Source organism: Erwinia sp. HDF1-3R (assembly GCF_039621855.1).
Lineage (GTDB): Bacteria > Pseudomonadota > Gammaproteobacteria > Enterobacterales > Enterobacteriaceae > Erwinia.
This window is the reverse complement of sequence record NZ_CP155071.1, coordinates 688620-1149992: the sequence shown is the minus strand read 5'-3', so window position 1 is coordinate 1149992 and position 461373 is coordinate 688620. Positions and strand designations below refer to the sequence as shown.

Annotated in this window: 388 protein-coding genes, 4 tRNA genes, 17 pseudogenes, 2 riboswitches and 1 other annotated feature (2 of these 412 running past the window's edge); of the genes and pseudogenes, 171 read left to right on the top strand and 238 right to left on the bottom strand. The window is 55.1% G+C overall.

What is annotated here, in order from left to right; genetic code table 11:
* The 3 genes in view from AAGR22_RS05135 to AAGR22_RS05125 are tightly spaced (each overlapping or abutting the next) and all read right to left on the bottom strand, a layout consistent with a single transcriptional unit that may run on beyond the window.
* A protein-coding gene (locus tag AAGR22_RS05135; protein WP_067706372.1) for an efflux transporter outer membrane subunit crosses the window boundary here: on the bottom strand, positions 1-120 show its 5' end (the start). It extends 1284 nt beyond the left edge of the window; the window shows 120 of its 1404 coding nt (coding positions 1-120); its start codon is at positions 118-120; its stop codon lies beyond the left edge, outside the window.
* Complete coding sequence (locus tag AAGR22_RS05130; RefSeq protein WP_345830701.1) at positions 117-1256, bottom strand: HlyD family secretion protein; 1140 nt, start codon at positions 1254-1256, stop codon at positions 117-119. Before AAGR22_RS05130 ends, AAGR22_RS05135 begins: the two co-directional genes overlap by 4 nt.
* Positions 1256-2923: an MFS transporter gene (locus AAGR22_RS05125; protein ID WP_345830699.1), complete on the bottom strand. Its 1668-nt coding sequence runs from the start codon at positions 2921-2923 to the stop codon at positions 1256-1258. The genes AAGR22_RS05130 and AAGR22_RS05125 overlap by 1 nt, the downstream gene beginning before the upstream one ends.
* Positions 2924-3056: 133 nt before the next feature.
* Here AAGR22_RS05125 and AAGR22_RS05120 point away from each other — a divergent pair, with 133 nt between their 5' ends.
* From AAGR22_RS05120 to AAGR22_RS05110, 3 genes are all read left to right on the top strand, one after another.
* A complete protein-coding gene (locus tag AAGR22_RS05120) occupies positions 3057-3563 on the top strand; it encodes a MarR family winged helix-turn-helix transcriptional regulator (protein ID WP_345830697.1) in 507 nt (168 codons plus the stop codon).
* Positions 3564-3771: 208 nt separating this feature from the next.
* On the top strand, positions 3772-4005 hold the full coding sequence (locus AAGR22_RS05115; RefSeq protein WP_067706384.1) for a YgdI/YgdR family lipoprotein: 234 nt from the start codon (positions 3772-3774) through the stop codon (positions 4003-4005).
* Between the two features lie 16 nt (positions 4006-4021).
* Positions 4022-4252, top strand: a complete 231-nt coding sequence (locus AAGR22_RS05110) for a YgdI/YgdR family lipoprotein (protein WP_345830695.1) — start codon at positions 4022-4024, stop codon at positions 4250-4252.
* Between the two features lie 85 nt (positions 4253-4337).
* Here the strand turns inward: AAGR22_RS05110 and AAGR22_RS05105 are convergent, their stop codons facing one another.
* Positions 4338-5552 carry a diguanylate phosphodiesterase gene (locus AAGR22_RS05105; protein ID WP_345830693.1) on the bottom strand — a complete coding sequence of 405 codons (1215 nt, stop codon included), beginning with the start codon at positions 5550-5552 and terminating at the stop codon, positions 4338-4340.
* A 398-nt stretch (positions 5553-5950) separates the two neighbouring features.
* Between AAGR22_RS05105 and AAGR22_RS05100 the strand changes: the two genes are divergently transcribed.
* Both AAGR22_RS05100 and AAGR22_RS05095 read left to right on the top strand, forming a co-directional pair.
* Positions 5951-7486 carry a methyl-accepting chemotaxis protein gene (locus tag AAGR22_RS05100; RefSeq protein ID WP_345830691.1) on the top strand — a complete coding sequence of 512 codons (1536 nt, stop codon included), beginning with the start codon at positions 5951-5953 and terminating at the stop codon, positions 7484-7486.
* A 145-nt stretch (positions 7487-7631) separates the two neighbouring features.
* The gene (locus AAGR22_RS05095) at positions 7632-8165 is read left to right on the top strand and encodes a VOC family protein (protein ID WP_345830689.1); all 534 of its coding nucleotides are present in this window, start codon (positions 7632-7634) and stop codon (positions 8163-8165) included.
* Positions 8166-8214: 49 nt separating this feature from the next.
* Here AAGR22_RS05095 and AAGR22_RS05090 read toward each other — a convergent pair whose 3' ends face one another.
* On the bottom strand, positions 8215-9765 hold the full coding sequence (locus AAGR22_RS05090) for a PAS domain-containing methyl-accepting chemotaxis protein (RefSeq protein WP_067706395.1): 1551 nt from the start codon (positions 9763-9765) through the stop codon (positions 8215-8217).
* Between the two features lie 106 nt (positions 9766-9871).
* Positions 9872-11791, bottom strand: coding sequence for a methyl-accepting chemotaxis protein (locus AAGR22_RS05085; protein ID WP_345830687.1), 1920 nt, complete (start codon positions 11789-11791; stop codon positions 9872-9874).
* Positions 11792-12968: 1177 nt separating this feature from the next.
* On the opposite strand from AAGR22_RS05085, the gene AAGR22_RS05080 reads away from it, so the two are divergent.
* From AAGR22_RS05080 to AAGR22_RS05070, 3 genes are all read left to right on the top strand, one after another.
* Positions 12969-13160 carry a DUF3606 domain-containing protein gene (locus AAGR22_RS05080; protein ID WP_345830685.1) on the top strand — a complete coding sequence of 64 codons (192 nt, stop codon included), beginning with the start codon at positions 12969-12971 and terminating at the stop codon, positions 13158-13160.
* A gap of 325 nt (positions 13161-13485) precedes the next feature.
* Entirely contained in the window at positions 13486-15267 is a 1782-nt protein-coding gene (locus tag AAGR22_RS05075; RefSeq protein ID WP_345830683.1) for an EAL domain-containing protein, read from the top strand.
* Between the two features lie 76 nt (positions 15268-15343).
* Positions 15344-16153: a hypothetical protein gene (locus AAGR22_RS05070; protein ID WP_067706407.1), complete on the top strand. Its 810-nt coding sequence runs from the start codon at positions 15344-15346 to the stop codon at positions 16151-16153.
* Between the two features lie 308 nt (positions 16154-16461).
* On the opposite strand, the gene AAGR22_RS05065 is transcribed toward AAGR22_RS05070, so the two are convergent.
* The 5 genes from AAGR22_RS05065 to AAGR22_RS05045 form a co-directional block, all read right to left on the bottom strand.
* On the bottom strand, positions 16462-17631 hold the full coding sequence (locus AAGR22_RS05065) for a PAS domain-containing methyl-accepting chemotaxis protein (RefSeq protein ID WP_345830681.1): 1170 nt from the start codon (positions 17629-17631) through the stop codon (positions 16462-16464).
* A 218-nt stretch (positions 17632-17849) separates the two neighbouring features.
* On the bottom strand, positions 17850-18221 hold the full coding sequence (locus tag AAGR22_RS05060; protein WP_345830679.1) for a hypothetical protein: 372 nt from the start codon (positions 18219-18221) through the stop codon (positions 17850-17852).
* Positions 18222-18774: 553 nt separating this feature from the next.
* Complete coding sequence (locus AAGR22_RS05055) at positions 18775-19068, bottom strand: hypothetical protein (protein WP_067706419.1); 294 nt, start codon at positions 19066-19068, stop codon at positions 18775-18777.
* Between the two features lie 33 nt (positions 19069-19101).
* Positions 19102-19347, bottom strand: coding sequence for a regulatory protein YcgZ (gene ycgZ / locus AAGR22_RS05050; protein ID WP_067706422.1), 246 nt, complete (start codon positions 19345-19347; stop codon positions 19102-19104).
* Positions 19348-19764: 417 nt separating this feature from the next.
* Entirely contained in the window at positions 19765-20070 is a 306-nt protein-coding gene (locus AAGR22_RS05045; RefSeq protein ID WP_345830676.1) for a hypothetical protein, read from the bottom strand.
* Positions 20071-24743: 4673 nt separating this feature from the next.
* Here AAGR22_RS05045 and AAGR22_RS05040 point away from each other — a divergent pair.
* The 9 genes from AAGR22_RS05040 to AAGR22_RS05000 all read left to right on the top strand — a co-directional run bounded on the left by AAGR22_RS05040 (position 24744) and on the right by AAGR22_RS05000 (position 35123).
* Positions 24744-25376 (top strand): RraA family protein, encoded by a 633-nt coding sequence (locus AAGR22_RS05040; RefSeq protein WP_345830674.1) that lies wholly within the window; start codon positions 24744-24746, stop codon positions 25374-25376.
* A 68-nt stretch (positions 25377-25444) separates the two neighbouring features.
* Positions 25445-26785, top strand: a complete 1341-nt coding sequence (locus AAGR22_RS05035; protein WP_067706434.1) for an MFS transporter — start codon at positions 25445-25447, stop codon at positions 26783-26785.
* A gap of 42 nt (positions 26786-26827) precedes the next feature.
* Positions 26828-28915, top strand: a complete 2088-nt coding sequence (locus tag AAGR22_RS05030; protein ID WP_345830671.1) for a hydantoinase/oxoprolinase family protein — start codon at positions 26828-26830, stop codon at positions 28913-28915.
* Positions 28915-30597 carry a hydantoinase B/oxoprolinase family protein gene (locus tag AAGR22_RS05025; RefSeq protein ID WP_067706440.1) on the top strand — a complete coding sequence of 561 codons (1683 nt, stop codon included), beginning with the start codon at positions 28915-28917 and terminating at the stop codon, positions 30595-30597. Before AAGR22_RS05030 ends, AAGR22_RS05025 begins: the two co-directional genes overlap by 1 nt.
* 5 nt (positions 30598-30602) lie before the next feature.
* Entirely contained in the window at positions 30603-31490 is an 888-nt protein-coding gene (locus AAGR22_RS05020; RefSeq protein ID WP_067706442.1) for an SDR family oxidoreductase, read from the top strand.
* Between the two features lie 27 nt (positions 31491-31517).
* Positions 31518-32669, top strand: a complete 1152-nt coding sequence (locus AAGR22_RS05015; protein WP_067706445.1) for an aminotransferase class I/II-fold pyridoxal phosphate-dependent enzyme — start codon at positions 31518-31520, stop codon at positions 32667-32669.
* 23 nt (positions 32670-32692) lie between these two features.
* On the top strand, positions 32693-33313 hold the full coding sequence (locus AAGR22_RS05010) for a TetR/AcrR family transcriptional regulator (protein ID WP_082804167.1): 621 nt from the start codon (positions 32693-32695) through the stop codon (positions 33311-33313).
* A gap of 381 nt (positions 33314-33694) precedes the next feature.
* Positions 33695-34252, top strand: coding sequence for a helix-turn-helix transcriptional regulator (locus tag AAGR22_RS05005; protein WP_231877626.1), 558 nt, complete (start codon positions 33695-33697; stop codon positions 34250-34252).
* Positions 34253-34265: 13 nt separating this feature from the next.
* A complete protein-coding gene (locus tag AAGR22_RS05000) occupies positions 34266-35123 on the top strand; it encodes a queuosine precursor transporter (protein WP_345830665.1) in 858 nt (285 codons plus the stop codon).
* A 36-nt stretch (positions 35124-35159) separates the two neighbouring features.
* On the opposite strand, the gene AAGR22_RS04995 is transcribed toward AAGR22_RS05000, so the two are convergent.
* On the bottom strand, positions 35160-36227 hold the full coding sequence (locus AAGR22_RS04995; protein WP_345830663.1) for an aldo/keto reductase: 1068 nt from the start codon (positions 36225-36227) through the stop codon (positions 35160-35162).
* Between the two features lie 105 nt (positions 36228-36332).
* Between AAGR22_RS04995 and AAGR22_RS04990 the strand changes: the two genes are divergently transcribed.
* The 3 genes from AAGR22_RS04990 (at position 36333) to AAGR22_RS04980 (ending at position 38977) form a co-directional block, all read left to right on the top strand.
* Positions 36333-37256 (top strand): AraC family transcriptional regulator, encoded by a 924-nt coding sequence (locus AAGR22_RS04990; protein ID WP_345830661.1) that lies wholly within the window; start codon positions 36333-36335, stop codon positions 37254-37256.
* Between the two features lie 88 nt (positions 37257-37344).
* Entirely contained in the window at positions 37345-37695 is a 351-nt protein-coding gene (locus tag AAGR22_RS04985; protein WP_345830659.1) for a hypothetical protein, read from the top strand.
* Between the two features lie 172 nt (positions 37696-37867).
* Positions 37868-38977 (top strand): tartrate dehydrogenase, encoded by a 1110-nt coding sequence (locus AAGR22_RS04980; protein ID WP_345830657.1) that lies wholly within the window; start codon positions 37868-37870, stop codon positions 38975-38977.
* Here the strand turns inward: AAGR22_RS04980 and AAGR22_RS04975 are convergent.
* On the bottom strand, positions 38967-40067 hold the full coding sequence (locus tag AAGR22_RS04975; RefSeq protein WP_345830655.1) for an NADH:flavin oxidoreductase/NADH oxidase: 1101 nt from the start codon (positions 40065-40067) through the stop codon (positions 38967-38969). The two genes, AAGR22_RS04980 and AAGR22_RS04975, sit on opposite strands and share 11 nt — an antisense overlap.
* Positions 40068-40332: 265 nt before the next feature.
* Between AAGR22_RS04975 and mrdA the strand changes: the two genes are divergently transcribed.
* The 9 genes from mrdA to AAGR22_RS04930 all read left to right on the top strand — a co-directional run bounded on the left by mrdA (position 40333) and on the right by AAGR22_RS04930 (position 51759).
* A complete protein-coding gene (gene mrdA, locus AAGR22_RS04970; protein WP_345830653.1) occupies positions 40333-42228 on the top strand; it encodes a penicillin-binding protein 2 in 1896 nt (631 codons plus the stop codon).
* A 161-nt stretch (positions 42229-42389) separates the two neighbouring features.
* On the top strand, positions 42390-44579 hold the full coding sequence (locus tag AAGR22_RS04965; protein WP_345830651.1) for an EAL domain-containing protein: 2190 nt from the start codon (positions 42390-42392) through the stop codon (positions 44577-44579).
* Between the two features lie 56 nt (positions 44580-44635).
* A complete protein-coding gene (locus AAGR22_RS04960) occupies positions 44636-45685 on the top strand; it encodes a dipeptidase (protein ID WP_345831549.1) in 1050 nt (349 codons plus the stop codon).
* Positions 45686-45868: 183 nt separating this feature from the next.
* Positions 45869-45940 (top strand): pyrroloquinoline quinone precursor peptide PqqA, encoded by a 72-nt coding sequence (gene pqqA, locus AAGR22_RS04955; RefSeq protein ID WP_071822147.1) that lies wholly within the window; start codon positions 45869-45871, stop codon positions 45938-45940.
* A 59-nt stretch (positions 45941-45999) separates the two neighbouring features.
* Positions 46000-46911, top strand: a complete 912-nt coding sequence (pqqB, locus tag AAGR22_RS04950) for a pyrroloquinoline quinone biosynthesis protein PqqB (protein WP_345830649.1) — start codon at positions 46000-46002, stop codon at positions 46909-46911.
* 10 nt (positions 46912-46921) lie between these two features.
* Positions 46922-47689: a pyrroloquinoline-quinone synthase PqqC gene (pqqC, locus tag AAGR22_RS04945; protein ID WP_067706904.1), complete on the top strand. Its 768-nt coding sequence runs from the start codon at positions 46922-46924 to the stop codon at positions 47687-47689.
* Entirely contained in the window at positions 47689-47973 is a 285-nt protein-coding gene (pqqD, locus tag AAGR22_RS04940) for a pyrroloquinoline quinone biosynthesis peptide chaperone PqqD (protein ID WP_067706468.1), read from the top strand. Before pqqC ends, pqqD begins: the two co-directional genes overlap by 1 nt.
* Positions 47960-49093: a pyrroloquinoline quinone biosynthesis protein PqqE gene (pqqE, locus tag AAGR22_RS04935; protein ID WP_067706471.1), complete on the top strand. Its 1134-nt coding sequence runs from the start codon at positions 47960-47962 to the stop codon at positions 49091-49093. The genes pqqD and pqqE overlap by 14 nt, the downstream gene beginning before the upstream one ends.
* Positions 49094-49101: 8 nt before the next feature.
* Complete coding sequence (locus AAGR22_RS04930; protein WP_345830645.1) at positions 49102-51759, top strand: insulinase family protein; 2658 nt, start codon at positions 49102-49104, stop codon at positions 51757-51759.
* A gap of 132 nt (positions 51760-51891) precedes the next feature.
* On the opposite strand, the gene AAGR22_RS04925 is transcribed toward AAGR22_RS04930, so the two are convergent.
* The gene (locus AAGR22_RS04925) at positions 51892-52107 is read right to left on the bottom strand and encodes a helix-turn-helix transcriptional regulator (protein WP_067706480.1); all 216 of its coding nucleotides are present in this window, start codon (positions 52105-52107) and stop codon (positions 51892-51894) included.
* 129 nt (positions 52108-52236) lie between these two features.
* Here AAGR22_RS04925 and AAGR22_RS04920 point away from each other — a divergent pair, with 129 nt between their 5' ends.
* On the top strand, positions 52237-52455 hold the full coding sequence (locus AAGR22_RS04920; protein WP_345830642.1) for a helix-turn-helix transcriptional regulator: 219 nt from the start codon (positions 52237-52239) through the stop codon (positions 52453-52455).
* 337 nt (positions 52456-52792) lie between these two features.
* Here AAGR22_RS04920 and AAGR22_RS04915 read toward each other — a convergent pair whose 3' ends face one another.
* The 6 genes and pseudogenes from AAGR22_RS04915 to AAGR22_RS04890 all read right to left on the bottom strand — a co-directional run bounded on the left by AAGR22_RS04915 (position 52793) and on the right by AAGR22_RS04890 (position 57033).
* A complete protein-coding gene (locus AAGR22_RS04915; RefSeq protein WP_345830640.1) occupies positions 52793-53098 on the bottom strand; it encodes a hypothetical protein in 306 nt (101 codons plus the stop codon).
* A gap of 44 nt (positions 53099-53142) precedes the next feature.
* Positions 53143-54387: pseudogene (locus tag AAGR22_RS04910) on the bottom strand (PTS sugar transporter subunit IIC); the annotation flags it as partial.
* Between the two features lie 56 nt (positions 54388-54443).
* Entirely contained in the window at positions 54444-54743 is a 300-nt protein-coding gene (locus AAGR22_RS04905; RefSeq protein WP_067706489.1) for a PTS sugar transporter subunit IIB, read from the bottom strand.
* A 100-nt stretch (positions 54744-54843) separates the two neighbouring features.
* Entirely contained in the window at positions 54844-55251 is a 408-nt protein-coding gene (locus AAGR22_RS04900; protein ID WP_231877628.1) for a PTS sugar transporter subunit IIA, read from the bottom strand.
* A gap of 260 nt (positions 55252-55511) precedes the next feature.
* Complete coding sequence (locus AAGR22_RS04895; RefSeq protein ID WP_345830637.1) at positions 55512-56096, bottom strand: AAA family ATPase; 585 nt, start codon at positions 56094-56096, stop codon at positions 55512-55514.
* On the bottom strand, positions 56089-57033 hold the full coding sequence (locus AAGR22_RS04890; protein ID WP_345830635.1) for a tagatose-bisphosphate aldolase: 945 nt from the start codon (positions 57031-57033) through the stop codon (positions 56089-56091). Before AAGR22_RS04890 ends, AAGR22_RS04895 begins: the two co-directional genes overlap by 8 nt.
* A gap of 259 nt (positions 57034-57292) precedes the next feature.
* Here AAGR22_RS04890 and AAGR22_RS04885 point away from each other — a divergent pair, with 259 nt between their 5' ends.
* Together AAGR22_RS04885 and ftnA are read left to right on the top strand one after the other, a co-directional pair.
* Entirely contained in the window at positions 57293-58192 is a 900-nt protein-coding gene (locus AAGR22_RS04885; RefSeq protein ID WP_067706911.1) for a sugar-binding domain-containing protein, read from the top strand.
* A 309-nt stretch (positions 58193-58501) separates the two neighbouring features.
* Entirely contained in the window at positions 58502-59011 is a 510-nt protein-coding gene (gene ftnA, locus AAGR22_RS04880; protein WP_067706498.1) for a non-heme ferritin, read from the top strand.
* Positions 59012-59106: 95 nt separating this feature from the next.
* Here ftnA and AAGR22_RS04875 read toward each other — a convergent pair whose 3' ends face one another.
* Entirely contained in the window at positions 59107-60375 is a 1269-nt protein-coding gene (locus AAGR22_RS04875) for a phosphatase PAP2 family protein (RefSeq protein WP_067706501.1), read from the bottom strand.
* Between the two features lie 170 nt (positions 60376-60545).
* Positions 60546-61769: an oxalate decarboxylase family bicupin gene (locus AAGR22_RS04870; RefSeq protein ID WP_345830631.1), complete on the bottom strand. Its 1224-nt coding sequence runs from the start codon at positions 61767-61769 to the stop codon at positions 60546-60548.
* A 681-nt stretch (positions 61770-62450) separates the two neighbouring features.
* On the opposite strand from AAGR22_RS04870, the gene AAGR22_RS04865 reads away from it, so the two are divergent.
* Both AAGR22_RS04865 and AAGR22_RS04860 read left to right on the top strand, forming a co-directional pair.
* Complete coding sequence (locus AAGR22_RS04865) at positions 62451-62951, top strand: glycoside hydrolase family protein (RefSeq protein ID WP_345830629.1); 501 nt, start codon at positions 62451-62453, stop codon at positions 62949-62951.
* 1 nt (position 62952) lies between these two features.
* Positions 62953-63402, top strand: coding sequence for a hypothetical protein (locus tag AAGR22_RS04860; RefSeq protein WP_067706510.1), 450 nt, complete (start codon positions 62953-62955; stop codon positions 63400-63402).
* A 68-nt stretch (positions 63403-63470) separates the two neighbouring features.
* Here AAGR22_RS04860 and AAGR22_RS04855 read toward each other — a convergent pair.
* Positions 63471-63551 (bottom strand): annotated as a pseudogene (locus AAGR22_RS04855) (IS6 family transposase); the annotation flags it as partial.
* Positions 63552-63816: 265 nt separating this feature from the next.
* On the opposite strand from AAGR22_RS04855, the gene AAGR22_RS04850 reads away from it, so the two are divergent.
* A complete protein-coding gene (locus AAGR22_RS04850) occupies positions 63817-64560 on the top strand; it encodes a PhnD/SsuA/transferrin family substrate-binding protein (protein ID WP_345830626.1) in 744 nt (247 codons plus the stop codon).
* 341 nt (positions 64561-64901) lie between these two features.
* Here AAGR22_RS04850 and accA read toward each other — a convergent pair whose 3' ends face one another.
* From accA to rpsB, 17 genes are all read right to left on the bottom strand, one after another.
* Positions 64902-65861: an acetyl-CoA carboxylase carboxyl transferase subunit alpha gene (accA, locus tag AAGR22_RS04845; protein ID WP_067706516.1), complete on the bottom strand. Its 960-nt coding sequence runs from the start codon at positions 65859-65861 to the stop codon at positions 64902-64904.
* A 12-nt stretch (positions 65862-65873) separates the two neighbouring features.
* Positions 65874-69356: a DNA polymerase III subunit alpha gene (gene dnaE / locus AAGR22_RS04840; protein WP_345830623.1), complete on the bottom strand. Its 3483-nt coding sequence runs from the start codon at positions 69354-69356 to the stop codon at positions 65874-65876.
* A gap of 32 nt (positions 69357-69388) precedes the next feature.
* Positions 69389-70012 (bottom strand): ribonuclease HII, encoded by a 624-nt coding sequence (rnhB, locus tag AAGR22_RS04835; protein ID WP_067706519.1) that lies wholly within the window; start codon positions 70010-70012, stop codon positions 69389-69391.
* Positions 70009-71151, bottom strand: a complete 1143-nt coding sequence (gene lpxB, locus AAGR22_RS04830) for a lipid-A-disaccharide synthase (protein ID WP_345830620.1) — start codon at positions 71149-71151, stop codon at positions 70009-70011. The genes rnhB and lpxB overlap by 4 nt, the downstream gene beginning before the upstream one ends.
* 3 nt (positions 71152-71154) lie before the next feature.
* A complete protein-coding gene (lpxA, locus tag AAGR22_RS04825; protein WP_345830619.1) occupies positions 71155-71943 on the bottom strand; it encodes an acyl-ACP--UDP-N-acetylglucosamine O-acyltransferase in 789 nt (262 codons plus the stop codon).
* Positions 71944-71946: 3 nt separating this feature from the next.
* Positions 71947-72402, bottom strand: coding sequence for a 3-hydroxyacyl-ACP dehydratase FabZ (gene fabZ, locus AAGR22_RS04820; protein WP_067706528.1), 456 nt, complete (start codon positions 72400-72402; stop codon positions 71947-71949).
* 204 nt (positions 72403-72606) lie between these two features.
* Positions 72607-73629 (bottom strand): UDP-3-O-(3-hydroxymyristoyl)glucosamine N-acyltransferase, encoded by a 1023-nt coding sequence (gene lpxD / locus AAGR22_RS04815; RefSeq protein ID WP_067706532.1) that lies wholly within the window; start codon positions 73627-73629, stop codon positions 72607-72609.
* 3 nt (positions 73630-73632) lie between these two features.
* Entirely contained in the window at positions 73633-74130 is a 498-nt protein-coding gene (gene skp, locus AAGR22_RS04810) for a molecular chaperone Skp (protein ID WP_067706535.1), read from the bottom strand.
* Positions 74131-74245: 115 nt separating this feature from the next.
* Positions 74246-76651: an outer membrane protein assembly factor BamA gene (bamA, locus tag AAGR22_RS04805; protein WP_067706538.1), complete on the bottom strand. Its 2406-nt coding sequence runs from the start codon at positions 76649-76651 to the stop codon at positions 74246-74248.
* A gap of 163 nt (positions 76652-76814) precedes the next feature.
* Positions 76815-78164, bottom strand: coding sequence for a sigma E protease regulator RseP (gene rseP, locus AAGR22_RS04800; protein ID WP_067706541.1), 1350 nt, complete (start codon positions 78162-78164; stop codon positions 76815-76817).
* 7 nt (positions 78165-78171) lie between these two features.
* Complete coding sequence (gene cdsA, locus AAGR22_RS04795; protein ID WP_067706544.1) at positions 78172-79029, bottom strand: phosphatidate cytidylyltransferase; 858 nt, start codon at positions 79027-79029, stop codon at positions 78172-78174.
* A gap of 18 nt (positions 79030-79047) precedes the next feature.
* The gene (ispU, locus tag AAGR22_RS04790; protein WP_067706548.1) at positions 79048-79800 is read right to left on the bottom strand and encodes a (2E,6E)-farnesyl-diphosphate-specific ditrans,polycis-undecaprenyl-diphosphate synthase; all 753 of its coding nucleotides are present in this window, start codon (positions 79798-79800) and stop codon (positions 79048-79050) included.
* 181 nt (positions 79801-79981) lie between these two features.
* Positions 79982-81184 carry a 1-deoxy-D-xylulose-5-phosphate reductoisomerase gene (ispC, locus tag AAGR22_RS04785; RefSeq protein ID WP_067706552.1) on the bottom strand — a complete coding sequence of 401 codons (1203 nt, stop codon included), beginning with the start codon at positions 81182-81184 and terminating at the stop codon, positions 79982-79984.
* Between the two features lie 139 nt (positions 81185-81323).
* Complete coding sequence (gene frr / locus AAGR22_RS04780) at positions 81324-81881, bottom strand: ribosome recycling factor (protein ID WP_067706556.1); 558 nt, start codon at positions 81879-81881, stop codon at positions 81324-81326.
* Positions 81882-82017: 136 nt separating this feature from the next.
* Entirely contained in the window at positions 82018-82743 is a 726-nt protein-coding gene (gene pyrH / locus AAGR22_RS04775; RefSeq protein WP_067706559.1) for a UMP kinase, read from the bottom strand.
* A gap of 158 nt (positions 82744-82901) precedes the next feature.
* Positions 82902-83753: a translation elongation factor Ts gene (tsf, locus tag AAGR22_RS04770; protein WP_067706563.1), complete on the bottom strand. Its 852-nt coding sequence runs from the start codon at positions 83751-83753 to the stop codon at positions 82902-82904.
* Between the two features lie 238 nt (positions 83754-83991).
* On the bottom strand, positions 83992-84717 hold the full coding sequence (gene rpsB, locus AAGR22_RS04765; RefSeq protein WP_067706568.1) for a 30S ribosomal protein S2: 726 nt from the start codon (positions 84715-84717) through the stop codon (positions 83992-83994).
* A 419-nt stretch (positions 84718-85136) separates the two neighbouring features.
* Between rpsB and map the strand changes: the two genes are divergently transcribed.
* From map to AAGR22_RS04745, 4 genes are all read left to right on the top strand, one after another.
* Positions 85137-85931: a type I methionyl aminopeptidase gene (gene map / locus AAGR22_RS04760; RefSeq protein ID WP_067706572.1), complete on the top strand. Its 795-nt coding sequence runs from the start codon at positions 85137-85139 to the stop codon at positions 85929-85931.
* A gap of 153 nt (positions 85932-86084) precedes the next feature.
* Positions 86085-88730 carry a bifunctional uridylyltransferase/uridylyl-removing protein GlnD gene (gene glnD / locus AAGR22_RS04755; protein ID WP_345830611.1) on the top strand — a complete coding sequence of 882 codons (2646 nt, stop codon included), beginning with the start codon at positions 86085-86087 and terminating at the stop codon, positions 88728-88730.
* A gap of 116 nt (positions 88731-88846) precedes the next feature.
* Positions 88847-89671 carry a 2,3,4,5-tetrahydropyridine-2,6-dicarboxylate N-succinyltransferase gene (gene dapD, locus AAGR22_RS04750; protein ID WP_067706579.1) on the top strand — a complete coding sequence of 275 codons (825 nt, stop codon included), beginning with the start codon at positions 88847-88849 and terminating at the stop codon, positions 89669-89671.
* A 318-nt stretch (positions 89672-89989) separates the two neighbouring features.
* A complete protein-coding gene (locus AAGR22_RS04745) occupies positions 89990-90382 on the top strand; it encodes a DUF3461 family protein (protein ID WP_067706582.1) in 393 nt (130 codons plus the stop codon).
* A 146-nt stretch (positions 90383-90528) separates the two neighbouring features.
* Here AAGR22_RS04745 and AAGR22_RS04740 read toward each other — a convergent pair whose 3' ends face one another.
* Positions 90529-91686, bottom strand: a complete 1158-nt coding sequence (locus AAGR22_RS04740; RefSeq protein WP_067706585.1) for a CdaR family transcriptional regulator — start codon at positions 91684-91686, stop codon at positions 90529-90531.
* A 114-nt stretch (positions 91687-91800) separates the two neighbouring features.
* On the opposite strand from AAGR22_RS04740, the gene AAGR22_RS04735 reads away from it, so the two are divergent.
* The gene (locus tag AAGR22_RS04735; RefSeq protein ID WP_345830608.1) at positions 91801-92319 is read left to right on the top strand and encodes a hypothetical protein; all 519 of its coding nucleotides are present in this window, start codon (positions 91801-91803) and stop codon (positions 92317-92319) included.
* Here the strand turns inward: AAGR22_RS04735 and degP are convergent.
* Positions 92219-93649: a serine endoprotease DegP gene (degP, locus tag AAGR22_RS04730; protein ID WP_067706588.1), complete on the bottom strand. Its 1431-nt coding sequence runs from the start codon at positions 93647-93649 to the stop codon at positions 92219-92221. The genes AAGR22_RS04735 and degP overlap by 101 nt on opposite strands.
* Positions 93650-93796: 147 nt before the next feature.
* Positions 93797-95302, bottom strand: coding sequence for a dGTPase (gene dgt, locus AAGR22_RS04725; protein ID WP_345830605.1), 1506 nt, complete (start codon positions 95300-95302; stop codon positions 93797-93799).
* 127 nt (positions 95303-95429) lie between these two features.
* Between dgt and mtnN the strand changes: the two genes are divergently transcribed.
* The 3 genes from mtnN (at position 95430) to AAGR22_RS04710 (ending at position 97313) form a co-directional block, all read left to right on the top strand.
* Positions 95430-96128: a 5'-methylthioadenosine/S-adenosylhomocysteine nucleosidase gene (gene mtnN, locus AAGR22_RS04720; RefSeq protein WP_067706918.1), complete on the top strand. Its 699-nt coding sequence runs from the start codon at positions 95430-95432 to the stop codon at positions 96126-96128.
* The gene (btuF, locus tag AAGR22_RS04715) at positions 96121-96918 is read left to right on the top strand and encodes a vitamin B12 ABC transporter substrate-binding protein BtuF (RefSeq protein ID WP_345830603.1); all 798 of its coding nucleotides are present in this window, start codon (positions 96121-96123) and stop codon (positions 96916-96918) included. Before mtnN ends, btuF begins: the two co-directional genes overlap by 8 nt.
* Positions 96919-97061: 143 nt before the next feature.
* The gene (locus AAGR22_RS04710) at positions 97062-97313 is read left to right on the top strand and encodes a hypothetical protein (protein WP_067706597.1); all 252 of its coding nucleotides are present in this window, start codon (positions 97062-97064) and stop codon (positions 97311-97313) included.
* Between the two features lie 62 nt (positions 97314-97375).
* Here AAGR22_RS04710 and erpA read toward each other — a convergent pair whose 3' ends face one another.
* Together erpA and clcA are read right to left on the bottom strand one after the other, a co-directional pair.
* Positions 97376-97720 carry an iron-sulfur cluster insertion protein ErpA gene (gene erpA / locus AAGR22_RS04705; protein WP_067706600.1) on the bottom strand — a complete coding sequence of 115 codons (345 nt, stop codon included), beginning with the start codon at positions 97718-97720 and terminating at the stop codon, positions 97376-97378.
* 90 nt (positions 97721-97810) lie between these two features.
* Complete coding sequence (gene clcA, locus AAGR22_RS04700; RefSeq protein ID WP_345830600.1) at positions 97811-99247, bottom strand: H(+)/Cl(-) exchange transporter ClcA; 1437 nt, start codon at positions 99245-99247, stop codon at positions 97811-97813.
* Positions 99248-99413: 166 nt separating this feature from the next.
* On the opposite strand from clcA, the gene hemL reads away from it, so the two are divergent.
* On the top strand, positions 99414-100697 hold the full coding sequence (hemL, locus tag AAGR22_RS04695) for a glutamate-1-semialdehyde 2,1-aminomutase (protein ID WP_345830599.1): 1284 nt from the start codon (positions 99414-99416) through the stop codon (positions 100695-100697).
* 171 nt (positions 100698-100868) lie between these two features.
* On the opposite strand, the gene fhuB is transcribed toward hemL, so the two are convergent.
* The 6 genes from fhuB to hrpB form a co-directional block, all read right to left on the bottom strand.
* Positions 100869-102848 (bottom strand): Fe(3+)-hydroxamate ABC transporter permease FhuB, encoded by a 1980-nt coding sequence (fhuB, locus tag AAGR22_RS04690; protein ID WP_345830598.1) that lies wholly within the window; start codon positions 102846-102848, stop codon positions 100869-100871.
* Positions 102845-103726, bottom strand: coding sequence for a Fe(3+)-hydroxamate ABC transporter substrate-binding protein FhuD (gene fhuD / locus AAGR22_RS04685; protein WP_345830597.1), 882 nt, complete (start codon positions 103724-103726; stop codon positions 102845-102847). Before fhuD ends, fhuB begins: the two co-directional genes overlap by 4 nt.
* 14 nt (positions 103727-103740) lie before the next feature.
* Positions 103741-104535 carry a Fe3+-hydroxamate ABC transporter ATP-binding protein FhuC gene (gene fhuC, locus AAGR22_RS04680; RefSeq protein ID WP_345830596.1) on the bottom strand — a complete coding sequence of 265 codons (795 nt, stop codon included), beginning with the start codon at positions 104533-104535 and terminating at the stop codon, positions 103741-103743.
* A 50-nt stretch (positions 104536-104585) separates the two neighbouring features.
* Positions 104586-106772: a ferrichrome porin FhuA gene (fhuA, locus tag AAGR22_RS04675; protein ID WP_345830595.1), complete on the bottom strand. Its 2187-nt coding sequence runs from the start codon at positions 106770-106772 to the stop codon at positions 104586-104588.
* A 279-nt stretch (positions 106773-107051) separates the two neighbouring features.
* Positions 107052-109586: a bifunctional glycosyl transferase/transpeptidase gene (mrcB, locus tag AAGR22_RS04670; protein ID WP_345830593.1), complete on the bottom strand. Its 2535-nt coding sequence runs from the start codon at positions 109584-109586 to the stop codon at positions 107052-107054.
* Between the two features lie 106 nt (positions 109587-109692).
* On the bottom strand, positions 109693-112134 hold the full coding sequence (gene hrpB, locus AAGR22_RS04665; RefSeq protein ID WP_345830591.1) for an ATP-dependent helicase HrpB: 2442 nt from the start codon (positions 112132-112134) through the stop codon (positions 109693-109695).
* A gap of 76 nt (positions 112135-112210) precedes the next feature.
* Between hrpB and thpR the strand changes: the two genes are divergently transcribed.
* From thpR to panD, 9 genes are all read left to right on the top strand, one after another.
* The gene (gene thpR, locus AAGR22_RS04660; RefSeq protein WP_345830589.1) at positions 112211-112750 is read left to right on the top strand and encodes an RNA 2',3'-cyclic phosphodiesterase; all 540 of its coding nucleotides are present in this window, start codon (positions 112211-112213) and stop codon (positions 112748-112750) included.
* Entirely contained in the window at positions 112747-113451 is a 705-nt protein-coding gene (gene sfsA, locus AAGR22_RS04655; protein ID WP_345830587.1) for a DNA/RNA nuclease SfsA, read from the top strand. Before thpR ends, sfsA begins: the two co-directional genes overlap by 4 nt.
* A gap of 181 nt (positions 113452-113632) precedes the next feature.
* Positions 113633-114088 (top strand): RNA polymerase-binding protein DksA, encoded by a 456-nt coding sequence (gene dksA, locus AAGR22_RS04650; protein WP_034937242.1) that lies wholly within the window; start codon positions 113633-113635, stop codon positions 114086-114088.
* 56 nt (positions 114089-114144) lie between these two features.
* Positions 114145-115053, top strand: coding sequence for a tRNA glutamyl-Q(34) synthetase GluQRS (gluQRS, locus tag AAGR22_RS04645; protein ID WP_345831548.1), 909 nt, complete (start codon positions 114145-114147; stop codon positions 115051-115053).
* Between the two features lie 176 nt (positions 115054-115229).
* Positions 115230-116648: a polynucleotide adenylyltransferase PcnB gene (pcnB, locus tag AAGR22_RS04640; protein WP_345831547.1), complete on the top strand. Its 1419-nt coding sequence runs from the start codon at positions 115230-115232 to the stop codon at positions 116646-116648.
* Positions 116645-117127 carry a 2-amino-4-hydroxy-6-hydroxymethyldihydropteridine diphosphokinase gene (folK, locus tag AAGR22_RS04635; protein ID WP_345830583.1) on the top strand — a complete coding sequence of 161 codons (483 nt, stop codon included), beginning with the start codon at positions 116645-116647 and terminating at the stop codon, positions 117125-117127. The genes pcnB and folK overlap by 4 nt, the downstream gene beginning before the upstream one ends.
* 114 nt (positions 117128-117241) lie before the next feature.
* Entirely contained in the window at positions 117242-118036 is a 795-nt protein-coding gene (panB, locus tag AAGR22_RS04630) for a 3-methyl-2-oxobutanoate hydroxymethyltransferase (protein ID WP_345830582.1), read from the top strand.
* 15 nt (positions 118037-118051) lie between these two features.
* Positions 118052-118906 (top strand): pantoate--beta-alanine ligase, encoded by an 855-nt coding sequence (gene panC / locus AAGR22_RS04625; protein ID WP_345830580.1) that lies wholly within the window; start codon positions 118052-118054, stop codon positions 118904-118906.
* Positions 118907-119115: 209 nt separating this feature from the next.
* Entirely contained in the window at positions 119116-119496 is a 381-nt protein-coding gene (panD, locus tag AAGR22_RS04620) for an aspartate 1-decarboxylase (protein WP_345830578.1), read from the top strand.
* A gap of 173 nt (positions 119497-119669) precedes the next feature.
* Here the strand turns inward: panD and AAGR22_RS04615 are convergent, their stop codons facing one another.
* The 3 genes from AAGR22_RS04615 to AAGR22_RS04605 all read right to left on the bottom strand — a co-directional run bounded on the left by AAGR22_RS04615 (position 119670) and on the right by AAGR22_RS04605 (position 123330).
* Entirely contained in the window at positions 119670-120830 is a 1161-nt protein-coding gene (locus AAGR22_RS04615) for a hypothetical protein (protein WP_345830576.1), read from the bottom strand.
* Positions 120831-121636: 806 nt separating this feature from the next.
* Positions 121637-122407, bottom strand: coding sequence for an ABC transporter permease (locus AAGR22_RS04610; protein ID WP_067706653.1), 771 nt, complete (start codon positions 122405-122407; stop codon positions 121637-121639).
* Complete coding sequence (locus AAGR22_RS04605) at positions 122404-123330, bottom strand: ABC transporter ATP-binding protein (protein ID WP_345830574.1); 927 nt, start codon at positions 123328-123330, stop codon at positions 122404-122406. Before AAGR22_RS04605 ends, AAGR22_RS04610 begins: the two co-directional genes overlap by 4 nt.
* A gap of 107 nt (positions 123331-123437) precedes the next feature.
* Between AAGR22_RS04605 and can the strand changes: the two genes are divergently transcribed.
* Positions 123438-124100 (top strand): carbonate dehydratase, encoded by a 663-nt coding sequence (gene can, locus AAGR22_RS04600; RefSeq protein WP_067706659.1) that lies wholly within the window; start codon positions 123438-123440, stop codon positions 124098-124100.
* A gap of 92 nt (positions 124101-124192) precedes the next feature.
* On the opposite strand, the gene hpt is transcribed toward can, so the two are convergent.
* The 4 genes from hpt to AAGR22_RS04580 all read right to left on the bottom strand — a co-directional run bounded on the left by hpt (position 124193) and on the right by AAGR22_RS04580 (position 126157).
* The gene (hpt, locus tag AAGR22_RS04595) at positions 124193-124729 is read right to left on the bottom strand and encodes a hypoxanthine phosphoribosyltransferase (RefSeq protein ID WP_345830571.1); all 537 of its coding nucleotides are present in this window, start codon (positions 124727-124729) and stop codon (positions 124193-124195) included.
* A gap of 461 nt (positions 124730-125190) precedes the next feature.
* Entirely contained in the window at positions 125191-125514 is a 324-nt protein-coding gene (locus tag AAGR22_RS04590; protein ID WP_345830569.1) for a DUF1493 family protein, read from the bottom strand.
* Positions 125511-125951, bottom strand: a complete 441-nt coding sequence (locus AAGR22_RS04585; RefSeq protein ID WP_345830568.1) for an STM2901 family protein — start codon at positions 125949-125951, stop codon at positions 125511-125513. Before AAGR22_RS04585 ends, AAGR22_RS04590 begins: the two co-directional genes overlap by 4 nt.
* A gap of 80 nt (positions 125952-126031) precedes the next feature.
* Positions 126032-126157: a hypothetical protein gene (locus AAGR22_RS04580; protein ID WP_345831647.1), complete on the bottom strand. Its 126-nt coding sequence runs from the start codon at positions 126155-126157 to the stop codon at positions 126032-126034.
* Between the two features lie 208 nt (positions 126158-126365).
* On the opposite strand from AAGR22_RS04580, the gene AAGR22_RS04575 reads away from it, so the two are divergent.
* Positions 126366-127649, top strand: coding sequence for a cystathionine gamma-synthase family protein (locus AAGR22_RS04575; RefSeq protein ID WP_067706665.1), 1284 nt, complete (start codon positions 126366-126368; stop codon positions 127647-127649).
* Between the two features lie 7 nt (positions 127650-127656).
* Here the strand turns inward: AAGR22_RS04575 and AAGR22_RS04570 are convergent, their stop codons facing one another.
* Positions 127657-128544 carry a LysR substrate-binding domain-containing protein gene (locus tag AAGR22_RS04570; protein WP_345830565.1) on the bottom strand — a complete coding sequence of 296 codons (888 nt, stop codon included), beginning with the start codon at positions 128542-128544 and terminating at the stop codon, positions 127657-127659.
* Positions 128545-128730: 186 nt separating this feature from the next.
* Between AAGR22_RS04570 and AAGR22_RS04565 the strand changes: the two genes are divergently transcribed.
* The 4 genes from AAGR22_RS04565 to AAGR22_RS04550 all read left to right on the top strand — a co-directional run bounded on the left by AAGR22_RS04565 (position 128731) and on the right by AAGR22_RS04550 (position 133354).
* A complete protein-coding gene (locus tag AAGR22_RS04565; RefSeq protein ID WP_345830563.1) occupies positions 128731-130230 on the top strand; it encodes a UbiD family decarboxylase in 1500 nt (499 codons plus the stop codon).
* A 12-nt stretch (positions 130231-130242) separates the two neighbouring features.
* Entirely contained in the window at positions 130243-130848 is a 606-nt protein-coding gene (locus AAGR22_RS04560) for a UbiX family flavin prenyltransferase (protein ID WP_345830561.1), read from the top strand.
* Between the two features lie 6 nt (positions 130849-130854).
* Entirely contained in the window at positions 130855-131574 is a 720-nt protein-coding gene (locus AAGR22_RS04555; protein ID WP_067706677.1) for a DUF554 domain-containing protein, read from the top strand.
* A 238-nt stretch (positions 131575-131812) separates the two neighbouring features.
* Positions 131813-133354: a NosD domain-containing protein gene (locus AAGR22_RS04550; RefSeq protein ID WP_345830558.1), complete on the top strand. Its 1542-nt coding sequence runs from the start codon at positions 131813-131815 to the stop codon at positions 133352-133354.
* Positions 133355-133423: 69 nt separating this feature from the next.
* Here the strand turns inward: AAGR22_RS04550 and cueO are convergent, their stop codons facing one another.
* On the bottom strand, positions 133424-135019 hold the full coding sequence (gene cueO / locus AAGR22_RS04545; RefSeq protein WP_345830557.1) for a multicopper oxidase CueO: 1596 nt from the start codon (positions 135017-135019) through the stop codon (positions 133424-133426).
* Between the two features lie 200 nt (positions 135020-135219).
* Between cueO and AAGR22_RS04540 the strand changes: the two genes are divergently transcribed.
* From AAGR22_RS04540 to speD, 3 genes are all read left to right on the top strand, one after another.
* Positions 135220-135567 (top strand): YacC family pilotin-like protein, encoded by a 348-nt coding sequence (locus tag AAGR22_RS04540; protein ID WP_067706688.1) that lies wholly within the window; start codon positions 135220-135222, stop codon positions 135565-135567.
* 113 nt (positions 135568-135680) lie between these two features.
* Complete coding sequence (speE, locus tag AAGR22_RS04535; RefSeq protein WP_345830555.1) at positions 135681-136538, top strand: polyamine aminopropyltransferase; 858 nt, start codon at positions 135681-135683, stop codon at positions 136536-136538.
* A 27-nt stretch (positions 136539-136565) separates the two neighbouring features.
* Positions 136566-137375, top strand: a complete 810-nt coding sequence (gene speD, locus AAGR22_RS04530; protein ID WP_345830553.1) for an adenosylmethionine decarboxylase — start codon at positions 136566-136568, stop codon at positions 137373-137375.
* Between the two features lie 138 nt (positions 137376-137513).
* On the opposite strand, the gene yacL is transcribed toward speD, so the two are convergent.
* Positions 137514-137876, bottom strand: a complete 363-nt coding sequence (yacL, locus tag AAGR22_RS04525) for a protein YacL (protein ID WP_067706924.1) — start codon at positions 137874-137876, stop codon at positions 137514-137516.
* Positions 137877-138576: 700 nt separating this feature from the next.
* Here yacL and AAGR22_RS04520 point away from each other — a divergent pair.
* The gene (locus AAGR22_RS04520) at positions 138577-138966 is read left to right on the top strand and encodes a hypothetical protein (RefSeq protein ID WP_345830550.1); all 390 of its coding nucleotides are present in this window, start codon (positions 138577-138579) and stop codon (positions 138964-138966) included.
* 68 nt (positions 138967-139034) lie between these two features.
* On the opposite strand, the gene acnB is transcribed toward AAGR22_RS04520, so the two are convergent.
* The gene (gene acnB / locus AAGR22_RS04515; protein WP_345830548.1) at positions 139035-141632 is read right to left on the bottom strand and encodes a bifunctional aconitate hydratase 2/2-methylisocitrate dehydratase; all 2598 of its coding nucleotides are present in this window, start codon (positions 141630-141632) and stop codon (positions 139035-139037) included.
* 296 nt (positions 141633-141928) lie between these two features.
* On the opposite strand from acnB, the pseudogene AAGR22_RS04510 reads away from it, so the two are divergent.
* The 4 genes and pseudogenes from AAGR22_RS04510 to AAGR22_RS04495 all read left to right on the top strand — a co-directional run.
* Positions 141929-142680 (top strand): annotated as a pseudogene (locus AAGR22_RS04510) (IS3 family transposase); the annotation flags it as partial.
* Positions 142681-142827: 147 nt separating this feature from the next.
* Positions 142828-143319, top strand: coding sequence for a type VI secretion system tube protein TssD (gene tssD / locus AAGR22_RS04505; protein WP_345830546.1), 492 nt, complete (start codon positions 142828-142830; stop codon positions 143317-143319).
* A gap of 10 nt (positions 143320-143329) precedes the next feature.
* Positions 143330-143698, top strand: coding sequence for a DUF2778 domain-containing protein (locus AAGR22_RS04500; protein WP_345830544.1), 369 nt, complete (start codon positions 143330-143332; stop codon positions 143696-143698).
* Positions 143695-144159 carry a hypothetical protein gene (locus tag AAGR22_RS04495; protein ID WP_345830542.1) on the top strand — a complete coding sequence of 155 codons (465 nt, stop codon included), beginning with the start codon at positions 143695-143697 and terminating at the stop codon, positions 144157-144159. Before AAGR22_RS04500 ends, AAGR22_RS04495 begins: the two co-directional genes overlap by 4 nt.
* 125 nt (positions 144160-144284) lie before the next feature.
* On the opposite strand, the gene lpdA is transcribed toward AAGR22_RS04495, so the two are convergent.
* From lpdA to pdhR, 4 genes are all read right to left on the bottom strand, one after another.
* Positions 144285-145709 (bottom strand): dihydrolipoyl dehydrogenase, encoded by a 1425-nt coding sequence (gene lpdA, locus AAGR22_RS04490; RefSeq protein ID WP_067706711.1) that lies wholly within the window; start codon positions 145707-145709, stop codon positions 144285-144287.
* Between the two features lie 175 nt (positions 145710-145884).
* Complete coding sequence (gene aceF, locus AAGR22_RS04485) at positions 145885-147789, bottom strand: pyruvate dehydrogenase complex dihydrolipoyllysine-residue acetyltransferase (RefSeq protein ID WP_345830540.1); 1905 nt, start codon at positions 147787-147789, stop codon at positions 145885-145887.
* 13 nt (positions 147790-147802) lie between these two features.
* Positions 147803-150466 carry a pyruvate dehydrogenase (acetyl-transferring), homodimeric type gene (gene aceE / locus AAGR22_RS04480; RefSeq protein WP_345830538.1) on the bottom strand — a complete coding sequence of 888 codons (2664 nt, stop codon included), beginning with the start codon at positions 150464-150466 and terminating at the stop codon, positions 147803-147805.
* Positions 150467-150586: 120 nt separating this feature from the next.
* Positions 150587-151351, bottom strand: coding sequence for a pyruvate dehydrogenase complex transcriptional repressor PdhR (gene pdhR, locus AAGR22_RS04475; RefSeq protein WP_067706927.1), 765 nt, complete (start codon positions 151349-151351; stop codon positions 150587-150589).
* A gap of 399 nt (positions 151352-151750) precedes the next feature.
* Here pdhR and aroP point away from each other — a divergent pair, with 399 nt between their 5' ends.
* The 3 genes from aroP (at position 151751) to AAGR22_RS04460 (ending at position 155736) form a co-directional block, all read left to right on the top strand.
* On the top strand, positions 151751-153109 hold the full coding sequence (gene aroP / locus AAGR22_RS04470) for an aromatic amino acid transporter AroP (protein ID WP_345830537.1): 1359 nt from the start codon (positions 151751-151753) through the stop codon (positions 153107-153109).
* Between the two features lie 243 nt (positions 153110-153352).
* On the top strand, positions 153353-154762 hold the full coding sequence (locus AAGR22_RS04465; protein WP_067706725.1) for an MFS transporter: 1410 nt from the start codon (positions 153353-153355) through the stop codon (positions 154760-154762).
* Entirely contained in the window at positions 154762-155736 is a 975-nt protein-coding gene (locus AAGR22_RS04460) for a family 43 glycosylhydrolase (protein ID WP_345830535.1), read from the top strand. The genes AAGR22_RS04465 and AAGR22_RS04460 overlap by 1 nt, the downstream gene beginning before the upstream one ends.
* Here AAGR22_RS04460 and ampE read toward each other — a convergent pair.
* Both ampE and ampD read right to left on the bottom strand, forming a co-directional pair.
* Positions 155710-156564 carry a beta-lactamase regulator AmpE gene (gene ampE, locus AAGR22_RS04455; RefSeq protein WP_345830533.1) on the bottom strand — a complete coding sequence of 285 codons (855 nt, stop codon included), beginning with the start codon at positions 156562-156564 and terminating at the stop codon, positions 155710-155712. The genes AAGR22_RS04460 and ampE overlap by 27 nt on opposite strands.
* Before the next feature lie 5 nt (positions 156565-156569).
* A complete protein-coding gene (gene ampD, locus AAGR22_RS04450) occupies positions 156570-157139 on the bottom strand; it encodes a 1,6-anhydro-N-acetylmuramyl-L-alanine amidase AmpD (protein ID WP_345830531.1) in 570 nt (189 codons plus the stop codon).
* Positions 157140-157344: 205 nt separating this feature from the next.
* Between ampD and nadC the strand changes: the two genes are divergently transcribed.
* From nadC to hofC, 4 genes are all read left to right on the top strand, one after another.
* Positions 157345-158235, top strand: coding sequence for a carboxylating nicotinate-nucleotide diphosphorylase (nadC, locus tag AAGR22_RS04445; protein ID WP_067706739.1), 891 nt, complete (start codon positions 157345-157347; stop codon positions 158233-158235).
* A gap of 207 nt (positions 158236-158442) precedes the next feature.
* Entirely contained in the window at positions 158443-158895 is a 453-nt protein-coding gene (ppdD, locus tag AAGR22_RS04440; RefSeq protein ID WP_345830528.1) for a prepilin peptidase-dependent pilin, read from the top strand.
* The gene (gspE, locus tag AAGR22_RS04435; protein ID WP_067706745.1) at positions 158892-160295 is read left to right on the top strand and encodes a type II secretion system protein GspE; all 1404 of its coding nucleotides are present in this window, start codon (positions 158892-158894) and stop codon (positions 160293-160295) included. Before ppdD ends, gspE begins: the two co-directional genes overlap by 4 nt.
* Positions 160288-161487, top strand: a complete 1200-nt coding sequence (hofC, locus tag AAGR22_RS04430) for a protein transport protein HofC (RefSeq protein ID WP_345830526.1) — start codon at positions 160288-160290, stop codon at positions 161485-161487. The genes gspE and hofC overlap by 8 nt, the downstream gene beginning before the upstream one ends.
* 317 nt (positions 161488-161804) lie before the next feature.
* Here the strand turns inward: hofC and AAGR22_RS04425 are convergent, their stop codons facing one another.
* Positions 161805-162845, bottom strand: a complete 1041-nt coding sequence (locus tag AAGR22_RS04425; protein ID WP_067706752.1) for a GMP reductase — start codon at positions 162843-162845, stop codon at positions 161805-161807.
* 242 nt (positions 162846-163087) lie between these two features.
* On the opposite strand from AAGR22_RS04425, the gene coaE reads away from it, so the two are divergent.
* Genes coaE through yacG form a run of 3 tightly spaced genes read left to right on the top strand, consistent with a single transcriptional unit; the run spans position 163088 to position 164674 of the window.
* Positions 163088-163699, top strand: coding sequence for a dephospho-CoA kinase (coaE, locus tag AAGR22_RS04420; protein WP_345830523.1), 612 nt, complete (start codon positions 163088-163090; stop codon positions 163697-163699).
* Between the two features lie 4 nt (positions 163700-163703).
* A complete protein-coding gene (gene zapD, locus AAGR22_RS04415; protein WP_345830522.1) occupies positions 163704-164447 on the top strand; it encodes a cell division protein ZapD in 744 nt (247 codons plus the stop codon).
* A gap of 11 nt (positions 164448-164458) precedes the next feature.
* Entirely contained in the window at positions 164459-164674 is a 216-nt protein-coding gene (yacG, locus tag AAGR22_RS04410) for a DNA gyrase inhibitor YacG (RefSeq protein WP_067706764.1), read from the top strand.
* 49 nt (positions 164675-164723) lie between these two features.
* On the opposite strand, the gene mutT is transcribed toward yacG, so the two are convergent.
* The gene (gene mutT, locus AAGR22_RS04405) at positions 164724-165131 is read right to left on the bottom strand and encodes an 8-oxo-dGTP diphosphatase MutT (RefSeq protein ID WP_345830520.1); all 408 of its coding nucleotides are present in this window, start codon (positions 165129-165131) and stop codon (positions 164724-164726) included.
* Positions 165132-165376: 245 nt separating this feature from the next.
* Here mutT and AAGR22_RS04400 point away from each other — a divergent pair, with 245 nt between their 5' ends.
* Positions 165377-167158 carry a metallophosphoesterase gene (locus tag AAGR22_RS04400; RefSeq protein WP_345830518.1) on the top strand — a complete coding sequence of 594 codons (1782 nt, stop codon included), beginning with the start codon at positions 165377-165379 and terminating at the stop codon, positions 167156-167158.
* A gap of 76 nt (positions 167159-167234) precedes the next feature.
* On the opposite strand, the gene secA is transcribed toward AAGR22_RS04400, so the two are convergent.
* Complete coding sequence (gene secA, locus AAGR22_RS04395; RefSeq protein ID WP_345830516.1) at positions 167235-169940, bottom strand: preprotein translocase subunit SecA; 2706 nt, start codon at positions 169938-169940, stop codon at positions 167235-167237.
* 76 nt (positions 169941-170016) lie between these two features.
* A complete protein-coding gene (gene secM, locus AAGR22_RS04390) occupies positions 170017-170520 on the bottom strand; it encodes a secA translation cis-regulator SecM (protein ID WP_345830514.1) in 504 nt (167 codons plus the stop codon).
* Positions 170521-170541: 21 nt separating this feature from the next.
* Here secM and AAGR22_RS04385 point away from each other — a divergent pair, with 21 nt between their 5' ends.
* Positions 170542-171057 carry a DciA family protein gene (locus tag AAGR22_RS04385; RefSeq protein WP_067706777.1) on the top strand — a complete coding sequence of 172 codons (516 nt, stop codon included), beginning with the start codon at positions 170542-170544 and terminating at the stop codon, positions 171055-171057.
* Between the two features lie 7 nt (positions 171058-171064).
* On the opposite strand, the gene lpxC is transcribed toward AAGR22_RS04385, so the two are convergent.
* The 20 genes from lpxC to AAGR22_RS04285 form a co-directional block, all read right to left on the bottom strand.
* The gene (gene lpxC / locus AAGR22_RS04380) at positions 171065-171982 is read right to left on the bottom strand and encodes a UDP-3-O-acyl-N-acetylglucosamine deacetylase (protein ID WP_067706779.1); all 918 of its coding nucleotides are present in this window, start codon (positions 171980-171982) and stop codon (positions 171065-171067) included.
* Positions 171983-172084: 102 nt separating this feature from the next.
* Entirely contained in the window at positions 172085-173242 is a 1158-nt protein-coding gene (gene ftsZ / locus AAGR22_RS04375; protein ID WP_067706783.1) for a cell division protein FtsZ, read from the bottom strand.
* Positions 173243-173313: 71 nt separating this feature from the next.
* The gene (ftsA, locus tag AAGR22_RS04370) at positions 173314-174570 is read right to left on the bottom strand and encodes a cell division protein FtsA (RefSeq protein ID WP_067706788.1); all 1257 of its coding nucleotides are present in this window, start codon (positions 174568-174570) and stop codon (positions 173314-173316) included.
* Positions 174567-175403, bottom strand: coding sequence for a cell division protein FtsQ (gene ftsQ, locus AAGR22_RS04365; protein ID WP_345830510.1), 837 nt, complete (start codon positions 175401-175403; stop codon positions 174567-174569). The genes ftsA and ftsQ overlap by 4 nt, the downstream gene beginning before the upstream one ends.
* 1 nt (position 175404) lies before the next feature.
* A complete protein-coding gene (locus AAGR22_RS04360; protein WP_067706794.1) occupies positions 175405-176325 on the bottom strand; it encodes a D-alanine--D-alanine ligase in 921 nt (306 codons plus the stop codon).
* On the bottom strand, positions 176318-177793 hold the full coding sequence (gene murC, locus AAGR22_RS04355) for a UDP-N-acetylmuramate--L-alanine ligase (protein WP_067706797.1): 1476 nt from the start codon (positions 177791-177793) through the stop codon (positions 176318-176320). The genes AAGR22_RS04360 and murC overlap by 8 nt, the downstream gene beginning before the upstream one ends.
* Before the next feature lie 73 nt (positions 177794-177866).
* Positions 177867-178925 (bottom strand): undecaprenyldiphospho-muramoylpentapeptide beta-N-acetylglucosaminyltransferase, encoded by a 1059-nt coding sequence (gene murG / locus AAGR22_RS04350; RefSeq protein ID WP_067706800.1) that lies wholly within the window; start codon positions 178923-178925, stop codon positions 177867-177869.
* Positions 178922-180136 (bottom strand): cell division protein FtsW, encoded by a 1215-nt coding sequence (gene ftsW, locus AAGR22_RS04345; protein WP_067706803.1) that lies wholly within the window; start codon positions 180134-180136, stop codon positions 178922-178924. Before ftsW ends, murG begins: the two co-directional genes overlap by 4 nt.
* Positions 180136-181449: a UDP-N-acetylmuramoyl-L-alanine--D-glutamate ligase gene (murD, locus tag AAGR22_RS04340; RefSeq protein ID WP_345830505.1), complete on the bottom strand. Its 1314-nt coding sequence runs from the start codon at positions 181447-181449 to the stop codon at positions 180136-180138. Before murD ends, ftsW begins: the two co-directional genes overlap by 1 nt.
* A gap of 3 nt (positions 181450-181452) precedes the next feature.
* Entirely contained in the window at positions 181453-182535 is a 1083-nt protein-coding gene (mraY, locus tag AAGR22_RS04335; RefSeq protein WP_067706809.1) for a phospho-N-acetylmuramoyl-pentapeptide-transferase, read from the bottom strand.
* Positions 182529-183890, bottom strand: a complete 1362-nt coding sequence (gene murF, locus AAGR22_RS04330) for a UDP-N-acetylmuramoyl-tripeptide--D-alanyl-D-alanine ligase (protein WP_345830503.1) — start codon at positions 183888-183890, stop codon at positions 182529-182531. The genes mraY and murF overlap by 7 nt, the downstream gene beginning before the upstream one ends.
* Positions 183887-185374 (bottom strand): UDP-N-acetylmuramoyl-L-alanyl-D-glutamate--2,6-diaminopimelate ligase, encoded by a 1488-nt coding sequence (gene murE, locus AAGR22_RS04325; RefSeq protein ID WP_345830501.1) that lies wholly within the window; start codon positions 185372-185374, stop codon positions 183887-183889. Before murE ends, murF begins: the two co-directional genes overlap by 4 nt.
* Positions 185361-187136: a peptidoglycan glycosyltransferase FtsI gene (locus AAGR22_RS04320; RefSeq protein ID WP_345830500.1), complete on the bottom strand. Its 1776-nt coding sequence runs from the start codon at positions 187134-187136 to the stop codon at positions 185361-185363. Before AAGR22_RS04320 ends, murE begins: the two co-directional genes overlap by 14 nt.
* A gap of 8 nt (positions 187137-187144) precedes the next feature.
* Positions 187145-187465 (bottom strand): cell division protein FtsL, encoded by a 321-nt coding sequence (ftsL, locus tag AAGR22_RS04315; RefSeq protein ID WP_067706819.1) that lies wholly within the window; start codon positions 187463-187465, stop codon positions 187145-187147.
* Positions 187462-188403, bottom strand: coding sequence for a 16S rRNA (cytosine(1402)-N(4))-methyltransferase RsmH (gene rsmH, locus AAGR22_RS04310; RefSeq protein WP_067706822.1), 942 nt, complete (start codon positions 188401-188403; stop codon positions 187462-187464). The genes ftsL and rsmH overlap by 4 nt, the downstream gene beginning before the upstream one ends.
* A 2-nt stretch (positions 188404-188405) precedes the next feature.
* Positions 188406-188864, bottom strand: a complete 459-nt coding sequence (gene mraZ, locus AAGR22_RS04305; RefSeq protein ID WP_067706826.1) for a division/cell wall cluster transcriptional repressor MraZ — start codon at positions 188862-188864, stop codon at positions 188406-188408.
* 545 nt (positions 188865-189409) lie between these two features.
* Complete coding sequence (gene cra / locus AAGR22_RS04300; protein ID WP_067706831.1) at positions 189410-190420, bottom strand: catabolite repressor/activator; 1011 nt, start codon at positions 190418-190420, stop codon at positions 189410-189412.
* A gap of 196 nt (positions 190421-190616) precedes the next feature.
* On the bottom strand, positions 190617-191108 hold the full coding sequence (ilvN, locus tag AAGR22_RS04295; RefSeq protein WP_067706835.1) for an acetolactate synthase small subunit: 492 nt from the start codon (positions 191106-191108) through the stop codon (positions 190617-190619).
* 2 nt (positions 191109-191110) lie between these two features.
* Positions 191111-192835 (bottom strand): acetolactate synthase 3 large subunit, encoded by a 1725-nt coding sequence (gene ilvI, locus AAGR22_RS04290; protein ID WP_345830493.1) that lies wholly within the window; start codon positions 192833-192835, stop codon positions 191111-191113.
* A gap of 1199 nt (positions 192836-194034) precedes the next feature.
* Complete coding sequence (locus tag AAGR22_RS04285; protein ID WP_345830491.1) at positions 194035-194220, bottom strand: hypothetical protein; 186 nt, start codon at positions 194218-194220, stop codon at positions 194035-194037.
* Positions 194221-194535: 315 nt separating this feature from the next.
* Between AAGR22_RS04285 and AAGR22_RS04280 the strand changes: the two genes are divergently transcribed.
* From AAGR22_RS04280 to leuD, 5 genes are all read left to right on the top strand, one after another.
* Positions 194536-194802: a hypothetical protein gene (locus tag AAGR22_RS04280; RefSeq protein WP_345830489.1), complete on the top strand. Its 267-nt coding sequence runs from the start codon at positions 194536-194538 to the stop codon at positions 194800-194802.
* A gap of 377 nt (positions 194803-195179) precedes the next feature.
* The gene (gene leuA / locus AAGR22_RS04275; RefSeq protein ID WP_067709044.1) at positions 195180-196748 is read left to right on the top strand and encodes a 2-isopropylmalate synthase; all 1569 of its coding nucleotides are present in this window, start codon (positions 195180-195182) and stop codon (positions 196746-196748) included.
* Complete coding sequence (gene leuB / locus AAGR22_RS04270) at positions 196748-197836, top strand: 3-isopropylmalate dehydrogenase (RefSeq protein ID WP_067709046.1); 1089 nt, start codon at positions 196748-196750, stop codon at positions 197834-197836. The genes leuA and leuB overlap by 1 nt, the downstream gene beginning before the upstream one ends.
* Positions 197837-197838: 2 nt before the next feature.
* Entirely contained in the window at positions 197839-199278 is a 1440-nt protein-coding gene (gene leuC, locus AAGR22_RS04265; RefSeq protein WP_345830486.1) for a 3-isopropylmalate dehydratase large subunit, read from the top strand.
* Between the two features lie 11 nt (positions 199279-199289).
* On the top strand, positions 199290-199895 hold the full coding sequence (leuD, locus tag AAGR22_RS04260) for a 3-isopropylmalate dehydratase small subunit (protein ID WP_345830484.1): 606 nt from the start codon (positions 199290-199292) through the stop codon (positions 199893-199895).
* 58 nt (positions 199896-199953) lie between these two features.
* Here the strand turns inward: leuD and AAGR22_RS04255 are convergent, their stop codons facing one another.
* Positions 199954-201132, bottom strand: coding sequence for a sugar efflux transporter (locus AAGR22_RS04255; protein ID WP_067709052.1), 1179 nt, complete (start codon positions 201130-201132; stop codon positions 199954-199956).
* Positions 201133-201390: 258 nt separating this feature from the next.
* On the opposite strand from AAGR22_RS04255, the gene sgrR reads away from it, so the two are divergent.
* The 4 genes from sgrR to thiQ all read left to right on the top strand — a co-directional run bounded on the left by sgrR (position 201391) and on the right by thiQ (position 206517).
* Positions 201391-203052: an HTH-type transcriptional regulator SgrR gene (sgrR, locus tag AAGR22_RS04250; protein WP_067709054.1), complete on the top strand. Its 1662-nt coding sequence runs from the start codon at positions 201391-201393 to the stop codon at positions 203050-203052.
* Between the two features lie 35 nt (positions 203053-203087).
* Positions 203088-203217, top strand: a riboswitch (TPP riboswitch).
* 42 nt (positions 203218-203259) lie between these two features.
* Positions 203260-204246, top strand: coding sequence for a thiamine ABC transporter substrate binding subunit (thiB, locus tag AAGR22_RS04245; RefSeq protein ID WP_345830481.1), 987 nt, complete (start codon positions 203260-203262; stop codon positions 204244-204246).
* A complete protein-coding gene (thiP, locus tag AAGR22_RS04240) occupies positions 204222-205832 on the top strand; it encodes a thiamine/thiamine pyrophosphate ABC transporter permease ThiP (RefSeq protein WP_345830479.1) in 1611 nt (536 codons plus the stop codon). Before thiB ends, thiP begins: the two co-directional genes overlap by 25 nt.
* Positions 205816-206517 (top strand): thiamine ABC transporter ATP-binding protein ThiQ, encoded by a 702-nt coding sequence (thiQ, locus tag AAGR22_RS04235; protein WP_345830478.1) that lies wholly within the window; start codon positions 205816-205818, stop codon positions 206515-206517. The genes thiP and thiQ overlap by 17 nt, the downstream gene beginning before the upstream one ends.
* A 142-nt stretch (positions 206518-206659) precedes the next feature.
* On the opposite strand, the gene AAGR22_RS04230 is transcribed toward thiQ, so the two are convergent.
* Together AAGR22_RS04230 and AAGR22_RS04225 are read right to left on the bottom strand one after the other, a co-directional pair.
* Complete coding sequence (locus AAGR22_RS04230; RefSeq protein WP_067709063.1) at positions 206660-207427, bottom strand: DedA family protein; 768 nt, start codon at positions 207425-207427, stop codon at positions 206660-206662.
* Between the two features lie 137 nt (positions 207428-207564).
* A complete protein-coding gene (locus AAGR22_RS04225) occupies positions 207565-208587 on the bottom strand; it encodes a hypothetical protein (RefSeq protein WP_345830475.1) in 1023 nt (340 codons plus the stop codon).
* Positions 208588-208819: 232 nt separating this feature from the next.
* On the opposite strand from AAGR22_RS04225, the gene polB reads away from it, so the two are divergent.
* From polB to rluA, 3 genes are all read left to right on the top strand, one after another.
* A complete protein-coding gene (gene polB / locus AAGR22_RS04220) occupies positions 208820-211180 on the top strand; it encodes a DNA polymerase II (protein ID WP_345830473.1) in 2361 nt (786 codons plus the stop codon).
* Positions 211181-211313: 133 nt separating this feature from the next.
* Positions 211314-214220: an RNA polymerase-associated protein RapA gene (gene rapA, locus AAGR22_RS04215; RefSeq protein ID WP_345830471.1), complete on the top strand. Its 2907-nt coding sequence runs from the start codon at positions 211314-211316 to the stop codon at positions 214218-214220.
* A gap of 42 nt (positions 214221-214262) precedes the next feature.
* A complete protein-coding gene (rluA, locus tag AAGR22_RS04210; protein WP_067709071.1) occupies positions 214263-214916 on the top strand; it encodes a bifunctional tRNA pseudouridine(32) synthase/23S rRNA pseudouridine(746) synthase RluA in 654 nt (217 codons plus the stop codon).
* A gap of 31 nt (positions 214917-214947) precedes the next feature.
* Here the strand turns inward: rluA and djlA are convergent, their stop codons facing one another.
* On the bottom strand, positions 214948-215775 hold the full coding sequence (djlA, locus tag AAGR22_RS04205; RefSeq protein WP_067709073.1) for a co-chaperone DjlA: 828 nt from the start codon (positions 215773-215775) through the stop codon (positions 214948-214950).
* Positions 215776-215958: 183 nt separating this feature from the next.
* Here djlA and lptD point away from each other — a divergent pair, with 183 nt between their 5' ends.
* From lptD to apaH, 6 genes are all read left to right on the top strand, one after another.
* Complete coding sequence (gene lptD, locus AAGR22_RS04200; RefSeq protein WP_345830469.1) at positions 215959-218319, top strand: LPS assembly protein LptD; 2361 nt, start codon at positions 215959-215961, stop codon at positions 218317-218319.
* A gap of 54 nt (positions 218320-218373) precedes the next feature.
* The gene (gene surA, locus AAGR22_RS04195; RefSeq protein WP_345830467.1) at positions 218374-219669 is read left to right on the top strand and encodes a peptidylprolyl isomerase SurA; all 1296 of its coding nucleotides are present in this window, start codon (positions 218374-218376) and stop codon (positions 219667-219669) included.
* On the top strand, positions 219659-220648 hold the full coding sequence (gene pdxA / locus AAGR22_RS04190; protein ID WP_345830466.1) for a 4-hydroxythreonine-4-phosphate dehydrogenase PdxA: 990 nt from the start codon (positions 219659-219661) through the stop codon (positions 220646-220648). Before surA ends, pdxA begins: the two co-directional genes overlap by 11 nt.
* Positions 220641-221465, top strand: coding sequence for a 16S rRNA (adenine(1518)-N(6)/adenine(1519)-N(6))-dimethyltransferase RsmA (rsmA, locus tag AAGR22_RS04185; protein WP_345830464.1), 825 nt, complete (start codon positions 220641-220643; stop codon positions 221463-221465). Before pdxA ends, rsmA begins: the two co-directional genes overlap by 8 nt.
* Before the next feature lie 4 nt (positions 221466-221469).
* Entirely contained in the window at positions 221470-221847 is a 378-nt protein-coding gene (gene apaG / locus AAGR22_RS04180) for a Co2+/Mg2+ efflux protein ApaG (RefSeq protein ID WP_067709084.1), read from the top strand.
* Between the two features lie 82 nt (positions 221848-221929).
* Positions 221930-222760, top strand: a complete 831-nt coding sequence (gene apaH, locus AAGR22_RS04175; RefSeq protein ID WP_345830462.1) for a bis(5'-nucleosyl)-tetraphosphatase (symmetrical) ApaH — start codon at positions 221930-221932, stop codon at positions 222758-222760.
* A gap of 109 nt (positions 222761-222869) precedes the next feature.
* Here the strand turns inward: apaH and folA are convergent, their stop codons facing one another.
* Positions 222870-223349 (bottom strand): type 3 dihydrofolate reductase, encoded by a 480-nt coding sequence (gene folA / locus AAGR22_RS04170; RefSeq protein WP_067709086.1) that lies wholly within the window; start codon positions 223347-223349, stop codon positions 222870-222872.
* Positions 223350-223536: 187 nt separating this feature from the next.
* On the opposite strand from folA, the gene AAGR22_RS04165 reads away from it, so the two are divergent.
* The gene (locus tag AAGR22_RS04165; RefSeq protein ID WP_067709088.1) at positions 223537-224151 is read left to right on the top strand and encodes a LysE family translocator; all 615 of its coding nucleotides are present in this window, start codon (positions 223537-223539) and stop codon (positions 224149-224151) included.
* Here AAGR22_RS04165 and AAGR22_RS04160 read toward each other — a convergent pair.
* Complete coding sequence (locus AAGR22_RS04160; RefSeq protein WP_345830459.1) at positions 224132-224866, bottom strand: phosphatase PAP2 family protein; 735 nt, start codon at positions 224864-224866, stop codon at positions 224132-224134. The two genes, AAGR22_RS04165 and AAGR22_RS04160, sit on opposite strands and share 20 nt — an antisense overlap.
* 562 nt (positions 224867-225428) lie before the next feature.
* Between AAGR22_RS04160 and AAGR22_RS04155 the strand changes: the two genes are divergently transcribed.
* Positions 225429-232937 carry a neuraminidase-like domain-containing protein gene (locus AAGR22_RS04155; RefSeq protein WP_345830457.1) on the top strand — a complete coding sequence of 2503 codons (7509 nt, stop codon included), beginning with the start codon at positions 225429-225431 and terminating at the stop codon, positions 232935-232937.
* 42 nt (positions 232938-232979) lie between these two features.
* Positions 232980-237281 carry a SpvB/TcaC N-terminal domain-containing protein gene (locus AAGR22_RS04150; RefSeq protein WP_345830455.1) on the top strand — a complete coding sequence of 1434 codons (4302 nt, stop codon included), beginning with the start codon at positions 232980-232982 and terminating at the stop codon, positions 237279-237281.
* A 77-nt stretch (positions 237282-237358) separates the two neighbouring features.
* Here the strand turns inward: AAGR22_RS04150 and carB are convergent, their stop codons facing one another.
* The 9 genes from carB to ribF all read right to left on the bottom strand — a co-directional run bounded on the left by carB (position 237359) and on the right by ribF (position 249623).
* Positions 237359-240592, bottom strand: coding sequence for a carbamoyl-phosphate synthase large subunit (carB, locus tag AAGR22_RS04145; protein ID WP_345830453.1), 3234 nt, complete (start codon positions 240590-240592; stop codon positions 237359-237361).
* Positions 240593-240606: 14 nt separating this feature from the next.
* The gene (gene carA / locus AAGR22_RS04140; protein ID WP_345830452.1) at positions 240607-241779 is read right to left on the bottom strand and encodes a glutamine-hydrolyzing carbamoyl-phosphate synthase small subunit; all 1173 of its coding nucleotides are present in this window, start codon (positions 241777-241779) and stop codon (positions 240607-240609) included.
* 435 nt (positions 241780-242214) lie between these two features.
* Positions 242215-243036 carry a 4-hydroxy-tetrahydrodipicolinate reductase gene (gene dapB, locus AAGR22_RS04135; protein ID WP_345831546.1) on the bottom strand — a complete coding sequence of 274 codons (822 nt, stop codon included), beginning with the start codon at positions 243034-243036 and terminating at the stop codon, positions 242215-242217.
* Positions 243037-243273: 237 nt separating this feature from the next.
* Positions 243274-243558: a hypothetical protein gene (locus AAGR22_RS04130; protein ID WP_067709101.1), complete on the bottom strand. Its 285-nt coding sequence runs from the start codon at positions 243556-243558 to the stop codon at positions 243274-243276.
* Between the two features lie 365 nt (positions 243559-243923).
* Positions 243924-244877 (bottom strand): 4-hydroxy-3-methylbut-2-enyl diphosphate reductase, encoded by a 954-nt coding sequence (gene ispH, locus AAGR22_RS04125; protein ID WP_345830450.1) that lies wholly within the window; start codon positions 244875-244877, stop codon positions 243924-243926.
* Positions 244858-245328, bottom strand: coding sequence for an FKBP-type peptidyl-prolyl cis-trans isomerase (gene fkpB / locus AAGR22_RS04120; RefSeq protein ID WP_067709107.1), 471 nt, complete (start codon positions 245326-245328; stop codon positions 244858-244860). The genes ispH and fkpB overlap by 20 nt, the downstream gene beginning before the upstream one ends.
* Before the next feature lie 9 nt (positions 245329-245337).
* Positions 245338-245841: a signal peptidase II gene (gene lspA, locus AAGR22_RS04115; RefSeq protein ID WP_345830447.1), complete on the bottom strand. Its 504-nt coding sequence runs from the start codon at positions 245839-245841 to the stop codon at positions 245338-245340.
* Positions 245838-248654, bottom strand: coding sequence for an isoleucine--tRNA ligase (gene ileS / locus AAGR22_RS04110; RefSeq protein ID WP_345830446.1), 2817 nt, complete (start codon positions 248652-248654; stop codon positions 245838-245840). The genes lspA and ileS overlap by 4 nt, the downstream gene beginning before the upstream one ends.
* Before the next feature lie 30 nt (positions 248655-248684).
* Complete coding sequence (gene ribF, locus AAGR22_RS04105) at positions 248685-249623, bottom strand: bifunctional riboflavin kinase/FAD synthetase (RefSeq protein WP_345830444.1); 939 nt, start codon at positions 249621-249623, stop codon at positions 248685-248687.
* Positions 249624-249938: 315 nt separating this feature from the next.
* Between ribF and rpsT the strand changes: the two genes are divergently transcribed.
* Positions 249939-250202 carry a 30S ribosomal protein S20 gene (gene rpsT, locus AAGR22_RS04100; protein ID WP_067709112.1) on the top strand — a complete coding sequence of 88 codons (264 nt, stop codon included), beginning with the start codon at positions 249939-249941 and terminating at the stop codon, positions 250200-250202.
* Between the two features lie 77 nt (positions 250203-250279).
* Here rpsT and AAGR22_RS04095 read toward each other — a convergent pair whose 3' ends face one another.
* The 4 genes from AAGR22_RS04095 to dnaK all read right to left on the bottom strand — a co-directional run bounded on the left by AAGR22_RS04095 (position 250280) and on the right by dnaK (position 256429).
* Entirely contained in the window at positions 250280-251635 is a 1356-nt protein-coding gene (locus AAGR22_RS04095) for a hypothetical protein (protein ID WP_345830442.1), read from the bottom strand.
* A 300-nt stretch (positions 251636-251935) separates the two neighbouring features.
* On the bottom strand, positions 251936-253096 hold the full coding sequence (nhaA, locus tag AAGR22_RS04090; RefSeq protein WP_345830440.1) for a Na+/H+ antiporter NhaA: 1161 nt from the start codon (positions 253094-253096) through the stop codon (positions 251936-251938).
* Positions 253097-253247: 151 nt separating this feature from the next.
* Positions 253248-254387 carry a molecular chaperone DnaJ gene (dnaJ, locus tag AAGR22_RS04085; protein WP_067709115.1) on the bottom strand — a complete coding sequence of 380 codons (1140 nt, stop codon included), beginning with the start codon at positions 254385-254387 and terminating at the stop codon, positions 253248-253250.
* Positions 254388-254512: 125 nt separating this feature from the next.
* Positions 254513-256429, bottom strand: a complete 1917-nt coding sequence (dnaK, locus tag AAGR22_RS04080; RefSeq protein WP_067709118.1) for a molecular chaperone DnaK — start codon at positions 256427-256429, stop codon at positions 254513-254515.
* A gap of 322 nt (positions 256430-256751) precedes the next feature.
* Between dnaK and satP the strand changes: the two genes are divergently transcribed.
* Complete coding sequence (gene satP / locus AAGR22_RS04075) at positions 256752-257354, top strand: acetate uptake transporter (RefSeq protein ID WP_345830437.1); 603 nt, start codon at positions 256752-256754, stop codon at positions 257352-257354.
* 721 nt (positions 257355-258075) lie between these two features.
* A complete protein-coding gene (locus tag AAGR22_RS04070) occupies positions 258076-258396 on the top strand; it encodes a hypothetical protein (RefSeq protein ID WP_345830436.1) in 321 nt (106 codons plus the stop codon).
* 456 nt (positions 258397-258852) lie between these two features.
* Here AAGR22_RS04070 and AAGR22_RS04065 read toward each other — a convergent pair whose 3' ends face one another.
* The 3 genes from AAGR22_RS04065 to tal all read right to left on the bottom strand — a co-directional run bounded on the left by AAGR22_RS04065 (position 258853) and on the right by tal (position 261959).
* Positions 258853-260154: an MFS transporter gene (locus AAGR22_RS04065; protein ID WP_345830435.1), complete on the bottom strand. Its 1302-nt coding sequence runs from the start codon at positions 260152-260154 to the stop codon at positions 258853-258855.
* Between the two features lie 128 nt (positions 260155-260282).
* Positions 260283-260870, bottom strand: a complete 588-nt coding sequence (gene mog, locus AAGR22_RS04060; protein WP_345830434.1) for a molybdopterin adenylyltransferase — start codon at positions 260868-260870, stop codon at positions 260283-260285.
* Positions 260871-261005: 135 nt separating this feature from the next.
* On the bottom strand, positions 261006-261959 hold the full coding sequence (gene tal / locus AAGR22_RS04055; RefSeq protein WP_067709128.1) for a transaldolase: 954 nt from the start codon (positions 261957-261959) through the stop codon (positions 261006-261008).
* 244 nt (positions 261960-262203) lie between these two features.
* Here tal and yaaA point away from each other — a divergent pair, with 244 nt between their 5' ends.
* From yaaA to AAGR22_RS04040, 3 genes are all read left to right on the top strand, one after another.
* Positions 262204-262980, top strand: a complete 777-nt coding sequence (gene yaaA, locus AAGR22_RS04050; protein WP_345830432.1) for a peroxide stress protein YaaA — start codon at positions 262204-262206, stop codon at positions 262978-262980.
* Positions 262981-263146: 166 nt separating this feature from the next.
* Positions 263147-264151, top strand: a complete 1005-nt coding sequence (locus AAGR22_RS04045; RefSeq protein ID WP_345830430.1) for a type III secretion system chaperone — start codon at positions 263147-263149, stop codon at positions 264149-264151.
* An 11-nt stretch (positions 264152-264162) separates the two neighbouring features.
* Positions 264163-265899 carry a hypothetical protein gene (locus tag AAGR22_RS04040; RefSeq protein ID WP_345830428.1) on the top strand — a complete coding sequence of 579 codons (1737 nt, stop codon included), beginning with the start codon at positions 264163-264165 and terminating at the stop codon, positions 265897-265899.
* Positions 265900-266112: 213 nt separating this feature from the next.
* On the opposite strand, the gene thrC is transcribed toward AAGR22_RS04040, so the two are convergent.
* From thrC to AAGR22_RS04020, 4 genes are all read right to left on the bottom strand, one after another.
* Positions 266113-267399 (bottom strand): threonine synthase, encoded by a 1287-nt coding sequence (thrC, locus tag AAGR22_RS04035; RefSeq protein ID WP_067709140.1) that lies wholly within the window; start codon positions 267397-267399, stop codon positions 266113-266115.
* 3 nt (positions 267400-267402) lie between these two features.
* A complete protein-coding gene (gene thrB / locus AAGR22_RS04030; protein WP_345830426.1) occupies positions 267403-268332 on the bottom strand; it encodes a homoserine kinase in 930 nt (309 codons plus the stop codon).
* Between the two features lie 2 nt (positions 268333-268334).
* Positions 268335-270797 (bottom strand): bifunctional aspartate kinase/homoserine dehydrogenase I, encoded by a 2463-nt coding sequence (thrA, locus tag AAGR22_RS04025; protein ID WP_345830424.1) that lies wholly within the window; start codon positions 270795-270797, stop codon positions 268335-268337.
* Between the two features lie 23 nt (positions 270798-270820).
* Positions 270821-270942: a sequence feature (Thr leader region), on the bottom strand.
* Positions 270943-271141: 199 nt separating this feature from the next.
* The gene (locus tag AAGR22_RS04020) at positions 271142-271840 is read right to left on the bottom strand and encodes a tRNA/rRNA methyltransferase (RefSeq protein WP_345830422.1); all 699 of its coding nucleotides are present in this window, start codon (positions 271838-271840) and stop codon (positions 271142-271144) included.
* Between the two features lie 619 nt (positions 271841-272459).
* On the opposite strand from AAGR22_RS04020, the gene arcA reads away from it, so the two are divergent.
* Complete coding sequence (gene arcA / locus AAGR22_RS04015; protein WP_067709147.1) at positions 272460-273176, top strand: two-component system response regulator ArcA; 717 nt, start codon at positions 272460-272462, stop codon at positions 273174-273176.
* A gap of 56 nt (positions 273177-273232) precedes the next feature.
* Here arcA and creA read toward each other — a convergent pair whose 3' ends face one another.
* Complete coding sequence (gene creA, locus AAGR22_RS04010; protein WP_067709149.1) at positions 273233-273706, bottom strand: protein CreA; 474 nt, start codon at positions 273704-273706, stop codon at positions 273233-273235.
* 194 nt (positions 273707-273900) lie between these two features.
* On the opposite strand from creA, the gene robA reads away from it, so the two are divergent.
* Positions 273901-274791 carry an MDR efflux pump AcrAB transcriptional activator RobA gene (gene robA, locus AAGR22_RS04005; protein ID WP_345830419.1) on the top strand — a complete coding sequence of 297 codons (891 nt, stop codon included), beginning with the start codon at positions 273901-273903 and terminating at the stop codon, positions 274789-274791.
* Positions 274792-274976: 185 nt separating this feature from the next.
* Here the strand turns inward: robA and gpmB are convergent, their stop codons facing one another.
* Positions 274977-275624: a 2,3-diphosphoglycerate-dependent phosphoglycerate mutase GpmB gene (gene gpmB, locus AAGR22_RS04000; protein WP_067709154.1), complete on the bottom strand. Its 648-nt coding sequence runs from the start codon at positions 275622-275624 to the stop codon at positions 274977-274979.
* 50 nt (positions 275625-275674) lie between these two features.
* Between gpmB and yjjX the strand changes: the two genes are divergently transcribed.
* Positions 275675-276226 (top strand): inosine/xanthosine triphosphatase, encoded by a 552-nt coding sequence (gene yjjX / locus AAGR22_RS03995; protein ID WP_067709157.1) that lies wholly within the window; start codon positions 275675-275677, stop codon positions 276224-276226.
* Between the two features lie 10 nt (positions 276227-276236).
* On the opposite strand, the gene trpR is transcribed toward yjjX, so the two are convergent.
* Together trpR and sltY are read right to left on the bottom strand one after the other, a co-directional pair.
* Positions 276237-276566 (bottom strand): trp operon repressor, encoded by a 330-nt coding sequence (gene trpR, locus AAGR22_RS03990; protein ID WP_345830416.1) that lies wholly within the window; start codon positions 276564-276566, stop codon positions 276237-276239.
* A gap of 53 nt (positions 276567-276619) precedes the next feature.
* Complete coding sequence (sltY, locus tag AAGR22_RS03985) at positions 276620-278542, bottom strand: murein transglycosylase (RefSeq protein ID WP_345830415.1); 1923 nt, start codon at positions 278540-278542, stop codon at positions 276620-276622.
* A 554-nt stretch (positions 278543-279096) separates the two neighbouring features.
* Here sltY and AAGR22_RS03980 point away from each other — a divergent pair.
* A complete protein-coding gene (locus AAGR22_RS03980; RefSeq protein ID WP_345830413.1) occupies positions 279097-283092 on the top strand; it encodes an amino acid adenylation domain-containing protein in 3996 nt (1331 codons plus the stop codon).
* Between the two features lie 34 nt (positions 283093-283126).
* On the opposite strand, the gene AAGR22_RS03975 is transcribed toward AAGR22_RS03980, so the two are convergent.
* Genes AAGR22_RS03975 through rbsK form a run of 3 tightly spaced genes read right to left on the bottom strand, consistent with a single transcriptional unit; the run spans position 283127 to position 286408 of the window.
* Positions 283127-284158 carry an aldose 1-epimerase family protein gene (locus AAGR22_RS03975; RefSeq protein WP_345830411.1) on the bottom strand — a complete coding sequence of 344 codons (1032 nt, stop codon included), beginning with the start codon at positions 284156-284158 and terminating at the stop codon, positions 283127-283129.
* Positions 284155-285480, bottom strand: coding sequence for an L-fucose:H+ symporter permease (gene fucP, locus AAGR22_RS03970; RefSeq protein ID WP_345830410.1), 1326 nt, complete (start codon positions 285478-285480; stop codon positions 284155-284157). The genes AAGR22_RS03975 and fucP overlap by 4 nt, the downstream gene beginning before the upstream one ends.
* 13 nt (positions 285481-285493) lie before the next feature.
* Positions 285494-286408: a ribokinase gene (gene rbsK, locus AAGR22_RS03965; protein WP_345831545.1), complete on the bottom strand. Its 915-nt coding sequence runs from the start codon at positions 286406-286408 to the stop codon at positions 285494-285496.
* A gap of 472 nt (positions 286409-286880) precedes the next feature.
* On the opposite strand from rbsK, the gene deoR reads away from it, so the two are divergent.
* Positions 286881-287654, top strand: coding sequence for a DNA-binding transcriptional repressor DeoR (gene deoR / locus AAGR22_RS03960; RefSeq protein WP_345830409.1), 774 nt, complete (start codon positions 286881-286883; stop codon positions 287652-287654).
* A gap of 108 nt (positions 287655-287762) precedes the next feature.
* Positions 287763-289430, top strand: coding sequence for an energy-dependent translational throttle protein EttA (ettA, locus tag AAGR22_RS03955; protein WP_073981043.1), 1668 nt, complete (start codon positions 287763-287765; stop codon positions 289428-289430).
* Positions 289431-291363: 1933 nt separating this feature from the next.
* On the opposite strand, the gene AAGR22_RS03950 is transcribed toward ettA, so the two are convergent.
* Positions 291364-292260, bottom strand: a complete 897-nt coding sequence (locus AAGR22_RS03950; RefSeq protein WP_067710421.1) for a LysR family transcriptional regulator — start codon at positions 292258-292260, stop codon at positions 291364-291366.
* Positions 292261-292357: 97 nt separating this feature from the next.
* On the opposite strand from AAGR22_RS03950, the gene AAGR22_RS03945 reads away from it, so the two are divergent.
* The 3 genes from AAGR22_RS03945 to AAGR22_RS03935 all read left to right on the top strand — a co-directional run bounded on the left by AAGR22_RS03945 (position 292358) and on the right by AAGR22_RS03935 (position 296142).
* A complete protein-coding gene (locus AAGR22_RS03945; RefSeq protein WP_345830407.1) occupies positions 292358-293359 on the top strand; it encodes a zinc-binding alcohol dehydrogenase family protein in 1002 nt (333 codons plus the stop codon).
* Positions 293360-293714: 355 nt separating this feature from the next.
* Positions 293715-294869: a mandelate racemase/muconate lactonizing enzyme family protein gene (locus tag AAGR22_RS03940; RefSeq protein ID WP_345830405.1), complete on the top strand. Its 1155-nt coding sequence runs from the start codon at positions 293715-293717 to the stop codon at positions 294867-294869.
* A complete protein-coding gene (locus AAGR22_RS03935; protein WP_345830403.1) occupies positions 294862-296142 on the top strand; it encodes an MFS transporter in 1281 nt (426 codons plus the stop codon). The genes AAGR22_RS03940 and AAGR22_RS03935 overlap by 8 nt, the downstream gene beginning before the upstream one ends.
* 65 nt (positions 296143-296207) lie before the next feature.
* On the opposite strand, the gene nadR is transcribed toward AAGR22_RS03935, so the two are convergent.
* The 3 genes from nadR to serB form a co-directional block, all read right to left on the bottom strand.
* The gene (nadR, locus tag AAGR22_RS03930) at positions 296208-297434 is read right to left on the bottom strand and encodes a multifunctional transcriptional regulator/nicotinamide-nucleotide adenylyltransferase/ribosylnicotinamide kinase NadR (RefSeq protein WP_067710411.1); all 1227 of its coding nucleotides are present in this window, start codon (positions 297432-297434) and stop codon (positions 296208-296210) included.
* Positions 297435-297647: 213 nt separating this feature from the next.
* Complete coding sequence (gene radA / locus AAGR22_RS03925; protein ID WP_345830400.1) at positions 297648-299027, bottom strand: DNA repair protein RadA; 1380 nt, start codon at positions 299025-299027, stop codon at positions 297648-297650.
* Positions 299028-299036: 9 nt separating this feature from the next.
* Entirely contained in the window at positions 299037-300014 is a 978-nt protein-coding gene (serB, locus tag AAGR22_RS03920; protein WP_067710407.1) for a phosphoserine phosphatase, read from the bottom strand.
* A gap of 115 nt (positions 300015-300129) precedes the next feature.
* On the opposite strand from serB, the gene AAGR22_RS03915 reads away from it, so the two are divergent.
* The 5 genes and pseudogenes from AAGR22_RS03915 to AAGR22_RS03895 all read left to right on the top strand — a co-directional run bounded on the left by AAGR22_RS03915 (position 300130) and on the right by AAGR22_RS03895 (position 303758).
* Entirely contained in the window at positions 300130-300801 is a 672-nt protein-coding gene (locus AAGR22_RS03915) for a YtjB family periplasmic protein (RefSeq protein WP_067710405.1), read from the top strand.
* 97 nt (positions 300802-300898) lie between these two features.
* Positions 300899-301001, top strand: a riboswitch (TPP riboswitch).
* Positions 301002-301055: 54 nt separating this feature from the next.
* Positions 301056-301322, top strand: a pseudogene (locus tag AAGR22_RS03910) (hypothetical protein); the annotation flags it as partial.
* A 17-nt stretch (positions 301323-301339) separates the two neighbouring features.
* Positions 301340-302077, top strand: a complete 738-nt coding sequence (locus tag AAGR22_RS03905; protein ID WP_345830397.1) for an ABC transporter ATP-binding protein — start codon at positions 301340-301342, stop codon at positions 302075-302077.
* Entirely contained in the window at positions 302077-302808 is a 732-nt protein-coding gene (locus AAGR22_RS03900; protein WP_345831544.1) for an ABC transporter permease, read from the top strand. The genes AAGR22_RS03905 and AAGR22_RS03900 overlap by 1 nt, the downstream gene beginning before the upstream one ends.
* A gap of 17 nt (positions 302809-302825) precedes the next feature.
* Positions 302826-303758, top strand: coding sequence for an ABC transporter substrate-binding protein (locus AAGR22_RS03895; protein ID WP_345830395.1), 933 nt, complete (start codon positions 302826-302828; stop codon positions 303756-303758).
* A 134-nt stretch (positions 303759-303892) separates the two neighbouring features.
* On the opposite strand, the gene deoD is transcribed toward AAGR22_RS03895, so the two are convergent.
* The 4 genes from deoD to deoC all read right to left on the bottom strand — a co-directional run bounded on the left by deoD (position 303893) and on the right by deoC (position 308355).
* Complete coding sequence (gene deoD / locus AAGR22_RS03890; RefSeq protein WP_067710399.1) at positions 303893-304612, bottom strand: purine-nucleoside phosphorylase; 720 nt, start codon at positions 304610-304612, stop codon at positions 303893-303895.
* 62 nt (positions 304613-304674) lie between these two features.
* A complete protein-coding gene (gene deoB, locus AAGR22_RS03885; protein ID WP_067710397.1) occupies positions 304675-305898 on the bottom strand; it encodes a phosphopentomutase in 1224 nt (407 codons plus the stop codon).
* A gap of 62 nt (positions 305899-305960) precedes the next feature.
* Entirely contained in the window at positions 305961-307283 is a 1323-nt protein-coding gene (gene deoA, locus AAGR22_RS03880) for a thymidine phosphorylase (RefSeq protein ID WP_067710395.1), read from the bottom strand.
* Between the two features lie 292 nt (positions 307284-307575).
* On the bottom strand, positions 307576-308355 hold the full coding sequence (gene deoC, locus AAGR22_RS03875; protein ID WP_067710393.1) for a deoxyribose-phosphate aldolase: 780 nt from the start codon (positions 308353-308355) through the stop codon (positions 307576-307578).
* Between the two features lie 692 nt (positions 308356-309047).
* Between deoC and AAGR22_RS03870 the strand changes: the two genes are divergently transcribed.
* Positions 309048-309356, top strand: a complete 309-nt coding sequence (locus AAGR22_RS03870) for a hypothetical protein (protein WP_345830391.1) — start codon at positions 309048-309050, stop codon at positions 309354-309356.
* A 1025-nt stretch (positions 309357-310381) separates the two neighbouring features.
* Here the strand turns inward: AAGR22_RS03870 and AAGR22_RS03865 are convergent.
* From AAGR22_RS03865 to AAGR22_RS03840, 6 genes are all read right to left on the bottom strand, one after another.
* Positions 310382-311155, bottom strand: a complete 774-nt coding sequence (locus tag AAGR22_RS03865; protein WP_345830389.1) for a TatD family hydrolase — start codon at positions 311153-311155, stop codon at positions 310382-310384.
* Between the two features lie 53 nt (positions 311156-311208).
* Positions 311209-312261: a patatin family protein gene (locus tag AAGR22_RS03860; protein ID WP_345830387.1), complete on the bottom strand. Its 1053-nt coding sequence runs from the start codon at positions 312259-312261 to the stop codon at positions 311209-311211.
* Between the two features lie 155 nt (positions 312262-312416).
* Positions 312417-312578: a DUF1328 domain-containing protein gene (locus AAGR22_RS03855; RefSeq protein WP_071995405.1), complete on the bottom strand. Its 162-nt coding sequence runs from the start codon at positions 312576-312578 to the stop codon at positions 312417-312419.
* A 133-nt stretch (positions 312579-312711) separates the two neighbouring features.
* Positions 312712-313308 (bottom strand): molecular chaperone OsmY, encoded by a 597-nt coding sequence (gene osmY, locus AAGR22_RS03850; protein ID WP_067706851.1) that lies wholly within the window; start codon positions 313306-313308, stop codon positions 312712-312714.
* 305 nt (positions 313309-313613) lie between these two features.
* Entirely contained in the window at positions 313614-315203 is a 1590-nt protein-coding gene (gene prfC / locus AAGR22_RS03845; protein ID WP_067706855.1) for a peptide chain release factor 3, read from the bottom strand.
* Between the two features lie 131 nt (positions 315204-315334).
* On the bottom strand, positions 315335-315982 hold the full coding sequence (locus AAGR22_RS03840; RefSeq protein ID WP_345830381.1) for a DNA-3-methyladenine glycosylase I: 648 nt from the start codon (positions 315980-315982) through the stop codon (positions 315335-315337).
* 205 nt (positions 315983-316187) lie between these two features.
* Here AAGR22_RS03840 and yghU point away from each other — a divergent pair, with 205 nt between their 5' ends.
* The gene (gene yghU, locus AAGR22_RS03835) at positions 316188-317054 is read left to right on the top strand and encodes a glutathione-dependent disulfide-bond oxidoreductase (RefSeq protein WP_067706863.1); all 867 of its coding nucleotides are present in this window, start codon (positions 316188-316190) and stop codon (positions 317052-317054) included.
* Positions 317055-317124: 70 nt separating this feature from the next.
* Here the strand turns inward: yghU and AAGR22_RS03830 are convergent.
* The 4 genes and pseudogenes from AAGR22_RS03830 to tri1 all read right to left on the bottom strand — a co-directional run.
* Positions 317125-317514, bottom strand: a pseudogene (locus AAGR22_RS03830) (SDR family NAD(P)-dependent oxidoreductase); the annotation flags it as partial.
* Between the two features lie 492 nt (positions 317515-318006).
* Positions 318007-318711: pseudogene (gene rhuM, locus AAGR22_RS03825) on the bottom strand (RhuM family protein); the annotation flags it as partial.
* Between the two features lie 159 nt (positions 318712-318870).
* A pseudogene (locus tag AAGR22_RS03820) lies at positions 318871-319771 on the bottom strand (IS3 family transposase).
* A gap of 111 nt (positions 319772-319882) precedes the next feature.
* Positions 319883-320968, bottom strand: a complete 1086-nt coding sequence (gene tri1 / locus AAGR22_RS03815; protein ID WP_345830378.1) for an ADP-ribosylarginine hydrolase Tri1 — start codon at positions 320966-320968, stop codon at positions 319883-319885.
* A 279-nt stretch (positions 320969-321247) separates the two neighbouring features.
* On the opposite strand from tri1, the gene AAGR22_RS03810 reads away from it, so the two are divergent.
* The gene (locus AAGR22_RS03810; RefSeq protein WP_345830376.1) at positions 321248-321469 is read left to right on the top strand and encodes a hypothetical protein; all 222 of its coding nucleotides are present in this window, start codon (positions 321248-321250) and stop codon (positions 321467-321469) included.
* Positions 321470-321694: 225 nt separating this feature from the next.
* Here the strand turns inward: AAGR22_RS03810 and AAGR22_RS03805 are convergent, their stop codons facing one another.
* Together AAGR22_RS03805 and AAGR22_RS03800 are read right to left on the bottom strand one after the other, a co-directional pair.
* Positions 321695-322129, bottom strand: a complete 435-nt coding sequence (locus tag AAGR22_RS03805; RefSeq protein WP_345830374.1) for a hypothetical protein — start codon at positions 322127-322129, stop codon at positions 321695-321697.
* Positions 322130-322383: 254 nt separating this feature from the next.
* Positions 322384-322566: pseudogene (locus tag AAGR22_RS03800) on the bottom strand (hypothetical protein); the annotation flags it as partial.
* On the opposite strand from AAGR22_RS03800, the pseudogene AAGR22_RS03795 reads away from it, so the two are divergent.
* A pseudogene (locus AAGR22_RS03795) lies at positions 322526-322722 on the top strand (SymE family type I addiction module toxin). The pseudogenes AAGR22_RS03800 and AAGR22_RS03795 overlap by 41 nt on opposite strands.
* A 104-nt stretch (positions 322723-322826) precedes the next feature.
* Here AAGR22_RS03795 and AAGR22_RS03790 read toward each other — a convergent pair.
* From AAGR22_RS03790 to AAGR22_RS03740, 11 genes are all read right to left on the bottom strand, one after another.
* Positions 322827-323231, bottom strand: coding sequence for an Imm50 family immunity protein (locus AAGR22_RS03790; RefSeq protein WP_345830373.1), 405 nt, complete (start codon positions 323229-323231; stop codon positions 322827-322829).
* A complete protein-coding gene (locus AAGR22_RS03785) occupies positions 323221-327204 on the bottom strand; it encodes an RHS repeat-associated core domain-containing protein (RefSeq protein ID WP_345830371.1) in 3984 nt (1327 codons plus the stop codon). The genes AAGR22_RS03790 and AAGR22_RS03785 overlap by 11 nt, the downstream gene beginning before the upstream one ends.
* A gap of 387 nt (positions 327205-327591) precedes the next feature.
* Positions 327592-328356: an ankyrin repeat domain-containing protein gene (locus AAGR22_RS03780; protein WP_345830369.1), complete on the bottom strand. Its 765-nt coding sequence runs from the start codon at positions 328354-328356 to the stop codon at positions 327592-327594.
* A gap of 806 nt (positions 328357-329162) precedes the next feature.
* A complete protein-coding gene (locus tag AAGR22_RS03775; protein ID WP_082804170.1) occupies positions 329163-329939 on the bottom strand; it encodes an ankyrin repeat domain-containing protein in 777 nt (258 codons plus the stop codon).
* Positions 329940-329947: 8 nt separating this feature from the next.
* Entirely contained in the window at positions 329948-331213 is a 1266-nt protein-coding gene (locus tag AAGR22_RS03770; protein ID WP_345830366.1) for a PAAR-like domain-containing protein, read from the bottom strand.
* A complete protein-coding gene (locus AAGR22_RS03765; protein ID WP_345830364.1) occupies positions 331206-332360 on the bottom strand; it encodes a DUF2169 domain-containing protein in 1155 nt (384 codons plus the stop codon). The genes AAGR22_RS03770 and AAGR22_RS03765 overlap by 8 nt, the downstream gene beginning before the upstream one ends.
* Positions 332361-332362: 2 nt before the next feature.
* Positions 332363-334504, bottom strand: a complete 2142-nt coding sequence (gene tssI / locus AAGR22_RS03760; RefSeq protein WP_345830362.1) for a type VI secretion system tip protein TssI/VgrG — start codon at positions 334502-334504, stop codon at positions 332363-332365.
* 131 nt (positions 334505-334635) lie between these two features.
* Entirely contained in the window at positions 334636-335271 is a 636-nt protein-coding gene (locus AAGR22_RS03755) for a DUF2726 domain-containing protein (protein ID WP_345830360.1), read from the bottom strand.
* Between the two features lie 255 nt (positions 335272-335526).
* Positions 335527-335613 carry a hypothetical protein gene (locus tag AAGR22_RS03750; protein WP_345831543.1) on the bottom strand — a complete coding sequence of 29 codons (87 nt, stop codon included), beginning with the start codon at positions 335611-335613 and terminating at the stop codon, positions 335527-335529.
* A gap of 111 nt (positions 335614-335724) precedes the next feature.
* Positions 335725-335862, bottom strand: coding sequence for a hypothetical protein (locus AAGR22_RS03745; RefSeq protein WP_345830359.1), 138 nt, complete (start codon positions 335860-335862; stop codon positions 335725-335727).
* Positions 335863-335895: 33 nt separating this feature from the next.
* Complete coding sequence (locus AAGR22_RS03740; protein ID WP_345830357.1) at positions 335896-336195, bottom strand: hypothetical protein; 300 nt, start codon at positions 336193-336195, stop codon at positions 335896-335898.
* 166 nt (positions 336196-336361) lie between these two features.
* Between AAGR22_RS03740 and AAGR22_RS03735 the strand changes: the two genes are divergently transcribed.
* Positions 336362-336457, top strand: coding sequence for a SymE family type I addiction module toxin (locus AAGR22_RS03735; protein WP_231877692.1), 96 nt, complete (start codon positions 336362-336364; stop codon positions 336455-336457).
* A 127-nt stretch (positions 336458-336584) separates the two neighbouring features.
* On the opposite strand, the gene AAGR22_RS03730 is transcribed toward AAGR22_RS03735, so the two are convergent.
* Entirely contained in the window at positions 336585-337058 is a 474-nt protein-coding gene (locus tag AAGR22_RS03730; RefSeq protein WP_345830356.1) for a hypothetical protein, read from the bottom strand.
* A gap of 43 nt (positions 337059-337101) precedes the next feature.
* Between AAGR22_RS03730 and AAGR22_RS03725 the strand changes: the two genes are divergently transcribed.
* Positions 337102-337395 carry a SymE family type I addiction module toxin gene (locus AAGR22_RS03725; protein WP_345831542.1) on the top strand — a complete coding sequence of 98 codons (294 nt, stop codon included), beginning with the start codon at positions 337102-337104 and terminating at the stop codon, positions 337393-337395.
* Between the two features lie 42 nt (positions 337396-337437).
* On the opposite strand, the gene AAGR22_RS03720 is transcribed toward AAGR22_RS03725, so the two are convergent.
* The 3 genes and pseudogenes from AAGR22_RS03720 to AAGR22_RS03710 form a co-directional block, all read right to left on the bottom strand.
* The gene (locus AAGR22_RS03720) at positions 337438-337707 is read right to left on the bottom strand and encodes a hypothetical protein (RefSeq protein WP_067710471.1); all 270 of its coding nucleotides are present in this window, start codon (positions 337705-337707) and stop codon (positions 337438-337440) included.
* A complete protein-coding gene (locus AAGR22_RS03715; protein WP_345830354.1) occupies positions 337704-338135 on the bottom strand; it encodes a hypothetical protein in 432 nt (143 codons plus the stop codon). The genes AAGR22_RS03720 and AAGR22_RS03715 overlap by 4 nt, the downstream gene beginning before the upstream one ends.
* A 57-nt stretch (positions 338136-338192) precedes the next feature.
* Positions 338193-338258, bottom strand: a pseudogene (locus AAGR22_RS03710) (hypothetical protein); the annotation flags it as partial.
* Positions 338259-338355: 97 nt separating this feature from the next.
* Here AAGR22_RS03710 and AAGR22_RS03705 point away from each other — a divergent pair.
* Entirely contained in the window at positions 338356-338499 is a 144-nt protein-coding gene (locus AAGR22_RS03705) for a hypothetical protein (protein WP_156485057.1), read from the top strand.
* On the opposite strand, the gene AAGR22_RS03700 is transcribed toward AAGR22_RS03705, so the two are convergent.
* The 4 genes from AAGR22_RS03700 to AAGR22_RS03685 form a co-directional block, all read right to left on the bottom strand.
* On the bottom strand, positions 338500-338652 hold the full coding sequence (locus AAGR22_RS03700; RefSeq protein WP_231877693.1) for a hypothetical protein: 153 nt from the start codon (positions 338650-338652) through the stop codon (positions 338500-338502).
* A gap of 132 nt (positions 338653-338784) precedes the next feature.
* A complete protein-coding gene (locus tag AAGR22_RS03695) occupies positions 338785-339054 on the bottom strand; it encodes a hypothetical protein (protein ID WP_067710473.1) in 270 nt (89 codons plus the stop codon).
* A gap of 9 nt (positions 339055-339063) precedes the next feature.
* Complete coding sequence (locus tag AAGR22_RS03690) at positions 339064-339468, bottom strand: hypothetical protein (RefSeq protein WP_231877694.1); 405 nt, start codon at positions 339466-339468, stop codon at positions 339064-339066.
* Positions 339469-339962: 494 nt separating this feature from the next.
* Positions 339963-340760 (bottom strand): hypothetical protein, encoded by a 798-nt coding sequence (locus tag AAGR22_RS03685; protein WP_345830350.1) that lies wholly within the window; start codon positions 340758-340760, stop codon positions 339963-339965.
* Between the two features lie 2 nt (positions 340761-340762).
* Between AAGR22_RS03685 and AAGR22_RS03680 the strand changes: the two are divergent.
* A pseudogene (locus AAGR22_RS03680) lies at positions 340763-340933 on the top strand (SymE family type I addiction module toxin); the annotation flags it as partial.
* A gap of 73 nt (positions 340934-341006) precedes the next feature.
* Here AAGR22_RS03680 and AAGR22_RS03675 read toward each other — a convergent pair.
* Together AAGR22_RS03675 and AAGR22_RS03670 are read right to left on the bottom strand one after the other, a co-directional pair.
* On the bottom strand, positions 341007-341204 hold the full coding sequence (locus AAGR22_RS03675) for a hypothetical protein (RefSeq protein ID WP_067710477.1): 198 nt from the start codon (positions 341202-341204) through the stop codon (positions 341007-341009).
* Positions 341205-341248: 44 nt separating this feature from the next.
* Positions 341249-342463, bottom strand: a pseudogene (locus AAGR22_RS03670) (RHS repeat-associated core domain-containing protein); the annotation flags it as partial.
* Between the two features lie 4 nt (positions 342464-342467).
* Here AAGR22_RS03670 and AAGR22_RS03665 point away from each other — a divergent pair.
* Positions 342468-342563, top strand: a complete 96-nt coding sequence (locus AAGR22_RS03665) for a hypothetical protein (protein ID WP_345830348.1) — start codon at positions 342468-342470, stop codon at positions 342561-342563.
* A 118-nt stretch (positions 342564-342681) separates the two neighbouring features.
* Here AAGR22_RS03665 and AAGR22_RS03660 read toward each other — a convergent pair whose 3' ends face one another.
* The gene (locus AAGR22_RS03660) at positions 342682-342879 is read right to left on the bottom strand and encodes a hypothetical protein (protein ID WP_345830346.1); all 198 of its coding nucleotides are present in this window, start codon (positions 342877-342879) and stop codon (positions 342682-342684) included.
* A gap of 327 nt (positions 342880-343206) precedes the next feature.
* Between AAGR22_RS03660 and AAGR22_RS03655 the strand changes: the two genes are divergently transcribed.
* A complete protein-coding gene (locus AAGR22_RS03655; protein ID WP_082804232.1) occupies positions 343207-343500 on the top strand; it encodes a SymE family type I addiction module toxin in 294 nt (97 codons plus the stop codon).
* Between the two features lie 45 nt (positions 343501-343545).
* On the opposite strand, the gene AAGR22_RS03650 is transcribed toward AAGR22_RS03655, so the two are convergent.
* From AAGR22_RS03650 to AAGR22_RS03615, 8 genes are all read right to left on the bottom strand, one after another.
* On the bottom strand, positions 343546-343833 hold the full coding sequence (locus tag AAGR22_RS03650; protein WP_067710481.1) for a hypothetical protein: 288 nt from the start codon (positions 343831-343833) through the stop codon (positions 343546-343548).
* Between the two features lie 2 nt (positions 343834-343835).
* Positions 343836-348209, bottom strand: a complete 4374-nt coding sequence (locus AAGR22_RS03645) for an RHS repeat-associated core domain-containing protein (RefSeq protein WP_345830345.1) — start codon at positions 348207-348209, stop codon at positions 343836-343838.
* A gap of 3 nt (positions 348210-348212) precedes the next feature.
* Entirely contained in the window at positions 348213-348656 is a 444-nt protein-coding gene (locus AAGR22_RS03640; protein WP_067710485.1) for a DcrB-related protein, read from the bottom strand.
* A gap of 818 nt (positions 348657-349474) precedes the next feature.
* Positions 349475-349771, bottom strand: a complete 297-nt coding sequence (locus AAGR22_RS03635; protein WP_345830342.1) for a lysozyme inhibitor LprI family protein — start codon at positions 349769-349771, stop codon at positions 349475-349477.
* A 94-nt stretch (positions 349772-349865) separates the two neighbouring features.
* The gene (locus tag AAGR22_RS03630; RefSeq protein WP_067710487.1) at positions 349866-350111 is read right to left on the bottom strand and encodes a hypothetical protein; all 246 of its coding nucleotides are present in this window, start codon (positions 350109-350111) and stop codon (positions 349866-349868) included.
* 315 nt (positions 350112-350426) lie between these two features.
* Positions 350427-350945, bottom strand: coding sequence for a hypothetical protein (locus AAGR22_RS03625; protein ID WP_156485058.1), 519 nt, complete (start codon positions 350943-350945; stop codon positions 350427-350429).
* Positions 350920-353469 (bottom strand): type VI secretion system tip protein TssI/VgrG, encoded by a 2550-nt coding sequence (gene tssI, locus AAGR22_RS03620; RefSeq protein ID WP_345830337.1) that lies wholly within the window; start codon positions 353467-353469, stop codon positions 350920-350922. The genes AAGR22_RS03625 and tssI (AAGR22_RS03620) overlap by 26 nt, the downstream gene beginning before the upstream one ends.
* 733 nt (positions 353470-354202) lie before the next feature.
* Positions 354203-354454, bottom strand: coding sequence for an immunity protein Tsi6 family protein (locus tag AAGR22_RS03615; RefSeq protein ID WP_345830335.1), 252 nt, complete (start codon positions 354452-354454; stop codon positions 354203-354205).
* A 94-nt stretch (positions 354455-354548) separates the two neighbouring features.
* Here AAGR22_RS03615 and AAGR22_RS03610 point away from each other — a divergent pair.
* Positions 354549-354812: pseudogene (locus AAGR22_RS03610) on the top strand (transposase); the annotation flags it as partial.
* Positions 354813-355119: 307 nt separating this feature from the next.
* Here the strand turns inward: AAGR22_RS03610 and AAGR22_RS03605 are convergent.
* The 41 genes from AAGR22_RS03605 to AAGR22_RS03405 all read right to left on the bottom strand — a co-directional run bounded on the left by AAGR22_RS03605 (position 355120) and on the right by AAGR22_RS03405 (position 396898).
* On the bottom strand, positions 355120-355440 hold the full coding sequence (locus AAGR22_RS03605; protein ID WP_345830333.1) for a hypothetical protein: 321 nt from the start codon (positions 355438-355440) through the stop codon (positions 355120-355122).
* On the bottom strand, positions 355433-356701 hold the full coding sequence (locus tag AAGR22_RS03600; RefSeq protein ID WP_345830331.1) for a PAAR domain-containing protein: 1269 nt from the start codon (positions 356699-356701) through the stop codon (positions 355433-355435). Before AAGR22_RS03600 ends, AAGR22_RS03605 begins: the two co-directional genes overlap by 8 nt.
* 3 nt (positions 356702-356704) lie before the next feature.
* On the bottom strand, positions 356705-357511 hold the full coding sequence (locus AAGR22_RS03595; protein WP_345830329.1) for a DcrB-related protein: 807 nt from the start codon (positions 357509-357511) through the stop codon (positions 356705-356707).
* A 17-nt stretch (positions 357512-357528) separates the two neighbouring features.
* A complete protein-coding gene (tssI, locus tag AAGR22_RS03590; protein WP_345830327.1) occupies positions 357529-359451 on the bottom strand; it encodes a type VI secretion system tip protein TssI/VgrG in 1923 nt (640 codons plus the stop codon).
* Positions 359452-359498: 47 nt separating this feature from the next.
* On the bottom strand, positions 359499-360974 hold the full coding sequence (locus AAGR22_RS03585) for a serine/threonine-protein kinase (RefSeq protein ID WP_067703750.1): 1476 nt from the start codon (positions 360972-360974) through the stop codon (positions 359499-359501).
* A 29-nt stretch (positions 360975-361003) separates the two neighbouring features.
* Positions 361004-363619, bottom strand: coding sequence for a type VI secretion system ATPase TssH (gene tssH / locus AAGR22_RS03580; protein WP_345830325.1), 2616 nt, complete (start codon positions 363617-363619; stop codon positions 361004-361006).
* A 62-nt stretch (positions 363620-363681) separates the two neighbouring features.
* A complete protein-coding gene (gene tssG, locus AAGR22_RS03575; protein WP_345830323.1) occupies positions 363682-364716 on the bottom strand; it encodes a type VI secretion system baseplate subunit TssG in 1035 nt (344 codons plus the stop codon).
* A complete protein-coding gene (gene tssF, locus AAGR22_RS03570) occupies positions 364713-366590 on the bottom strand; it encodes a type VI secretion system baseplate subunit TssF (protein ID WP_067703757.1) in 1878 nt (625 codons plus the stop codon). Before tssF ends, tssG begins: the two co-directional genes overlap by 4 nt.
* A gap of 2 nt (positions 366591-366592) precedes the next feature.
* Positions 366593-367171, bottom strand: coding sequence for a type VI secretion system baseplate subunit TssE (gene tssE, locus AAGR22_RS03565; RefSeq protein WP_067703759.1), 579 nt, complete (start codon positions 367169-367171; stop codon positions 366593-366595).
* Positions 367168-367995 carry a type VI secretion system accessory protein TagJ gene (locus tag AAGR22_RS03560; protein ID WP_345830320.1) on the bottom strand — a complete coding sequence of 276 codons (828 nt, stop codon included), beginning with the start codon at positions 367993-367995 and terminating at the stop codon, positions 367168-367170. Before AAGR22_RS03560 ends, tssE begins: the two co-directional genes overlap by 4 nt.
* A gap of 24 nt (positions 367996-368019) precedes the next feature.
* Positions 368020-369141, bottom strand: coding sequence for a hypothetical protein (locus AAGR22_RS03555; protein ID WP_345830318.1), 1122 nt, complete (start codon positions 369139-369141; stop codon positions 368020-368022).
* A gap of 22 nt (positions 369142-369163) precedes the next feature.
* The gene (locus AAGR22_RS03550; RefSeq protein WP_067704601.1) at positions 369164-369958 is read right to left on the bottom strand and encodes a protein phosphatase 2C domain-containing protein; all 795 of its coding nucleotides are present in this window, start codon (positions 369956-369958) and stop codon (positions 369164-369166) included.
* On the bottom strand, positions 369958-372033 hold the full coding sequence (gene tagH / locus AAGR22_RS03545) for a type VI secretion system-associated FHA domain protein TagH (protein ID WP_345830317.1): 2076 nt from the start codon (positions 372031-372033) through the stop codon (positions 369958-369960). The genes AAGR22_RS03550 and tagH overlap by 1 nt, the downstream gene beginning before the upstream one ends.
* Positions 372034-372244: 211 nt before the next feature.
* On the bottom strand, positions 372245-373087 hold the full coding sequence (locus tag AAGR22_RS03540) for a hypothetical protein (RefSeq protein WP_345830316.1): 843 nt from the start codon (positions 373085-373087) through the stop codon (positions 372245-372247).
* A 68-nt stretch (positions 373088-373155) separates the two neighbouring features.
* Complete coding sequence (locus AAGR22_RS03535) at positions 373156-373980, bottom strand: lysozyme inhibitor LprI family protein (protein WP_345830314.1); 825 nt, start codon at positions 373978-373980, stop codon at positions 373156-373158.
* A gap of 467 nt (positions 373981-374447) precedes the next feature.
* On the bottom strand, positions 374448-374846 hold the full coding sequence (locus tag AAGR22_RS03530; RefSeq protein WP_345830312.1) for a lysozyme inhibitor LprI family protein: 399 nt from the start codon (positions 374844-374846) through the stop codon (positions 374448-374450).
* 397 nt (positions 374847-375243) lie between these two features.
* Entirely contained in the window at positions 375244-375621 is a 378-nt protein-coding gene (locus AAGR22_RS03525) for a T6SS amidase immunity protein Tai4 family protein (protein ID WP_345830311.1), read from the bottom strand.
* 206 nt (positions 375622-375827) lie between these two features.
* Positions 375828-376199, bottom strand: a complete 372-nt coding sequence (locus tag AAGR22_RS03520) for a hypothetical protein (RefSeq protein ID WP_345830310.1) — start codon at positions 376197-376199, stop codon at positions 375828-375830.
* A gap of 279 nt (positions 376200-376478) precedes the next feature.
* On the bottom strand, positions 376479-377033 hold the full coding sequence (locus AAGR22_RS03515) for a hypothetical protein (protein WP_345830309.1): 555 nt from the start codon (positions 377031-377033) through the stop codon (positions 376479-376481).
* Between the two features lie 62 nt (positions 377034-377095).
* Entirely contained in the window at positions 377096-377695 is a 600-nt protein-coding gene (locus tag AAGR22_RS03510; RefSeq protein ID WP_345830307.1) for a lysozyme inhibitor LprI family protein, read from the bottom strand.
* Between the two features lie 373 nt (positions 377696-378068).
* Positions 378069-378485: a hypothetical protein gene (locus AAGR22_RS03505; protein ID WP_345830305.1), complete on the bottom strand. Its 417-nt coding sequence runs from the start codon at positions 378483-378485 to the stop codon at positions 378069-378071.
* Positions 378486-378562: 77 nt separating this feature from the next.
* On the bottom strand, positions 378563-378967 hold the full coding sequence (locus tag AAGR22_RS03500; RefSeq protein WP_345830303.1) for a lysozyme inhibitor LprI family protein: 405 nt from the start codon (positions 378965-378967) through the stop codon (positions 378563-378565).
* Positions 378968-379060: 93 nt separating this feature from the next.
* Positions 379061-379471 (bottom strand): lysozyme inhibitor LprI family protein, encoded by a 411-nt coding sequence (locus tag AAGR22_RS03495; RefSeq protein ID WP_345830301.1) that lies wholly within the window; start codon positions 379469-379471, stop codon positions 379061-379063.
* A gap of 660 nt (positions 379472-380131) precedes the next feature.
* Positions 380132-380497: a hypothetical protein gene (locus AAGR22_RS03490; RefSeq protein ID WP_082804113.1), complete on the bottom strand. Its 366-nt coding sequence runs from the start codon at positions 380495-380497 to the stop codon at positions 380132-380134.
* Between the two features lie 28 nt (positions 380498-380525).
* Complete coding sequence (locus AAGR22_RS03485) at positions 380526-381389, bottom strand: glucosaminidase domain-containing protein (RefSeq protein ID WP_345830298.1); 864 nt, start codon at positions 381387-381389, stop codon at positions 380526-380528.
* Positions 381390-381504: 115 nt separating this feature from the next.
* Positions 381505-381864: a T6SS amidase immunity protein Tai4 family protein gene (locus AAGR22_RS03480; RefSeq protein ID WP_345830297.1), complete on the bottom strand. Its 360-nt coding sequence runs from the start codon at positions 381862-381864 to the stop codon at positions 381505-381507.
* Entirely contained in the window at positions 381861-382352 is a 492-nt protein-coding gene (locus AAGR22_RS03475; protein WP_067703800.1) for a type VI secretion system amidase effector protein Tae4, read from the bottom strand. Before AAGR22_RS03475 ends, AAGR22_RS03480 begins: the two co-directional genes overlap by 4 nt.
* 50 nt (positions 382353-382402) lie before the next feature.
* Positions 382403-382885: a type VI secretion system tube protein Hcp gene (locus AAGR22_RS03470; protein ID WP_067703803.1), complete on the bottom strand. Its 483-nt coding sequence runs from the start codon at positions 382883-382885 to the stop codon at positions 382403-382405.
* A gap of 157 nt (positions 382886-383042) precedes the next feature.
* A complete protein-coding gene (locus AAGR22_RS03465) occupies positions 383043-383267 on the bottom strand; it encodes a hypothetical protein (RefSeq protein WP_067703806.1) in 225 nt (74 codons plus the stop codon).
* 82 nt (positions 383268-383349) lie between these two features.
* Positions 383350-384849: a type VI secretion system contractile sheath large subunit gene (tssC, locus tag AAGR22_RS03460; protein WP_345830295.1), complete on the bottom strand. Its 1500-nt coding sequence runs from the start codon at positions 384847-384849 to the stop codon at positions 383350-383352.
* Between the two features lie 3 nt (positions 384850-384852).
* Positions 384853-385383 (bottom strand): type VI secretion system contractile sheath small subunit, encoded by a 531-nt coding sequence (gene tssB / locus AAGR22_RS03455; protein ID WP_067703812.1) that lies wholly within the window; start codon positions 385381-385383, stop codon positions 384853-384855.
* Positions 385384-385431: 48 nt separating this feature from the next.
* Positions 385432-386451 carry a type VI secretion system protein TssA gene (tssA, locus tag AAGR22_RS03450; protein ID WP_345830292.1) on the bottom strand — a complete coding sequence of 340 codons (1020 nt, stop codon included), beginning with the start codon at positions 386449-386451 and terminating at the stop codon, positions 385432-385434.
* A 16-nt stretch (positions 386452-386467) separates the two neighbouring features.
* Positions 386468-387178 carry a type VI secretion system-associated protein TagF gene (gene tagF, locus AAGR22_RS03445; RefSeq protein ID WP_067703818.1) on the bottom strand — a complete coding sequence of 237 codons (711 nt, stop codon included), beginning with the start codon at positions 387176-387178 and terminating at the stop codon, positions 386468-386470.
* A gap of 16 nt (positions 387179-387194) precedes the next feature.
* A complete protein-coding gene (gene tssM, locus AAGR22_RS03440) occupies positions 387195-390812 on the bottom strand; it encodes a type VI secretion system membrane subunit TssM (protein ID WP_345830289.1) in 3618 nt (1205 codons plus the stop codon).
* 3 nt (positions 390813-390815) lie between these two features.
* Complete coding sequence (locus tag AAGR22_RS03435; protein ID WP_345830287.1) at positions 390816-392054, bottom strand: DotU family type VI secretion system protein; 1239 nt, start codon at positions 392052-392054, stop codon at positions 390816-390818.
* A gap of 17 nt (positions 392055-392071) precedes the next feature.
* On the bottom strand, positions 392072-393415 hold the full coding sequence (gene tssK / locus AAGR22_RS03430; protein ID WP_067703827.1) for a type VI secretion system baseplate subunit TssK: 1344 nt from the start codon (positions 393413-393415) through the stop codon (positions 392072-392074).
* 25 nt (positions 393416-393440) lie between these two features.
* A complete protein-coding gene (gene tssJ, locus AAGR22_RS03425; RefSeq protein WP_067703830.1) occupies positions 393441-393947 on the bottom strand; it encodes a type VI secretion system lipoprotein TssJ in 507 nt (168 codons plus the stop codon).
* Positions 393948-393971: 24 nt separating this feature from the next.
* Complete coding sequence (locus tag AAGR22_RS03420; protein ID WP_067704611.1) at positions 393972-394469, bottom strand: hypothetical protein; 498 nt, start codon at positions 394467-394469, stop codon at positions 393972-393974.
* An 879-nt stretch (positions 394470-395348) separates the two neighbouring features.
* The gene (gene yjjG, locus AAGR22_RS03415; RefSeq protein ID WP_345830285.1) at positions 395349-396029 is read right to left on the bottom strand and encodes a pyrimidine 5'-nucleotidase; all 681 of its coding nucleotides are present in this window, start codon (positions 396027-396029) and stop codon (positions 395349-395351) included.
* Between the two features lie 46 nt (positions 396030-396075).
* Positions 396076-396516 carry a ribosomal protein S18-alanine N-acetyltransferase gene (gene rimI, locus AAGR22_RS03410; RefSeq protein ID WP_067703836.1) on the bottom strand — a complete coding sequence of 147 codons (441 nt, stop codon included), beginning with the start codon at positions 396514-396516 and terminating at the stop codon, positions 396076-396078.
* Positions 396479-396898 (bottom strand): DNA polymerase III subunit psi, encoded by a 420-nt coding sequence (locus AAGR22_RS03405; RefSeq protein WP_345831541.1) that lies wholly within the window; start codon positions 396896-396898, stop codon positions 396479-396481. Before AAGR22_RS03405 ends, rimI begins: the two co-directional genes overlap by 38 nt.
* Positions 396899-397029: 131 nt before the next feature.
* On the opposite strand from AAGR22_RS03405, the gene rsmC reads away from it, so the two are divergent.
* The 4 genes from rsmC to AAGR22_RS03385 all read left to right on the top strand — a co-directional run bounded on the left by rsmC (position 397030) and on the right by AAGR22_RS03385 (position 398577).
* A complete protein-coding gene (gene rsmC / locus AAGR22_RS03400) occupies positions 397030-398064 on the top strand; it encodes a 16S rRNA (guanine(1207)-N(2))-methyltransferase RsmC (protein WP_067703839.1) in 1035 nt (344 codons plus the stop codon).
* 184 nt (positions 398065-398248) lie between these two features.
* A tRNA-Leu gene (locus tag AAGR22_RS03395) sits at positions 398249-398335 on the top strand.
* 31 nt (positions 398336-398366) lie between these two features.
* Positions 398367-398453, top strand: a tRNA-Leu gene (locus tag AAGR22_RS03390).
* A gap of 37 nt (positions 398454-398490) precedes the next feature.
* Positions 398491-398577: transfer RNA gene (locus tag AAGR22_RS03385), tRNA-Leu, on the top strand.
* Between the two features lie 42 nt (positions 398578-398619).
* Here the strand turns inward: AAGR22_RS03385 and AAGR22_RS03380 are convergent.
* Positions 398620-398904 (bottom strand): DUF1435 domain-containing protein, encoded by a 285-nt coding sequence (locus AAGR22_RS03380; RefSeq protein WP_345830283.1) that lies wholly within the window; start codon positions 398902-398904, stop codon positions 398620-398622.
* 264 nt (positions 398905-399168) lie between these two features.
* Here AAGR22_RS03380 and AAGR22_RS03375 point away from each other — a divergent pair, with 264 nt between their 5' ends.
* Together AAGR22_RS03375 and fhuF are read left to right on the top strand one after the other, a co-directional pair.
* Positions 399169-400269, top strand: coding sequence for a diguanylate cyclase (locus AAGR22_RS03375; protein WP_345830281.1), 1101 nt, complete (start codon positions 399169-399171; stop codon positions 400267-400269).
* Positions 400270-400766: 497 nt separating this feature from the next.
* Positions 400767-401561 (top strand): siderophore-iron reductase FhuF, encoded by a 795-nt coding sequence (fhuF, locus tag AAGR22_RS03370; RefSeq protein ID WP_345830279.1) that lies wholly within the window; start codon positions 400767-400769, stop codon positions 401559-401561.
* 887 nt (positions 401562-402448) lie between these two features.
* Here the strand turns inward: fhuF and AAGR22_RS03365 are convergent.
* Entirely contained in the window at positions 402449-403681 is a 1233-nt protein-coding gene (locus AAGR22_RS03365; protein ID WP_067703851.1) for an MFS transporter, read from the bottom strand.
* A 324-nt stretch (positions 403682-404005) separates the two neighbouring features.
* Between AAGR22_RS03365 and AAGR22_RS03360 the strand changes: the two genes are divergently transcribed.
* Both AAGR22_RS03360 and AAGR22_RS03355 read left to right on the top strand, forming a co-directional pair.
* Positions 404006-404569, top strand: a complete 564-nt coding sequence (locus tag AAGR22_RS03360; RefSeq protein WP_345830276.1) for a DUF2946 domain-containing protein — start codon at positions 404006-404008, stop codon at positions 404567-404569.
* A gap of 71 nt (positions 404570-404640) precedes the next feature.
* Complete coding sequence (locus tag AAGR22_RS03355; RefSeq protein WP_345830275.1) at positions 404641-406218, top strand: PepSY-associated TM helix domain-containing protein; 1578 nt, start codon at positions 404641-404643, stop codon at positions 406216-406218.
* 114 nt (positions 406219-406332) lie between these two features.
* Here the strand turns inward: AAGR22_RS03355 and AAGR22_RS03350 are convergent, their stop codons facing one another.
* The 4 genes from AAGR22_RS03350 to AAGR22_RS03335 form a co-directional block, all read right to left on the bottom strand.
* Positions 406333-407310, bottom strand: a complete 978-nt coding sequence (locus AAGR22_RS03350; RefSeq protein WP_345830273.1) for a nucleoside hydrolase — start codon at positions 407308-407310, stop codon at positions 406333-406335.
* A complete protein-coding gene (locus AAGR22_RS03345; RefSeq protein ID WP_345830271.1) occupies positions 407307-408359 on the bottom strand; it encodes a LacI family DNA-binding transcriptional regulator in 1053 nt (350 codons plus the stop codon). Before AAGR22_RS03345 ends, AAGR22_RS03350 begins: the two co-directional genes overlap by 4 nt.
* 57 nt (positions 408360-408416) lie before the next feature.
* Complete coding sequence (locus AAGR22_RS03340) at positions 408417-409811, bottom strand: MFS transporter (protein WP_067703861.1); 1395 nt, start codon at positions 409809-409811, stop codon at positions 408417-408419.
* 584 nt (positions 409812-410395) lie between these two features.
* Positions 410396-410662, bottom strand: coding sequence for a LysR substrate-binding domain-containing protein (locus tag AAGR22_RS03335; RefSeq protein WP_345830268.1), 267 nt, complete (start codon positions 410660-410662; stop codon positions 410396-410398).
* A 46-nt stretch (positions 410663-410708) separates the two neighbouring features.
* On the opposite strand from AAGR22_RS03335, the gene AAGR22_RS03330 reads away from it, so the two are divergent.
* Together AAGR22_RS03330 and AAGR22_RS03325 are read left to right on the top strand one after the other, a co-directional pair.
* A complete protein-coding gene (locus tag AAGR22_RS03330) occupies positions 410709-410858 on the top strand; it encodes a hypothetical protein (protein WP_345830266.1) in 150 nt (49 codons plus the stop codon).
* A 150-nt stretch (positions 410859-411008) separates the two neighbouring features.
* A tRNA-Ile gene (locus AAGR22_RS03325) sits at positions 411009-411085 on the top strand.
* A gap of 339 nt (positions 411086-411424) precedes the next feature.
* On the opposite strand, the gene AAGR22_RS03320 is transcribed toward AAGR22_RS03325, so the two are convergent.
* Positions 411425-411886, bottom strand: a complete 462-nt coding sequence (locus AAGR22_RS03320) for a lysozyme inhibitor LprI family protein (protein ID WP_345830264.1) — start codon at positions 411884-411886, stop codon at positions 411425-411427.
* A gap of 150 nt (positions 411887-412036) precedes the next feature.
* Here AAGR22_RS03320 and AAGR22_RS03315 point away from each other — a divergent pair.
* The 3 genes and pseudogenes from AAGR22_RS03315 (at position 412037) to AAGR22_RS03305 (ending at position 417512) form a co-directional block, all read left to right on the top strand.
* Positions 412037-413145, top strand: a pseudogene (locus tag AAGR22_RS03315) (IS3 family transposase).
* A 293-nt stretch (positions 413146-413438) separates the two neighbouring features.
* Positions 413439-417290: a hypothetical protein gene (locus tag AAGR22_RS03310; protein ID WP_345830262.1), complete on the top strand. Its 3852-nt coding sequence runs from the start codon at positions 413439-413441 to the stop codon at positions 417288-417290.
* A 42-nt stretch (positions 417291-417332) separates the two neighbouring features.
* On the top strand, positions 417333-417512 hold the full coding sequence (locus AAGR22_RS03305) for a hypothetical protein (RefSeq protein WP_345830260.1): 180 nt from the start codon (positions 417333-417335) through the stop codon (positions 417510-417512).
* 25 nt (positions 417513-417537) lie between these two features.
* Here the strand turns inward: AAGR22_RS03305 and AAGR22_RS03300 are convergent.
* The 4 genes and pseudogenes from AAGR22_RS03300 to AAGR22_RS03285 all read right to left on the bottom strand — a co-directional run.
* Positions 417538-417810 (bottom strand): annotated as a pseudogene (locus AAGR22_RS03300) (transposase); the annotation flags it as partial.
* A gap of 14 nt (positions 417811-417824) precedes the next feature.
* Positions 417825-418933 (bottom strand): annotated as a pseudogene (locus tag AAGR22_RS03295) (IS3 family transposase).
* A gap of 187 nt (positions 418934-419120) precedes the next feature.
* Positions 419121-419459, bottom strand: a complete 339-nt coding sequence (locus AAGR22_RS03290) for a contact-dependent growth inhibition system immunity protein (RefSeq protein WP_345830258.1) — start codon at positions 419457-419459, stop codon at positions 419121-419123.
* A 7-nt stretch (positions 419460-419466) separates the two neighbouring features.
* Positions 419467-420282 carry an RNase A-like domain-containing protein gene (locus AAGR22_RS03285; RefSeq protein WP_345830256.1) on the bottom strand — a complete coding sequence of 272 codons (816 nt, stop codon included), beginning with the start codon at positions 420280-420282 and terminating at the stop codon, positions 419467-419469.
* A gap of 650 nt (positions 420283-420932) precedes the next feature.
* Here AAGR22_RS03285 and AAGR22_RS03280 point away from each other — a divergent pair.
* From AAGR22_RS03280 to AAGR22_RS03270, 3 genes are all read left to right on the top strand, one after another.
* Positions 420933-421076, top strand: coding sequence for a hypothetical protein (locus AAGR22_RS03280; RefSeq protein ID WP_197473298.1), 144 nt, complete (start codon positions 420933-420935; stop codon positions 421074-421076).
* Positions 421077-421314: 238 nt separating this feature from the next.
* Entirely contained in the window at positions 421315-421755 is a 441-nt protein-coding gene (locus AAGR22_RS03275; protein WP_345830254.1) for a hypothetical protein, read from the top strand.
* Between the two features lie 388 nt (positions 421756-422143).
* Entirely contained in the window at positions 422144-423121 is a 978-nt protein-coding gene (locus AAGR22_RS03270) for an alpha/beta hydrolase (protein ID WP_231877594.1), read from the top strand.
* 85 nt (positions 423122-423206) lie between these two features.
* Here the strand turns inward: AAGR22_RS03270 and AAGR22_RS03265 are convergent, their stop codons facing one another.
* Positions 423207-424331, bottom strand: a complete 1125-nt coding sequence (locus tag AAGR22_RS03265; protein ID WP_345830253.1) for an AI-2E family transporter — start codon at positions 424329-424331, stop codon at positions 423207-423209.
* 135 nt (positions 424332-424466) lie between these two features.
* Between AAGR22_RS03265 and treR the strand changes: the two genes are divergently transcribed.
* The 4 genes from treR (at position 424467) to AAGR22_RS03245 (ending at position 430040) form a co-directional block, all read left to right on the top strand.
* Positions 424467-425432 carry a trehalose operon repressor TreR gene (gene treR / locus AAGR22_RS03260; protein WP_067703916.1) on the top strand — a complete coding sequence of 322 codons (966 nt, stop codon included), beginning with the start codon at positions 424467-424469 and terminating at the stop codon, positions 425430-425432.
* Positions 425433-425610: 178 nt separating this feature from the next.
* On the top strand, positions 425611-427053 hold the full coding sequence (treB, locus tag AAGR22_RS03255) for a PTS trehalose transporter subunit IIBC (protein ID WP_067703919.1): 1443 nt from the start codon (positions 425611-425613) through the stop codon (positions 427051-427053).
* A gap of 36 nt (positions 427054-427089) precedes the next feature.
* On the top strand, positions 427090-428748 hold the full coding sequence (locus AAGR22_RS03250) for an alpha,alpha-phosphotrehalase (RefSeq protein ID WP_345830251.1): 1659 nt from the start codon (positions 427090-427092) through the stop codon (positions 428746-428748).
* Between the two features lie 2 nt (positions 428749-428750).
* Positions 428751-430040, top strand: a complete 1290-nt coding sequence (locus tag AAGR22_RS03245; protein WP_345830249.1) for a maltoporin — start codon at positions 428751-428753, stop codon at positions 430038-430040.
* Between the two features lie 177 nt (positions 430041-430217).
* Here the strand turns inward: AAGR22_RS03245 and AAGR22_RS03240 are convergent, their stop codons facing one another.
* Both AAGR22_RS03240 and AAGR22_RS03235 read right to left on the bottom strand, forming a co-directional pair.
* Complete coding sequence (locus AAGR22_RS03240; protein ID WP_345830248.1) at positions 430218-431696, bottom strand: SulP family inorganic anion transporter; 1479 nt, start codon at positions 431694-431696, stop codon at positions 430218-430220.
* A complete protein-coding gene (locus tag AAGR22_RS03235) occupies positions 431693-432319 on the bottom strand; it encodes a carbonic anhydrase (protein ID WP_345830246.1) in 627 nt (208 codons plus the stop codon). The genes AAGR22_RS03240 and AAGR22_RS03235 overlap by 4 nt, the downstream gene beginning before the upstream one ends.
* Positions 432320-433536: 1217 nt before the next feature.
* Here AAGR22_RS03235 and AAGR22_RS03230 point away from each other — a divergent pair.
* From AAGR22_RS03230 to aroQ, 4 genes are read left to right on the top strand one after another with little or no spacing between them, the layout of a single operon-like run.
* On the top strand, positions 433537-434916 hold the full coding sequence (locus AAGR22_RS03230; RefSeq protein WP_067703930.1) for an aromatic acid/H+ symport family MFS transporter: 1380 nt from the start codon (positions 433537-433539) through the stop codon (positions 434914-434916).
* Positions 434917-434935: 19 nt separating this feature from the next.
* On the top strand, positions 434936-436195 hold the full coding sequence (locus AAGR22_RS03225) for a gallate dioxygenase (protein WP_345830243.1): 1260 nt from the start codon (positions 434936-434938) through the stop codon (positions 436193-436195).
* A complete protein-coding gene (locus tag AAGR22_RS03220) occupies positions 436195-437019 on the top strand; it encodes an amidohydrolase family protein (protein ID WP_067704629.1) in 825 nt (274 codons plus the stop codon). The genes AAGR22_RS03225 and AAGR22_RS03220 overlap by 1 nt, the downstream gene beginning before the upstream one ends.
* Before the next feature lie 10 nt (positions 437020-437029).
* Positions 437030-437464, top strand: a complete 435-nt coding sequence (gene aroQ / locus AAGR22_RS03215; protein WP_067703936.1) for a type II 3-dehydroquinate dehydratase — start codon at positions 437030-437032, stop codon at positions 437462-437464.
* A 116-nt stretch (positions 437465-437580) separates the two neighbouring features.
* On the opposite strand, the gene AAGR22_RS03210 is transcribed toward aroQ, so the two are convergent.
* A complete protein-coding gene (locus AAGR22_RS03210; RefSeq protein ID WP_345830241.1) occupies positions 437581-438816 on the bottom strand; it encodes a LysR family transcriptional regulator in 1236 nt (411 codons plus the stop codon).
* A gap of 127 nt (positions 438817-438943) precedes the next feature.
* On the opposite strand from AAGR22_RS03210, the gene galB reads away from it, so the two are divergent.
* From galB to AAGR22_RS03170, 8 genes are read left to right on the top strand one after another with little or no spacing between them, the layout of a single operon-like run.
* Complete coding sequence (gene galB, locus AAGR22_RS03205) at positions 438944-439684, top strand: 4-oxalmesaconate hydratase (RefSeq protein WP_345831540.1); 741 nt, start codon at positions 438944-438946, stop codon at positions 439682-439684.
* Positions 439681-440394, top strand: coding sequence for a 4-carboxy-4-hydroxy-2-oxoadipate aldolase/oxaloacetate decarboxylase (locus tag AAGR22_RS03200; protein WP_067703945.1), 714 nt, complete (start codon positions 439681-439683; stop codon positions 440392-440394). The genes galB and AAGR22_RS03200 overlap by 4 nt, the downstream gene beginning before the upstream one ends.
* A 1-nt stretch (position 440395) precedes the next feature.
* Complete coding sequence (locus tag AAGR22_RS03195; RefSeq protein ID WP_067703948.1) at positions 440396-441496, top strand: 4-oxalomesaconate tautomerase; 1101 nt, start codon at positions 440396-440398, stop codon at positions 441494-441496.
* Positions 441496-442404 carry a DUF1932 domain-containing protein gene (locus AAGR22_RS03190; RefSeq protein WP_345831539.1) on the top strand — a complete coding sequence of 303 codons (909 nt, stop codon included), beginning with the start codon at positions 441496-441498 and terminating at the stop codon, positions 442402-442404. The genes AAGR22_RS03195 and AAGR22_RS03190 overlap by 1 nt, the downstream gene beginning before the upstream one ends.
* Position 442405: 1 nt before the next feature.
* The gene (locus AAGR22_RS03185) at positions 442406-442864 is read left to right on the top strand and encodes a heme-binding protein (protein ID WP_067703951.1); all 459 of its coding nucleotides are present in this window, start codon (positions 442406-442408) and stop codon (positions 442862-442864) included.
* 31 nt (positions 442865-442895) lie between these two features.
* Complete coding sequence (locus AAGR22_RS03180; protein WP_345830235.1) at positions 442896-443507, top strand: sugar dehydrogenase complex small subunit; 612 nt, start codon at positions 442896-442898, stop codon at positions 443505-443507.
* Positions 443500-445113, top strand: coding sequence for a GMC family oxidoreductase (locus tag AAGR22_RS03175; RefSeq protein ID WP_067703957.1), 1614 nt, complete (start codon positions 443500-443502; stop codon positions 445111-445113). The genes AAGR22_RS03180 and AAGR22_RS03175 overlap by 8 nt, the downstream gene beginning before the upstream one ends.
* A gap of 23 nt (positions 445114-445136) precedes the next feature.
* Complete coding sequence (locus AAGR22_RS03170; RefSeq protein ID WP_345831538.1) at positions 445137-446435, top strand: cytochrome c; 1299 nt, start codon at positions 445137-445139, stop codon at positions 446433-446435.
* Here the strand turns inward: AAGR22_RS03170 and AAGR22_RS03165 are convergent.
* Positions 446413-446667: a hypothetical protein gene (locus tag AAGR22_RS03165; protein WP_345830232.1), complete on the bottom strand. Its 255-nt coding sequence runs from the start codon at positions 446665-446667 to the stop codon at positions 446413-446415. The genes AAGR22_RS03170 and AAGR22_RS03165 overlap by 23 nt on opposite strands.
* Positions 446651-447970, bottom strand: a complete 1320-nt coding sequence (locus tag AAGR22_RS03160; protein ID WP_345830230.1) for a gluconate:H+ symporter — start codon at positions 447968-447970, stop codon at positions 446651-446653. Before AAGR22_RS03160 ends, AAGR22_RS03165 begins: the two co-directional genes overlap by 17 nt.
* A 178-nt stretch (positions 447971-448148) precedes the next feature.
* Here AAGR22_RS03160 and AAGR22_RS03155 point away from each other — a divergent pair, with 178 nt between their 5' ends.
* The gene (locus AAGR22_RS03155) at positions 448149-450158 is read left to right on the top strand and encodes an NADPH-dependent 2,4-dienoyl-CoA reductase (RefSeq protein WP_345830228.1); all 2010 of its coding nucleotides are present in this window, start codon (positions 448149-448151) and stop codon (positions 450156-450158) included.
* A gap of 83 nt (positions 450159-450241) precedes the next feature.
* Here AAGR22_RS03155 and AAGR22_RS03150 read toward each other — a convergent pair whose 3' ends face one another.
* Positions 450242-451054 carry a 5'-nucleotidase, lipoprotein e(P4) family gene (locus AAGR22_RS03150; protein WP_156484961.1) on the bottom strand — a complete coding sequence of 271 codons (813 nt, stop codon included), beginning with the start codon at positions 451052-451054 and terminating at the stop codon, positions 450242-450244.
* A gap of 123 nt (positions 451055-451177) precedes the next feature.
* On the opposite strand from AAGR22_RS03150, the gene AAGR22_RS03145 reads away from it, so the two are divergent.
* Positions 451178-451897: a polyphenol oxidase family protein gene (locus AAGR22_RS03145; RefSeq protein ID WP_345830225.1), complete on the top strand. Its 720-nt coding sequence runs from the start codon at positions 451178-451180 to the stop codon at positions 451895-451897.
* A gap of 13 nt (positions 451898-451910) precedes the next feature.
* Here AAGR22_RS03145 and rlmG read toward each other — a convergent pair whose 3' ends face one another.
* Complete coding sequence (gene rlmG / locus AAGR22_RS03140; protein WP_345830224.1) at positions 451911-453038, bottom strand: 23S rRNA (guanine(1835)-N(2))-methyltransferase RlmG; 1128 nt, start codon at positions 453036-453038, stop codon at positions 451911-451913.
* Between the two features lie 81 nt (positions 453039-453119).
* Between rlmG and AAGR22_RS03135 the strand changes: the two genes are divergently transcribed.
* The 3 genes from AAGR22_RS03135 (at position 453120) to AAGR22_RS03125 (ending at position 455493) form a co-directional block, all read left to right on the top strand.
* Positions 453120-453620, top strand: coding sequence for a M48 family metallopeptidase (locus AAGR22_RS03135; protein WP_067703977.1), 501 nt, complete (start codon positions 453120-453122; stop codon positions 453618-453620).
* 578 nt (positions 453621-454198) lie between these two features.
* Positions 454199-454606 carry a YsnF/AvaK domain-containing protein gene (locus tag AAGR22_RS03130; protein WP_345830222.1) on the top strand — a complete coding sequence of 136 codons (408 nt, stop codon included), beginning with the start codon at positions 454199-454201 and terminating at the stop codon, positions 454604-454606.
* A 26-nt stretch (positions 454607-454632) separates the two neighbouring features.
* Positions 454633-455493, top strand: a complete 861-nt coding sequence (locus AAGR22_RS03125; protein WP_345830220.1) for a YsnF/AvaK domain-containing protein — start codon at positions 454633-454635, stop codon at positions 455491-455493.
* 326 nt (positions 455494-455819) lie between these two features.
* Here the strand turns inward: AAGR22_RS03125 and AAGR22_RS03120 are convergent.
* Positions 455820-455972 (bottom strand): annotated as a pseudogene (locus AAGR22_RS03120) (NAD(P)-dependent oxidoreductase); the annotation flags it as partial.
* Positions 455973-456509: 537 nt separating this feature from the next.
* Here AAGR22_RS03120 and AAGR22_RS03115 point away from each other — a divergent pair.
* Positions 456510-457016: a DUF892 family protein gene (locus AAGR22_RS03115; RefSeq protein ID WP_345830218.1), complete on the top strand. Its 507-nt coding sequence runs from the start codon at positions 456510-456512 to the stop codon at positions 457014-457016.
* Positions 457017-457126: 110 nt separating this feature from the next.
* Here the strand turns inward: AAGR22_RS03115 and AAGR22_RS03110 are convergent, their stop codons facing one another.
* A complete protein-coding gene (locus AAGR22_RS03110) occupies positions 457127-457900 on the bottom strand; it encodes a YdcF family protein (RefSeq protein WP_345830216.1) in 774 nt (257 codons plus the stop codon).
* Positions 457901-458147: 247 nt separating this feature from the next.
* A complete protein-coding gene (locus AAGR22_RS03105) occupies positions 458148-459863 on the bottom strand; it encodes a chloride channel protein (protein WP_067703992.1) in 1716 nt (571 codons plus the stop codon).
* A 366-nt stretch (positions 459864-460229) separates the two neighbouring features.
* On the opposite strand from AAGR22_RS03105, the gene AAGR22_RS03100 reads away from it, so the two are divergent.
* Together AAGR22_RS03100 and sstT are read left to right on the top strand one after the other, a co-directional pair.
* Complete coding sequence (locus AAGR22_RS03100) at positions 460230-461195, top strand: TerC family protein (protein WP_345830213.1); 966 nt, start codon at positions 460230-460232, stop codon at positions 461193-461195.
* A 151-nt stretch (positions 461196-461346) separates the two neighbouring features.
* Positions 461347-461373: the start of a serine/threonine transporter SstT gene (gene sstT, locus AAGR22_RS03095; RefSeq protein ID WP_067704639.1), read on the top strand. The gene runs 1209 nt beyond the window's last position; 27 of the gene's 1236 nt are visible here — the first part of the coding sequence; the start codon lies at positions 461347-461349; its stop codon lies beyond the right edge, outside the window.

Below are 461373 nucleotides of genomic sequence, written 5' to 3'. Positions count from 1 at the left end.
GGCGGCGGGCAAATTGACCTTTGCGTCAGAGGGCGGCGCCTGATAAGCGGGAATGCACCCGCTTAACAGCGTTGCAGTAGCCAGCAGCAGGGTACGAAAAAGGTGGGCAGGCTGACTCATTTCTCACTCTCTCCTGGCTGCTGCTGGGTATCCACGCTGGTTTCGACTGACATTCCCGGACGCAGATGGCCAAAGAGAGGCTGTCCCTTATCAACCATAATCTTAACCGGTAGCCGCTGTACCACTTTAGTAAAGTTACCGCTCGCATTATCCGCGCGCAGCAGGCTGAACTCAGAGCCGGTTGCCGGTGAGAAGTCGCTAATATGACCCGACAGCGTCGCGCCGCCCAGTGCGTCAACGCTAAAGGTCACCCGCATTCCCTTCTGCATATTATGGATCTGCGTCTCCTTGAAGTTCGCCACCACCCAGATATCATCGGGCACCAGATACATCAGCTGTGAACCGGCGGTAACGTATTGTCCCTGACGCACGCTCGCCTCGCCCAGCGTGCCGTTACGCGGTGCGACTATAACGGTATTGGAGAGATCGATTTCTGCCTGGCGCAGCCGCGCCTGGGCAATTTCAACCTGCGCAGCCAGCCCTTCCTGCGCGACCTGGGTCGACTTCTCAGTCTCTACCGCAATACTGAGATCGGCCTCGGCCTTGGCGACATTAGCCCGGGCAAGCCGCGCCTGTGCCACGGCCTGGTCCCGTTCACGCGTGGACACCGAGCCATTTTCGGCCAGGCGACGAACGCGCTTTTCATCCAGCAGCGAACGCTGGTTTTCGGCTTTCACCGCTTCTAAATCCGCCGTCCGTGCCCCAATCGTCGCCCTGTTTTGCGCCAGGGTCTGATGGGATTTTGCCAGCTCTGCCTGCGCGTTCTTTAGCTGCCCTGCCGCTTCATCGCGTTTCGTCAGGTAGTTTCGCGGGTCGATGCGTACCAGCGGCTGTCCCGCCTTGACCGTTTCATAATCCCTGACCAGCACCCCGGTCACATAACCACTGACCTGGGGTGCCAGTACGGTCATTTTGCCGCGCACGTAGCTGTTATCGGTGCGCATCAGGCCATTATTAAAAGGCCAGATACGCCAGGCAGAGAGGATAAGCAGCACGCCGGCCAGCGCCACAAACGCCATAATAATCAGCGTGCGCCGCTGCGGCTTAATGATTTTAGGCGGAGCGGTGGGTTCAGCGCTGACGTCTTCGTGCGCTGGCGATGCTTTGCGCGGCGCTTCAGGATGGCTATCAGGCATCAGTTTTTTTCCTTATCGGGTTCATGACGAGAGGGGGTGGAGGCGTTTTTTTTCTGCCGGGCAAGCCGCAGCACGTGAAAAAGGGACCAGCCGAGGAAGCCCATTGCCATCGTGCCGGTCAGGACAAAAATATCGTTAAACGCCCGGATGCTGGCTTCCTGACTCACCACCTGTGAAAGCTGCGCGCCGCCCTGGGCATTTCGCAACTGCGGATCGGTCAGGGTGCCCGCGTAGCTGTTACTGTAAAGGGTGGTGCGCTCGGTCACCTGTGGCCGCGTCGACTGTAGATCCTCATTCAGCTGGGTGGTGTAAGCCTGCTGACGATACACCTTCATCGTTCCCAGCAGCGCGGGGCCGGCCAGGCCGCCGAAGTTCTGCGAAACCGAAAACAGTACGGCAAAAGAGACGATCCAGGCGGGGCCATTTTTCAGTGCGCTCATTACCCCCATCAGCATCATCGGCCCCAGGAAAATCCCGGATGCCATGGCGATCAGGAACTGGCTGAACAGCATATTGACCGGACGCGTCAAATTGGTGGAGAGATGGTCGAGCGAACTGCCGATGATAATCAGCACCACGGCCAGCAAAATTTGCAGCACCATGGTCTTAGGGTTAAACAGTACGGCGCTGCCGATAATGCCGACCAGCAGTCCGGCCAGAATGGCGGCATAGAGGATCTGTAGCTGGTCCTGAACCATGCCAAAGCTGCGCAGCATCCCGACCGCACCGTAAGTCTGCTCTGACAGCAGGAAACGCATGGTAAATGCGCCAAAGGCAAAGCGCAGCGTGGAGACGGAAAGCAGCCAGCGCGTCTGGATAAGCGGCGCCCGGCGATAGTGTTCAATCACACCACCGCCGAGAATAAGCACCCAGCCTGCCGCCAGCGCGAGACCTATCCAGCGGGCATTGAACCACCACTGATTGACGCCCTGTATCAGCACGGCGCAGAACAGGGCCAGCCCTGATCCAATCAACAGGAAGGTGATAAAGTCGGTTTTTTCAAAGGTTTTGATCAGAATGCCCGGCGGCAATTTGAGTGAAACGACGGCGGCCAGCGAACAGACTGCCAGGCCGGCTTCAAACTGGTAGAGCACATGCCACTGCCCGACATCGCTCAGCGCGGGTGACAGGATCCACGCCAGCGGCGTAGCCAGCTGGGAGATACCCAGCCCAAGAATAAGGCCATTGACCATACGCGCCTTGCCAACGGCCTGTAACATATAGAAAATGGCGAGAGAACTGACCGATGCGCCAGCAAAACCGCTGGCGGCACGCACCATCACTCCCATGGCAAAGCTGTCCACAAACAGGTGCAGTAAGGTAAATACGGCATAGAGGGTCAGACCGATCTCGGCAAACAGGCGCATGCCATACTGCTGACGGAACTTAAACACCAGCAGGTTTGCCGAGACGTTGACCATCAGATAGGCGGCGGTCAGCCAGCTTCCTTCAACGGGAGTCAGCCCCAGAGAACCCTGTATGGCAGGCAGATTGGCACTGACGAGGGCCGTTCCCAGCCCACCGGTTAACCCAATCAGTAAGGCCACCAGTCCGTACGCGATGCGGATGGGAAACGAGTGAGAGGGCGTTGAAGGCGATCCTGGCATCGACGGTTTTTCATCATCCGTCCAGTCGGGTAACGGTTTTAACAGCTGAGGTTCTGACATGGTGATTTACTGCATCCTAAAATGAGCCAATAGTGGGATTAATAAGCCGGGGTACACCACCATGTGGAACGCCCTCTCACGTTAAGATTGTAAGCATAGCTTATAATCATTATCAAAAACTATAGGAACTATTTTGAACTCCCAGAATTTTATGTTTTTACTGGGTGATATCCGCCGCAACCTGCTTAAGCTGGGTGAAACGCTCTTTCATCACGAGCATCTGACCATTGCCCAGGCGCGCGTACTCTTTCATCTGGAGAGAAATGAGGGTATCAAACAGGCCGAGCTGGCTGAAATCCTGGATGTTGCACCCATCACGCTGGCACGCGTGCTGAACGATCTGGAAGCGCAGGCGCTGATTGAGCGGCGTAAAAGCAGCCTGGATCGCCGTATTTTGAATCTCTTCCTCACTCCGACCTCACGTCAGGAGTTGGAAAAGTTCGACGCGGATATGCGAGGGCTGCTTGAGGTCACCTGTCGGGGCATTTCATCCCAGGAGATTGCGCAGGTATCCGACATTCTGGAGAAGATGGACGCCAACATTGTCGGCTTCCTTAAGGCGGAACAAAAAGCAAAAGCCGTCCCGAAGCGGGTGCCGCCAGCCGGTGCGGTTGAGACGCCGCAGACCGATAGCGAATAAAGTCCGGACTGCGATGAGTGCGCGTAATTGCTGGTACTGACCGGTCGGGATCCGCCAGCGGAAGAAGGATCTGTCCGTTATGCCCGTTTTGCATTGGGTGCTAAATCTGCGGGATGGCATGGTGATGGGGAGGACAAAATTAAAATATCGTCTACGCTTAATACCTTACAGTTATCTTTTTCACTGTGCTTAATGTTGGGATGAACATATGAACGTAAAATTACTCTCTGTAGCAACGCTGACTGCGTTATCACTGCTTTTTGTTGCCGGGTGTTCTTCAAACCAGGCAATTAAGACCACCGATGGCAGAACTATCGTGACCGATGGTAAGCCGCAGGTGGATAGCGATACCGGACTGGTTTCCTATAAGGATGCCCAGACGGGTAAGACCGAGCAGATTAACCGTAATCAGGTTAAAAACATGAGTGAATTAAATAACTAATAAGCAGGAGCAACACATGAAAAAAATGATCTATTTGCCTGTTGCCGCGCTGGTTTGTATTGCCGCGCTCTCCGGTTGTACGCGTAGCAGTTATGCTATTCACACCAATGACGGGCGCACTTTAGTCAGCGATGGCAAGCCTGCGGAAGATAGCAAAACGGGCCTGATCCAATATACCGATGCTAACGGTAAGCACCAGCAGATCAATAAAAGCGAAGTGAAGGAAATGAGCGAATTTCCTAAGTAAGCTTCCGCCCGTAAAAAGAGCCTCTTCGGAGGCTCTTTTTATTTGTCATGTCGCCCGCTGACAATGATTGCACGGCCGTAAAGGCTTAAGGCTCTCGTCGGTAAGGCCAGGTAACAGGTGCGATACCGCCAAGCTGAGGCCGGGCAAACAGGTACCCCTGAAAGCGCTGAATGCCTGCCGCTTCCAGCCAGCGCCACTCTTCAATCTTCTCTACCCCTTCGGCCACTATGGCAATTTCCATCGCCGAACAGCAGGTGATAATCGCCTGAACGATTGCCTGTTTCGGTCCGTCATGATGAATATCGGTAATCAGGCTGCGGTCGATTTTTAGCTTGTCGGGCTGAAAACGGGACAGCAGTGACAATCCCGCAAACCCTGCACCAAAGTCATCAATGGCCAGGCTAATCCCCGAGCAGCGCAGCTGACGCATCGCCCGCTCAAACTCGTCGAACCGGGATATCACCTCATCCTCGGTCACTTCCACGATAACCTGATCCGGGATCAGCCCGTTGCGGGCAATCTGATCGAGAAGGATATCAACCGCATCCGGCACCACCACCAGCGACATAGGCAGCAGGTTAAGCGAAATTTTATTACGCCCAATACCCATTTTTTTGGCCTGCTTCAGCGCCCAGTACTTCGACTGGAGATCCGCTTCATACAGCTTTTCGGGAGGAAGCGAAGCAAAATAGTCCTGTGCCGGGCCACCTGAGGGGCTGCGAATGAGCGCCTCCAGCGAGCTTATCGTACGCTTCAACGGCTCCACGATGGGCTGAAAGGCAAACTGGCAGGGTGCGGCTTCTGAAGGGGTGTCATCCTGGGTTTGATAACACGCCTCTGATACCAGATGCCAGTGACGCGCGTCGTCGCTCTCCGGACGGTTATCTCTGCCGCCGCCGGTGACAAAGGTTTCAATAAACTTTAAAACCCGATCGTCGTAACTGAGCTGATATTTCGAGGTTCCGTGCTGTAAAACCGTTTGCATCACCGTTTCCTGCGCATGGTCGCGCAGATCCATGAGCTCCATTCCCAGGTTACCGAAGCGACGTGCAGAGGCATAATCACGCATCAGCTGGACGATATGATAATGCCGGGGATCCTCGCAAATATGTTCATAAAGGGTATTTACGGCGCTGAGCGGACCTTCGAGGACCTGGAGGAAATAATCACCGTCAAACAAAAGAATGCCCGTTACCTCCAGAGAGGCGTTGTTGACTCGCGCCTTATCAGCAAGCTGATAAAGTCGTGGCAGCGTAACGCCTGGACTCAGGCGGCTTCGGTAGATCAGCGTCGACAGCATTATTAACAGTTCCTTTCACATCAGCGCACTTTTGTTCGCCCATCCCAGGGGAACAAAAGTGTTTCAGCGGTCTTCCCCCTTGTTAACGGGGAAAGGCTCTTATTTCAACGGCCCTCACTCTTAATTCACAGGCAAAGTATAGCGTTCAGCGGCGCTTTTCTCCGTCTTTGTGTCCGATCGGGTAAGGTGACAGTTACATGGGGTTACCTATTTTACCGACTATTAAGTCGCGCACAATATAATTTACCGCTATATATTGCCGATAAGTACTCTGACCGCTCGATCCGCCTCAGGCGGAGGGGTCATCTATAAGGCCTGCAAGCCCCGCCTGTTTCACCTTAAACGCAGGGGCAGAAAGCTAATATTTTTCTTTTTTTGCCAGCACCATGGAAACTTTTATGACTATTACACAGCGTCTTTCACTCGCCTTTGGCTGTCTGCTAGCCGCGATAGTGATTTTATCCGGCTACGCCCTGTATGATCTGTCAGCCTCACAGGCCCGCTTTACTTACGTTGAGCATAACAACGTTCAAAGCATTATTAATATCAACAAGATTGTTAGCCAGGCTGGTGCGCTTCGCCTGCAGTTAAACCGCCATATGCTGGGTAATAACGATGCGCAGTGGTCGGCGTCAGAAAGTAGTATTGCCACGCTGCTACCCACGATGAAAGCGTTAATCGCAGCCTACCGCCAGAATAACCTCAAGGACCAGCATGACGGCGAGCTGGCTTTGCACACCGCAGAGGATCTGGTCACGGTGGAGCGGATGCTGCCCGAGTTTTATGCCTACTCGCGCCAGGATAACAATGTCCAGGCGCTGGCCCGCTTTGACAGTCCCGACGGCATGGCACAGGCCATTGGCCGGGTCGTTAAGGATCTACAGGAGCAGATCGCCTGGAACGTTCAGCTGGGCGACCACCTGAAGCAGGATGGCGACAGAGCCTACAGCCACTCATTACATATGATGATGGCGGTGGTGCTAGCCAGTATTATGCTGCCCGGTGTGTTTGGTTTCATCACCATGTTCAGGATCCGCCGTGGACTGCATTTGATGAAAAACACCCTGGCTGAAATCAGTGATTCACTCGATCTGAGCCGTACCATGCCCGTTAAAGGACGCGATGAGCTGGCCCAGGCCGCGACGGCATTCAATTCCCTGACCGGGCGCTTTCGTTCAGTGCTGGCGACGGTTATCACCTCAGCCGAGTCGGTAAATGTGGCCTCGCGAGAGATCGCGGCCGGAAATATTGATCTCTCCTCGCGCACCGAGGAACAGGCCGCCTCGCTGACGCAGACCACCGCCAGCATGCAGACTATGACCGAAGCGGTGAAGCAGACCACGGAAGGCACGCTTCGCGTCAGCCAGCTCGCGGGGCAGGCCGGACAGCAGGTTAAAGACAGCGATATCACCGTCAAAACCATGCTCTCCACCATGGAGGAGATCAGTCAGGGTTCCACGCGGATTTCCGACATTACCAGCGTGATTGAGGGCATTGCCTTTCAGACCAACATCCTGGCGCTTAACGCCGCCGTCGAGGCCGCAAGAGCCGGTGAGCAGGGCCGTGGCTTTGCGGTGGTGGCCAGTGAGGTACGGACGCTGGCGCAGCGATCGTCCACCTCAGCTAAAGAGATTAAGGCGCTGATCGAAAGTTCGGCCCAGCTGATCGCGCGCGGCGCAGACCAGGCTACGCAGGTCAATGAGCGCATGGAGAAGGTCAGACGCTCTGTCGAGGAAGTGAATGACCTGACGAAGGAGATCTCCACCCTGAGCCAGGAGCAAAGCATGGGGATCTCGCAGATTAACGTTGCGCTGTCGCAGATGGATGAAGTCACCCAGCAAAATGCTGCCTTAGTTGAAGAAGCTTCCGCTGCGGCCCAGTCACTTGAGGAGCAGGCAGAAAACCTCGGTAAGGCGGTCGCGGTATTTAGCTAACTCAGCGGGCCGCTCAGCCTTTTACCGGGCCGCGTCACGCCGTGGCAAGCGGGCAGCGATTTTGTGACGAGACATGAACAGGCTCCACGACGCTATCCATTCTTATCTATGCTTGGTAATCATTCGTTAACTACCGGGAAAGATTATGATTGTCAGAGGAATTGAGCATATTGGCCTTACCGTTTCAGACCTGCCCGCCGCCGAGCAATTTTTCATTAACGCGCTGGGTGCCAGCGTGTTGTACCGTATCGTGCCGTCAGGCCAGCCTGACAAGCAGGTAGAGGGTAAAGATATGACGCCGCTGAACGGTTTTCCGCCGGAGATGAAGGTGGTGGGCCTGGTGATGATGCGGCTTGGCAATGGTTGCAATGTTGAACTGTTTCAGATCGATCCCGGCGTCGATGATAAAGCCGCCAATATCAGTCAGGCGGGCGTCAACCACTTCTCAATCTACGTGGATGATATTAACCAGGCAGGAGAAGCGCTGCGGCGTCACGGCGGGGAGATGTTTGACGGCCCCAATCCCTGCTTTGCGCAGGAAGAGGGTGAAGGAAATCAGACCTGGTTCTGCCACACGCCCTTTGGCGTGCTGATTGAGCTTATTACCCTGCCCTCTTCCCTGCACTACGATAAAGAGGCAACGGACGTGCGCTGGCTGCCCGACAGCACCGCGCCGTAAAGACGTGCGGCACCGCCCTCCACATCCGGGGGCGGCACCGCGTGCTGCCTTAGCTGAAGACCTTAACCGCATTCACCAGGCGTCTTGCCTGGCATTTCATGCCCGACGCTCCCCGCATACTCTCCTCTGCCAGGGAGGTATTCTGTCGGGTGTTCTGATCCAGCGCTTCCACCGCCCGCGCCACCTGGCTCAGACCGGCTCCCTGCTCATGCGTCGCCAGGCTAATTTCATTTAGCAGATCTTTAACGTTCTGCACCTTATCCACCATTTGAGTGATCGCTTCACCTGCATCGCTGACCTGGCGGGTACCGGTCTGTATGTTTTGCGTGCTGGCCTCGATCAGCTGGCGTATCTCCTGCGCGGCCGATGCGCTGCGGTTCGCTAGGTTACGTACCTCGCTGGCGACCACGGCGAAACCTCTGCCCTGCTCGCCGGCGCGCGCCGCTTCAACCGCAGCGTTGAGCGCCAGAATGTTGGTCTGAAAGGCAATACTGTCGATAAGCGCAATCATCGTCGAAATCTGCGTTGAACTGCCCGCTATCTTATTCATGGTGTCGACCACGCTGAGCATTGATTCCCGCCCTTTGAACGCGGCATCACTGACGGTAACGGAGAAACTGTTTGCCTTATCGGTGCTGGCGACATTGTTTTCCACCGCCCGGGTGATTTGCTCCATTGCGGCGGCGGTCTGCTGCACGCTGTCGGCAGTGTGTTCGGTGCGCGATGCGATTTTTTCACTGTCCGTTGCCAGCCGATCGCTGGCGTGGTGTACGTCAGTCACCTGTTCCTGTACGTCATTGACCAGCCAGCGAAACATCAGCCCAAGCTGTCCGACAGCGCGAAGCGTCATGCCGATCTCATCAACGCGGTCAATCGGATCGACCTGGGTCTCAGCGCCCGTTGCGACCTTCAGCGCGACGCTGCTCACTTTTTCCAGCGGATGAACAATCTGCCATTCAAGCCAGGCACTGACGGCGATGGCCGCCAGCAGGGAAGAGACGGCAGCGAAAGCCAGCACCTGGCCATGCAGGCCGGTCATCAGGTAACTGAGCAGGGTAAACAGCCAGAAAAGGCCGGTGCTGCTGCGGATCCGCCAGCGCAGCGGCATCACTTTCAGCGCCGAAAAGCCTTTTGCTATTCCCGTCTTCAGCAGCAAGCCTTTATACAGCCGATGGTGCTGCAATTTCCCTTCACGCATTCTGGCGTAAAGCCGTTCGGCCGCCTCGATTTCTGCTACTGCGGGCTTGATGCGGACCGACATATAGCCGGTGATGGTGTTATTCCTGATAATGGGCACGACGTTGGCGCGGACCCAATAGTAATCGCCGTTTTTCCTGCGATTCTTAACCAACCCGGTCCAGGGCAGACCCTGCTTAATGGTGAACCACATATCCTGGAATGCGGCTTTAGGCATATCCGGATGGCGAACAATATTATGTGGCTGGCCTTCAATTTCATTTTGCTCATAGCCACTCACCTCAACAAAACTTTTGTTGGCATAGGTGATGTTCCCGTGAGGATCCGTGGTGGTCATCAGCGTGGTGTCATTATCAAGAACATATTCCGTAGTCGTACAGTGTAGCGATGTATGCGAACTCATAGGACGGCTCCCTGCAGGCTCATATTATTTGACTTATTCTTTGATGGCGGGTTATCGGCAAAACACGCCATAACTTTAAGGTTATAAACCTGTGGGAACCCGAGGCTTAAAAGGACTCCCAGCGCGCATCGGCCTGCGCGGGCAGGTCAGCGCTGAGAACCGATCTGCGGGTAGCACCCGACACCGCTTTCCGCGCGGCCGTCTCCTCTCCGGTGGTAAAAACGGAGATAACGCTGTCGAGCCGACCCGCTTCCTCACGCAGAGAGTCAGCCGCCGCAGCGGACTCCTCCACCAGGGAGGCGTTCTGTTGAGTGGTGGTGTCCATCTCCGCCATGGCCTGATTGATTTGGGCGATGCCCCGGTTCTGTTCATCCGACGCCGAGGCGATTTCGTGCATTATCTCGCTCACCTGCGCCACCGCCTTGATAATGTCACTCATCGTATTACCGGCGTTATCAACCTGCGCGCTACCGGCATTAACCTGTCGGACCGACTCTTTAATCAGCCCCTCAATTTCTTTCGCCGCCGAGGCGCTGCGCTGCGCGAGATTTCTGACCTCTCCGGCCACCACGGCGAACCCACGGCCGCTTTCGCCCGCGCGGGCCGCCTCAACGGCGGCGTTCAGCGCCAGAATATTGGTCTGGAACGCAATGCCGTTAATCACTGAGGTTATCTCCGATATGCGCAATGAGCTTACGCGAATATCCTCCATCGTCTGCACGACGCCCTCAACAACATTGCCGCCCTGGGTCGCAATCTGCGTGGCGTTACTGGCCAGCCTGCTGGCATGCAGCGCATTTTCACTGTTGAGTTTCACCGTTGAGGAGAGTTCTTCCATGCTGGAAGCGGTTTGTGACACGGCGGCAGCCTGCTCTTCGGTGCGCGAGGAGAGCTCTTCATTGCCGGCGGCAATTTCTGACGAGGCGTGGTTTACATGCTCCACCCCGTTACGGACGTTAAGAATGATGTCCTTCAGGTTACGACTCATCTCATTAACGGCCTGCAATAGCAGCCCAGGCTCATCTTTGCGCTGTGAAACGATCTCCTGACTTAAATCACCGCTGGAGATTTTCAGCGCCAGGCCCAGCGTGGCAGATAATGGCCGGGTAATGCTGCGGGTTATTTGCCACGCAAGCAGAATACTGAGGATCATGCCGATGATTGACACCATCCCAATGGTCCATTTTGACTGGCTGACAAAGCGGGATGAGATATTTTTTTGATAGTCAAAAAGGACGGCTATTGCGGCATCAAAGTTCTGACCATCCTGAACCAGCGTTTTGGCGGCAGTATTATGATTATGCCAGATGGTAATATACGCGCTGACGCTTTGCTGGGCCTGCTGTAGGGCCGCCATCGCATGATTTTTTAACGTGGCAATATCGCCGGTATCGGTCGCCACCGGCGCGGCATCAGCTGCGGCGCGCTCCAGCGCCTGAATCAGTTCCGCCGAGCTGCTGTCCGGCAGGCGGGAAAAGGAGGACGTCAGCATAGCGACTTCTTTCAGTTCTGAAGAAAGACGTTGCAGATTAAGCGCTTCATCGGTGGTCATGTCCGGGCGAAGCGCGATCTTATCAAGCTGTTTGGCAATAATATAAAAGGGAAGGATTTGCAGCGCCTCGCTGCGATCCATCATCTCTTTCATATCCGCGAAAAGGAGGTTTCGCTGCTTCACATAGATCTCCATCGCCTCCTTAACGCCGCGCAGGGCTTCTTTGCCCTCCGGTAACCATTTGAATGCGCTGACACGGCTAAACTGTTTTCTCAGCTCCTGCAATGCTTCCGCGTTTTTATCCGCATACTGCTGCTCATTCGTATATTGATACAACGTGCGGTTAAGACGGGCTTTATCAAAAGTGCCGACCATATCCACCGTAATGGTGCGGCGGCTGGAGTTATCCTGAATGGTATTCAGGCAGCTGGCGGTAATAACGGCCATGGCGATCATCGCGACAATGGCGATAAAAAAGCCAAAACCCAGTTTCGCGCTGACTTTCAAATTATAAAAAAAAGGTAAGAGAGGCATGATGTCATCATCCTGTTGAACCAGAGGGGATAAAGGCTTGCACTTTTATCCAGCACGTAAAATTCACCAGTAACAATATCGGCACTTAGAAGTAATACATTAGCTGTGCTTTAGGGGTAATTGCGAGGTTAGCGTTATATCATTAATTTTAGTGGAAATTTTTTACAGCCGGGCGGTAACCGCCTACAATACCGGCAGAAATAAAGAACTAAATCACTGATTTATTGAATAATTTCACCATATTTGGCTTTAATTACAAACGTACGCTTTCTTTATAAATGCGCATAAAAAGCAGCCAGAGTGCGTGCTTTGTAGGGTACGCCACGAGGAAAAGGTTTAAAGGGGTGCACCCTGCGATGGGGTGAGAAGCTCTTCAGGCACGCCTGAATAAACGAAAAGCGGTCGGGGGTGAAAAATAAAACCTCACTGTATGAGGTATTACCAGGAGAAAAAAGTGAACGCTTTTACGCTATTTTGCACCAGTGCCGATCTCAATCATCATACAGTCGACACAGGCATGACCACTTAAATGATGGGTGGTTGCATATTGCTTTGCGTGTTTCATTGAATAGAAAGTGCCTAAAAATGAAGCGCCTTTGCATTTTCTAAGCAATGGACAACCTTCATGATGGATATAATGCAAACTCCGTTTATTCTCCAGTGAGGTCTGGTAATATCTGTACTGATTCATTTTATAGCATCCACCCGGTTAAAAATTAGCAAATAAAAGACAAAAATTATTTTTTGATTGTAACAGACCAGCGATAAATAACGAAATCCATTTTACTGCCCTCTTGCTGTAATACATAACCCCCTGATAAACATCTGTTTGACCGGATATAAAACGGGGATATTAACAGCATGAGACAAGATGGTGCCTTTTCATTTCCCCGTTCATTAAATTGTAACATTTTAATTTTAAACCTTTTCTTAAGCCTAATAAAGGTGGTGTTCACGGATCGGATAGAAAGCATCAAACCCTCTTTACAAAAGAGTAAAAGCATTTATTAACCCTGTAGTGCAGGCGGCATAACTAAGATTACTCCACAAAAATACAAAAATATTATTTTCAGGAATTATCTCCTCACCCAGCTCCTGCTCTCATGTAAAGTATTGCTCACCCATTAATCTCTCAGTTCGATTAATATCATGTACTGTTCGCAAGGAGAATGCAGCGATGAGTAAATATTTTAAACGCCGGGAACCGACCAATCGACAGATTGTTGAAGCTAATGAACAGTGGGAAATATCCTTCTGGACACATGAACTTAATACAACGCAGGACAGCCTTAATCGCGCCATTAAAGAAGTGGGATCGGATAACGGTGATATTAGAAAATGGTTGGCGACTGCCAGAGAAAGCCGTTAATTTATTTTTTATATTTTTAACCCACTGTTTCTTATCGGGGAAAAAGGCCGGGGAAGGGCGTAATGCTAATCTCAATACGCATTTTTGAGACACAGATAATCCTTTAAGCCAAATCTTCTTTCCCCCTCACAGCGGTTTTACTGCTTAAGGCCAATTAATAGCGATCACCCGAAAAAATTGCATATTTTTTACATACCTGCCTGATGACTTAATCCAAAAAAAAGAATAGAATTAGCGAAAGCTGAATTTAATAAATTCATATTATAAAACAAGGCGTTGGTTTTTTGGTCATTATCCTCTCACCGGGTGAGGGGAGGAGGCGGGCATGCTGTTCAATCTGACTGGCGAAGATAATAAGTGCAGGGCAATCAATGCCCTGATAATGCACGATGAAAGTCGGGATGACGTGCTGGTCAGGTTCGTTAAACTTGCCGGACAGGCATTAGGTATACCGGGAAGTTTCATCTCCGTGCTGGATGATGAAAACCAATACATTAAAGCCGCGCACAATTTCCCCCTGCGTAAAGGCCCGCGAGAAGATGCTTTTTGCCGGTTCGTTTTTGAAAGCGGGCGTGAACTTATTATTCCAGATACCTATAACGACCCGGTATTTTTTAAGCATCCCCTCACGCTGGGTTATCCTTATATCCGGTTCTATGCTGGCGTCCCACTCAAAAACCGCGATGGTGTTACGCTTGGCACATTATGTGTAACGGATACCGTCGCCCACCCCTTCAGTGACGAGAAAATTAAAACGCTAAAACTCCTGGCGGGGCTGGTGATCTCTTTCCTGGAAGCCTGGCATTCGGCCGGATTTGTCGACCCGGCGACAGACCTGCCAAACAGAGAGCGGTTATTGCGCGATCTCCAACTGCTGGCACCAGGCGGACAAAAAAGTGATTACCGCCTGGTACTGATTGACTGTATGGAGATGTCTCGCGCCTATGAGCTGGCCAAATCATTAGGAATGGCAGCGGTTGAAGCGCTTCTGCGCGATATGGCGATACTTCTGCGCCTTCGGCTCAGGCTGGCACCCAGCCAGCTGCTTTATACGGTTGCTACCGGCCGGTTCGCCATTCTCATCCCTGCGTCTGGCGCGTATACCGCCAGTGAGATTAGCCGAAAGCTACAGGGCGTATGCGCGCACGTCGAAGAAACGATCTCTATAGAGCTGGCGGTTTATACCGGCGAAGTCACCTTCGACCCGGTTGCTCAACCCGCCCATGAAATCCTCAGAAGGGGTATCAGCGCGCTGAATGAAGGCATTAACCTGAAAATCCCTGCCTGTACCTTTGATGATGTCATCAACTCGCGGAAATATGCGGCAGTCTCGCTTATTGATGATCTGACCCGCGCGCTGGAGCAGGATGCGGGGCTTTATCTTGTCTACCAGCCCAAAGTCAGCATGTCGAGCGGTAAGCCCGTTGGGCTGGAAGCCCTAATCCGCTGGCATCATCCGGTCTATGGCGAACTCTCTCCCTCACTGTTCTTACCCCTGATCGATAACACCGAGCTTATGACTAAGCTATCCGACTGGGTCATCCACGGGGTTATTAAGCAACTCTCAACGTGGCAGGCAACCGCCCTGCTCCTGCCGGTCTCCATTAATATCAGGATCGCCGATTTCTCTCAGGATGGCTTCGCCGACAGGCTTGAGGATAAAATGTTCCAGGCTGGCCTGCCAACCTCCCTGCTGGGAATAGAGTGTCTGGAAACCGATCGTATTGTCGAGAATCGCACTGCCTTATATGGCCTTGAGATGCTTAAGCTGCGCGGGTTCGTCATTGCTCTGGATGATTTCGGTGCAGGCTATAGCAATATTAGCTATCTGCGAAGAATGCCGCTTGATGTTATTAAACTCGACATGTCGCTGATTCGTGAGTTATCTGGCAATACCGCCACGCGAATCATTGCCCGCAGCGTCATTCAAATGCTTAAAAACCTCGACTATATCGTCATTGCTGAGGGCGTGGAGGATGCCGATACCAGCCATCTGCTGCAAAGTTACGGCTGCGATCAGGCCCAGGGTTACTATTACTCAAAGGCGCTTGAGCCAAAAGCACTGGAAAGTTGGCTTTACTGGCAGCTTCGGGATTCACTACGCTGAATAGCGTGACCATTGTATGCATCTCCCGCACGTTAACCACCTTACGCTGCGCAAAAGGATCGGCCCTGGATTTAAAATGAAAAAAAGCATTTTTTTTGGCGACACAGATCTTTTCAGCATTAAAGGCGAACAGGTCTGTAAAGAATATGATGACTACGGCAACGTGACGGTAACAGACGATCGTAAATACCGCATCATGAGCTTCTACAGCATATATGAACAAACCCGAATGCGGATTGATACGCCCTTTTTACCCGTTCATAATTATATCAAAGCGATGCTGATGGGTATTACGCTAAGCCCGGCGGATTCGGTGCTTATTCTTGGACTGGGAGGGGGAAGTCTGGTTCGGGCATTGGATCACTATGACCCGTCATTAAAAGTCAGCGTCGTTGAGCTGAGAAAAACAGTGCTGAATGTGGCGCGGAAATATTTCTCACTGCCAGAAAATAATAATATTACCTATCATATTGATGACGCGGAAGCTTTTATCTCCCGGCAAAGCGGAAAAAGTTACTCCCATATATTTTCTGATTTGTACACCGCCGATGCGATGCTTCCTCTGCAGGAAAACACGCTTTTCTTCGATAGCTGTATCAGAAACCTGCGCCCGGACGGCTGGCTTATTCTGAACTATCATCAGATGCCCGCTTTAAACTCCCCGCTGTTCACGTCACTGATAAATCAGTTTCGCACAGTGCTCTACTGTCGCGTACCCAGTGGGAACGTCGTTCTGTACTGCAGTGACAAAACGGATCTGGCGGATTTGACAGTACTCAGAAAAACGCTGAGCGCGACGGGTACGCTCTTTTCATGCGATTTCTGGCCGCTGGCGCGTACGCTTGCCAGCCTGAAAGATAAAGTTTGCAGCAAAAGCGCAATTTAGTCTGGACCTAAAATGAGACGATTCTTAGTAATGAATATTGTTTATTTAAGTGATTGTTTTACCGCGCATTTAAAAACTTAACAAGCTAACCATTTGATGTAAAAGCATTTTAAACTGAAGGTCAGCCTTGTCAAAGCGCCTGTATGTTATATGCTTTAAAAGCTCATAAGCGCCTACCCAGGTGCAGGTGACTCAGGGACGAGCTCACCTTTTACGTCTGCATCCAAAAAAATCAGCAGAAAAGCCCCCTACGGGACTTAACCTGGCCGCCTTTGATGAATTCCTCATCATTTAACCGCAATTTAAAATCAGGGCTTATGACTGATTCTTTTCTGAAGTCGGGAAATCTGGTCGGTGATATCAGCCGTACGTTCCGCCAGACCTCGTATCGCACTGGCAATCACAGAAAAGCCCCGCCCATGTATCCCCGCCCGGGCTGCTTCAATACTGGCATTGAGTGAAATAAGCTTAATCTGCGCCGCGATATTGCCATTTTCTGAGACCAGTTCGGCGATCTCTTTTGCTGTTTCTGCGGTACTTTCCAGCCTGCTCTTTTCCATTTTGTCGTGAACCAGACGGTCCTTATGGGACTGGATGTCAATCAGCGCACCAACCGCCCTCAGTGGCGTTCCATCCGCCGAGCGTCGGGTCTGTCCCCGGGCGCGGAACCAGCGATATTCGCCACTGCGAAGCATTAAGCGATACTCAAGGTCGAAACCCGTCTGACCGCTTTTATCCATCAGATGGGCGCCAAAAGCATCCAGCGTAAACCCTTTATCTTCCGGATGCAGACGTGAAGCCCAGCTTTCAAGCACATCAGGAAACTCTTCAACGGTTTCAAAGCCCAATAATCTTTTGAACTGCGGGGACCACCAGAAGACGTTGGAAGGATTCATGGGATTGCCATTGATGATATTCAGATCCCATAATCCATCGTTCAGCATCTCTCGTGAGAGGTTAAAGCGGGTAGAGAGGATCTCATATTCGGTGTTGTGATCGACAACGTCCTGAATATTTTCAATTATCCCGGTCAGCAGGGCGGCAGAATGCGCATCACCGGAAACGTATTTAGCGGCGACGCTAAACCACTGCCAGCCCTGATCCTCTACAAGAATACGATACCTGCCCGGCTTTGCTTCCGTGCCGATAGCATGATTCACCGCGTGTCGGATAAACAGCCGGAAAGCCTCTCTCTCATCACCATGAACCCGCTGAATCAGGTCAGCCAGCGTCATGCTGGCCGTAGGGGGCAGGTTAAGCAGCCCACATGCTTTAGATGAAAGCCAGACGCTGGTCGTTGGCTGATAATTTTCGCCCTCGATCGCCCATACCCCTTGCCCGGAGATTGCCATCAGGCTTTGGAGTAATACGTGATCTTTACTGTCCTGACAGCGGGCGGGCTGTAATTCATTCACGACGGGTATATCAGGGTGTATTACGGTTCTGGCGACCTTTTTTCTCATTATATGTTTTAGCATTGCGTTATCCTCTGGTGTGTTTCTGCTGTGTACAATAACTTCCTTAGTTGTACAGCTACGGTTATCGGCAGAAATGCTAAAAAATTTGATTGAGGAGGGAAATTAAATTGTGAGACGACAGTACATTCCGTCAGGAGAAAGGAATTAGATAACACTTTATGCTGGTTTATCAGCACCCCGCGTGAAAAACACCAGACCTGGATTGACGCGAAAAAATTTCAGGGCCTGGCCCCTGCCTGCCTGCGGCCTAACCCCACGCTCGCCATAAGTGCACCCAGCGCGATAAGTGCGACAGCGACTAGCGCCTCACTCTGCGGGCTGGCCAGGGAGATCATCAGCTGCATTGTAAGGTCGCTATATCCCTCGCCCCCAGCGGCACCGCGCCACGCCATAGTATGGGTAACGACGGGCATCAGGCACGTCACGCACCACAGCAATAGCAGCACCCGCGCAATACCACGGGGAAGGCTTCTGCCATATCTGTTTATCTTAAGTCTTAATAATCCATAAACTAATCCACCGCCCACGATCAGGATCGCTGAATGGATAAGCGCAAAGAAAAGAGTCACACCATGCATCTGTTCTGTCATTGTTTCTCCCTGAATTTCCCAATCATGCGTTCTGTCAGCAGGTTCCTATAAGCCTACACAACTCATGGGTTAAAATACAAATTTTTCTTATGTTATAAGGTTATTTTATTGTTACGCGAGGGCATGAGAGGCGTCTATTTTGTCATTTGATAGCGGCGCAATTCCCCTGGCTGGGGAAGTCTGAATGGACATCTTTAGGAAGGGATTGGTAGTGAGCTTCTCAGCAGGTTTTTTATTGAGTATCAAGGGTCGAGCCCTGCCAATAAGCAGAACTTCGGGCGCTTGATGCGCTAACCAGAGCGCCCTGTAGCGGTCCATGCCCTGTTTGCGTTATGCATGGTGCAACCGGCGGGCAGAGCAAAGTATCACCCTTAATTTTCAGATGCGTACAGGGAAAATGTCCAGGTGTGAACAGGGAACATCACCAGATGCGTATAGGGAAACAAACCAGGGGATAAGAATGCAGGAGGTAATCGCCTCCCGGATAATGCTCCGACGGAAGGCACTTGTTAACATCGTTGTGACGCCGCCGGCCTGCGGGAGAGGATGTAGCCTAGTGCCTCCGCGTGCCGTCTGCGGGACCGTCGTTATTTAAAACGTGAATAACAGTGTCGCGATCGCTGTCATTGAGCACCGCCTGAGAACGCCCGGCCGCGAGGTAACGTCTGATTTCGCTGATGGCGAATTTGCAGGCACTTTTTAATTCAACGTCTTTTTCGGCAGCCGCCATTGCATTCAGTTGTTCCAGCAGCGCTGTGGTGCTGACGGGCGCAGCACCGCGCAGGAGTGCAAGTACGGCTTCGCCGAGCAAAATATCAGCCAGCTTTTCTTGTTTATTTCTTAGCATGCCACTTCTCGGATTCTGTTGAGAACGTAAAACTTACTCTCCACGGCCAAAAAGCATACCGATAAGCTCCTGCAGATGCTTTTCCTGCTCAGAACCAGAGGCGAGTTCCAGACGACGCAGCAGTTTGGTACAGAGGGCTTTACGATTTAGATTTCCACCCGCCCGCAGGATCTCAACCACGATTTGTCCCATGGTTTCCTGCTGCGAGGGCATTACAGATTCATTAAAATAGCGTCTGATATCGGCTTCAATTACTGGATTTGAGCTGTCCTGGCGCATGTAAATGCCTCTACGTCGTTAAGTTTAGAAAGTGTTGATGTTACTGAGCGCTAAAGTTATACATCTTTTTTAAAGTTGTACAGAGATAACGTTTTTACGATACCTTTATTCTTTTGCAAAAAATGCTTAGCCTTGTTTATCAACGAATTATAAATAACCTGCAGAAAGCAATACAACGTGTGAACGTTACAGGACGGGTATCAGTTTTATGTACAGGTAAGAAGATATGCGGTTGGGCAATCGGCCTGTTAGCCTAAAAGCCCGCCCCGGCTGCGGCTTACACCGCGCAGACGCGGCGTGGGTTACTCCAGGTTCTGTTATCTCGCGCATCCGTGCGCCCAACGGTCGCTTATCAATATGACTCCACCTTCAGCACGGGCTGTACAGTTTTTCAGGCATGACTACCTCTGGTCAGGCTTAACGCGCTATGGCCACCTCGTCCAAACTGAAATCTGCCAGGCCCTTAAGGCTACCGGAGCATTGAACCCGGTCGGGTGCGTCAGAAGGAGCCTCTGTCGCCTGGCCGCGCTGTCTGAAGCGCTGCAGCCATCTCCGGGTGGCCCAAATGTCGAGCAGGCGTTCATCATCCTCTTCCTTCTCACCCATTTCTGCCAGCCTGCCGAGCAGCGCGGCTACGCTGATTTCTACCTTAAAGGAGAGCAGGCTTATCGCTGCCTCACCCATTATGACGTACCGTTTTTTTTCATCATCACCTATAAACATGGAGAACCTCCGGTACGTTAAGTTATTAGAATATCTGCCTGACACTGCAAACATTAATACACATTAATTTTTTTTGCTTTTTAATTAGCTGACAGGAAACCTATGAATGAAAGAGGTATAAACGATTGAAGTTAAATTTTTATTAAGTTACTGATTAAAATAGAATTTAAAGGCATAACCAATCACGTAAGGTATTATCATTCGGTCGATTTAATTTTGTGAATACAAATTTTAGTATCGTGACTATAAAGATATTTTTAGCAATATTTCCCCATCATAGTTTTACCTTCGTTGTTTGCAGAGAGGTTAATACCTGCCTGGTGACAGGGCGGTGTTGTTTGCAGGAGGGTCAAAACCTGCTCCGGTGAGAGGGCTATGTTGTTTGCAGCAAGGTCAACATTTGCTCCGTGACAGGACTGTGTTGTTTGTAGGCAGGTCAAAACCCGCTCCGGTGATCAGGCTATGTTGCGGGTCAGAACGCCGGGGCGCCGTAAACCCCTCCCTGGGGGCTTCACTGCCGCATCCCTGCGGCAGAGACCCGGCTTATCTGCTCCGCAACACCGCCTTCTGGCGCGGTATTGTTTGCAGCAAGGTCAACACCTGCTCAGTGACAGGACTGTGTTGTTTGCAGGAAGATCAAAACCGGTTCCGGTAACAAGGCTATGTTGCGGGTCAGAACGCCGGGGCGCCGTAAACCCATCCCTGGGGGCTTCACTGCCGCATCCCTGCGGCAGAGACCCGGCTTATCTGCTCCGCAACACCGCCTTCTGGCCGCTGAGTGGCCTGCGGATTCTCTGGCAGTGGCTAAGGTCAAAACCTGCTCCGATTACGACAGCCTTATCTGCCGAATATTTTGTAGGCCCGAGCCGGACGTGGGGAGGTTTGTTTGCAGCGACTGTATAGCCCGAGGCCAGGCGGGGACCGTTGGCTTAGCGGACTGTCGAGCGCAGGGATGCGCGAGCCGAGCCCACACGGACGTGCCTGCGGCGGGTCCGCGTGACAACGGTCCCCGCAGGGCTTTGCACCTTATCATCGCAACGATAATAAACGTTGCAGATGCCAGCCAGATCAACGCCTGCTCAGTGACAGGGCTGTGTTGTTTGCAGGCAGGTCAAAACCTGCTTCGGTGATCAGGCTATGTTGCGGGTCAGAACGCCGGGGCGCCGTAAACCCATCCCTGGGGGCTTCACCGCCGCATCCCTGCGGCAGAGACCCGGCTTATCTGCTCCGCAACACCGCCTTCTGGCCGCTGAGTGGCCTGCGGATTCTCTGGCAGTGGCTAAAGTCAAAACCTGATCCGTTCACGACGGCCTTATCTGCCGAAAGTTTTGTAAGCCGGGGCCGGACGTGGGGAGGTTTGTTTGCAGCGACTGTATAGCCCGAGGCCAGGCGGGGACCGTTGGCAGAGCGGACCGTCGAGCGCAGGGATGCGCGAGCCGAGCCCACACGGACGTGCTTGCGGCGGGTACGCGTGACGACGGTCCCCGCAGGGCTTAGCACCTTATCACCGCAACGGCAGCAAACATCCCAGATGCCAGGCAGGTCAAAATCCGCTCCGGTGACAGGGCTGTGTTGTTTGAAAGAAGGTCAACACCCGCTCCGGTGGCAGGACTGTGTTGCTTGCAGGCAGGTCAAAACCTGCTCCGGCGACAGGGCTATGTTGCGGGTCAGAACGCCGGGGCGCCGTAAACCCATCCCTGGGGGCTTCACTGCCGCATCCCTGCGGCAGAGACCCGGCTTATCTGCTCCGCAACACCGCCTTCTGGCCGCTGAGTGGCCTGCGGATTCTCTGGCAGTGGCTAAAGTCAAAACCTGATCCGTTCACGACGGCCTTATCTGCCGAAAGTTTTGTAAGCCGGGGCCGGACGTGGGGAGGTTTGTTTGCAGCGACTGTATAGCCCGAGGCCAGGCGGGGACTGTTGGCTGAGCGGACTGTCGAGCGCAGGGATGCGCGAGCCGAGCCCACACGGACGTGCTTGCGGCGTGTCCGCGTGACGACGGTCCCCGCAGGGCTTAGCACCTTATCACCGCAACGGCAGCAAACATCCCAGATGCCAGGCAGGTCAAAATCCGCTCCGGTAGCAGGGCTGGGACGTGGGGAGGTTTCTTTGCAGCGACTGTATAGCCCGAGCCCACACGGACGTGCCTGCGGCGTGTCCGCGTGACAACGGTCCCCGCAGGGCTTTGCACCTTATCATCGCAACGATAATAAACGTTGCAGATGCCAGCCAGGTCAACGCCTGCTCAGTGACAGGACTGTGTTGTTTGCAGGCAGATCAAAACCTGCTTCGGTGACAGGGCTATGTTGCGGGTCAGAACGCCGGGGCGCCGTAAACCCCTCCCTGGGGGCTTCACTGCCGCATCCCTGCGGCAGAGACCCGGCTTTTCTGCTCCGCAACACCGCCTTCTGGCCGCTGAGTGGCCTGCGGGTTCTCTGGCAGTGGCTAAAGTCAAAACCTGATCCGATCACAACGGCCTTATCTGCCGAAAGTTTTGTAGGCCCGAGCCGGACGTGGGGAGGTTTCTTTGCAGCGACAACATTGCCAGCGGCCAGGCGGGGACCGTTGGCTTAGCGGACCGTCGAGCGCAGGGATGCGCGAGCCGAGCCCACACGGATGTGCCTGCGGCGTGTCCGCGTGACAACGATCCCCGCAGGGCTTTGCACTGCATCACCGCAATGACAGCAAACGTCACAGATGCCAGCCAGGTCAAAATCCGCTCCGGTGACAGGGCTGGGACGTGGGGAGGTTTCTTTACAGCGACTGTATAGCCCGAGGCCAGGCGGGGACCGTTGGCTGAGCGGACCGTCGAGCGCAGGGATGCGCGAGCCGAGCCCACACGGACGTGCCTGCGGCGTGTCCGCGTGACAACGGTCCCCGCAGGGCTTTGCACCTTATCATCGCAACGATAATAAACGTTGCAGATGCCAGCCAGGTCAACGCCTGCTCAGTGACAGGACTGTGTTGTTTGCAGGCAGGTCAAAACCTGCTCAGTGACAGGACTGTGTTGTTTGCAGGCAGGTCAAAACCTGCTCCGGTGATCAGGCTATGTTGCGGGTCAGAACGCCGGGGTGCCGTAAACCCCTCCCTGGGGGCTTCACTGCCGCATCCCTGCGGCAGAGACCCGGCTTATCTGCTCCGCAACACCGCCTTCTGGCTGCGGAGTGGGCTGCGTGTGCTCTGGCAGTGGCTAAGGTCAAAACCTGCTCCGATTACGACAGCCTTATCTGCCGAATATTTTGTAGGCCCGAGCCGGACGTGGGGAGGTTTCTTTGCAGCGACTGTATAGCCTGAGGCCAGGCGGGGACCGTTGGCAGAGCGGACCGTCGAGCGCAGGGATGCGCGAGCCGAGCCCACACGGGCGTGCTTGCGGCGTGTCCGCGTGACGACGGTCCCCGCAGGGCTTTGCACCTTATCACCGCAACGGCAGCAAACATCCCAGATGCCAGGCAGGTCAAAATCCGCTCCGGTAGCAGGGCTGTGTTGTTTGCAGGCAGATCAAAACCTGCTTCGGTGACAGGACTGTGTTGTTTGCAGGCAGGTCAAAACCTGCTTCGGTGACAGGGCTATGTTGCGGGTCAGAACGCCGGGCCGCCGTAAACCCCTCCCTGGGGGCTTCACTGCCGCATCCCTGCGGCAGAGACCCGGCTTTTCTGCTCCGCAACACCGCCTTCTGGCCGCTGAGTGGCCTGCGGGTTCTCTGGCAGTGGCTAAAGTCAAAACCTGATCCGATCACAACGGCCTTATCTGCCGAAAGTTTTGTAGGCCCGAGCCGGACGTGGGGAGGTTTCTTTGCAGCGACAACATTGCCAGCGGCCAGGCGGGGACCGTTGGCTTAGCGGACCGTCGAGCGCAGGGATGCGCGAGCCGAGCCCACACGGATGTGCCTGCGGCGTGTCCGCGTGACAACGGTCCCCGCAGGGCTTTGCACCGCATCACCGCAACAACAGCAAACATCCCTGATGCCAGGCTGGGCATGGCGAGATTTTTAACAGCGACGACGTAGCCAGAGGCCAGGCGGGGACCGTTGGCTTAGCGGACCGTCGAGCGCAGGGATGCGCGAGCCGAGCCCACACGGACGTGCTTGCGGCGTGTCCGCGTGACAACGGTCCCCGCAGGGCTTTGCACCGTATCACCGCAACAACAGCAAACATCCCTGATGCCAGGCTGGGCTTTGCCCCGTATCACCGCAACGACAGCAAACGTCCCTGATGCCACCAGCGCGCAAATCTTCGGCGGCAAAGGCTATGCACTATGTTGGTGCCATTATCGAGTCAAAAAAAATTCTCTTCTCTGCGACAAATAGCGAACTGCACAGACATTAATTTAAAGTCAGGTTTTCTTTGCACCATAAATGTGAGGAGGATCATTATAAATGATTTTTTCGCACTTATTTTGTGCGCTGAATCAAAAGTTATTATAAGTAAACACTATGAGAGCCATCACTTTAATAAATTAAAGGTAATAAATATAAAATCCCGCAAAAAACCACTCAATTAAAATTATTTAATCATTAAAATACAACAAGTTATTATAAATCACACAGAATGAACCTCAATAAAGCCCGTCTCGCTTATCGCCTCAACGGTCAAAAAAAATACGTTGCAATTGTAATTTTTAAAATGATAAAAGATTCTCAGTTGATAATTTCTTTTCACTTTGAGGGCAACAGAAATGTCACTGGAAAACGCTGAAATTCGTATTTCTCAAACCTGGCAACGCCCGGATAAAAAATGGCTGGCCGCCTTTGCTGATTTCCCTGTCGCTAACATCGGCGATGCGATGGAGCGGCTAAATATGTGTGACGCCGGCATCGTTCCGCTGTGTGAAGGCATGCATTTTGTCGGCTTTGCGCTGCCGGTGCTGGTCACGCCCGGCGATAACGCCGCGGTGATTAAAGCACTGGATGTTATCCAGCCGGGCGACGTCGTGATGATCAACGGTCAGGGTCACACCGACCGGGCGCTGGTAGGTGAGCAGCTGACGCAGCGTTTCCAGCATGCAGGCGCAGCCGCTCAGGTCATTGACGGCGCGGTACGCGATCGCAAAGTCATTGCCGCCACCGGCCTTCCTACCTACAGCCGCGCCATTACGCCCGCCGGTCCGTTTAAAAATGGGCCGGGCGTCATCGGTGAACCCGTGGCGCTCGGTGGCGTGGTCTGCGCCGCCGGGGACATTGTGGTTGGCGACGATGACGGAATCATCATTATCCCGCTCTGGCGCGCCGAAGCGGTGCTGCTGGCCGTGAAGGAGGTCGCGAGACGTGAAGCAGAAATGACGGCAGAAGTGACCCGTCAATACCAATAACAACACCACCACGACCGGCTTTCGACAGCAGGCCCGGCCGCTTTTCAACACGTACACAGGGCAAAACGATGAATAAATCACATGCAGTACCCATGCGTTACGCGTTGCCACGGAATGGAGTGACGAAAAATAACGTCGTACGCCGCGCCTCGCTCGCCGGCGGCGTTGGATCTTTTGTGGAATGGTACGATTACGGCATTTACGGGTTACTGGTCAGCTCGCTGGTGCTGGTGTTCTCCGCCAGCGATAAAAGCATGACCGATGCGGGGCTGATGCTGACCTATCTTGGGTTCACGGTCAGTTTTGTGGTCAGGCCCTTTGGCGGGCTAATTTGTGGCTACCTTGGCGATCGTCTGGGCCGTCAGAAGCTGCTGGCTATTCTGCTGCTGATGATCTCGCTGGCGACCGCTGCCATTGGGCTGCTGCCTGGCTACCAGACCATTGGCTGGGCCGCGCCCGCGCTGTTAATTCTGCTGCGTATCGTGCAGGGCTTTTCTGCCGGTGGCGAAGTGTCCGGTGCCGGATCCTTTGTGGCGGAATACGCCGAGGATCACCGACGGGCAGTGGTGATGTCGCCGCTGGTGATGGGATCTTTTATTGCACTGCTGTTCGGCAGCCTGCTGATCGTTAGCATGATCAATATTTTCGGTATAGCGGCGGTAAACAGCTGGATGTGGCGCGTGCCTTTCCTTCTGGCGATCCCGATGGCGATGATCGGCGTCTATATCCGCACCCGCATTCAGGACACGCCCCACTTCCAGATGGTGAAAGCCAGCCAGCGCGTGAAGCGCAACCCGATCCGTGAAGTCCTGACCTCAAAGCGCCACCTGAAAGCGATTGGGCTGGCCATCACCCTGCCCGCCGTTAACGGGCCAGGATACTACATCCTGTTTGTCTATATGCCGACCTACCTGAACAAGGTGATGCATTTTCAGCAGGTACAGAGTCTTATGGTTACCGCCTGCGGCTTGCTGACCATCATCGCCGCTATTCCCATGATGGCCTGGCTCTCGGATCGCCTCGGGCGTCGTCCGCTGCTGATTGCCTCGGCCATCGCCATGGCGGTGCTGGCCTGGCCGTGCTTCTGGCTGCTGACGCTGGGTATGATGCCGCTGGCCTGTATGGCGGCCATCCTGCTGGCGCTGGCCTTCGCCGGTCATGCGGGCGTCATTCAGGCCACGCTGGCGGAGATGTTCCCAACCAACGTGCGCTACAGCGCCTATAGCATTGGCTTCAATCTCTCCACCGTGATTTTCGGTGGCTCGGCGCCGCTGCTGATGACGTGGCTGATTGGCCTGACCGGCATCGCCAGCATTCCGAGCTATATGGTGATATTTACCGCTGCCCTGACTCTGATCAGCGCGATATACCTGAAAGAAACGGCCGGCAAACCGCTTACCGATGAATAACGGCTGCACGCTGCGGCATCCACTCTGCACTCTGAGGTCATTATGAAAAATGCGTCCCCCTGGCGTATCGGGTTTGATATCGGCGGCACCTTTACCGATCTGGTGCTGATCAATGACAGTAACGGCGAAACGATCCGGCATAAAACGTTGACCACGCCTGAGGATCCCTCTGAAGGCGCCTATACCGGGCTAACGCAGCTGATAGCGCTTGCCGGACTGAAAGCCAGTGATATTCATACCCTCACGCACGGCACCACGCTGGCGATCAACGCGCTGCTTGAACGGCGCGGCGCCAAAACGGCCCTGGTGGTCACCCGCGGCTTCCGCGACGTGCTGGTGCTCGGACGCGAATATCGCTACGACATCTACGATCTGAACGGCGCTCCCGCTCAGCCCCTGCTGCCCCGTTCGCAGGCGTATGAAATTACCGAACGTGTGACCGCGCGGGGCGAGGTCATCGCCGCCGTTGATCCGGCAGAGGTGGCGGCGCTGGCGGCCACGCTGCGCGAAGAAGCCTATGAGGCAGTGGCCATACTCTGTATGCACGCTTATGCCTGGCCCGAACATGAAAATCAGCTGGAATCGCTGCTCAGCCGCGCGCTGCCCGGCGTCTCAATTTCGGTGTCACATAAAGTCTCCCGCGAGATCCGCGAATACGATCGCGGCGTACTCACCGCGATGAACGCCTTCGTGCAGCCGAAAGCCCGCCGCTATATGGCGAACCTGGAGAACAAGCTGCGCGAAGGGGGCTTCACCTGTGAGTGGCTGGTGATGGGCTCGAACGGCGGTCTGATGGCCCCGCAGGTGGCGGCAGATTACCCAACCCGCATCATTGAATCGGGGCCGGCGGGCGGTATCGTCGCCAGCGCGGCCTTTGCCCGTCGTAATCAGATCAAACAGCTGCTGGCATTTGATATGGGCGGCACCACCGCCAAAGCCTGCGTGGTTAACGGCGGGGAACCCTCGATTACTACCGACTATGAGGTGGGCCGCGCCGACCGTCTGCTTAAGGGAAGCGGCCTGCCGGTCAAATTACCGGTGGTGGATATGATTGAAATCGGCGCGGGCGGCGGCAGCATTGCCCGCGTGGACTCGCTGGGTCTGCTGGAGATCGGCCCGGAAAGCGCCAGCGCCTGGCCCGGCCCGGCCTGCTATGGGCGCGGCGGCGAGCACCCAACGGTCACCGACGCCAATCTGGTGCTGGGGCTGCTGGACCCGGACGCCTTCCTCGGTGGCCGGATGTGCCTTGACGTGTCGGCGGCGCGCCAGGCGATGCGTCGGATCGCGGAGCCGCTGGGCCTGAGCATTGAAGATGCGGCCTGGGGCATTCATGAAGTGGCGAACAGCAAAATGTCTGAGGCGCTGCGCACCCATTCAGTTGAGAAAAATGTTAACCCTTCACAAATGACCATGCTGGCCTTTGGTGGCGCAGGCCCCAGCCACGCCTGGTCACTGGCAAAACATCTGGGCATAAAGCGCGTCTGTTTCCCTAATGGCGCGGGTGTCTACTCCGCGTTTGGTTTACTGACTGCCCCACCGAGCGCGGATTTTGTTCGCAGCGATCGCTGCCCTTTACAGCAGGATGTGGATATCGCCCGTATCCGGGCCGTATTTGCCGAAGGGTTTGACGAGGCCTTCAGCACGCTGGCCGCGGCCAATGTTGATCCGGCCAGCGCCAGCCAGCAGCGACTGGCCGGGGTACGCTATATCGGCCAGGGTTCGGAACTGACCGTGCCCCTGCCCGCGGGCTTTCTGGAGAACGGCGACGTTCAGGCGCTGACCGAAGCCTTTGAAACCGCGCACTTCGCCCGTTTTGGCCGTACCCTGCCCGGTCAGGGGGTGGAGGTAGTGAACTGGCGTGGCCGCGTCCAGATGACCCCGCCCGCGCTGAACACCTCCGATCGACTGCATCACGCGGAACCCGAAGCGCAGGAGAAGAGGCTACAGGTTTACTCCGGTCGCGAGGAGGGGTTCAGCCCCTGCCGCGTGATCCCGCGCAGCCTGCTGGTCGCGGGTGAGGCCATCTCCGGCCCGGCGCTGCTCCAGGAAAAAGAGTGTGCGATTTATGTTGGTCCCGGCGCGACGGCTTCGCTGGATGAGCAAGGTAATATTTTGATGGAGCTGAACTGATGACCTCTGCAACCCCTGATAATTTACAGTTTCTCGACGATCCTATCGGCTTACGCATCACCTGGGACCGGCTGGTGAGCATTTCGGAAGAGGCGGCGGCCACCCTGGTCAATATGGCCTTCTCCAGCATCATTCGCGAAGTGGGCGATTACTCCTGCCTGCTGATGGATGAAAGCGGCAGCTCTCTGGCTCAGCCGAAAACCAGCGTCCCGGTGTTTATTGGCACCCTGCCTGCCACCGTACGGCATCTGCTGGCCAAATTCCCTGCCGACACCCTTAAGCCGGGGGACAGCCTGATCACCAACGATCCCTGGCTGGGCACGGGTCACCTTAATGATGTCACCGTAGTCACCCCGGTGTTTCGCGCGGGCAAGCTGGTCGCCTTTACCGGGTCGGCTGCGCATATGTCGGATATCGGCGGCTCGCTGAATATGGGCTCATCGCGGGATATGTTCGAGGAAGGCTTTCTGATCCCGCCCAGCAAACTGATGCACGAGGGAGAAGTAAACCAGCAGCTGCTCGATCTCTTTCTGGCTAACGTTCGCTCCCCCGATCGGGTAGAGGGCGATCTGCATGCCATGCTGGCCGCCAACCAGGTGGGTGCTAACGGACTGCTGGGGTTGATGGACGATCTGAATATCACCTCGGTTACGCCGCTGGCACAGAAGATTCATGCGCTGACCGAACAGGCCATGCGCAGGGCGATTGAGGCCGTGCCGGATGGTCGCTATGAAGCGGCGGTCGATATCGGTGATTATGAAGGAGACATTCACCTTAACGTGGCCGTTATCGTTAATGGCAGCGAGATCGTGATTGATTATGCCGGATCCTCGGCGGAATCCCCCTTTGGCAGCAACTGCCCCATGTCGTTCACCTATGCCTACAGCGTCTATCCGCTGAAGTGCCTGCTTGAGCCAAATCTGCCAAATAACGAGGGCTGCTTTAAATCTATTACCGTGACCGCACCGGAAGGCTCCATTGCCAACGCCCGTCCGCCCTGCGCGGTTGAAATGCGTAACCGCGTGGGGCATATGGCTCATGCCGCCATCTTCTCTGCCCTTGCCGATATTATGCCTGACCGCGTCATGGGCCACTCCGGCAGCGCGCCGGTCACCTGCGACGTGTTTGCCGGGCAGTTTGACGACGGGCAGCGCTTCGTTGAAAGCCTGTGTGTGAATGGCGGAACCGGCGCGCGTCCGGCGGCGGATGGCATCGTGACCGGGTTCCCCGGCAATATGTCCTCAACGCCGGTGGAGCTGATCGAGTCCGCCACCCCGCTGCTGTTTCTGGAGAAAGCGATTGTGCCCGATTCCGGCGGTGCGGGTCGCTACCGGGGCGGCGTGGCGCAGCGCATGGTTATCCGCAACACCAGCCGCTATCCGGTATCGCACAGCATGTTTTATTCACGGCAGCGGCATCCCGCTGAGGGCGTGCTTGGCGCGGCACCCGGCGCCCCTAACTATGTGGCGATCGGCGGCGAGCCGCTGGACAAACCGGTCGGACGTCATGATATCCCCGCAGGCGAAGAGGTGACCATCCAGATGCCGGGCGGCGGCGGAAAAATGCCGGTGGCCGAACGCTGCCACAGCGCCATCCTCTGGGATCTCCAGGAGGGCTACATTACCGACGAAGGTGCACGACGGGATTACGGCGTGGACAGCAACGACTTAAAAAGGGGTTAACGAGTATGCAATCACTGACGGACAAAGTTGTGATTATCACCGGTGCCGGTAGTGGCATCGGTAAGGCGGCAGCAGCGGCCTTTGCGGCGCGCGGCGCGCGCGTGGTACTGGTGGGACGCCGACAGGCGGTGCTGGATGAGGTGGTGGCCGAACTGAGCGAGGGTTTGCATAACGGGCAGAACGACCTAAACAGTCATAATAGTCATAATGTTAAGAGTGATTTCAATACCAATAACGCCCCTCCGGGCCAGCTGTGGGCCTTCGCGGCGGATATTGCCCGCAGGTCCGACGTTGACGCGCTGATTGGCTGGGCGATCGGCGAGTTTGGCCGGGTCGATATTCTGGTTAACAACGCCGGCAGCGCCAGCAGGACGCTTAACGCCAGATGGATCGAAGAGGAGGAGTGGGACCAGGTACAGGAGGTCAATCTGAAAGCGGTTTTTCTGCTGACCCAGGCGGTCCTTCCCGCCATGCTCAGTCAACAGAACGGCACCATAATTACCGTCTCCTCACTGGCCGCGTTAAGACCCAATCTGCTGGGCGGCGCAGCCTACGGTGCGGCCAAGGCTGGCGTGCGAAATTTTATGACCTATCTGCATAACACGTTCCGCAACGAGGGGATCCGCTCAACCTCAATTCTGCCCGGCGAGGTGAATACGCCGATTATGGATAACCGCGCCAATCCGCCCGACGCGCACATTCGCGAAAATATGGTTCAGCCAGAGGATGTCGCCGAAGCCATCCTGCTTTGCGCCAGCCTCCCGTCACGCACGGTCATTGAAGAACTGATTGTTGCACCGACCTACCAGCGGGATATTTCCGGCGATCTCGAGGTGAGCCGCTGGAAAAATGCTCCCCCTTCGTGCCAGGCAGAGCGCGAAAAGGCCCGCTGAACCCGACATTACGCAGAGGTAAAAACCATGTCCGTTCCTGATTTTAAAGCCGCTGAGGCGGTACTTCGCATTGAACGTAGCTCGCTACGCGTCCAGCAGCCGGCCTCAACCGGCGATATGATCTCGCTGGCAATGGGCGAACCCGATTTTGCAACGCCGCCGCGCATCGTGCAGGCAGCGGTAGATGCCCTGAACGACGGCTATACGCACTATGCTCCCCTGCTGGGTGATAAGGCGCTCTGCCAGGCGCTGGCAGAAGAGGTCGCGACGCAGAGCGGTAATCCGGTGGGCGACGGCGAGATTCTGGTCACTCACGGCGGTACCGCCGGGCTGGCCGCGGCAATACTCTCCATGGTTAATCCCGGCGACCGGGTGGTGATCCCCGATCCGACCTACTCCCTGTATGCGGATTTGGTCAATATGGCGGGTGGCATATGCGTGCCCATGCCGTGCCGGGCCGATCTACACTGGGATCTGACGCGTCTGGGCCAGGTGCTGGAGGGGGCAAAGCTGTTTATCTTCTGTAACCCAGGCAATCCGACTGGGATCGTACACCGTCGCGATGAAATTGAGGCGCTGGCTAAATGGGCGGCCTTTCACGATACGCGGGTGATTGCCGATGAAGCCTACAGCGATCTCGTCTTTACCGACCGCCCTTTTACCTCGGTGCTCCAGGTGCCGGAATTTAGAGGCCGAACGATCTATTGCCAGACGTTTTCAAAAAGTTATGCCATGACCGGTTGGCGAGTCGGCTACCTCGCGGGGCCCACCGCGATGATCAAAGCCGCCGCACGCGTGCATAATACCGTAAACGGCTCGGTAAACAGTGCCGTTCAGCGCGCCGCGCTGGTTGCTATCCGGGAGTGTAAAGATGACGTCAAACGTATGTATGATATATACCGCGAACGCCGCCAGCTGATGATGACCGGCTTGAGGGCCATCCCGGAACTGGCGCTAAACGAGCCGGAAGGCGCATTTTACTGTTTTCCTTCTTACTCGCTGCCGATACCCGCTATTGATATGGTGGCATTACTGCGTGAACAGGGCATTGCCGTCAGGCCAGGCAGTGAATTTGGCGCCGCAGGCGAAGGCTATTTGCGGCTCTCCTATGCCGCCAGCAGTGAGGCGATCAGCGAAGGTGTCCGCCGTTTGAAACGGGGGCTGGCTGGCCTTAAGTAAGGGATGATTAACAAGGATCGATAATGACGGGAAAAATGATGCGCAGCGATACAGAACGAAATCGTAAAAACCTGATTCAGGCGGCGGCCAGGCTCTTTGAACGCTCTGAAAATCCGATAAGCATGACGGAAATTGCCGCCGAGGCGGGCGTTTCCGTCGCAACCGCCTATCGTCAGTTTACCTCTGTTGAAGAAGTGCTAAACACCTACCGTCATGATGTGGGTTTGCTGCTGCTGGAATTCAGCCGCAGACAAACCTGTGCAGGGCTGGAGAAGCTGGAAAACGTCAGCCGCTACTGGATAAAACTGGTACGGGAACGCGGTGCCGCAATGGTGCCGATGCGTAACCGTCGGGGCTATCTCGAGCGGCTGTGGGAAGGGGCTGAATATCTGCTGGTGCAGGCCGATGCCGTGCGCCCTGCACTCAGGGAAGCCATGGGGGAAATGGACCTTCCCGATATTGGCGATAAAGCGGTTTTTCTGTGGAATATCCTCTTTGATCCGCGTGAGATTTTTGATTTGCTTGATACCGTTGGCCTGACGGAGAAGCAGGTCGGTACCCAGCTTATGTCGGTGCTGGTCGGCGGCCTGCGCGGCTTCGCTACCGCAAATGAATTCTCACTCGCCGCCTGTCGGGCTAAATAGTGCGGCTTTAAAAAAATTTCCCTGGTGTGGCTAAAAAGTTTTGCTTGTAACGATCATATGTCGTTATTTTAGTTAGGGTAATTACTGGTTCTGTTTTGTGGCACCTTATGATTCAGTTAAGCATCAGTCATGTTACCTGGTCAACAATAAAGTGTTCAAAAAGCATGGTAAAATGACCACAAACATACTAAGTTATTGTATTTAGATGATTTTATTTACACATCAAAAATGAGATGCACGTATCCCCTTAAATTTTAACGTGGAAAACCCTTTTTGCATCCTGTAGTGTCGTGCTACAGCGTTTACAAAACAGCATTTCCGCAACTGATGAAAACTTCAGCACTAAAAAGAAAATCTAATATTATCAGTAATATCGAATATATGATGAGAAAGCGTGGTGAGAATAAATCCTCACTGGCGCTACGCGCTGGCGTAACGCGCACCACGCTTTATCGAATTCTCGACGGCAAAATCAATCGGGTGCAGCCCTCGACCGTGACCCGTATTGCGGATTTTTTTGGCGTCGCCTGCGATGTTATTGAGCACTGCTCCATAGAGGAGCTGGACAGAATTGATAATCTGCTGTCCATCGACGGTAATAAGAATCCCGCCGCAATTCCCCTTATTCCGCAGTCAGACCTGCTAGCGTGCATGGAGACCCGGGTGGGTCAGCTGATCATGCGCTATCCCGTCACCTGGGCTTTTTCAGAGGGTCCCAATCTGATTGGGATGAGGGTGGAAACGTCGATCGGTAACACCTTCTTTCCCGGTGACACGCTGATCATCAAACGGTATTCCCTGCCTGATAATCATCAGCCCTCGCTGGTCTACTCTGCCGGAAAGGGATTTCACCTCAGTGCGTTATCGGATTCCGTCAGCTGTATTCCCCGAGAAGAAAGTCGATTAATTGGCACCGTGATCGAAGAGCGCATCGCGTAAAAAGGAAGCTATTTTGTCAGATAACCAAATATATAAACTGCTGGGGTTCAGCCGCTCTTTAGAAGCGGTTCGGGCAAATATTATGATACTTTCCACCGGAAAAAGAGTGAGCGTTCCGCTGGGCGAGCTGGAAACCAGCGAGATTTCAGAGGATCTCAACCGCAATGAACTCAGGGAAGTTTATCGACGGATGTATGGCGGAGAAAACACCGTCACCGCCTACGATATGAAGGACCGGCGTGAACGTTCATGGTTTGCATATATGATTATCGCCCTCTCGCTTAGCGTAATTTATATTTTCTGCACGGTCACCGGCGTAAAACCCGTCAATATTCCCTGGCTGCATATGATTGTGCCACCTGCCGTTTTCCTTTACCCGCTCACTTTTATTCTGGTAGATATCCTCAATGAATTTTACGGCCTGCGGCTGGCGCGGAGAGCGATTATATTTTCCTTTATCGCCAATATATTATTTGTGCTGGGCCTGATGGTCACTGCCGCGCTGCCGGGCCTGCAGGAGTGGCGGCTGGGCGCGGCATGGAGTGAAATCGTTGACAGTATCGCTGCCGTACTGATTGCCTCTTCCGTGGCCTATATCGTCTCTGAAAACGTCAACTCCTGGCTATTATGCAAAATAAAAGCCCTGATGCATTCGCGCTATCTGTTTGTTCGCGTCATCGCCAGCTCAACGGTTGCCGCCGCGCTTGATAGCATTATATTTTGCACGCTGGCCTTCTATAATACCCTGAGCGCCGACGTCATTAAGTCGATTATCATCTCGCAGTTCCTGATTAAAATGGTCTATGCCATCGTAGGAACCGGTCCTATTTATGGTACCCGCGCCCTGTTCAGGAAATATATCAGCCTGTAGACCCGCTTACGCTCAGCGGGCTGATAAAGCAGCCTGTCAGCACGGTGGTTCACCCAGTTGCCATGACGCGCCTTCGTACGGATACCCCGTGGGTACCCGTCCTTTGCCGTTGTAGCTTTGGATCCACCCCGGATAGCTGGCTGCGGGCTGGCTGGCCTTATCCAGTAAGGCCAGATCGTCTTCGCTGAGCGTCACATCCAGTGCACAGAGGTTATCGGCTAGCTGATCCGGACGTTTGACGCCGGTTATCACGCTGGTGACGGCGGGCTGCGCCAGTAACCATGCCAACGCAATCTGTGCAACGCTGACCTGATGCCGCTCAGCGATAATTTTCAGCTGGTCGATAATGACCAGTGCCTTGTCTTCATCCACCGGTGGAAACTGGATCTGCGCGCGTCTGGCACCCGGATCCGACGTGCCGCTGCGGTCGAATTTCCCGGAAAGCAGGCCACCCGCCAGCGGACTCCAGCACAGCAGACCTACGTTTGAATCGGCCACGGCAGGGATCAGCTCACGCTCAATATCACGGCCCGCCAGCGAGTACCATGACTGGACAGAGGCAAAGCGTGCATAGCCCCTACGCTCAGCGATCCCCGCGGCTTTCATCAACTGCCAGGCAGCAAAATTAGAGCAGCCAATGTAGCGCACCTTGCCCTGACTGACGGCATCGTCGAGGGTGCGGAGTACCTCTTCCAGTGGCGTATAAGGGTCGAAATTGTGCAGCTGGTAGAGATCGATATGATCGGTTTTGAGTCGTCGAAGGCTGTTTTCCAGCGCATTCATCAGGTGGATACGCGACTGCCCGACCTGATTCGGGCCCGGTCCGATGCGGGCATGCATTTTGGTGGCCAGCACCACGTCGTGGCGGCGAAGCTTCAGCGCCTGTCCCAGTTGTTCCTCTGACGCCCCTCCCCCGTAGACATCGGCGGTATCAATAAGGTTTATGCCCGCATCAAGAGCGCTGCCAACAATGACCTCCGTCTCCTTTTGTGTAAGACGACCCATTGCGGTGGTTACGGCATTTTCGGCACCGCCAAACGTCATGGTGCCCAGACAAAGGCGTGAAACAAAAACGCCCGTGGTTCCCAACTGTGCATATTTCATCGTATCAGCCTTTTCCGCCAGAGAATAAAACCAGAGTGACACGCCTGCACTTAACAAACTATAATCAATTCACCGCTTTTCTTATGTCATCGTTCAGGTTTGACCATGGATCCGCTATCCGACGTTCTTGCGCTGCTTAAGGTTCAAAGTGCACTTTCAGCCCGTTTCGAAGGCTGCGGCAGGTGGGCAATGTCCTTCCCCTCCCGACAGCAGATGAAGTTTGGCTGCGCGCTGGAAGGCGGTTTCTGGCTCTGGATCGAGGGGCAAAAATCGCCGGTGGAGATTGCAACCGGTGACTTCTACCTGTTAACCGGCGAGATGACCTACTATACCGCGACCGATCCCCACTGTACCCCGCTTGATGGGCGCCGCATTTTTGCATCCTGCCGTGATGCTGATGGCGTGGTGCGCTACGGCAATGGCGATAATCGGGTGGTGGTGACCGGGGGGAAATTCACCTTTGACGATCGCACCAGTGATATTCTGCTTAAGCAGCTGCCTCCGCTGATTCATCTCCCGGCAAACCGCCTGCGCACTGGCGCGCTCACCGCCGTTATGAGCCTGCTCGCCAGCGAAACGCAGTCAGCCCAGCCGGGCGCGGCCATCTCTGCGTCGAGTATTGCAACCCTCGTACTGGTCAAGCTCCTGCGTGCTTATCTGGCCTCCTCTGACGACGCAGCGGGCTGGCTTAGCGCCATTCGCGACCGCCGTATCGCTGCCGCCCTTTCGCAGATGCACGCAGATTTAGCCAAAAGCTGGAAAGTGGAAGAGCTGGCCCAGCATGTCGGCATGTCGCGCACCGCTTTCAGTCAGCGTTTTAAAACGCTGGTCGGGCTGCCGCCGCTGGACTATCTGATCCGCTGGCGCATGGCCGTTGCACGCCATGAACTGATCCATAGCGAGCAGGCTCTCTTAACTATTGCCGAAAAAGTGGGCTATGGCTCAGACACAGCGTTCAGCTCGGCGTTCAGACGCATCACCGGGCAAAGTCCCGGACGCTACCGCACACTGAACCGCCAGGGTCGCTAAATGCCGCTGGCACAGCGGCGTGATTATCACTGGCTGCCCCCATCATGAAGCGCTAAGCTTTACCGCTTCATTTCCCAGGACCACCGCTATGATCAACACCCGTACCCTCAGCACCCTTATTCTGGTGATTGCCGTCGCCGTCGCGCTTTACGTTAATTTCAGACCCCATAAGCAGGACCCGCACTACTACGCCGCCGCCTGCGTGGTGATCAATGATATTGGCGTGCCGCCAGGGCCTGATGCCTTTAAAGAGAAGCTCAATGAGGTGATCGCGAATGAAAATTCCTCTTACGCGGTGAATAAGGTGGAGTTTGATGTGGCCTCCGCCAACGACGCCATTGCCCACTATCAGAAAATGAGTGCCGCTCAGAAGCATGAAATGCAGCAGGGCGTCGATCGCTGCCTGAAAGTTTTTATGCCCGGCGAAGCTAAAAAGTAACGCGGTATTCCTCTGCGCCCTGGCTGAGCCAGGTGCGCATAAAATTCCGTTCTGAGCCGGAAAACGGCTGAATTTTCTACTTTTCGCGACATTCCCATCGATACCCACCGCGCGATTTCTGCATAATAATAATCCGTACTCAGGTTGAACACTTTTCATCACGGAGCCCGCTATGATCGCTGCCACATACAAAATTGCCGTTATTCCCGGAGACGGTATTGGTAAAGAAGTGATGCCGGAGGGCGTCAGGGTGATGGACGCCGCTGCGGCGCAGTTTGGTATCACCTTTGAATGGACGTGGTTCGACTTCGCCAGCGCAGACTATTACCAGCAGCACGGCAAAATGCTGCCCGATGACTGGTTTGCCACCCTAAAATCCTTTGATGCTATCTACTTTGGCGCGGTTGGCTGGCCGGCGATCGTACCGGATCACGTCTCCCTGTGGGGATCGCTGCTACAGTTTCGCCGCCAGTTCGATCAGTACGTCAACCTGCGCCCGGTCCGCCTGCTGGCCGGGGTAAAAGCGCCGCTGGCGAACCGTGCGCCAGGTGAGATCGATTTCTACGTGGTGCGCGAAAATACCGAGGGAGAGTATTCCAGCGTCGGCGGCATAATGTTCCCCGGCACCGAGCGCGAGATTGTGATTCAGGAAACCGTGATGACCCGCACCGGGACCGACCGCATCCTGAAATTTGCCTTCGAGCTGGCGCAAAAGCGCCCGGCGAAACACCTGACCTCCGCGACCAAATCCAACGGCATCGCCATTACCATGCCCTGGTGGGATGGTCGGGTGGAGGAGATGAGTAGCCACTACCCCGAGGTCAGAATGGATAAGTACCATATCGACATCCTCACGGCCCACTTCGTACTGCATCCTGATCGCTTCGACGTGGTAGTCGCCAGCAATCTGTTTGGTGACATTCTCTCTGACCTCGGTCCAGCCTGTACCGGGACGATTGGCATCGCGCCGTCGGCCAATATCAACCCGGAACGCACCTTTCCCAGCCTCTTTGAGCCCGTACACGGCTCCGCGCCGGATATTGCGGGAAAAGGGATTGCTAACCCGGTCGGGCAGATTTGGTGCGGCGCAATGATGCTGGAGCATCTGGGCCACGATGAGGCCGCCGCTGCGGTGGTGAAAGCCATTGAAAGCGTGCTGGCCAACAGCGCGTATAAAGAGGCACTGACGCCGGATATGGGCGGGACGGGGAAGACGGGAGATTTAGGTCGGGCAATAGCGGGGGCGATCAACGCCCCCGCCGATGTTACGACTATTCGCTAACGCGATAGCGGTTTAGCCAGTGAGCATAAGGCGCAGGCAGAACCCAGGAAGGCTGATCCTGCTTTAACGCCAGCGCGGCCTGGTACGGCCAGTGTGGGTTAGCCAGATGCGCCTTACCGACCATCACCAGGTCCAGCTCGCCTTTTTCGATGGTCTGATTGGCAATCGGCGGTGAATCGATCCCCCACGCCGAGGCAACCGCGATCTGCGCTTCTTCGCGCACGCGAGCGGCAATCGGTGCCAGGAAGGCCGGAGCCCATGGAATATTCGCGTCCGGCGTAGAGAAGCCAATGCTGACGCTCAGCAGGTCAAGCCCGCCCGCGCGGAATTTTTTGGTCAACGCAATCGACTCTGACAGGGTTTCTTCATCCCGACCGTCATACTCAATCACGCCGAAGCGAGCGGTGAACGGCAGATTCTCCGGCCACTGCTCACGCGCAGCCGCCATCGTTTCCAGCAGGAAGCGACCGCGCCCTTCGGCGCTTCCGCCGTAGCCATCCTGACGCTGATTGGAGTGGACCGAGAAGAAGCTCTGGGCCAGGTAACCGTGAGCAAAATGCAGCTCCAGCCACTCAAAGCCAGCCTCACGTGCGCGACGCGTGGCATCCGCAAAGTCCTGACGAACGCGGGCAATATCGTCCAGCGTCATTTCATGGGGAACCTGAGGCAGATTAGCGCCAAACGCCACCGCAGAAGGTGCCAGGGTTTCCCAGCCGCGCGCATCGCCCTGAGCGATATGGTCATCGCCTTCCCAGGGTTTGTTGGCGCTCGCTTTACGTCCGGCGTGCGCAATCTGAATGCCCGGCACCGCACCCGTGGCCTTAATTTCACGCGCGATCTGCGCCAGCTTCTCTGCCTGCTCGTCGTTCCAGATCCCCAGGCATCCGGGGGTGATCCGTCCTTCCGGCGATACGGCGGTCGCTTCGACGATCACCAGTCCTGCACCTCCACGTGCCAGGGCGTTGTAATGCACCCGATGCCACTCGTTGCTTACGCCATCAACGGCGCTGTACTGGCACATAGGGGGTACCGCAATGCGGTTGCGAAGGGTGATGTCTTTAAGTTTGAACGGGGTAAAAAGCGCAGACATAAAAGCCTCTGGATCGATGTTCGGATTGAAAAACTGCATGCACCACCGCAGCTGCGGATGTTGTCATTGCGACCAGGGTAAAGCATAGACGGGATCCGGGTTTTACCGTATGTGCCCCTGCGGCGCGAATAACATGTCTGATTTGTAACATGGATAACAAATGACACACTTTAGCGGCCGGATATGCATCTTTCAGGTCGTGATTTGTGAGGGGATCTCTATCATTAGCCCGCTTAACGATAAAGAATAATGCGACTGCCGGGTAATGAAATTCAGAGATTTTGCAGAAGAAGAAAAACTGTTTGTTCGCAGGGCATTAGTGGCTTTTGCCCTGGTTCTGGCAGGGTTTACCGCGCTGGTCGTCAATCTCTGGCACCTGCAAATCGAGCAAAATCAGTATTATCAGACCCGATCCAACCAGAACGACATCAAAATGATCCCTATTGCCCCCACTCGCGGGATCATTTTCGATCGCAACGGCATTCCGCTGGTTAAAAACGTCACCTGGTACGACATTGAGGTTCTGCCCTACAAAATCCAGAATATGCAGGCCCTGCTGGCGCAGCTTTCGCCGCTTATTAACCTCTCGCCCGATGACATCGACACCTTTACCCACGCGCTCCATGCTAATAGCCGCTACAAACCGGTGGTGCTGAAAACCGAGCTGAGCGATGAAGAGGTCGCCCGCTTCTCAGTCAATCAGTTCAAATTCACCGGCGTGACGATCAACAGTTACGAAGACCGGCAGTATCCCTACGGGCCCGATCTGGCTCACGTCGTGGGCTACGTCTCTAAGATTAACGACAATGATTATAAGCGGCTGGATAAAGCGGGCGTCGGCGAGAACTACGCGGCGGATCATAATATCGGTAAGCAGGGTATTGAAGGCTACTACGAATCCGTGCTGCATGGGAAAACCGGCTATCAGGAAGTCGAGGTGGATAACCACGGTCGGGTCATCCGCGTGCTGAAAGAAGTGCCGCCGGTAGCAGGGAAAAATATCTATCTGACGCTCGATCTGCATCTTCAACAGTATGTGGAATCCCAGCTGGTCGGGCAGCGTGCGGCCGTGCTGATTGAAAATCCCCGCGACGGCGGCGTACTGGCGATGGTTTCCAGCCCCAGTTACGATCCCAATCCCTTTGTGAAGGGCATCAGCAGTAAGGCCTACCGGGCGCTGCTGGAAAATAAAGACCTGCCGCTGATTAACCGCGTTACCCAGGGGCTTTATCCGCCCGCCTCCACCGTCAAACCCTATATGGCAATGTCGGCCCTGCTGAATCACGTGATCACGCCGCAAACCACCTTTTTTGGCGCGCCCACCTGGACGCTGCCGGGCACCGAACGGCGCTACCGCGACTGGAAAAAAACCGGTCACGGCACGCTGGATGTCACCCGCGCCATTGAGGAGTCAGCGGATACCTTCTTCTATCAGGTCGCCTTTATGATGGGCATCGATCGTATCCACACCATGCTTAGCCAGTTCGGCTACGGCAGGTCCACCGGCATCGATCTCAACGAGGAGTACAACGGCCTGCTGCCCAGCCGCGAATGGAAGCTTAAGGTTCATAAAAAGGGCTGGTATCAGGGGGATACGGTCTCCGTGGGTATTGGTCAGGGCTACTGGATAGCCACCCCGGTACAGATGGTCAAGGCGATGGCTACGCTCATTAATAATGGCCGGGCGATCCAGCCGCATCTGCTGTACGAAGAAAAGCAGGGCAGCACCGTTATCCCCTGGAAACCCACCCAGCCGCCGCAGCAGATTGGCGATGCCAAATCGCCTTACTGGAGTCTGGTGCGCCACGCGATGTTCGGCATGGCGAATGCCAGCAACGGCACCGGCTATAAATACTTCCATACGGCCCCTTATGGCATTGCGGCGAAAAGCGGCACGTCACAGGTGTTTGGGCTGAAGCAGAACCAGATCTACAACGCGAAAATGATCCCCATGCGGCTGCGTGACCATATTTTTTATACCGCTTTCGCGCCCTTTAACGATCCGAAAGTGGCGATGGCGCTGATCCTCGAAAACGGCGGCATCAACGGCGTTACCGCCGCCCCGCTGGTCAGAAATATTATGGATCACATCTTCCTGCCGCCGGACGTGGCCCCCATGCCGGTCACCGCCGACCCCATGAGCAACCAGACCGCTCACTAGAGCCCGCCGTCGCCCCCTCTCCTCCTTCTGCCGCGGCTCCCCGGCCGCGAGTGACCTGCCTTAACAGCAGGTAACTTTAATGAAAGTGCATAATAAGGTAATGTCATTATCATGTTGGGTCAGGGTTAAGCGATTACAGATATGTCTGTGCAGGACGAGAAATGACCGATGATCAGAGCCAGGCTACCGGATTACGACGCCAGTTTATCCGCAACGTTGTTTCGCCAATGGTAGCCGTCGTGCTGTTCTCCTTTATCGGCTGCGGATTTACCGCCTGGTGGGTCACCACCCTGAGCAATGCTAAAGCTCTGGAAAAGCAGAAGCAGGTCATAAATAATATATTCTCCCAACATCTGAGTGAATTTCTGCAACAGCATCGTCACCTGCTTAACTGGGAAGCGCTCCCCACGCAGCTTCATTCACCTCAATCTGCCCCGCTCTCCCTGGGAAGCTGGCTCTACAGGCTCGCCGGTGACGATGAGGTTTACCTGCTGGATGCCCGGAACCGCCCGCTGGCCGCCTGGCTGGCCGGAAAGCCCGTATCTGCCGAACGCTATCAGGAGGTGGCAGACCCGCTGGCGCCCTGGCTGGTGCAGCTGAGTACGCCCGGTGCCGGGGCAGCGCCCCCTTTCACCGGCGACGTGGTCCGTATTCGCCAGCGCGTGGCCGAAATGGCCGCCGGTGTCATACCGGCAGGTCACGGCCAGAAACTGATTTTCATCCGCTACCTGCACGACAGTTTTATCGACTTCCTTGAACATCGCGGCGTGGTCAGCCACTTTCGCTTTACTCCCCGTTCGCCCGATATGCCCAACAGCGCCGGATTTACCCTCACCTCGGCGCATAAACTGCCCGTCAGCGACGTCTCCTGGCAGCCGATGCGGCCGGGTAGCCAGATGCTGATGGTGACCGCGCCGCTGGTCAGCCTGGCCGTGCTGGCCATCACCCTGATGTGCATGTTAATGACCCGGCGGCTGTGGCACTCGCAGCAGCGGCTGGCATCCTCATTGAACAGGCTACGGGCCAGCGAATATCATGCGCATCAGCTGGCCATGCGGGACGGGCTGACCGGACTGCCAAACCGAACCGCCATTGAAGCGGAGCTGGAGAGTCGGCTGGCAGCGCTGCCTGCTGAGCGCGGGGAGTTTGCTCTGCTGCTGCTCGATCTGGATCGTTTCAAAATGATTAACGATACCTACGGCCATCAGATGGGGGACGCGCTGCTGATCAACGTCAGCCAGCGGCTCGCGAGTGTGCTGGCCCGGGAGGACGTGATTGGACGACTGGGCGGTGATGAGTTTGTCATGGTCGTTGACCTGCAGCAGGGCGATAAGAGCGTCAACCGGCTCTGCCAACAGATCATTACGCTGCTCACCGAACCCGTCACGCTCCAGGGAATTCATCTGTGGGTGGGTGCCAGTCTTGGTATTGCCCTGGCGCCGCAACACGGCAGGCACAGGCTGGAACTGATGCGCATGGCGGATATTGCCCTCTATGCCGCGAAATCTGACGGGCGCGGATGCTATCGCCTTTATGCCCCTCCGCTGGGGAAAGCCATTCAGAAGCGCCAGCTGCTGGCGGAGGAACTGCGCCTGGCACTGGACAGATCCGACGACCTGGCGCTGTGGTATCAGCCGATTATGGATAACAGCGGGCAGAAGATGCTCGGCGTGGAGGCACTGCTGCGCTGGACGCATCCCGACTGGGGCAGCATCTCCCCGGGGGATTTTATCCCGGTCGCCGAAGAGACGGGGCTGATTTTGCCTTTGGGAGACTGGGTGATTCGCGAGGCCTGCTCGATAGCGCAGCGCTGTCCGGCGCTGACGATATCGATCAATGTTTCTCCGCTACAATTTCTCTCGGCCAGCTTTTTTGCGCATCTCAGCGCCACGGTACGGCAGCACGGTATCAGCCCGCACCAGCTTGAGCTGGAGATCACGGAAAGCGTGCTGCTTGGGGAGCAACAGCCGGTGCTGGAGCTGTTACGGCGACTGCGCAGCGCGGGTTATCGTATCGCCCTGGATGATTTCGGCACCGGCTACTCCAGCCTAAACTACCTGATGCAGTTTCCCGTCGACACCCTGAAGATTGATCGCAGTTTTATTGAACTGCTGGGTATTCAGGCCCAGGCGAATGCTATTGTGGAGTCGGTGATTGCCCTCGGACATTCGCTGGGCCTGCGCATTACCGCTGAGGGCGTCGAAACGGAATCGCAGCGGCTGGCGCTGGCCGCCGCCGGGTGCGATAAGCTCCAGGGGTTTCTGCTCAGCCCGCCTCAGCCGGTAGAGAAGCTGTTCCTGATGCTGGAACAGCCGTCGCTTCTCCCTTCTCCCCGCGCGGATAGGGTATGATTCACGGCTACACGTAATTTCTGTCTCGCAATTAACAGAGCATGGGTTTCAATATGATGACTGACAACCTCGCTTCACGGCCTCTGCCCGTCTTCGACGGCCATAACGACCTGCTGCTGCGTCTGTGGCTGGAGGATATCGCCTCCGATCCCGTCGCGCAGTTTCTTGACGGCTCGCTGAGCGGCCATCTTGATTTGGCACGAATGCGTCAGGGCGGCTTTGCGGGTGGGCTGTTTGCGGTTTTCGTGCCGCCCGTGAGCTTTACGAAACAGCATCAGGCCGACCAGGGTGAACGGCAGCACGACCCGCTGGCCATTACGGATGCGCAGATAGCGCTGTTGCAGGCGATTGAAACACGCTCGAACGGGCGGGCTAAAATTTGCCGTACCGCCAGCGAGATTGAGCTCTGTATCACCCAGGGCGTGCTGGCGATGGTGCTGCATATTGAAGGGGCGGAAGCGCTGGATGGCGAGCTGAGCCAGCTTGACCGCTGGGTTGAGGCTGGCCTGCGCAGTATTGGCCCGCTGTGGAATCTGCAAAACCGGTTCGGCACCGGCGTAACCGGTGACTTCCCCGGCTCGCCCGACAGCGGAGAGGGCCTGACGGCGGAAGGCCTCAATCTGATCCGCGTCTGTAATCAGAAAAAGCTGCTGATTGACCTGTCGCATATGAATGAGAAAGCCTTCTGGCAGACCGCCAGGCACAGTACCGCCCCACTGGTCGCCACCCACTCCAACGTTCATGCCCTGTGTGCGCAGCCGCGCAACTTACTCGCCTCCCAGCTTGCGGCTATCGCCGACAGCGATGGCTTTGTCGGGGTAAACTTTGGCACCGCCTTTTTGCGCGAGGACGGCCAGCGCAACGGCGACACCCCGCTGGGGGATATCCTCCGCCACCTGGAGGGGCTGATGGCGATCCTCGGAGAAGATCGGGTGGGCTTTGGCTCCGATTTTGACGGCATCAGCGTACCGGATACCCTCGGCGATGCGGCCGGACTGCCGCGGCTGATAGCGGCGATGCGCGCTGCCGGCTACGCTGAGTCGCTGATTGAGAAAATCAGCTGGCGGAACTGGCTGGCCGTATTAAAGAAAACCTGGGAAAAATGAACCAAATGGGACATTTTACACTATCCTTAGGTAATACCCCTGCGGCTTACAGGGTTGATATCGTTTTGGCATAGGCGCACCATTTGCCCCGCCGGAATTTCGGTATTTGACATTAGGCCCAACCCTGCTGAACTTACCTTCGCAGAACCTTAATTATCTGTTAACACCATGAGGAGCTTCACCATGTGGACTAAACCTAAATTTGTTGATTTACGCTTAGGTCTGGAAGTTACGCTGTACATCTCTAACCGTTAATCTCCCTATGCCCGCGGCCTGCCGTGGGCATTCTTTTCTACTCTCTTTCTGGTTACCACATGCAGATTAACGTTCTCGGTTCTGCGGCGGGCGGCGGGTTTCCCCAGTGGAACTGCAACTGCACCAACTGTCAGGGCGTGCGTAACGGCACCCTGAACGCCACGGCGCGTACGCAATCCTCTATTGCACTGAGCGATGACGGCACAGACTTTGTGCTGTGCAACGCCTCGCCGGATATCGCCCGGCAAATTGCAGCCACTCCGGCGCTCAATAAAACTGGCGCACTGCGCGGCACCGCTATCGGCGCCATCATTCTGACCGACAGCCAGATCGATCACAGCGCCGGGCTGTTGAGCCTGCGCGAAGGCTGCCCGCATCAGGTCTGGTGTACGCCAGAAGTCCATGACGATTTGACCCAGGGCTTCCCGGTCTTCACGATGCTGACGCACTGGAACGGCGGACTTGTCCATCATGCAATTACTCCCGGCGAGCCGTTCTCCGTGGCGGTCTGCCCGGCGCTAACCTTTACCGCGATCCCCCTGCTAAGCAACGCCCCGCCCTATTCGCAGTACCGGGGAAAACCGCTGCCTGGCCACAATGTCGCGCTGTTTATCGAAGATACCCGCAGCGGTAAAACGCTGCTGTATGCGCCCGGCCTGGGCGAACCGGACAGCGAGCTATTGGGCTGGATGAAAAAGGCCGACTGCCTGCTGATTGACGGTACGCTGTGGCACGACAATGAACTGGCCGCCACCGGCGTCGGCAGCAATACCGGTAAGGACATGGGTCACCTGGCCCTGGCCGAGGAGCAGGGGCTGATTGCGCTGCTGGCCTCGATGCCTGCTGCGCGCAAAATTTTAATTCATATCAACAATACCAACCCGATCCTTGATGCGGACTCGGCTGAACGTCAGGCGCTGACGCAGCTGGGTATCGAGGTAAGCTGGGATGGTATGCGCATTGACCTTTAGCGAGATGAAGATGAAGCCAGATAACTTACCTGCCGAGCCAATGACCCCCGAGGCCTTTGAGCAGGCACTGCGCGCGAAAGGCGCCTACTACCACATCCATCATCCCTGGCATATTGCGATGCACAACGGGAAATGCACCCGCGAGCAAATCCAGGGCTGGGTGGCGAACCGCTTCTATTACCAGACCAGCATCCCGCTGAAAGATGCAGCGATCATGGCAAACTGCCCCGACCCGCTGACGCGCCGTAAATGGGTACAGCGCATTCTCGATCACGACGGTCAGGAAGGGAGCGAAGGCGGTATTGAAGCCTGGCTGCGCCTGGGTGAGGCGGTCGGGCTGGATCGCGACGTGCTGCTCTCTGAACGCATGGTCCTGCCGGGCGTCCGCTTCGCCGTGGATGCCTACGTCAGTTTTGCCCGCCGGGCGGTGTGGCAGGAGGCAGCCTGTAGCTCGCTGACCGAACTCTTTGCGCCGCAGATCCACCAGTCACGGCTCGACAGCTGGCCGCAGCACTATAGCTGGATTGAAGAGGCGGGCTACGGCTACTTCCGCAGCCGTCTGAGCCAGGCGAATCGCGATGTTGAACACGGTTTACAGCTGGCGCTTGAGTGGTGCACTACGGTTGAGAAACAGCAGCGTATGCTGGAGATCCTCCAGTTCAAGCTGGATATTCTGTGGAGCATGCTGGATGCCATGACCATGGCCTATGAGATGAACCGGCCTCCGTATCACACCGTGACCGACAAGATCGTCTGGCACAATGAGAGACTGCCATAATGCCCCTTAACGAACAGCACATCCCGTCCTTCCGCCGTGGCTATCGGCTACAGTGGGAGCCAACCCAGGAGTGCCACGTTATCCTCTACCCGGAAGGGATGGCAAAGCTGAATGACAGCGCCGCCGCGATTTTACAGCGGGTTGACGGCGCGCGTTCGCTGGCCACCCTGATCGCCGAGCTTAACGCCCAGTTTCCTGACGCCGGCGGCGTGGATGAAGATGTGAAAGAGTTCTTCGTTCAGGCCATTGAACAAAAGTGGATAATTTTCCGTGAACCTGCTTAAACCCCAGGTCAATCCGCCGCTCTGGCTGCTGGCGGAACTGACCTACCGCTGCCCTCTGCAGTGTCCCTATTGCTCTAATCCGCTGGACTTTGCCCAGCAGGAAAAAGAGCTGACCACTGACCAGTGGATCGAAGTCTTCAGGCAGGCACGCGCGATGGGCGCCGTTCAGCTGGGCTTCTCCGGGGGTGAACCCCTGGTGCGTAAGGATCTGCCCGAGCTGATCCGCGCCGCGCGCGATCTGGGCTTCTATACCAACCTGATCACCTCCGGCATCGGCCTGACAGAGAAGAAAATTGACGCCTTTGCTGAGGCGGGGCTGGATCATATTCAGATCAGCTTCCAGGCCAGCGATGAAACGCTTAATGCGGCCCTGGCCGGATCGCAAAAGGCTTTCCAGACCAAGCTGGCGATGGCCAAAGCGGTTAAGGCCCACGGCTATCCGATGGTGCTGAACTTCGTGCTGCATCGGCACAATATCGACCAGATTGACCGTATTATCGATCTGAGCATTGAGCTGGAAGCCGATGACGTGGAGCTGGCGACCTGTCAGTTTTACGGCTGGGCGCAGCTTAACCGCGAAGGGCTGCTGCCCACGCGCGATCAAATTGCCCGCGCGGAGGCGGTGGTCCAACGCTATCGCGAGACCATGACTACCAGCGGCAACCTGGCTAACCTGCTGTTTGTGACGCCCGATTACTACGAAGAGCGGCCAAAAGGCTGCATGGGCGGCTGGGGGGCTATTTTCCTCAGCGTCACGCCGGAGGGAATGGCCCTGCCCTGTCACAGCGCCCGTCAGTTGCCGATCGCGTTCCCGTCGGTGCTGGAGCATTCGCTACAGGAAATCTGGTATGAGTCGTTCGGATTTAACAAATACCGCGGCTTTGACTGGATGCCGGAACCCTGCCGCTCCTGTGATGAGAAAGAGCGCGATTTTGGCGGCTGCCGCTGCCAGGCCTGGATGCTAACCGGCAATGCGGACAATACCGATCCGGTTTGTGGCAAATCACCACACCATGGCAAAATCCTGGAGGCGCGCGAACAGGCCAACTGCACCAATATTCAGATCAACCAGCTGCAGTTCCGCAATCGCGTCAACTCCCAGCTGATCTTTAAAGGCTGACGCGCAATATGGCCCCGGCTGACAGGCAGCAGAGGATCCGGCTGGCTAACGGCGTGCGCGTCAGGCTGATCGAGGATCCCTGTGCCACGCAATCGGCGGCGCTGCTACAGCTTGCTGCGGGCAGCCATCATGAGCCGGATGCGTGGCCAGGCCTGGCCCATCTGCTGGAACACGTGCTGTTTACCGGCAGTGAAGGCTTTCAGGGAAGCGACCGACTGATGGCCTGGGTGCCCGCGCAGGGCGGAAAGCTGAATGCGACAACCCTCGCCACCTCCACCGCCTGGTTTGTCGGGGTCAATCCGGCGCAGCTGGACGGGGCGCTGGCAAGGCTGGTCGATATGCTGGCTTTTCCTCTGGTGGCCGTTGAAGCCATCGCTCAGGAAGTGGCGGTGATTGACGCGGAATACCGCATGCTGGCTTCTCATACCGAGACCCTGACCGGGGCGGCACTGAGCCACGCCTTTGCGCAGCCGCATCCCCTTCACCGCTTCCAGGTGGGTAATCAGGCCCGCTTTGGCGATGATAACGTGGCGCTCCAGCGGGCGCTACGCGCATACCACCAGCGCTTTTTCCACGCTGGCAGGCTAACGCTCTGGCTCCAGGGCCCGCAGCCGCTCGCGGAGCTGCGCGCGCTGGCGGAACGGTGGGGCAATCTGTTTCGCCCCGCTACGCCGGGCGCTCATCATCCTGCTGACGGGCTGGTAAATATCCGTGCGCGACGGCCTCAGCGGATAAACGATCTACCCCTGCTTGCGCTGCGTCCCCAATGCATAAGCGATCTACCCCGGCTTGCGCTGCGGCCCCAATGCAAAAGCGATCTACCCCGGCTTGCGCTGCGGCCCCAACGGGCGTTCGCGCTGCGTAACGCCGCTGCCCGACTGATGCTATTCAGCTTTGTTATTGACGATCCCGCCGTCGAAACCTTTTCTCTGCTACAGGCGCTACTGCTGGATACCGCCGCGTACAGCCTGCTGGCTACGCTACGGGCGGCGGGGCTTTGCGACGATGTACGGCTGCTGGAACCCTGGCGCAGCCCGGTTCAGTCAGTGCTGACCATTGAGTTCCAGCTCTGCGAACCGGTTGATGAAGGTACTGCGCCTCGACTCTCTCTTGAAGCTGTCTTTAACCGCTGGCTGGCGATGCTACAGGATCTCCCCGCTGACGGGCTAAGCCACTATGCTGCCCTGGCCCTTCAGCGCTTCAGGCAGCTTGATCCTCTCGATCAGCTGCGGGCGCGGGCCTTTTCCCTGCCGCCGCCCGAATCAAAAGCGGAGCGGCTTGCGGCACGGTGGCAACATCTGCTGACTCAGCTGCGTCCGGAGCGGATGACCCGGCTATGGGTATCACCCGCGGTGACCGCCGATGCAAGAGAGGTACAGGGCTTCTGGCTGGATCTCAACGCGGTTGAGTGGCCTGGGATTGCCTGCCGACAGGAGAACGCAGGGTCAGGGGGTGCTAACCTGCTGATGGACGCAGGGCCTGGTGGGGTTACTAACCTGCTGATGGACGCAGATTCCGGGGTAGCTAACCTGCCGGTGATGGCGTTTTATTCCGGCGCGTCCCTGCCCCCGCCCTCCGCCCTGCTGTCAGAGCCGGTCGCGCTGCACAGCGTCCCGGGCAGCGATAAACCCTGTCTGCTCCTCAGCCCACTGCCCAACCAGCCGCTGTCACCGCGCGTGGCGGCCATTATTGAGTCATCGCTCCAGACGGTAAGCGGCGACTGCCTGCATAATGGCGGCGAACTCAGCTTTAGCCGTCGGCAGGGGATCTGGCTGCTCCAGCTGCGGGGAGACCCTGAGCTGCTGCTGTCCGCGCTAAATGCCGTGATCCAGCAATTAATTGCCCCCACTGCCTCTGATATCCAAAAAGGGGAGCGGCTGGCCCGTCGTGCGCGGCAACAGCTGACCTCGGATATCGCAGTACGATGTCTGCTGGCACAGCTTCCCGGCCTGATTCGTGGAGAAGGAGCGGTGGATAACAGTGAGGGCCATCTGCCCCGCCTCCACTGGTCTGCCACGCTTTACGGCGGGGATAAGGCGTTTAGCCTGGCGCTTGCCAGGCTGCTGTCCCGCTTTCCGGCAGAATTTAACCCTGAGCCGCCCGTTCCAGCTGCCTTTGCATCAGGGAAATCATTGAAATGCCCTACCGAAAGTCGGGACGCCGCTGTGGTCGTCTTCTGCCCGCTAACCGAGCCGACGGCGACAGGTCTGGCCGCCTGGCAGCTGATGGCCGTTCTGTTTGAACCCCGCTTTTTCCAGCAGTACCGGGTGGAGAGAAATATTGGCTATGTGGTCAGCTGCCGTTTTCATCAGGTCGCAGGCGTAGCCGGGTTGCTGTTTGCCCTACAGTCGCCATCGCGGTCGGTTGAGGAACTGCTGGGTTATATCGAGGAATTTATCGCGCAGAGGGCAGAGGAGATTGACGGATTAACCGAAGAAGCGATAAGGAAAACCTCCCTGCCGCTGCGCGAGGGGCTACACGAAGCCGTCTTCCGCCATGCAGCAGGCTGCGTGGCTGACTGGCAGCAAAGACAGCTCGCTCTGCCCGTTTTAACCGCAGATTCATTTACGCAGCTGTCACCTTGCGCGCTCAAAAAGTATTATCGCCAGCTGGCACACTACCCGCACTGCTGGTGGCAGCTAAGCAACTTTCCTGGAACGCCCTGAGACAGGCCGTACCCACGCGGCCCAACGCTCCCCCCCGATGACTCGGTTTTCACCCTCACAGGGATGGCGCAGTCAGTGCCCTCTCCGTGAGCGACCTGCGAGCAGTGATACGGCACGCTGACCGCTAGCGTTTCACCGGTTATTTTTATAGCGCGTCGGCCAGATGGCTTCCGGTCTTTCGTTCAGCGCGTCGGCAATAAGCTTTTCACCTTTAGGCCAGGGACGGCGTAGCGCATTAGATAACGTTGAAGAGGCCAGCCCCGATTCTCGTGATAAGGCGGACAGGCTGGTGCCTTTTTTCTTTAACGCAGCAATAATGTCTGCCGGGTGCCAATCCTCTCTGTTCATAATTTCCCTCGGGTTTATTTTAAAAAAGAACCATTGTGTAGACTATGGTCTACACACTATACCATGGCATTAACTAAATGTGACTAATAGTCCGTGGACTTATAGACACCTTAAGGTGATGATGAGGACATGGAAACACTAAAAAGCCCTAAAGTTCTTTTCGGTCGAAGAGTAAAACAGCTCAGGCTACAGGCAGGCTTATCTCAAGAAGCGTTTGCACATAAATGTGGTTTGGATCGTACCTATGTCAGTGGAATTGAAAGAGGTTTAAGAAATCCTACCCTTGAAGTTATCGCAATTATTGCGCGAGGGCTGGAAATGGAAATAAAGCATTTAATCGAATTCTGATACACCTTTTAAATAAATACTTATTTTATTTCTCAATTAATCATTAGATTGAAAATAAAAACCCTCCTGTAACCCACTATTCTTGCGAAAAATGATTTTTTTATTGCACCCGACGAAATTATGGTGTTTTTTCGGGGGCCCAGGAGTTTAATCTGCCCTATATCCACATTTATTGCTGGCTGATCCTCAGCATTCCTTCCCGCCTAAAAAATATTTCTAATAGCCAGAGAACGACTAACACGTATAAAAACAACGGGTAATAGAGGGTAATATTCTGCTGAGATTTAAAATTAGAGGAAAAAAAACCGGGCAGCCAGGCTCCCGGCATCATTAAACTTCAGAATCCGTAACGAATAGCATCCTTACTCTGCTGCATGAGCGCATCGATTTTAACCGAGTAATGCTCGACGCCGGCACCATCACCTGCCTGTGAGCAGGCGCGCCGCTTCGCATTATAGGCCTTCATCAGCTGGGCCTGCGCAAAGCCGGGCTTACCGTAGCACTCGACGCTTTTCTCCCAGCACAGAATGGCTGCATCAGTATCCTGACGGTCTGCGTAGCGCTTACCCAGCGCATTCAGCGCTTCTGCACGGGCTTTAACAGACAGGTCACGCTGCAAAATCTCGTTTATTTCCGCGTTCATCTTGCCTCCATTGAAGGTTGCCATCAGTGGAAAAAGTTAAGAATATGGCCAAATATCAGGCCGATACCAATAACATCGGAATCGCTAAAGGTCACGTTTTCCATGCCGAACTGACCTAAAAGAGGGAGCAGCAGCGCAGGCAGGAGCGTAATAAATAGCCCGTGAAAAATACCGCCAATAACCGCTCCCCGTCGTCCTCCCACGGCGTTAGCAAACACGCCTGCCGTACCGCCCGCAAAGAAGTTGGTCAGCATGCCGGGAAGGATCATCGCCAGACCTACCCACGGAAAGAGGAACATGCCGATGACTGACCCCAGGGTAGTGGAGATAAAGCCGATGATGACGGCGTTCGGCGCATAGGGGAAGAGTACCGGACAGTCCAGCGCCGGCACGGCATTAGGCACAATGCGCAGTGCAATGCCGCGAAAGGCCGGGACAATTTCCGCCAGCAACAGGCGCACCCCGGCAAGCAGCACATAGACCCCGACCACAAACTGGATGGCCTGTAGAAAGGCATATACCAGGTAGTTTACGCCGTTCGACGAGAGGCCAACGACCTCTGGTCCGGCTGCAATTGCGGGTACCAGATAGATGGGGATCATCACCACCATCATTGACAGATAGGTGTCCTGTAAAAAGGAGAGCGCCTGCGGCAAGGCCAGATCCTCGGTGCTCTTTTCAGGGTTACCGACGACCTTTGCGACCCCCGCCTGAACGATGTAGCCAAGCGTACAGAAGTGCCCGAGCGCGAAGTCATCCCCCCCGGTAATTTTACGTACGATGGGTTGGGCAAGCGCAGGCATAAATACGGCCATCAGCCCGGCGAGCACACCGCCCAATACAATAAGTTCCACTCCGCGCAGTCCGCCCATATAGCCAATGACAGAACAGACGGTTGCCATCCACAGGGAAGCCTGCCCGGTTAGAAAGATATATTTAAAACGGCTGAAGCGCGCAATAGCGATATTAACAACAAAGGCAATCACCATAATAAGTGCCGTCTCACGCCCCAGGGTTTGTTGTGCAATACCGGCAATCGACCCAACGTCGGTGACCACACCCCGCATGTTGAAACCTTTCTGGAATATCTCCCCCAAAAAGGTTAACGTCGCGACAATAATATTCGCGCCAGACAGTAGCACCAGGAACCCCAGCAGCGTTTTGAGCGTGCCGGTAATAACCTGACCAGGACTTTTTTTCAGTGAAATAAGACCAATCATGGCGATAAGTGCGATTAATATTGATGCCTGACCCAGCACATCATGAACAATAAAGGTAAGGAAAGACATAAATAAATCCCCTGTTTACTTTCACGGCATACGGAAATTATTTTTTTAAAAAATCATTAGCTAAGAAAGCCCTTCTCTTTTAACACCGGCTCTAGCTTTAATTTTATTTCATTTTTATCCACCAGCCGCTTGAGATAAATAATTGTTGCACTGATGGTGTAATGCTGAAACTGAGTGCGGAAATTTTCGCCGGTCATAATAATATCGGCCCTTGAGGATGAGGCGCTTGAAATATCACAGTGCGACAGATCCGCATCCACACCGAGATCTTTAAGCGCGGCCTCAATACTCATTTCACAGGCAAAACTGCTGCCAAGTCCAGCCCCGCAGACTGCAAGAATAGATAACTTTTTCATTAGAAGTTCCTTGTAGTTTCGTCTTCAGTTTTTTTGCCGCTACCACCTAATGCGGATTCAATTATTATTTAAAGCTTACCTTTTATCTTTTAACGCCTGTTTAGAATTGACTAAGAATTTTCAGCACATCCTTTTTGCTCACGGCATTTCTCATTTTTTCTACGGTTTCCTCCTCGCAAAAAAGCTGTGACAGACTGGCTATCATCTCGATATGAGAATGACTGTCTTTCGCGGCCAGCGCAAAAATGACATAAACCGGATCGTTATCGGGACTATTAAAACTCACGCCTTCAGAAACGATTGCCAGTGAAAGCGCGGTGTTAATCACGCCTTCCTCCGGTCGGGCATGGGGCATGGCAATGCCCTCGCCCAGCACGTAGTAAGGCCCTATCTCCCGGTGCATCTCATAAATGGCGTTGAGGTAGCGGGGTTCCACTTCCCCCCTGGCAATCATCGGCTCTACGGCCAGCGCGACGGCCTGCTGCCAGTCGTCAACCCGCGTGAACATATTCAAATTGCTTTCATTAATCCAGTCAGTCAGCATCTTTTTTATACTCATATAATTAAGGAGTTATTTAATATACGGATCTGAAAAAATTAAAACCGTGATCCACTTACGCATTTACTCCTTGTAAATAAAACGGCATCGAATAGAGAATTACAAATTAAAAACACGACATCATGCTGGCAATTAAATGAAAACCAGGCGAATACATAAAGCAATTATGCTCAGAGGGGTTAATAGCCCTGATAAATAAAAATAATTAATTAATAACTTTTATTTAAGGCCTCCTTTGTCCAGCTAATGACATCATTGATGTCGATATCACCCATTTGATCCAGATTAAAAACGGGGCCTATTTTCATGGGGCCTGCCCATTCGGCCAGTGCGATAAGCTCGGGAATATATTCCGCGCCAGGATGACCGGGCAGCCGTTGGGCCAGACGCGAGGTATAACGCTGTGCGGCCAGCTCACCGGGGATCTGACACCAGATTTCTGCCAGCGCCGTTACCCCGGCTTCCTGCAAAAATTCCCGCAGGTGCTGTTCTGGCTGAAACCCAAACCAGGCATCGACAATAAAGGTGCAATCCGGCGGCGCTGACGCCACGATATGCCAAATCGCCTGATAGCTGGCAAGACCCAGACGACGGTTAAGCAGACGATCGACGTTTTCCAGCTGCTGCATAAACGGTTCTTTAATACCGTCCACGGAAAGAACCGGCCAGCCGGTGGCGTCGGCAAGTGCACGGGCGATGCTGCTTTTACCCGAGGCGGGAATACCGTTAACCATGACCACACGCTTACTGTGCGGGCTGCCGTCGTGGGCGTTCGCCAACTGCCGTTCAGACATGATTCACTGGCTCCTTTGTATTATCAGGAATGTGATCGCTCTCAGGGAAATACTGGCCAATCACCGCCTGGATTTCTTTCAGCCGGGGCACGGCTACGGTTTGCAGCTTATTTCGGGTTTCACTGCTGTCCAGCGAAATACAGTCTTTCCACAAGGCTCTGCCAGCGATTACGCCGGAAGCGCCATTGCTCATAGCATCGGCTACCTGTCCCAGAAAGGTACTGTGATCCACGCCGGCTGAGAGTACGGCCCAGGGCACGTCTCCGGCAAGACGGGTTATCGCAGCACAGGCCTGCGCCGATCCAGGGTAGGGGATTTTCAGCACTTTTGCGCCACATTTCAGCGAAATTTTCGTGCCTTCATAGATCAAAGAGGGAATACGACTCTTATACTCAGCCTCGCTTTCACCTTCAAGCGGATAAGTGAGGAACTCAACGACCAGCAGCAGATCTTCACGACTAAAATCTTCAATGCACTGGCGCAGGAGGGCAATATTGTGCTCGTTCGCGTCCGGACAATCGGCGCGTAGCCACACCATAATTTTTCCGCCATTGCCTCCCAGTTCGCGTACCCTTCGTGCCGTTATCCCCTCCACCAGCCGGGAGTTCCGGTAGCCTGCGGCGGTCGTATCCCAGCCGGAGGCGTCAAGGCCGATCAGTAACGCAGTATCGCGAGCAATAATCCCCTGATCCACCAGGTCGGGGACGGCACAGACCGGATCGACCAGTACGCACGACGCCTGACTGGCCAGACACTGCGTAATGTCGGCTTTGATACGCCCGAGCTGTCGTTCGGAAATGGCTTTCTGCTGGTCGGGGTCGGCGGTAAGCAGGCTGCGCATGGCGCCTCGCTGATCGCAGGCGATCACCAGCATGGCACCATTGCTGCCGCAGATTTGTTGATACCCTCTTAATTCTGACGTGGACATGTGGGACATTAAAAACTCCTTAGATGGTTTGGGTTTTACTACATGTTTACTGCCTCTTTAATCATTTTGACGCTGCAACAATCCTGAGGGGCTTATGCTGACGTGTGGCGTCCCATCAGGGTTTAGCCCGTTCAGCGCATTGCAATTTCACAGGGGTTGCGCAATAATTCTCCAATCGATGATCGGAGTGTAATACATTGCAGAAAGGAATTACAAGCTGAAAGAACCTCTTTTACAAGACGCCGCGACCACGCGAGCGATGATGCATATGGTGGCCAAACTGCACTATCAGTCCGATATGGCACAGGTCGATATTGCTAAGAAGCTGGGGGTGTCTACCGCCACCATTTCGCGCCTGCTGACGAAGGCAAAAGCAGCGGGGATCGTCAGGATTGAGGTTATCGAGTTGACCTCATCTGAGGATTTAACTGCCAGGCTGATTCAGGAGCTGGGCCTGAAGCGCGCCGCCGTGGTGGATGCGCCGCCCGCTAACGTACTGGGTTCGCTGAGTACGCCGCTGGCCGGTTTGCTGACGCAGGCCGGTGTGGTTGCCGGTTCGGTGGTCGGCATTGGCTGGGGACGTGCCGTGCGCGAGGTGACGCTGGCCGGACTGCCTCGCCTTCCCGGCGTGCTGACGGTTGCGCTGAACGGCGGGATGCAGCAGGCGGAAGCCCATTTTCAAATTAATGAATTTGTTCGCCAGGCGGCAGGACAGATGGGTGGGACGCCGCATTTTCTGCATGCGCCCTATATCTCTTCATCCTCCCTTCGTGACGCGTTTCTGCGCGACCCCGGCGTCCAGCAAATTACTTCACTGTGGGACAGGCTCGACGTCGCCATTGTCGGCGTAGGCCTTACCCACGCCCACCATCCGGCGGAAAGCTCCACGGCGACGCCGGACGAACAGGCGCTCAGTCAGGCGGCCGGGGATGTCCTGCGCCACTATGTGACTGAAAGCGGAGACATACTGCACTGGGAGGGGGAAACGCGGATGATCGCGGCCTCACCGGAGCAGCTGCGCAACACGCCGTTGTCGATTGGCGTCGCGGCCACGCCGGAGAAGGCTGCCGGGATTATCGGTGCCGTTCGCGCTAAAATGATTAACGCGCTGGTGACCGATGTCACTACGGCTCAGGCGATTCTTGACCGCCTGATCGCAGCCTCCTGATCCTGCCTGCTGACGAAGGGGGAAATACACTTTCTCCCTTTAAAATAAGCCGTTGCCCCTTTGCTGACATGGGTAACTGATATTATTTCCCCTCCAGGTTCGCAATAAGAATAATTATCAGACCCATTCACAAAATGGAATTATTCACAGCTGGGCGATAATAATTATCAGTTAACTATCATAAGGTTATCAATACTCCTAAAAAGGGTAAAAAATAAAACTAACGGTTTTTATTTCGGCAACACCCGTGCATAATGCGCTCAATTCACCTGTTACCGATTCACCCCCTCTTTTGCTAATGGAGCCACCATGCTGACTGCCGATATGACTGCAAAACTGAACGATCAGTTAAACCTTGAATTCTATTCTGCCAACCTCTATTTACAGATGAGCGCCTGGTCAGCCGATAAAGGATTTGAAGGCGCAGCCGCATTCCTGCGCGACCATTCAGTGGAAGAGATGCAGCATATGCAGCGCCTGTTCAACTATCTGAGCGATACCGGTGCCATGCCTGTGCTGGGCACTATCGTTGCCCCGCCGGTCACCTTCAACTCCCTGAATGATGTGCTGCAACAGGCTTACGAGCATGAGCAGCTGATCACCTCAAAAATTAACGAGCTGGTCCATGCCGCTATGACCACGCAGGACTACTCCACCTTCAACTTCCTGCAGTGGTATGTCTCCGAGCAGCACGAAGAAGAGAAGCTGTTTAAATCCGTTCTGGACAAGCTGGCGCTGGTGAGCGACAGCGGCGAAGGCCTGTTCTTTGTCGATAAAGATCTGATGAAAATGAGCAGCAGCAACGCGCCCCAGGCCTGATTTTTGCGGCGCGCCGTTGCGCGCGGCCGGTTAGCGGTATCGGTAGCGGTAAAAACCCACCTTGCGTGGGTTTTTGTTTTTCAGAAAGCCGGATATTACTGCGCCGCACTGACGGCATCGGGCAGGTTAAGCCGCTGCCAGAAGTTCTGTTCCGGCGTGGTTCCCGATAGCGGGTAGCCGCCAGCCAGCGCCGTTGAAACCATCAGCTGACGACGCTGAGCCGCGCTCAGGTGTGGCAGAGGCCCTTCCAGCAGCACTTCTGCACCCGCCGGCACCACAACGGGCGATGGCTTCACCCGCTCGCGTGGCAGGTTCCAGGTCATGCTGAAACGGTAAAACTGCCGCAGCGAGGGCTGAGTATATGGGTCGGCGGCCCCGGCCGGCTTTGCACAGATCGCAAGCGTGGTACCACACTCTTTTTCCAGCGCACTTCGCAGCTGCTGCTTTGCCTGCACGAAAAGCGCCTGATACGTCGCGTCGTTAAGATAATGCGCCACGTTGCGCTGGGCCACCATGCGTGAGCCAATCAGATCGATGGGATAATGTACGCCCAGCACCATTCGGGAATAGCTGTAGCGGGCAGCGCGATCCATCAGCGGCACAAAACGCTCCGGCAGCATCTCCCCCAACAGCAGGGCATCGGTATAGGCGGTATTGGTATGCCCGCTGGGATAAGACCCCTCACTCGCGCTATAGGGCTTATTGTCTTTCACTATCACCGTATCCGGCACAAGGTGAATGGTATTTCCGGGGATCAGAAACGGACGCGGATTGCCAAACTCTTTTTTCGCCGCACTGGTGCTGACCTCGCTGGCTTTAATAAGCGCAGCCGCCTTATTCAGCTCACCTTTTTTATAGGCGGAAAGAAAGGCCTGCCCCAGCTTCGGTCCCAGCGCATCGGCCAGAAAGAACAGGTGATCCTGCCCTTCTGCATCCACCAGCGCCTGATGGCGCAAACTGGCAGTTGCGTTGAGGTTAACCTCTTCAACCGTTTGCAGGCTGGCGGCGAGGGTACTTTTCGGCAGGGCGGGGAACGCGCTCAGTAGCACAATGCCCGCCTGCTGATTCTCCTTTTTCGCAAAGTCATAACCGCTTTCCTTCAGCCACGTTTTATCCGCCAGCGTTTTGCCCTGCTTTACCTTTTCAAGCTGGTCACGCGTGAGCGTGCTGGCGTCACCTTTTAGCGCCCCAATCAGCGATTGCTGGATAGCCGACTCAAGGGCGACAAACTGCGTATTTTCGCTGCCGGGGGTGGTCATATCGGCGATAGCACGCAGGTGGTCCAGGGTCAGGGTTGTCGTTTTGGCCTGGGTCAGCGGGCTGACCGCCAGGGCAACAGCCAGCAGTGAATAACGAATGCGCATTGCAGTTCCTTTTTTTAAGATGAGGGATACCTTGCCGCAGGCCAGGCTACTGCTAAAAGATGACAGAGGGATGACACACTGGAGGCAGAAACGATACGCGCCCACAATCAGCAGACGCAATTCGCCCCGGCATTCAGGCAGACGCGCAGCGCGCCTGCCTGTGGGCAAGCCTATTCCACGACGGGCTTTTTGGTTTTATCCAGCGCCTGCATAAAGGTGTCGTCCAGATGCAGATGCTGTTTTACCAGTGCCGGTGGGGTTGAAGCAAGCCACTGGTTAAGAGAAATATCCGCGTAGTAGCTGCTTTTGAACAGTTCGAGAAAGCGCAGCGGTTTCGTGCCGGTGTTTTCGACATAGTGGCCCATGGCGAACGGCACGTACCCAACATCCCCCGCCCGGAAATCATAGGTGCGGGCCTGGCCGGACGACGCAAAAACGCCCATTCTTCCCTCCCCTTCAAGATAGTACTGCCACTCATCGGTATTCGGATGCCAGTGGAGTTCACGCATGGCACCGGGTTCCAGTTCAACCAGCGCCGCCGCGATGGTTTTCGATACGTTGAACACCGAGGAGTCGGTGATACGTACCGTGCCTCCCTTTAGCGTAATGGGCTGCTGCGCCATCATTCGGTGACTGAACGCGGTGCTGGAACGCGTTGCGCCAGCGATGGCATCTCCGCTGAGCGGGCCGGGTACCTGGGCGGCAAAAATGTATTCATCCGCAGGGGACGGCAGCTTGCTGAACGTTTCAACCGGGACACCGAAGTTCTTTGCCAGCACCTCGGGAGGGACATGCTTAAACCAGTCACTGAGCAGGAATGTGCTGTCTTCATCAAAGCCGCCATTGTCAAAGGCGAGCAGGAACTCACAGCCGTCCGGGCCCAGCCCCTGAATAGAATGGGGAACGCCGGGGGGGAAATACCACAGATCGCCCACGCCGACATCGTCCACAAACCAGTGACCCTCGGTGTCCAGAGCGGTAATACGCGCTTTGCCGTAGAGCATGTAGGCCCACTCGCCTTCCTTATGCCAGTGAAGTTCGCGGATGCCGCCGCTGTTCAGGCGCATATTCACCCCGGCGATGCTTTTAGATATCCCCAGTTCACGCTCGGTTATCTGCCGCGTCCAGCCGCCGGTCCCTTTGCGTACGTGCGAATCGCTAAAGGAGAAGCGCAAATTTGGCAGAGTGCCGCTGTCGGTCGCTGGCGGATTAACAATATCGGGATTTTCCGCCTGGCGGATGGGATCCTGGGGGCCAGGGTCGCTGCCGCCCATCTGACCGGTCCAGGGTTGAGCGTTGACGGTGCCATCGTGAGCATGGACCTTGCCTGCGGCCAGCGCGACCGTGCCACCGGCGGCAAATGCGACAAAACTGCGACGGGTGATTGGATTCATTTTTAGCTTCCTTGTGTAGGGGCTTAAACAACGGTTGCGTTATGCCCGTAAACGCAACTAATAGAATTACCTATGCACCGAAGCGGCACCACCGCTGAGCCGACAGTAAACCTCCATGAAATGTAAGGGAAAGTCCATAAACAGCTTTCATCATAAACTTAACACCAATTAAACGAATTAAGCTAAATCACTTAACAATTAGCAGACTACCCTTATTAGTATCGCTTTTGCCGAGGCATCCACCAGACGCGCTGAAAACCATTAATATCGCTAATTGATATCCGTGCAGGCAGCGTAATATCCGGTTACACTCAGCGCGGCTGACGGCGATATTCAACGCCAAAGAGGGCCAGCTTATTTTCGGGTTAACGCCCGGGTATCAGTGGCCCACATCCGCCCACATCCGTTCACATCCGCTAAGATCGCGCCCGAGAAGGGGTCTGAAGGCCAATGGAACGAAAACGTACGTTAGTGAAGTAAATATCTATTATTTTTTGATTTATAGAACAAAAATCCCTTAACGTGTGAAACTGTTCCGCTGAGCGTCAAACCTCTACGCCAGCATTAACAGCAGTATCCGACAGGAGGAGCAATGCGCCCTTCGGACATGGCGCATTAATTTTATTAGCCATTAATGGTACAATTTCGTTATGAAAATACCCCACGGAAATAAAAAGGCTAATGGCAGGCGTTAACGATTCACTGTCTTTCAGTACGGCAGGATATGGTCAGTTACGGATACGCGAAGGCGTGGTTTACCGCTATTACAACGATTTGGGGCCCCATTCAGGAAACTGTACCTGGGGGGTTGGTACGCTGGCTCATTTTGGCGTATGTACCGACGAAGAGCTGAAAAGGCCCGTGACTGCCAGCGATATAAACACGGCGCTGGCAAAGCATGTACATAAAGTCGAACGGTATATTCGCCGTAAAGTACACCACCATCGTCTGACCCAAGCCCAGTTTGACGGACTGGTTTCGTTCATTTACAACGTGTCCGATCCGTCGGCCGTGATGGAAGCGGCCGATCGTGGCGACATGAAAGCGGTACGCGATAAGATGCTACAGTACATTTATGTTTTTAAACATGACGCTAAAGGCCGCAAAGTAGGTAACCCCAAAATTTTAGCCCCGCTTTACAAAAGAAGACTTGAAGAAGCCGCTCCGTTCGGACAGGAATAATATGATTAAAAAATCATCAGTTGCTCTTCTGTTAACATTGTGTGTATCCACCACGGTATTTGCCGGCAGCGATAGAGAAACAGATGCCCGGCTGGATACCCTGATGGGAGCTGATTCGCACGGACAATACCATCAGTTTCTGAATCAGCTGCAGAAAGCGGTTAAAGAAAAGGATAAAAAAAGCGTTGCTGCGATGGTCGACTACCCCATTACTGTCACCGTCAGCCATAAAGCAACTGATATTGCTGACAGCCATGCATTTGTTAAGGCATACGACAGCGTGTTCACTGACAGGCTGGTTAACATCATTCTGCATCAGACGTATGCAGGCCTGTTCGTCAACAGTACGGGTGTGATGGTCGGCCCGCAGGGAGAGCTGTGGTTCAGCGGCCTGTGCACCGTCAAAGACTGCAGCAGGTTTGATATCAAAATCATGCAAATAAATAATTAACAGCGCGATATTATGATGGCACGTGTGGTTAACGATATGGCACTGTTGCAAAGATCTGGCGACGGTAAACTGATGCCATATTTGCAGTACCCGCGGACGGCCCAAAGGATAATATGACGCTCAAAATGCCGACCTTTGAATGGGTTCATGTGCTGCTCCTTCAACTAAACAGTGGCATCAGTTTACCATCGCCAGATCTATGCAACAGTGCCGCCTTAAGTGAGTTTTCATTTCACATATCATCAAGCCTATTATCTTTGGGGGATTAAAAATAATTTACAATCAAACGCTTATTTTCTTAGCGTACATTTTTGTTCCATTGGCCCTCGAACCCCGAGAAGGCGGCTCTCCCTCCCTCTGCGCTATCCTTGGTTATAACGCTCTTTCGCCACGCACTGCGCGTAAGGAATAACAATGATAGCCTCACTGCCGATGTATCCATTCCGTCCTGAGAAGCTGGACGCTTTCTGGCAGCGCCTGAGGGCCGCCACGCCTGCTATCCCGCTACCGTGTGCCCTGAGCTGGCCTGATGAGCTGCTCCCCCACTGGCAGCGCAGCGATTTGCTGCTGAGTCAGACCTGCGGCTATCCCCTTATGACGGCACTGCCACAGGTACAGGTCATAGGTGCATTTCACTATGCTGCGCCGGGCTGCGAGGGCGCGAATTATCGTAGCTGGATAGTCGTGCGTAAGGAGGAAGCGGGACGTGAACTGCGGGATTTTCGCGGACGTATCCTGGCCTGTAACAGCCAGGAGTCGTACTCAGGCTGGCACGCTCTGATGAGGCTAACCGGAGGCTCAGCTTTTTTTAGCAGGGTACAGGCATCAGGGAGCCACCGCCGTTCTCTGGCTATGCTACGAAACCGGGAAGCAGATATTGCCGCAATCGACTGCGTGAGCTGGGCGCTGCTGAGTCAGGATTTCGCTGGTGAGCTAAGCGGGCTAAAGATCGTCGGTCAGACCGCCAGCGTACCTGGCCTGCCGCTGATTGCCTCCCCTGCCATACCGGCGGAAAGCGTGGCGGCGCTGCGCGTTGGGCTGGCCGAAGTGACCGGCGATCGCCGCAATCATGCTCTCGCTGACGGGCTAAAAATAAGAGGTTTTTCTGTCCTGCCCCGTGAGGCGTGGCAGGTGATACTGGATAAAAGCGCAGATTAAATCAGTTATTAGGTGAAAGGTAGCTAATAGCGCGGTAGCACAGGGAGAAGAGAGCAGTAGCAGGTGAAAGGCGGGCTTAAGCCAGGTCCCCGTCACCGAAATATCTCCGGTGCAGTACGCTGGTTCAAACCCGCCTTAACGACAGCCTGATTCTGTTTTAACACCCAGTATCGTCCGGCGTCCGTACCCGGTCAGACGTAGCCAGAAATTATCCTGACGCTGAGGGGTAACCGATCCCGCCCTAAATCACCTTGCGCCCTGCTGATACCAATCCAGCCCAAAATCAGGCTGCCGGACAACCGATGCAGTCAGAGAAGCGCTGACCGCATCGGATCGCGGGATCAGGCGTAGCCGTAGCTCATCAGACGCTGGTAGCGGCGGTCCAGCAGCTCGTCTTTGCTCAGCTCATCAAGTTCTGCCAGATCTTCCAGCAGCTGAGCCTTAAGCGATTCACCGATAGCGAGCGGATTGCGGTGCGCCCCACCCAGCGGCTCAGGTATCACGCTGTCAATCAGCTTCAGCTCTTTCAGACGCGGGGCAATGATCCCCATCGCGTCGGCGGCCAGCGGCGCTTTATCTGCGCTTTTCCACAGAATCGAGGCGCAGCCTTCCGGCGAAATAACCGAGTAGGTGCTGTATTGCAGCATATTAACCTTGTCACCCACGCCAATCGCCAGGGCGCCGCCGGAGCCGCCTTCACCGATAACGGTGCAGATAACCGGCACGGTCAGGCCAGACATTTCACGCAGGTTGCGCGCAATGGCCTCACTCTGTCCGCGCTCTTCTGCGCCGACGCCCGGGTAAGCGCCCGGCGTGTCGATGAAGGTGATGATCGGCATATTAAAACGCTCGGCCATCTCCATCAGACGCAGCGCTTTACGGTAACCCTCAGGGGCTGGCATACCGAAGTTACGCCGAATTTTCTCTTTCGTTTCACGCCCTTTCTGATGACCAATGATCATCACCGGACGCCCGTCGAGGCGGGCAATCCCCCCCACGATGGCTTTGTCATCCGCATAGGCGCGATCGCCTGCCAGTTCGTCAAAGTCAGTAAAGGCATTGCGAACATAGTCCAGCGTATAAGGACGTAAAGGGTGGCGAGCCAGCTGCGCAACCTGCCATGCCCCTAAATCGGAGAAGATTTTACGTGTCAGCTCGACGCTTTTTTCGCGCAGGCGCTGTATCTCTTCATCCAGATTGATATCCAGTTTTTCATCCTGACGGCCAACCGACTTGAGCGAATCAATTTTCGCTTCAAGCTCTGCGATTGGCTGTTCGAAATCCAGGTAATTAAGACTCATAATAATCCTGTTTTAGTCAAACTCCAGTTCCACCTGCTCCGACCCTATCAGCGATCGCAATTCATTTAATAAACGATCGCTGGGCGACACGCGCCACGCTGCGCCAAAGCGCAGCTTCGCCCGCGCATCCTCTCTTTGATAGTAGAGATGTACCGGAATGGTCCCCGAACGATGGGGTTCCAGGGATTGACGGAGACGGTTCAAAAGCTGGTCATCAATTTGCCTGTCCGTCAGCGAGATAGCAAGCCCGCGTGCATATTTTTCGCGGGCTTCATCAATGTCCATCACCTCGCGGGCGGTCATTTTAAGCCCCCCGCTAAAGTCATCAAAGCTGACCTGTCCGCTGACGATCAGAATACGGTCTTTTTCCAGCAAGTGCTGAAACCTTTCGAGTGCATCTGTAAACAACATCACTTCCAGCCGACCGGAACGATCGTCCAGCGTACAGATGCCTATCCGGTTACCGCGCTTTGTTACCATCACGCGGGCCGCCACCACCAGACCGACGGCCATGGTCATTTTGCCACGGTCGGTCGGATGCATGTCTTTCAGGCGCATTCCGCCTACGTAACGCTCAATCTCTTTCAGATACTGATTGATTGGGTGCCCGGTTAAGTAAAGCCCAAGCGTCTCGCGTTCGCCATCCAGTTGGATCTGTTCTGGCCACGGCGTCACATCGGCGTAGGACTGCTCAATCTGCTCGGGTTCGTCTGCCAGCACGCCAAACATATCTGCCTGACCAATCGCTTCTGCCTTCGCATGCTGATCCGCAGCCTTTAGCGCATCGCCCAGCGCGCTCATCAGCGCGGCACGGTGCGGACCGAGCCGGTCAAACGCGCCCGACATAATCAACTTTTCCAGCACCCGGCGATTCAGCTTTTTCGTGTCGGTGCGAGCGCAGAGGTCAAACAGCTCACGGAAATAGCCGTCTTTGTTACGCGCTTCAATAATTGCTTCAATGGGGCCTTCGCCGACGCCTTTGATCGCGCCAATGCCATAAACGATCTCGCCGTCATCGTTGACGTGAAACTGATACAGGCCGGAGTTGATATCCGGCGGCAGCACCTTGAGACCCATGCGCCAGCACTCATCCACCAGCCCGACGACTTTCTCGGTGTTGTCCATATCGGCGGTCATTACCGCCGCCATAAACTCGGCCGGATAGTGGGCCTTTAGCCACAGCGTCTGATAGGAGACCAGCGCATAGGCGGCGGAGTGAGATTTATTAAAGCCGTAACCCGCGAACTTTTCCACCAGGTCGAAGATTTTGATCGCCAGCTCGCCGTCGATACCGCGCGCTTTCGCGCCGTCTTCAAAGCCGCCGCGCTGTTTAGCCATCTCCTCCGGGTTCTTTTTACCCATCGCACGGCGCAGCATATCCGCGCCGCCCAGGCTGTAGCCTGCCAGCACCTGGGCTATCTGCATCACCTGTTCCTGATAGAGGATGATGCCGTAGGTCGGCTCCAGCACGGGCTTGAGCGATTCATGCTGCCACTGGATGTCAGGATAAGAGATAGCCTCACGCCCGTGCTTACGGTCAATAAAGTTATCTACCATGCCTGACTGGAGTGGGCCGGGACGGAAAAGGGCCACCAGCGCGATCATATCCTCAAAGCAGTCCGGCTTAAGGCGCTTAATCAGGTCTTTCATGCCGCGAGATTCAAGCTGGAAAACCGCCGTGGTTTCCGAGCGCTGCAGCATATCGAAACTTTTCTTATCTTCAAGCGGAATAGCCGCAATATCTATCGGCGGCTCACCCTGCTTCTTACGCCGGGCATTAATCATCTCCAGCGCCCAGTCGATAATGGTCAGCGTGCGCAGTCCCAGGAAGTCGAACTTCACCAGACCCGCGTACTCAACGTCATTTTTATCGAACTGGGTAACAGGATGGTTGCCATTCTCATCGCAGTAGAGCGGCGCAAAATCGGTAATTTGCGTCGGCGCAATCACCACGCCACCGGCGTGCTTACCGGCGTTTCGCGTCACCCCTTCCAGCTTGCGCGCCATATCGATCAGCGCTTTGACCTCTTCATCCGCCTCGTAGATTTCCGGCAGCTGAGGTTCGGCGGCAAAGGCTTTTTCCAGCGTCATGCCCGGATCGGGCGGTACCAGCTTGGAAATACGATCCACGAAGCCGTAGGGGTGGCCCAGCACGCGCCCCACGTCACGAATAACGGCTTTCGCGGCCATCGTACCGAAGGTGATAATCTGCGATACCGCCTTGCGCCCGTACATTTCGGCGACGTGCTCAATCACCAGGTCGCGCTTTTCCATGCAGAAATCGACGTCAAAGTCGGGCATCGACACGCGTTCGGGATTAAGGAAGCGCTCGAACAGCAGGTCAAACTCAAGCGGATCGAGATCGGTGATTTTCAGCGCGTAGGCAACCAGCGAGCCTGCACCGGAGCCACGCCCCGGCCCCACCGGCACGTCATTGTCTTTTGACCACTGGATAAACTCCATCACGATCAAAAAGTAGCCGGGGAAACCCATCTGGTTAATAACGTTCAGCTCGATCTCAAGGCGCTCGTCGTAGTCAGGGCGCTTCTCTGCGCGAACCTCAGGATCGGGGAACAGGAAAGTCAGTCGCTCTTCCAGGCCCTCACGGGACTTCATCACCAGGAAGTCTTCGGTGGTCATCTCCCCCGTCGGAAACTGCGGCAGGAAATATTCACCCAGGCGGATGGTGACGTTACAGCGCTTAGCAATTTCCACGCTGTTTTCCAGCGCTTCAGGAATGTCCGAGAACAGCTCGCACATCTCCTCGCTGGTGCGTAAGTATTGCTGAGGGCTGTAGTTTCGCGGGCGCTTGGGGTCGTCCAGGGTAAAGCCATCATGGATGGCGACGCGGATTTCGTGCGCGTCGAAGTCCTCTGCCTCGAGGAAACAGACTTCATTGGTGGCGACAACGGGAATGCCCTGGGCAATCGCCAACTCAACGGCCGCGTGGAGATAGCTCTCCTCGTCCGGCCGGCCGGTGCGGATCAGCTCCAGGTAATAGCTGTCGGGGAAATGCTGCTGGTAAAACGCCAGACAGTCGGCGGCCTGCACATGGTTACCGCGCAGCAGCATTTTGCCTACGTCGCCGCGACGCCCGCCGGAAAGAAGAAGTAATCCTTCACCCAGCTCGATCAGCCAGTCCCGGTCGATGACCGGACCGGCAGCACCATAGCCGCGCTGGTAGGCACGGGAGATAAGCAGGGTGAGGTTTTGGTAGCCGGTATTGTTGGCGGCCAGGACGGTGAGGTGTGACAGTTCGTCGCCCATCGCCTCGCTTGCGACGTTGAAGTCGGCGCCGATAATCGGCTTAACGCCCTGCCCGTGTGCCGTGCCGTAGAACTTCACCAGGCCACACAGATTGGTGAAATCGGTGATACCCAGCGCGGGCATGCCGAGTGACGCCGCCTTTTTCACTAACGGGGCCGTTTTGACTATGCCATCGATCATGGAGTAGTCGCTGTGAACGCGTAAATGAATAAAACGAGGTTCGGCCATAGTTGATCCCATCAAAAGCTAAGGAGTAGAAATTAACGCACGCGTCCGGCAGATGCCGCCACGTCGGCGTCCAGCAGCACATTTCTCACCGGGGCAAAACTGCGGCGGTGATGGGGCGTGGCACCGTTTTGGCGTAGTTTCTCAAGATGCAGCGCCGTTGGGTAGCCCTTATGCTGCGCAAATCCGTACTCGGGAAATTGCAGATGCAGCTCGGCCATTTCGCGGTCGCGCGTTACCTTAGCGACTATCGAGGCGGCGCTAATCTCCTGCACCAGGCTGTCACCTTTCACGACGGCCAGTGAGGGCATCGCCAGCGCCGGACAGCGGTTGCCGTCAATCAGCACATAATCAGGCGTGATATGCAGCCCGGCCACCGCGCGCTGCATCGCCAGCATCGTGGCGTGCAAAATATTGAGCTCGTCGATCTCCTGCGGCTCTGCCCGTCCCAGGCTCCAGCTCAGCGCTTTCTCACAGATTTCATCAAAGAGCGCCAGACGGCGCTTTTCTGATAATTTTTTTGAGTCAGCCAGTCCGATAATGGGCCGCGCCGGATCGAGGATTACGGCGGCGGTGACCACCGCGCCCACCAGCGGCCCGCGCCCCACTTCGTCCACGCCGGCAATACAGGTCGCCAGCGGGTAGATAAAATCACTCATGGGCACAGCTCCAGTACGGCTGAGGCAGCCTGTTCGTCGGCATTCCAGCGGATTTGCTGGTGCAGATCCGCAAAGGTTGCCAGCAGCTGCTGACGGGTTTCACCTTCCGCCATCAGCGGTGCCAGCGCCGCCGCCAGAAGCTCGGGCTGACACTCTTCCTGCAACAGCTCTTTGACCAGCTCGCGTCCTGCCAGCAGATTCGGCAGCGAAACGTAGTCGGTTTTCACCAGGCGCTTCGCCAGCCAGAAAGTGAACGGCTTCATACGATAGCCCACCACCATCGGGCATTTTGCCAGCATACACTCCAGCGCGGCGGTGCCAGAAGCCAGCAGTGCCGCATCGCTGGCGATCATTGCCTGCCGCCCCTGCCCGTCCAGCAGATGCATCGGCAGGTCGGGCGCAACCTCGGCCTTAATTTTTTCAAACTGCTCGCGACGCCGCGGATTCACCAGCGGCACCACGATTTCCAGATCGGGCCATTTGTTTCGCAGTATCACTGCCGTTCGCAGGAAGTCGGCGCTCAGCATCTCAACTTCTGCATTGCGGCTGCCGGGCAGCAGGGCCAGACAGCGAGCCCCTTCGGCGATACCCAGCGCTCGTCGCGCCGCGAGCTTATCGGGCTGGAGCGGCATGGCATCAGCCATAGTATGACCAATAAACCGGCAGGGTACATTGAAACGGTCGTAAAACGCTTTTTCAAACGGCAGGAAGGCCAGCACCATATCGGTTGAGCGGCCAATTTTGAAAACGCGCTTTTGCCGCCAGGCCCAGACTGAAGGGCTGACGTAATGAATGGTGCGGATCCCGCGCGCTTTGAGTCGTCCCTCAAGGGTGATATTAAAGTCAGGTGCATCAATACCGACAAAGACGTCCGGCTTTAGCTCGCTAAAACGCCGGGTAAGGTCGCGGCGAATTTTCAGCAGACGCGGCAGACGTTCCACCACCTCGACGATGCCCATCACCGACAGCTCTTCCATTTCGTACCAGGCTTCGCACCCTTCGGCCTGCATCAGCGGCCCGGCCACCCCGACAAAACGGGTATCCGGGTGCGTCTGTTTTAGTGCGCGGATTAAACCGGCACCAAGAATATCGCCGGAAGTTTCTCCGGCGACAAGGGCAATCGTTAATGGCTGGGGCATGAGTTAACGGATCAGACCTCGCGTCGAGCGGGCAAAGAAGTCGTAAAACGGCTGGACTTCAGGATGCTCACGCGCGATGTCGGCAATCTCAGGCTTCGCCTCATCCAGCGTTTTACCGCTGCGATAAAGAATTTTGTAGGCATTACGAATCGCGTGCAGCCCTTCTTTACTGAAGCCGCGGCGTTGTAGCCCCACCAGGTTGATACCAAACGGCGTGGCGTGGTTGCCCTGGGCAATCACAAACGGCGGTACGTCCTGCGCAACGCCGGAGCAGCCGCCCACCATCGCGTGGGCACCGATAATGCAGAACTGATGAACCGCAGTCATCCCACCGATAATGGCAAAGTCATCCACCGTAACATGGCCGCCAAGGGTCGCGTTATTCGCTAAAATACAGCGATCGCCAATCACGCAGTCGTGAGCAATGTGAGCATTGACCATCAGCAGGTTGTCACTGCCGACACGCGTCACGCCGTCAGCCTGTGTTGTACCGCGATGGATTGTCACGCTCTCACGAATGCTGTTGCGATCGCCCACCTCAACGCGAGTAGGCTCACCAGCATACTTCAGGTCCTGGTTAGCTTCACCGACGGTGGCGAACTGATAGAGGGTATTGTCTTTGCCAATACGGGTGTGTCCATTGACCACCACATGCGACTTAAGAACGGTACCTTCTCCAATCTCCACGTTAGCCCCAATAAAGCAGAAGGGACCAATATTAACGCGGGCGCCGATGACGGCCCCCTCTTCAATAATCGAAGAGGGATGGATAACTGCGGTTTCATCAATCACGAATTACGCCTCCCGGCTGCGGGCACACATCATCGTTGCTTCGCAGACAATTTTGCCGTCAACGGTCGCCACGCCCTTAAAGCGGGTCAGACCACGACGTGTTTTCTCGAAGGTGACTTCCATGATCATCTGATCGCCTGGCACGACCGGACGCTTGAAGCGCGCCTCGTCAATACCGGCAAAATAGTACAGCTCGCCCGGTTCAAGCTTACCGACGCTTTTAAAAGCCAGAATACCGGTCGCCTGAGCCATGGCTTCTAAAATCAGCACGCCTGGGAAAATCGGTTTACCAGGGAAATGGCCCTGGAAAAACGGTTCGTTAACCGATACGTTCTTCACTGCGCGCAGGAACTTGTGCTCTTCAAAGTCAAGTACGCGATCGACCAGCAGAAACGGATAGCGGTGCGGCAGCAGTTCAATAATCTCTTCAATTTTCAGAGTATGAGTTTCAGTAGTCAAAATACTCTTCCTGTCCTAAAAAAAATTCTGATGGCATCAATAACACGGCCTGCAAAGATCCTCAGATCATACGCAGGCCGCGAATCAGTTTCCGTGCGCCAGGCTTTCCATGCTTAACATTTTTTTTTATATCTTTCTGATTTGACGCAGTAGCGCCGGACCAAATTGATAGTGAAAGCTGGACCTGAGCCGGCAATAAGCCGCTTAGTCTTTGTTGACCTTGCGTTCGATGGATTTCAGACGTTTGCTGATTTCATCAATATTCATCACCAGCGCTGCCGTTTTGCGCCAGGTTTTATTGGGTTGCAGTGGAATCCCGGAGGAGTATACCCCAGGTTGGGTGATTGGTCGCATGACCATTCCCATTCCGGTGACCGTAACTTTGTCACAAATTTCCATATGACCATTAATTACGCTTGCACCGCCGATCATGCAGTAACGGCCAATTTTCAGGCTGCCCGCCATGATTACGCCACCCGCAACAGCGGTATTGTCGCCAATCATAACGTTGTGCGCAATCTGGCACTGGTTATCAATGATAACACCATTCCCAATCTGAGTGTTATCCAACGCACCGCGATCGATAGTGGTGCAGGCACCAATCTCTACCCGGTCGCCGATAATGACGGTACCGAGCTGAGGGATTTTTACCCAGTTACCGCGATCGTTGGCATAACCGAAACCATCGGCACCGATAACCGTCCCCGACTGGATCAGACAGCGTTCACCAATCTGTACGTCGTGGTAGACCGATACATTGGCCCAGAGTCGTGAGCCGGCACCAATGCGGGTGTTTTTGCCGATAAAGCAGCCGGGGCCGATAACGGCACCCTCGCCCAGGACAACGCCAGATTCAATCACGGCATTCGCACCGACGGAGACGTTGTTGCCAAGCTGAGCGCTGGCATCAATGACCGCACTGGGCGCGATATCCTGAGCCGGCTGAGGCGTGGTGTCCAGGATCTGCGCCATGCGGGCATAGGTCAGATAGGGATCTTTCACCACCAGCGCCGCGCCGTTGAAAAAGTCCAGATCCGTTTCCGTCAGCACCACGGCGGATGCCTGGCAGGCTGCGAGCTGCTCGCGGTAACGGCTGTTAGAGAGGAAAGTGATTTGACCGGTTTGGGCGGATTGCATAGAAGCAATGCCGGAGATGACGAGATCGCCATCTCCGTGCAAATCTGCATCCAACTGCTGGGCTAAATCAGCCAGTCGAATTGAAGACATTGATTATTTAACCTGTTTCAGAACATCACCAGTGATGTCTTTGGATTTACCTGCGTAAGCAACAGCGTTTGCATCAATAACAACGTCGTAGCCTTCTTTATCGGCCACTTTCTGCACGGCATCCTGGATACGGCTCAGGATTTTATTACGTTCTTCAGCCTGACGACGGCGGTTGTCCTGCTCAAAAGCCTGAGCTTTAGTCGAGAAGGCTTCACGCTGTGCCATAACGTCTTTTTCCATGCGGCTGCGTTCGCTGGCCTTCATGGTAGAGCCGTCACGCTGGAGGCGCTGCATTTTAGTTTGCAGATCGCGTTCCATACCCTGTAGCTCGGTTGCACGGCCTTTAAACTCATTTTCAAGCTGCTTCGCAACTGTCGCACGCGCCGGTAACTGTTGGAAAATGCTGGAAACGTTCACCACTGCGATTTTATCAGCAGCCTGGGCGCCAGCGGAAACCGCCAGAGCGATAGAGAGGCCTGCGGCACACAACAACTTTTTCACTATAAACTCCTTACCATCAACGTTTGTGTCTTCGACACAGGTGTTGCGCGTTTAGGCAGCCCTGAGGGCTGCCGGTGAACAGCGCGCTACTTTAATCGCTTCCGTGCAAGCCAGATTACCAGGTCTTACCAATGTTAAACTGGAACTGCTCGGCTTTATCTCCATCATACTTTTTGAATGGCTGCGCGTACGAGAACACCAGGGGTCCCAGCGGGGACATCCACTGAAGTGCCAGACCTGCAGACATTCGAATATTGCCCGGATCGCTGTAGTCAGGAATACCCGCCGCACGCGTATCTGCGGTGTTTTCCCACTTGGTATCCCATACCGTACCCGCGTCCACAAACAGGGAGGTACGCACCGAATTAGCGTACTTCTCGCTGAGGAACGGCGTAGGCGTTATCAGCTCAGCGCTGGCCGTTGCCATGGCGTTACCACCCACCGCATCATCAGAGCTACACAGGGCATCAGCGCCTGAGCAGGTAGACGAGTTGTTGTTGTAGTACGCCGCTTTCGGCCCAATGGTGTTGGAACGGAAGCCACGGACGGTGCTTGAACCACCGGCATAGAAGTTTTCATAGAACGGCATCTCTTTGCCATTCAGTCCATCAGCATAGCCGACGCGTCCACGTCCTAACAGCACCCAGGTGCGGTCCTGGTTCAGCGGTACGTACTGCTGCGTATCCAGCGTCGCCTTATAGAAGGCGTTGTCCGATCCCGGAATGGTGACCTTGCCGTTCAGGTTGGTACGGTTACCTGACGTTGGGAAGAATCCGCGGTCAAGGTCGTTGTACGTCCAGCCATAGTTGAAGGTGAAGTCATCGGCAGAATAGTCGGCACGACCGGAAAGATCCGGGTTCTGACCCACCGAGCGCAGATAGCGGAACATCGCAATCTGCGGCTGCATATTGGACAGGTCGTTATGGACATAGCCCAGACCGACGCGCAGCGTATTGTTTTCATTAACCGGGAAGCCCAGCGTACCGTCTAAACCATAGCTCTTGTTGGTATAGTCAGACAGATCGGCATCGTCAGCTTTAAAGTCGTTATAGAAAACGCGTCCGCCGAGGCTCACGCCATCAACCGTAAAGTACGGATCGGTCAGTGAGAATTCCGCATAGGTCTGGTAATCGTTCTTGGTTCCGCTGATGCCAACGGTATTACCGGTACCCAGCCAGTTTTCCTGGGTTACGCCAACCTGGAAGCTTACGCCGCTCTCGGTGCCGTAGCCCACGCCGAAGTTCAGGGTGCCGGTGTTGCGCTCTTTAACCTTGTATACCACGTCGACCTGATCGGGCGATCCCGGTACACGCTGGGTATCGGTCTCGACCGTTTCAAAGTAGCCGGTACGGTTCAGACGCTCTTTACCCTGCTCAACCAGATCGCTACCCAGCCATGCGCCTTCCATCTGACGCATTTCGCGGCGCAGGACGGAATCTTTCGAGGTATCGTTGCCTTCAAAACGGACTTTGCGCACGGAGTAACGGTTGCCCGCATCGACGTTCACGTGCAGCTTAACGGTTTTATCCGCGTCGTTAATTTCTGGCTGCGTCATCACCCGTGGGTAGGCGTAGCCGTAACGACCGAGCATCTTCTTGATGTCGTCTTCCATTTTGGTGACTTTAGCACCGTTGTACAGCTCGCCAGGTTTGATCCGGGTCAGCGCTTCTACTTCCGCTGAGTGACCTGCCATGCTGCCATTCACCACCACGCCAGACAGCTTGTAGCGGTCGCCTTCGGTGATGTTAATGGTGATGTAGATCCCTTTCTTATCCGGCGTCAGGCTGACCTGAGTGGAGTCGATATTGAAACGGGCATAGCCGCGATCCAGATAAAAACTGCGCAGGGTCTCAAGGTCGCCCGCCAGCTTTTGCTTCTGGTATTTGCGATCGCCAACGACGTTCCACCATGGCACCTCATCGCGGAGCTGAAAGCGCGAGATCAGCTCTTCCGAGCTGAAGGCTTTGTTGCCGACCACGTTGATCTGTTGGATTTTGGCAGACACACCTTCGGTAAATACCAGCTTCAGGTCTACGCGGTTGCGTGGAAGCGGCGTGACCACGGCTTTCACACTAGCGCTGTATTTACCTACGCTGTAGTAGAAATCCTCAAGCCCTTTCTCAATGGATGAGATGGTGGTGCGATCGAGGGCTTCCCCTACCCGCACGCCGGAGGCTTCAAGGTTCTGCTTCAGCATATCTTCCTTCACCGCTTTGTTACCGGAGAAGGTGATACTGGCAATCGTTGGCCTCTCTTTAACCTGAACGATCAGCGTATTGCCGTCGCGCAGAACCTGAACATCCTCGAAGTTCCCGGTCGCAAAAAGGGCACGAATAGTGCTACTGATATCATCATCGGAGACGGTGTCTCCCACGCGGACAGGCATACTGAGCAATGCCGCCCCGACGGCGACTCGCTGCAGGCCTTCGAAATGAATATCCTTCACCACGAAGCCGTCTGCCGCGTATACGGTGGCGCTGCTAAACAGCAGCGACGCTATGAGCAACTTTTTCATCGCCATCGTTGTTATGCATTCTTCCTAACTGGTTCCCGTCGCTTAGAGGAGAAATTGCTACACATCGGCCATCCTGCTTTGAAACCTTGCTCAACATGCGCGTCTGGCTGACCGCGCTTTTGCACCGGGTTTCGTCTTTTCTGGCCTTCGCTCGCTTATTTCTGAACGCCTATAACCGCGAGAAATCATTGAAAAGTGCAAGCCCCATTAACAGCACCAGCAATACAGAGCCGATGCGATAGCTGAAGTCCTGAACTCGCTCAGACACCGGCCCACCTTTGATCTTTTCGATCGCCAGGAACAACAAATGTCCACCATCTAGTACCGGCAGAGGGAACAGATTGATAATACCGAGGTTAACGCTAATCAACGCGAGAAACATCAGGTAGTAAATCAAACCATATTCTGCCGACATCCCAGCGCCCTGGGCGATTGAAATCGGCCCGCTGAGATTATTTAACTTCACTTCACCTACAATCAGCTTGCCCAGCATGTTGACCGTCAGCTTCATTAGCTGCCAGGTCTTTGCGCTGGCCTCACCTGTCGCGGCAAACGGGCCATACTGACGCACCGTTTTGTATTCAGCCGAAAGCGGGACGATACGCGGGATAACGCCCGCAAAACCCTGAGCTTTATTGCCCGGTTTAGCTTCCGGGGTCAGCGTCAGCGTCACTGAACCGCCCTGTCTTTCCACTTCTACCGCCATCTCTTTACCGGGATTATCCCGAATGAGCGCGGCAAAATGTTGCCACTGGTCCAGCGGTTGACCATCGACTTTAACGATCCTGTCGCCCGCTTGCAAACCCGCCTTGCTTGCTGCCGAGTTGGCCTGTACCTCAGCCAGAACGGTTTCAATCTGCGGGCCGCGTGGCTGAATACCCAGTGACGTGACCGGATCCTGTCTGTCTGGCTCGAACTGCCAGTTGCGCAGATCGACCCGCTTTTCCGATATCTGTGTGCTGCCAAAAGGGGCCACGCTTAACGTCATTTGCGTGTCGCCAATTTTAGATATCAGTGCCATACGCACAGCATCCCAGTCTGGCGTTTCGATACCGTCAACGGCTTTAAGTTCCATTCCAGGTGTAATTTGGGCCTCAGCAACCGGCGAATTGCTTACTATCTCACCAATTACCGGTTTCACACCGGGAACGCCGATGATAAAAACCAGCCAGTACGCAAAGATGGCAAAGAGGAAATTAGCGATGGGCCCCGCGCTGATAATCGCCGCGCGTTGCAGAACCGTTTTGTTATTGAAGGTGCGATGGCGAAGCTCGGGCGGCACGCTTTCAATGCGCTCATCGAGCATTTTTACATAGCCGCCGAGCGGGATCAGGGCGAGAACGTATTCGGTGCCCTGCGCATCCCGGCGCCGCCAGAGGGCTTTGCCAAAACCTATGGAGAAGCGTTCAACCTGAACGCCACAGCGGCGCGCCACCCAGAAGTGACCAAACTCATGGACGGTAATTAGCACGCCCAGCGCGACGATAAATGCGCCCAAACTCCATAGAATGCTTAGCATAACGTCCCTATAGGGTCCCGAAGACCAGTAGCAGCAGGCAGGCGAACACCGGAACGGCAGCCGTGAGGCTGTCAATACGATCAAGGATGCCGCCGTGGCCTGGGATCAGATTCCCACTGTCCTTAATGCCCGCTTCGCGCTTAAACATGCTTTCTGTCAGGTCGCCCAGCACCGAGGCCAGCGCGGCGACCACCGTACAGCTCAGCAGCGTGACGATCGGTACGTTAAGCGGCGTCCACAGGCGGAATAGCCAGGCGATAACCAGCGACGTCACCAGCCCCCCCAGGAAGCCTTCCCAGGTTTTACCCGGGGAGACCTTTGGCGCCAGCTTATGCCGGCCAAACAGGCGGCCAAACATATAGGCACCGGAGTCCGCTCCCCAGACCAGCAGCATCACATACAGCAGCCACCAGGCGCCCGCAAAATGGTCGGCATCGTAGTGATACTGGCGTAGCGTCAGCATGCCCCAAAAGAACGGGACGATGGTCAGCAGCCCGAACAGCAGGCGCAGCGGGCGGGAAGTTCGCCAGAATGAGGCGGAGCCGGGGTACAGGAGTACCATCACCAGCGCCACCACCCACCAGACCATCGCCGCCCATAGCGAAACGGCAATCTGAGGAAGGTGAACAGAGTGCTGATAGGCAGGAAGGGTGAACATCATGAAGGCGAGAAGCAAGCCGCACAGCACGGCCAGCCAGATGCGCTGGGAACGTGAGGCAAAGCCTGCGAACTGTCCCCACTCCCAGGCGGCCAGCATACATACCACCAGGGTGATGAGCGCAAATCCCAGTGGCGGCAGCAAAAAGAGTGCGGCGATGACAATTGGGATAAGTATAAACGCGGTAATCAGGCGAGACTTCAGCAAAGATTACCCCCAGTGCGCTCAGGCGCCGCCGGGTGCTGCGCCGCCGAAGCGACGCTCTCGTTGTGCAAAAGCATTCAGTGCACCTTCAAAAACTTGTTCATCAAAATCAGGCCAGAGGACGTCGGTAAAAAAGAACTCTGCGTAGGCGACCTGCCACAGCAAAAAGTTACTAATCCGATGCTCTCCACCTGTCCTTATTACTAAATCCACCGGCACCAGCTCGTTAAGGCAAAGATGAGGGCTAAGGGTTTCTTCCTCAATCTGGTCTGGACGAATCAGACCTTCCTGCACCTGCTCAGCGATTTTTCTGACGCCCTGAATAATATCCCAACGGCCACCATAATTCGCGGCAATGTTGAGAGTGAGTCCATCATTTTGTTGAGTAAGTTCCTCTGCACGGCGAATTCGCTCCTGCAGACGGCCATTAAACCGGCCGATGTCACCAATGATCCGCAGGCGGACGTTATGCTTATGCAGGCTTTTGACTTCGCTGTCCAGCGCCCAGACAAACAGCTCCATCAGCGCCATGACTTCCTGCGGTGGACGGTTCCAGTTTTCACTGCTGAATGCATAGAGCGTAAGCGCTTTAAGCTTGCTGCTGACGGCAAAACTCACGGCACGACGCACGGATTTTACGCCAGCTTTGTGGCCCGAAATGCGCAGTTTTCCCTGGTTCTTAGCCCAGCGACCATTGCCATCCATTATGATGGCCACGTGACGGGGGTTCTCCCCCAGCAGTTCATCGCTGTTTATTCGATTTTCGGACGACATAACGCGTAATTATTTCCTTTACTCAGAAATCATGTGGCTTCTGAAATATCTTACCCGCCCGACGCAAAAAAGCCGTGTCTTACACGGCCTGCTTTACCGCAACGCAGATTTTAATTAGCGGGCCAAGACTATACCATCTCCGCCCCCGCCCCACAAATAGCGGCAGGAGCATGCCCGCGAATTAACGACCGACCGCGTAGCGAGCCAGGCTGGCCGATGCGGCTGCCCGTGCCTGCCGGTCAATCTCCAGCACCGCCTCAACGCTCTCTGGCTCAGCAAAGGAGAGCGTCTCCAGTACGGTCGTGTTCAGCGCTGCAATATCGGTAAAGCGGATCTGCCCGGCGAGAAATGCCGCTACGGCAATTTCATTCGCGGCGTTCAGCGTCGTGGTGGCCGCCTGCCCTGCTTCGCAGGCATCAATCGCCAGCTTCAGACAGGGATAGCGTGCGTAATCCGGCTCGGCAAAGGTCATTGCCCCCATTCGCGTAAAATCAAGCGGCGTCGCGCCAGACTGAACGCGCTGCGGCCAGGCCATCACGTGAGCGATGGGCGTGCGCATATCCGGGGACCCCAGCTGAGCCAGCACGCTGCCATCACGATAGCGCACCATGGAGTGAATGACCGACTGCGGGTGCAGGATCACTTCCATCTGGGCATCAGTCGCATTAAACAGCCAGCGGGCTTCGATATATTCCAAACCTTTGTTCATCATGGTGGCCGAGTCAACGGAGATCTTGCGCCCCATCGACCAGTTCGGATGCGCACAGGCCTGGTCCGGCGTCATATGCGCTAACGTCGCCAACGGCACGTCACGAAAGGGGCCACCCGACCCCGTCAGGATAATGCTATCAATGCCATTATCTTCGAGAGAAGCGTACCCTAACTGCTGCTGGAGGGAAGCGGGTAAACTCTGAAAAATCGCGTTATGCTCGCTATCGACGGGAAGCAACTGGGCCTTCGAGGCGCTGACCGCCTCCAGAAAAAGCTGGCCGCAGGTCACCAGAGACTCTTTATTGGCCAGCAGCACCTGCTTTCCGGCGCGAATGGCGGCCAGAGTGGGCATTAATCCTGCCGCCCCGACGATGGCCGCCATCACCTGGTCAACCTCATCAAGCGCGGCGAGATCGCAGGCCGCCTGCTCCCCGCTCAGCACCTCGGTCGCCACGTTCAGCTCTTTCAGACGCTGCCGCAGAGCGCTGGCCGACTGTTCATCCGACATGGCGGCCCAGGCGGGCCTGAAGGCCTGGCACTGCTCAGCCATGCGCTCAACGTTGCGCCCGGCGACCAGCGCCTTAACGGAGAACAGATGCGGATTCGCGCGGACGACCGCCAGCGTACTGGTGCCGATAGAGCCGGTCGAGCCGAGGATGGTCAATTGCTTCATGAGGTTGCTCTGCGTAGTGAACGGCGAAATGGGCCTGCTTGCCGCCTTCGCCGGATAAGAGAATAAATGCAAAACGCCGTAAGACTGACCACTCAAAAGAACGGCAATCTGTACGGCGTCTCATCGGCGCGTGACGAACTCAGAAGTCCATCAGCTCCGCTTCTTTTTCTGCCAGCGCAACATCAACTTTCTTGATGAAGACGTCGGTCATTTTCTGAATATCATCCTGTGAACGACGCTCTTCGTCTTCACTGATCTCTTTGTCTTTCAGCAGTGCTTTAACTTTGTCGTTCGCATCGCGACGGACGTTGCGTACGGAGACGCGGCCCTGTTCAGCTTCACCACGAACCACTTTGATCAGGTCTTTACGACGCTCTTCGGTCAGCGCTGGAAGCGGAACGCGGATATCAGTCCCCGCGGAGCTTGGGTTAAGACCCAAATCCGAGGTCATAATCGCTTTTTCAACGGCGCTGCTGATTGAACGGTCAAACACGTTAATCTTCAGCGTACGTGAGTCTTCCACCGTGACGCTGGCCAGCTGGCGAAGCGGCGTGGAGGAGCCGTAATAGTCAACCATAATGCCGTCGAGAATGCTGGGTGACGCGCGGCCGGTGCGGATTTTGCTGATGTGGCTTTTGAATGCCTCTACGCATTTGTCCATGCGCGTTTCTGCATCTTTTTTGATTTCGTTAATCACGTTGGAACCCTTGGATTCTGGTTACCAGGCAGGCCCTGTACAACAGGACCCGTTTAAAAATAGTCATTACGTCTGAGTGTAGCGCGAACTGTGCACTACGGGGGCAGAATATACCCTAACTCGACGCCGACGGATATTATTGCGTGATCAGGGTGCCTTCTTTTTCACCCATTACCACGCGGCGCAATGCGCCAGGCTTGTTCATATTGAACACGCGGATCGGTAATTTATGGTCGCGGGCCAGCGTAAAGGCGGCCAGATCCATGACCTTCAGCTCGCGCTCCAGCACGTCGGCGTAGCTGATCTGATCGTACAGGGTGGCGTCGGGGTTTTTAACCGGATCGGCTGAGTAAACACCATCAACTTTCGTCGCCTTCAGGACCACGTCAGCTTCGATTTCGATACCGCGCAGGCAGGCCGCCGAGTCGGTAGTGAAGAAGGGGTTACCGGTACCGGCAGAGAAAATCACCACGCGGTTATTGCGCAGCAGGCTGATGGCCTCTGCCCAGCTGTAGTTATCACACACGCCATTCAGGGGGATAGCGGACATCAGGCGGGCGTTCACATAGGCACGGTGCAGCGCATCGCGCATTGCCAGACCGTTCATCACGGTTGCCAGCATACCCATATGGTCGCCAACAACGCGATTCATTCCAGCCTGCGCCAGTCCGGCGCCACGGAACAGATTACCACCGCCGATAACCACACCTACCTGAATGCCCAGTTCTACCAGCTCTTTGACTTCCTGAGCCATACGATCCAGCACGCTTGCATCGATACCGAAGCCTTCGGCACCCTGCAGGGCTTCACCGCTTAATTTCAGCAGGATACGTTGATATACAGGTTTTGCATTGGTCGCCATGGTGTTTTTTCCTGGAAGCTATCGTCGATAAGGGGAGTTAAATCTGCACTATCATCCCTTCAGGACCGGAGAAATACTATTGGGATGAGACTGAAAATGAGCGGCGCCTGCCGGTGGCAGACAAAAAAGAACCGCCGGAAGGCGGTTCTTATCGGGCATTAAGACTGTTTGGACATCGCAGCAACTTCTGCTGCGAAATCAGTTTCAGCTTTCTCAATACCTTCACCCACTTCAAAGCGGATGAAGCTGGTCACGTCTGCATTTTTTTCTTTCAGCAGCTGACCAACCGTTTTGGCTGGATCCATCACGAAAGGCTGACCGGTCAGAGAAACTTCGCCGGTGAATTTCTTCATGCGGCCTTCAACCATTTTTTCAGCGATCTCTTTTGGCTTACCAGACTGCATGGCGATGTCCAGCTGAACCTGGAACTCTTTCTCAACCACTTCAGCAGAAACGTCTTCTGGCTTAACAAATTCTGGCTTGCTTGCCGCAACGTGCATAGCCAGCTGCTTAACCAGCTCTTCGTCAGCATTTTTAGCCGCGATCAGAACGCCAATGCGCGCGCCGTGCAGGTAGCTGCCCAGCACGTCGCCTTCCAGGGAAGCCACGCGACGAATGTTGATGTTCTCGCCGATTTTAGCCACCAGCGCAACGCGTTCTTCTTCGAACTGTGCTTTCAGCACTTCGACGTCAGTGATTTTACCGGCAACAGCCGCGTCCAGCACTTTGTCAGCGAACGCCTGGAAACCACCATCTTTAGCAACGAAGTCAGTCTGGCAGTTAACTTCCAGAATGATGCCGTAGTTGCCTTCGATTTTGGTTTTGATCACGCCGTCAGCAGCAACGTTGCCCGCTTTTTTCGCCGCTTTGATCGCGCCAGATTTACGCATGTTCTCGATCGCCAGCTCGATGTCGCCGTTGGCTTCGGTCAGTGATTTTTTGCAATCCATCATGCCAGCGCCAGTGCGCTCGCGCAGTTCTTTTACCAGAGCAGCAGTAATATCAGCCATTCTCTCATCCTCGGTTAGCACAGCATTCGCCTGCCGGTAGCCCGGGGGCGCTGACGCGACAAATGCCTGGTTTCGGGAGAAACATTCCGCCCCGCCCCCCGTAAGGCGGCAAAGCGAATTCGAAAAAAAATAAAGGGGCCAAGCTGGCCCCTTACAGATTAACATCTGATCTTTATACCCTGGATTCTCAGATTACCGCGAACCAGGGTAGTAAGGGCGCTCTGAGGAGCGTTCCTGATTACTCAGCTTCAGCGAAGGTTTCTTCAGCCTGCTGAGCCAGGTCCTGCGAACGACCTTCACGTACGGTGGTCGCTACGGCGGTCAGGTACAGGTTTACCGCACGGATGGCGTCATCATTACCAGGGATAATGAAGTCAACACCGTCTGGATCAGAGTTAGTATCAACGATAGCGAACACTGGGATACCCAGGTTGTTAGCTTCTTTGATAGCGATGTGTTCGTGATCGGCGTCAACAACAAACAGTGCGTCCGGCAGGCCGCCCATGTCTTTGATACCGCCCAGGCTGTTTTCCAGCTTGGCCAGTTCACGCGCACGCATCAGCGCTTCTTTCTTGGTCAGCTTATCGAAGGTACCGTCCTGAGACTGGATTTCCAGGTCTTTCAGACGTTTGATGGACTGACGAACGGTTTTCCAGTTGGTCAGCATGCCGCCTAACCAGCGATGGTTTACGAAGAACTGATCGCAGCTCAGCGCAGACTCTTTGATCGCTTCGCTTGCAGCGCGCTTGGTACCAACGAACAGAATCTTACCTTTACGGGAAGAGATTTTGCTCAGTTCAGCGAGAGACTCGTTGAACATCGGCACGGTTTTCTCAAGGTTGATGATGTGAACTTTGTTACGTGCGCCGAAGATGAATGGCTTCATTTTCGGGTTCCAGTAACGGGTCTGGTGACCGAAGTGTACACCAGCCTTGAGCATGTCGCGCATGGAAACAGTTGCCATGATTACCTCTATAAAATGTGTTGGGGTTAGGCCTCCATGTATCCCATACAACCGACCCACTAAGGCAAACGCCGAACCTGTTGTTCATTGAACGCTTAGTCTGAATAGCGTACTGATGTACGTTGCTCATCCTGCGCGGTTCGCCGTTCAACTGTCTGCGCTTATGTCGCCTTTGGGGCACCCCGGTGTATGTGTCGATACATGTGTGTTATTTACACGGGAGAGTTATGCGTTCTCAGTGACGTTTGTCACAAAGAATCGTCGGCGCGCTTTATACCACAAAGTACGGGTTGAAGCCAATATTTGTTATCGCAGCATGGCCAGGCAGAAACTGCAATTGGCAGAGCCAGGGCAGGCTGCTAACATTGCCTCACTTCCTTTATTATTGTCGAAAATAACGACATCTGCGGACAAAATTAATGGCGATCACAATTAAGACCCCTGAAGAAATCGAAAAAATGCGCGTGGCGGGCCGCCTGGCGGCAGAAGTGCTGGAGATGATTGAAGAGCACGTCCGCCCGGGTATCAGCACCGGTGAACTGGATCGCCTGTGTCACGAACATATTGTTAATTCCCAGCAGGCGATCTCGGCCTGCCTTGGCTACCACGGCTTTCCGAAATCCGTCTGTATCTCCATCAATGAAGTGGTTTGTCACGGCATTCCGGACGATGAAAAAATCCTCAAGGATGGAGATATTGTCAATATCGACGTGACGGTCATTAAGGATGAGTATCACGGCGACACCTCCAAAATGTTTATCGTCGGCAAGCCCACTATTCTGGGCGAGCGTCTCTGCCGCATCACGCAGGAGAGCCTTTACCTGGCGCTGCGTATGGTAAAACCGGGTATTCGTCTGCGCTCCCTGGGCCGTGAGATTCAAAAATTTGTCGAAGCGCAGAATTTCTCCGTGGTGCGCGAATATTGCGGCCACGGCATCGGCAAAGGTTTCCACGAGGAGCCGCAGGTGCTGCACTACGATGCGGATGACGGCGGCGTGGTACTTCAGGCAGGTATGGCCTTCACCATTGAGCCGATGGTCAATGCCGGTGATTACCGTATCCGCAGCATGAAAGATGGCTGGACGGTGAAAACCAAGGATCGCAGCCTGTCAGCACAGTATGAGCACACCATTGTGGTAACGGAAAACGGCTGCGAAATTATGACGCTGCGTAAAGATGACACCATTCCTGCCATCCTGACGCACGACGCTTAACGCGGTGACGAAAAAAACCGGTGAGAGCCGGTTCCAGCTTGCTGAAGAATCCTACTTTTTAAACCGGCGCAGGCCGGTTTTTTTTGATCTGTGGTGGGCGGTGGCGCTATTGTCACTGTGATAATCGTCACAGAGACCAACCAGGAGCCAGGCGTGAGCAAAAAACTGATCAATTACGGGCTGTCCGACTCGCCTGCCGACTGGGAAGAGAGCCAGCTGACGCGCGAGCAGCTGAAATTGCAGCTGGAACGCTTTCAGCAGGGGATGGCCGACGCGTTTGATAACGGCTTTGACGCCGAAGATCTGATTGCTGCGCGGACGCTGTTTATCGATCGCCTGCTGAGGCGGCTCTGGCGCTTCTACGGCTTCCCTGAACAGCTGGATATTGCGCTGGTCGCCGTGGGCGGCTACGGACGCGGCGAGCTGCATCCGCTCTCCGATATTGACGTGCTGATCCTCAGCCGCAGCCCTCTTTCTGCGGAGGACGCCCAGCGTACCAGCGAGCTGCTAACGCTAATGTGGGATCTCAAGCTGGAAGTGGGCCACAGCGTACGTACGCTGGAAGAGTGCCTGCTGGAGGGGTTGTCCGATCTGACCGTAGCCACCAATCTGATTGAGTCGCGAATGCTGACCGGCGACGTGGCGCTCTTTCTTGAACTGCAAAAAAACATTTTCAGCGACGGCTTCTGGCGCTCGGACCAGTTTTTCGCGGCGAAGATTGAGGAACAGCAGGAACGCCATCAGCGCTATCACGGCACCAGCTATAACCTGGAGCCGGATATCAAAAGCAGCCCCGGCGGCCTGCGCGACATTCATACCCTGCTGTGGGTCGCCCGTCGCCATTTCGGTGCCACCTCGCTGGATGAAATGGTCGGGTTTGGCTTTCTGACCGGGGCCGAGCGCAACGAGCTTAACGAATGTCAGAGTTTCCTCTGGCGTATCCGCTTTGCGCTGCATCTGACTCTGACCCGCTACGATAATCGTCTGCTGTTTGACAGACAGCTGAACGTCGCCCAGCGGCTGGACTACCAGGGCGAAGGCAATGAGCCGGTTGAGCGGATGATGAAGGATTTTTACCGCGTCACCCGGCGCATCAGCGAGCTGAACCAGATGCTGCTACAGCTGTTTGACGAGGCGATTCTGGCGCCTGGGGAAGATGAAAAACCCCGCGCTATCGACGATGAATTCCAGCTGCGCGGCACGCTGATTGACCTGATCGATGAAACGCTTTTTTCCCGTCAGCCCGAAGCGATTATGCGCATGTTTTACACCATGGTACGTAAGCCCGCTATTACCGGGATCTACTCCACCACGCTGCGCCAGCTCAGACATGCCCGTCGCCATCTCAAACAGCCCCTGTGCACCATTCCGCAGGCGCGCCAGCTTTTCCTGTCGATCCTGCGACATCCGGGTGCCGTCAGTCGGGCGCTGGTGCCAATGCACCGCCACAGCGTACTCTGGGCCTATATGCCACAGTGGGGCAACATCGTCGGCCAGATGCAGTTCGATCTGTTTCACGCCTACACCGTCGACGAACACACCATCCGCGTCCTGCAAAAGCTGGAAAGTTTTGCCAGCGAAGCGACGCGCCCGCGCCATCCGCTTTGCGTGGAGATCTGGCCGCGCCTGCCCCAGCTTGAGCTACTGCTAATGGCCGCCCTCTTCCACGATATTGCCAAAGGGCGCGGCGGTGACCACTCGATTCTGGGCGCGCAGGATGCGCTTGAATTTGCGGAATTACACGGACTCAACTCCCGCGAAGCTCAGCTGGTCGCCTGGCTGGTGCGCCATCATTTGCTGATGTCGGTTACCGCACAGCGTCGTGATATTCAGGACCCCACCGAAATCCAGCAGTTTGCCGAAGTCATGCAGAATGAAAATCGTCTGCGCTATCTGGTCTGCCTGACGGTCGCTGACATCTGCGCCACCAATGAAAACCTGTGGAACAGCTGGAAGCAGAGCCTGCTGCGCGAGCTGTTCTTTGCCGCCGAAAAGCAGCTGCGGCGCGGAATGGAGAACAGCCCGGATCTGCGCGAGCGCGTCCGGCACCACCGACTCCAGGCGCTGGCACTGCTACGTATGGATAACATTGACGAACAGGCGCTGCGTAATATCTGGGGGCGCTGCCGGGCAGACTATTTCCTGCGGCATACGCCCAATCAGCTGGCCTGGCATGCACGCCATCTGATGGAGCACGACCTGAGCGAGCCGCTGGTGCTGGTTAGCCCCCAGGCGACCCGGGGCGGCACCGAAATCTTTATCTGGAGCCCGGACAGGCCTTACCTGTTCGCCACCGTCGCCGGGGAGCTGGACAGGCGGAATCTGAGCGTACACGATGCGCAGATCTTCACCAGCCGGGACGGCATGGCGATGGATACCTTTATCGTGCTGGAACCCGACGGCAGCCCACTGGCCGCCGATCGGCATGGGATGATCCGCCAGGCGCTGGTGCAGGCTATCGCTCAGACCTGCTGGCAGCCGCCGAAAACGCGCCGCCCGTCTGCCAGGCTCAGGCACTTTTGCGTGGAAACCGAAGCGAAATACCTGCCGGCACATACCGACCGCCGTACCTATATGGAACTGATTGCCCTGGATCAGCCTGGCCTGCTGGCCAGAGTGGGTGAAGTCTTTGCCGATCTGGGCGTGTCGCTGCACGGCGCGCGCATCAGTACCATTGGCGAGCGGGTAGAGGATCTGTTTATCCTGGCCAACGGCGACCGACGGGCGCTCAGCCCGGAATTGCGTGAAGTGTTACAACAACGGTTGACAGAGGCCCTTAATCCAAACGATAAAGTGTGACCTGGATTTACTTTTTTAACCCATCTTTCAGCGATCGGTGCAAACTGGCTGCTGACCTGAACGGGCGGTCGTCTCCCCCGCTCCTGACGATGATTTGACACAGGAAATTTTGATTAATGCAACAATTACAGAGTGTTATTGAAAGCGCCTTTGAGCGCCGTGCCGAGCTGACGCCTGCCAGCGCCGATACCGTTACCCGCGAAGCGGTGAATCAGGTGATCGCCCTGCTGGACAGCGGCGCCCTGCGCGTATCCGAGAAAATCGCCGGTGAGTGGGTAACGCATCAGTGGCTGAAAAAAGCGGTGCTGCTCTCTTTCCGCATCAATGATAATCAGGTGATTGAGGGTGCCGAGAGTCGTTTTTACGACAAAGTGCCGATGAAGTTTGCCGACTATGATGACGCGCGCTTTAAAAAAGAGGGCTTCCGCGTCGTGCCCCCTGCTGCGGTACGTCAGGGGGCCTATATCGCCCGCAATACCGTACTGATGCCTTCTTATGTCAATATTGGCGCTTACGTCGATGAAGGCTCAATGGTGGATACCTGGGCGACCGTTGGATCCTGCGCGCAGATCGGTAAAAATGTGCACCTTTCCGGCGGCGTAGGCATCGGCGGCGTACTGGAACCTCTCCAGGCTAATCCAACCATTATCGAAGATAACTGCTTCATCGGCGCGCGTTCAGAAATCGTGGAAGGCGTGATTGTTGAGGAAGGTGCGGTCATTTCGATGGGCGTTTATATCGGCCAGAGCACTAAAATTTACGATCGTGAAACCGGTGAAGTCCATTACGGTCGCGTCCCTGCGGGATCGGTGGTGGTGTCGGGCAACCTGCCGTCGAAAGATGGTCGCTACAGCCTCTACTGTGCCGTGATTGTGAAAAAGGTTGATGAAAAAACCCGTGGCAAAGTGGGCATTAACGAACTGCTGCGCACCATCGACTAATCTTCTACGGGCCACATTCCGTGGCCCGTAAACTATATTTTACACCCCCCTTATCTAAACCTTTTTCCTGCCGTGAATAATCGGATGCTATTGCGCAACAACTAAGCGATAATCCGCGCCGTTAAGCGCACAGGCGCTCCCCGACCGCTTTTTAGATTTTCACATATACTCACAAGTACGGGAGGAGCGAGCCGGGCAAAACCTGATTCACTGCTTAGCTTTTCTCACCGACACAGCCTGCGTGAGAATGGCGGATACCGGGCAGTCCAGCATTGCAGCGCAGCCAAAACTCTTATCTCCCGAACAGGAAACGTGACCATGTATGACAATTTAAAAGGCCTGGGTATCAGTAATCCCGACGATATCGATCGCTACAGCCTGCGCCAGGAAGCCAGCAACGATATTCTGAAAATCTATTTCCGCAAAGATCGCGGCGAGTTCTTCGCCAAAAGTGTCAAATTTAAATATCCGCGCCAGCGTAAAACCGTCGTCGCCGATAACGTCAGCCAGGGTTACAAAGAAATTCAGGAAATCAGCCCCAATCTGCGTTACGTCATTGATGAGCTAGATCAGATCTGCCAGCGCGATCAGGTCGAAGTCGATCTGAAACGTAAAATTCTGGAAGACCTGCGTCATCTGGACCACGTGGTGACGAATAAGATTGCTGAAATCGAATCCGATCTGGAAAAACTGACTCGTAGCGGTCGTTAATTTCCCCCTCCGGGCAAACCGATCTGTCGGTATGCCCGATGCCAGTCCTCAGCCAGGATCGAGCCTGCTTATCCCGCGATAACGCCACGTGCCTGGCTGCGTTCAGGCTTCCTCATCCAGCTGTAGTGCTTCGGGCCAGAGTGCGTTCAGGCTTCCTCATCCAGCTGTAGCGCCACGTAGAGCAGCAGCCTGTCATCGAAATGACTTAGATTCAGCCCGGTCAGCTCCGACACCCGGTTAAGCCGGTATTCCAGCGTATTTCGATGAATAAACAGTGCTTTTGCCGTAGCGGAAGGCTGAACATCATGGCTAAACCACGCGCTGAGGGTGCGCAGCAGCAGGCCGTTATTATCCATTGCCTTAAGCTTCATCAGGGGCCGCGACAGCTCGCTGGCCTGCCATCCTCCGCGCAGGCTGTCGAGCAGCACCGGCAGCATCAGATCCTGATAAAAATAGCGTCGCTGTTCGGGCATCCGCTGCTTGCCAACCAGCATGGTGGTACGCGCCGTGCGGTAAGAGCGCGCAATACTGCCGGGACCGGTAAAAAAGTTCCCCAGGGCAATGCGGATGCGCAGATGCCCGTTCTCTTTCATTCGCGACAGCAGCAGATCCACGCGTTTACGATGATCCCCGGCGTCATAGCGCCCATGGGTGTTAAGCGCGGGCTTTAACACCACCATCTCCGTCAGCGAGACGATGGCGATCAGGTTGTCGCGTTCGGGCGTTGTCAGCAAGGTCTGGAGCTGTTGCAGCTCAGACATGGCGCTGTCCACGCCGAGCTGGCCGCTGTCCACTTCCACCACCGCGACGACGCGCGGCTGGTCTAAATCGATCCCGAGTCGCTGTGCCCACTCCGTCAGCGCAGGCGAAAGCGTTTCACTGCGGATCAGGTTTAACACCAGCTCCTCACGCAGCCTGCTGTCCTGTGCCAGGATATGCAGCAGACGCGCCTGCTCAAGCATCATTTCAGCGGTCATACAGACCAGCTCACCGTAATGTCGCAGGCTGGCCGGTTCCCCGGTCAGACCGATGACGCCGACGATATCACCGGCAATGCGCATCGGCAGATTAATCCCCGGACGCACCCCATGTAGGTGCTTCGCTACCGCGTCGTCTATATCCACAACCCTTGCCTGCGACAGCGCCAGCAACGCACCTTCGTGCAATTCGCCAATACGCTCATGGTCGCCACTGCCGATAATTCTGCCACGTGCATCCATCACATTGACGTTGCTATCAATAATCTGCATCGTGCGGGCGACAATCTTCTGCGCCAGCCGTGCATCGAGATGACTGGTGGACATGAATCACTCCTGAAAAACCCTGGATAAGCCAGCATAACGGGCAGATCCCGGCCTGCCATTGTGCAACTGCCCTAAGTGCAGCGCCTTATATGAAAATTGCGGCAAGGTTCACAAATGAGCGACGAAGAAGGCCGCCGGAGCCGGGGCGCAGTGATGTCAGGTATCATGGATGTGTCAGGTATTGCAGATTTGTCAGGTATTGCAGACGTGCCAGCTATTGCAGATACGCCGGGTATCGCGGATGTATCAGGTATTGCAGAGGTATCAGATATTGCAGAGGTATCAGATATTGCAAAGGTATCAGATATTGCAAAGGTATCAGATATTGCAGAGGTATCAGATATTGCAAAGGTATCAGATATTGCAAAGGTATCAGGTATTGCAGATGTGCCTGGTATCACGGGCACGTCAGGAGAGTATATTGAACGTAAAACAGGTGCCGGTTGGTCACCGGCACCTGCCTGCTGGTCACCGGCACCTGCCTGCTGGCGCTATTACGCGCCGTTCTTCAGCGCATTTTTCGTGCCGCCACCTACTGCATTAGCAGGTAGATCGAACTGTCACCGCGTTGAATGTTCAGCGCCAGTACGGAAGGCTTGGTGTCGAGGATTTTACGCAGCTCGCCCAGGTTAGCAATGGCCTGCTGGTTAACACCCAGGATAACATCATCCTTCTTCAAACCAATATTCGCCGCGGCTGAACCTGGCTTAACGCTGTCGACCTTCACGCCTTTCACTCCTTTGGCCTCGAAGTTGCTCAGGTCTGCGCCTTCAATTCCGGTATAAATATTGCCGGAATCGACCTTAGTCTGCGTGCTCTGCTGGAGCTCAACGTTAACCGTCAGCGGCTTACCGTCACGGATCAGGCCCAGGGTCATTTTCGTGCCAACCGGCAGCGATCCAATCTGCGCGCGCAGGGCAGCAAAGCTGGAAATGGCCTTACCGTTGATGTTAACCACCACATCGCCTGCCTTCACGCCCGCCTTCGCAGCAGAAGAGTTAGCCAGCACCTGGCTGACAAACGCGCCGCGCTGAGCATCAACCTTCATCGCTTTAGCCAGCTCGGAGTTCAGCTCGGTGCCCATAATGCCCAGCTCACCGCGTTTCACCTGGCCATATTCGACCATCTGCGCCGTCAGGTTTTTCACCATATCGGAGGGGATAGCAAAGCCGATACCAATGTTGCCGCCGTCCGGTGCCAGAATCGCGGTATTAATGCCGATCAGCTCACCGTTAAGGTTGACCAGCGCGCCGCCGGAGTTGCCCCGGTTGATCGCCGCATCGGTCTGAATAAAGTTTTCATAGTTTTCGACGTTTAAGCCGCTACGCCCCAGCGCTGAAACGATCCCGGAGGTAACGGTTTCACCCAGGCCATAAGGGTTACCAATCGCGACGGTGTAGTCGCCGACGCGCAGATCGTCAGAGTCGGCCATTTTGATCGCGGTAAGATTTTTCGCATCTTTAAGCTGAATAAGTGCAATATCGGAGCGGGGATCTTTACCGATGACTTTTGCATCATACCGACGACCATCGCTGAGCTGGACCTGAATTTTAGTCGCATTATCGACCACATGGTTATTGGTCACCACATAGCCTTTGGCGGCATCAATCACCACGCCCGATCCCAGCGCCCGGAATTTTTCCTGCTGAGTATCTGCGCCGCCCTGATCCTGACCTCCTCCCTGACAGACGGGGGAGTTCTGGAAGGGTGAACCATCCTGACAGAACGGCGAGTTACCGCCAAAGAACTGCTGGAACTGCTGCGGCAAACGCGGCGTACGAACGGTGGTGCTCCCTTCAACATTAATACTCACCACCGAAGGCATCACTTTTTCTAACATCGGTGCCAGGCTCGGAAGCTGCTGGTTAGAAGAAGAAGCGGTTTCTGCCGCGGAGGCAGTCAGCGGGGTCATCGCCATTCCCAGGCTCAGAGCCAACGCGCCAGCTAAAATAGTTTTTTTCATGCGTCTTTTCTCTATGTGTCCAATAATGCAACCATTGCTGTGGTCGTGTTGGTAAGATTCAATTATTATCGCTAAGTTCATGTATAAGTTTCAGCTAAAGGTAAAAATTTATTCTCTGGCTTTACAAAACTTAAAGGCCCGTCGTTATTATTCGACGGCCATTAAACGACGATACTCATCCCAGGCATACAGATCGGTCATGCCGCTTACGTAATCCTGAAGCATACGCGCCCGATAATAATATTCCCAAATGGCAATATCATTGGCCCGCATATCCAGACGACCGACGGCTTCACTATAGGCAAGCCGAAAGCGCGTCGACAGTTTATGGAAAAGACGTGTTTCAATAGGAAAGTGTTTTAGGTAGTCTTTTTCCATCAGCTCGGAAAATTCCTCCCTGCTGAGCGCTAAGAGCGGGCGATAAATATCCAGCAGGCCGCTAATGACACGGTATCCCTGTAGCTCAAGCTGCTCGACGTCAGGATGGTTAAATACATGACTGAAGGCGACTTTTTTGAAGATTTCCAATAACTGATGCTGGGGACTGCCATCCTCCAGGAGCGCCGCATTAAATTCACCGCTAAAGACCGCCGACATATTATCGATAAAGCGGCTGGCGGTATGCGGCACCAGTCTGGCCACGGTATTCACCCGCAGATACATAAAGAACTGATCCTCACTGCTGCGGCTAAACTGCTGGCTACGGGATTTTTCCAGCGCGCTGGTCACCACCAGCTGAAACAGATCGTTGGGCTGGTGGTCCGGCCAAAGAGCAAACAGGTGTTCATAAAGCTGTTCGACGGTGAAAATCTTTTTCTCCACCGCATCCTCTAAATCCGCCACGCAATAAGAAATATCGTCGGCGGCCTCCATAATATAGGTCAGAGGAAAACGACAGTGAGGCTGAAGATCGAGCTCTTTACGCAGCCGACCGACATACTCCTCTTCTGAAAGATAATAGCCGGGCTTCTTCATCAAATAATCATGCGTGGCGGGTATTTCGCCATTGAACCAGGCCGGGCGGGTATATTTAAATATGCAGCCGACCTGGGCCCAGGTGAGATTCATTTTCAGCAGTGAGTGCACCATGCGGATCGCCTGCGCATTGCCCTCAAAATGTGAAAGGTCCTGGCGGATCTTCGCCCGGAGATCGTTAAATCCATCGGTCTGATAACGCAGCACTTCGGGTTCACAGCGGTCGGCCCGTGCATTATCTGGCCGGTGAGTCGCATCCAGCCGCTGCGTAAACCAGTCATTGATCGCCGATTCGCCGAAGTGTCCGAAAGGCGGGTTACCAATGTCATGCATCAGGCAGGCCATTTCCACGATACTTTCAAATGGCCCGGTCAGCTGTGAAAGACCATATTTCTCCAGCTTATCCAGCTCTTTAAGGCGGGTGAGCACTTCTTTGGCAATATAGCGGCCTACCTGCTGCACCTCCAGAGAGTGGGTCAGACGGGAACGCACCGCCGCATTGCGTTCCAGTGGGAAGACCTGCGTTTTCTGCTGGAGCCGACGAATGGCCGCAGAATTGATAATACGCCCACGATCGCTTTCGAAAATACGTAAAATTTCATGCTCGTCTTTTTGCCCCGTCTGGGGATGGTAGCGGCGCTGATAATTAATTTTTTTCCTGAAGTCGATATCGTTCATGCCTGGGTCCCCTTTTTCCACCCGATACCCGCTGGAGGTGCGTTTTGTGGATTATGTCCTGTATCCTGCCATGCTAGACTATGCGCTGAAAAGACAGGAAATTTCCACCACATTAGCGAGTATCTCTATGAAAGCAGGCATTATTGGTGCAATGGAGCAGGAAGTTACCCTGCTGCGCGACAAAATCGAAAACCGTCAGACGCTGACGCTGGCGGGCTGCGAAATTTACACCGGTACGCTGAACGGTGTTGAAGTGGCCCTGCTCAAATCGGGCATTGGCAAGGTTTCGGCTGCAATGGGCACCGCCCTGCTGCTTGAGCGCTGCAAACCTGACTTTATTATTAATACGGGCTCTGCGGGCGGCCTGGCCCCCACGCTGAACGTGGGTGATATTGTGGTGTCTGACGAAGTTCGCTACCACGACGCCGATGTCACCGCCTTTGGCTACGAGCTGGGACAGATGGCCGGCTGCCCGGCGGCCTTCACCGCTGATGCTGCGCTGATTGAAGCCGCAGAAGCCTGCATCAGCCAGCTCGGGCTGAATGCCGTTCGTGGTCTGGTCGTCAGCGGCGATGCTTTTATTAACGGTGCCGGCCCGCTGACGCAGATTCGTACCCACTTTCCAAAAGCCATCGCCGTTGAAATGGAAGCTACCGCCATCGCCCACGTCTGCCACCAGTTTGGCACACCCTTTGTCGTGGTTCGCGCTATCTCTGACGTGGCGGATCGTGAATCCCACGTCAGTTTTGAAGAGTTCCTCTCCGTTGCCGCAGCCCAGTCATCGCTGATGGTTGAAACGCTGCTCACGCACCTGTCGCGTGGCTAACTATCGCGTACTTCTGCTGCTGTGGGGGCTGGTATTCGCCGCAGCGGCGGCTCCGGTGCCGAGGGTGGTAACCCTGGCACCGAATCTGACCGAACTGGCCTTTGCCGCCGGTATTACGCCAGTGGCCGTCAGCACGTATTCCAACTATCCCCCGGCGGCAGCAGGCATTGAGCAGGTTGCCAGCTGGCAGGGAATCAATACCGAACGCATCATTGCACTTAAACCGGATGTGGTACTGGCCTGGCGCGGCGGCAACCCGCAGCGCCAGGTTGACCAGCTTCGTGCGTTTGGCCTCCGGGTGGAGTGGATTGACCCCGTCAGCCTCGATCAAATTATTGCCACCGTACGCCAGCTAAAGGTCTGGAGCCCGCACCCTGAAAGCGCGGAGCAGGCGGCCTCCCAGCTTGAGCGCCAGCGGGACAGGCTGCGCCAGCGCTATACGGGGGCGGCGCCCAGGGCCGTCTTTCTGCAGTTTGGCCAGCACCCCCTCTTTACCGCCTCCGGCCATACGTTGCAGAACCACATTCTTTCGCTGTGCGGCGGAGTAAATATCTTTGCTGACAGTCGGGTGGCATGGCCGCAGGTGAGTCGCGAGCAGGTTCTGCTGCGACATCCGGCGGCGATTATTACCCCAGGAAAAGAAGCGCAGGCCGGGGTGGTGCAGGATTTCTGGCAACCCCAGCTAAACGTGCCAGTGATTGTTATCAATGATGACTGGTTTAGTCGGGCAGGTCCGCGTATTATCCTGGCTGCTCAACAATTATGCAGTAGTCTGCACCCTGAGCGATAAGTGAAGCTTAAAAACGGTATCAGAAACGGTTAAAGCTTCGGTAAATAGAGTCGTTAACATCATAGAGAGCCGGTGAGTATTTTAACTTCCGCGCGCTCCTTTGGGCATAAGCCCTGATTTTTTACACCAGGAAATAAAACATCATGAAAGCCGTTTATCTGGCCCTTGGCCTGATTATGGCTGGTCGCGCCTGCGCTGCATCCATTACCGGCAGCATCGGGGTCAAACTGACCATTTACCCGCAGTGTTACATTGACGGGCAAAGCACGACGCCAGCATCTTCTCGCGCAGTCAACTGTGGTCGGTTACATGACGCACAGCCGAAAGTGACCCAGACCGTTATTTCAACGGAGGCCTCTCAAAGCGGAACAACATTGATGACGGTTGAGTGGTAAATGCAGCAAGGCAAAGAAAGAATATGCCCCGGGAGCAATCTCTCCGGGGCACCAAAGCAGAGTCAGATACTGAAAGAGGAACCACACCCGCAGGTGGTTTTGGCATTGGGGTTAGTTACGATGAATCGCGATCCTTCCAGCCCTTCGGTGTAGTCCACCGATCCCCCCACCAGGTATTGCAGGCTCATCGGATCGACCACCAGTGAAACACCCGATTTCTCGATGGTCATGTCACCGTCATTCACTTTATCGTCAAAGGTGAACCCATACTGAAAGCCGCTGCAGCCGCCACCGGTGATGTAGACCCGCAGCTTCAGCTCAGGATTTTCTTCATCTGAAATCAGATTCTTAACTTTACTGGCCGCTGCGTCGGTAAATTGCAGGGGCAGAGCCATTTCATCACTCATTTAATACTCCAGTATGCATTAAGGCAGGAAGCCTTACAGGTCATAAATCGACCATCATGTGCACCATTATCCAATACACCCGTATAGCAATCAAGTATCAGCCTGTTTACCCGCAGACAGGGTGGCATTCCGTGCGGCCAGTGCGCAATCCTCTTTTTTTTGCTGCCTTTCCAGAATACGCGCCAGCAGCGACGAGTAGAGCGGTTTACCGCCGAGGAACTGAGCCAGCAGCGTGGCGCCCAGGCAGGTGATAATCATGGGTAAGATGAGCTGATAGTTATCGGTCATTTCCAGCACCAGCACGATACCGGTCAGCGGCGCGCGGACGGAGGCGGCAAACAGCGCGCCCATACCGGCTATCGCAAAGGTGCCCGCGTCAAGATGATAAGCAGGAAACAGCGCAGCGCTAACCAGGCCAAACGCCGTTCCCAGCAGCGTACCCAGCGCCAGCATCGGGGCAAAAATACCGCCGGGCGCGCCGGAGCCAAAACAGAGCAGCGTGGTTAGGATACGCGTGATGAAAATAAACAGCAGCATACCCACGGTATAATGACCCGCCGCCGCAATCGGGATCAGGGCAAACCCTCCGCCAGCCGCCTCGGGTTCAATCATACCCAGCACGCCGCACACGCCTCCCAGCGCAGCCCCAACCCACAACAGCTTGTGCCGACTGTCGCCATACAGCCGCTGGAACAGGGCCTGCGATTTAAAGATTAGCGCGTTAAACAGTACGCCCACTATGCCGAAAATCATCCCCAGCAGCAGGTAGAGCCACAGCGTATTGACCGGCGCGCTGGCCAGTTTGCCGACGTTGATTACCGCCCCTTCGCCGTTGAAGATACGGAAAACCACGCTGGAGGCAATGACGCCAATAAACACCGCTTTGATTGATATTACGCTGTAGCGAAATTGCAGCCGCATCTCTTCAATAATAAACAGGATCCCGGCCAGCGGCGCATTAAAAGCCGCTGCCAGCCCCGCCGCCGCGCCCGTTGCCAGCAGAGAGTGCCGCGACTCCGCGCTTTTCATGCGGAAAATATCCAGCACCATCCGCCCCAGATTTCCGCCCATCTGTACGGTCGGTCCCTCCCGCCCCAGCACCATCCCAGCCCCCAGCGTGCCCATACCGCCGATAAACTTGACCGGAATAACCCGCCACCAGCGTACGGGTCTCAGCTCTTCAAGCGCTCCCTCTATTTCGGGAATACCGGATCCAGAGGCCTCAGGCGCAAAGCGCTGGACCAGCCAGTAGCCCGCCACGGCCAGCAGCGCCGAGAGAATAAAAGCCAGCGGAAACAGCAGCCAGTGCGCATCAAGGGCGGCCAGCAAAGACAAACGCCGGGTCGTGACCCAGAGGACGGCCTTTTCAAACCCTACCCCCAGCAGGCCAGCCAGCATTCCCACCACGCCGGCGAGAACCAGCACCGCCACCGGTGTTTTATCTCGCTTGAGCAGTAGGCGAAGAAAGTCGCCGCGTCGGGCGGGAACGGAGGACAACGTATCGGTAGAAGGGGACGCTGAGTTCATAGGGGTTACAATGTGTTCTAACAGAGGGGATATCATACTCAGCATCCGCGCAATGTCTTATGAAAAATCAGCAGCGTTGCGCATTAACGCGCGTCTTATCTTTTAACCCGCCGCCATGTTCCTTAGAATGGCGGGGTTTTCTTAGCAAATCCTCAGGAGCGGAACCATGAGTAAGTCTGAAAATTTGTATGCTCAGGCACAGCAACTAATTCCCGGCGGCGTTAACTCGCCGGTACGCGCCTTTACCGGCGTTGGCGGTGTACCGCTCTTTATCGAACACGCTGACGGCGCAAGGCTGTACGACGCCGACGGTAAAGCTTATATCGACTATGTCGGTTCATGGGGGCCGATGGTACTTGGCCATAACCACCCCGCCATCCGTGATGCGGTCATCGAAGCCGCAGGACGTGGGCTGAGCTTCGGCGCACCGACCGAGATGGAAGTAAAAATGGCGCAGCTGGTAACCGACCTGGTACCCACCATGGATATGGTCAGAATGGTCAACTCCGGTACGGAAGCGACCATGAGCGCCATTCGCCTGGCGCGCGGTTTTACCGGCCGCGACAAGATCATTAAGTTTGAAGGCTGCTATCACGGCCACGCCGACTGTCTGCTGGTGAAAGCGGGATCCGGCGCACTGACGCTGGGCCAGCCTAATTCACCGGGTGTTCCCGCTGATTTTGCCAAACATACCCTGACCTGCACCTATAACGATCTGGACTCGGTACGCGCGGCTTTTGAGCAGTATCCCCATGAGGTAGCCTGTATCATCGTTGAGCCGGTTGCGGGCAACATGAACTGCGTGCCGCCGCTGCCTGACTTCCTGCCGGGCCTGCGCGCCCTGTGTGACGAGTTTGGCGCGCTGTTTATCATTGATGAAGTGATGACCGGCTTCCGCGTGGCGCTGGCCGGTGCGCAGGCTCACTACGGCGTGGTGCCCGATCTGACCTGCCTGGGTAAAATCATCGGCGGCGGAATGCCGGTCGGGGCCTTCGGTGGACGCCGCGAGGTGATGGATGCGCTGGCACCTGTCGGTCCGGTCTATCAGGCGGGTACGCTTTCCGGTAACCCCATCGCCATGGCCGCCGGATTCGCCTGCCTGAGCGAAATCGCTAAACCTGGCGCTCATGACAGACTGACGGCGCTGACCGACCAGCTGGCAGAAGGCCTGCTGGCTGCAGCAAAAGCAGAAAACATCCCGCTGGTGGTCAACCATGTCGGCGGTATGTTTGGCCTGTTCTTTACCTCAGCAAATACCGTCACCCGCTATCAGGACGTGATGGTGTGCGATGTGGAGCGTTTTAAAACGTTCTTCCATCTGATGCTTGAAGAGGGTGTGTATCTGGCTCCTTCCGCCTTTGAAGCGGGCTTTATGTCGCTGGCGCACACCCAGCAGGATATCCAGTTCACCGTCGACGCCGCGCGTCGCTGCTTCGCGAAGCTGGCCTGAATCACCCTGTCTCCCGGATCGCAAATGCGAATGACGCATCCGGCATCGGGAGAATCCGCGTAACCCTCCGGCTTCCCTGACGGGAAGCCAACGCGAAAAAGCCTGCCCGGGAGACCGGCGCAGGCCCACGCCCACGCCTGCTGGCGTAAATCATCCTGTCCGCACTCCTGTTTACATTTTCCGCAGCAGATACACAAAGTAAGGCGCGCCGATAAAGGTCGCCAGCAGTCCCGCCGGGATCTGGTCGGGGAATGCCACCATCCGACCACACCAGTCCGCTATCACCATCAGCCCACCGCCCAGCAGCGCTGACATCACCTGCTGGGGCAAGGTACGGCGGAAGCCAAGCATCCGCGCAATGTGCGGTGCCATCAGCCCCACAAAGCTCAGCGGTCCAATCGTCAGCGTGGCGGCCGCAGTCAGCGCTGCCGCCAGCAGCAGCAACAGCAGCCGGGAGGATTTCAGCGCCATACCCAGCGAACGGGCCGTCTCGCCGCCCAGCGGCAGAATGGTTAGCCAGCGGCGGCAAAGCGGAACCAGTGCCAGCAGCAGCGCGGCGGTGACGGCCGTACGCCACGCCTGGAGGGCATCAACGTGATAGGTTGAGCCAGAGATCCAGGTCATCAGCTGGGCCATACGCGGATCGCCGCTGGCCATCAATAGCAGCAGCAGCGTACCAAAGGCGGTACTCAGCGCCATCCCCGCCAGCAGCATACGTTCCGGTGAGAACCCCCCTCTTCCGCTGGCGAGGGTGATAACCAGCAGCGTCGCGGCCGCGCCCAGCGTACCCGCTGGCAGCAGCCAGCCAAAGGCATCACCGGGCACGATAAACAGCATGACCACCACGCCAAACGCCGCGCCCGAGCTGATGCCCAACACTTCAGGGCTGGCCATCGGGTTGCCGGTCAGCCGCTGAACGATGCACCCGGCTACGCCCAGCATCATGCCGGTCGCCAGCGCCGCAGACAGTCGCGGCAGTCGCCAGGGCAGCAGCTGATCCCACAGCTGGCCCGTCGCCCACTGCCAGCTATGGGCGTCGCGTCCCAGGCTCAGTGCCAGGGTCGCCAGCAGCAGCAGCGCCACCCCGCCCACTGCCGCCCACTGCAGCACGCGATGCCGCTCACCGGTCAGCCCTTCCCGCTGGCTGGCCGCAGACGGCACCGAGGTGGTGCGCAGGCGGGGCAGCAGCCAGAGCAGCAGCGGTGAACCGATAATCGCCGTCGCCGTGCCGGTTGACACCTCCCGCCAGTTATCGGTCAGCCAGATAACCGCCTGGTCGGCCAGCCAGAGCAGCAGCATCCCAATCAGCGGGGCGAGCAGCATACGGCTGAGCAGTCGCCGTGCGCCAAGCATCTTCGCCAGCAGCGGGGCAAACAGGCCAATAAAGCCAATAATCCCGGCGGCGTTCACCAGCTGGGCGCTGAGAATAATCGCCAGCGCCAGCACGCCCATCCGGGCAGCCGACAGCGCCAGCCCGAGATTTTTAGCGACGCCATCATCCAGCCCCATCAGCATCATCGGGCGCAGCAGCAGCAGGGAGAGCAAGAAGCCCACCAGCAGCTTTGGCCAGAGGAAGATAACGCTTTGCCAGTCCATCTGGTTAAGGGTGCCGGTACTCCATAAAAACATCCCCTGCAGACGATCGTGGTTAAACAGCCCGAGCAGCTGATTCACCGCCCCGCAGTAGAGCGACAGGACCAGCCCGGCCAGGATCAGCGTTACCGGGGAAAGTCGTTTTCCCCAGGCGATACCGAATACGATCAGCCCCACGATAATCGCCCCGCTCATGGCGGCGATCTGCTGGGTAGCCAGCCCGCCCGGCAGGCTCCACAGCGTCACCACCGTCAGGCCCAGCTGTGCGCCGGTTGCGACGCCCAGCGTGGTGGGCTCCGCCAGCGGATTACGCAGCACCTGCTGAAACAGCAGCCCCACCAGCCCAAGACCGGCCCCCACCAGCAGCGACATCGCCAGGCGCGGCAGCAGGCTGTAGTGGAACACCATCTGCGTGACGCTATCGATATCGGGGGCAGTGAGCGCCCTCAGCCACTGGTCGCGGGGCAGATGCTGACCAAAGTTATAAAAAGTCAGCATCGCGGCCAGCGCAAATAACAGCGTCAGCAGGATCACCGGGAAGCGAAAGGTGGCGTTCATGATGTCCCCAGCGCGCGTTCAAGCGTTTGACAGAAGCGCATCGCAGACAGCGTTGCACCATAGAACCAGACCTGCGGCACGCGCTGGAAGCGATTCTCACGCACGAAGGGCATCGACTGCCAGAGCGGCGTCGAGGTGACCTGCTGCATAAGCGATTCATTTTCATGATCGAAGCAGATCGCCTCTACATTATGCATGGTCGCCAGGCGTTCGATACCAATAACCGCGCTGCCCCAGAAGTTGGTTTCCCCCTGCCAGGCGTTATCAATTCCCAGCGCGTTCATCACCTCGAGAAACAGGCTGCCTTTTCCGAAAACCAGCGCGTGGCGGGAATCAAGAATGGACATCAGCAGCAGCGGCCTTTTCGCGCGGTGAGCCAGCCGCGTTTTAGCCCCGGCCACGTAAGCGTCGTACTGTGCCAGATGGGCTTTAGCCTGCGGCACGCGGCCTAATCGCCCGGCCAGCTGCATCAGGGAGTTGCGCGCCATGCTCAGGGGTTTCCCGCTGGCATCGCTGAAAGGAAAGCCCATCGAGGGGGCAATCCGATCGATTTTGTCCCGCGCCGGGCCATAGCCCGAGGAGAAAAGGATCAGGGAGGGTTTCATCTGGATAATGAGCTCCAGATTAGGTTCAGTACGCAGGCCGACATCGACCGTGGATGCCGGTAGCGCAGGCTGGCCGACCCACTGCTGATAGTTGAAAATTTCAGCCGCGCCCATCGGTGCCACGCCCAGTGCCAGCAGCAGCTCGGCGGGCAGCCATTCAAGCGTAATAATACGGCTGACATCAATGTCCTGTGCCGCCTGGCTTTGCAGCGCGGGCAGCAGGGGTGAAAGCGCCATCGCCATCAGCAGGCGGCGGCGAAAAAGATCCGGCATGACGTCTCAATCCCTCAGTATACAAAGCTCACCGGCGCACCGCCGTGAGGATGAGGCAAAATCCCCATGGGGATGCCGTAAATGCGCCCAAGTGATTCCGCCTGCATAATCGCTGCGGCATCTCCCTGGGCGATCATTTCCCCTTCCCGCAGCGCCACCAGCCAGTCGCTGTAGCGAGCGGCAATATTAATATCATGGAGAATTGCAATGACCGTCAGGCCGCGCTCGTGGCTCAGCCGCTGGATCAGCGCCAGCACTTCAACCTGGTGCGCAATATCCAGCGCCGAGGTCGGTTCATCCAGCAACAGGCAGCGGCTATTCTGCGCCACCAGCATGGCGATCCAGGCCCGCTGACGCTCTCCCCCGGAGAGGCTGTCAACCAGCCGCTTAGCAAACGCGTCCAGCCCGACCAGCGCAATTGCCTCATCAACCCGATCGCAATCCTCCGAGCCAAAACGGCCCAGCGCACCGTGCCACGGATATCGCCCCATCGCCACCAGCTCGCGCACCGTCATCCCTTCTGCGGACGGCAGCTGCTGCGGGAGATAGGCTACCTCACGGGCAAAGGCTTTCCCCTTCCATTCTGACACCGGCCGATCGTTGAGCAATACCCGGCCTGCGGTTGCCGCGTGGTGCCTGCCAAGCAGCTTCAGCAGCGTCGATTTGCCCGAGCCGTTGTGACCTATCAGCCCGCAGACTTTCCCGGCAGGGAAGGTCAGGGATAGCGGCTGCAACAGCGTACGGCCAGGAACGGTAAAAGAGGCGTTATCAAGCGAGAAGGTAGTTTCAGTTGCATGCAGATGAGACATAGCGGTCTTCTGATTGGTGGGCGCAGCAGAGCCGCGCCCGGGTGCAAAGATTAGAAACGGAAGGTTGCCGTGCCGACGATCTCACGTTCAGCGCCCCAGTAGCAGGCGTAGTCGCGGTAGCAGCTGGCAACGTAGTTACGATTAAACAGATTACTCACGTTAACGCCAATTGACGAGCCCGGCATGCCAAAGCGGCCCAGATCGTATTTAACCAGCGCATCCACCGTGGTGTAGCTCGCCACGGTAAAGTTCTCATTAGTACTGCTGTACAGGCTTTTGCTCTCACCAATATAGCGCACGCCTGCGCCCAGGGTCAGCCCGGAGAGCGCGGTTTCATGGAAGGTATAGTCTGCCCACAGGGAGGCCATATTTTTCGGCACTTCAACCGGCGTCTTGCCCTTCAGCAGAGTATCGTGAGTATATTCTGCATCGGTATAGGTGTAGGCCGCCGTCACGTTGACGTTTTCGTTGACCGCCGCTTTGGCCTCCAGCTCTACGCCGCGCGAGCGAATTTCACCGCCCTGCACGCTGAAGTTAAGATTGCGCGGATCGGCAGTCAGGTTTTTGGTTTTGGTCAGCTGATAGACTGCACCGGTTAGCACCAGGGGGCGATCTTTCGGCACATATTTCACTCCGGCCTCATACTGTTTGGCGCGGGAAGGATCGAACGTCGCGCCGTCCAGGGTGCTGCCCGCGGTCGGAATAAAGGATTCGCTGTAGCTAAAGTAAGGTGCGATGCCGTTGTCGTAAACGTAGTTAAGCCCGCCGCGCCAGGTAAACGCCTGATCGTGGTTTTTTGCCAGGCTGTCGCCGCTGCGGTTGTAAGCAGAGGTCATCGCGTAGTCGTAGCGTCCGCCCAGGGTCAATACCCAGCGATTCCACTCCATCTGATCCTGAGTATACAGGCCGGTCTGTTCCTGCTTGTTCAGATAGTGATAGGGAAACAGCGAACCGGGCACCATTTGATCGCTGCCATACTGCGGATTCAGCGCGCTGAGCGAGGTCGCCGAGCCGAAACCGGCGTTGATATCGTTGCGGGTGCGCTGATAGTCGACGCCCATCAGCAGCGTATGATCCACCTGCCCGGTGGCAAACTTCGCCTGCAGCTGGTTATCGACGGCAAACTGATTCAGTTTTTCCTCAGAGACGGCGTAGCCACGCGAAATGGTATTGGTGCTGCTGTCTAAACCGCTGCCGTAAATGCTGCGATAATTCGTGCGCAGATCGGCATAGCGCAGGTTCTGCCGCACGGTCCAGGTATCGTCGAAGCTGTGCGAAAAGTTATAGCCAATCATTTTGGTGTTGCGGGAGATCTTGTTGCTGGCTTCGCCCTCATCAAAATCCCGGCCCAGCTTATGCTGATTGCCATTCGCATCGACGATCGGCACGACCGTACCCTGACGCGGCAGCCAGCCGTAGTAGCCGGTTTGTGGTTCGTTCTGGAAATAGGTCAGCAGGGTAAAATTGGTTTTATCATCCGGCTGCCAGCTAAAGGAAGGCGCGATGGTGTAGCGTTTTTCCTTCTGCATGTCCTGCTGCGCATCCTGGCTGCGGGCCAGGCCGGTCAGGCGGTATGAGTAGACGCCCGCATCATCAATAGCGCCACCGAAATCAAAGCCGGTAGAGAAACGGTTGTCGGTGCCCATCTGGAACTGCACTTCGCGCAGGGTTTCGGTGGTCGGACGCTTGCTGACCAGCGACACCACCCCACCCGGGTTACTTTTTCCATACAGAACCGACACTGGCCCGCGCAGCAGCTCGGCGCGCTCCAGGAAGTAAGGATCGATGGCGAACTCCGAGTAGTTATCGCCCTGTAATTTCAGGCCATCCAGATACTGGTTAGTGTTGGTTTCACTAAAGCCACGGATGGAGAGCGCATCTATCACGTTGGAGCTGCCGCGGTTGCCCGTCAGCACGCCCGGCGTGTAGTTGAAGGCGCTTTTTACCGTGGTGACGTTATGCAGCGCCATCTCTTCCTGAGTGACGACGGAAACCGACTGCGGATTTTTTTCAATCGGCGTATCGGTTTTGGTGCCGGTCGCGCTGCGCTTAGCCGCGATGGTAGGTGCAGGCCCCCAGGCGCTCTCCTGCTGCGGCGGTGCCGCGCTGGCGTCGACGGTAAGGGTCTGCTCGGCCGCGAAGGCGGAAGAGGATGAAACCGCCAGCGTCACCAGGACGGCCAGTCGGCGTTTAGAGGTATTGAATAATGAAGAAGGAAGCAAAAATTCGGTCGCCATTGTGCTTTTCTCTGGATGTAATAAGTTAAATGCAAACGTAAACGATAATTATTATTATAACGATTGGATAATATGCGAAACGGCAGAATCCGCGCAAGCGAAAATCATCAACATTTCTGCCGCCTGAGGGGGAAGTAACCGGAGTTTATTTGGGGTAAAAGGGGGTGTCGGTGCTCTTCTGGTACTAACGTGCTTTTTTCACCTTACTTACACTCTTTACAGTCAAAGCAAAAAAAAACCGGCCCCCTGAGGGACCGGTTTTCAGCGACGGGGCCGGGGTTATTTACCAAACATATCCTTGATCCATCCCGCCACGCCGTTGCTGTCCTTCTGCTCACCCTGCTGCTGTCCGCCTTGCTGCTGTCCGCCCTGCTGCTGCTCATTCTGCTGCTGCAACTGCTGCTGCACCTGCTGAGCCTGCTGCTGGCAAAGCGCGTTAGCATCGGTGGTCCACACTGGCAGCGTGCGCCAGCTGCTGCTGCCGGAGCCGCAGACGAAGTTACCGGCGGAATCGACGTTCATCGGTGCGATATCCTCCGGCGGCGTAGCCATCAGCGGCATCGGTGCCTGATTATCCAGGTAGCGACGGTAGATCTGCATTGCACCGCTGGCACCGTACAGCTTCGTCGGCTGGTTATTATCACGGCCAATCCAGGTGATCGCCACTTCCTTGCCGTCAACGCCAGCGAACCAGCTGTCTATCTGGTTGTTGGTGGTCCCGGTCTTCCCGGCCAGATGGGCCTTCGGATAGCGGGCACCCAGCGCGCGCGCCGTACCGTGGTCAACAACCTGCTGCATCGCATAAAGCGTCAGCCAGGCCGCCTGCGCAGGCACCACGCGTTCGGCCTGCGGGAAGCTCTGGTAGAGTACCGTCCCGTCTTCCGCAATCACCGATCGCAGCGCGGAGAGCGAAGCACGATTACCGCCGCTGGCGATGGTCTGGAACGCCTGGGCCACTTCAATCGGCGTCAGGTTCAGTGCTCCCAGCAGCATCGCGGGAACCGGCTGGAGCTGATCTTTCGGCACGCCCAGTTTGGTCCAGGTATCCACCACCTGCGGCAGGCCCAGGGTCATCCCCAGATTCACCGTCGGCACGTTCATCGAGTTGGTTAACGCGTCCACCAGCATTACCTGACCGCTAAAGCGGCGGTCGTCGTTCTGCGGTTTCCAGATCTGCCCGTTAGGCTGCTTCAGCGCGATAGGATTATCGGCAATCCAGCTGTTCAGACGGTATTTATCGGGCTGGCTGAGCGCCGTCAGGTAGGTAGCAGGCTTAGCCAGTGAACCGATGGATCGACGGGCCTGTAGCGCACGGTTATAGCCGGCGTACTGCGGATCCGCATCGCCCACCAGAGCACGCACTTCGCCGCTAAAGCGATCGACAACCACCATGGCGGTTTGGAGGTCGTTAATACCCCGCTGTTTACGCAGCGCCGGGATCCCCTCTTCCACCGCTTTTTCCGCCGTATCCTGCGAGACAGGATCCAGCGTGGTGAAGATTTTCACGCCTGACAGGTCTTTAACCTTATCACCCAGCTTCGCCTGCAGCTCGTTACGTACCATCTGCATAAAGGCAGGCTGCGGCGTAATCACTCCGCCCTTCGGCTGGACGCCCAGCGGACGGGCGCTCAGCATATCGTACAGCTCCTGATCGATAACCTTCTGCTGCTGTAGCAGACGCAGCACCAGGTTACGGCGCTCCAGCGCCAGCTTCGGATTTCGCCACGGATTATAGAGCGACGCCCCCTTCACCATGCCCACCAGCAGCGCCTGCTGATCGAGGCTCAGCTCATCGACCGGGCGGCCAAAGTAGTAGAGGCTGGCCAGCGGGAAGCCGCGGATCTGATCGTTGCCGGCCTGACCGAGATAGACTTCATTCAGGTACAGCTCAAGAATGCGATCTTTGCCGTAGCGCGCATCCATGATCAGGGCCATATAGGCTTCGTTAGCCTTACGCCACAGCGATCGCTCGTTGGTCAGGAACAGGTTTTTCACCAGCTGCTGCGTCAGCGTACTGCCGCCCTGTACCGCACGTCCGGCGGTGATGTTGGCGAGGAAGGCGCGGCCAATCGAGTAGAAGCTGATGCCATCATGCTGATAGAAATGGCGGTCTTCTGTCGCGACCAGGGTATCCACCAGTAAATCGGGGAAGCCGGCGCGCGGCACAAACAGGCGCTGCTCGCCGTTGGGGGATTGCAGCATGGTGATCAGGCGCGGATCGAGGCGGAAGAAGCCAAAATCACGGCCGCTGTCGAGGTTCTTGATCTCAGACAGGGTGTCATTGCTGAAGCTCAGACGCGCGCGGATCTGCCCCTCTTTACTGTCCGGGAAATCGAACGGGCGGCGGATCATCTCAATGCTGTTAGCCTGCACGGTAAACTCGCCGGGCCGCGTCATGCGCGTCACCTCGCGGTACTGTGTGCCTTCCAGCAGGGCGATCATCTCTTTTTTATTGTATGACATGCCCGGCTCAAGGCTGACCATACGGCCATAGACCGTGGCGGGCAGCTGCCAGACTTTGCCGTCAATGCGGCTGCGGATTTGCGAATCGAGGTAAACCCCGTAGGCCGCCATCAGCACGATAAAGATCAGCAGCAGCTTGATCAACAGGCTCAGCCAGCCCCTTTTTTTCCGCGATGGACGCCCTTTTCCTTTACGTGGCACCGGTTTTATCTCCTCGTCTTCATTGTCATCGTCCTGAAAATCATCGTATTCATCATGTTCATCATCCCTGCGGCGACCTCTGCCCGCCGTCTTGCGCGGAGGTTTGGGCTGTTTGCCTTTGCGCCCAATGGGTTCGCGATCGTCAGACATCTGTTTCTTTTCTCCAGGGGTAGCCGTCGGCCAGGCCGACTACTCTGTTATGACTCAACTCGCTTCGGAACGGGAACCTTCCGAAATGCCTGCCTGCGCGCCACCGTCAGGAGGGCGCAGAGTATTTTTTGCTGCGCCGCGTCGGCGCTGCCGTTGCCGGGTCGTCCGGCCAGACGTGTTTAGGGTAGCGACCCTTCATCTCTTTCTGTACCTCGCGCCAGGCACCCTGCCAGAACGCGGCCAGGTCGCGGGTGATCTGCAACGGTCGCTGCGCGGGTGAGAGCAGTTCCAGCACCAGCGGAATACGGCCCCCGGCCACGCACGGATTCTGCGCTTCGCCAAACATCTCCTGCAGGCGAACCGCCAGCGCCGGCGGCTTCTCTTCGTCGTAGCGAATCGGCAGCCGACTTCCGGTGGGCACAGTGTAGTGAGTTGGCAGAGCAGTATCCAGTTGCTGACGCTGTGACCATGTGAGTAATTGTAATAAAGCGCTGGCGGCGTTAATTTGTCGCAGCCCTTTTGCGTCCCGCACGCCGCTCATCATCGGCAGCAGCCAGCGTTCAAGTCCTGCCAGCAGGCTGGCCTCATCGGCCGCAGGCCACCCCTCTTCCGGTAGCCAGCGGGCGGCACACACCAGCCGGATCCGCAGCTGTTCTGCCTGCGGCGTCCAGTTGAGCACCGACAGCCCTTTAATGCGGATCCAGCGCAGCATCGCCGGATGCAGATCCGCTTCATCGGGCTTGTTCAGCGGCTGTGCCCTGAGGACCAGCTCACCGATCTGCTCCCGCTGCCAGGCACGCAGCGTGCCGCGCTGTTCATCCCACTCCACTTCGGTACGCTGTTCCACCAGGCCGGGACGCTGCTTAATCAGCCGCTCAGGCTCAACCGGCATCGCCTGGAGGATGCGGGCGGAGTTGCCGGTACTGCCCTGCAACAGACCCGGCGCAATCAGCCATTCATAGCGGTTAAGGGCATCCGTACCCTCGAGCATGGCCCCGCTGCCGTTCGCCAGCTGATAGCGTCCGGCCTCGCCCCGTCGGCGCGCTACCCGATCCGGAAAAGCCCCGGCGAGCAGAGGCGCAATTTTGTCGCTGTCCGGCTGACCGCCGGTCAGATTCAGACGCTTTTGCAGCTGTTTAGCCCGCGCCAGCCAGTTTGGCTGACGGCGGTGGAAGCTGTCGCGGAGATCGCTACTGCCGCGCGCGGGCTCTTCCAGCATTGCCACCAGCAGCGCAGCCGTAGCAACGCTGTCGGCATCGCTGCCCGCATCGGCCAGCATCGCGCTCAGCCGGGGGTCCGCGCCGGTCTGGGCCATACGTCGCCCTTTTGCGCTGAGCTGCCCGCTGGCATCGGTGGCGCCCAGCAGCCGCAGCAGCCGCACGGCCTGCTGTATACCACTTTCCGGCGGGCGATCCAGCCACTGGAGCTGGCCGACATCGCGGCAGCCCCACTGCAATATTTCCAGCCACAGGGAGGCCAGATCCGCATGCAGGATCTCCGCGTCAGCGTGGCTGGCGGCGCGCTCTGCCTGCTCTTTCGCAATCAGATGCAGGCAGATACCCGGCTCCAGACGCCCCGCACGCCCGGCGCGCTGGGTCATTGAGGCCTGGCTCACGCGCTGCGTTTGCAGGCGCGTTAGCCCGCTGCGTGCATCGAATATCGCCGTGCGCTCCAGCGCGCTGTCGACCACCAGCCGGATCCCCTCAATGGTCAGGCTGGTTTCCGCAATATTGGTCGCCAGCACCACTTTGCGGCGGCCCGCAGGGGCGGGAAGGATCGCTTTGCGCTGTTCAGCCAGCGGCAGCGCACCGTAGAGCGGGCAGAGATCGACATCCGAGGCAACCTGTGTAGAGAGCTGCGTGAGCACGCGCTGGATCTCGCCAACGCCCGGCAGGAAAAGCAGCAGGGAACCGTGCTCCTCGCGCAGCAGCTGACTAACCTGACGCGCCACGGCGTCTTCCATCCGCAGATGCGACGGCAGCGTGGCGTAGCGTCGTTCGACCGGAAACGCGCGCCCCTCTGAAGCGATAGCCGGGGCATCCGGCAGCAGCGCCTGGAGACGGGCATTATCCAGCGTGGCCGACATCAGCAATATTTTCAGATCGTCCCGCAGCCCCTGCTGCACGTCCAGCAGCAGCGCCAGCGCCAAATCCCCTTGCAGGCTTCGCTCGTGAAACTCGTCGAGGATCACCAGCGAAACGCCCTCCAGCAGGGGATCCTGTTGCAGCATTCGGGTGAGGATGCCCTCCGTCACCACTTCCAGACGGGTGGTTGGCCCCACGCGGCTCTCCGAGCGCATCCGGTAGCCAATGGTTTCCCCCGGCTGCTGGTTAAGCTGTTCAGCCAGCCGCTGAGCCACGTTACGCGCCGCCAGCCGACGCGGCTCCAGCAGCAGGATGCGTCCGCTGAAGTTAGCCTGTTGCAGGATCTGTAGCGGCAGCCAGGTCGATTTCCCGGCGCCGGTAGGGGCGGCAAGCAGTACCTGGGGCGAGTGGCGCAGCGCATCAAGCAGTTCAGGTAAAACGGCACCGACCGGGTATGAACTCACTTTTAGCTCCATAACGTAATGGTCTGAATCAGCCGGGCATTGTAGCATTCCTGCTTATGGAATACCGGAGAGCACCATGAGTGAGCAAAAAAAGCTGTTTTTTGGCATCAGCCTGCCGGAAGAGAGCAGGCAGAGCATCATTCAGTGGCGGGCCGATACCTTTGTCGACGGCGTGGGTCGCCCGGTGGCCGCGGCTAATTTGCACCTGACGCTGGCCTTTTTAGGCGAGGTCAGTGAAGAGAAATCCCGCGCGCTACAGCGGCTGGCGAGCCGCATCCGTCAGGCACCCTTTACGCTGACGCTGGATGATGCCGGACACTGGCCGCGATCGGGCGTGGTATGGCTTGGTCCCAAACGGTCACCGCGCGGGCTGCTACAGCTGGCCGAACTCCTGCGGTCGCAGGCGGCGCGAAGCGGATGCCATCAGAGCACAATGCCCTTTCATCCGCACGTCACCCTGCTGCGCCAGGCTACCCAGCCCGTGTCGCTGCCGCCACGCAATTTTAGCTGGCCGTTTCGCGTGGAACGCTTCACGCTGTTCCAGTCCATTTATGCGAAAGGCCGCACGCGCTATAGCGAAGTTGCCGCCTGGACGCTGTCACAGGAAGAGAAATGAATTATACCCCCGCCCTGCGTCCGGCGACGCTGATTAAACGCTATAAGCGCTTTCTGGCTGACGTGATCACCCCGGAAGGAACGGAGATGACGCTGCACTGCGCCAATACAGGCGCGATGACCGGCTGCGCCACGCCGGGTGACCGGGTGTGGTACTCCACCTCGGACAGCCTGACGCGAAAATATCCCCACAGCTGGGAGCTGACCGAAACGCAGCGTGGCGACTGGATCTGCGTGAATACCCTGCGCGCCAACACCCTGGTCAGGGAGGCGCTGGAGGCGCAGCTGATTCCAGAATTATCCGGTTACACCAGCCTGCGCGCTGAGGTGAAATACGGCGACGAAAAGAGTCGTATTGATTTCCTGTTGCAGGCAGATAGTCGGGTAAACTGCTATATTGAAGTCAAATCCGTGACGCTGCTGGAGCAGGGTAAAGGGTATTTCCCGGATGCGGTCACCGAGCGCGGTCAAAAGCATCTTCGTGAACTCACGAAGATCGCCGAAAATGGTGCGCGCGCGGTGTTATTTTTTGCCGTTTTGCACTCGGGGATTGAGGACGTTTCCCCCGCACGTCATATTGATGTGCGCTACGCAGAACTACTGGCACAGGCACAGCAGAGCGGTGTTGAGGTGCTATGTTATAAGGCGCAGCTGTCGCCCACCGGCATAGGGTTAAAAAAGGCCATTGCGGTGGCGTCGTAAACCAGAGGTCAATTGACTGTTGTTAAATTACTTATGGTGCGCGCCAGATACGCTTTTCCTCACAGCCTTGTCAAGGCATGTTCAGGAATAATTGCTAACCTCAATCGCTTCTGTTATTTATAGCGACCTGTTTTTTTCCCCAAGTGGGGATCGATAGTGCGTGTTATCCAGGAGAAGCAACATGCAAGAAGGGCAAACCCGTAAAACCTCGTCTCTGAGTATTCTCGCCATCGCTGGGGTGGAGCCTTATCAGGAGAAACCGGGCGAAGAGTACATGAATGAAGCCCAGCTGGAGCATTTCAAGAAGATCCTTGAAGCCTGGCGCAACCAGCTTCGGGATGAAGTTGACCGTACGGTTTCTCATATGCAGGACGAAGCCGCCAACTTCCCCGATCCGGTCGATCGCGCTGCCCAGGAAGAGGAATTCAGCCTTGAACTGCGTAACCGTGACCGCGAGCGCAAGCTGATCAAAAAGATCGAGAAGACGCTCAAGAAAGTAGAAGATGACGATTTCGGCTACTGTGAATCCTGTGGCGTTGAAATCGGTATTCGTCGCCTTGAAGCGCGTCCTACCGCCGATCTCTGTATCGACTGTAAAACGCTGGCAGAAATCCGCGAAAAACAAATGGCCGGTTAATGGCCGCAAGACTGTGCAGTGAAGCTGGCCCTGCGGCCACTTCACTGCCTCTCTCTATGACTCACGCCTCCGCTTATATCGGGCGCTTCGCCCCCTCTCCCTCCGGTGAACTGCACTTCGGCTCGTTAATTGCGGCCCTTGGCAGCTACCTGCGCGCGCGTTCGCAGCAGGGCCTGTGGCGGGTACGTATCGAAGATATCGATCCCCCACGCGAGGTTCCGGGAGCCGCTCAGCGCATTTTGCAGCAGCTGGAGCAGTATGGCCTGACCTGGGACGGCGAAATTCTCTGGCAGTCCCAGCGCCATGATGCTTATCGTGAGGCCTTAAGCTGGCTTAATGAGCGACACTTCAGCTATTACTGTACCTGTCCGCGCAGTCGTATTCAGCAGCTCGGCGGCGTGTATGATGGCCACTGTCGTGAGCTGAACCACCGTCCCGATAATGCGGCGCTCCGCCTGAAATCGACGCAGCCCGCCTGCCACTTCCAGGATAGTCTGCGGGGAGAGGTGCGCCCCAATAGCGCCCTGGCGCGGGAAGACTTTATTATCCATCGTCGTGACGGGCTGTTCGCTTACAATCTGGCCGTGGTGGTGGATGACCACGACCAGGGTATTACTGAGGTGGTCAGAGGGGCTGATTTAATTGAGCCAACGGTGCGGCAGATAACGCTGTTTCAACAGTTTGGCTGGCCGGTGCCGGACTATTTGCACCTGCCGCTGGCGACCGCGCCGGACGGTAATAAGCTCTCGAAGCAGAATCACGCGACGCCGCTGCCGCCGGGCGATCCGCGCCCGGTGCTGATAGAGGCGCTGCATTTTCTCGGCCAGCCGGTGAGTGAAGAGTGGCAGGATCTGACGCTGCCCGCACTGCTACAGCAGGCGGTTCAGGAGTGGGATTTGTCTGGCGTCCCGCTTACGGCTACAACAAACAACGTGCAATACTTAACGAATAGTGGAAAGCAGTGACGCCGTTACCGTCGTGCCCGATACGCTCTGGCAGGCAATATCAGGGTAAAAGCACCCTGCCACAGCGTGAAAGATGACGGGGGAGTTAATATGAGCATTCTCAAACGCCCCGCACTGAGCTATGATTAGCCGCTATTTTTTTTCGCCCAGATTAATTGTCACTATCGAGGTGTCCCATTTTTTCCCGAGTTGCTAATTTTTGCCGAAAAGTTTTGAGTCGCGAAGACGAAACGCCAGCAAAGGTTGAGGTTGTCCCTCAGATGACCGTTATCCCGCGCGATCGTCATACTATTTCGCGTAAAGACATCAGTGAAAATGCCCTCAAGGTATTATACCGACTGAATAAAGCCGGGTATGAAGCCTATCTGGTGGGCGGCGGCGTGCGCGATCTGCTACTGGGGAAAATACCGAAAGATTTCGATGTGACCACCAACGCCACCCCGGAGCAAATGCGCAAGCTGTTTCGCAATTGCCGCCTGGTTGGGCGTCGGTTCCGCCTTGCGCACGTGATGTTTGGCCCGGAAATCATTGAGGTCGCGACCTTCCGCGGGCACCACGAAGCGGAGCAAATCGAAGAAGATCGCAATAATTCCCAGCGCGGTCAGAACGGTATGCTGCTGCGCGACAACATTTTCGGCACCATTGAAGACGATGCCCAGCGCCGCGATCTGACCATCAACAGCCTCTACTACAGCGTGGCGGATTTTAGCGTACGTGACTACGTTGGGGGCTTAAGCGACCTGCAACAGGGCATCATCCGCCTGATTGGCGATCCGGAAACGCGCTACCGCGAAGATCCGGTGCGTATGCTGCGCGTCATTCGCTTCGCCGCCAGGCTGAACATGTCGATCGCCGCGGAAACCGCCGAGCCTATCCCACGACTGGCGACGCTGCTGCATGATATTCCCGCGGCCCGCCTGTTTGAAGAGACCCTTAAGCTGCTGCAAACGGGCTATGGCTATGCCACCTGGGTCAAACTGCGTGAATTCCAGCTTTTCCAGCCGCTGTTCCCGATCATCACCCGTAACTTTACGGAGCACGGCGACAGCAATATGGAGCGGATGATCGAACAGGTGCTTAAAAACACCGATAACCGCATCCATAATCAGATGCGCGTTAATCCGGCGTTTCTGTTTGCCGCGATGTTCTGGTATCCCCAGCTGGAAGCGGCGCAGAAAATTGCTCAGGAGAGCGGTCTGGCCTATTACGACGCCTTTGCGCTGGCCATGAACGACGTGCTGGATGAAGCCTGCCGATCGCTGGCGATCCCGAAACGCATCACTACGCTGGTTCGGGATATCTGGCAGCTACAGCTGCGACTCTCCCGCCGTCACGGCAAACGCGCCTGGAAGCTGATGGAGCATCCTAAATTCCGCGCGGCCTACGATCTGCTGGCGCTGCGTGCCGAGGTGGAAAATAATCAGGAGCTGCTGCGCCTCTCCGCCTGGTGGAATGAATTCCAGGTCTCGGCACCGCCGCAGCAAAAAACCATGCTGAATACGCTGGGCGACGATCCCGTTCCCCGCCGCCGTACCCGTCGCCCACGCAAGCGCGTACCGGGCCCGCGCCGCGACGGTAACAGCAACAACGCATGACCCGCGTCTATCTGGCCCTGGGCAGTAATCTTGCCGATCCGCTGCATCAGGTGCATGACGCACTTGATGCGCTGGACGGACTGCCCCATACCCAGCGCATCGCCACCTCCTCTTTCTATCGTACGCCGCCCTACGGGCCGCCCGACCAGCCAGATTTCCTCAACGCGGCCGTCGCGCTGGATACCCAGCTAACGCCCGAGGCTCTGCTGGACGCGACGCAGCGCATTGAGCTGGAGCAGGGCCGGGTGCGCAAAAAAGACCGCTGGGGTCCCCGCACGCTTGATATTGATATCATGCTCTTTGGCCACCTCCGGCTACACACCCCGCGCCTGATACTGCCGCATTACGATATGCACAATCGCGCCTTTATGCTGCTGCCGCTGCTTGAGATCGCCCCCGATGCCGCCTTCCCTGACGGTCAGCGCCTGAACGATATGCTTGCGGGCCTGGACACCTCAGCGATCCGCCGCTGGGCATAGCGCCTGTTCTGATGGCCCGGGATCGCAAGACCTGACCCGCTGCACCTGGCCGTGTGCAAACCCTTTCCCCATCCATTAAGATACGTCCATTATAAAATGCCTAAAGAGGTTGCGATGAAACCCACAACAATCACGACGCTTCGCCAGTGGAAAAAAAACGGACGCCGCTTTGCGTCCATAACGGCCTACGACTTTAGCTTTGCCCGCCTGTTCAGCGACGAAGGCCTCCAGGTCATGCTGGTCGGAGATTCCCTCGGCATGGTGGTACAGGGGCATGACTCAACGCTGCCCGTCACTCTGTCCGATATTGTCTATCACACGCAGGCGGTACGCCGGGGAGCGCCAGCGGCCCTGCTGATGTCCGATCTTCCCTTTATGAGCTATGCCACGCCAGAGCAGGCCTGTGAGAGCGCCGCGCAGCTGATGCGTGCCGGGGCCAATATGGTCAAGCTGGAGGGAGGGAAATGGCTGAGCGAGACGGTGAAACAGTTGACCGAACGTGCGGTACCCGTCTGTGGTCATCTTGGCCTTACGCCGCAGTCGGTTAATATCTTTGGCGGCTATAAGGTGCAGGGCCGCGAAAGCGAGGCCGCTGACGGCCTGCTGGAAGATGCGCTGGCGCTGGAAGCCGCCGGCATACAGCTGCTGGTGCTGGAGTGCGTTCCCGTGGCGCTGGCAAAACGCATTACCGACTCGCTGACCATTCCGGTGATCGGCATTGGCGCGGGCAACGTTACCGACGGCCAGATTCTGGTGATGCATGATGCTTTTGGCATTACCGGTGGGCATGTTCCCTCCTTTGCTAAAAACTTCCTCGCCGATACCGGCGATATCCGCGCAGCGGTCAGGCAGTATGTGTCGGACGTTGAAGCGGGAATTTATCCGGCTGAAGAACACAGTTTCCACTAACTCAGGAGAAGATCCGTGCTGATTATTGAAACCCTGCCGATGCTGCGTCGGGAGATTCGACGCTGGCGGCAGGAGGGTAAACGCATTGCGCTGGTCCCCACCATGGGAAACCTGCATGACGGCCATATGACGCTGGTTGACGAAGCGCGCGAGCAGGCCGATATTGTGGTGGTCTCCATTTTTGTTAATCCGATGCAGTTTGAACGCCCTGACGACCTGGCCCGCTACCCCCGAACGTTGCAGGAAGATTGCGAAAAACTGAACCGCCGCAGGGTGGATCTGGTTTTTGCTCCGGCGCCTGGCGAGGTCTATCCAGAAGGGCTGAGCGAGCAGACCTTCGTCGAGGTTCCCGGCCTCTCCGGCCTGCTGGAGGGTGCCAGCCGCCCCGGCCATTTTCGCGGCGTTTCCACCATCGTCAGCAAGCTGTTCAATCTGGTCCAGCCCGATCTCGCCTGCTTTGGCGAAAAGGATTATCAGCAGCTGGCGCTGATCCGCAAAATGGTGGCCGATATGGGCTACGATATTCAGATCGTTGGCGTGCCTACCGTTCGGGCGAAGGATGGCCTGGCGCTCAGCTCACGTAATGGCTATCTGACCGCTGATGAACGCAAGCTGGCACCGACGGTAAGCAGCGTGATGAACAACATGGCGCAGCGGCTGGCTAACGGGGATCGCCACCTTGAAGAAATTATTGCCGAGGCTGAAACCGCCCTGGCCGAAAAGGGGCTGCGGGCAGATGGCCTGGCCATCTGTGATGCGAATACGCTGCTGCCGCTCAATGTCGATAGCCAGCGCGCGGTGATTCTGATGGCCGCCTGGCTCGGCAAAGCCCGCCTGATTGATAATCAGCAGGTTGATCTGACGCAATAGTGAGTGATTTCGCTCAGCCGAAGCTGGCGCAGGATTAGGTGATAATGCTCAGCTGATAGTGGCGCAGTAGTGGATAATAACGCCGGCTGATACTGATGCAGTAGCAGGTGATAATCCTCAGCTGATTCTGGCGCGGGAGTAAGTGATAATACCCGGCTGATAATGGCGCGGGTGTTTCTGGTAACTTTTGTAACTAGGGTAATAAGGCTATGAACCGTACCATGCTACAGGGCAAACTCCACCGGGTGAAGGTGACTCAGGCGGATCTGAATTACGAAGGCTCCTGTGCCATTGACCAGGACTTTCTCGACGCTTCCGGCATTCTTCAGTACGAAGCCATTGATATTTACAACGTGACTAACGGGCAGCGTTTCTCCACCTACGCAATTGCTGCCGAACGCGGCTCGAAGATTATCTCGGTTAACGGCGCGGCGGCCCGATGCGCCTGCGAAGGCGATATTTTGATCATCTGCTCCTACGTGCAGATGACGGATGCGGCGGCGCGCGAATGGCAGCCAAAAGTTGCCTACTTTGAAGGGGATAATCAGATGAAGCGACTGGCGAAATCTATCCCGGTTCAGGTGTCCTGAATAAAAAGCATTCTGAATCAAAAGGCGGTATGAATAAAAGGGGCGGGCTGGTTGCCTGCCCCTTTTTTGCTGCACACCGCGCACGCGGTTATCATTCAGCGCGCACACGACCAGGAGGGGTCACCACGACCTTCGCTGGCAAAACCCACCCGGACTACCCTTCAGTACGTGTATTACCCTTCAGTAGGCGTATTGCTCTGAGGCTGCATTTCGATGTTGTCAGTGCCACGCTCAATATGACTTCGGCGCTGTTCAGCCTGCCACTGGCGCGAGCTGGTCGCTACTCTTCCTATTGTATTATCAACGACTTTTCCCACGCTCTGCCCCAGCTTACTGTTAGCAAGCTCACTGGCTTTTTTATCCACCCACTCATCATTACGCGTTGGCGCTGGCCCAGCCAGCGCACCGGCCACTCCCTGTGCCGCATAGGCCACCCCCGATAACCCCACGTTCAGATACGCGTCTTTGGCGATGTCTCCTCTTGCGGTTAGCTGTGCCGCACTCAGTCTTCCGGTAATGGCGTCAATAGTAGCTGAGGATGCCGTGCTGAGTGGTCCATGCGCGGGTGGATTCCGCACGATGTTGCGCACAGTATTAGTCCCTGCAATACCCGCTGCCAGCGTACCAATTTCGGATACCATATTGCCGGACGCGATGTTCAGCGCCCCTTTTGCATAGTTTTTCGGCGTGAGTACGCTGCCTACCAGGGTTTTTGCTCTGTCTACCCCACCCGAAACCATCTGGTGCGATACGCTGGTATTATTGAGCGCCGTATAACGTTCTTTCCAGTCGGTGCGTCCAAAAAGGAACTCCGGCCCCCGCGTTGAACTGGCCGCATTAGTCAGAACGTTTCCTGCCGCGCCAGCCCCCAAACTCAATACGTTATTGAGGTTTGAGATAACGGCGGGGTTGTTTTTACTGGCGACCGCTGCGGTAGAAGTGACGAGATTACGAGCGGTAAAGCCCAGCCCACCCAGCGGAGCCAGCTTCATGCTTTCACCCAGCCCTTCCCGTTGCTTCAGCACATTCTGCATAGTGGGTTCCAGCTTGTCAGCATCAGCGGCGAGCCATTGCGAATCCTTTACCGTGTCGGCAAAAACCTTATCGCCGACCGATTTAAGCACCATAGCGGTTCCACCGTCTACCGCCCCCGCCAGCGCTTCTGCACCTGGTGTGGTTCCATTAATGCCTAAACCGAGCTTTACCGCACCGGAAGCAAATCCGGAAATAGCAAAGGGGAAGGCTTTCACCGCACCACCTGCCGCATCGCTGATATAATCCATTTTTTGTGCTTTCGCCATATTCGCGGCAATGCTCTGCGGTGTTTCCCCCATTTCATGCAGTTCGGTGGCCCGGTTCTGAATCAGGTCGTTGAGCTCTTCACTGCCGGGGAAGTATTCCCGGAGCTGGGTACTGATTTGCGCTATCTGCTGCTGACGCTGCGCATCAGAGGTGTTTGACGCGCTGGAGGCCTGGGGGGTATTGGTTGCATTGGATTCGTGAGACTCATGCGGCGCACTGGGCTCGGGAGATACTTGGGACGAATGGGTAGCGTTAGATGCTATTGAGGCCCCGGAGCCGTTTGGGAGGCTATAAAAAGATTGGGATGTACTCGATCCATCAGACGCCCTCGAGCCGTTTGGGAGGCTATAGAAGGATTGGGCTGTACTCGATCCGCCAGACGCCCGGGATGTACCAGACGCCAGGGAGGCGTTTGAAGCGTTGGGTCTCCCGTTCTCTTCATTCCGGGAAGAGAGTGAGTCCACATGACCAGGAGGTAATCGGCTAATACCAGGCATAATAATCGCTCCGAAGATGAACAGGTCTGCACCACGCAGATAGCCTGTATTCCAGTAGGTATATCGTGCCAGATCCGGTAATAGCTGATACCAGTACAGCGTGTTCACGATGTGACTAAGTGAGTGCGCGTGGGGATAAGGTCGCTCAGCAATAACATTTAGTTATGTTTAGTGATCAACCTCTAAAGATGGGGTTAATTATTGTGTGGGCTGCAAGATCTGCTGGGCCGCCGTGCTGAGTGAAGAGGGGAAGACCCGGATGGGCCAGCAGGGATGCTGGCACAAGGACACCACCGGTTGGCGATGCCCCCAGCCTTTGCAACAATCAAAACGGACAAAAACTACGTCCGTAATCCCCTGCCGCGCTCAATAAGCACCCATACCAGCAGATAAAATACTGCGATAAAACCCGCTAATACGGCCAGGGTGAAAAACAGCGGCACGTCGTTAATCCCCAAAAAGCCAAAGCGGAAGCCGCTGATCATATAAACAATGGGATTCAGCTTCGACACCATCTGCCAGAAAGGCGGCAGCAGCGTCAGCGAGTAGAATACACCGCCGAGATAAGTCAGGGGCGTCAGCACGAACGTAGGGATCAGGCTGATATCATCGAACGTGCGGGCAAACACCGCGTTGAGCAAACCGGCAAGGGAAAACAAAATCGCCGTCAGCACCAGCGTCACCGATACCATCAGCCATGAATGAACGTGAAAAGGCACGAAAAACAGTGAAATAGCGGTAACCAGGATGCCTACGCAAATCCCTCGTGCGACGCCGCCGCCCACATACCCGGCAATAATGACGTGCGTGGGCACCGGCGCGACCAGCAGTTCTTCAATATTGCGCTGAAATTTGGCGCTGAAAAACGACGAGGCCACGTTGGCATAGGCATTGGTTATCACCGCCATCATAATCAGACCCGGCACGATAAACTGCATATAGGAAAAACCGTGCATATCGCCGATGCGCGAGCCAATCAGATTGCCGAAAATAATAAAGTAGAGCGTCATGGTGATCACCGGCGGCACCAGCGTCTGGATCCAGATGCGGGCAAAGCGGTTAATCTCTTTTCCCCAGATGCTTTTCAGCGCTACCCAGTATAAATGTGTCATGCTTTATCTCCTGTACGACCGTTAACCAGGTCGACAAACAGCTCCTCGAGTCGGTTAGCCTTGTTACGCATACTTAAAACCTGCACGCCCTGATGGCTGAGCTGACTGAACACGCTATTCAGCCCCTGCTCACGCAGCACTTCGACCTCCAGCGTAGAGGTATCCACCAGCCGGTACTGAAAACCTTCCAGCTGAGGCAGCGGGCTTTTCGCCGCCAGATCGAGAATAAAGGTTTCCGATTTCAGCTTGGAGAGCAGCCCTTTCATGGTGGTGTTTTCCACCAGTTCCCCGCTCTGAATAATGCCGATATTGCGGCACAGCATCTCTGCCTCTTCCAGATAGTGGGTGGTCAGAATAATGGTGGTACCTCTGGCATTGAGATCCTGCAGGAAAGTCCACATCGAGCGGCGCAGTTCAATATCCACCCCGGCAGTTGGCTCATCCAGAATCAGCAGCTTAGGCTCGTGCATCAGCGCACGAGCGATCATCAGACGGCGCTTCATTCCTCCGGAAAGCATACGGGCACGTTCGTCACGCTTGTCCCACAGATCCAGCTGCTTTAAGTATTTTTCAGCGCGCTTAATTGCCTCGGCTTTTACCACGCCATACAGGCCCGCCTGGCTGACCACAATCTGCATCACGGTTTCAAACTGGTTGAAGTTAAACTCCTGCGGCACCAGCCCCAGCTGACGCTTCGCGTTGACCATATCCTGCTGCAGGTCATAACCAAATACCCGGACTTTGCCCGACGTTTTATTCACCAGCGAGCTGATGATACCAATGGTGGTGGATTTCCCCGCCCCGTTAGGCCCGAGGAGCGCGTAGAAGTCGCCCGCTTCCACGTTCAAATCAATTCCCTTGAGGGCCTGAACGCCACCCGCATAGGTTTTGGTCAGTTTTTCAAGTTCCAGTGCATAAGTCATAGGTTAAAGAGTGCCCTGTTTTGTGTGGTTTGCTTGTTTGACGTTTTAAATCACGCCGTGTTGACCTATATTATCGCCACGCATTTCGAGTATCGGTCGACACAACTATGAAAGACATTAATACCCTTATCAGCAACAACCGCGAATGGTCCCGACTGCTGAAAGAGGAAGATCCGGGCTTCTTTGAGCGCCTGTCACTGGCCCAGAAGCCCCGCTTTCTCTGGATTGGCTGTTCCGACAGCCGCGTCCCGGCCGAGCGCCTCACCGGCCTGGAGCCGGGTGAACTCTTCGTTCACCGTAACGTCGCTAATCTGGTGATTCACACGGACTTAAACTGCCTCTCTGTCGTGCAGTACGCCGTTGAAGTACTGGAAGTGGAGCACATCATCATTTGCGGTCACTACGGCTGCGGCGGCGTACAGGCGGCGGTGGAAAATCCTGAGCTGGGCCTGATTAACAACTGGCTGCTGCACATCCGCGATCTGTGGTACAAGCATAGTTCGTTACTGGGTGAGCTGCCGCCGGAAAAACGCTTTGATAAACTCTGTGAAATCAACGTGATCGAACAGGTCTACAATCTGGGGCATTCTACTGTGATGCAGTCTGCCTGGAAGCGCGGCCAGAAAGTCACGATCCACGGCTGGGTTTACGGCATTCAGGACGGCTATCTGCGCGATCTGGAAGTGACCGCCACCAGCCGCGAAACCCTTGAGCAGCGCTATCGCCACGGTATAGCAAACCTGCTTAACGAGCTTGAAAGCCCCAACTGATTGCAGGCGACGCATCATATAACAGGCCGGGAAACCCGGCCTTAGTCGTTTGTGCGCAGGTCCGGTTGCCCGGCCCGTCGCACAAATGTTCCTTACTCTTCCAGCATCACCACGTTGCCAACGTAAGGCAGATGGCGATAACGCTGGGCATAGTCAATGCCGTAGCCAACAACAAACTTATCCGCAATAGTAAAGCCGACGTACTCAACCGGTACCTCGACTTCACGACGTGAAGGTTTATCCAACAGGGTGCAGATTGCCAGTGATTTCGGCTGGCGCAGGCTGAGAATATCGCGAACTTTGCTCAACGTGTTGCCGGAGTCGATGATGTCTTCAACAATCAGTACGTCCTTGCCGCGAATATCCTCATCCAGATCCTTAAGGATTTTGACATCCCGGGTGCTGGACATACCGCTGCCGTAGCTGGAGGCGGTCATAAAGTCGACCTCGTGAGGCACGTCGATTTTACGGCAGAGATCGGCCATAAACATAAAAGAGCCGCGCAGCAGCCCGACCAGCACCATTTCGCTGCCGCTGTCACGGTACTGCTCCGTGATCTGCTGGCCCAATTCTGCGATACGTTTGGCGATCTCTGCCTCAGAGATCATTACTTCTACGGTATGTTTCATAAATCACTTATCTCACTGATTTTATTCAGTTAATCGCTATGCAAAGCTTGTTTAAAATCAAGGTATTGATACACCGACTGATATACGGTACATCGCACAGTCATGTACAACAGCCATAGCATGAGTACCTTTTGAAGCGATGGATTATATCAGGGAAGACAGGTTGTGACTCAAAAGGGCCGAAACAAATTCGCCCCGCACGAGGGATATCGCCTTGTTCATAGACGATCCAAGCGTTTAAACTCTGAAGCTGCTCTGTCCCACAAGTCTGTAAACTTCTCCCAGCTGCCTGCACCACCCCGGTACTCGCTACAGCTTGAATTAATGGCCAGCGGCGGCTCACGTCTGAGTGTCACTGTTCAGGATATACATGAAAATATAAAGAAAACCCCCGTCAGAGACAGGGGTATAACTGGGTAAGCATGAGTACAAATAATTTACAAAATTTTTTATTCGGTAGCTCAGTCATAAAGCCAGCGCCCCGCTTTGGCGGACTCAACAAGCATTCTGACGGTAAACGGCTGAGGTTTATGTCGATCCGATCGTAAACGGGCTGGCATTAAACGATTAGGGAGAAACGGCAATATAAGTATTGGGAAATAACGACGCCAGTCTATAGAGCTACAATCAACACCAAAAACCTCAACATATTTATCGACCAGCTCATAGACATCTTCACGAACAGTCAGATATTTACCTGTACTGAGCGATGAATCAATATCAAGCGCCTCGCAACGTAATTCATCTCTTACAAATTTAAGCACAGCATCATCGACAGAAGTCATATTCTGTCCTCAGGTTTAACCATGAGGTTATAGTGCCAGATGGTTTTGTGCGAAATCATGGTTATATCATAAAAAGTGATCGCTACCCCTACCCACGGCAACCATCTTCCTATGAGACCGCCTAAACTCGCAGTTCTCGCCCACCGACCATTAATTAATGTTTTCCAGGTAGGGGAACGCCAGCGACTATCTAACCGATACGAAATTATTCTGCGCAGACCTAACGACAAAAGGCTTGTTCCCCTTGTCGCTGTTTTGGGTTTTCCAGGAACGTGAATTATGTTAAAGCTACCTACAATTGTAGCAAAAGCAAAAACATCTAAACCGTCCAGTTGCTTTTCTGCCTCATCCACCAGAATCCAGAAAGCAAGCTCACCCGGAGGCAGGTTACACATCCCTCTGAAATAGTAGCCATTAAGTTGTTCAACCGTATCCATACATGCTCCTTGCTGATGATTATCCTATCTTAGATCACTGGGTTACAGTTGGCACACGTCAAATGCTTTTGGCAAAGGCTTCAGTCATGCTCCAACAGCTTATTCGACACTGGCAGACCATGTTCACGGTAGCTGACCGGGCTGAACTTCCGGGCGGCTTTCGCCCTCAGCCCCTGAACACGCAGGCTGGCAATTTCAACGGACATTTTCTGCTCACGTTCGGAAGGGAAATATGCATTTTTGAGCTTGCTGCGCCAGACAGACGTATAGACTTCCAAACTCGATGTTAACGAAATTTTATAATGCAAAAGCTTCTATAGATAGACCGTTAATTCATTTACAGCCGCGATTATGCGCATGATAACGTACGCTGAATTTATCCCTTTTCAGCACGCCACATCGGCAGGAGATTGCATGGCTACCCCCCATTCTAAAAAGACGCATATCGGCACGCGCGAGCTACAGCCCGAAACGCAAATGGTAAACTACGGCTACGATCCGGCCCTTTCAGAAGGCGCGGTTAAGCCTCCGGTTTTCCTGACGTCTACCTTTGTCTTTAACAGCGCGGAGGAGGGGAAGGACTTTTTCGACTACGTTTCCGGGCGTCGTGAACCGCCGGAGGGCGGTGCCAACGGGCTGGTTTACTCGCGCTTTAACCATCCCAATAGCGAAATCGTTGAGGACCGGCTGGCTCTCTATGAGCGAACCGACAGTGCGGCGCTTTTCTCCTCCGGTATGTCAGCCATCTCCACCACCCTGCTGGCCTTTGTTAAACCCGGGGATGCCATTCTCCATTCCCAACCGCTGTACGGTGGAACGGAAACGCTGCTGACGAAGACTTTCCGTCAGCTCAACGTGGCTACCGTGGGTTTCTCTGACGGCGTTAATGAAGCCTCCATTCAGGCGGCGGCAAACGAGGCCATGCAACAGGGACGCGTGTCGGTGATCCTGATTGAATCTCCTGCCAACCCCACCAATAGCCTGGTGGATATTGCGCTTATTAGTCGGGTTGCAGACGCTATTGAGCAACAGCAGCAGCATCGCCCGCTTATTGCCTGCGACAACACGCTGCTCGGGCCGGTTTTCCAGCGCCCCATCGAGCAGGGCGCGGATATTTCGCTCTACTCCCTGACGAAATATGTTGGCGGGCATTCGGATCTCATCGCCGGGGCAGCAATGGGCAGTAAAGCGCTTATCAGGCAGATTAAAGCGCTGCGGAGTGCCATCGGCACGCAGCTCGATCCGCACTCCTGCTGGATGATTGGCCGCTCGCTGGAAACGCTGTCGCTGCGGATGGAGCGGGCGAACGATAATGCTGCCGCCGTGGCGGCGTTCCTGCGCAACCACCCCAAAATCGAAAAGCTGCACTATCTCTCCTTTTTGCATCCCGACTCTCCGGCAGGTCAGACGTTCAGTAAACAGTGCAGTGGCGCGGGCTCAACCTTCTCGTTTGACGTGGTGGGAGGTCAGCCCGCCGCTTTCAGGCTGCTTAATACCCTGGAGCTGTTTAAGCTGGCGGTAAGCCTGGGCGGTACCGAGTCTCTCGCCAGTCACCCGGCCAGCACCACGCACTCCGGCGTGCCCGCAGACGTACGCGCGCGCATCGGTATTAGCGAGTCAACTATTCGGGTGTCCATTGGGATAGAGAACCGGGACGATTTGATTGAAGATCTGCGCCTGGCGCTGGAACAGCTCTGACGCTGGCTCAGTACAGCAGCTCGCGGGCACAGGCGATAAAATCGCGCACCGCGCTGTTGTGCATATGCTTTTGCCAGCTTAGCGTCAGCGTGGTGGTGGCTAACGGGTCATCCAGATGGCAGTAGTCCACCTCCGGCACCATCACCGAAAGCTGGGTTTCCGGTGCCAGCGTGACGCCCATGCCGATGGCCACCAGACCAATGGCGACGGAAACATCCCGGGTAAACTGAACCTTTTGCGGCGTAAAACCCGCGCGCAGGCAGGCTGAAAGCGTTGACCACCCCAGACCCACCCCCGGTGGGTCCTGCTGGATAAGGAACGGCTCCTCTGCCAGATCGCTCAGGCTGATACGCGTGTTATGTAGCTGCAGATGATGGTGCGGCAGCACGGCAATCAGCGGCCGGGTGGTCAAATCCAGATAATCCAGCTGCGCCTGGCGGGGAACGGGCGAACGCACCAGCGCAATATCCAGCTCATCATCTAACAGTAAGGTTAATTGCCGGTTAACATCATGTTCTTCAATGGCAATTTCTATCTCGGGACGGGCTTTTCGGTAACCGCTGATTAACATTGCCAGTACCGGATCGATAATAGATGAGCCTACATAGCCCAGCCGGATCCGCCCTTTAAACCCCTTGCGCAGGCTTAACGCCGTTTCGCGAATCTTTTCATAGTGGCTGACCGCCAGGCGCGCATCCGCCAGCAGCTGCGCCCCCTCATGCGTTAATACCACGCTGCGCCGGTTGCGTAAAAACAGCATCACCCCCCACTCCTGTTCCAGCGCCTTAATATGCTGGCTTAATGCTGGCTGGGCGATATTCAGCCTGAGCGCCGCCTTACCGAAATGAAGTTCTTCGGCCAGGACCACAAAGGAGTGCAGTTGGCGATTGTCCATCAGTAATAAAAATTCCTTATCAGAAAGGCGTTATTTATTATTGGACATATATCACCGGGGTCCTGAAACTGCAAGGACAGCAGCGGCAGGCAGGGCCATCAGCGACTGACCTCGCGGCTGCTGACGGCTGCGTCAGTAGAGTCAGGGCTGGCGTGATGGTGATGAAATGCGTTGAGGTTTATTAAGATGTCTGAAAAGAATAAACAGGATACCCAGCCAAAGGTCACAGACCTTCGCTCCGCACTGGCACTACTGAGTCAGTATGATGACGAGTTGATTTATACCGATGAACCCGTCGATCCCATTGCCGAGCTATCCGGTGTTTATCGTTACGTTGGGGCCAACGGTACCGTGCAGCGTCCTACTCAAATCGGGCCAGCCATGATTTTCAATAAAATCAAAGGCTATGATGATATGCGCGTCCTGATTGGCCTGCTGTCATCGCGTAAACGCGTGGCGCGCCTGTTTGGTACCACTCCTGAAAAGCTGGCCTTTATGCTGAAGGATTCAGTCAATACGCCAATTGCCCCTGTCGTTATCCCGCGTGAAAAAGCCGCCTGTCAGGAAGTGGTGCACCTGGCAACCGATCCCGATTTCGATATTCTTAAGCTGCTGCCCGCCCCGACCAATACCCCCGACGATGCCGGTCCCTATTTTACCCTGGGCATGTGCTATGCGGCCGATCCGGAAACCGGCGAACATGACGTGACCATTCACCGTCTGTGCGTGCAGAGTAAAGATGAGATCTCCATGTACTTCGTGCCGGGTCGCCATCTGGATGTTTTCCGTCAGAAAGCCGAAGCCGCGGGTAAACCCCTGCCTATTTCAATCAGCATTGGTGTCGATCCCGCCATTGAAATCGGTGCCTGCTTTGAGCCACCGACCACGCCGCTGGGTTTTGATGAGCTGTCTATTGCCGGTAGCCTGCGTAACCAGGCGGTTGAGCTGGTGGACTGCGCCAGCGTCAAAGCACGCGGTATCGCTAACGCCGAAGTGGTGATTGAGGGTGAATTATTGCCTAACGTTCGGGTTCGCGAAGATCAGAACACCAATACCGGCAAAGCCATGCCAGAGTTCCCCGGCTACACCGGTGACGCTCAGGCAGAAGTGCCGGTGATTAAAGTGAAAGCCATCACCCATCGTCGCCACCCCATTTTGCAGACCTGCATTGGTCCCAGCGACGAACACACCAATATGGCCGGGATCCCAACCGAAGCCAGTATTCTGCAAATGGTTGAACGCGCCCTGCCCGGCTTCGTTCAGAATGTGCACTGCCCGTCACCGGGAACCGGCAAGTATCTGGCGGTGTTGCAGGTCAAAAAACGTTCTCTGGTGGATGAAGGACGGCAGAAACAGGCCGCGCTGCTGGCGTTCTCGGCCTTTTCCGAACTGAAGCACATTATGCTGGTGGATGAGGATGTCGATATCTTCGATCTCAGTGACGTGATGTGGGCGATGACGACGCGCTATCAGGCGGATGTCAGCACCACCTTAATTCCAGGCGTACGCTGCCATCCGCTCGATCCCTCTTCGGATCCCGCTTTCAGCCCCTCCATCCGCGCCCATGGCATTGCCTGTAAAGCCATTTTTGACTGTACCGTGCCTTATCATCTGAAAAAGAACTTTATCCGCAGCCAGTTCCTTGAGGTTGACGTTAACCGCTTTATTCCGGGCTTTAAAAAGTAAACAGGAGAAGGTATGTCAGGGTCAGTCAATTCGCTGAAAAAACAGCGGCTGATAGTCGGTATCAGCGGTGCCTCCGGCTTTTCATACGGCGTCCAGGCACTACGCTTCCTGCGCCAGGCTGAGATAGAAAGTCATCTGGTTATCACGCAGTCTGCCCACCTCAATCGGGAGCACGAAACCGACCTGAGCGAGGAGGATGTGATGGCAATGGCGGATGTGGTGCATCCCATCCGGGCGGTCGGGGCCGCTATTTCCAGCGGCTCTTTTCAGACCATGGGCATGCTGGTTGCACCCTGTTCGATGCACTCCCTGGCTGCCATCGCCAGCGGCGTAACGGATAATCTACTGACCCGTGCAGCCGATGTGGTACTAAAAGAGCGCAGGCGGCTGGTGTTGATGGTGCGGGAAACGCCGCTCCACGCGGGTCATTTGCGCAATATGCAACAGGTAACGGACTGTGGCGGCATTATTTTCCCTCCGGTGCCAGCCCTGTACGCCAGGCCACAAAGCGTTGAGGAGATTATTTCCCACAGCGTGGCGCGGGCGCTGGGTTTATTCGGTGTGGAGTGTGCGGAGCTGCCCCGCTGGGGTGAGACCGTAAGTTTAAACAAGGAGTGACAAGTCGTGATTATTGGACCTTATATCAACGGTGCCGCCGTGCTGATTGGCGGTATTGCGGGTGCCCTGCTGAGCAGTAAACTGCCTGAACGGGTACGCACCTCAATGCCGCTGATTTTTGGCGCGGCCTCAATGTGTATGGGGATCGTGCTGGTCAATAAAGTGTCCCATATGCCGGTGATGGTGCTGTCGGTGATCCTTGGGGCCCTGTTAGGCGAGCTGGTTTATCTTGAGAGAGGAATCGGTAAGCTGGGTGCAAAGGCGCGCGGACTGGTAGAACTGGTGGTGCGTACGGAGCCGGGCAGTGAAGAGTCACAGGCGCAATTTCTGCAAAGTTACGTGGCGATTATCGTCCTGTTTTGCGCCAGCGGCACGGGGATTTTCGGTTCCATGCATGAGGGAATGACCGGCGACTTTAGCATTCTGATTGCAAAGTCTTTCCTCGATCTCTTTACCGCGGCCATTTTTGCTACCACGCTCGGGTTTTCGGTCGCCATTGTGGCGATACCCCAGCTGATTATCCAGCTGCTGCTGGCTTACGGTGCCGTGTTTATTCTACCGATGACCACGCCAGCCATGCAGGCGGATTTCTCAGCCGTCGGTGGCGTACTGATGTTTGCGACGGGTTTTCGCATCTGCGGTATCAAGGTGTTTCCGGTGGCCAATATGCTGCCCGCCCTGGTGCTGGCCATGCCCATCTCGGCGCTATGGAGCATGATATTCTGATAGGGTTAGCCTGAAAAAGTAAAGCAGCTGGCTCGTTTAGAGCTAAACCCGCCCGCTGCCACCTGTTTAACCATGATGTTTTATCGCCATAATTATAAAAAAATCATCTGTAATTATAAATTATAAAATTAATCACCTGCCAATACGCCTGTTTAAAAGAAAGATTTTAACTAAAAAGGTCAAGCGGCACCAGGGACGCCCCTTGCCTTGAGAATACAAAAATCAAGGTGGCATTAAAATGATTAAGAGAACGTTGCTCGTACTAATTTCCTGTCTGATACAGCCAGCCATTCACGCCGCGGAGAACGACATCCCACCGCAGAACGTATTACAGATAACCTCCTACGCGGACGATGCCAGTCCGGGGACGCTACGCTGGGCAATACTTAAAAATAACCAGCATCCGGGAAATTATCGTATTGAATTACATACGCTGGGAAAGAAACCTTATGCAATCAAACTGCAACAGCCTTTACCCCCGCTGATGGGTCCGGTAGAGATTATCAACACGGACTGGCGGAAAACCAATGACTATATCGCCATTGACGGCAGCGGCTATATAAAACCCGTCGATCCCCGCGCCTGTCCCGGTGCGGTCGAGGGGCAGTATGGCGCCAACGTGCGTACCACCAGCCTTCCCGGTTTAGTGCTGCGTGATACCGGCCACGTAACATTACAGGGGCTGGAGATTACAAACTTTTGTATTGGCATTTTAATTAACCGCTCCAGCGATAATGTCATCGAAGATAACCGCATTGTCGCTAATCATGGCGGCGCGGGATTAATGTTAACCGGTGACGATGGGAAAGGAAACTCCACTGCCACAACAACGCAGAGGAATAAAATATTGCGCAACACCTTTATTAATAATGGTGATGCGATGGAAGCCACCCGGGGTGCCTCTTTTAATCTTGTTGCAGATAATTTTATTACCACAGATTCAGTGAATAATAAGGAGCCCTCACAGGGGCTGGAAATGCTGTGGGGCAATGATAATGAGATCATTCGTAATCATTTCGAAAATTACTCAGATGGCGTTCAGATTAACTGGGGTAACCGTAACTATATCGCGGCCAACACCTTTGTTAATCTCTCCTCCGCCGTCACCCTGAGCGGCAGCGGTAATATCGTCGATGGCAATACCATGACGGGTAACCGCGTGGCCGTGTCAGTGCGCCCACAGGGTGAAGCCGGTAAGGATGGCCGCTTCGGTATTAACCGTATCAGCGGGATCTCCAGTAACCGCATCAGCGAAAATATCATGATCGATAACGGCAGAAATATTAAACGCTGCTTTGCCGGAGGCAGCTGCCTGCCGCACTTAGCTGGGGCAATTGTCTTTAACGTTCCGGGCCTGGAACATGCTGCTTTTATCGGTAATCGCGGCGGCGGTATCAGCGAAGACACCAGCAAAATGGAGAAGATCTGTGCGATTGACGGAGGAGTGGCGGGCTGCGAACCGACCCCAAATGAGGGGCAAACCGCGCCGCACATCGATCGGGTGACGCTTCATGCCGGACAGCTTAGCGTAGAGGGAGAGGTTAAGGGCATTGCCAATACGCTCTACCGCATAGAGTTCTTTTCCAATCGTCGTGCGGATGAAAACGAGGCGGAAGACATTCTGGGCTATCAGATGGTGGCGATAGGGGCGAATGGCCAGGCCCACTTCCACTATCAGCTGACCTTACCGGCCAGGTTACAGGTTGCCAATGTGACCGCCACCGCAACCAATAACGATGGGGCAACCTCAACCTTAAGCCAGCCAGCTGCCCTAAGGTAACGATTTTTCACCCCATTGCCGTCGGCTATGACGGGTTAAAGGCGGGGCCCTGCCCGCCTTAGACTGGCCTCAGCTGACGGTAAAGCCCAGCATCATTCCCGTGTCCTCATGCTCCAGCAGATGGCAGTGCGCCATATAGGCCTGCTCTTTTGTCGCGGCATAATCAAAGCGTACCAGCACTTCACTGCGCCACCCCTCAACCCTGACCATATCCTTCCAGCCGCTGCGGTGCGCCGCCGGGGGTTTGCCGTTTTCGGAGAGGATGCGGAACTGCGTGCCGTGAATATGAAACGGATGAAGCATCTCATCGCCTTCCCCGGAGACAGTCCACTTTTCTACCGTTCCGCGCGGCACATCGAACGCGGGTTTGGCCATATCAAAGGCCATACCATTGATCTTATTGCCGTTATGAAAATCGTACTCATCCTGCTGAGGCTGCGGATGCGACATACCCGCCATGCCGCCATCCGCACGCCTTTTCTCAGGTGCCGCGTCGTTATCGTCGTGGTCATGCGCATCGCCGCCCATACCGGCCATTGCCGCACCACCATACTTCTTGATGAGCGCCAGCATCCCGCGACGCTCAAGCTCCGGATCCATCGACAGCTGTAGCCAGCGGCTCTTGTCCACCTGCTCCGGCAGCGCCGGTAGCTCAACCAGCCTGTCGGGCAGCGTGCCGCTCGCCATAACCCGTAGCGGGGTAATGCTCAGTACCGGCAGCGGCTGGTTGAACGGTTCCAGCGTCATGCCCATCTGCCGCACCGGCAGCGTCTGCAGGTCAAACGCTTTGCCATCGTGGGTATCAACCAGCACTTCAAAGCGCTCGCCCGGCATCATTGACAGTGTCTTCAGCGGCACCGGCTCGGACAGTAAGCCGCCGTCGCTGCCAATGACATACAGGGTGCGGTCATCGCTGGCGGTCAGATTAAGCGAGCGGGCATTGCAGCCATTCAGCAGGCGCAGGCGCAGCCAGCCGCGCGGTACGGCATGCTGCGGGTAAATAGCCCCGTTAGTCAGCATCGTATTCCCGAACCAGCCAACCGCCGCGCCCATCACGTCCAGTTCATAATCAATCCGGCTGCCATCGGCGCTCAGCCGTTTGTCCTGGAGGATCACCGGAATATCATCCACCCCCCAGATTTTCGGCAACAGCAGCTTACCGCTTGCCTCATCATTCATCAGAACCAGTCCGGCCAGCCCCTGTGCGACCTGGTAGCCGGTCCTGCCGTGCTGATGAGGATGGAACCAGCAGGTGGCCGCGGGCTGATCGGGCGTGAAGCTGACGCTGCGGCTGGCACCCGGCGCAATCAGCGCCTGCGGGCCACCGTCAACGTCGCCGGGCAGTGCCAGCCCGTGCCAGTGAACCGTGGTCGCTTCGGGCAGGGCGTTGTGAACGTTGAGGGTGACGGCCTTGCCGCGCTCAAGCTGAATGGCCGGGCCGAGCAGGCTGCCATTATAGCCCCAGCTGGTGACCGACTGACCCTGCCAGACGGTTTTACCCTGCTGCGCGGTGATGTTCATGACGCCGCGCGGGTCCGGCGTCAACAGGCTGGGAATGGGCAATTCGGCCCGGGGCATCGCGGCCATCAGTGAACGGCTCCACAGCGGCAGCGCGCTGGCTGCGCCTGCTGCGGCACTCAGCTTAATAAAATCACGACGTTGCATTACCCTGTCCTTACGCTGGCGGTCGGTATCAGTGACGCAGCATAAACCCTTACCCTGCGGGAAGGTCAAGCCTTGCCGGTCCCTCTGCGCCATCCACCGTCATTAAATCGCCTTTTCAGCGCGTTTCTCTGGCAAATTTGTCTGTAGCCGCCCCGTAACTGTGCTAAGTTCAGCCTATTGCCAACCTCTGAGAACAATGTATGAAGAAAAGCATCAAGGCTCTGTTGATACTGGGCCTCTTCGGCTTCTCGTCGACCAGTTTTGCCCTGAGCGAATCGGAAGCGGAAGACATGGCGGATCTTACCGCCGTTTTTGTTTATCTGAAGAATGACTGTGGTTATCAGGATCTGCCTGACACGCAGATCCGCCGGGCGCTGGCCTTTTTCGCCCAGCAAAATCGCTGGGATTTGGCTAACTACGACAGTTTTAATATGAAAGCCTTAGGTGAAGACAGCTATCGCGATCTGAGCGGTATTGCGGTGCCTAACGCTGATAAATGCAAATCTCTCGCGCGTGATTCTCTTAGCCTGCTCGCCTGGGTGAAATAATCCTCTTTCTTATCTACGCTTTGTTGATAATTTGACCGTGCAACCGCGGTCAGAGTTAGCTATTATATCGCGCCCATTTTTCGTGGCTGTTTATGAGGAAGGAGAGTCCCACCATGGCCGAAAAAGAAATGTGGTATGAAACGCTTCATGCCGGGTTTGGACAGTATTTCGCTGTCGACAAAGTCCTGTACCGTGAAAAAACCGGACACCAGGATCTGGTTATCTTCGAGAATGCCGCTTTAGGTCGCGTTATGGCACTTGACGGCGTGGTCCAAACTACGGAGCGCGATGAATTCATCTATCATGAGATGATGACGCACGTCCCGCTGCTGGCACAGGGTGCCGCAAAGCGCGTGTTAATTATCGGCGGTGGCGATGGCGCGATGCTGCGCGAGGTCAGCCGGCATAAAAGCGTCGAGCACATCACCATGGTAGAGATCGACGCCGGCGTCGTGACGTTCTGCAAACAGTATCTGCCGAACCATAGCGCGGGTGCCTATGACGATCCGCGCTTTACGTTGGTGATTGATGATGGCGTGAATTTCGTCAGCCAGTGCCAGGATAAATTTGACGTGATCATCTCTGACTGTACCGACCCTATCGGTCCCGGAGAGAGTCTGTTTACTTCGGAGTTTTACGAAGGCTGTCGCCGCTGCCTCAATGAAGATGGCATCTTTGTGGCACAAAACGGGGTCTGCTTTTTACAGCAGGATGAGGCCATTAACAGCCACCGTAAGCTGAGCCACTACTTTAGCGACGTCAGCTTCTACCAGGCGGCAATCCCCACCTACTACGGCGGGATTATGACCTTCGCCTGGGCGAGTAATAATCCAGCGCTGCGCCAGCTTGATACGGCCACGCTACAGGCGCGCTTTGATGCCGCCAACCTGAATTGCCGCTATTACAATCCGGCAATCCATACCGGCAGCTTTGCCCTGCCGCAATATCTGTTGAATGCGCTGGCTAACTGACGGTGTATTTTAAGGGGGTGAACGAAATTGCAAAAGCTTAAACTACATGGCTTCAACAACCTGACCAAAAGCCTGAGTTTTTGTATCTACGATATCTGTTACGCGAATACAGATGCAGAGCGTGACGGATACATTGCGTACATTGATGAACAGTATAATGCCAACCGCCTGACGGAAATCCTGAGCGAAACCTGTTCGATTATCGGCGCTAACGTGTTGAATATCGCCCGACAGGACTATGAGCCACAGGGCGCCAGCGTCACCATCCTCGTGAGTGAGGAACCGGTTGATCCTAAGGATATTGATAATTCCGAGCATCCGGGCCCGCTGCCGGAGTCGGTGGTCGCGCACCTGGATAAAAGCCATATCTGCGTGCATACCTACCCTGAGAGCCACCCGCAGGGCGGCCTTTGCACCTTCCGTGCCGATATTGAAGTATCGACCTGCGGAGTGATTTCACCGCTGAAGGCGCTTAACTACCTGATACACCAGCTAGAATCAGACATTGTTACCATCGACTATCGCGTCAGGGGCTTCACCCGCGACGTAAACGGCGTGAAGCACTACATCGATCACCAGATCAATTCTATTCAGAATTTTATGTCTGACAGCATGAAGTCGATGTACGACATGATGGATGTGAACGTCTATCAGGAAAATATGTTTCATACCAAGATGCTGCTGAAAGAGTTCGATCTTAAACACTACCTGTTCAATACGAAACCGGAAGATCTTAGCCCGCAGGAGCACAAGCGTATTACCGATCTGCTGTGGAAAGAGATGCGTGAGATCTATTACGGACGCAATATTCCGTCCGTTGGACTGAAAACACAGTAACCTGTTGCCGTTGACGAAATACGGGCGGCCTCTGTGCCGCCCGTTTTGTTTCAGCAACGGTGGCGGGTCTGACATAGCTGGGCTATCGACGGCGTGAGACCGCCAGCCGACTATGCCCATCATGGCTGTGCAGACCGGTTAACGTCCCTGTAAAAAGGCCCGGTAGGCGGCAATCACCGCAAGGAAATCCTCCACGCCGCAGAAGCACAGGCTCTCTTCATCGTAGTAGTTCATTCCCTCTTCTATCTCATCCCCCTCGAAGCTGAGCAGATTTGCGCGGATAATCACCTCTTCTTCATCCAGCCACAGCGTATACTCATGCCCAATGCGCTGCCACTGCCGTTCGCTGCCCTTCACCTCCTGTACGGCGGCTTCGACCTCATCCAGCAGCGTCAGGTTGCCCTCCACCTCTTCATTAAACCAGTGACCGACGGCCTCATGGCCCATTGACATGCGGACCTTCACGCCGCCGGTGATGTCGCGTAAAAACTCATATTCCACGGTAATACCCTTATACATGCAGCTGTCGAAGTTGATGCATCAGCCATGCTCTCATTCTGACAGGATCCGGTTACTTTACCACGTTATTCATTGCCGACTGCGATTGAGGGAGTAGCCAGGAGGCCGCGAAAATATTGTCTTCTTCATCTGCACACGTTACGCGCGCACTTAAAAAATTGTAAAGCCTCACCGCTTTAGGTGAAGTGAAAACATATTATGAACCTGGCTCGCAAAACAAAAAATTAAGTATGGACCTTAATTAGACGACATTTGTAAAAACGAATGCCTTAGGATAAAATTCACGCAAGAAATGCATGATGCATTGGTATATGATCAAGGATGACGATCAATGAACCTTACCCGTAAATCCGTCCTGTTTTGCCCCCTGGCGGTGCTCTTATTCCTCTCTGCTGCCCTGATAAGGGCTGATAGTGCGCCGGTTACCTCGTCTCAACGCATCGTCCCACCTGAGACTGTGCATTACAATCGGGTCAGTCTGGATAACCGGACCGAATTAAACACCCCGGTCAACCTGTTTAATATACACTCTTCTGAAATGCCGCCAGGCCACTATCCATGTGCGGATAGCGTTATTACTCAGGCTCCACCAGTGACCAGAACCTTAAATAATAAACTGTCTAAAAATAATGGCCGTTATTTTCCAGGCTGGAATAGCCATCATATTTACTCAGAAACGCTAATGGGCGATGGGACTCATATATTGCCGCATTCCAGTAATGAACCGGCTGCACCCACTGAGGACGATCGCTCTGACGGGATGGGTGACAACGGAGAGAGAGAAGCCCTGCCTTATCGCCCTCTCAGCACTCCCTCCAGCTGGCAGCTCTCTGAACAGCCGCCGCTTACGCTAAGTGCATATGCCCTCCATAAGCGTATTTTCAAGGATGGCAGCGCGATCAACGGCTTTAAATCCGGCCAGAGGGGCAACAGTTTTCAGCTCAAAACGGACGCCAGCATCCCGCGGGTAGAAAACAGTGAACTCTCCTGTCAGATAAACTATCAGAAGTACCTGCAAAAAGAGGGTATCGACGACTGGGGAATTGCGGCAGGAATAACCGTGAGTTTCTAAAAAAAAACCGGAGATGATTTCTCATCCCCGGTTTGGTGGTCATCTTTAGCGCCCGGGTAACTTCCCCTTTATACGGCGGTCTGGAAGATCACGCCGTCGGCTTTATCCGTGTACTGGCTCAGCTGGTCAAAGTTCAGATAGCGATAGGTATCCACCGCCGTCTTATCAACCTGATTCATAAACTGCTGATACTCATCCGGCGCGGGCAGTCGGCCCAGCAGGGAAGCAACCGCAGCCAGCTCAGCAGAGGCCAGATAGACGTTTGCCCCGGTGCCAAGACGGTTCGGGAAGTTACGGGTAGAAGTGGAAACTACCGTCGCGCCGTCTGCAACCCGCGCCTGGTTCCCCATACAGAGTGAACAGCCGGGGATCTCAATGCGCGCACCGCTTTTACCGAATACGCTGTAGTACCCCTCTTCGGTCAGCTGCGCAGCATCCATTTTGGTAGGCGGAGCCACCCACAGACGCGTTGGCAACTGGCCCTTGTGGCTATCCAGCAGCTTACCGGCCGCGCGGAAGTGACCGATGTTGGTCATGCAGGAGCCAATAAAGACCTCATCGATCTTCTCACCCTGCACGTCAGACAGCAGACGCGCATCATCAGGATCGTTAGGCGCGCACAGGATTGGCTCTTTAATCTCGGCCAGATCGATCTCAATCACCGCCGCATACTCTGCGTCAGCATCGCCTTCCAGCAGCTGCGGATCCGCCAGCCATTTTTCCATACCCTGGATACGGCGTTCCAGCGTACGACGATCGCCATAGCCTTCCGCGATCATCCACTTCAGCAGGACAATGTTGGAGTTCAGATACTCAATGATCGGATCTTTACCCAGCTTGATGGTACAGCCCGCAGCTGAGCGCTCGGCCGACGCATCGGAAAGCTCAAACGCCTGCTCCACTTTCAGGTCCGGCAGACCTTCGATTTCCAGAATGCGGCCAGAGAAGATGTTTTTCTTCCCTTTCTTCTCTACGGTCAGCAGCCCCTGCCTGATGGCATACAGCGGAATAGCATGCACCAGATCGCGCAGGGTGATCCCCGGCTCCATTTTCCCTTTGAAACGCACCAGCACAGATTCCGGCATATCCAGCGGCATAACGCCGGTGGCGGCAGCAAACGCGACCAGGCCTGAACCCGCAGGGAAAGAGATCCCAATCGGGAAGCGGGTATGGGAGTCACCGCCGGTGCCGACGGTATCCGGCAGCAGCATACGGTTCAGCCAGCTGTGGATAATACCGTCGCCCGGACGCAGGGAGACGCCGCCGCGATTCATAATAAAGTCAGGCAGCGTATGGTGAGTCGAGACGTCTACCGGTTTCGGATAGGCCGCCGTGTGGCAGAAGGACTGCATCACCAGGTCGGCGGAAAAACCCAGGCAGGCGAGATCTTTCAGCTCATCGCGGGTCATTGGCCCGGTAGTATCCTGCGAACCGACTGAGGTCATTTTCGGTTCACAATAGGCTCCCGGACGTACGCCCTCGGTGCCGCAGGCACGACCTACCATTTTCTGCGCCAGCGAGAATCCACGGGTACTGGCCGCCACGTCTCTGGCCTGACGGAATACGGTGCTGTGCGGCAGGCCCAGCGCTTCACGCGCCCTGGTGGTCAGGCCGCGTCCGATAATCAGCGGAATACGGCCACCGGCGCGCACTTCATCCAGCAGCACGTCGGTTTTCAGCGCAAAGGTCGCCAGCACTTCACCGGTAAGGTGATCTCTGACTTCGCCTTTATAAGGCCAGATGTCAATCACATCGCCCGTATTCAGGTTATCCACATCGACTTCGATCGGCAGCGCGCCAGCATCTTCCATGGTATTAAAGAAGATAGGGGCGATTTTGCCGCCCAGCACTACGCCGCCGCCTTTTTTGTTTGGCACGAAGGGCAGGTCATCACCCATAAACCACAGCACCGAATTGGTCGCCGATTTACGCGAGGAGCCGGTTCCTACGACGTCGCCAACGTAGGCAAGAGGGAACCCCTTCGCCTGTAGCGCTTCAATCTGTTTGATGGGGCCAACGTTACCCGCCTCGTCCGGCTCAATGCCTTCACGGGCATTTTTTAGCATGGCTAACGCGTGCAGAGGAATATCAGGACGGGACCAGGCATCCGGCGCGGGAGAGAGATCGTCCGTGTTGGTTTCACCGGTGACTTTGAAGACGGTAACGGTAATTTTCTCAGCCAGCTCCGGACGGGAGAGATACCATTCCGCATCGGCCCAGGAGTGCATGATTTGTTTAGCGTGTGGGTTACCGGCTTTGGCTTTTTCTTCTACGTCGTAGAAGCTGTCAAACATCAGCAGCGTATGGGACAGGGCTTTGGCGGCACCGGGTGCCAGCTTCTCATTGTCCAGCGCGTCAATCAGCGGATGAATGTTGTAGCCACCCTGCATGGTGCCCAGTAACTGGACCGCTTTTTCAGGCGTAACCAGAGGAGAAGTCGCTTCACCTTTGGCGACCGCCGCCAGGAAACCGGCTTTCACGTAGGCCGCTTCATCAACGCCCGGCGGGACTCGATTAATTAACAGATCGGACAGGAATTCTTCTTCACCCGCTGGCGGGTTTTTCAGCAGTTCAACCAGCGCGGCCATTTGGGAAGCATCTAAAGGTTTTGGAACGATCCCCTGGGCAGCACGCTCGGCAACGTGCTTACGGTATTCATCTAGCACGACGTTCTCCTCGCTCACATTGTTATGGCTTACCGGGCGCCCTGAAGGTTCACCGTAACGTGACGACTGTCCATGTGTAGGGTATGGTGCCCGGTTCCGCGAGGGGCAGCATAGCAGGATTTCAATGACATGTTAATCCGTTTACAAAAAAGCAACATAATTTTGCGGAATTAAAGGGCCTGCTTTCTGGCCGGCATGTGGCATTTGGGCTTAGGATGTTTTATTAAAAACTCGAGGTTGTAAACTGCTCTCGACGTCCCATGATTTGAGGGCAACATTCTTAAGCTGCCTGTACGGCAGTCAGGAAAACTGATAATCACCAGCCGCTAAAAGAACGAATCCTTAATATTTATCACCACCATAAGGGGCGGTACGGTTATCGCCGGATAACGCTGGCGCTCCTGCGCAGTGGTGGCCCTGTTAATCACAAGACGGTGCAGCGCCTGATGGGAGAGCTGTCGCTCCGCGCCGTTATCTGCGTCAGACAATACCGCTCATAGAAAGGTCAGGTGGGGAAAATAGCCCCAACCGCCTGCAACGTGACTTCACAGCCAGCAGCGCTAACGACAAGTGGGTGAGTGACGTGAAGAAGTTCACCGTCAACGGCGAAAAACTTTATCTCTCCCCGATGATTGACGCCTTCAACAGCGAGGGTATCGCGTACAGTCTGTCGGAAAAACCCGTGATGACGCTGGTTAATACGATGCTGGGTAAAGCATTTACACGGCTGTCGCCGGGTGACACGCCCGTGCTGCACACTGACCAGGGCTGGCAGTACCAGATGACAGCTTATCAGGACAGGCTCCGGGCGGCAGGCGTGGTGCCGAGCTTGTCGAGAAAGGGGAACTGCCTCGATAACGCAATGGCTGAAAGCTTTTTCGGCACGCTTAAATCCGCATGCTTCTATCTGGAAGAATTCAGCAGCATCCCTGCTCTGAGAGAGGCCATTGACGCCTATATTCACCACTACAACCATGAGCGAATCAGCCTGCGGCTGAACGGCCTCAGCCCTGTTGAGTTTCGCTTACTACGACAAATGGTGGTCTGAGTGAAGAGGACATGATGCGAAGTCTGACTGTGGCGGGGAAAATGCACACTTTTATTAATTTACATCAATAAAACACCATTCGATATTTCGTAATGACAGGTTGAACAGAAGATAATCTATCATTCAATTAATAAGGGAGTTTGTTGAATGGCTATACCAGTATATCTATGGCTTTACGAAGAAGAAGGGAAGTTATTAAAAGGCTCTGTTGATGTCACTGGACGTGAAGGAAGCATTGAGCTAAACGGAATGCAGCATGATTTATTTATCCCAACGGACGATGCAACAGGTGTGATAACAGGTACTCGGCAGCATGAGGCATATACCTTTGAAAAATTGATAGATAGCTCATCGCCGCTATTGTATAAGGCACTCACAACAGGAAGAACTTTGGCTAAAGCGGTGTTTAAGTTCTACCGCATCAACTACAACGGTCTGGAAGAGAAATATTTCGTTACAACGCTCGAAAATGTGAGAGTGTGCCATGTTGTACCTGTAATGTTTGATACCAAAGACCCAGGCTTTGAAAAACAAGGTCACATCGAACATGTCGGATTTCGTTATGAAAAAATCGACTGGCATTATACAGACGGCAATATTAAACACGCCGATAGCTGGAAAGAGCGGAAAACAGCATAAGGAAATCACAATGGCTAACTGGACGTACAAACAAAGTACTGGCGAACTGTTTCGGGATAGTAAGCTAATTGAAAAAGGCTACTCCGGCGTTCTCACCAATAAAAATAATCCTGATCGTGAGCAGGTTCGCGGTATGGGGCCGATCCCGCGAGGAACGTGGAGAATCGGCAGTACCGGAACGAGCAAAGGTCCGCTGACCATAACCCTAATCCATGTAAGCGGTAATTCCTACAGACGTGACATGGGAACTTTCCGTATGCATGGGGAGAAAGTTCATGGTGTACCAGGCTTCGCATCGGAAGGGTGCATAATCATGTACCCACACACACGCCTGATGGTGAGTAAGGATCGTGGGGCATTGCTGGCCGTGATCCGATGAGAAGCCTACTTGCCGTTACGTTAATACTGCCTGCTGTCGTGTTTGCAGCAATTACACCTGAATCGGCGACCAGGGCGCGGCTCTCTGCTTCTGACTGGAATTACATCTCCCAAAAAGTGGCATCCGGCCAGGAAGATTGGTTGTCTATAGTACCTTCTCTGGCACTAAAGGTTAGTAAAGAACAGGCTGTTCAGCTTGAAGATGCTTTAGCGACTGCGCTACCTATTAATACGGGAAAAGTATTATCAGTATTGCGCAAGATTGATCGTCGGGAAAATTCCAAAGTTGGAGGTACCGATATTGTTTGCGTGTTGAAGGTAGTGAGATCCGACAAGAGAGCTGACGCATACTATGCTGATACACGACTCGCATTGCTGGATGATCCTGACGGGGCAAAATGTCTCTGGAATCTTGAGGGCGTATGGGAAGAGGCAAAACAATTTCAGATTAAATCCAAATAATCGAGTTGAGTAATTCCCTTGAATTCCCCGACCAATCTACTTAAGGTCGGGGGAAATCTAAAAAATGCCCGTGTCCAACATTATGGGGTTAGTTCATCCGGGAGCTTTTTTATCAGTAAAGAGGCTTACTTTTTCTTCGCTTTCGGGTTAGGCAGGTCGGTGATGCTACCCTCGAAGATTTCAGCCGCCAGGCCTACGGACTCATGCAGCGTCGGGTGCGCATGGATAGTCAGCGCGATATCTTCGGCGTCACAGCCCATTTCGATAGCCAGGCCAATCTCGCCCAGCAGCTCCCCGCCGTTAGTGCCGACAATGGCGCCGCCGATGACGCGATGCGTCTCTTTATCGAAAATCAGCTTGGTCATACCGTCTGCACAGTCGGAAGCGATAGCGCGTCCCGAGGCCGCCCATGGGAAAATCGACGTCTCGTAGCTGATGCCTTTTTCTTTCGCTTCTTTCTCGGTCAGACCAACCCAGGCAACCTCTGGCTCGGTATAAGCGATCGAAGGGATCACCTTCGGATCGAAGTAGTGCTTCTTACCGGAAATCACTTCGGCCGCTACGTGGCCTTCATGGACGCCTTTGTGCGCCAGCATCGGCTGACCAACGATATCGCCAATGGCGTAGATATGCGGCACGTTGGTGCGCATCTGCTTATCAACGCGAATAAAGCCGCGATCGTCCACTTCCACGCCCGCCTGACCTGCATCAAGGCCTTTACCGTTAGGTACGCGACCAATAGCAACCAGTACCGCATCGTAGCGCTGAGGTTCGGTCGGCGCTTTTTTACCTTCCATGGAAACGTAGATACCGTCGTCTTTCGCTTCAACGGCGGTCACTTTCGTTTCCAGAATCAGGTTGAACTGCTTGCTGATGCGCTTGGTGAAGACTTTCACCACGTCTTTATCGGCAGCGGGAATAACCTGATCAAACATTTCGACCACGTCGATCTGTGAGCCGAGTGCATGGTAGACGGTCGCCATTTCCAGACCGATGATACCGCCGCCCATTACCAGCAGGCGCTCAGGAACTTCTTTCAGCTCCAGTGCGTCGGTGGAATCCCATACGCGCGCGTCGTCATGAGGAATAAAGGGAAGCTGAATAGGACGCGAGCCCGCAGCGATAATAGCGTTATCGAAGTTAATGGTCGTTGCCCCATTTTCCCCTTCAACCACCAGCGTATTCGCGCCGGTAAATTTACCCAGACCGGTAACCACCTTCACTTTACGGCCCTTCGCCATACCCGACAGACCACCGGTCAGCTGGGTAATCACTTTCTCTTTCCAGCTGCGGATCTTGTTGATATCCGTCTGCGGCTTGCCGAACACAATGCCGTGCTCTTCCAGCGCCTTCGCTTCTTCAATCACTTTAGCAACGTGCAGCAGCGCCTTGGAGGGAATACACCCTACGTTCAGGCAAACGCCGCCGAGGGTGCTGAAACGTTCAACGATGACGGTCTCCAGACCTAAATCAGCGCAACGGAAGGCTGCGGAGTAACCCGCAGGGCCTGCCCCAAGTACCACGACCTGAGTTTTAATTTCTGTACTCATCATGACCTCTTAGTTAACTGAGGGATGTTCATCCGCCGGTTCGTATTCAGGGCAAGAGTTTACAGAATTGTTAACAGAGTGCAAACAACCTGCCCGATACGTCTTCAACGACCTTGTCGACTTATGGCATCGAAAGTCGGCTATGAGAAGGCCGGCAAAAGCCGGCCTTAATTCCTTACATCACCAGACGGCGGATATCCGCCATGATGGTGGCGATATAGGCAGCGAACCGTGCGCCCGCCGCACCATCAATCACCCGATGGTCGAAGGAGAGCGACAGCGGCAGCATCAGGCGGGGAATGAACTCCTTCCCATTCCAGACCGGCTCCATTGCGGATTTAGACACCCCGAGGATTGCCACTTCCGGCGCGTTAACAATCGGCGTAAATGCCGTGCCGCCAATACCGCCCAGGCTGGAGATGGTGAAGCAGCCACCCTGCATATCGGATGCAGTCAGCTTGCCGTCGCGGGCCTTTTTAGAGATAACAGAAAGTTCGCGAGACAGCTCGACAATGCCTTTTTTGTTAACATCTTTGAAGACCGGCACAACCAGACCATTTGGCGTATCAACCGCCACGCCGATGTTGATGTATTTTTTCAGCGTCAGCTTCTGGGCATCTTCAGACAGCGAGCTGTTGAAGCGAGGGAACTCCTCCAGCGCTTTCGCCGCTGCCTTCATGATAAACACCAGCGGCGTGATCTTCAGATCCAGCTTCTTCTTCGCCGCTTCGTCATTCTGCTGCTTACGGAAGGCTTCAACCTCGGTGATATCCGCCTTGTCATGCTGCGTAACGTGTGGAATAACCACCCAGTTACGGCTCAGGTTAGCACCGGAGATTTTCTGGATACGGCCCAGCTCGACTTCTTCAATCTCACCGAACTTGCTGAAGTCCACTTTCGGCCACGGCAGCATGCCCGGCAGGCCGCCAGAAGCCGCAGCGGCTGGGGCAGACTCGGCGCGTTTTACCGCGTCCTTCACGTACGCCTGAACGTCTTCTTTCAGGATGCGGCCTTTGCGGCCCGAGCCTTTCACCTTCGCCAGGTTAACGCCGAACTCGCGCGCCAGGCGACGGATAACCGGGGTCGCATGAACGTAAGCGTCGTTTTCGGTAAATTCACCTTTCGCTTCACTCTTCGCCGGGGCAGGAGCCGCCGGTGCTTCCTGCTTAGCGGCTGCCGGTGCTGCGTCCTCTTTCTTCGCCGCAGGTGCCGCTGCCGGTGCAGCGCCTTCCACCTCAAACACCATCAGCGGCGAACCGGTTTTCACCCGGTCGCCGGTGCTGATTTTGATCTCTTTGACGGTACCGGCAAAGGGTGCAGGCACTTCCATTGAGGCTTTATCACCCTCGACCACGATCAGCGACTGCTCAGCGGCAACGTTATCGCCCACTTTGACCAGTATTTCCGTCACTTCAACGTCATCGCCGCCGATATCCGGTACGGCAACGTCTTTTGAACCGCTGGCCGCAGCAGGTGCAGCGGCCGCTTCTTCTTTCACTTCAGGCTTCGCTTCGGCAGGGGCAGCAGCAGAACCCGCCGTTTCGAAGACCATAATCAGGGAGCCGGTGCTAATTTTATCGCCGGTGCTGATTTTGATCTCTTTCACCTTACCGGCGAAAGGCGCAGGCACTTCCATTGACGCTTTATCGCCTTCGACAACGATCAGCGACTGCTCGGCCTCGACCGAATCGCCCACTTTGACCAGAATCTCGGTGACTTCGACTTCGTCAGAACCGATATCGGGAACATTGACCTCTTTGCTTTCTGCTTTTGACTCAGCGGCGGCGGCGGGTTTCGCTTCCTCTTTTTTCTCTTCCGCCTGCGCTGGCGCCGCATCAGCAGCGCCTTCGGCGGCGTCAAAAATCATAATCAGCTTGCCGGTGGCAACGGTATCGCCGGTCGCCACTTTGATCTCTTTTACCACGCCTGCCTGCGGAGAAGGCACTTCCATCGAGGCTTTATCACCCTCGACGACGATCAGCGACTGCTCAACCTCAACCTTGTCACCCACCTTGACCAGGATCTCGGTAACTTCAACTTCGTCTGCACCGATATCCGGTACCTTAATTTCGATAGCCATTAATCTTTACCTCTTATGCCAGACGCGGGTTGACTTTATCGGCATCAATATTGAATTTGGTGATCGCTTCTGCCACCACGCGCTTATCAATTTCACCGCGTTTAGCCAGTTCACCCAGCGCCGCCACCACCACGTAAGATGCATCCACTTCAAAGTGGTGACGCAGGTTTTCACGACTGTCAGAACGTCCGAAACCGTCGGTGCCCAGCACGCGATAATCGCTGGCTGGCATAAAGGTACGGATCTGCTCGGCAAACAGTTTCATATAGTCGGTTGAAGCCACGGCCGGTGCATCGCTCATGATCTGGGCAACGTAAGGCACGCGTGGCGCCTCGGTCGGATGCAGCATGTTCCAGCGCTCGCAGTCCTGACCGTCGCGGGCCAGCTCGGTGAACGAGGTCACGCTATAAACGTCAGAACCCACACCGTAGTCGTTTGCCAGAATCTGTGCCGCTTCACGGACGTGACGCAGAATAGAGCCGGAGCCCAGCAGCTGAACTTTACCTTTGTTCCCTTCTACCGTTTCCAGCTTGTAGATACCCTTACGGATACCCTCTTCCGCACCCTGCGGCATGGCAGGCATGTGGTAGTTTTCATTCAGGGTGGTGATGTAGTAGTAGACGTTTTCCTGCGCTTCGCCGTACATGCGTACCAGGCCGTCATGCATAATGACCGCAACTTCATAGGCATAGGCCGGATCGTAAGAGATACAGTTTGGAATGGTCAGCGACTGAATGTGGCTGTGACCATCTTCATGCTGTAGCCCTTCGCCATTCAGCGTGGTACGGCCAGAGGTGCCGCCAATCAGGAAGCCGCGAGCCTGCTGATCGCCAGCCGCCCAGCACAGGTCGCCAATACGCTGGAAACCGAACATGGAGTAGTAAATGTAGAACGGGATCATGGGCAGGTTGTTGGTGCTGTAAGACGTTGCCGCCGCCAGCCAGGATGCGCCTGCGCCCAGTTCGTTAATCCCTTCCTGTAGGATCTGGCCTTTCTCGTCTTCTTTGTAGTAAGCAACCTGCTCACGGTCCTGCGGCGTGTACTGCTGGCCGTTCGGGCTATAAATACCAATCTGACGGAACAGACCTTCCATGCCGAAAGTACGCGCTTCATCCGCGATGATCGGCACCAGGCGATCTTTGATCGATTTGTTCTTCAGCATCACGTTCAGGGCACGAACAAACGCGATGGTGGTGGAGATCTCTTTATTCTGCTCTTCCAGCAGCGAGCGGAAATCTTCCAGCGTCGGCATCTCCAGCTTCTCGCTGAAGTTAGGCTGACGGCTTGGCAGGTAGCCGCCCAGCTTCTCGCGCTGGCCGTGCAGATAGTTATACTCTTCGGAGCCTTTCTCAAAGGTAATGTACGGCAGTTTTTCAACGCCCGCATCGTCCACCGGCACGTTGAAGCGATCGCGGATGTAGCGAACGCCATCCATGTTCATCTTCTTCACCTGGTGCGCGATGTTTTTACCTTCGGCGGTATCACCCATACCATAGCCTTTGATGGTATGCGCCAGAATCACCACCGGCTTGCCTTTGGTATCCTGGGCTTTTTTCAGCGCTGCATAGATTTTCTTCGGATCGTGACCGCCACGGTTCAGCGCCCAAATCTCGGTGTCAGACATATCTTTAACCAGCTCTGCCGTCTCCGGATATTTACCGAAGAAGTGCTCGCGCACGTAAGCGCCATCGCGGGATTTAAAGGTCTGATAGTCGCCGTCAACGGTTTCGTTCATCAGTTGGATAAGCTTGCCGCTGGTATCTTTACGCAGCAGTTCATCCCAGCGACCGCCCCAGATAACCTTGATCACTTCCCAACCGGCGCCGCCAAAGATCCCGGCCAGTTCGTTGATGATCTTGCCGTTACCGGTGACCGGGCCATCCAGACGCTGGAGGTTACAGTTAATGATAAATACCAGGTTATCCAGCTTCTCACGGGTGGCAATGGTAATGGCGCCCTTTGATTCTGGCTCATCCATCTCGCCATCGCCCAGGAAGGCATAGACGGTTTGTTCGGCCGTATCTTTCAGACCGCGGTGCTCAAGATACTTCAGGAATTTAGCCTGGTAGATCGCGCCAATCGGGCCAAGGCCCATTGATACGGTCGGGAACTGCCAGAAATCAGGCATCAGTTTAGGATGCGGATAAGAGGAAAGACCCTTACCGTGAACTTCCTGGCGGAAGTTATTCATCTGGTCTTCCGTCAGGCGTCCTTCCAGGAAGGCACGTGCATAAACGCCGGGGGAGATATGTCCCTGGAAATAGACCAGATCGCCGCCGTCTTTTTCGCTGCGCGCACGGAAGAAGTGGTTAAAGCACACTTCATAAATAGTCGCAGAAGACTGGAAAGAGGACATATGTCCGCCCAGCTCCAGGTCTTTTTTCGAGGCGCGAAGAACGGTCATAATCGCGTTCCAGCGGATCGCCGAACGGATGCGGCGCTCAAGCGACGTATTGCCCGGATAGTCCGGCTCGTCTTCTACGGCAATAGAGTTAACATAGTTGCTGGCTCCAGCGCCCGCAGCCACTTTCACGCCACCTTTGCGTGCTTCGCTCATTACCTGATCGATCAGGAACTGTGCGCGCTCAACACCTTCTTCACGGATGACCGATTCGATCGCCTGTAGCCAGTCGCGGGTTTCGATCGGATCCACGTCATTGTGTAAACGTTCTGACATGGGGGTATTCCTTATCTGTGTCTAATACGTTGAATTGTCTGGAGCCTGTCTCCCTGTGCTCTGTTTTCAAAGCACAGGGAGACAGGTCCGTCGTTTTATGTGCCGCGTTATGTTTACGCGTTATTCCTTACGTTGCTGTAAACGTCGCAAGGAGCGCTCTCTTCGACTCTGCTCCCGACTTCTGTCCAGCAATATTTCCTCAATAAACGCCAGATGGCGATGTGAAGCTTCGCGCGCCTTTTCGGGCTCGCGGGCCACAATCGCCTCGAAAATTCTGGCGCGATGACCGCTCACTTTCGCCAGCATTTCGCGGCGGGAGTAGAGCAGTTCAAAATTCTGTCGCACGTTCTGTTCCAGCATTGGCCCCATACTGCGTAACAGATGCAGCAACACCACATTATGGGCGGCTTCTGTTACAGCAATTTGGTACTGCATCACCGCATCGGCTTCCGCGTCCAGATCGCCGCTGGCCTGAGCAGACTGAATCTGCACGTGACAGTGGCGGATGCGCACTAAATCCTCTTCCGTGCCGCGCAGGGCAGCATAGTACGCGGCGATCCCTTCCAGCGCGTGGCGCGTTTCCAGCAGGTCAAACTGAGATTCAGGATGACCGGCCAGAAGCTCAACAAGCGGATCGCTAAGGCTTTGCCACAGGTTGGTCTGGACGAAGGTGCCGCCGCCCTGTCGGCGCAGCAGCAGGCCTTTCGCTTCCAGACGCTGAATGGCCTCACGCAGAGAAGGTCGGGAAACATCGAACTGTTTAGCGAGCTCGCGCTCCGGGAGCAGTTTTTCGCCCGGACGCAGCGTCCCCTCCATAATGAGAGACTCAAGCTGTTGCTCGATAGCATCGGAAAGCTTTGGTTGGCGGATTTTGCTGTAAGCCATCATCCCTTCATCTGCTATTTGCCGGAGTAAATTGGTAATACCAATTGCAAAAAGGTGTCCGTAAAGTAACAAAGTATTCACGTGATGTCCATATAGCAACCACCCGAAATCGGACCCTGGTCTCGTTTTCCTCATCGACCATAAGGGAATGCTATTCGTTATTTCGATCCGTTTATGGCAGAAACGAAGGGGCTGAGCCTGCTCTCGATTCGATCTTTCTTCTCACCGCAAAAGAAAGCGAGTGCATTGGCGGCTGCTTATCATTATTCTTGTCGCCACGGTAGCATCAGGCTGATTTTAATTTGAATGAGACTGTATCAATTTAAATACGCTCTCTGTAAGCAACGGATTACAGAGTTAGCCTTTTGGTTAACAAAATAACGGATAACGAGGTTTACTATGGAACAACAGCAGGGCGAGACGCTGAAGCGCGGGCTTAAAAACCGGCACATCCAGCTTATCGCATTGGGCGGGGCCGTCGGGACAGGCCTTTTTCTGGGAATTGCAGACACGATCAGAATGGCTGGCCCCTCGGTGCTTTTGGGCTATGCCATCGGCGGCTTTATCGCCTTTATGATCATGCGCCAGCTGGGTGAAATGGTCGTGGAGGAGCCGGTCGCCGGTTCCTTCAGCCATTTTGCTTATAAATACTGGGGCAATTTCGCAGGCTTCGCCTCCGGCTGGAACTACTGGATCCTCTATGTACTGGTTGCCATGGCGGAACTGACCGCCGTAGGTAAATACATCCAGTACTGGTGGCCGGAGATCCCGACATGGATCTCCGCGCTGGTATTCTTCTTTATTATCAATGCCATTAACCTGACTAACGTGAAAGTCTACGGCGAAATGGAGTTCTGGTTTTCCATCATCAAGGTGGCAGCGGTAATCGGCATGATCGTCTTTGGTGCGTGGCTGCTGTTTGGCGGTCACGCCGGGCCTGATGCCTCCGTTTCCAACCTCTGGGATCGGGGCGGCTTCTTCCCGAACGGCATCACCGGCATGGTAATGGCGATGGCGGTGATTATGTTCTCTTTCGGCGGGCTTGAGCTGGTGGGCATTACCGCCGCGGAAGCGGACGATCCTGAAAAAAGTATCCCCAAAGCCACCAATCAGGTGCTGTACCGCATCCTGATTTTCTATATTGGCTCGCTGACGGTGTTACTGTCGCTCTATCCCTGGACCAAAGTGATTGGTGGTGCCAGCCCGTTCGTGATGATTTTCCACGACCTGGGTGATTCCCTGGTCGCCAATGCGCTTAACGTCGTGATTCTGACCGCGGCCCTTTCGGTCTATAACAGCTGCGTCTATTGCAACAGCCGTATGCTTTTCGGACTGGCGCAGCAGGGCAATGGTCCTAAGGCGTTGATGAAGTTAGACCGTCGCGGCGTGCCGTTTGTCGCCATCGGCGTTTCTGCGGCGGCGACCGCCATTTGCGTCCTGATTAACTACCTGATGCCGGGGGAAGCTTTTGGTCTGCTGATGGCGCTGGTGGTCTCTGCCCTGGTGATTAACTGGGCGATGATCAGCCTGGCACATCTTAAGTTTCGCCGCAGGAAGGATGCACAGGGCGTTGAGACGCGTTTTAAGGCGCTGTTTTATCCCGTAGGAAACTGGATCTGCCTGCTATTTATGGCAGCAATTCTGGTCATTATGGCGGTAACGCCCGGCATGGCGATTTCCGTCTGGCTGATCCCGGTCTGGATCGCTATTCTGGCGGTAGGTTTCATGCTGAAAAACCGGCTGCAAAAAGCCGGATGATATAACACGGCCGGGCCGACAGGCCCGGCGATTCACACCGCCCGTCGGCACGCTGTTTTCCCGCTCTTTATCCTGCCCTGCTTATCAATATCCCCTTCGCGATCCGCCCGCGCGGCTAAGTGTTATCCTTCTCACACTTTCCTGTCCACAGCCTTTTCGTCCATGTCTGTGACGCATTCAGCCAGCGTAAGTCTGTGCTGTTGCATAAATAATGCCTGCTAAGATTCAGACGGAGAAATATCCATGAATGGCACGGCGCTTTCAATCAAAGAGAAACTGGGATACGGGATGGGCGATGCCGGCTGTAATATGATCGGCGGCGCAATCATGCTGTTTCTTAACTATTTCTATACGGATGTTTTCGGGCTGGCACCGGCGCTGGTCGGGGTATTACTGCTGTCGGTCAGGGTGGTGGATGCGGTCACCGACCCCATAATGGGCGCTATTGCTGACCGTACGCAAAGCCGCTGGGGTCGCTTTCGCCCCTGGCTACTGTGGATATCGCTTCCCTACGTGCTGTTCAGCGTGCTGATGTTCACCACGCCGGACTGGACCTATGACAATAAGGTTATTTACGCTTTCGCCACCTATTTCCTGATGTCGCTCACCTATACCGCCATCAATATCCCCTACTGCTCCCTTGGCGGCGTCATCACCAACGATCCTGGTGAACGCGTCTCCTGCCAGTCGTGGCGATTTGTGATGGTCGGCGTGGCGACCCTGATCCTCTCCCTGACGCTGCTGCCGATGGCCGAATGGTTTGGCGGCGAAGATAAAGCGCGTGGCTATCAGATGGCGATGAGCGTGCTGGCGCTCATTGGCCTGTGCATGTTCTTATTCTGTTTCGCGACGGTACGCGAGCGCATTCGCCCGGCAGTGCCGAGCAACGACGATCTGCGAGCCGACCTGAGGGACGTTTGGAAAAACGACCAGTGGGTTCGCATTCTGCTGCTGACCTTTTGCAACGTCTGCCCCGGCTTTATCCGCATGGCGGCCACCATGTATTACGTCACCTGGGTTATGGGACAGAGTACGCACTTTGCTACGCTGTTTATCAGCCTCGGGGTAATCGGCATGATGATCGGCAGCACGCTGGCTAAAGTCCTTACGGACCGCTGGTGCAAGCTTAAGGTTTTTTTCTGGACCAACATCGTGCTGGCGATTTTCTCCAGCGGATTCTACTTCCTCGATCCGCAGGCTACCCTGCTGGTGGTGGTGATGTACTTTGTACTGAACATCCTGCATCAAATCCCTTCCCCACTGCACTGGTCGCTGATGGCCGACGTGGATGATTATGGCGAATGGAAAACCGGCAAGCGCATTACCGGCATCAGCTTCTCGGGAAACCTGTTCTTTCTTAAGGTTGGCCTGGCCGTGGCCGGTGCAATGGTCGGTTTCCTTCTTTCATGGTATGGCTACAGCGCTGGCGCCAAAGCCCAAAGCCCGGAAGCGCTCAACGGCATCGTACTGCTCTTCACCGTGATCCCAGGCGTGGGCTACCTTATTACTGCTGGCGTGGTCAGGTTATTGAAGGTTGACAGGAAAATGATGCAGCGTATCCAGCTTGAGCTGGAAAAACGCCGCCATAATTTTCAGGAACTCAACGATTACCGCGACGGTAAAGCCACGATTAAACCGGAAGGAACTGCATAATGACGCTAAACCGCTGGCCAAACCCGCTGATAGAACAGCGCGCCGACCCTTTTATTCTGCATGTCGATAACACCTGGTACTTTATCGCCTCGGTTCCCGAGTATGACCGGCTGGAGATCCGCCGCGCCAGCACGCTGACCGGGCTGGCCGACGCTGAACCGGTTGTGGTATGGCGCAAACATTCTCAGGGTCCAATGAGCGAGTTGATCTGGGCACCTGAGTTGCACCGAATTGATGGCACCTGGATTATCTACTTCGCGGCTGCACCGACCCGCACGATTAAGGACGGGCTGTTTCAGCACCGGATGTTCGCCCTTGCCTGTACGTCAGAGGATCCGCTCAGCGGAGAATGGCGCGAGTGCGGGCAGATCAGGGTCCCGATCGACAGCTTCGCGCTGGATGCCACCCATTTCGTTCATCAGGGGAAAAACTGGTATCTGTGGGCACAGAAAGATCCGCAGATTCCCGGCAACTCTAACCTCTATCTGGCCGAGCTGGATTCCCCCTGGTCAATCAAAGGCGAGCCGGTCATGCTGAGCAAGCCGGAGTATGACTGGGAGTGCAGAGGCTTCAGCGTAAACGAAGGACCGGCGGCCATTCGTCATGGCAACCGGCTATTTGTCAGTTACTCCGCCAGCGCCACCGATGAAAATTACTGTATGGGTCTGCTGTGGATCGACGCGGAGGCCGATCCCCTGATAGCCGCTAACTGGCAGAAATCGCCCATTCCGGTTTTCACCACCAGCTGGGAAAACCAGCAGTACGGGCCAGGCCACAACAGCTTTACCGTTTCCGAAACCGGCGAGGATCTGCTGGTTTATCACGCACGTAACTATACGGAAATCGAAGGTGACCCGCTTTACGATCCCAACCGCCATACGCGCATCAAAAGCTTCGGCTGGGAGAACGGGCTGCCGGTATTTGGCATTCCCCCTGCGGATGACACGTTAAACCAGCGTGCCGTAAATCGTTAGCAGCGCCACGACCACCACCACCACCAGCGACACCTTTTTAGCGAGGGATACCGCTACGCGAGGCGTTTCGACCTTATCATTGTGCGGATCGCGGGAAAGGGAAAACTGCGCCAGCCGCGTCAGTACCTGGTACTGTGAGGTATGCCTGTCGGTCAGGGAGGCAAACCAGGCGGGTAGCGCGCGCTCCCCGTGTCCTAACAGCGCATAGGCGACCCCGGCCAGGCGAACCGGAAGCCAGTCAACAACGTGGAGGATGGCATCTACACCCGACTGGGATCGCTCCAGGGGCGAGTGATGGCGGGCCAGCCAGCTTTGCCAGGCGCGGAGAAACGCATAGCCGACCAGCAGCACCGGCCCCCAGGGGCCGCCTACTACAAACCAGAACAGCGGGGCCAGATAATAGCGAAAGTTAATCCACAGCAGCGCGTTCTGGAGTTCGCGAAGATATTCGCGCTCATCGCAATCAATCGGGATACCGTGGATGAGCGTCAGCTCTTCGGCCATCGCGTTGTGCGCGCGGGTGTCGTTGCGGCTGGCGGCTTTGAGGTAAGCATGATAATGCAGGCGCACCGAACCGGCACCAATGCAAAGCAGCCCAACCGCTATCCAGAACAGCAGCTGCGGCACGCCAAAAAACAGTCCTTTCAGCCCCAGCAAACAGACGACGATAATCGCCATCGCAACTACAGTCATCAGCAGCGTTCGCAGCAGAGAAAAACGCTGCCGCCCGCGGAACAGCGCCGCAAGATAATGATCCAGCTGCCAGTGTTCGCCCATCTTGAAAATGCGCTCCCATCCCAGCACCAACAGCAAACTAAACAGCGTCATGCCCGTTACTCCTCCACAGGGAAATGTCTGGAACGCTTAACCTGCGTCGCATGGAATCTGGCCCAGTCAAACGCAGGACCGGGATCGGTTTTCCGCTCGGGTGCGATATTGCTGTGCCCGGTAATATTTTCAGCAATGGCCGGGTAGCGTTCAATCAGCAGCGCCGTCACCGCCTGCAGTGACGCATACTGTTCGTCGGTATAGGGCTGAACGTCAGTTCCTTCCAGTTCAATACCAATAGAGAAATCATTGCAGGCCTCCCGTCCCTGATAGCATGAGACCCCTGCATGCCAGGCGCGAAGGTGAAAGGGAACGTACTGCACGATCTCACCGTCCCGGCGGATCAGGCAGTGTGCCGACACCTTCAGTGCGGCAATCCCGGCAAAATAAGGATGTGCATCCGCATCAAGCGTACCGGTAAATAAGGCATCTATCCACGGGCCACCGAATTCCCCCGGCGGCAGGCTGATATTATGGATAACCAGCAGCGTTGGCACCTCCTGGTCTGGCCGTTCATTGAAATGTGGCGAGGGAACCCGCTTCACTCCGGCGATCCAGCCCGCTTGCAGCTGCATACCTGACTCTCCTTTAATCCAGTAACGCCCAGATTAGCATGATTCTTTTTGCGAAAACCAACCTTCCGACACCGCACACCACCGGCTTGAGCTGAGACTGACTCTCTCAATGTATGGCAAACCTCTGCCTGGTGGTGGCTGGCAAGCCTGTAACAAACAGGCTAGCATGAGCACGACTTCCCCCCTGGTTCTTCGGAGATTTATCATGACGACCCGTCGCTACGATCCTGACAGCCGCCGAGCCGAGCTGTTAAACCGCATTGAGGATGATATTCCCCCCGTTGTTGCGCAAGCCCTGCGTGAAGATTTGGGCGGCGAAGTGGATCCTGACAGAGATATCACCGCCGGTTTACTGCCTGCAGGCGCTCAGTCCCACGCCGTGGTGATCACCCGCGAGCCAGGTATCTTCTGCGGCAAACGCTGGGTAGAAGAAGTCTTTATTCAGCTCGGTAATCAAACCCACATCAACTGGCATGTAGCAGATGGCGATGCGATTCAGGCAAACCAGACGCTGTTCGAGGTCTCCGGCCCTTCGGCGCTGATCCTGACCGCTGAGCGCACCGCGCTCAATTTTGTGCAGACGCTGTCTGGCGTCGCCACAGAGGTGAGCCGCTACGTGGCTATTCTTAAGGGCTCGCGCACCCAGCTCTTGGACACCCGTAAAACGCTGCCCGGCCTGCGGACCGCACAGAAGTATGCGGTACAGTGCGGGGGCGGATCGAACCACCGGCTGGGGCTGTCCGATGCCTTCCTGATTAAAGAGAACCATATTATCGCCACCGGCTCGATTCGCGAGGCGATTGAAAAAGCGTTTTGGCTGCATCCTGACGTCCCTGTTGAAGTTGAAGTTGAGTCAATCGATGAGCTGAACCAGGCGATTGCGGCCGGTGCGGACATCGTAATGCTGGATAATTTCACCGTCGACCAAATGCGTGAAGCGGTTAAGCTGGCGGACGGCCGGACGCTGCTGGAGGTGTCCGGCAACGTCACCGATGAAACGCTTAAAGCCTTTGCCGACACCGGCGTGGATTTCATTTCGGTTGGCGCACTGACCAAGCATATCCGCTCCCTCGACCTCTCAATGCGTTTTCGTTAATCCTCCTGCATTCTACCCCTCTTCGGGCCGCCGAAGAGGGGGGCACCCTCTTTAATCTCCTCTTTGCGCGCTGCCTTCCCTTTTTTTTGAACCCTCATGTAACGTCGAAAACATATCCAGACCCGCTTTCAGGATCCAGGACCTTTAGGTAGTCAGGCTTTTTTGCCGGTATTACGCTTCCCTCCACACCACCGAAGGAGAGATGCAATGGAACAGCAACAAGGATTTACCCTGATAGAATTGATGATTGTCATCGCTATCGTCGCTATTTTAAGTGCCATCGGCATACCGGCTTATCAGAACTACCTGCAAAAAGCCGCGCTAACCGACATGCTGCAAACCGCCATGCCTTATAAAACCGCCGTCGAGCTGTGCGCGCTTGAGCATGGCGGGCCCGTTAACTGTGCGGAGGGCGTTAATGGCGTGCCCGCGGGTAAAGGCTCGCGCTATGTTGCTAAGGTTGCGGTCCAGGCGGGTACAATCACCCTTACCGGGCAGGAGAGCCTTTCCAGTCTGAACGTGGTAATGACCCCACGGTGGCTGGAGTCCGAAGGGCTAATGAACTGGCGTCGCAGCTGCACCAGTCAGCAGTCAGCCCTCAAAGAAGCCTGTGAAAGCCTGTTCCGCTTTCATGATGAGGATGCGGGAGAGCTGAAATGACGGCGCTCTCTTCCCGCAGCGCCATTGAAGCCCTTTGTCGCCAGCATCAGGCGGTCATTTTAGCGCTGAGCGCCGAACGCCTGCACATCGCCGTCGCCGAAAATCCTTCGGTGGAGATGATGGAAGCCCTGCGTTTTGCCACCCATGCCGCTATTGAGGTTGAAAGCTGGCCACCTGCGCGGCTGGACCAATATGTTCAGGCACAGGAGTCCGGGACGCAGGATGAAAAATCGGCGCGGGCTGGCCCTGCTGATGCCGCCCCGGAACGTATCGATCAGCTCCTGCAGCTGGCGATTCAGCGGCGGGCATCCGATATTCACATTGAGCCACAGTCGCACCAAATCCGCATTCGCCTCAGGGTCGATGGCGTGCTGCAAAGCCTCCCCACCCACCCGGCGGATGTGGGTGCATCGCTAATCGCACGTCTGAAGATCCTTGCCGGTCTGGATATCGCCGAGCGTCGCATGCCTCAGGACGGGCAGTTTACCCTTGAGCTTAATGACAGTGCCGAGTCATTCAGGCTCTCGACCCTGCCTACGCGATATGGTGAAAAAGCCGTGATCAGACTGCTCCAGGGGAGCCGTCAGTCCGTGATGCTGGAAAATCTCGGTATGCCTGCAGCATCCCTGCGGCGCTTTCGCGAAATACTCTCGCGCCCGCAGGGGCTGATTCTGGTTACCGGCCCGACCGGAAGCGGCAAGACCTTCACGCTTTACAGTGGCCTGAGCTGGCTTAACCACCCTCAGCGGAATTTATGCAGCGTAGAAGATCCTATCGAAATCCCGCTGTCCGGCGTAAATCAGACGCAGATCCACCCCAGGGCTGGCCTCGATTTTGGCCGTATTTTGCGCGCCCTGCTGCGACAGGATCCTGACGTTATCATGCTCGGAGAAATACGTGACGCTGAAACGGCAGAAATTGCCATTAAGGCAGCCCAGACGGGCCATCTGGTGCTGTCGACGCTGCACACTAATTCAACAACGGAGACGCTGACGCGGCTTGGTCAAATGGGCATTCCGGGCTATTTGGTGGCCTCCGCCCTCAAGCTGGTTATCGCACAACGGCTGGTGCGCCGTCTCTGCCCTCACTGCCGGGAACCCGCTGAAGCCATAGGGCATTTCCCTCAGACCATATGGCCGGGTACGGTGCGAAACTGGCGGGCAGTCGGGTGCGAACACTGCTGCTCCGGCTTCTATGGCCGCCTTGCGCTGTTTGAACTGTTGCCTGTTTCTGCCCGCCTGCAGAACGCGATCGCAAATGAGCAGGGGCCTGACGAGCTGGCCGCCATAGCAAAACAACAGGGGATGAACTCACTGTTTGTGGAAGGATTACACTGCGTTAATCGTGGAGAAACCACCCTGGAGGAGCTTAACCGCGTGGTAGGGCCGGAAAATGGCTGATCGACAGCTGTTTCGCTGGCAGGCGCTGGATGAAGAGGGAAAAATGACGCGCGGCGCTTTCTTCTGTCACTCCAGACAGGAGGTGATGGATTTGCTGGTCGCAAAAAACTATCAGCCGTTCTGGCTCTCCTCCGGGCGTCGTTATCGTGCCAGAGACTGGAAGTGGCAGCATAAAACCAGCTTTTACCGGCAGCTTGCTACGCTGCTGAAAGCAGGGCTGACGCTGTCGGACAGTCTGAATCTGATTGCGGACGGCCATGCCGAGGCCGGGTGGTGCGCGCTGCTCGTTCATATACGGCAGCGCGTATCAGAAGGGATGCCCTTTTCGGACGTACTGGCGCTCTGGCCGGACGTGTTTCCCGCGCTCTGCCCTGCCCTGATGAAAGTGGGAGAGATGACCGGCCAGCTGGACGAGTGTTGTCTCCAGCTGGCACTGCAACAGGAGAGGCAGCAGCAGCTGCAAAAAAAAGTGGCTAAAGCACTGCGCTATCCGCTGTTTATTCTTGCCGTTGCGCTACTGGTCAGCCTGGGAATGCTGGTGTGGGTACTGCCTGAGTTCGTCTCCGTCTACCAGGCATTTGATGCGCCGCTGCCGGGGTTCACCGCTGCGGTAATCGCGCTTTCGGACTGGCTCCGACATTTTGGGGCGCTGTTTATCCCCCTGCCCCTGTTAGGCGCGGCTTGCTGGAAGTGGTACAGCCGCCGCTCGCCTGCCTTGCAGACGGGCCTTCAGCGGATCCTCCTGAAAATTCCGCTGACCGGCAGGCTCTATCGGGGCGGCCAGCTCAGTAAAATATTTACCATCCTGTCGCTCACCCAGCAGGCTGGCCTGACGCTACTGCAAAGCCTGCAGGCGGTGGAACACTCCCTGAATCACCGTCTCTGGCGCGAGGCTATCATCGGCATCCAACAGCATATCTCCTCAGGACTGCCGCTCAATCAGGCATTACAGCAGCACTCTCTCTTCACTCCGCTCTGTTACCAGCTTATTAAGGTAGGCGAAGAAGCAGGATCGCTGGACAGCCTGTTGACCCGGCTGGCGAATTTTCATGAACAGTCGACTCAGGAGCTGGCAGATACGCTGGCTGCTTCACTTGAACCCCTGATGATGATCGTAACCGGCGCGATAGTGGGGACGCTGGTTATTGCCATGTATCTGCCCGTGTTTAATCTCGGGGATGCGTTGGGATAGTACAGGGTCAGAATGAGGGTGGGCATGGGTGTGAGGCATATAGTGTGGGGTGTAAGGCATGGAGCATGAGGCGTGAGGTGTAAGGCATGGGGTGTAAGGCATGGAGCATGAGGCGTGAGGTGTAAGGCATGGGGTGTAAGGAATGGAGCGTAAGACGTGGGGCGTAAGACGTGGGGCGTAGGGCGTAGGACGTGAGTGAACGTAAAATACGGCTAAGGCGAGCAGATAAACCATATTCCCGCCGCCGTCGGCGGCGGGAATATCAGACAGGCCAGAGGTAACGGCTATATCAGCAGTGGCTGGATTGCCCACCAGATTTAGCGGTTAAACACCTGGTTTTCCTGCTCGGCGACGCGGATAAAGGTCGTGCGCTTAGTCAGTTCCTTCAGACGTTCAGCCCCTACATAGGTACAGGCGGAGCGCAGCCCCCCCAGGATATCCCGGGCGGTGTACTCAACCGGGCCTCGCACCGGGAGCCTGACGGTTTTACCCTCTGCTGCGCGGTAACCTGCCACACCGCCTACGTGGCGTTTCATCGCCGACTCGGAGCTCATGCCGTAGAACAGCATAAACTGCTCGCCATTCTCTTCGACAACCGTGCCTTCACACTCATCGTGCGCGGCCAGCATGCCACCGAGCATCACAAAATCGGCTCCGCCGCCAAACGCCTTAGCGACGTCTCCCGGAACGGAACAGCCGCCATCGCTGACGATCTGTCCGCCCAGGCCGTGCGCCGCATCCGCACACTCAATCACGGCGGAGAGTTGAGGATAGCCCACGCCCGTTTTGACCCGCGTGGTACAGACGGACCCTGGCCCGATGCCCACCTTGACGATATCCGCACCGGAGAGGATAAGTTCCTCAACCATTTCACCGGTAACAACGTTACCCGCACAGATAGTTTTATCGGGGCAGGCTTCACGCGCACGCTTCAGGAACTCAACAAAATGCTCTGAGTAGCCGTTCGCGACATCAATACAGATAAAGTTCAGCAGCGGTGAAAGCGCCAGAATCTGCTGTAGCTTGAGAAAATCCGCATCAGAGGTGCCTGTTGAAACCATCACATGGCGTAGTACGTTATCAGGCACGCGAGAGACAAACGCCTGCCACTGCTCCACGCTGTAATGCTTATGAACCGCGGTCAGAACGTCAAAGGATGCCAGCGCTTCCGCCATGCTGAAGGTACCAACGGTATCCATATTCGCAGCGATAATCGGCACGCCCGACCAGGCAACACCGGAATGTTTAAAGGTAAACTGACGGGTTAGCTCGACCTGAGAGCGGCTTTTGAGGGTGGATCGTTTAGGACGGATCAGCACATCCTTAAAGCCTAACTTGATATCTTCTTCAATACGCATGAGATGTTTCCTGGTTGATGGCGCAATCTGTCGATTGGGTGCTGCTACCAGCTCCAGTGACGCTATCATACGCGCTAAAAACGCCACGACAAGACTGCGAAAACAGCTTTATTTACGCTACAATCCCCTAAATTTATCCAAAACCCCGTCATGTGATCCGTGCCGCAGTTTTGGCCCGGCGTCGCGTTGAGTTTCTAATGCATTAGCAGCCCGCGACGCTGAAGCCATGGGAGGTAAGCCTTATGCGCTATACTGTTGCCCTTACCGGTGGGATTGGCAGTGGCAAATCGACCGTTGCCCATGCGTTTGCCGCAAGGGGAGTGGATATCGTGGATGCTGACGTCATTGCCCGGCAGGTCGTCGAACCCGGACAGGCGGCACTGGTGGCCATCCAGCAGAAATTTGGTGGGGAAGTGATTCAGCAGGACGGTTCACTTAACCGTGCCGCGCTGCGCGAACGTATTTTCAGCACACCCGGTGATAAAGCCTGGCTTAACGCGCTGCTGCACCCGCTTATTCAGGCTGAGACCCGCCGCCAGCTTGGCGAAGCTCAGTCAGAATGGTGCCTGTGGGTGGTACCGCTTCTGGTCGAAAATAATTTGCAGCACCTGGCAAACCGGGTGCTGGTCGTGGACGTCGATCGCGACACTCAGCTTGCACGCACCATGCACAGAGACGGGATTACCCGTGAACAGGCTGAACATATTCTTGCTGCTCAGGCGACTCGCGACATGCGGCTTGCCGTGGCAGATGACATTATAGATAACGGCGGTTCGCCCGATGCAGTGGCCGCCCGCGTTGCCCTTCTCGATCGGCGCTACAGGCAGCTGGCACAGGCAACACACCAGGATTAACAGTATGAGCACAACCGTTTTATTTGAGTATCCGTTAAACGAAAAAATGCGCACGTGGCTGCGTATAGAGTTTCTCATCCAGCAGCTGGAGCAAAGTCAGACCATTACCGATCATCATGGCGCCCTGACGTTCTTTCGCAATGCGTCGGAGCTGCTGGACGTCTTTGAGCGCGGAGAGCTGCGCACCGAAATCATCAAGGAGCTGGAAAAGCAGCAGCAAAAGCTACAGGCCTGGGCCGACGTTCCCGGCGTTGATATGGAGCGGGTCAACGCGCTGCGCGAGCGTCTGAAGATGCGGTCAACCGTGCTGATGGCTGCGCCACGAATGGGTCAGCTGCTGCGCGACGACCGGCTTATCGGGCTGATTCGCCAACGCCAGAGCATACCGGGCGGCTGCTGTAGCTTTGATCTTCCTACTCTGCATATCTGGCTGCACCTGGAACAACCTGTGCGTGATGCTCAGGTGGGGATATGGATGGCATCGCTGAGTCCGATCCGCGATGCGCTTATGCTGATACTCGATCTGATTCGTCAGTCGGGCAGTTTCCGTAATCAAACCAGCCTGAACGGTTTTTACCAGGATAACGCGGAAGGCGCTGAACTGTTGCGTCTGCAGCTGGCGTTAGAGGAGTCGCTCTATCCTCAGGTTTCCGGCCATAAAAGTCGTTTCGCAATCCGCTTCCTGCCGCTCGACAGTGAAAATGGCGAAGTTCCGGCACGGCTCGATTTTGAACTCGCCTGTTGTTGAGGTTCTGACAAATGAATAAAGATGAAGTTATCAGCGTTAACTGTCCGACCTGTGCCAAAGAGGTGATCTGGGACGATTTAAGCCCGTGGCGCCCCTTCTGCAGCAAGCGCTGCCAGCTCATTGATCTGGGTGAGTGGGCGGCAGAAGAGAAACGTATCGCCAGCGGCGGTGGCATCTCCGAAAGTGAAGACTGGAGCGAAGACTCGCTTCCACCGTATGAACATTAAGGGCCGAAAACGCAGGGTTTTCACTTAAGGTCCATGATAACTGATGAGGTTATTCAGTTTGCTGAATAGCCTCCGCCTGCAGGCGGGTAACAATGGGCTTATTGGCCGGTGGAAATTCATCTGCCTGTAATTTATCGGCTGTCAGCCAGCGAACCGGCTGACCTTCACGGCCATAAGGGGTTCCCTGCCACCGATCGACAATATAGAAATGCAGAGTGACATGCAGATTATTGTCCGCATGAACGGCAGTATCATAGGCGGTAGCATTTTCCACGCAAATACCCGTTTCTTCCATCAGTTCACGGCTTAGCGCCTGTTCAGGCGTCTCGCCCACCTCTATTTTCCCTCCGGGAAACTCCCACATATTGGCCATGTGTGAATCCGCTGAACGCTGAGCAATAAATATCATGCCGGCCTTATCTTTAATAATTCCCACAACAACCTGTAAATATTTCATTTTCATTACTCCCCTCAATTTAACTAACACATAAAGGATAACCCATTATTTTCATCACTACCACTTCTTATAGTCCAGCTCACTTAAGAAAATAGATAGAAATTCTGACTTAACCCCGCAGTCCTCCCCGAAATAAATCAATCATTACGCACCATAGAGCAGCTTAAGTAACTTAAGGCGATTATCATTGTCATACACCCCTACAAAAGTAAAAATACATCTGCATCAGGTTTTTAAAAAAATGAATGAGAAAACACAGCCCTGATTGTTTTAATTTCACCAGTAGCCTGTCGTTTTATAAATTCAAAAAAACTTCAAATTTATTCAAACTAACCTTTGGACATATCAGTATGCATTTAATTAAATCACAAAAAATGATATTAGCTATATTAGTATCAGCAGCCTCATTTCACATGAGTGCCCATGCAAGTTTTGGAACGGCCGAGTTAAAAGAATCAAATTATATTGTTATGGCCGATCCACAGGCATGGCGAATGGGCCAGGGACCCGGCTCCCCCGATCCTAATAGTTCAAATACAACACCAAAATGGGAAAGTTTTAATCATAATGTTGTTTATGGTATTAACACGCTATCGGCAACGGTAAGGCCACAATTCGGAATCATCAATGGTGACATTACAGAGTTTGGCCGACATAACCAGCTTAATTCCTTTCGTAAGGTTTATAACGGATTAAAATTCCCCTTTTATCTTGGTCTGGGGAATCACGATTATGAAAGGAATTATAATGACTGCCGTGGGGCAAGGGACGCGTGGCTTAATCCTAATGAGTGTGCTCACTTTATGGCGGATACCATAAAACGTGAGCAGGGTAATTACGCCAAAAAACTGAAAAATTTTAGCCGGGATCTTGTAGGTTTTGACAAATATACCACTTATGGCAGTCTTGCCTACTCATGGGACTCAGGCGGCGACTCCAGGGTCATTAACCATTTCGTCCAGCTCCACCTTGCACCAAACTATCGAGTCTGGCTAAACGATTTAATGAATACAAATGTTACTAACGTTACCAAATCTTTCACCTGGCTACGTCATGATTTGGAGCTGGCCCGGAAACGTGGAGTAGACAATATATTCATTAACTTTCATGCGCTGGAGTGGATTGATAAGGCTTACGATCATGAAAAAGCGATGTTGAAAGCCATGATGAAGGAATATAAAGTTTCTGCCATATTTGTCGGCCATACGCATTCCCCCCATGTTGAAAAGCACCCTGTTTTTGGGGATATCCCGGTTTATACTACGGGTGCATTATATGCAGGCTATTTCGATTTGCTCAAAGCATCACCTACAGAGTTTCAGGTTACCTCCTATAAAGTTGAAAACAGAGTAGCTAAAGAATTCGTTAAGCGTCAGAAAATGGCCGTACCTGCAGCGCCTGAGAAATGTTACTCGCCGGGACAAAAAGTCCCCGTAGGGAAAATTGTTAAAACCAATTTTCTCGGCGATAAAGATAAAGTCTATTATCTGGAACAGCTTGCTACAGGTAATGCGCTGGACGCTAACGCTAAGGGTGAGGTATACACCAATTCAACCAATATCTTTAATCCATGGCAACGCTGGCGTATCCAATACCTCTATACAAATAAAGTTGGGCATGCTCATTACAAAATAACGCATAATAAAACTGGAAAAGTATTAGATGGCTCATCAAATGGCGACATCTATACTAAAGGGTGGAACAACGGTGCCTATCAATTCTGGCGGATAGACAAATTTGACAGTGGCAGTAAGGTTCAACTAGTTAGTCTGGGTACAAAGAAAATTTTAGATGCAAATCGCGCACGTAAGGTAAATGGTTCATTTCGTCCTTTGGATTTGCAGAATAATTACCAGACCTGGCAGATACGCGATGAAAGAGGCTATTTTCTGGAAAACGTACGCTATTTTAAAGCAGCAAAGAGTGATTCCTGGAGAAATACAAATTTCCCTCGTGGTAAACAAAGTAACAGTTACTGGACATATATTGGCGAACGTTCATTAACGGAAGCGGCTCCCTGCAAATAGCTGTCATAGCCCGCGTAAAAAAGTAAAAAAAATGGCACCCACCTAAAGGCTGGGTGCCATTTATATTCAATCAGGATCAGGCAAGACGGCCATGACACTGTTTGTATTTTTTACCCGATCCGCACGGGCAAAGATCGTTACGCCCTACTTTGCGGTCGCCTGTCTGATCGGCCAGTTCAATCGCGGCCTCGGTTTCGGTTTCAACGTGGCTTAACTGCTGCTGCTGAGCAAGACGCTCCGCTTCTTCACGGCGTTGCTCCTCCATCGCTTCCACTTCTTCCGGCATGCGCACCTGAACCTTGCAGAGGGTGCTGATCACTTCATATTTCAGTGATTCCAGCATCGCGGCAAACATCGCAAAGGATTCGCGCTTGTACTCCTGCTTAGGATCCTTCTGGGCGTAGCCACGCAGATGAATACCCTGACGCAGATAGTCCATCGCGGCCAGATGCTCTTTCCACAGGGAATCCAGCGTCTGCAACATCACCCCTTTTTCAAAGCTGCGCATCATTTCAAGACCGACAACCTCTTCTTTCAGCAGGTACTGCGCTTTAGCCTGCTCCATGATCCGCTCGCGCAGGGTCTCTTCATGCAGCTCAGGCTCTTTATCCAGCCACTCTGCCACTGGCATGTGCAGGTCGAAGTCATTTTTCAGACGCTCTTCCAGACCGGTGACGTCCCACATCTCTTCAAGCGACTGAGGGGGAATAAAGGTGTCGATGGTGGTTTTGAAGACATCGTCACGGATGCTGGCGATGGTTTCAGACACGTCGGACACGTCCAGCAGTTCGTTACGCTGGCTGTAGATAGCCCGACGCTGATCGTTGGCGACATCATCATATTCCAGCAGCTGCTTACGGATGTCGAAGTTGCGGCTTTCCACCTTGCGCTGGGCGTTAGCAATCGCTTTGGTCACCCAGGGATGTTCAATCGCTTCACCAGGCTTCATACCCAGCTTACGCATCATATTCGTTACGCGATCCGAGGCGAAAATACGCATCAGCGCATCTTCCATGGACAGGTAGAAGCGGGACGAACCGTTGTCCCCCTGACGGCCTGAACGACCACGCAGCTGGTTATCAATACGGCGCGATTCGTGGCGCTCTGTACCGATAATATGCAGACCGCCGGAAGTCAGTACCGCATCGTGACGGATCTTCCAGGCGGATTTGATCGCATCAATCTGTTCGGCGGTGGGGTCGGTCAGTTCAGCAATCTCGGCCTGCCAGCTGCCGCCCAGCACGATATCCGTACCACGGCCTGCCATGTTTGTTGCAATCGTCACCGCACCCGGCTGCCCGGCCTGTGCCACGATATCTGCCTCGCGGGCGTGGAATTTGGCGTTTAGCACGGCATGTTGGATACCGGCACGGGTCAGTTCCTCCGACACCACTTCCGATTTTTCGATAGAAATGGTACCGACCAGCACCGGCTGACCGTTAGCGGTACGCTCACGGATATCCTCGATGATGGCATCAATTTTTTCTTTCTCGGTCATATAGACCAGATCCGACAGATCCTTACGCACCATCGGACGGTTGGTTGGAACGACGATGGTTTCCAGCTTATAGATCGAGCTGAACTCGAAGGCTTCCGTATCTGCCGTACCGGTCATACCGGCCAGCTTGTTATACAGACGGAAGTAGTTCTGGAAAGTGATGGAGGCCAGCGTCTGATTCTCGTTCTGGATGTCGACGCTTTCTTTCGCCTCAATAGCCTGATGAAGCCCATCAGACCAGCGACGGCCCTGCATCGTACGGCCAGTATGCTCATCGACAATGATGACTTCGCCATCTTTTACAATGTAATCCACGTCGCGGGTAAACAGTACGTGCGCGCGCAGCGCAGCCGTTACGTGGTGCATCATCATGATATTGCCCGGCGAATAAAGCGATTCGCCCTCCTGCATGATGCCCTCGCTGACCATCAGCTCTTCAATCGCCACCAGACCGCGCTCGGTGAGATGCACCTGGCGGGATTTCTCGTCCACCGAGAAGTGACCTTCACCCTGGAAGCTGTCTGAGTCCTCTTTTTCCTGACGGATCAGGTTAGGAATAATTTTGTTCACCCTGATGTAAAGCTCAGAGCTGTCCTCTGCGGGTCCGGAGATAATCAGCGGCGTACGCGCTTCATCGATCAGGATGGAGTCAACCTCATCCACCAGCGCATAGTTCAGCTTACGCTGTACGCGGTCCTCGGGGCTGAACGCCATGTTGTCGCGCAGATAGTCAAAGCCATATTCGTTATTGGTGCCGTAGGTGATATCGGCCGCATAGGCTTCACGCTTGGCGGGTGCAGGCATACCCGGCAGGTTGATGCCGATGCTCAGACCGAGGAATTCAAACAGCGCACGGTTATTTTCGGCGTCACGCTGGGCCAGATAGTCGTTCACGGTAACCACGTGCACGCCTTCACCGCTCAGGGCGTTAAGGTAGGCCGGCAGCGTTGCGGTCAGGGTTTTACCCTCACCGGTACGCATTTCAGCGATGCAGCGATTATTCAGCACCATACCGCCCAGCAGCTGGACGTCAAAGTGACGCATGCCAAACACGCGCTTACTGGCCTCACGCACGGTGGCGAAGGCTTCCGGGATCAGATTCTCCAGCACTTCGCCCTTTGCCAGACGGGCCCGGAACTCAACGGTTTTCGCTTTCAGCTCGTCGTCAGACAGCTTCTCGAAATCAGGCTCCATTTTGCTGATTTGCTCAACGACTTTACGCATGCGGCGCAGGGTACGATCGTTGCTGCTACCAAAAACCTTGGTCAATAATTTGATTAACATAATAAATAATTTCTCTCAGCCACCGCGATCTGCGGTTTAGCATTTAGCTTCTAATGTAATGGGTATGCGTCAGATATCAGGCGAGAGAAGCGGGTCCGGCACGAATACCCTGTACCCGCGACAGCCAGAGGCCGGGATGATAGCCGGGCGCGGAGGCCAGGGCAGGCCGCGCCATCTGCCGGATAATAACCGGTGGCCGGGCCTCATGCGTCAGTAGCGCATTAAGCGTGTCCAGCAGCGCCAGCTTGTGGACCTCAAGCGGCAATACCTGCTCGGTAGCAGGGAGACTGGCTGGCGTCAGCGTGAAGGAGAGATGGCGAATAACGGTGCGAATGGCGTGCTGATGCCAGTAGTCGACGTTAAAATTAGTGCGGCGAACGCTCTCCTGGAGCAGCGCGAGGTGGTCACCGCGCACCCCGTTGCTGATATTCAGGCTTCTGGAAGAGGATTCTGATAAAGTTGTACGATCGCAGGCTGACGCGTGAGGCAGGCCAAAGCTTGCCGCGACCATCCCCAAGAGGAGATGCGGCCAGAAGTAACGTCTGCCAAATTGTCGCCAACAATTTAAAATACCGATCACTGTTTTCCGCCGGAGCCCGCTATGCGTGATAGTCGCCCGCAATCAATTGAACATTTACTCGATGCCACCGAGGGTCAGGGGGTGCTGCAATCCATTCAGCAGCGTGCTATCGCCCTGAACAAACTGAATAGCGCCGTACGGGGCGTTCTTCCCGCTCAGCTTCATCCCTGGTGCCGCGTGGCGAACTTTCGCCAGGGCATTCTGGTGCTCGAAACGGCTAACGCCAGCTGGATGATGCGTCTCCGCTATGAACAATCCAGCCTGCTGTCAGCTTTACGTGCGCAAATATTACCATCATTGACCGCAATCGACATCAGGATAAATCCATCACTGGCGGCAAAAGGACAGGAAAGCGTACAGGAAAACAGCAGTCGGGCGACAAAAGAAGAAAAAACGGGCGGGCGTGAGCTGAGTCAGCAGAGCGCGGAAATTTTAAGGGGGGTGGCGAGCCGTAGCCCGGAGAAACTGAAAAGGATTATAGAACGACTGGCCTCACTGGCCGGAGAGAGTACCAGCTCAACCAGTCGTAATAAGTAGCCCGGCGCTAGGCCAGAACCAGGTTTGGCGCTCTGAAGGTTACCGGCAGTTCGGCTTCATCTTCAAAGGTTGCCCATTCCCAGGCTTCCTGCTTAGCCAGAACGGCCTGCAACAGCTTGTTGTTCAGCGCATGGCCCGATTTGAAGGCGGTAAACGCACCGATAATGTTGTGACCACACATATACAGGTCGCCGATGGCGTCCAGCATTTTGTGGCGCACAAATTCGTCCTCAAAGCGTAAGCCGTCTTCGTTCAGTACGCGGTAGTCATCTACCACGATGGCACAGTCAAAGCTGCCGCCCAGGCACAGGCCACGGGACTGCAATGCTTCAATGTCACGCATAAAGCCGAAGGTACGCGCGCGACTGATTTGACGGGCAAAGGCTTCAGCAGAGAAGTCCATGCTGTAGCGCTGTGAGCTGGAATCGATCGCCGGATGGTTAAAGTCGATAGTGAAATCCAACGTGAAACCATTGTGTGGCCTGAACTCGGCCCACTTGTCGCCATCTTCAACCCGGACAGGCTGTCTGATACGCACGAATTTCTTCGCACTGTTCAGCTCTTCAATGCCAGCGTCCATCAGCAGATAAACAAAGGGGGCGGCGCTGCCATCCATAATAGGAATTTCAGGCGCGTTCACTTCCACCACGATGTTATCAATACCCAGGCCAGCCAGTGCGGCATTAAGGTGCTCGACCGTTGAAATACGTACGTCATGCTCATTAACCAGGCAAGTACAGAGCATGGTATCACGCACGGATTTAGCATCAGCCGGGAAATCAACCGGTGGATTCAAGTCAGTGCGGCGATAGATGACCCCGGTATTGGCCGGCGCAGGGCGTAACGTCAGGGTGACTTTCTTGCCGGTATGTAAACCAACACCCGTCGCCTGAACGATACGTTTTAATGTCCGTTGTTTGATCATCGCTTTATCTCGCAAAAATTACTCATCCGACCGCCAGTATAAATTACTGACGGGCGAATACTTTAGCACAAAGAGCGGAGAATCCCAATTCTCAGGTTATTCCTAGTCTGCCTGCTTACGCAGGAAGGCAGGGATATCAAGATAGTCGGGCTCTTTGTTAGTTTGCGCAGTCGGATCGTTGACCACTTTCGCCGCAGGTTTCTGCTCCTGAGGCAGTGGGGCCATGCCGTGCTGCTGATAGCGGTGATCCATCACAGGCTGCGTCTGCTGCTTCTGGTTAGTGACCAGGGTGATCTCCGGACGCTTATCCATACCGATACCTGTAGCGACAACGGTCACACGCAGTTCGTCGTTCATTTCAGGATCCAGTGACGTACCGATAACCACGGTCGCATTGTCGGAAGCGAAGGCGCGGATGGTGTTACCCACCGTTTCAAATTCGTCCAGACGCAGGTCAAAGCCCGCCGTAATGTTGACCAGCACGCCACGCGCACCGGAAAGGTCGATATCTTCCAGCAGTGGGCTGGAGATCGCCATTTCAGCAGCTTCTTCCGCACGGTCTTCACCGCACGCCACGCCAGAGCCCATCATCGCATAGCCCATTTCGGACATCACGGTGCGCACGTCAGCAAAGTCGACGTTCATCAGGCCAGGACGGGTGATCAGTTCAGCAATGCCCTGTACCGCGCCTTTCAGCACGTCATTAGCCGCGCCAAATGCGTCCAGCAGGGAGATGCCGCGACCCAGCACTTTCAACAGCTTGTCGTTAGGAATGGTGATCAGAGAATCGACGTGCTTAGACAGCTCAGCGATACCCTGCTCGGCAAATGCCATGCGTTTTTTGCCTTCAAAATTAAAAGGCTTGGTAACCACGGCTACCGTCAGGATACCCAGGTCTTTTGCCACTTCGGCTACAACCGGTGCTGCGCCTGTTCCGGTACCACCGCCCATACCTGCGGCGATAAACACCATGTCTGCACCTTCCAGTGCCTGACGCAGCGCTTCGCGATCTTCTTCAGCAGAGTTACGACCCACTTCCGGGTTCGCCCCCGCACCCAGACCTTTAGTAATACCATTACCAATCTGGATAGTCTGACCGACAGCCGTTTTACGCAACGCCTGTGCATCAGTGTTAACGGCAAAGAACTCGACACCTTCGATGCGCTCACGCACCATATGTTCTACGGCGTTACCGCCGCCGCCGCCGACGCCGATGACTTTAATCACCGCGTCATTGGTTAATTCCATTGGTTCAAACATAATTTCTCTCCGTTATGTGCCTGTCGCCTGGAGATCATAAATAAGTCTAGCATGATCCCCTTTTATCAAAATTAAAACTCTTTTCTCAGCCAGCTGTTGATTCGTTTAAACCAGTTGCCCACTGAGGCTCTTTTTTCTACATCTGCCTCACCGTTAAGGTGAGACTCTTTTCCGTAGTGCAGTAAGCCGACTGCCGTAGAGTAGTATGGCTCCTGCGCGTAATCCGTTAATCCCGTAATGTTTAACGGCTGTCCAATACGCACCTGCGTGTGGAAAACGCGCTGGGCGCAGGCCGCTAATCCCTCAATCTGTGCCGCACCGCCGGTCAGGACGATGCCTGCTGCCAGGTGATGCTTCACGCCCTGCTGGCGCAGCTGTTCCTGCAATTGCAGGATCTCGTCGTTAACCAGATTCAGCAGTTCGGTATAACGCGGTTCGATCACCTCTGCCAGCGTCTGGCGCTGCAGGCTACGGGGTGGACGTCCGCCCACGCTCGGCACCTCAACATTTTCATCCTTGCCGACGATGGAGCCCAGCGCGCAGCCGTGACGCACTTTAATGGCTTCGGCATCGGTTGGCGGCGTGCCAAACGCGTAGGCGATATCGCTGGTCACCACGTTGCCCGCATAGGGAATAACCTTGGTGTGGCGCAGTGCACCACCGGTATAAACCGCAATATCCATCGTGCCGCCGCCGACATCCACGACGCACACGCCAAGCTCACGCTCATCTTCGGTGAGCACGGCAAAGCTGGAAGCCAGCCCGGCGAAGATCAGTTGGTCAACTTTCAGTCCACAACGTTCAACGGCTTTAACAATGTTTTTCGCCATATCGTTGTGGCAGGTAATCAAATGCACTTTTGCCTGCATACGTACGCCAGACAGTCCCACGGGGTTTTTGATCCCTTCCTGGTAGTCGATGGCGTACTCCTGCGGGATCACATGGAGGATGCGGTGTTCATCCCGAACGCGAACCGATTTAGCGGTATGTACCACATTTTCCACATCTTCCTGAGTCACTTCCTCTTCGGAAATAGGAACCATCCCTATTTCGTTCTGGCAGCTGATATGTTTACCCGATAATGCAAGGTAAACGGAGGAGATCTGGCAGTCTGCCATCAGCTCAGCCTGATCAATGGCGCGCTGGACGCATTTCACGACGGATTCAAGATCGTTTACGCCGCCTTTATCCATCCCCCGGGAAGGGCAGCTACCGACGCCGATGATGTTAACCATGCCGTCGGGCAGAATTTCACCTACCAAAGCGGCGACCTTAGCGGTGCCGATTTCAAGTCCAACTACCAGTTTTCTGTCCGTCGCTTTGATCATTGTTGTTTAACCTGTGCCTGATTCTGTTGCTGTTTACTGTCAGTGCTCTCAACCGCCGGTGCCCATCCTACTGCCGCGCCAGAGTCATATCGCAGATCGACATAGCTGATACGTTTGTTTCCCGCCTGCGCCTGCTGCTGTAGCGTTGGGTAAAGCTGGATAAAGCGCTGAAGCCGTTTCATATCCTCATTGCGCCCTAACTCAAGCCGAATATCATCGTCCAACACCAGTTGCCAGGACCGGCGGGCGGTCATCGAAGCCACTTTCAACTTAAATTTGCTGGCAGCCAGCACATCGCTCATTTGGTGGTAGCCGGTCAGTACTTCTGACTCGCTACCCTCCGGGCCATACAGCATCGGCATCACTGCTTTACCGAGGTGGCTGGCCGGCACGCTAAACGACTTACCCGTGGCGTCCACCATATGCAGATCGTTCCAGCGCGCGACCGGAACATACTCCACCAGATGAATTTTTAACTCATCAGGCCACTGCTTACGGACGCTCACCTGCTGGATCCACGGCAGACGCTCAATCTGCTGTTGAATCACATCCACATCCTGGGACATAAAGGTCCCCGGTGCGCCCAGCGATAAAATCGCCTGGCGAATATCGTCATGGGTGGTGTAGTGGGTCTGGCCTGTCACCACCAACCTTGAGAGCGGCTGGCGGGAAGCATCGTTCATCCACTTCACCACCACGAACCCAGCGGCCACTATCACGCCAAGCACCATCAGCAAAAAAATGATGCCGGCCAGCCGCGAACCATTACTGCGGCCGGACCGCGCCTTCTCCTGCGCTTCACGGTTACGAATATTCAGAGCCGCCTGGGACATATCAGTCGGCAAGCTCCAGAATACGGGCGACCAGCTGAGAGAAGCTCATCCCAGCCTGCTTCGCCGCCATCGGAACCAGGCTGTGCCCGGTCATACCCGGTGAGGTGTTGACCTCCAGCAGATAAAAACGACCGTCACCGCCCATCATCACGTCCACGCGTCCCCAGCCGCTGCAGCCCAGTGCGCGCCAGGCTTTGATCACGATCTCGCTCAGCTCCGCTTCCTGTATGGCCGACAGCCCGCTTGGGCAGAAATATTCCGTTTCGTCAGAGAAGTATTTCGCTTCATAGTCGTAGAATTCCGACCTGACCTGAATGCGGATCGATGGCAGGATCTCGTCGCCGATGACCGCCACGGTATACTCCGGGCCGCTCAGAAAGGCCTCGACCAGCACATCATCATCGTGACGGAAAGCCTCATCCAGCGCAGCCTGTAGCGCCCCCACGTCGTTCACCCGGCTGATGCCGACGCTCGACCCTTCGCAGCTGGGTTTGACGAAAACCGGCAGGCCCAGCGCCGCGATGCGCGCTTCCGTTTCCGGCGTCAGGCCAGCTTCTTGCTCCCGACGGGTAATCGCCACGTAAGGGGCGATGGGCAGGCCGCAACCCTGCCAGAGAAATTTGGTTCTCAGCTTATCCATGGTAATGGCCGACGCCATTACGCTGCTGCCGGTGTAGGGAATAGAGAGAAATTCCAGTACGCCCTGCAGCGTGCCGTCTTCACCGCCGCGACCGTGCAGGGCGATAAAGGCTTTGTCGAAGCCCTCTTCTTTCAGGCGCATCACCGGGAAGTCACGGATATCAACGGCATGGGCATCTATACCGGCCTCTTTCAGCCCGTCCAGAACGGCGCGACCGGACATCAACGACACTTCACGCTCTGCCGACGTGCCACCCAGTAATACGGCGACTTTCTCAGCCATGATGATCACCTTCTTTATTCTGTAGTTGTAACTTTTGATCGGCCAGATGACGCGCAATGCGCCCGACGTTCCCGGCACCCTGAACCAGAATCAGATCGTTGCCGGAGAGTTTAGGTGCCAGCATTTCCAGCACTGCGTCATGGTCCGCGATCAGAATAGGATCAACCTTGCCGCGACCGCGAATGGTCCGGCACAGCGAGCGGCTGTCAGCGCCCGGAATGGCCGTCTCGCCCGCGGAATAGACGTCGAGCATCAACAGCACGTCAACCTGCGACAGCACGTTAGCAAAATCGTCGTACAGATCGCGGGTGCGCGTATAGCGATGCGGCTGGAAAATCATCACCAGCTGCTTATCCGGCCAGCCCGCACGGGCGGCTTTAATGGTCGCATCAACCTCCGTCGGATGATGACCGTAGTCATCCACCAGCATCGCCGTACCTGCTGTACCGTCTGCGGCAATAATGGGGAATTCCCCCAGCGAGTCGAAACGGCGACCGGTTCCCTGGAAACTCTCCAGGGCGCTGAGGATCTCTTCGTCCTCAATACCCTCTTCCGTGGCTACGGCCACCGCCGCAGCGGCGTTGAGTGCGTTATGCCGGCCAGGCGCGTTAAGCGTCACCCGCATCAGCGGCTTATCCAGCCGGGCCAGGGTGAAATGCCCCTGTGCACCGTGCTGCTCGTAGCTGGCGATGCGCACGTCGGCATCTTCACTGAAGCCGTAGGTGGTTATCTGGCGGCCCACGCGCGGGATCAGCTCGCGAATCACCGGATCGTCCACGCAGAGTACCGCACGACCGTAGAACGGCAGGTTGTGCAGAAAGTTAATAAACGTCTGCTTCAGGTTTTCAAAGTCGCCCTGGTATGTATCCATATGGTCGGCTTCGATATTGGTCACAATCGCCACCATCGGCTGAAGGTGGAGGAATGACGCATCGCTCTCATCCGCCTCCGCAATCAGGTAGCGGCTGCTGCCCAGTCGCGCATGGGTGCCTGCCGCTTTCACCAGGCCACCGTTAACGAAAGTAGGATCCAGTCCGCCTTCCGCATAAATGCTGGACACCATCGCCGTGGTGGTGGTTTTACCGTGGGTGCCTGCAACGGCAATCCCGTGGCGGAAGCGCATCAGTTCAGCCAGCATCTCCGCGCGGCGGATCACCGGGATGCGCGCTTCGCGCGCGGCAACCAGCTCCGGGTTATCCTGCGATACGGCGGTAGAGACCACCACCACGCTGGCATCGCTGACGTTTTCCGGGCGATGGTTAAAATAAATAGTCGCGCCCAGCGTGCTCAGATGCTGGGTTACTGCGTTCGGCGCCAGGTCCGAGCCGCTGATTTCATAACCTTCATTGGCCAACACTTCGGCAATACCGCCCATGCCAGCACCGCCGATGCCAACAAAGTGGATGTGCCGGACGCGACGCATCTCGGGCACGATAGAACGCAGTTTTGCCAGTTGTTGTATATTCATCTCTTTTGCCTGTCGGTACGTCACCGCACCTTAATGTTGCGGGCCGAGTCGTCCTGCCCCTGAAAATCGTGTTTTATAACGCTGCGGCGCTGACTTCTGCCGCAACGCGTTCGGTCGCATCCGGGATTGCCACGCTGCGCGCGTTTATCGCCATTTTTAAAAGCTCAGGGCGATCCCACTGACCCAGCGTTTCCGCTACCGCATCCGCAGTAAACTGCGGCTGCTCATAAATTTTTGCCGCGCCCGCCCGCTCAAGCGGCAGCGCGTTCCAGTACTGCTGACGATCTTTATGCTGAAAGGGAACAAAGATGGCCGGCAGACCTGCTGCGGCCACTTCACTGACCGTCAGCGCCCCGGAACGGCACACCACCACGTCAGCCCAGGCATAGGCTTCAGCCATATCATCAATAAACTCAGTCACCCGGTGCTGCGTCTGATTGACCTGCTGATAAGCCTGATTCACGCTCTCCAGCGCCCCTTTCCCGACCTGATGCCACAGCGTGATAGTATCGCCAGCCTTCGCCGCCACCTGCGGCATGGTCTGATTCAGCACCCGCGCGCCCTGACTGCCGCCAATCACCAGCACGCGAATCGGACCGGTGCGGTTAGCCAGACGCGCTTCGGGCAGAGGCAGCGCCAGCACGTCGGTTCTGACCGGGTTACCGACCACATCCGCGTGTGGGAATGCGCCGGGGAACGCCTGCATCACCTTCTTCGCGATTTTCGCCAGCCATTTGTTGGTCAGCCCGGCAATGCCGTTTTGTTCATGCAGCACGACCGGAATGCCGCAGCTCCATGCCGCCAGGCCACCCGGCCCGGAAACATAGCCGCCCATCCCCAGCACCACATCCGGGCGGTAAGCCTTCATGATGGCCCTGGCCTGGCGCACGGCGGTAAAGATACGCAGCGGCGCACTAAGCTGAGCCTTCAGGCCCTTGCCCCGCAGGCCGCTGATGCGGATAAAGTCGATTTCAATCCCGTGCTTCGGCACTAAATCGGCCTCCATACGGTCGGCGGTGCCCAGCCAGCGAACCTGCCAGCCCTGAGCCATCAGATGATGCGCAACCGCCAGCCCGGGGAAAACGTGCCCACCGGTTCCGCCAGCCATCACCATCAGTCGCTTCCCTTTCATCGACTACCTCGCGTAAACGCCTGGGCTCTGGCCAGACGTGTTTCATAATCAATACGTAACAAAAATACGATGGCGGTCGACATAATAATCAAACTTGACCCCCCGTAGCTGATCAGCGGCAGCGTTAGCCCTTTGGTCGGTAACATGCCCGCGGCGGCTCCGACGTTAACCAGCGCCTGGAAGCTAAACCAGACGCCAATCGAACAGCCGAGGAAGCCGGAAAAACGCTGATCCAGCTCCAGCGCACGGCGTCCAATCGACATCGCGCGAAAAGCGACGAAGAATACCATTAACAGGGCCAAAACCACACCGATATAACCCAGCTCTTCCCCGATAATCGAGAAGATAAAATCGGTATGCGCTTCCGGCAAATACTCCAGTTTTTGCACCGAGTTGCCCAGGCCCTGCCCCCAGAATTCACCGCGGCCGAACGCCATCAGCGACTGGGTCAGCTGATAGCCGCTGCCGAACGGATCTTCCCACGGATTCCAGAAGGAGGTCACGCGGCGCATACGATAGGGTTCAGCAATAATCAGCAGGCAAACGGCAAAGACGCCCGAGCCGATAATTGCCAGAAATTGCCACATTTTCGCCCCGGCCAGAAACAGCATCGCCAGGGTGGTAACGAACAGTACCACTACCGTACCGAGGTCCGGCTGGGCCAGCAGTAAGACCGCCAGCACCACCATCACGCCCATCGGCTTACAGAAGCCCCAGAAGTTATTGCGAACCTCATCGACCTTGCGCACCAGATAGCTGGCCAGGTAGCAAAACAGTGACAGTTTGGACAGCTCTGCGGGCTGTATACGCAGCGGTCCCAGCGCGATCCAGCGCGAGGCACCGTTTACCGAACTGCCCACTACCAGCACAACCAGCAGCATCACCACCGTCACCAGCAGCATGATGTTGCTGTAGCGCTGCCAGAAATCCATCGGCACCCGCAGCGTGACCAGCGCCATACCAAACGCCAGCGCCAGATAGAAAGCGTCGCGCTTGGCGAAGAAGAAGGGATCGTCTGAGAGACGCTGCCCCACCGGCATAGACGCCGAGGTCACCATAACAAAGCCAACGATCGCCATACCAATGGTCAGCCACAGCAGCGTACGATCGTAAAGGACCATCGAGCTGGCGTCGCTTTCGCGCGCGCCCATCACCCACTCTTTCAGGCGATTAGAAAAGAAGGTGGCAAGGCCAAAGCCGCGAATATTCATCAGCCAAGCTCCTTAGCCAGTTGCGTAAACGCATCACCGCGCTGCTCAAAGTTTTTAAACTGGTCGAGGCTGGCGCAGGCGGGCGACAGCAGAACGATATCCCCCGGCTTCACCTGTCCGGCGATATATCCCATCGCCTCAGCCAGGGTTTCCGTCTGCATGGCGCTCTCAGGGCGCAGGGCAGCCAGGGCAGCGCGATCGCGGCCAAAGCAGCAAATGCGGACGTTATCGGTCAGGTAGCGCGTCAGCGGGCTGAAATCGGCGGCCTTGCCATCCCCGCCCAGCAGCAGCCAGAGCGTGCCCGCGGGCTTAAGTCCGTTTAACGCGGCCTCGGTACTGCCAACGTTGGTCGCTTTCGAGTCGTTAATCCAGCTCACGCCGTTATGCCTGTGGGCCAGCTGAAACCGGTGCGCCAGCCCGCCAAAGGTGGTTAACGCCTTCAGGCTGGTGGCGCGCGGCAGGCCAACCGCATCGGCCAGCGCCAGTGCTGCCAGCGCATTGGTATAGTTATGCTGCCCGGTAAGCAACATTTCATCGGTGTTGAGCACTTTCTCCCCCTTAACCCGCAGCCAGATGCTCCCCTGCTGACGGTTAAGGTGATAATCGCCCACGTCTGCGCCAAAACTGATGCAGCGCTTATCGGCACCGCGTACCGGCATGGTCATCGCATCGTCTGCGTTAACCACGCAGACGCTGGCCTGCTCGTAAACGCGCAGCTTAGCCGCACGATACTGCTGAAGGCCGAACGGATAGCGATCCATATGATCTTCCGTCACGTTAAGCACGGTCGCGGCGGCGGCCTTCAGGCTGTGGGTGGTTTCAAGCTGAAAGCTCGACAGCTCAAGCACGTAAAGCTGTGCAGGCTGATTAAGCAGCATCAGCGCAGGCAGGCCGATATTGCCGCCCACGCCGACCTGCCAGCCCGCGGCCTGCGCCATTTCCCCGACCAGCGAGGTGACGGTGCTTTTGCCATTGGAGCCGGTAATCGCCACAATCGGCGCCTGCGCTTCCCGGCAGAACAGTTCAATATCGCCAACGATCTCCACACCGGCGTCCGCTGCCGCGACCAGAGACGGGTGCGCAAGCGGCATTCCCGGGCTGGCAACGATCAAATCGGCATCAAGCAGCCACTCGTCGTTAAGCGAACCCAGCCAGCACGCCACCGTTTCCGGCAGCTTGTTCAGGCCGGCCGGCGCGACACGGGTATCCATCACGCGCGGCGTTACGCCACGCGCTAAAAAGAAATCAACACAGGACTGGCCGGTGAGGCCCAGCCCGATAATGACTACTTTCTTACCCAGATAGTCTGCCATTTTTTAGCGTACCTTCAGCGTTGCCAGGCCAATCAGCACCAGCATCAGCGAAATAATCCAGAAGCGCACGATCACGCGCGGTTCCGGCCAGCCTTTCAGTTCGTAATGGTGATGGATCGGCGCCATACGGAAGATGCGCTGCCCACGCAGTTTGAACGAGCCTACCTGCAAAATCACCGACAGCGTTTCCACTACAAAGACACCGCCCATAATTAGCAGCAGGAACTCCTGGCGCAGCAGCACGGCAATGGTGCCCAGCGCGCCGCCCAGTGCCAGCGATCCCACATCGCCCATAAAGACCTGGGCCGGATAGGTGTTAAACCACAGGAAGCCCAGCCCTGCCCCGACAATGGCGGTGCAGACAATCACCAGCTCACCGGCATGGCGCAGATACGGGATATGCAGGTAGTTAGCGAAGTTCATGTTGCCGGTCGCCCAGGCCACCAGCGCAAAGCCCGCCGCGACAAAGACCGTCGGCATAATCGCCAGCCCGTCCAGACCATCGGTCAGGTTCACCGCATTGCTGGTGCCGACGATAACGAAGTAGCTCAGCAGAATGTAGAGCAGCCCAAGCTGCGGCATGATGTCCTTGAAGAAAGGCACCACCAGCTCGGTCGCGGGCGTATCCTTGCCAACGGCGTACATGACAAAGGCTACCGCCAGCGCAATGACCGACTGCCAAAAATATTTCCAGCGGGCAATCAGCCCTTTGGTATCTTTGCGCACTACTTTGCGGTAGTCATCAATAAAGCCGACGATCCCATAGCCCACCAGCACGAACAGGACGCACCAGACGTAAGGGTTGGATGGATAAGCCCACATCAGTACCGAAACGGTAATCGAGAACAGGATCATGATGCCGCCCATGGTCGGCGTACCACGCTTGCTAAAGTGCGATTCAGGCCCGTCATTACGTACGACCTGACCAAATGACATTTCCTGCAGGCGCGCAATCATACGCGGCCCCATCCACAGAGAGATAAACAGGGCCGTCAGCAGGCTGACAATGGCGCGAAACGTCAGATACGAGAAGACGTTAAAGCCTGAATAAAAAGTGACCAGATGTTCGGCCAGCCAGACTAGCATGTTCCTTTCTCCTGTAAGCTCTGCACTACCTGCTCCATGGCGGCACTACGTGAACCTTTAACTAAGATGGTGATATGAGGATGCTCCGACAGCAGCGCCCGCAGGCGTGTCGTGGCGGCACTCTTATCGGTAAAATGTTCGCCGCTTTCGCTGGCGTCGCTAATCAGTTTGCTTAAGGTGCCCACGCTGAGCACTTTATCAATGCCCGCCTGGCGGGCGGCCTGCCCCACCTCCCGGTGACGCGCCTCGGCCTCATCACCCATTTCCGCCATGTCGCCGACCACCATCACGCGATAGCCCGGCATTTCGGCCAGGACCTGCGCAGCGGCGGTCATTGAGCCGACGTTAGCGTTATAGCTGTCATCCAGCACCAGCTTACCCTCGCTCAGCAGCAGTGGGAAAAGTCGGCCCGGCACCGCCTTAAGCGTTGATAAACCCTGACTGACGGCGCTGAGTGGCGCACCGACGGAGAGCGCCAGCGCCGCAGCGGCCAGCGCGTTAGCAATATTGTGACGGCCAGGCAGGGGCAGTTCGACGGTTACGTCGCCGGCGGGCGTGGACATCACAAAGCGCGTACCGGTGGAAGAAACCGTGACGTCCGAGGCAGTAAAATCGCTCTCCGCCTGTGTGTCGACCGAGAAACGCCAGACGGTTTTACCGTCCAGTGCCGTCTGCCAGTGAGGCCAGTCGTTGCTGTCGGCATTAAGAATGGCCGTGCCCCCGGCCGCCAGCCCCTGGAAGATTTCGCCTTTGGCTTTTGCCACACCCGCAAGCGATCCAAATCCCTCAAGATGGGCGGCGGCCAGGTTATTCACCAGCGCGCTTTCGGGACGAACGATGCCGGTAGTCCAGGCAATTTCACCCTGATGGTTTGCGCCCAGCTCGATAACCGCATAGTGATGCTGTTCGGTCAGGCGCAGCAGCGTAAGGGGGACACCGATATCGTTGTTCAGATTGCCCGCGGTATAGAGCGTTTCACCGCACTGGCGGAGAATGGCGGCGGTCATCTCTTTGACCGAGGTTTTGCCCGAGGAGCCGGTGAGCGCAACAATGCGCGCCGTCGCCTGCTGGCGAACCCATCCGGCCAGCAGGCCGAGTGCGATACGCGTATCGTCTACCACCACCTGGGGAACCGCTACTGGTAAGTGCTTACTCACCAACAGAGCTGCCGAACCGGCAGAAATCGCTTCACCGACGAAGTCATGAGCATCAAAGCGCTCACCCCGCAGGGCAATAAACAGGCAGCCTGCGCTCACTTTCCGCGTGTCGGTGACGGCCTCAGAAAAGGTAAGATCGCCGCCCACCAGCGTTCCGTTGGTGACTTCTGCCAGCGTCTGAAGAGAGAGAGGGATCATGCCATCACCCCCAGCAGACGCGCGACGGTGGTACGGTCGGAGTAGTCCAGCCGACGGTTGCCGACAATCTGATAATCTTCATGGCCTTTACCGGCAACCAGCACGATATCGCCCGCTTTCGCCTGCATGACGGCGTTAGTGACCGCTTGCGCACGTCCCGGCATCACGCGCGCGCGTCCGGCATCGAGCAGGCCGCTCAGGATATCGGCGACGATGGCACCGGGATCTTCACTGCGCGGATTGTCGTCGGTAATGACCACCACATCAGAGAACTGCTCGGCAATCGCTCCCATAAGTGGGCGCTTACCTTTATCACGATCGCCGCCGCAGCCAAACACGCACCAGAGCTGTCCCTTGCAGTGGAGCCGCGCGGCCTGGAGCGCTTTTTCCAGCGCATCCGGGGTATGAGCATAATCAACCACCACCGTGGGTTTGTCCGGCGCGGTAAAGACTTCCATACGCCCCGCCACCGGTTGCAGCTGGTGGCCCGTGGCAACCAGCTCGGCCAGCGGATAGCCCAGCGCCAGCAGCGTAGCCAGGGCAATCAGCAGGTTACTGACGTTGAACGCGCCCATCAGGCGGCTTTCAATTTCGCCGGGCCCCCAGCTTGAGTCGAAGCTGACGCGGGCACCGTTATCGTGGTAGTCCACGCGGGTTGCGCTGAGCCAGCGGCCCCGGCATCCCGGCTGCAAATTGTTATCCATGGTAACCGCGACGGCATCCGGCAGCTTCGCCAGCCAGCGGCGCCCTACCTCATCGTCGGCGTTAACAATCGTCTGACCCACCAGATGTTCGGAAAAGAGCAGCCATTTGGCCGCTTCGTAGCGGGTCATGTCACCGTGATAGTCCAGATGGTCACGACTCAGATTGGTAAAGGCAGCGGCGGCAAATGGCAGCGCCGCCACGCGATGCTGCACCAGTCCGTGTGACGAAATTTCCATTGCGGCAAACGTCGCGCCTTTCTCAACCAGCGTGTGCAGGGTTTGCTGCACGTCAACCGCTGAGCCAGTGGTGTTTTCCGTTGGCGCAAGCTGACCATAAAGGCCATTACCCACGGTGCCCATTACGGCACCGGTTTCGCCCAGCAGGTTCGCCCACTGCGCCAGCAGCTGCGTGGTGGTGGTTTTGCCATTGGTGCCGGTTATGCCTGTCAGCTTAAGTTTCTCGCCCGGCTGCTGATAAAAACGGCCCGCCAGGGCAGAGAGCCGCTGCGAAAGCTGCGCCAGGTAAATAACCGGTACGCCGTGCATTACGGTGATGTGCCCATCTTCCGCTTCGCCGTCGGCGTCAGCAATGACGGCCGCCACCCCCTGCGCGATGGCCTGCGGGATAAAACGGCGGCCATCCACCTCGTGACCCTTAATGGCCACAAACAGGTCGCCGGACGCCGCCATGCGGCTGTCCAGAATCATTTCATGTAGCGGCAGCGAAGGTGCACCAGGCACCCAGGGAGCCAGCAGGTCGGACAGATTACGATCGGTCACTCGATCCCTCACTTCTGTTATCTACCATCTCGTTTTTTTCCGCTGGAACCGCTGAAGGAAGCGCATCGGGCTCGATATTCATGGTGCGCAGTACGCCGCCCATGATCGCGCCAAAGACGGGTGCAGAAATGGCACCACCATAGTATTTCCCGGCCTGCGGGTCGTTAATCAACACGACCAGGGCAAAACGAGGATGACTGGCTGGCGCGACGCCAGCGGTATAGGCGATATATTTGTTAACGTACTTCCCATCCGGCCCGACCTTTTTAGCCGTACCGGTCTTGATGGCAATTCGGTAGCCTCTGATCGCCGCCTTAACGCCGCCTCCGCCGGGCAGCGCAACGCTTTCCATCATATGCATCACGGTGCGCACCAGCGGTTCAGGGAAGATACGCTGCCCGCCTACCGGCGGGTCAACTTTGGTGATCGACAGCGGGCGATAAACGCCGTAGCTGCCGATCGTTGCATAGACTCGCGCTAACTGTAACGGCGTTACCATTAGCCCGTAGCCGAAAGAGAAGGTGGCCCTCTCTATGTCAGACCACCGTTGTTTTTGAGGATATAAGCCACTGCTTTCTCCGACCAACCCCAAATTGGTCGCCTTTCCCAGTCCAAAGCGCGCGTAAGTATCTACCAGCGCTGAGGATGGCATCGCTAACGCCAGCTTTGATACGCCAACGTTACTCGATTTCTGTAAAACCCCGGTCAGGGTCAGCTCGTTATAGCGCGCCACATCTTTAATTTCGTGGCCGTTTACGCGATAGGGAACGGTATTGAGGACGGAGTTCTCTTTCACCACGCCGCGCTGCAGTGCCGTCATGACCACCATGGGTTTGACCGTGGACCCCGGCTCGAAAATATCGGTAATGGCGCGGTTGCGCATCACGTCTTTGGTTACGCCGGTCAGATTATTCGGGTTATAGGCGGGACTGTTGGCCATCGCCAGCACTTCGCCGGTGCTCACATCCACCAGCACCGCCGTTCCTGACTCCGCCTTGTTGAACGCCACGGCATTGTTTAACTCGCGATAAACCAGCGCCTGTAGCCGCTCATCGATGCTCAGCGCCAGATTATGCGCGGCACGGCTGTCGACGGAGGAGATATCTTCAATCACCCGACCATAGCGATCTTTGCGCACGGTGCGCTCGCCCGGCTGACCGGTCAGCCACTTATCAAAGCTTTTTTCAACGCCTTCAATGCCCTGACCGTCAATATTGGTGAAACCGATCAGATGCGAGGTCACCTGCCCTGCCGGGTAGTAGCGGCGCGACTCTTCACGGAGGAAGATGCCGGGCAGCTTAAGTTTTTTGATGTAGTCGCCGATGGCGGGATTCACCTGGCGGGCAAGGTAAACAAAGCGCCCTTTAGGATTAACGTTAACGCGAGCGGAGAGCTGGTCAAGGGGGATGGACAGCGCCTCGGAGAGCGCCTTCCAGCGGCTATCAGTCGTGATGCCGCCCTTCTCGTTAAGGACTTTTGGATCGGCCCATATGGCATTAACCGGCACGCTGACGGCCAGAGGACGACCGGCGCGGTCGGTAATCATGCCGCGCGCGGTAGGCACCGCCTGTACGCGCAGCGAACGCATATCGCCTTCGCGCACCAGCCGATCGGGGTTAATGACCTGTAGCCAGGCCATCCGCGCGATCAAACCCAGCAGTGCGAGAAGAATACAGCCGCACAGCAACACAAAACGCCAGCTTACAAAGCTGGCCTGATCGTGCGGGCGTTTTAACTTCAGCGTCTTGGTTGCCGGTTTCATTCAGTCCCTTATGGCTGTACCACAATGTTTTCCTGCGATGGGTCAACATGCTGCATTTGCAGCTTTTCCGTTGCCGTTCTTTCTACCCGGCTGTGATCGCCGAGAGCATTCTCTTCCAGGATCAGGTTACGCCATTCGATATCTAACGCGTCGCGCTCCAGTACCAGCTGCTCACGCTGAGCGGTAAGCAGGCGGGTTTTATGCGCCGTGGTCACCACCAGTATCGCCGACACCACCACGGCGACGGCCAGAATCACCGGGATCTTACCGTGGCGAAGGAGATCGCCAGCAATCACGCCTGGCAGACTGTGCCGCTCGTTGCCGATCATGAAGCCGATCTTTCCGCAATACGCAGTACCGAACTGCGGGCTCTGGGATTTTCTGCCACTTCAGCCTCGCCCGGCATCATTTTGCCCAGCGCCTTCAGCTGGCGTCCGCCCAGCTTGCTCAGCTGCTCCTCGGTCACAGGCAGACCCGCAGGTACCTGGGGACCGCGGCTGTTTTCACGCATAAAACGCTTAACAATGCGATCTTCCAGCGAATGGAAGCTGATAACAGAAAGCCTGCCCTCTGGGGCCAGCGCGGTCAGTGCCCCCTTAAGCGCCTGTTCGATCTCCTCCAGCTCGCTGTTTACCCAGATGCGGATCGCCTGGAAACTGCGGGTAGCAGGATGCTTGAATTTATCTTTAACCGGGGTGGCGGCGTAAATCACATCGGCCAGCTCTTTCGTGCGCGTCATCGGCTGCTCGCGATTTCGTTCAACGATGGCGCGGGCAATACGTTTGGCAAAGCGCTCCTCACCAAAGGTTTTCAGGACAAAAGCAATATCGCTCTCCCCCGCTTTCATCAGCCACTCGGCAGCAGAAAGCCCTTTATCCGGGTCCATGCGCATATCCAGCGGCCCGTCACGCATAAAGGAAAATCCCCGTTCGGCATCATCGAGCTGCGGAGAGGAGACGCCCAAATCCAGCAGAATGCCATTGATTTTACCGGTCAGCCCCCGCGCCTCGGCGTACTCTGCCAACGCGGAAAAAGGACCATAAATTATGTTAAAACGTGGATCGGTAATCGCGGCTGCGGCGGCAATAGCCTGCGGATCGCGATCGATGGCGTAGAGACGTCCGTGCTCGCCCAGTTGAGAGAGAATCAGTCGTGAATGGCCACCTCGTCCGAAGGTGCCATCAATGTAGATACCGTTGGGATCGATATTGAGACCTTTCACCGCCTCGTCCAACAGTACCGTTGTATGATTGTAATTTTCCTGCATAGCTATAGCGACAAATCCTGCAGGCGCTCAGAAAGCGGTTCCTGAGTCGACTGCTCTGCGTCAATATCCTCCCTGACTTGTTGATACCAGGTCTGTTCATCCCACAGTTCAAATTTATTGAACTGTCCAACCAGCATCACTTCTTTGGTCAGGTTCGCATGCTGGCGAAGCGTCGTTGCCACCAGCAGTCGCCCTGCATTATCCATCTGGCATTCGCTGGCATGCCCCAGGAGCAGACGCTGAACGCGACGCTCTGCGGGGTTCATACTCGATAAGCGGGCCAGCTTACGTTCAATAATTTCCCATTCGGGCAGGGTATAAAGCAGCAGGCATGGCTGGTGAAGGTCAATGGTACAAACCATTTGCCCCTGTGATTCCCCGATCAGCGTTTCGCGATAGCGCGTCGGCACGGCAAGCCGTCCCTTGCTGTCGAGATTGACTAACGTTGCTCCACGGAACATGCCAGCCTCACCCCCCAGTTACCCCTCATCACCACTTTACACCACAAATTCCCACCAAAGGAGTTTACGGAGCGGAGGAAAACATTGTCAAGCCGCAGCAGACGCCGATTGAGATTATTTATTAGAGGGAAAAAACGCGGTAAGAGTTAAAACATCGCGGATATTTACACCATTCAAAAATAAACCAATGAATACTGTCATAAATTTCCTGCCGCATTTTAATTTGCTCAAAAATATGTCTGTTGAAAGGTCCACTTAAGGGATCCATCAGTTTGCGACACAGGCGGCATTTTAAGGTATTTCTTAAAATTTGTCCTCCCAGCCCCAGCGTGCCTGACGGGAGGTAAGCGTAATTTATCGCCAGTGAAAAATCTCATGTTAGGAGAAAAGCGCCAGCGCCTCTTCTTTACCTTTATTTACATCAGGCTACCAAAAGGCGAATACCCGCATTTTATTTACGTATTGAGTGCGAAAACCTGGTTAAATCTGAACGGGTTCGCTGTGGGATTAAAAAAGGGCAGCGACGCTGCCCTTTTACGCAAATACTAAACCAGGTTACGGCTCAAACGCCCGCGGCGATAAAGATTTCGACGAATACGGGTTAATCCCGGCTTCGGTTTACGGGGTTCATCCAGGCTTGCCAGCACCAGCTCCAGTACGCGCTCCGCCACGTCCCGGTGCCGCTGAGCGACAGCCAGTACCGGACACTCAAGGAAGTCCAGCAGCTCGTGGTCGCCAAAGGTGGCGATCACTAAATCCGTCGGCAGGCGACCTTCACGCTTGAGGGTGACATCCATCACACCCTGTAACAGCCCAAACGAGGTCGTGAACAGCGCATCCGGCATCGGGTGCGTTTCCAGCCAGTTTTCAAACAGGGCGGCCGCCGCGCTGCGTTCAAAACTGTTGGCGTAGATAAAGTCTGGCTGACGCGCGTCTCCTTCCCAGGCATCACGAAAGCCCAGTTCACGCAGAAAACTGACCGACAGCTCTGGCAGTGCGCCCAGATAAAGCACCTTCTCTACCGGCTGCTTGCGCAGTTCAGCCGCCAGCATTTCCGCATCATCCTGATCGGCCCCTACCACGCTGGTGAAATGCTCACGATCCAGCGCGCGATCCAGCGCAATAATCGGCAGCGGATCGTTTTTCCAGCGCTGATAGAAGGGGTGCTCGGGCGGTAACGAGGTGGAAACGATAATGGCATCGACCTGCCGTTGAAGCAGATGTTCAACGCAGCGCATTTCGTTATCCGGCTGATCCTCAGAACAGGCAATCAGCAGCTGATAGCCGCGCTGACGCGCCTGGCGTTCAAGATAGTTCGCGATGCGGGTGTAGCTGGTGTTTTCCAGATCGGGGATCACCAGCCCAATGGAGCGCGTCCTTCCGGCGCGCAGGCCTGCCGCAACGGCATTCGGGTGGTAATTATGCTCTCGTACCACCGCCATAACCTTCTCAACGGTTTTATCACTGACACGATACTGCTTCGCTTTACCGTTAATAACGTAGCTGGCCGTCGTCCGGGAAACACCAGCCAGGCGCGCAATTTCATCCAGTTTCACAATAACTCCACACTTCAGGCACCGTCAGGGCGCAGATAATAGCCACAACGCAGCTATGGATTATAACTTTGTTACATCTAACAGCAGAATAGTTCAGCGAGCAACCGCTTTTAGCCTCAGGCAATCGCTTTCAGACAAAATAAAAAACCCGGCGTTACGCCGGGTTAGCTCGATTTTCACTCTGCTCGCAGAAAAATTAACGCATAATCCGCTCGCCGCGCGCCACGCCAACGACGCCGGAACGCACCACTTCAACAATTTCCGCTACGTCGCGTACCGCGCTGAGAAAGGCATCCAGCTTCTCGCTGGTACCCGCCAGCTGAACCGTATAAAGCGAGGGCGTCACGTCAACGATCTGCCCACGAAAGATTTCCGCGCTGCGTCTCACCTCTTCACGCCCGTAGCCGGTGGCCTGAAGTTTCACCAGCATGATTTCGCGCTCAACGAAGGCGCCCTGCCCCAGTTCGCTGACCCGCAGTACATCCACCAGCTTGTGCAGCTGCTTTTCAATCTGCTCCAGAACCTTTTCATCGCCGACCGTTTGAATGGTCATGCGCGACAGCGTGGGATCGTCCGTCGGGGCGACCGTCAGACTTTCGATGTTATAACCGCGCTGAGAAAAAAGCCCTACCACGCGGGATAATGCGCCGGACTCGTTTTCCAGCAGTACCGATAACACACGACGCATAATTATGTCCTCTCCGTTTTGCTCAGCCACATTTCATCCATCCCACCGCCGCGAATATGCATCGGGTAAACGTGTTCGGTATCATCTATTTTGACGTCCACAAAGACCAGGCGACCTTTCCCGACCTGCTCCAGCGCCTCGGTCAGTTTTGACTCCAGCTCCTCAGGATGCTCAATGCCAATGCCAACGTGGCCATAAGCCTCAGCCAGGCGCACAAAGTCGGGCAGCGATTGCATATAGGACTGTGAGTGGCGACCGGAATAGACCATGTCCTGCCACTGTTTAACCATTCCCAGGAAGCGGTTGTTCAGGCTGAGCACCAGCACCGGCAGATCGTACTGTAGCGCGGTGGATAATTCCTGGATATTCATCTGGATACTGCCATCGCCGGTGACGCAGATAACCGTTTCCTGCGGCAGCGCCAGCTTGACGCCCAGCGCGGCAGGCAGGCCAAAGCCCATCGTGCCCAGACCACCGGAGTTGATCCAGCGGCGGGGTTTGTCGAACGGATAGTAGAGCGCGGCAAACATCTGGTGCTGACCCACATCAGAGGTGACATAGGCCTCGCCTCGCGTCAGCTTCCAGATGGTTTCGATAACCGCCTGCGGCTTGATGGCCGGGCTGCTGCGATCAAACTCAAGACACTGGCGGGCACGCCACTGGTCAATTTTCTGCCACCAGTCGCGCAGGCTGTCGAAGTTTTGGCTGTTGTCACCCGCGTTTAACAGCTCGATGATCTGCGCCAGAACCTGCTTCGCATCGCCGACGATCGGCACATCTGCCGCCACGGTCTTGGAAATTGACGTCGGATCGATATCAATATGCAGCACGGTGGCATTCGGGCAATATTTAGCCAGGTTATTGGTGGTGCGATCGTCAAAGCGCACGCCGACGGCGAAAATAACGTCAGCGTTGTGCATTGTCATGTTCGCTTCATAGGTACCGTGCATGCCCAGCATGCCCAGGCTCTGGCGATGGGTGCCGGGGAACGCCCCCAGGCCCATCAGCGACGCGGTAACCGGCAGGTTGAGCGTTTCCGCTATTTGCCTGAGTTCATCATGACATTCAGCGTTGATTACGCCACCACCGGCATAAATGACCGGTTGCTTAGCGGCCAGCAGCGTTTGCAGGGCGCGTTTGATCTGCCCCTTATGGCCCTGCGTAGTCGGACTGTAGGATCGCATGCTAACGGCGTCAGGCCAGGCATAGGGCAGCTTATTGGCCGGACTCATCATATCTTTTGGCAGGTCGACGACCACCGGGCCCGGGCGTCCGCTGGCTGCCAGCCAGAAGGCTTTTTTCATCACCGTGGGAATATCTTCGGCGCGCTTAACCATAAAGCTGTGTTTGACCACCGGGCGGGAGATACCGACCATGTCGCACTCCTGGAAGGCGTCATAGCCGATCAGGGAAGAAGGTACCTGGCCCGAGAGCACCACCATCGGGATCGAGTCCATATAGGCGGTGGCGATACCGGTTATCGCATTCGTTGCGCCGGGGCCGGAGGTAACCAGCACCACGCCAACTTCGCCGGTCGAGCGGGCGTAGCCGTCGGCCATATGCACCGCGCCCTGTTCGTGGCGAACCAGGATATGGTCAATGCCACCCACGGTTTGCAGCGCATCATAGATATCCAGCACCGCGCCGCCGGGATAGCCGAAAACATGTTTAACGCCCTGGTCGATCAGCGATCGAACGACCATCTCGGCTCCTGACAACATCTCCATTTTTGCCTCCAGGCTTAAGGTACTGAGCTTTCGGCAGGCTGTATGCGTGAGCGGTAATACTTCACATTCCTGCCGGATAAGCTCAATACCTGTGTTTATGCTCAGACATTGGAATGCATTTCCAAAATCCAGGGTACAGGGCGAAGCCCTTATTATTTTGCTTTTAATTGGTTGAAGTACCATAACCGTAGAAAAGTAAGCAGGCAAATAGCACGCCAATTACGGAGGGGATATCTTCCCCCTGGCCCACTGCTTTCAGGCGGTTGCTAACGTTAATTAAACCGGAGTCAGGGTTAAAAGAAAGTGGTTTACGCTGCCGATGACTTTAATTTCAGAGCGATCGTTTTGTTGTTATCTGCAATCGTTGCAAAATAAAAGCCGTCTTGTTCAAACCCTCCGTTCTTTATAGTTTTATCTGCTTTTTAATTTTATCTCTACAAAATATTCCACCTGAAAGGTAGTTATTTTCACTGCGCCTTAACCATAAGTTATTCCTTTACTACTGGTTTATCGCTCTTTGTAAAATGTGGGGCCCGGTGCGGCAAAGGCCGGGGGCGTCGTCTGCGGGTGGGGGCCGGTGCGGCACAGGCCCGTGTGGTCGCCAACGAGTGGGGCCCGGTGCTGCAAAAGCTGGAGGTGTCGCCTACGGGTGGGGCCCGGTGCGGCACAGGTATGGGGAGTCGCCTGCGGGTGGGGCCCGGTGCGGCACAGGCCTGGGGAGTCGCCTGCGGGTGGGGCCCGGTGCGGCACAGGCCTGGGGAGTCGCCTGCGGGTGGGGCCCGGTGCGGCACAGGCCTGGGGAGTCGCCTGCGGGTGGGGCCCGGTGCGGCACAGGCCTGGGGAGTCGCCTGCGGGTGGGGCCCGGTGCGGCACAGGCCTGGGGAGTCGCCTGCGGGTGGGGCCCGGTGCGGCACAGGCCTGGGGAGTCGCCTGCGGGTGGGGCCCGGTGCCTGGCGGTCCTCGCGCCGCGCGTGGCGCGGTTCCTTCGCTCCGCTCGTCGACCTTTCGGACCGGGCATGACGGGACATCCCTGTCCCGGCATGCCCTTGGGCCAGCATCCCTGCTGGCCCATCCGGGTCTTCCTCTCTACGCTCAGCGCTGCGGAATGCCTGTCACCGGGCCCCACCCGCCTGCTTATTGCATTGTGCAGGCTGCGGTAAAAGCAACTTAAAAGCCAGAGAGGTGGATAATCCCAGCGGTTAACGGGCATTCCGCAGCGCTGCGGCGCAGACGGAAGGCCAGGCGAGGGCAGCAGGGACGCGGCACTCAGGGAGTGGCGGGCAGGGATGCCCGCTCGCGACCGGGCCGTCCGGCCTGGCGTCGGAGCCAAAGGCACCAGGCAGAGCCTGTAGCTGCGACGCCCGGCAAACGCTGGGATTATCCACCGGCACCGCAGCTATGGCAGCCCAAACAACTAACCGGCAAACGCTGGGATTGTCCGCGAAATAACGGATATTGCGGCTCGCCAGCCACATAGCAGGGCGCTAATGGGTGGCACCAAAAATCGACGTTGTTAACTTAAAGCGGCTCAAAAGCCTGCGCACGAACAGCGTTTAACTGGAAGTCGATCAGATAGCTGCGGCCAGATAAACGGGTTCACTGAAAGCAACTCAGAAGCCCGAGAGGGGGACAATCCCTGCGGTTGACGGGCATTCCGCAGCGCTGCGGCGCAGACGGAGGGCCAGGCGAGGGCAGCAGGGATGCTGCACTCAGGGAGCGGCGGGCAGGGATGCCCGCTCGCGACCGGGCCGTCCGGCCCGGAGTCGGAGCCAAAGGCACCAGGCAGAGCCTGGCGCGAGGACGCCCGGCAACCGCAGGGATTGTCCACCGACACGGCAGCTATGGCAGCCCTAACAACTAACCGGCAAACGCTGGGATTATCCACCGGCACAGCAGAAATTGCAGCCAGCATAACCCACCGTCACCGCTGGAATTATCCACCGACACCGCAGCTATGGCAGCCCTAACAACCAACCGACAACCACCAGGATTGCCCACCAACACCGCAGATACCGCGTTTCACCAGTTTGCCATTTATTCTGCGAATATCCTCGCAGACAGAATATTTCCCCCCAGCCTTTACGCTGTTATTTCAGATCCCGGGTTGACATCTCCCCCGCCGATCAAGTATCAATAAAGCAACAGCACAATTTATTGAGGTCTGATTCAATGATTTATTCAACCCGCCTACTCGGTCTACTACTAAACGCATCCTTATTGCGCGGTAGCCTGGTGGGCGGAATCAATCACTGATTCACACTTCAGACTTAAAAAACCCGCGCCGCAGCGCGGGTTTTTTTATGCCCGCAGTAACGGCAAAACAAATTCGACAAGGAATTATCCGATGAGCCAACAAGTCATTATTTTCGATACCACTCTGCGCGATGGCGAACAGGCATTGCAGGCCAGCCTGAGTGTGAAAGAAAAATTGCAAATTGCCCTGGCGCTGGAAAAAATGGGCGTTGACGTCATGGAAGTCGGTTTTCCTGTCTCTTCACCGGGCGACTTTGAATCCGTTCAAACCATCGCCCGTCAGATCAAAAACAGTCGCGTTTGCGCACTGGCCCGCTGCGTGGAAAAAGATATTGATGCCGCTTACGAAGCCCTGCGCGTAGCCGACGCCTTTCGCATTCATACCTTCCTGGCCACTTCGCCCATGCATATCGCCACCAAACTGCGCAGCACCCTGCCCGAGGTGATTGAACGTGCAGTGAAAATGGTCAGGCGAGCACGTAACTACACCGACGATGTCGAATTCTCCTGCGAGGACGGCGGGCGTACGCCGGTTGACGACCTGTGCCGGGTGGTTGAGGCGGCGATCAACGCCGGCGCAACCACTATCAACATCCCGGACACCGTGGGCTACACCCTGCCGTGGGAATACGCCAGCATCTTCAGCGCACTGCGCGAGCGCGTCCCCAATATTGATAAAGCTATCCTGTCGGTACATACCCATGACGACCTGGGCATGGCAGTCGGCAATGCACTGGCAGCGGTCAACGCGGGCGCCCGTCAGATTGAAGGCGCAATGAATGGTCTGGGTGAGCGTGCCGGTAACTGCGCGCTGGAAGAGACCATTATGGCGATTAAAACCCGTAGCCAGCTGATGAATGTTCACACCCGCATCAATCATCAGGAAATCTACCGTACCTGCCAGACCGTCAGTAAAATCTGCAATATGCCCATCCCGGCGCACAAAGCGATTATCGGTTCTAACGCGTTCGCACACTCCTCTGGCATCCATCAGGATGGCGTACTGAAGAATCGCGAAAACTACGAAATTCTGACCCCGGAATCCATCGGGCTGAAGCAGGTGCAGCTGAATCTGACCTCCCGCTCCGGTCGCGCGGCCGTGAAGCACCGTATGGAAGAGATGGGCTACGCCGATACCGATTACAACATGGACTCGCTGTACGAGGCATTCAAAGCCCTGGCAGACAAAAAAGGCCAGGTATTTGATTACGACCTGGAAGCCCTGGCGTTTATCAATAAACAGTCAGAGGAGCCGGAATACTTTTCACTGGATACCTTTAACGTTCAGTCCGGATCCAGCGTGATTGCCACGGCGACCGTCCAGCTGCGCTGCGGCGACCAGCAGAAAACCGAAGCCGCGACCGGAAACGGTCCGGTCGATGCGGTATACCAGGCCATCAACCGTATTACCGAGTTCGACGCAGAACTGGTCAACTACCAGCTCACCGCGCAGGGTCACGGTAAAGACGCGCTGGGCCAGGTGGATATCGTCGTTAACTACAACGGACGGAAATTCCACGGCATCGGGCTGGCAACGGATATCGTCGAATCCTCTGCCAAAGCGATGATCAACGCGCTGAACAATATCTGGCGCTCACGTCAGGTGGAGCAGGAACTGCTGCGTAAATCTCAAACTAACGACCAGAAGGAAGCGGTGTAATGTCCAGGAGCTACCATATTGCAGTTCTGCCCGGTGATGGCATCGGCCCGGAAGTGATGGCGCAGGCATCAAAGGTGCTGGACGCCGTTCGCCAGCGCTTCGGGATGCGCATTACTACCAGCGAATATGACGTCGGCGGCATTGCGATTGATCGTCACGGCGAGCCGCTTCCGCAGGTCACGGTGACCGGCTGCGAACAGGCGGATGCGATCCTGTTTGGATCGGTGGGCGGCCCTAAGTGGGAGCATTTACCTCCCGCTGAACAGCCGGAGCGCGGCGCACTGCTGCCCCTGCGTAAGCATTTCAGACTGTTTAGCAACCTGCGTCCGGCCAGCCTGCACAGCGGTCTGGAAGCCTTTTGCCCGCTGCGTGCCGATATCGCCGCCCAGGGCTTTGATATTCTGGTGGTGCGCGAACTGACCGGCGGCATCTACTTCGGCCAGCCAAAAGGACGCGAAGGACAGGGACCGCACGAAAAGGCCTGGGATACCGAAGTCTATCACCGCTTTGAAATTGAGCGCATCGCCCGCATCGCCTTTGAGTCTGCCCGCAAGCGTCGTAATAAAGTGACCTCGATCGACAAGGCCAACGTGCTGCAATCCTCTATCCTCTGGCGGGAAGTGGTCAGCGATGTGGCGAAGGATTACCCGGACGTTGCGCTCAGCCACATGTATATCGACAACGCGACTATGCAGCTGATTAAAGCACCGTCGCAGTTTGATGTGGTGCTCTGCTCAAACCTGTTTGGTGACATCCTCTCCGACGAGTGCGCCATGATAACCGGTTCGATGGGGATGCTGCCGTCGGCGAGCCTTAATGAAAAGGGTTTTGGCCTGTTTGAACCGGCAGGCGGTTCAGCCCCGGATATCGCCGGTAAAAACATCGCCAACCCTGTTGCGCAGATTTTGTCGCTGGCACTGCTGCTGCGCTACAGCCTGGACGCCGGGGACGCGGCGGATGCGATTGAACAGGCGGTAAGCCACGCACTGGCAGAAGGCTATCGCACCGGAGACTTAGCCGGGAACGGCGATTCGATTGGCACCGATGAAATGGGCACCCTTATTGCCCGGTTTATCAGCGGAACCTGACGATGAAAACACTCTATGAAAAGCTGTTTGATGCGCACGTTGTGTACGACGCGCCTGATGAAACGCCGCTGCTCTATATTGATCGCCATCTTGTGCATGAGGTGACGTCCGCGCAGGCCTTTGATGGGCTGCGCGCCCATGGCCGGCCCGTCCGCCAGCCAACAAAAACGTTTGCGACAATGGATCATAATGTCTCCACCCAGACGCGGGACATTAATGCCAGCGGCGAAATGGCCCGTATTCAGATGTCGATGCTGGTCAAAAACTGTAATGAATTTGGCGTCCGGCTGTACGACCTGAATCACCCCTTCCAGGGCATCGTTCACGTTATCGGGCCTGAACAGGGCATGTCTCTGCCGGGTATGACCATTGTCTGCGGCGACTCGCACACTTCGACGCACGGGGCCTTTGGCGCGCTGGCATTTGGTATTGGCACCTCGGAAGTCGAGCATGTACTGGCGACGCAAACGCTGAAGCAGGCGCGCGCCAGGACAATGAAAATTGAAGTGATCGGTGAGACACCGCCGGGCATTACCGCGAAGGATATTGCGCTGGCCATTATTGGCAAAACCGGCAGCGGCGGCGGTAACGGACACGTGGTGGAGTTCTGCGGTGAGGCGGTTGAGCGGCTCAGCATGGAAGGCCGTATGACGCTGTGTAATATGGCTATTGAGCTGGGTGCTAAAGCAGGCCTGGTCGCACCGGATGAAACCACCTTTCGCTACGTCAAAGGGCGCCAGTTTGCGCCGGATGAACAGCAGTGGGACGCGGCCATCAGCTACTGGCGCACGCTGAAAAGCGACCCGGGCGTGGCGTTCGACAAGGTGGTCACGATCAACGCGGCGGATATCGCCCCCCAGGTAACATGGGGAACCAATCCGGGCCAGGTGATTGCCGTAAATGAATGCATCCCGGATCCGGCGACGTTTAGCGATCCCATCGAGCGCGCATCGGCGGAAAAAGCGCTGGCCTATATGGACCTCAAGCCCGGCATCCGCCTGAGCGACGTGCGTATTGATAAGGTTTTTATCGGTTCCTGCACCAATTCTCGTATTGAGGATCTGCGCGCGGCGGCCGCGGTGGTGAAAGGTCATAAAATTGCGCCGGGCGTACAGGGCTATGTCGTCCCCGGATCCGGACCGGTGAAGGAACGGGCCGAGGCCGAGGGACTGGATAAAATTTTTCTGGCTGCCGGTTTCGAGTGGCGCCTGCCCGGCTGTTCGATGTGTCTGGCGATGAATAACGACCGCCTCAGCCCCGGCGAACGCTGCGCCTCTACCAGTAATCGTAACTTCGAAGGGCGTCAGGGCCGCGGGGGGCGGACGCACCTCCTGAGTCCGGCCATGGCGGCAGCGGCAGCGGTAGCGGGTCACTTTGCCGATATTCGCGACCTGCCCGACTCGGCGGCAACCGCTACCATCCCAATGCAGTTATTACCTTAAGGAGAAGCGCAGTGGCCACTCAATTTACCCGGCATACCGGCGTCGTGGTGCCGATCGATATCGCCAATGTCGATACCGATGCCATTATCCCTAAGCAGTTTCTGCAAATGGTCACCCGGACCGGGTTTGGGCGTAATCTTTTCTACGACTGGCGCTATACGGATGCCGCCGGGCAAATCCCCAATCCGGACTTCGTGCTGAACAAGCCTGAGTTTGCCGGTGCCAGTATTATGCTAACCCGTGAAAACTTTGGCTGCGGCTCGTCGCGGGAACACGCCCCCTGGGCGCTGGCGGACTATGGCATTCGGGCGATTATCGGCAGCGACTTCGCGGACATTTTCGCTAATAACGCCTTCAACAATCAGCTACTGCTGGTTTCGCTCAGGGAAGAAGAGGTTGACGCGCTGTTCCAGCAGGTTGCCGCTCAGCCCGGCATCCGCTTTACCGTTGACCTTGAACGGCAGCAGGTGGTTGCCGGGGTGCAGCAGTATGCCTTCAGCATTGACGGCTTCCGCCGCCACTGCCTGCTCAACGGGCTGGATAATATTGGCCTGACGCTACAGCACGACGCGGAAATTTCAGCTTATGAAGCTCAGCAGCCGGCCTTTCTGCGCTAAATAGCCGTACTCACTGGCGCATGACGCAGCCGGGTACGCTTCTGCGCGCCCGGCCGCGCTACACGTCTTTCACCCTGGCAGACATCACCAGCGACGCCAGCAGCAGGGCAAGCGCCGCCCAGTAGACCGAGTAGTGGCCAAAGTTTTCAGCCATGACGCCCTGGAGCACCCCGGCCATAATCACCCCGGTAGAGATACTGTTGGTAAACAGCGTGGTTGCGGCACCCGGCCTGCCGGGCATCAGGTCCTGGAACCAGAGCATGCCTATCCCGGCCACGATGCCAATAAATATCGCGTTGAACAGCTGTAGCACCAGTAGCGCCGTGCGCGACTGAAACAGCACCATGCCGCCATAAAAAACAATACCGGCCACCAGCGCAAACAGCATCATCTTCCGCTTACCGAAGCGCTTAACGTAATATCCCGCCAGCAGCATCGCCGGGATCTCCAGCCCGGCCGCGACGCCCATCAGCAGTCCCGCAAGGCGATCCGGCAGCCCCAGCACGCTGCTGATATAAAGCGGCATATCAATGATATACATAGTGTTGCTGGTCCACATCAGCAGCGAGGCGATAAACAACAGCCTGATATCCAGATTCTTCCAGCCGCCAGTTTGGGTGATCGGCACCTCTGCGGGCTGCTCAACGCGTGGGACGGAGGGCAGCGTAAATGCGATCAGCGCCAGGCAAAGCACAAACAGCCCGGCGGCGATGATAAACATGGTGGTAAAGCCATAGTTAAGCGCCAGGGCAAAGGAGAGCGGCGGCCCAACGACCCATGCCAGCGACAGCTGCGCACGCATTACCGAGCTGAACATCACCACTTCCCGCGCCGAACTGTCAGCGTACTCGCGGGCGAGAGCAAAAATCTGCGGCATTGAGACGCTGGCGATCGCCGACAGCAGCACGCCGCAGGTGACCAGCGTCAGATAGTGGCGGTTAAACGCGAACAACAGCGCGTTCCCCACCGCCATCAGGCAGCAGAACATAATTAGCCTGCGCCGATCGCCGCGATTGTCCGAGCGTTTCGCCAGCAGCAGGCTGACGGCAATACCGGCCACGGCATTGATGGTATAAAACAGGCCAACCCACAGCGGGCTGACGTGGACTTCCCGACTCAGAAACAGGCTGAGCGTCGGTGCCTGTAGCGCGCCCGCCACCCCCACCATAAAAGAGACGGCCATAAAGGCAAGATAAACGGGGTTAACACCGCGACGACGCGTGAGAAGCGATTTCATACCTGGTCCTTCAACAACTAAAGGTCGACGCGGCACGCGTCAGACAAACAGGAAGCATAGGTTAAAAGTGGCACTAATGAAAAAAGCCAGCGGCTTTAAAAGCCCGCTGGCTGGTGAAATTGCACCATACTCAGATTCAAATTTCACAGATGGTCGAGCGCCATTCAGAGAATACCTCCCGCTCTTCCATCTTTTACCATTATCGCTTTAATATAGGGCACGAAAAACAGACAGCTTTCAGGCGAGAGTTCCCCTTTTATGTCTTCACCCCGCTTACAGCAGCAATTTATTCGTCTGTGGCAGAGCTGCGATGGACAGCCGCAGTCGACCACCCTCGGCGAACTGGCGGAGCAGCTGAGCTGTTCACGCCGGCATATGCGTAACCTGCTGAATGCAATGCAGCAGGCGGGCTGGCTGGCCTGGCAGGCGGAGCCGGGACGGGGAAAACGCGCCCGCCTGAGTTTTCTCTATACCGGTCTGATGCTTCAGCGGCAGCGGGCAGAAGAGCTGCTGGAGCAGGATCGTATCGACCAGCTTGTCCAGCTGGTTGGCGACAAAGACACCGTGCGGCAGATGCTTGTCTCCCACCTTGGCCGCAGCTTTCGTCAGGGAAAACACATCCTGCGCGTGCTCTATTACCGCTCCCTGCTGAATTTATTGCCGGGTACGCCGCTGCGTCGTTCTGAAACGCACCTTGCAAGACAGATCTTCAGCAGCCTGACGCGGATAAATGAGGAAAATGGGGAAATCGAACCGGATATCGCCCATCACTGGCAACAGGTATCCCCAACCCACTGGCGCTTCTTCCTGCGTCCCGCCATCCGCTTTCATCACGGACGGGAACTGGAGATGGCGGACGTGATCGGCACCCTGCAACGGGTACAGCCGCAGCCGCTCTACTCGCATATCCTGCGGATTGAATCATCTACGCCCTGGACGCTCGATCTCCATCTGGCCTATCCCGACAGCTGGCTCCCCTGGCTGCTGGGCAGCGTCAGTACCATGATCCTGCCGAACGAGTGGCCCACCCTGCCCCATTTTTCCCGCCAGCCGGTCGGCACCGGCCCCTATGCCGTGGTGGGCAATCAGCAGACCCGGCTGCGCATTAAGGCCTTTGACGACTACTTTGGCTACCGGGCGCTGATTGATGAAGTCAGTATCTGGGTACTGCCGGAAATCAGCGAGGAGCTGGTCTACTCAGGGGTCAAGCTACAGGGTTCGACGCTTGACGAAAAATCTGAGGAGAGCCGCCTCGAGGAGGGCTGCTACTTCCTGCTGTTCGATCAGCGTTCAGCGAACGGCCGCGATGAGCAGATCCGTCGCTGGGTGAGCAGTGTGCTAAACCCGATCGCCCTGCTCAACGGATCGGAGCCGGGCTACCAGCGCTACTGGTTTCCGGCTTACGGCCTGCTGCCACGCTGGCATCATCGCCGCGACATGGCACCGCTGGCAAAGCCCGATGGGCTGACCTCACTGACGCTCACCTGGTACAACGATCACATTGAGCACCAGGGCATCGCTAACACGCTGGCCCCGCTGCTGGCAGCACAGGGCGTTGAACTGCTGACCCGCCAGGTCGATTACGACACCTGGCACCGGGGAGATGCCGAAAGCGACATCTGGCTGGGCAGTGCTAATTTCACCCTGCCACTGGCGTTCTCGGTCTTCGCCCTGCTGTATGAGATCCCGCTGGTGCACCACTGTATCTCCATTAACTGGCAGCAGGATGTCCGGCGCTGGCGAGAAAACAGCCTGCCGCTGGCCGAATGGAGCCAGCAGCTGCTTGCAAGCGGTTATTTGCACCCCCTTTTTCACCACTGGCTGCTGCTGGAAGGCCAGCGCAGTATGCGCGGCGTACGGATGAATACGCTGGGCTGGTTCGACTTCAAATCTGCCTGGTTTGCACCGCCGGAATCATGACGCTTTCGCCCGGGCGGGGAAATCACTAGAATAGTCCGTTCTCAACGGGGTGCGAAAAACCACGCTCTTATCACGCTGCTCGCGCAGCCGTTTTTTTTCGCTGAGACAGACCCGTCGAACCTGATCCGGCTTGTACCGGCGTAGGGATTTGAGAGTATTCTCCCGCTCAGATCCTTTGCGACCCCCTAACCTGTTAAGGAACGCAAAGTGTTAAAAAAAGTGCTGCCCCTGCTGGTCCTGATCTCCCTCCCTGCGCTTGCGGCAAAGCCCCAGCTAACGGTCTATACCTACGACTCTTTTTCCGCCGAATGGGGCCCTGGCCCGGCGATTAAAAAAGCCTTCGAAGCGCGCTGCGGCTGCGAACTGAAATATGTTGCGCTGGAAGATGGCGTCTCGCTGCTCAACCGACTGCGGATGGAAGGCAAAAACAGCAAGGCCGACGTGGTGCTCGGGCTGGATAACAACCTGCTGGATGCCGCGCAGAAAACCGGCCTGTTTGCGCCCGCAAAGGTCGATACCCATAGCATAACCCTGCCTGGCGGCTGGCATAACAGCACTTTTGTGCCCTACGACTACGGCTGGTTTGCCTTCGTGTATGACAAGACCCGGCTGCAAAACCCACCGAAAAGCCTCAGGGAACTGGTCGACAGCGATCGTCCGCTTAGGGTCATCTATGAAGATCCGCGCACCAGTACGCCGGGCCTCGGGCTGCTGCTGTGGATGAAAAAGGTCTATGGCGACAGCGCGCCGCAGGCATGGCAGAAACTGGCGCAAAAAACCGTCACCGTCACCAAAGGCTGGAGCGAAGCCTATGGCCTGTTCCTGAAGGGAGAAGGCGATATGGTGCTGAGCTACACCACCTCCCCGGCTTATCATCTGATCGAAGAGAAAAAGAGCCAGTACGCGGCGGCGAACTTCCAGGAGGGGCACTACCTTCAGGTCGAAGTGGCCGGGCAGCTAAAGTCGAGCAGGCAGCCAGAACTGGCGCAGAAATTTATGCAGTTTATGCTGGATAAACCCTTCCAGCAGAGCATTCCCACCGGCAACTGGATGTATCCGGTGGTGAAAACCGCCCTGCCAGCCGGATTTGATACGCTGACCATCCCGGCGAAGACCCTGACGTTCACGCCGGAAGAGGTCGCCAGCCAGCGCAGCCAATGGATAAGTGAATGGCAACGCGCCGTCAGCCGCTGATCACCGGCTGGATGGTGCCTGGCGGTGTGGCCGCCACGCTGCTGGTTGCAGCGGCGCTGCTGGCCTTTACCGCGCTCTGGCAGAATGCTCCGGCGATAAACTGGCGTGACATCTGGGATGATGACTATCTCTGGCACGTCCTGCGCTTCTCCTTCGGGCAGGCGCTACTGTCGGCGGCGCTGTCGGTTATCCCCGCCATCCCCCTTGCCCGTGCGCTCTACCGCCGCCGCTTTACCGGCAGACGTACGCTGCTGCGCCTTTGCGCCATGACGCTGGTTCTGCCGGTCCTGGTCGCGGTATTTGGCATTCTCAGCGTCTACGGCAGAACGGGCTGGCTGGCCCAGCTCTGCGCCCTGCTTGGCATTAATTACCACTTCTCCCCCTATGGCCTGCAGGGCATCCTGCTGGCGCACGTCTTCTTCAACCTGCCGCTGGCAGCCCGTCTGTTTTTACAAACGCTGGAGCTTATCCCCGGCGAGCAGCGACAGCTGGCGGCGCAGCTTGGGCTGCGCGGCTGGAACCATTTTTATCGCGTGGAGTGGTACTGGCTGCGTCGGCAGATCCTTCCTGCGGGTGCGCTGATTTTTATGCTCTGCTTCGCCAGCTTTGCCACCGTACTGTCGCTGGGCGGCGGGCCAAAAGCGACCACCATCGAGCTGGCGATCTTTCAGGCGCTGAGCTTCGATTACGATCCTGGCCGGGCGGCGCTGCTGGCGATGATTCAGATGGTCTGCTGCCTGGGGCTGGTGATACTCAGCCAGCGGTTGAGCAAAGCTCTGCCCTCCGGCAGCAACAGCATTGCGGGCTGGCGCAATCCCGAGGACAGCCTGCTGGCAAAGCTGGGCGACGGGCTGGCTATCGGGCTGGCGCTGCTACTGCTGCTTCCGCCGCTGCTGGCGATCGTGGCGGACGGGCTGAACGCCGGCCTGCTGACCGTGCTCCGGCAAAAGCCGCTGTGGCTGGCAACCCTGACCTCGGTACGTATTGCGCTGGGCGCGGGCATGCTTAGCGTGATCCTGACGGTGATGCTGCTGTGGAGCAGCCGCGAGCTACGTCTGCGTCAGCATCCGGGATGGGGCGAGTCACTCGAACTGAGCGGAATGCTGATTCTGGCTATGCCGGGGATCGTGCTGGCGACCGGCTTTTTTCTGCTGCTGAACCAAACGGTCGGGCTGCCCCAGCAGGCTGACGGCATTATTATCTTCACTAACGCGCTAATGGCGATCCCCTATGCGATGAAGGTGTTGGAAAACCCGCTACGCGATATCGCTGAACGCTATAACCGTCTGTGCCTGTCGCTGGATATTCGCGGCTGGAATCGTCTGCGGCTCATTGAGCTGCGCGCGCTCAGGGTGCCGCTGGCGCAGGCTCTGGCCTTTGCCTGCGTACTCTCCGTCGGTGATTTTGGCGTGGTGGCGCTGTTCGGCAACGACGATTTCCGCACCCTGCCGTTCTACCTCTATCAGCAAATTGGCGCTTACCGTAGCGCAGACGGCGCGGTTACCGCCCTGCTCCTGCTGATGCTGTGCTTTTTGCTGTTCACCCTGATTGAAAAACTGCCGGGACGCCATGCTGACGCTGACTGATTTGACCTATCTCTATGACCACCTCCCGATGCGCTTCACGTTCAGCATGAAAGCGGGCGAAAGGCTGGCGGTGCTTGGCCCCAGTGGCGCGGGCAAAAGTACCCTGCTCAGCCTGATCGCCGGTTTTCTTCAGGTGGACGGAGGCAGCCTGCTGATTAACGGCGAGGAACAGCGCCTTGCGCCCCCCGCGAAACGCCCGGTTTCGATGCTGTTTCAGGAAAATAATCTGTTTCCCCACCTGACGGTGGCGCAGAATATCGGGCTGGGGCTGCATCCGGGGCTGAGGCTGAATGAGCAGCAAAAGCAGACGCTGCGCAACATCGCGCAGCGCGTCGGTTTGCAGGATTATTTGCAACGTCTGCCCGGCGAGCTTTCCGGCGGTCAGCGTCAGCGTGCGGCGCTGGCGCGGTGCCTGGTGCGTCAGCAGCCGGTGCTGCTGCTGGATGAGCCTTTTTCAGCGCTGGATCCGGCGCTGCGCAAAGAGATGCTCCAGCTGGTGGACGAGGTTTGCCTTGAGCGTAATATTACCCTGCTGATGGTGTCGCACAGCGTCGGGGACGCCGCGCGCATCGCCCCCCGCAGCGTGCTGGTGGTGGACGGGAAAATCTACTGGGATGGCAGCACCCGTGCGCTGCTCAACGGCGAGGTCGCCGAGGCGGCGGTGTTAGGGATTGCTCTGCGCTGACGGGATGCCGGAAATGCCGACATCTCCCTCAGCCACTAATAACGCCCTGCCGCAGCGGTATCACCTTCATCCGCCGATAAACGCGTGCCACAGCGACATCACACTCAGCCGCCGATAAACACGTGCCACAGCGGTATCACACTCAGCCGCCGATAAACACGTGCCACAGCAGATGGCGGAAAACCGGCATCATCGGGTGGAACTGGATAGCGGTAAAGCTGGCGACGGCAAGCAGCAGCATCAGCGGTGCCAGCCAGCGCAGGCGGGATGCGGGCAGCCAGGGTGTTGCCCAGTCGGACTGCTTTTTCGATCGCATCCAGCGCCATCCCAGCCAGCAGCCCAGCCAGACCACCACTGCAACCGCCAGCAGCAGCCATTTAAAGCTGCCGCTGCTGGCGTCTTTAGGAACGTCAATCGCCACCCCCGCGAGGATACCCGGCAGCAGATAGAGCGGCGGCCACAGCACGCAGCCAATGATATTCGGCGGGATAAACTTCTTAACCGGCAGTTCAAGCATGCCGGCCACCAGCGGGATCAGCGGCCGCGTCGGCCCCACGAAGCGCCCCACAATGATGGTGAACATACTGTGCTGATGCAGCGCATGTTCGGTTTTATCCATCATTTTCTGATGCCTTTTGATAAACGACCAGCGATGCAGCGGCCCCTTAAACTGCCAGCCAATCAGATACGAAATCCAGTCGCCAATCAGGCAGCCCAACGTGCCGACTGCCCAGGCGGGATACAGCCCAATCTGTCCGCTGCCAATCAGCGCGCCAAAGGAAGCCATCAGGACCGTGCCGGGTAGCAGCAGGCCGACCAGCGCCAGCGACTCGAAAAAGGTGATCACCCCAATAGCCAATAGCGAAAAGGCCAGTGATTGCGTAACAAGGTGTTGCAGCCAGGCTTCCATACAACTCACGTTCTGTTTAATTGAGGACGGATTGTCCTGAGCCTCTCCCGATCCGTCAAGAGCTGTTTTGTATGCGAATGCGGATGCCGACGGGCGGGCCCCCTTCGCCCGTCGGCATGGCCCCCCGTCGGATACGCTTAATGGAACAGATGCGGATGCAGAGAGTAATGGAGGATGTAATAGCTTATATAGGCAAAGGCGAACAGCAGCACCAGCGTGGCCAGGAATCCGAGGGTATTGGTCAGGGGTGTGGCAAATACCGGCTGCCGTCTGGGGGTAAAGGTAACGGCTATCAGCGGCACGACAAACAAAAAGTGCCCGATAAAATCAACCGTACCAAACGGGATGATAGCGGCCAGCACCAGCACGGCCAGTGCGCCCAGCGAAATATAACCCGCCAGCCTGCCGGTCAGGATATGCCAGGCCAGACAGAACTCCACGAATCCGGCGGCGCGAACAAAAAATTCCCAGTCGATACCCATGGTCAGATAGGGGTGTCCGGTAAGCAACTGGTCGAACAGCGCGGGCTGCATAAACTTTTCTATGGCCCCCCACAGGAAGGAGTAACAGAGCGTCAGACGCAGCAGCTCAATTTCTCCCCCCTGCTGACCGGGCTGACGAAAACTCTGCATAATCAGGTAGACCGCCGTTCCAACGAACACCAGATAATCCAGCATGTGGAACGTCCCGTACAGCTGCACGGCATAGCTGTAGAGAAAAAGTATGCCCAGACCGGCAATAATACTGGTTCTGCGGTGAAAGGCGGTGAGCGCGATAAGAAAATGCACGTAGCGCAGCGCCGGATTATCCGTCACTAACTCTGGCGTCAGCATAATGTAGGGGAACAGCACCGTCAGCGTCAGAAAGAAAAGGCCGGTACCGTAACGCATGATATAGGGCGCCATCCTTTCCAGCGCCGTTAGTCGGTTTTGCCAGCGAGGAACGTCAACCGGCGACGGCCAGCGGCGATCCAGCCAGGAGGTGACAAAAATAGCCGCCACCGACAGTAACAAAAGCACCCCTATCTGCGGTTCGCTGAGCAGGTCAATAATCGACTCAGGTTCTTTAGTGGTGTCAAACTGCACAAACCATTTCACATGGGCAAAAGCGCCCGGCGAGAAAGCAAACAGCATGAATAAGTAGCGGGGACTCATCTTCATGGTGATTCTCCTGAGAGAGGCGGGTGAGACATATTCAGGCGCAGGCATTATGATTATTACAGAGTTATCAAAATTTATTTTTAATTTACGTATTAGTAATTTACGGACCTACCAGCCTTTACTTTAGCCGCAAACGTTCGCGGACTCTCCCCACCCGTTAACCCGGACTGACTATCTGTTGTGATGCCTGAACATGCTATTATTAGCCATCAAAGCAATAATAAGGGTTCCGGTGAACAACGCACGCGCAGGTTTCTTGCTCACCCGCCACTGGCGGGATACGTCGGCCGGTACGGAGGTGGTATTTTGGCTGGCCACGGACGAGGGTCCGCAGCGCGTGGTGCTACCGCCACAGGAATCGGTCGCCTTTATTCCGCTGGAATACCGCTCGCGGGTTGAAACCCTGCTCAAGCAGGAGCGACATTTTCGGCTGGCCTCACTGACGCTAAAAGATTTTCACCAGCGCCCGGTTTTCGGGCTCTATTGCACACAGTATCGTCAGCTTCAGAGGCTGGAAAAGCTGCTGCGTGAAAACGGCATCACCCTGTATGAGGCGGATATTCGCCCGCCCGAACGCTTTTTAATGGAGCGCTTTATTACCTCCCCGGTCTGGTTTAGCGGCGAACCGGCTGGCGACAGCCTGGTCAACGCCCGCCTTAAGCCGCACCCTGACTACCGTCCACCGCTTAAATGGGTTTCGCTGGATATTGAAACCACCCGCCAGGGCGAGCTGTACTGCATCGGCCTGGAGGGCTGCGGCGAGCGGGTTGTCTATATGCTGGGGCCAGAAAATGGCGATGCCAGCGCGCTGGACTTTACGCTGGAATACGTCTCCAGCCGCCCTCAGCTGTTGGAAAAGCTCAATGCGTGGTTTGCCCGGCACGACCCGGACGTGCTGATCGGCTGGAACGTGGTGCAGTTCGATCTCCGCGTGCTGCAAAAACACGCCGATCGCTACGGGATTCCCCTGCGGCTGGGGCGCAACGGCGAGGCGCTGGAGTGGCGCGAGCACGGCTTTAAGCCGGGGATATTTTTTGCGCAGATGAGCGGACGGCTGGTGATCGACGGAATTGACGCACTGAAATCCGCCTTCTGGAACTTCAGCTCATTCAGCCTGGAGTCCGTTTCCCGCGAGCTGCTGGGAGAAGGCAAAGCGATTGATAATCCCTGGGACCGGATGCAGGAGATCAACCGGCGTTTTGCCGAGGATAAGCCTGCGCTGGCGCACTATAACCTGAAGGACTGCGAACTGGTCACGCGCATCTTCCAGCATACCGAGCTGATGCCGTTTCTGCTGGAGCGCGCCACCGTCAACGGTTTGCCGGTAGACAGGCACGGCGGCTCCGTGGCCGCCTTCAGCCATCTCTACCTGCCCCGCATGCACCGGGCAGGCTTTGTTGCCCCCGGCATGGGCGAGGTGGCTCCGGAAGCCAGCCCTGGCGGCTACGTGATGGACTCCCGCCCGGGTCTGTATGACTCGGTGCTGGTGCTGGATTACAAGAGCCTGTACCCGTCGATTATCCGCACCTTCCTGATCGATCCGGTGGGGCTGGTAGAGGGTCTGGCGCATCCCGATGAGGCAGACTCGGTGAGCGGCTTTCGCGAGGCGCGCTTTTCCCGCACCAACCACTGCCTGCCGGAAATCGTCAGGCAGATCTGGCTGGGGCGTGAAGCCGCTAAAAAAGCGGGTAACAAACCGCTTTCTCAGGCGCTAAAAATCATTATGAACGCCTTCTATGGCGTACTCGGCACCAGTGCATGCCGATTTTTCGACCCCCGCCTCGCCTCGTCGATCACCCTGCGCGGCCACGAAATTATGCGTCTGACCCGGGAGCGGGTGGAGGCCGAAGGCTACACCGTAATTTATGGCGATACCGACTCAACTTTCGTCTGGCTGAAAACGCCCCATGATGAAGCCAGCGCCGCCGCCATTGGTCAGCGCCTGGTGGAAAATATCAACGGCTGGTGGCGCGACCATCTGCGGCAGACGTTCAATCTGGACAGCGCGCTGGAGCTGGAATATGAGACGCACTTCAGCCGCTTCCTGATGCCGACCATTCGCGGAGCCGAACAGGGAAGCAAAAAGCGCTATGCCGGGCTGATCCGCACCGATCGGGAAGAGCGCATGGTCTTTAAGGGGCTGGAGACGGTCCGCACCGACTGGACGCCGCTGGCTCAGCGCTTTCAGCAGGCGCTTTATCTGAAAATTTTCAAGGGTGAACCCTACCAGGATTATATCCGCGAAACCGTCCGCCAGCTGCTGGAGGGCGAGCTGGATGACCAGCTCACCTATAGCAAGCGCCTGCGTCGCCCGCTTAACGATTACCAGCGCAACGTCCCGCCCCACGTGCGCGCGGCGCGGATCGCCGATGAGCAGAATCAGAAGCTGGGTCGGCCGCTGCTCTATCAGAACGGTGGACGCATCCGCTACGTGATGGCGACCTCAGGCCCCGAGCCGCTGGAAGCCCGTATCACGCCGCTGGACTATGAGCACTATCTCTCCCGTCAGCTGCAGCCGGTTGCCGACGGCATCCTTCCTTTCCTTCAGGATGACTTTGCTACACTGGTAACAGGTCAGTTGGGTTTGTTTTGACAGGTGACGAACGCGCCACCTTCCAGTACCATAGCGCCCTTCCTGATTATCTGAATTTTTCTGCCGGGCAGACTCTGCCGGGCGGTCGTGCTATTGCCTGAAATTATCACTACGAGAATCGAGCCGAATATCTATGCCTTTTACACTTGGTCAACGCTGGATCAGCGATACGGAAAGCGAACTGGGACTGGGAACTATCGTCGCGGTCGATACGCGCATGGTGACTGTGCTTTTCTCCGCCACCGGTGAAAACCGTCTTTATGCAAAAAATGATTCTCCTATCACCCGCGTGATGTTCAATCCGGGTGACACCATTACCAGCCATGAAGGCTGGCAGCTTGAGGTGGAAGAAGTCCTCAGCGAAAACGGGCTGATGGACTATATCGGGACGCGGCTGGACACGGGCGAAACCGGCGTGCTGCTGCGCGAGGTGATGCTCGACAGCAAGCTGGTGTTCAGCAAGCCGCAGGATCGCCTGTTTGCCGGCCAGCTCGACCGCATGGATCGTTTCGCCCTGCGCTTTCGCGCCCGTAAATATCAGAGCGAGCAGTACCGCCTGCCGGTCAGCGGCCTGCGCGGTATGCGCACCAGCCTGATCCCTCACCAGTTGCATATCGCTCACGATGTGGGCCGACGCCATGCGCCACGCGTGCTGCTGGCGGATGAGGTAGGACTCGGCAAGACCATCGAAGCCGGGATGATTATCCACCAGCAGCTGCTGGCGGGCCGCGCCGAGCGCGTGTTAATCGTGGTGCCGGAAACGCTGCAACACCAGTGGCTGGTGGAGATGCTCCGTCGCTTCAATCTGCGCTTTGCCCTGTTTGACGACGAACGCTACACCCAGGCCCAGCAGGACAGCGACAACGCCTTTGAAACCGAGCAGCTGGTGATCTGCTCGCTCGACTTCGTCCGCCGCAACAAACAGCGTCTGGCGATGCTGGCAGACGCCGAGTGGGATTTGCTGATTGTCGATGAGGCCCACCACCTGGCCTGGGAAGATGGGCAGCCGAGCCGTGAATATCAGGTGATCGAGCAGCTTGCCGAGCAGATCCCCGGCGTACTGCTGCTGACCGCCACGCCAGAACAGCTGGGTATGGAAAGCCACTTTGCCCGCCTGCGCCTGCTGGACCCCGATCGCTTCCACGACTTTGACGCCTTTGTTGAGGAGCAGCAGCATTTCCGCCCCATCGCCGACGCGGTGACCGGCCTGCTGGCCGATAAGTCCATCAGCCAGCAGGAGATGAACATGCTGAACGATCTGATGGGCGAACAGGATATCGAGCCGCTGCTGCAAACCGCCAACAGCGACAGCGAAGGCAAGCTGGAGGCGCGCAAAGAGCTGATCAGCATGCTGATGGATCGCCACGGTACCAGCCGCGTGCTGTTCCGTAATACCCGTAACGGGGTGAAAGGCTTTCCGAAGCGCGAGCTGCATCAGATCCGTCTGCCGCTGCCGACGCAGTATCAGACCGCCATCAAGGTTTCCGGCATTATGGCCGCGCGGAAAACGGCCGATGAACGCGCTCGCGATATGCTCTATCCCGAGCAAATTTATCAGGAGTTCGAGGGCGACAGCGGCACCTGGTGGAATTTCGATCCGCGCGTGGAGTGGCTGATGGGCTTCCTGACCAGCCATCGCGAGCACAAAGTGCTGGTGATCTGCGCCAAGGCCGCCACGGCGCTTCAGCTTGAGCAGGTACTGCGCGAGCGCGAAGGCATTAAGGCGGCGGTATTCCATGAGGGGTTGTCAATCATTGAACGCGACCGCGCCGCCGCGTGGTTTGCTTCTGAGGAAGAGGGTGCGCAGGTACTTCTCTGCTCGGAGATTGGCTCTGAAGGTCGTAACTTCCAGTTTGCCAGCCAGATGGTGATGTTCGATCTGCCGTTTAACCCGGACCTTCTGGAGCAGCGTATTGGCCGCCTGGACCGTATCGGGCAGGCGCATGATATTCAGATCCACGTGCCGTGGCTGGAAAAAACCGCTCAGGCGGTGCTGGTACGCTGGTACAACGAAGGGCTGGATGCGTTCGAGCACACCTGCCCGACCGGCCGCGCCATCTATGACAGCGTCTATTCACGGCTGATCGAATTTCTTGCCACGCCGGATAACACCGAAGGGCTGGATGCGTTTATCGCCGACTGCCGCAGCCAGCACGATGCGCTGAAATCCCAGCTGGAACAGGGCCGCGACCGCCTGCTGGAGCTGAACTCCAACGGCGGCGAGCAGGCTCAGGCGCTGGCCGGGGCGATCAGCGCGCAGGATGATGATATTGAGCTGGTTAACTTTGCACTCAATCTGTTCGATATCGTCGGCATCAATCAGGAAGATCGCAGTGATAATCTGATCGTCCTGACGCCGGGCGACCATATGCTGGTGCCGGATTTCCCTGGACTGCCGGAGGATGGCTGCACTATCACCTTCGATCGCAATCAGGCGCTGTCGCGTGAAGATGCGCAGTACGTCACCTGGGAGCATCCAATCGTGCGCAACGGTCTGGATTTGATCCTCTCCGGCGATACCGGCAGCTGCGCGCTGTCGCTGCTGAAAAATAAGGCGCTGCCGGTGGGAACGCTACTGGTTGAGCTGATTTACGTGGTGGAAGCGCAGGCGCCGAAGCATCTGCAACTGACCCGCTTCCTGCCGCCGACGCCGGTACGCATGCTGGTTGACCGTAAAGGCACCAACCTGGCGGGCAAGGTGGAGTTTGAAAGCTTTAACCGCCAGCTGAACGCCATCAACCGTCATAACGGCAGCAAGCTGGTTAATGCGGTGCAGCAGGATGTGCATGCGATCCTCAAGCTGGCGGAAGATCAGGCAGCCGCAGAAGCCCGCGCGCTGATTGATATTGCCCGCCGGGAAGCCGACGAGAAGCTGAGTGCGGAGCTGTCGCGCCTGGATGCCCTGCGCGCCGTCAATCCTAACATCCGTCAGGATGAGATTGACGCGCTGGAGAGCAACCGCGAGCAGGTTCTGTCGGCGCTGAGTGAAGCTGGCTGGCGCCTGGATGCGCTGCGCCTGATCGTCGTCACGCATCAGTAATTACGCATGGGGCGGCACAGGTCGCCCCGCTAAGGCAGCAGAATGGAACCCTACAATCCCCCGCAAGAGCCCTGGCTACACGTCCTGTATCAGGATGACTTTATTATGGTGGTCAACAAGCCCAGCGGACTGCTCTCCGTGCCGGGTCGCCAGCCGGAACACCGTGACAGCATCATGACGCGTATTCAGCGTGATTATCCGTCGGCAGAGTCGGTTCACCGGCTGGATATGGCCACCAGCGGCGTAATGGTGGTGGCAATGACCAAGCAGGCCGAACGTGAGCTGAAAAGGCAGTTTCGCGAGCGTGAGCCGCAGAAAACCTATGTGGCGCGCGTCTGGGGGCATCCGCAGCCGGAAGAAGGCGTGGTTGATTTACCGCTGATCTGCGACTGGCCAAACCGCCCTAAGCAGAAGGTCTGTTTTGAGACCGGGAAGGCGGCGCAAACCCTGTACCAGGTGTTGGAGTACGCGGCGGATAACAGCGCCCGGGTGCAGCTGAAACCGGTCACCGGCCGCTCTCACCAGCTGCGGGTCCATATGCTGGCGCTGGGCCACCCGATTTTAGGGGATAATTTTTACGCCCATGACGAGGCGAGAGCGATGGCCTCGCGCCTGCAGCTGCATGCGGAAATGCTGACCATCACTCACCCTAAATACCTTTCGCCTATGACCTTCCGGCAGCCCGCTGATTTTTAAGCGCGGCAGGCGTGAAACCTGAGCAGAAGGGTTAGCGGAAGCCCTTTTCCCGTTTAATCAGGTCGTAAGCGGCCTGAATTTCCTGCGCTTTCTGCTTGGCCATCTCCATCATCTGCGGCGGCAGCCCCTTCGCGACCAGCTTATCCGGATGGTGTTCGCTCATCTGCTTACGGTAGGCGCGCTTAATGGTGGCGGCATCGTCGCTGCTTTTTACACCCAGCACGCTACAGGCATCTTCCAGCGTCGGCCCGCGCTGCCCGGGATTGAAACCACCCTGAGCACCCGCGCCCCCGGCAGAATAGCTGCCGCCGCCAAACTGCTGTCCACCGGCCATCATGCGCAGGAACTGATCGAACTGGCTGCGGGAAATCCCCAGCTCTTCGGCGATGACGTACAGCACCTGACGCTCGTTCGGATGCAGTGACCCATCGGCAAAGGCGGCCTGAATCTGGATTTCAAGGAACATCCTGATGAGGTCAAAACGGCCGAAGCAGGCGCTGCGCAGCTCGCGGAGCTTATCCCGCAAGGGGTAGTTGCCCTCTTTGCCTTCGCGAAACGCGCGCTGGGCCGAGGTTCGCGCCTCGCCGTGCAGCTGCATTCTGTCCATCAGCAGCGAGGCCATCTGGATATCCGCATCGGTGACGCGCCCTTTGGATTTGGTCAAATGCCCCATCACCTGAAAGGTGGTACGGAAAAACAGCGTCTGCCGGGTCTGCTGATTGGTGAAGTAGCCCTGCCCCTGTACACTTCGTACTTTATCAACCAGGTGGCCGATAAGCAGTCCGATTGCCAGTCCCCAAAAGCCGGTGCCGCTTAACAAACCCAGCACAAGACCCATTACTTTTCCCCAATAGCGCATATACTCCTCAATTCGCCATGCCGAAGGTTAAAAATTGCATTATCATACCCGTCATTTACTCAAGAGCCTAACGGCAACGCGGTCAAACAACCAGGATTAACACTAGCGCAACGCAGTTGAGTACGTTAGTCTCTGAGCGTTTTTCGGCAAGATGTCAGCTATCACGGAATTTTGATACCGCGTATGAAAAAACGACTACCTACTTTGCTGGCCACGCTAATCGGCACAGCGCTTTACAGCCAGCAAGGCCTGGCCGATGACCTCGCTTCCCAGTGTATGCTGGGCGTGCCCAGCTACAACCGCCCGCTGGTGCAGGGGAAGGATACCAACGCGCTGCCGGTCACCATTAACGCGGACAACGCGAAAGGTAACTACCCGGATAACGCGGTATTCAACGGCAATGTTGACATCAGGCAGGGCAACAGCCGCATGCTGTCTGATGAGGTACAGCTGCATCAGAAACCGCAGCCGGGCCAGCCGACGCCCGTTCGCACCGTGGACGCACTGGGTAATGTGCACTACGACGACAATCAGGTCATCCTGAAAGGTCCGAAAGCCTGGTCCAACCTGAATACCAAAGACACCAACGTCTGGAATGGGACCTATCAGATGGTGGGTCGTCAGGGCCGCGGCAGCGGCGATCAGATGAAGCTTCGCGGACAAAACCGCTATACCATCCTTGAAAACGGCACCTTTACCTCCTGTCTGCCCGGCGATAACAGCTGGAGCGTAGCAGGAACCGAGGTGATTGAGGATCGCGAAGAACAGGTGGCGGAGATCTGGAACGCCCGCTTCAAAATTGGCGCAGTGCCGGTACTCTATAGCCCCTATCTGCAACTGCCTATTGGTGACCGCCGCCGCTCCGGCTTCCTGATCCCTAATGCGAAGTACGGCAGTTCAAACGGCTTTGAATTTATTCTCCCCTACTACTGGAACATCGCGCCCCAGGCGGATGCGACCATCACGCCGCACTACATGAGCAAGCGTGGCATGCAGTGGCAGAATGAGTTCCGCTATCTGACCAAAGCCGGTGCAGGCCTGATGGAGTTCGACTACCTGCCAACCGACGACCAGTACAACCGGGATGCCGCAGCGCGCAATATCTCTGATGATAAAGACTCTAACCGCTGGCTCTTCTTCTGGAAGCACTCCGGCGTTTACGATCAGAACTGGCGCTTTAACGTTGACTACACCAAGGTCAGCGATCCCTACTACTTTACCGATCTGGATTCGACCTACGGTAGCTCCACCGACGGCTACGTGACGCAGAAGTTTAGCGTCGGCTACGCCGAGGAAAACTGGGATGCCACCCTGTCGACCAAACAGTTCCAGATCTTCTCCACCAACGCTAATAACGATGTCTATCGCGCTGAACCGCAGTTCGACTACAACTATTATCAGAACGATGTCGGCCCGTTCGATACGCATCTCTACGCCCAGGCGGTGAAGTTCACTAACGTCAACGAAAACTACCCTGACGCTACGCGTCTGCACCTTGAACCGACGATCAACCTGCCGCTGTCGAACGGTTGGGGCAGCCTGAACACCGAAGCGAAACTGCTGGCGACCCACTACGAGCAGGATGGCATTGACTACTACAATAAAAATATTGATACCACCAAAGTCAACCAGCTTAAAAGCAGCGTCAATCGCACCATGCCGCAGTTTAAGGTTGACGGCAAAATGGTATTCGATCGCGATATGGACTGGTCTCCGGGCTATACCCAGACCCTGGAACCGCGCCTTCAGTACCTCTATATCCCGTACCGCGACCAGAGCGATATTCGCGCCTACGACTCCACGCTGCTGCAAAGTGACTATACCGGCCTGTTCCGTGACCGTACCTACAGCGGCCTGGATCGCATCGCGTCTGCCAACCAAATGACCAGCGGCATCACCACGCGAATTTTTGATAACGATTTGGTTGAACGTTTTAACGCTTCTATAGGTCAAATTTACTCGTTTACCCCATCTCGTACCGGTCTTGAGACGGCGGACAGCGACGATCGCGGCAGTCTGGTCTGGGCAGGTGATACCTACTGGAAGATCAGCGACCGCTGGGGCGCGCGCGGTGGTGTGCAGTATGACACCCACCTCGATAACGTTTCCCAGGGGAACGCCGTACTGGAGTACCGCCAGGATGCAGACCGGATGGTGCAGCTGAACTATCGCTACACCAGCCCGGAATACATCGAGCAGACGCTAAGTCAGATAACCAACCCGGGTTATCAGCAGGGCATATCGCAGGTTGGGGCAACGGCCAGCTGGCCGGTGGCCGATGCCTGGTCAGTGGTAGGCGCATGGTATTACGATACTAAAGCCCGCCAGCCTGCCGATCAGCTGCTGGGTGTGCAGTACAGCTCCTGCTGCTATGCAATCCGTCTGGGCTACGAGCGTAAAATTACCAGTTGGGAAAACGATAGCAGTAAGTACGACAATAAAATCTCATTCAACATTGAGCTTCGTGGCCTGAGTCCTTCGTATAGCCTGGGCACCGGTCAAATGCTGCGTCAGGGCATACTGCCTTATCAGCGCTCTTTCTGATGTTGTAATAATTACTATGCCAACCCGCAGTGCGGATAGAAGAATGGAAAAAGTATGAAGAACTGGAGAATGCTGATCCTCGGTGCAGCGCTGTCAGCCAGCACCGCGTTTGCAGCCCCGCAGGTTGTTGATAAAGTTGCCGCCGTTGTGAATAACGGCGTGGTACTGGAAAGTGACGTCGACGGTATGATGCAGTCGGTGAAAGGTCAGGCCCAGCAGGCGGGTCAGCAGCTGCCTGATGATAAAACCCTGCGCCATCAGATCGTTGAGCGTCTGGTTATGGACAATATCCTGCTACAGATGGGTAAACAGGCTGGGATCCAGATCTCAGACGCGCAGCTGGATCAGGCCATTGGCAATATTGCCGCGCAAAACAAAATGAGTCTCGATCAGCTGCGCAGCCGCCTGGCCTATGATGGCATGAACTATGCCACCTACCGCGAGCAGATCCGCAAAGAGATGACCATTGCGGAAGTACGCAATAATGAAGTACGTCGTCGCGTGACCATTCTGCCGCAGGAAGTCGACTCGCTGGCGAAGCAGGTTGCTACCACCAACGATGCCGGGACCGAGCTGAACCTCAGCCACATCCTGCTGCCGCTGCCGGAAAATCCGACTCAGCAACAGGTTGACGATCAGGAAACGCTGGCGAAGCAGCTGGTCAGCGAAAGCAAAAACGGCGGCGATTTTGGCAAGCTGGCCATCACCTATTCAGCCGACCCTCAGGCGCTGAAAGGCGGTAACATGGGCTGGGGCCGGATTCAGGAGCTCCCTTCCCTGTTTGCCCAGGCGCTGGCAACCGCGAAAAAAGGCGATATCATCGGCCCAATCCGCTCAGGCGTTGGCTTTCACATCCTGAAGGTTAACGACGTTCGCGGCGACAAGCAGAACGTTTCCGTGACCGAAGTGCATGCCCGCCATATCCTGCTTAAGCCTTCGCCAATTATGACCGACGCGCAGGCTCGTGAGAAGCTGACCCAGGTTGCTGCCGATATTCACAGCGGCAAAACCACCTTTGCCGATGCGGCTAAGCAGCTTTCACAGGATCCAGGCTCAGCCAACCAGGGTGGCGATCTCGGCTGGAGCTCGCCGGAGATGTATGACCCGGCGTTCCGCGACGCGCTGCTGAAGCTGAAAAAAGGCCAGATGAGCGCCCCGGTGCACTCCTCCTTTGGCTGGCACCTGATCCAGCTGCTTGATACCCGCCAGGTTGATAAAACCGATGCGGCGCAGAAAGAGCGAGCCTACCGCCTGCTGTTCAACCGCAAGTTTGCGGAAGAAGCACAGACCTGGATGCAGGAACAGCGTGCTTCGGCCTACGTAAAAATTCTGGACGCTAATGCTCAGTAACAGCCGCGTAGTTATCACTCCCGGCGAACCCGCCGGGATTGGCCCTGACGTCACCCTTCAGTTGGCCCAGCGCGACTGGCCGGTTGAGCTGGTGGTCTGTGCCGACCCGCACCTGCTGCGCCAGCGTGCCGCCACGCTGGGGCTGCCGCTGACCCTGCGGGAATACCAGCCGGGCCAGCCCGTGCCTCAGCGGGCGGGTACGCTGACCGTACTGCCGGTACACACCGCGCAGCCGGTCAGGGCGGGAGAACTTTGCACCGATAACAGCCACTACGTCCTTGAGACCCTGGCCCGCGCCTGCGACGGCTGCCTGAGCGGTGAATTCGCCGCGCTGGTTACCGGTCCGGTGCACAAAGGCGCGATCAACGACGCCGGGATCCCGTTCAGCGGGCATACCGAGTTCTTTGCCGAACGCGCCCGCTGCGCACGCGTAGTGATGATGCTGGCGACTGAAGAGCTTCGCGTGGCGCTGGCCACAACGCATCTGCCGCTTAAGGACGTCTCTGCCGCTATCACGCGTCAAAGTCTGCATGAGGTGATCCACATCCTGCATGCTGATCTACAGAAAAAGTTTGGCCTTGCCTCACCGCATATCTTTGTTTGCGGGCTGAATCCCCACGCGGGCGAAGGCGGTCATATGGGACGGGAAGAGATCGACGTGATTATTCCTGCCCTGGATGCGCTGCGCCAGCAGGGTATTCAGCTGACCGGGCCACTGCCGGCGGATACGCTGTTCCAGCCGAAATACCTACAGCATGCCGATGCGGTTCTGGCGATGTATCACGACCAGGGCCTGCCGGTGCTAAAATTCCAGGGATTTGGGAGAGCGGTGAATATCACCCTCGGCCTGCCCTTTATCCGCACGTCCGTTGACCATGGTACCGCCCTTGAACTGGCAGGCCAGGGGAGCGCCGATGCGGGCAGCTTTATTACGGCGCTTAACCTCGCCATCACCATGATTAAGAGCAGTAATGAATAATCGCGTCCATCAGGGCCATTTCGCCCGCAAACGTTTCGGACAGAACTTCCTGAACGATCCTTATATTATCGACAGCATTGTCTCCGCTATCCACCCAATGCCAGGTGAGGCCGTCGTTGAGATAGGCCCGGGGCTGGGCGCATTAACCGAGCCGGTTGGCGATCGGCTGGATGCCATGACGGTGATTGAGCTTGACCGCGATCTGGCGGCCCGTCTGCAAACCCATCCGTTCCTTGGCCCGAAGCTGACTATTTTCCAGCAGGATGCGATGGCCTTTGACTTTGCCGACTATGCGCGTCAACAGGGCCAGTCCCTGCGCGTATTTGGTAACCTGCCCTACAACATCTCTACGCCGCTGATGTTCCATCTCTTCAGCTATACTGATGCGATTCGGGATATGCACTTTATGCTGCAAAAAGAGGTGGTCAACCGTTTGGTTGCCGGGCCTGGCAGCAAAGCCTATGGCCGTCTTACCGTGATGGCGCAGTACTATTGCCAGGTGATCCCGGTACTGGAAGTGCCGCCGGAATCCTTTACTCCGGCGCCTAAAGTGGACTCAGCCGTGGTACGGCTGGTGCCCTATGCGAAAATCCCCTACCCGGTGGAGGATATTCGCGCGTTAAGCAGAATCACCACCGAGGCATTTGGTAAGCGGCGTAAAACCCTGCGCAACAGCCTGGGTCATCTGTTTTCGTTAGAGGTGTTGCAGGAGATGAATATTGACCCCACGCTGCGGGCGGAAAACATCTCGGTAGCACAGTACTGCCAGCTGGCTAACTGGCTGACCGCGCATCCACAGGCGCCGCAGGAGAACTGATTTTATGACTGAAAGGCCCCGCGTTAGCGTCCAGGTGCAGAGTGCGTATATTCCTTCGCAGTCCGTGCCTGATGATGAGCGCTACGTTTTCGCTTATACCATCACCATTCGTAATCTGGGCCATGCCGCCGTGCAGCTGCTCGGACGCTACTGGCTTATCACCAATGGCAACGGTCATGAAACCGAAGTACAGGGCGAAGGTGTGATCGGCGAACAGCCGGTTATCGCGGCCGGGGGCGAATTTCAGTATACCAGCGGTGCAGTCCTGGAGACGCCGATAGGCACCATGCAGGGACATTATGAGATGGTTGACGCAGAGGGCGATGCCTTTCGCGTTGAAATCCCGGTGTTCCGGCTGGCCATTCCCACGCAGATCCACTAATTTTCGCCCGGCACCGTGCGGCCTTAACGGGCAGCAATAATCGGTGCCGGTGACCTTCATCGTAAACGCCTGGGGCGATTTAATGAGCACTTATTTAATTGGTGACGTTCACGGTTGCTATGATGAACTTCAATCCCTGCTACAGCAGGTCAGCTTCGATCCTGCTCAGGATACGCTCTGGCTGACCGGCGACCTGGTGGCTCGCGGACCCGGCTCACTCGACGTACTGCGGTTTGTCCGATCGCTGGGGGATGCCGCGCGTCTGGTATTGGGTAATCACGATCTGCATCTGCTTGCCGTCTATGCCGGGATCAGTCGCAATAAGCCTAAGGATCGGCTGGCCGCGTTACTGGAAGCAGAGGATGCCGACACGCTGATTAACTGGCTGCGACGCCAGCCGCTGCTACAGGTTGATGAAGAGAAAAAGCTGGTCATGGGACATGCGGGTATTACGCCGCAGTGGGATATCGACACGGCGAAGGCCTGCGCCAGAGAGGTGGAGGCAGTACTCTCCAGCGATACCTATCCACTGTTCCTGGATGCGATGTATGGCGATATGCCAAACAACTGGTCACCGGAGCTTACCGGCCTTGCCCGGCTGCGCTTCACTACCAATGCGCTGACGCGAATGCGTTTCTGCTTTCCCAACGGCCAGCTGGATATGATCTGTAAAGACACGCCGGAATCCGCTCCACCACCGTTAAAGCCCTGGTTCACCATCCCGGGACCGGTATCTAAAGCCTATACCATTGTGTTTGGCCACTGGGCTTCGCTGGAGGGTCAGGGCACCCCGGAAGGGATTATCGGTCTGGATACCGGCTGCTGCTGGGGCGGCGTGTTAACGATGCTGCGCTGGGAGGATAGGGCAGTATTTGTGCAACCCTCTAACCGGAAGCGGGCAGCAGAGGCCTGAACCCGCAAGCGCATCCCGGTAGCCTGACGGTATTTATGCTCTTAAGCGCGCCCTGAATGCCGTAACGGTATTTTCTGCCTGTGCGCCCCATGATGTGGGGCGCGCTTCGTTAACGACGATCGAGAATTTCCCAGCAATAGCTGTGGGAATTATTTTCATCGGCGTCGTGGAATTCGCTAAACGTCGACTGCCACTGATCCGGCTCATAGTCCGGGAAAGTCGTATCCCCTTCCACTTCGGCATCAATATGGGTCAGGTAGAGTCGGTCTGCGCGGGCCAGTAGCTGCTCGTAAATCTTACCGCCGCCAATCACCATCACTTCTTCTGCATCGCCAGCGGCCTTAAGCGCTTCCTCAATAGAGGTTACCCAGGTTGCACCTTCTGCATCGCCGGGCTGGCGGCTGATAACTATGTTTAAACGGCCCGGCAGCGGACGCCCGATCGATTCCCAGGTCCGGCGCCCCATGATAACCGGCTTACCCAGCGTATTACGTTTAAACCACGCCAGATCGGCTGGAATATGCCACGGCATGGCGTTTTCCATTCCAATTACGCGGTCGGCCGCCATGGCCGCAATCAGGCTTATCATTATTGATACTCAACAGGCAGTAAATTTGGCGCCATCATACGGAAAGGTGAAACTTTCGTCGATACCCAACGGGCGGGTTTTACGTAAAGGTTTTTAAGGGTGATATTTACCCTGAAAGGCCACCGGCTGATTGCTCAAAAGGCCGGAGAACGTGCTAAAATCCGTGCCCCAACTCCAGGATACGACCATGTTAGAAACCAGCCTGATTATTTTCACTATTGCGGCCCTGGGAATGCTTTCCCCCGGTCCTGACTTCTTCCTTATTATCAAAAATGCCGCCCGCTATCCGCGTACGGCAGCGATGTTTACCGCGCTTGGGGTGAACTGCGCAGTCGCCACACATATGATTTACTGCGTGGCCGGGCTGGCCGTGGTGATCACTACCACCCCCTGGCTGTTTATGCTGCTGAAATACGTTGGTGCGGCATACCTGATCTTTATCGGCGTCCAGGCGCTACTGTCACGCGGCAGCAGCAAAATGGACCTCAGCAATGTGACCCCGGAGACCACCTCGCTGAGGAAAGCCTTTCTGCAGGGCTATCTGTGCAACCTGCTCAACCCGAAAGCAACGCTGTTCTTCCTGTCGATATTTACGCAGGTGCTTAACGTTCACTCCAGCTTTGGTGAGAAAATCTGGTACGCCAGCATTATCCTGATGCTCTCATCCCTGTGGTGGCCGCTGCTGGTGGTGATTATCCAGAGCGCCCCGGTACGCCGTGCACTGGCGAAAGCCCAGAAGCTTATCGACAAACTGCTGGGCGGCGTACTGATTGCGCTGGGTATTAAGGTCGCGCTTTCTTAAATTCGTCCTTCGCCTTCTGTAACTGCTGGCTAAAGGCCGGATCGGCATGCAGCCGCGCAACAATGGCGGCGGCAACGATCCGGGCAGCGGTCACATCGCTCTGCCAGTGGTATCCGCAGATCACCCGGCTCTGCCCCATCTCATAGCCCCTTTTTAGAATCTCCCCCTGTCGGGCCGGATTGACCTCGGCCAGTACCAATGCCGTTGCCCAGCCAATCGTGGTATGCCCGGAGGGATAAGAGCCATTTTTAGAGAGCGTGCTCTCCTCATCCGCGCGGCAGGTCGGTTCGTTGTAAAAGGCGAAAGGCCGGATGCGCATATAGTGTTCTTTTGCGCTGCGCGTCGCCAGATCGCCCGCATCCTCACGCATTTTCATAACCAGCCGGAACAGCTCAGGCGTTTTTTCTTTGGTAATGGGCTCGCCAAAAGCGGGCGACAGCGCCTCGGGGACACCATCGCCTGAGACGTGTGCATCCTGCCATGCCTGTTTACCCCGCGGGGTATTTCTCAGCATTTTTCCCACATCGTACTGCGCCTTGTCATTGAGAAAATCAATGCTGTCCATCGCAGGAGGAGGAGGCAATAAGGCCAGGCTGTCGGGTGACTGTGTCTCTTTCAGAAAGTACACATCGGGTTGGGTGGTCACATCCTTTGCAGCAAAAGTGGCGGGTATAGTGGCGACACAAATCAGCGTGGCTAAAAGAACTCTCTTCATTTTATCTCCCTGAATCACTCAACAGTACGTCATTATCTGCCGCTATCCGCGGCAGGCTTATCTGGTAGAGGAGAATACAGAAGGTAAGAATTTGGTTCTGGTAAACGCTTCACAGAAATCACACCGCGCTGGAAATATTCCATTTATTTTGAGCATTAATATTTTATTAATGAAATCTTATATTGACGATTAGCCATCAAATAATGAGCCAATCAAAAAAAATCAGTATGATTCATAAAAAAAACAAATCTACCCAACTGAAATATAATGAGTTATACCTAATCCGTACTGGTGTTACCTCCCTTTTCTTAACCTTCACTCACCCGTTCTTAACATTGAACTATGCTAAAGAAAAATGCTAATTAGCCTGAAACCTGAAAAACAGCTACGGCCACAATTATTCTTTCAGAGCTCACATCAGTAACAGACCGCTTAGCCGTTACTGATGAACTTCAATATTTAGCAAAGGCACTGCCCGTTCCAAACAAAATAATACACACAGGGCTTACTGCGCTGCGTTGGCTGTCAGCCATCATTTCCAGTTAATAAGAGGTAAAGCTGCATGTACAGTACTGATAATATCCTGAAAAAACTAAACGCTATTGGCGACGCGTCTGAAGACGACGAGTCTGAAATTGAATCCAAACGTATTCAGAGCGCGCCCTGGACCCTGGCTGATATGATGGGCCGCTCATTACCTGAAATACGTAATCTGTCCGGGAATACGCTGACATGGGGTGAGATGGAGTTCCTGCATCAGCAGGCCGATCAAGAGCTGAAAGAGAACAAGCTGGAGGAAGCGCGCATTCTGACCCGGGCAAACCCCCAGTTGGCAAATGCCATTCGTCTGGGTATCCGTCAGTCTGCGCAGCAGAGGAGCTATAACGATCTCTTTGGCAATCGCGCCAGCCAGTTCGTTAAACCGGGAGCAGTTGCCTCCATGTTCTCTCCGGCAGGCTACCTGACGGAACTGTACCGCGAAGCCAGAGGTCTGCATCCCGCTAATTCTGATTTCAATCTGGCTAAGCGCCGCGGCGATTTGGCCTCTCTCAGCCTGTCGCAGGACAATATGGACGGCGAAATCTCCACCCTGTCCCTCTCTAATGCAATCATTCTGGATAAAATTGGATCCTGGTTAGATAAAGATGAGGACGGGGTGTTTGAACGGCTTTCAACCTACCGCGCAGGCAGCGCAGCGCCTTTTCACCGGCCTTATGAAGCGGCCCGTCAGGCCCTTATCCTGCAGGATGAAGATTTTTCGGCCTTCCGGCGTAATCCGGAGGTGGCAAAACGCATCGATCCCGCCTCGCTGCTGGGGATAAAATCCGATATCTCGCCGGAGTTATATAGCCTGCTTACCGAGGAGATTACCGAAAGTAACGCTGAAGAGTTGATAAAGAAGAACTTTGGCGATACGGGTATTGAAAAATTTAAAAACCTGAGCCAGCTCGCCGTTTTTTATGATCTGAAACCTGATGAGCTGGATGACTTTCTCAGCGTGTTACAACAAAGACCCTATATCAACCATATTACAACGGGATTTATTATCATAGACAATGCCATTATGCCATATACTCTCAGCAGGGAACCTGGCGACGGTTATTATAATAATCTTAATCATTTTAATCTAAAACGCACAGATAAAAATATTTTTTATGTAGATCTCAATACCAAAGCCCGCTTTGTAAAAGTGAGCCTGAGAATAACTTCCCCCAGATCAGATTATTTAGCAGGTTATGATGAAATTAGGCCACGCATAGATTATAGATCGAGTACTTTCACTCTGAATGATAATGATCTTAAAGGGACCTTTAAGCTTAATGCTTACTCCTATCCTACATCTACCTATGCGATAGGTTGTTATGCAGATTTCACCCTTTCAGAAAATACAGGTTTCGCTCCCCTGCTGCTGGAACTTAACAAACTGATCCGCCTGAGCAAGGCCACCGGGTTTACCCCGACTGAAATTTATTCAGTCAGTGAAAAGTCAGGTGTCTATCAGGGCGTAACACCACAGACGCTAGGCAAACTTTTCTGGGCGCAGGATACGATGCAACGCTATGCCATCACCCTTTCTGAGGCGCTGGTACTTTCCGGCGGCACCGTCAGTCAGGAAGATTCAGGCAACAGGCCCAGTGCCTTTACGACGCTTTTTAATACCCCTCCGCTAAACGGCCAGCTGTTTAGTGCCGACGGCAGCGAGGTCAATCTTTCCCCCGCCAATAGCAGCGATGCCTTTCGCACTGGCGTAATGAAACGTGCCTTCCAGGTTAACGATAGCGGTCTTTATCAGCTGTGGTCGCTGGCCAGCGGCAGCGCCGTGCCCCCCACCTTCACCTGCACAATTGAGAATGTATCCCTGCTCTACCGGATAGCGCTGCTGGCCGGGGTGAATGGCCTGAGCGTGAGCGGGCTGGCCACGCTGATAGCCGTTTCGCCCTGGTCCGGTCGTAAACCCGGTGAGCTCGCTGCCAGCGAGTTTACTGAGCTGCTCAGCTTTGTTGACCGCTACGCCGGGTGGATGAATACGCAGGATTTAACTCCGGGTGAGCTGTTCCTGATGACCACCCCGCAGGTCAGCGACAGCATGACGCCGGAAATCGCCAGCCTGATTGAGACCCTGAATAATGGCCTCGCCAGTCAGGGAGATAATGACGACAGGTTGCTGAGCGACATCGCGCCGCTTATCGCCGCCGCGACCCGGCTTGAGTCCGGGGAACTCGCCCTGGCCATTCTTATGTGGCTGGAGCAGTTAAAACCGCAGGGAATGACGGTAAAAGCCTTCCTGACGCTGGCTGCCCGAGATGACCTTGACGTTAAAGAGACAAAAAAGCTGGTTATCTACTGTCAGGTGCTGGGGCAGCTGGTGCTGATTGTACAGAAGCTGGCACTGACTGCGGGCGAGCTGTCGCTGGCAGTGGCGCAGCCGCAGGCTTTCCAGAGTGGCGCAACCCTGCTGCCGCAGAATATCACCACCCTGTTCGGACTGGCACGTTTTCATCGCTTTCTGCAGCAGTGCGGCACCGCTGCGAGCGGGATACTGCAGGCGCTGGGCGAACAGACTCTCACCCCGGCCCAGCTGGCGCTGGCGCTGGATTTGGATGAACAGATGGTGGTTCAGGGGCTGGCCCAAAGCAGCGATACCACGACGTTCAGCAGCTGGTCAGCGGTAGATGCCACCTTACAGTGGGTGGACATAGCCACCACGCTCGGTATCACCCCTGCGGGCATCGCCGTGCTAATAACGCTGGATTATACGCATACCGATAATACTCCCTCCTACCGCGAGTGGGTAGCAATCAGCGCGTCATTACAGGCCGGGCTGGACAGCCGTCAGGCTGCACGTCTGCAGGCGTATCTTGATGAAAGGACCAGCGCCGCCGTCAGCACCTTTATTATAGAAAATATCACCCCTGCGTGGGTCAGCGATCGTGAGGCACTCTACAGCTGGCTGCTGATTGATAATAAGGTTTCCGCTGAGGTCAAAACCACCCGGCTGGCGGAGGCAATTGCCAGCATCCAGCTGTACATCAATCGGACGCTCAGCGGCCAGGAACAGGGTGAGAATAGCGCTGTAAAAGCACGTGCGTTCTTTACCGACTGGGACAGGTATAACAAACGCTACAGCAGCTGGGCCGGCGTTTCGCAGCTGGTCTACTACCCGGAAAATTACCTTGACCCCACCCTGCGGATCGGTCAGACCGGAATGATGAATGAGATGCTGCAATCCCTCAGCCAGAGCCAGCTAACCAGCGACACGGTTGAGGACGCCTTTAAAACCTATATGACCCGCTTTGAGGAGATCGCCAACCTGGAAATCGTTAGCGGTTATCATGATGACGTGAGCGAGAAACAGGGCACCACTTATCTCTTAGGACGGTCGGCCAGCGGAGAGTACTACTGGCGGACGGCAGATATTGGCAAAATCTCCGCCGGTAAACTGCCCGCCAACGCCTGGAGCGAATGGCAAAAAATCACGGCACCCGTTGCTGCGGTGACCAATCTGGTTCGCCCAGTGATCTTCCAGTCAAGACTCTATCTGGTCTGGACAGAAAGCCGTCAGGTAGCGGAAAAAATTGGCGAGAGCAGCACCCGCGAAGCCACGGAATACCTGCTAAAATATGCGCATATTTTACACAATGGTTCATGGAGCGTTCCGCTCTCATTTACCCGGCAAAGCGGTACATTCCCTCCCGCCGGGAGCGATATTGCTGATATGGGCATGTACTGCGCACGGAATATCAGCATTGAACAGATCGAAGTCCTGTTTTATAAAAAAAGTCAGTATTATTCTACAAGCTACACAGGCGTATCCGGCGTACAGATACGCGCCGATGGCGGCATGGATGAAATAAATTCCACGCAGGCAACTAAGCAGTTTAGTTATATTGCTAAGCAGGCGGATTCGCTAACCGAACTTAAACTCAACACCCCATATGGGGGCGGCAGCACGACGTATTCAGCGTCATCCCCGATACGCGTTAAGGAGGTGTGGGGTGTCGAGGATTTAACAAATTTATATCTAAGCGCAGTTTCGAATATCAGTATTTCTGACGCCTCAGATGAGGCGATCTTACGATGTACACCGGTGGCCAATATTCAGTGTTACGGTAAATTGGGAACAAGAGCTAACGAAATAATGGATCTGATTCGAAAGTGCGGAGTGATAAATGATAAATTCAACATCTACCGGAGAAAGGATGTTTATGCCAGCATAAGTGAAGTTGAATTTATACAAAGAATAGAAAGGTTTACTCATTTCTTCGTTAAAACACCCTACACAAATATACTGATGCGTGGAATAACAATGCCCTCTTCGTCGTTTGATTTTATATTAAGCCGCTTTAAGGATGATATTTATTTCTTTATAAAAGACATTAACGATCTAAATATAGAATATTACCTAGCAGGAAGGGAAAACTTATACTTTTATTCAACTTTTTTTGCGAATGAGCTTTATATAGACACCGCAGTCAATCTAAGGCACGTAAAGCTTTCTGTCGCGTTGGGAAGCCATTCCACTCTGGACTTAGGAATTGCCTCTTCGTGCAGTAAATATACGCTTGCTGAATCAACCTTTTCTTTCGGTGATAAAGAAATAGCGCTTCCGCCTGAGGCTTTTACCAATAATAAACTTTCCCTGGAATTTACTTTTCAGGCCTCTGCCCCTGATGGCCGCTTCCTGGGCAGTGAAACCCTCCGTACAATAGTAACCCGGGTAGTTAGCAGTAATCTTCCGCTGATCTCCCTTAAGCACAGCGCGGATAACGCCCAGTATCTGCAATATGGTCCTTACCGCATCAGGGTTAACACACTCTTTGCCCAGCAGCTGGTAGCACGCGCGAATCAGGGACTGAGGAGCGTATTATCTATGGACTCCCAGTTTCTTCCCGAACCCGCGATGGGACAGGGCGGCTATATTCAGGTGGTTCTGCCCCGCTATGATGCGGCGGTTCATGGGGGTTCGCGAGGGGCGAGGATTACCTTTTATCGTGGTCGGGATCAGGATTACTTCGATTTCTGGCAGGGTTCGCTAACCGATACTGAACAGACGGTGACGCTGTTTGTGCCCCTGAGCAGGGTGGAAAAGCCTTTCTATGACATTATCAACTTTCCTTATTCAACTACGTCGGGCCTGGAAGTTTACCTGACCTGTTATAAAGGCAGGCTGAAAGCAGGTACGCTTTTGGTTAATTACTCTGTCAAAGGTGGCATTAGCCTTAGCCAGTTTTCCCCAGCCTCAAAACCTGCATTTACCCTGGTTATTCTGCAAGATTATACCGAACCCATGGACTTTAACGGTGCCAACGCGCTCTACTTCTGGGAGATGTTTTACTACGTCCCCATGATGGTATTCCGCCGTCTGCTACAGGAACAGAAGTTTGATGAGGCGACGCGCTGGATAAAATATATCTGGAGTCCGGAAGGGTATCTGGTAAATGGCCAGCCGGCCTCGTGGCAGTGGAACGTGCGACCGCTGGAGGAGGACACCGCCTGGAATGCCAACCCGCTGGATACGCTGGATCCGGACGCGGTGGCGCAGGCCGACCCGATGCATTACAAAGTCGCCACTTTTATGGCGATGCTGGATCTGCTCATCGCCCGGGGCGATACGGCTTACCGGCTGCTGGAGCGGGATACCCTTAACGAAGCGAAAATGTGGTATCTGCAGGCGTTAACCACCTTGGGTGAGGAAGCCTGGCTGCCGGAGGCGAACTGGTCCGCACCGCGGCTGGATGCTGCCGCCGATAAAACCCGGCTGGTTCGCACCCGCCAGGCCATGCAGGCCGTGCGACAGCAGACCGTCCGGGAAACCCCGGAGCAGGAACCCGCTCTGGATAAGGGAGAGCCTCGCACTGCAAACTCCCTGACCGCGTTGTTCCTGCCGCAGCAGAACGAGAAGCTCCAGGCCTACAGGCAGACGCTGACGCAGCGCCTCTATAACCTGCGTCATCATCTCTCCATTGACGGTCAGCCACTCTCCCTGCCGATTTATGCGCCGCCGGCCGATCCGGCCGCCCTGCTCAGTGCCGCCGTCAATGCCTCTCAGGGCGGCAGTAGTCTGCCCGTGGCTGAGATGCCGGTGTACCGCTTCTCAGTCATGCTGGAAAGCGCCCGTAGCATGGTCAGCCAGCTCAGTCAGTTTGGCAGCACCCTGCTCAGCATCAGTGAGCGTCAGGATGCAGAGGCGCTCTCAGGACTGCTTCAGACCCAGGGCGTAGAGCTGGTACGGCAGAGCATTGCCCTGCAGGATGCCAGCATTGCTGAAATTGCTGCGGATCGCCAGGCGCTGCAGCAGAGCCTGAACGGTGCGCAGTCGCGCCTGAGCAGCTACAGCTGCCTGTATGATGAGGGTATAAATACCGGTGAAGGCCAGGCCATGGACCTCTATCTCTCCGCGTCGGTACTCTCCAACACGGCCTACGCCTCTTATATGACCGGCGCTGCACTGGATGCCGTGCCCAACATTTACGGTATGGCGGTCGGCGGCGCACACTACGGCAGCATCGCCCGAGCCGTCGGTTATGGCATTGAGATCGCGGCGGGCAGCACCCGCACCGCTGCTGACCGGATAAGCCTCTCCGAATCCTATCGTCGCCGTCATCAAGAGTGGGCCATTCAGCGTAATGCCGCCGAATCCGACGTTAATCAAATAACGGCCCAGTTGGAAACCTACGCCATACGCCATGAAGCGGCGGTGCTGCAAAAAAATTACCTGCAAACTCAGCAGCTCCAGACGCAGGCACAAATCACCTTTCTGCAGAACAAATTCAGTAATAAGGCGCTTTACAACTGGCTGCACGGCAAGCTGGCAGCGATCTACTATCAGTTTTATGACCTCGCCGTCTCCCGCTGCCTGATGGCGCAGGAGGCCTATAAATATGAACGTAATGAGCGCGCCGCTAACTTTATTAAACCCGGCGCCTGGCAGGGTTCCTGGGGGGGGATGATGGCTGGAGAAACGCTGCAGCTTAATCTGGCCCGCATGGAGCACAGCTACCTGAAACACGATCAGCGGAGAAGGGAGGTCACGCGCACGGTCTGTCTCTCTGAGTTCTATGCAAGCCTCAAAGGAAGCGCTTTCGCGCTGGCGGAAAAAGTGACTGAACTGGTGACAGCCGCGAAAGGCAACGCGGGGACGGATGAAAATGGCATTAAAGTCACCAGTCAACAGCTTCAGGCGACGATAAAGCTCTCCGACCTGGCCATAGAGAAGGATTATCCGGACTCGCTGGGCAGTCTGCGGCGGATCAATCAAATCAGCGTGACGCTTCCCGCACTGATTGGCCCCTACCAGGATGTCAGGGCCGTACTCAACTATAGCGGCAGCCTGGCCATGCCGCAGGGGTGTAAAACGCTGGCAGTCTCCCATGGGATGAATGACAGCGGTCAGTTCCAGCTGGACTTTAATGACGGCCGCTGGCTGCCGTTTGAGGGGATCCCGGTCAGTGATGCCGGGACGCTAACCCTGAGCTTCCCGGATGCAAACAGCAGGCAGAAAGCGCTGTTACTCAGTCTGAGCGACATTATTTTGCATATCCGCTACACCATCACCGGCCAACACCTTTAACTGTTTCAGGCTCCCTGAGGGAGCCTGTCAGGGAGACTTATCATGCAATCCAATGAACAACTGCAGCTGTCGCCGCCCTCTCTGCCCAGCGGGGGTGGGACGATTAACGGTTTAAAAGGTGATATGCCTGCGGCCGGTCCTGACGGGGCCGCTACGCTCAGCATCCCTCTACCTGTCAGCGCCGGGCGGGGCTATGCCCCCGCTATTGCACTCAGCTACCACAGTCGGAGTGGAAACAGCCCGTTTGGTATGGGCTGGAACCTCAATCTGCCTGGGGTACAGCGGCGTACCCGTAAAGGTGTCCCGGACTGGGATGAGACGGATGAATTCACTGGCCCGGACGGTGAGGTGCTGGTACCGCTACTGTCAGCCGCAGGCGTACCAGAAACGCGGCGGGCCAGTCGCCTGTTGGGCGTCGCGCCAGGCGGGAATTTCAGCGTTCACACTTACCGCTCACGCAGCGAAAGCAGTTTCAGTCGCCTGGAACGCTGGCGACCGGATCAGGCCAGCGAAAGTGATTTCTGGGTGCTGTACAGCCCAAATGGCGAAGTCCTGCTATTAGGCAGAAATGCACAGGCCCGCATCAGCCACCCGGAAAACCCAGCCCATACGGCGGTATGGCTACTGGAATCGTCGGTGACGCTCACCGGGGAGCAGATTTACTACCAGTACCGGGGCGAAGATGACACGGGCTGCGATCAAATGGAACGCGCGGCACATCCGGCCAGCGGTGCACAGCGTTATCTGGTCGCGATACGCTATGGTAACAAAAACGCCGGGCGTACCCTTCCCGCCCTGGTCACTGCGCCGCCCGACTATGCGTGGCTGTTTGCGGTGACGCTGGACTACGGTGAACGCGCCCAGGGTGATTATGATATTCCCAGCTGGCAGATACCCGGCACGGGGAGCTGGTCCTGCCGCCCGGACTGTTTTTCCGATTTCGCTTATGGATTCGACCTGCGCACCCGACGTCTCTGTCGCCAGGTGCTGCTGTTTCACCGGCTGCGTACCCTGGCAGGGGCACAGGAGGAGAGTGAAGCGCCCACGCTTATCGCTCGTATGCAGCTAAACTATGATCAGACGCCCTCACTCAGTCTGCTAAAAACCGTCCGGCATCTCGCCTATGAACCTGACGGAAAAAGTCTTTCCCTGGCGCCGCCGCTGGAATATGAATGGCAGACCTTTACCTCCTCTTCGCTTACGCCGTTCAACTGGCAACGGCGGGAGGATATGGCCAGCTTTAACCTGCTGCATCCCTACCAGCTTATCGATCTTAATGGTGAGGGGCTGTGCGGGATCCTCTATCAGGATCAGGGAGCCTGGTGGTATCGTCAGCCGGAACGCCAGCCGGGGACGGATGCCGACGCAATAACATGGGGAGCGCCCAGACCGCTACCGCAGACGCCCTCGCTGCAGCGCGGTGGTCTGTTAATCGACCTGAATGGGGATGGTCAGCTGGAATGGGTCGTGACGGCGCCCGGCGTGGCAGGCAGCTATCAGCGCACGCCGCAGGGTAACTGGCAGCATTTTACGCCGCTCTCAGCTCTGCCGGTGGAATATGCCCATCCGCGTGCGCAGCTGACCGATATTATCGGTGCTGGCATGACCGACCTCGTGCTGATTGGTCCGCGCAGCGTACGCCTGTACAGCGGGAACGGTAAGGGGTGGGAGAAAGCACGGACGGTGTGGCAGGCAGAGGACATTACCCTTGCCGTGCCCGACGCGGATGCACGCGTGCTGGTCGCCTTCAGCGACCTGCCCGGCAGCGGGCAACAGCATCTGGTTGAGGTGCAGGCCAGCGGGGTGCGCTACTGGCCAAATCTGGGCCACGGTCGCTTTGGTCACCCGATCGGCCTGCCCGGCTTCAGCCAGCCTGCCGCCACCTTTAATCCGAACCAGCTCTTCCTGGCGGATACGGATGGATCGGGTACTGGCGATCTGATCTATGCCCACAGTGACCGGCTGGAGCTTTACCGGAATCAGAGTGGTAACCGCTTTGCTGAACCGCTAAACATACCGCTACCGCAGGGGGTGCGTTTTGACCGCACCTGTAGCCTGCAGGTGGCAGATATCCAGGGGCTGGGCATCGCCAGCCTGATCCTGACCCTCACCCACCCGGTACCGCAGCACTGGGTGTGCCACCTCTCATCCGAGAAGCCCTGGCTACTGAGCCAAATGGACAACCACCTCGGCGCACGGCACAAACTTTATTACCGCAGTTCGGCACAGTTCTGGCTGGATGAAAAGGCGGCGACGGGTAACCCTGCCCTGCCCTGCTATCTGCCCTTTGCGCTGCATACGCTCTGGCGCACAGAGGTGACCGATGACATTACCGGTAATCGGCTGGCCAGCAAAATAAACTATCGGCACGGCGTGTGGGACGGGCAGGAGCGCGAGTTTCGTGGCTTTGGCTTTGTTGAAGTGACGGACTCTGACACCTCGACCAGCCAGGGAACAGCAGCAGAGATCGGTATACCTGCGATCGGCCGCAGCTGGTATGCCACTGGCCTGCCCGCCGTGGATAACCGCCTGGCAGAAGAGTTCTGGCAGGGCGACAAAGCCGCCTGGCCCGGCTTCACGCCCCGTTTCACCACCGGAAGCGGCGAGGATGAACAAGCCTCCAGGCCACAGGATGAAACCGCCTTCTGGCTGAACCGGGGGCTAAAAGGCCTGCTGCTGCGCAGTGAGCTTTATGGCGCAGACGGCAGCAGCCAGGCCGGGATCCCTTATAGCGTCGAGGAAAACCGTCCTCAGGTGCGGCTGGTCGAGCCTGCGGGGCGCTATCCGGTGGTCTGGTCTGCCCTGGTGGAAAGCCGTACATATACTTACGAGCGGGTTAGCAGCGATCCGCAGTGCAGCCAGCAGGTTTTGCTGACCAGCGATGAGTACGGACAACCTCTGCGTGAGGTGAATATCAGCTATCCGCGCCGCAGCCAGCCGGCACAAAGTCCCTGGCCGGATACCCTGCCGGACACGCTCTTTGCCAGCAGCTATGACGATCAGCAAAAGGTGCTGCGCCTCGACCTGCATCAAAGCCGCCTGCACGTTGTGACCTCACTGGCAGAGGGCAACTGGCTCTTAGGTATTGCCGACGCCACCCGGACCGATCACTCTATTCACTCCGCCGATGTCATCCCCTCAGACGGGCTGACGCTGGAAGGGTTGCGACAGGCGGGCGGCCCCATCGCGGACAGCCAGCCTTACGTCTTTGGTGGGCAACAGCAGTGCTGGTACCTCGATAGTCAAAACCGGGCGACAACCAATGCACCCGCCCTGCCGCCCAGGGTCGCCTTTATGGAAACCGCCATTATGGATGAGGAGATAGTCAGTGCATTGAAGGCCGACATCACTCCTGCCCATCTGGCGGAGGCGGGCTATCTGTCTGCCGAATATCTGTTCGCCCGCAGGGGTGAATCCGGGAAAAAACTGTGGACGGCGCGACAGGGTTACGCGACTTACGCCGCCGCCGCGCACTACTGGCGGCCCCAGACCTGGCGTGAAACCCTGCTGACTGGTGCAGCCAGCTTCACCTGGGATCCCTGGGACTGTGTCATTGTGCAACAGCGGGACGCGGCTGGCCTGACCACGACGGCAGAGTATGACTGGCGCTTCCTGACCCCGATGCAGGTCACCGATCCCAATGACAACGTGCGCTCTGTCACGCTGGATGCGCTGGGGCGCGTCACCACCGTGCGATTTAGCGGCACGGAAAACGGACAACCCGCTGGTTACAGTGACGCCCCCTTTACCCCGCCGGAGAGTGCTGAAGCGGCTTTTGCCCTGAAAGCGCCCCTTCCCGTCGCGCAGTGTATGATTTACGTCGCCGACAGTTGGAAGACTGGGACACAAGAAACCGCCGAGATATTACCTCCGCACGTGGTCACCCTGACGACCGACCGTTATGACAACGATGCGGAACAGCAGATCCGCCAGCAGGTGGTGTTTAGCGATGGTTTTGGTCGTGTGCTCCAGGCCGCAGCCCGTCAGGCAAACGGTGAAGCCTTGCAGCGAACCGACGATGGTGTGCTTGCAGTAGATAAAAAGGGTGTGCCCATCGCGGCCGAAACGCGCTTCCGCTGGGCGGTAACCGGCCGCACCGAGTATGACAATAAAGGTCAGGCCATCCGCACCTTTCAACCCTGGTTTCTGAACGACTGGAAGTACGTCAGCGACGTGAGCGCACGGAAGGATCTCTATGCCGATACCCATTACTACGATCCGCCCGGTCGTGAATGGCAGGTGAAAACGGCGAAAGGCTGGCTGCGTCGTACGCTGTTCACGCCCTGGTTTGTAGTCAGCGAGGATGAAAATGATACGGCGGCAGAGGTGACCGGGAACCTTTAGCGGAGATACCGGCCGGCGTGGACGGATTCAGATCCAACACTGCCGCTGAGGGATGCTCCCCCAGCGGCAACAGAGAACTATGCCTTGTGAGCGTTGATCTGCGCGTGCATCTCCTGCACCGAGATCACCTGCTCACAGGGGTCAGAGTTCAGGGACATCGCCGTGGCAAATCCGCCGTTCAGCGTAGTGTCATAGTGCACCTTGTACTGAAGCGCACTGCGACGCAGCAGTTTAGAGTCCTCGATGGCCTGGCGCCCTTCGGTGGTATTCACAATATAGGCATACTCGCCGTTCTTCAGACGATCCTGAATATGCGGGCGGCCTTCGTGCACCTTGTTCACCAGACGCGGGTTGATCCCCGCCTCACCCAGCACCACGGCGGTGCCGTGCGTCGCATCCAGTTCAAAACCGAGCTTTTGCAGCTTAGCGGCCAGGTCGACGATGCGCTTTTTGTCCCCTTCGCGCACCGACAGCAGGGCGCGTCCGGTTTTCTTCATATTACTTTGCGCCCCCAGCATCGCCTTTGAGAACGCCTCGGCAAAGGTTCGTCCCACGCCCATCACCTCACCGGTAGAGCGCATTTCCGGGCCGAGGATCGGGTCAACGCCCTGGAATTTGTTAAACGGCAGCACCACCTCTTTCACCGAGTAGTACGGCGGAATCACCTCTTCGGTTATGCCCTGTTCGGCCAGCGTTTTACCCGCCATCACCCGTGCAGCGACCTTCGCCAGCGGCACCCCGGTGGCTTTCGACACAAAGGGAACGGTACGGGCGGCGCGCGGATTCACTTCAATCAGGTAGACTTCGTTATCCTTCACCGCAAACTGCACGTTCATCAGACCGCGAACGCTAAGCTCGAAGGCCAGCTTCTCTACCTGCTGACGCATCACATTCTGGATCTCTTTGCTCAGCGTGTAGGCGGGCAGCGAACAGGCAGAGTCACCGGAGTGGACGCCCGCCTGCTCGATGTGCTCCATAATGCCGCCAATCAGCACCCGCTCACCGTCGCAGATGGCATCAATATCCACTTCGACCGCATCATCAAGGAAGCGATCCAGCAGCACCGGCGCATCGTTGGAGACGGAAACCGCCGTCTGGAAGTAGCGTTTAAGATCGACCTCGTCGTAGACGATTTCCATCGCCCGGCCGCCGAGCACGTAAGAGGGACGAACCACCAGCGGATAACCCAGCTGTGCCGCTTTTTCGACGGCCTGTTCCAGCGCGGTCACCGTGGCATTGGCGGGCTGCTTCAGGCCCAGACGATCCACGGCCTGCTGGAAGCGTTCGCGGTCTTCCGCCCGGTCAATTGCGTCCGGGCTGGTGCCAATAACCGGTACGCCTGCGGCTTCCAGCTCACGCGCCAGCTTCAGCGGCGTCTGACCACCGTACTGTACAATCACCCCTTTCGGCTTCTCGATGCGCACAATTTCCAGCACGTCTTCCAGCGTCACCGGTTCGAAATAGAGGCGATCGGAGGTGTCATAATCGGTTGAAACGGTTTCCGGGTTACAGTTAACCATAATGGTTTCGTAACCGTCTTCCCGCAGCGCCAGCGAGGCATGAACGCAGCAGTAGTCAAACTCAATGCCCTGCCCGATGCGGTTTGGCCCGCCGCCCAGCACCATGATTTTTTCACGATCCTGAGACGGGTTCGCTTCGCACTCCTCCTCGTAAGTGGAGTACATATAGGCGGTGTCCGTTGAGAACTCAGCGGCGCAGGTATCCACGCGTTTGTAGACCGGGTGCAGATTGTAACGCTCACGCAGCTTGCGTATCTCGCTTTCCGCTACGCCAGCCAGCGCACAAAGGCGCGCATCGGCAAAGCCTTTACGCTTCAGCTCCCGCAGGAACTCTTTCGTCAGGCCATTGATCCCTTCCCGGGCAACCTTCTCTTCCAGACGCACCAGTTCTTCTATCTGCACCAGGAACCAGCGATCGATATTGGTCAGGTTAAAAACGCCATCAACGGACATTCCGGCACGGAAGGCGTCGGCGATGTACCAGATGCGATCCGAACCGGCATCCTTCAGCTCACGGCGAACGTGGGTCAGGGCTTCGGGATCGTTGAGGCTAACTTTAGGATCGAATCCGCTGGCACCCACTTCCAGCCCGCGCAGCGCTTTCTGCATCGACTCCTGGAAGGTGCGGCCAATGGCCATCACTTCCCCGACGGATTTCATCTGGGTGGTCAGGCGATCGTTCGCCCCGGCGAATTTCTCAAAATTGAAGCGGGGAATTTTGGTGACGACATAATCAATGGACGGCTCAAACGATGCCGGGGTCAGGCCACCGGTGATATCGTTCATCAGCTCGTCCAGCGTGTAGCCGACGGCCAGCTTGGCGGCGATTTTCGCAATCGGGAAGCCGGTCGCCTTAGAGGCCAGCGCAGAAGAACGCGACACGCGCGGATTCATTTCGATAATGATCAGGCGGCCATTTTCCGGGTTCACCGAGAACTGCACGTTGGAACCGCCGGTTTCAACGCCGATTTCACGCAGTACCGCCATCGAGGCGTTACGCATGATTTGATACTCTTTGTCGGTCAGCGTCTGGGCAGGCGCGACGGTAATCGAATCGCCGGTGTGGATGCCCATCGCGTCGAAATTTTCAATGGAGCAGACGATAATGCAGTTATCGTTCTTATCGCGCACCACCTCCATTTCATACTCTTTCCAGCCGATCAGTGATTCATCAATCAGCAGCTCGTTGGTGGGAGAGAGATCCAGCCCGCGCTCGCAAATTTCTTCAAACTCTTCACGGTTATAGGCGATACCGCCGCCGGTGCCACCCATGGTGAACGAGGGGCGGATAATGCACGGGAAGCCCAGCTCGTCAGCTACCCTGAGGGCCTCGTCCATGGTGTGCGCAATGCCGGAACGCGCCGTATCAAGGCCAATCTTCTTCATTGCTTTATCGAAGCGCTGACGATCTTCCGCCTTATCAATTGCATCGGCGGTGGCGCCAATCATGGTCACGCCGAATTCAGCCAGCACGCCCTGACGCTCCAGCTCCAGCGCGCAGTTCAGCGCCGTCTGGCCACCCATGGTGGGCAGCACCGCATCCGGGCGCTCTTTTTCAATGATTTTGCGCACCACTTCCCAGTGGATCGGCTCAATATAGGTCGCGTCAGCCATATCCGGGTCGGTCATGATGGTCGCCGGATTGGAGTTGACCAGAATAACGCGATAGCCCTCTTCCCGCAGGGCTTTACAGGCCTGAGCGCCTGAGTAGTCGAACTCACAGGCCTGTCCGATGACGATCGGACCTGCGCCAAGGATCAGGATACTTTTTATGTCGGTACGTTTTGGCATTTTCTCGCTCCTGATTATTTCGCGTTTGAACGGTAGGCTTCGATCAGTTCGATAAAGTGATCGAACAGCGGGGCGGCATCATGCGGACCCGGGCTGGCTTCAGGGTGACCCTGGAAACTAAAGGCCGCTTTGTCCGTACGATGAATCCCCTGCACCGTGTGGTCAAAAAGCGAGGTATGGGTCACGCGCAGGTTATCCGGCAGGTTGCTGCCATCGACGGCAAAACCATGGTTTTGCGCGGTGATCATCACCCTGTTGTTGTCCAGGTCTTTTACCGGATGATTGCCACCGTGATGGCCCAGCTTCATTTTGACCGTTTTTGCCCCGCTCGCCAGCGCCAGCAGCTGGTGACCCAGACAGATGCCGAATACCGGCACGTCAGTTTCCAGAAAGCGCTTAATCGCCGCGATAGCGTAATCGCATGGCTCCGGATCGCCAGGGCCGTTAGCCAGGAAAATACCGTCCGGATTGAGCTTTAACACCTCTTCCGCAGAGGTCTGGGCCGGGACGACCGTCAGCCGACAGCCGCGATCGACCAGCATCCGCAGGATGCTGCGCTTAACGCCGTAGTCACAGGCGACCACGTGGAACGGCAGTTCGTCACCGCTTTTCGCCGCTGGCAGGCCGTCGAGCGTCCAGCTGCCCTGTTGCCAGCTATAAGTTTCAGCTGTAGAGACCTCTTTCGCCAGGTCCATGCCTTTCAGACCGGGAAACGCCTGCGCTTTTTGCAGCGCCAGCGCCGCATCCGGTGCATCACCGGCGATGATGCAGCCATTCTGTGCACCTTTCTCGCGCAGCAACCGCGTTAGCTTGCGCGTATCAATATCGGCAATAGCGACAATGTTATGACGCTTTAGGTATGCAGAGAGACCTTCTTCATTACGAAAGTTGCTCGCTATCAGCGGCAAATCGCGAATCACCAGCCCCTGCGCCTGAACCTTAGAGGACTCTTCATCCGCGGCGTTAGTGCCGACATTGCCGATATGAGGATAGGTAAGGGTAACAATCTGGCGGGAGTAGGAAGGATCAGTGAGGATTTCTTGATAACCGGTCATTGAGGTGTTGAAAACGACTTCTCCCACAGCCGATCCTGTGGCCCCGATGGCACGACCATGGAATTGGGTTCCGTCTTCGAGAACCAATAGCGCTGACTTAATCAAAACACCCTCCAGGGAATAAACAGTCATATTATTTGCATATTAATTCATTACGAACCTTAAAATCAATGCAAAACCGTCTGACCGTCCGATTTTGGCAAATTGCGCGCATTCTAATGATCGCCCCGGCCATTGTCCACCCTGGAACCCGATTTTTCATGGTTTTTTATCCGACTGGGGGGTAAAAGCGTTAGTTACGCCTGAAAACAGCAGATATCCAGGCTAAAAAACCGATTGCCTGTGAGGGAAATGATCAGAATGCTCTTAGCCGCACTAAAAAGTGGACCAAATGGTCAAAAATAGCATTACAGAGGAGAATAAAAACGACTAAACACAGATAAATAATCAGCTAAAGAGATAATACTGGTAAAAACACTTTTTTCACATTAAAAAAAAGGAGGCATTATTACCTCCTTTAAATCAATATATTACACTCATTAACCCTGAAAAATGAGAGCTACACCTTCAAATATCGTCAAGATTAAGCACATTTTTCATATCAAAAAGCCCATTTTTCTGCGAACTTAACCAGATAGAAGCGCGTACTGCGCCTTTAGCAAAGGTCATCCGACTTGAAGCCTTATGGGTTATCTCCACGCGTTCGCCAATATCGGCAAACATCGCCGTATGCTCACCTACAATGTCACCGGCGCGTACGGTGGCGAAGCCAATCGTTTGAGCCTTACGCTCTCCGGTGTGCCCTTCCCGGGCATAAACGGCGTGCTGGTCTAAATCCCACTCCATGGCATCGGCGATCGCCTCACCCATCGCCAGCGCTGTCCCTGATGGGGCATCCACTTTGTGCCGGTGGTGGGCTTCCACAATCTCGATGTCGGCATAGTCGCCCATCACTTTTGCCGCCTTTTCCAGCAGCTTTAAGACCAGGTTAACGCCAACGCTAAAGTTGGCGGCAAACACAATGCCAATATCCTGAGCCGCTTCGCTGATGGCTGCCTTACCCGCCTGGTCAAATCCGGTGGTGCCGATCACTATCGCCTTATGTTGCTCACGGCAAAATTTCAGATACTCCAGCGTGGCTTCGGGCCGGGTGAAATCGATTAGTATGTCAAAGTCATCTACCACGGCCGCAAGACTGTCGACTAGAGTGACGCCCAGCGTGCCTGTGCCTGCCATTTCACCGGCGTCACTCCCTACCAGCGATGAACCTTTGCGTACCAGTGCGGCGCCCAGGGAGGCGCCCTCAGCCTCATGCACGGCCTGGATCAGCTGACGTCCCATACGTCCCGACGCGCCGACAACGGCAATGCGAATATCACTACTCATAATTTTTTCATTCCTGACGAAGGTTGATTCGTTGAACTCTCTTTCAGATTAACCAGCCTCCGGGGCAGAAGCCAGAGCCGAAACGGCATAATCAGAATATCAGGGCGTGAAAACGGGTGACAGGGTGCAACACCGGCACACAGAGACTTAACTGGCAGGATAAGGGTGAAACCCCTTTAAGACGTCGCGCGCTATATAAGTGTTATAGCGCGCCATAAACTTTATAAGCTTAGGTTGGGATTAGAAAGCAGCAGGTTCGGGTTCGGGCTTGATCGGGTGAGGCTTACAACTAATAGCAGTCTTCACGATGCCCACTATCATCATTGCGCCGGAAAGGGCCGTCAGCACTATGCCCGCGGTCATTCCTACAAAGCCCAATCCCAGAGTGGGTACGCCCAGAATTGCCCCGCCGACGATGATGGGTATTCCTACGATCAGGCCAGCACCGCCTATACCCAGCAACTCAGGGCCGCTTAATGATCCTCCCCCAACGTTATTGATTTCCGAAAGCGTGAGTTCTCTCATTATTAACTCCATTTAAATTTATTTAAAATCATCCTGTGGTGATTAATCACCTTAAAGAAGCGTGTATTCAATATTTTCCCATCCCCTTATCGGGGACAGAATAACCATAACGCAAGCGGCAGGACACTTCAATGAAGTGAAACAGTTTTATAATAGCCTGAGCCTGGTTTAAATATATTGCTACTGCTATAAGAATGGATCATCGGCTTGCGCATCCATGCGCCAACGCTCTGCTTATCACCCTGGATCGCCTTGTAGTGCGCTCTGACGCCATTATTGAGCACACCAGGGAAGATAACATTACCGCTATTCCAGATTCTGGCCCAATTATTCAGACGTCGCGAATTAAAGCGACCTGTTCGACATTAGTTAACTTCCCGAATATCTACGCGCAGCTCTTTTGGCACCTCGAAAACAATATTTTCTTCGCGGCCAATCAGCTCAATGGCGGCTTCGCCACCAAACTCGCGCAGGCGCTGAATAACCTCCTGCACCAGAATATCCGGTGCCGAGGCACCCGCCGTCACGCCAACGCAGCTCACGCCTTTAATCCACTCTTCCTGAATATCATCGGCAGAATCAATAAGACGGGCAAGCTTACCCGCCCGCTGTGCCAGTTCGGCCAGACGATTAGAGTTAGAGGAGTTGCGGGACCCAACCACCAGCACCACTTCTGCATCCCTTGCCAGCGTGCGTACCGCTTCCTGCCGGTTGGTGGTGGCATAGCAGATATCATCCTTACGCGGCCCGATGATTTTTGGAAAACGCGCGCGAAGTGCATCAATCACCTCTGACGTATCATCAACTGACAGCGTCGTCTGGGTCATAAAGCACAGATTCTGATCGTTCTTTACCTCAAGCTTCAGGACATCCGCCGGAGATTCCACAAGGTACATTCCGCCCTCAGGGTTGCTGTACTGGCCCATCGTGCCTTCCACCTCAGGGTGGCCGGCATGACCAATCAGTATCGCCTCCGTCCCCTTACGGCTGGCGCGCGCCACTTCCATATGCACTTTTGTGACCAGCGGACAGGTGGCGTCAAACAGCATGGTCAGGCTGCGCGCCCTGGCTTCTGCGCGAACGGCCTGGGATACGCCATGAGCGGAGAAGATCAGAATCGAACCGTCCGGCACTTCCCCGATCTCCTCAATGAAAATAGCCCCGCGCTCGCGCAGGCTATTCACCACGTAGCGGTTGTGTACTACCTCATGCCGCACGTAAATAGGCGCGCCATACATCTCCAGCGCGCGCTCCACAATACTGATCGCGCGATCAACGCCCGCACAGAATCCACGAGGATTAGCCAACAGGATTTGCATTTGTCGCCTCCCGTACCGGATTGATCTCCAGCACCTCAACATCAAAATGGATGACCTGCCCGGCTAATGGATGGTTAAAGTCCACGGTAATCGAGTCGCCGGAAATTTCGCGGATAACACCCGGCATCTCATTCCCGTCCATCCCGCTGAACAGCATAATCGCCCCCACTTCAGGCTCTCCCGCCTGGGTAAAATCCCGGCGGGAGAAGTACTGAATTAAATCCGGACTGGCGGAGCCAAATGCGGCCTCAGGCTGCAGCGAGAACGCTTTTTTATCACCCGGGTGCAGGCCGAGCAGCTCATCCTCAAGCTGCTCTGACAGGCTACCGTCTCCCAGACTAAACAGCGCCGGTTTTCCGTTATCCCGCGTGGATTCCGCGGTGGAACCGTCGGCCAGTTTTAACGTGAAATGCACCAGCACCGCGCTATCACGCTGTACAGAATCAGTCATGCCCTGCCCTTAGCTTTTAGCACGTTTGCTGGCCGGGCTGAAAAAACCCTCCAGTACGATCAGTGCGGCACCGATACAGATAGCGGAGTCGGCAATGTTGAAGGTCGCAAAGTGCCAGTCGCCAACATAAAAGTCGATAAAATCCACCACAAAGCCGTGATACGCGCGGTCAAACAAATTGCCTGCCGCACCGCCAATAATCAGTGCATAAGCGATATTATTCAGCTTATTACTGGCTGCGGTACGGTACATCATCACCAGTAGCGCAATAACAATCGCCGTGGCGATACCGGCAAAGAACCAGCGCTGCCAGCCCCCTTTGTCGGCCAGGAAGCTAAAGGCCGCCCCGTAGTTATGCGCATAGAAAAAGTTGAAGAATGGCATCACATGCATCGACTCATGCAGCATCAGCGTATTCATAATCCACTGCTTACTGGCAAAATCGATGGCGATAACGACCACCATCAGCCACAGCCAGCGCAGTCCGGTCGAGAAAATTGATTTATGCATCATGCAAACTTACGCTGTTCGCCGTCACCGGCTACGTTAGTGACGCAGCGCCCGCAGATTTCCGGCCAGGCAGCATTTTGTCCAACATCGGTAGTGTAGTGCCAGCAGCGCTGACATTTCTCACCTTCCGCCTTATGCAGAGCAATTTTAAGACCTTTTACCAGATCGCTCTGCTGAGCCTCTTCAGGGGCCAGCGCGTAATCGGCTACCTGTACCGAGGAGGTCAGTAACACAAAGCGCAGCTCCGTCTCCAGACTCAGCAGCTTTTCAGCCAGCGCCGTATCGGCATAGAGCGTAACGCTCGCCTCCAGCGACCCGCCTACACGCTTGTCGGCACGCGCCTGTTCGATAACTTTGTTCACTTCGCCGCGCACTTTCAGCAGCTCAGCCCAGAAGCTATCGTTCATTGACTCATCGTCCGCGAGGCCAAACAGCCCGTTGAACCACTCGCCGGTAAAGACATACTTTTCACGCTTGCCCGGCAGCTCATTCCAGATTTCGTCAGCGGTAAAGGACATGATTGGCGCCATCCAGCGCACCAGTGCCTCTGCAATATAGTACAGCGCGGTCTGACAGCTGCGACGTGCCAGGCCATTCGCCCGGGCGGTGTACTGACGGTCCTTGATGATGTCCAGATAGAAGGACCCCATCTCGATGGAGCAGAACTGCATCAGACGCTGGACCACCTCGTGGAAGTCATAGCGCGCGTAAGAGGCGATGATGTCCTCCTGTGCCGCGCTGGCGCGTCCCACTGCCCAGCGATCCAGTACCACCATCTCTTCCGGCTCAACGCGATCGGTCTCGGGGTTGAAGCCGTTAAGGTTGGCCAGCAGGAAGCGAGCGGTGTTACGGATACGACGATAGGAATCCGCAGAGCGTTTCAGGATCTCATCGGATACCGCCATCTCACCGGAATAATCGGTGGAGGCGACCCACAGGCGCAGAATATCGCCGCCCAGCTTGTTCATGACATCCTGGGGCGACACGGTATTACCGATGGATTTCGACATTTTGCGGCCCTGACCATCCACGGTAAAGCCGTGAGTCAGTACCTGACGGTAAGGCGCTTTGCCCTTCATCGCCGTCGAGATCATCAGCGAGGACATAAACCAGCCGCGGTGCTGATCCGATCCCTCCAGATAGAGGTCAGGCGAATGTCCCTCAAATTCCGGACGCGCATCAACAACGGAGTAGCTGGTCGATCCTGAGTCAAACCAGACGTCGAGCGTATCAGGCACCTTCACGTAGCTGTCGGCGTCTGCGCCCATCAGCTCGTGCGCATCGAGATCCCACCAGGCCTGAATGCCATCCTGCTCAACGCGTTCAGCCACTTTTTCCATCAGCGCGAGGGTGTCAGGGTGTAGCTGTTCGGTATCTTTATGCACAAACAGCGCCATCGGTACGCCCCAGGTACGCTGACGTGAAATACACCAGTCCGGGCGGTTCGCCACCATGGATTCGATACGTGCCTGACCCCAGTCAGGGATCCACTGCACACCTTTAATCTCAGACAGCGACTGCGCACGCAGGCCTTTCTGATCCATGCTGATAAACCACTGCGGTGTTGCACGGAAGATGATCGGCGTTTTGTGACGCCAGCAGTGCGGATAGCTGTGCAGCAGCTTTTCGACGTGCAGCAGTGCGCCCTTTTCGCGCAGCAGCTCGACCACCAGATCGTTGGCCTTGAAGACGTTAACACCGTCCAGCCCAGGGTAAGTGCCCGGCAGGTAGCGGCCATCCGGACCGACCGGGTTAGCGACTTCGATACCGTATTTCTGGCCGATCACATAGTCATCCGGGCCGTGGCCTGGGGCGGTATGGACCGCCCCGGTACCGGCTTCGACCGTCACGTGCTCACCCAGAACCACAGGCGACGTTAATGCCAGGAAGGGGTGCTGGAAAGTCATCAGCTCCAGCGCCGCACCTTTCACTTCGCCCAGCACCTGCCACTCTGCTACGCCAATGCGTTTCATGACGCTTTCAACCAGCTCTTTCGCCAGAATCAGCGCACGGCCTTCGATCTGCACCAGCTGATAGTCAAACTCAGGGTGCAGAGAGATCGCGCGGTTAGCAGGCAGGGTCCACGGCGTGGTGGTCCAGATAACCAGCGAGACGGGACCGGTTACGCTGCTAACACCAAATTTGGCCTGCACCGCATCGGCATCCACGGCGTTAAACAGCACGTCAATGGAGGGGGAGGTTTTATCGTAATATTCAACTTCAGCCTCAGCCAGTGCGGAGCGGCAATCCATACACCAGTGCACCGGCTTCGCACCTTTGTGCAGATGGCCATTACCGATGATTTTGCCCAGCGCACGGATGATGTTTGCTTCGGTTTTGAAGTCCATCGTCAGATAGGGGCGATCCCAGTCTCCCAGCACGCCAAGGCGGATAAAGTCTTTTTTCTGCCCTTCTACCTGCTCAGCGGCATACTGCCGACAGGCGGCACGAAACTCCGCGGCGGTAACTTTCTCGCCGGGCTTACCGATCATCTGCTCGACTTTATGCTCGATGGGCAGGCCATGGCAGTCCCAGCCCGGCACGTAGGGCGCATCAAAACCCGCCAGGCCTTTGGACTTCACGATAATGTCTTTCAGAATCTTGTTGACTGAGTGACCAATATGAATGCTGCCGTTCGCGTAGGGAGGGCCGTCGTGCAGAATAAAGGTTTTTTTCCCTTTTTTGGCTTCGCGGATGATGCCGTACAAATTATCATCATACCAGCGTTGCAGCATTCCCGGTTCGCGTTTGGCCAGATCGCCACGCATCGGGAACCCCGTTTCCGGCAAGTTCAGGGTAGATTTATAGTCACTCATCAGATTCTCGGTTCCGTGTTTCGGTTCTGGTTAATCCGGTGTTTTCAGCCCAAAAAACCTTCGGGCGCTCACCACATCGTTAGCAATTTGCTCTTTCAGCGCGTCAAGTGAAGCAAAACGCTGCTCGTTACGTATTTTTTCGCACAGCACCACATCTATATGGCGCCCGTACAGGTCGATTGCAACGTCCAGCAGGTGAACTTCCAGCTGCTGACGCACTCCTGCCACCGTAGGCCGCGTGCCGATATTCGCCACGCCAGGCAACGGTCGTTCGCTGATGCCATGGACCTCAACGGCATACACCCCTTTGACCGGCGACACAAAGCGTCGGAGAGGCAGGTTAGCCGTGGGGAAGCCTATCGTCCGGCCCAGCGCATCACCGTGCACCACCCGGCCTGATATACTGAAGGGATGTCCCAATAGTGAGGCGGCAAGCGGCAGATTATCCTCTACCAGCGCCTGTCGAACGGCGGTGCTGCTAATTCGCCTGCCGTTATCACAAAATGTCTGTGTACCGACAACATCGAAGCCATAGTCGACACCCGCTTTCTGTAATAACAGGAAATCCCCCCGGCGACCAGCGCCAAAGCGGAAATCATCCCCGACCGCCAGAAATTTAACGCCGAGTTTTTTCACCAGCAGATCGGCAACGAAACTCTGCGCCGTCAGCCCCGCAAACAAAGGGTCGAAGCGCACGCACAGTACGGCGTCTACGCCCGCCTCGCTGAGGTAGCGAAGCTTCTCGCGCAGCCGGGTCAGGCGAGCCGGGGCTTTATCGGGCGCAAACAGCTCCAGGGGCTGCGGTTCAAACAACATGACCACCACCGGCAGATGACGCTGACGCCCCTCTTCACAGAGTCGTGCCAGCAATGCCTGATGTCCCCGGTGTACGCCATCGAAGTTACCGATAGTCAGTACGCAGCCGCGATGCTGCTCCCTGAGGTTATGTATGCCGCGGATAAACTTCATGGCTGACTCAAATGGGTGGAAATCGGCGGATTATACCTTGTACAGCGATGAAGGTTAACCCGGTAATGCCCCTTTAGCGCTTTCTTACCGCCATTTTCCCTGCCCAAAGCGGTCTGCGCCCGTCATTCTTATTTTTCTTGTGATTAAGCTGTATTCATCTGGCCGAAGCTGGTAGAATCTTGCGCCATCGAAACGTAACCAGGCGTCGTTTTTTTAGCGGCGCTTATTTGCACAAATCCATTGACAACCATGGGCGAAAGAGGCATATTCCTCGGCCTTTGAATTGTCCTCATAGAACTATTTGGGAGTTGGACCTTGGCTAATATCAAATCAGCTAAGAAACGCGCTGTAACGTCTGAGAAGCGTCGTAAGCACAACGCTAGCCGTCGTTCAATGATGCGTACTTTTATTAAGAAAGTATACGCGGCTATCGCTACTGGCGATAAAGCAGCTGCGCAGAATGCATTTAATGAAATGCAGCCTCTTGTGGACCGTCAGGCAGCTAAAGGCCTGATCCACAAAAACAAAGCTGCACGTCATAAAGCAAACCTGGCTGCACAGATCAACAAACTGGCTTAATCGCCACGCTGTTATCTGGCTTTGAAAAAAAAAACCGGCTTAGCCGGTTTTTTTTTGCCTGTCATCTGGTGAGCCGTTCAGGAATCCCAGATTGCGCCATAGGCCGCTACGCCATGCGCTTCACATCCCTCTATCACATAATCGGTTAACTTACGGTTGGCGATGCAAATCACCGCTTCCGCCCCGCTCTCGTCTGCCAGTTGTAATGCCAGCTGTAATAAATCCGGCTTGCCGTGCGCATCGGTATCCCAGATCAACACATCGGGTTGTAGCCGGATGATTTCGTCTACCATTTCGTCGCCATAGGTCAGTCGCGGGTTGCGCGTCGACCAGATTAAGCGCCGGGGTCGGTTTAGCGTCATCAGGTGGGGCAACAGTGGTCCGATGCCGCTACCGGTGGCGACATAAATTACCGAATGAAAAATTTTCCCGACGCTGCCGACCCCCGGGGTGGGGAGGCCTTTGAACCAGACATGGGAAGGAGGCGAGTCGATAAAGCGGCTGGTCCAGTCTCCGGCCCGCGATATCAACATACGACAGCCGCTACGATCGCTGAACGGGATATTAGCAAAAGCGTGCCACTCCGATAGCGGGGAGCGACTGATGGCAAAAGAGGATCCGGCAAAAGGATCCCGCGGCAAATCAAAGCTCACAATCGCGGCGTGTTCTGACGGGCGCTCAATGGTGACCGGCACTTTTCTCAGGCGCAGCCACGGCAAAATAATACTGCCGGTAATCGCCAAAAGCGTCCAGAAGGCCGGCGTTTTCGCCAGCGTCAGTAATGACCACAGGCCGCCGTTGCAGTCGCGGGTAAAACAGACCGCCTGCCCCCAGGAGAGCAGCAGCGCGGCCCAGCCGACATACCGGTGTACGTGCTCAAACAGATTGTGGTATCGCCTGCGGATCGCCGGATGCGCCATTATTGTAATGATTGCCAGCAGCGCGGCCAGCAGGGCATTGATCGTTACCAGCGCAGCAGAGACATTGGGCAAGGCGTGGCAATGATGATAATAAACCGCAGCACTGAATACGATAAGCCACAGACAGGCAAAGAGTGCACAGCCGGAATGCAGGCCACCAAAATGATATACTTTAGCCAGCCGACGTCGGACAAATAACGGCCAGCTCAGCGGAACCCGCCACACCAGACGAAAGAGAAAATTGATAATATATTGCTGACGGATCAGTACGGCGATGGCCAAATTAACCAATACCATATTACTGATATCGACCAGCTGTATCCCTTTTTCAGACCACCAGTGACCTGAGGTCACCCCGTAAATTAAAAAAAAGGTATTGACCAGCGTGACCAACAGAAATAGCCGCTGGTAATAACTCAGTGGTGTCCATCGCAGGGATAAACCCAGGATCGGGTAAGAGGGAACCAGCGCAGCGCCGCTCTCCCTTACTATACTTTTATTGTTGATTTTCAATATACTACCCTAAAAATAAATACTATTAACTGCTCATTCGTGACACGAATCAGTAAAGTCATTCAGTCATATTGATTAGAAAGAACGCAGCCTCAGGAGGCTTCAGCTGACAGCGTATGAGAGGTTCAGGTGACAGTAAATAGCCTCATTTTTTTTGAGAATTTCGCTATTACTTTACGGCGGAGGGAGAAATAATAAAGCCAGATATTACAGGAATAACTGGCATTAAATAAAAAATAGCCTGCTAATCATTATCAGATTATTCACCAGGCAGACTGGAGTCCGGAATATAATCTGATGCTAACGCAGTTTAATACGCAGTAGAATATAACCGACCACCGCCGAAATCACTGATCCAAAGAGAATACCGATCTTAGCCAGGGTCACCATCTCCTGATGCGCCGCATCGAAAGCCAGCGAAGCAATAAATATCGACATCGTAAAGCCGATACCACATAAAACGCCGATGGCAGAAATATCCCGCATTCGCGTACTCTCCGGCAGTGCGGCGATACGAAGCTTGACGGCCAGCCAGCAGATCAGCGTGATCCCCAGCGGTTTACCGATAAACAAACCCAGAATGATGCCCAGCGGCACGGTGGAAAACACGCCGTTCAGCGATACGCCGGTTAATGAGACGCCCGCGTTGGCGAAGGCAAACAGCGGCAGGATAAGCCAGCTTACCCAGGGTGCCAGGCTATGGGCCAGATGGATAGCCGGAGAGTGGCCGTTCTGTTTCTCCAGCGGGATAAAGAAGCCCAGAATAACGCCTGCCAGTGTGGCATGAACGCCCGATTTCAGCACCGCCACCCAGAGCACCATTCCCACCAACATGTAGACGGACAGGTTACGCACGCCAAAACGGTTGAGCAGCGCCAGCACCGCAATTGCACCGCCAGCCACGCACAGCGAGGCTACCGACAGATCCTGGGTATAGAAGAAAGCGATAATCAGAATGGCGCCGAGGTCATCAATCACCGCCAGCGCCATCAGGAACATTTTGAGTGCAGGCGGCACGCGGCTGCCCAGCAGCGCCAGGATCCCCAGAGCGAAAGCAATATCCGTTGCGGTTGGGATTGCCCAGCCGTGAATAGCCAGGGAATGACTATGGTTAAACAGCGCAAAGATGGCACCTGGCGCAATCATCCCGCCAATGGCCGCGATCAGCGGAAACATCGCCCGTTCACGCGTCGCCAGCGAACCGGAATGCAGCTCGTGCTTCACCTCCAGCCCGATCATTAAAAAGAAGAGCGCCATGAGTGCATCATTGACCCACAGCAGCAGATCCTTACTGATATCCAGCGCGCCAAAACGAAACGCCACCGGCATGGAGAGGATAGACTGATAAGCCTGCTGGGTTCCGGCATTATTGGCCAGGAACATCGCCACCGCCGCAGCGATAATCAGTATTACCCCACCGGTTGCTTCATTTTTCAGTAGCCGCGTAAGCGCTGATTTCATTGATTCCATTCCTGATTATAAAGTTGACTGACGTAGCCCAAGCATAACCGCTCCGGCTACTGCTAAAGAAGCCTTTATACGCTCCTTTACCTCGCTGCGGCGAAAAAAAAGGCAGCCCGCAGGCTGCCCTTTATTTCTCTGCCGCGTGAAGCTAGCGGGTTAAATCATCGAAGAATTTCTTAACGCCGTCGAAGAAGCTTTTTGAACGCGGGCTGTTTTTTTCACCGCTCGGTCCACCAAAGCTCTCTTCCAGTTCGCGCAGCAGCGACTTCTGCTTGTCGCTGAGGCTGACTGGCGTTTCAACCACTACGCGACACAGCAGATCGCCCTGCGCGCCGCCGCGTACCGATTTAACGCCCTTGCCACGCATGCGGAACAGCTTACCGGTCTGCGTTTCCGCAGGCACCTTGAGCTTGACCCGACCATCCAGCGTGGGCACTTCAATTTCACCCCCCAGCGCGGCCATCACAAAGTTGATGGGCACTTCGCAGTAGAGGTTATTCTCTTCACGCTCAAAAATGTTGTGCTTGCGCACCTGTACCTGAACGTAGAGATCGCCCGCTGGCGCGCCCTGCTCCCCGGCTTCACCTTCACCCGTCAGGCGAATGCGATCGCCGGTATCCACGCCCGCCGGGATTTTAACCGACAGCGTTTTAGATTTTTCAACGCGACCGTGCCCGTGACAGGCATTACACGGATCTTTGATAACCGATCCGCGCCCGTGACAGGTCGGACACGCCTGCTGCACGGTAAAGAAGCCCTGGCGCATCTGCACCTGGCCCTGACCGTGACAGGTCGAACAGGTCTGAGGTTTCGTTCCAGCCTTCGCGCCGCTGCCATGACAGACGTCACACTCTTCCAGCGCAGGAATACGGATCTCTTTGGACACGCCGCGGACGGCTTCTTCAAGCGTCAGCTCCATGTTGTAGCGTAAATCGGCCCCGCGAGCGGCGCGCTGCTGACGGCGCCCCCCACCGAAAATATCGCCGAACACGTCGCCAAAGATATCGCTGAAATCTGCACCGCCGCCGCCGCCAAAGCCGCCGCCACCGCCCATGCCGCCCTGTTCAAAGGCTGCATGACCGTACTGATCGTAAGCGGCACGCTTCTGCGCATCGGTCAGGATCTCGTACGCTTCCTTAACTTCTTTAAATTTAGCTTCGGACTCTTTATCACCTGGATTGCGGTCAGGATGGTGTTTCATCGCCAGGCGTTTGTAGGCCTTTTTGATTTCACGCTCATCCGCCGACTGGGGAACGCCTAAAATCTCGTAATAGTCTTTTTTCGCCATTCTGCTGGTCCTGCCCTTAATATGCATGCACGGGCGTGGAGATTAACTCCTACGCCCGTGGGATTATGCAGTGGCCTGAATTGTTTTACCTGAAGCTACAGGCCACCGTGCCCGCTCAAGGGCGATTATTTTTTGTTGTCTTTTACTTCTTCAAATTCAGCATCAACAACGTCGTCTTCTTTCTTCGCTGAAGCATCAGCGGCATCCGCAGCGCCACCGGCAGCCTGCTGCTGCTGAGCAAATTCCATCAGCTTGCTGGAGACTTCCATCAGCGCCTGCATTTTGGCTTCGATTTCAGCTTTATCTTCGCCTTTCAGCGCGGTATTCAGGTCGGTCAGGGCCGCTTCAATTGGCGCCTTGTCGTCCGCTGGCAGTTTGTCACCGGCTTCGTCCAGCTGCTTACGGGTGCTATGGGACAGATGATCGGCCTGGTTACGAACCTGCACCAGTTCCTCGAACTTACGGTCAGAGTCGGCGTTAGCTTCCGCGTCACGAACCATTTTTTCGATTTCATCATCGTTCAGACCAGAAGAGGCCTTGATGGTGATCTTCTGCTCTTTACCGCTGTTTTTGTCTTTAGCAGACACGTGCAGAATACCATCGGCGTCGATGTCAAAGGTGACTTCGATCTGCGGCATGCCGCGCGGTGCGCCCTGGATCCCGTCAAGGTTGAACTGGCCGAGAGATTTGTTATCCGCTGCGCGCTTACGCTCACCCTGCACAACGTGGATGGTCACCGCAGACTGGTTGTCTTCAGCGGTAGAGAACACCTGGCTGTGCTTGGTTGGAATGGTGGTGTTCTTGGTGATAAGCGCAGTCATCACGCCGCCCATGGTTTCGATACCCAGAGACAGAGGCGTCACGTCCAGCAGCAGCACGTCTTTCACGTCGCCCGCCAGTACGCCACCCTGCACGGCAGCGCCTACCGCAACCGCTTCATCCGGGTTCACGTCTTTACGTGGCTCTTTACCAAAGAACTCAGCCACTTTTGCCTGAACCATTGGCATACGCGTCTGACCACCGACCAGGATAACGTCGTTGATATCAGAAACGGACAGACCCGCATCCTGCAGAGCCACTTTCAGTGGATCAATAGAGCGTGCGACCAGGTCTTCAACCAGTGATTCCAGTTTTGCACGGGTCACTTTGATGTTCAGGTGCTTAGGACCGGTCGCATCAGCCGTGATGTACGGCAGGTTAACGTCGGTCTGCTGCGCAGAAGAGAGTTCGATTTTTGCTTTCTCTGCGGCTTCTTTCAGACGCTGCATCGCCAGCGGATCGTTGTGCAGATCGATACCCTGATCTTTCTTAAATTCCGCGACGAGGTAGTTGATCATGCGGCTGTCAAAGTCTTCACCACCCAGGTGGGTATCACCGTTGGTTGCCAGAACTTCGAAGGTTTTTTCGCCATCCACTTCATCGATTTCGATGATTGAGATATCGAAGGTACCGCCGCCCAGGTCATAAACCGCGATAGTGCGGTTGCCCTGGCCTTTATCCATACCGTATGCCAGCGCGGCAGCGGTAGGTTCGTTGATAATACGCTTAACGTCCAGACCCGCGATGCGGCCTGCATCTTTCGTTGCCTGACGCTGCGCATCGTTGAAGTAAGCGGGTACAGTGATAACGGCCTCAGTTACCGCTTCGCCCAGATAGTCTTCGGCCGTTTTTTTCATTTTTTTCAGCACTTCTGCTGAAATCTGCGGCGGTGCCAGTTTCTGACCTTTTACGTCGATCCAGGCATCACCGTTGTCTGAACCGGCAATTTTGTAGGGCATGATTTTAATATCACGCTGCACTTCTTCGTCCTGGAAGCGACGGCCAATCAGGCGCTTGATCGCAAACAGGGTATTCTGTGGGTTAGTCACCGCCTGGCGCTTAGCCGGCTGACCGACCAGAATCTCACCGTCCTGGGTGTAAGCGATAATAGAAGGCGTGGTGCGATCGCCTTCCGCATTCTCTAGTACGCGAGCCTTGCCGCCATCCATAATAGCGACACAAGAGTTAGTTGTACCCAGGTCAATACCAATAATCTTACCCATCTAAACGTCTCCCACTTAAATTTGTTTCAAATCAGGTTATGCACACTTAATGCGGGCTATTTTGGCCATTTCAACTGCCAGTACCGCGCTTTTTTTTCCAGGCCCATAACCTCGGATGCCAAATAAGATGGGGCCATCGCCAACGGCATCAAGGGGGGTAAGCAAAAAAATTTCAATTTTACCGCTGTCAGGATCAATGTTTCCTTACCCCCGACTCATTACCATGCCGTCCGGACCGATCGCGCTGGCTGTCTTTTGCCCGTGGAGGCCCATTTACTAATGGTTTCATTATTATGATTATTTCTACTATCACTGAGGGTTTATGCATAACAATACACTGGCGAATCCCGGTCCTTTGGGGCTGATGGGGTTTGGAATGACCACTGTTTTACTCAATCTGCACAATGCAGGTTTTTTCCCTCTGACCTCGGTCATTATCAGCATGGGGATTTTTTTTGGCGGGATGGCGCAGATTATTGCGGGTTTGCTGGAGTATAAAAAGGGTAATACCTTTGGCCTGACCGCCTTTACCTCTTACGGTGCTTTCTGGCTGAGCCTGGTGGGCATTTGGTTGCTGCCGAGGATGGGGCTGGCCGAGCCAACCGACGCCACTACGCTGGGCATTTATCTGGCGCTGTGGGGTATTTTCACGCTGTTTATGTTTTTTGGCACGCTACGCGCCAACCGCGCCCTGCAATTTGTGTTTGCCAGCCTGACGCTGCTGTTTGCACTGCTAGCCTACGGCCATATTACCGGCAATGCTGTCGTGTTGTTGTTCGCGGGTTATGAGGGTGTAGTTTGCGGAGCCAGTGCGATTTATCTGGCGATGGCAGAGGTGATCAATGCGCAGTTGGACCGTCAGGTTCTTCCCACTGGCGAACCACGCCGTGCGTCGGTGCTGGCCAGCGCGTTGAGTCAGGCGTAGCCCGGAGGCCCGGTGCGGCACAGGCTGGAGGTGACGCCTGCGGGTGGGGACTTGTGCGGCAAAGGCATGGGGGGTCGCCTGCGGGTGAGGACCGGTGCGGCAAAGGCCTTGGGGGTCGCCTGCGGGTGGGGCCCGGTGCGGCAAAGGCCTGGGGAGTCGCCTGCGGGTGGGGCCCGGTGCCTGGCGGTCCTCGCGCCGCGCGTGGCGCGGTTCCTTCGCTCCGCTCGTCGACCTTTCGGACCGGGCATGACGGGACATCCCTGTCCCGGCATGCCCTTGTGCCAGCATCCCTGCTGGCCCATCCGGGTCTTCCTCCCTGCGCTCAGCGCTGCGGAATGCCTGTCACCGGGCCCCACCCGCCTGCTTATTGCATTGTGCTGGCTGAGGGTAACAGCGGTTCAGGCAGGGCCTTGAAACCTTGCCCGGGCTTGAAAATAGAAAGAACTCTGCAAATAAGAAAATCTCTTTGCCAAAAGCTCAGTGCCATTGTTTGCGAGTGTGATCCGGCGCGATAAGGCCTCTTACGGATGGTGTCCCATGCTGCAAATGCTGGGCCATAAATAACGGGTACCACCCGCCTGCTCTTTTCTCATTGTGCTGGCTGCGGGTGACTCGGTTCACTGAAAGCAACTCAGAAGCTCGAGAGGGGGACAATCCCTGCGGTTGACGGGCATTCCGCAGCGCTGCGGCGCAGACGGAGGGCCAGGCGAGGGCAGCAGGGATGCTGCACTCAGGGAGCGGCGGGCAGGGATGCCCGCTCGTGACCGGGCCGTCCGGCCTGGCGTCGGAGCCAAAGGCACCACGCGGAGCGTGGCGTGAGGACGCCCGGCAAACGCTGGGATTGTCCACCGACACCGCAGCGATGGCAGCCCAAACAACTAACCGGCAACCGCTGGGATTGTCCTCCGGTACAGCGGTATCGCAGCCGATACAACTCATCAGCGAGCGCTGGGATTGCCCGAGAAATAACGAATATTGCGGCTCGCCAGTCACATTGCAGGGCGCTAACGGGTGGCACAAAAAATCGACGTTGTTAACTTAAAGCGGCTCAAAAGCCTGCGCACGAACAGCGCTTAACTGGAAATCGATCAGATAGCTGCGGTCAGATAAACGGGTTCACTGAAAGCAACTCAGAAGCTCGAGAGGGGGACAATCCCTGCGGTTGACGGGCATTCCGCAGCGCTGCGGCGCAGACGGAGGGCCAGGCGAGGGCAGCAGGGATGCTGCACTCAGGGAGTGGCGGGCAGGGATGCCCGCTCGCGACCGGGCCGTCCGGCCCGGAGTCGGAGCCAAAGGCACCACGCGAAGCGTGTAGCTGCGACGTCCGGCAAACGCTGGGATTGTCCTCCGCCACCGCAGCGATGTCAGCCCAAACAACTAACCGGCAAACGCTGGGATTGTCCACCGACACCGCAGCGATGGCAGCCCAAGCAACTAACCGGGCGGGCTCCCACCCACGCCAAAGGGCAACAATGCAATGACTCCCGGGATTGAACCTCTACAAATCGGCATGCACGACAGCATCGCGATAAGAAAGATCGCGGCTGAGATAAACCCCCAGCAGTAAACCCATGGCGGACAGCGCCAGCACATAATAAGCCGGAGCCAGCGGCGTTATGGACATCATCAGCGTCACCAGAATCGGCGTTAACCCGCCAAAAAAGGCATATGCGACATTATAGGAAAACGAAATACCGGTAAAACGCACCTCTGCCGGAAATGCCCGCACCATCACATAAGGCACCGCCCCCACGACACCCACGCTGTAACCCACCAGTGCGTAACAGGCAAAAAGCCATTCAGGATAAGCGGCAGGAGCCTGATAAAAAATCCAGCTACACGCCGCTAACAGCAGGCTGCCGAAAATAAAGGTTTTGCTGGCGCCAAAGCGATCGGCGGCCAGGCCTGCGCTAATACATCCTGCTATCAGGGTAAGGGTCGCCAGACTGTTAGCCTGCAATGCCTCTGCCGCCGCAATGCCATAGCTTTTTTGCAGCCAGGTCGGCGTCATTAGAATCACCACGACCACGCCCGCCGAAAGCAGCCAGGTCAGCAACATACAGACAGCGACCTCTTTTTTATAATTCATCACCACGGCCTTTAACGGCAGCTCCGCCGCCAGCGCCTTACGTGCCTCAAGCTCCTTAAAGACCGGAGTTTCATGTAGCCAGCGACGCAGATAAAGCGCAACAAAACCGAAAAAGCCGCCGAGCAGGAAAGGAATGCGCCAGCCGCCCGCAACAATGCCTTCGATACCAAACGCCCGATTAATCAGCGTTGCCACCACCGAACCGACCAGGATCCCCGCGGTCAGCCCCGCCGTCAGCATGCCGCAGGCGAAGCCGGTACGCGTCTGCGGAACGTGCTCGGCAACAAACACCCAGGCCCCAGGCACTTCACCTCCCACCGCGGCGCCCTGCAACATCCGCAGCAGCAGCAACAAAATGGGTGCCGTTATGCCCAACGTCGCGTAGGTGGGCAACAATCCCATTGCTAACGTTGGCAGCGCCATCAACAGGATACTGAGACTGAACATTTTTTTGCGCCCGCGACTGTCGCCAAAATGGGCCATCACAATGCCACCCAGCGGACGCGCCAGATAGCCCGCGGCGAAAATAGCAAAAGTTTGCAGCTGGCGGAGCCAGTCGGGAATATCCGGGGGGAAGAAAAGATCGCCTATCACTGAGGCGAAAAAGACGAAAATAATGAAATCATAAAACTCCAGCGCGCCGCCCAGCGCGGCCAGAGTCAGTGTTTTGTAATCCCGCCGATTCAGGCGGCCCAGGCTTTGAGGAGGCATAAATATTAGCGAACATCCAGAAGTAGAGGGGAAAATGTAAGGTAATGGCTGTAAAGCTAACCTTACTATACCGTCCATTTCCCGCTACGCCAGCTGCCCTGGAGTTTATGCCTGAATCAGATTATTTTTTAGCTGTTTGTCCCACGCCGGGCGCTTTTGGGGCGAAATGCTGCTACCACTGCCGGATGGGTATCGACCCACGGCCCTTCCAGCAGTTGAATACAGTAGGGAACGCTGGCAAACAGGCCCTGCACCTTCACCGTCCCATCAGACGCTTTTACCCCCTCAAGCGTCTCTTTAATCGACTTAGGCTGGCCCGGCAAATTCACAATCAGCGACTGCTTACGAATAACCGCCACCTGCCGTGACAGAATGGCCGTCGGGACGAAGTTGAGGCTGATCTGCCGCATCTGCTCACCAAAGCCCGGCATCTCCCGGTCTGCTACCGCCAGCGTGGCATCCGGGGTCACGTCCCGTCGCGCTGGCCCGGTTCCGCCCGTGGTAAGTACCAGATGGCAAAATCGCTCATCCACCAGCTCACAGAGGGTCTGTTCGATCATCGACTGTTCATCGGGCACAAGGCGCTTTTCAATGCTAAAAGGTGTGCTCAGAGCCTGCGTCAGCCAGGCCTCCAGCGTGGGCAGCCCCTCATCCTGATAGATGCCGTTTGCGGCGCGATCGGAAACCGAGATCAATCCTATACGTAGTGTGTTCATCGTGTTGTCACCGTAATGCCCACGGCGTAAAGCGCGGACGCAGGTTAAAGTTCGTTTGCGGGAAGAATAAACATTGCAGGGCGGGAAGTACAGCCGGGGGAAAAACGCGGCCAGGTGAGTGGCCGCGAGCATGCATTACAGCAGATCGGCAATCATTTTATCCAGCTTGCCCTGGTCAAGTGCAAAGTTGCGGATGCCCTGAGCCAGTTTATCAACCGCCATCGGATCCTGATTGTGCTGCCACAGGAACTCGGATTCCGTCATTTTTGCCGGACGCGCTTTCACTTCGCCGCTGTACGAGAGTTTACGCTCCAGTGTTCCTTCGCTCTCAGCCAGCTCTTTCAGCAGGCCCGGAGAGATAGTCAGGCGGTCACAGCCTGCCAGCTCGGTGATCTCACCGATATTACGGAAGCTGGCACCCATAACTACGGTTTCGTAGCCATGCTGCTTGTAGTACTCGTAGATTTCAGTCACTGAAATGACGCCTGGGTCTTCGTTCGCCGCATACTCTTTCTTGTCGGTATTGGCTTTGTACCAGTCCAGAATACGACCCACAAATGGCGAAATCAGATAGGCACCGGCTTCGGCACAGGCACGCGCCTGAGCAAAGGAGAACAGCAGGGTCAGGTTACAGTTAATACCCTCTTTTTCCAGGATCTCCGCGGCGCGGATACCCTGCCAGGTTGAAGCCAGCTTAATCAGGATACGGTCATTGCCGATCCCGGCATCGTTATAAAGCTTGATCAGCGTACGTGCCTTATTGATGCTGCCTTCAGTGTCGTAGGACAGGCGTGCATCAACTTCGGTAGAGATACGGCCGGGAACCAGCTTCAGGATCTCCAGACCAATATTCACATTCAGCTTATCTGCCGCATGCTGGATCTGCTCATCCTTGTTGCTGCTGCGATCGCGTGCCCAGCTTACTGCATCATCAATCAGCCTGCGGTACTCGGGAATTTGCGCCGCGCTGAGGATCAGCGAGGGGTTGGTGGTAGCATCCTGTGGCTTGTACAGCTTCATCGCCGCAATGTCGCCGGTATCGGCAACAACGGTTGTCAGTTGACGCAGGGAGCTCAGTTTGTCCGTCATGATTGTCATTCTCGTCAGAGTAGCGTTATCGGGATGTTAATCGTGTTTACGTCGATCATATCACGCGTACCAGGCCATGCAAGGTAAGGTTTCCGTCAGGCCACGTAGTGCTAAAAGTGTTAATAAGAAGGGTAAGAGGCGAGACGGCTATGGCAGTGATTTGCGCTTTCTCGTCGCTTTTTTGCTAAAGTAGCGGTCTCGTTTATTTCGCCCGGTCAGGGCAGTTTCACATAAGGATACAGGCATGTTGATGGTTATCTCTCCGGCTAAGACGCTGGATTTTGAAAGCCCACTGGCTACCCGTCGTTTTACCCAACCTGCCCTGCTGGATGATTCACAAAAACTGATCGAAATAGCCCGCCAGCTGACGCCCGCACAGATCGGCACGCTGATGAGCATCAGCGACAAGCTGGCCCACCTCAACGCCGAACGCTTCAACGACTGGCACCCGCCTTTCAGCCCCGACAATGCCCGTCAGGCGATTCTGGCCTTTAAAGGCGATGTGTATACCGGGTTGCAGGCCGAAACCTTTCATGAAAAGGATTTCGATTTTGCCCAGCAGCATTTGCGTATGCTCTCCGGGCTGTACGGCGTGCTGCGACCCCTGGATCTGATGCAGCCCTACCGTCTGGAAATGGGCATCAAGCTGGAAAACCCGGCCGGGAAAGATCTCTACACCTTTTGGGGCGACCGACTGACCGACGCGCTGAATGCCGCGCTGGCCGAACAGGGCGACGATACCCTGATTAATCTGGCCTCGGACGAATATTTCAGGGCGGTGAAACCTAAAAAACTGGCGGGTCGCATCATTAAACCGGTCTTTCTTGATGAGAAAAATGGCAGGTTTAAGGTCATCAGCTTTTACGCTAAGAAAGCACGCGGGCTGATGAGCCGCTACATCATCCAGCATCGTCTGAGCCAGCCGGAGCAGCTTAAAAAATTCGATGTCGATGGCTACTTCTTCGCAGCGGAAGAGAGCAATGACAGCGATCTGGTCTTTAAGCGCCGCGAGAATCCATAACCTTAAATGATGCGTAAGCGGCTTTTGCGAGTCTAAAGCCGTATTTTCTTCCCCCTTCCCTGCCTCTCCATACCCTTTAGTTATAACCGGTGAGAGAAACCGAACGCGCGATCCTTTATTGCCCACCCAAGGCCTGTTGCAGCAAATCAGCCATCGGGAGGTAGGTATGGATCAGCACGCACTGCGCAAAAACCTAAGCGATCGGGTCTGGCAGGCCACGCATCTTCAGCCGGATAATACTCAGGCCACGTTCGACAATCCTGTACCGGCCGCCGCGAAGCCCTGGCTCTGCGCGGCGGCAAAACACCTCGGCGTCAAAAAAGCCGATCGGCAGCAGTTTGCTGCCTCCGGACGCCTGAGGCTGGATGCGCTGGACGTGGTAGCCATTTGCCAGCGGGAAGCCCCCGTGCCCCTGTGGCTGGTGGTTGGCTTCCTGCAACCCCCTGCTGCACTCCATCCCGAGGTTTGGCAGGAGGCGCTGCTCAGAGCGAGCGATGTCGCCATGGGTCTGAGCGGCATCGCCCTTTCGCTGGATGAGAAGGGCCAGACACGGCTAACACTGCGGCTGTCTTTTGATATATGGCAGGACGCAGAAGCCCTGGCAGAGAGATTAAACGACCTCCATTCGCTGGCCTCAAGCCTGACAGACTTACTGCTCTCTGCCGCAGGCGAGCAGCCGCCCTCCACGAGCACCCGCGATGTTGCACCCGTTGAAGATTGGGTGACAGAGTGGCGGCAAACAGCGTCGTTGCGACTGGATGAGCTTGCCGAACAGGCCATCAGCCATCGCTGGCATTATTCGCTGCTGCATCAGGCCCTCACCCTGCTTGACCTCCCCCCCTCCCGCTATCGGCTGGAGGGCTGTTGCTGCATCCTGAACTTCCCTGAAAGGCAGTTCACCGTGCTTGCCGATGGCGATCGACGCCACCTTCTGATCTCAACGCCCCTGTCGCTGGATGTCACACCCGGCTCCGCGCAGCAACGCCTGTTGCAGGCTAACAGCGAGCTAATGGTACTGACCAACTGCTCGCTGGCGCTGTGCGGTGAGAAGCTGTGCCTGGTCTGCCGCTGGGACACTCTGGGGCTGGACGGTTCCGATCTCGCCAGCTGGCTTGCCGACCTTATGACGCTCAGCGTCGCCATTGACCGTCGCGAACAAACCGCAGCCTGAATCGGAGCATAATGATGAACGATACCATCCGGCCGGCTTCCGGCCAGTATGAAATGACCAGACTGGGCGGGCGCGGCGATGAAGAGAGCGGGCCGCGCCCCGATGATGCCCCGGGACGCGCAGCCCGGGCAGCCGCCAGCGCGGGGCAGTTTTTCTCAACCCTCAGTGAGGGTGCCTGGGGTGGCACAAAAACGGGCGGGGGCAAACTATGGGACGGCACCAAAGCCCTTGGCAGCATGACGCTTAACGGCGCGAAATCGGGGGGAAACAAGGTCCTGGATGGCAGCAAAACTCTTGGCAATATGACGCTGAACGTAGCCAAATCGGGGGGAAGCAAGATTCTCGAAAGTAGCAAAACCGCAGGTAAGCTGGGGTGGCAGGGCGCAAAGTTTGCCGGTAAAGCAGGGTGGCAGGAGACGGCAGCTTCCGCCGCCGATTTAGGGAAATTTACGCTGGCTCCCCTGCAAAACAAAGCCTGGGGGGCGCTAAGTGGTCATGCCCTCCAGCAAATGATCACCTGCGGGCTGCCGACAATGGCCCGTGAAGAAGCCTTTATTGAGGCCTATAACCAGCTGCTCCCCCACCTGGTGGAAAAACACCCCACCGCCGCCGTGACTCTACAGGCCGTTATCTCTCTTGCCAACGTTGCCCTGCAGCATCATCTTCGTGAGCCTCGTCTTATGCGTCAGACGGAGCCGGACGCGCAGCCTCAGTCTGGTCCCATACAGCCCGGCGAGGTGGCCGTGCGCGGTCAGTTTGGCCTCAGTCCAGACCAGGCCAACGTGATAAAACGCGACAAACCCGCTGAATGGGCTCGCCTGAGTCAGCAAACGGTAAAAGATTCAAAGCGCGTTTCCGGTCAGCAGGTTATGGCTGAAGTGCTGAATGTGGGCATGTCGCTGGCGGGCGTACTCAGCGGGAATCCAGCCCTGACGGCGCGCGTAATGAGTACCCAGTTGCGCAACGTTATCTATGCGGGAGCCAGGGAGTCGTTGCAGGCGACGGGAAGCCTGGTGGCCTCACGTAAAGGCACGCCAGGCTATGGCGTTAATGACGACAATATGAGTACCAATGCGGCCTGGTATACGTTAAACACGCTGGCAATGGGAATGCTACAGGATGGGCTGATCCAGAAGGCACTACCAAAAGGCTACAGCGTTTCCGGCCCGGAAATCCGCGATGCGGCAGGCCAGCGCCTGACCGGTAAAGCGCTGCATGAAATGGGCGCTATCGTTTCGGCTCTGCGATCGGCCTGTAACGCCTTTATCGAAACCGGTGATGCTTTTCTCGGCAAGCACTACGACAGCAAGCAGGTGGGTGACACGCAGAAATTCGCCCCTTCCCTGCCGATGAAGGATTACGCCCGTCTGCTCGATCACTCCATCGCCCGGCTGAGCTGGAATAATTTTGCCAACAGCAGCACGCTGGCCTCGCAACAGATACTGGCGGCGATAACGAAAGGCCATACCTCCCCGGTACTCTCCAGCCTGTTCAACAACGCCGGGACCGCGGCCGCCTTTGGCCTGACCTATAAAATGGTGAACCAGATTTATCAGGCGCACAGTAAGGTTCGCGGGGCTATTACAGCAGCCCCCGCAGAATCACCGGCACCCGCATCGACAACAGCAGCGCCCGCAGAATCAGCGGCACCCCCATCGACAACAGCAGCACCCGCAGAATCACCGGCACCGGTTAGCACCCGTGATCCCCAGGCCAGCATAATTACTGATATCGCAAGCCGCCAGTAACACCCGGCCAGCGCAACCCGCGGAGGCCGGACTGCGTTCGTCTGATGGCACGCCGGGAAAGGGGGAACAGGGAACTCGGGGTGAGGGATGAAGAGGAGAAAAGGAGGAAAGGAGGAAAGGAGGAAAGGAGGAAAGGAGAAGAGAGTTAATCAAAAAGGCCCTTACCGGAGTAAGGGCCACAGCAAAAAGCCGCAATGAGTGGGGCCGCAGGCTTTATTTATGCAGCAGGAATTCGCGTAGCGCAGAGAAGTCCGCCGCCATCTTGTGGGACAGCAGCGGCAGTGCGGCCCGTTCGGCCAGCGCCTCTGGCAGCGGCAGCTTACGCTCGAGTACCGCTTCCACGCTTTCGATAAACTTAGCCGGATGCGCCGTGCTCAGGAACAAACCGTACTCCCCTTCCTGCAGCTGATCGCGCAGCAGGCGATATGCAATCGCGGCATGAGGTTCAGAGATATAGCCCAGTTCCGCCAGCTCGCGCATGGTTGCCTTAGTAGTTTCATCATCCACCGCACCATAGCCGAGGTCGGTCAGACGCCAGGTTTTACGGCGGAAGATCTCCTCGACGCGCGGCCAGTTGTTAGGCTGGCTGACATCCATGGCGTTAGACAGCGTGGAAACGGTCAGGTTAGGCTGCCACTCGCCGCCGGTCAGGAAGCGCGGAACGGTGTCGTTGGCGTTGGTCGCCGCAATAAAGCGCTTCACCGGCAGACCCAGGGATTTCGCCAGCAGGCCCGCCGTCAGGTCGCCAAAGTTGCCGCTTGGCACAGAGATAACCAGCTGATTACGTTTTTCCTGCGGCAGCTGAGCGACCGCCTCAAAGTAGTAGCAAATCTGTGCCAGCAGACGGCTGATATTGATGGAGTTGGCCGAGTTAAGGCCAATGGCTTTGCGCAGCGGCTCATCATCAAATGCCTGCTTAACCAGCGACTGACAGACATCGAAATCACCGTCGATGGCGATGGTCTGGATGTTGCCGCCCAGGGTACAAAACAGCTTCTCCTGTAGCGGGCTGATTTTGCCCTGAGGGTAGAGGATCACCACGCGAACGTTTTCCATGCCGTAGAAAGCATGGGCAACGGCGGCGCCGGTGTCGCCCGAGGTGGCGGTAAGAATGGTGATTTTTTCATCCGTTCCGCTCACATATGAGAGCATCTGCGCCATAAAGCGGCCGCCGAAGTCTTTAAACGCCAGCGTTGGGCCGTGAAACAGCTCCAGTGAAGCGATATCGTCGGTGACCTTTGCCACCGGTGCAGGAAAGGCAAAGGCGGTTGCCAGGCGCTCTTTTAGCTGATGCGCGGGGATCTCATCGCCAATAAAGGCCGACAGGATTTTGCTGCTGCGGGTAACGAAATCCATCTCCAGCATCTCGTCGATATCGGTCAGCTCAAACTCAGGCAGTTCAAGCGGGAAAAAAAGCCCCTGCTGCTTGCCCAGGCCCTGCCTGACCGCCTGTGAAAAGCTTACCTGCTCGTTATGGTCCTTAAGATTATAGAGTTTCATACGTTATCCCAGTTTACGTGCGCCTGCCGTATCAATACGACAGATATGAACGAAGCCTTCATCATTTTGCAGATAGTGCTGGCTGAGCCAGTCAGCCATACGCTGAGCCGTTTCCCGCTGGTTGCTGACGGCAAACAGCGTGGGGCCGGAACCGGAAATGCCACACGCCAGTGCGCCAATATTCTTAAGTTCCTGCCGTGCCAGGGCAAAGCCTGGTAACAGTTTAGTGCGGTAAGGCTCGGCTATCACGTCACACATCAGCTTCGCTGCCAGTTCCGGCTGCTGGGTGTGACAGGCATGAACGAAGCCCCCCAGATAACGGCCGTGTTGAATAATATCCTCTTTGCGATACTGCGCGGGAAGAATCGCCCGCGCTTCTGCGGTCGAGACCTTAATGCCGGGGTAGGCCATCACCCACAGCCAGTCGTCAAAGCTCGGTACTGGCTGGCTGATGATGCCGTTTGCTTCCAGCATCAGCTGGATACCGCCAAGAAAGCAGGGCGCGACGTTGTCATAATGGACGCTGCCGGATATACGCCCTTCCAGCTCCCCCATCAGCGCCAGCAGTTCAGTATCGCCAAGCGGTTTGCCACAGTGTTCATTCATTGCCACCAGGCCGGCGACCACCGAGCAGGCGCTGGATCCCAGACCTGAACCGATAGGCATATTTTTTTCCAGCGTCATCCTGACCGGCACCCGCTTGCCAATGGCCTCACAGAAGCGATCCCAGCAGTGCCAGACGATGTTGTCCTGCGGATCGGCGGGCAGCTTGCTGACAAAACGGCCCCCATTGTGCAGGCTGAACTCACTGGCTGCCTCCACGCTCACGCAGTCGCCCAGCAGCGTACCATCAATTGGCGAAACCGCCGCACCCAGCACGTCGAAGCCCACGCTGACGTTGCCGATTGAGGCCGGGGCATAAATTTTAACCATCGTTAAACTCCTAACTTCCATGACAGGGTACGCAGCAGATCGGCAAACACGCCGGCGGCCGTGACATCGTTACCCGCGCCGTATCCGCGCAGCACTAGCGGAATAGGCTGATAATAGCGGCTATAAAAGGCCAGCGCATTCTCGCCATTTTTTACCTTATACAGCGGGTCGTTACCGTCGACGGCGTCAATTTTTACCCGGCAGCGCCCCCCTTCTTCAATGGCCCCTACGAAGCGCAGGACCTTATTCTCATCGCGTGCCGCCGCGACGCGCGCAGTAAAGGCGTCATCCAGCTCCGGCAAACGCGCCATAAATGTGTCCGCATCTGCCAGCGAGGTAAGGGATGCTGGCAATATGGCTTCAATTTCAATATCGCTCAGTTCCAGCTGGTATCCCGCCTCGCGGGCGAGGATCAGCAGCTTACGCGCCACGTCCATGCCTGACAGATCGTCACGCGGATCCGGTTCGGTAAAGCCCAGCTCACGCGCCATTTTCGTCGCGGCAGAGAGGGAGACGCCCTCATCCAGCTTGCCGAAAATAAACGACAGGGAACCGGAAAGAATACCGGAAAAGCGAATCAGCTCATCCCCGGCATTCAGCAGGTTTTGCAGGTTTTCAATGACCGGCAGGCCCGCGCCCACGTTGGTGTCATACAGGAATTTACGGCGCGATTTAGCCGCTGCCGCGCGCATCTGCTGATAATAATTCCATGATGAGGTGTTGGCCTTTTTATTCGGCGTCACCACGTGGAAACCCTCGCCCAGGAAGTCGGCGTACTGGTCGGCTACCGCCTGGCTTGAGGTACAGTCGACGATCACCGGATTCAGCAGATGATACTCTTTCACCAGGCGGATCAGACGCCCGAGGTTAAACGGCTCCTTCGCCTCCTTGAGTGCATCCTGCCAGTTATCCAGCGGGATGCCGTGTACGTTGGTCAGCAGCGCGCTGGAGTTGGCGATACCGCACACCCGCAGGTCGATATGCTTATTTTTAAGCCAGGCCTGCTGACGGTGCAGCTGTTCAATCAGCGCGGCACCCACCCCCCCCACGCCAACAACAAACACTTCAATCACCTGATCGGTAGCAAACAGCATTTGATGCACGACGCGAACGCCGGTAGTCGCATCGTCATTATTGACCACGACGGAGATAGAGCGTTCTGACGATCCCTGAGCAATGGCGATAATATTGATATTCGCGCGGGCCAGCGCAGAGAAAAATTTGGCTGAAATCCCGCGCAGGGTACGCATGCCATCACCCACCACCGAAATCACCGCCAGCTTTTCCATCACGTCCAGCGGCTCCAGCAGGCCATCCTTCAGCTCAAGATAAAACTCCTCCTCCAGCACACGACGCGCACGAGCCTGGTCGCTTTGCGGTACGCAGAAACTGATGCTGTATTCTGATGAGGATTGGGTGATCAGCACCACGGAGATGCCGCTGCGCGACATGGTGGCAAAGACTCGGGCGGCCATACCGACCATACCCTTCATGCCCGGGCCGGAGATGTTGAACATCGCCATATTATTAAGGTTAGTGATGCCCTTCACTGGATTTTCATCATCAGTGCCGTCGCCGCCAATCAGCGTGCCGGGCGCCTGTGGATTAGCGGTATTTTTAATCAGGCAGGGAATATGAAACTGGGCAATCGGGGCGATGGTGCGCGGGTGCAACACTTTTGCGCCGAAGTAGGAAAGCTCCATCGCTTCCCGGTATGACATAGATTTCAGCAGCCGGGCATCGGGAACCTGGCGCGGATCGCAGGTATAAACGCCGTCGACATCCGTCCAGATTTCACAGCAGTCGGCGCGCAGACAGGCGGCCAGTACGGCCGCAGAGTAATCAGAGCCGTTACGTCCCAGCACCACCAGCTCGCCTTTGTCGTTACCGGCGGTGAACCCTGCCATCAGGATCATATTTTCAGGTGGGATCTGGCTGGCGGCAATCCGGCGGGTCGATTCCGCGATATCCACGGTTGATTCAAGATAGTGCCCCACGGCCAGTAGTTTCTCGACCGGATCGATAACGCTAACACCGTAACCGCGCGCCTGAAGCAAAGCGGCCATAATGGCTATCGACAGCTTTTCACCCCGGCAGATAATGGCCGCGTTGACGCTGTCCGGGCACTGCCCCAGCAGGCTGATGCCGTGCAATACCTGCTTCAGCTGTGCAAATTCCTGTGCGACCAGGCGGGTAACGCCCTCGTCATCGAAGCCGGGCTGTGATTTGGCCAGACCCTCGATTAGCGCGGCGAAAATGCCTTCCGCGTCGCTCATATTCGGTAGCGTATCCTGACCGCCGATGGTTTTTTCGATCATCGCGACCAGATGATTCGTGATCTTCGCTGGCGCGGACAATACGGTGGCAACCTGTCCCTGCTTCGCATTACTTTCCAGAATATCAGCCACGCGCAGAAACCGTTCCGCGTTGGCTACTGAGGTTCCACCGAATTTCAGCACTCGCATTCTAACTCTCCTGAATTTTTGCCGAAAAAAAAGCCCGCACTGTTTAGGTGCGGGCTTGTTTTTATTTTTTCCTGTATGCGTCAGCCCGCACCGTTACTCGTGGTAATGGTGGTGGTAATAATGATTGTTGTCATCAGGCTGTGGTTACGCATTATAGATTTATCATCTGTCTGTTTATAAAATCTGTCGGCTTTCAGAAGTAAAGCAATCGCCCTGCTAAGTCAATTTTTTTATCTTTCCCTCATCCCGGACAACGAGAGGAGGCCACAGGGATTTACCCCAGGCTCAGCGCTTATCTTTCAACCCGCACGGAAAAAGCAGCAGCACCTTCTGGTAATGCAAAATTAATCAGCGTTTTTATCTGTAAGATTTTTTTCAATGTCATGCAGCAGACGATGCAGCATGGCACTGTCGCGCTGGGCCAGCAGGCCAAGGCGCTGCGTCAGCCAGTCGGCAAGCTTGCGATCGTCGCTCACCGCCAGCCGCTCAAGCAGCGCGTCACAGCGCTGCCGCAGCGCCGCCAGCTGATGCACGTCCGCCGCGACCTCTGGCCGGGCGCTGACCTGACGCAGCGTGGAAAGCTGGTAGCAGTAAACCATAACCGCCTGGCCCAGGTTTAAAGAGGGATAATCTGCCGCCATCGGAATACCGGTCAGCACATCGACCAGCGCCAGCTCTTCGTTGGTCAGGCCGGTATCCTCGCGTCCAAACACCAGCGCCATGCTGTTAACCCACTGCTGCTTCTCCTCAAGCAGCGGCAGCAGCTGCTGAGGCGTGGCGTAATAGTGGAATCGTGCGCGGCTTCGGGCCGTTGTCGCCACGCTAAAGTCGATGTCATGCAGCGCAGCCGCCAGCGAATCCCAGTGGGTGGCATTATCCAGAATATCTCCCGCACCGTGGGCCACCCTGCGCGCCGCGGGGTCCAGATGCGCCTCGCTATTAACAATACGCAGCGTATCAAAACCCATCGTTTTCATGGCGCGCGCCGCAGCGCCAACGTTCTCAGCCCGGGCCGGGGAAACAAGGATCAGAGGGAAATGCATAATGGCCTTAATTTTCATCCAACAGGAATAGCAGTGTGACAGGATCGCATAAAAATAAAAGGTGATGATAAATAACAAGCCAACAACATCCGCAGGCATGTGCGAGAGGGAGCAAACTCAGTTCTGCCTTGAATTAGTTCCACTCTTATATATAAATCCACGTTAGCCTGTATTAAATACCTATAAATCAAAGCAATAGCAAATGTTAAAACGTCATTGAGCCAGACTGATGCTACCGCCGCCGATATCAGGAAAAAACAGGCATAATTGTGAGCTAAGCTGGCATTCTGCTAAGAGTTTTTCACAAAAGGGTTAACGTGCTACACTTGGTTTGATATAAGTCAACTAAGCGTTGTTTTATTACATATTGTTAGTGGCCAGTACTGTTATGTTACTGTTAATGCAGTTAGGATATACGCCTTTTCAGACCCCGCTACGGCAGGTTCTGACATCTTACTGGGGCAGCGGAACCGGTCGATGCTGATGAGGATGAGTATATCCTGCACATCATTCTGTACAGCTGAGGTTACGCATCGGATAGCGTGAGTGCGACATCCAGATCGGTGTAACTGCTGTATGCCCTGTTTCGATTTTGTTGGCAATTTTAGGTAGCGAACACATGCAGACCCCGCACATACTTATCGTTGAAGACGAATTAGTTACTCGTAATACTCTCAAAAGTATTTTTGAGGCCGAAGGCTACATGGTTCATGAAGCTACGGATGGTGCTGAAATGCACCACATACTGACCGAGAACGACATCAACCTGGTGATTATGGATATCAATCTCCCAGGGAAAAATGGCCTGCTGTTAGCGCGTGAACTGCGCGAACAGGCTAACGTGGCACTGATGTTCCTGACCGGAAGGGATAACGAAGTCGATAAAATCCTTGGTCTGGAAATTGGTGCGGATGACTACATCACCAAACCGTTTAACCCTCGTGAGCTGACCATACGCGCCCGCAACCTGCTATCGCGTACCATGAATCTTGCGCCGCAGAGTGAAGAGCGCAAACTGGTCGAAAGCTACCGCTTTAACGGCTGGGAGCTGGACATTAACAGCCGCTCACTGGTGGGCCCGCAGGGAGAGCAGTATAAGCTGCCGCGCAGTGAATTCCGCGCCATGCTGCACTTCTGCGAAAACCCGGGCAAAATACAGACCCGCGCTGATCTACTGAAGAAAATGACCGGCCGCGAGCTGAAGCCTCACGATCGTACCGTTGACGTCACCATTCGTCGTATTCGTAAGCACTTCGAATCCACGCCGGATACGCCAGAAATTATTGCCACCATCCACGGTGAAGGCTATCGTTTCTGCGGCGATCTTCAGGACTGAATCCCCCCTTTTAGCGATGAACAGGGCCGGTTATCCGGCCCTTTTTTTGTTGCAGATCATTTGTTCCACGGCATAATAGGCACGGCGCTCAGGGCATTTTTAGGTGAACCATTTACGATCTTGTCGGAATAGCTCAGATAAATCAGGGTATTACGCTTTTTGTCATAAAAACGCACCACCTGTAATTTTTTGAACACCAGCGACGTACGTTTACGAAACACCACCTCGCCCTCGGCTTTATTCTGGGCAATGCTGTCACTGAGTTCTACGGGCCCCACCTGCTGACAGGAAATGGCCGCGTCTGAGGTATCTTCCGCCAGCCCCAGCCCGCCCTTAATGCCCCCGGTTTTAGCCCGGCTGATATAACAGGTTACATTTTTTACATCGGGGTCATCGAAAGCTTCGACCACGATTTTATGATCCGGGCCTAATATCTTAAACACCGTATCCACTGACCCGACTTCTTCCGCCTGTGCGGCGAAGGAGGAAAAAATCACAGACGTGATAATTAACAATTTTTTCATTGTCATAACGTTACCATTGCGTTGAAAATAGATGACATTGTAAGTTATCAGCTCAGGCTATTACCTGCCCGGGACAGCCCACAAAACCTGACGCGCTCTGGTATAGCACATCCGCAGCGATTAACAACGCATAGCGCGTCAACAGCGGCATAACGCATCATTTCTTTAGTACTACTCCGAACCAGGATGAGGACGTTTATATGGATCAGGCCGGTATCATTCGCGATTTGCTCGTCTGGCTTGAAAGCCACCTTGATCAGCCACTGTCGCTGGACAATGTTGCAGCTAAGGCAGGCTATTCGAAATGGCATCTGCAAAGAATGTTCAAGGAAGTTACCGATCACGCTATTGGTGCGTATATCCGGGCACGGCGTCTGTCAAAAGCCGCAGTTGCCCTGCGGCTGACCAGTCGGCCAATCCTGGATATTGCCCTCCAGTACCGCTTTGACTCCCAGCAGACATTCACTCGCGCATTTAAAAAGCAGTTTAACCAGACCCCAGCCTGGTATCGCCGTTCAGCAGACTGGAACGCTTTCGGCCTCCGCCCGCCTATCCGGCTGGGCGACTTTGCCCTGCCTGAGGCCGCTTTCGTTACCCTGCCGGACATCGAACTTATCGGCCAGACGCAAAGCTATACCTGTACGCTGGAGCAAATTTCCTTCTACCGTGACGAAATGCGCGTGCACTTCTGGCGTCAGTTCCTGGCCGAAACGGATATGGTGCCGCCGGTCCTGTACGGGCTACATAGGGTACGTCCGAGTATTGATAAGGATGACGAGCAGGAGATCTTCTATACCACGGCGGTGCCGTCAGACAAGCTGTCGCAGCCGCTACAGTCTACTCAGAAGGTTCAGCTGGAAGCAGGTGAATATGTGCAGTTTACCTATGACGGCCCGCGTAGCAATCTACAGGAGTTTATCCTGTTGATTTACGGCACCTGTATGCCTACGCTACAGCTGACCCGCCGACACGGGCAGGATATCGAACGCTTCTATACCCACGGCGGGAAGAAGCTGTCAGAACCGCCCAAAAATATACGCTGTGAATACTTAATTCCTATCCGTTCGCGCACTGAAACCCAGACGGCATAGCATGAGGGCGAAATAATTCGCCCTGTTATCTTTGACCGCACGCCATTAATCAGCGCTGTAATTCATTCAGCGCACGCCATCAATCAGCGCTGTAATTTATTCAGCGCACGCCATAAATCAGCGCTGTAATTCATTCAGCGCAAGCCATAAATCAGCGCTGTAATTCATCCAGCGCGGGCTATCGATCAGCGCTGTAACTCATCCAGCGCGGGCGCATCCAGGTGTGAAATATCCCCTGCGGTTTCCACAATCCAGCCCGATGCCAGCCAGTCGCTTTGCTGATGATCGACACGTGAGATTGAACAGTTACGCAGCCTCAGCCGACGCTCCGCATGCGCGGGCAGCCCGAGGATCGTGCTGACCAGCACGCCGAGTGCCATACCGTGACTGACCAGCAGGGGGCGACTGCCGGCGGGCAGTTCAAGACAGGCATTAAGCGCGTCATGCATTCGAGCCGCCATCTCCGCCATAGATTCCCCCTGGGGGATACGGCCATTTACGGTGCCGTTGACCAGCGCTTTGCGCCAGCCCTCCTCCTCTTCCGTCAGATGGTCGATAGGGCGCTGCTCCAGTACGCCCATATTCAGCTCACGCAGGCGTGGATCGAGCGTAACGTCGCAGCCGCAGGCGTGGGCAATAATTTCAGCGGTGCGCTGAGTACGGCCTAAATCGCTGGCGATAACATGGGTGATGCCGACGTGTTTGACGCGCTCGCCCACCTGGCGGGCCTGATACTCTCCCTTATCCGTCAGCGCGCTGTCTGACTGTCCCTGAATGCGGCGCGCCGCATTCCATAGCGTTTCTCCGTGACGAACAAGATAAACCTGTAGCATGCTATTTTCCGTTATACTGCAAAAAAATTACGTAAAGGGTTCAATCAATTATGTACCATGTTGTCGCCGCTACCATTAATCCAGCAAAAATTAAGGCAATTTCTCAGGCATTCAGCGATATCTACGGTGAAGGATCCTGCCATATTGAAGGGGTAGAGGTCGACAGCGGCGTGGCTGCCCAGCCGCTTACAAATGCTGAAACGAGAACTGGCGCACGTCATCGCGTGATGAATGCCCGCCAGGTCAGACCTGAAGCCGATTTTTGGGTCGCTATTGAGGCCGGAATAGAAGACGACAGCGCTTTCGCGTGGATGGTGATTGAAAACCATAAGCTTCGTGGCGAATCGCGTTCAGCCAGCTTTACCCTGCCAGCAGTGGTACTGAAAGGCATTGCGCAGGGTCGCGAATTGGGTGAGGAGATGGCCCGTCTGACGGGTATTGATAATATCAAACAAAAAGGCGGCGCGATTGGCGCTTTTACCGCCGGACTGCTGAGCAGAACCAGCGTCTACCATCAGGCGCTGATTCTGGCATTATGCCCTTTTCATAACGACGTCTATCAAATGAAACCCGCCGACGATGCCGATTCAGAGCTTATCTGAAAATGCCGATTCAGCGCTTATCTGAGTCCGATAGCAGTTCTGCCTCCAGCCAGCCCTTCAGCGCGGGGGGCGCGCTTTTCAGGCTGTTAGATCCCCGCGTTATCGTCGCAATACCGACGCCCAGGTCGTTTTTCAACTCACGCTGGCTCAGTTCACCCCGCATCAGCTCTTCAATAATGCGCAGGCGCGTGCCGAGTGACTCACGCTCGTCGGGCGTCAGCATCAGCTGCAGAAGCGGCAAATGCAGATTTTGGTTGAAGGCGCGCTGTAGCAGCGCGACGAAACGCTGCCACTCTTCGTTATGTGGCTCCGCCGTAACGGGAACAGAAGAATCGGTCATGTCAGGCCCATACTCATAAACTAGTACAGCAGCATAACATACCCCTTTACAGATCAGTAGCGCCGCTGCCACTCCGCGTCCGACAGGATTTTATCGGGCTTGTTCATCAAATGCCGATAGTAAGCATCGTAGGCCAGCACATTTTTGACATAACCCCGGGTTTCAGAAAAGGGTATCGTCTCAATAAATGCTACCGCATCCAGCCGCCCTGCACTGTTCCCCAGCCAGGTTCTGACGCGGGACGGGCCTGCATTATAGGCCGCCGAAGAAAATATCCGGTTCTCACCAAACTGTTGATACACCGACTCCAGATACTGCATGCCGATCTGAATACTGGTTTCAGGATCCAGCAGCTGGCTGCTGTTGCTGTAGCCGGGCAGGCTGTAGCTTTTCACCGTATGCTGTGCGGTCGCGGGCATAACCTGCATCAGACCGGCGGCGCCGACCGGGGAGTGTGCCTTAGGATTCCACGCGCTCTCCTGGCGGGCAATCGCCATTGCATAGCTGATGGGTAGCGCTTTGCCGACCCCATAGCGCTGGAACTGCTCCTGATAAGCCAGCGGGAAACGCTCCTGTAAGCTGTTCCACAGCTTGCCGGTAATGGTCGCCTGAACGCTCAGATCCCACCAGTTTTGCTCGCGCGCAAAGCGGGCCAGCTGCTGCTGCTGGCCGCTGTTTTTGCTGGCCACCAGATAGCTCCACTCCGTTCGGGCCAGGTTATCCATTCCCCAGTACATCAGCTCCCTTACGCGGGAAATTTCTGTTCCAGTGGTCAGGGCAGCGTCCGGTGAGGCGGCCTGATCAATCTGCAGCGGGTAGGTTTCACCCAGCCTTTGCGCGGCCACCATCGGATAGAATCCGCGCGCCTTCATCAGTCCATGCAGGATTGTTTCCGCTTCTTCTTTCCGCCCCTGCTCCAGCAGCAGATCGGCCTGCCAGTACTGCCACTCATCTTTTTGCTTCGCTTCCAGCGGCAGGCGGGCAATCCAGGTATTCATACCGCGTCGGTCGTTATTGCCCAGCGACATTCTGACTCGCCGTTCAATCAGGGAGGTAGACTCGCTGCGCATCACCACATTGTCCCGCCAGCGAGCCTGCTCAGAGGTGATGTCATTACCCATCAGACGCCAGGCAACCGCCTCGTTGAGATCCTGCTCATCGCTCTCGCTCATTTTTTGCAGGCGCACCAGCGAGGGGATCATCGCCCGGGCGTTTTCAGCATCCTCACGCGCCACGCGTGCAAAGGCAATGGCCGTCGCCTGGCGGGTAAAGTCAGTGGGTCCCACCGTCCGGGCAAAACTTTCCACGCTGGCAGGATTATTTTGCAGATCCATAACGGCGTTCGCCATGGTCTGATAATCGCCAGGCAGCTGCTTCGCCAGGGCGTTCACCAGGCTGGTATTACCCTCTTTCATCGCCAGGCGGATGCGCGCCAGGGTGGTAATCGGCGTTTGCTCGCCGGCGGCCTGCCAGGCGCTAAAAAGTTTGTCGCAGGCGGAGGGCAACGAGGTTCCCCGCAGCCAGATAGATTTCGCCCCCTGCCAGGCCACCTGCTGCTGGCCTGTCGCCCATTTGGCGTAGTACCAGTTACAGCGCGCCGCTACCGGCTTTGGCTCGTCGGGACTGAACACCAGCAGGCCTCGCCAGTCCTGACGATAGGCCAGCTCGTTGATAAAGCGGGCGGAGAGCGAACGCACCGGCGGCAGCGTGGGATATTTTTTGATAAACGCCTCGACGACGAAGCCGCTTTGCTGGTCCAGGTTCTGCGTCAGTTCACGGTACTCCAGATAGGGATAGAGCGGATAATCGCGCAGCGTTGGCATCAGCTCCGCCACTCTGTCCATCTGTTTGCTGTCCCAGGCCTGCTTAATTTGCTGGTAGCGGCTGCGCTGCGCATCCAGCGAATCCGCCTGTGCCGTGGCGGTAATAGCGGTTAAACAGGCGCCTACTATCCAAAACTTCCATTTGTCGACCATGACTTTCCTCACGTTTACGCCTCTCTTTGTCCTGAACACTGAATCGCTCCCTTCATGCTAACCAGGCTGGAGCCGTCCCGCTATGTAATGCAGAAAAATTTACGCTACTCATTTCTGCGGGCGTCTGGTGTACCAGGTGCAGAAGGGGTCAGTTCAGGAAGGACTGGTCCTTCTGACTGCAAGATCCCCCCGTCGTGCGGAGGGAGAACCGGCTAAATTGTCCCGGATATTTCATTGGACAAAATCGCACTTATAGATGAATTAAAACAATAAAAGTTAATTATCAGGGATAATTAAATTACCATCTCTTAATAAAACGCCAATCTCTAAATAAAAACAAACACTAATCGCAGATGAAAAAAATAAACCCCATTTAAGATAAGGCTTTTAGATATTAAGATTACTATCTCAAGACAAAAGTTATAATACCTAAAAGTAATTAAAATAAACGCATAACGAAATACCTTTAAATGTGTATTATAGTTTCCAGGTATTTATATACTGGCCTGCCGGTAACCGTTTTTATTTTACTATCCTTAAATGGAGGTTCGCTTATGTCTTACTATCCTTTAACTTCCGTGCAGCAGGCTGTATGGTTGGACCAGCTGCTTACATCCGATACGCCCTGCTACAATATCGGTGCCCGGTGGCTTATTGAGGGCAAGCTGGATATCCCATTATTATGTAAAGCAATAATGGAGGTAGCAGAACAGCATGATGCGTTACAAATCACGCTTAAGGAAAGTGAAAGCAGCGTTACCCAAACCTTTATTCATAATGAAGCTTCTTATCTGGAATACCATGACGTCAGTCAGGATGATAATCCTGAAGAGGTAGCACGGTCGCTCACGCAGGCAACGTTTATTAAACCCTTTTCTCTTTATAACCAACGCCTCTGGCGAACGAGTTTAATTAAAACGAATACCACAGAATTTATATGGTCTATTAACAGCCATCACATAATAGCGGATGGCACGTCGGTATCTCTGCTAAGCAAAAAAATTATCGCCCGCTATAAGGCGCTGCTAAGGGGGGAACCCTCTTGCGCAGATGATTCAAAAAATTACGCGCAATTTATTATTGAAGATGGCGCCTATCTCACCTCCTCCCGCTACGCGCGTGACCGTGAATGGTGGCTGACTCGCTTTAACAATGCCCCACCCTCGCTGCTGGAACGCCGCAGCGGCTTTGAGGAAAACAACGCCTGGCCGAGCGCGCAGATTACCCGGCGACTCCCCCTGGCACGTTATCAGCAGTTGACGGAGTATGCACACCGGTATGGCGCCTCGCCGATGCACTTTCTCAGTGCGCTGATCGCCTGCTGGTTTTCGCGCCAGTGGCAAACGGAGGCGGTGACGCTCGGCGTGCCGGTGCATAACCGCGCCAGGCACAAACAGACGCTGGGTATGTTCTCCTCCATGATCCCGGTAAGACTGGATACCAACACCGCAAATCCTTTTTCTACGCTGGTAAAGCAGGTCGCAGGCGAACTGCGGCGCAGCTATCGCCATCAGCGTTTTCCGATCGCTGAGCTTAATCGCGAACTGCGACTGAGTCAGCAGGGGCGGCGCCAGCTGTACGATTTGAGCTTTTCACTGGAAACCTTTCCCACCGACATCGAGCTGAACGGTAGCCCACTTAAGGTCGAGGCCTTACAACACGGCTACGAGCAGACGCCGCTGGCCGTTTATCTGCGCCACTACCATCCCGGTGACGATCCGGTGCTGGAGTGCAACGCTAACGAGGCCTGGTTCAGCCGGGACGAAGGTGAGCGTATTGCCGACCGTCTGCTGCACCTGATCGCGGCGATACTGGATGCCCCGCCGGAGCAGCCCATGGCGCTGCTGCCCCTGCTGCTGCCGTCGGAGCAGCACAGCATCCTAAATCTGTGGAACGATACCGCGCAGCCGTGGCACTTTCCCCAGGGTATTCACCGCTATTTTGAACGCCAGGTGGCACTGACGCCGCAGGCGGTGGCGCTTTGTGGGGAAGTGGAAACGCTAAGCTACGCCGCGCTCAACCAACGCGCCAATCAGCTGGCCGGATACCTGCGCGACGGCGGGATTAAGGCAGACGATCGCGTCGCGCTGTGCGTCGAGCGAAGTGCAGAAATGGTGGTGGCGCTGCTGGCTATTCTGAAGTCAGGTGGCGCTTACGTCCCGCTCGACCCCGATTATCCGGCGGATCGCCTCCAGCATATGCTGACCGACTGCGGCGCAAAATGTCTGCTGATCGACGATGCTGGACAACGGGCGCTAAGCGGTCTGTTGGATGGTAGCCTGAAGACGCTGCATGTGCAGAGAGACAGGCAGAACTGGCGGGGAAGATCGGTGACCAACCTGCCCGATATCCTGCCGGATACGCAGCGATCGCTGGCCTATGTTATCTATACTTCCGGCTCGACCGGCAAGCCAAAGGGCGTGATGAACGAGCATCTGGCGGTCATGAACCGGCTGCTATGGATGCAGGAAACCTATCGCCTGACGTCGCAAGATACCGTGCTGCAGAAGACCCCTTTCAGCTTTGACGTCTCGGTGTGGGAGTTTTTCTGGCCGCTGATGGCGGGTGCCCGCCTGGCCATCGCCAAACCGGGCGGCCACCAGGATCCGGCGTATCTGAGCGACATTATTTCCCGGTGCAGGGTGACTACGCTGCATTTTGTCCCCTCCATGCTCCAGCTGTTTCTGCGTCACGGCGTGATGGCAGAGTGCGCCCGACTGCAACGCGTCTTCTGTAGCGGGGAAGCGCTGCCGCTGGCTGCCGTTAAGCGCTTTCATCATCAGCTGCCGCTGGCTGAGCTACACAATTTGTACGGGCCAACCGAGGCGGCGGTTGACGTCTCCTTCTGGCACTGCCGGTCAGACGATCCCCGCCCGCGGGTGCCAATAGGAAAACCGGTGGCCAATACCCGCCTCTATATTCTGGATGCCCGGCTACAGCCCGTACCGCCGGGCGTCAGCGGTGAGCTGCATATTGGCGGTATCCAGGTCGCACGGGGTTACCTGAACCGCGAAACGCTCAGCCGGGAACGCTTTATCCCCGATCCGTTTAGCGACGCCGCCGGGGCAAGGCTCTATAAAACTGGCGACCTGGCACGCTGGCTGGAGGATGGCAGTATTGAGTACCTGGGACGCAATGATTTTCAGGTGAAAATTCACGGGCTGCGCATCGAACTGGGCGAGATCGAGCAGGCGCTGCGCGGCTGTCAGGGCGTTGACGATGCGGTGGTGCTGGCTTGCGACGATCGCCAGGGCGACAAGCGCCTGGTGGCCTGGGTGGCCACGGCGGAAGCCGCGGACGCAGGCCAGTGGCGTGAGCAACTGAGCCGCTCGCTACCGGGCTTTATGATCCCGGCCTGCTTTGTTCCGCTGGCGGCGCTGCCGCTTTCACCCAACGGCAAGCTGGATCGCCGGGCGCTTCCCCCGCCCACGCTCGCGGGTGCGGAGAAAAAAGTTTATCAGCCCGCCGTCACCGAACAGGAGCGCATCCTCGCGGTGCACTGGGCCGATCTGCTGGAGGTGCCCGCTCCAGGCCTTGACGATGATTTCTTTGAGCTGGGCGGCCACTCTTTGCATGGCATACAGCTGATGATGCGTCTTAAGCGTCAGGGGCTGAAGATAGATATGAAAGCGCTTTACGCCCATACCACCCTGCGCGCGCAGGCTGCTTTCCTGGCGCGGAACGGGCAGGATCCGGAAGCCTGCGGCATCAGCGCCGATGACTACGCACCGCAGCCCGCACCGCCTTTAGCGGGCTTTAGCCTGTTGCAGCCGCTGAATCAGCATCGGGCGAAGGATGCCCTGTGGACGGTGCATCCCGCAGCCGTCGGCTGCGAGATTTATCAGGATTTGGCTACGCGCCTTGAGGGAGAGATGAACGTCACCGGGGTAAGCAACTACAACCTGTTTAACCGGCCACATATTCCCACCCTGGCCGCACTGGCCAGTTACTATCTACAGCATATTCAGCAGCAGGGGCTGCCCGTCGATCGTCCGGTAAACCTGCTTGGCTGGTCGCTGGGCGGCCTGATTGCGCTGGAGATGGCCGTGCAGCTGGAACAGCTCGGCTATCGCCATATTCACGTCTGCCTGCTGGATACGCTTTATCGCTGCGATGTACATCAGCAGATTGCGCCCGGTATGCTGGCGACCTTACTTTCGGCCATCGGTCTGGACGAGGTGGCGGTGAAACGCGCGATTCAGGCGGAAGAGACTGAGTTAAACATGAATGCTCAGGCACTTAGCGGCCCGCTCAACGCCACCCGCGTTACGCTGTTTAAAGCCACACAGTTTGTCGATCTCAGCGAATCGGGAACGGCGGATGGCAGTAAGGTTCTGGCCCTCAGCGATAACGGTCTTGGCCAGGTCTGCCCTCATCTACGGGTCATCCCGCTGGCGGAAAACCATCACTCGATGATTCACCGCCACGACGTGATTATCCCTGCATTGCTCGAAACGCTGCCGCAAAGCATCACCGTTCCGACTAACGCGGTGGCGCGGAAAGGCAGCCCGACGCTGGCGCTTTCCGGCAGTGAAAAACGACAACGCTGACCGGGGCGCTACGAGACGTGAAGCGCGCGCAGACTTATCGCGGGGGTGCCGTCTCCATCATGCCGGTGTCCACCCTGAAGTCCCGCTGTTCGCCGGGTGCCAGTAGAATAAGCGTATCCGCCTGCTTCGCGGCCAGAAACCCCTCGGGACGACAGGTGGCGGGAAGCACAAAGGCGGCTACCTGCTGGTCGGCGTTATGCAATATCCAGCGCGTCGCGTGGGGAAACTGCGCGGTAGCAAACCGCGTGCTAAAGCCGTAACCCTGCGGCGATTGCACGCTGAACTCCGCGCTTTCGCCATACTGCGCAAGATTATCGGCAAAGAAGACTATCTCCGGATCGCACATTTCGGGGCGGCTCAGCCCGTCAAATTCCACAGGCGCGCTCGCCAGCTGTCGCGTGTAGTCCAGCCAGCTGGCCGTCGGGTGAACGTGGCCCGGAATACTGGATCTCAGTTGAAAAGCCTCCTGCGGAATACTCTGGCGAAAGACGCCGTTATCCACCCACGCATAGTTCATATGACACATATACTGTAACGGCATCGGGTTGCCTGAGAGGTTAGTCACCTTCATCGCTATCTCAAGCCGCGGCTTCCCGGCCAGCAGCGTTACCGCCGGTGCGGCGCGGTAGTGGTGTCCAAACCCTTTGATATATTCCACCTCCCCCCGCAGCGTTAACCGTTCCTCATCCAGCTCCAGCCAGGCGCTGTCCATTCGCGCGCAGGCCATTTCGCCATGCAGGGGATGATCGTCCTCCGGGGCCGGACAGCCGTTGCTCAGCAGGCCGGAATGGAAAGCAAAACAGCCGTAGGTATCAATAATATTGTTACCCGGCAGCGGCTGCGTAAAGCCGCTGCCCATGGTCAGAGAGCGCCCGTCAAACACCGCGTCCCAAATCATCTGACCATAAAACGGCAGCACGATAAGCGATCCCCGGCTGTTTTCCAGCTTCACCGCCTCAATTCCCGAGGGGAAGCGGAACAGCTCAACGGTGAATGCGGGGTTTTCCAACAGCACGCGCGGCGTCACGGAAAACAGCGCGGGGGTCAGCGGCAAACGTGTGGTCATAACGCCCCCTTAGCCAGATTGCCGCCTGCAACGGGCTGTTTTTTGAAGCGCAGCTCACCCCAGAAGTAAAAGCCTACCCAGGCAAAGCACAGCAGCGAGACGCCAAAAGCCAGCTGCATCGATCCCAGCCGATCGGACACCAGCCCCTGTAGCGCGGGCACGAAGGCCGCCCCCACGATAGCCATCACGATAAAGGCACCGGCCACCTCGGTATATTTATTGTCGACCGTCGCCAGCGTACCGGCGTAAATCGTCGCCCAGCAGGGACCAAACAGCACGCTGACAAACACGGCGGCATAAACGGCGGTAAAGTTTGGCACCAGCATCACATAGAGTAGCGTGGCAACGCCCACCACCGAATAGGCGATTAGCACCTTCTCGGCGCGAAAGCGGGTCATCAGAAAATTGGCGACAAACTTGCCGATAAAGAAGCAGATAAAGCTGTAAATCATAAAGTTAGAGGCATGACGTTCGTTCGCTGCGCCCAGGTTCAGCGCCAGACGAATGGTAAACGACCACACCGCCACCTGCATGCCGACATAGAGGAACTGGGTAATAATCCCGCGCTTAAAGTGGCGATTGTTCGCCAGATAGCGAAAGGTTTCTCCCAGCGACGGGCGCGCCCTGCCGACGCTTGCCGGTTTACAGTGCGGATAGCGCGTCAGCAGAAACAGCACCATCACTACCACCAGCACCATTACCAGATATTTGTAGGGTGCCAGCGTATGCTCCAGCATCGCCAGGCGGAACTGATGCAGCTGCCCGGCGTCCATGCCCGCCATCTGGCTGTGCAGGCTGTCGCCATCCTGAAACACCAGATATTTCCCCAGCACAATGCCCATCAGCGCGCCAACGGGATAAAAGGTCTGGCTGACGTTAAGGCGCAGCGTGGCGCGATCGCGATGGCCTATCATTGAGCTGTAGGTGTTGGCTGCCGTCTCCAGAAAGCTCAGCCCGATGGCGATGGCAAAGATGGCCGCCAGGAACATGGTATAGGTCGCCATATGCGAGGCGGGATAAAACAGCACGCAGCCTGCAATATAGAGCGCCAGTCCCAACAGGATGGCAACTTTATAGCTGCTGCTGCGGATCACCAGCGAAGCCGGTATCGCAATCAGGAAATAACCGCCGTAAAAGGCACTCTGCACCAGCGCGCTGGCAAAGTCGCTCAGCGCGAACACGCTTTTGAACTGGGTAATCAAAATATCATTCAGGCTGGCAGCACATCCCCACAGCGGGAACAGGCAGGAGAGCAGAATAAACTGAAACAGCGGCGTTTTATTTAAGTAGCCGTCAGGCTGCTGGACAATGTTCTGGTGCATGGCGAATCCTCAGTTAAGCGGTGAGAAAACGGTGAAAGGCGTCGGCATCAGGGTATGACCGCTGCGTGCCCCGACCGGTTACGCTACAGGCGGCGAAGGCCGATGCAGACTGCATTGCGCGCGGAATATCGCCGTGCTGGATCAGAAAGTGCGCGAAGCAGCCAATAAAGGCGTCACCGGCCCCGCTGGTGTCAACCGCCTGAACGGGCACCGGCTCAACGCGATAAACCTCGTCACCCTGCATCCAGACCGATCCCCGGCTGCCCAGGGTAATGATTAGGTTCTTAAGCCCGCGTCCAAGCAGCATCTGCCCGGCACGCAGCACCTCATCGTCGCTGCTCACCGGCAGACCGGTGAGGATCTCCAGCTCCGTCTCGTTTGGCATAAAAAAATCGCACTGACAGGCGTAGTCAATATCCAGTCCGGCCACGGCGGGTGCCGGATTAAGGATCACCTGAATACCGTGCTGACGCGCAAAGGTAATGGCGTAGTAAACCGTCGGCAGCGGGATTTCCAGCTGGAGCACCAGCAGGCGGCAGGCCTTAAGTTCCTCTGCGGCGGCGTCAATATCGGCGGGTGTTAGCCGATCGTTGGCACCTTTGATGATCAAAATGCGGTTTTGCGACTGCTCGTCCACAAAGATCGGCGCTACGCCGCTGGAGGTACCGGGTGCGACGGTGACATGCTGCGTATCCACGCCAAACTGCTGTAAATTTCTGATGGTATTCTCAGCAAAAAGATCCTCGCCCACCTTGCTGACCATCATCACTTTCGCCCCCAGCTTTGCGGCGGCAACCGCCTGATTTGCCCCTTTCCCGCCGCAGCCCAGCGCGAAGTCGGGGGCCTCAAGCGTTTCACCGGCCTTTGGCATCGTATTGGTATAGGTAATCAGATCGACCATATTTGAACCGATGACGGCAATATCCATCACATTTCTCCCCTGTAAAGTACGATCATTTAATGTTGTAAAACTAACAATAACAACCGAGATATGTTAAAAATGTGACACCCGTCTCATCGGGAAAATCCGGATAAAACTGAGAATAAGGGCAATGACGTCGTTGAAAAAATGTTATTATTTTAACAATTTATACGTCGATCTGAACAGGCTGAAAGGCCCGGGGGCGGGGATCGCACAGCCCACACTGCCCCTGCCGACCAGTATTCGTCTCAAAAAAGCAGATGTCGTCAGTTCGTGAGGTTTGCGGCGCGATCTCATTGAAGGTAATATTGACAGCCTGTCTGCTCTACGCGATGCAAGCCCTTAAATTATGGGAAATTTATCGCGATCTCAGGGGCGCTCTTGTCCTCTTCCACCGATGTCGGCTCCGGCGTGGCAACATTTAAGGTCACATCACGGCGGCGAGGGATATTAACTGATTGATCCAGGAGTGATGAGTATGGAAACCCGGCGTGACGAGCGCATTAACAGGCTGGCGCAGGCGCTAAAGCGGACCGACAAGATCCATCTGAAGGATGCAGCGCAGCTGCTGGGCGTCTCGGAGATGACCGTCCGGCGCGATCTGAGCGAACCTTCCGCCATGGTGGTGCTGCTGGGCGGCTATATCGTCAGCGATCCAAAAAGTCACCAGGGCCACTACTTCGTTTCCGATCAGCAGGCACAAAATGTCGACAAGAAACGGCGTCTCGGACAGCTGGCCGCCGCGCTGATTGAGCCGGGCGATACGGTCTTTTTCGACTGTGGCACCACCATGCCGTGGGTGGTCGACGCCATTGATAACCAGCTGACCTTTACCGCCATCTGCTGCGCGATGAACACCTTCCTGGCGCTGAAAGAGAAACCGGCCTGCCGGGTGATCCTCAACGGCGGGGAGTTTCACGCTGATAACGCCCTCTTCACGCCGCTTGGCTCGGGTTCGGTGATGGACAGTCTCTGTCCGGGCAAGGCCTTTATCTCCGCCGCCGGTATCGATGATGTTCAGGGCGCCACCTGCTATAACCTGAATGAACTGCCAATGAAGCATCAGGCGTTACAGCGGGCCAGTCATAAAATCCTGCTGGCGGACAGCAGTAAGTTTGGCAAAGTGCTGCCTGCGCGCATTGGCGAACTCAGCGCGTTCGATACGCTGGTAAGCGACGAAGCGCCGCCCGCGAGGCTGAATCAGCGGCTGGCACAGCTGGGCATCGTGATACTGAATGGCCAGGGGGGATAATCCCCGGCTCCCGGGCTGTGATTACCCCGGGAAACCCGCTAAACTTGCCGTCTGAGCGGGCGGCATACTGCCCCAATTCAAACACAGACACCAAGAGGCTCATCCTACGTGGCTCAATTCGTCTATAGCATGCATCGCGTCGGCAAAGTGGTTCCGCCGAAGCGTCATATTCTTAAAAACATCTCCCTGAGCTTTTTCCCGGGTGCCAAAATTGGCGTGCTCGGTCTGAACGGCGCAGGTAAATCCACCCTGCTGCGCATCATGGCCGGCATTGATACAGATATCGAAGGGGAAGCGCGCCCGCAGCCTGGCCTGAAAATCGGCTATCTGCCACAGGAGCCGCAGCTGAACCTGGAACACAGCGTTCGCGAATCCGTTGAGGAAGCGCTGGCGGAAGTGGTCGGCGCGCTGAAGCGTCTTGATGAGGTTTACGCACTCTACGCTGAAGAAGATGCAGACTTCGATAAGCTGGCTGCCGAGCAGGGTCGCCTGGAAGAGATTATTCAGGCCCATGATGGTCACAACCTGAATACCCAGCTTGAGCGCGCTGCCGATGCGCTGCGCCTGCCGGACTGGGATGCGAAAATCGCTAACCTCTCCGGCGGTGAGCGTCGCCGCGTCGCCCTGTGCCGCCTGCTGCTGGAAAAACCCGATATGCTGCTGCTGGATGAGCCAACGAACCACCTGGATGCTGAATCCGTGGCGTGGCTGGAGCGCTTCCTGCACGACTTTGAAGGCACCGTGGTGGCGATCACCCATGACCGTTACTTCCTTGATAACGTGGCGGGCTGGATCCTTGAGCTGGATCGCGGCGAAGGTATCCCGTGGGAAGGCAACTACTCTTCCTGGCTGGAGCAGAAAGACGCGCGTCTGGCGCAGGAAGCATCAAGCGAAGCGGCTCGTCGCAAGTCGATTGAGAAAGAGCTGGAGTGGGTGCGTCAGGGGGCAAAGGGCCGCCAGTCCAAAGGCAAAGCCCGTCTGGCGCGCTTTGAAGAGCTGAATAACACCGACTATCAGAAGCGTAACGAAACTAACGAACTCTTTATTCCACCGGGCGCGCGCCTGGGCGATAAGGTGGTCGAGGTGAGCAATCTGCGCAAATCGTATGGCGATCGCCTGCTGATCGATGACCTTACCTTTTCAGTGCCGAAGGGGGCCATCGTTGGCATCATCGGTCCCAACGGTGCCGGTAAATCCACCCTGTTCCGCATGATGTCCGGTCAGGAGCAGCCTGACTCCGGCAGCATAGTGCTGGGTGATACCGTGAAGCTGGCTTCGGTCGATCAGTTCCGCGACAGCATGGATAATTCCAAAACCGTGTGGGAAGAAGTGTCCGGCGGTCAGGATATTATGCGTATTGGCACCACGGAAATGCCGAGCCGTGCCTATGTCGGTCGCTTTAACTTTAAAGGCGTGGATCAGGGCAAGCGCGTTGGCGAACTCTCCGGCGGCGAGCGTGGCCGTCTGCACCTGGCGAAGCTGCTGCAGGTTGGCGGCAACATGCTGCTGCTGGATGAACCGACAAACGACCTGGATATCGAAACCCTGCGCGCGCTGGAAAACGCCCTGCTGGAGTTCCCAGGCTGCGCGATGGTTATCTCGCATGACCGCTGGTTCCTGGACCGTATTGCCACGCATATTCTGGATTATCAGGATGAAGGCAATATCGAATTCTTCGAAGGTAACTTTACCGAATACGAAGAGTATAAGAAGCGTACGCTGGGCGCTGACGCGCTGGAGCCAAAGCGCATCAAATACAAGCGTATGAGTAAGTAATAAGCGTACGATCCAGTAAGTGATGATAAGGCGGTGCAAACCGCCTTATCTTTTATAGCGTTTTCCATTCATACACTTCTCCCTGCCAGGCCCTACTCTCTTTCTTAATAAGAACGATGTGCAACTGTTGTGCTGCATCGAAACCCGTTTTTTCGTCACCTATGTCGTTGCGGGGGACCGGTGCATAGCCCTGCGGGGACCGTCGTCACGCGGACACGCCGCAGGCACGTTCTGGCAATTTTGACGTTTGCTGTTGTTGCGGGGGACCCGGTGCAAAGCCCTGCGGGGACCGTCGTCACGCGGACACGCCGCAAGCACGTCCGTGTGGGCTCGGCTCGCGCATCCCTGCGCTCGACGGTCCGCTAAGCCAACGGTCCCCGCCTGGCCTCTGGCTCTGTTGTCGCTGCTAAAAGCGTTCTCACCCTCGGTATCAATTTTCAAAACTACCGACAGATAATTCCGGTAGGATCAGAAGCAGGTTCTGACCTTATTATTCACCGTATCCCGATGCAGATGATTGTTTTGAGGCCTGCTATAAAGCCAGTGTCACTGAATCAGGTTCTGATATTTCTCAGGGCCAGACTACTTACAGACCACTCCGCAGCCAGAAGGCGGTGTTGCGGAGCAGATTAGCCGGGTCTCTGCCGCAGGGATGCGGCAGTGAAGCCCCCAGGGATGGGTTTACGGCGCCCCGGCGTTCTGACCCGCAACATAGCCCTGACACCGGAGCCGGTTTTGACCTTCCTGAAAATAATACAGGCGTGTCATCAGCGCAGATTTTGACCTGGCTGACATCTGTAACGTTTATTATCGTTGCGATGATAAGGTGCAAAGCCCTGCGGGGACCGTCGTCACGCGGACACGCCGCAGGCACATCCGTGTGGGCTCGGCTCGCGCATCCCTGCGCTCGACGGTCCGCTAAGCCAACGGTCCCCGCCTGGCCTCTGGCTCTGTTGTCGCTGCTAAAAGCGTTCTCACCCTCGGTATCAGTTTTCAAAACTACCGACAGATAATTCCGGTAGGATCAGAAGCAGGTTCTGATATTGCTCAGTGCCAGACTACTTACAGACCATTCCGCAGCCAGAAGGCGGTGTTGCGGAGCAGATTAGCCGGGTCTCTGCCGCAGGGATGCGGCAGTGAAGCCCCCAGGGAGGGGTTTACGGCGTCCCGGCGTTCTGACCCGCAACATAGCCCTGACACCGGAGCCGGTTTTGACCTTCCTGCAAATAATACAGGCGTGTCATCAGCGCAGATTTTGACCTGGCTGGCATCTGTAACTTTTATTATCGTTGCGATGATAAGGTGCAAAGCCCTGCGGGGACCGTCGTCACGCGGACACGCCGCAGGCACGTCCGTGTGGGCTCGGCTCGCGCATCCCTGCGCTCGACGGTCCGCTAAGCCAACGGTCCCCGCCTGGCCTCTGGCTCTGTTGTCGCTGCTAAAAAACCCTTCACTCCCCGCTCTGCTCAACTAACTTTCGACAGGTAATCCTATCTCCGACGGAGCGGGTTTGCCTGGACCTTTGCCGGAACTAAAGGCCTACTCTGCGACAAGAAGGCGATGTTAAAACCATGGCACTGAAGCAGGTTCTGATATTGCTCAGTGTCCAGATTACTTACAACCCACGCCGCAGCCAGAAGGCGGTGTTGCGGAGCAGATTAGCCGGGTCTCTGCCGCAGGGATGCGGCAGTGAAGCCCCCAGGGAAGGGTTTACGGCGTCCCGGCGTTCTGACCCGTAACATAGCCCTGTCGCTGGGCCGGTTTTGACCTTGGATTCCGCAACACAGCCCTGTCCCCGGAGCAGGTTTTGACCTTGAGTCCCGCAACACAGCCCTGTCCCCGGAGCAGGTTTTGACCCTGAATCCCGCCACACAGCCCTGTCTACATTGTACGTGGCACAACCCGCCTACATCGCGAAACTATGCACGGTAATTTAGCGATAAAACTCTTTAAAAATCGGCGATTGCAGCGCGAAATCAATAAAACACGCCAGCGCCGGCGAATTCAGTTTACGGCTTGGGTAAACCAGCCAGAGTTCATTGCCTTCGACTTCCCACTCCGGAAGCGCCCTGACCAGCGATCCCTCCGCGAGGAAACTTCCGGCCATAAAACGCGGCAAAAGCGTTATGCCCGCATCTTCCAGTACGCACTCCCGGGCATAAATCAAATTATCCGTCATATGGACCGGCGGCAGCAGCCAGCGGAAATACTCCTCGCCACGCTTTAACAACCACGCGCTCCAGGCGCGATGGGCGATGAACCGGTGCTCAGCCATCTGACCCGGATGCCGCAGCGTCTTGTTCCGTGCCAGATAGGCGGGCGAGGCGACCAGCAGGCGCTCGCAGTAGCCTATCCGCCGCCCGATAAGCGAAGAATCGTGTGGTTGACCCGTGCGCAGCGCAATATCAACCCCCTCCTGCACCAGATCGCTCATTTCATCGGATACCGATACATCCAGCATCACCTCAGGATATTCATTCTGAAAGGCGGCGTTGAACCGCGCCAGCAGCGTGGCACCAATCCCCGCGGGCGAGGTAATTCTTAACCGTCCGCTGGGATTATCCCGCAGGCGCTGTATCGCCAGGCCTGCCCGTTCGCTGGCCAGCAGCATCTCCTGACAGTGGACCAGATAGCGCTCCCCGGCAAAGGTCAGATTTAGCTGCCGTGTAGTACGATTAATAAGGCGCAGGCCCAAAGCACGTTCCAGCTGGCTGATCCGCTGACTAACGCTGGATTTCGGTAATCTGGCCCGGGTTGCGGCAGCAGTGAAACTGCCACATTCGGCCACCAGCGCAAAGAGCGCCATATCCTGGAGCTGTTTAAACATGATTGTTCACCTGAGACGAACGCTGAGTTAGTTATTGTGCCACTTATCTTCAGCGTGCTTAGCTTCTACACTCAATGTCACACCTTATAGGAGATGCACCATGACTATCCAGGCAATTGCGATTAATCCAGAAAATCCGCAGCAGTTTATTGAAATCTACCCGGAGAAAGCCACGCCGGGCGAATACGACCTGCTGGTAGAAGTTCACGCCGCCTCCGTTAATCCGGTGGATACAAAAGTGCACAAAGGTGCGCAGAAAAATGGCCTCCAGGTACCGCGTATTCTCGGCTGGGATGCCAGCGGCTTAGTCCGTGAAGTCGGTAGCAAAGTCAGCGGCTTTAAGCCGGGGGACGAAGTCTATTACGCCGGAGATATCACCCGTCCAGGCAGCAACAGCACCTTCCAGCTGATCGATGCACGTATTACCGGGCACAAGCCTGCTTCGCTGAACTGGGCGGAATCCGCTGCGCTTCCGTTGACGGCGCTGACCGCATGGGAAGGTCTGTTTGACAGGCTACACATTGACCAGGCGGAAGAGGGAAAAACGCTGCTGATCATCGGCGGCGCGGGCGGCGTGGGATCGCTGGCCATTCCGTTCGCGAAGCTGTACAGCAAGGTCACTATCATCGCCACGGCATCGCGCCCTGACTCGGTACAGTGGTGTAAGGATCGCGGGGCCGACAAGGTTATCGACTATCGGGATATGCCTGCCGAGCTGGAAAAGCAGGGGCTGAAGCAGGTGGATTATATTTTCTGCCTGAACGATACCGACGGGCACTGGGCGACAATGGCGAAGCTAATTGCGCCTCAGGGACAGATCTGTACCATCGTTGAAAACGAAGCCCCGCTGGATATGACTGAGCTGAAGCTGAAAAGCGCGGCGCTGCACTTTGAGTTTATGTACACCCGCAGCATGTACACCACGCCGGATATCGCCCGTCAGGGAGAGATCCTTAACGAGACCGCTAAGCTTATCGACGATGGAAAAATCACCACCACCCTCAGCAAAACGCTACAGGGCCTGAGCGTAGAGACGCTGACAGAGGCACACCGGCTGGTACTTGAAGGTCATATGCGCGGTAAAGTGGTTATCGCTTACTGAATATCAGGCGAGCATAACGTCCTTAACCTTTGCTCAGTATCCGGCGAGCATCAAGTCTTTAACACTCGCTAAGTATCCGGCGAGCATAGCGTAATTATCGCTAACTCCGTCTCCGGTGGGTGCACTCTGGCCCGCCGCTTTTCCCTCCTTTTGTGACCCGCCCCGCTGCACCTTATCCAAATGCCAAAATCTGCCGCCCGTTCCGGCTTCATCCTTGTGCGCCTGAACGATGAACCTCCCCGCGCCCCTTTTTATACTGGGAATGTAGCAGTCCACCTCTTATCTCCTCCGGTTGATACGCGCCCATTATGCTAATTACAGGCGTACAGCCCCCCTACTTTATGAGGTTTATGGCATGAAAATCAGTCACGTGGAGGTTATACGCCTCAGCATCCCGTTTGCCAGCAATCGCGCTCCGGCCCTGAGCGGCGAACGGGCATGGAACGCAGCATCAGCGGCGCTGACGCAGATGGAAACGCTACTGATCCGGGTCGTCACCGACAGCGGACGGCAGGGATGGGGGGAGGGATTCGGCCATCTCTCCAATGCCGTTACCGCCCAGGCGTTACAAGACCTGGTGATCCCCTACTTTCTGGATAAAACTGTCCCCACCAGCCGTGAAGCGCTGGCTACGCTGGTTGAAGGAGCAGAAAAAGCGCTCCATGCCTTTGGCGGAAACGGTCCGGTGCGCTTTGCCCTGTCGGCAATGGATATTGCCCTGTGGGATTTACTGGGGCAGCATCATGAACAGCCGCTGTGGCAGCTGCTGGGTGCCACACGCCAGCATATTACGTGCTACGCCAGCCTGGTCAGCTATAACAATCAGCCTGACGAGGTCGCGCGCCAGGTGAAAAGGGCGTGGCAGGCGGGATTTCGCTCGCTGAAGCTGCATGAAACTCACGTTGAGGCCATTGCAGCCGCCCGCGCAGCGCTGCCAGCGGAGGCCCGGCTGATGGTGGACGTTAACTGTCCCTGGACGCCAGAGGAGGCCTGTCATCGTGCGCGCGAGCTTAAGACGCTGAACCTGGCCTGGCTGGAAGAGCCCGTGTGGCCACCGGAAGATGCGGCCGGGCTGGCGCGCGTACGTCGAGCAGGCACACCGATCGCCGCCGGTGAAAACGCGTCAGGTGCAGAGGGGTTTGCGGCCCTGTTTAACCAGCAGGCCGTAGACGTGGCACAGCCCAGCGTGGCAAAAGTGGGCGGCATCAGCGCCGTGTTGCGGATAACGGAGCAGGCCAGACGGCATCAGGTGAATGTGATACCCCACTGTTTTTACTACGGGGCGGGCCTGCTGGCTACCGCGCATCTCGTCGCCGCCCTGCCTGATGATGTCCAGCTGGAACGCCCCTTTATTCACTTCTCCGCACGGCTTCACCCACAGCTCGACCTCTCCCCGCAGTTCAGCCTGCCTGATATCCCGGGCCTGGGCTTTAAACCGGATGCGACAGTGATGAAAGAACATACCCTTTACCATCGGCGAGTTGATGCGGAGGGCGTACACCATGTTTAAAAATATACGGAGTACCGTCGCCCTGCTGCTGTTTTTCGCCGGTGTGCTTAATTATCTCGATCGCGCCGCGCTATCGGTTATGGCACCGCTGGTAAAAAAGGATCTGCATATTGATGATGCGCAGATGGGGATCCTGTTTAGCTGCTTTTTTATCGGCTACTGTCTGTTCTGCTTTCTTGGCGGATGGGGGGCAGACCGCTACGGCCCGCGTAAGGTCTTTGGCTGGGCGGCCGTCGTCTGGTCACTGTTCTGCGGTGCCACCGCGCTGGCTGGGAGCTTTTTCCAGCTGCTTATTGTGCGCGTGCTGTTCGGCATTGGCGAAGGGCCGATGGGAACCACCACCAATAAATCGATTTCCAACTGGTTTCCCCGTCGGGAGGTGGGTCGCGCGGTCGGTTTTAGCAATGCGGGCCAGCCGCTGGGTGCGGCGGTCGCGGCGCCGATAGTGGGTCTTATTGGGCTACATTTTGGCTGGCGGGTCTCGTTCGTGGCTATTGCCATTCTGGGCTTTGTCTGGCTGGCCTTCTGGCTGTGGCTGTTTCGCGACAAACCCGAGCAGCATCCCCGCATTACGGCAGCCGAGCGCACGCTGATTACCGCCGAACGCCCCGCGACACGGCTGACGGAGAAAGGTGCCCCTTCCAGGGTCCGGCTGTGGCGCTACGTTTTTTCACTGCCGGTACTGGGCGTGGCGGCGGCTTTTTTCTGCTTTAACTACATCCAGTTTTTTTTCCTCTCCTGGCTGCCAAGCTATCTCACCGACTTCCAGCATCTGGATATCAAAAGCATGAGCCTGATTGGCATCCTTCCGTGGCTGGGCGCGACCATCGGGTTTATCGGCGGAGGACTGGTGTCAGATGCACTGTATCGCCGCACCGGCAACTTTTTGCAGTCGCGCAAGCTGATCATTTTTTGTGGGCTGGCCGTAGCCGCACTCTGCGTGATGCTGACGGCCTGGGCCAGCAGCGTGACGATGGCGGTCACGCTGATTACCCTTGCCAGCGTCTTTGCGTATATGACGCCTCAGGCATGTTGGTCATTACTCCAGGACATTGTTCCGGCGGAGCGGATTGGGACTGCGGGCGGATTTGTACACCTTCTGGCGAATCTGGCGGGGATACTCTCACCGGGGATCACCGGCTTTTTAATTCAGTACGGAGGCGGATACGCCTCAGCCTTTATGCTGGCCAGCGTACTGGCGCTGGCAGGCATGCTGCTGCTGGCGGTTTTCGTGCGCCAGCGAAGCGTGAATGCCCTGCGCGCGCTGGCCTGAAAATAAAGCCCATTGCCTGCGCAGCAAAGGCTGTGCGCAGGGCACAGCCTTTGGATAGCGGACGGTCAGGCGCCCATCATCTCTTTCACCAGCTCTACGCAGCGCAGGAAACGCTCGTCGTAGTTATCCTGCTCAACGTGCACCCAGGGGATATTATTCTCCTCCAGCATCGAGATCAGTAGCTGCTGGAACTCCCTGCGATCCACCGAACTGCCCAGGCTGCGCAGACCATCTGCCACCCAGGGCACATTGTTCTCCACCAGAATCACCAGATCGAAACGGTACTCGTCGATCAGTGCCTGAACAAAGGGGTGCTCGCGCCCCTCATATTTCTTGCAGAAGGCCTGTGTCGTGACAAAATCGGTATCAATAAAGGCCACTTTATTAGCATATTTTACAGCGAAATCAATGTACTGCGCCTGGCCCAGCGCGATTTTATCGTAGTCGGAATATTGCAGGGCCATTTCATCGCCGCCGAGATGAGAAAAGACGTAGTCGCGGCCAAATTCCCAGGCGCTGGTGGTATTGAAAATGTTAGCCAGCTTGTTCACCAGCGTCGATTTTCCGCTGGATTCACCGCCCAGAATCGCCACCGTACGCACGAAAAAGGGCTTCACTTCGGTGGGAATATACTCCCAGTAGCGGAACGGATCCTGGCGGATCTGCCCGCCGCTGATATTCATAAAGGATCGCTGGGGATCGATCAGAATGGTTTCAATGCCCAGATGCTGCTGATACTGCGAGGCGTCCGGTTCCTCGCTGGTATATACGCGATTTGGCACGATGCCGTGGTTTTCCATAAAGTCGGTAATGCCGCGACTCCAGACATCCCAGCCGTGCGGATATGGCTCCATCCCCTCTTCGTTAAAAGAGTGAATGCGAATATTTTTCTGATACTTAAAGGTTTGCAGCAGCCAGCGCAGGCGATCGCTGACGGTGGGCTGCTGGGACATGGCGCTGTCTTCAAACAGCTTTAGATCGCGCGGCTCGTCGTAGCCCATGATGATATGCAGCTCATCAACCTGACTACAGGCGCGCTGGATCAGATAGATATGGCCGGTATGCAGCGGATAGAACTTGCCAAATACCACCCCGACGGTTTTTTCGCGGCGAGGGAATTCCAGCCCAAGATAACGGTGAAGTGCTTCCAGCTTCTGGGCGCTGGGGCTTTTTATTTTCGCGTTCAGCAGCTGACTGAGGTAGCCCTTCGTCATGCCGCTCGCATCGGCCACCTGCTGTAGCGTGCTGCCCTGCTGGCGGATAGCGGTTTTCAGATAATCAAATGACGACATCAAATGCCTCCTGCATAAAGGGCGGCATCAGTTCCGCCCTCAGATGATAGTACGTTCAGCTATCCGGGCGAACCCGCCTCACCGATCGCAATTACGTTCAACTGTCCAGACGAACCAGCCTGACCGATAGTAATACGTTCAACTGTCCAGGCGAACCTGCCTGACCGATAGTAATACGTTCAGCCGTCAGGGGGAATTGCCCGGTCCGAACGGTTACAGGTCGTCCAGTATCGCCAGCGCGTCGGCGAGCTTTTTCACGCCATAGACTTTCATATTTTCCGGCGGCCTCTTCGGCACGTTAGCAGCAGGGACAATCGCGCGCCGGAAGCCATGCTTCGCCGCCTCAGAGATACGCTCCTGCCCGCTTGGCACCGGACGGATCTCGCCCGCCAGCCCGACCTCGCCGAATACCACCAGGTCATGAGGTAGAGGGCGATCGCGCAGGCTGGAGACCATCGACAGCATCAGCGCCAGGTCGGCACTGGTTTCGGTGACCTTGACGCCGCCAACCACATTAACAAACACGTCCTGGTCCGCCATCTGTAGCCCGCCGTGACGGTGTAAAACCGCCAGCAGGATCGCCAGTCGGTTCTGCTCCAGGCCAACAGCAACGCGCCGGGGGTTGCCCATCATCGAGTGATCCACCAGCGCCTGAATTTCCACCAGCAGCGGGCGCGTGCCTTCCCACAGCACCATGACCGAACTGCCGGAGGTCACTTCATCACCGCGGCTCAGGAAGATAGCCGACGGGTTGCTTACCTCACGCAGCCCCTGCTCGGTCATGGCGAAGACGCCCAGCTCATTCACCGCACCGAAACGGTTTTTATGGCTGCGCAATGTACGAAAGCGTGAATCGGCATCGCCATCCAGCAGTACCGAGCAGTCGATACAGTGCTCAAGCACCTTTGGCCCCGCAAGAGAACCATCTTTGGTCACATGACCCACCATCACAATCGCCACGCCGCGCGTTTTGGCGAAGCGGGTCAGATAGGCTGCCGTTTCCCGCACCTGGGCGACGCTGCCGGGCGATGACTGGATATCGGCCATATGCATCACCTGAATGGAGTCGATCACCATCAGCCTCGGCTGCTCCTGATCGGCAATCTGGCAGATCTGCTCGATGCTGGTTTCCGACAGCATATTGAGATTTTCAGTGGGCAGCCCCAGCCGGTGGGCGCGCATCGCCACCTGCTGAAGAGACTCTTCGCCGGTGACGTAGAGGGTCTTCATTCCCTCGGAAAGTTTGCACAGCGTTTGCAGCAGCAGGGTACTTTTGCCCGCGCCGGGACTACCGCCGATGAGAATCGCGCTGCCTGGCACCACCCCGCCGCCCAGTACCCGGTCAAATTCTTTGAAGCCGGTGCTGAAACGCGGTAGCGCTTCAAGGCTGATCTCAGACAGCTTCTGCACGCGGCTGGTGCCTGCGCTGCCCGCATAGCCCATGCGCTCATTACGCGCCACGGTGGGCGAGGCAGAGAGGCGAACTTCAGTAATGGTATTCCACGCCTGGCAGGCGCTGCACTGCCCCTGCCAGCGTGGGTAATCTGCGCCACATTCGTTACAGACAAAGGCGCGCTTCACCGCTTTGGCCAAATCGCCTCCTTAACGCTCATCAGAGATCAGGCTGCCGCTGAGAATACAGAACACGCCCATCAGGTCGGCGTGACGAATGGTCACCGCCGTTTGTTCATTGACTTTCGGTTTGGCGTGATAGGCAATACCCAGTGCAGATGCCTTGATCATCAGCAGATCGTTTGCCCCGTCGCCGATGGCGACGGTCTGATCGTCGGCGATTTCAAAGCGTTCAGCCAGCTTAAGCAGCGTATCGGCCTTGTAGCGGGCATCCACAATATCGCCCAGCACCTCACCCGTCAGCCTGCCGTCGCGGATTTCCAGCACGTTAGCGGCAATAGCAGAGAGATGGAGTCTGTCCCGCAGATATTCGGCAAAGAAGGTAAAGCCGCCGGAGGCGATCGCCACGTGCCAGCCCAGCGCCTGGAGTTTTTCCACCAGCTGCGTCAGACCCGGCATCAGCGGCAGCTGGTCACGCACCTGAACCAGGATGTTGGCATCCGCATCTTTCAGCGTGGCAACGCGCTGGCGCAGGCTGGCAGCGAAATCAAGTTCGCCGCGCATCGCCCGCTCCGTCACTTCCGCCACCTGCTCGCCGCAGCCTGCCAGCTTTGCGATTTCATCAATGCACTCCACTTCTATCGCGGTAGAGTCCATGTCCATGACCAGCAGTCCGGGCGTTTTCAGGTGCGGAATTTTCCCCAGCGGGGCGACGTCCAGGCCCGCTTCATGGGCCAGACGTGTGGCGAGCGGAGTCAGTGAGCCCGCCAGGCGCACGACCTGATACTGATCAACGCACCAGGCGCTGACGATAACCATCGCTGCACCCAGCTGATGCTGGAGCGCCGTAAGGCTGGCTTTATCAAGCTTGCGGCCGTACAGAAGCCAGCCGGTGCGGCCAGCGCGGTAATCCAGCGGCATGACTTCATCACCGCTAAGAGAGAGAGGTAACCCCGGCCAGAGAGAGACATCGGAAGGCAGGTCGCACCAGGTCAGACTATTTGGCATTACAGCTCCTGTAGGGACATATTAACCACGCAAGAGGCTACCCTGTCAGCCCCGGTTCTGGCAACATAAAGCGAAGAGGCGGACGGCGTTCGTTGAAAAAATATGAAGGGTGAAGATGGCAAAGGCCAGATTAAAATTCCGACTACACCGTACGGCGATCGTGCTGATCTGCCTCACTCTGCTGGTGATGCTGATGCAGGGTGCCTCATGGTTCAGTCTGGGTCATCAGATGGCCCGTTCAGCGCAGGTCGAGGAGCTGGCCCGAACGCTGACGCGACAGGTTGCCTGGAGCCTGACGCCGCTGATGGAAAACAGCGATGATAACCGGCAGAAAATTACCGAGGCCATTGCGCTGCTGACTACGGACAGCCGCATTCTTGATGCCTCGGTCTACGACGACAACGGTGCGCTGCTGGCTCACAGCGGGGAAACCATTAACGTGCGCGATCGGCTGGCGCTGGATGGCCATCGCGCGGGCAGCTACTTCAATCATCAGATCGTGCAGCCGCTGGATACCCCCGATGGTCCGCGCGGCTTCCTGCGCGTCACGCTGGACACTCATGTGCTGGTCACCGAATCCCGTCAGGTGGATAACACCACCAATATTCTGCGTCTGATGATGCTGCTGGCGCTGGCTATCGGCATTATTCTCAGCCGGACGCTGCTGCGCACCCGCCGCACCCGCTGGCAGCAGTCGCCCTTTCTGCTTACCGCCAACCATCCGGTAAGAGAGGATGATGAGGATGAGAGCAGCGAAAGCCCATCGTCACCAGAGAACCTAAAATAGCGGAAATGGGGCCTGCACGGAGCCGTTAACCGACAGGTTCCCCCGCGTTACTGTCCTTGTTACGGCGTTGTAATCAAAAATAAAATATCGTATAACAGTCTGCTCCGAGGGGTGTCCAGTAATGGGCTGAGATGGCGTAAGCCGAACCCTTTGAACCTGATCTGGGTCATGCCAGCGAAGGGACGGGTTGGCACTGATCAATTGCCTGTTCACACTTCTGCGTGTCCGGATCTCCACCTATTTTCGGAGGTTCAGTGTCTCATCTACCCATCCCTGATTTCAGCCAGGGCCTGTATGGTCGTCTTCGCCAGCATGCGGGCGCAGAGTGGCAGCACTATGTTAATCACCCCTTCCTGCAACAGCTGGCTTCCGGCACGCTTCCCCATGCCGCTTTCCGCCGTTATCTGACGCAGGATTATCTGTTTCTCATCCACTATGGCCTGCTGGTCAGCAAACTGCGCACCCTGCCAGAGATGCGCGCGGCGTCCACGTCTCTCAATATCCTGTGGCAAATGGGGCTGAACGCGGCGTCAGAAACGTGAGCGGCGCACGACCACCGGGCATTGCCTGTCGCAATCTTGGCCTTAGCTTTGGCCAGCGCACCATTTTCCAACATCTCAGCGTTGATATCGCGCCAGGCAGCTTTGTGGCGCTGCTCGGTGCCAGCGGCAGCGGCAAGACCAGCCTGCTGAAAATCATCGCTGGCCTCGCGGCTCCCGACGCAGGTACGGTCAGCGGCAGCGATGGGCTCCCCCTGGCGGGCCGTATCGCCTGGATGGGCCAGAGAGATCTGCTCTATCCCTGGCTGACGGTGATGGATAACATCATGCTGGGCGCTCGTCTGCGGGGAGAAAAAGGCGATCGGGAATGGGCCACCCATCTGCTGGAGCGGGTCGGATTAAGCGGTCATGGGAAAATGCTGCCTGCGGCACTCTCCGGTGGGATGCGCCAGCGCGCCGCCATTGCGCGCACGCTGTATGAGCGTCGCCCGGTCGTGCTGATGGATGAACCCTTCTCCGCGCTGGATACGCTCACGCGGGCCAAAATCCAGACGCTGGCCGCCGAGCTGCTGGTGGATAATACCGTGCTGTTGATCACCCACGATCCCATGGAAGCCTGCCGCCTCAGCCATCGCCTGCTGGTGCTGGCGGGTTCCCCCGCCCACATTGATGACAGTCACACCCTGGTCGGGCAGCCTCCGCGCGCGCCGGACGACCCTAATCTGTTAACCAGTCAGGGTGAACTGATGCGACAGCTGGTGAGGGCCGCAGAATGATGCGGGGAGGTGTGATCTTTTGCGGTTTGCTCCTGCTGTGGTGGCTGGCAACCTTAAGCACTATTCCGGCGTTCCTGCTGCCCTCGCCTGCGGCGGTTGCCTGCGCACTTTGGAACAACCTGAGCTATCTGGCCTGGCACAGTCTGATCACCGCCTCAGAGGTGCTAAGCGGCTTAGTGCTCGGTGTCCTGCTGGGCACGCTGCTGGCGCTCTGTATGACCTTTTCGCCCCGGCTCCAGCGCTGGCTGATGCCCGTCGTATTGACTAGCCAGGCCATCCCCGTCTTCGCGCTGGCGCCGCTGCTGGTGCTGTGGTTCGGCTTCGGGCTGAGCGCTAAGGTGGCGATGGCCGTGCTGGTGATCTTCTTTCCGGTGACCTCCGCGTTCTATGACGGCCTCCGTCGGGTTAACAATGACTGGCTTGACCTTGCCCGAACGATGGGTGCCACGCGCCGGGCACAGCTGCTGCATGTCCGGCTGATGGCCGCGCTACCCGCCTTCGGCAGCGGTCTGCGGATGGCCGCTGCCGTCGCCCCCATCGGCGCGATTATTGGCGAATGGGTCGGTTCGGCAGAGGGGCTGGGGTACGTGATGCTTAACGCCAACGCCCGAATGCAGACCGATATCTGCTTTGCCGCGCTGTTCATTCTGGTACTGATGACCGTATTACTCTGGGTAGCGATTGATGCGCTGCTCCACCGCCTGATCCGTTGGGCGCCCGAAAATAGCTAATCAAGGAATCATTAACGGTGAAAAATACCCTGTGCGGACTGCTGCTGACCGCGGCACTGAGCGGCCATGCGCTGGCAGCGGAAAAGCTGACCCTGGTGCTCGACTGGTATATCAATCCTGACCACGCGCCCATTATGGTCGCTGAGCAGATCGGCGCGTTCCGGGCCGAGGGGCTGGATGTGAACATAGTGTCGCCTTCCGATGCCGCCCTGCCGCCGCGCCTGGTTGCCGCAAAACAGGCAGACCTGGCCATTACCTATCAGCCCCAGCTGCACTTCTTTGCGGATCAGGGCCTGCCGCTGGTGCGCATTGGCACGCTGATCACTTCGCCGCTGAATACGGTTATCACTCTGGATAAAAAAATCACCTCCCCTGCCGGTCTGGCCGGGAAGAAAATAGGCTATTCGGTGAGCGGCATTGAGCAGGCAACCCTCAGCACCATGCTGAAACATGAACACCTCAAGGCTGATAATGTGCGGTTGATTAACGTGAATTTCCAGCTGGTCAGCGCGCTGCTGGCCGGTCAGGTTGACGCCGTGATTGGCGGCTACCGCAATATTGAAGCTCAGGAACTGAAGCTAAAGGGGAAAGACCCGGTGGTCTTCAACGTGGAAGATTATGGCGTTCCGGCCTATGACGAACTGGTGATCGTCGCCAACCGCGATGCGGTCAACGATCCCCGGATAAAGAAATTTCTTATCGCGCTGAAAAAAGGCACCGATTATCTGCTGGCTCATCCGCAGGAGAGCTGGCTGGCGTTTGCCAAAGCCCACCCGGAATTAAATACGCCGCTGAATCAGCTTGCCTGGCAAAACTCTCTGCCCCTGTTCGCGAAAGACCCGGCAAAGCTGGACCCTGCCCGTTACCAGGCATACGAACAGTTTCTGTTTGATAATAAGCTGATTAAGAAGATGACGCCGGTGGCGGACTACGCGGTAGAAGTCCATTGATGTTGGAGAAGGTGATTAACGACGGTGGAGACGGGCCTTCATGCTGAATAATGCCCGGCAGACGCAAAAGCGACGGCCGGGCGACGCAGTGCGCCGCCAGCGAATCTATCGGACTGGCGGCTGGTGCGGGGTTATCAGGCTTTATCGCCCAGCAGTACCGACTCCAGCGCGATCTGGATCATCTCGCTGAAGGTGGTCTGGCGCTCTTCTGCCGTGGTCTGTTCGTGCGTACGGATATGGTCAGAAACGGTACAGATAGCCAGTGCCTTAGCACCAAACTCCGCCGCCACACCGTAGATCCCGGCCGCTTCCATCTCCACGCCCAGAATGCCGTACTTCTCCATCACGTCAAACATCTGCGGGTCCGGGGTATAGAACAGGTCGGCTGAGAAGATATTTCCCACCCGCGCGTCCACGCCCAGCGCCTTTGCCGCATCGACGGCATTACGCACCATCTCGAAATCAGCAATGGCCGCGAAGTCGTGATCCTTAAAGCGCATACGGTTCACTTTGGAGTCGGTTGACGCCCCCATACCGATAACCACATCACGCAGTTTCACATCGGCGCGCACCGCACCGCAGGATCCAACGCGAATGATTTTTTTCACGCCAAACTCGGTGATCAGCTCTTTAGCATAAATCGAGCAGGATGGGATACCCATACCGTGGCCCATTACCGAAATTTTGCGCCCTTTATAGGTGCCGGTGTAGCCCAGCATGCCGCGTACGTTGTTCACTTCCACTGCGTCCTGCAAAAAGGTTTCCGCAATGTGTTTTGCACGCAGCGGATCGCCAGGCATCAGAACCACATCAGCGAAGTCGCCCATTTCAGCGTTAATATGAGGCGTTGCCATCTTTTATCCTTATCTTCAATATTCATCTTGCCGGCGTCAGCGCCGGCCAGTTATATGTCGCTTTACAGCATGCTTTTGCCATATTCCATATCGGAAAGGCCAAAATAGCGTGCAACGGTTTGCCCGATATCGGCAAAGGTGTCGCGATATCCCAGCGAACCAGGTTTTACACCGGGTCCGTAGAGTAGCACCGGAATATGCTCGCGGGTATGTTCCGTGCCTTCCCAGGTAGGATCGCAGCCGTGGTCGGCGGTGAGGATCAGAATGTCACCTTCCTGCACCAGCGCCATCAGCTCCGGCAGTCGGCGGTCGAACAGCTCCAGCCCACCGGCGTAGCCCGGCACGTCACGACGATGGCCCCAGGTGGAATCGAAGTCCACGAAGTTGGTAAACACGATGCTGTTGTCCGGCGCGATTTTCATTTCTTCGATCGTGGCGTCAAACAGCGCATCCAGACCGGTTGCCTTTACCTTTTTGGTAATGCCAACGTGGGCGTAGATGTCGGCAATTTTACCAACCGAGATCACCTGACCGTTCTGCTCCTCAACCAGCTTTTTCAGGATAGTCGGTGCCGGTGGTTCCACGGCGAGATCGTGTCGGTTACCGGTGCGCTGGAAGTTGCCTGCCTTGTCGCCGGTAAAAGGACGGGCGATAACGCGGCCAATATTATAACCGCCTTCGGTCAGCGCCTCACGGGCGATTTCGCACAGCTTGTAGAGGCGCTCCAGCCCAAAGGTTTCTTCATGGCAGGCAATCTGAAATACCGAGTCTGCCGAGGTGTAGAAAATCGGTTTACCGGTTTTCATATGCTCTTCGCCGAGCTGGTCGAGGATAACCGTACCGGAAGAGTGGCAGTTACCCAGGTAGCCCGGCAGATCGGCTTTCTCAACCAGCAGGTCTAATAGCGCCTGCGGAAAACTGTTCTCTTTGTCGGAGAAGTAGCCCCAGTCAAACAGCACCGGCACCCCGGCAATTTCCCAGTGGCCCGACGGCGTGTCCTTACCGGAGGAGAGCTCACTGGCCCAGGCCCAGGCGCCGGTTATCTCAGCGTCTTTATCCAGCCCCAGCGGGAACCGGCCGGTAGACCCTTCCGCCGCTTTGCCTAAGCCAAGCGCGGTCAGATTCGGTAAGTGCAGCGGGCCTTTTCTGCCCGTGTCAGCTTTCCCGTTAAAACAGGCCTCGGCAATATGTCCGAGGGTATCAGAGCCTTCGTCGCCATATTTATGGGCGTCTTTGCTGGAGCCGATCCCAAAGGAATCTAGCACCATGATAAATGCACGTTTCATCCTGGTCTCCTGCGTCTGTTAGGCGCTTAGCTTAAATTTTATCGATCAGAGTAGTATGACGCTTATCCGCTGATTCTGCGATAGATAACTGGCGTTTCTGCCGGGGCCGTCTCACTGAGCGTAATGGCCGCTTTGACCGCCGCCGCCGCTTCCTGCCAGCTGGCTTCGCTGCTGGCGTGGATCACCGCCAGCGGCTGCTGGCTGTCAACGGCGGCACCCAGGGGGGCAACCTCACTCAGGCCGACGCTGTAATCTATGCTGTCGCTGGCGCGACGGCGTCCGCCGCCCATTGAGACCACCGCCATACCCAGCGCGCGGGTATCCACTGCGCCGATCACCCCGACGCTATCGGCATATACCGCTTTGCTGAGCATCGGTGCGGGCAGGTAGTTATCAATATTCTCAATGAAATCGGCTGGCCCTTTCTGCGCCGCCACCATGCGGGAGAACACCTCTGCCGCGCGGCCATTATCCAGCACGGCCTGGAGCTTGCGGGTCGCCTCATCAACGTTTGCGGCCAGCCCACCCGATACCAGCATTTCCGCACTCAGCGCCAGCGTCACCTCCAGCAGGCGTGGATTGCGATAGTCGCCGGTCAGGAACTGCACCGCCTCGCGCACTTCCAGCGCGTTACCGGCGCTGGACGCCAGCACCTGATTCATATCGGTCAGCAGCGCGGTGGTTTTACAGCCCGCGCCGTTTGCCACGCCAACGATCGACTGCGCCAGCTGTTCAGAGAGTTCAAAGGTCGGCATAAAGGCACCGGACCCTACCTTAACGTCCATTACCAGCGCATCCAGCCCTTCGGCCAGCTTTTTCGCCAGAATCGACGCGGTAATAAGCGGAATGGAGTCTACCGTAGCGGTGATGTCCCGCGTGGCGTAGAAGCGCTTATCGGCTGGCGCAAGTGAGTGGGTCTGACCGATGATCGCCACGCCCACCTCTTTGATCATCCGGCGGAAGGCCTCATCCTCGGGGAAGATATCAAAGCCGGGAATGGCTTCCAGCTTATCCAGCGTACCGCCGGTATGGCCCAGTCCGCGGCCCGAAATCATGGGTACATAGCCACCGCATGCGGCGACCATTGGCCCCAGCATCAGCGAGGTCACGTCCCCTACTCCACCCGTGGAATGCTTATCGACCACCGGTCCGTTGAGGTTTAGCGCCTGCCAGTTGAGTACCGAGCCGGAATCACGCATCGCCATGGTCAGCGCCACACGTTCTGGCAGCGTCATGTCATGAAAATAGATTGTCATCGCCAGCGCGGCGATTTGCCCTTCAGAGACGGAGTTGTCACGAACGCCGTTGATAAAGAAACGAATTTCCTCTTCACTCAGCGTCTGGCCGTCTCTTTTTTTGCGGATGATTTCTTGTGGCAGGAACACATTGCCCCCTGATGTTAAGCAGCCGGGCGGGGAGTCGCCCCAGCTGAGAGTATGAGCGTTACTATCCGGGCCGACACGAGGCGGCCCACGGGTGAATATATCGACTTCAGTACACTAACCGCCTCGCCAGCATGCCATCCGGCCCGCGGTTTCTGATCTCACCGGGTGCGGACATCGCCCGCGATCCCCGGTCTGACCGGGTTGCTGACGTAGCCCGCGATCCCCGACCTGACCGGGATGCTGACGTAGCCCGCGATCCCCGACCTGACCGGGTTGCTGACGTTTGCCCGACTTAGTACCCTGACTGAGGCGCAGTGCTGTCATAGCCTGCGGCTTTCAACAGGCTGGCCAGCAGGCTCGAAGCGCCAAAGCGGAAGTGACGTGGGGTTGCCCAGTCGCTGCCCAGAATGTCATCGGCCAGCTTGAGATAGATTGCAGCATCGTCGGCGGTGCGAACGCCGCCGGCTGGTTTAAATCCTACCTTATGCTTAACGCCTTTATCGGCAATCACGCGCATCATGATTTCAGCGACTTCAGGAGTGGCGTTGACCGGTACTTTCCCGGTAGACGTTTTAATGAAATCAGCACCGGCATCAATGGCGATTTCAGAAGCTTTGCGGATCAGCGCGGCATCTTTCAGCTCGCCGGTTTCGATAATGACTTTCAGGAGCACATCGGCGTCGGCACAGGCCTCTTTACAGGCGCTTACCAGTTGAAAACCTGTCTCTTCGTTACCCGCCATTAGTGCGCGATAAGGGAACACCACATCGACCTCATCAGCGCCGTAAGCAATCGCCGCATGGGTTTCTGCCAGCGCAATCTCGATATCATCATTGCCGTGTGGGAAATTAGTCACGGTAGCGATGCGGATATCCGGCGTGCCCTGTTCGCGCAGCGTTTTGCGCGCGATGGGAATAAAGCGCGGATAGATGCAGATAGCCGCCGTGTTTCCCGCAGGGGATTTGGCCTGATGACAGAGCGCAATCACTTTCTCATCGGTGTCATCATCATTCAGGGTAGTGAGGTCCATCAGTTTCAGTGCGCGAACGGCAGCAGAAGTTACGTCAGTCATGTTTGTCTCCAGAGAGAAACCCGCAGGTCTTTATGTTAAAATAATAACACTTACAGAGGCGTATTTTCCGTGATGTAATTCACACCCATGAAAATGCCATTGCATTAATTCTATATTATGCGTGACTGATATCACATAAAAATCCTTGTGAATTGCCCTTATGGGGCATAGTGAACGATATTGTCCTTCCTGGTTTAGGCGGTTGCGCATAATGTTATAATTATAACATTTATTATTACTTAATGCTAAAGGGCGTGGTGCGGCTTAGGCTGGGGTGTCGCCTGGGGGTGAGGGCCCGGTGCTGCAAAGGCTGGGGTGGTCGCCTGCGGGTGGGGCCTGGTGCGGCACAGGTATGGGCTGTCGCCTACGGGTGGGGCCCGATGCTGCACAGGCCCGTTTGGTCGCCAACGAGTGGGGCCCGGTGCCTGGCGGTCCTCGCGCCGCGCGTGGCGCGGTTCCTTCGCTCCGCTCGTCGACCTTTCGGACCGGGCATGACGGGACATCCCTGTCCCGGCATACCCTTGTGCCAGCATCCCTGCTGGCCCATCCGGGTCTTCCTTACTGCACTCAGCGCTGCGGAATGCCTGTCACCGGGCCCCACCCGCCTGCTCCTTTTGCATTGTGCTGGCTGCGGGTAAGAGCAGTTTCACTAAAAGCAGCGCAGAAGCCCGAGAGGTGGACAATCCCTGCGGTTGACGGGCAATCCGCAGCGCTGCGGCGAAGACGGAGGGCCAGGCGAGAGCAGCAGGGATGCTGCACTCAGGGAGCGGCGGGCAGGACGCCCGCTCGCGACCGGGCCGTCCGGCCTGGAGCCGGAGCCAAAGGCACCACGCAACGCGTGGCGTGAGGACGCCCGGCAAACGCTGGGATTGTCCACCGGCATCGCAGGTATTGCCCAAACAATTAACCGGCAACCGCTGGGATTATCCACCGGCAAAGCCGATATTGCAGCCGACACAACCAACCGACAAGCGTTGGGATTTTCCCCCCATACACAGTAATTTTTGCAGCCAGGTGACCACATCCCGAGCGCTAAAGTATGCAGGAAATAGCGACTGGGTTAGCTTAATGCAGCTCAAAAGCCTGCGAGTTTACAGGGCCTGACTTGAAGCGGATCTGAAGCCCGAGAGGTGGACAATCCCTGCGGTTGACGGGCAATCCGCAGCGCTGCGGCGCAGACGGAGGGCCAGGCGAGGGCAGCAGGGATGCTGCTCTCAGGGAGCGGCGGGCAGGACGCCCGCTCGCGACCGGGCCGTCCGGCCTGGAGCCGGAGCCAAAGGCACCACGCAACGCGTGGCGTGAGGACGCCCGGCAAACGCTGGGATTGTCCACCGGCATCGCAGGTATTGCCCAAACAATTAACCGGCAACCGCTGGGATTATCCACCGGCAAAGCCGATATTGCAGCCGACACAACCAACCGACAAGCGTTGGGATTTTCCCCTATAAATTTTTGCAGCCAGGTGACCACATCCCGGGGACGTTGGGTGTGCAGGAAAGAGCGGTTTGGATAGCTTAATACAGCTCCAAAGCCTGCGAGTTTACAGGGCCTGACTTGAAGCACCTCCGAAGCCCGAGAGGTGGACAATCCCTGCGGTTGACGGGCAATCCGCAGCGCTGCGGCGCAGACGGAGGGCCAGGCGAGGGCAGCAGGGATGCTGCACTCAGGGAGCGGCGGGCAGGACGCCCGCTCGCGACCGGGCCGTCCGGCCTGAAGTCGGAGCCAAAGGCACCACGCGAAGCGTGGCGTGAGGACGCCCGGCAACCGCTGGGATTATCCACCGACACCGCAGATATTGCAGCCCAAACAACTGACCAGCAACCGCTGGGATTGTCCACCGCCACCGCAGCTATGACAGCCCAAACAACTGACCAGCAACCGCTGGGATTGTCCACCGACACCGCAGCTATGACAGCCCAAACAATTAACCGTCACACGCTAAGGTTTCCACCGACACCACTCACCGGCACACGCTGGAACAGTCCTCCGGCAAAGCCGAAATTGCCCGCCAGACATCGCCCCGCGCTCAAAGCGCAAACAGCGCGCGGGTATTCTCCCGGATGGTATCGGCGATCTCCTCTGGAGATTCCTCGCGAATTCCACACAGACTCTGCCAGACATTTTTAATCCGCTCCGGCCGGTTGGGCTGCCCCTGAAAACCCTGCACCGGCATATCGGGAGAATCCGTCTCCAGAACCAGGGATGAAAGCGGCAGGCGGGAAAAAGTATTACGCGTCTTTGTCGCCCGCGCATAGGTCATGGTGCCACCCACGCCAATGGCATATCCGGCGCGAATAAAGGCCAGCGCCTGCTGCTCACTCCCGGCAAAACCGTGAACCACCCCGCGACGGGGAAGAGCAATGCGCCTCAAATGCATCGCCAGCTTATCGTGCGTACGCCGTGAATGCAGGATAACCGGCAGATCGTACTGCTTTGCCAGCCGCAGCTGCGCCTCCAGCAACGCCTCCTGACGCGCAAACTGCGGATCCTCCATATAAAGATCCAACCCTATCTCACCGATCGCCACCAGCTTCTTCGGGCGCAGCCGCAGCCAGCCTTCCAGCTGGGCCAGATGCGCCTCCTGAAAATGGCCAATCGCCATCGGGTGAATCCCCAGCGCCGCGTAAAGAGGCGCATAGCGATCGGCAAGATCAATGACGCCGGCAAATCGGTCTGCCGACACGCCAACCGCAATGATTTTCTCAACCCCTGCCTCTGCCGCCCGTTGAAGGCTTCCCTCCTCATCACCGCAAAAGGGACTGAAATCAAAATGACAGTGCGTATCAACGAATGATGCCATGTCCGCGCTCCCGCACTAAAAAAAGGCATTACCCTGCGGCACGCAGAATAATGCTAAGCCAGCGATTCATTATCGTAATCTGCATCATTTCCTGCCAGAGGATCGAGAATAATCTCCCGACGATCGGGCTGATTGGCGACAGGTGCAGCAGGCACCACCGATGTCCGACTCAGGCGCGTATCACTCTCTTTCAGCCATTGCCCCACCGTCGCCAGAAAATAGCGACCACAGCGGCGGCCAAGATGATAATCCTGATTCAACGACGACACGCGGCTGCCCAGCGCCATGCTGGCGAGCGCGTGTGGCGGGAATATCTCTATCACATTCACCTTGCCCGGCGGGTTATTGATAAACTGCTGGGTCTGCCGGTAGCTCTCCTCATGCAGCTGCATGATATTCACCAGCGGTTGCAGCGCACCGTCACTCAGCCAGCGCTCGACACGCTTCAACCACTGCGGCGTATAGGTCATTTGTGAAGGAACCGTGCGGATCACCACTATGGTCTCCGCCCCCCGCCGCGCCGCTTCGCGAACCGGGATCGCATCACTGATGCCGCCATCAAGATAGCTCACACCGTCAAGATCAACGCCGGGACGGTACATCCCCGGGATAGCGCTGGAGGCTTTGATAATATTCAGCCAGTTGGCGGCGGTGGGCGCAAAATAGCCCGGTGAATAATCATCGCTGCGGCAGGCGCACATATAAAACTCACGTCCGGAAGAGAACATCTTCTCCCCGGCTTCCATCGCCAGCGGAAACTCCTGCGAGGTGGTCTCCACCAGCCAGTCAAGATCGATCAGATGCCCGCCGCGCACGAAGCGCAGCGGGTTAAAAAAGAGTTTACTGGTGGTGTAGCGCGTAATCACTCTGCGGGCATAGCCCGGCTGGCCGCAGATATAGGCGGAAAGATTCTGCGCCCCGGCGGAGGTGCCAAGCATCAAATCGAAAGGATTAAACTTCGCCCGCTGGAATTCATCCAGCACGCCTGCGGTAAAAATTCCGCGCTGCCCGCCGCCCTCGCAGACCAGGGCCAGCCTGCCCGGATGAAAGGGTGCCAGGGCAAGCGGTTCAATGCTACCGAGTGTAATAGGAATGCGTTTGCCCACGTTGCGAACCTCTGAGAATGATTTTTTATCAGGATACGCTGGGTGCGTTTTAACCGTTTGGCGGTTTTTGCTACAGACGTTTTTTGCGCAGGAAATGACAAAGACCAGCCTGAGCTGGTCTTCTGATAAAGCGTACTACTCTGTAGTGGTGCGGTCTATAACTTCTTGCGGCCAGTAAACAGGCTGATAAGGAAGATAATAATACCGACAACAAAGACAATTTTAGCTGCCCATGCGGCTGTACCAGCCAGACCACCAAAACCTAACGCGGCTGCAATGAGCGCGATTACCAGAAAGATAATACCCCAACGAAACATAAGCCTCTCCTTACCCTATATTGAAAATCGAACTGCTTGTGTTATTCATACCAGCCGCACGCGGCATGACGCATTTATAGTGTTACAGCTTCATCCTGCTGGCTCGCCTGCTGATGCAGGCGAGCCGCCAGTATTATTTAACAGTCAGGTCGTTCTTAACGCTTTTCACACCGTCGATAGCCTTGGCAATGCCTTCAGCACGTTCAGACTGTGCCTGGGTTTTCACCGTACCGGAAAGCTCAACCACACCGTTGGTGGTAACAACTTTCACGTGGCGTGACGGAATGATGTCGTCCGCTAACAGTTTAGCTTTAATTTCGCTGGTCGTTGCCGCATCACCGGCATAACCACTTACGCTTGCTTTTGTGCTGTCTTTAACGTGTAGTTTATCGCTGACGGATTTAACACCCTCGACTTTCTTCGCCGCCGCTACGGCCACTTCGGCCTGATCCTGCGACGGGACAAAACCACTCAGCGTAACCACGCCGTGATGAGTTTTGACCGAGATATCCGTGCTTTTAATGGCGTCGTTGTCTACCAGGGCGGCTTTCACCTTAGCAGTCACGCCGCTGTCATCCATGTATCCACCGACTTTGTTCATAGAGCTATCGATTTTGGAACCCGTGCTGTCAGAAGAGGTTGAGGTGTCCGCAGCCATCGCAGAACCGCCTACCAGCGCTGAACCAACCAGTACAGCCATCAGGGTCTTAGTAATCTTAGTCTTGTTCATCGATTTGTTCCTTCTCATATTATTGCACTCACAACTGTGAGGTTTCAGCCACAAACGGCGTGGCCTGAGTGGTAAGACGTTGCAGCAACCGCGCCGCCATGTTTTACGTCCTGTTGAAATCAATATAGTCGCTAATCAGGATTTCACCGCCGCTTGTGGTTGATATGATGGATAAATGCGCAAAAAAGAGATTTTTTAAGATGAGTCTGTAACTTTTGCTGAAAAAGAGAGAAAAAAGGGCCAAAAAAAAGCGATGCCGATGGCATCGCTTAGCGGAAGTAGCGTAATTGAAACGCAGGCGAATCTTAGTGCTCGCGGGTTTTACGGAACGTCACGTCGGGATAGCGTTCCTGAGTAATATTCAGGTTTACCATGGTCGGTGCGATATAAGTCAGGTTATTCCCGCCATCCAGCGCGAGGTTAACTTCGTTCTTACGCTGGAACTCATCAAACTTCTTCACGTCGCTGCATTCGACCCAGCGGGCGGTAGAGACGTTGATCGCTTCGTAGATCGCTTCAACGTTGTATTCGCTCTTCAGGCGGGCGACGACCACGTCAAACTGCAGAACACCCACCGCGCCAACGATCAGATCGTTATTGTGTACCGGACGGAATACCTGAACCGCCCCCTCTTCCGACAGCTGTACCAGCCCCTTCAGTAGCTGCTTCTGCTTCAGCGGGTCGCGCAGGCGAATGCGGCGGAACAGCTCAGGCGCAAAGTTCGGAATACCGGTGAACTTCATGTTCTCGCCCTGAGTGAAGGTATCGCCAATCTGGATCGTCCCGTGGTTATGCAGGCCGATAATGTCACCGGGATAGGCTTCTTCAACGTGCGAGCGGTCACCGGCCATAAAGGTCAGCGCGTCGGCAATCACCACATCTTTGCCAAGGCGAACCTGACGCAGCTTCATGCCCTTTTCATATTTGCCGGAAACCACGCGCATAAAGGCCACGCGGTCGCGGTGTTTCGGGTCCATATTCGCCTGGATTTTAAAGACGAAGCCGGTGAATTTCTCATCAACAGCCGTGACGGTACGCAGATCGGTTTCACGTGGCATCGGCGACGGTGCCCACTCCATCAGTCCGTCCAGCATGTGGTCGACGCCGAAGTTACCCAGCGCGGTACCAAAAAATACCGGCGTCAGCTTGCCTGCAAGGAAAGCGTCTTTCTCAAACTCATGCGAAGCACCCTGCACCAGCTCCAGCTCTTCCCGCAGCTGAGCCACCAGATCTTCGCCAATGGCTTCGTCCAGCGCCGGGTTATCCAGCCCTTTCACTATCCGAACTTCCTGAATGGTGTGGCCTTTACCCGACTGGTAGAGATAGGTTTCGTCTTTATAGAGGTGATACACGCCTTTAAACAGCTTACCGCAGCCGATAGGCCAGGTGATGGGTGCGCAGGCGATTTTCAGTTCGCTCTCCACCTCATCCAGCACCTCCATCGGATCGCGAATATCGCGGTCCAGCTTGTTCATAAAGGTGAGGATCGGCGTATCGCGCAGGCGCGTGACTTCCATCAGCTTACGGGTGCGATCCTCAACGCCTTTCGCGGCGTCAATCACCATCAGACAGCAGTCAACCGCCGTCAGAGTGCGGTAGGTATCTTCCGAGAAATCCTCGTGACCTGGGGTATCCAGCAGGTTCACCAGGCATTCTCGGTAGGGGAACTGCATCACCGAGGTGGTGATGGAGATACCGCGCTGCTTTTCCATCTCCATCCAGTCCGATTTCGCGTGCTGACTGGAACCCCGGCCTTTCACCGTACCGGCAGTCTGGATCGCCTGTCCGAACAGCAACACCTTTTCGGTGATGGTGGTTTTACCGGCGTCCGGGTGAGAAATGATGGCAAAAGTGCGGCGGCGGGCCACCTCTTGCATAAAGGGTGCATTCGACATGGAAGTTCTTCTGGTTGGATGCCGTGCTGCCGCCGCGCATAACGCGCCAGGCCAGCTTCACAGGCGATTAATCATCAATGGCCGGCATTTTCGCCGATCCGGCAGTGATAAACAATGCGTTTACCACGCCATTAACCGGGTCGTATCAGCATTTCCCGCTGCGCGCTGAATTTATCGCGGCACTGGCATCCCTCAATATGGTCGTTAATCAGCCCCAGCGCCTGCATCAGCGAATAGGTGGTGACCGGGCCAACCCACGTCCAGCCGCGCTTTTTAAGCGCTTTCGACATGCGTACCGATTCCGGGGAGGTTTTGGCATTCTTCCACCAGGCAAGGTCGACCGTTAACGGACGTTCCTCCGGGCGGGGCTCGAACTGCCAGAACCAGGTAGCCAGCGATCCGGCCTCATCCACCAGCTCAATCGCGCGCCGGGCGTTGTTAATGGTGGAGAGGATTTTAGCGCGATTGCGCACGATGCCGGGATCTTGCATCAGCCTGGCCACGTCTTCGTCGGTAAACTGCGCCACGGCATGGAAGTCGAAATCGAGAAATGCCCGACGAAAATTTTCGCGCTTATTATAAATCAGCTGCCAGGACATCCCGGAGTGAAAACCTTCCAGACAGACTTTTTCAAACAGCCGCCGATCATCCACGACCGGGCTGCCCCACTCATTATCGTGATAATCAGGCATCGAGGGCTGCCAGTAGCAGCAGACGCGCCCGTCGTCGGTCAGGGTCAGACCGGCCTGTTTCAGATCCTCAAGATAATGCTCGTCCATATGTCACTCTCTGGTTATGCGGAGAAAATTGCTCTTTCAGGATAAGCGCCGCCCGCGTACCGATGCTATATCTGACATCCGGTGTAACAACCGCGCCTGGGTTTTTGCACGGAACAACGCTATGTTTTAGTCCATCGGCGGCGTTATGTCAGGGGGCAATACCGCATAACGCCTCATTTATTCAACAAAAAAGGGCCTTTCGGTTATGAGCAATAACGATTATCAACCAGCCAAAGTCTGGTCAGAAAAGAAAGAAGCGGGCGGCACCTGGGGCAGTATCAACCGACCCACCGCGGGTGCGCGCAGTGAAGCTACGCTGCCCACCGGCAGGCATCCTCTGCAACTTTATTCACTGGGAACGCCTAACGGTCAGAAGGTCACCATTCTGCTGGAGGAACTGCTGGCGCTGAACGTTAACGATGCCGAGTATGACGCGCACCTGATCCGCATTGGTGAAGGCGACCAGTTCTCCTCCGGATTTGTGGCGGTCAACCCGAACTCGAAGATCCCGGCGCTGCTGGATGTTTCAACCCAGCCCCCCACCCGCGTATTTGAGTCCGGCGCGATTCTGCTCTATCTGTCAGAGAAATTTGGTCACTTCCTGCCGAAGGACGCGGCCGCCCGCACCGAGACCCTGAACTGGCTGTTCTGGCTCCAGGGCTCGGCCCCTTATCTGGGCGGCGGCTTCGGGCATTTCTACAGCTATGCACCGGTCAAAATTGAATACGCTATCGACCGCTTCACTATGGAAGCGAAGCGCCAGCTCGACGTGCTGGATCGCCAGCTGGCGGAGAACCGCTATATTGCGGGCGAGGAGTATACCATCGCCGATATCGCCATCTGGCCGTGGTACGGCGCACTGGTGAAGGGGCAGCTTTATGGTGCGGCGGAGTTCCTGGATGCCGGTTCTTATAAAAATCTGCTGCGCTGGGCCGATGAAGTGGCACAGCGTCCAGCGGTACAGCGCGGCCGCATCGTTAACCGCACCCACGGCGATCCGTCAGAACAGCTGCACGAACGCCACGATGCCTCGGATTTCGATCTGAAAACCCAGGACAAACTGGCTAAGTAAGCTGATTAAAACCCGCCGGTGGCGGGTTTTATCACTCGGGCGTGAAGGGTTTCATACCGCCCGCTGAGGGCGCGAATGTTGTGGCGCAGTAGACGGCGGCGGTCGGCGAGACGGTCAGCGCGCCAATAGAGGCAATATGAATAATATGCCCGGTTTTACGCGCCAGCATGGGCGTAAGCACGGCGGCAATGCCGTACAACACTCCCTTAATATTAACATCGACCATCTGCTCCCACTCATCCACCCTGAGCGACGCCATTGGCGACAGGGGCATTACGCCCGCATTGTTGATCATTACATCAATGCGCCCCCATTTCTCCAGCGCACGCGCGGCAAAGTGCTGCACCGATGCGCGGTTGGTGACGTCCAGCGCCTCTACGGCAACCTCTGCACCCGCTGCACTTAGTTCGGTCGCCAGGGCTTGCAGCCGTTCAACCCGTCGCGCGCCCAGCAGTAATAATCTTGCACCAAAGCTGAGGGCGCTGATTAATCATCTGCGTATGTGAACGGGCAGAGCCTGCTTAAAGCACCCAGCGTCCCATCTCAGCTAACTGAGTAGTAGTTAAAAGACTTAAAATTCCTGCCCCCCATTTCTGAGGAGTAGCCGCATCTTTCGCCGCGGTTGTTACCCGGATCTTCCCATCGCACAACGATGGCAGTAAGTGAAAATAAAACGGCCAGAGTTGCACAATCAGAAGATAAGCTTATGGTTTTGAGAGGGGTCATAAAAATTTCATATGTCATGCCTAAAAGCATTTTTTGATCACAGGAGTCGCATTTGATAGCTAGTGCTATTGAATTTACTGGGTTTTATCGTGGTGGATTTTGGGTGGTACTCCCTATTGTGCCCCCAAATGAATTTGCTTGTGAAGATCAGGCGCTCGAAGGCTACTTGTTGGTGTCGGTTTTCCACTGTAGTAAAACGGCGATATCCTTCTCTCCCTCGGCTTCTTTTACGCACCTCTTCACCTTTATAGCTGCTCAGCCCCATATGGGGCTGGTTGGCGTCAGCACGCTGATGGATGAGTTCAGCAGCGGTGTGGCCGGTACAGGCAAAATGCAGCTTGTTCTGGATGATTTGAAAAAACAGCGTTGTCTCTTTGAGTGAGGGTTGGTAGTCGGCGGCTAATGCGAAGATCTCCCGAACCCGCAAATAAACCCGACGCTCGCTGGCACGAATATCACGGATGCGTTCCAGCATCTCATCAAAGTAATCAGGCACTGCGGATGAACCCACGGGCGGGTTTTTAAGCCGCTCGTCATCCATCACAAAACCTTTGATCAGGTATTCCTGGAGCGTTTGGGTTGCCCACTGGCGGAATTGGGTCCCTCGGGGTGAACGAACACGATACCCGACCGCGAGAATGACGGGCAGACTATAGTGCAGGATATTACGACTTACCTGACGGGTTCCTTCCAGCTGAACTTGTAAGTAAGACTTACAGGTTGCGTTTTGTTCAAGTTCGCCTTCTTCATAGATTGCTTTAATGTGTTGCGTGATGGCTTGGGGACTAATCTGATAAAGGCTTGCGATGGTTGCCTGTGGGAGCCATAGCGTCTCTTGCTCAAAGCGACATTCAACGCGTACTACACCGTCATCGCTGGCAAACATAACAAATTCGCCTGCCGGGGGTTGGGTTAAATATTTATCTGTCATGCCGCCTCCGCTTACAGCTGGATCACAATGCTACAATCCGCTTAGTATGCCAGAGATTCCTTGTGAAGCTCATTACGCGAATAGCGTTTATTTTGTCGGCAACATGCCCGGATATCGCCCTCCTCCAGGTGATCCTACCCACGTAATGTGGACACAGCCCTAAGCGAGGGTCTGGTTTTCAAACTGTTCCGGGCTGAGACCACCACAGGCACTGTGGCGACGCCAGCGATTGTAATCGCACTCAATATAATTAAGGCCCTGATAGCCCGCTGAGCAGTACTGTCCGCCCCTGTCCGTATGAACGATAACGTGCTCAGGCCGCTTACGTCGCCATAACGCCATCTGAAGCGCATCGCAGGCCAGTTGTGCTGTCATCCGCGGGCACATCGACCAGCCGATAACCATTCGCGACCCGAGGTCAATGACCACGGCAAGGTACAGCCAGCCTTCATCTGTACGTAAATACGTGATGTCTCCCGACCATTTCTGGTTCGGGCCGCTGGCATAAAAGTCCTGCTTCAGCAGGTTTTCAGAGACCGGTATGCCGTGCTCACAGTAACTGACCGGCCTGAAGCGGCGTGAAGCCTTCGCCCACAGCCCCTGACGCCGCAGGCTGGCGGTTATCGTTTTCACATTGTACGTCGCGCCCTGCGAACGTAGCTCTTCAGCCAGGCGTACCAGCCGCTGCGGGCGACACGCAATAACCGGCACATCGCCTTAATGCGAAATTCGGCCTGATGCTGTTCGATAAAGACATACTTCATTTCAGGCGCTTCGCGAAGTATGTCCCGGCCTTTTGGAGAATGGCCAGCTCTTCATCCTTTTCAGCGAGCTGGCGTTTAAGGCGGGCAATTTCGGTGGACATTTCCTGCTCGCGCTCAGAAGAATTATGCTGATTTTGCTGTTTGCTGCGCCAGTTATAGAGCTGCGACTCATAAAGACTGAGTTCGCGTGCAGCGGCGGCAACGCCAATGCGTTCTGCCAGCTTCAGGGCTTGATCGCGGAATTCAGGCGTATGCTGCTTACGGGGCTTCTTACTGGTTGATACGGACTTTGTCATGTGAGCTACCTCTGGTTGAGAGTTTACTCACTTAGTCGCGTGTCCACTATTGGCGGGTAAGATCAGAGGGCGCTGATTGATCATCTGCGTATGTGAACGGGCAGAGCCTGCTTAATCCGCCGGGTGAAATAATCTCTCTGCCATAGCGGCAATACGCCGCTCCTCTACCAGCCTCTCCCGCCATTCCTGAGGAATGCCCGCATAGCCATACAGCGCACCGGCAATCTGCCCGGCGGTGGCAGCAACGCTGTCGGCATCATCGGCCAGATTTGCCGCAAGCAGAATCGCGTCCCGGAAATTATCCGTATGCCACACCGCCCACATTGCCGCTTCCAGCGTATCAATTACATAACCACTTGAGCGAATTTGATCCCGCGTTTTCTGCTTGTACTCACCCGCGTTAATCAGTGCAGCCCGCGCATTTAATGGGCAAACGGCCGGTGAGAAGGCTTCATTTTTATCGCAGCCATTAAGCAGGCGGTGAAGGATTAACCCCAGTAAACGGCAGCTATCGGACGATTCGGCTGCACCGTGCGTTGCCCGCCCCTGCTGTTCCGCATCATTAAGCGTACCCAGCAGTGAGCGACGCTGGAAAATGGCTGCGGGCGCAAGCCGGATGATGGCCGCATTCCCGGCCGTCGCGGGATCGGTATTCCCAAACCATCCCGGTCCGTGCTTCAGGTATTCTTCCAGGGCGTAGCGAGTGGCATTACCAATATCGAAGCAGACGCCGTTAGCGCTATTTACGCCATAGCGATACCAGTTCACCAGTCGGTTACGAAAATCGGTCAGATCCAGCTTGCCCGCGTTCAGGTAGGTGTCGGCCAGGCAAAGCGCCATGGAGGTATCATCCGTCCATTCCCCCGCCGTTAGGCCAAAAGGGCCACCGCCAACCATATCCGTCACATGCTTTTGATCGCGAGGTAAAAACTCCAGCGTTGTTCCGACGGCATCAGCAACGGCCAGGCCGACTAACGCGCCTTTCGCCCGCGCCAGTAACACCTGCTCATCTGCTTTTGAGGGAAGCGCCAGCAGCCATAAGGGAAGCGGCTCCTGACCCGTTAGCCAGAGTGTATAGTCGGGTTGCAGAGTACTTTTCTGCACAAACCGATCGCGATAATCTTCCGGTATAGCGTTAAAATAGTTTTCAACGACGTAAGACGTAAGCCGCTGATTGTTCTCTCTTAAATCAATCATTGCAATGAGTCTCCATCCAAAGAGTGTGTTTACTCCTCATAACTTATTTACGATGATGGGCATTATTTTTTTACTCTGCAAGTAGGAAGCATGTCACAAGTTAAGACGGCGACCGACAAAGCCCCTGTGAGCAAGGCCTGCAACGATGATCGGTGTCGCCGTAAAACAGTTTTGTTAGCCGCATCTAATCTACATTGATTTTTCACACATCTTTCCGGTGCAGCCATTGATTCAACACGTTTATTTCAACGCTAAACCGCTTTATTCGGCGGCGGCATTTTGCCAATGCGGTCAGCCGTCTGCTGCGCCTGCATCTCATTCCTGGTATTGCTAAGGCTGCTTGCCGGGCGCGATCCGCTGGCAATGGAGCTTCCATGGCTCGACGGCAGTGGAACATCCTGCCCGGTTATCATTGATAAGTTGCTGCTACTGGCTGAGCCAGTGGTACTCGAACGGGTTCCGCTGACGTTGTTCGCATCCGGCTTCCGCCATGTATTGTAAATACCCTTTGTGGCATTCATCGCCCTGTTAGCGACATTTTGCAGGTGGGGGTTCGCGGCCGTGGCTCCCACACCGGCTAATCCCTGCATGAAATAGGCTATGCCTGCGGCAGGCAGGTTAGCCGCCTGCGCAGCCCCTCCCGCAAGGCGCGAAAAGCCGGATTGGTGCCACCAAGACCCACACCCAGCGCCCCCATCTCAGCCAACTGATTTGTAGTTAACAGACTTAAAATACCTGCCCCCATTTTTGTGGAGTAGCCGCATCTTTCGCCGCGGTTGTTACCCGGCTCTTCGCCCCGTTAATTATCTGACCCGATACTGAAGTATCGGACAGCGCCTGATAGCGCTCCTTCCAGTCGGTACGACCAAACAGGAATTCAGGGCCGTGAAGTTTATTGTAATTATTCTGCACTACGCCACTCATAGAGCCTGCCGCCACTGTCAGAATGGTACCCACTGACTGATTAGCGACATACCCTGGTTTTTTGGCGCCGGCGAGAATACCCACAGGGGGATTACGTGGATCGTTCTCTTTGAGCGTCTGGGTGCCAGCGGAAATCCCGCCAGTGACAACGTTACGGGCATTAAAACCCAGCCCACCCAAACCTGTCTGGCCAATCTTATGCAGTGCGCTGTCCCGCTTTTCCATTACTGACTGCATAAAAGGTTCAAGTTTCTAACCGTCAGCCTGCAGCCAGTTAGTGTCTTTGAGGCTGTCGGCGAGCAATTTTTCAAGTTTGGCCTTCAACCCTACTCAGGGCCAGCGCTGCTTCCCACTCTCATTCCGTAAGAGCCGGGCCGCTTTGTTCCGGCTCAGGCTGCGCCTGCCAGCTTTCCAGCGCCAGCAGCAACCGGCCCAGCGCACGTTTCAGGTCGCCCTCTTCCAGCCCCAGTTCTACCGCCGTCTGCCGTGCATAACCCGCCGTGCGATCCCGGCAGATACAGGTGCGCGGGGCAGATCACCAATCCTGCGCCCGTAGATCTCCCCATCTGACCATGTAGATTCTTGACCGGCACGATCAGCGACCCGGCGAAGTGCTCATGCCCGCTTTCCCACATGATCCCCAGCGCCTGTAACCGGTGGCGGATCGCCGCGCCGCAGATCAGCATCATGGGCAAGTGGCTGGCGGAGGCGGGTTTTCCGTAGGAATCGGCGTAAGCCTGACGGTGCTGGACGGCTGTCTGCTGCTGATCCCCGACAGCCGCGAAGAGATGCGGCTGCGGGTAATGGAGCAGCAGCTGAATGCGCAGTAGCAAGAGTTGGAGTAGGCTAAACAGCAGATGATCGCCATACTGGCATGAAGGGTGGCTGAAGGTAAAAGGCCAGAAGGATTGTGGGATCGCTTCCGGCTTTAACTTTAATTACTAATATATACTGACGGCCCCATAAACTGAATATGAATACACTTTAGATGCAAAAAAATACCAGGTCCATTAATTAACACCTCGCTATATCCATCATTTTTTTCTATTTTAATTTTAGCCTGCATGTTAGTAGACATTCCCTCTAACTTTATTGTGCTAACACCACCGCAATTTATACCACACCGACATCTATTATAACCTTTGACCCATTTAACTGGAGGATTATCTGGCAATTCATCAATTAAGTCGAAAGATATTATTACAGTAGCACCTTCACGATCTATTTTTACGTCAAAAACATCGATTTCATTAATTTCTACAGGCCTAGAAAAAACCCTATTAATCATATAACTACCATCAAGATCATTCCAATACACATTAACCCCCTCAAAATCCATAATGATCCAACGTACCTGGAACAGATCCTGTTCTAATGTTTTCAATAGGCCTTACGTTCAAATGACGGCCTTGGTTTCCGATCCCTCCAGGATAGCTATGTCCCGCAGAATGATCCTGAATAACAATTTTATTTCCATCAGTTTTTGTAAATTGATACTCCCTAGTCCAGATCTGATTTCCATTCTTATCTAAAATAGGATTATTATGTGAGTCAGTCATTCGTACATTCCTATGATCTCCATGAAAACCAGTTTTAGGATTAAATATCCTATCTGGTTGTTGAGTCATTGGTATTCCTGCATCTCTTTTCGCTGCTCTGAAGGCTTCTTTCCTAGAATTGAATTGAGAATTACATTTAGTAAGTCCCAACGGATCGATCCATTTTAAAGGATTCGGCGCATACGCATACAGGTTAATCCCACCCGCCAGCCCTATCGGGTCCTGACTGATAAACCGCCCTACATCAGGATCATAGTACCTGAAACGGTTATAGTGCAATCCCGTTTCTGCATCATAATACTGTCCCTGAAAGCGCAGCGGCTGATAAACCGGCTCCTCTCCCGCTTGTATGTCCGGATATGACACCTTAAGTGTGTTTCCCCAGACGCGGTAATCAGCTCGCCAGCTGATTTCTCCGCTGATATCGCTTAGTTCACGCGGCATACCCACCTGATCCGTGTGATACCAGTGGATCTCTGCACGATCGGCTGAATCCCCTGCCGTTGTGCTTATCTGCGCCAGTGGCACAAATTCTTTATCATCGTATACCCAGGTTAAGCTGCGCACACCGCGAATTTCACTTAGCAGCCGGTTACCATCCCAGACAAAGTGCGTGATACCAAATCCATCTTTCTTCCAGCTACGGCGCCCAAACGCATCATAGCCATAGGTAGTAGTCTGTCTTATTCCCTGCCGCTTGCTGCGGGCCTCTTCCAGCTGGTGCTCGCCGTTCCAGATGAATTGCTGTTCCGTATGCCGTCCGGTCCGTTTTTCCGTTACGTTGCCGTGTGTATCATATTTCCAGCGTTTATCCTCATACACCCGGATGCGGTTATCATTCACTGACGATTCTGAGTCCTTCGACAGCAGGTTGTGAGCCGGGTCGAATGCAAATCTCTCTTCCCCCGCCCCGGTCAGGCGTCCAATGGCATCGTATTGATAACGATGATCGCCGCTGTATAAGTCAACCATCTGCTGAAGCTGACCATCCTGCCGCCATCCGTACTCTCTCGCCACCTTCAGCTTACCGCCCCGGCCCGCACGCTGGGTGATAAGACGCCCCATTTCATCCCGTACAAATTCAGTATTCAGCGCCCCCTGGCTGCGGCTCACTTCCTGGTGAAGCGCATCCCGGGTGATTTCGCTGATAACCCGCTTATCCAGGTTTATCTGGATAAGGTGCCCACTTCCATAGTAGAAATTCCTCAGCTCACGGCCATCCGGCAGAGTGGTCACTGTCCGATTGCCCAGCTCGTCATACTGATGCCGTAGCGTCTGCTCCCTGCCCCGGGTCAGGGTTTTTTCCTCCAGCAGCTGTCCGGCGGCGTCGTAATTAAGTTCCACCCGCCCACCATGATTAATCCCTGCGATTAACCTCCCAAGCTCGTCATAACGGAAGCGCGTGCGCCGCCAGCGCTGAGTTCCCCCTTTCATCACCAGTTTTTCCAGCAGCCTGCCAGCATCATCACGCTGATAATGCGTGTGAATCTCACTGACTGTATCGCTGCCATCCCCGTATTCCGTCCGCGAGATCACCCGGTCACTCGCATCATAATCATAACGCGTAATGCGTCCATCAAAGCCGTACTCAGCAATCAGATTGTCCCTGTCGTCGTATTCCATACGATACTGAGCGCCATTCTCATTGGTCAGAACAGACAGGCGGCGTGCTTGATCATAGCAATAGCTGATCCGATGTTTGAGCGCATCAATCCGCGCCACCGGCATACCATCCGGAGCAAGCTCCCACCGCGTAGTCTGTCCCGCTGCATCCTTAAAGCCTGTCAGACGCCGCCAGCGGTCATATTCAAATGCTTCACTTGAGCCATCGGCCTTCGTAATATGCACGGGCTGTCCGTCCCGATCATGCTCATAATATGTCAGATTTCCGGCCGCATCGGTCCGCTCTTTCAGCCAGCCATATTTATCGTAAGCATAACCCGTGGTTCGCCCTGAGCAGTCAGTATGTGCGATCAGGAATCCTGCATCATTCCACTGCAGACGCTGTATACCTGCGGCTGCATCCCGGATACGAACCAGGTTACCGGCATCGTCGTGGTTATATTCAGTAATACGCCCAAGTTCATCCATTTCGCGGATCAGGTTACCCGCCACGTCATAGGTAAATTCGCGCAGATTACCCAGCATATCTGTAATACGTACAGGAAGATTCCATACTGGATGATAATCAACCCGGGTCATTTGCCCATCCGGGGCGGTCATCGCCGTGATGTTACCGCGCTCATCATAGCGATAGCGTGTGCGTCGCCCGGCAGGATCGGTAATCACTAGCGGCTGCCCACGACTATTCAGCTTAAGGCGCGTGTAGCCGCCTGTTGCATTCCTGTATCCTGTCAAATCGTGGTTTTCGTCAAATTCATAGTGGGTTTTACGCCCAATCCCATCCGTAACCTGCGTAGAGTCCGCGTGATACTCAAACAGCCATTCCTCCCCAAGGCTATTACGATGAGCAATAACCTTTCCTTTTGGGTCAAAGCGGTCGTAATGATAAAAACACGCCAGTTCTCCTGCTAACCGATGAGCAACCATCATATGATTACGATAGCGAAAGTCGCGGACGATCTCGTCCCTGTCATTGCGCACGGCAATCAGATCGCCTTCATCTGAATAATCATAATGACAGAGCGGGTCTGAACGGTGTGGCTCTGATGGATGGCAGCAGGCAACCTCCGTCAGGCGACTAATAATTTCTCCGGAAGACAAAGTTATTGGGCTGAATGTGATAAGAAACCGCCGCCCGGCGCTGTCTGTAATCTCAACAGGCTGCTGTGCAGCGTTATAGGTCAGCCTGAGACTATTACCATGTCTATCTTCAATAGCACTGAGTAGCCAGCGCTGTGAGTCAACCTGTTCGCCGAAAATCCAGTGGCGGCTTCCATCCGCCTCGGAAAGGCGATACTTTCCGGTTTCCGGTTGTGAAAGAGAGAGTTGTTCATAACGATGGAAATAGGCCGGATAACCCGGCTGAACGTCAGGGAAGTCGATTTCACGTCCCTGCTCATCCTTAAAGAGAACAAGTCGGCCTTTTTTTTCAATACTGACAGAAAACGGCAGCGACCAGCCCTGCCCCAGCCAGCCGTTGCCAGTCTCATCTGAGAAATAGCTACGCTGCCATAAGAGGGGAACCGCAGCTGGAAATTCAAAATCTTTATCCTCGTCACCGAAAAGAAGTTTGATGCCGAGCACGGGATTAACGGGATTAGCGACCACAAAACTTGTCTTGCAGGGCCCTGTTTTATGTGAGCCTCCTTTACCCGTATCACTCCCGCCTTTTTCACTACCGGCTCTTTTGGCTTTTCGTCCTGTTGTGGAGGCTTCAGCTTTTACGGTTTTGGCTTCGGATTTAGCCAGAGCCCGCTCGGTCATTCCGGCGCCTTCTTTTGCAGCGGTTTTCCCAACTTTAGCCACGTCCATCGCTTTACCCGCTTTGGCCGCCAGCTTACCGGCTTTAAATGCCGCCCCGCCGCCCGGTACAAAGTTGGCTGCCGCAGAGGCAGCAGAAAGCGCCGCATTACCGTAATCACCTTCAGCGGTGTAGATAGCCGCATTAGCGCCATCAGCTACCGCCCCGATAACAGGAACGGCACCCAGAACGTCCAGTCCGGTGTGAACCCAGTCCCCATAGTCGCTCCACCAACTTTTCTTTTGGGGTGGATTTGCGCTGCCCGCCTCAACGCTACCTTGCGGTGCCGGGGCATACTGTAGTTTACCAATGGTATTTCCTGTCGCCATATGAGATCCCTGCTACGATGCAGTTTAATTAAATAATGTTGAAAGACAGATTTATAAAGATCATCGAAAATATGATTAATAGATGCTGAAATAAAAACTCAAATTTTAAATAGAAGTCAGTGCTATTGGTGTCTGTAAGCAGTTTATTTGAGGTAGAACAATAACCTCATACTGAAAAGATGGAGCAAATCAACTTAAAGATTATACTTATCCGGCACACCTCAAACAATAAGGTGATAAAATCACATCGCACAGTTAAAAATAAGAATCAGCCTCTCTTTCACTGATAAAGAAAGCATCAGGTTTATAAGTTATTTATTAATATTACTCACCGGTAATATAACCGATGAGCATACCAACATCTTTAGAGGAAAAATCAGACGAAATCTAATATGAGGCAGGGGGCCACTTCATGCCTTTTTTTATCGCGAGATCTTTTATCTCTGCAAGTTTAGCGCCTGTTTTTGAATGTACGGAACCTTCACTTTTTATTGATTTTTCAAGCATGTTTCCAAAACGCCAGCCATTGACTGTTTTCAGGGTTGGATTGGCACCGTGGTTCAATAACCATTCAACCTGATCTAACTGCATACTTGCTAAGGCCTCAATTAAAACATTTTGCCCAAGACTATCTTTCTTATTGACATCAGCTCCACGGGATACAAGCAGTTTCAATACGTCAAAGCTATGGGCAGTTGCCGTATCAAATATGATCGGTGTATCTTCCACAACAGCATTCGGGCTCATTCCACCCTCCAGCAAAGCATTCATATAAGCCGGGCTGTCAGATCGGGCGACAACCTGAGCCACGCTGCCCATATCCGGCACGAGTTGAAGCGGATTGGCCCCCAGCTTAACCATTTCTGAGAGAATTTTAAGCTGATTTTGTTTTTCTCCATAAGCTGTTTTCAGCGTATAAAAAAGCAATGTCATATCCTGTTTCCCTGGCTTGTTCAGATCCGTACCGGGAGCGATTTTTTGGACATTATCCAGGTGGCCCTTCTGAATTTCTTGCGCCAATATCAGCTCATTCCCATTAAAGTAGCTCTCAGGGGAGTTATTCTTCATTTTATTGCATGCCAGTATAAAGACCAATGATGAGATAACAATCGTGGAGGTTATCATTCTCTTGATAATAATCACTAAATCCATTAACACCTCTTAAAATTAATCTTTAAGTCGTATCAATTTACCAATCCCACCCTTAACCCCGATCGCTAACCTGATTGGATTCCATTCAAAGACAGGCACTTCTCACCCATTGTATTGATATCAATGAGGCGAGTAATATACTTACTAAATTAGAGGAGATTAATTATAAAAATCCTAAATATTTAGCCGGAGGCCATTGCATGCCTTTTATTGAAGCTAGCAAACGAATCTGCTCGATTTTTTTAGAACATTTGTCACCTGCTGCCTGTAAAAATAGAAGAGCAATGTAATGTTATCGATACCTGACATATTTGATTCAATTTTTTTCATACTCTTTTACTCCATTTAGATTAACACTCTCGATTTGCTGATAAAATATTAATCGGCATACGCTAAAATACCTTTCTGATTTGCTTTTTTCATTTTATTGCATCCAGCTATACAGCCAATAAAAAAATAAATTAAACGCATATAGAAAAATTATTAAAGTAAGGTGTTTTATTCACGCAAGCTCTCTTCTCAATTAAGATAAATAACTGTTCGGAACAGTATATCCCTTCAAATGACCTCACCTCCGAATTGTACGACCTGATCAATCACTAAACTGACCATCATCACCAACAGACTGAGCAATACCGATATAGTGCTAATCCCCCGTAACGAACGCCGACTGATGCAGAGATATCAAGAGATTAACTCCCCACACCCATTGAGGGTAAGAATGGTCCTGTAAACCATATTAATACTTATCCTTACGCATTATTTAGTTCCATACAGTGAATAGTTTGGATTGAAAAATATCATATTCAGTGGGCTGACGGAGGCCACTCCATACCATGCGCAATACCTTTATCAATAATTTCTTGAAGTTTTTTATCCACTTTTTTATCACCGCCTAACTTTTTTTGTGCTGACAGGAGCTGTTTAGAGAAAGACCAACCGCTATTCGTCTCAGTCAATCGCGGATCGGCTCCCTTATCCAGTAACCAGCTAACTGCATCAAGCTGGATACCATCAAGTGCAGCCATCAAAGCTGTAGCTCCCAGAGAATCTCTTTGATTAACATCAGCCCCATTTTTCAACAACAAATCCATTGTGGGGATTCTTTCATCATCAGCGGCAACCATAATAACAGGTGTGTTCATTATTTTCACATTTGGGCTCATGCCGCCCTTTAGCAAGGCCTGCATAAATACAGGACTATCTGCACGTGCAGCCACTCCAGCAACACTACCCACATCAGGGACCCGTTGTAGTGGATTAGCACCTAACCTCACGAGTTCTGAAATAATATTTAACCGGGAAGCGTCTTTATCTGATGCTGATTGAAAAGCATAGAAAAGCAACGTCATATCCTGCCTGCCGGGTTTATTTAAATCTGTTTTTTCGACATCTTTTTTTATCGCATCAACATTACTATCATATATATCCTGAGCGAGTGTTAGCTGTGTACCATGGAAAAAATTTTCCGGTGGATATTTTTTCATTGCATGACATCCTGAAACTAAGAAAAACATTACGAAGGCGCTCAACACCTGAATTTTTTTTATTTTTTTCAATATGCCGGTTAATTTTTTAAGCATAATAACCCTTATTGAGAAATCAATAGCGTCTCATCCGATTTTTTTTCCAGCTCAATGCAGTGAATAGCTTGTTTAGCATCGTGCATATCAATTTTACTGCCCGTCCCACCCTCCATATCATGGCGGATACCAACCGATTTTGGCGACGTTACTATCCCTACCCCCATTGCGCCTAATCCCATAACGCCCAAACCAGTAATAATTGCTGCACCTCCCCAGAACCCTGGTTCCTGGATGGAAGTGAGTATTTCCCCTTTCACGCGATATGCGATGATATTTTCCCCCTGCTTCGGTGTGATTATTTTCCCACCGTATTTTTCAACTGTAGTTGATTTTAATCCCGCAGAATTATAAGTCCAGCCAGGTTTGCCACTTGCTCTGGATGAAGCGGAAGCAAGGCCTCCTCCAAGCGAATGACCCACAGTATCTACAGGTGCTGAAGAACGTTCTATCCTGTTACCTATCCTCACAGCTTGCTTGTAATATTCTGATTTTGTGCCCACTCCCTGTTGCAGGTTATTTTTCCAGTCCACCACTTCTTCCATGCGTGTGCCGCGGAAAACGACTGAGGCTAACATATCCTTATCGAAAACTTTTTCATCAGGGACATAGACTCTTGATCTAAAACCGGGTTGCCCCTCTATCTGCAGGTTTTCAGGTGTTAAATTAAATTTTGCTAAAGCCTTAGGATCTTCACTAACATCACTCCAACCTTCTGGGATAGGTGGCATAGGTTTTGATGAATCGCGTGGTTCATAGACATAATCTGCAAGTTTTGCTTTTTCAATCCCAGTGTTATTCAGCTCAAGGCGTTCTGCAGCGGCACGAATCTTTAGATCGCTGCTCTGTTTTCCCTTCGCTATCAGCCCCCTACGACGTTCCCATGCTTCATGTTTTGTCAGCGGCCCGCCACGGCCACCCGTTGCTTTGCCATTCATGGCAAAAAGATCGCTAACACGATTTAAAGGATGTCCACCAATCCAGGTATCCGGGCTGTGTTCTATTGGCCAGCAGTCTCCCTCAACCGTGCCGCTAACAACACCTTTGTTGATTCCGGCCGCATCACCTATTGTGATGGGAATAAAGCTTTGATCATAAACAAAAGCAGGGTGTCCATTGAAGCTCACAGAATCCACCGTACTTTTTGCAGGAGCAAGCGTAGTAGTGACCGGATACGGAACCGGAGTTGGTATACCCGGTGTAAAACAGAGATCCGGTGCCATTCCCACAACTTTATAGCTCCCGTCCTTACGGGCAGCATAATTCTCAGCCACGCGTTTTTTCCTCCTTAATTTTGCCTAGCAGGCCTGGCGGTAAAGGTACAAACTCGCTGGAGTGAGGATCGTTATTAAGCCGGGCTGCGGTAACCAGTTGCTGTTGCCTTTCATCGGATGCGATAAACCGGAGTTCGGTTATTACTGGTGCCATAAGTTCTGATATCACCACCCGGTAGCTACAGTGCACTTTTCGTGACGGCAGATCGATAACCAGCGTATCCAGAATCATATCTTTTGCCACTCCAGCGCCCTTCTCTGTTGTGACAAATACAAAAAGTGATTCTACGGCTACGTTAAGGTCGATTTGCTGATTAGCCACTTCGCTGGCTGCAATCAGATAGCGAAGCCTGATCGGTACTGATTTGAGTGGTTCTGGAAAGGGGAACTGCATAAATGGATGCGCGCCACACCAGTAGTCATAGGTAAAATCATCTGGTAACAGAGGATGCCGTTCCTTTTGCCATTTCAGGTCGTAGCTTCCGGCATATTCAATACGCCCCTGCCATCCACGCCCATAAAATCCAAATCCGGCGGGCTGCATCACGCGATCAATCTTTTCGACAGGATGAGTAACCCATTCAATTTGAGGAGCGGGCAGCTGTTGTGTTTTGCTCTTCTTTAGCAGTTCAGGAGGAAACCATCCCATACCAACCGTATTAGCCGGGGAGGCAATAACGTCTTTACCTTCTGTAGGGTAAAATCCTCCCGGAGCATATTCATAGCGTAAATCAAGGGAAGCGACAGGCTGTGCATCACTGAGCTGCCAGCTGGTAATCATTTTTCGCCACTCGCGTGGCCCGGTAATTTTAATCAGTCGGGTAAAGTCTCCTACCTGAATGCCAGCGGTAAATGTCTTTACAGGTTTATCACCAGGTGCCCAGGCGGTAGCATTAATTATTACGTCCAGGCGAGGTTTAAAAGGCGCCAAATCACTTTCGAAGCGCGTACTGCTACGCCCGATTTCTCCAAAGTAGCAGTCCTGCTCAACCAGTTCCCCCTGGTCCTGGCATAGCTTCAGACCACCACTCTGAATATCCATATCATAGCTGAGACGTGCCACCACGGTGGAGAAGCCATGATCGTGCGGATCTAAAGAGTCAAACATCAGGGCGGGGAATGCCGTCAGATTCTTGAAGTTTTCCATAATTAGTTGATATCTATCTTTGTGCCATCCAGGTCGATTTCTTTTTCACCGACTAATTTGAGTTTAGTGCCGCTAATCGTGATGGTGCCATCCTTTTCCAGAACAATCATCGCCTCGCCACAAACCAGTGAAATCTTATCTTCTGCGCTGTAATCAGCGGTGGTACCCGCTGAAAGGTTAATATCTCTGCCGCTATTAACAGAATATTTCATACCTACGTTGTGCATCTGCATGGCGCCGGTATTCGTCATCCAGCCTGCACCTACGTTAAGTACGTAGGCCGCTCCGATATTGGTATTTTGCGCCAGGCCAACATTAAGCATAGATGCGAGGACAATAGTTTCCGTCTTGCCCTGGTCAACCTGCAGCGACTGATTGCCATTAATATTGACCGACTGATTCTGGCCAATACGAATATTTTCGTTCATATCCACTGTTTCCGTACGATTACTGTGCACGGTAATGGTTTCATTGCCATCCACCGTCTCGGTGCGGTTTTGATGAACAGTAATTGTTTCATTTTGATCGACCGTTTCCGTACGGTTTTTCTTAACCTCAGTGATTTCATTTCCACCAATGGTCTTGGTTCGATTACTGCCAACGAACCTTGTCTCGTCATTTTCGATATCCGTATCCATATTGCGCTCGGCGTGCATCCACACCTGCTCCTCCCCCGCTTTATCCTCGAAGCGCAGGGCGTTGGCGTTGTCCGGCGAGCCATCCTTACTCCGGCTCAAAAAACCCATCTGCGTCGCGGCGGCAGGCAGCGCCCACGGCGGCATGCTCGCTTCGTTGTACACCCGGCCGGTGACAATCGGCCTGTCCGGATCCCCGTTGATAAAGTCGATCACCACCTCGTCGCCCACCCGCGGGATCTGCACCCCGCCGAAGCCCTGTCCCGCCCAGGCGCTGGAGACGCGCACCCAGCTGGAACTGGTGTCGTCCCCTTTCGCCAGCCGGTCCCAGTGGAATTTCACCTTGATGCGGCCATATTTATCGGTCCAGATCGACTCGCCCTGCGGCCCCACCACCTTCGCGGTCTGCGGGCCATGGGTGCGCGGCCACGGCGTGCGCGGTTCGGCGCGGAAGGTGATGTCCGACGGGATCACCTGCACCGCAATGCTGTGGGTGGTGCTGCTGTCGTCGCCGCTGGCGTAGCGGTTCTCTTCAAAGGTGTAGATCGCTTCGGTAGTCAGGTATTCGCCGTTGTCGCTGAAGAAGGGCGCGTTCAGCAGGGTGAAGGTGTTGCCCGGTGCCAGCCCCAGCGCGGTGCCGCGGGCGGCGATCTGCTGGTGCTCCACCTGCCACCCCTCCTGACGGATGCGGGCGTAGAACTCGCCGTGGTCGTGGTCCACAAAGTGTCCCGGCCAGTCGTAGACGTCTATCTGCCCCGGCGACGGCGAGGCCGGGTTCTGCCGCGCCTGGAACATCCACGCGTTTGGCTTGCGGAAGTCGTAGTCGTCGATGCTGTACAGCCCCGGCGTCACCTTATCCTCCAGGCTCCACTGGCTGATCCCCTCCTCACTGGTGCTGCCCCCGGAGGGCGTGACGTGATAGGGAATGGCCTCGTAGCCCGCAAACGGCTGGTGCTGCTGCGCGCTGTCCATCAGCACCAGGGTATGTTTGTCCGCTTCGTGGCGGAAGAAGTAGTAAATGCCCTCCAGCTCCATCAGGCGGCTGATAAAATTAAAGCTGCTCTCCTGATACTGTACGCTGTACTCCCATACCCGGTAGCTGCCGGTCAGCCGGTCCTCGACGTTCACACCGTACTCGCGCAGCAGCGTTTTGATGCTCTCCGGCGCGGTCTGGTTCTGGAAGATACGCAGGTTGCGGTCGCGCTTCATCGGCCACAGGTCCGGCTCCATGGTCAGGCGGTAGACCGCGTAGCGGGTGCCGCTCAGCTCGGTGCTGCTGACCGCCATGCGGGTGATTTTGCCATTCAGATAGCGGGTGCCGCCCGTCAGCCCCCGGGTGGGGATGGAGACGGTAAGCGGCTGGCCGAGCAGCGCCTTGCGCTCAATGCGCGCATCGGTGCTCAGCAGCTCCACGGTTATCTCAAAGGCGTGCGAGAGAGCCTCTCTGCCGCTCAGTTTCCAGAACAGCAGGCCCGCGACGGGCAGCTGGACGGTGATACGATCAAACATAGTGATTTCCCTGACTGGCCGCGCCCACCGGTCGGGCGCGGTAGTGATTAACTTTGCGGATCCAGCAGCCATACGCCTGCACGATCGACGCTGATGCGCCGAAAAATCAAAGGAATGTTATCAATGCGTATTCAGGTAGATCCCGCTAATGTATTAGCTCTTACTTCCCAGATATTTGGTTCTCTGTGTATATCCTGAATGTTTACCGGCAGAAAAGGTATTGCGCAGGTCGACATCAGCGCCTCCAGCTTTTTATCCCTTTCAATTCTGCCAGCTTCATTATGCGAAGCATCATTCAGTTCAATAACACATACAATCCGGTTAGTTTTTTTTGAAACCAATACATAATCCATTGCCATTCCATTGAAAATAGAGAAGAACCGCTTGCGTTCCTCTTCTGAAAAACCTGACTGCTCAGGAAAATCAATCAGCTGTCCCAAAGATACCTGGCTATTAATATAGCAATACTGTCCAAACCACTCTTCAAGTTGCTCACGGTAAATGTTCTCCACTTCACTTAACAAGAAGCCACTTCTTTTTCTCTTTAAATAAACTCCCTCCCTAAGCATATTCCAAAATAATTCATCCCTGTCCTCCCACCGTGAGTGTCTGAATTTTTTAGGTGGTGTATAGGGCCGGGACAGAGGGGGATATGTTGAAGGGAAATTAGCATTACTATGCACGACGGCTGGTTTTTTTCTTCCCGACTTACGGCCTGTATAAAAACCAACAAGAAAGACGAAAATAAATATTATGAAAAAATCCATACTACCTGATACCTCCTGAAAAAATAAAAAATCAGTTAAAGAATTCATGTTCAGCAATAGTGGGGGGAATATTCAGAGAGTAGTCTCTTGCCCGGGATAATTCATATGGAAAACCCAGTGCATCTTTTCCGGTTCTTAACAAAAATATCATCTACCCTTATAGCCGGCCTCAATTAAAGATGGATAGAGGCAAAGCTGAGTTGTGTGATCGTACCCGCCAATAGTGGAGCAACCACTCAACCCCAGCGGATCCACTCAAACCATCGGGTCAGCCATAAAGGCATAGGTATTCAACCCACCCGCCAACCCAATCGGGTCCAGCTGCGTAAACCGTCCACCCACAGGATCGTAATACCGGAAAAGATTGTAGTGCAGTCCGGTTGATTCGGCACCTGTGGTGCCTCACCCCTTCGGGGCCGTCGCTGAAGCGATGTTCAATTTTGCTGAAGCAAATTAGTCCCGGTCCAGATACTGTCCCTGAAAGCGCAGGTTCTGCTGGACTGACTGATACCCTGTGGTGCTTTCCTGCTCCGTTATCCCCCACGTCGAGAAGCGCCCGCGCCACACCACTTCGCCACGATCGTTGGTCATCCGCTCCGGCAGCCCGTTCAGCTCCGTGTGGTATCAGAAAATATCCGACTGTTCACCGAGGGTATCAACCCGGGCAATCGGCTCCCAGCTTCTTTCGCTGTACAGGTACTGCGTGTCACGCTCCGGCGCGGCGCTGCTGCTTTCGCCCACCATCCGCAGCCCGCTCCACAGAAAAGTGACGGTTTCCGCAGCCTTATTATGATGGTGGAGGATTTTCTGCGTTCTTCTGCCCAGCGGATCGTAACGATATTCAACGCGGCTGTAGGCTTTATGGCCTGTGAAGCGCACTTCAGTCGCGCGATCCTCATCGTCATAGCTGAAGGACTGCTCCACATCCTCATTCGCGGGCTTACGCCAGATTAGTCGCCCAAAACCATCGTAGCGCCAGCGTGCCCCTTTCAGCCTCTGGAGCAGGTTCTGCCAGACTGTCTGTCCGGGTCTGTCCGTCTGGTTACCGGCCGCATCCCAGCGAAAATGCTCTTCCCTGAAACGAGACTGGTTGACACAGTGCGGCCTAACCGGGCAACCGCTAGCGCTCAGCGTGATGCCTGGTAAGGTGGTGATTCAGGTGCAACGAGGTAATATGCTGGAATAGCAACTGATAAAATTAGCCGTAAAGATCCAGAGAGGATTTTTACGGCTTTTATTTATGGTGGTTTTCTCAGTGCTTTTTAATGACTAGCTGTATCGAAGAGATTAACATCCAGCCTCATTCAGTAACCTTATCGCCATGAAGAAAAATCAGAAACATAAATTTCTCTAAATATCAAATTACCAGGTATATTTTCCATGCTATCCCCGATTTCATCATAAGGTGATGGCAATATAAGTGAAAAGCCAAAATCATCGTCAATAATGACTGAGCCATTAAATATACGTTGTTTTTCAGTTGAAGTAATAACCTCTTTCATCGATTGCCCTGTATGTAATATGTTTTTATACTTCCCTTTATATTCTTGATTGCAACTAATTGAGAAAATTAAACCTTCATGATTAGTGGCGAACGTTATAGTTTTATTAATTATATATGCATTCTTTTTACTCCCATCAGGAAGATAGTACTCCTTAACCTCAACCTTAAAAAAAGAATACATTTCATCTATAAATGAAGATATATTTTCATTCAGACTAATATTACCTAACGAACATCCAGATATTATTTCAGAATTAAAGTTTATCATATTAGAAGCCACCATTTTTTAACACCCCATCAATATATACCGGAGAGTCTTTTATTAGATCGTAGTTTTTAAATTCACCATTACCGATCCTTCCAAAGAGGGCTACCGTCCAAAGGGCGGTGACCGCACCACGCCGCAGGTGAACATTGCGGGTAAGTGGCTGGCCGAGGCGGGATTTGAGGTGGGCACCGGCGTCAGCCTGAAGGTACTGGACGGCTGTCTGGTGCTGATCCACGACAGCCGCGAGGAAACGCGACTGCGCCAGGAGCAGGTACGCCTTGAGAAGCTGAGGCAGGAGATAGTGCAGACCCGGCATCAGGCGCTGGCGTTGCTGACTCAGGTCAGCGGCTAAAAATAAAGCCGGAAGGATAGAGGGGATTGCTTCAGGCTTTATTTAACTTTTCGTTATTTTTCCGTATTGATAGGCAAGGTTAATTAACTCATCAATAAGTCCATCTTCATCCGGCCAATCTAAAATAAAGCGAGGGTATCCCGGCATGTAAATTTTTGGATCCATTACCCTAATCATCTCTTCCAGTTCTTTTTTAACTTGAATTAAAATCTGGATTGAAAGAGGCGCTACTTCGTTACGCTCATGCCGAATAATTGCGTCAACTACCTTTTTAAGGGCATCACTCAATAATAATCCAAAAGAAGATCTCATAATAAAGTCCCATACTTCCAGGGCTGAAGAACAAAGATTTGCTCTGCGCCACCACTATATTGAGCACCATATTCAAATTGCGCAGCTGCTCTACCTTTGATCATTGTTGTACCTGGACTTATCTGCCATTGTTTAATTCCAGTCATACCATTCCATTCGGGAGGTAATGCCAGACCAGTTCTGTTCGTCTGCGGAGTGAATGTTTCAAAAACATATTGCCCTTCAGCTCTGGCAGTTTTTCCATAATCATGGAAGCGTGTCCCAAACTGGTTATTTCCAGCCTTTTGCACGGATAAAGTTTCTAACTCAAAGGAATCAATTATTTGTTTCCTCTGTGCTCTGTTAACTCCCATAGAGCGAAGATATGCTGATGCATCTTTTGCACCTTTGTAAGGTTCTGGTCGACCATCAATCGAACAGTTACTCAACCCCAGCGGATCAATCCACCCCAGCGGATTCGGCGCATACTGATAAAGATTCAGCCCACCCGCCAGCCCTATCGGGTCAGGCTGCGTAAAACGTCCACAGTCTGGATCGTAATAACGGAACAGATTGTAGTGAAGCCCTGTCTCCCTGTCCAGATACTGATCTTACCCAGCAATAGTGGACACGCGACTAAGTGAGTAAACTCTCAACCAGAGGTGACTCATGACAAAACCAACATCGACCAGCATAAAGCCCCGTAAGCAGCACTCGCATGAATTTCGCAACGAAGCGCTGGCGCTGCTGGCTCAGGCTGGCGGCTACAATAAAAGCTGGAAGGATCACAGGGACCGCTTCCGGCTTATTTAACTATACTACTCTTTCTAAATAGCTATCGACTGCTTTTTCCATTCTGTCCAAAACATCTGTAATTGGATTAAGGTAGTCGTTATACATTTCTGCATAACGACGGGCAAAGCCTCTTAAGGGATTATTATTTATCTCATTATTAATAACTTTCACTTCCTAACGTTCAAGATCATTAATAAAAGTTCGTAAATGTTCTTTGCGCTTACTTTTTATAACCGCTTCAATATTATCAATTGTTTTATCTATTTCCGATAAAAGTGATTTTTTATGCAAGAGTAATATTCTTCATAATGAAAGATAGCTCTCCACTGCTTCTTCAGCATCAGACATTTGATAAAGAAGAGGATTATCATAATCATTATATATTTCTAAATATGCTTTAACGGAGTTATGTATTTCGTTGTAAGTTAAAACATCCATTTCGATATCATGAATTGCTTTCTTATATTTATCAATGATACCATTAAGATCTAATTTATGAAAAACCAATTTTTCTTTTTCCAGATCTGACAAAGTTTTCTTTAAGATATTTAACGCTTCTTTTTTTGTTTTCATGATATTAGCCTAAATAGAGTTAATTCCTCTAACATTCAATATCCAACTCTGATCCCATCCTCGTGGAAGAATGATTTGGTCTGCTCCCCCAGAGAGTATTGTTCCAGATTTGGTTATTTGTGGTGCAACCTCTCCTAACTGTAAAACGGTCCCTTTAGGTACAAGAATGGTTGCTTCAAACTGTCTCGTATTTTTCCACTGAGGTAAAAGTGCAGCATCAATTTTAGCCTGTATTCTACTACCTGAGCTAACAGTAGAAACAAAAGAACCATCTATTTTTGCAGTGCCACCAAAAACTCGATACATAGTAATATCCTGTGTGGTCATCACAGTTTTATATTCACTATTAGTGAATGTTGAAGCAAGGGATGGAGGCAAAGGAGATTTTTCAATTTCTCTATATTTGCCTTCCAAGCTACACTTCGTCAACCCCAGCGGATCCACCCAGTTTAACGAGTTCGGAACGTACGCGTAGAGGTTTAATCCCCCAGCAAGCCCCACCGGGTCTGGGCACAGGCAACATCCCTCCCGCGAATCATACTAGCGGTTCAGGTGGTATACCTCCGCCAGAAATGCATCATACTCTAGGATCTTAATCACGCTACCGCCCTACTTTGATAGTTTTTATCTGCACAAAATTATTTTAAATCAATTAGTAATGAAAATACATAATGATTGAGGCATCGTAGTATCCACGTGGATTGGATATGGGATAACGACGAGCTGCATCTGACGGGGGACTGGCTGACGCAGTGTGGCCTGACCAGGCACTGGCGATCAGCGTGATACCCGGCAAGGTGATAATTCAGATTCACTAGGGCAATATGCTTGCCTAGCAACAGATAAAAATGGCAGGGAGCAGATAAAAATAACCGGGGAGATCCAATGATGATCTTCCCGGCTTTTATTTATGGCAGTTTTCTAGCTGTTTTCTTAGTGGCTAATGGTTTCCAAGAGATTAATACTCCGGCCTCACCAAGACACCTATTTACCTCGTCGAGTTCAGTATCCTCAACGGTCCATAGCCACAGATTATTGTTTAACCCTTCAAGGGAACCATAATTTTCATCACTTGATATCCACTCTTTCAAGTTAACATTTCCGATAACAATATCAAGATGATGACTATTAATCACATTAATAGGATAAACCATCCTTAGCATCGTATTTTTATAACGTTCTTGACCTTTAAATCTACCTGGGCACTCTCTTTTAAATAAAGATGCATTTTCATATTGATATATATTAACCATATTATCACCAGTGGCATAATAGAGCGCTTTGGTGACTTTATCAGTACGGTACTTAATACCATATGAATATGGTATATTATCAGACAGTGAACTTAAAAATTCAGTTGTAGCCTTGGAGTCATCAGCTACGCTTGGGCATTGCACATCAATATAATTGAAGCCACCGAACTCATTGGTCATATAACCAAAAGATGCATTCCACGGCTGTGCATCTTTCTGCTCTGAATATATTCTAAATGCGGTAACCGCATTATCCTTTATTTTTTCCTTTAAGTCAGGGAATGATATCTCTACGATGTCGTGATCGCCTAGATGATCACCACTTTTTAACATCTTATAATATCCGGCACCAGTAATAGGCATGCCAATATCGGTAAGTAACTTCTCACCTAGTTCGCATGCAGTTTTTGCGTCTATATTCTCAGTATTATACACAGCCATTCCAGAATACATATATTCCTCTTATATTCCTGAAATTAAGTTATCATGAGAGCCGCCGGGATATTACCGCCACGTACTATTAGCGCAGCCCCAGCCTCCATCTGAAGGGTGACTGGCTCAGGGAGGCGGGATTTGAGACCGGCTGTCCAGTAACGGTGAGGATCGATGAAGGCCGGCTGATCCTCACCGTGGAGCAGCAGACTGGCGGCTGAAAGTAAAAAGCCGGAAGGATCTTGATGATCGCTTCAGGCTTTATTTTTATAATGTGATCGGTTTATAGTCCATTATTTTATCGGCTATTTCTTCAGCGCTAAGATCTTCCTGGAAGATATAATTTGCAGCCTGAGGATCAACAACGCTACTACAAAGCAAGTCAATATCATTATCAGCTTCTTCCTCAGTACCTTCACTGCGCTGTATTTTCTCAATTAACTCGATAAGCTCTTTTCTTTGCATATTCAACCTCAAAAATGATAAGCCCTATCTAACACATCAAGGTGTTATCTTGGGGTAACAACAATAATATTATCAACATCATAGACACCGCCTCCATGTTGAATAGGCGTCCGATGATGAAGAACATAGGATTTGTTTTTCCCATTCCATTGAGTATCGTGAGCTATTGGTGCTTTGCCATCTTTCATCCTGGTAATATTTGAACGGCTAAATTGCTGAGAAAGGTGGGAATCATTTCCTACCTCTTTCCAGACATTTTCTCTGAAGTCGTCAAAAGATTTAAATTGTCTGCCACGTAATTTATCAGCTATTGATGATGGGAATAAGCCAGCATTACCATGAGTACCTCTTAACCATTTCCCTTCAATATTACTGCCTTTTCCCGAGGCAGTTCCGGGCTTACATCTCGTCAGCCCCAGCGGATCAATCCACCCCAGCGGATTCGGCGCATACTGATAAGTATTCAGCCCACCCGCCAACCCAATCGGGTCCAGCTGCGTAAACCGTCCACCCACAGGATCGTAATACCGGAAAAGATTGTAGTGCAGTCCGGTTGATTCGGCACCTGTGGTGCCTCACCCCTTCGGGGCCGTCGCTGAAGCGATGTTCAATTTTGCTGAAGCAAATTAGTCCCGGTCCAGATACTGTCCCTGAAAGCGCAGGTTCTGCTGGACTGACTGATACCCTGTGGTGCTTTCCTGCTCCGTTATCCCCCACGTCGAGAAGCGCCCACGCCACACCACTTCGCCACGATCGTTGGTCATCCGCTCCGGCAGCCCGTTCAGCTCCGTGTGGTACCAGAAAATATCCGACTGTTCACCGAAGGTATCAACCCGGGCAATCGGCTCCCAGCTTCCTTCGCTGTACAGGTACTGCGTGTCACGCTCCGGCGCGGCGCTGCTGCTTTCGCCCACCATCCGCAGCCCGCTCCACAGAAAAGTGACGGTTTCCGCAGCCTTATTATGATGGTGGAGGATTTTCTGCGTTCTTCTGCCCAGTGGATCGTAACGATATTCAACGCGGCTGTAGGCTTTATGGCCTGTGAAGCGCACTTCAGCCACGCGATCCTCATCGTCATAGCTGAAGGACTGCTCCACATCCTCATTCACGGGCTTACGCCAGATTAGTCGCCCAAAACCATCGTAGCGCCAGCGTGCCCCTCTCAGCCTCTGGAGCAGGTTCTGCCAGACTGTCTGTCCGGGTCTGTCCGTCTGGTTACCGGCCGCATCCCAGTGAAAATGCTCTTCCCTGAAACGAGACTGGTTGACACAGTGCGGCTTGACCGGGCAACCGCTAGCGCTCAGCTTGATGCCTGGTAAGGTGGTGATTCAGGTGCAACGAGGTAATATGCAGGAATAGCAACTGATAAAATTAGCCGTAAAGATCCAGAGAGGATTTTTACGGCTTTTATTTATGGTGGTTTTCTCAGTGCTTTTCAATGACTAGCTGTATCGAAGAGATTAACATCCAGCCTCATTCAATAACCTGATCGCCATGAAGAAAAATCAGAAACATATATTTCTTTAAATATCAAATCACTAGGTATATTTTCGATGCTATCCCCGATTTCATCATAAGGTGATGGCAATATAAGTGAAAAGCCAAAATCATCGTCAATAATGACTGAGCCATTAAATATACGTTGCTTTTCATTTGAAGCAATAACCTCTTTCATCGATTGCCCTGTATGTAATATGTTTTTATACTTCCCTTTATATTCTTGATTGCAACCAATTGAGAAGATTAAACCTTCATGATTAGTGGCGATCGTTATAGTTTTATTAATTATATATGCATTCTTTTTACTCCCATCAGGAAGATAGTACTCCTTAACCTCAACCTTAAAAAAGAATACATTTCATCTATAAATGAAGATATATTTTCATTCATACTAATATTACCTAACGAACATCCAGATATTATTTCAGAATTAAAGTTTATCATATTAGAAGCCACCATTTTTTAGCACCCCATCAATATATACTGGAGAGTCTTTAATTAGATCGTAGTTTTTAAATTCACCATTACCGATCCTTCCAAAGAGGGCTACCGTCCAAAGGGCGGTGACCGCACCACGCCGCAGGTGAACATTGCGGGTAAGTGGCTGGCCGAGGCGGGATTTGAGGTGGGCACCGGCGTCAGCCTGAAGGTACTGGACGGCTGTCTGGTGCTGATCCCCTACAGCCGCAAGGAAACGCGACTGCGCCAGGAGCAGGCTCGGCTTGAGCAGCAGCGGCGGGAGATTGAGCAGACCCGGCAACAGGCGCTGGCGCTGCTGGCTCAGGCTGGCGGCTAAAATAAAAGCCGGAAGGATCACCGGGATCGCTTCCGGCTTATTTAACTATAATTCTTTATAGGCTTGTTCTGCATCGATAATTATACTTCCCAACTCAAGGTCAAAGGGCCATTGGTCTGCGATTAAGTGTGCTATCCCAAGTGTCCTTTTATTTTTAGGGGGAATACTATCCGATAATACCTTCTGCAAAGTAATTTCAAATACTTTTATAAACTCACCTATTTGTTGATGTGAGCTTATAGCTAAAACGTTGATATTATTTCCAGCAAGAACTTTGTTCAGTTCATCAATCGCTTTTTTCAACTTAAAAATTGCTTTATCTTTATTATTCATATTTATAAATCTATTAAGTTATTGAGGTCAGAGATGTATTTTTGTATCTGGCCACCCGACAATCCTACTCCTTGAGCTGAGGCTCTACCTTCAAGAATGACCGAACCTGGCGTAACTTTAAATTGAGAAAAATTAGTCATCTGATTCCATTCAGTTTTTACTGCCAGACTTTCTCTTGTCGCAGGGAATGTTTCAAATATATAGCGTCCTCTTGCCTTTGCATTTACCCCATCGAAATATCTTAATCCATATTCTGAATCTGTCGCTTTACGAACCCGAAGGGAATGTATTTCAAAAGATTCTAAAATCTGCTTCCTGAATTTCCGGGGAACACCTTGTTTCTTCAAATAAGCCGAAGCGTCTTTAACGCCCTTATAAGCATCTGAAGAACACCGACTCAACCCCAACGGATCCACCCAGTTCAGCGGGTTCGGCGCATAAGCATAAAGATTCAGCCCACCCGCCAGCCCTATCGGGTCAGGCTGCGTAAAACGTCCACAGTCTGGATCGTAATAACGGAACAGATTGTAGTGAAGCCCTGTCTCCCTGTCCAGATACTGCCCCTGCATCCGCAGGTTCTGCGCAAAGCCCGGTGCTTTCAGTCGCGCTTCACGCAGCAGTTTTCCCCATGCGCCGTTATCACCCTGCCAGCGCGTTTCGCCCTCTTCGTCCGTCAGTTTCTCCGGCGTACCGTTGGGGTGACAGTGAAACCAGTAAATCTCCGGATCGCTGACGCCGTCAATACGCGCCAGCGGTTCGTAACTGGCCTGATCCGCGTAAACGTAGGTCAGCGGGATGTCGTCCTGAATCTCCTGCAGCAGCCGCAGGCCTTCCCAGACAAACCCGGTGGTGCGGGGCTGACCGGCTGGCTCTCCCTGTTTCACCGTCCGGCTGGTCTTGCCGATCCGACGCCCGAGGGGATCGTAACGAAAGCTGACGTACGTCTGGGTGCCGTGCCGCCCTTCCCGTATCACCTCACTGAGCCGGTGCTCGCCGTCATAGCGGTAGCGCCACCGCTCGCCATCGCGGATTTTTTCAACCGTGCGACCGTGGATATCATAGCGGTAGGTCGCGCCGTTAAGGTGGGTGACGCGGTTATGCGACACCCTGTTCGCCCCGGCATCCAGCGGATTCGACGCGGCATCCCAGCGCCACTGCTCGTGGTCCGGCAGGCTTCCGTCCTGTTTCAGCAGCCGGCCTGCAGCATCGTACTGCCACTGACGCCAGGTAAAGGGGTTATCGTCCTGCTCTTCGCGCACGAGGTTATTACAATAGTCATAGTCCCAGCGACGCGACCACTGCCGCGGTGCCGGGCGCTGCTGACCATCGGTAAAGACGTCTCGCTGACGCAGTCGCCCCAGCCGGTCATAGCTGATATGGCTGTTTAGCGTGCCCTGGGCGCGACGGGTCTCACGGTGCAGGCTGTCACGCCGGAAGCTGGTGATCGGCAGGTTGTCCAGCGCGATATTCAGCAGGTGCCCGCTGCCGTAGTAGAGATTGCGCAGCCTGCGCCCGTCGGGCAGCGTGGTGCTGGTGCGGTTGCCCAGCGCATCCCACTCATACTCCACCACGCCCTGCTCACCGGTCTCTTTTACCAGCCGCCCCAGCTTATCCCAGGTGAAGTCCAGCGCCTGCTCGGGTTCACGGGTGACGTTTTCATCATCCAGCGCCGGATGATATGAGGCCTGGAGCAGCTGCCCAGGCTTTGAATAGCTAAAGCGTGTTTCACCGTCCGGGGAACGTCTGCCGGTAACCAGCCCGCGTGGATCGTAACGAAACAGATGGCTAAATGCGTGGGCGGTATCCGCCGCGAAGGTCCGCTCCGCCACGCGGCCACTGGCGTCATAGCCATAGCGTGTAACCACGCCATCCAGCCCGTGCTCTTCAAGCAGCAGGGAATCTGCTCCCCACTTAAAACCGTAGCGTTCACCATTTTCATTTATCAGACCGATCAGGCGACTGCGGGCATCATATTCACGACCCACTTCATCACCCTGCGGGTTGCGTGTGGCAATCAGCCTGCCTGCATCATCATAGCGGAACTGGCTTTCGCGGCCATCTGCCGCCTGATGCGCGATGGGTAAACCCCGTTTGCTCCAGCGCAGCTTCTCTTCCCACCCCTCCGCGCGCTGGAGTGCTAAGGGACGACCGGCGGCATCATATTGATAATGCGTTTCTTCACCGTCTGCGGCGATCTCCGTCATCAGCCAGCCTAGCGGGTGCCAGAGATAGCGCGTGGTAAAACCGGAGCAGTCCATTACCGATATAACCTGACCGGCAGCATTGTAGGCATACTGATTCACACCGCCGAGCGCATCGGTGCGACGGATAACCTGGCCGTAATCATCCCGTTCCAGCTGTTCGCTCAGTCCTTCTGCAGAAAATACCTTTGCCAGACCGTAGCGTTCATCGTAAATAAAACGCGTACCTGAACCGTCGGCCTCAATAATGCCCGTCGGCAGCGCACGCGTCTCCAGCCACTGCGTGGTGCGAACGTTACCGATCGCGTCCTGTTCTTCGACCCGGTTACCCGCCTCGTCATAGCGAAACTTCACCTCATTGCCGAGGGGATCCACCGTGCGGGTCAGCTGCTGATTTTTATCCCAGTCGAAGCGCCAGCTTTCCCCCCTTTCATCAATGTAGCGGGTAACCAGCGCCTGTTCGTTCCAGTAGTGCCGGTGCTCGCGACCGTCAGCGTGAACCACCGATGTCAGGCCCGCCTCAAGGTCATAGGTCATGACGCTGCTGTCGCCGGTGCTGGTTCGCGTTGCCACTACCCGCCAGTCGTCAAAGTACTGCCAGCGATATTCACTGAGCATACCGCCAGGCAGGCGATGCGCGTTCATCAGCCCCTGTTCGTTATAGCTGAACTCTCGCGTAATAACCCCGGCGGCATCGGTCACCGTGGCCAGCTGGCCTGAGTCCGCATAGGTGTAGGTCATCAGCTGCCAGCTTTGTCTGCCGTCAAAATGGCTCAGTGATGTGACCCGCTGAGCAAAACGGATATCGTCGTAGTGAACATGAAGGTCGACAGCCCCGGGTACGTCATAAATACGGTTCAGACGGCCCTCTGCGTCATAATCCATTTCCAGCATATTGCCGTACTCATCGCTGAGCGAGGCCAGCAGCAACAGCTGTGGGTTGGCACGCAGCGGACGATAGAGTCGCCAGACGCTTCCGTCATCATCCGCTATCGCCAGCTCCCCGCCCGGTCCCTGACGGAAGATCAACCCATCGGTGGGGCTGTAGAGCGGCTCATTTTCAGGGGGTAAGGAAAAACGTAATTCACGACCAAATTCATCCCACCACAGGCCGTCGCTGCCATTTACTTCAAGCCGGGTATCGAAAATCGTTGTCCAGCCGCGTCCGAACAGGCCTTCGAGTCCCGAGCGACTGTTGTAGTTACGCTGCCAGTGCAGGGGAAAGCGTCCTGGCAGCGTGAAATCTAGGTCGGTCTGGTCATTAAGCACCTTTGCGCCTGTCGCAGCATGGACCGGATTTGAGGAGGAAAAAACGGCATTGATCAACATATCAGCCGCCATACCACCAATCGCATTGGCAACGACACAGGGCATACTGCGTATGACTTCTCCGGGCCGCCCTCTCAGCAGGGGAAGTAACATCATAACCAGCGCCAGCCCGGGCGTTTTGCCACTTTTTATCTCACGGACAATGACGCTTTCCCCACCGATAATCACATCTGGCGAGACTTTGTCTGCCACCGTTGCTTCGCAGGTTGAACGATCCCCCGCCCGGATGGCAGGCTGCCCGTTAATCAGCACCGACGAGGATCCTTCTGCCAGAAACTGTGGGCCAGCGTGTTTATCACAGGCGATGGTGTCCTGCTGAGTGGGATCGGCATTGGCAACGGGCCCGGCGACCGTGGGTTGCCAGAGGGAGTGAGCGATCTGTCCTGCGCTCCCTAACAGTTCCCGGCCATAATCCATAAAGCTCATTGGAGACTGGCTTTCGGGTACGACCGAAGCGGGCGGAAGCAGCTTCGCGGCGGCTCGGGCAGCCAGTTTTTTATTGGTCAGAACATTTTCGGAACCGCTGGTGATTTTGCCGCTGACCGAAGGGGGGAACAGGAAATCCCCCATGCCGCTGGCGAACTGGGCGATCTTATCGGAGACCCCCGTCACATTTGCCAGCGCGCCGCCAATAATCCCGGTTAGCACGCAGCTTGAGCCCACCGCCGCTACCGCAGTGCTCACAGCCGCCACGCCAGCCAGTGGGGCCGCGGCCACGAGGGCGGCCCCAACGGCAAAACCAATGGCCGCGAAGGCAGCGCCTTCCACCACAATGCTGGTGATATCCGCAAAGATGCTGGAGTGGATGAGATCATCCCCTATCCGGGCAGCAGGTTTATTACTCATAACTCAGGCATCCTGTCCTGGAGGGGTAAGTGACAGGGTATTTTTCAGCGTATTCCAGCGGATATCATCCTCTGCGGTAAAAGGCCGCAGCGCAGAGTAGGTGAAGACCATCAGCGTATTATTGTTCTTTGCCTGGAGGGCGAGCTGGTGCTGGTAAAGTTGCTGGCCATTGCGTTCAAAGTGGCTGGTCACCTCCACGCCGCGAATGTTTCCCTCGCTCCCCACGCTAACCCGGCGAAAGTCAGACTGCACCAGACTGGTCATCTGCGCGCGCATACGATCCCACTGCTGATGGAATTCCCTTTCAAAATCGCTTTCGTCAGGAACGGGCCCACGGCTGACGATCACAGAGATGCCATTTGCCTCATCCCGCAGCACGTTCATACTGTTGTCCAGCCAGTCGCTGGCATGCAGCGAGAAAGATCCTTCATTCAGATGATATTGCATAGGTATTGTCCGCTTTAAAAATAATGAGGGTGCGCAATAAATATTTATTGCGCTTTTATTGCCCACGGTTATCAGTTAATAAGTAGTCTTTGGTCTGCTATCCACGCACCTTTTTGTTAAACCTGAACTTTACTGCCCTGGCTTACGCGTATATCTGGCGTGTAAAAAGAAACCGGGGAGGTAATATTATCCTGCATAAAAATAGCACCGCTTACTTTATTATCATGCTGGGTGTTTTTCCTTTCCAGCGCCATGACGCTATTGTCTTTTTCCTTTATTGCGAGGTAGGAGAGGCGATTACAGGGGCTAGAAATTTACCACATTTATTCACTATGGTGATAATGAAGCTGGGAGTGACTATCTTTCGTGACTTCCCCTAATTGCTTTCATGCAGTTTTAGCGCGTAGCTGACAGGGGCGACAGCATTCTCCTGCTGAGGTGCCTTAATAATCTTCCATACCATGCTTTTTTTAAGGTAAAGATGAGATTTGCCCGCTCAGGAGGAAAAAGCATTTTTATTTTATAATTACCTTCAAGTAATCATTTATGCTATTGGGGAAAAATATAACATCGATAATTGCAGACGCATGTTGAAAAATCCTTTACTTTAGTAAAAATGGGTAACGCTATCCCATCGTGTTTCACTCACATTTATTAAAGGGCTAGAATAGATTCATCACAATCAGAACCAGAGCATATGTCTTATTTGTAATAAGCCAATGAAAGCTTAATATGTGCCGGGTAAAAACCTCTTCTTCCCCAAAATTCACTACTCTCCGTTTTCTATCCTTCGTGTTAACAAAAGGCAACAGCATCTCTTACTTACTGTCTTTTCTCTGGAAATCATTCGCCCGTTCAGCGGTCATTTTGAGATAACAACTATCGCCAACAATCAGGGATAGTGTTCCACCAGGCTCTTGTGATTGAAATGCCTCGCAGTTTTCGTCCCTAAATTTAACCCATGATCGCTGGGCATTCACAAATTTTTTCTTTATGTCACTACTCATTAGTGAAATGTAAGCTTTATAATTGGCGTTTAGTCTTTTGTCCTGGCTGTCAATCTCATCTGCATAACATGCCCTCATACTCACCGTGGCACCTTCCGCCGTTTTCATACACTTATCAAATTACTCAGAATAATCCACTTCTTTAGCCAATGCAGAAGTAGACAGAATGGATATAAGAGTAATAAGTACAATCGATTTCATATCAGTTCCCACCGGATAACATGTCCAATGCACGGCTTTGTTCACTAACATATCTTCCCGCCAAATCTGCCTTACCATTGGCATCCAGGGAAGATAAAATATTTACATAGTCAGTTCTGTTTTTATAGAGTTGAGAAATAAATTTCTGATCAAAGTCGAGACTATCCACGTTTGTTGTCGACTTTATATCGTTAATAGTGTCTGCCAGGATCTTTGGCGCCCACCATGATGTACCGAAGTTGACCATACTGCATCCTGAACTGCGGCACTCCTTGATGATAAATCAACCTCTGTTGTTTTTAGTACCTTAGCCAAAGTTGGATATTCAGGGTCAGCGTTGATAATAAGGCGCCATCCGCCGCCAAATTCTGGCCCTCCCAGCTACCAGAAAATGGCCCCCTCAGCACTGGCATAGACACTGGCTAAGCCGGACAGCAGGAGCAGAGTGGAAAAACCAGTTTCATTTTATGATGACCTTTGAGCAATCAGTGATGCTATGAGGGAAATAGATAGCATCGATCAATGCTGGCGTTCTTTGAAATTTTATTTATAAATAACTATTCTATTTAGAGTCAAATATCACTCTTTTAAGGCAGTCAGGCTTCGCTTCAGAAAAGCTAAAAGTTACAAATAACCCCTTTTCATCAGGATTAGATGAAAAACTTGTCGTTTCTTCCAGAGAACGGCCAGTTGGCATGCCTGATAATACTAATCCCTTATACTTTTTATGCACATCTTCTCTGGATATGCATTTTCCCGAGACCTCAAAAGAGAGAAAAGCAGGTGTAGGCGCTGTATCTTTACTGACTCTGAGATCTACGCTATCAATTTTTATCCCATCTTGTAGGGGAAAACCCCCGCCGATGAAAAAACGCGTATGTGCCGTCTCATGTTCAAGTAATAAGGGATTACTGAAGGAACGCATCATCTCATCCTGAGTTTTAATTAAGTTAACCTTCATGTTATCAACAAATGTCCAAAAATTGACATGTTTCATATTCCCTCCCCAGGCCACATTAACGAATGAAATACATAAAAACGCTGCATAAACCATCTTACTTTGACGGATAATTCTTATCATACCACCCTCCATAATAGTCCTCATAACTTTCTTTGGTTGTGGATGTCACTTCCCCTTTCCCAAAAATTCTTCCAATCTTCTCTTCTGCCGTAACTCTGCTGATGGTCTTATCCGATAACTGATCATAGATTTTATTGTAGCTTGCCTGATTAGAAGTGTTTCCTGCTATGCCAATGTCATTACCTCCATTCTTCAGAATTTCCCTTTGTACTTCGATGTTCTTTAATGTGGCCGCTCCTTCGTCACTCAATGCACTATTTAAGTAAGCATCTCGCGAAGAGAGATCGGTTCGGGGAGTATAAAGTGCATGACCTGTTTCATGAGACAATGACTGCACAACATTTTCAGGATTTGAAATTTTATTGCTGTCGATCTTGATAACTTTATTATTTCTATCGGCGAATGTTCCCTTACCGGCAGCACCTTCTTTTATTGACCATTTCTGTTTATCAAGCGTCTCAAGATCTTTGCTGAGAGTTGGAGATTTATTGACCAGATTGTCTACGTCTTTGCCAAAAGGGGTCAACATCGTTTCAGGCGTTTTAGTTGCACCCTGATGCTCTTGTGCCGGATTTGGAGACGGCGCTACCGCCTCACTCCCCTTTTTTGCCGGGAACTGCGCCTCCACCGCGCTTTTGATATACCCTTTGTGTCCAGCGCCGGGTGCCTCAGTGGCTGCTCCCGTGCCGTCATTCAGGTTCAGCTTGCCGCCGCTGGTGTTGATATAGCCCGAACCATTAACAAAGATATTGAATCCTTTCCCGATCATATTGATCTGCCCCGCCGCCGTCAGCTCAATAGCGCTCTCACCGCATTCTAAGCGTAACTTAGTCCCTGACGCCAGAACGTATTCTTCCACCACCGCATCTTCTTTTTTGCTCCCGGTCAGAAGGGTTTCATTCACTTTTACGCTATGCGTCCGGTTCGCTTCCACCCGGTGCGATTCATCCCGCCCCACATAGTGAGAGTGATTCTGCCCCACGCTATGAGAAGCATCGTTTTTCACCTGGGTATCCATATTCTTCTGCGCCTGGATCCACACCTGCTCCTCCCCCGCTTTATCCTCGAAGCGCAGGGCGTTGGCGTTGTCCGGCGAGCCATCCTTACTCCGGCTCAAAAAACCCATCTGCGTTGCAGCCGCAGGCAGCGCCCACGGCGGCATGCTCGCTTCGTTGTACACCCGGCCGGTGACAATCGGCCTGTCCGGATCTCCGTTGATAAAGTCGATCACCACCTCGTCGCCCACCCGCGGGATCTGCACCCCGCCGAAGCCCTGTCCCGCCCAGGCGCTGGAGACGCGCACCCAGCAGGAGCTGGTGTCGTCCCCTTTCGCCAGCCGGTCCCAGTGGAATTTCACCTTGATGCGGCCATATTTATCGGTCCAGATCGACTCGCCCTGCGGCCCCACCACCTTCGCGGTCTGCGGGCCGTGGGTGCGCGGCCACGGCGTGCGCGGTTCAGCGCGGAAGGTGATGTCCGACGGGATCACCTGCACCGCAATGCTGTGGGTGGTGCTGCTGTCGTCGCCGCTGGCGTAGCGGTTCTCTTCAAAGGTGTAGATCGCTTCGGTGGTCAGGTATTCGCCGTTGTCGCTGAAGAAGGGCGCGTTCAGCAGGGTGAAGGTGTTGCCCGGCGCCAGCCCCAGCGCGGTGCCGCGGGCGGCGATCTGCTGGTGCTCCACCTGCCATCCCTCCTGACGGATGCGGGCGTAGAACTCGCCGTGGTCGTGGTCCACAAAGTGTCCCGGCCAGTCGTAGACGTCTATCTGCCCCGGCGACGGCGAGGCCGGGTTCTGCCGCGCCTGGAACATCCACGCGTTTGGCTTGCGGAAGTCGTAGTCGTCGATGCTGTACAGCCCCGGCGTCACCTTATCCTCCAGGCTCCACTGGCTTATCCCCTCCTCACTGGTGCTGCCCCCGGAGGGCGTGACGTGATAGGGAATGGCCTCGTAGCCCGCAAACGGCTGGTGCTGCTGCGCGCTGTCCATCAGCACCAGGGTATGTTTGTCCGCTTCGTGGCGGAAGAAGTAGTAAATGCCCTCCAGCTCCATCAGGCGGCTGATAAAATTAAAGCTGCTCTCCTGATACTGAACGCTGTACTCCCACACCCGGTAGCTGCCGGTCAGCCGGTCCTCGACGTTCACACCGTACTCACGCAGCAGCGTTTTGATGCTCTCCGGCGCGGTCTGGTTCTGGAAGATACGCAGGTTGCGGTCGCGCTTCATCGGCCACAGGTCCGGCTCCATGGTCAGGCGGTAGACCGCGTAGCGGGTGCCGCTCAGCTCGGTGCTGCTGACCGCCATGCGGGTGATTTTGCCATTCAGATAGCGGGTGCCGCCCGTCAGCCCCCCGGTGGGGATGGAGACGGTAAGCGGCTGGCCGAGCAGCGCCTTGCGCTCAATGCGCGCATCGGTGCTCAGCAGCTCCACGGTTATCTCAAAGGCGTGCGAGAGAGCTTCTCTGCCGCTCAGTTTCCAGAACAGCAGGCCCGCGACGGGCAGCTGGACGGTGATACGATCAAACATAGTGATTTCCCTGACTGGCCGCGCCCACCGGTCGGGCGCGGTAGTGATTAGCTTTGCGGATCCAGCAGCCATACGCCTGCACGATCGACGCTGATATGAACTTAAGGCTGTGGCTTGCGCTATAGATCTTTAACCCGCGATCAGCAAGTAACGTTTATAAGGTTGTTGCGGCAAAAAGTGTTATTTAGTATAAGAACAGCGGATCTCTTTCCTGATAGTGGTCAGAGGAAAGCAGGGATGCTGCGGTATAATACGCAGCATTCAAAAAAACATCAGGATATTTACTCTTGAGGGTAGCCTTATTTATTTTATAATGATTTTTATGAGGCAACCTGACTTCAACCTCTGTCCTCATCTGAGGCGCTACAAATAAGGAACTAAAGAGTTAATAGAAAAATAACACTGAAGCCTTGATTTTTTGCATATAACTAAGAGGTGGAAAAAATCTACTGATCTTTACTGTGTTAAATCCTGCCATCATTAGATTTAGAAATTAAATTTGTGAACCATAGAATCATACATTGCCTATAAACCTTGATCACCTCTATTCTTTTTCAGAGCATCCCCAGAAATAGCGAGGCTTATCTTTTTTCAACATAACTAAATTCTTATGTTATAACACGAAACCTTGGTAAAATAGAAAGCATTACACTCTATTGAAATTAAAGAAAAAAACTTTCATTAAAACTGAAATTTATATCCCAAAATGAAAAACACATGTGAGATTTTCATATCATTTTATGTTACGTCTATGTCTTTTAATATACTTAACATCTTCTTCATGCGGGAGAATAACTTTCATTCCACTGGAGATTTTTGAAGAAATATAATTGACATTTGAAAGTTTTATCGCTAATTCTGGCTCGGTAGAATCAAACTCTTTATAAGCCAATACACCAAGATTCATCGCATGCAATTTACTTTTGTCCTTCCCGGCCCCAGTCAATATAGACTGAAGAAAATTTAATTGATCAAGCGCCATCATGTAAAGACTAAATCTTTATTATTTTTTAGTCTCATTTCCGTAATTAAAATGGCGTCATTGATATAATCCAGAGCTGTATAATCATTCATTTATTTACCCAAATCTGAATACGTTCTTCGGCAACCCGCCGAATATCCGCAAGGCAATCTACACCACTAACGCCATCGATTAACTGAAAAACGTAATCCGTCGGCGATAAAGAAACGCAAAGTGTTCCCGACAGACGTTTAGTGCGCAAGGTTATTTATCTTGCTATCAGGGATTCTTCAAAAAAAGGTGTATGTCGTTCCAGAACTGGCGACTGGCAATGAGTCGTTTTATTATCGAGTTAGGTGACCGCCTGAGCGATCACCTTTAATTCAGCCGCTGTTACACAGGGTTATTTACAGTTTTTTTAAACCCCCTCTGTATTCCTGTGATTTTTGCCCCCCCAGATCCCCGTAATTTAAGAACTCATATGACTTTATTATAGATCTTGATGCGGTTCCCTTTATTAATTTTTTATCCTAATAACAAAGAACTACCCCTCCTGTTAATAGTAAACTAACCATATAGCCCGCTTAATTTATTTCCCGGGATTATGTGGAACTGTTGGCGGTTATTATTACAACATCTGAGCTATACATAAATTTACTTGCTATATAAACCACTCCACCACCATTAAATCAGCAAGGAATCTCAAGGATTTTATCATCCGGTTGGGAGTACTTCATAACGGATTTTCGCGCAGGAAGGAGTAGATAAGGAATAATTTCCTTATCTTTATTATTTGGATATTCTTTTTTTAACTCACCTGCAAGTAACTCGACATCGCTGCAAAAACATAGTTTTTGTATTTCATCGTCACTTAGCCTAAAACTTCTGAAAACATCCATCTGAGAAAAATTATTATACTCTGAAAAAACGATCGTAATAATAAAGTCATCGCCTGATTTATAAAAGTCGAACTCCCATTTTTTTCCATATAATAAAATCACATCATTCATATAGCTCTCCCGTTGTCATATCGTAAACTTTATAATCAATTCCTTCGACCATATTTTTCGTCGAAATAATAGCCTCGGGTTTTCCTGTAGGTAAACGACCACCAGGCAACCATTGATCGTTCACACCAAACTCGTTCCCTGAAGGCATCCTAATGTTATACTTTTCAGTTGGCAGAAAATCAACTCTTAACAATTGGCCGCTTTCTAATTGCTCTTGTGAAACCCCTAACTGCTCAGCCATTTTAGAGGTATTACCAGCTGACTCAATGATTACTTTTGTAGTTCCCTCTTTAGAACCAACAAATTCACTTTGCCATGGATCAGGCTTACCAAGCCCATATTGATCGTATGCATCTTTTAGTACGATTCTCGATGAACCATTTTCAAACTCTTTCAAATGATTGTCTATGTACTCTTTCGGTAGATATGTTTCGGGATCGGGCCTTGTCCCTTTTTCCATTTCCAGAATTTCATCAAACTTCGCTTTGCTGATCGGTACACCATTGGTGTGCTCATAACGACCAATACTGCGCCAGCTATCGAACTTTGCCCCGCCTTTGCCACCCGCAGCACCGCCAATCAAACCGCCAGCTAGCATTGACCACTTCTGACCATTACTGCCTTCGCCAAAGAGTCTGCCGCCGATATAACTTCCGGCATAGCCGCCACCCAGTGCGCCGAAAGTACTTAGAATAGCGATAGCCGGGGAAGCCAGAACACCTATCGCTGCCGCACCAATGCCCAGCATCACCCAGTTTACCCAACCCGGTATTTCCGGGCTTATATCGTCCGTTTGTCGCTTGCTGCCACCGATAAAAACATTAAAAGATCCTGAAAAAATCTCGGCGCTACAGGTCAGACGATCGCCGATGCGTGCGGCAGGGAAGTCGTTGATATAGACCTTAATCGATCCTTCTGCAACCCGCTGCTTTGAACCACTGTGCTCATCACATTCTCCGGTTGATAAATGGGCCCGGATCGCAGCGCGATCGTTAATGATCACATTTGGGGAGCCATCAGACAGTTTTCCTGTCAAATGCCTTGGAGCCCAGGACATGCTGCCAAGCACTTCACCAACACCGCCAGCAGCGGTTGCTCCAGCGGCCGCTGCCGCGGTTACCACGACTAATGCCGCGCCACCGGTTACTACGACGGCAGCCGCCCCTAAAATGGCCCCTCCAATCAATCCGGCAATCATCCAGGTTTTTGAGGCACTGTGGGCTATGTCATCAAGTTCGCGGGCCGCATTAAACTCGCTCATGGATCAAACATCCCCGTTTGCCTGGATAAAGGCAGCGATGGCTTCGGCCGTATTAAGCATTGAGGAACCCTTTATCGACCTGCATACCAACATGACTGAAGACATCTGTTGAGCTCTTTTGGGTGAGGTTGTCCATAATGCATAGCGTGTTGTTTCCTGCTCCCGCGCTTTAGGCAAAGGAGCGATGTGCAGAGGATGGCCGGCTGCATCGTAAAACAGATACGCTCCATTTAAAGCCCGCTGTAAATCAATATGCTGGTAAAGACCATTTAGCGTTTCAAAAACAAACAGTTCTTTGCTGTCATTATCCAGTGCAAAATAGACTTTTTCACTGGTCGCTGACAGAGGTTGAGAGATAAAATCATCTTTTCCCTCCTGGCGGAAACGGATGCTGTTGATGATCGTGTCATATTGTTTTTGATAATATTCATCGAAACTATCCGGACAGGTTCCAATAAAACAGACCATCTTCCTTCCCTGTCTTTCCTCATTAAGCAAGACGACAGATTGCTTCTGCCAGATAGCTGCATGACCATTTTTAAAATGGTAAAAAAGTTCTGTTGCAGGCTGTCCATCGATCAAAACTGGTTGTGATGACGCCAGGACAAACCCCTGCAGAGTGACTGTCATTTCTTTGACTAATCGTGATGAAATGCTCTGTAAAGTGTCATCACTTTTTGCAGTTGCTCTTGAAACGACGAAAGTAAATTCGCTGGCATTATTCTCACTCAGCGTAAACAGATTCATTGTGCGATCTTTGAATACATCAGGTAACTCAACAGAGGCTTCCTGAAGTTGATATTTAGCCATATATCCTCCCTGACAGGTTATTTTTTCGCAAAATAGTTATTTAACTGTGTTTGAATCTTTTCCTTATGTCCTTCACCTGGAGCCATTGTAGCTGCCTTGCCATTTGAAGGGTTCAGATATAACTCTTCACCGGTATTAATCTCACCCGTTTTATCTACAGTTACATTGAAATTGATACCTGTGATATTAATATTGCCATCCTCTTTTAATTCAATAACGCTCTTGCCACATTCCAGCCTGATTGATGTCCCTGACCCCAGTACATAGGCACCCAAAGCATTATCTGTTCGTGTATTACCGGTGAGCAGGGTGGCGCTTCCTTTTACCCCAACATCTTGATCCTCGACGACACGATACTGTTCACTGGCTCCAACATAGTGAGAGTGATTCTGCCCCACGCTATGAGAAGCATCGTTCTTCACGTGGGTATCCATATTCTTCTGCGCCTGGATCCACACCTGCTCCTCCCCCGCTTTATCCTCGAAGCGCAGGGCGTTGGCGTTGTCCGGCGAGCCATCCTTACTCCGGCTCAAAAAACCCATCTGCGTCGCGGCGGCCGGCAGCGCCCACGGCGGCATGCTCGCTTCGTTGTACACCCGGCCGGTGACGATCGGCCTGTCCGGATCTCCGTTGATAAAGTCGATCACCACCTCGTCGCCCACCCGCGGGATCTGCACCCCGCCGAAGCCCTGTCCCGCCCAGGCGCTGGAGACGCGCACCCAGCAGGAGCTGGTGTCGTCCCCTTTCGCCAGCCGGTCCCAGTGGAATTTCACCTTGATGCGGCCATATTTATCGGTCCAGATCGACTCGCCCTGCGGCCCCACCACCTTCGCGGTCTGCGGGCCGTGGGTGCGTGGCCACGGCGTGCGCGGTTCGGCGCGGAAGGTGATGTCCGACGGGATCACCTGCACCGCAATGCTGTGGGTGGTGCTGCTGTCGTCGCCGCTGGCGTAGCGGTTCTCTTCAAAGGTGTAGATCGCTTCGGTAGTCAGGTATTCGCCGTTGTCGCTGAAGAAGGGCGCGTTCAGCAGGGTGAAGGTGTTACCCGGCGCCAGCCCCAGCGCGGTGCCGCGGGCGGCGATCTGCTGGTGCTCCACCTGCCACCCCTCCTGACGGATGCGGGCGTAGAACTCGCCGTGGTCGTGGTCCACAAAGTGTCCCGGCCAGTCGTAGACGTCTATCTGCCCCGGCGACGGCGAGGCCGGGTTCTGCCGCGCCTGGAACATCCATGCGTTTGGCTTGCGGAAGTCGTAGTCGTCGATGCTGTACAGCCCCGGCGTCACCTTATCCTCCAGGCTCCACTGGCTGATCCCCTCCTCACTGGTGCTGCCCCCGGAGGGCGTGACGTGATAGGGAATGGCCTCGTAGCCCGCAAATGGCTGGTGCTGCTGCGCGCTGTCCATCAGCACCAGGGTATGTTTGTCCGCTTCGTGGCGGAAGAAGTAGTAAATGCCCTCCAGCTCCATCAGGCGGCTGATAAAATTAAAGCTGCTCTCCTGATACTGTACGCTGTACTCCCACACCCGGTAGCTGCCGGTCAGCCTGTCCTCGACGTTCACACCGTACTCGCGCAGCAGCGTTTTGATGCTCTCCGGCGCGGTCTGGTTCTGGAAGATACGCAGGTTGCGGTCGCGCTTCATCGGCCACAGGTCCGGCTCCATGGTCAGGCGGTAGACCGCGTAGCGGGTGCCGCTCAGCTCGGTGCTGCTGACCGCCATGCGGGTGATTTTGCCATTCAGATAGCGGGTGCCGCCCGTCAGCCCCCGGGTAGGGATGGAGACGGTAAGCGGCTGGCCGAGCAGCGCCTTGCGCTCAATGCGCGCATCGGTGCTCAGCAGCTCCACGGTTATCTCAAAGGCGTGCGAGAGAGCCTCTCTGCCGCTCAGTTTCCAGAACAGCAGGCCCGCGACGGGCAGCTGGACGGTGATACGATCAAACATAGTGATTTCCCTGACTGGCCGCGCCCACCGGTCGGGCGCGGTAGTGATTAGCTTTGCGGATCCAGCAGCCATACGCCTGCACGATCGACGCTGATGCGCTGATCGCGGGTTTTACCCTCGTTGCTGATGCTGAAACGGTAGTCACCCGGCGGCAGTTGCAGCATGGCGAAGCCATTCGGCGAGGGGACCAGCGCCTGCGGGTTACCGTTCATCGCGACCTTGTCGCCCGGCAGCAGCTTAATGTAAACCTGGGCAACGGGCTCCGGCGGCGGTGGTGCCACCGGCGCTTCAGCAGGCTGGCTGGCCTGCTCAGCAGACGCCGCACTGCCTGCCAGTTCCGTCGGCTGCTGCGTCGCAGCGGGCGCCTGGGCGGAAGAAGACGCGGTCTGCGCCTGAGTGGTTTGCGCCTGAGTGGTCTCAGCCTGAGACGGCCGATCGCTTCCCCCGCCCCCGGCCATCATCGCCCCCACGCCGATCCCCACCAGCACCCCGGCAGCAATCAGTCCCGGTACGATAAAGCGTTTTAGCGTGGTCGCCTGCGGCGAGGCCTCCGCCGCTGCCTCGACCGGCACCAGCATGGTGCCCGGGCCGTTTACTTTGACCTCGTGGATCTCATTGATATCGGTAGGTGACAGCTCCATCAGCGCCGCCAGCGCATCCACAGTCTGCGGACGATCTTCCGGCTGTAGCGCCAGCGCACGGTCAATCGCGTTCAGCAGCGGCAGGGAGTAGCCCGCCGGACGCAGCTTCACCAGCGGCTGGTAGCTGTCCTCAATGCTGCGCACCACGCTCACCGGCGGCGGTGAGCCGACGATCAGCGTATGCAGCACCGCGCCCAGCGCGTAGATATCGGTCCAGGTACCCTGCTCGCTTTCGTTATCGTCGCTGTACTGCTCAATCGGCGCGAAGCCGGGTTTGAGCATGGTTTCCGTTTCATCGGACAGGTTACCGATCGCCTTACGCGCCGAGCCGAAATCCAGCAGCACCGGTACGCCATTCTCCTGGATCTGGATGTTATCCAGCGAGATATCGCGGTGCAGATACCCCTCCTGATGAATGGTATTGATCGCCCCGAACAGCGGCGGCAGCAGGCTGCGGATCCAGGCTTCGCTGATCATCTCCGGCCGCCGGCTGTGCAGCTGAGAGAGCGTGGTGCCGGTATAGAACGCGGTGCCCATATAGGCGGTGTCGTTCTGCACCCAGAAGCGCAGGACGTGCAGCAGGTTCGGATGGTTGAAGCGGGCCAGCAGCCGGGCTTCCTGAATAAAGCTGTTCAGGCCGGCGTGGAAGGTTTTGCTGAAGCGATCGCTGCGCAGAACCAGCGTCAGGTCATCGTTACGCACCGCCAGCGAGGCGGGCATAAACTCCTTGATGGCGATGGTGCGTTCAAGCTGATGATCCCAGGCGCGGTAGACAATGCCAAAGCCGCCACCGCCAATCACTTCCTTGATTTCAAACTCGTTAAAGCGGTAGCCCACCGGCAAAGCGTTGGGTACCGCGTGCGGATTATCGTGTTCTGACATATTGGACAACTCTCTGAGTGTGATGGGCCTTAAGCCTCAAACTGGCACTGGAATTCGCCCTGCTGCAGCGTGACGCGCAGATGGCGATACTGTTGGTCCTGCGCGCTGGCGGTGAGCAATATCTGGCTCATCTGCGGCAGGAGGGTATTGGTCAGGATGGCATCGACCATGCGGCCGCCGGACTCCACCTCGGTGCAGCGCTGGACGATCTGCGCGATAACGCTGTCGTCGACCTCCGAGACAATGCCGTGATTCTGCTCCAGGCGGCGCTGAATGCGCTTCAGCTGCAGGCGTACAATGCTGGCCAGCATCTCGTCGCTTAGCGGATAGTAAGGCACCACCAGCAGGCGACCGAGCAGCGCGGGCGGGAAGACCTCCAGCAGCGGCGGACGCAGGGCGGCGGCCAGCGCATCCGGCTCGGGCATCAGTTCCGGATCGGCACACATCGCGCTAATCAGCTGGGTGCCGACGTTGGAGGTCAGGATGATCAGGGTATTGCGGAAGTCGATATGGCGGCCTTCGCCATCCTCCATCCAGCCTTTGTCGAACACCTGGAAAAAGATCTCATGCACGTCCGGGTGCGCCTTTTCGATCTCATCGAGCAGTACCACGCTGTAGGGACGGCGGCGCACGGCCTCGGTCAGTACCCCTCCTTCGCCGTAGCCGACGTAGCCCGGAGGCGCGCCTTTCAGGGTTGATACGGTATGGGCTTCCTGGAACTCACTCATATTGATGGTGATAATGTTCTGTTCACCGCCGTACAGCGTCTCGGCCAGCGCCAGCGCAGTTTCGGTTTTACCCACGCCGGACGGGCCGCACAGCATAAAGACCCCCACGGGCTTGTTCGGGTCGTCAAGCCGCGCGCGCGAGGTGCGAACGCGTTTAGCAATCAGATCCAGACCGTGACGCTGGCCGATGACCCGCTCGTTGAGGGTATCAGCCAGGTTGAGCACGGCCTCAATTTCGTTTTTCACCATGCGTCCCAGCGGAATGCCGGTCCAGTCCGACACCACCGCGGCAACCACGTTGGCATCCACGGCGGCAAACAGCAGCGGCACTTCTCCCTGTAGGGCCTTCAATGCCTGCTGTCGTTCGGCCAGCGTCTGATGAAGCGTCTCTACCTCTTCCGCTTCGTCTGCGTGCAGCTGCGCGCGCAGGGCGATAATCTCATCCACCAGCCCCTGCTCCTGCTGCCAGCGGGCGGTCAGCTGGTCGCGCTGCGTCGCCAGTTCCGCCAGCTGCGCATCCAGCGATGCCACGCGCGTGGCATCGCCGATTGCCACTCTGGCTTCGCGCCCGGCAATCTCTTTTTCAATTTCCAGCGCGTGAATGCGGTGCACGCAGTCTTCCAGCTGCGGCGGCTGCGCGCTCTGGCTGACCGCGACGCGGGCGCAGGCGGTATCCAGCAGGGCGACCGCCTTATCCGGCAGCTGCCGCGCGGGAATATAGCGATGGGAGAGCGTGACCGCTGCCGCCACCGCCTCATCCAACAGCAGGACGCGATGGTGTTTCTCCAGCGCGCTGACGGTGCTGCGCAGCATCAGCAGCGCTTTCTGCTCGTCCGGCTCATGCACCTGCACGGTCTGGAAGCGGCGCGTCAGGGCCGGGTCCTTTTCGATATATTTTTTGTACTCGGCCCAGGTGGTCGCGCCGATGGTGCGCAGCTGACCGCGCGCCAGAGCGGGCTTCAGCAGGTTAGCCGCATCGCCGGTCCCCTGCTGTCCGCCCGCGCCAACCAGCGTGTGGATCTCGTCAATAAACAGCACAATCGGCGTCGGGCTGGACTGCACTTCATTAATCAGCGCCTGTAGCCGCGCCTCAAACTCGCCCTTCATACCCGCGCCCGCCTGCAGCATACCGATGTCCAGCAGCCACAGCTGCACCTCCTGCAGCGGCGCGGGCACGTCGCCGGCGGCAATGCGCAGCGCCAGGCCTTCCACTACCGCCGTTTTACCCACGCCCGCCTCGCCGGTCAGCAGCGGATTGTTCTGGCGCCGGCGCATCAGAATATCGACCATCTGGCGGATCTCTTCGTCTCGCCCGGCCACCGGATCGATTTTGCCCTCGCGCGCCCGGGCGGTGAGATCCTGCGCATACTGCGCCAGGGTGCCCTTCTGCGGCGGCACCGCTCCGGCACTCTCCGCCGGGGCTGCCGCCGCCAGCTGGGCCTCTTTGCTGTTGGCGAAGATAGTATCGAACTGCTCCAGCAGCGTATCGGCGCTGATGCGGCCAAACTGCGGGGAGATGCCTTTCAGCAGGTTTGCCAGGTTGAAGGTTTTCAACAGGCCGATAATCAGGTGGCCGCCGCGAATTTGCTGTACGCCAAACTTCAGCGAACCGTAAACCCAGGCGCGCTCAACGGCGCTGTCGATATGTTCTGACAGGTCCGAGACCGCGCTGGCCCCGCGCGGCAGGCGGTCGAGAGCGGCCACAACGTCACGCGTCAGCGCGTCTTCGTCCAGTGAAAAGTAACGGATGAGCTGCTGTATATCGCCCTCCTGATGCTGCATCAGCTGATGCAGCCAGTGCACCAGCTCAACATAGGGGTTACCGCGCAGTTTACAAAAGGCGGTGGCGCTTTCCAGGGAGGTAAATAACAGCGTGTCCAGTTTGCCGAACAGTACGGCGCGGCTGATTTCTGACATGATTTTTCTCAGTGAGTTAGATGACTGACAGAATAAATGGCTTTAGTGCGCGTTATTCGCGATCAAACGCCCGCGCTTTCTGCGGGTTCCGGGCTGAAAAGCAGTTCGCTGCGCGGCTGGGGAACCGCGGCTTTTCCCAGCCAGCAGCTCAGCCCCAGCCGGGACGGGCCGCCCAGCGTGACCCCCTTGACGTCCTCAGCCTGCAAAATTAAACGGACGTCCCAGACAAACTCGATGCCCAGGTACTGCCTGACCCAGTCGCGCAGCTGCTCTGCCCAGGGCTCACCGGGCAGAAAGCGGTTGTAAACCGCCAGCGACATCGGTCCCAGCGCCAGGCGGAACTTATGCTGCACGTCGCGTACCGCCACGCCGAGAAAGGCCGACTCGCCGAGTCGCGGCATGTGGCGTCCGGCGCTGAGCCTGGCGCGTTCGCGCTGACCGATGGGCAGCCAGTGGGGCAGGTTTTCAGCCAGGGTGACCGGCACCTTAAAGTAGTGACGGAGGATTTTTACCAGCCCCTCGGCATCGCGACCGTTGCGCGTCAGGTGGCCCGCCACCGCATAGCGCGCATGTTCGCTCAGGCTGCCTTTGCTTAACTGCCCCGGCTGGCCCATGCCAATCAGGCTGGCCAGGTAGCGCTCAAAGTGTCGGCCGTCGGCGCGGTCCAGCGAAACGGTGGGCTGTGCATCCGCCCAGGCGCGATAAAACAGCAGCGTCAGGCGATGGTGAAACAGGTCGGCAAAGGCCGACAGGCTGTGGTCCTGATGGTGATAGATGCGCTCGCGGGCATATTCGGTCAGATGCAGCGGCAGCGGACCGTTCGGGCCAAACAGGCCAAAGCTGAAGATGGAGACGTCGTGCAGCGGGCTGTTCTCGCGCGGCGCGGCGCTGGCCAGCGTCGCAGGGGCAAAGGCCAGCGACGGCTCCTGACCGATGCGCAGCGGCTCATGGCGCGGCAGCGGCGCGCGGCCCAGCGGATAGCGCTCCCCGCCCTGCGCATCCATCCGGCGCAGGAGCTGAAACAGATCGTAGCGCCAGGGGGTGCGCGTCACCCTCTGCCAGAAGTTATCCGGCAGGCGCTGGAGTGAATGGATCATATCAGCGCCCTTTTGCCGCTGCGCGGCGCCCAGTAGCCCACTTCGCCACGCTGCTGGCTGGTCAGCGTCAGTTCGGTAAAGCTGTTCATCGCCACCAGCCGCGAAAAGACGCGCTCCAGCACGCTACCCAGCAGCCATGCGCTTGCGCCGGAGAAGGCCTGCTCGTCCACGCTCAGCTCAATGCCAATGCCGCGCATAAAGACAATCGGGCCTGGCTCCGGCACCCGCCGATAGGCGGGTTTAAGCTGACAGTGGCGGATACCCTCGATCTGGCGGGCCACGGGCGCATCCGCCAGGTTGGCATAGAGGCTCAGCAGCTGACGCAGCGCCGACGCGCCCTGGCCATCATCGCCGTCCATCAGGCTGAGGTAGTTCATTTGCAGGTGGCTGATCAGCCGCCACGTGGCCATGCCTTCCGCCAGCGCGGCGCGCGGCGGCGTCGGTCCCTTGCGCAGCGTCAGCTGGCCCACCGGGATCGAGTCCGGCATCATAAAGTTGCCCTGATCCTGTTGCAGCAGCATCAGCGGGATATCGCGGCTGGTGCACATCACCTCGGCGGTCAGGTGCCGCAGCGCATCACGCCAGGGGGCATGTCGCTCATCGACCAGCGACAAAAACACCTCGGAACCGACGTAGCCGGTGCGCGTCCCGAAGCGCTGGGCGTGCTCGGACAGGGTGCGCTGTTCACGCCGCAGCGAGAAGTAGGCGCCATAGTCGCCTTCATCGCGGCTAAAGGTGCTCCAGAACGGGCGAAAGACCTGTTCGTCGCGCTGCTTCTCGCCGGTGGCGTAGAGCTTCTGCACCGAGAAAATCTCATAGTCCAGCGGGCGGATGTTATCGACCACCAGATGATACTCATGCACGCTGTCGCTGATTTTTTGCCGCTCGGCCGTTTTGGGAAACAGATTGACGACCGGGGTGCAGTGCAGCGCCAGATGGCTTTTATCAATCACCCGCTCCAGCGAGGCGTCGGCCTTATCCAGCAGCAGGACGATTTCAAACGCCCCGACGCCCGTGCCGCAGGCGGCCAGCAGCGGTTTAAGCTGGCTGATGCTGATAAACTGAAAGCGCGCGGGGAAGGCAAAGTACTCCTGGAGCAGCCGGTAGCCGTCGAAGTTGCGCAGGTCGTCAGGCAGCAGCGCCTGCTCGGGCGCAAAGCCCTCCTGCTTTAGCGCATCATCCCCCAGCACCACGCGCTTTGGCTTCGCCTCTACGGTCTGGCAGAAGCTGCCCACGGTATGCTGCATAATCAGCTCCAGCAGCTGCTGGGCCTGAATATCCGGGCCGCTGAGAAAAAACATCAGATCGTCAAAGCTCAGCTGATTCAGCACCACCTGGTTATAGCAGGAGAGGCGGATCCGCAGCGCACTCACCGCCCCGCGCTGGCTGAGGCCCATCGCCGCCAGCGGGATATCGGCCGGCACGCCGCCCAGCTCGACGCTCTCAATGCGCAGCGGCTGGAGCATCACCTCATGGGCCGTCGAGTAGCTACAGGTCACGCCGCTCTTTTTCAGCGTCTGGCTCTCCATCATGGTGCCGCGCGGCACCCGGAAGCCGCCGCTGATGTCGCCTTTTTTGCCGTCGGGATGCAGTTCGGCGATGGCCATGGACGGCGTGGGCGCAAGAAAGTTAGGGGCAATCATCTCCAGCATACGCTGCGAGAAGCGCGGGAACTCGGCGTCCATTTTGAGCTGCACGCGTGAGGTGAGAAAGGCAAAGCCCTCCATCAGCCGCTCCACATAGGGGTCGGCCACCTCAATGCCGCGCATTCCCAGGCGGCCAGCCACCTTGGGGTAGCGCTCGGCGAACTCCGCGCCCATTTCGCGCAGATAAGCCAGTTCACGGTTGTAATAGTCGAGCAGTTTGCTGTCCATGATTACCCTACGTCTTTAAGCTCAAAATGACCGTTTTCCAGATCGACATCGGTGCGGAACAGGAACTCCAGCGGATAAGGCACGCACCACAGCCGCCCTTTAATCTCAATCGACAGCACGTTATGCAGATTCAGCGAACGGGTGTCCGACACGCAGCGTACCTGGAGCCCGGCGGGCAGGATGCGCGGCTCGAAGTCGAGAATGGAACGGGTCAGCTTGCGCTGAATGTCGCCCCACTCAATATCTGACATGCGCTGCCCGGCCAGGGGGGAAACACCGAAGTTCCAGGTGGAGCGCTGAACCTGAGGGAACGGGGTCAGATCCTGCTGGGCCTCATTGTTGATGCAGTTAAACAGCCACTGCAGATCCCGCAGGACGTTGCGCCGCAGCGCGCTGTGGGAGATAACCGTGCTGCTGGCCGCCTCCTGCTGCTTATCCGGCGCGTCATCGGTCAGCCGATCCAGCAGCGAAGGCTGCATTTTATCGCGGGCGTTTAGCGCATCCTGCCGGTTACGAAAGCGGTAGCCGCCGCGCAGCGCATCGCTACCCTGCTGTCCGTTCAGGTCGAAGTCGTTACTCATAGCGCCTCGTCAGCTGCGCTAAAGGCGATCAGCTCCAGCCCCAGCAGGGCAAAGTCAGCGTCGGCGCTCAGCCAGGTTTTCTGTCCGTGGCCTATAAACTGCTCGCCGTCAGCGTCCAGCGGCTGCCATTCGGTGACGCTGGCCAGCCGCACGGCATCGGCGGCGGCGCTGTCGAAGGGATAGCGTACCGGGATCTGACACACCTCTTCGCTGCCGTCACTCAGGCGCACCAGCACGTGCCGCCAGACCAGATCGGTAACGCTGGTCGGTGCCTGGAAGCGCAGTTCGCTGATGGCGCTGAACGGCAGCCAGGTGTAGTGCCCCTTGACGATCAGCTCGCAAATCGGCCCCAGACGGCCATCGCCGTCGATCAGCCACTCCACCGCCTGCGCTTGCTCATCCCCCTCCTTCTGAACGCTGCATGGATTTACCTGTGCGGCGTCAAAGGCTCCGGCGCGCAGGGTGGCCGCCTGCTCTGTCTCCCCGGCGGCATCCGCCCGCAGAGCGGCCAGCAGCTGCGCGGCCCAGCCAAACGCCTCCCCCGGCATACGCGGCGTTGCCTGCCCGGCAAACACCGCCGCACGCGTTATTTCGCCCGCTACCGCCTGCTCCAGCAGGGTGACGGTAGGCAGCGCCTGCGGCTTAAGCGCCCGCCAGGATTTCAGCTGGATCTGCGCGCGTGACCAGTTACCCGCCAGGCAAAGCAGCTGAACAAAGGCGGCGCGCAGATCGGCGTCGGCCGGGCGGCTTTTGATATCGGCTTCCACGCGCGCCAGGGTCTCGGCCAGCGTGCGTCCGGCCATCAGTTGATGCAGAGAATTCATGTTCTTTCCTCAGACGGGCGTGAACTAGTTGAGCGTGCGGAATGCACCGGCGGCCGGATCCTTCAGCTGCGGGTGTAGCGCCGTGACCAGGCGGATAGTCAGCGAGCCGCCGTTACTCAGGTAGGGCGACCAGACCTTACGCACTTCGTTAAGGCGCGCCTTCAGGGCGCTGTCGTCGTCGGCTTCGCTCCGGGTAATCTGCACCGCCACCGTGCCGTTCACTTTCCAGCCGTTCAGCTCCGGCGCCCAGGGCACCAGCATCCAGCTCTGGGGAGATTTCTCATCGCTCAGCACCATTCGCTCGTTATTCACGGTGGTGATTTGCAGGTCGCGGCCCAGCGCTTTCGCGTTCAGCCCGGCGACCGGGAATCCCTGTAGGAAAGTCATATGCAGCGTGCGGGGGCCGCCCCTGCCGCTTTGCGAAATCTCGCTCGCGCCGCTCAGCCAGCCGTCGCTGCCGCAGGTTACGCCCCCTTTCGCCGGGACAAACAGCGCGCTGGTCTGGCCGCTGCGCCACCAGGTACGGAAGTGGCAGCCATCCATCAGGCTGAACTGCACCCAGGGCGTCGTGTCGGCAGGCGGGGAGAGATCCTCAGCGGCGACCACCGGGGGCGCGGCAGGTGCTTCAGGCGTCTGCGTCGCTGGCGTCGTGCTGCCGGGGTGGGTGTTGGTCGGCGCGGTTGCTGCGCCGCCGGTGGTCACTGCCTGACTGGCGTTGCCCGCCGCCCCGCCGGCCGTCGCGGCCTGAGTGGCGCTGGCTGCCGTTCCGCCGGAGGTAGCGCTGGCCGTGGCGGCAGGATCAACCTGTACTGCCCAGCGGTGCGCTTTCAGGGCGCTGCCTTTCGCCAGCGATTTGCCGGTGCTGTCGTTCATCTGCCAGTGGATAACGCTCAGCTTAGCGCACTGATTGGCCAGCAGGCTGCCGACGCGCGGCAGAAACGTATTCATAACGCTGGGGTTTTTCTCGCCGTTTGCCACAATGCGCAGCGGCAGTTCGCTGGCGCACCAGCTGGAGGGCGCGTTGCTTTTGATGTTGTCGATCCAGATATCCAGCTTAAGCGAGGGGGAAGAGACCACGCGATAATCCTGCGCCCAGGCGCTGGACGCGATAAGCAGGGAGAGCGCACCTGATAGCCAATATTTCATAGGAGTCCTTGAAGGCCTTATTTTAATCACGAAGGGGAAGAAACTGGGCTGCTTCCGAAAGCGAATGCAGCAGCGTCGTATCCTGCGGGTCGCCAACCCAGACGGCGACGGCGCTGTAGTTATCCTGACTGGCCCCTGACGCCTGGTCATTCTTACGGATAACCTCCTGCATCAGCGTCAGCCACTCATCGGGCGTGTTAACCATATGCAGCGACTGCTGCATATGCTGCTGCGACAGCCCGTGCCAGAAACCGTCGGTGCAGAGCAAAAACGCGTCGCCGTCTTCAATCGGCACCACATCGCTGTAGCTGGCATCACGCTCTTTATCGCCCATCCCGAGGGCAAAATAGAGCAGGTTGCCGTTAATACCTTCGGTCTGGTGCCCGGCATCTTTCATCTGCTGCACCAGGCTGTGATCGGTGGTGACGTGGTAGAGATAGCCCCGACGAAAGAGGTACAGGCGGCTGTCGCCCGCATGCGCCCAGTAGGCCAGCTCAAAGTCGCGATCGATAAACAGGCTGACCATGGTGGTGCCCATGCGCTTATATTCGCTGTGCGCCTGCTGCTGTTCACGGATGGCGCGGTTAGCGTCGTTGACGTAGCGGCGTATGCACTGCGCGTCGAGGTGGTCATCGCCGTTAAAGCGTTCGAGAATGGTGTTGCGGGCCAGTTCAGCCGCGACGTCACCGCCGGGCAGACCGGCCACGCCGTCGCAGACCACAAAGCAGGCCGAACGCTCGCCGATGCTCTCCCCGGTCTGGTCCTGATTGCTTTCGCGGTCGCCCTGATTCGACATGGAGGCAAGGGTGATATTCATCATTCTTCCGATCTGATTTGAGAGTCTTTGTACTGGTTCACTTCCATATCGTAGGCGTGTAAAAAGGCTTCGCCGAACAGGGTATGGAAGTCATCTTCGATTTCTCCGGCGGTTTCGCCGTAGCGCTTAGTGAAGTGTTCCCACAGCGCGGCTTTACGACTGCTGGGGAGCGAGAGGCGCGAGGTGGCCCCTTCCCGACGCGCCTCCTCCTCCAGCTGCTGCGGATTAAAGGATTGCAGCATTGAGGCGATGATCGCGCGGATCCCGGCGATCATCCCCAGCTGGTGCGCCTGCAGATCAACCAGCGCATCGCGCACCGACTGCTTTGGCGGCATAAAGCCCGGCATCCGGCTGCCAAACATCTGCATCAATACTGACTTGCCCGACGGCAGCAGCTTGAACGGGTTGTTGGCCTCGTCGAGGATCACCGTCATTTCGGCCTTCACGCCGCGCTTGAGGATCGAGCGCGAAGAGAGCAGCGCCACCGTGCCCTGCGAGAACATGCCGAGCATCTGCCCCAGCTCCTCCATGGCGTCACGATCGAAGCGCGGGGTCGGTTGCAGATCGTTCAGCCCCATGCCGCTGATAAGCGCATCCATCAGTTCGCCGTCCAGCAGCTCGCCGCTGCCGGTTCCCGCCGCGCTGGAGGATGAGGCCGTATTCGACACCGGATCGATACGCAGTCGTCCCTTAGGCGGCGGCGTAGTGTTGCGCGCCACGGCCTGCGGCGTCGGCAGCGTAATGCCGCCGTAGTCGGGCTGCGTCGGGGCCTGTGCAGGCTCGTCGTCAAACAGCGGCGAGCTGGCGAGTCGCGAGAGATCATCTTCCCGCGCATCGAAAGAGGATAAGGGATTGCTCTCCGGCGATTCATCAGTCGGGTCAGCCGGTCGATCGGCGGACAAGCGTTCAGCCTGAGAAGCCGCTGGTTCCGACGCCAGACTGGGCTGCCCGGACGGCGAGGCAGCAGGGCGCGGTGACTCATCAAACAGCGGCGAATCAGCGTAAGCAGCAGCACGCGGCGAATCATCAAACAGCGGCGAATCAGCGTAAGCAGCAGAACGCGGCGAATCATCAGACAGCGGCGAATCAGCGTAAGCAGCAGGACGCGGAGAATCATCAGACAGCGGCGAATCAGCATAAGCAGCATCGCCAGGCTGCTCGTCCAGCGGCGTAAGCGGCACGGCATTGCCCATCATCAGCCCCAGCGGATCGTCGCTGTTGACCTTCGCGGCAGCGCTTCCCCCCCCGAACAGCGCCAGCGGATCCACTTCATCCTTATCCTTTCCTGACGGGGTCGGCTTTGTCGCCTGCTGCTGAAGCAATGTGCTGGGCGTGCTGTCGTTGAAAATGCTCTCCTGCTTAAACAGCTCGTCGTTGTTAAACAGTGAGTCCGGCGTCGGGTTACGACGATCAAAGTTCAGCGCATCCGATCCGCTGGCAAACTGCGCAAGCGGATCGACAGGGTTACGATCGGGCGCCGGCCCTTCCGTCAGCGGGTTAGCGCTGCTGCGCGCGGGTTTGCTGCGATTAGACAGGCTGTCGGTAATTGAAAACTCCTGCGCCAGGCTCTCCCAAATCTCGCTGGGGATCGCGGCTGGGGAATTTTCTTTCGCCTCTGTGGGCGGCGCAGGCTGAGCCACTGGCGCAGCAGGGCGATTCGACGACGCGGCGGCAGGACGAGCCGACGACGTGTCACCAGGACGAGCCATCGACGCGGCAGGACGCGCGACAGGCGTGGCGACAACCGGCTGCGCCCCGCTGTTGAGGTCACTTACCTGCAGGCGATAATCATCAATGGTCAGGATATCGCCGTCCTGTAGCTCGACCTGACGCCCGCGCTCCAGCGGAATATCATTAAGGTGTACCAGCGTCACGGTGCCGCGATTAGTAATGCGGCATTCGCCATCGGCGGTGATATGCACAATCGCCTGCAGGCGGGAAATCGTGCGGTCGTCGTCCGGCAGTACCAGATTATTATCGGCACCGCGGCCAATAGTGCCGCCGGGCGGCAGAAAGTCACAGCTGCTCTGCGGCGGCTGCTGACCAGATTTGGTCGCTATTATCGTAAATCGCATAACGGATTCCTGCGTTAGAGGGAGTCCCAATAGCATCCAGAGGGATGAAGGACGTTCGGCGTTCAAGCCGCGCCCGTTTTAACAGCCAGCAGAAAACGGGTGGAGTTTGAACGCTAAAAGCGGATTAACAGACTCTCCCTTGATTAGCGTTGGGGAGAGGTAAAGGTCGTATTTGCCAGCAGAAGTCACACTAATTTATTCATTCGGTGTTCTACTTTATATCGGGCAGCAGGCTGAAGGTCCCTTCTTCCGGGTCATCTTTATCTGTGAGCATTTGATGGGTAACGTTATCGACATAAATGCTGAAGAGGCGGTGCTTAATCTGAATGTCACCGGGGCAGTGGCCGCCGTGCTTTTCCATCACATCAACAAGCGTTAAACCGGGCTCGCCATCTTTGGCCTGCTGGTACTCAACGCAGGCAGGGTCCTTAACCAGCTTCTGCTCTTCAACTGCTTTTTGTACCTGTTGCACCACGTTAAAACGCGCAGTCGCTTCTGGTGGCTTATGACCCTGGTACCATTGTTTAAGGCCTGCAAGGTTGGCGATATGTTGCGATCCGATCCCGGACGTTAGATCCCGATCAAGGCTTAATGTTCTCTTCGCTTTATCAACGGAAAAGATCGCTGATGCAAAGGCGTTAGCGCCAGAGGCAATCACCTCATAAATTACGCCGATCTTAATCTCCGCAGGGTTCTCCTCAGAAAGAACGCCAACCGCCAGGGTTCGCTTACAGGTCTGTCCCTGCCAGTTTTCTTTACCTATAGTGGGGATAACCGTGGTTAACCGGCCTTGCTGAGCACGCCAGGCTGCAAAACAGATCCCTGCACCCTGTTCGCTTTGGCCCTGGCCTGAAATAAACACGCCTAACTTTTTCCCATCTGAGGTAATCGAAAAGCTTTGTTTATTCAGCGGCACGCCATCGCTAACAGAATATTTAGCGGCTTCCTCACGGACAGCATTGGCGTAAGGTTGACTGTTTTCCGGCGTTAGCAGAGTGAGTGCGCTGGCATTTAAGGAAAGAGCCATCAGGATTATCAGCAGCCATTTATTCATTTACTACGCCTGGGGTTTTATGATTGATATTAGGTTGATGTGTGGGTGGCGCGTTACTTCGCCAGAGATTATTTGGCCTGATCAACCAGTGACTCGGTACGTTTGCGCATGGTGCTTTTGAGACATTGACTATCTGAAGCACATCTGTTTCGCTCATGGAGCCAGGATAATTGCGCGGCTTTTAACTTACTGACCTTTGTCTCAACATTATCGCCGATATTTATTATCTGCTTAAGGACTGTTTTATACGCATCGCTGACACTGCGATCCCACGAAGAAAGTTCATATGAGGCACATATTGCTCTTTCGGCATCGTTGTTGTTACTCGCACACGTAAAACCCGGGTCAGGTTGAGGATTATTTGATAGTTTTTTCAATGTGAGATAAGAGTCGCTATCCCAGTTAGTAATCATCGTATTGTTATCAGTTTCCACAAGCCAGTTATCAACTGCGTGACCTCTGGGGCCTAATATTCCCTGACTGCATGACACAGTGACAGGTTGAACGACTGTATCTCCGGCAAACGAGAAGCCATAACTTTTGGCACTGATTTTATCTATGCTGCTGCCGTCAGAGCCAGATGTTTTCTTAATCAGCTCGTCAAATTTCATCGCATTCGAATAGGCGTATTCAGGTTTTCCGCAGCCCATGGAAACTAAAATATCTCCAGATATATCATTCTTAGTGAAGGTGATTGTTCTTCCAACCAATGTAGGATCGTTAGTAATGATATCTGGTCTGTACGTCTGAAGGCTATTAATATGTACTTCCTGGATCTGCCATACGCCCTGAAGAGTGGATGAATAATCAACTACCGTGCTTTCTGCACGAGAAAAAGATGACCACCAAAATATTAAAATTGAAAACGGTATAGTCATTATTATTTTTTTCATTATACATTATTCCTTATAAAAAATCTTCCTAATACGTTCTGGCTAAAGTTGAAAAATCATACTTCACGCACTCTCTCTGGACTGCCCTTTACGATATTTAAGCCTGATTTTTGAGGATGAAGTTAGATAGTAATATAATTTTTTAACGTTGACTTATTTGCGAACACATCATCATTTTCTTATTACCTGCTGAGTATTTCGCATTGATTACCAACTCAGCAGCCACACGACTCTTTTGAGCGCAGGTTGGTAGTTCAGCATCATGGGTTTTCTTTAAGCTATGGCCCACATGCATTTCCCAACGCTACAAAAATGAAGAGCGCTGAAGAAGAGTTGAAGAAAAAGATAACTCGCCAGGAGGTTAAAAGTAACATCAAATAATTAATTTAACCACTCTAACAATCATGCATTCGTATATTTAAAAGATATCCTAAGCGAATATCCAACGACATTCGCTTTTAAATTAATCAATATGGCATTGATTTTAAGTCTTTAATTCTTACACCATCAACTCTGGCAATACATTCATTAATCGAAACCGTATTAGCAAGTGTTCCTTCCTCTGCAACAAAAGCCTCTAGCTTGCACTGGGCATCTCTGTATTTTAACCAACCTCTCTGCGCATCAAGCAATGTTTTTATATATTCATCACCTAACGATTTATCCGCTTTATAAGTAGTCATTATTCTCTGTTTTGCAGATGAATACTCTTTATTTAATAAGTTTTCTGCGTTAACCTTCTTCTGAGCAGAACATTGTAGAATCTCACCTTCTGCCTGTGGGTTCAGGCAAGCATCAGCAGCGAAGACCGAAGTACTTAGGGATAACACCGTAAATCCCAGTAAAAGACGCTTTGTATATTTCATTACTCTTCTTATTAAGGATAAGCGTGATGGTTATTTTTAGTCTGCCTCACTCATCGCAGTTTATAATTCTGATATCAATGAGGGTGGAAGTTCACAACAGGGTTAATCCGGCTCTACTAAATCACAACATCCCTCGCCTGATGGATTTTATAAAGCAGATCAATTAGCAACCACTTTTTAGACTGACTTTTTTAGTGTTTAAATTTAGCGGGCTCATTATCAATGAAATATCAGATTTTATCACCTTACAAATAGGGAAATATCAGTATGTGATTTTTTATTGTTATTATTATTCAGAGGTCATCTTATTGCAGAGGCAACAAAATTAATTACCAGAACGCCTCGATTATACTAATTACCAGTGATTAACTTTCACTTTATATATAAAAAATATACGCTAATCATGAGCGCGTAACTTACTATTATACTTTTTAAAGATAATTCGCTGTTCGTTACCCTGGGAGATTGAATTACACTTAAACACCTTAAAATCAGCATCGACAGAACCCGTTAATTTTGTTTTTAAAGACTCATCGATAAGTTTGTCAGCATCATTGAAAGCGTCAACAGGGAGCTTGCTATATTCCAACCAGACAGAAGCACTTTTGAACGCATCATCCCTGAAACCTTTATCAAAGGTAATTTTTCCAGCACAGCGATCGAGAATCCAGTTTTGAAAAATTTGGGGTTGTGGAAGCCTGTCCAGTGCTGGTGGAGTAACCGCCTTAACCATTGGAGTGATAAATATGCAAGTAATCAGAAGGAATTTTTTCATTTCGAAGTCCAATGTGAAGCCATCGTTGGAATGAAGCTACCATTTTCTGAACTACCAGGAAATTGTTAGGCTTCAAATTATCAAATTGAACTTTTATAATATAAAGCCATAAATAATAACTCCATTTCTAAAGCATAGAGAATCACTATAACCACTTCGGACTTGGAACTAATTTCACTTACTAAGCTTTCATTCTTCTATGACAATTATTCCATCGTACCAATATCAGTGGAAATAACCTTACCATTCTTGAAAATGTTAAGATCCCAAAGATTATTATTTCCAGATACAAAATAATATTTATATGCACCATTATGAAATTCATAACCTGCAAAATCACATACATCAGGACAATTTACGCCTACTGTCTTACCTTTAAGAACGATCCCTTTACCCGTTGCTTTGCTCCTGGAATCGAATGTTACATCTTCGCAAGAAACATTTCCTTCAGCACAATGCTGAGTGATTTTTGCAGTGTATTTTTTTCCATTAAAGACTGACGCACTCTCAGCACTAGACAGTGATGACCAGCCCAATATAAAAGCTAAAAGCGCTGTAGTAATTATAATTTTTTTCATTACCCTAACCTCACTATAAAAATCATCCTTATACAAATAAACCCTGGCTAAAGCAAAAAATATGTTCTTTTATTCATTATGCAGAATGATTACTAATACAGTTTATTCAAAGCCTTCCTCTCAATGTAACGCCAGTACCCTGAGATTTATTTCCACATTACCCATGATTACTTTAAAGAGATTTCAAAAAGCCCGTCTCGATTTTAAAAATACTATAGCAGCCTACCCAGATGATATATCAAAAGCAGGCTATCTTACTTTAAGACCAAGAAAGAAACTTTATTCTACCTGGTATTTTTTCCTTAATTCAGAGATAGTATTTACGTATGAGTTTTCAAAGCGAGCTGTTGTTCTTGAGTCATAAAACAGTTCATTTTTATTTCTCAAACCGAAAATAACATAGTTATGCGATGCCTGCCCTCTGGTATCAACAGAATAGACAACTGCGATTTTCGTATCACTTTCTTCAGGTTTAGATATTAAACCAACCGCGTCAATCTTATCACAGTCAGCCGTCTCCCAATCATCTACTCCAATGGTTGTTTTAAAGAAATCAACATCCTTATTATTGGTTGACCAGGCTACAAAACAAACTGGATGAATATCTCTCATCCAGCCTCTTCCCTGCACCAGAGTCCCTAGTTTAGACCCATCACTAACGACATCAAAAGTCTGCTTTGAATCAAGTTCAACATTTGAAAGTCCATTGCTCTCTGCTTTCACTGTTATAGCATTACTGACAGCCGGGGCACCTGAAATCTTTAAAACTGTATCTGCCAGAACTGATGAGCTGATTAACGAAAAGGACAAAACCAGATATGCGATCGTTTTCATTAAAAACACCATGATTACGGTTATAATTTTTAAACGCAATAAAAAACACAATGATATTAACTTTACTGCCCGTCTGTTATTGAAGAAAGAACATTAAGCCTTTCAACCATGCTTTTATTAAGACATTCTTTATCTGTCTCACAAGAATTACGTGTCTTTATCCAGGCTTTTTGAGAATTTTTTATTTTCTCCTCCAGTGCCTGGTCGCCTACAGAAATGGCGCCATGCTGAGCAGACTTCCATGCTTTATTGACACTTTTATCGAAGGAAGAAAGGTTATAATCTGAACAGATTGTTTTTTCAGTTGGTGTATAAGCTTTTGCGCAAGAGAATGATGGTTCAGGTTTTGCATTACTACTCACCGGCACAAGCGTCAGAATGGTCCCATCGAACCAGTTAACCAGCATTTTTTTATTATCTGGGAAACCAATCCATGAATTTTTTCCGGTATCGCCTCCACCAAAGCTACCTACATGACAGCTGAGATTCAAGACCGGAATATTTTTCTTGCCATCGACCTCCAGGTCATAAGCTTTGGCACTGGCTGAGTCAGCGCCCCCCATCGCTTCATGAATTAAACTATCAATCGAACTTGTAGTTGATTTATACAGAGGCTGTTGACAATTAATTGTTTCAGGTAAATGTGATGGAGTTCGTATCAAAACTTATAAACCGACCAACTAAGCGATCATCATTGGATTGATAACTTAAGGTCCTTTCCGTAAGGTTGTTGATATCCACTTTGCTTACAACCCAGCTACTCTTAAAAATAATGGTAGAAACTGATGATGCTGGATAGCATATAAAAGAGGAAGTCAACGCAAAAAATAGCAGAACAAACTTGATCATAATGAACCTTTTTGCATTACACCTCTAAAACCAGAGGTTAAATATTAAATCTAAATTTTTATTATGAGTTAATCGACAAATAATTTTAAAAATATGATTAGATTTATAAGAGAGATTAAAATTTTGATATTGTAAATATTAAAGCCCACACCTGCTTAAATTTTCCATTCCAATTTTTGCATATCATTAATAATGGTATATAACACTATGAATATAAGCCATAAGCATTGCCATTATGAAAAATGAACTTTGTATGAAGTAATTACGTCGCCCTTTCCACATCCATGCAATTTCATTCTTAGGAAGTGACTGCATATAGTGATAGCACCTTTCATCTACTAACACTCCTTTTTTAGAATACATTTTTTTCCTGCGCAGCAGACGAATAAAAAAGACGATCTTAAAATAAAAGAAAACAAAACCAGGATTCGACGCCAGAGTGGTTACAGTATCAACAAACAGGCCAGCCTGCTGATAATTCTCTAAAAAAAACTCATATCTACTTAAGTTTTTTTTATAAGAAAAATAGGAAACAATTGTGGCAGAAATAGAAATTAAGAAAAGAAACAGCACTATGGAGAAAAACAAATACTCTGTACTCATAAAATTAAATCCATAAGGTAATCAGTTCCTTTTCAGCAACAGCGCCTTAGTCTGCGCCTGTTACCTTCCCTAGTGAATTAGTCGTATGGAATTGCCCTTAACTCCTTTGACCTTACCTCATCAAGCTTTGCGATACAATCGTTGGTAAAAACCCTATAAGGATTACTATTTTTATCTGCTACATGTGCAAACAATTTGCACTGACCATCACGATATTTTAACCAGCCACGTTGTGAGTCAAGAAATACCCCAAGATAGTCTTTCCTTTCCCTTTCCCTTTCCTGACCAGAAAATGTTTCATCTATTCTTTTCTTTGCAGCAGAGTACTCTGTGTTCAGCTGTTTCTCAGCTACGTTTCTATTATGTTCAGCGCAGGTAAAAACTTCAGAATCACTTATTTTCTTAGAGCAATCTTCGGCTGCTTGTGCTGTGAACGTAGAGAAAAATAAATAGGCTGCCGCTGCAGGTAATATAATTTTCATTTCGACATTTACCTTAACTTAGCGATTTTCCCCGGGCAATTCGGCCTGTGTGATTATAAATATGACATCCTGAAAAAACCATAGTCTTCAAGTTTAATCATAAGGGATCTTCTTCAAAGTATTAGTTCTTTCAACATCTAAATTTGCTAAACATGTATTGACGTAATCCAGATGTAGATTAGTTCCCTTAACCGCTGGATGAGCTTCCATTTCACATTGAAATCCTCTGAACTTCAACCAACTTCGTTGTGCTTCAGTAAATATTTCCATATAGTTTCTCCTGACATTTTCATCTTGAGAGAAAACGTCTGAAATCCGCTTTTTCGCCTCAGAATACTCTTTATTAAGTGCAGCCTCAGCCAGGTTTTTGTTATTTTCCGAACAGGCTTCTACTTCACCATCACTTGTTCCCTTTGAACAATCTTGTAATGCATGAGCACCTGCACTGAATTGAAGAACCACAGCTAAAAGAACACTATTTTTAATTTCTTTAATATGAGCCATTATTTATTTTCCCTTAAATACCTTGTTCTATCACGCCCACCTTTAAACGAATTTATTTCAGAGGGGGTAATGATATAACTAAGCAGATGATCGACATCATTATACACACATGTTTTCATGAGTTTCTCTTCTGCAATTCCTTAATATATAAAATCAATAGCTATATATATTTAATAAATTTCTAAGTCATTCCATGGTGTGTGATCTGGGAATTTATTAATAAATGATGCATAGGCTTTTTCAGCCCTTTTTTTTTCATATACCGGTTATAACAATTCAAATAATCTAGCTTGTGCTTATCGTGTAATTACACCGCATTCATTTTGATGTTCTATAAAAATCATTGGCTATTGTCCCTATCAACACTTTTGCGCTTTATATCATCTCAACCTGCTCTGATTAACTGATTAATGAAAACAATCAAAACAGATAAGCGATCATTTTCATTAAAAAATATTTAGATTCAGGATATTTATATTCAGAAAATGCATCCTATGGACCGCAGAAAATAAAAAAATCCTAAAATGAAGCTATTATATAGTTCCTGCACCAGGTTAAATTCAAACCCCATCAAATATTCGCCCCACCGAAATTTTATAAATTATCAGGTGGGTATTCAATTCAGACTGAAAGAAGATAGTTGTGCACCGTGTAGCTAGATTATCCTGCGGGTTGTAGCAGCGACAGATTACCGTCTTCGGGATCATCCCTGTCACTGAGCATCTGCTTAGTCTTTTGATCGACGTATACGCTAAATAAACGGTGTTGCACCTGCGGATCACCGATGCATTTGCCTCCATGTTTCTCCATGACATCCACCAGATCCATTCCCTTCTCTGCATCTTTAGTGAACAGATAGTCGGTGCAAGATGGGTCGCTAACCAGCTTCTCTTTCTCAACCGTTGTTTTAACTTGTTTGACCACTGGATTCATGGTCGTTGCCGCTGTTGCGCCAGCACAACCTGTTATTATCAGTAGTAAAGTAATCAGACAGCTTTTTAATTTGGAATTTACTATTATATTCATCTTTTATCCATTACCCCTCATAGTATCTTTACTGATGTAAAGCATTCTGGAAGCTTGCCGATGTAGAAACCTGTGGCAGGTCATAATCTTTCAAACCGTTGACGCGAATAATTATCAGAATCTTCTTCTCGTAATCAGGATCTGTAGCATACCCTGCCTTAGCTACCTCATGAATAAATTTTTCTGGATCGTTACGATAAGCAAAAGCCGCGCGGTAACGATTGTTTGAGGCAAGAAAGCGGCCATAATCATCGGCAGACTGTTCCAGTGAATCATATGAACGAAAACCATCCTGAATTACGGTAGAGGAGCCACCGTAAACTTCATGAGTAGTTACGTTAATCGACTTTCCATCTGGTGACTTACCCTTAACGCCAAAGAAGATATTACCGGGGGCATGTGTACCCCAACTGGACTCCAGCGCCCCCTGAGCCAGGGTTACAGCGACAGGAACTCCCCAACGTGATTTGACATTTATGGCTGCTGGCAAAGCACGATTGAACCAGGCGACTTTACGATTTGGTGGACGCTGAGCTGCCCTTTTTTGTAGTAGCTCAGCAGCAGCACTGTCTGGCTCTATTCGTGCTGTCGCGGGTGCGGCGGAAGAATGCGCTGCAGTTGCTCGCTGAGGAGTAGGGTTGGATGAGTGGCTTAACTTACGCTCAGTTGGGCCATTCCGGTTAAGCACACCATCAGGTTGTGACATGTGTACCTGAGTGCGCTGAAACTCTTCGATTCTCGCCTGAGTTTTCGGACCAAACTTTCCATCTTCATGCAAAATTGCTCCATGGCTTTCGTAGGCAGCACGATTTAACAGCGCCTGAACCTTGCGCACATCTTCAGAGTGATTTGGCTGCCCAACACCTACCGCAGCTGTAAGTTTCCAACGCATGATACCTTCCTATACCAAGAATGAGTTAAATTAGATTCATAATAAACTCATCATACTGGTTAACGATTAGTTTATTTTATAAATCAGTTTCGCTCCCTTAAATATCAGACAGCGATTAATTTTGGTACTTATTAAAAATATCCATCTGCTCATTACTATGAGAGATTAAATTACATTTAAGCACTTTAAAATCACCGTCAACAGAACCCGTTAATTTTGTTTTTAAAGACTCATCGATAAGTTTGTCAGCATCATTGAAAGCGTCAACAGGGAGCTTGCTATATTCCAACCAGGCAGAAGCACTTTTGAACGCATCATCCCTGAAACCTTTATCAATGGTGATTTTTCCAATACAACGGTCGAGAATCCAGTTTTGAAAAATGTGGGGTTGTGGAAGCTTGTCCAGTGCTGGTGGAGTAACCGCCTGAACCATGGGAGTTATGAAGATGCCAGCAATCAGAAGGATTTTTTTCATTTCAAAGTCCAAAGTGAAGCCATCGTTGGAACGAAGTTACCATTTTCTGCACTTCCAAGAAAGTGACAGGCATCCGAACAGATGTTCCCGTTCCATAATGTGACGTGCCCACGCGCATTGCTCCAACCATTCCCCTGAAAAACGATGATACCTTGTTTGCCGTTAAATGCGGTGGGTTGAGGAGAAGGTGTAGTCAGGTCAGGCTTACCAAACGTATCTACTAAAAAATCCATCATATCATTGACGCGATACATGTAGCGTTTTTGGTCTTTACCTGAAACCGTAGCATATCGATTATTAGATGGAATAGGCACACCTGTATAGTTAAGCACATAGCTCATTCTTATTGGACAGGCATTTTCAAATATGCCAGAGGAAATATTAGTTTCTACTTTCCCCCCAAGCAGCTTTCCTACACTTTCGACAGAAATATTAACTTCACTGAATCTATTCCATGCTGCAGAAAACATCGGCTTGTTAACTGACATAATGAGGCTCCTTGAATATACCTCCCCATAAGGGGAGGTTTTATAACTACTTACGCTTCTTTGTTTTCTTTAACGTTCCAGCCAGCGCTGCTTTCTGCGCCTTTACCGCCGGAAGAGCTTTGTTCCCAGTACTGCTGTTTGACTTTAGAAGCCTGGAAAGAATAGGTCATGCCAAGGGTATCACCGTTATCAGAACCATTGTAATTAACGGTAGTCACCAGTACATCTTCAAGAGTAATACGTGCATACTCAACCTGAGTACCGCCTGCTTTACAGATAGATACTTCAACTTTAGACAGGTGCTTGCCGCTGGCGCAATTTTTTAGCAATGCAGTCACTGATTTGTCAATTAGTGCATTAACATGCAGGTCATTAAAATTAACCTTACCCGCACCGCCGCCGCCGCCAACAGACATATTGCCCGGCTGGGAAGCGCCCCATGAGAAAGATGTAATATCGGTCCAGCCGGTATGGTTAGAGTCTTTAGACTCGCCGGTGACACCATCAACCTTCATAAACATATCAATAGCCATGATTATCTACTCTTGTTTAGTTAAAAATTTGCTTTAGATAAAGCACTGATATGGCAAACAGGAAAGCATGGGGCTGAATAAAACAGTCCATATTTTACCTCTGCCTCTATTCTGAATATCGCTACATGGGATTTTCAGATAAATAATGCCATTCACATCAAGTAAATGGACTGATGACTTTCTTCATTTTTTCTGCAACGCCATAAATGACAACAGACGCAGAAATAGCGACAATAATTATTACGGCGTTAACAGCAATGCCTGCGCCTGAGATATGCCAGTTAAAGATCAGACCGTAATAACCTACGCAGCAAATAAAGATAAACATTGCAAGCCAGGTCAGGGCCAGTCGCAGGAAGATTAAGCCTGTTTTTTTCAGCATGACTCGGCTTCCTCTACTGATTGAGTCTGGTACACGGGGCCATCTCCGCCCCGTACAACCCTCTTCACCGCCGCGAATTGCCTCAGGCGTCGTTAGATTTCAGCGACGGCAGTTTGGAGACCAGGCGCAGGGAAACGGTCAGGCCTTCCAGCTGGTAGTGCGGACGCAGGAAGAACTTGGCCGCGTAGTAGCCGGGGTTGTCCTCGATCTCTTCCACCAGCACCTCGGCAGAGGCCAGCGGCTTGCGGGATTTGGTTTCCTGCGAGGAGTTAGCCGGGTCGCCGTCGACGTAGTTCATTACCCAGTCGTTCAGCCAGCGTTCCATTTCGTCGCGCTCGCGGAATGAACCGATTTTGTCGCGCACGATGCACTTCAGGTAGTGCGCGAAGCGACAGCAGGCGAACAGGTACGGCAGGCGCGAGGCCAGACGGGCATTGGCGGTAGCGTCAGCGTCGTGGTATTCGGCAGGCTTCTGTAGCGACTGCGCGCCAATAAAGGCGGCAAAGTCGGAGTTTTTGCGGTGAACCAGCGGCATAAAGCCGTTTTTTGCCAGCTCGGCTTCGCGACGGTCGCTGATGGCGATTTCGGTTGGACACTTCATGTCCACGCCGCCGTCATCGCTCGGGAAGGTGTGGCACGGCAGGTTTTCTACCGCACCGCCGGACTCCACGCCGCGAATAGAGGTACACCAGCCGTACTCTTTAAATGAGCGGTTGATGTTGGCCGCCATCGCGTAGGCGGCGTTGGTCCAGGTGTAGTTGGCGTGGTTCGCCCCTTCGGTCTCTTCCTCAAAATCAAAGGCGTCGACCGGGTTGCTGCGAATGCCATAAGGCAGGCGCGCCAGGAAGCGTGGCATCACCAGGCCGAGGTAGCGCGCATCTTCTGACTCGCGCAGGCTGCGCCAGGCGGCGTATTCGCTGTTCTGGAAAATCTTGGTCAGATCGCGCGGGTTCGCCAGCTCCTGCCAGGACTCCATCTGCATCACGCCCGGCGCGGTGCCGGTGATAAACGGGCAGTGGGAGGCCGCGCCGATGCGCGCCATTTCGCTCAGCAGTTCAACGTCCTGCGGGCTGTGGTCGAAATAGTAATCGCCCACCAGGCAGCCGAACGGCTCGCCGCCGAACTGGCCGTACTCTTCTTCGTAGATCTTCTTAAAGATCGGGCTTTGGTCCCAGCCCACGCCTTTATAGCGCTTCAGGGTGCGGCCCAGCTCCTGTTTGGAGAGGCTCATAAAGCGGATTTTCAGCATCTCGTCGGTTTCGGTGTTGTTCACCAGGTAGCTCAGACCGCGCCACGCGCCTTCCAGCTTCTGGAAGTCTTCATGGTGAATAATCTGGTTGACCTGCTGCGACAGCTTTTCGTCGATCTCGGCAATCAGCGCCTGGATGGTACGGTAGGCGTCGCTGGAGACAGTGACGGTGTTTTCCAGCGCCTGCTGCGCCAGGGTTTTTACCGCGCTCTCTACCGCCGAGCGGGCCGAGTCGGTTTTTGGCCGGAACTCTTTATTCAGCAGCGCGCTGAACTCGTCCTGGCTCCAGGCCTGCTGCTCCTGCGACTGCTGCTGTTGGGATGGATTGCTCATCGGTTACTCCTCCTGACCTTTATCCGCTGATTCATCCTGCTTCGGCAGGTGGCTCAGCGATTTCAGCAGCGTTGGATCCTGCAAAATTTTCGAGATTAGCTCTTCCGCACCGTTTTTGCCGTCCATATAGGTCAGCAGGTTGGAGAGCTGTGTCCGCGCATCCAGCAGCTGGTTTAGCGGCTCAACGTTGCGGGCAACCGCATCCGGCGAAAAGTCTTCCATGCTATTGAAGGTGAGATCGATATTCAGGCGGCCATCACCGGTCAGGGTGTTGTCAGCCTGGAAGGCGACGCGCGGCTTGAGCGATTTCATCCGCTCGTCGAAGTTGTCGATATCAATTTCAAGGAACTTACGTTCGTCCACGGACGGCAGGCCCTCAACCGGCTTGCCGACCAGGTCAGCCATCACGCCCATTACAAACGGCAGCTGGATTTTACGTTCCGCACCATAGATCTCCACGTCGTACTCAATTTGTACGCGCGGCGCGCGGTTACGGGCGATGAATTTCTGCCCACTGGATTTACTGATTGCCATGGTGTTCTCCATTGGTATGCGCGGTAAAGAGAGAAATGAACGGGCGACTTAGCCGTCGCGGCGTCCGAAAATATTTTCCAGCTGATGGACGCCGTCGGGCGCCAGATCGCGAATGATGTCCATAAAGTCCATCTCGATCATCCGCTGTACGCGGTCGATCATCAGCGGAGCCGGATGACTGGGCTCGTGCTGAACAAAGTACTGCTTCACTTTTTCCAGCATCAGCTGCGCATCGGCCCGTGAACCCGGCTGTGCGCTGCGCCAGTCGGTGTGGCCGCTGACCGCTTTCACCTCCGGCGCTCCGGCTACGGGCGGGATCTCGCCTGGCGCTGATGCGGCAGGGATAAGCGTTAAGAGGTCGGTCACCTCGCAGGCCTGCGCCACGGTTGAGACCGTTTTTATTAGCTGCTCCATCTCGGGAACGCCGGTTTCACCCAGGTGCTGCACCAGGGTTTCGCGAATGATTTGTAAGCGCTCACTTATCTTAATAATGGCGTCCACGCCGGGTTGTCCACCCCGCGCCAGCTCGTCGATCAGCCGCGCGCGACCGCCGGGGTAGTCGGGACATTCGGTTTTGCTGCCGTCAAGCAGCGCACAGGCGTCGCGCAGGGAGATTTCATCGGAGGCGCTGCGCAAAAGCGGTGCCTGACGCAGAGCGCTAGTAAGTGCTGACTTATCTCCTAACGCCGCCAGCGCGTTGATGCGGTAGAAAGGATCGCGTTCGCCGTCCTCCTCCAGCACCGGCCACAGCGGCTCCCACCAGGCCACCAGCGATCTTTCGATCAGCGCCAGGCCACTGGCGTAGCCGGTCAGGCCTTTTAGCTGGGTCCAGGCACGGGTCAGCGCCAGCATAATGCGCAGATCCTTGCTGCGGGTCAGCAGGTCGCTGGCCAGCCGCTCAACCCGGTTCCAGTCTGCCGGTTCGGCCGGAATAATGGTGTCGCCAAACTGCTGTTCCGCCTTGCCCGCACTGGCCTGGTCCATCGCCATAAAGTCGGCGTCATATTCCAGGTTCTCGCCGCAGGGCTGGTCGCTGCTGACCGGGGTAAGTAGCGCGTCGATATTCATAGTGCTCCCTTGCTCATTACTCAAACATCGGCGGATAAAGGCCGTGGCGTCCCGGTCGGGCACCTGCCGCCGGGTCAAACAGCATCGAAAATAGCTGGCCGGTAAAGTTGCCGCTGTGCACCTGGGTGTAGAGCGGGTAGCCATCGGTCTGGTTGGTCCACCAGAAGCTGGTGTACTGCTGCGGATCAAAGCAATCCGATACCTGCCGCCAGCTCAGGGTGGTGGGCCGTTCGGCGTAGCCAATCACGTCCAGAATGTCGGACTGTTCCTCTTCCGTCGGCAGCGGCGGCGCAGGGATGGCCAGCAGCGAGCGGTCGAGCTGTTCAGCCGAATAGCCATTGCGCACCGCATGAAGCAGCGCGCGACCCAGCTGCTGATACCATTCGCCGGCCATCGCCAGCTGTGACGGTGACCAGCTCTGCGGCGAAAAGGTTAGCAGCGCGCAGACCGGATACTGGCGGCCCACGCTGTCGCAGGCTGGAAGCAGGCAGCCCATCTGCACCAGCTGGCTACCCAGCATCGGCGGCACGACAAAGTTCCACACCGGCGCGCTACTGAACTTACGTTCGCCCTCGGGCCGCTGCTCTTCGTTTTTCTGCCAGTTAAGCAGTCCCACCTGGAACCAGTTGGTCCACTGTTGCCAGATGGCATCGGGGAAGCGGCGTTTTAAGAAGTCTCCGGCACTGGGCAATTTCCCGTACCAGCCAATCGCAGGTGTCTGGCTCATCATCATTTCCTGACGGTTAGGGGCATGAGAACCCGGGTAGCTGAAACGGGTTGCGAATACTGTTGGGGGTGAATTCCAGCGTAATATGGTGACCATTGACGTTGAAGGCGGCCTGTTTGCTGAGGCTGCTGCTGCCGCCTGACCGCTCGGCGCGATCAAAGAAGCGGTTTAGCGCCCAGGCACCGTTGGTGACCAGCGTGGCGGTGGTGCCGTCGGCCAGGCCGAGCTGCATTCTCACCTGGCTGGTGCCGCCCGGCCCCGGCCAGCTCATCAGTTGAACCGCCTGCGGCCCGTGGCTGTAGCGCAGCTGCTGGCCGTCGACATCCAGCGTCATGGTCAGGATATCGTTGTCCATCCGCACCGTGCGCACCGTCACGCGGAATGACGGCGTGGTCGCGCCGTTAGCAAAGAAGGCGTCGCGAATGCTCTGCGCCTGCTGGAAAGGCCGCAGCACCCCTTCGCCCCCCGGCAGCGTTTTACCATCAATGCCCGGGGTGAAGCGCCAGGCCGCCTGGGTGGTATCGACCTTGTTCGCCAGGTTATCGCGGAAGAAGCTGTCCATCAGCCCGGTGCCCGGCGCAAACATCCGTGCCAGATCGTCCGGCGTCACTTCTGAACGCCCCGACCGCGACAGGGGATAGCGCCCGGCAATCGCCTGGCGGCAGAAGCTGCCCACCTCAACGTTAATGCGCTTGCGCACGTTGTCGAGGTCGCGACGCTGGGTGTCGCTGCTGGCGCCGACGGCCATGCTGGTGAACATATTTTGCAGCGATCCCGGCAGGCGACCGGCGCTGGCCTGCAGATGGCTGATGGCATCACCAGAGGGTGGCGGCATGCCGCTGTTTGCCGCATCCTGCACCGCCGTCAGGTAGCGATAGAGGTCGTCGATCTGCTTTAGGAAGTCGTCAAAGGCGATGGTTTTACCGCCTTTCTCCAGCGGCTGCGCCAGCTCTATAACTGGTGCGAAGTGAGCAGTTACTGACTGCTCAGGCGTTTGCTGCTGCTGGCTTGCGGCTGTGGATTGCTCGCGCGAACGGAACAGCGCATCCAGCGTGTTGCGGGCGGTGCTGCCCTTGTCCTCGCCCGCCTGGGCTTTGTCATCGGCCGGGGCGGCTTTCTCCAGCATCAGGTAGTGGCTGAGGTTGATCACCAGCTTACGCAGCGGCGAATTGTTGCCGGAGAGCACCCGCGCGGCGTTGATGCGCTGCGAGAGGTCAGCGCTGTTGTTCAGCTGGATATCCTGGAGCAGCCCATCCCACTGCCGCATATAGTCGGCCATATAGAGCTGACGGACCGCGAGGTCGGTCTGCGCTTTGGTTTCTCCCTGCACCTGACCACCCAGCACCCACTGGTCGTCGTCGTGCAGTGCCGCCGTCACGCTGTCGATATTTTTATCGAAGCTGTTCCAGTAGCCCTCCGGCGTATACAGACCGGGTATGCCCTCGCTGACCGCCTTACCGCTTTTCCGCGACAGTACCAGCTCGCTTTGCGGACCGCCCAGCGAGGCCAGCGATACCGATGGCAGACCGTCGCTTTTTTCCAGCAGGCGCCGGAGTCGTCCATAGACGCGCTGCGACAGCGGCATCTGATTAATCAGCGCCTGCTCGCGCTTTACCAGCGCATCGTCCCGCGCATAGGGCGAGGCCTGTATCTGCGTCTCCAGCAGCTGCGACAGATGCCAGCCAAGCTGTTTGATCTGCTCGCGCGTGACGTTCTGCGGCTGGTTACGCTGGATATTCAGCATCACCCAGGCATGCAGGAATTTGCCATCGTAGTGCTTCGGCTGGTAGAGCATCTGGTAGGCTTTCAGCGCCTCGTAGCTGTAGTCGGCATCGCTGCCGTTGTCGTTACGCAGCCAGGTGGTGATCATCTGCGCGACCTGAGGTAGCAGCAGCTGCTGGAGCGATTTCTGATAGAGCGCCTGGGTCGCATCGCTGACCTCAACGCCGCGATACAGCCCCATTCGCCGGGTGATCGGCGGATGATTCAGATCGAAGGATTCGCTGTCCGGCAGGTGCAGCACGCCGTTCAGGAACGGCAGCAGCGCGTAGAGGTCAGTCAAATCGCCGGCCTGGAGGTTTTTGCTCTGCGCCACCACCTGCGGCACCTTCGCGTTCACCTCTTTCAGATAGGCTTTATTGTTGCTAAAGCTGGTTGCCCACAGCAGACCGGCAATCACCAGCGCGGCCACCAGCAGCAGATAGCCCGACCAGAGTACTGCCCGGTTACGCAGCTCCCACCAGCGGTTGCTGCCCGCCAGCCCGGCTTCCTGGAAAATGACGTTTTGCAGCAGGTCTTTCAGGAAGAAGCTCTGCCCTTTGTTCGCCGGGATAGGAGACTCTTTGTTGACGTTATCCCAGGCACCGCTGGTGCCCGCGTCCTCCTGCGGCAGCTGGAGCGCGCGGTTAAGCTCACCCATTACCCGGTCAAACGGCAGCCCTTCCTGGGTGCCGCTGGCAAAGTAGATGCCGCGCGGTGAAAACTGCGTTTCAAAATTGGAGCGGGCAAATACCGTTTCCAGATACTCAAACAGCAGCGGGCGCAGGGCGGCAAACTCCTGCGGGAACAGATAGCTTTCGGCGCGGGCTTTACCATCGCTCTCCTGTAGCAGCCTGTCCGGCAGTCCGGCATCCAGACGCTGTTGCAGCAGGGCATACTCCTGGGTGCAGGCGCCGGCCAGGTCAAAGTCGGCGTGTTTTGAACGCTCCCACGGGAAGGTAAAGCCCCAGACCTGGTCACGCTGCGCCTTATCCAAGTTGCCAAAATAGGCGCGAAAGCCCTTCAGCAGGTCGGTTTTGGTGACCATCACATAGACCGGGAAGCGAATCCCCAGCTGTTCATGCAGCTCCGTCAGCCGCTGGCGCAGAGAGAGCGCCTGCTGCCGGGTCGCCTCTGCCGACTGCGTCAGCAGATCGGCAACGCTGACGGTGACAATCACCCCGTTGATCGGCTGACGTCCGCGGTATTTACGCAGCAGCCCGATGAAATTGTTCCATTCGCCCGCGTCCTGCTGCTGCTCACTCTCCTGGGTGGTGTAGCGGCCTGCCGTATCCAGCAGCACGGCATCGTTGGTAAACCACCAGTCGCAGTTACGCGTGCCGCCAATGCCGCGCAGCGCCGCTTTACCAAAGCGATCCGCCAGCGGGAATTGCAGCCCTGAATTGACCAGCGCGGTGGTTTTCCCCGCGCCGGGTGCGCCAATGATCACATACCAGGGGAGCTGATAGAGATACTGGCGGCTAAAGCGCTGGGTCCAGCGGCGGTTGCTGCTGCGGCTGAAATGCGCCTTTTTCAGCATCTCCGAGGCTTCAGAGAAGCGCTCGGCCAGCACCCGATCCTCACTGGTCAGACGCTGACGGTTGGGGTCATTCTCGTCGCCGGGGGTGGTTTTCAGGCTGCCCATCAGCTTGCGGTTCAGCCAGGCGTTGTACAGGCGCGGCACCAGATTGCTCAGGCCCCAGGCGATATACAGCAGTGCAATACTGATCTGTCGGTTAACTTCCGGCTCCAGCGGCCTGGAGTCGACGATGGAAAACACCGGACCAATCACCCAGATGATGAAGGAGAGCGCGGTGATACCGATAAATCCCCACATCAGCCGGTTGGTCATGATGGCAAAAAGAATATTCAGCATCCGTTAATTTCCTTGCTGCAAACCGTTCATTTCTGCCCGGGTGTTATCGGGTGAAACCAACAGCGTGATGTCCACCCGGCGATTGCGCGCGCGGTTCTCCGCGCTGGTGTTTGGCACCAGCGGGTTGCTTTCGCCACGCCCTTCCGCCTTCACGCGCTGCGGCTGGGTCAGATGCTGTTGCAGTCGCGTCTGCACCGACTGCGCCCGCGTCAGAGAAAGCTCATAGTTAGAGGCGAAGCGCGCGCTGCGGATAGGCACGTTATCGCTGTACCCCACCACCAGGATCCGGCCATTGACGTTATTCATCGCCTGAGCAATGCGATCCAGCACCGCTTCATAGCGCCCGCGCACGGCGGTGGAGCCCGAGGTGAACAGCCCGTCGCCCTTGAGGGTAACCACGCTGCGATCGGCTTCATCCTTCACCGCAACCAGTCCCTGCTCCACCTCCGGACGCAGAAACGCCTTCAGATTCAGGGAGGCAGGCGGCGGCGGGGCAGGATTTTGAATGGTGACTTCCGGCAGCGGCGTCTGATAGACCGCCGCCAGCACCGGGCTGGTGGCATCGCCCAGCCGCCAGTTCAGCAGGATGTAGAACAGGCAGGCCAGAAAGCCGACCAGCGCACAGCAGGCCCAGAGCGGCACCACCGGACGCCAGAGCTTCCGGGTAACCGGATGGTCTTCGGGGTGCGGTGAGAGCGGCGGCGCATAGCCGCCGCGTACCGAGCGGATCATCTGAAGCAGGCGCTGCTTGATGGTTTCCAGCTGCGAGCGGCCATTATCCAGCACCCGGTAGCGCCCCTCGAAGCCCAGTTGCAGGCAGTAGTTGATCAGCTCCAGCAGCGCAATCTGCTCGCGCGGATTTTGTGAGAGCTTGGCCAGCAGCTGGAAGAACTTCTCGCCGCCCCAGGTTTCATTGTGGAACGTGACCAGTAATCCCTGCCCCGGCCACACGCCGCGGCTTCCCCACGGGGTAAGCGCGGCGGCCTCATCCAGCGCGGTGCACAGGCAGTAGCGCGCGCCGATAATCACTTCATAGGGTAAGCTGGCGCGCTGGCAGTTCATTTCAAACTGGCGCATCTCATCGATCAGCCGCTGGCGCAGCCCGGCGGGGTCAGCATGCGTGACCGAGTGCCGTATTTGTGGGATAGCGTTAAGCAGCCCGTTAGCCGCCGCCACCAGCGGATTATTACTGCTCGCGCCTGAAAAGAGATCGTTCTGCGCGGTAGCCTGTCGTTCGTGCATGATTGTTGCTCCCTGCGTCAGGCTGACTGACTACGAATGGCCCAGAACTCCATCGCCAGTCCGGGAAAATCACCGGCCAGATGAAGCGCAAAGGTGCCGGACTTTTCCATCTCCTGCCACAGCTCGCTGCCTTTCTCTAACTCAAAGTAGCTGTAGCCTGCATGCCAGGGAATTTGCGGCGGCGCGACGGGCATGGCGCGCAGCACCATACCCGGCAGCTGAAGCTGCACCAGATCGCGAATTTTGGTCACCGGTGCTACCTTCATCTGCGCCGGAAAATGGGTCTGCAACGCTTCGCCCGGCACGTTGGCGCGCACGGCGAGCACAAAACCAAAATCGCGCACCATGGCGGCATCCGGTACGGTCGCCACGTTCAGGCCGTGGGAGCGTTCGGTAAGCGGCAGCTGGATGGCATTCTCTTCCATCACCAGCGACAGCCCCTGGCGCAGCATCAGCATCAGCTTGCTGAAGGACCAGGCCAGATCGTCATGGTTGTAGACCGGCAGGGCGGCGTCCGGGGAGCGCTGCGGCGTGTAGGTGGTCAGCTCACTGGCAAAGGCCAGCCAGGTGGAAAAGAGCTGTTCCGGGTGCAGCAGCGGCAGGTTTTTCAGGTGGCTGACGTGTCCGACATGATGATTCACCAGCGCCAGCAGCATAAAGTCGACCATCTCAGCGGTGTTAAAACGGCCAGGCTGTTGCAGCCGCTGACCTATCTGCTGGCTGCGCTGCTCTAACAGACCCAGCATATCGCTCAGGTAGTCGAACAGCTGCTGATGGGCAATGCAGTTGAGCATTGGCGGGATGTAGCTGCTGTCGAGCCGCACCTGGTTGTCACTGCGCTTTTCCAGTACGCGAAACACCGCCATGGCGGTCCATTCGGCGGTCAGCTCGCTTTCGAGCATCAGCCGCAGGCGAAGCTGACCAAACTGTACCGTGGCCGACCCTACCGACAGGGCGTTAAAATCATCCACCTCCTGCTCGAAGCTGACGTAGCGGGCCAGCGAGTCTGCCGCTTCGCTGAAGATCACCTCTTCACGGCCGTTGCGCCGGGCAGGCAGTGCCAGCACCACCTTTTCTGCGCCCTGATTATCACTGATTGCCAGCGGCGGCGGGCCGTTGCGTCCGTCGCGAAAAGAGAAGAAGGTGCCGTCCGGCAGCAGCCCGCTGGCGGAGCCCAGCGCAATTTTGCCCTGACGCAGCATGGCTTCATCGATCTCAAAATCCAGAAATCCCCACAGATAAGGCCGCTGGGTCAGTGACCAGTTGCGCAGGGTGCTTTGCTGATAGCTTTCTGACTGCTGGAAATGATGCGGGCGCAGAAACATGCCCTCGGTCCAGACCACTTTTTCGATTTTATTCATAATGGCTTCCGTTATCAGTCAATGCTTATTCGCTGACGGCGCGCAGCCCGCTTACGTCTGCAATGATGTCGGCCTTCAGTTCGTCTGACGAGGACTGCCAGAATTTGTACGCGCTGCCGCTGCCGGGCGTAGGTAACGGTAGAGAGATCCGCCACTTTTTACCGTCCAGCGACTGGTACTCGCCCAGAATGCCGATATAGCGCGCGTCTGACGTGCTCTGCCCGCTGATTTTTTTATTGAGTTGTCCCGGCATCAGGAAGAACTGCTCGCTATTAAGCAGGTTATTACCCAGCAGGGCGGGCGCATTGTTTTGCAGCGAATAGAAATCGGCAGACATAAAATCGGCGTCCGATTTCAGCAGCATGACGCGGACCTTAAGCGGCGCGCGGTCATTGATCTGCGGATTAGCCCGAAAAAGCAGGCTGTATTGAGAAGGTTCGCTGTGTGAAGAGGAGGAGCAGCCCGTTATGGCGCTCAGCGCCATCAGGAAAAACGCCTGGAGGACCAGGCGAAAAAATACCATTCTGTTCATAATGATGCGGCCATTAGCGCGTTATCAGTCGATGATCCAGGTTCCGCCATTGCTGTTCTGGCAGGCCTTGCTGTCGCCAGCGACGGCCACACAGGTCTTTTTAGCGGGGGCGCGAGCGCGTTTGCGACGGGAATCGGCCTTTACGGTTTTATCGTAGAGATCGCTTTTTACCACGGCGCGTAACGGCACATAGCCAATCAGCTGCTCCTGACCCTGTTCGGCAAGGGCAAACCAGTTGTTTTCCACCGTACCCAGCACGGTGTAAGGCTTGCCGTTATCGAGATAGCTCACCAGCTTGCCGCCAAAGTCCGGACGCGTCATCACCGAGGCGTTGTACAGCGCGCGGTACTCTTCGTTAACCGGGGTAAAGGTGGCTGGCGGCTGCACAGCGTGCCGGTAGGTCAGCTTTACGCCGTCAACGGTGCTTGAAACGAGGGTGTCGTCCGTCAGGGGTGGCGGTGGAGCCTTACATCCTGCAACGGTCAAAATAAACAGCAGACTTAACGCGATTCGAATTTTCACCATGATCCTCATGAAGTTTAGATAATAAAAGGCGGAGTCCAGTCTGGCGCTTCGCCATCAACAGAATTAAGGGGGTATGTACGCGGCAGCGACGCAGAAGCACGTCGCTGGCGAGCTGAGAAAGCACGTTTCACAGCCCGATAAAAAATACTTACCAATGTAAACTACAGATAAAGGGGCAGGCGGCCGGGAAAACGGAGGAGGCATTACAGCTTTCATTCCAGCTCCTTACCCTTTTTTTGGGAAAAAACCAGAGAAAACGACAATAACGCGTACGTTGTACCCAATCCACTTACTGAAACGCGTAATAAGATTAAGTGATAATAACCTTAATGAAACTTATCACATTTAAAAAAAATTATATTCCCAACCAGGCGTACAAATAACCTAATCGCTTAATTGTAGTTAAATCAATGAGTTTACTGCTGAATTCTGGCATAGCTACCGCACGAGCCTGCGCGTTCAGTCGCGACTCTTAACTAAAGGATTATTTGATTTAGGAATTTTCGGCAAGTTTACAGCGTCTTTGCATTTATTCAACATTGAAGTCTCACGGCAGGAGAGTTAAGAGATGCTTAAGTGTTAAAAATAAGTGAAATTTCTTAAGACTGGACCTAAAAAGGCAGATAAATCTTAATAAAAATCGTCTGGAAAATTTTTTTTAGATTGAATTATCTAAATTTTCGCTATTTTTAATTACCAATAAGTATATATGGATACCCCAAAAGGAGTATGAGAGAGGAGAAATGAGATGGGGTGAAAAAATGAGACTGGCGTCTACAGAATAAAATATCGAAATATCACTTTAAATGCGGATTAAGCAGAGCTTAATCCCGCATGAAGCCCTATTTTATGTATGAAAAAGGTAAAAAAGTAAACTTAAGCATTTAGAAACACTTCCAGCTCACGTAGCGTTTTCACCTCCAGGGTCGGCACGATTTCTGCTGGCAAGGGGCGCTGGTGGGCGTTCAGCCAGCAGGTTGCCAGGCCCGAGTTAATTCCGCCCAGAATATCGGAGTCAGGATTGTCTCCCACCATCATCACCCGCTCACGGGCCGGGTCCCCCATCTGGCTGAGCGCATAATCAAAGATGGCCGGATGGGGTTTGGCATAGCCCACCTGCTCCGATACCACCAGCAGATCGAAGGTGTTCAGCATGCCGTTATGCGTAAGCCTGATCTCCTGTAGCGCAGTAAAACCGTTGGTGATAATACCCAGTTTCACCCTGCCGCGCAGGCTGTTAAGCAGGCTGACTGCGCCCTCCAGCGGTACGCAGATTTCGGCCATCGCACGCAGAAACCCGCTGTTTAAATCGTGCGGGGTCACCTTAAGCCTGTCGGCCCAGCTCTGGAATCGCCGATGCTGAAGCTGGATCGCGCTGATGGCGCCATTCTGGTAATCCACCCACAGCGGCTGATTGACGGCCTGGTATTCGCTGTAGTCGTCGGCGCTAAAGGCAACGCCATACTGCTGAAAAAGATGCGTTAATCCTGCCCGGGCATCAAAGTGAAACAGCGTGTCGTCAGCGTCAAATAAGATCCAGTCCCAGTCTTTCAACATCGTGATAAATCCTTAAGAGATAATATGTGGCAGGTACGCAGTGGCGCTAAATTGTCAGCGCCATAATAATCGCATCTTCTTTGCCGTCGGCGGTGGGGTAATAGTTGCGGCGCACCGAGACTTCATTGAAGTCCAGTGAAGCATAGAGGGCAAGGGCCGGGCGATTGGATGCGCGAACTTCCAGCCACAGGGTCTGAATTCCCCGCGACTCCAGTTCAGCGACCGCGTGCTGAAGCAATTCGCGCCCCAGGCCCCGACGCTGAAAATCGGGATCGACCGCCAGGTTGAACAGCGTCGCCTCGTCCAGCACCACCTGGATAATGGCAAAGGCGGCCATCTGCCCTGCCACATCCAGCCGGAAATTCAGATAGCGTTCGCCCTGATTGGTGATAAAGGTTTTTTCGCTCCAGGGAAAAGCATGGGCGCGCTGCTCAATAATAAAAGCCCGCTCAAGATCGGTCGGGGTCAGTAAAGAAATCTGATTCATAGTGTGAGATCTGCTGCCACAGGGCGCGTTTTGCACCGGCGTTATCGTAAAGCTCCGCAAGCGCGGGCGAAGCAATATGTGAACCTTCCCAGGCTGCTGGCGCATCCAGCCCAAGAGACCAGCTAACGCAGCGGGTATCATCGGGCAGCATGGCACTCTGGTCGGGCGTAAGCACAACCACTTCATGTTCGTGCATCATCATCGCCCTGAGTACGTCGCTAATCAGCGGGTCGGTCAGCGGCGGAGGAACGGCGGCCACGATCAGCAGGCGCGTTTCCTGTCTGATAGAGACGGCTACCTCACCATGCAGGGCGCGCGGACGCCGCAGCGTATACTGCGTTATGCCCATTTGCTGTAATAACCAGTCACGTCTGGAAGACATCATTTTTCCCGTCTGGTCGCCCGATTGCGTCGCTATGCTAACAAACCCTCCGGGCTGCGCCAATAAACCTCTCTCCCCTTCTTGCCTGAAATTTGCGTATAATCGCCACTCTGATTCGTAAGGAGCCACCGATGTCTGCATTTACCCCGGCCAGTGAAGTGATACTGCGCCACAGTGATGAATTTTCTCAACGCCGCGTACTCTTTGCTGGCGATCTGCAGGATGACCTGCCCGCCCAACTGGATACCGCGCTGAGCCGGGTACATACCCAACAGTATCATCACTGGCAGATCCTTAGCCGTGTGCTGGGGGAAGAGGCCCGCTACGGCCTGGTGGCAACGCCCGAGTCGGCAGCAGAGTGCGATACGCTGGTGTACTTCTGGCCAAAAAGTAAGCCCGAGGCGCTGTTCCAGCTGACCAATTTACTGTCGCTGATGCCCGTCGGCAGCGAGCTGTTTGTAGTTGGTGAGAACCGCAGCGGCGTGCGCAGCGCGGAGCAAATGGTCGAAGAGTGGGTCACGCTTAACAAGATTGACAGCGCCCGCCGCTGCGGTCTCTATCACGGACGGATTGACGCCGTGCCTGCGTTTGATGCCGATGCGTGGTGGGAAGAGTATCCCCTTGGGCATCTGACGGTGAAAACGCTGCCGGGCGTGTTCAGCCGCGACGGTCTGGATGCGGGAAGCAATCTGCTGCTTTCCACGCTAAAACCGCACACCAAAGGTAAGGTACTGGATGTTGGCTGTGGGGCAGGCGTACTGTCCGCCATGCTGGCCAGCTTCTCACCGAAAGTCCGCCTGACGCTGACCGACGTGAATGCCGCCGCCGTGGAGGCCAGCCGGGCAACGCTGGCGGCTAACGGTCTGGAAGGCGAGGTCTTTGCCAGTAACGTCTACTCCGACGTCGCAGGCCGTTTTGACATGATCATCTCCAACCCACCGTTTCATGATGGCATGCAAACCAGTCTGGATGCAGCCCAGACGCTGATCCGCGGTGCGGCAAAGCATCTCAACATGGGCGGCGAGCTGCGTATTGTCGCTAATGCGTTTCTGCCTTACCCGGCGGTGCTGGATGAGATTTTCGGCAGCCATGAGGTGCTGGTACAGAACGGTCGCTTTAAGGTCTACCGTGCCGTGCTGTCGCGTCCCAGCAAGGCCAAACGCTAATAGCCTGAAGACTGGCGCCCCACCCTGCCCGCAAAGCGGCAAGTTGCTGATACGCAACAGGCCCGCAGGCAGGGGATTTTTCAGGTAAATGCCGCAGGGGACTCAAATAACTGTTGACGTCCCCTGGAAAATCTCTAGAATGCGCCTCCGTGGTTGCAATACAGCATTGTTGTATTGCGGGTATGCGAAGGTGGCGGAATTGGTAGACGCGCTAGCTTCAGGTGTTAGTGTCTTAACGGACGTGAGGGTTCAAGTCCCTCTCTTCGCACCAACAACCACAATATTCATAGAACACACAATGCGCGAAGGTGGCGGAATTGGTAGACGCGCTAGCTTCAGGTGTTAGTGTCTTAACGGACGTGAGGGTTCAAGTCCCTCTCTTCGCACCAGTGTGGTGATATGAATAGAAACAAGTTCAACAAAGATGCGAAGGTGGCGGAATTGGTAGACGCGCTAGCTTCAGGTGTTAGTGTCTTAACGGACGTGAGGGTTCAAGTCCCTCTCTTCGCACCACGTTGAATCTGTTTTCCCCTCCTTTTGTTCTTCCCCATTGCATTACATCAGCCCGAAATTAAGCGAAATCGCCGCCACTCCACCCGCCAGCGCCAGACATGAAGGCAGCAGCAGGTAGTGACGCAGGCGTTCATGAAAAAGCATCACAACGGTCGACAGCAGCGCGATGACCACCACTACCCGCCACCCGGAAAATGTCAGATTCATCAGGGCAATCAGCGGCATCAACGCACAGGGAAGCAATACGCCCCACGCACTATCCAGCCGTTTCCCCAGCAGTAAACTCATCCCCCAAAGCCCGCATGCCGCAATCATCGCTATTACCATGGTCGTAACCCGCACCGTTATAAATGATAATGATAACTAATATCATATAAGAACTCTTATCACTTTGCAGCAAGAATTACGCCTGTCGCGAGCTAAACTTCACCGCCACGGGTGACAGTCATCACACAGCATGTTAAATTAACGCGATATTAATATTAAGATAATTAAAATAGTAACGCCCACAAACTATTCCAGCATCGAAATAATCCGTCAATTTCGGTTAACGACGTTTGTTATTTCAAAGCAGTCATGAGTAGAAATATAATGAAATTACAAAGCTATGATGAATTGCTTCACAGCAGGCATCGACTGTCGCTGATGCTATTTCTTTTTCTAAACACAGCAACCTCTCTCTTTTTTTTATGCAGCAATGAGAAAAGTATGCCCCTGGCACTGACGCTACCCACCGTTATCATCGCGGCGATCAGTCCAGTTATATTGCTCTGGATGATATTAAAGCCGTCAGGCAAATTTCCGATATTAAATATGGCAGCATTAATAACGGGATTGCTCTGGACGTGGCAAATTGTCCTTAAGTATTCATTAGTGTTTTATTTTGACGGCAGTTTCTTAGTTATAAGCCTGGTGGGGGTGTTTTTTATCAGCACCATTACGCTCGGCGATCACCTCCTGGCATTTTGTCTGCACACCGGCCCCGCTTCGCTGGCGATTCTGGTGCTGGATCATGGCCAGCATACGCTGCTGATCCTGTTTACCATTGCCCTGCCGCTTCTTGGTTTTACCCTGCACCACCTGATGCAGCGCCGGAGTGACCACTTTACCCGCCGTCTGATGCATCAGCTATACGTAGAGAAAGAGACCTACAGCGATCTGAGTATGCTTGATCCACTAACCGGCCTGTATAATCGCCGGGGCCTGAAAAACCGGCTGGAGGGGATCCTTGAAAACCATGCGGGCAGCCACTACGTGCTGCTGCTGGATATTGACCATTTCAAGGCCTATAACGATAACTACGGCCACGCCATGGGCGATCAGGCGCTGGCACGGGTTTCCGTAGCAATCCGTGATGCGGTACGGTCACGCGATATCGTGACCCGCTTCGGTGGCGAAGAGTTCCTGGTGTTGCTGACTAACGTGAACGAATCCATTGCGATGAAGCTCTCCGATCGCATCCGCCAGTACGTGCTGGACCTGGAGATCCCTCACAGATTTAACGAGCAGGTCGCCACCCACGTCACCCTCAGCGCCGGTTTCGCCCCGCTTTTTGAAAATGATTTTGACGGCGCGCTGGCGAATGCTGACCGCGCGCTCTATCTGGCAAAAAATAGCGGACGCAATACGATCCTCTCCTATGAGGATATTGGCCGAAGCACCCTTTCGCAGCCTGCCGATGCTCTGCAATAACGCAAATGGCCCGACGTTCGGGCCAATACATTATTAAATCCTGAACGTAGTATTAATTCGCCCCTCAGGTTTCAATCAACTCTCTGCATTATCTCACCTGTGATAATAAACAAAAATATAACCCTGCGGGTGAAGAAAGCCGCGGCTAAAAATTCTATTTTTTCGTTAAACATTCTGGATGCAGGCTACCTCTTTTTCAGCCAAAAATTGTGGCGTTATTCTCCTTAAGTGAAATGGCTTTTACGCAGTTAAGAAAAACCGATGCATTATTCTGCATCAATATGCGGAGAGTTCTCATTTAACGTCTTTTATCACCCTTGTATTGCTAAGGTTAAAGGGACGGTTATTTGCATTTTTTCACGTAGAAAGCCCTCATTCTCTGCTCCAGCGACGCTGGCAACATAGCAACATTAAAATGATGCTTGTTTGTGCGTTTTCGCTCAGATACAATCAATAACGATTATCATTCGTAGTCAAGAAATCTCAAAGGACAGGTCATGGCCCCTGGTATTCGTCAGGCAGCTGAGCGGGTTTCCTTACCGCCTATCTTTTTACAGAGCAACCAGCCGCTGGCGGTGTCGCTGCGCGCGCTGTTTAGCGAGCATCGCGATTATGTTCTCGAAACGGTTAAGCTGGGAGAGACGCCGCCCGCCGCCAGCATGACGCTTGCGCACTGGTCTGAACCTGACAATTTTGCCCACCTGAATCACATTTACGGCGACTTTATTTACCGCGAACATCCCGACCTGGTGCGCGAAAACAAGCCGCTGCAATCTCTTTGGGCGCAGTGGTATTTCGGGCTGATCCTGCCGCCGATGGTGATGGCGCTGCTGCTTGAAGACCGCGCCCTCGACTGTTCGCCCGCCTATTGCCACGTTGCCTTCCATGAAACCGGTCGCCCGGCCACATTTTGGTTTGACGTGCACGAAGACCGGGATGCGCGTCACCTCAGCCCGCGCCGTCGCCTGGACAGGCTGGTGCAGCGCCATCTGCTGCCGGTGGTTGAAGGGATTGAGCGGCACGGTGATATAAATGGCAAGCTTATCTGGAGTAACACCGGCTTTTCGCTTTACCGCTGTTTAGATGAGTTAACGCCGATGCTGGGCGAAAAACTGCGTACCGAACTGGAGCACGCCATGTTTTTCAGCAAGAGTCTGCTCGACGGTTCCGATAATCCTTTTTACCGGACGATGCTGCCGCGCGAGGGTGAGATGCAGCGCCGCACCTGCTGTCAGCGCTACCGGCTTCCGGACGTTCAGCGCTGTGGAAACTGCACGCTAAAATCCGTCTGAGCCCACACGGGCATGCCTGCGGCGTGTGTGCGTAACAAGGGTCCCCGCAGGGCTTTGCACATCATCACCGTCACGACAATAAACGTTACAGATGCCAGCAAGATCAAAACCTGCTCCGGTGACAGGGCTATGTTGCGGCACTTAAGTTCAAAACCTACTCCGGTGATCAGGCTGTGTTGCGGCACTTAAGTTCAAAACCTACTCCGGTGATCAGGCTATGTTGCGGCACTTAAGTTCAAAACCTGCTCCGGTGATACGGCTATGTTGCGGATCAGAACGCCGGGACGCCGTAAACCCATCCCTGGGGACTTCACTGCCGCATCCCTGCGGCAGAGACCCGGCTTATCTGCTCCGCAACACCGCCTTCTGGCCGCTGAGTGGCCTGCCAGTGTTCTGGCACGGAGCGATCTCAGAACCTGCTTCAGGTGCATTGGCTTTATCGCGGTTCTAAAGTTCAGACCCCTCGTCAGGGTACTTCGGACAATCAGACTCCCCTAATTCCTATCGGAACGGGATTATCTGGCAATAATTAAGAGGTATGAATTCCAGCACGGAAACGTTCTTTAGCAGCGACGACGAAGCCCGAGGCCAGGCGGGGACCGTTGGCTGAGCGGACCGTCGAGCGCAGGGATGCGCGAGCCGAGCCCACACGGACGTGCCTGCGGCGTGTCCGCGTGACAACGGTCCCCGCAGGGCTTTGCACCCGGCCCCCGCAAAAACAGTAAACGTCACAGGTGCCTAATCCATAAGGTCAATACACACTCCGGTGCCAGGGCTTTGCACCCGGCCCTGTAACAACAGTAAACGTTACAGGAGCCAGCCAGCTGTAGCACTAAACAGAACCGCTCACCTTCACGCTGTTTGGAACAGCGAATCAGTGCGAACAGCTATTTCAAACGATTATCCGTTTGTGCATCGGGGGCGGCGGAAATCTCAATGCCGCGCGTTTCCCGACCAAAGGAGACCAGGATGCAGATCAGTACCGCAACGATGCCCGCCACAATAGCCATCGCCAGGCCGTAATTATTGCCGTGCGCCTCGGCCACGGATGACTGCAACGTGGCATTGACCGAGGCAACAAGGTTCCCCAGCTGGTAAACAAAACCCGGCAGCACCGCGCGGGTATTGGCCGGCACCAGCTCGGTGAGCCAGCCGGGTACCACGCCCCAGGCACCCTGCACCATAAACTGCATCAGGAATGCGCCCAGCCCTATCATCACCGAACCGGTTGAAAACGCCCACAGCGGCAGAACCGGCAGCGCCAGAAAAGCCGCAATCATAATCGCTTTCTTACGGCCTATTTTTTCCGACAGCGTGCCAAAAAAGACCCCACCCATCATGGCGGCGATGTTATAGCAAATCGCAATGATACTGACGGTGTGCGGATCAAAACCGTGCTGCACCTTCAGAAACGTTGGATAAAGATCCTGAGTGCCGTGGCTGAAAAAGTTAAAGCAGGCCATCAGCAGCACCAGATAGACACACAGCTTCCAGTGGCTGCGCAGCACCGGTAGCAGGGCGACGCTCTCTTTGCGCGCTCTCGCCGCCAGCCACACCGGCGATTCCGGCACTTTAAAATAGATAAACGGCAGCAGCAGGATCGGTAGCGCCCCAATCAGGAACATTCCCCGCCAGCCAACCAGCGTATAGCACAGGCCAAAGACCACTGAGGCCAGCAGATAACCGCAGGGGTAGCCTGCCTGGAAAATACCGGACATCATGCCACGCGAACGATCGGGAATGGTCTCCATCGCCAGCGATGAAGCAACGCCCCAGATACCGCCCATGGCGACCCCATAAATCACCCGGAACAGCAGGAACGCACCGAGCGAGGGCGACCAGGCTGACAGAAGCTCAAACAGGGAGAACATGACGATATTGACCATCAAAATGGGCCGTCGGCCATATTTTTCCGCCAGTCGGCCAAACAGTAGCGCCCCTATGGGCCGCACCGCCAGCGTCAGCATGATGGAAAGGGATACGGTAGGAATACCGGTGTGGAAGTTTGCAGCAATATCACTCAGTACGAAGACCAGTATAAAAAAGTCGAACGCATCCAGCGTCCAGCTCGCAAAGCTGGCGAACGCCACATTGCGCTGGGTCGAAGTCCAGTTGAACATAGGGGTATCCTGTCTGTCAGCAGTTGGCGTCCCGGTAGTGGGCCGGTGAGATGTTAACTATTTGTTTATAGCATGTGACAACCCACACTATCTGCGTCATTTGTCAGCCTTCGCTTCTGCATGTAAAAAAATGTTTCTGTTAGCGTCATAAAGTGGATCACAGGCTACGGAGTGCTGATAAGTCCGATCGCCCCACCCATCCCGGCCAGACAGACCATCCCGCCATGAAGCTCTGCACGAAAGGGAAAGAATGTTAATCACTCTCACAAGCATTATTTTTTGCTACACTGCACCGCATTAATTACTGCCAGGAGTCTCAACGGCTTGTCGCTGATTCAGATGCATCAGGCCCCCAGCCGCCTTGCCGCCTGGCTGGCCCTGATTGCGCTACTGCTGCTGTTTATCGCCCCGGTGATCTCTAAATCACTGGCGCGTTCTCCTGCCGAACAGATAAGGGAGATGCTCCCCGAACGTGACGTGTCCGCCAGGGCGTCGATGACGGATATGCCCGACATGACAGCAGGCGACGCGCGGCATCAGCCAATGGCCGATATGCCCGACATGACAGCAGGCGACGCGCGGCATCAGGCAATGGCCGATATGCCCGCCAGCGATTGCCCCGGCATGGACGGGGATAACGCAGCGGTACACAATGCCGGAGAAAAAACGCACCACGCCAGAGGACTGATGGATGACAGCGCCTGCGGCTACTGCGTACTGCTGGCGCACCTGCCGCTGGACCTCACCAGTTTACCTCCGCTGTGGTCGGCTCTTCAGGCCGCCCGCGCACCCACGGTCGCGCTCTTCCAGCCGATTTTTCCACGCGCTGCCGCCTCCTTTTTCCATCCACGCGCCCCGCCGCGATCGCTCCGTTTGTTGAGCGAATAACTAAGTCACCGCGCCTGCCCTTACCCGGCGGGCCTACTGCTTATACCTGGCAACAGGTGGATGGAATAATAATGTCAAAAATAGACCTGACGGTGCCTGCGCGCGCCGAAAAGAGCCGTAGCGCGGTTTTACCGCTGCTACGTCGCCTGCATTTTTATATTGGCCTGTTTATTGGTCCCTTTATTTTTATGGCGGCCCTGACCGGCTCTCTGTATGTGCTGACTCCCCAGCTGGAAAATGCGCTCTATGCGCATCAGCTTTATACCTCCTCACGCGGGCCCGCTGAACCGCTGTCCGCTCAGATACGTACGGCGCAGGACTTTACCGGCGGTCACCTGCGCATTCTGGCGGTCCGCCCGGCACCGGCGGTGGGGGAAACCAGCCGCATTATGTTCGCAACGGCTGATGCAGGGCCGTCCGAGAGCATGGCCGTGTTTGTCGATCCCGTCACGCTTGAGGTTCGGGGCATGCTAAAGGTTTACGGCACCAGCGGGGTACTGCCGCTGAGAACCTGGCTGGATTATCTGCACCGGAGCTTGCTGCTGGGTGACGTGGGCCGTAACTACAGCGAACTGGCCGCCAGCTGGCTCTGGGTTGCCGCTATCGGTGGCGTACTGCTGTGGGCCACCTCGCGCGCGCCTCGCCGTCTGCAAAGAGGGGAAAGTCAGCGCGGGCAACAGATCCGTCGTCATCGTCACTGGCATAGCACATCGGGCCTGATACTGCTGCTGGGCCTGGTGTTCTTTTCTGCTACCGGCCTGACCTGGTCACGCTGGGCAGGTGATAATATCGCCTCCCTGCGCGCCCATTTCGGCTGGCTGACGCCATCGGTTAATACCGCGCTACCGCCGCAGACAACTACGCCTGCGCAGGACGCCATATCTGCGATGCCAGCCGCTGAAGCCGCTCATGCTGAACACCGGATGGAAGGCAGGCCTGCGCATGATGCCGCATCTGAGATGCCCGCCGCTGAAAACGATCATGCTGAACATCGGATGGCAGCCGGGCCTGCACATGATGCAATGTCCATGGCTGAAGACGCTCATGCTGAACACCGGATTACAGCGATGCCTGTCGATCCTGCGCTCGCGGTGAAGATCAATGCCTCCCAGTTTGACAGGGTGGTGGCTGCGGCACGGGCGGCTGGCATTAACGCGGCCAAAATAGAAGTTCGTCCGGCCCGTGAGATCAATAAAGCCTGGACGGTCAGTGAAATCGATCGCAGCTGGCCAACACAGGTTGACAGCGTTGCCGTCGATCCTCATAGCTTCAGGGTGGTAGATAAGGTTGAGTTTGCCCGGTTTGGACTACTGGCAAAGCTGACGCGCTGGGGTGTGGATGCGCATATGGGGGTGCTGTTTGGCCTGCTTAATCAACTGCTGCTGGCCGCCTTTGGCCTGGGGCTTTGTGTGATGATTGTGCTGGGCTATCGCCTGTGGTGGCTACGTCGTCCGCAGGCCGGAAAGGGGCCGCATCCGGCTGACACTCTGCGCTACTGCTGGCAGCAGCTCAACCTGAGTGCAAAATGCGCCCTGCTGGCTATTGGGCTGACGCTGGCAATAAGCCTGCCGGTGATGGGCATAAGTCTGGTGATACTGTTACTGATTGATGCTGCTATCTGGCAGCGGGCGGTAAAAACGCAGGGTTAACGGAAGATTAGGGAGAGCATCAGCCACCGCATCATCAGAGCGCGTGGCTGCCGCAGGGATGGGGCGGCGAACCCGCCCCTCCCGAAAGGCAGGAAGCCAGGGTCGCCGCCCTTTTCATCTGGCCAGCGCACGCTCAATCATCGACAGCAGCAGTGCGTTATCCACTTTTTGCAGTACGTGAACCAGTCCGCCGGTTGGCGCATCAATGCCGACATTGACCCGCAGCGGCTGGCGATAGCGCCAGGATTTACCCCGCGTCAGTCCGGGCCGCAGCTCGACGTCGACAAAATAGTCCGCCGCCGTCGCCACCTGCTGATTTAACAGCCAGGCAACCACCAGCGCGTCGTGGATCCAGCAGCCCGGCAAATGACGGGTATGAATTGAATAATCCAGCCACGGACGGAAGGTTTCGGTCACAAAGCGGGCAAGTGGCGTATTGATGACCGCAATGCGATCCAGATCCTTGTGGGTCATCATGGTCTGGGTCGTGACGTCCATTGGCACCAGCGTGATGTTGGCTCCGCTGGTCAGCACCTGATGTGCGGCTTCAGGATCGAGGCCAAAATTGGTGTCCTTGATATAGTCGTCCAGCGCAAACACACCGCCCATAATGGCGATCTCCTGCACTGCCTCCGCCATCTCCGGGTAGCGGGTCAGCGCCCGCGCGACATTGGTCAGGGGACCAATAGCGACCAGGGTGATTTTCCCCGGATTGGCGCAAATCAGCTGGCCAATGGCGTCAGCAGCATCCTGTTCCGGTGGCGCATAATGCGCGGGTTGCCGCACATCCTGCCAGAGATGGCTTAGTTTGCTGGTATAAACGCGCGTATCCAGCGCTTCCCGCCACGGCTCCGGGGGTTCAGCCAGAGCCTGAACCGCGCCCTTAACAACCGGCACGGCAACGCCCAGCCGCTCAACAAGATCTTTCGCCACGTTAAACCCCACCTCAGCGGGCGTATTCCCCGCCACGGTGGTAATCAATTCTAACGAGAGGTGGGGCGATCCCAGCGCAATCGCTAAGGCCAGCCCGTCATCTACGTTGGCACCGACGATGCCATTTCCTGGGTCACAATCAATAATCAGTCTTTTCATTTTCTTATTATCGTATCTGCACTGCCGTGCCGGTCTTCGCCGAACGTACAGCCGCAGGATTCACCAATTTCAAGCCGATGTAAAAACTCACTCAGCTGCACTTTACCCTCCGACGCCGCAAGCATTTCCAGCGCCTTTTTCGCCATCTCACTGACCGGCTGACGCACGGTCGTCAGTGAAGGAACGTGAAAGGCTGACTGCTCGGTGCCGTTAAAGCACACCAGCGCCACCTGCGAGGGAACCGGAATATTGTTTTCCGCCAGCGCCCGAATACAGCCAATCGCCTGCGTTTCATTCGATGCAAAAATCGCCCGGGGAAGGGCAGTTCCCTGCATCATCTGCTGCGCTGCCTGATAGCCGCCCTCACGGGTATAGGTCGCCGGAAAAATCCATTCCGGGTGTTCGGTCACGCCGTATTCGGCCAGCGCCTGTCGCCAGCCTGCCAGACGATCCTGCGTATTGAGCATCTCCAGCGGCCCACAGATGATCCCCACATCCTGATAACCGTGACTCAGCAGATGAGCCGTCACCTGATGCGCTGCCGCCTGCTCATCGACCCGCAGAATATTGACGTTAAGACCCGGGTCAACGCGATCCAGCATCACAAACGGCGTACCGCTGGCCTGAATCACATCAATATAGGGATGGCGGTCGACGCTGTTGTAAAAAATCCCGTCAACCTGTTGACTGAGAAGGTTATTGATCAGTTCCAGCTCGCGTATGCGGCTGTCGCCTGCATCCCCGAGCAGCATTACCATACCGTTGCTTAACGCCTCCTGCTGGAGGGCGTGAGCGAAAGAGGCAATAAACGCATTGGCAATATTTGGCACCACCAGACCATAGGTTTTAGTCGTACCGGAAGCCAGCGCACGAGCCAGACTGTTAGGTCGGTAGCCGGTTTTTCTGATCGCCTCCTGAACACGCAGGCGAGTTGCAGCGGCAACAGGCCTGGGCCCGTTGTTGATAACGTAACTGACTACGGCAACGGAGGTGCCAGCCTCCTTCGCCACATCGGACCGCGTGGCACGATTGAGTGTATTCTTTGCCAAAAAGCTGCCCTGTAATTATCACTAACCGGCCCGCAGGCCGGTCGGTGCGACACTCCATCAGATAGCATCTTCAGGAGCATTAAGATCGCGGCCGCGCGTTTCCGGCGCAACGAACGTGGTAAGAAAGCCAATCGACGCCATACCCGCAAAATAGACGGCAATCGGCCACCAGTGCCCGGTCCAGGAGAGAAGTGCAGCAGCCACCAGCGGCGCTGTTCCTCCGGACAGGATCGACCCGAGTTCTTTCGCGGTCGCCATTTTAGTGTAGCGGTGATTTACACCGAACATCTCTACTCCCCAGGCCGCCTGTACGCCAAAAATACCGAGCGAGGCTAGCGCCATCCCGACCACGATGGTGCTGATGACAATAACCGGTTCGCGAGAATCCAGCAGCATAAAGGCCGGGAAGGCGTAGAGGATCAGCAGCAGGCAGAACCAGCGATAGGTAATGCGGCGGCCAAAGCGGTCTGAAAGCCAGCCCGCAAAAGGAATAATCAGGAAGCCAAGCAGAGAGGCAATAAACACGGCGGTGGTGGCGACGGATTTGTCGACCGCCAGCACTTTAACCACATAGCCAATCATAAAGCCCTGGGCAAGATAAGACGGACCATTTTCGCCAATGCGCAGGCCGAGCATCACCAGGAATGAGCGGCTGCGCCGCCAGAAGCCACGGTGATCGACAGCGGTCGGCTGGGCTACCTGCGCACTGTGGCGCTGGAGGGCGAGATCGGCCTTTTTACGTTCAAAAACCGGCGTTTCTTTCAGATGGCGACGGATCCACAGCGCAACCAGAGCAATCAGCGAACTGCACAGGAAGGGAATACGCCAGCCCCACGCCTGCAGCTCATGCTGATCCATCTGCACCACCAGCAGCCACACCAGCGACGCGACCAGCGTTCCGCTGTTGGAACCCAGCGCGATAATTGAGGAGACCAGGCCCCGCTTTTCCGCGGGCGCGTATTCGCCCAGCATCACCGTTCCGCCGGAAAGCTCCGCGCCCGCGCCAAACCCCTGACTAAAACGCAGTAATACCAGGCAGGCCGGTGCCCACAGGCCGATGGAAGCATAGCTGGGGATCAGGCCAATCAGCGTGGTTGATGCGCCCATCAGAATAATGGTGGAGACCATCACTACCTTGCGGCCTTTACGGTCACCGAGCCAGCCAAAGAATAGCGCACCGATTGGACGGGCGATAAAACCGACTGACCAGGTTGCGAAACTTGAAAGGAGTGCCATTTGCGGGGTGATTTCGGGGAAAAAAACGTCGCCAAAGATAATGCCAGCGGCCAGACCGTAGAGTGCGAAATCCGCATACTCCATTGCCGTACCCAGCCAGCAGGAGACGGTTGCCCGCCAGAAATCCTTGCGCCCTTCGGAGGTTGTCAGTCGTTCATCTGCCGCAGAATGGGCAGACTGAGAAGCATCATGCCGAATGCTCTTCGATGTGGACATGAAAAAAATTCCCTGATGTGTGGAGTGATTATTATCGCCTTCCCTGGCCGTTCTGATACTCGGAATGCAATTCGCCAGTGAGGACGTTCTTTTGCTGAGCCATGTTCAAAGGTCAGTAACAGGTTCCCTGGTGTTGGGGATCGTTTTCATTTGTCTCCCGGCCGTTGGTTTTAACTAACCAATCATTTTTAACGAGAAACAATGTAGACCTTCACTTAGCTGGCTTACATCAAGCACCGTGAATTTTTACAACGCCTTCATTGTATCTACGCGCGTAGATAAATCAACACAATAATGAAAATAAATTAGATCAGCTTCACATTTATTAAGATGGTAAAGCCTGTATTTCCTTATATAACATGATATTAGATAAAAAATATTTTTTCATTGCGGATAAAATCCATACGAATACAGTTCTGCGTCTTCACTAAAATGCAATTTCTGCCGGATAAACGTCTGGCCCAGACCGCTGGCAGCTTAACCTGGGTTTTATGACAAAATGATGACGAAACACCCCAGGATTAGCCGGAACATTGCGGACCCGACAGGAAAGAGCGCCTCCGCTTCGGGATACTGTCCACGCCTTAGCACAGCGTTAGTACCAGATGAATATTGTGTCGGGCTTGTATCATTGAAATAGCTTCTTGTGACTGACACCGGATCTCCGGGACCGCGTAAGAGAGGCGCTGGCCCGGATAGTAAAGCGCCAAACCCGGACAGACCGGACTCCACTCTGTCAGAACGGCACAAAGTTCACCTCGCTTAAGCCAGGGTTCTGCCACGCTATCCGGCACGTAAGCAATACCCAGCCCTTTGCTGGCCGCCTCTGCCATCAGCTCCAGATGATCCAATATCAGCGTACCCGGTGGGAGCGACGTAAAAAAAATGGTGCGCGAGATGCTTGCCTCTGTCGATATCTCCCCTGCTCCTCGTCGCCTGCTTTTAGGCAGCGATGCGTTTACGCTGGTGCAGGCCGCGCTCCGGCAAAAACTGACCGCACTCGAGGCGCAAAAGGCGACGGCGATCTCGACGGATATCAGCGGCTGATAAAGGCCGCACTACAGCGCCCGGCGGGGGGTGTGGAAGGATAGAGGCCCCGTAAGCTTTTTTAGAGAACTAATATTATGTCTAAAAAAGCGACAAGCGATTGTTTTCTACTGGATTGCAGCATTGAGTTACATTATAATCCTGCGCCTCGGCCCCTTAGCTCAGTTGGTTAGAGCACGCGACTCATAATCGCTTGGTCACTGGTTCAAGTCCAGTAGGGGCCACCAAATAAAACAAGGAGTTAGATGAGAAATCGTCTGACTCCTTTTTCGTTTTATACGAATCGCGTCAGACAATGGGTCGTATCGGCGTCTTCTCGCTGCGGGCACTTGATGCAGAGTTTATCGGCAATGCCAGGGCCTGCTGGCCTGTCCTGGTCAATAACCTTGTTACAGAGGGCATGTCCATCCTGAGGCCGCCGCCGACACCGCCCGGCTTTGGGCATTCGGGATGCTCATTGGCAATACCGACATGCACCACGGAAACCTGTCGTTCATCAGTAGCCACAAATTGAATAAAAATGGCGGCTTTGGCAGGCGTTATTTGTATTAGCTGTTGAACAATGGTCAACCTTCAGAGAGATCGGGATGCACCATCCTGATTTCCTCTATACGCCTTATTCCCATGTTAATCTGGCAACTCAACGCAATTGCTCCATAACCATCGCTGCCTTCTGCTCCGGCACTGGCTGCTTTACAGTAGTCCTGTCGATACTTCAACCATAGATCCTGACTGCTGATGAAAGCTTTCTTCATTTCTTCCCGCTGTGCTTTATCTCCCATCCACCATTGCCTGTAATCATAATTTGATATTTCTTTTAATTTATCCTGATAAGCTGTGTTTACTTTTTTTTCTGTCAATTTACTTACTGAACTCAGGCATTCACTATTATTATCACCACTCTTTTCCGAACAGGCTTCAATGTCCTTATTTTCGACAATACTGGCAGAATCAAAATTAGCGTAAGTATTCATGGCATAAACTGACAGCACTGCACCAATAATATAAAGAAAACTATACTTTATCATTTACTCAGGCTCCTGATTCTTATTTCATTCCTGCGTCTGTCTTGACTTAAGATGGGGTCATTACTCAGGTTGACCCTGACCCAAAATCCTGCTCCATTCAGAAACAGAATTCCGGCATGATAAACACTCCCCTGAACGGAGGATGTGCCGATGAAAAAGTCACGATTCACCGAAGAGCAGATTGTTTTTGCCCTCAAGCAGGCTGAACTGGGTACGTCAGTGCCGGACGTCTGTCGCAAGCTGGGCATTTCGGATGCCACTTTCTATACGTGGCGTAAAAAATACGGCGGCATTTCTCCTTCGGAGCTGAAGCATATGCGGCAACTGGAAGAGGAAAATCTGCGGCTGAAGAGGCTGGTTGCCGATCTGAGCCTCGACAAGGCGATGCTGCAGGACGTGCTGGCAAAAAAGAGCTGACGCTGGCACGCCTGCGCGAATGGGTCAGGGATTTGCAAGCCCGCTACGGTGCCAGTGAGAGACAGGTCTGTTTTGCGCTGCGGGTCAGCCGCAGCTCGTTTCGATATCGTTCTGTGGCCGCCGACGACAGCGCACTGCGGCTACGCATCCGTGAGATAACCGAAACCCGGGTTCATTACGGGTACCGCCGGGTACACGTGATGCTCAGGCGGGAAGGCTGGCGCGATAATCACAAAAGAATCTACCGCCTCTACTGTGAGCAGGGTCTGTCGCTGCGCCTCAAACGGCCACGCCGCAATAAATCGGCCCAGCGCCGACAACCGCAGCCTCAGGGTCTGTATCCGAATCACGTCTGGGGCATGGATTTTGTCTCGGACGCGCTGTTTAACGGGCGACGACTGCGCCTGCTGACGGTTATCGACCTTTACACCCGCGAATGCCTGGGGATCTGCGTAGGGCAGAATCTGCGTTCAACAGAAGTGGCAGAAATGCTGAACAGCATAGCGCTCAGGCGTCCCTTACCGCAGTTGCTGAAAACCGATAATGGATCTGAATTTGCAGGAAAAATGCTGGATAGGTGGGTGTATGAAAGAGGTATTAGGATCGACTTCTCACGGCCGGGAACACCGACGGACAACGCCACGGTCGAGTCCTTCAACGGCAGGTTGCGGCAGGAATGCCTGAACGAGAACTGGTTCATGTCTCTGGAGGATGCACGGTGCAAAATCGAGGCCTGGCGCATACACTATAACCAGAGTCGTCCCCATTCTGCACTGGGCTGGATGACTCCCTCTGAATTTGCCGAAAAATCTGCCGGTTGCCAGAATACGCAACCAACATGAAGCCGGTTATTCCTGATTATGAATGGATCACATACGGGGAGCGGGTCAACCAACCGACATTACTAACTGACATTTGTATCAAATCCTGGGGGCAGGTCACAGGGGCGAAATTATCGAGTTCGATAAGTGCCCTTATGCACAAACATTGGGGCAGGTTCATTTATTGGCCAGATTCCGTCCTGGTAAAGCAAAAAAACTTAAACAGAGCTTGCTTGCTCTAAAGAGTGCGGGGCGGACGAATCAGTGCCCATAGTGTAAGAACCATGATAGAAATTTTTTACTAAGGTGAAGGCGTGGCAATCTTTGACATTGAAAAGGACGAATTACTTCGGCTCTCCGATTCTCAGCTAGAAGAGCTGATTGCCCGGCTTGCGGAAGCTGAAGTGGCAATGCATGGTCTTAGCCCAGCGTGTGTAAATTGGTCGGGGTCAATCACAGCTCCTGACGGAGGAGTTGATATCCATGTTCAGGTTCCAGTTGATCAACTGAAAGCTGGTTTTCTTGTAAGACCTGATACGGTGTTTCAGGCAAAGAAACATAAGATGCCAAAGGCTGCAATCGAGAAGGAAATGGGCACCGGCAGAGAGCTTTCATCGATAATCTCTGAACAAGCCAGAAAGCAAGGCAGCTACATCATTGTCAGCTTGGGGGATGATTGCTCTCCGTCTGGAAAGAGAGATCGTCTTAATGCGATGAGGGATGCAGTAAAAGATGATCCTAACAAAAGCAATCTTCATGTTGAGTTCTACGACCGTTCCAAACTCATTCAATGGCTGCGCCAACATCCATCAGTCATGCTGTGGGTAAAAGGGAAGCTTGGGCAAGGGTATTCCGGCTGGCAACCCTACGGAGCTTGGAGCAATCCGCCACAAGGTGTTACAGACACTTTAATCTCAGCCCCAGGTGTAACCATTACTTTACCGTCGGGAAAGGGGCAAAAACTCAAAATTGATGAAGCAATTAGCCCAATGAGAGAACTTATCCGTTCGACGAATAAGGCGGTTCGTATTACAGGATTATCTGGTGTCGGGAAGACTCGGATCGTTCAGGCGCTCTTTGATGAAACTGTTGGAACAGATGCGCTTGACCGGACAGTAGCTATTTATGTTGATACTGGCTCTGAGCCAGAACCGTCGGCTACAGCAATGCTTGATAAGCTGATCGCTGAGGACCGACGAGCAATTATGATCCTTGATAATTGTCCATCAGAACTCCATGCTTCGCTTGCCAGCAAGGTATCAGCCGCAGGAAAAGAAGTAAGCCTCATCACAATCGAGTACGACATAAGGGATGACAAACCACAGACAACTGAGGTCATCCTTATTGAGACAGATGGTCCAGAGGTGGCAGAGCAACTTCTTATCCGTCGCTTCCCTTCTATTGGTCACAATAATGCCCGTCGTATTGCTGAGTTTGCAGATGGGAATGCAAGAGTTGCTTTGGCTATAGCTGAGAGAGGGGAGGAAGGCGAGAGTTTGGCTCTACTTTCTGATGCGCAGTTGTTTAATCGCTTGTTTGAACAGCGTAATCATCCTGATGGTAATTTACGGGAGCAAGCTGAAATATTGTCACTGGTGTATTCATTCTCGGTATCTAGTCCAGATGCTGCTACCGATGAACTGGAAATATTAGGGGCGCTCTTTGGGTATTCCAGAACCCAGTTATTTAAAGCCGTTACGAAGCTGATGGAACGTCATATCGTCCAGAAAAGATCTCACTGGAGAGCTATCTTACCTCATGCCATTGCTAACAGATTGGCAGCATCCGCACTCGACAGTATTCCCGTTCATCAACTTAAGGCGACTTTTGAAGCTCCCGATTGTGAGCGTTTATTAATGTCTTTTTCGCATCGCTTGGGGTTGTTGCATGACCATCCTGTTGCGAAAGAAATTGTAGAAGCCTGGCTTCAGCCTAAAGGGATGTTAGGAAGAATAGCCGAGTTAAATGATATTTCGTTACGAATACTTGGGTATATCGGACCGGTGGCACCTGAAGCATTGCTCAACAGAATTGAGGCCGTACTCTCATCATCTGATTTCAAAGGTATGGAAACGGGCTGCAATCCGCAGCGACGAAGTATTCTGCGTCTTTTACAAATGATGGCATACGAACCGAACGCCTTTGAACGATGCGCCAGGCTTCTTATTCAAATGGCAGAGGACGAAGCCGATAATAATAACCTGGATTCTGCTCGAAACATGGTCCCACGGTTTTTCCAGGCGTATCTGTCTGGTACTCATGCATCCCTAAGCCAGCGTATTGCTTTAATGAACGAATGTATTGCATCAAGTATTATTACGCGTAGATCTTTGGGCTTCAAGATGCTGTCAACTGCCCTAGATGGCCCACCGTGGTCAGGGTTTGGAGTTGGTGAGTTTGGAGCTCGACCAAGAGACTATGGATACGAACCCAACTATGATGAACTTGTCGAATGGCGCAGCGCCTTTATTGACGTCATTATCCAATTAGCGGCATCCGGAGATCCTGAGCTTGAAAGGCGTGCAAGATCAATCCTAGCTGACAAATTCAGGGGAATTTGGTTTCAAGAAGCAATGCGAGACAAACTCGTCGATGCTGCCCGTACCTTAAATGCTTTAAGTCCTTGGGGGGAAGGTTGGAAAGCCGTTCGTTCAACGGTCTATTTTGACTATACCAAGCGTAGCAATGGAGATGATGTTGAGCCGTTGCCGGATAATCTTGCTGCCTTAGAGAAGGAGTTGGAGCCCATTGCGTTAATTCCAACAATAAAGACATACGTGTTGAGTACAAATCATGATTATTGGGCACTGGATGCGGATTTTGATCATGAGGACTCCGATAAATATACCGCAGCCGGAAAACGACTTGAAGCTAAAGCACTTCAATTGGGACAAAACTTTGCCTTATCAAATCATGTACTTGAGGAGTTAGGAGCAGATCTGTTCTCCATCGGTGGAATGCCTTATCGTGCTGTCTTTGGTCGAGGACTTGCTCGAGGGGCACATGATCTACGTATTGGCTGGCAGCGACTTGTTGAACAAATTGAAAAACAGCCAGATGCTAACAAAGACTTTGGAGTTATTGGGGGGTTCATCGGAGAAGTTGACTCTGTCGATCCATCATTAGCACAGAAGTTTCTCGACCAATGTGCGCAGCATCCTGAACTTCGACAGGTATTGGTTGGCTTGCATCCTTGGGGGACATTTACGGTAACTGATTTGGATCGCTGCATGAAGCATTTGGATGATCCAGACATTCCCCTTTTCATGTATGAGCCAATTCTCTGGCGAGACCAATACGCCAATTTACCGAGAGTCCGTTTACTTGATCTTGCTAAGCGCCTCCTAAATAAAGTTAGCGGCGACGATGTTATTTTGGATGCACTATCCATGAAGCTTCATGGTAAAGATGAATCTACAGATACGCTTGGTGCAGACTTTCGATTAATCGGTCTCGCTGCAGCCATCCAGAGGATTCAAAACAGCGACAGAGACCAAGGGGGGACAATTGATTATCACATGGAACAAGTTATCGATGCTGCGTTGCGTTTCGATGGTAATGAAGCGAAAAAAATAGAGTGGTTGGACACAATATTCAGCGTCATTGATGAACATTATGGATATGTGTCTGGATTTCATAAAACTATAGCTACAACTGCTGCATCGATGTCAGAAGCATTTCTCAATCGCATTTTTGAAGGTACTGAGGAACAGCGGCAAAGAAGACAATTCTTTATTGGACGTGGTGGCTTACGTACCTATCCCCTAGCAAAGATAAATACAAGCGTTCTAATTGCATGGTGCCACGCCAGAAATGATCCCTTTGTCTGGCCCGTTGTAGCTGGTGGAGTCAATCTTTGGTCAAAAAATGTTGAGCAGAGCGCACTGACCATACACGAAACGGCTTTAAAACTTCTAGAGGCGTCCCCTGAGCCACTAGCTGTTCTGGAGTCTTTTGCTGAGCGCATTACTCCATCATCCTGGACTGGTAGCCTTGCGAACATAATGCAAGCTAGATCAAGGACTCTAAATACATTGATTAAACACGAACGCACTGATATTGCCGAGGCTACCAAAGTAGTTTGCGAAAAAATGATACAGTGGGTGGAGCGCCAAAAAGAACGCGAACAACGGGAAGATAGTGAAAGGGAACAGCGGTTTGAATAAAGGCTAAAAGCTATACAAACGTTCTGCGATAAGGAGAAAGTAATGGAATCTGCACGTGATAAACGTACCCGTGAGATTGTGGAGGCAGAGGATCTTTGGTTGCTTGAGAGCGTTGATACTGAAGGTTACGTATGCTGGGGATGTGGTATAACCATGCATCCTGCTGCATGGGAAAAAGATAAAAAAGTCAGAGCCTATTTTAAAAAGAAACGGACCCTGTAAATAATTCTGTGTAACTGCCATCGCATTAAAGGTGATCGCTCAGGCGGTCACCGAAATCGATAATAAAGCGACTCATCGCCAGCCGCCAGTTTCGGATCGGCATATTCCATTTTTTTGAAGCATCCTTGATTGCCAGATAAATGACTTTACGCACCGAGTCATCCGTCGGGAACACCTTGCGTTTCTTTATCGCCTGAGGGATCACGCTGTTCAAAGATTCGATGGCGTTTGTGGTGTAAATAGCTTTGCGGATATCCGGTGGATAATTGTAAAACGTATTGAGATTTTCCCAGTGTGTAGTCCCTCCGGTTTTTAGTACCATCGCCAATGAGGATCTCCGGCCAGTTTTCCCCTCGCATAGATAACAGGTGGTATATCACCCAGTGAGCTATGCGGGCGTTCTTCGTTATATTCTGTACGCCATTCTTCTGTTAGCACGCGGACTTCTGACAACGTTCTGAACAGATACATATCAAGTATTTCTGTTCGTAGTGTTTTATTAAATCGCTCAATAAATCCGTTCTGCATGGGCCTACCGGGCTGAATAAAATCGAGTATCACGCCGTGCATCTCTGCCCATTCACCTAAGGCGGCGCCAGTGAATTCTGGCCCATTATCACTTCGGATAAAAGCCGGATAGCCTCGTTCTGTACTTAATCGCTCCAGGATGCGTACAACACGATGAGCCGGTATATTCAAGCCAACTTCGATTGCCAGTGCTTCCCGGTTAAAGTCATCAACTACGTTAAATAACCTGAATCGCCGCCCCTCGCTCAAGGCATCACTCATAAAATCAACTGACCAACAGTGGTTCATTTTACGTGGAATAACCAACGGCTGTGGATGCCTGCTCGGTAAGCGTTTTTGTCCTTTGCGCCGAAAGTTGAGTTTTAACAATCGATAGATCCGGTAAACCCGTTTTGCATTCCACAGTAATCCTGCCTGGCGTAACTTTTTGAACTTAAGTCCAAAACCATAGGCCGGATACTGATGCGCCAGTTTTTATAGTGCCTCGATCACAGGCAGGTCCCGTGCTGTGTTCGGGCAATAATGCAACAGGCTTCGACTGATACCGATAATCCGGCACCCGCGTCGTTCGCTGGCCTGATGTTCCGTCATAACGTAATGCACCAGTTCACGCCTGCCAGGCACCGTTAAAGTTTTTTTGACACAACATCCTTAAGAATTTCATGATCTAAGCTCAGGGATGCGTACATCTGCTTTAATCGGCGATTCTCTTCTTCCAGCTCTTTCATTCGTTTGATATCAGAGGACTCCATGCCGCCGTATTCAGATTTCCAGTTGTAATAGCTGGCCACCGACACACCGTTTTCGCGACAAACATCCTTCACATGCCGACCCCCTTCAACTTCTTTCAGAACCCGCAGGATCTGAGTTTCAGTGAAACGCGCTTTCTTCATGATGAGCCTCCGTTGGTTGTATTTTAACCAGAGAACTCCATTACGCGGCAAGACTAAATTCAGGGGGGCTGCAAACCTACCGGAACTGCGCCAGAGCTGGCATTGGAAAAGATCTATACGGGGGATCCACGCATGCAAAACCATGCACCAGTTGCATGCATGGCTCGCTATGGGTGATGAGATGGCTTTAGAAGTGCGACAACTCAGAGGAATGACCTTCTTTATGCAGTTTTTCTATGGTTTTCTGCTTAATGAGCTTTACCCATTCCTGTGGGGAAAGATCCCATCGGTCTGGTGCGAATTCGCCTCTGTAGCGGTTTAAAAGGACGTCATATCCGTCTGATTGCTCTTCAATTTCGGTCAAATTGGCTAACAACATACGTAGATTAAAGGGTGTGGAAGTTTCGAGATAATCGTTGAAGAGATTATTAAAATCCATATCCTCATCGATAAGATCGCAATCCTGACCAAAATAAACGATGACTACTGTGTCAAGTTCGCAGGGTTTACTGGAGTCGGTATTCATATGTTCCTCATGGTCCCGGGTAGGCGGTTAGAATATAATAAATCTTATCGCCATATTGTCTGGCTCTTACAACCACCCTCACGGTGTAAGCCTTTCTGAGGGTCGTAGTCCCCCTATCGATATATGTTCCGACTGGAAATGAAAAAGTATGCTCAAGGGGAAGTTTTGCTTCTGGTCGCATGTATTTTAACGCGCTTCCTAATTGTGACCGCTTTACTGACATCAGTTCAGATATTACCAATTCGGCTTGCTTAACACTGTAGAAGCTACTGACACGAATTGGTGCTCTTGGCGCAGTGAGGCGAGCTATCATTTGTTCTGAAGTCAGACCAACGTGACGCGCAATTGTATGCCCCAGCGCCCCGCCTTCATGCTCCGCCAGCCTAATCCGACCTGAATACACCGATGCAACTCGTGCCGCACCTGCGGCGCTGGCAAACGCAAGCGGAACCAGCAGGTCAACCGTAACGCCGACTTTATATGCCGTTGCGCTATCGGCTCCAAGCTGTTCGGCAGCTAACTTTGCCAGTTGCGCTGTCGCGGTTTGCGACTCACGCCCGCTAATCACCTGGTTTAAAGATGTCCTGATGGTATCAAGGCTGTGCGCCCCTACGACCACGCATCCCGCTTTTGACAGCATTGTTGGCTCAGGCACCACGCAAAGCGCGCCAGCGCCAAATGATTCAACTACGCCACCGACTAAACCCAGACCGCCCCAAAGGCGATTACTCCAGGTCTCGCCTTCACTCACCGTTTTTCTGTGCAATATTGCTGCCATTTGCACGGGTGAAATGGCTATTGATACGCCCTCTTCATCATTCATATTAATTCCCTTTAACAAGATAAGATATTCGCTAAGGCTATTCTTCCCGCCTGGTGTGGTCAATGCTCCATCTCTGCAACTAACGCCGTTATAAGAACGTAAAAACCCCGGCAGAAAAAATAAGGTTCACGCTGCCTGACCCTACCCCAAAATCCTGCCAGCTTCGACTGATTTCAGTACAGCGATGATCTGGTGTTCAGTGAATCGGATCTTACGCATAACGATCTTCTCAGGGGAGATAATCAGTATGTCGGAAGCTCTCTAAAAGTGAATGGACCATTTTAGCGGGACGCTTACACTGCCTGAGTAGACAGCCGGTTATTCAAGGTCTCGCCTTAACTTACCGTTTTCCTGTGCAGGTTAGTCGTATAACCCTTCATCTGATTTTTCTGAAAAAATTAATATACCAACGGTGAAATTTGCAACAGGTACAGATTTAGTTTTCTTAAGCGAATTCCATGAAAAGGACTCATCAATGATGATGCATGATGTGATTCTGCTATATAGCAAAATTTCGATTTGTATCAGAGATCACTTTTTATATCGGGACAGGGTGTTTTCAGAGCCGCCATTATGTGGCATTGTAAAATCAATATTTAACACACTCCAGAAAATCTGGTTTTTTAATATTATCCAAGGAGCCTTTCATTATGACCAAAAAAATCAAACCCCAGGACAACTCATCCAATATCCCCAACCCCAACAAAGGATCTGACGGGACAAATAAACAACATGACCAGGCTCAGGGAAATAGAGGAAAGCAAATGAATCCAAACCAGCAGAATAAGAAATAAAAAAAGCCGCATCAAAAGATGCGGCTTTTCTGCTAAACGATCATGCTGACAACCAATGAAACCCGCTCTCACAGGCTCTCATCATCCTCACCCTATCCTCCATCACTCCTGCGCCCGCATTGTCCCCTGGCCGCACCAAAGCCTTTACCCCGCTCCAGCGCACGTGCACAATCACTTCTGACTGTCATCACGGCGATAATACCTTAACCTGCCACCCCGTCCTTAAGTGAGAAACTCGATGAACGCTAAGATTATAACTTTGCTAATTTCTGCCTTAAGCATCAGTACCGCGATGTCAGCAACGGTCGAGGATATGGATCACCGGCTGGACTCTCTGTTCGGGGCGCATCAGCCTTATCACGCCTTTTTCGATCGGTTGCAGACATCAGTGGCGCATAAGGATAAAGACAGGCTTGCCTCGATGGTGTCTTATCCTATTACCGTTTCCGTTAAAGGGAAGAAAACGCGTATCCGCACGGCCAGCGATTTTAAAAAGCATTACGACGTTATTTTCACGCCGGTTTATTCCCGGGCGATAACCCGCCAGAAATATGAGGATCTCTTCGCCCGGGATCTCGGCGTTATGGTTGGGGATGGGGGCCAGCTGTGGTTTAGCGGCGTGTGCCCGGACAGTGCCTGTAAAACCACCTGGGTGCTGATCACCGGTATCAATAACTAAGCGGAGATCGTCCGGCCGGTGATGCCACTAAGCGTAACGCCCTTCAGGTTTCAGCGAAGTACCTGATGGGCAAGAAGCAGGTAAAAGACTTTCCCGCAAACCCTGAACAAAAATCGCCCTAATAGTTAACCTAAACTCGAATTAACCACGGGTAAATAATCCCTGTCCGCAACAAAAAAACAACTTACCCCCATCGCTATTGCATAAAAAAACCTATTTATCATCATCTTAATCGATACAGGCATATTTTCTCATTTCTTCTATTCTTAAATGGCACTTATTTTTAATGGCTACCCACTTCGCCAATCATTGATTTTTTTTGATAATCTGAGGATGGAATATGAAACCACTGGCTCGTTATTTACTTAGCGGCAGTTTAATACTTTCGATGGGCTCTGCTTACGCTGCTTCACAAACCGACCCGCATCTGGATAAGGGTGTCCAGACATTTGTTAACGCACTGAACAGCGGCAACGGAAAACCTATCGAACAGCTCTCGCCTAAGGATGCACGTGCGGTGCTGTCCGGCGCACAGTCGGGCGTCAAGGTGGATTTGTCCGGGGTGACGGTATCGAACAAGACCATTCAGGTCGATGGAAAACCTCTTGAATTAACCATCGTCCGGCCGGAAAACGTTAAAGGTACGCTACCGGCGTTTATGTTCTTCCACGGCGGTGGCTGGGTGCTGGGTGACTACCCCACTCATCAGCGTATGGTCAGAGATCTGGTCGTCTCTTCAGGTGCCGTTGCGGTGTTCGTTAACTACACGCCAAGCCCGGAAGCACACTATCCGGTTGCCATCAATCAGGCTTACGCGGCGACAAAATGGGTTGCTGAACAGGGTGCCGATATCGACGTAGACGGCAGCCGCCTGGCCGTTGCCGGTAACAGCGTTGGCGGTAATATGGCGACGGTGGTCAGCCTGATGGCTAAAGATAAAGGTACGCCGAAGCTGCGCTACCAGGTGCTGTTCTGGCCGGTTACGGATGCTAAATTTGATACCGCCTCCTACAAGCAGTTCGCTGAAGGCCGCTTCCTGACCCGCAATATGATGAAATGGTTCTGGGATAACTACACCACCAGCGCCAGCCAGCGCGCAGAGATTTACGCTTCGCCGCTGCGGGCCTCTGATGACCAGCTTAAGGGGCTGCCTCCGGCACTGGTTCAGACGGCTGAAAATGATGTTCTACGCGATGAAGGTGAAGCCTACGCCCGCAAGCTGAATGCTGCCGGTGTGGATGTGGTGCAGGTTCGCTATAACGGTATGATCCATGATTACGGCCTGCTGAACGCCGTGGCTACCGTGCCAGAGGTTCAGGTCGCGCTGGATCAGGCGGGTTTACTGCTTAAGGAACATCTTAAGTAAGCCTTAGCTGGCGATACCCTCGCCTTAATACGCCACTGCCGATTGTTGATTCGGCAGTGGCTCATCCGACGACATGATCCGGACGTTACTTCGCTTCTTCCGCCGCATCGGCGTGATTCTGACCTTCTTCGATGAAATCTTCATCGATCTCATCGCTATTCGCCTGATTATCGCGACCGGAAAGCAGGTTCCAGCAGGCAATAAACATCGCGGCGATAAGCGGGCCAATGACGAAGCCATTGATGCCGTAAACTTCCATCCCGCCCAGCGTGGCGATCAGAATCAGGTAGTCCGGCATTTTGGTATCCTTGCCGACCAGCAGCGGGCGAAGAATATTATCAACCAGCCCAATCACCACCACAAAGAATCCGACCAGGAAAAGGCCCTGCCAGAGCATGCCGGAGGCAAAGAAATAGACGGCGGCAGGCACCCAGATTATTGCTGAACCCACGGCCGGTATCAGTGAAAGCAGCGCAATAAGCGCGCCCCACAGCAGGCTGCCTTCAATGCCGGTAAAGTAGAATGCCAGGCCACCCAGCGCCCCCTGCACGACGGCTACCACCACCGTACCCTTTACCGTCGCGCGCGATACGGCAGCAAATTTCATAAACAGATGATGCTTCGCATACTTCGAAAGCGGCAGCGCTTCGAGGATCAGGTTCACCAGATAGGAACCATCCTTTAGCAGGAAAAACAGCAGATAGAGCATGATGCCGAAGCCTATCGTAAAGCCGAAGGTGCTCTTGCCTATCAGGAAAACGCTGCCCGCCAGATACTGGCTCCCCTGCAGCGCAAACTGCGAAAGCTTCTGCTGGATGCTGGCCGCCGTATCCAGATGATGTTCCGCCAGGAAATTACCTGCCCAGGCGGGAAGATGCTGCATGATATCCGCAAGAACGGTCGGCAGCTGCGTGTTGTTGTGCTGAAGTTTGGTATAGACCACGTTGAATTCAATCGCCATGGAGGACGCGAGAACCACCAGCGGGGTGAAAACGATTAAACAGATAATCAACAGGGTTAAGAATGAGGCCAGCCCATTCTTCTCACCGATAAGCTTACGCAACCGGGTTTTCAACGGATGGAAAATAATCGCCAGAATGGCCGCCCATAATACGGATGAGTAGTAAGGCCCCAGGATATCCAGAAACGCTACCGTCACAATAAAAAGAATTACAATAAAAAATCCTTTCGTCAGGCCTTTAAATCTCATAACAATCCCTCTGAAGCGCAATTTTGCCCCCGAATCATAGAACGGCAGCCTGCTTTTGCAACAGCGTAACAAAACTAATTTATGGTATCGTAACGATATCTGACGCCACGTCGCGACGCCCCTTTAGCGCCCACTATGCAAAATCGCCTGACCATAAAAGATATCGCGCGCCTGAGCGGCGTCGGTAAATCGACCGTTTCCCGCGTAATTAATAATGAAAGCGGCGTGAATCCTGATACGCGCGCCAGAATTCTCCAGGTGATTGAACAGCATAACTTTCATCCGTCGAAATCCGCGCGATCGCTGCGTAGCCTGAGCGATAAGGTCGTCGCGATTATCGTTTCAAGGCTGGACTCCCCGTCTGAAAATCAGGCGGTCAGATCGATGCTACCGCTGTTTTATCAGCAGGGGTACGACCCTATCGTGCTGGAAAGCCAGTTCAACCCGGCCCGGGTTGAGGAGCATCTTCAGGTGCTGGCGCAGCGTAATATTGATGGCGTCGTGCTGTTTGGCTTTACCGGGTTAGGAAGTGAGATGTTGACGCCATGGCAGGACAAGCTGGTGATGATGGCCCGCCCAATGCCTGGCCTGTCATCCGTTTGCTACGACGATGCCGGCGCCGTGGCTCTGCTGATGGACGAACTGATCAAGAGACAGCTGCGCCATATCAGCTTTATTGGCGTGACGCCCGAGGACACCACCACCGGCAAACAGCGGTCCGACGCCTACCGTGCAGTGTGCCAGGCGCATAAGCTGCTGCCTTCGCTGGCGCTGGGTGATTTGGGCTATCAAAGCGGTTACGACCTGTTACCCCAGGTACTCACCCCACAGACGCAGGCGGTGATTTGCGCGTCCGATACCATCACTCTGGGCGTGCAAAAATATCTGCAACAGGTGCAGCCCAACGCCGTGCAGGTGTGCTGCATCGGCACCAATCCCCTTTTACACTTCCTTTATCCCGCCACCCTGTTTGTTAGCCTGGGCTACAGCAGCAGCGGAGAAGCCGCGGCAAAACAGCTGATTGCGCAGCTGTCGGGCAGCGGGCCACATCAGCAGATCACCCTGCCCGCCAGGCTTATTTCTGCCCCACTCGTCCCCTGACCGCTCTACCAAAGCGTTAAGCGTCCCTCTTTGGCAGGCTTATAAGAAATTTTGCGAGATGCTGCACAGATATGGGAACGTTCCCATACAAATCCCGATTATCCCGTTATTCTCTGCACACCTCAGCGGAGCGACGGTTTGCGTACCGCTGATTGACCTTTTTCTGTAAGGACACAACATGAGCATGGAATTGCATAAGGACGTAGAGCGCCTGATCGCGCTGGTCGGCGGAGCCAGCAATATTGCTAAGGTAAGCCACTGTATTACCCGTTTACGTTTCGTTCTTCACGACCCGATGAAGGCGGAACCCACAAAGATAGAACAGTTGAGTATGGTCAAGGGCTGCTTTACCTCCGCAGGCCAGTTCCAGGTGGTGATCGGTACCGAGGTGGGCGACTACTATGCGGCTTTGATTACCCAGGCGGAAAAAAACGAGGGGAGTAAAGAAGAGACGAAAAATGCCGCCCGCCAGAATATGACCGCCCTTGAGCGGGGGATCTCCCACTTTGCTGAGATCTTCTTCCCGCTGCTCCCCGCCCTCATCAGCGGTGGCCTGATACTTGGCTTCCGTAACATCATTGGCGATATCCCGCTGTCAGACGGCAAAACGCTGGCGCAGATCTCCCCCTTCTGGCAGGCGATGTACGATCTTCTGTGGCTGCCGGGCGAGGCGATATTTATGTTCCTGCCGGTTGCCGTATGCTGGTCAACGGTGAAAAAGATGGGCGGCACAGAAATCCTCGGGATCGTGCTGGGCATTACCCTGGTTTCCCCCCAGCTAATGAACTCCTACGGGCTGGGCCAGCAGATCCCTGACGTCTGGCATCTGGGCTGGTTCACCATCGAAAAGGTCGGCTACCAGGCCCAGGTTATTCCTTCTATGCTGGCCGGTATCGCGCTGGCGCTGATTGAAAATCGTCTTAAGAAGCTGATCCCGGCTTACCTCTATCTGGTCTTTGTCCCGGTGATTTCGCTGATACTGGCGGTGTTCCTGGCGCACTCTCTGATTGGCCCCTTTGGCCGAATGATCGGCGATGGCGTGGCCTGGGCAGTGAAGGGCGTAATGACCGGCAGCTTTGCACCCGTAGGCGCAGCCCTGTTTGGCTTCCTCTACGCGCCGCTGGTGATCACTGGCGTACATCAGACCACGCTGGCGATTGATATGCAGATGATCCAAAGCACCGGCGGTACGCCGCTCTGGCCGCTTATCGCCCTCTCCAATATTGCTCAGGGTGCCGCCGTCGTGGGCATCATCCTGGTCGGTAAAAAGAAAAGTGAACGGGAAGTCTCAGTGCCTGCCGCCATCTCCGCCTTCCTCGGGGTGACCGAACCTGCGATGTATGGCATCAATATGAAATATCGCTTCCCCATGCTCTCCGCCATGATTGGCTCTGCGCTTGCCGCGCTGATTTGCGGGCTGTATGGCGTGACGGCCAACGGCATTGGCGTCGGGGGCCTGCCGGGAATCCTCTCTATTAAGCCGCAATTCTGGCCCGTCTTTTCACTCGCCATGCTGGTTGCCCTGGTGGTCCCTGTCCTGCTGACCCTGCTGTTGCATAAACGACAGGTTATTAAGGCCAGGATGCCCTTGGAAGATAACGAGCAACCTTCGACTCTCTAAAAATAAGCATTTCTCGACTGTTTAAGGATAAACAGCATGATTGACAGCATTGATCCCTGCCCCTGGTGGAAAAATGGGGTGATTTACCAGATTTACCCAAAAAGCTTTCAGGATACAACCGGCAGTGGCCAGGGCGATCTTAACGGCATCATCCAGCGGCTGGACTATCTGCAAAAGCTGGGCGTTGATGCCCTGTGGCTGACGCCGATTACCGTTTCCCCGCAGGTGGATAACGGCTATGACGTCGCGGACTACTGCAATATCGATCCCTCCTGTGGCACCTTTGCTGATTTCGAGCGGCTGGTAGCAGGCGCACATCAGCGCGGTATACGTATCGTGATGGATATGGTTTTTAACCATACCTCGACCGAGCATCGCTGGTTTAAGCAGTCGCTTAACCCAGCCAGCCCCTTCCGACCTTTTTACCACTGGCGGCAGGGGGAAGCGGGCCAGCCCCCCAATCACTGGCAATCTAAATTTGGCGGCAACGCCTGGCAGTGGCACCCACAGAGCAGCCAGTACTACCTGCATCTGTTCAGCCCACAGCAGGCCGACCTCAACTGGGAGCATCCCCCCGTACGCGAGGCGCTTAAGGCTATCTGCCGCTTCTGGGCGGGGAAAGGCGTGGACGGGCTGAGGCTCGACGTCATTAACCTGGTATCCAAAACCGCGGACTATCCTGAGGATGCCCTGGGTGATGGACGCCGTTTCTATACCGATGGACCACGTATTCACGAGTATCTTCAGGAGTTTAGCCGGGACGTTTTTCGCCCGCTGGGGCTGATGACCGTGGGCGAAATGTCCTCTACCTCGCTCGAGGCATGCCGACAGTATGCCGCCGTTGACGGTAGCGAACTGTCCATGACCTTCAACTTTCACCATCTTAAGGTGGACTATGCTGACGGCGAAAAGTGGTGCGATGCCGCGCCCGACCTGCTGTTGCTTAAGCGTTTGTTCTGCACCTGGCAGCAGGGAATGCATGGTCATGCATGGAATGCGCTGTTTTGGTGTAACCACGATCAGCCGCGTATCGTCTCCCGCCTGGGCAGCGAGGGGCCTCTGCGCGTGCCCGCCGCAAAAATGCTGGCGATGGTGCTGCACGGTATGCAGGGCACCCCCTTTATCTATCAGGGAGAAGAGATTGGCATGACCAACCCGGGCTTTAGCCACATCAGCCAGTACCGTGATGTGGAGAGCCTCCGCTGGTATGACGCGATGAAAAAAACAGGCGGCGATGAGACCCTTCTGCTGACAATTCTTTCCCGCAAGTCACGCGATAACAGCCGTACGCCAATGCAGTGGGATGCGACAAATAACGCCGGTTTCACCTCCGGCGAACCCTGGATTTCCCCCTGCCGCTCCTATCCCCTGCTTAACGTGGAGCAGGCAGTAAAGGATCCTGACTCCGTTTTTCACCTCTATCGGCGGCTAATAGCGCTGCGTAAAACCTTTACCATATTTACCGACGGTGACTATCAGGATTGCCTGCCCACGCATCCTGGTCTCTGGTGCTACACGCGCACTAAAGGCCGCCAGCAGCTGCGTGTCATCGCCAACCTTAGCGAATCTACTCAGCCCTCCCCTCTCACCTGTGTGAAGGGTGAAACGCTGCTCAGTAACTATTCCGACGCGCCGGTAAACAATCTGCTGCGTCCGTATGAGTGTCTTTATCAGTTGATGGAACAAGGAGAATAATAATGCGAGTACTCAGGAAGACCTTCACTGTACTGCCCTTACTGACGCTGACGATGGCTGGCTCCGCCTTCGCACTTGATTTTGGCGGCTATGCGCGTTCCGGCATTGGCTGGACAAACAAAGGCGGAGAGCAGCGCTGCTTTCAGGCGACCGGGGCCAACAGCAAATATCGTCTGGGGAATGAATGTGAAACCTACGCAGAGTTGAAGCTGGGCCAGGAGCTGTGGAAAGAGGAGAATAAAAGTTTCTATTTCGATACCAACCTGGCCTATGCGGTGTCCCAGCGTACGGATGTGGAGAGCGTCGATCCTAACTTCCGCGAGGCCAACGTGCAGGGTAAAAACCTGATTGACGCTCTACCCGGCGCCACGCTCTGGGCAGGTAAGCGCCTTTACCAGCGTCATGACGTCCATATGATCGATTTTTACTACTGGGATATTTCCGGTCCGGGAGCGGGGATAGAGCAGATTGATCTCGGGGCAGGTAAGCTTTCACTGGCCGCCACCCGCAACGCTGAAGCGGGAGGATCCTGGGGCTTTATCGACAATCAGATGAAGTGGGTACCGACCATAAACGATACCTTCGATCTGCGGGTGGCTGAAATCCCGGTGAACACCAATGGTGCGCTGGAGGTCGGTTTTGATTACGGACGGGCAAGGGTTCAGAAAGGCTTTCAGCTGGCGGAAGGCGCATCTGAAGATGGCTGGATGCTAAGCGCCGAACACACGCAAACCCTGAACAGCGGCTACAACAAACTGGTTATGCAGTATGCCACTGACGCGATGACCTCGCTGCGTACCGGCCATCCCGAGGGGGGAAGCGTTAACAATAATGGTAAAATGTTTCGCGTCATCGACCACGCCGCAATGGATTTAAACGACACATGGGGTCTGACCTGGGTTGCCCTCTATCAGGATGTGAACCGCGATAACCGCAATGGAACAACCTGGTACTCTGCGGGCCTGCGCCCTATGTATAAGTGGACGCCCATCCTCAGTACCCTGCTGGAGGTTGGCTATGACAGCGTGAAATCTCAGCAGACCGGCGATCGTAATAGCCAGTACAAACTAACGCTGGCTCAGCAGTGGCAGGCCGGGGAGAGCGTCTGGGCGCGCCCCGCATTGCGCCTGTTCGCAACCTATGCCAAATGGAATGAAAAGTGGGGCTACGCCACTGCCGATGACCTCGCCTTTGTTGCCGGCAGCGCCTACCGTGATAGCAGCGCGAAAACCTTCAGCAGAGGACGTAATGACGAAATGAGCGTTGGTGCGCAGTTTGAAGCCTGGTGGTAACGAGCTAAGCGCAGGCGATCGGTCTGATGAAGGTATTACGCGAAGCCAGAGCGTTCTTCTGGATGCTGGGTGATAAGTCTATGGTGCTGCTGGTATTCCCTGCTAAAGCAGGGAATACCAGCCAGTCTTTTAAGTGGTTATGCGGTTACGCAGTTACGAAGTTACGCAGTTACGTAACTACGCCAGCGTGACCGGCCACTGATTCAGGACGATCCCCCGCTTTGGGGCCTCCTCGCCGAAATCCTGTAGCACGGCCTTTACGTCCGGATCCAGGTACTCGGCATTATCATGATCGACGATCACCACGCTGTTTTCCGGGATCTGCGCCAGCAGCCCCTTGAGGCGTGGGTTATGCATAAACGTCAGGTTCTGCTGAAAGTGCAGCACGAAATGGTCGTCATAGCGGGTGAGCTGCATCGCGTTGTGATGACTCTTATAAATGCTGAACAGGATCTGGGTGGCCAGACCAATACCAATCCCGGCCAGCATACCAAAGACCAGGATACCGCCAATGGTCGCCAGAAAAGGGACATACTGCTGGGCGCCCTGACGGAACTGCTCCACAAACAGCCGTGGGGTGGCAAGCTTGTAACCGGTATAAAGCAGCACGGCGGCCAGGCTGGCCAGTGGAATGGCATTCAGCAGATCGCTGAAATAGAGGCCGCATACCAGCAGCAACGCCCCGTGGATCAGGATGGATATCTTGCTCTGCGCCCCGGCGCTAACATTAACCGAGCTGCGAACAATAACGGCAGTGATGGGCAGTCCACCGAGCAGGCCGCTAAGCAGGTTACCCACCCCCTGAGCGCGCATCTCTTTATCCGGCGAGGGCGGTGGATTTTGTGGGCGAAGCTTTTTCAGTGCCTCCTGGCTGAGCAGCGTTTCCAGACTGGCGACAATCGCCAGCGTCACCGCAATCATATAGACCATCGGATTCTGCCAGACGGACCAGTCCGGGCGCTGGAGCTCGCCGGTAAGCGCCTGGATACTGTCAAAAGCAGGCAGCGAGATACGCGGCAGATTGCTTATAATCTCGGGGAACAGCCTGCCACCGATCAGGGTAACCAGACAGCCGAACAGGACTGCTACCAGCGGACCGGGCATCCAGCTCAGCGCCTTAATGTTCTTAAGGGTACGCGTCGACCAAAACCACAGAATAAGCAGCCCAATACCGGATACGACAATGGCCGGAATTGAGACGCTGAACGCCCCGCCGGTGACCAGCGTACTGAGTTTGCTCTCTTCGGCTGCCCCCAGCGCGACCGGTATCTGCTGAATAATCAGCAAAATACCGATAGCGGCCAGCATACCTTTGATCACCGTACCCGGCACCAGCGTAATAAATCGCCCGGCCCGCAGCACGCCGAACAAAAACTGCAATACACCGGCGACGATGAGCGCAAACAGCAGGGCTGAAAAGGAACCAAGAGTTTCGATTGCGCCGGTGACGATAGTGACCAGACCGGCAGCCGGCCCGCTTACGGCAAACTTTGACGGGCTAAAGGTGGTGACCACCAGACCGCCAATCACGCCGGTCAGCAGTCCGACAAAGGGCGGAAGACCACTGGCCTGCGCAATCCCCAGACAGAGCGGTAGCGCGACCAGAAAAACGACCAGGCCTGCCGGAATATCCTGACGAAGCGTTTTCAGGTTCATAGCATTTTATCCTCTGCATTGTGCTGAATAAGCTCTTTCAGATGGCCGGAGCGCAGATCGTATACGCAGCCAAACACGTCCAGCGCCGCTCCGGCCCGCCAGACGGCCCTTACCGGCTCTGCCGCAACCAGGTGCCTGAACTGAGCCAGGACGTTGACCTCCACCAGCGCATTCAGTCGTTCGGTTTCGTCGTCATCTTCGCTGGTCTCTGCCAGGCCAGGCGCAATGGCGGCGCGCAGCTGGGTGATCCGGCGGGCAAGTGGGGAATTTTCATCGCCCAGCGGAATGTCCGGCAGTGAAATCGCCGCCTGTACGCCGCCGCAACCGTAGTGGCCACAGAGCACAATGCGCGAGACCTTGAGGTATTCAAGCGCGTATTGCAGAACGCTCATAAAATTATCGTCGCCGTTAACCACCATATTGGCGATATTACGGTGAACAAAAAGCTCTCCCGGATGCGCACCCGTTAATACCTCTGCGGGAACCCGGCTGTCTGAACAGCCAATCCATAACGAATGTGGCGTTTGGGAATGAACATTTTGCCGAAAATAGTGAGGATTGCGTTGGCGGCGCTGTAAGGCCCAACTGCGGTTTTTCGCTAACAGGGGTTTTAGAGTCGTCAAAATAAAGCCTCTCTTTCAGGACGGCAGGAATAAACCTGAACGGCAAATAAGCCGGTTAAATACCTGAGGAGTAACTCAGGCATTGCTTCACAGCTTTCGGTGAAATAAGTTCTAACACTTAATGCATAATTCATTCATTAAGAATAATCCTGGTTAAATAATTAATATCGTTTTGTAATTTTATTTAAATAACCTTTATTTCCATTACGTTATTTGCATAACATCCCGGTAAAATATAAGTTCTTCATATGCCTGCCATCATAGTTAACAGTAAATTATATATAAAACAGATGGTTGGGAAATAAGACAGGGGTATTATATATGGGGTTAATGGGGTTAATGGGGTTAATGGGGTTAATGGGATTAACAGCGCTAACGACAGCAAATGTAAAGCAGGTCGAAGGCAGGTTGAGGGCAGATGGAAGGCTGATTACAGGCAGGTGAGAATCGGATAACAAGCGAATAATAAGACTGCTATGTAATAAACTTTATGGCATCAAAAATAATTAGATTTATCCATGGCGGCAGCAGGGATTATTTCGATGTGATAATAACGATTCCCACCGCGCGCATAAGTGGAAAGCCCTCCAGGATTACCGTTTATTTTATATATTAGTGTCAGAACCTCTGGAGGAATATTTAAGTTAATTTACATCCCTTGCGGGTTAACCATGCTCCCTGCTGGAGATTCTAAGTCGGTGTTCAGCTGGAAAACGGGACATATCCTGGCCTAAGAGAAAAATCTACACTGTCACCGCTCTCACAGACCCTGTAGAGCATTCTGTGTCACTGCTGCCGTATTAAAGGTGTTTCAGCCATTCCCCCCCCCTGTTCTCCTCGCTCCAAACTCGCTTTTACCTGTTTCATACTGCAAGAGCGCTTTCGGCTGCTGAGTTCTCCCCTGCCGGGCGCGTTGCGGCTCACAGCCTGAGAAGCCCGCATCGTTAAGGCCGGGATTTCAGGCCCGCGGCTGATTGTGCCCCGCAAATGATAAACAAAAATCATGGCTCTTTAATCATTTTATGGCAGACAAAACGCTCTCCTCACCCTAAGTTGGTATTGGCATATTAGCCCTGCTGATATATAAACGATTGTTTTAAAAATAAAAATAAAGACAAATCATCCGATGCGCTCCGCGACGACAGAGCCATTGCCGCCGTTATACAGGCATTTTCTTACCCGATTACGGATTAGCAAAAAAACAGAGAGCATACCCTATGAGCAATCGTGACATGGTCAACGTAAAGGAGTGGATAGACAGCCGCTCAATTTCCGGGAGGCAGTGGCTAATCCTGGCGCTGTGCTTCTTTATTATCACCTTCGATGGCTACGATGCTGCCGTAATGGGTTTTATCGCCCCCGCCCTGATTGAAGACTGGGGCATTGCCCGCTCGGAAATGGGTCCCATCCTCGGCGCGGCGATGTTAGGTGTTGCTCTCGGCGCGCTGTTTGTCGGGCCGTGGTCCGATCGCTTTGGTCGTAAACGCGTTTTGCTGATTTCCGTCGCCGGTTTTGCCTGCTTCAGCCTGGCCAGCGCCTTTGCCCGCTCGCCACTGGAGATGGCGCTGCTGCGCTTTATCACCGGCCTGGGGCTGGGAGCGGTGATGCCGAACTGCGTCACCCTGGTAGCCGAATATATGCCCGAACGCCGACGGGGCCTGATGATCTCCCTGATGTATAGCGGCTTTAATATCGGGTCGGGCCTCGGCGGCTTTATTGCGGCCGGGATGATCCCACGTTTTGGCTGGCAGTCAGTGCTGCTGTTTGGCGGCGGTATTCCCCTGCTGATGCTGCCGCTGCTGATATGGGTGCTGCCCGAATCCGCTCTGTATATGGTCGTCCGCAAAGTCAGTCAGCATAAGATCGCGGCGGTGCTCAATCGCCTGGGCGGCCAGTTTAACAGCGGCGTGACCTTTGTACTGAATACGCCGGTAGTGCCCAAAAAGTCACAGGTGCTGCAACTCTTCTCACCGGGCTATACCGTCGGCACCCTCTCTCTCTGGCTGACCTATTTTATGGGCCTTTTCGTTATTTATCTGCTTAACGGCTGGCTGCCAACCATTATGCGGTCAGGCGGCGTCACCATTGAGCGTGCGGCGATTGTTGCCGGGCTTTTTCAACTGGGTGGCACGCTTGGCGGGCTGCTGGTGGGTGGGCTGATGGACCGCCTGAAAGCCAAATACGTGATCGCCAGTTTCTATCTGCTGGGCTGCTTCTGCCTGCTTGCGCAGGGCGTCTGGGGATTTGGTCCCACTATGCTTGCGGTGCTGGTATTTATCAGCGGTGCCTGTATCAACGGTGCACAGACCGGTTTGCAGGCCTTTTCTCCTGCCTTTTATCCGACGGAAATGCGCGCGACCGGCGTCTGCTGGATGCACGGTATAGGCCGAACCGGTGCCATCCTCAGCTCCTCGCTCGGTGGCGTGCTGCTGGGCGTCTTTCCCGGACAAACCAGTATTTTCATCGTGTTGTCACTTCCTGCCCTGCTGGCAGCACTCGCCATTACCCAACACAGAGATGCGCATGGCGTAAGGACGCTCAAAGGTGCCGAACCGGAGGCGATCCCTGGCCTGACGCGCACAATTAATAACCGATAAGTGAAGAAAGAGGATCATTATGGCTAAAATTATCGGCGGTCTGGCGGTTTCACATACGCCAACAATCGGCTTCGCAGTTGACCATAACAAACAGAAAGAAGAGCCCTGGGTACCCATCTTTGATGGCTTCGCGCCCATGCAGCGCTGGCTGGAAGAGAAAAAACCCGATGTGCTGCTCTACGTCTTTAACGATCACGTCACCTCATTTTTCTTTGATCACTACTCGGCTTTTGTTCTGGGGATTGATGACCAGTACGCGGTAGCAGATGAAGGGGGTGGCCCGCGTGATTTACCCCCGGTGCGGGGTCATGCCGCACTGTCGCAGCATATTGGGGCCAGCCTGATGGCCGATGAGTTTGATATGTCTTTTTTCCAGGATAAGCCGCTGGATCACGGCCTGTTCTCCCCGCTGTCGGCCCTGCTTCCCTTTGATAACGACTGGCCGGTGCAGATTGTCCCGCTCCAGGTAGGCGTGCTGCAGTTCCCTATTCCCAGCGCCAGACGCTGTTATAAACTTGGCCAGGCCCTGCGTCGCGCGGTAGAAAGCTACCCGGAAGATCTCAAGGTCGCCATTGTCGCGACCGGAGGCGTATCGCACCAGGTTCACGGCGAACGCTGCGGCTTTAACAACCCGGACTGGGATGCACAGTTTGTTGATATGCTGGTCAACGATCCTGAACGCCTGACCGAAATTACCCTCGCGGAGTATGCCACCCTGGGCGGCCTGGAGGGTGCAGAAGTCATTATGTGGCTGGTTATGCGCGGGGCGCTGTCGGCCAACGTTGAGAAGCTACATCAGGCCTATTACCTGCCCTCCATGACCGGTATTGCTACGCTTATCCTGGAAAATCAGGCCCGTGAGGCACCCGCTGACGTTCATCAGCGCCAGCGTGACAAAATTGAGCTACAGCTCAAAGGCGTCGAAAAGCTGCCCGGTACCTATCCCTTCACCCAGGCGCGCAGCCTGAAGGCGCTGCGTATTAACCGCTTCCTGCATAAAATGATCCAGCCCGCCTGGCGCGAGCGCTTTAAGCGCGACCCTCAGGGGCTTTACGCCGAGGCAAAGCTGACCGACGAGGAGCAGACGCTGCTGACCCAGCTCGACTGGCGCGGCATGATCCACTACGGCGTAAGCTTCTTTCTGCTGGAAAAACTGGGCGCGGTGGTCGGCGTCTCCAATCTGCATATCTACTCTGCCATGCGCGGGGAAACGCTGGAAGAGTTCCAGAAAACCCGTAATCAGCAGGTGCTCTATTCGGTGGCAGGAAAAAAAGCATGATGACGCCGCAACCCATTATTGACTGCCATCATCACGTCTTTGACCCGGTGCGCTTCCCCTACGATCCGGCCAGTACCTACCGTCCTGAGGGACATGAGCTGGGAACGCCCGATAATTATCAGACGGTGATGGCGGCGTATAACATTCGCCATTCGCTGATCGTCGGCCCCACATCGGCCTACAACACCGATAACCGCTGCCTGCTCGATACCATTAAGCGCGGTGAGGGCAAGTTTAAAGGGATTGCCGTCACCCCGCGCGACGCGGACAGCGCATCGCTCAGCGACCTGCGCGATCGGGGCGTGGTGGGCATTGCCCTTAACGTCGCGATGCTCGGCACCGAGCCCTTTCTGAAACTGGACGCCCTGATGGAAAGGCTGGCCGCGTTAGAGATGTATGCGCAGATCCAGGTGCAAAACGATCAGCTGCTGGCGCTGATGCCGCTGCTGAAGCGTACCCGAACCCGGCTGCTGATTGATCACGCCGGCAGGCCGGACGTCAGTGCAGGCCTCGATCAGCCGGCCTTTCAGGCGCTGCTGTCGCTGGCAGAAAACGGGCGTACCTTCGTCAAACTCTCGGGGCTGTCGCAGTTCTCAAAGCAGGGTTATCCCTGGGCCGACGGCCACGCTTTTCAGCTGGCGCTGCTGGAGCGTTTCGGGGCCGAAAACTGTATGTGGGGATCGGACTGGCCGTTTTTGCGGGCCAAAAGCCGGATGGATATAGGCGCATTGTTACTGCTGCTTGAGCAGCTGATCCCGGACGACGCGACGCGGCGTCAGATCCTGTGGCATACGCCAAAACGCCTGTTTGGCTTCGGCGAATAAGGAGAAATTTATGCAGACCGTTTATATCCTCAATGGCCCCAACCTTAACCTGCTGGGCACCCGCGAACCGGCCACCTATGGCACCGATACGCTGGCTTCGATTGAGGCATTATGCCGCGCCACGGCGGCAGAACTGAATATCGCCGTCGAGTTTCGCCAGACCAACCATGAAGGAGAGATGATCGACTGGATCCAGGAGGCGCGCCACCATGCTCAGGCGCTGGTGATTAATCCTGCGGCCTGGACGCACACCTCGGTGGCAATCCGCGATGCGGTGACGGCGGTCGCCCTGCCGCTCTATGAGGTGCATATCACTAACGTGCATAAGCGCGAACCCTTCCGCCATCACTCATATCTCTCGGACGTGGCGCAGGGGGTGATTTGCGGCTACGGACTGCGCGGCTACCGCTACGCCCTGATCGAAGCGGCCAGGCAGCACGGCTAAGCATTAGCGCTCCATCAGGCAGCACGGCTAAGCATTAGCGCTCCATCAGGCAGTACGGCTAAGCATTAGCGCTCCATCAGGCAGCACGGTCAGGATAGCGCCCGCTTACTTCGTCGCTATGCGTCTGAGGGATAGTCCCCGCAGACGTCACGCAGGCAGCTAATTAACGCATCGGCGGCGGGCGAATGCAGGCAGCCGGTACGGTAGCAGAGGCCGATAGCCCTGCCGGTAGCCGGTAGCGCTATCGGCAGCACGGCCAGCTCGCCCGAGGCCAGCTCTACTTCCAGCTGGTGGGCGGAAACCGCCGCCAGCATATCGGAGTCGCGCAGCAGCCCGCGCACCAGCGCCAGATCGCCGCTTTCCACCACCGGGTCGGGCGCCGGGATCCCCATACGGTGAAAACAGGTATCCAGCAGTCGCCGGGCAGGCGTATGCGAACGCGGCAGCACCCAGCGCGCCTCGCGCAGCGCACGTCTGTCGCAGGGATGCTGGCTCAGCGGATGATCGGGCCTGGCCACCAGCACCATCTCTTCATCAAACAGCGTTTCGCTGGTCATATCCTGCTGCTCTTCACTGTTGCGCAGCGCACCGAAAATAAAGTCGATTTCACCGGCGCGCATCTCTGCGGCCAGCATTCCCCAGGCGCTTTCGCTGGTGACGACCTTAATACCGGGATAGCGCGAGGTCAGCCGGATAATCGCCTGCGGAAGCAGGCGGGTGCGTCCGAGCGGCAGGGCACCAACCCGCACCGTGCCGACCAGATTGCCCTTGCGCGCGGCAATATCGGCGGGAATATGCCGCAGCTCATTCAGCGCGCGGCGAATATTGGGCTCAATCTCGCGCCCCGCCAGCGATGGCACCATACCATGAGGCGTTCTTTCCAGCAGGGGAATACCCGCGCCGTTCTCCAGCACCTTTAGCGCCGCGCTGACGGCGGGCTGGCTCAGACCCAGCTGATGCGCCACCGACTGCATATGATTGGTCTGACACAGGGTGATAAAAATTTGCAGCCGGCGGACGTTGAATAACCACAGCGGTTCAGACTCATTGCGGCTGCTTCTGCTCAGCAGTTTCGCCAGTCGGCGCGGCAGAGAATGGAGTTCCTCAATCGCCCGGCGCGCGCGCGGCAGGATGCACTTGCCAAAGTCAGTCAGCATCATGCCGCCGGAGTGGCGCTCGAACAGCGGTACCGCAAGCCGCTGCTCCAGATCGTGAATCGATCGCGTGACCGCCGACTGGGTGCGAAATAACTCATCGGCCGCGCGCGAAACGCTCCCCTGGGCAACCACCTGACAAAACGCTCTGATTTGCATCAGATTTACTGGCTCATTCCCGGTTATATTTGGCGCCATACCCTGCCCTCTTTTGCCCGGCTGAATGGGGCCACTATAAATAAAACGCATACCTGCTGCAATCAAATGAATTATCCCGTCCCCGCCCAGAGTGACAGCATTAAAAAAAACGTAAAGGAACCCGATGATGACTGAACTCACTTCTCCTAAAACGGCTCTGGTCGTTAGCGCACACTCTGCCGACTTCGTCTGGCGCTCAGGCGGGGCCATCGCCCTGCATCAGCAGCAGGGTTATCAGGTACACGTGGTCTGCCTGTCGTTTGGCGAACGTGGCGAATCCGCGAAGCTGTGGCGTAAAGGCAACATGACCGAAGAGAAAGTTAAAACGGCCCGCCGCGCCGAAGCGCTGGCCGCCGCAGACATTCTCGGCGCGAGCATAGAATTTTTTGATATGGGTGATTATCCGCTGCGTGCGGATAAAGAGGCCCTGTTCCGCCTGGCAGACGTTTACCGTCGGGTACAGCCGCACTTTGTTCTGACCCATTCCCTGCACGATCCCTATAACTATGACCATCCACTGGCCAACAACCTGGCGCAGGAGGCACGCATCATCGCCCAGGCAGAGGGATATCGCCCCGGCGAAAAAATTATCGGTGCGCCACCGGTCTACTGCTTTGAACCTCATCAGCCAGAGCAGTGCAGCTGGAAGCCGGATGTGCTGCTGGATATCACCAGCGTCTGGGATAAAAAATATGCCGCTATCCAGTGTATGGCCGGGCAGGAACACCTGTGGGAATACTACACCCGCGTGGCGCAGCAGCGCGGCGTGCAGGCGAAACGCAACGTTGGTATCACCTCAACCCGCGATATTATTTACGGCGAAGGCTACCAGAGTATTTTCCCACGCGTGACGGAGGATCTGGCATGAGTGCGATCGGTAAGAAAGGGGTGGTGGTGCGTCATATCGAGCGGGCGGCCGGGCGTGATATCGCCGCGCTGGCCGGATATGGCGTCGCGACGGTACATGAAGCGCAGGGCCGCAAAGGGCTGCTGGACCCGGCTATCCGCCCGATTCAGCAGAATAAAGGCATTGCGGGCAGCGCCGTTACCGTCCTGCTGGCACCCGGCGACAACTGGATGTTTCACGTGGCGGTCGAGCAGTGCCAGCCGGGAGATATTCTGGTGGCCGTGCCAACCTCCCCCTGCGTTGACGGTTACTTTGGCGATCTGCTCGCCACCTCCCTGCAATCGCGCGGCGTACAGGGCCTGATTGCCGACCACGGCATCCGCGACAGCAAAACGCTGCGTGAGATGGGCTTTGCCGTCTGGTCCCGCGCTATTTACGCCCAGGGCACGGTAAAAGAGACGCTGGGATCGGTCAACGTGCCGGTGGTCTGCGCCGGCCAGCTGGTCTGGCCCGGTGATGTGATCGTCGCCGACGACGACGGTGTGGTGGTGGTGCGCCGGGCAGAGGCCGCCAGCACCGCAGAAAGCGCCGCTAAGCGGGAAGCGCTGGAGGAGAGCAAGCGCGCGCGCATGGCCTCCGGCGAGCTGGGGCTGGATATCTATCAAATGCGCCCACGCCTGGCCGAAAAAGGCCTGCGCTATGTGGACACCCTGGACGATCTGGAGAACTGATATGCGCCAGCGCCGCCTGCCCTGCCTGCTAATACGGGGGGGCACCTCTAAAGCCGCCTGTTTTCTTGCCGACGATCTGCCGGAAGAGCGGGATCTTCGCGATCGCGTACTGCTGGCGGTGATGGGATCGCCGGATATCAGGCAGATCGACGGGCTGGGCGGCGGCGATCCGCTGACCAGCAAAGTCGCCATCGTACGTGCTTCCCAGCGGGAAGATGCCGACGTGGATTATCTTTTTGCCCAGGTTAACGTCGATCGCGCCAGCGTCGATTACGGGCAGAACTGCGGCAATGTGCTGGCGGCTATTGGCCCCTTTGCGCTGGAGCGGGGGCTGGTGAAAGCGGCTGGCGAGACCACCGGCGTGCGGATTTTTATGGAAAATACCGGCCAGATAGCAACGGCGCAGGTCGCCACGCCGGACGGTGAAGTCTGCTACGACGGCACGCTGAAAATTGACGGCGTGCCGGGAACGGCGGCAGAAATTGTGCTGAACTTCAGTGATATTGCAGGCTCCAGCTGTGGCGCGCTGCTCCCCACCGGCAACGTGCGCGACACTGTTGAGGGTGTTGATATCACCTGCATTGATAACGGCATGCCGGTGGTGATCCTGCGTGCGGCGGATTTCGGCCTGAGCGGCTATGAATCACGCGAGCAGCTCGACGCAGACCAGACGCTTAAGCGCCGTCTGGAATCGATTCGCCTGCAGGCCGGTCCACTGATGAATCTGGGCGATGTGAGCCAGCGAACCGTGCCCAAAATGAGCCTGCTGGCCGAGCCGCGCGAGGGCGGCGCAATTTGCAGCCGGACCTTCATTCCTCACCGCTGCCATGCCTCGGTCGGGGTGCTGGGCGCGGTCAGTATTGCCAGCGCCTGCCTGCTGCCGGGCAGCGTGGCCGAGGGTCTGGCGCGTATCAGCGATGCACGCGATCAGCGCCTGAGCGTTGAGCATCCCAGCGGGGAATTTAGCGTTATTTTGCAGCGTGACGAGCAGATGACGCTGACGGGCGCAGGGTTACTGCGCACGGCCAGGTCGATCTTTGACGGCGAAGTGCTGATCCCGGACGCGGTCTGGCCAGCGACAACCACTCACGGAGCGCCATGATGATCAATATTACCTTTATCGGCTTTGGCGAGGCCGGGGGCATCTTCGCAGCGGACCTGGCCGATCGTGCCGTAGTCACCGTTTGGGATCGTAAGTTTATCACTCCGTCCGCACAGGCCGAATCGCTGGCGGACGAGCAGGCCGGGCTGCGACAAAAAGCGGCCGGGGCGGGCGTGCGGGTGGCGGGATCGCTGGCGGAGGCGCTGGACAATGCCACGCTGATATTCTCCACCGTTACCGCCTCCCAGGCGCTGGCGGTCGCCACCGAAGCCGCCGCGCTGCTGAAGCCCGGACAGGTATTTCTCGATCTGAACTCTGTTTCCCCGGCGACCAAACAGGCCGCTGCCGCACAGGTACAGGCCAGCGGTGCCGATTATATTGATGTGGCCGTGATGTCACCCGTCCCGCCTAAGCGCCTGGCAACACCGCTGCTGATCGGAGGACTGGAGGCCGAGGCAATAGCCCGTAAACTGGAGACGCTCGGGCTGAACAGTCGCTTTCAGAGTCAGCAGGTGGGCGAAGCCTCGGCAATAAAGATGTGCCGCAGCGTGATGATTAAAGGCCTCGAGGCGCTGACCACCGAGTGTCTGAGCGCCGCCCGTCGATATGGCGTTGAACAGCCGGTGCTGGCATCCCTGCACGCCAGCTTTCCTTCGCTGGGCTGGAACGATGCGCTGCCGGACTACCTGATTAGCCGCGTCGCCGAGCACGGCCAGCGCAGAGCAGAGGAGATGCGGGAAGTGGTAAAAACGCTGGAAGATGTCGGTGTGGATGCCGCCATGAGTCAGGGGATTGTCACCACGCAACAGGGCCTGGTGGATGCCCTGCGCCAGCGTCAGCTGACTTATCAGCAGCTTACGCCCTTCAACTGGCAGCACACCCTGGATACATTATTTAAGGACAGATGAGATGAAAAAGCATTTACTTGCCGCCATCCTGCTGATGGCAGCAGCGGGCGGTAGTCAGGCAGCCTCCGCACCGGATCTTAATGCAGACCGGGCCTGGCAGGTGATCGCACAGGTGAAATCCACGCTGGCAGCGGCGCACAGTACCGGCTGTGTCGCCGTGGTTGATGGCGATGGCCTGCTGCTGGCCTTTCAGCGGCTCGATGGCGCACCGCCCGGCTGCGTTGAAGCCTCGCTGGGCAAGGCGCGCACCTCGGCCCTTTATCACACGCCGTCGCTGAAAATGATGCAGCGTCTGCAAAAAGGGGAAACCACCGTGCTGGCGATCCCGCAGGCGGTGGCGCTTGGCGGCGGTTACCCCCTCTCTCTTAAAGGTGATGTTGTCGGCGCCGTTGGCGTCAGTACACCCCAACAGGAACTGGATAATCAGGCGTCGGAATCCGCAGCCCGTTCGCTGCACTGACCCGGACAACATGTACTTAAGGACTCATCCCATGCCCCTTACACGTCGTCGACTTCTGGCCAGCTCAGCGGGACTGCTGGCTGCCGGTGTCCTGACCCGGTGGTTACCGGGCGGCGCCGTTAACGCTGCTGCCCCTCAGGCGCAGGCCTTTCTGTTACCGGATAATTTTCTCCTGCTTTCCCGGCAGCTAACCGGGACCACCAGCCCCGACCCGCTGCTGGCGCAGCGGCTTCACCGCTGGCTACATGCCACGGTTGAAGACCTTGACTACAACGTTGACCGCCTCACCGCGCTGCTGGCGCAGGAGAACGGGCAGACGCTACCCGCGTCTCTTCCCCCTGACCTTCAGGCACTGGCCCATATGATTATCTCCGGCTGGTATCTCGGCGTGGTCGGGAGTGAGCACCCTCGCTGCATCGGCTTTGAAAATATAGTCAGCTATCAGCTGGTCAGGGACACCCTTCTTCCGCCCAGCTATGCCCCCGGCGCGCCCAATTTCTGGACGCAGCCCCCGGCAGAAGGAAGCCAGGTGGGCGGATTGCCCCTCGCCGCGAATGCTAATACGCCAGCGCAGGCGATCGTCGCCGATAAAGGTTACCCGGCTGCCCGTCAGCACATGACAAAGGAGAGTCTGCATGGCTGAATCATTAAGCGCAGATGTGGTCGTGATTGGTGCCGGGATCGCGGGTTCGCTGGCGGCGCTGAAAATGGTGAAGGCGGGTGCTTCGGTGCTGATGCTGGAGTCCGGCCCTGAGATCAAAAGGGATCAGGCGGTGGAGTACTTCCGCAACTCCCCGTTTAAAGGCGACTTTACCGAGCCTTATCCGCCCGAGCCCTGGGCGCCGCAGCCCAAGTTTATCCCGGTGGATAATGAGTATCTGATCCAGAAAGGCCCGGATCCCTATCGCGCGCAGTATCTGCGCGGGATCGGCGGCACCACCTGGCACTGGGCCGGACAGGCATTTCGCCTGCTGCCGAACGACATGCGCCTGCACTCGCTGTACGGCGTGGGCCGCGACTGGCCCATCAGCTATCAGCAGCTCGAGCCCTGGTACTGCGAGGCCGAATATCAGATGGGCGTCTCAGGTGACGCAGATCTCTCCTCGCCGCGCTCCCGCCCCTACCCGCTGCCCGGCATCCCGCTGCCCTACGGCTTTGAGCGGCTCAAACAGCGTCTTGCTCCGTTGGGCTATGAGGTGGGTATTGGCCCGCAGGCCCGCAACAGTCAGCCTTATGATGGCCGCCCCGCCTGCTGCGGTAATAACAACTGTATGCCCATCTGCCCGATTGATGCGCAGTACCACGGCGGCATCTCGGCGCGCAAAGCCCTTGATGCGGGCGTGCGGGTCGTTGCCAACGCGGTGGTGTACCGCATCGAATCCGATCCGCAGGGGCGGATCCAGGCGGTGCATTATCTCGACCGCAACCGGGAGAGCCACCGCGTCACCGGCCGGTGCTTTGTGCTGACCGCTAACGGCCTGGAAAGCCCGAAAATTCTGCTGCTCTCCACCAGCTCGCACCATCCGCAGGGTATTGCTAATCGCTCTGGCATGGTCGGACGCAACCTGATGGATCACCCCGGATCGTCGGTGGAGTTCTATGCTGATGAACCGGTCTGGTTTGGCCGCGGCCCGATGCGACCGGGGAGTATCAATAACCTGCGCGAAGGCGCGTTTCGCCGCACGCGATCGGCAGTGCGCATTGACTTTGCGAACACCTCGCCGGTGCGCTATCTGACCGAGCGTCTGGTGCGTCAGGGCTTCTATGGTAAAGCCCTGAACGAGAAGCTGCGCTGGCAGGCAGAGCGCTTCGTCCTGCTGAAGTCGCTGCTGGAAATGCTGCCGGAGCCGGACAACCGCGTCACGCTCAGTCAAACGAAGAAAGATGCCTGGGGCATTCCAAAGCTGGAGGTTTACTACCGCTTTCCGCAGTACGTGCATCGCGGCTATGACCAGGCCGCCGCTGATTTTAAACGCATCGTGGCGCAGATGGGTGGCCGCGACGCCGCATTCAGTCCGCGCGGCGTGTACGACAACAACCAGCATATTACCGGCACGATGATCATGGGCAACGATCCTGAGAACTCGGTGGTCAATGCGGAGTGTCGTGCGCACGATCATCCCAACCTGTTTATTGCCGGTACCGGGATCATGCCCTCCTGCGCCACGGTCAACTCTACCCTGACCGGCACCGCGCTGGCGCTTATGATGGCGGACAACGTGTTGAAAACGCTCAGAGGTGCCGGATGAGATTGCCCTTTTTACCTCTCCTTATGCTTTTCTCCCTGCTGTTAAGCCTTCAGGCGCAGGCGGACGAGGCGCAAATTACGCGCGGGGCCTACCTGGCCACCGCATCTGACTGCCTGGCCTGCCATACCGCGACCCACGGCAAGCCGCTGGGTGGCGGCTTTGCGGTGAGTACGCCGTTTGGGCAGATTTACGGCAGCAATATCTCCTCAGACCCGGAGTACGGCATTGGCGGCTGGAGCGAAGATCAGTTTGTCGCGGCGGTCCGCGAGGGCGTGGCGCCAAACGGCCGACAGCTGTATCCGGCCATGCCCTATGATGCATTCCGTAAAATGCGCCGCGAGGATGTGCTGGCGATCCGCGCCTGGATCCTCTCGCAGCCCGGCGTTCACCAGCCCTCACCGCAAACGCATCTAACCTTTCCCTTTAATCAGCGCTGGGGACTGCGCGTCTGGAAGTGGTTTAACCTCGATCGCGGTGAATTGCAGCCGGATCCGACGCGGAGCGCAGCGTGGAATAATGGCCGCTATCTGGTGGAGGCACTGGCACACTGCGGCACCTGTCACACCCCGCGAACGCTCACCTTAGGCATGGATAACGATCGTCCGCTGGCGGGCGGCGATCTCGGCGGCTGGATCGCCTGGAATATTACGCCGGATCGCAATGCGGGCATCGGTGACTGGACGGAGGATCAGCTGGTTCAGTATCTCAAAACCGGCTATGTGGCCGGCCGCGCCAGCGCATCTGGCCCGATGGCCGAGGCGATCGAGCACAGTATGCAGCATCTGCCGGAGCAGGATCTGCGCGATATCGCTGACTATCTGCGCTCGGTAAAACCGGAGGGGGATAAGACGCAAACCCGGCCACGCAGCGAGTGGGGACAGCCCGACTGGCAGGTGATGGGGCTGCGCGGGGCCAGCGAGCAGCAGCGCCTGGCGCAGCCGGGCGCGGTGCTGTATGCCGGTAACTGCGCCAGCTGCCACGGCGCGCAGGGCAGCGGTTCGGGCAGCGGCTTTGGAGCCTACCCTTCGCTTTATCACCATACCACCACCGGCGCGTCCGACAGCCGGAATGTCGTATCGGTGATCTTAAATGGCGTGCGGCGGCATACGTCACAGGGTGAGATCCTGATGCCCGCCTTTGCCTCTGAGCTGAGCGATCGGCAGATAGCGGATATCAGTAACTACGTCAGCCTGCGCTTCGGCAATCCGGCAGCGGCAAAGGTCAGCGAAAAGCAGGTCGCCGCCTGCCGTAAGGGATCAAAACTGCCCGCGCCGCCGGTTTACAGTGAGGGTACTCTGATTAACCGTAGCCAACGACCTTAAAGCCCTCGTATGTGCCCGGCTCAGTGAAATAACGCATTATCAGGTTGAACTGCTCATCCGCTGCTGAATAATCAGGCAAGCCCGCCGCATCAGAGGCGTGCAGGCGGGATTGCCAGACTTCATCAGAAACGTTGAGTGCGAAGTTAATCATCGTGAAGCCATCATCCATATGCACGATCTGCTGGAGAATGCCGGGCGCTGTGCGATATAGGGCATTAATGAACAATCGCATTAATAATCAGTACGCCGGCCAAACCCAGGAAGGAGATCAATGTTTCCATCACCGTCCAGGTTTTTAGCGTTTCGACCAGGGTAAGATTGAAATAGCCCTTAAACAGCCAGAAGCCCGGATCGTTGACGTGAGAGGCAATCACGCTGCCGGATCCCACCGCCAGCACCATCAGCGCCGGATCGGTGTGGGTGATCGCCACGATCGGCGTAACGATACCGGCGGTGGTGATCGCCGCGACCGTCGCCGACCCCAGCGCCACGCGTAGCATCGCCGCGACCGTCCAGCACATCAGCAGCGGCGACAGCGACGACCCCTTCATCAGGTTGGCAATGTAGTCGCCTACGCCGCTGTCCACCAGCACCTGCTTAAAGGCCCCGCCCCCGGCGATAATGAACACGATCATGGCGATGGCCGCGATCGAACTGCCGCAGATATCCATCACCTCCTCCATTTTACGACCGTTGCGCAGCCCCAGCGTCAGCACGGCGACCACCACCGAGATAAACAGCGCCACCGCCGGATTACCGACAAACTCAAAGAACTGCCGCAGCGCATTCTCTTTCGGCATCGTCAGCTCGCAAATAGCCGCCAGCGCCATCAGGATCACCGGGATCACCGCCGCAAAAATGCTGGTCCAGAAGCCCGGCATTTCATGCTCTTCAAAGATTTTCGGGTTAAACAGCCCTTCCGGCGGGCTGTGCTCAAAGCTTTTAAGAAAGCGTGAGAAGAGCGGCCCGGCAATAATCACCGTCGGCAGCGTAATGATCAGCCCGTACAGCAGCGTGGTGCCGATGTTGGCACCAAATATCGTGGCGATAGCCGTGGGGCCGGGATGCGGCGGCAGAAAGCAGTGGGTGACCGAAAGCGCCGCCACCATCGGCACGCCAACGTAGAGCAGCGGCAGCTGGGCGGCCGCCACAATGGTAAACACCAGCGGCAGCAGCAGCACAAATCCCACCTCATAAAACATCGCCAGCCCGACGATCAGTCCGGTGACCACCAGCGCCCACTGCAGGCGCGCTTTGCCGAAGGCCGCAATCAGCGTAGTGGCCACGCGCTGTGCGGCACCGGTGTCCGATACCAGCCTGCCGAGCATGGCGCCGAACCCCAGAATTAATGCCAGGCTGCCGAGCGTGCCCCCGACGCCTTTCTGGATCGAAGCGATGACCGCCAGCGGCGTCATGCCCTCCAACACCCCGACCACGGCAGAAACAAAAATGAGTGCAATAAAGCCATTCACTTTGAAGACGATCATCAGTACCAGCAGCAGGATCACACCAAGCACAATAAAAGTAATGGGCATCGCAGTTCCCTGAAAGAGTTAGCATTGGATAGTTAAGGTGTAGTCTCCTGCGGCTTCGTCTGCCCTCTTCCATGTTGAATTGTTGGGCGCGCATCACACTCCGGTTAACGGGTTGTTGCGTACAACCTTTTCACCGCTAGAGTTAACTCATCCGACCACTTACTCTCAGGGGGGGCCTGTGAGCGTTTCACTCTTTTCTCCGCTGGATCTGGGCTTTACCCAGTTAAAAAACCGCATTCTGATGGGGTCCATGCATACCGGACTGGAAGAGCATGCGGATGGGCCGCGCCGTCTGGCGGCATTCTATGCCGATCGCGCGGCCGCTGGCGTGGCACTGATCGTCACCGGCGGCATCGCCCCCTCACCGGAAGGGGTGGTGATGCCGGGTGCGGCAATCCTGAATCATGCTGACCAGCTGGCGCAACACCGCCCGGTCACGGAGGCCGTCCACCGTGCCGGGGGGAAAATTGCGCTACAGATCCTGCACGCCGGGCGCTACAGCTATCAGCCTTCGCTGGTGGCCCCTTCTGACCTTCAGGCCCCTATCAACCCCTTCCGGCCTGCGGCGCTGAATCATGATGATATTCTGGCGTTGATAGGTGACTTTGCCCGCTGCGCCGCGCTGGCGAAGGAGGCGGGCTACGACGGCGTTGAAATCATGGGCTCCGAGGGCTACCTGATTAATCAGTTCCTGGCGGCGCGGACGAATCAGCGCAGCGATGAATGGGGCGGTGACAATCGCCGCCGGATGCGCTTTGCCGTCGAGATTGTCCGCGCGGTGCGCGAGGCGACGGGACGCGAATTTATTATTATTTATCGCCTGTCGATGCTGGATCTGGTGGAGGGCGGTAACAGTCTGCCGCAGACGGTACAGCTGGCCCAGGCGATTGAAAAAGCGGGTGCCACGATGATCAATACCGGTATCGGCTGGCATGAAGCCCGTATTCCTACCATCGCCACGTCGGTTCCGCGCGCCGCTTTCGGCTGGGTCACCAAACTGCTGCGTCAGCACGTTAGCGTGCCGCTGATCGCCACCAACCGCATTAATCATCCCGCCGTGGCGCAGGCCCTGCTGGATGACGACTGTGCCGATATGGTTTCTATGGCGCGCCCTCTGCTGGCCGACGCGCAGTGGGTCAGTAAGGCGCAGCAGGGTCGCAGCGATGAAATCAATACCTGCATTGGCTGCAACCAGGCCTGTCTGGATCAGATTTTTGCAGGCAACGTCACCTCCTGCCTGGTGAACCCCCGCGCCTGCCACGAAACCGACATGCCGGTGACGTCGGCTACGCGAGTGAAAACGCTGGCGGTGGTCGGCGCAGGCCCGGCGGGACTGGCCTTTGCGGTCAATGCCGCCGTACGCGGCCATCGGGTAACGCTGTTCGACAGTGCGCCGGTGATCGGCGGCCAGTTCGATATTGCCAGACAGATCCCCGGCAAGGAGGAATTTGCCGAAACGCTACGCTACTACCAGCGTCAGCTGACCCTCAACGGCGTCACGCTGCGCCTTAATCAGACGGCGACCAGCGGGATGCTGATGGATTTTGATGAGGTGGTGCTGGCCAGCGGGGTGGTACCACGCACGCCGCAGATCCCCGGCATCGACCATCCTTCGGTGCTGAGCTATTTGCAGGTTCTGCGCGATAAAACGCCGGTAGGCCAGCGCGTTGCTATTATCGGCGCGGGGGGAATTGGCTTTGACACCGCAGAGTATCTGAGCCAGCACGGCCAGTCCGTCAGTCTGGACGTGGCGGCCTTCTGCCAGCAGTGGGGGATCGACCAGACGCTACAGCAGCCCGGCGGGCTGACTGCGCCACGCCCTTCCCCCTCCAGCCGTCAGATCTGGCTGTTGCAGCGTAAAACCGGCAGGCCGGGAGCAACCCTGGGCAAAACCACCGGCTGGATCCATAAAGCGACCCTGCATATGCACGGGGTAGCGATGTGGGGCGGCGTGCAGTACCTGAAGATTGACGACGAAGGTCTGCATATTCTGCGTGACGGGCAGCCTGAGGTACTGGCTGTTGATAACGTGGTGATCTGTGCCGGACAGGAGCCTTATCGGCCGCTGGCCAGCGAACTGCGGGCGAGGGGGAAGACGCTGCACGTCATTGGCGGGGCAGACGTGGCGCTGGAGCTGGATGCCCGCCGGGCGATTGCCCAGGCTACCGCGCTGGCGCTGAGTATATAGTCGGTCGAGGGTGAGTTTACCGGGGGATGAGGCTGAGTGTACCGGCGGGTGATAACGCCCGGACGCGGCCCGGGCCCTCTCTTTTATTTCCCGCTCCACGCCTTAAGGTTCGCGTCGCGCGTTTGCAGCTTTTGCTGCGGCGTCAGTTGGTTATAACCCTGCCCCAAGCCGCTTTCCCAGTCGCCATAAAGCGGGTTCGGCAGAATAATAAACTGGGTGCCAAACAGGCGATGGTTTTGATTCACAAAGGCGCGGCGCTGGGCGTTACCCTGATGGTAAGTGGCGGCGCCGTAGTCGTTAAGGTTATCGCCGATATAAAGCACCACGTTGTAACCTTCCGCCCGGATGGCGTCAAACCGCGCCTGCTTGTTGGAGCTGTCGGTTTTCAGCCTTAGCGTTTTGTCATTTACGCCGGTAAAGCCCAGCCGCTTCAGATTATCTGCCGTGGCAGCGGCGTCCTGACCGTCGCGGTTTGAGACGTAAAACATGGTGCCGCCGTGGCTGTTAACGTAGTTGGCAAACGCTACCGCGCCCGGTATCGCCGTCGCCTGACGCGCCTGAGTCCATGCAGACCAGGTTTTATCGCTAAACGGCTGGTTGGCCTTTACCTGCCAGGCGCTGTAGGCGCTGTTATCAATCATCGTTTCGTCCAGATCGACGATTACCGCTTTTGGCTTACCGGTCAGTGAAGCGGAATGGTCAAAGGCGAGCGTGGCAAAGTTAAACGCCTGCCAGGCCAGCGCCTGGTACTCTCCCGACTGCTGGAACCAGTTCAAAGCCATCACCGACTGCTGATTAAGTTGATTGGCGGCATCCTGCTGGTGGCTGGCGCAGCCGGACAGCGTCAGGGCGACCAGCACGGCGGCCCCGGTTAAACCTGTTCTGTTAATCTTCATTCTCACTGGCGTTTCCCTGTCTGAAAGTTTTAGAAGGAGGGGTGAAATAACGCCTTAAAATGTCGCATTTCCCGCATAATGTGAAGAGATTGTTCACCTGCTGGCTACCGATAAGGAAACCCTATGACCCCTGTCTGGCACTCACCGCTGCTGTCGTCCTTCGACTGGCTCGATCACGCCTTCCTGCCCGCCGGAGAGCGGCCTCCCGCGGATGCCATCTACAATCACCAGCGTCATACCGCCGTGGTGGTGCCCGACAGCGACGCGCTGCCGGTAAAAAGCCGCGAAGCGGATGCGCTGATCGCCACCGGAGCGCGTCCGGTCGCCGTTTACACCGCCGACTGCCTGCCCATTCTGATTGCCGATACCCGCCAGCGCCAGGTTGCCGCCGTACACGCGGGTCTGAACGGCGCGCTAAAGGGCGTGCTGATCAACACTCTTCGTCGCCTGTGTGAACAGGGCGCCACGCCGGAAAGTCTGTTTATAGCGATTGGCCCGGCCATCGGCCCCTGCTGCTATGAGCTGGGAGAAGACCTGATTGCCCGCACGGCGGAGGAAAACCCGCACGGGCTTGCACCGCTGCTGCCCTTCTCCCCTCAGCAGCCCACCAACCCCCACGCGCGGCGCGCTCAGGCCGCAGGGACCACCCAGGGGGTCTGGTTTGACCTGCCGCTGCTGGCAAAACGTATGGCGATGCGCGAAGGCGTGCCGGAAGCGCAGATCGAAACAAGTCGGATCTGCACCTACTGTATGGCGGAAGAGCAGGCGAGCTATCGCCGCAATAGCCACTTTAATCATGGCTATGAGCAGCGATTTTCGTGGATCTCACGGCGTCAGGCGTAAGGAAACGCCGGATTTAGCGAAGCTTAACTGAACGCAGTATGACGAATTTCTGATGTGAGGCGACGGTGGTGCAGTTGCCGAACAGCTTTTTCATCTTGCGGTAGTAGTCCAGGTGACGATTACCGACCACGCGCAGTTCACCGCCGTACTGCAGGCAGCGACGGGCGTCGCGAAACATCTGCCAGGCAATGTGATCGGTCAGGGTGTTCTGCTGGTGAAACGGCGGGTTGCACAGCACCGCATGCAGACGGTCGGAGGGGAATCCGGCCAGCGCATTATTGACGGCAAAATGGCTGCGGGCCAGGTCGTCCGGGCGGTTGGTGGCGACGTTCAGCTGACTTGAGGCAACTGCCATATAGGATTCATCAATAAAATGCATCTCAGCCGCCGGATTCTGCGCCAGCGCCGTCAGGCCAATGACACCATTACCGCAGCCGAGGTCAACCATCTCACCCTCAACGTTTTCCGGCAAATGCGCCATAAAGAAACGCGCACCCACGTCCAGGCCGCTGCGGGCAAAGACGTTAGCGTGGTTGTGAATCTGATAGTCGGTGCCCTCCAGCGGCCATACGTAGGTTGCGGACTCTTCGGCCAGCGTCGGCAGGTCTGGCGTACAGAAGACCAGCCGCGCTTTTTTCACTGCCAGCGAGGTGGTGGTTGGCCCCAGCACGCGCTCAAACAGCTGTAGGGTCGAGGTATGAATATCCTTCGCTCTGGCTGCGGCAATCACCTGCGTGTCAGGGGTGACCACGCTGCGCAGGGCGCGTAGCTGCTGCTCCAGCAGGGCCAGCGTCCTGGGGATTTTAATCAGCACGCGGGCGGGCGCGGCAGGCAGGGGGGACAAACTGTCCAGCAGGCGCACTTCGCCTTCGTCCATCCCGTTCAGCGAGAGATTTTGCCGCGTCGCCTGCTGGCTGATATAAGAATCGCTGACGCTGTACAGGTCTTCGCCCTGCAGGGCGCAGGCCAGCGTTCCGAAGGTATCGTTAAACAGGATGGTGGGGCCACCGATCGCTGAGTTTTCAAGGTGTTTCAGCAGATATTCATCTGCGGCGTCCCAGGCCTGCAGCGGACTCTCTTCGCGCATCTGGGGAAAACGATGCAGCGTCAGCGTGCGGTGGCTCAGTTCGAGTTGGCTCATGGGATCTCCGGCGTGGTAAAATTCCCGCGATTTATCCCCTAAAACGGGCCGACAGTAAACGTTTTTCTTGCAGGAGCAGGCATGTCATTGATTTATCTTCAGGGGTATCCCGAGTCGCTGCTGGCACAGGTTCGCCAGCTGATCGATGAGCAGCGGCTGGGTGACGTGCTGCGCAAGCGCTATCCTGAGGGGCACAATATCACCAGCGATCGCGCACTCTATGACTATGCGCTAACGCTAAAAACGCAGGCACTACGTAACGCGCCCCCGCTCAATAAGGTGATTTACGACAGTAAAATAAAGGTGATGAAGCATGCGCTTGGGCTGCATACCGCCATTTCACGGGTTCAGGGCGGGAAGTTAAAGGCTAAGGCCGAGATTCGCGTCGCCACCATCTTTAAGCAGGCCCCCGAGGCTTTCCTGCGAATGATCGTGGTTCACGAGCTGGCACATATAAAAGAGAAGGATCATAACAAGAGTTTCTACCAGCTCTGCTGTCATATGGAGCCGCAGTATCACCAGCTGGAGTTTGACACGCGGCTATGGCTGACCGAACAGGCGCTGCGTGGCCGGGAGAGCTAAATAGCGGTTCTAAAAAGTGCTACAGGTGGAGCCATGCAGCTAAGCAGACCATCGGGCGCATGGCTGCGCGAGCCGAGGCTCCATGGACGGATTCACGCCGTGACGGCGTTGTGCAGGGTGCAACCGGGGTACACTACAGCGTTGAGCGATATTGCGTGCTGCTATTTTTCAAGGGCGCGCTACCCGGATGGTCGATAATCCTGCATTTAAGCCATCCCGCGACGCGATAACTCTTATATTATATGGTACTACCAGGCTCATAAATAAATGAAAATTTCGGCATATAACCCTCTAAAGCACTTTATCAAATAACGTTAAATAAATTTTTTCATAATAACTTCTGAGACATTATTTTATCAGAATCATTCATTTAAGCCCTTTAAAATAAGAGCATTCCTGGGTAATGCGTTACTTTAACCCAAATTACAACCTGTTACATTTGAAAGGCCAATTAAACTCGCGCCATGAGCATTTCTTGCTAAAGTTAAAAGCGTGCAGGACGTTATACCGAAGCGGTGAATTAAATACGCGTTCAGCCCGATGGCAACTTTTTAAATATTCTCACTAAGGTTAACCATATGGGAAATAAAAACGAGCCGCTGGATGAATACGCTGAAGGCGTAGATAAAATGCAGCTGGCTGAAGAGCAGGTTAACATCTCTAAAGAACGCAGCGTCGACGCGAGGTACCGCATACATCGCACGACACACGTCAATGAAGAGTTACTTGAAGCCGAGCTGTCTCACGATGAAGTCGACATTCGACATGTTGCCATTAATCAGGTGCTGGGTGAAAACGATTCACCGCAGGTTCGTCAGGAAGGGGATGTGCTTATTATTCCCGTCATTGAGGAACAGGTAGAAATTGTCCGTCGAAACGTGCTTAAGGAAGAAATTCATATCCACAAGCGCAGCAAAACCGAAAATTTCAGGCAGAGTATTACTCTGCGTAATCAGGAAGTCACTATCGAGAAAGAAGAAACCTGATTTAATTAATCTACGAGGATCCATTTATGTCACATGAAAAAATCGTAACCGCATTCAACCAACTTCAACAGGCAGAAGCGGCGAAAGAAAAATTGATCGTCGAAGGTATTGCTGAAAAAAATATCGATATTATTTCAGGTAAAAGATTACAGGTCGAAGATAAAGAGATTCGCCACCCAAGCTTCTGGCAGCGTCTGTTCGGTACCGATGTCGATGATAACTATGCCACCGAGTACAGCAAAGCGCTGCGTTCCGGCGGCGTTCTGCTTACGGTAAAAGTCCCTAAAGACCAGGCCGACCATATTGAACATGAACTGAGCGCCTTTGCAGCCGACTACTCTTCGCTGTCCACCCACCGTGGCGCGCTGACCGGCGGCGAATTTGCCGGAGAGACCAATGACCTTGGTACGACCCCAGGCTCGCTCTCTTCAACGGCTCAGCCCCCTGTCGCCACGCCAGCAGGCACGCCAGCAGGTAAAGGTCTTGAAACCGACCGCGATGCGCTGAAGCTTGCGGAAGAAGAAGTGGCAATTGGTAAGCGTCAGGTCAGCGATGGTTCCGTTCGCCTTCGCCGTTACACGGTAGAAGATGAAGTGGCAGAAGACGTTTCACTGTACGATCAGCACGCTGAAGTTTTCCGTCGCGCAGTCGATGAACCTGCCTACCTGAACGACGTTGACTGGTCCGATAAAACCATCGAGGTTGAAGAGTCTCATGAAATCCCAACTATCGAGAAGACCACGCGTGTGAAAGAGGAAGTCGGTCTTCGCGGCGAAGAAACTGCCCGTACCGAAACCGTTAAGGACAGCGTACGTCGTCAGGAAGTGGAAGTTGAGCACGATAAAGAAACGCGTCTTAACACCCCGCCCGTTGATAAGAAGTTCTAAGCAGCCTCTCCCCGCGTCCGTTGCGGGGAAGTGAAGACTTATGAACGCGGTGCGCAGCTTCCGTCTGGGAGCGCGCACCGTTACGCATTTTACTCCCCTCCCACTCTCCCTGCTTCCGCGGGCGTTCCCTGCCCACAACCTGTCCTGCCTTTATAAAGCCGCAGCAAAATTTCAACATGCGTTTTGCCAGCTCCTGTGGCTTTTGGGTGGAAATAAGGTGTCCGGCCCCTTCTGTCTCTTCCTCTTCCTGACGACCTGTTTCAGGCCATGCACGCCAGGGCCCGTATCCTCTGGTCAGGATGTTCTGTCATAGATTTAACAGCGTAGCCGGTGATGGTGGCTTTCTTCCCGGCCAGCCGGCCAGAGCCTTTGTAAGATTCTTCACCAAGGTCGGGCCGGGGCTGCATCTTGTTTGTACTGCCAGGCCATGACTGCTGCTGTTCTGGTAGAGGGGGTTGAGGGCGATCTGTTCCAGACATACTTTTCTCCTCTGCAACCGGCATAGTGCCAGTCTTTAATAAACCACTGAGCGATATTTTCGTTTAATTCATCATCCTGCTGTGAATAACTCCTTTTTTCAGGGAGTCATACGGACTTTTTGTATTCACAGCGGAAAATGATCGTAGTAAAAAATAGCGAAGCGGTGCCGTTCCTGTTTATATTCAGCAGAATTCAAACCTTTACTTACAATTCGTTGCAGCCGGAGGTCACGTCACTCACACAGGGTATAAATTTATCCCTTCGCCTCGCTACGTGCAGCCACGCGTGCGACGGCCTGCATAACACATGGCTCGAATCTGTAGCGCTATTTAGAAGCACGGTTACCCCTGTTGTTGACTCACGCCGACAAAAGTCGTCTCAATATCGCATTTATTTTTATTTCTTCCCTGCACGCTCCAGTTATGGCCTACCCTTTAAATAGATATTTAAAGTCGTTTTTCTCTGAAAGGTTTTTTTAAAACGCATCTATGGCAATCGTACGTTCTGGCGCGCCATGACACATTAAGAGGTCCAAGATGACACATCAGGAAAACTACCTGGCCTGGGTTAAAGACGCCCATGCAATGGAAAAGCAGGCAGAAAGCATGCTTGAAAAAATGGCCGGACGACTGGAGCACTACCCGGATTTAAAGGCACGCATTAAACAGCATATTGAGGAGACGCGGCAGCAGCAGGTGCTGGTGCAGTCGGTTATTGATCGCTTTGACACCTCCCACTCTACGCTTAAGGATGCGGTCGGGAAGCTGTCGGCACTCGGCCAGGCAATGGGCGGCATGCTGGCCGATGATGAAGTGGTAAAGGGCGCGATCAGCGGCTATGTTTTTGAAAACCTTGAGATAGCCAGCTATACCTCGCTCATTGCGGCGGCCGAACTGGTTGGCGATCGCGAAGGCGCACGTATTTTTGCACAAATTCGCGAGGAAGAAGTCGCCATGGCCGACTGGGCGCTTAAGCATCTACCGGACGTGACCGAACAGTTTATGGTTCGCTCAGCCGCACCGGGCGTTGAAGCTAAAAAATAAGCCGCTGTATGGACGCAGGGCCTTTGCCTGGCATCGGCCCTGATTCGATAAAGCAGGCGTAAGCACTGAGTCTGCCGCAACGGATATGCATTGTTATGCGTCCGAACGGCTTATTCTTTATATAAATCATGCTCTCTCAACAGCTTACGGTGGAAGTGCTGCAGTGTCATTCCGCCAGGCTCAGAGTAGCCAACAATGTTGCGAATCGCTTTGTTAAGGGCACGCATCTCATCGTTGATCACTGACCTCCTGTTTTGCTCGAGATAGCGCATCTCCTCAGGTTTTTTGCTCATGGCAGTGGTGAGGCCAATATGCTGAGGAAGCACCTTACGAAACAGACAGTGCGCGCGCGGAGCATGATAACAAGAGGTCACAACCAGAACAGAGTGGCTGTGGTCTGCGAAGATATCCGCCGAGAAGATCGCATTGCCCAGGGTATCTCTCGCCCTGCTTTCCGCGACGATGAGTGAGGGTGAAATACCTCTTTCCAGAAGTTTTTCTTCCATATAGCCACTCTCTGAAAAGCTGCCGTTAAACCCACCGGTAATCACTATCCGTGAGAACTTATTATTTTCGGCATATTCCATGGCCGTATTAAGCCTTGAGTCGAGACGTGATTTTAACGTGCCTAATATCACCATAGTATCGTAATGAGGCGCTGATTGCCGACCGCCTATTTCATTATGATTTTCGATAAAGTCATTAAACAGCTTTTCCATTTCCGATATTTTATTTTTACAGTATCCGATTTTTTCCTGCAGGAATTTCTTTCTCATTTCTGTTAAATCGGGAGAATGGCACAGTTCATATCCCCGTTGTGAATAAAGCGCATTGGCATAGCCAACCGCCAGAGTGCCGTCATAAACACAATCAAAACCGCCCATAAGAAGAGCCTCTTTTTATAGCGATGCAGGAAACGGCGGAGCGTACAGGAGTGATGTATCCTTCAACTGCTTATGAAGTAACGATAAAAATTCACCTCCCGAAAGAGAGCGCGATCATTCTATTCAGCAAAGTTTAGCCTGTTTCACGGATGTCCGAGAACCCTGTTCAATGTTTAAGCAATAAAAAGGAGCCACATTCCCTGTGAAAGCCCACTGTGATCCCCTGCCCCGCCGGTTATCAGCAGGCCTAAAGAAACGCCTCAGCCTTCTGGATCAGGCTGGTTTTGGTCAGCGCACCGAGGTATTTCCGTTCCTGGGGATTATTCAGCACCGGCAGCCGTTCCAGCGTCACTCTGGCAAACGCCTCCCATCCCTGGGTAATGGTCTGGTTTTCATAAACGGTAGGAAAGCTGGCATCCACTACGCAGCTAACCGGTGACTCCAGCGTGATCTCTTTATCCAGAACCTTATGGGAAATATCGTGAATAGAGACGGCCCCCATAAATTGCCCGCTGTCATTGATAACATAGACAAATCGCTCACGCTTTAGCGTGCTGACTGCCAGCGCTTTGCCCACCGAATCTCCAGGCTTTAGCGCCGCGCCGGAGACGATAAACTGCGAGATAATCCCGTTGTCGAAATCGAACTTCGCATCCGAACGGCTGAAGTGGTTCTTAACCACCGGGTAGGTGCTATTAACCTGTAGCCGGTAAGCCGTCATGGTCGCCAGCACGCAGGCGATCATCGTCGGGAACAGCAGGCTGCTGTTGAGGGTCATCTCCAGCACCATCAGCATCGCCATCAGAGGAGCCTGACTCACTGAGGCCAGCACCGCCCCCATGCCGACGGCGGCAAAGACCACCGGATCGCTGACCGGAAAACCCGCCAGACGCGCCAGCATCGCCACCAGCACGCCAAGCACCGCGCCCGTTAACAGCGACGGGGTAAACAGACCGCCCACGGCGTTAGACCCGACCGATATGGCAGTTGCGAGCATCTTCAGCACCAGCAAAATCACCAGCCCCTTGATCATAAAGCCACCGGCCATGATCGCCACAATCACTTCATAGCCATTACCGAGAATGGCCGGGGTGGCTATCGCCATCGCCCCAACAATCAACCCGCCCAGCCCCAGCCGCAGCGGCAGGCTTGTCACCCGACTGAAGCGCTGTCGACTCTGCTGGATGAGCCAGATCATCCCGCCGCCCACCAGCCCGGCCAGCAAGCCTACCGCGACGGTCAGCAGCATATTCCCCGGCGTCAGGTCAAACTGAGCGTGGGAGAAAGGATAGATGGCGGAGCGATAGCCCAGCGCCCAGAGCGTGAGTACCGCCACGCCTGAGGAGATGATCAGCGGGATAAGCCGCTGTAGCGCCGAGATGCCAAACGCGATCTCCGCCACGAAAATAGCCGACGCCAGCGGCGCATGATAAACCGAAGAGAGGCCAGCGGCGGCGGCCATCGCCACAACGTCACTGTTTCTTAACGCCAGACGCGGAAAGCAGAAGCGCCCCATCAGGCTGCCAATAAGCGCCGAGAGCTGGACCATCGGTCCCTCTTTACCGATGGAGGCGCCGCTGCCGATGCTGGCTATCGAGGAGAGCGCGCGGAACAGCGACGTTTTCGTGGGTACGGCATCCAGCCTGGCATTGATCACTTCCAGGTAATCGGTGCGCACCGTTTCTTTTTTCTCAATGGCCGTGGCGTAGCGCAGGAAGAACCCGGCTATCAGGCCGCCGCCGCCCACAATCAGCGGCCAGAAGTAAGCCGGATACACGGCAATCGCCTGGGTGACATCCTGTTTACTGCCAAACAGCAGCGAGTTGATAATTTCAATGACCAGCCTGAAGCCCAGCGTCACCAGCGTGGCGGCAAAACCCACCGGGATGGCGACCAGAATACTGGTCCAGTTCAGAGCGTGTCTGTTGCCCGTCTTAAGTGCATGTCTGCTGCCCGTCGTCATGAGTCTCGTTTATCCCCGGCTCCGCTTTCAGCCCTTATCGTGGGAGAGGTGGCGGCAAAAATCAAACTCTCATCGGATCGCTGCGCCTGCCAGCGCCGCCGTTGGCTCTGTAAATATGTCTAAATATGACTGAAGAGTATTGACCTTTCGGTCGCGCTTCCTTATCGTCTGCCTCAGCAAAGGGGAGTAACTTCATTGCCGGCTAATCGTCAATACGGTGCGTAAGCACCCGGTTACCGGGCATCCAGGATCCCATCCTGTGTTGTAAGTGAGACCTTGCCGTAAGGCGAGGTTTGCATACAGCAAAAATACTGTGGCTGACGTCGTCCAACGTTGGCCATTTTATTTTGTACAGGATACCGCGCTATGCACACCACGGGTACACCGCTTCTCTGGGGCTGCTTTGCCGCCATCGTATTGATTATGCTTGCCATCGACCTGTTCCTCCAGGGCCTACGCGGCGCACAAACCATGACCTTCAAACAGGCAGCCGTCTGGTCACTTATCTGGGTGACCGTATCGCTGTTATTCAGCGCCGCGCTTTGGGCCTACCTGCAGGCCACCGCAGGACCTGAGGTGGCACATCGCCAGACCCTGGCTTTTCTGACCGGCTACGTGCTGGAAAAAGCGCTGGCCGTGGATAACGTCTTCGTCTGGCTGATGCTGTTCAGCTATTTCGCCATTCCCCCCGCATTGCAGCGGCGAGTGTTGATTTACGGGGTGCTTGGCGCGATCGTCCTGCGCACCCTGCTGATTTTCGCCGGAAGCTGGCTGGTGACCGAGTTTAGCTGGGTGCTATATCTCTTCGGCGTCTTCCTGCTGTTTACCGGGGTTAAGATGGCTATTCCGGGGGGAGAGGACGAAAAACCGGCGGGAGACAAGCCGCTGATTCGCTGGCTGCGTGGCCACCTGCGCATGACGGAGGGGCTGGAGGGCGAGAAGTTCTTTATTCGTCGCAATGGATTACTGTTTGCCACACCGCTGCTGCTGGCATTAATCATGGTTGAGATTAGCGATGTGATCTTCGCCGCAGACAGCATTCCGGCCATTTTCGCGGTCACCACCGACCCCTTTATCGTGCTGACCTCCAACCTTTTCGCCATTCTGGGCCTCCGCGCTATGTATTTCCTGCTCGCAAGCGTGGCGGAGCGCTTTTCCATGCTGAAGTATGGCCTGGCGGTGGTGCTGATATTTATCGGAATCAAAATGCTGATCGTCGATTTCTACCACATTCCGGTGGCGGCCTCGCTGGCGACGGTTGGCGGGATTCTGGCGGTGACGCTGCTGATCAACGCCTGGGTTAACCAGCGCAACCGTCGCAAAGCTGGATAATCACCCGGCGTGGCAGGATCACTTTTCACTTCCCCTGCCATGACATTTCCTTATACTCCTCAGCGCAAACACGAGAATGCCGCTATGTTCAGCGCAGACGACGCTGACGCGCATCAGGATCACACTACTAAGCTGGTTGTTGAATATGAATATGGGAAAAGAACGCGCGGGGTTACTC

Bases quoted from the DNA above. Each gene is read 5' to 3' on its own strand.
- AAGR22_RS05130 (WP_345830701.1), bottom strand. From the start codon at position 1,256: ATGCCTGATAGCCATCCTGAAGCGCCGCGCAAAGCATCGCCAGCGCAC.
- AAGR22_RS05125 (WP_345830699.1), bottom strand. From the start codon at position 2,923: ATGTCAGAACCTCAGCTGTTAAAACCGTTACCCGACTGGACGGATGAT.
- AAGR22_RS05115 (WP_067706384.1), top strand. From the start codon at position 3,772: ATGAACGTAAAATTACTCTCTGTAGCAACGCTGACTGCGTTATCACTG.
- AAGR22_RS05110 (WP_345830695.1), top strand. From the start codon at position 4,022: ATGAAAAAAATGATCTATTTGCCTGTTGCCGCGCTGGTTTGTATTGCC.
- AAGR22_RS05105 (WP_345830693.1), bottom strand. From the start codon at position 5,552: ATGCTGTCGACGCTGATCTACCGAAGCCGCCTGAGTCCAGGCGTTACG.
- AAGR22_RS05100 (WP_345830691.1), top strand. From the start codon at position 5,951: ATGACTATTACACAGCGTCTTTCACTCGCCTTTGGCTGTCTGCTAGCC.
- AAGR22_RS05095 (WP_345830689.1), top strand. From the start codon at position 7,632: ATGATTGTCAGAGGAATTGAGCATATTGGCCTTACCGTTTCAGACCTG.
- AAGR22_RS05090 (WP_067706395.1), bottom strand. From the start codon at position 9,765: ATGAGTTCGCATACATCGCTACACTGTACGACTACGGAATATGTTCTT.
- AAGR22_RS05085 (WP_345830687.1), bottom strand. From the start codon at position 11,791: ATGCCTCTCTTACCTTTTTTTTATAATTTGAAAGTCAGCGCGAAACTG.
- AAGR22_RS05080 (WP_345830685.1), top strand. From the start codon at position 12,969: ATGAGTAAATATTTTAAACGCCGGGAACCGACCAATCGACAGATTGTT.
- AAGR22_RS05075 (WP_345830683.1), top strand. From the start codon at position 13,486: ATGCTGTTCAATCTGACTGGCGAAGATAATAAGTGCAGGGCAATCAAT.
- AAGR22_RS05070 (WP_067706407.1), top strand. From the start codon at position 15,344: ATGAAAAAAAGCATTTTTTTTGGCGACACAGATCTTTTCAGCATTAAA.
- AAGR22_RS05065 (WP_345830681.1), bottom strand. From the start codon at position 17,631: ATGCTAAAACATATAATGAGAAAAAAGGTCGCCAGAACCGTAATACAC.
- AAGR22_RS05060 (WP_345830679.1), bottom strand. From the start codon at position 18,221: ATGACAGAACAGATGCATGGTGTGACTCTTTTCTTTGCGCTTATCCAT.
- AAGR22_RS05055 (WP_067706419.1), bottom strand. From the start codon at position 19,068: ATGCTAAGAAATAAACAAGAAAAGCTGGCTGATATTTTGCTCGGCGAA.
- ycgZ (WP_067706422.1), bottom strand. From the start codon at position 19,347: ATGCGCCAGGACAGCTCAAATCCAGTAATTGAAGCCGATATCAGACGC.
- AAGR22_RS05045 (WP_345830676.1), bottom strand. From the start codon at position 20,070: ATGTTTATAGGTGATGATGAAAAAAAACGGTACGTCATAATGGGTGAG.
- AAGR22_RS05040 (WP_345830674.1), top strand. From the start codon at position 24,744: ATGTCACTGGAAAACGCTGAAATTCGTATTTCTCAAACCTGGCAACGC.
- AAGR22_RS05035 (WP_067706434.1), top strand. From the start codon at position 25,445: ATGAATAAATCACATGCAGTACCCATGCGTTACGCGTTGCCACGGAAT.
- AAGR22_RS05030 (WP_345830671.1), top strand. From the start codon at position 26,828: ATGAAAAATGCGTCCCCCTGGCGTATCGGGTTTGATATCGGCGGCACC.
- AAGR22_RS05025 (WP_067706440.1), top strand. From the start codon at position 28,915: ATGACCTCTGCAACCCCTGATAATTTACAGTTTCTCGACGATCCTATC.
- AAGR22_RS05020 (WP_067706442.1), top strand. From the start codon at position 30,603: ATGCAATCACTGACGGACAAAGTTGTGATTATCACCGGTGCCGGTAGT.
- AAGR22_RS05015 (WP_067706445.1), top strand. From the start codon at position 31,518: ATGTCCGTTCCTGATTTTAAAGCCGCTGAGGCGGTACTTCGCATTGAA.
- AAGR22_RS05010 (WP_082804167.1), top strand. From the start codon at position 32,693: ATGACGGGAAAAATGATGCGCAGCGATACAGAACGAAATCGTAAAAAC.
- AAGR22_RS05005 (WP_231877626.1), top strand. From the start codon at position 33,695: ATGATGAGAAAGCGTGGTGAGAATAAATCCTCACTGGCGCTACGCGCT.
- AAGR22_RS04995 (WP_345830663.1), bottom strand. From the start codon at position 36,227: ATGAAATATGCACAGTTGGGAACCACGGGCGTTTTTGTTTCACGCCTT.
- AAGR22_RS04990 (WP_345830661.1), top strand. From the start codon at position 36,333: ATGGATCCGCTATCCGACGTTCTTGCGCTGCTTAAGGTTCAAAGTGCA.
- AAGR22_RS04985 (WP_345830659.1), top strand. From the start codon at position 37,345: ATGATCAACACCCGTACCCTCAGCACCCTTATTCTGGTGATTGCCGTC.
- AAGR22_RS04980 (WP_345830657.1), top strand. From the start codon at position 37,868: ATGATCGCTGCCACATACAAAATTGCCGTTATTCCCGGAGACGGTATT.
- AAGR22_RS04975 (WP_345830655.1), bottom strand. From the start codon at position 40,067: ATGTCTGCGCTTTTTACCCCGTTCAAACTTAAAGACATCACCCTTCGC.
- mrdA (WP_345830653.1), top strand. From the start codon at position 40,333: ATGAAATTCAGAGATTTTGCAGAAGAAGAAAAACTGTTTGTTCGCAGG.
- AAGR22_RS04965 (WP_345830651.1), top strand. From the start codon at position 42,390: ATGACCGATGATCAGAGCCAGGCTACCGGATTACGACGCCAGTTTATC.
- AAGR22_RS04960 (WP_345831549.1), top strand. From the start codon at position 44,636: ATGACTGACAACCTCGCTTCACGGCCTCTGCCCGTCTTCGACGGCCAT.
- pqqB (WP_345830649.1), top strand. From the start codon at position 46,000: ATGCAGATTAACGTTCTCGGTTCTGCGGCGGGCGGCGGGTTTCCCCAG.
- pqqC (WP_067706904.1), top strand. From the start codon at position 46,922: ATGAAGCCAGATAACTTACCTGCCGAGCCAATGACCCCCGAGGCCTTT.
- pqqD (WP_067706468.1), top strand. From the start codon at position 47,689: ATGCCCCTTAACGAACAGCACATCCCGTCCTTCCGCCGTGGCTATCGG.
- AAGR22_RS04930 (WP_345830645.1), top strand. From the start codon at position 49,102: ATGGCCCCGGCTGACAGGCAGCAGAGGATCCGGCTGGCTAACGGCGTG.
- AAGR22_RS04925 (WP_067706480.1), bottom strand. From the start codon at position 52,107: ATGAACAGAGAGGATTGGCACCCGGCAGACATTATTGCTGCGTTAAAG.
- AAGR22_RS04920 (WP_345830642.1), top strand. From the start codon at position 52,237: ATGGAAACACTAAAAAGCCCTAAAGTTCTTTTCGGTCGAAGAGTAAAA.
- AAGR22_RS04915 (WP_345830640.1), bottom strand. From the start codon at position 53,098: ATGAACGCGGAAATAAACGAGATTTTGCAGCGTGACCTGTCTGTTAAA.
- AAGR22_RS04905 (WP_067706489.1), bottom strand. From the start codon at position 54,743: ATGAAAAAGTTATCTATTCTTGCAGTCTGCGGGGCTGGACTTGGCAGC.
- AAGR22_RS04900 (WP_231877628.1), bottom strand. From the start codon at position 55,251: ATGTTCACGCGGGTTGACGACTGGCAGCAGGCCGTCGCGCTGGCCGTA.
- AAGR22_RS04895 (WP_345830637.1), bottom strand. From the start codon at position 56,096: ATGTCTGAACGGCAGTTGGCGAACGCCCACGACGGCAGCCCGCACAGT.
- AAGR22_RS04890 (WP_345830635.1), bottom strand. From the start codon at position 57,033: ATGTCCCACATGTCCACGTCAGAATTAAGAGGGTATCAACAAATCTGC.
- AAGR22_RS04885 (WP_067706911.1), top strand. From the start codon at position 57,293: ATGGTGGCCAAACTGCACTATCAGTCCGATATGGCACAGGTCGATATT.
- ftnA (WP_067706498.1), top strand. From the start codon at position 58,502: ATGCTGACTGCCGATATGACTGCAAAACTGAACGATCAGTTAAACCTT.
- AAGR22_RS04875 (WP_067706501.1), bottom strand. From the start codon at position 60,375: ATGCGCATTCGTTATTCACTGCTGGCTGTTGCCCTGGCGGTCAGCCCG.
- AAGR22_RS04870 (WP_345830631.1), bottom strand. From the start codon at position 61,769: ATGAATCCAATCACCCGTCGCAGTTTTGTCGCATTTGCCGCCGGTGGC.
- AAGR22_RS04865 (WP_345830629.1), top strand. From the start codon at position 62,451: ATGGCAGGCGTTAACGATTCACTGTCTTTCAGTACGGCAGGATATGGT.
- AAGR22_RS04860 (WP_067706510.1), top strand. From the start codon at position 62,953: ATGATTAAAAAATCATCAGTTGCTCTTCTGTTAACATTGTGTGTATCC.
- AAGR22_RS04850 (WP_345830626.1), top strand. From the start codon at position 63,817: ATGATAGCCTCACTGCCGATGTATCCATTCCGTCCTGAGAAGCTGGAC.
- accA (WP_067706516.1), bottom strand. From the start codon at position 65,861: ATGAGTCTTAATTACCTGGATTTCGAACAGCCAATCGCAGAGCTTGAA.
- dnaE (WP_345830623.1), bottom strand. From the start codon at position 69,356: ATGGCCGAACCTCGTTTTATTCATTTACGCGTTCACAGCGACTACTCC.
- rnhB (WP_067706519.1), bottom strand. From the start codon at position 70,012: ATGAGTGATTTTATCTACCCGCTGGCGACCTGTATTGCCGGCGTGGAC.
- lpxB (WP_345830620.1), bottom strand. From the start codon at position 71,151: ATGCCCCAGCCATTAACGATTGCCCTTGTCGCCGGAGAAACTTCCGGC.
- lpxD (WP_067706532.1), bottom strand. From the start codon at position 73,629: ATGTCTTCAATTCGACTGGCTGATTTAGCCCAGCAGTTGGATGCAGAT.
- bamA (WP_067706538.1), bottom strand. From the start codon at position 76,651: ATGGCGATGAAAAAGTTGCTCATAGCGTCGCTGCTGTTTAGCAGCGCC.
- rseP (WP_067706541.1), bottom strand. From the start codon at position 78,164: ATGCTAAGCATTCTATGGAGTTTGGGCGCATTTATCGTCGCGCTGGGC.
- ispU (WP_067706548.1), bottom strand. From the start codon at position 79,800: ATGTCGTCCGAAAATCGAATAAACAGCGATGAACTGCTGGGGGAGAAC.
- ispC (WP_067706552.1), bottom strand. From the start codon at position 81,184: ATGAAGCAATTGACCATCCTCGGCTCGACCGGCTCTATCGGCACCAGT.
- pyrH (WP_067706559.1), bottom strand. From the start codon at position 82,743: ATGGCGACCAATGCAAAACCTGTATATCAACGTATCCTGCTGAAATTA.
- tsf (WP_067706563.1), bottom strand. From the start codon at position 83,753: ATGGCTGATATTACTGCTGCTCTGGTAAAAGAACTGCGCGAGCGCACT.
- rpsB (WP_067706568.1), bottom strand. From the start codon at position 84,717: ATGGCAACTGTTTCCATGCGCGACATGCTCAAGGCTGGTGTACACTTC.
- map (WP_067706572.1), top strand. From the start codon at position 85,137: ATGGCGATCACAATTAAGACCCCTGAAGAAATCGAAAAAATGCGCGTG.
- dapD (WP_067706579.1), top strand. From the start codon at position 88,847: ATGCAACAATTACAGAGTGTTATTGAAAGCGCCTTTGAGCGCCGTGCC.
- AAGR22_RS04745 (WP_067706582.1), top strand. From the start codon at position 89,990: ATGTATGACAATTTAAAAGGCCTGGGTATCAGTAATCCCGACGATATC.
- AAGR22_RS04740 (WP_067706585.1), bottom strand. From the start codon at position 91,686: ATGTCCACCAGTCATCTCGATGCACGGCTGGCGCAGAAGATTGTCGCC.
- AAGR22_RS04735 (WP_345830608.1), top strand. From the start codon at position 91,801: ATGAGCGACGAAGAAGGCCGCCGGAGCCGGGGCGCAGTGATGTCAGGT.
- degP (WP_067706588.1), bottom strand. From the start codon at position 93,649: ATGAAAAAAACTATTTTAGCTGGCGCGTTGGCTCTGAGCCTGGGAATG.
- dgt (WP_345830605.1), bottom strand. From the start codon at position 95,302: ATGAACGATATCGACTTCAGGAAAAAAATTAATTATCAGCGCCGCTAC.
- mtnN (WP_067706918.1), top strand. From the start codon at position 95,430: ATGAAAGCAGGCATTATTGGTGCAATGGAGCAGGAAGTTACCCTGCTG.
- AAGR22_RS04710 (WP_067706597.1), top strand. From the start codon at position 97,062: ATGAAAGCCGTTTATCTGGCCCTTGGCCTGATTATGGCTGGTCGCGCC.
- erpA (WP_067706600.1), bottom strand. From the start codon at position 97,720: ATGAGTGATGAAATGGCTCTGCCCCTGCAATTTACCGACGCAGCGGCC.
- clcA (WP_345830600.1), bottom strand. From the start codon at position 99,247: ATGAACTCAGCGTCCCCTTCTACCGATACGTTGTCCTCCGTTCCCGCC.
- hemL (WP_345830599.1), top strand. From the start codon at position 99,414: ATGAGTAAGTCTGAAAATTTGTATGCTCAGGCACAGCAACTAATTCCC.
- fhuB (WP_345830598.1), bottom strand. From the start codon at position 102,848: ATGAACGCCACCTTTCGCTTCCCGGTGATCCTGCTGACGCTGTTATTT.
- fhuD (WP_345830597.1), bottom strand. From the start codon at position 103,726: ATGCCGGATCTTTTTCGCCGCCGCCTGCTGATGGCGATGGCGCTTTCA.
- fhuC (WP_345830596.1), bottom strand. From the start codon at position 104,535: ATGTCTCATCTGCATGCAACTGAAACTACCTTCTCGCTTGATAACGCC.
- fhuA (WP_345830595.1), bottom strand. From the start codon at position 106,772: ATGGCGACCGAATTTTTGCTTCCTTCTTCATTATTCAATACCTCTAAA.
- mrcB (WP_345830593.1), bottom strand. From the start codon at position 109,586: ATGTCTGACGATCGCGAACCCATTGGGCGCAAAGGCAAACAGCCCAAA.
- thpR (WP_345830589.1), top strand. From the start codon at position 112,211: ATGAGTGAGCAAAAAAAGCTGTTTTTTGGCATCAGCCTGCCGGAAGAG.
- sfsA (WP_345830587.1), top strand. From the start codon at position 112,747: ATGAATTATACCCCCGCCCTGCGTCCGGCGACGCTGATTAAACGCTAT.
- dksA (WP_034937242.1), top strand. From the start codon at position 113,633: ATGCAAGAAGGGCAAACCCGTAAAACCTCGTCTCTGAGTATTCTCGCC.
- gluQRS (WP_345831548.1), top strand. From the start codon at position 114,145: ATGACTCACGCCTCCGCTTATATCGGGCGCTTCGCCCCCTCTCCCTCC.
- folK (WP_345830583.1), top strand. From the start codon at position 116,645: ATGACCCGCGTCTATCTGGCCCTGGGCAGTAATCTTGCCGATCCGCTG.
- panB (WP_345830582.1), top strand. From the start codon at position 117,242: ATGAAACCCACAACAATCACGACGCTTCGCCAGTGGAAAAAAAACGGA.
- panD (WP_345830578.1), top strand. From the start codon at position 119,116: ATGAACCGTACCATGCTACAGGGCAAACTCCACCGGGTGAAGGTGACT.
- AAGR22_RS04615 (WP_345830576.1), bottom strand. From the start codon at position 120,830: ATGGGGGAAACACCGCAGAGCATTGCCGCGAATATGGCGAAAGCACAA.
- AAGR22_RS04610 (WP_067706653.1), bottom strand. From the start codon at position 122,407: ATGACACATTTATACTGGGTAGCGCTGAAAAGCATCTGGGGAAAAGAG.
- AAGR22_RS04605 (WP_345830574.1), bottom strand. From the start codon at position 123,330: ATGACTTATGCACTGGAACTTGAAAAACTGACCAAAACCTATGCGGGT.
- can (WP_067706659.1), top strand. From the start codon at position 123,438: ATGAAAGACATTAATACCCTTATCAGCAACAACCGCGAATGGTCCCGA.
- hpt (WP_345830571.1), bottom strand. From the start codon at position 124,729: ATGAAACATACCGTAGAAGTAATGATCTCTGAGGCAGAGATCGCCAAA.
- AAGR22_RS04590 (WP_345830569.1), bottom strand. From the start codon at position 125,514: ATGACTTCTGTCGATGATGCTGTGCTTAAATTTGTAAGAGATGAATTA.
- AAGR22_RS04585 (WP_345830568.1), bottom strand. From the start codon at position 125,951: ATGGATACGGTTGAACAACTTAATGGCTACTATTTCAGAGGGATGTGT.
- AAGR22_RS04580 (WP_345831647.1), bottom strand. From the start codon at position 126,157: ATGTCCGTTGAAATTGCCAGCCTGCGTGTTCAGGGGCTGAGGGCGAAA.
- AAGR22_RS04575 (WP_067706665.1), top strand. From the start codon at position 126,366: ATGGCTACCCCCCATTCTAAAAAGACGCATATCGGCACGCGCGAGCTA.
- AAGR22_RS04570 (WP_345830565.1), bottom strand. From the start codon at position 128,544: ATGGACAATCGCCAACTGCACTCCTTTGTGGTCCTGGCCGAAGAACTT.
- AAGR22_RS04565 (WP_345830563.1), top strand. From the start codon at position 128,731: ATGTCTGAAAAGAATAAACAGGATACCCAGCCAAAGGTCACAGACCTT.
- AAGR22_RS04560 (WP_345830561.1), top strand. From the start codon at position 130,243: ATGTCAGGGTCAGTCAATTCGCTGAAAAAACAGCGGCTGATAGTCGGT.
- AAGR22_RS04550 (WP_345830558.1), top strand. From the start codon at position 131,813: ATGATTAAGAGAACGTTGCTCGTACTAATTTCCTGTCTGATACAGCCA.
- cueO (WP_345830557.1), bottom strand. From the start codon at position 135,019: ATGCAACGTCGTGATTTTATTAAGCTGAGTGCCGCAGCAGGCGCAGCC.
- AAGR22_RS04540 (WP_067706688.1), top strand. From the start codon at position 135,220: ATGAAGAAAAGCATCAAGGCTCTGTTGATACTGGGCCTCTTCGGCTTC.
- speE (WP_345830555.1), top strand. From the start codon at position 135,681: ATGGCCGAAAAAGAAATGTGGTATGAAACGCTTCATGCCGGGTTTGGA.
- AAGR22_RS04520 (WP_345830550.1), top strand. From the start codon at position 138,577: ATGGGCGATGGGACTCATATATTGCCGCATTCCAGTAATGAACCGGCT.
- tssD (WP_345830546.1), top strand. From the start codon at position 142,828: ATGGCTATACCAGTATATCTATGGCTTTACGAAGAAGAAGGGAAGTTA.
- AAGR22_RS04500 (WP_345830544.1), top strand. From the start codon at position 143,330: ATGGCTAACTGGACGTACAAACAAAGTACTGGCGAACTGTTTCGGGAT.
- AAGR22_RS04495 (WP_345830542.1), top strand. From the start codon at position 143,695: ATGAGAAGCCTACTTGCCGTTACGTTAATACTGCCTGCTGTCGTGTTT.
- lpdA (WP_067706711.1), bottom strand. From the start codon at position 145,709: ATGAGTACAGAAATTAAAACTCAGGTCGTGGTACTTGGGGCAGGCCCT.
- aceF (WP_345830540.1), bottom strand. From the start codon at position 147,789: ATGGCTATCGAAATTAAGGTACCGGATATCGGTGCAGACGAAGTTGAA.
- aceE (WP_345830538.1), bottom strand. From the start codon at position 150,466: ATGTCAGAACGTTTACACAATGACGTGGATCCGATCGAAACCCGCGAC.
- pdhR (WP_067706927.1), bottom strand. From the start codon at position 151,351: ATGGCTTACAGCAAAATCCGCCAACCAAAGCTTTCCGATGCTATCGAG.
- aroP (WP_345830537.1), top strand. From the start codon at position 151,751: ATGGAACAACAGCAGGGCGAGACGCTGAAGCGCGGGCTTAAAAACCGG.
- AAGR22_RS04465 (WP_067706725.1), top strand. From the start codon at position 153,353: ATGAATGGCACGGCGCTTTCAATCAAAGAGAAACTGGGATACGGGATG.
- AAGR22_RS04460 (WP_345830535.1), top strand. From the start codon at position 154,762: ATGACGCTAAACCGCTGGCCAAACCCGCTGATAGAACAGCGCGCCGAC.
- ampE (WP_345830533.1), bottom strand. From the start codon at position 156,564: ATGACGCTGTTTAGTTTGCTGTTGGTGCTGGGATGGGAGCGCATTTTC.
- ampD (WP_345830531.1), bottom strand. From the start codon at position 157,139: ATGCAGCTGCAAGCGGGCTGGATCGCCGGAGTGAAGCGGGTTCCCTCG.
- nadC (WP_067706739.1), top strand. From the start codon at position 157,345: ATGACGACCCGTCGCTACGATCCTGACAGCCGCCGAGCCGAGCTGTTA.
- ppdD (WP_345830528.1), top strand. From the start codon at position 158,443: ATGGAACAGCAACAAGGATTTACCCTGATAGAATTGATGATTGTCATC.
- gspE (WP_067706745.1), top strand. From the start codon at position 158,892: ATGACGGCGCTCTCTTCCCGCAGCGCCATTGAAGCCCTTTGTCGCCAG.
- hofC (WP_345830526.1), top strand. From the start codon at position 160,288: ATGGCTGATCGACAGCTGTTTCGCTGGCAGGCGCTGGATGAAGAGGGA.
- AAGR22_RS04425 (WP_067706752.1), bottom strand. From the start codon at position 162,845: ATGCGTATTGAAGAAGATATCAAGTTAGGCTTTAAGGATGTGCTGATC.
- coaE (WP_345830523.1), top strand. From the start codon at position 163,088: ATGCGCTATACTGTTGCCCTTACCGGTGGGATTGGCAGTGGCAAATCG.
- zapD (WP_345830522.1), top strand. From the start codon at position 163,704: ATGAGCACAACCGTTTTATTTGAGTATCCGTTAAACGAAAAAATGCGC.
- yacG (WP_067706764.1), top strand. From the start codon at position 164,459: ATGAATAAAGATGAAGTTATCAGCGTTAACTGTCCGACCTGTGCCAAA.
- mutT (WP_345830520.1), bottom strand. From the start codon at position 165,131: ATGAAATATTTACAGGTTGTTGTGGGAATTATTAAAGATAAGGCCGGC.
- AAGR22_RS04400 (WP_345830518.1), top strand. From the start codon at position 165,377: ATGAGAAAACACAGCCCTGATTGTTTTAATTTCACCAGTAGCCTGTCG.
- secA (WP_345830516.1), bottom strand. From the start codon at position 169,940: ATGTTAATCAAATTATTGACCAAGGTTTTTGGTAGCAGCAACGATCGT.
- AAGR22_RS04385 (WP_067706777.1), top strand. From the start codon at position 170,542: ATGCGTGATAGTCGCCCGCAATCAATTGAACATTTACTCGATGCCACC.
- lpxC (WP_067706779.1), bottom strand. From the start codon at position 171,982: ATGATCAAACAACGGACATTAAAACGTATCGTTCAGGCGACGGGTGTT.
- ftsZ (WP_067706783.1), bottom strand. From the start codon at position 173,242: ATGTTTGAACCAATGGAATTAACCAATGACGCGGTGATTAAAGTCATC.
- ftsA (WP_067706788.1), bottom strand. From the start codon at position 174,570: ATGATCAAAGCGACGGACAGAAAACTGGTAGTTGGACTTGAAATCGGC.
- ftsQ (WP_345830510.1), bottom strand. From the start codon at position 175,403: ATGTCCCAGGCGGCTCTGAATATTCGTAACCGTGAAGCGCAGGAGAAG.
- AAGR22_RS04360 (WP_067706794.1), bottom strand. From the start codon at position 176,325: ATGGCTGAGAAAGTCGCCGTATTACTGGGTGGCACGTCGGCAGAGCGT.
- murC (WP_067706797.1), bottom strand. From the start codon at position 177,793: ATGAATATACAACAACTGGCAAAACTGCGTTCTATCGTGCCCGAGATG.
- murG (WP_067706800.1), bottom strand. From the start codon at position 178,925: ATGAAAGGGAAGCGACTGATGGTGATGGCTGGCGGAACCGGTGGGCAC.
- ftsW (WP_067706803.1), bottom strand. From the start codon at position 180,136: ATGAATATTCGCGGCTTTGGCCTTGCCACCTTCTTTTCTAATCGCCTG.
- murD (WP_345830505.1), bottom strand. From the start codon at position 181,449: ATGGCAGACTATCTGGGTAAGAAAGTAGTCATTATCGGGCTGGGCCTC.
- mraY (WP_067706809.1), bottom strand. From the start codon at position 182,535: ATGCTAGTCTGGCTGGCCGAACATCTGGTCACTTTTTATTCAGGCTTT.
- murF (WP_345830503.1), bottom strand. From the start codon at position 183,890: ATGATCCCTCTCTCTCTTCAGACGCTGGCAGAAGTCACCAACGGAACG.
- AAGR22_RS04320 (WP_345830500.1), bottom strand. From the start codon at position 187,136: ATGAAACCGGCAACCAAGACGCTGAAGTTAAAACGCCCGCACGATCAG.
- ftsL (WP_067706819.1), bottom strand. From the start codon at position 187,465: ATGATCGGCAACGAGCGGCACAGTCTGCCAGGCGTGATTGCTGGCGAT.
- rsmH (WP_067706822.1), bottom strand. From the start codon at position 188,403: ATGCAGGAAAATTACAATCATACAACGGTACTGTTGGACGAGGCGGTG.
- mraZ (WP_067706826.1), bottom strand. From the start codon at position 188,864: ATGTTCCGTGGAGCAACGTTAGTCAATCTCGACAGCAAGGGACGGCTT.
- ilvN (WP_067706835.1), bottom strand. From the start codon at position 191,108: ATGCGTCGTGTGTTATCGGTACTGCTGGAAAACGAGTCCGGCGCATTA.
- ilvI (WP_345830493.1), bottom strand. From the start codon at position 192,835: ATGGAGATGTTGTCAGGAGCCGAGATGGTCGTTCGATCGCTGATCGAC.
- AAGR22_RS04280 (WP_345830489.1), top strand. From the start codon at position 194,536: ATGCTGCACTCAGGGAGCGGCGGGCAGGGATGCCCGCTCGCGACCGGG.
- leuA (WP_067709044.1), top strand. From the start codon at position 195,180: ATGAGCCAACAAGTCATTATTTTCGATACCACTCTGCGCGATGGCGAA.
- leuB (WP_067709046.1), top strand. From the start codon at position 196,748: ATGTCCAGGAGCTACCATATTGCAGTTCTGCCCGGTGATGGCATCGGC.
- leuC (WP_345830486.1), top strand. From the start codon at position 197,839: ATGAAAACACTCTATGAAAAGCTGTTTGATGCGCACGTTGTGTACGAC.
- AAGR22_RS04255 (WP_067709052.1), bottom strand. From the start codon at position 201,132: ATGAAATCGCTTCTCACGCGTCGTCGCGGTGTTAACCCCGTTTATCTT.
- sgrR (WP_067709054.1), top strand. From the start codon at position 201,391: ATGTCTTCACCCCGCTTACAGCAGCAATTTATTCGTCTGTGGCAGAGC.
- thiP (WP_345830479.1), top strand. From the start codon at position 204,222: ATGGCAACGCGCCGTCAGCCGCTGATCACCGGCTGGATGGTGCCTGGC.
- thiQ (WP_345830478.1), top strand. From the start codon at position 205,816: ATGCTGACGCTGACTGATTTGACCTATCTCTATGACCACCTCCCGATG.
- AAGR22_RS04230 (WP_067709063.1), bottom strand. From the start codon at position 207,427: ATGGAAGCCTGGCTGCAACACCTTGTTACGCAATCACTGGCCTTTTCG.
- AAGR22_RS04225 (WP_345830475.1), bottom strand. From the start codon at position 208,587: ATGAAGATGAGTCCCCGCTACTTATTCATGCTGTTTGCTTTCTCGCCG.
- rapA (WP_345830471.1), top strand. From the start codon at position 211,314: ATGCCTTTTACACTTGGTCAACGCTGGATCAGCGATACGGAAAGCGAA.
- rluA (WP_067709071.1), top strand. From the start codon at position 214,263: ATGGAACCCTACAATCCCCCGCAAGAGCCCTGGCTACACGTCCTGTAT.
- djlA (WP_067709073.1), bottom strand. From the start codon at position 215,775: ATGCGCTATTGGGGAAAAGTAATGGGTCTTGTGCTGGGTTTGTTAAGC.
- lptD (WP_345830469.1), top strand. From the start codon at position 215,959: ATGAAAAAACGACTACCTACTTTGCTGGCCACGCTAATCGGCACAGCG.
- surA (WP_345830467.1), top strand. From the start codon at position 218,374: ATGAAGAACTGGAGAATGCTGATCCTCGGTGCAGCGCTGTCAGCCAGC.
- pdxA (WP_345830466.1), top strand. From the start codon at position 219,659: ATGCTCAGTAACAGCCGCGTAGTTATCACTCCCGGCGAACCCGCCGGG.
- rsmA (WP_345830464.1), top strand. From the start codon at position 220,641: ATGAATAATCGCGTCCATCAGGGCCATTTCGCCCGCAAACGTTTCGGA.
- apaG (WP_067709084.1), top strand. From the start codon at position 221,470: ATGACTGAAAGGCCCCGCGTTAGCGTCCAGGTGCAGAGTGCGTATATT.
- apaH (WP_345830462.1), top strand. From the start codon at position 221,930: ATGAGCACTTATTTAATTGGTGACGTTCACGGTTGCTATGATGAACTT.
- folA (WP_067709086.1), bottom strand. From the start codon at position 223,349: ATGATAAGCCTGATTGCGGCCATGGCGGCCGACCGCGTAATTGGAATG.
- AAGR22_RS04165 (WP_067709088.1), top strand. From the start codon at position 223,537: ATGTTAGAAACCAGCCTGATTATTTTCACTATTGCGGCCCTGGGAATG.
- AAGR22_RS04160 (WP_345830459.1), bottom strand. From the start codon at position 224,866: ATGAAGAGAGTTCTTTTAGCCACGCTGATTTGTGTCGCCACTATACCC.
- AAGR22_RS04155 (WP_345830457.1), top strand. From the start codon at position 225,429: ATGTACAGTACTGATAATATCCTGAAAAAACTAAACGCTATTGGCGAC.
- AAGR22_RS04150 (WP_345830455.1), top strand. From the start codon at position 232,980: ATGCAATCCAATGAACAACTGCAGCTGTCGCCGCCCTCTCTGCCCAGC.
- carB (WP_345830453.1), bottom strand. From the start codon at position 240,592: ATGCCAAAACGTACCGACATAAAAAGTATCCTGATCCTTGGCGCAGGT.
- carA (WP_345830452.1), bottom strand. From the start codon at position 241,779: ATGACTGTTTATTCCCTGGAGGGTGTTTTGATTAAGTCAGCGCTATTG.
- AAGR22_RS04130 (WP_067709101.1), bottom strand. From the start codon at position 243,558: ATGAGAGAACTCACGCTTTCGGAAATCAATAACGTTGGGGGAGGATCA.
- ispH (WP_345830450.1), bottom strand. From the start codon at position 244,877: ATGCAAATCCTGTTGGCTAATCCTCGTGGATTCTGTGCGGGCGTTGAT.
- fkpB (WP_067709107.1), bottom strand. From the start codon at position 245,328: ATGACTGATTCTGTACAGCGTGATAGCGCGGTGCTGGTGCATTTCACG.
- lspA (WP_345830447.1), bottom strand. From the start codon at position 245,841: ATGATGCATAAATCAATTTTCTCGACCGGACTGCGCTGGCTGTGGCTG.
- ileS (WP_345830446.1), bottom strand. From the start codon at position 248,654: ATGAGTGACTATAAATCTACCCTGAACTTGCCGGAAACGGGGTTCCCG.
- ribF (WP_345830444.1), bottom strand. From the start codon at position 249,623: ATGAAGTTTATCCGCGGCATACATAACCTCAGGGAGCAGCATCGCGGC.
- nhaA (WP_345830440.1), bottom strand. From the start codon at position 253,096: ATGAAATCAGCGCTTACGCGGCTACTGAAAAATGAAGCAACCGGTGGG.
- dnaJ (WP_067709115.1), bottom strand. From the start codon at position 254,387: ATGGCGAAAAAAGACTATTACGAGATTTTAGGCGTTCCCCAGTCGGCG.
- dnaK (WP_067709118.1), bottom strand. From the start codon at position 256,429: ATGGGTAAGATTATTGGTATTGACCTGGGTACAACTAACTCTTGTGTC.
- satP (WP_345830437.1), top strand. From the start codon at position 256,752: ATGCATAACAATACACTGGCGAATCCCGGTCCTTTGGGGCTGATGGGG.
- AAGR22_RS04070 (WP_345830436.1), top strand. From the start codon at position 258,076: ATGCTGCACTCAGGGAGCGGCGGGCAGGGATGCCCGCTCGTGACCGGG.
- AAGR22_RS04065 (WP_345830435.1), bottom strand. From the start codon at position 260,154: ATGCCTCCTCAAAGCCTGGGCCGCCTGAATCGGCGGGATTACAAAACA.
- mog (WP_345830434.1), bottom strand. From the start codon at position 260,870: ATGAACACACTACGTATAGGATTGATCTCGGTTTCCGATCGCGCCGCA.
- tal (WP_067709128.1), bottom strand. From the start codon at position 261,959: ATGACGGACAAACTGAGCTCCCTGCGTCAACTGACAACCGTTGTTGCC.
- yaaA (WP_345830432.1), top strand. From the start codon at position 262,204: ATGTTGATGGTTATCTCTCCGGCTAAGACGCTGGATTTTGAAAGCCCA.
- AAGR22_RS04045 (WP_345830430.1), top strand. From the start codon at position 263,147: ATGGATCAGCACGCACTGCGCAAAAACCTAAGCGATCGGGTCTGGCAG.
- AAGR22_RS04040 (WP_345830428.1), top strand. From the start codon at position 264,163: ATGATGAACGATACCATCCGGCCGGCTTCCGGCCAGTATGAAATGACC.
- thrC (WP_067709140.1), bottom strand. From the start codon at position 267,399: ATGAAACTCTATAATCTTAAGGACCATAACGAGCAGGTAAGCTTTTCA.
- thrB (WP_345830426.1), bottom strand. From the start codon at position 268,332: ATGGTTAAAATTTATGCCCCGGCCTCAATCGGCAACGTCAGCGTGGGC.
- thrA (WP_345830424.1), bottom strand. From the start codon at position 270,797: ATGCGAGTGCTGAAATTCGGTGGAACCTCAGTAGCCAACGCGGAACGG.
- AAGR22_RS04020 (WP_345830422.1), bottom strand. From the start codon at position 271,840: ATGCATTTCCCTCTGATCCTTGTTTCCCCGGCCCGGGCTGAGAACGTT.
- arcA (WP_067709147.1), top strand. From the start codon at position 272,460: ATGCAGACCCCGCACATACTTATCGTTGAAGACGAATTAGTTACTCGT.
- creA (WP_067709149.1), bottom strand. From the start codon at position 273,706: ATGACAATGAAAAAATTGTTAATTATCACGTCTGTGATTTTTTCCTCC.
- robA (WP_345830419.1), top strand. From the start codon at position 273,901: ATGGATCAGGCCGGTATCATTCGCGATTTGCTCGTCTGGCTTGAAAGC.
- gpmB (WP_067709154.1), bottom strand. From the start codon at position 275,624: ATGCTACAGGTTTATCTTGTTCGTCACGGAGAAACGCTATGGAATGCG.
- yjjX (WP_067709157.1), top strand. From the start codon at position 275,675: ATGTACCATGTTGTCGCCGCTACCATTAATCCAGCAAAAATTAAGGCA.
- trpR (WP_345830416.1), bottom strand. From the start codon at position 276,566: ATGACCGATTCTTCTGTTCCCGTTACGGCGGAGCCACATAACGAAGAG.
- sltY (WP_345830415.1), bottom strand. From the start codon at position 278,542: ATGGTCGACAAATGGAAGTTTTGGATAGTAGGCGCCTGTTTAACCGCT.
- AAGR22_RS03980 (WP_345830413.1), top strand. From the start codon at position 279,097: ATGTCTTACTATCCTTTAACTTCCGTGCAGCAGGCTGTATGGTTGGAC.
- AAGR22_RS03975 (WP_345830411.1), bottom strand. From the start codon at position 284,158: ATGACCACACGTTTGCCGCTGACCCCCGCGCTGTTTTCCGTGACGCCG.
- fucP (WP_345830410.1), bottom strand. From the start codon at position 285,480: ATGCACCAGAACATTGTCCAGCAGCCTGACGGCTACTTAAATAAAACG.
- rbsK (WP_345831545.1), bottom strand. From the start codon at position 286,408: ATGGATATTGCCGTCATCGGTTCAAATATGGTCGATCTGATTACCTAT.
- deoR (WP_345830409.1), top strand. From the start codon at position 286,881: ATGGAAACCCGGCGTGACGAGCGCATTAACAGGCTGGCGCAGGCGCTA.
- AAGR22_RS03945 (WP_345830407.1), top strand. From the start codon at position 292,358: ATGACTATCCAGGCAATTGCGATTAATCCAGAAAATCCGCAGCAGTTT.
- AAGR22_RS03940 (WP_345830405.1), top strand. From the start codon at position 293,715: ATGAAAATCAGTCACGTGGAGGTTATACGCCTCAGCATCCCGTTTGCC.
- AAGR22_RS03935 (WP_345830403.1), top strand. From the start codon at position 294,862: ATGTTTAAAAATATACGGAGTACCGTCGCCCTGCTGCTGTTTTTCGCC.
- nadR (WP_067710411.1), bottom strand. From the start codon at position 297,434: ATGTCGTCATTTGATTATCTGAAAACCGCTATCCGCCAGCAGGGCAGC.
- serB (WP_067710407.1), bottom strand. From the start codon at position 300,014: ATGCCAAATAGTCTGACCTGGTGCGACCTGCCTTCCGATGTCTCTCTC.
- AAGR22_RS03915 (WP_067710405.1), top strand. From the start codon at position 300,130: ATGGCAAAGGCCAGATTAAAATTCCGACTACACCGTACGGCGATCGTG.
- AAGR22_RS03900 (WP_345831544.1), top strand. From the start codon at position 302,077: ATGCGGGGAGGTGTGATCTTTTGCGGTTTGCTCCTGCTGTGGTGGCTG.
- deoD (WP_067710399.1), bottom strand. From the start codon at position 304,612: ATGGCAACGCCTCATATTAACGCTGAAATGGGCGACTTCGCTGATGTG.
- deoB (WP_067710397.1), bottom strand. From the start codon at position 305,898: ATGAAACGTGCATTTATCATGGTGCTAGATTCCTTTGGGATCGGCTCC.
- deoC (WP_067710393.1), bottom strand. From the start codon at position 308,355: ATGACTGACGTAACTTCTGCTGCCGTTCGCGCACTGAAACTGATGGAC.
- AAGR22_RS03865 (WP_345830389.1), bottom strand. From the start codon at position 311,155: ATGGCATCATTCGTTGATACGCACTGTCATTTTGATTTCAGTCCCTTT.
- AAGR22_RS03855 (WP_071995405.1), bottom strand. From the start codon at position 312,578: ATGTTTCGTTGGGGTATTATCTTTCTGGTAATCGCGCTCATTGCAGCC.
- osmY (WP_067706851.1), bottom strand. From the start codon at position 313,308: ATGAACAAGACTAAGATTACTAAGACCCTGATGGCTGTACTGGTTGGT.
- prfC (WP_067706855.1), bottom strand. From the start codon at position 315,203: ATGTCGAATGCACCCTTTATGCAAGAGGTGGCCCGCCGCCGCACTTTT.
- AAGR22_RS03840 (WP_345830381.1), bottom strand. From the start codon at position 315,982: ATGGACGAGCATTATCTTGAGGATCTGAAACAGGCCGGTCTGACCCTG.
- yghU (WP_067706863.1), top strand. From the start codon at position 316,188: ATGAGCAATAACGATTATCAACCAGCCAAAGTCTGGTCAGAAAAGAAA.
- tri1 (WP_345830378.1), bottom strand. From the start codon at position 320,968: ATGATTGATTTAAGAGAGAACAATCAGCGGCTTACGTCTTACGTCGTT.
- AAGR22_RS03805 (WP_345830374.1), bottom strand. From the start codon at position 322,129: ATGCAGTCAGTAATGGAAAAGCGGGACAGCGCACTGCATAAGATTGGC.
- AAGR22_RS03790 (WP_345830373.1), bottom strand. From the start codon at position 323,231: ATGGATTTTGAGGGGGTTAATGTGTATTGGAATGATCTTGATGGTAGT.
- AAGR22_RS03785 (WP_345830371.1), bottom strand. From the start codon at position 327,204: ATGGCGACAGGAAATACCATTGGTAAACTACAGTATGCCCCGGCACCG.
- AAGR22_RS03780 (WP_345830369.1), bottom strand. From the start codon at position 328,356: ATGGATTTAGTGATTATTATCAAGAGAATGATAACCTCCACGATTGTT.
- AAGR22_RS03775 (WP_082804170.1), bottom strand. From the start codon at position 329,939: ATGCTTAAAAAATTAACCGGCATATTGAAAAAAATAAAAAAAATTCAG.
- AAGR22_RS03765 (WP_345830364.1), bottom strand. From the start codon at position 332,360: ATGGAAAACTTCAAGAATCTGACGGCATTCCCCGCCCTGATGTTTGAC.
- tssI (WP_345830362.1), bottom strand. From the start codon at position 334,504: ATGTTTGATCGTATCACCGTCCAGCTGCCCGTCGCGGGCCTGCTGTTC.
- AAGR22_RS03755 (WP_345830360.1), bottom strand. From the start codon at position 335,271: ATGGATTTTTTCATAATATTTATTTTCGTCTTTCTTGTTGGTTTTTAT.
- AAGR22_RS03745 (WP_345830359.1), bottom strand. From the start codon at position 335,862: ATGACCAACGATCGTGGCGAAGTGGTGTGGCGCGGGCGCTTCTCGACG.
- AAGR22_RS03730 (WP_345830356.1), bottom strand. From the start codon at position 337,058: ATGGTGGCTTCTAATATGATAAACTTTAATTCTGAAATAATATCTGGA.
- AAGR22_RS03720 (WP_067710471.1), bottom strand. From the start codon at position 337,707: ATGAGATCTTCTTTTGGATTATTATTGAGTGATGCCCTTAAAAAGGTA.
- AAGR22_RS03705 (WP_156485057.1), top strand. From the start codon at position 338,356: ATGACAAAACCAACATCGACCAGCATAAAGCCCCGTAAGCAGCACTCG.
- AAGR22_RS03695 (WP_067710473.1), bottom strand. From the start codon at position 339,054: ATGAAAACAAAAAAAGAAGCGTTAAATATCTTAAAGAAAACTTTGTCA.
- AAGR22_RS03685 (WP_345830350.1), bottom strand. From the start codon at position 340,760: ATGTATTCTGGAATGGCTGTGTATAATACTGAGAATATAGACGCAAAA.
- AAGR22_RS03675 (WP_067710477.1), bottom strand. From the start codon at position 341,204: ATGCAAAGAAAAGAGCTTATCGAGTTAATTGAGAAAATACAGCGCAGT.
- AAGR22_RS03660 (WP_345830346.1), bottom strand. From the start codon at position 342,879: ATGAAAGAGGTTATTGCTTCAAATGAAAAGCAACGTATATTTAATGGC.
- AAGR22_RS03650 (WP_067710481.1), bottom strand. From the start codon at position 343,833: ATGAATAATAAAGATAAAGCAATTTTTAAGTTGAAAAAAGCGATTGAT.
- AAGR22_RS03645 (WP_345830345.1), bottom strand. From the start codon at position 348,209: ATGAGTAATAAACCTGCTGCCCGGATAGGGGATGATCTCATCCACTCC.
- AAGR22_RS03640 (WP_067710485.1), bottom strand. From the start codon at position 348,656: ATGCAATATCATCTGAATGAAGGATCTTTCTCGCTGCATGCCAGCGAC.
- AAGR22_RS03635 (WP_345830342.1), bottom strand. From the start codon at position 349,771: ATGAAAACGGCGGAAGGTGCCACGGTGAGTATGAGGGCATGTTATGCA.
- AAGR22_RS03630 (WP_067710487.1), bottom strand. From the start codon at position 350,111: ATGGTCAACTTCGGTACATCATGGTGGGCGCCAAAGATCCTGGCAGAC.
- AAGR22_RS03625 (WP_156485058.1), bottom strand. From the start codon at position 350,945: ATGATAAGAATTATCCGTCAAAGTAAGATGGTTTATGCAGCGTTTTTA.
- tssI (WP_345830337.1), bottom strand. From the start codon at position 353,469: ATGTTTGATCGTATCACCGTCCAGCTGCCCGTCGCGGGCCTGCTGTTC.
- AAGR22_RS03615 (WP_345830335.1), bottom strand. From the start codon at position 354,454: ATGATGGCGCTTGATCAATTAAATTTTCTTCAGTCTATATTGACTGGG.
- AAGR22_RS03605 (WP_345830333.1), bottom strand. From the start codon at position 355,440: ATGAATGATGTGATTTTATTATATGGAAAAAAATGGGAGTTCGACTTT.
- AAGR22_RS03600 (WP_345830331.1), bottom strand. From the start codon at position 356,701: ATGAGCGAGTTTAATGCGGCCCGCGAACTTGATGACATAGCCCACAGT.
- AAGR22_RS03595 (WP_345830329.1), bottom strand. From the start codon at position 357,511: ATGGCTAAATATCAACTTCAGGAAGCCTCTGTTGAGTTACCTGATGTA.
- tssI (WP_345830327.1), bottom strand. From the start codon at position 359,451: ATGTTTGATCGTATCACCGTCCAGCTGCCCGTCGCGGGCCTGCTGTTC.
- AAGR22_RS03585 (WP_067703750.1), bottom strand. From the start codon at position 360,974: ATGTCAGAACACGATAATCCGCACGCGGTACCCAACGCTTTGCCGGTG.
- tssH (WP_345830325.1), bottom strand. From the start codon at position 363,619: ATGTCAGAAATCAGCCGCGCCGTACTGTTCGGCAAACTGGACACGCTG.
- tssG (WP_345830323.1), bottom strand. From the start codon at position 364,716: ATGATCCATTCACTCCAGCGCCTGCCGGATAACTTCTGGCAGAGGGTG.
- tssF (WP_067703757.1), bottom strand. From the start codon at position 366,590: ATGGACAGCAAACTGCTCGACTATTACAACCGTGAACTGGCTTATCTG.
- tssE (WP_067703759.1), bottom strand. From the start codon at position 367,171: ATGAGTAACGACTTCGACCTGAACGGACAGCAGGGTAGCGATGCGCTG.
- AAGR22_RS03560 (WP_345830320.1), bottom strand. From the start codon at position 367,995: ATGAATTCTCTGCATCAACTGATGGCCGGACGCACGCTGGCCGAGACC.
- AAGR22_RS03555 (WP_345830318.1), bottom strand. From the start codon at position 369,141: ATGAAATATTGGCTATCAGGTGCGCTCTCCCTGCTTATCGCGTCCAGC.
- AAGR22_RS03550 (WP_067704601.1), bottom strand. From the start codon at position 369,958: ATGAATATCACCCTTGCCTCCATGTCGAATCAGGGCGACCGCGAAAGC.
- tagH (WP_345830317.1), bottom strand. From the start codon at position 372,033: ATGCGATTTACGATAATAGCGACCAAATCTGGTCAGCAGCCGCCGCAG.
- AAGR22_RS03540 (WP_345830316.1), bottom strand. From the start codon at position 373,087: ATGAATAAATGGCTGCTGATAATCCTGATGGCTCTTTCCTTAAATGCC.
- AAGR22_RS03535 (WP_345830314.1), bottom strand. From the start codon at position 373,980: ATGAAAAAAATAATAATGACTATACCGTTTTCAATTTTAATATTTTGG.
- AAGR22_RS03530 (WP_345830312.1), bottom strand. From the start codon at position 374,846: ATGAAATATACAAAGCGTCTTTTACTGGGATTTACGGTGTTATCCCTA.
- AAGR22_RS03525 (WP_345830311.1), bottom strand. From the start codon at position 375,621: ATGAAAAAATTCCTTCTGATTACTTGCATATTTATCACTCCAATGGTT.
- AAGR22_RS03520 (WP_345830310.1), bottom strand. From the start codon at position 376,199: ATGAAAAAAATTATAATTACTACAGCGCTTTTAGCTTTTATATTGGGC.
- AAGR22_RS03515 (WP_345830309.1), bottom strand. From the start codon at position 377,033: ATGAAAACGATCGCATATCTGGTTTTGTCCTTTTCGTTAATCAGCTCA.
- AAGR22_RS03505 (WP_345830305.1), bottom strand. From the start codon at position 378,485: ATGAGTACAGAGTATTTGTTTTTCTCCATAGTGCTGTTTCTTTTCTTA.
- AAGR22_RS03500 (WP_345830303.1), bottom strand. From the start codon at position 378,967: ATGAAAATTATATTACCTGCAGCGGCAGCCTATTTATTTTTCTCTACG.
- AAGR22_RS03495 (WP_345830301.1), bottom strand. From the start codon at position 379,471: ATGGCTCATATTAAAGAAATTAAAAATAGTGTTCTTTTAGCTGTGGTT.
- AAGR22_RS03490 (WP_082804113.1), bottom strand. From the start codon at position 380,497: ATGAATATAATAGTAAATTCCAAATTAAAAAGCTGTCTGATTACTTTA.
- AAGR22_RS03485 (WP_345830298.1), bottom strand. From the start codon at position 381,389: ATGCGTTGGAAACTTACAGCTGCGGTAGGTGTTGGGCAGCCAAATCAC.
- AAGR22_RS03480 (WP_345830297.1), bottom strand. From the start codon at position 381,864: ATGAAAAAAATCCTTCTGATTGCTGGCATCTTCATAACTCCCATGGTT.
- AAGR22_RS03475 (WP_067703800.1), bottom strand. From the start codon at position 382,352: ATGTCAGTTAACAAGCCGATGTTTTCTGCAGCATGGAATAGATTCAGT.
- AAGR22_RS03470 (WP_067703803.1), bottom strand. From the start codon at position 382,885: ATGGCTATTGATATGTTTATGAAGGTTGATGGTGTCACCGGCGAGTCT.
- AAGR22_RS03465 (WP_067703806.1), bottom strand. From the start codon at position 383,267: ATGCTGAAAAAAACAGGCTTAATCTTCCTGCGACTGGCCCTGACCTGG.
- tssC (WP_345830295.1), bottom strand. From the start codon at position 384,849: ATGAGCAATCCATCCCAACAGCAGCAGTCGCAGGAGCAGCAGGCCTGG.
- tssB (WP_067703812.1), bottom strand. From the start codon at position 385,383: ATGGCAATCAGTAAATCCAGTGGGCAGAAATTCATCGCCCGTAACCGC.
- tssA (WP_345830292.1), bottom strand. From the start codon at position 386,451: ATGAATATCGACGCGCTACTTACCCCGGTCAGCAGCGACCAGCCCTGC.
- tagF (WP_067703818.1), bottom strand. From the start codon at position 387,178: ATGAGCCAGACACCTGCGATTGGCTGGTACGGGAAATTGCCCAGTGCC.
- tssM (WP_345830289.1), bottom strand. From the start codon at position 390,812: ATGCTGAATATTCTTTTTGCCATCATGACCAACCGGCTGATGTGGGGA.
- AAGR22_RS03435 (WP_345830287.1), bottom strand. From the start codon at position 392,054: ATGCACGAACGACAGGCTACCGCGCAGAACGATCTCTTTTCAGGCGCG.
- tssK (WP_067703827.1), bottom strand. From the start codon at position 393,415: ATGAATAAAATCGAAAAAGTGGTCTGGACCGAGGGCATGTTTCTGCGC.
- tssJ (WP_067703830.1), bottom strand. From the start codon at position 393,947: ATGAACAGAATGGTATTTTTTCGCCTGGTCCTCCAGGCGTTTTTCCTG.
- yjjG (WP_345830285.1), bottom strand. From the start codon at position 396,029: ATGTTGAAAGACTGGGACTGGATCTTATTTGACGCTGACGACACGCTG.
- rimI (WP_067703836.1), bottom strand. From the start codon at position 396,516: ATGAATCAGATTTCTTTACTGACCCCGACCGATCTTGAGCGGGCTTTT.
- AAGR22_RS03405 (WP_345831541.1), bottom strand. From the start codon at position 396,898: ATGTCTTCCAGACGTGACTGGTTATTACAGCAAATGGGCATAACGCAG.
- rsmC (WP_067703839.1), top strand. From the start codon at position 397,030: ATGTCTGCATTTACCCCGGCCAGTGAAGTGATACTGCGCCACAGTGAT.
- AAGR22_RS03380 (WP_345830283.1), bottom strand. From the start codon at position 398,904: ATGGTAATAGCGATGATTGCGGCATGCGGGCTTTGGGGGATGAGTTTA.
- AAGR22_RS03375 (WP_345830281.1), top strand. From the start codon at position 399,169: ATGAAATTACAAAGCTATGATGAATTGCTTCACAGCAGGCATCGACTG.
- fhuF (WP_345830279.1), top strand. From the start codon at position 400,767: ATGGCCCCTGGTATTCGTCAGGCAGCTGAGCGGGTTTCCTTACCGCCT.
- AAGR22_RS03365 (WP_067703851.1), bottom strand. From the start codon at position 403,681: ATGTTCAACTGGACTTCGACCCAGCGCAATGTGGCGTTCGCCAGCTTT.
- AAGR22_RS03355 (WP_345830275.1), top strand. From the start codon at position 404,641: ATGTCAAAAATAGACCTGACGGTGCCTGCGCGCGCCGAAAAGAGCCGT.
- AAGR22_RS03350 (WP_345830273.1), bottom strand. From the start codon at position 407,310: ATGAAAAGACTGATTATTGATTGTGACCCAGGAAATGGCATCGTCGGT.
- AAGR22_RS03340 (WP_067703861.1), bottom strand. From the start codon at position 409,811: ATGTCCACATCGAAGAGCATTCGGCATGATGCTTCTCAGTCTGCCCAT.
- AAGR22_RS03330 (WP_345830266.1), top strand. From the start codon at position 410,709: ATGCTTGCCTCTGTCGATATCTCCCCTGCTCCTCGTCGCCTGCTTTTA.
- AAGR22_RS03320 (WP_345830264.1), bottom strand. From the start codon at position 411,886: ATGATAAAGTATAGTTTTCTTTATATTATTGGTGCAGTGCTGTCAGTT.
- AAGR22_RS03305 (WP_345830260.1), top strand. From the start codon at position 417,333: ATGGAATCTGCACGTGATAAACGTACCCGTGAGATTGTGGAGGCAGAG.
- AAGR22_RS03290 (WP_345830258.1), bottom strand. From the start codon at position 419,459: ATGAATACCGACTCCAGTAAACCCTGCGAACTTGACACAGTAGTCATC.
- AAGR22_RS03285 (WP_345830256.1), bottom strand. From the start codon at position 420,282: ATGAATGATGAAGAGGGCGTATCAATAGCCATTTCACCCGTGCAAATG.
- AAGR22_RS03280 (WP_197473298.1), top strand. From the start codon at position 420,933: ATGACCAAAAAAATCAAACCCCAGGACAACTCATCCAATATCCCCAAC.
- AAGR22_RS03275 (WP_345830254.1), top strand. From the start codon at position 421,315: ATGAACGCTAAGATTATAACTTTGCTAATTTCTGCCTTAAGCATCAGT.
- AAGR22_RS03270 (WP_231877594.1), top strand. From the start codon at position 422,144: ATGGGCTCTGCTTACGCTGCTTCACAAACCGACCCGCATCTGGATAAG.
- AAGR22_RS03265 (WP_345830253.1), bottom strand. From the start codon at position 424,331: ATGAGATTTAAAGGCCTGACGAAAGGATTTTTTATTGTAATTCTTTTT.
- treR (WP_067703916.1), top strand. From the start codon at position 424,467: ATGCAAAATCGCCTGACCATAAAAGATATCGCGCGCCTGAGCGGCGTC.
- treB (WP_067703919.1), top strand. From the start codon at position 425,611: ATGAGCATGGAATTGCATAAGGACGTAGAGCGCCTGATCGCGCTGGTC.
- AAGR22_RS03250 (WP_345830251.1), top strand. From the start codon at position 427,090: ATGATTGACAGCATTGATCCCTGCCCCTGGTGGAAAAATGGGGTGATT.
- AAGR22_RS03245 (WP_345830249.1), top strand. From the start codon at position 428,751: ATGCGAGTACTCAGGAAGACCTTCACTGTACTGCCCTTACTGACGCTG.
- AAGR22_RS03240 (WP_345830248.1), bottom strand. From the start codon at position 431,696: ATGAACCTGAAAACGCTTCGTCAGGATATTCCGGCAGGCCTGGTCGTT.
- AAGR22_RS03230 (WP_067703930.1), top strand. From the start codon at position 433,537: ATGAGCAATCGTGACATGGTCAACGTAAAGGAGTGGATAGACAGCCGC.
- AAGR22_RS03225 (WP_345830243.1), top strand. From the start codon at position 434,936: ATGGCTAAAATTATCGGCGGTCTGGCGGTTTCACATACGCCAACAATC.
- AAGR22_RS03220 (WP_067704629.1), top strand. From the start codon at position 436,195: ATGACGCCGCAACCCATTATTGACTGCCATCATCACGTCTTTGACCCG.
- aroQ (WP_067703936.1), top strand. From the start codon at position 437,030: ATGCAGACCGTTTATATCCTCAATGGCCCCAACCTTAACCTGCTGGGC.
- AAGR22_RS03210 (WP_345830241.1), bottom strand. From the start codon at position 438,816: ATGGCGCCAAATATAACCGGGAATGAGCCAGTAAATCTGATGCAAATC.
- galB (WP_345831540.1), top strand. From the start codon at position 438,944: ATGACTGAACTCACTTCTCCTAAAACGGCTCTGGTCGTTAGCGCACAC.
- AAGR22_RS03200 (WP_067703945.1), top strand. From the start codon at position 439,681: ATGAGTGCGATCGGTAAGAAAGGGGTGGTGGTGCGTCATATCGAGCGG.
- AAGR22_RS03195 (WP_067703948.1), top strand. From the start codon at position 440,396: ATGCGCCAGCGCCGCCTGCCCTGCCTGCTAATACGGGGGGGCACCTCT.
- AAGR22_RS03190 (WP_345831539.1), top strand. From the start codon at position 441,496: ATGATCAATATTACCTTTATCGGCTTTGGCGAGGCCGGGGGCATCTTC.
- AAGR22_RS03185 (WP_067703951.1), top strand. From the start codon at position 442,406: ATGAAAAAGCATTTACTTGCCGCCATCCTGCTGATGGCAGCAGCGGGC.
- AAGR22_RS03180 (WP_345830235.1), top strand. From the start codon at position 442,896: ATGCCCCTTACACGTCGTCGACTTCTGGCCAGCTCAGCGGGACTGCTG.
- AAGR22_RS03175 (WP_067703957.1), top strand. From the start codon at position 443,500: ATGGCTGAATCATTAAGCGCAGATGTGGTCGTGATTGGTGCCGGGATC.
- AAGR22_RS03170 (WP_345831538.1), top strand. From the start codon at position 445,137: ATGCTTTTCTCCCTGCTGTTAAGCCTTCAGGCGCAGGCGGACGAGGCG.
- AAGR22_RS03165 (WP_345830232.1), bottom strand. From the start codon at position 446,667: ATGCGATTGTTCATTAATGCCCTATATCGCACAGCGCCCGGCATTCTC.
- AAGR22_RS03160 (WP_345830230.1), bottom strand. From the start codon at position 447,970: ATGCCCATTACTTTTATTGTGCTTGGTGTGATCCTGCTGCTGGTACTG.
- AAGR22_RS03150 (WP_156484961.1), bottom strand. From the start codon at position 451,054: ATGAAGATTAACAGAACAGGTTTAACCGGGGCCGCCGTGCTGGTCGCC.
- AAGR22_RS03145 (WP_345830225.1), top strand. From the start codon at position 451,178: ATGACCCCTGTCTGGCACTCACCGCTGCTGTCGTCCTTCGACTGGCTC.
- rlmG (WP_345830224.1), bottom strand. From the start codon at position 453,038: ATGAGCCAACTCGAACTGAGCCACCGCACGCTGACGCTGCATCGTTTT.
- AAGR22_RS03135 (WP_067703977.1), top strand. From the start codon at position 453,120: ATGTCATTGATTTATCTTCAGGGGTATCCCGAGTCGCTGCTGGCACAG.
- AAGR22_RS03130 (WP_345830222.1), top strand. From the start codon at position 454,199: ATGGGAAATAAAAACGAGCCGCTGGATGAATACGCTGAAGGCGTAGAT.
- AAGR22_RS03125 (WP_345830220.1), top strand. From the start codon at position 454,633: ATGTCACATGAAAAAATCGTAACCGCATTCAACCAACTTCAACAGGCA.
- AAGR22_RS03115 (WP_345830218.1), top strand. From the start codon at position 456,510: ATGACACATCAGGAAAACTACCTGGCCTGGGTTAAAGACGCCCATGCA.
- AAGR22_RS03110 (WP_345830216.1), bottom strand. From the start codon at position 457,900: ATGGGCGGTTTTGATTGTGTTTATGACGGCACTCTGGCGGTTGGCTAT.
- AAGR22_RS03105 (WP_067703992.1), bottom strand. From the start codon at position 459,863: ATGACGACGGGCAGCAGACATGCACTTAAGACGGGCAACAGACACGCT.
- AAGR22_RS03100 (WP_345830213.1), top strand. From the start codon at position 460,230: ATGCACACCACGGGTACACCGCTTCTCTGGGGCTGCTTTGCCGCCATC.